The sequence below is a fragment of the Ruegeria sp. BC6 genome (genome assembly GCF_056539185.1).
The window spans coordinates 1062108-1509137 of record NZ_JBQFUM010000001.1 but is presented as its reverse complement, the minus strand read 5'-3'; the positions used below and the strand labels follow the sequence as shown (position 1 = coordinate 1509137).

At 61.6% G+C, this 447030-nt stretch carries 436 protein-coding genes, 6 tRNA genes and 2 riboswitches (1 of these 444 cut by a window edge); of the genes, 222 read left to right on the top strand and 220 right to left on the bottom strand.

The window, feature by feature from the left end:
- Positions 1-10: 10 nt before the first annotated feature.
- Positions 11-394 (bottom strand): DUF4345 domain-containing protein, encoded by a 384-nt coding sequence (locus ACR0MM_RS07475; protein WP_170419859.1) that lies wholly within the window; start codon positions 392-394, stop codon positions 11-13.
- Between the two features lie 248 nt (positions 395-642).
- The gene (locus ACR0MM_RS07470) at positions 643-1665 is read right to left on the bottom strand and encodes a helix-turn-helix domain-containing protein (protein ID WP_480695305.1); all 1023 of its coding nucleotides are present in this window, start codon (positions 1663-1665) and stop codon (positions 643-645) included.
- Between the two features lie 96 nt (positions 1666-1761).
- On the opposite strand from ACR0MM_RS07470, the gene ACR0MM_RS07465 reads away from it, so the two are divergent.
- Both ACR0MM_RS07465 and ACR0MM_RS07460 read left to right on the top strand, forming a co-directional pair.
- Positions 1762-3273, top strand: coding sequence for a DUF1214 domain-containing protein (locus tag ACR0MM_RS07465; protein WP_170456324.1), 1512 nt, complete (start codon positions 1762-1764; stop codon positions 3271-3273).
- 34 nt (positions 3274-3307) lie between these two features.
- Entirely contained in the window at positions 3308-4801 is a 1494-nt protein-coding gene (locus ACR0MM_RS07460; protein WP_170456322.1) for a DUF1254 domain-containing protein, read from the top strand.
- Positions 4802-5231: 430 nt separating this feature from the next.
- On the opposite strand, the gene ACR0MM_RS07455 is transcribed toward ACR0MM_RS07460, so the two are convergent.
- The 5 genes from ACR0MM_RS07455 to ACR0MM_RS07435 all read right to left on the bottom strand — a co-directional run bounded on the left by ACR0MM_RS07455 (position 5232) and on the right by ACR0MM_RS07435 (position 11015).
- Positions 5232-6464 (bottom strand): DUF3179 domain-containing (seleno)protein, encoded by a 1233-nt coding sequence (locus ACR0MM_RS07455; protein ID WP_480695303.1) that lies wholly within the window; start codon positions 6462-6464, stop codon positions 5232-5234.
- Positions 6465-6511: 47 nt separating this feature from the next.
- Positions 6512-8185 (bottom strand): sulfatase-like hydrolase/transferase, encoded by a 1674-nt coding sequence (locus tag ACR0MM_RS07450; protein WP_480695301.1) that lies wholly within the window; start codon positions 8183-8185, stop codon positions 6512-6514.
- 128 nt (positions 8186-8313) lie between these two features.
- Complete coding sequence (locus ACR0MM_RS07445; protein ID WP_480695299.1) at positions 8314-9294, bottom strand: CobW family GTP-binding protein; 981 nt, start codon at positions 9292-9294, stop codon at positions 8314-8316.
- A 4-nt stretch (positions 9295-9298) separates the two neighbouring features.
- Complete coding sequence (gene gntH, locus ACR0MM_RS07440; protein WP_217353599.1) at positions 9299-10771, bottom strand: guanitoxin biosynthesis MBL fold metallo-hydrolase GntH; 1473 nt, start codon at positions 10769-10771, stop codon at positions 9299-9301.
- 10 nt (positions 10772-10781) lie between these two features.
- Positions 10782-11015, bottom strand: a complete 234-nt coding sequence (locus tag ACR0MM_RS07435; RefSeq protein ID WP_480695297.1) for a hypothetical protein — start codon at positions 11013-11015, stop codon at positions 10782-10784.
- Between the two features lie 99 nt (positions 11016-11114).
- Between ACR0MM_RS07435 and ACR0MM_RS07430 the strand changes: the two genes are divergently transcribed.
- The 6 genes from ACR0MM_RS07430 to ACR0MM_RS07405 all read left to right on the top strand — a co-directional run bounded on the left by ACR0MM_RS07430 (position 11115) and on the right by ACR0MM_RS07405 (position 15571).
- Positions 11115-12449, top strand: a complete 1335-nt coding sequence (locus tag ACR0MM_RS07430) for a tetratricopeptide repeat protein (RefSeq protein ID WP_480695295.1) — start codon at positions 11115-11117, stop codon at positions 12447-12449.
- A gap of 291 nt (positions 12450-12740) precedes the next feature.
- Positions 12741-13190, top strand: coding sequence for a c-type cytochrome (locus tag ACR0MM_RS07425; protein ID WP_475144890.1), 450 nt, complete (start codon positions 12741-12743; stop codon positions 13188-13190).
- A 24-nt stretch (positions 13191-13214) separates the two neighbouring features.
- Positions 13215-13535, top strand: a complete 321-nt coding sequence (locus ACR0MM_RS07420; protein ID WP_480695293.1) for a hypothetical protein — start codon at positions 13215-13217, stop codon at positions 13533-13535.
- Between the two features lie 55 nt (positions 13536-13590).
- On the top strand, positions 13591-14163 hold the full coding sequence (locus tag ACR0MM_RS07415; protein WP_480695291.1) for a c-type cytochrome: 573 nt from the start codon (positions 13591-13593) through the stop codon (positions 14161-14163).
- 9 nt (positions 14164-14172) lie between these two features.
- Positions 14173-15072 (top strand): c-type cytochrome, encoded by a 900-nt coding sequence (locus tag ACR0MM_RS07410; RefSeq protein ID WP_480695289.1) that lies wholly within the window; start codon positions 14173-14175, stop codon positions 15070-15072.
- A 97-nt stretch (positions 15073-15169) separates the two neighbouring features.
- Positions 15170-15571: a c-type cytochrome gene (locus ACR0MM_RS07405; protein WP_480695354.1), complete on the top strand. Its 402-nt coding sequence runs from the start codon at positions 15170-15172 to the stop codon at positions 15569-15571.
- Between the two features lie 98 nt (positions 15572-15669).
- Here ACR0MM_RS07405 and ACR0MM_RS07400 read toward each other — a convergent pair whose 3' ends face one another.
- From ACR0MM_RS07400 to ACR0MM_RS07385, 4 genes are all read right to left on the bottom strand, one after another.
- Positions 15670-16449, bottom strand: a complete 780-nt coding sequence (locus ACR0MM_RS07400) for an IclR family transcriptional regulator (protein ID WP_480695287.1) — start codon at positions 16447-16449, stop codon at positions 15670-15672.
- An 11-nt stretch (positions 16450-16460) separates the two neighbouring features.
- A complete protein-coding gene (locus ACR0MM_RS07395) occupies positions 16461-17819 on the bottom strand; it encodes a TRAP transporter large permease (RefSeq protein WP_093962896.1) in 1359 nt (452 codons plus the stop codon).
- Positions 17819-18484, bottom strand: coding sequence for a TRAP transporter small permease (locus ACR0MM_RS07390; protein ID WP_093962895.1), 666 nt, complete (start codon positions 18482-18484; stop codon positions 17819-17821). The genes ACR0MM_RS07395 and ACR0MM_RS07390 overlap by 1 nt, the downstream gene beginning before the upstream one ends.
- Before the next feature lie 66 nt (positions 18485-18550).
- Positions 18551-19789, bottom strand: a complete 1239-nt coding sequence (locus tag ACR0MM_RS07385) for a TRAP transporter substrate-binding protein (protein ID WP_093962894.1) — start codon at positions 19787-19789, stop codon at positions 18551-18553.
- A gap of 108 nt (positions 19790-19897) precedes the next feature.
- Here ACR0MM_RS07385 and ACR0MM_RS07380 point away from each other — a divergent pair, with 108 nt between their 5' ends.
- Positions 19898-21493 (top strand): GMC family oxidoreductase, encoded by a 1596-nt coding sequence (locus tag ACR0MM_RS07380; RefSeq protein ID WP_480695285.1) that lies wholly within the window; start codon positions 19898-19900, stop codon positions 21491-21493.
- A gap of 44 nt (positions 21494-21537) precedes the next feature.
- Here the strand turns inward: ACR0MM_RS07380 and ACR0MM_RS07375 are convergent, their stop codons facing one another.
- Complete coding sequence (locus ACR0MM_RS07375; RefSeq protein WP_480695283.1) at positions 21538-22740, bottom strand: APC family permease; 1203 nt, start codon at positions 22738-22740, stop codon at positions 21538-21540.
- A 386-nt stretch (positions 22741-23126) separates the two neighbouring features.
- Between ACR0MM_RS07375 and ACR0MM_RS07370 the strand changes: the two genes are divergently transcribed.
- Together ACR0MM_RS07370 and ACR0MM_RS07365 are read left to right on the top strand one after the other, a co-directional pair.
- Entirely contained in the window at positions 23127-24515 is a 1389-nt protein-coding gene (locus ACR0MM_RS07370) for a bifunctional enoyl-CoA hydratase/phosphate acetyltransferase (RefSeq protein WP_480695281.1), read from the top strand.
- A complete protein-coding gene (locus ACR0MM_RS07365; RefSeq protein ID WP_170370957.1) occupies positions 24512-25759 on the top strand; it encodes an acetate/propionate family kinase in 1248 nt (415 codons plus the stop codon). Before ACR0MM_RS07370 ends, ACR0MM_RS07365 begins: the two co-directional genes overlap by 4 nt.
- Positions 25760-25981: 222 nt before the next feature.
- Here the strand turns inward: ACR0MM_RS07365 and gph are convergent, their stop codons facing one another.
- Entirely contained in the window at positions 25982-26656 is a 675-nt protein-coding gene (gph, locus tag ACR0MM_RS07360; RefSeq protein ID WP_170366743.1) for a phosphoglycolate phosphatase, read from the bottom strand.
- Positions 26657-26876: 220 nt separating this feature from the next.
- On the opposite strand from gph, the gene hemP reads away from it, so the two are divergent.
- Both hemP and ACR0MM_RS07350 read left to right on the top strand, forming a co-directional pair.
- A complete protein-coding gene (gene hemP, locus ACR0MM_RS07355) occupies positions 26877-27044 on the top strand; it encodes a hemin uptake protein HemP (protein ID WP_005978533.1) in 168 nt (55 codons plus the stop codon).
- The gene (locus ACR0MM_RS07350; RefSeq protein ID WP_480695279.1) at positions 27041-27517 is read left to right on the top strand and encodes a hypothetical protein; all 477 of its coding nucleotides are present in this window, start codon (positions 27041-27043) and stop codon (positions 27515-27517) included. Before hemP ends, ACR0MM_RS07350 begins: the two co-directional genes overlap by 4 nt.
- 43 nt (positions 27518-27560) lie before the next feature.
- On the opposite strand, the gene ACR0MM_RS07345 is transcribed toward ACR0MM_RS07350, so the two are convergent.
- The 6 genes from ACR0MM_RS07345 to ACR0MM_RS07320 all read right to left on the bottom strand — a co-directional run bounded on the left by ACR0MM_RS07345 (position 27561) and on the right by ACR0MM_RS07320 (position 35634).
- Positions 27561-30626 carry an aminotransferase class III-fold pyridoxal phosphate-dependent enzyme gene (locus ACR0MM_RS07345; protein WP_480695277.1) on the bottom strand — a complete coding sequence of 1022 codons (3066 nt, stop codon included), beginning with the start codon at positions 30624-30626 and terminating at the stop codon, positions 27561-27563.
- Between the two features lie 102 nt (positions 30627-30728).
- On the bottom strand, positions 30729-31601 hold the full coding sequence (locus ACR0MM_RS07340; RefSeq protein ID WP_480695275.1) for an NAD(P)-dependent oxidoreductase: 873 nt from the start codon (positions 31599-31601) through the stop codon (positions 30729-30731).
- Between the two features lie 133 nt (positions 31602-31734).
- Complete coding sequence (locus ACR0MM_RS07335) at positions 31735-32493, bottom strand: SDR family NAD(P)-dependent oxidoreductase (RefSeq protein ID WP_480695273.1); 759 nt, start codon at positions 32491-32493, stop codon at positions 31735-31737.
- Positions 32490-33422 (bottom strand): SDR family oxidoreductase, encoded by a 933-nt coding sequence (locus tag ACR0MM_RS07330; protein ID WP_480695271.1) that lies wholly within the window; start codon positions 33420-33422, stop codon positions 32490-32492. The genes ACR0MM_RS07335 and ACR0MM_RS07330 overlap by 4 nt, the downstream gene beginning before the upstream one ends.
- Positions 33419-34321, bottom strand: a complete 903-nt coding sequence (locus ACR0MM_RS07325) for a bile acid:sodium symporter family protein (protein WP_170337661.1) — start codon at positions 34319-34321, stop codon at positions 33419-33421. Before ACR0MM_RS07325 ends, ACR0MM_RS07330 begins: the two co-directional genes overlap by 4 nt.
- On the bottom strand, positions 34318-35634 hold the full coding sequence (locus tag ACR0MM_RS07320; RefSeq protein WP_480695269.1) for a flavin-containing monooxygenase: 1317 nt from the start codon (positions 35632-35634) through the stop codon (positions 34318-34320). The genes ACR0MM_RS07325 and ACR0MM_RS07320 overlap by 4 nt, the downstream gene beginning before the upstream one ends.
- Before the next feature lie 64 nt (positions 35635-35698).
- Between ACR0MM_RS07320 and ACR0MM_RS07315 the strand changes: the two genes are divergently transcribed.
- Positions 35699-36367 (top strand): TetR/AcrR family transcriptional regulator, encoded by a 669-nt coding sequence (locus ACR0MM_RS07315; RefSeq protein WP_480695267.1) that lies wholly within the window; start codon positions 35699-35701, stop codon positions 36365-36367.
- A gap of 68 nt (positions 36368-36435) precedes the next feature.
- Here the strand turns inward: ACR0MM_RS07315 and ACR0MM_RS07310 are convergent, their stop codons facing one another.
- From ACR0MM_RS07310 to ACR0MM_RS07300, 3 genes are read right to left on the bottom strand one after another with little or no spacing between them, the layout of a single operon-like run.
- On the bottom strand, positions 36436-36684 hold the full coding sequence (locus tag ACR0MM_RS07310) for a hypothetical protein (RefSeq protein ID WP_480695265.1): 249 nt from the start codon (positions 36682-36684) through the stop codon (positions 36436-36438).
- A 47-nt stretch (positions 36685-36731) separates the two neighbouring features.
- Positions 36732-37346 (bottom strand): pyridoxamine 5'-phosphate oxidase family protein, encoded by a 615-nt coding sequence (locus tag ACR0MM_RS07305; protein WP_480695263.1) that lies wholly within the window; start codon positions 37344-37346, stop codon positions 36732-36734.
- Positions 37347-37360: 14 nt separating this feature from the next.
- The gene (locus ACR0MM_RS07300; RefSeq protein ID WP_480695261.1) at positions 37361-37825 is read right to left on the bottom strand and encodes a nuclear transport factor 2 family protein; all 465 of its coding nucleotides are present in this window, start codon (positions 37823-37825) and stop codon (positions 37361-37363) included.
- 305 nt (positions 37826-38130) lie between these two features.
- On the opposite strand from ACR0MM_RS07300, the gene ACR0MM_RS07295 reads away from it, so the two are divergent.
- The 3 genes from ACR0MM_RS07295 (at position 38131) to ACR0MM_RS07285 (ending at position 40799) form a co-directional block, all read left to right on the top strand.
- Complete coding sequence (locus ACR0MM_RS07295; protein WP_480695259.1) at positions 38131-38694, top strand: TetR/AcrR family transcriptional regulator; 564 nt, start codon at positions 38131-38133, stop codon at positions 38692-38694.
- Between the two features lie 47 nt (positions 38695-38741).
- Positions 38742-39533, top strand: coding sequence for a TIGR03084 family metal-binding protein (locus tag ACR0MM_RS07290; RefSeq protein ID WP_480695257.1), 792 nt, complete (start codon positions 38742-38744; stop codon positions 39531-39533).
- Between the two features lie 108 nt (positions 39534-39641).
- Positions 39642-40799: an acyl-CoA dehydrogenase family protein gene (locus tag ACR0MM_RS07285; RefSeq protein WP_480695255.1), complete on the top strand. Its 1158-nt coding sequence runs from the start codon at positions 39642-39644 to the stop codon at positions 40797-40799.
- A 101-nt stretch (positions 40800-40900) separates the two neighbouring features.
- On the opposite strand, the gene ACR0MM_RS07280 is transcribed toward ACR0MM_RS07285, so the two are convergent.
- Positions 40901-41785, bottom strand: a complete 885-nt coding sequence (locus ACR0MM_RS07280) for a LysR substrate-binding domain-containing protein (RefSeq protein ID WP_480695253.1) — start codon at positions 41783-41785, stop codon at positions 40901-40903.
- A gap of 98 nt (positions 41786-41883) precedes the next feature.
- Here ACR0MM_RS07280 and ACR0MM_RS07275 point away from each other — a divergent pair, with 98 nt between their 5' ends.
- From ACR0MM_RS07275 to ACR0MM_RS07260, 4 genes are read left to right on the top strand one after another with little or no spacing between them, the layout of a single operon-like run.
- Entirely contained in the window at positions 41884-43050 is a 1167-nt protein-coding gene (locus tag ACR0MM_RS07275; RefSeq protein WP_480695251.1) for a pyridoxal phosphate-dependent aminotransferase, read from the top strand.
- Positions 43051-43068: 18 nt separating this feature from the next.
- Positions 43069-45258 carry a dehydrogenase E1 component subunit alpha/beta gene (locus ACR0MM_RS07270; RefSeq protein ID WP_480695249.1) on the top strand — a complete coding sequence of 730 codons (2190 nt, stop codon included), beginning with the start codon at positions 43069-43071 and terminating at the stop codon, positions 45256-45258.
- A complete protein-coding gene (locus tag ACR0MM_RS07265) occupies positions 45255-46289 on the top strand; it encodes an ACP S-malonyltransferase (protein ID WP_480695247.1) in 1035 nt (344 codons plus the stop codon). Before ACR0MM_RS07270 ends, ACR0MM_RS07265 begins: the two co-directional genes overlap by 4 nt.
- Before the next feature lie 42 nt (positions 46290-46331).
- A complete protein-coding gene (locus ACR0MM_RS07260) occupies positions 46332-47606 on the top strand; it encodes an NAD(P)/FAD-dependent oxidoreductase (protein WP_480695245.1) in 1275 nt (424 codons plus the stop codon).
- A 4-nt stretch (positions 47607-47610) separates the two neighbouring features.
- Here ACR0MM_RS07260 and ACR0MM_RS07255 read toward each other — a convergent pair whose 3' ends face one another.
- On the bottom strand, positions 47611-48315 hold the full coding sequence (locus ACR0MM_RS07255; protein WP_480695243.1) for an SDR family oxidoreductase: 705 nt from the start codon (positions 48313-48315) through the stop codon (positions 47611-47613).
- Between the two features lie 104 nt (positions 48316-48419).
- On the opposite strand from ACR0MM_RS07255, the gene ACR0MM_RS07250 reads away from it, so the two are divergent.
- On the top strand, positions 48420-49271 hold the full coding sequence (locus ACR0MM_RS07250; RefSeq protein WP_480695241.1) for a LysR substrate-binding domain-containing protein: 852 nt from the start codon (positions 48420-48422) through the stop codon (positions 49269-49271).
- On the opposite strand, the gene ACR0MM_RS07245 is transcribed toward ACR0MM_RS07250, so the two are convergent.
- Positions 49262-50164 carry a LysR family transcriptional regulator gene (locus ACR0MM_RS07245; protein WP_480695239.1) on the bottom strand — a complete coding sequence of 301 codons (903 nt, stop codon included), beginning with the start codon at positions 50162-50164 and terminating at the stop codon, positions 49262-49264. The genes ACR0MM_RS07250 and ACR0MM_RS07245 overlap by 10 nt on opposite strands.
- 75 nt (positions 50165-50239) lie before the next feature.
- Here ACR0MM_RS07245 and ACR0MM_RS07240 point away from each other — a divergent pair, with 75 nt between their 5' ends.
- From ACR0MM_RS07240 to ACR0MM_RS07220, 5 genes are all read left to right on the top strand, one after another.
- A complete protein-coding gene (locus ACR0MM_RS07240; protein ID WP_480695237.1) occupies positions 50240-53452 on the top strand; it encodes a reductive dehalogenase in 3213 nt (1070 codons plus the stop codon).
- A gap of 126 nt (positions 53453-53578) precedes the next feature.
- Positions 53579-54445: an FAD binding domain-containing protein gene (locus ACR0MM_RS07235; protein ID WP_480695235.1), complete on the top strand. Its 867-nt coding sequence runs from the start codon at positions 53579-53581 to the stop codon at positions 54443-54445.
- The gene (locus ACR0MM_RS07230; protein ID WP_260063471.1) at positions 54442-54921 is read left to right on the top strand and encodes a (2Fe-2S)-binding protein; all 480 of its coding nucleotides are present in this window, start codon (positions 54442-54444) and stop codon (positions 54919-54921) included. Before ACR0MM_RS07235 ends, ACR0MM_RS07230 begins: the two co-directional genes overlap by 4 nt.
- Positions 54921-57176 (top strand): xanthine dehydrogenase family protein molybdopterin-binding subunit, encoded by a 2256-nt coding sequence (locus ACR0MM_RS07225; RefSeq protein WP_170392346.1) that lies wholly within the window; start codon positions 54921-54923, stop codon positions 57174-57176. The genes ACR0MM_RS07230 and ACR0MM_RS07225 overlap by 1 nt, the downstream gene beginning before the upstream one ends.
- Entirely contained in the window at positions 57169-57414 is a 246-nt protein-coding gene (locus tag ACR0MM_RS07220; RefSeq protein WP_480695233.1) for a MoaD/ThiS family protein, read from the top strand. Before ACR0MM_RS07225 ends, ACR0MM_RS07220 begins: the two co-directional genes overlap by 8 nt.
- 275 nt (positions 57415-57689) lie before the next feature.
- On the opposite strand, the gene ACR0MM_RS07215 is transcribed toward ACR0MM_RS07220, so the two are convergent.
- Positions 57690-57764, bottom strand: a tRNA-Thr gene (locus tag ACR0MM_RS07215).
- An 83-nt stretch (positions 57765-57847) separates the two neighbouring features.
- On the opposite strand from ACR0MM_RS07215, the gene ACR0MM_RS07210 reads away from it, so the two are divergent.
- The 9 genes from ACR0MM_RS07210 (at position 57848) to ACR0MM_RS07170 (ending at position 63651) form a co-directional block, all read left to right on the top strand.
- Positions 57848-58003 (top strand): hypothetical protein, encoded by a 156-nt coding sequence (locus tag ACR0MM_RS07210; protein WP_170337448.1) that lies wholly within the window; start codon positions 57848-57850, stop codon positions 58001-58003.
- Between the two features lie 6 nt (positions 58004-58009).
- Positions 58010-59275: a UDP-N-acetylglucosamine 1-carboxyvinyltransferase gene (gene murA, locus ACR0MM_RS07205; protein WP_170370935.1), complete on the top strand. Its 1266-nt coding sequence runs from the start codon at positions 58010-58012 to the stop codon at positions 59273-59275.
- On the top strand, positions 59275-59751 hold the full coding sequence (locus ACR0MM_RS07200; RefSeq protein WP_170366716.1) for a DUF2948 family protein: 477 nt from the start codon (positions 59275-59277) through the stop codon (positions 59749-59751). The genes murA and ACR0MM_RS07200 overlap by 1 nt, the downstream gene beginning before the upstream one ends.
- 1 nt (position 59752) lies before the next feature.
- Positions 59753-60274, top strand: a complete 522-nt coding sequence (locus ACR0MM_RS07195) for a GNAT family N-acetyltransferase (RefSeq protein ID WP_170401537.1) — start codon at positions 59753-59755, stop codon at positions 60272-60274.
- A 58-nt stretch (positions 60275-60332) separates the two neighbouring features.
- Positions 60333-61634, top strand: coding sequence for a histidinol dehydrogenase (hisD, locus tag ACR0MM_RS07190; RefSeq protein WP_480695230.1), 1302 nt, complete (start codon positions 60333-60335; stop codon positions 61632-61634).
- 94 nt (positions 61635-61728) lie between these two features.
- Positions 61729-62208 carry a UPF0262 family protein gene (locus tag ACR0MM_RS07185; RefSeq protein ID WP_093962859.1) on the top strand — a complete coding sequence of 160 codons (480 nt, stop codon included), beginning with the start codon at positions 61729-61731 and terminating at the stop codon, positions 62206-62208.
- 3 nt (positions 62209-62211) lie between these two features.
- Entirely contained in the window at positions 62212-62670 is a 459-nt protein-coding gene (locus ACR0MM_RS07180) for an arsenate-mycothiol transferase ArsC (RefSeq protein ID WP_480695228.1), read from the top strand.
- A complete protein-coding gene (locus tag ACR0MM_RS07175; RefSeq protein ID WP_480695226.1) occupies positions 62667-63065 on the top strand; it encodes a ketosteroid isomerase-related protein in 399 nt (132 codons plus the stop codon). Before ACR0MM_RS07180 ends, ACR0MM_RS07175 begins: the two co-directional genes overlap by 4 nt.
- The gene (locus ACR0MM_RS07170) at positions 63058-63651 is read left to right on the top strand and encodes a GNAT family N-acetyltransferase (protein ID WP_480695224.1); all 594 of its coding nucleotides are present in this window, start codon (positions 63058-63060) and stop codon (positions 63649-63651) included. Before ACR0MM_RS07175 ends, ACR0MM_RS07170 begins: the two co-directional genes overlap by 8 nt.
- 55 nt (positions 63652-63706) lie before the next feature.
- Here the strand turns inward: ACR0MM_RS07170 and ACR0MM_RS07165 are convergent, their stop codons facing one another.
- On the bottom strand, positions 63707-64882 hold the full coding sequence (locus tag ACR0MM_RS07165) for a S41 family peptidase (RefSeq protein ID WP_480695222.1): 1176 nt from the start codon (positions 64880-64882) through the stop codon (positions 63707-63709).
- Positions 64883-65077: 195 nt separating this feature from the next.
- On the opposite strand from ACR0MM_RS07165, the gene ACR0MM_RS07160 reads away from it, so the two are divergent.
- The 9 genes from ACR0MM_RS07160 to ACR0MM_RS07120 all read left to right on the top strand — a co-directional run bounded on the left by ACR0MM_RS07160 (position 65078) and on the right by ACR0MM_RS07120 (position 71211).
- A complete protein-coding gene (locus ACR0MM_RS07160) occupies positions 65078-65953 on the top strand; it encodes a carbon-nitrogen hydrolase family protein (RefSeq protein ID WP_480695220.1) in 876 nt (291 codons plus the stop codon).
- An 87-nt stretch (positions 65954-66040) separates the two neighbouring features.
- On the top strand, positions 66041-66259 hold the full coding sequence (infA, locus tag ACR0MM_RS07155; RefSeq protein WP_005978431.1) for a translation initiation factor IF-1: 219 nt from the start codon (positions 66041-66043) through the stop codon (positions 66257-66259).
- A gap of 11 nt (positions 66260-66270) precedes the next feature.
- Positions 66271-66849 (top strand): Maf family protein, encoded by a 579-nt coding sequence (locus tag ACR0MM_RS07150; RefSeq protein WP_480695218.1) that lies wholly within the window; start codon positions 66271-66273, stop codon positions 66847-66849.
- Complete coding sequence (locus ACR0MM_RS07145; protein WP_480695216.1) at positions 66846-67868, top strand: ribonuclease E/G; 1023 nt, start codon at positions 66846-66848, stop codon at positions 67866-67868. Before ACR0MM_RS07150 ends, ACR0MM_RS07145 begins: the two co-directional genes overlap by 4 nt.
- Positions 67865-68047 (top strand): DNA gyrase inhibitor YacG, encoded by a 183-nt coding sequence (locus tag ACR0MM_RS07140; RefSeq protein WP_170337460.1) that lies wholly within the window; start codon positions 67865-67867, stop codon positions 68045-68047. Before ACR0MM_RS07145 ends, ACR0MM_RS07140 begins: the two co-directional genes overlap by 4 nt.
- A 79-nt stretch (positions 68048-68126) precedes the next feature.
- Positions 68127-68201 (top strand) — tRNA-Phe (locus tag ACR0MM_RS07135).
- A 91-nt stretch (positions 68202-68292) separates the two neighbouring features.
- Positions 68293-69534: a tyrosine-type recombinase/integrase gene (locus tag ACR0MM_RS07130; protein WP_480695214.1), complete on the top strand. Its 1242-nt coding sequence runs from the start codon at positions 68293-68295 to the stop codon at positions 69532-69534.
- A gap of 9 nt (positions 69535-69543) precedes the next feature.
- Positions 69544-70458 carry an HNH endonuclease gene (locus tag ACR0MM_RS07125; protein ID WP_480695212.1) on the top strand — a complete coding sequence of 305 codons (915 nt, stop codon included), beginning with the start codon at positions 69544-69546 and terminating at the stop codon, positions 70456-70458.
- Positions 70459-70677: 219 nt separating this feature from the next.
- Positions 70678-71211, top strand: coding sequence for a DUF6538 domain-containing protein (locus ACR0MM_RS07120; protein WP_480695210.1), 534 nt, complete (start codon positions 70678-70680; stop codon positions 71209-71211).
- Between the two features lie 207 nt (positions 71212-71418).
- Here ACR0MM_RS07120 and ACR0MM_RS07115 read toward each other — a convergent pair whose 3' ends face one another.
- On the bottom strand, positions 71419-73026 hold the full coding sequence (locus tag ACR0MM_RS07115) for an ORC-CDC6 family AAA ATPase (protein WP_480695208.1): 1608 nt from the start codon (positions 73024-73026) through the stop codon (positions 71419-71421).
- Positions 73023-73658 carry a hypothetical protein gene (locus tag ACR0MM_RS07110; RefSeq protein ID WP_480695206.1) on the bottom strand — a complete coding sequence of 212 codons (636 nt, stop codon included), beginning with the start codon at positions 73656-73658 and terminating at the stop codon, positions 73023-73025. The genes ACR0MM_RS07115 and ACR0MM_RS07110 overlap by 4 nt, the downstream gene beginning before the upstream one ends.
- Positions 73659-74325: 667 nt before the next feature.
- Here ACR0MM_RS07110 and ACR0MM_RS07105 point away from each other — a divergent pair.
- Positions 74326-75498: a tyrosine-type recombinase/integrase gene (locus ACR0MM_RS07105; protein ID WP_480695204.1), complete on the top strand. Its 1173-nt coding sequence runs from the start codon at positions 74326-74328 to the stop codon at positions 75496-75498.
- Between the two features lie 208 nt (positions 75499-75706).
- Here the strand turns inward: ACR0MM_RS07105 and ACR0MM_RS07100 are convergent.
- Positions 75707-75781: transfer RNA gene (locus tag ACR0MM_RS07100), tRNA-Gln, on the bottom strand.
- A 91-nt stretch (positions 75782-75872) separates the two neighbouring features.
- The gene (locus ACR0MM_RS07095) at positions 75873-76862 is read right to left on the bottom strand and encodes an NADPH:quinone reductase (RefSeq protein ID WP_480695202.1); all 990 of its coding nucleotides are present in this window, start codon (positions 76860-76862) and stop codon (positions 75873-75875) included.
- Between the two features lie 89 nt (positions 76863-76951).
- Between ACR0MM_RS07095 and ACR0MM_RS07090 the strand changes: the two genes are divergently transcribed.
- A complete protein-coding gene (locus ACR0MM_RS07090; protein ID WP_480695200.1) occupies positions 76952-77860 on the top strand; it encodes a haloalkane dehalogenase in 909 nt (302 codons plus the stop codon).
- A gap of 9 nt (positions 77861-77869) precedes the next feature.
- On the opposite strand, the gene ACR0MM_RS07085 is transcribed toward ACR0MM_RS07090, so the two are convergent.
- The gene (locus tag ACR0MM_RS07085) at positions 77870-78334 is read right to left on the bottom strand and encodes an SH3 domain-containing protein (protein WP_254438926.1); all 465 of its coding nucleotides are present in this window, start codon (positions 78332-78334) and stop codon (positions 77870-77872) included.
- A 191-nt stretch (positions 78335-78525) separates the two neighbouring features.
- On the opposite strand from ACR0MM_RS07085, the gene ACR0MM_RS07080 reads away from it, so the two are divergent.
- The 4 genes from ACR0MM_RS07080 to ACR0MM_RS07065 all read left to right on the top strand — a co-directional run bounded on the left by ACR0MM_RS07080 (position 78526) and on the right by ACR0MM_RS07065 (position 85615).
- Complete coding sequence (locus tag ACR0MM_RS07080) at positions 78526-79512, top strand: 2-hydroxyacid dehydrogenase (protein ID WP_170371979.1); 987 nt, start codon at positions 78526-78528, stop codon at positions 79510-79512.
- Positions 79513-79651: 139 nt separating this feature from the next.
- Positions 79652-81445: a gamma-glutamyltransferase gene (gene ggt / locus ACR0MM_RS07075; protein ID WP_480695198.1), complete on the top strand. Its 1794-nt coding sequence runs from the start codon at positions 79652-79654 to the stop codon at positions 81443-81445.
- Positions 81446-81533: 88 nt separating this feature from the next.
- Positions 81534-82931 carry an FAD-binding oxidoreductase gene (locus tag ACR0MM_RS07070; protein ID WP_480695196.1) on the top strand — a complete coding sequence of 466 codons (1398 nt, stop codon included), beginning with the start codon at positions 81534-81536 and terminating at the stop codon, positions 82929-82931.
- Between the two features lie 176 nt (positions 82932-83107).
- Complete coding sequence (locus ACR0MM_RS07065; RefSeq protein ID WP_480695194.1) at positions 83108-85615, top strand: GcvT family protein; 2508 nt, start codon at positions 83108-83110, stop codon at positions 85613-85615.
- A gap of 40 nt (positions 85616-85655) precedes the next feature.
- Here the strand turns inward: ACR0MM_RS07065 and ACR0MM_RS07060 are convergent, their stop codons facing one another.
- From ACR0MM_RS07060 to ACR0MM_RS07045, 4 genes are all read right to left on the bottom strand, one after another.
- Positions 85656-85991, bottom strand: a complete 336-nt coding sequence (locus ACR0MM_RS07060) for a carboxymuconolactone decarboxylase family protein (protein WP_170362836.1) — start codon at positions 85989-85991, stop codon at positions 85656-85658.
- Positions 85992-86060: 69 nt separating this feature from the next.
- Positions 86061-86714 (bottom strand): DUF938 domain-containing protein, encoded by a 654-nt coding sequence (locus ACR0MM_RS07055; RefSeq protein ID WP_170358090.1) that lies wholly within the window; start codon positions 86712-86714, stop codon positions 86061-86063.
- Positions 86714-87778: an NAD(P)/FAD-dependent oxidoreductase gene (locus ACR0MM_RS07050; RefSeq protein ID WP_480695191.1), complete on the bottom strand. Its 1065-nt coding sequence runs from the start codon at positions 87776-87778 to the stop codon at positions 86714-86716. The genes ACR0MM_RS07055 and ACR0MM_RS07050 overlap by 1 nt, the downstream gene beginning before the upstream one ends.
- On the bottom strand, positions 87775-88716 hold the full coding sequence (locus ACR0MM_RS07045) for an aldo/keto reductase (RefSeq protein WP_480695189.1): 942 nt from the start codon (positions 88714-88716) through the stop codon (positions 87775-87777). The genes ACR0MM_RS07050 and ACR0MM_RS07045 overlap by 4 nt, the downstream gene beginning before the upstream one ends.
- Before the next feature lie 126 nt (positions 88717-88842).
- On the opposite strand from ACR0MM_RS07045, the gene ACR0MM_RS07040 reads away from it, so the two are divergent.
- The 3 genes from ACR0MM_RS07040 to ACR0MM_RS07030 all read left to right on the top strand — a co-directional run bounded on the left by ACR0MM_RS07040 (position 88843) and on the right by ACR0MM_RS07030 (position 91171).
- The gene (locus ACR0MM_RS07040) at positions 88843-89244 is read left to right on the top strand and encodes a hypothetical protein (protein ID WP_437342551.1); all 402 of its coding nucleotides are present in this window, start codon (positions 88843-88845) and stop codon (positions 89242-89244) included.
- Positions 89245-89247: 3 nt separating this feature from the next.
- Positions 89248-90480, top strand: coding sequence for an HlyD family secretion protein (locus tag ACR0MM_RS07035; protein ID WP_170337786.1), 1233 nt, complete (start codon positions 89248-89250; stop codon positions 90478-90480).
- 70 nt (positions 90481-90550) lie between these two features.
- Positions 90551-91171, top strand: coding sequence for a CDP-alcohol phosphatidyltransferase family protein (locus tag ACR0MM_RS07030; protein WP_170370918.1), 621 nt, complete (start codon positions 90551-90553; stop codon positions 91169-91171).
- A gap of 53 nt (positions 91172-91224) precedes the next feature.
- On the opposite strand, the gene ACR0MM_RS07025 is transcribed toward ACR0MM_RS07030, so the two are convergent.
- The 7 genes from ACR0MM_RS07025 to xdhA form a co-directional block, all read right to left on the bottom strand.
- Positions 91225-92298 carry a BMP family ABC transporter substrate-binding protein gene (locus ACR0MM_RS07025; protein WP_480695186.1) on the bottom strand — a complete coding sequence of 358 codons (1074 nt, stop codon included), beginning with the start codon at positions 92296-92298 and terminating at the stop codon, positions 91225-91227.
- 32 nt (positions 92299-92330) lie between these two features.
- Positions 92331-93251, bottom strand: a complete 921-nt coding sequence (locus ACR0MM_RS07020; RefSeq protein WP_170337474.1) for an ABC transporter permease — start codon at positions 93249-93251, stop codon at positions 92331-92333.
- A gap of 2 nt (positions 93252-93253) precedes the next feature.
- Positions 93254-94336 (bottom strand): ABC transporter permease, encoded by a 1083-nt coding sequence (locus tag ACR0MM_RS07015; protein WP_480695184.1) that lies wholly within the window; start codon positions 94334-94336, stop codon positions 93254-93256.
- 62 nt (positions 94337-94398) lie between these two features.
- Positions 94399-95916, bottom strand: coding sequence for an ABC transporter ATP-binding protein (locus tag ACR0MM_RS07010; protein WP_170370916.1), 1518 nt, complete (start codon positions 95914-95916; stop codon positions 94399-94401).
- Entirely contained in the window at positions 95913-96848 is a 936-nt protein-coding gene (gene xdhC / locus ACR0MM_RS07005) for a xanthine dehydrogenase accessory protein XdhC (RefSeq protein ID WP_480695183.1), read from the bottom strand. The genes ACR0MM_RS07010 and xdhC overlap by 4 nt, the downstream gene beginning before the upstream one ends.
- A complete protein-coding gene (gene xdhB / locus ACR0MM_RS07000; RefSeq protein WP_480695181.1) occupies positions 96848-99250 on the bottom strand; it encodes a xanthine dehydrogenase molybdopterin binding subunit in 2403 nt (800 codons plus the stop codon). Before xdhB ends, xdhC begins: the two co-directional genes overlap by 1 nt.
- A complete protein-coding gene (xdhA, locus tag ACR0MM_RS06995) occupies positions 99247-100608 on the bottom strand; it encodes a xanthine dehydrogenase small subunit (RefSeq protein ID WP_480695179.1) in 1362 nt (453 codons plus the stop codon). The genes xdhB and xdhA overlap by 4 nt, the downstream gene beginning before the upstream one ends.
- Before the next feature lie 345 nt (positions 100609-100953).
- Here xdhA and dnaE point away from each other — a divergent pair, with 345 nt between their 5' ends.
- Positions 100954-104454, top strand: a complete 3501-nt coding sequence (gene dnaE / locus ACR0MM_RS06990) for a DNA polymerase III subunit alpha (protein ID WP_480695177.1) — start codon at positions 100954-100956, stop codon at positions 104452-104454.
- A gap of 20 nt (positions 104455-104474) precedes the next feature.
- On the opposite strand, the gene ACR0MM_RS06985 is transcribed toward dnaE, so the two are convergent.
- From ACR0MM_RS06985 to ACR0MM_RS06975, 3 genes are all read right to left on the bottom strand, one after another.
- The gene (locus ACR0MM_RS06985; RefSeq protein WP_480695175.1) at positions 104475-108566 is read right to left on the bottom strand and encodes a translocation/assembly module TamB domain-containing protein; all 4092 of its coding nucleotides are present in this window, start codon (positions 108564-108566) and stop codon (positions 104475-104477) included.
- Entirely contained in the window at positions 108563-110245 is a 1683-nt protein-coding gene (locus ACR0MM_RS06980; protein ID WP_254432910.1) for an autotransporter assembly complex protein TamA, read from the bottom strand. Before ACR0MM_RS06980 ends, ACR0MM_RS06985 begins: the two co-directional genes overlap by 4 nt.
- A gap of 276 nt (positions 110246-110521) precedes the next feature.
- Entirely contained in the window at positions 110522-111745 is a 1224-nt protein-coding gene (locus ACR0MM_RS06975; protein ID WP_480695173.1) for a urate hydroxylase PuuD, read from the bottom strand.
- Positions 111746-111840: 95 nt separating this feature from the next.
- Here ACR0MM_RS06975 and ACR0MM_RS06970 point away from each other — a divergent pair, with 95 nt between their 5' ends.
- Positions 111841-112755 carry a LysR family transcriptional regulator gene (locus tag ACR0MM_RS06970; protein WP_480695171.1) on the top strand — a complete coding sequence of 305 codons (915 nt, stop codon included), beginning with the start codon at positions 111841-111843 and terminating at the stop codon, positions 112753-112755.
- Between the two features lie 4 nt (positions 112756-112759).
- Here ACR0MM_RS06970 and uraH read toward each other — a convergent pair whose 3' ends face one another.
- Positions 112760-113116, bottom strand: a complete 357-nt coding sequence (gene uraH / locus ACR0MM_RS06965; RefSeq protein WP_480695169.1) for a hydroxyisourate hydrolase — start codon at positions 113114-113116, stop codon at positions 112760-112762.
- 202 nt (positions 113117-113318) lie between these two features.
- Between uraH and puuE the strand changes: the two genes are divergently transcribed.
- From puuE to ACR0MM_RS06950, 3 genes are all read left to right on the top strand, one after another.
- The gene (puuE, locus tag ACR0MM_RS06960) at positions 113319-114737 is read left to right on the top strand and encodes an allantoinase PuuE (protein WP_480695167.1); all 1419 of its coding nucleotides are present in this window, start codon (positions 113319-113321) and stop codon (positions 114735-114737) included.
- On the top strand, positions 114734-115222 hold the full coding sequence (locus ACR0MM_RS06955; RefSeq protein WP_170337816.1) for an ureidoglycolate lyase: 489 nt from the start codon (positions 114734-114736) through the stop codon (positions 115220-115222). Before puuE ends, ACR0MM_RS06955 begins: the two co-directional genes overlap by 4 nt.
- Before the next feature lie 66 nt (positions 115223-115288).
- On the top strand, positions 115289-116716 hold the full coding sequence (locus ACR0MM_RS06950) for a uracil-xanthine permease family protein (protein WP_480695165.1): 1428 nt from the start codon (positions 115289-115291) through the stop codon (positions 116714-116716).
- Positions 116717-116756: 40 nt separating this feature from the next.
- Here the strand turns inward: ACR0MM_RS06950 and ACR0MM_RS06945 are convergent, their stop codons facing one another.
- From ACR0MM_RS06945 to ACR0MM_RS06935, 3 genes are all read right to left on the bottom strand, one after another.
- Positions 116757-117746 carry a type I glyceraldehyde-3-phosphate dehydrogenase gene (locus ACR0MM_RS06945; RefSeq protein WP_170449202.1) on the bottom strand — a complete coding sequence of 330 codons (990 nt, stop codon included), beginning with the start codon at positions 117744-117746 and terminating at the stop codon, positions 116757-116759.
- Between the two features lie 54 nt (positions 117747-117800).
- Entirely contained in the window at positions 117801-118124 is a 324-nt protein-coding gene (locus ACR0MM_RS06940; protein ID WP_170337821.1) for a hypothetical protein, read from the bottom strand.
- Positions 118125-118235: 111 nt separating this feature from the next.
- The gene (locus ACR0MM_RS06935; protein ID WP_170371997.1) at positions 118236-119069 is read right to left on the bottom strand and encodes a bifunctional allantoicase/(S)-ureidoglycine aminohydrolase; all 834 of its coding nucleotides are present in this window, start codon (positions 119067-119069) and stop codon (positions 118236-118238) included.
- A gap of 177 nt (positions 119070-119246) precedes the next feature.
- Between ACR0MM_RS06935 and ACR0MM_RS06930 the strand changes: the two genes are divergently transcribed.
- Entirely contained in the window at positions 119247-119603 is a 357-nt protein-coding gene (locus ACR0MM_RS06930) for a hypothetical protein (RefSeq protein WP_170337492.1), read from the top strand.
- A 7-nt stretch (positions 119604-119610) separates the two neighbouring features.
- Here ACR0MM_RS06930 and ACR0MM_RS06925 read toward each other — a convergent pair whose 3' ends face one another.
- A complete protein-coding gene (locus ACR0MM_RS06925; RefSeq protein WP_480695163.1) occupies positions 119611-120546 on the bottom strand; it encodes a 2-hydroxyacid dehydrogenase in 936 nt (311 codons plus the stop codon).
- Between the two features lie 129 nt (positions 120547-120675).
- Between ACR0MM_RS06925 and ACR0MM_RS06920 the strand changes: the two genes are divergently transcribed.
- The 4 genes from ACR0MM_RS06920 (at position 120676) to ACR0MM_RS06905 (ending at position 124364) form a co-directional block, all read left to right on the top strand.
- Positions 120676-121911: an acyl-CoA dehydrogenase family protein gene (locus ACR0MM_RS06920; RefSeq protein WP_480695161.1), complete on the top strand. Its 1236-nt coding sequence runs from the start codon at positions 120676-120678 to the stop codon at positions 121909-121911.
- Position 121912: 1 nt separating this feature from the next.
- Entirely contained in the window at positions 121913-122728 is an 816-nt protein-coding gene (locus tag ACR0MM_RS06915; RefSeq protein ID WP_480695159.1) for a thioesterase family protein, read from the top strand.
- Positions 122729-122814: 86 nt separating this feature from the next.
- Positions 122815-123444, top strand: coding sequence for a DUF1007 family protein (locus ACR0MM_RS06910; RefSeq protein ID WP_480695157.1), 630 nt, complete (start codon positions 122815-122817; stop codon positions 123442-123444).
- Positions 123429-124364 carry a nickel/cobalt transporter gene (locus ACR0MM_RS06905; RefSeq protein ID WP_170446948.1) on the top strand — a complete coding sequence of 312 codons (936 nt, stop codon included), beginning with the start codon at positions 123429-123431 and terminating at the stop codon, positions 124362-124364. The genes ACR0MM_RS06910 and ACR0MM_RS06905 overlap by 16 nt, the downstream gene beginning before the upstream one ends.
- 2 nt (positions 124365-124366) lie before the next feature.
- Here the strand turns inward: ACR0MM_RS06905 and truA are convergent, their stop codons facing one another.
- Positions 124367-125134: a tRNA pseudouridine(38-40) synthase TruA gene (gene truA, locus ACR0MM_RS06900; protein ID WP_170358129.1), complete on the bottom strand. Its 768-nt coding sequence runs from the start codon at positions 125132-125134 to the stop codon at positions 124367-124369.
- A gap of 112 nt (positions 125135-125246) precedes the next feature.
- Between truA and ACR0MM_RS06895 the strand changes: the two genes are divergently transcribed.
- The 8 genes from ACR0MM_RS06895 (at position 125247) to ACR0MM_RS06860 (ending at position 135864) form a co-directional block, all read left to right on the top strand.
- Positions 125247-126659: a YcjX family GTP-binding protein gene (locus ACR0MM_RS06895; protein ID WP_480695352.1), complete on the top strand. Its 1413-nt coding sequence runs from the start codon at positions 125247-125249 to the stop codon at positions 126657-126659.
- Positions 126656-127099 (top strand): N-acetyltransferase family protein, encoded by a 444-nt coding sequence (locus ACR0MM_RS06890; protein WP_480695155.1) that lies wholly within the window; start codon positions 126656-126658, stop codon positions 127097-127099. Before ACR0MM_RS06895 ends, ACR0MM_RS06890 begins: the two co-directional genes overlap by 4 nt.
- Before the next feature lie 3 nt (positions 127100-127102).
- Complete coding sequence (locus ACR0MM_RS06885; protein WP_170435348.1) at positions 127103-128092, top strand: YcjF family protein; 990 nt, start codon at positions 127103-127105, stop codon at positions 128090-128092.
- Between the two features lie 60 nt (positions 128093-128152).
- A complete protein-coding gene (locus ACR0MM_RS06880; RefSeq protein ID WP_170366677.1) occupies positions 128153-128863 on the top strand; it encodes a VIT1/CCC1 transporter family protein in 711 nt (236 codons plus the stop codon).
- A 419-nt stretch (positions 128864-129282) separates the two neighbouring features.
- Complete coding sequence (locus ACR0MM_RS06875) at positions 129283-131697, top strand: DUF2339 domain-containing protein (RefSeq protein ID WP_480695153.1); 2415 nt, start codon at positions 129283-129285, stop codon at positions 131695-131697.
- A gap of 166 nt (positions 131698-131863) precedes the next feature.
- Positions 131864-134782: an isoleucine--tRNA ligase gene (gene ileS / locus ACR0MM_RS06870; RefSeq protein ID WP_480695151.1), complete on the top strand. Its 2919-nt coding sequence runs from the start codon at positions 131864-131866 to the stop codon at positions 134780-134782.
- A gap of 82 nt (positions 134783-134864) precedes the next feature.
- Entirely contained in the window at positions 134865-135320 is a 456-nt protein-coding gene (locus ACR0MM_RS06865) for a methylated-DNA--[protein]-cysteine S-methyltransferase (protein ID WP_480695149.1), read from the top strand.
- A 76-nt stretch (positions 135321-135396) separates the two neighbouring features.
- A complete protein-coding gene (locus ACR0MM_RS06860; protein WP_170337856.1) occupies positions 135397-135864 on the top strand; it encodes a hypothetical protein in 468 nt (155 codons plus the stop codon).
- 30 nt (positions 135865-135894) lie between these two features.
- Here ACR0MM_RS06860 and ACR0MM_RS06855 read toward each other — a convergent pair whose 3' ends face one another.
- The 4 genes from ACR0MM_RS06855 to fsa form a co-directional block, all read right to left on the bottom strand.
- Positions 135895-136590, bottom strand: a complete 696-nt coding sequence (locus tag ACR0MM_RS06855) for a CDP-alcohol phosphatidyltransferase family protein (RefSeq protein ID WP_093962794.1) — start codon at positions 136588-136590, stop codon at positions 135895-135897.
- Positions 136591-136682: 92 nt separating this feature from the next.
- Complete coding sequence (locus ACR0MM_RS06850; protein ID WP_480695147.1) at positions 136683-137603, bottom strand: tyrosine recombinase XerC; 921 nt, start codon at positions 137601-137603, stop codon at positions 136683-136685.
- Entirely contained in the window at positions 137600-138307 is a 708-nt protein-coding gene (locus ACR0MM_RS06845; RefSeq protein ID WP_170362898.1) for a DUF484 family protein, read from the bottom strand. Before ACR0MM_RS06845 ends, ACR0MM_RS06850 begins: the two co-directional genes overlap by 4 nt.
- 205 nt (positions 138308-138512) lie before the next feature.
- Positions 138513-139166 carry a fructose-6-phosphate aldolase gene (fsa, locus tag ACR0MM_RS06840; RefSeq protein ID WP_170337507.1) on the bottom strand — a complete coding sequence of 218 codons (654 nt, stop codon included), beginning with the start codon at positions 139164-139166 and terminating at the stop codon, positions 138513-138515.
- 91 nt (positions 139167-139257) lie between these two features.
- Here fsa and ACR0MM_RS06835 point away from each other — a divergent pair, with 91 nt between their 5' ends.
- The 4 genes from ACR0MM_RS06835 to ACR0MM_RS06820 all read left to right on the top strand — a co-directional run bounded on the left by ACR0MM_RS06835 (position 139258) and on the right by ACR0MM_RS06820 (position 144153).
- Positions 139258-141453 (top strand): primosomal protein N', encoded by a 2196-nt coding sequence (locus ACR0MM_RS06835; RefSeq protein ID WP_480695145.1) that lies wholly within the window; start codon positions 139258-139260, stop codon positions 141451-141453.
- 77 nt (positions 141454-141530) lie between these two features.
- The gene (locus ACR0MM_RS06830; RefSeq protein WP_170337866.1) at positions 141531-142763 is read left to right on the top strand and encodes an MFS transporter; all 1233 of its coding nucleotides are present in this window, start codon (positions 141531-141533) and stop codon (positions 142761-142763) included.
- Positions 142764-142831: 68 nt separating this feature from the next.
- The gene (locus tag ACR0MM_RS06825) at positions 142832-143710 is read left to right on the top strand and encodes a 50S ribosomal protein L11 methyltransferase (protein ID WP_480695143.1); all 879 of its coding nucleotides are present in this window, start codon (positions 142832-142834) and stop codon (positions 143708-143710) included.
- A 98-nt stretch (positions 143711-143808) separates the two neighbouring features.
- Entirely contained in the window at positions 143809-144153 is a 345-nt protein-coding gene (locus ACR0MM_RS06820; RefSeq protein WP_093962787.1) for a hypothetical protein, read from the top strand.
- A gap of 106 nt (positions 144154-144259) precedes the next feature.
- Here the strand turns inward: ACR0MM_RS06820 and ACR0MM_RS06815 are convergent, their stop codons facing one another.
- Positions 144260-144481 (bottom strand): DUF1127 domain-containing protein, encoded by a 222-nt coding sequence (locus ACR0MM_RS06815; RefSeq protein WP_093962786.1) that lies wholly within the window; start codon positions 144479-144481, stop codon positions 144260-144262.
- A gap of 333 nt (positions 144482-144814) precedes the next feature.
- Here ACR0MM_RS06815 and ruvC point away from each other — a divergent pair, with 333 nt between their 5' ends.
- Genes ruvC through ruvB form a run of 3 tightly spaced genes read left to right on the top strand, consistent with a single transcriptional unit; the run spans position 144815 to position 146998 of the window.
- Positions 144815-145312, top strand: coding sequence for a crossover junction endodeoxyribonuclease RuvC (gene ruvC / locus ACR0MM_RS06810; protein WP_149775764.1), 498 nt, complete (start codon positions 144815-144817; stop codon positions 145310-145312).
- Positions 145309-145974 carry a Holliday junction branch migration protein RuvA gene (gene ruvA / locus ACR0MM_RS06805; protein ID WP_170362906.1) on the top strand — a complete coding sequence of 222 codons (666 nt, stop codon included), beginning with the start codon at positions 145309-145311 and terminating at the stop codon, positions 145972-145974. The genes ruvC and ruvA overlap by 4 nt, the downstream gene beginning before the upstream one ends.
- Positions 145975-145978: 4 nt before the next feature.
- Positions 145979-146998: a Holliday junction branch migration DNA helicase RuvB gene (gene ruvB, locus ACR0MM_RS06800; protein ID WP_170337873.1), complete on the top strand. Its 1020-nt coding sequence runs from the start codon at positions 145979-145981 to the stop codon at positions 146996-146998.
- Between the two features lie 10 nt (positions 146999-147008).
- On the opposite strand, the gene ACR0MM_RS06795 is transcribed toward ruvB, so the two are convergent.
- Positions 147009-147743 (bottom strand): hypothetical protein, encoded by a 735-nt coding sequence (locus ACR0MM_RS06795; RefSeq protein WP_170362907.1) that lies wholly within the window; start codon positions 147741-147743, stop codon positions 147009-147011.
- 149 nt (positions 147744-147892) lie between these two features.
- Between ACR0MM_RS06795 and ACR0MM_RS06790 the strand changes: the two genes are divergently transcribed.
- From ACR0MM_RS06790 to ACR0MM_RS06720, 15 genes are all read left to right on the top strand, one after another.
- Positions 147893-148516 carry a hypothetical protein gene (locus ACR0MM_RS06790; RefSeq protein WP_170362909.1) on the top strand — a complete coding sequence of 208 codons (624 nt, stop codon included), beginning with the start codon at positions 147893-147895 and terminating at the stop codon, positions 148514-148516.
- The gene (gene ybgC, locus ACR0MM_RS06785; protein WP_093962779.1) at positions 148513-148896 is read left to right on the top strand and encodes a tol-pal system-associated acyl-CoA thioesterase; all 384 of its coding nucleotides are present in this window, start codon (positions 148513-148515) and stop codon (positions 148894-148896) included. The genes ACR0MM_RS06790 and ybgC overlap by 4 nt, the downstream gene beginning before the upstream one ends.
- A 108-nt stretch (positions 148897-149004) precedes the next feature.
- Complete coding sequence (tolQ, locus tag ACR0MM_RS06780) at positions 149005-149700, top strand: protein TolQ (RefSeq protein ID WP_170337879.1); 696 nt, start codon at positions 149005-149007, stop codon at positions 149698-149700.
- 1 nt (position 149701) lies between these two features.
- The gene (tolR, locus tag ACR0MM_RS06775; RefSeq protein ID WP_170362911.1) at positions 149702-150178 is read left to right on the top strand and encodes a protein TolR; all 477 of its coding nucleotides are present in this window, start codon (positions 149702-149704) and stop codon (positions 150176-150178) included.
- A gap of 9 nt (positions 150179-150187) precedes the next feature.
- Positions 150188-151279, top strand: a complete 1092-nt coding sequence (locus ACR0MM_RS06770; RefSeq protein WP_480695140.1) for an energy transducer TonB — start codon at positions 150188-150190, stop codon at positions 151277-151279.
- Positions 151276-152595: a Tol-Pal system beta propeller repeat protein TolB gene (gene tolB, locus ACR0MM_RS06765; protein WP_093962775.1), complete on the top strand. Its 1320-nt coding sequence runs from the start codon at positions 151276-151278 to the stop codon at positions 152593-152595. The genes ACR0MM_RS06770 and tolB overlap by 4 nt, the downstream gene beginning before the upstream one ends.
- Before the next feature lie 87 nt (positions 152596-152682).
- Positions 152683-153186 (top strand): peptidoglycan-associated lipoprotein Pal, encoded by a 504-nt coding sequence (gene pal / locus ACR0MM_RS06760; RefSeq protein WP_093962774.1) that lies wholly within the window; start codon positions 152683-152685, stop codon positions 153184-153186.
- A 4-nt stretch (positions 153187-153190) separates the two neighbouring features.
- Positions 153191-154021, top strand: coding sequence for a tol-pal system protein YbgF (gene ybgF, locus ACR0MM_RS06755; protein WP_170435321.1), 831 nt, complete (start codon positions 153191-153193; stop codon positions 154019-154021).
- Positions 154018-155271, top strand: a complete 1254-nt coding sequence (gene tilS / locus ACR0MM_RS06750) for a tRNA lysidine(34) synthetase TilS (RefSeq protein ID WP_480695138.1) — start codon at positions 154018-154020, stop codon at positions 155269-155271. The genes ybgF and tilS overlap by 4 nt, the downstream gene beginning before the upstream one ends.
- 76 nt (positions 155272-155347) lie before the next feature.
- Entirely contained in the window at positions 155348-157264 is a 1917-nt protein-coding gene (ftsH, locus tag ACR0MM_RS06745) for an ATP-dependent zinc metalloprotease FtsH (RefSeq protein WP_093962771.1), read from the top strand.
- Between the two features lie 107 nt (positions 157265-157371).
- Positions 157372-157968 carry an MOSC domain-containing protein gene (locus ACR0MM_RS06740; RefSeq protein WP_480695136.1) on the top strand — a complete coding sequence of 199 codons (597 nt, stop codon included), beginning with the start codon at positions 157372-157374 and terminating at the stop codon, positions 157966-157968.
- Between the two features lie 144 nt (positions 157969-158112).
- On the top strand, positions 158113-159789 hold the full coding sequence (locus tag ACR0MM_RS06735) for a formate--tetrahydrofolate ligase (RefSeq protein ID WP_170522671.1): 1677 nt from the start codon (positions 158113-158115) through the stop codon (positions 159787-159789).
- Between the two features lie 57 nt (positions 159790-159846).
- Positions 159847-160152 carry a chorismate mutase gene (locus tag ACR0MM_RS06730; RefSeq protein ID WP_170337522.1) on the top strand — a complete coding sequence of 102 codons (306 nt, stop codon included), beginning with the start codon at positions 159847-159849 and terminating at the stop codon, positions 160150-160152.
- A 53-nt stretch (positions 160153-160205) separates the two neighbouring features.
- Entirely contained in the window at positions 160206-161096 is an 891-nt protein-coding gene (folD, locus tag ACR0MM_RS06725; RefSeq protein ID WP_170522674.1) for a bifunctional methylenetetrahydrofolate dehydrogenase/methenyltetrahydrofolate cyclohydrolase FolD, read from the top strand.
- Positions 161097-161175: 79 nt separating this feature from the next.
- Positions 161176-162039, top strand: coding sequence for a LytTR family DNA-binding domain-containing protein (locus tag ACR0MM_RS06720; protein WP_480695134.1), 864 nt, complete (start codon positions 161176-161178; stop codon positions 162037-162039).
- Between the two features lie 12 nt (positions 162040-162051).
- Here the strand turns inward: ACR0MM_RS06720 and pdeM are convergent, their stop codons facing one another.
- The 15 genes from pdeM to ACR0MM_RS06645 all read right to left on the bottom strand — a co-directional run bounded on the left by pdeM (position 162052) and on the right by ACR0MM_RS06645 (position 177678).
- Positions 162052-162714 (bottom strand): ligase-associated DNA damage response endonuclease PdeM, encoded by a 663-nt coding sequence (pdeM, locus tag ACR0MM_RS06715; protein ID WP_170435313.1) that lies wholly within the window; start codon positions 162712-162714, stop codon positions 162052-162054.
- Positions 162715-162758: 44 nt separating this feature from the next.
- Positions 162759-165167: a ligase-associated DNA damage response DEXH box helicase gene (locus ACR0MM_RS06710; RefSeq protein WP_480695132.1), complete on the bottom strand. Its 2409-nt coding sequence runs from the start codon at positions 165165-165167 to the stop codon at positions 162759-162761.
- Positions 165168-165219: 52 nt separating this feature from the next.
- Positions 165220-166527, bottom strand: coding sequence for a P-loop NTPase family protein (locus tag ACR0MM_RS06705; protein ID WP_093962764.1), 1308 nt, complete (start codon positions 166525-166527; stop codon positions 165220-165222).
- Positions 166528-166644: 117 nt separating this feature from the next.
- Positions 166645-167190 carry a prepilin peptidase gene (locus ACR0MM_RS06700; protein ID WP_170337904.1) on the bottom strand — a complete coding sequence of 182 codons (546 nt, stop codon included), beginning with the start codon at positions 167188-167190 and terminating at the stop codon, positions 166645-166647.
- 3 nt (positions 167191-167193) lie between these two features.
- Positions 167194-168045, bottom strand: coding sequence for a tetratricopeptide repeat protein (locus ACR0MM_RS06695; protein ID WP_480695130.1), 852 nt, complete (start codon positions 168043-168045; stop codon positions 167194-167196).
- 29 nt (positions 168046-168074) lie between these two features.
- Complete coding sequence (locus tag ACR0MM_RS06690; protein ID WP_480695128.1) at positions 168075-168611, bottom strand: tetratricopeptide repeat protein; 537 nt, start codon at positions 168609-168611, stop codon at positions 168075-168077.
- 49 nt (positions 168612-168660) lie between these two features.
- Positions 168661-169644 (bottom strand): type II secretion system F family protein, encoded by a 984-nt coding sequence (locus ACR0MM_RS06685; protein ID WP_475144720.1) that lies wholly within the window; start codon positions 169642-169644, stop codon positions 168661-168663.
- 10 nt (positions 169645-169654) lie between these two features.
- Positions 169655-170623 (bottom strand): type II secretion system F family protein, encoded by a 969-nt coding sequence (locus ACR0MM_RS06680; protein ID WP_170337910.1) that lies wholly within the window; start codon positions 170621-170623, stop codon positions 169655-169657.
- 11 nt (positions 170624-170634) lie between these two features.
- Complete coding sequence (locus ACR0MM_RS06675; protein ID WP_480695126.1) at positions 170635-172086, bottom strand: TadA family conjugal transfer-associated ATPase; 1452 nt, start codon at positions 172084-172086, stop codon at positions 170635-170637.
- 27 nt (positions 172087-172113) lie between these two features.
- On the bottom strand, positions 172114-173349 hold the full coding sequence (locus tag ACR0MM_RS06670; protein WP_093962757.1) for a CpaE/TadZ family protein: 1236 nt from the start codon (positions 173347-173349) through the stop codon (positions 172114-172116).
- A gap of 197 nt (positions 173350-173546) precedes the next feature.
- A complete protein-coding gene (locus ACR0MM_RS06665; protein ID WP_093962756.1) occupies positions 173547-174176 on the bottom strand; it encodes an OmpA family protein in 630 nt (209 codons plus the stop codon).
- 16 nt (positions 174177-174192) lie between these two features.
- Positions 174193-175599 carry a type II and III secretion system protein family protein gene (locus ACR0MM_RS06660; protein ID WP_093963039.1) on the bottom strand — a complete coding sequence of 469 codons (1407 nt, stop codon included), beginning with the start codon at positions 175597-175599 and terminating at the stop codon, positions 174193-174195.
- Positions 175600-175795: 196 nt separating this feature from the next.
- Positions 175796-176677 carry a Flp pilus assembly protein CpaB gene (gene cpaB / locus ACR0MM_RS06655; protein WP_170337530.1) on the bottom strand — a complete coding sequence of 294 codons (882 nt, stop codon included), beginning with the start codon at positions 176675-176677 and terminating at the stop codon, positions 175796-175798.
- Between the two features lie 277 nt (positions 176678-176954).
- Positions 176955-177206, bottom strand: coding sequence for a hypothetical protein (locus ACR0MM_RS06650; RefSeq protein WP_170337531.1), 252 nt, complete (start codon positions 177204-177206; stop codon positions 176955-176957).
- A 244-nt stretch (positions 177207-177450) separates the two neighbouring features.
- Positions 177451-177678: a Flp family type IVb pilin gene (locus ACR0MM_RS06645; protein ID WP_093962753.1), complete on the bottom strand. Its 228-nt coding sequence runs from the start codon at positions 177676-177678 to the stop codon at positions 177451-177453.
- Positions 177679-178031: 353 nt separating this feature from the next.
- On the opposite strand from ACR0MM_RS06645, the gene ACR0MM_RS06640 reads away from it, so the two are divergent.
- Positions 178032-178898 (top strand): lytic transglycosylase domain-containing protein, encoded by an 867-nt coding sequence (locus tag ACR0MM_RS06640; RefSeq protein WP_480695350.1) that lies wholly within the window; start codon positions 178032-178034, stop codon positions 178896-178898.
- Between the two features lie 50 nt (positions 178899-178948).
- Here the strand turns inward: ACR0MM_RS06640 and ACR0MM_RS06635 are convergent, their stop codons facing one another.
- The 5 genes from ACR0MM_RS06635 to tldD form a co-directional block, all read right to left on the bottom strand.
- Positions 178949-179575, bottom strand: coding sequence for a CoA transferase subunit B (locus ACR0MM_RS06635; protein WP_170401756.1), 627 nt, complete (start codon positions 179573-179575; stop codon positions 178949-178951).
- Positions 179575-180279, bottom strand: a complete 705-nt coding sequence (locus ACR0MM_RS06630) for a CoA transferase subunit A (protein ID WP_480695124.1) — start codon at positions 180277-180279, stop codon at positions 179575-179577. Before ACR0MM_RS06630 ends, ACR0MM_RS06635 begins: the two co-directional genes overlap by 1 nt.
- 114 nt (positions 180280-180393) lie before the next feature.
- Positions 180394-183009, bottom strand: a complete 2616-nt coding sequence (gene topA / locus ACR0MM_RS06625) for a type I DNA topoisomerase (RefSeq protein WP_480695122.1) — start codon at positions 183007-183009, stop codon at positions 180394-180396.
- Between the two features lie 149 nt (positions 183010-183158).
- Positions 183159-184289, bottom strand: coding sequence for a DNA-processing protein DprA (gene dprA / locus ACR0MM_RS06620; RefSeq protein WP_170337534.1), 1131 nt, complete (start codon positions 184287-184289; stop codon positions 183159-183161).
- 227 nt (positions 184290-184516) lie between these two features.
- Positions 184517-185938: a metalloprotease TldD gene (tldD, locus tag ACR0MM_RS06615; protein WP_480695120.1), complete on the bottom strand. Its 1422-nt coding sequence runs from the start codon at positions 185936-185938 to the stop codon at positions 184517-184519.
- Positions 185939-186114: 176 nt separating this feature from the next.
- Here tldD and coxB point away from each other — a divergent pair, with 176 nt between their 5' ends.
- The 11 genes from coxB to ACR0MM_RS06560 all read left to right on the top strand — a co-directional run bounded on the left by coxB (position 186115) and on the right by ACR0MM_RS06560 (position 196083).
- Entirely contained in the window at positions 186115-187026 is a 912-nt protein-coding gene (gene coxB / locus ACR0MM_RS06610) for a cytochrome c oxidase subunit II (protein WP_170337536.1), read from the top strand.
- 82 nt (positions 187027-187108) lie between these two features.
- Positions 187109-188065: a heme o synthase gene (gene cyoE / locus ACR0MM_RS06605; RefSeq protein ID WP_480695118.1), complete on the top strand. Its 957-nt coding sequence runs from the start codon at positions 187109-187111 to the stop codon at positions 188063-188065.
- On the top strand, positions 188062-188223 hold the full coding sequence (locus ACR0MM_RS06600) for a hypothetical protein (RefSeq protein ID WP_170337538.1): 162 nt from the start codon (positions 188062-188064) through the stop codon (positions 188221-188223). The genes cyoE and ACR0MM_RS06600 overlap by 4 nt, the downstream gene beginning before the upstream one ends.
- On the top strand, positions 188223-188798 hold the full coding sequence (locus ACR0MM_RS06595; protein WP_480695116.1) for a cytochrome c oxidase assembly protein: 576 nt from the start codon (positions 188223-188225) through the stop codon (positions 188796-188798). Before ACR0MM_RS06600 ends, ACR0MM_RS06595 begins: the two co-directional genes overlap by 1 nt.
- A 22-nt stretch (positions 188799-188820) precedes the next feature.
- The gene (locus ACR0MM_RS06590) at positions 188821-189636 is read left to right on the top strand and encodes a cytochrome c oxidase subunit 3 (RefSeq protein ID WP_093962747.1); all 816 of its coding nucleotides are present in this window, start codon (positions 188821-188823) and stop codon (positions 189634-189636) included.
- Positions 189637-189809: 173 nt separating this feature from the next.
- Positions 189810-190487 carry an SURF1 family protein gene (locus ACR0MM_RS06585; protein ID WP_170592221.1) on the top strand — a complete coding sequence of 226 codons (678 nt, stop codon included), beginning with the start codon at positions 189810-189812 and terminating at the stop codon, positions 190485-190487.
- Complete coding sequence (gene thrC, locus ACR0MM_RS06580; protein ID WP_480695114.1) at positions 190484-191872, top strand: threonine synthase; 1389 nt, start codon at positions 190484-190486, stop codon at positions 191870-191872. Before ACR0MM_RS06585 ends, thrC begins: the two co-directional genes overlap by 4 nt.
- Complete coding sequence (locus tag ACR0MM_RS06575) at positions 191869-193131, top strand: M16 family metallopeptidase (protein WP_480695112.1); 1263 nt, start codon at positions 191869-191871, stop codon at positions 193129-193131. The genes thrC and ACR0MM_RS06575 overlap by 4 nt, the downstream gene beginning before the upstream one ends.
- Positions 193131-193715: a GNAT family N-acetyltransferase gene (locus tag ACR0MM_RS06570; RefSeq protein WP_093962743.1), complete on the top strand. Its 585-nt coding sequence runs from the start codon at positions 193131-193133 to the stop codon at positions 193713-193715. The genes ACR0MM_RS06575 and ACR0MM_RS06570 overlap by 1 nt, the downstream gene beginning before the upstream one ends.
- 92 nt (positions 193716-193807) lie before the next feature.
- The gene (locus ACR0MM_RS06565) at positions 193808-194626 is read left to right on the top strand and encodes an MBL fold metallo-hydrolase (RefSeq protein ID WP_480695110.1); all 819 of its coding nucleotides are present in this window, start codon (positions 193808-193810) and stop codon (positions 194624-194626) included.
- Positions 194627-194664: 38 nt separating this feature from the next.
- Positions 194665-196083, top strand: a complete 1419-nt coding sequence (locus ACR0MM_RS06560; protein WP_480695108.1) for an FAD-binding oxidoreductase — start codon at positions 194665-194667, stop codon at positions 196081-196083.
- A 38-nt stretch (positions 196084-196121) separates the two neighbouring features.
- Here ACR0MM_RS06560 and ACR0MM_RS06555 read toward each other — a convergent pair whose 3' ends face one another.
- Positions 196122-196604, bottom strand: coding sequence for a fasciclin domain-containing protein (locus tag ACR0MM_RS06555; protein ID WP_170337939.1), 483 nt, complete (start codon positions 196602-196604; stop codon positions 196122-196124).
- Positions 196605-196773: 169 nt separating this feature from the next.
- Positions 196774-197313 carry an adenine phosphoribosyltransferase gene (locus ACR0MM_RS06550; RefSeq protein WP_480695106.1) on the bottom strand — a complete coding sequence of 180 codons (540 nt, stop codon included), beginning with the start codon at positions 197311-197313 and terminating at the stop codon, positions 196774-196776.
- A gap of 209 nt (positions 197314-197522) precedes the next feature.
- Here ACR0MM_RS06550 and ACR0MM_RS06545 point away from each other — a divergent pair, with 209 nt between their 5' ends.
- Positions 197523-197696, top strand: a complete 174-nt coding sequence (locus tag ACR0MM_RS06545) for a hypothetical protein (protein WP_222457049.1) — start codon at positions 197523-197525, stop codon at positions 197694-197696.
- Positions 197697-197702: 6 nt separating this feature from the next.
- Here the strand turns inward: ACR0MM_RS06545 and ACR0MM_RS06540 are convergent, their stop codons facing one another.
- Positions 197703-198332, bottom strand: a complete 630-nt coding sequence (locus tag ACR0MM_RS06540; RefSeq protein WP_480695104.1) for a LysE family translocator — start codon at positions 198330-198332, stop codon at positions 197703-197705.
- 62 nt (positions 198333-198394) lie between these two features.
- Positions 198395-199267 carry an S-methyl-5'-thioadenosine phosphorylase gene (locus ACR0MM_RS06535; RefSeq protein ID WP_480695102.1) on the bottom strand — a complete coding sequence of 291 codons (873 nt, stop codon included), beginning with the start codon at positions 199265-199267 and terminating at the stop codon, positions 198395-198397.
- A 216-nt stretch (positions 199268-199483) separates the two neighbouring features.
- Between ACR0MM_RS06535 and ACR0MM_RS06530 the strand changes: the two genes are divergently transcribed.
- Positions 199484-201118: a SulP family inorganic anion transporter gene (locus ACR0MM_RS06530; RefSeq protein WP_480695100.1), complete on the top strand. Its 1635-nt coding sequence runs from the start codon at positions 199484-199486 to the stop codon at positions 201116-201118.
- Positions 201119-201254: 136 nt separating this feature from the next.
- On the opposite strand, the gene ACR0MM_RS06525 is transcribed toward ACR0MM_RS06530, so the two are convergent.
- Positions 201255-201860: a flavin reductase family protein gene (locus ACR0MM_RS06525; protein WP_480695098.1), complete on the bottom strand. Its 606-nt coding sequence runs from the start codon at positions 201858-201860 to the stop codon at positions 201255-201257.
- A 72-nt stretch (positions 201861-201932) separates the two neighbouring features.
- Here ACR0MM_RS06525 and ACR0MM_RS06520 point away from each other — a divergent pair, with 72 nt between their 5' ends.
- From ACR0MM_RS06520 to ACR0MM_RS06500, 5 genes are all read left to right on the top strand, one after another.
- Complete coding sequence (locus ACR0MM_RS06520; protein WP_480695096.1) at positions 201933-202427, top strand: GNAT family N-acetyltransferase; 495 nt, start codon at positions 201933-201935, stop codon at positions 202425-202427.
- Between the two features lie 54 nt (positions 202428-202481).
- A complete protein-coding gene (locus ACR0MM_RS06515) occupies positions 202482-203231 on the top strand; it encodes an EcsC family protein (RefSeq protein WP_170337952.1) in 750 nt (249 codons plus the stop codon).
- Positions 203232-203299: 68 nt separating this feature from the next.
- The gene (locus tag ACR0MM_RS06510; protein WP_480695094.1) at positions 203300-203809 is read left to right on the top strand and encodes an NUDIX hydrolase; all 510 of its coding nucleotides are present in this window, start codon (positions 203300-203302) and stop codon (positions 203807-203809) included.
- A gap of 72 nt (positions 203810-203881) precedes the next feature.
- Entirely contained in the window at positions 203882-204337 is a 456-nt protein-coding gene (locus ACR0MM_RS06505) for a DUF1178 family protein (RefSeq protein WP_480695092.1), read from the top strand.
- Positions 204338-204340: 3 nt separating this feature from the next.
- The gene (locus ACR0MM_RS06500; RefSeq protein WP_480695090.1) at positions 204341-204979 is read left to right on the top strand and encodes an SDR family oxidoreductase; all 639 of its coding nucleotides are present in this window, start codon (positions 204341-204343) and stop codon (positions 204977-204979) included.
- Here ACR0MM_RS06500 and ACR0MM_RS06495 read toward each other — a convergent pair.
- The gene (locus tag ACR0MM_RS06495; protein WP_170337553.1) at positions 204973-205329 is read right to left on the bottom strand and encodes a hypothetical protein; all 357 of its coding nucleotides are present in this window, start codon (positions 205327-205329) and stop codon (positions 204973-204975) included. The genes ACR0MM_RS06500 and ACR0MM_RS06495 overlap by 7 nt on opposite strands.
- Positions 205330-205495: 166 nt before the next feature.
- Here ACR0MM_RS06495 and ACR0MM_RS06490 point away from each other — a divergent pair, with 166 nt between their 5' ends.
- The 6 genes from ACR0MM_RS06490 to ACR0MM_RS06465 all read left to right on the top strand — a co-directional run bounded on the left by ACR0MM_RS06490 (position 205496) and on the right by ACR0MM_RS06465 (position 214306).
- A complete protein-coding gene (locus ACR0MM_RS06490) occupies positions 205496-206734 on the top strand; it encodes an aspartate kinase (protein WP_170372062.1) in 1239 nt (412 codons plus the stop codon).
- 46 nt (positions 206735-206780) lie between these two features.
- A complete protein-coding gene (ptsP, locus tag ACR0MM_RS06485) occupies positions 206781-209024 on the top strand; it encodes a phosphoenolpyruvate--protein phosphotransferase (RefSeq protein ID WP_093962727.1) in 2244 nt (747 codons plus the stop codon).
- Between the two features lie 146 nt (positions 209025-209170).
- Positions 209171-210616 (top strand): glucose-6-phosphate dehydrogenase, encoded by a 1446-nt coding sequence (gene zwf / locus ACR0MM_RS06480; RefSeq protein ID WP_480695088.1) that lies wholly within the window; start codon positions 209171-209173, stop codon positions 210614-210616.
- A 1-nt stretch (position 210617) separates the two neighbouring features.
- On the top strand, positions 210618-212423 hold the full coding sequence (edd, locus tag ACR0MM_RS06475) for a phosphogluconate dehydratase (protein ID WP_480695086.1): 1806 nt from the start codon (positions 210618-210620) through the stop codon (positions 212421-212423).
- A gap of 4 nt (positions 212424-212427) precedes the next feature.
- Positions 212428-213063 carry a bifunctional 4-hydroxy-2-oxoglutarate aldolase/2-dehydro-3-deoxy-phosphogluconate aldolase gene (eda, locus tag ACR0MM_RS06470; RefSeq protein WP_170390628.1) on the top strand — a complete coding sequence of 212 codons (636 nt, stop codon included), beginning with the start codon at positions 212428-212430 and terminating at the stop codon, positions 213061-213063.
- Between the two features lie 52 nt (positions 213064-213115).
- Complete coding sequence (locus tag ACR0MM_RS06465) at positions 213116-214306, top strand: pyridoxal-phosphate-dependent aminotransferase family protein (RefSeq protein WP_480695084.1); 1191 nt, start codon at positions 213116-213118, stop codon at positions 214304-214306.
- Here the strand turns inward: ACR0MM_RS06465 and ACR0MM_RS06460 are convergent.
- On the bottom strand, positions 214303-215412 hold the full coding sequence (locus ACR0MM_RS06460) for a pyridoxal phosphate-dependent aminotransferase (RefSeq protein WP_480695082.1): 1110 nt from the start codon (positions 215410-215412) through the stop codon (positions 214303-214305). The genes ACR0MM_RS06465 and ACR0MM_RS06460 overlap by 4 nt on opposite strands.
- A 144-nt stretch (positions 215413-215556) precedes the next feature.
- On the opposite strand from ACR0MM_RS06460, the gene ACR0MM_RS06455 reads away from it, so the two are divergent.
- On the top strand, positions 215557-216339 hold the full coding sequence (locus ACR0MM_RS06455; protein ID WP_480695080.1) for a crotonase/enoyl-CoA hydratase family protein: 783 nt from the start codon (positions 215557-215559) through the stop codon (positions 216337-216339).
- Between the two features lie 26 nt (positions 216340-216365).
- Here the strand turns inward: ACR0MM_RS06455 and ACR0MM_RS06450 are convergent, their stop codons facing one another.
- Together ACR0MM_RS06450 and ACR0MM_RS06445 are read right to left on the bottom strand one after the other, a co-directional pair.
- Positions 216366-217532: a benzoate/H(+) symporter BenE family transporter gene (locus ACR0MM_RS06450; protein ID WP_480695078.1), complete on the bottom strand. Its 1167-nt coding sequence runs from the start codon at positions 217530-217532 to the stop codon at positions 216366-216368.
- Between the two features lie 128 nt (positions 217533-217660).
- Entirely contained in the window at positions 217661-220822 is a 3162-nt protein-coding gene (locus ACR0MM_RS06445) for a valine--tRNA ligase (protein ID WP_480695076.1), read from the bottom strand.
- Positions 220823-220967: 145 nt separating this feature from the next.
- Between ACR0MM_RS06445 and ACR0MM_RS06440 the strand changes: the two genes are divergently transcribed.
- Both ACR0MM_RS06440 and ACR0MM_RS06435 read left to right on the top strand, forming a co-directional pair.
- Positions 220968-223259 carry a xanthine dehydrogenase family protein molybdopterin-binding subunit gene (locus tag ACR0MM_RS06440; protein ID WP_480695074.1) on the top strand — a complete coding sequence of 764 codons (2292 nt, stop codon included), beginning with the start codon at positions 220968-220970 and terminating at the stop codon, positions 223257-223259.
- Positions 223237-224316, top strand: coding sequence for a DUF2235 domain-containing protein (locus tag ACR0MM_RS06435; protein ID WP_480695072.1), 1080 nt, complete (start codon positions 223237-223239; stop codon positions 224314-224316). The genes ACR0MM_RS06440 and ACR0MM_RS06435 overlap by 23 nt, the downstream gene beginning before the upstream one ends.
- 3 nt (positions 224317-224319) lie before the next feature.
- Here ACR0MM_RS06435 and ACR0MM_RS06430 read toward each other — a convergent pair whose 3' ends face one another.
- Entirely contained in the window at positions 224320-224964 is a 645-nt protein-coding gene (locus ACR0MM_RS06430) for an NUDIX hydrolase (RefSeq protein WP_480695070.1), read from the bottom strand.
- Positions 224965-224969: 5 nt separating this feature from the next.
- Positions 224970-225548 carry a GcrA family cell cycle regulator gene (locus ACR0MM_RS06425; RefSeq protein ID WP_480695068.1) on the bottom strand — a complete coding sequence of 193 codons (579 nt, stop codon included), beginning with the start codon at positions 225546-225548 and terminating at the stop codon, positions 224970-224972.
- Positions 225549-225674: 126 nt separating this feature from the next.
- On the opposite strand from ACR0MM_RS06425, the gene ACR0MM_RS06420 reads away from it, so the two are divergent.
- Positions 225675-226478 carry an ABC transporter permease gene (locus ACR0MM_RS06420; RefSeq protein WP_170337564.1) on the top strand — a complete coding sequence of 268 codons (804 nt, stop codon included), beginning with the start codon at positions 225675-225677 and terminating at the stop codon, positions 226476-226478.
- On the opposite strand, the gene ACR0MM_RS06415 is transcribed toward ACR0MM_RS06420, so the two are convergent.
- Positions 226475-227710 (bottom strand): MFS transporter, encoded by a 1236-nt coding sequence (locus ACR0MM_RS06415; protein ID WP_480695066.1) that lies wholly within the window; start codon positions 227708-227710, stop codon positions 226475-226477. The two genes, ACR0MM_RS06420 and ACR0MM_RS06415, sit on opposite strands and share 4 nt — an antisense overlap.
- Positions 227711-227816: 106 nt before the next feature.
- Positions 227817-228701, bottom strand: a complete 885-nt coding sequence (locus ACR0MM_RS06410; protein ID WP_170370860.1) for a DMT family transporter — start codon at positions 228699-228701, stop codon at positions 227817-227819.
- A 306-nt stretch (positions 228702-229007) separates the two neighbouring features.
- On the opposite strand from ACR0MM_RS06410, the gene ACR0MM_RS06405 reads away from it, so the two are divergent.
- The 3 genes from ACR0MM_RS06405 (at position 229008) to ACR0MM_RS06395 (ending at position 231591) form a co-directional block, all read left to right on the top strand.
- Positions 229008-230195 (top strand): acetylornithine transaminase, encoded by a 1188-nt coding sequence (locus ACR0MM_RS06405; protein WP_480695063.1) that lies wholly within the window; start codon positions 229008-229010, stop codon positions 230193-230195.
- Positions 230196-230262: 67 nt separating this feature from the next.
- Positions 230263-231189 (top strand): ornithine carbamoyltransferase, encoded by a 927-nt coding sequence (argF, locus tag ACR0MM_RS06400; protein WP_170337993.1) that lies wholly within the window; start codon positions 230263-230265, stop codon positions 231187-231189.
- A 57-nt stretch (positions 231190-231246) separates the two neighbouring features.
- Entirely contained in the window at positions 231247-231591 is a 345-nt protein-coding gene (locus ACR0MM_RS06395; protein WP_170337995.1) for a 5-carboxymethyl-2-hydroxymuconate Delta-isomerase, read from the top strand.
- A 14-nt stretch (positions 231592-231605) separates the two neighbouring features.
- Here ACR0MM_RS06395 and ACR0MM_RS06390 read toward each other — a convergent pair whose 3' ends face one another.
- Both ACR0MM_RS06390 and ACR0MM_RS06385 read right to left on the bottom strand, forming a co-directional pair.
- A complete protein-coding gene (locus ACR0MM_RS06390) occupies positions 231606-232211 on the bottom strand; it encodes a ferric reductase-like transmembrane domain-containing protein (protein WP_170362983.1) in 606 nt (201 codons plus the stop codon).
- Between the two features lie 5 nt (positions 232212-232216).
- Positions 232217-232705, bottom strand: a complete 489-nt coding sequence (locus ACR0MM_RS06385) for a twin-arginine translocation pathway signal (RefSeq protein WP_480695061.1) — start codon at positions 232703-232705, stop codon at positions 232217-232219.
- Positions 232706-232910: 205 nt separating this feature from the next.
- Between ACR0MM_RS06385 and ACR0MM_RS06380 the strand changes: the two genes are divergently transcribed.
- The 3 genes from ACR0MM_RS06380 (at position 232911) to ACR0MM_RS06370 (ending at position 235892) form a co-directional block, all read left to right on the top strand.
- On the top strand, positions 232911-233753 hold the full coding sequence (locus ACR0MM_RS06380; RefSeq protein ID WP_480695059.1) for a phytanoyl-CoA dioxygenase family protein: 843 nt from the start codon (positions 232911-232913) through the stop codon (positions 233751-233753).
- A gap of 102 nt (positions 233754-233855) precedes the next feature.
- On the top strand, positions 233856-234818 hold the full coding sequence (locus ACR0MM_RS06375) for a pirin family protein (RefSeq protein ID WP_222457025.1): 963 nt from the start codon (positions 233856-233858) through the stop codon (positions 234816-234818).
- A 78-nt stretch (positions 234819-234896) separates the two neighbouring features.
- Positions 234897-235892, top strand: a complete 996-nt coding sequence (locus tag ACR0MM_RS06370) for a 2-dehydropantoate 2-reductase (RefSeq protein WP_480695057.1) — start codon at positions 234897-234899, stop codon at positions 235890-235892.
- Here ACR0MM_RS06370 and ACR0MM_RS06365 read toward each other — a convergent pair.
- Positions 235889-236344, bottom strand: a complete 456-nt coding sequence (locus ACR0MM_RS06365) for an NUDIX hydrolase (RefSeq protein WP_480695055.1) — start codon at positions 236342-236344, stop codon at positions 235889-235891. The genes ACR0MM_RS06370 and ACR0MM_RS06365 overlap by 4 nt on opposite strands.
- A 71-nt stretch (positions 236345-236415) precedes the next feature.
- Positions 236416-238866 (bottom strand): ATP-dependent helicase HrpB, encoded by a 2451-nt coding sequence (gene hrpB / locus ACR0MM_RS06360; RefSeq protein WP_480695053.1) that lies wholly within the window; start codon positions 238864-238866, stop codon positions 236416-236418.
- Between the two features lie 126 nt (positions 238867-238992).
- Here hrpB and meaB point away from each other — a divergent pair, with 126 nt between their 5' ends.
- The 3 genes from meaB to rpmB all read left to right on the top strand — a co-directional run bounded on the left by meaB (position 238993) and on the right by rpmB (position 241722).
- Entirely contained in the window at positions 238993-239970 is a 978-nt protein-coding gene (meaB, locus tag ACR0MM_RS06355) for a methylmalonyl Co-A mutase-associated GTPase MeaB (protein ID WP_170449253.1), read from the top strand.
- Positions 239971-240126: 156 nt separating this feature from the next.
- Positions 240127-241263 (top strand): Hint domain-containing protein, encoded by a 1137-nt coding sequence (locus ACR0MM_RS06350; RefSeq protein WP_480695051.1) that lies wholly within the window; start codon positions 240127-240129, stop codon positions 241261-241263.
- 171 nt (positions 241264-241434) lie between these two features.
- A complete protein-coding gene (rpmB, locus tag ACR0MM_RS06345) occupies positions 241435-241722 on the top strand; it encodes a 50S ribosomal protein L28 (protein WP_039532366.1) in 288 nt (95 codons plus the stop codon).
- A gap of 69 nt (positions 241723-241791) precedes the next feature.
- Here the strand turns inward: rpmB and ACR0MM_RS06340 are convergent, their stop codons facing one another.
- Positions 241792-242277 (bottom strand): GNAT family N-acetyltransferase, encoded by a 486-nt coding sequence (locus tag ACR0MM_RS06340; protein WP_170370851.1) that lies wholly within the window; start codon positions 242275-242277, stop codon positions 241792-241794.
- An 849-nt stretch (positions 242278-243126) separates the two neighbouring features.
- Between ACR0MM_RS06340 and ACR0MM_RS06335 the strand changes: the two genes are divergently transcribed.
- Positions 243127-243600: a copper chaperone PCu(A)C gene (locus ACR0MM_RS06335; RefSeq protein WP_170370850.1), complete on the top strand. Its 474-nt coding sequence runs from the start codon at positions 243127-243129 to the stop codon at positions 243598-243600.
- Positions 243601-243701: 101 nt separating this feature from the next.
- Here the strand turns inward: ACR0MM_RS06335 and ACR0MM_RS06330 are convergent, their stop codons facing one another.
- Positions 243702-244310: an HdeD family acid-resistance protein gene (locus ACR0MM_RS06330; RefSeq protein ID WP_170337580.1), complete on the bottom strand. Its 609-nt coding sequence runs from the start codon at positions 244308-244310 to the stop codon at positions 243702-243704.
- Positions 244311-244362: 52 nt separating this feature from the next.
- On the bottom strand, positions 244363-245058 hold the full coding sequence (locus tag ACR0MM_RS06325) for an NAD-dependent deacylase (RefSeq protein ID WP_480695048.1): 696 nt from the start codon (positions 245056-245058) through the stop codon (positions 244363-244365).
- A gap of 27 nt (positions 245059-245085) precedes the next feature.
- Between ACR0MM_RS06325 and ACR0MM_RS06320 the strand changes: the two genes are divergently transcribed.
- Positions 245086-245529 carry a low molecular weight protein-tyrosine-phosphatase gene (locus ACR0MM_RS06320; RefSeq protein WP_480695046.1) on the top strand — a complete coding sequence of 148 codons (444 nt, stop codon included), beginning with the start codon at positions 245086-245088 and terminating at the stop codon, positions 245527-245529.
- On the opposite strand, the gene ACR0MM_RS06315 is transcribed toward ACR0MM_RS06320, so the two are convergent.
- Both ACR0MM_RS06315 and ACR0MM_RS06310 read right to left on the bottom strand, forming a co-directional pair.
- Entirely contained in the window at positions 245526-246488 is a 963-nt protein-coding gene (locus ACR0MM_RS06315) for a LysR family transcriptional regulator (RefSeq protein WP_480695044.1), read from the bottom strand. The two genes, ACR0MM_RS06320 and ACR0MM_RS06315, sit on opposite strands and share 4 nt — an antisense overlap.
- Positions 246489-246555: 67 nt before the next feature.
- Positions 246556-246867 (bottom strand): hypothetical protein, encoded by a 312-nt coding sequence (locus ACR0MM_RS06310; RefSeq protein ID WP_170362998.1) that lies wholly within the window; start codon positions 246865-246867, stop codon positions 246556-246558.
- Between the two features lie 345 nt (positions 246868-247212).
- Here ACR0MM_RS06310 and lepA point away from each other — a divergent pair, with 345 nt between their 5' ends.
- On the top strand, positions 247213-249012 hold the full coding sequence (lepA, locus tag ACR0MM_RS06305) for a translation elongation factor 4 (protein WP_480695042.1): 1800 nt from the start codon (positions 247213-247215) through the stop codon (positions 249010-249012).
- Positions 249013-249114: 102 nt separating this feature from the next.
- Here the strand turns inward: lepA and ACR0MM_RS06300 are convergent, their stop codons facing one another.
- The gene (locus ACR0MM_RS06300) at positions 249115-250041 is read right to left on the bottom strand and encodes a hypothetical protein (RefSeq protein ID WP_480695040.1); all 927 of its coding nucleotides are present in this window, start codon (positions 250039-250041) and stop codon (positions 249115-249117) included.
- A 334-nt stretch (positions 250042-250375) separates the two neighbouring features.
- Between ACR0MM_RS06300 and ACR0MM_RS06295 the strand changes: the two genes are divergently transcribed.
- Both ACR0MM_RS06295 and ACR0MM_RS06290 read left to right on the top strand, forming a co-directional pair.
- Positions 250376-250690 carry a hypothetical protein gene (locus tag ACR0MM_RS06295; RefSeq protein ID WP_110644555.1) on the top strand — a complete coding sequence of 105 codons (315 nt, stop codon included), beginning with the start codon at positions 250376-250378 and terminating at the stop codon, positions 250688-250690.
- A gap of 123 nt (positions 250691-250813) precedes the next feature.
- Positions 250814-251266, top strand: a complete 453-nt coding sequence (locus tag ACR0MM_RS06290) for a hypothetical protein (protein ID WP_170358302.1) — start codon at positions 250814-250816, stop codon at positions 251264-251266.
- Positions 251267-252220: 954 nt separating this feature from the next.
- On the opposite strand, the gene ACR0MM_RS06285 is transcribed toward ACR0MM_RS06290, so the two are convergent.
- From ACR0MM_RS06285 to ACR0MM_RS06270, 4 genes are all read right to left on the bottom strand, one after another.
- Positions 252221-252358 (bottom strand): entericidin A/B family lipoprotein, encoded by a 138-nt coding sequence (locus tag ACR0MM_RS06285; protein ID WP_093962692.1) that lies wholly within the window; start codon positions 252356-252358, stop codon positions 252221-252223.
- A 73-nt stretch (positions 252359-252431) separates the two neighbouring features.
- The gene (locus tag ACR0MM_RS06280; protein ID WP_170366614.1) at positions 252432-253226 is read right to left on the bottom strand and encodes an iron chelate uptake ABC transporter family permease subunit; all 795 of its coding nucleotides are present in this window, start codon (positions 253224-253226) and stop codon (positions 252432-252434) included.
- Positions 253226-253969 carry an ATP-binding cassette domain-containing protein gene (locus ACR0MM_RS06275; RefSeq protein ID WP_170366613.1) on the bottom strand — a complete coding sequence of 248 codons (744 nt, stop codon included), beginning with the start codon at positions 253967-253969 and terminating at the stop codon, positions 253226-253228. The genes ACR0MM_RS06280 and ACR0MM_RS06275 overlap by 1 nt, the downstream gene beginning before the upstream one ends.
- Positions 253966-254445, bottom strand: a complete 480-nt coding sequence (locus ACR0MM_RS06270; protein WP_170337589.1) for a Fur family transcriptional regulator — start codon at positions 254443-254445, stop codon at positions 253966-253968. Before ACR0MM_RS06270 ends, ACR0MM_RS06275 begins: the two co-directional genes overlap by 4 nt.
- A gap of 91 nt (positions 254446-254536) precedes the next feature.
- Here ACR0MM_RS06270 and ACR0MM_RS06265 point away from each other — a divergent pair, with 91 nt between their 5' ends.
- The gene (locus tag ACR0MM_RS06265) at positions 254537-255598 is read left to right on the top strand and encodes a zinc ABC transporter substrate-binding protein (RefSeq protein WP_170366612.1); all 1062 of its coding nucleotides are present in this window, start codon (positions 254537-254539) and stop codon (positions 255596-255598) included.
- A 56-nt stretch (positions 255599-255654) separates the two neighbouring features.
- On the opposite strand, the gene ACR0MM_RS06260 is transcribed toward ACR0MM_RS06265, so the two are convergent.
- A complete protein-coding gene (locus tag ACR0MM_RS06260) occupies positions 255655-255990 on the bottom strand; it encodes an ArsR/SmtB family transcription factor (protein WP_093962687.1) in 336 nt (111 codons plus the stop codon).
- 353 nt (positions 255991-256343) lie between these two features.
- Between ACR0MM_RS06260 and ACR0MM_RS06255 the strand changes: the two genes are divergently transcribed.
- From ACR0MM_RS06255 to ACR0MM_RS06230, 6 genes are all read left to right on the top strand, one after another.
- Positions 256344-256976 carry an ATP-dependent Clp protease proteolytic subunit gene (locus ACR0MM_RS06255; RefSeq protein ID WP_093962686.1) on the top strand — a complete coding sequence of 211 codons (633 nt, stop codon included), beginning with the start codon at positions 256344-256346 and terminating at the stop codon, positions 256974-256976.
- Between the two features lie 136 nt (positions 256977-257112).
- Entirely contained in the window at positions 257113-258381 is a 1269-nt protein-coding gene (clpX, locus tag ACR0MM_RS06250; protein WP_170337591.1) for an ATP-dependent Clp protease ATP-binding subunit ClpX, read from the top strand.
- Between the two features lie 64 nt (positions 258382-258445).
- Positions 258446-258808, top strand: coding sequence for a RidA family protein (locus ACR0MM_RS06245; protein WP_170435205.1), 363 nt, complete (start codon positions 258446-258448; stop codon positions 258806-258808).
- Positions 258809-258887: 79 nt separating this feature from the next.
- The gene (locus ACR0MM_RS06240; protein WP_093962683.1) at positions 258888-259271 is read left to right on the top strand and encodes an NADH:ubiquinone oxidoreductase subunit NDUFA12; all 384 of its coding nucleotides are present in this window, start codon (positions 258888-258890) and stop codon (positions 259269-259271) included.
- A gap of 11 nt (positions 259272-259282) precedes the next feature.
- Positions 259283-259735 (top strand): outer membrane lipid asymmetry maintenance protein MlaD, encoded by a 453-nt coding sequence (gene mlaD / locus ACR0MM_RS06235; RefSeq protein WP_093962682.1) that lies wholly within the window; start codon positions 259283-259285, stop codon positions 259733-259735.
- Positions 259732-260091, top strand: coding sequence for a DUF2155 domain-containing protein (locus ACR0MM_RS06230; protein WP_170358308.1), 360 nt, complete (start codon positions 259732-259734; stop codon positions 260089-260091). The genes mlaD and ACR0MM_RS06230 overlap by 4 nt, the downstream gene beginning before the upstream one ends.
- Here the strand turns inward: ACR0MM_RS06230 and aat are convergent.
- From aat to ACR0MM_RS06210, 4 genes are all read right to left on the bottom strand, one after another.
- Positions 260055-260687, bottom strand: coding sequence for a leucyl/phenylalanyl-tRNA--protein transferase (gene aat, locus ACR0MM_RS06225; protein ID WP_480695038.1), 633 nt, complete (start codon positions 260685-260687; stop codon positions 260055-260057). The genes ACR0MM_RS06230 and aat overlap by 37 nt on opposite strands.
- Positions 260688-260742: 55 nt before the next feature.
- Positions 260743-262089 (bottom strand): acetyl-CoA carboxylase biotin carboxylase subunit, encoded by a 1347-nt coding sequence (accC, locus tag ACR0MM_RS06220; RefSeq protein ID WP_480695036.1) that lies wholly within the window; start codon positions 262087-262089, stop codon positions 260743-260745.
- A 9-nt stretch (positions 262090-262098) separates the two neighbouring features.
- On the bottom strand, positions 262099-262596 hold the full coding sequence (gene accB / locus ACR0MM_RS06215; protein ID WP_170337596.1) for an acetyl-CoA carboxylase biotin carboxyl carrier protein: 498 nt from the start codon (positions 262594-262596) through the stop codon (positions 262099-262101).
- 149 nt (positions 262597-262745) lie between these two features.
- The gene (locus ACR0MM_RS06210) at positions 262746-263282 is read right to left on the bottom strand and encodes a LuxR C-terminal-related transcriptional regulator (RefSeq protein WP_093962677.1); all 537 of its coding nucleotides are present in this window, start codon (positions 263280-263282) and stop codon (positions 262746-262748) included.
- Between the two features lie 220 nt (positions 263283-263502).
- Between ACR0MM_RS06210 and ACR0MM_RS06205 the strand changes: the two genes are divergently transcribed.
- The 5 genes from ACR0MM_RS06205 (at position 263503) to ACR0MM_RS06185 (ending at position 269415) form a co-directional block, all read left to right on the top strand.
- Positions 263503-264798: a helix-turn-helix domain-containing protein gene (locus ACR0MM_RS06205; RefSeq protein WP_480695034.1), complete on the top strand. Its 1296-nt coding sequence runs from the start codon at positions 263503-263505 to the stop codon at positions 264796-264798.
- 78 nt (positions 264799-264876) lie between these two features.
- Positions 264877-265257 (top strand): response regulator transcription factor, encoded by a 381-nt coding sequence (locus ACR0MM_RS06200; protein WP_093962675.1) that lies wholly within the window; start codon positions 264877-264879, stop codon positions 265255-265257.
- Entirely contained in the window at positions 265254-265574 is a 321-nt protein-coding gene (locus ACR0MM_RS06195; protein ID WP_480695032.1) for a hypothetical protein, read from the top strand. Before ACR0MM_RS06200 ends, ACR0MM_RS06195 begins: the two co-directional genes overlap by 4 nt.
- Positions 265562-268240 carry an ATP-binding protein gene (locus ACR0MM_RS06190; protein ID WP_480695030.1) on the top strand — a complete coding sequence of 893 codons (2679 nt, stop codon included), beginning with the start codon at positions 265562-265564 and terminating at the stop codon, positions 268238-268240. The genes ACR0MM_RS06195 and ACR0MM_RS06190 overlap by 13 nt, the downstream gene beginning before the upstream one ends.
- A 77-nt stretch (positions 268241-268317) precedes the next feature.
- The gene (locus ACR0MM_RS06185; protein WP_480695028.1) at positions 268318-269415 is read left to right on the top strand and encodes a FliM/FliN family flagellar motor C-terminal domain-containing protein; all 1098 of its coding nucleotides are present in this window, start codon (positions 268318-268320) and stop codon (positions 269413-269415) included.
- Between the two features lie 9 nt (positions 269416-269424).
- Here ACR0MM_RS06185 and ACR0MM_RS06180 read toward each other — a convergent pair whose 3' ends face one another.
- Entirely contained in the window at positions 269425-269856 is a 432-nt protein-coding gene (locus ACR0MM_RS06180) for a protein tyrosine phosphatase family protein (RefSeq protein WP_480695026.1), read from the bottom strand.
- 269 nt (positions 269857-270125) lie between these two features.
- Between ACR0MM_RS06180 and ACR0MM_RS06175 the strand changes: the two genes are divergently transcribed.
- A complete protein-coding gene (locus tag ACR0MM_RS06175) occupies positions 270126-270341 on the top strand; it encodes a hypothetical protein (protein ID WP_170337604.1) in 216 nt (71 codons plus the stop codon).
- A gap of 9 nt (positions 270342-270350) precedes the next feature.
- On the opposite strand, the gene ACR0MM_RS06170 is transcribed toward ACR0MM_RS06175, so the two are convergent.
- Entirely contained in the window at positions 270351-270569 is a 219-nt protein-coding gene (locus ACR0MM_RS06170; RefSeq protein ID WP_170339991.1) for a hypothetical protein, read from the bottom strand.
- Positions 270570-270734: 165 nt separating this feature from the next.
- Between ACR0MM_RS06170 and ACR0MM_RS06165 the strand changes: the two genes are divergently transcribed.
- Complete coding sequence (locus ACR0MM_RS06165) at positions 270735-271001, top strand: DUF2312 domain-containing protein (RefSeq protein ID WP_093962669.1); 267 nt, start codon at positions 270735-270737, stop codon at positions 270999-271001.
- A 24-nt stretch (positions 271002-271025) separates the two neighbouring features.
- On the opposite strand, the gene ACR0MM_RS06160 is transcribed toward ACR0MM_RS06165, so the two are convergent.
- Complete coding sequence (locus tag ACR0MM_RS06160) at positions 271026-271901, bottom strand: hypothetical protein (RefSeq protein WP_480695024.1); 876 nt, start codon at positions 271899-271901, stop codon at positions 271026-271028.
- Positions 271902-272335: 434 nt separating this feature from the next.
- Between ACR0MM_RS06160 and ACR0MM_RS06155 the strand changes: the two genes are divergently transcribed.
- Positions 272336-272411, top strand: a tRNA-Thr gene (locus tag ACR0MM_RS06155).
- Here ACR0MM_RS06155 and ACR0MM_RS06150 read toward each other — a convergent pair.
- Both ACR0MM_RS06150 and ACR0MM_RS06145 read right to left on the bottom strand, forming a co-directional pair.
- Positions 272374-273948: a recombinase family protein gene (locus tag ACR0MM_RS06150; protein ID WP_480695348.1), complete on the bottom strand. Its 1575-nt coding sequence runs from the start codon at positions 273946-273948 to the stop codon at positions 272374-272376. The genes ACR0MM_RS06155 and ACR0MM_RS06150 overlap by 38 nt on opposite strands.
- A 75-nt stretch (positions 273949-274023) precedes the next feature.
- On the bottom strand, positions 274024-274305 hold the full coding sequence (locus ACR0MM_RS06145; protein WP_480695022.1) for a hypothetical protein: 282 nt from the start codon (positions 274303-274305) through the stop codon (positions 274024-274026).
- 746 nt (positions 274306-275051) lie between these two features.
- Here ACR0MM_RS06145 and ACR0MM_RS06140 point away from each other — a divergent pair.
- From ACR0MM_RS06140 to ACR0MM_RS06125, 4 genes are all read left to right on the top strand, one after another.
- Positions 275052-275381 carry a helix-turn-helix domain-containing protein gene (locus tag ACR0MM_RS06140; RefSeq protein WP_480695020.1) on the top strand — a complete coding sequence of 110 codons (330 nt, stop codon included), beginning with the start codon at positions 275052-275054 and terminating at the stop codon, positions 275379-275381.
- 211 nt (positions 275382-275592) lie between these two features.
- Positions 275593-276420 (top strand): RNA-dependent RNA polymerase family protein, encoded by an 828-nt coding sequence (locus ACR0MM_RS06135; protein WP_480695018.1) that lies wholly within the window; start codon positions 275593-275595, stop codon positions 276418-276420.
- Between the two features lie 24 nt (positions 276421-276444).
- Positions 276445-277410 (top strand): hypothetical protein, encoded by a 966-nt coding sequence (locus ACR0MM_RS06130; protein WP_480695016.1) that lies wholly within the window; start codon positions 276445-276447, stop codon positions 277408-277410.
- Between the two features lie 903 nt (positions 277411-278313).
- Entirely contained in the window at positions 278314-279852 is a 1539-nt protein-coding gene (locus tag ACR0MM_RS06125; RefSeq protein ID WP_480695015.1) for a ShlB/FhaC/HecB family hemolysin secretion/activation protein, read from the top strand.
- Between the two features lie 1510 nt (positions 279853-281362).
- Here ACR0MM_RS06125 and ACR0MM_RS06120 read toward each other — a convergent pair.
- Both ACR0MM_RS06120 and ACR0MM_RS06115 read right to left on the bottom strand, forming a co-directional pair.
- Positions 281363-281824 (bottom strand): hypothetical protein, encoded by a 462-nt coding sequence (locus ACR0MM_RS06120; protein ID WP_480695014.1) that lies wholly within the window; start codon positions 281822-281824, stop codon positions 281363-281365.
- A gap of 263 nt (positions 281825-282087) precedes the next feature.
- Positions 282088-283275: a diaminopropionate ammonia-lyase gene (locus tag ACR0MM_RS06115; RefSeq protein WP_480695012.1), complete on the bottom strand. Its 1188-nt coding sequence runs from the start codon at positions 283273-283275 to the stop codon at positions 282088-282090.
- An 86-nt stretch (positions 283276-283361) separates the two neighbouring features.
- Here ACR0MM_RS06115 and ACR0MM_RS06110 point away from each other — a divergent pair, with 86 nt between their 5' ends.
- On the top strand, positions 283362-283856 hold the full coding sequence (locus ACR0MM_RS06110; protein WP_480695010.1) for an Lrp/AsnC family transcriptional regulator: 495 nt from the start codon (positions 283362-283364) through the stop codon (positions 283854-283856).
- A 7-nt stretch (positions 283857-283863) separates the two neighbouring features.
- Here ACR0MM_RS06110 and ACR0MM_RS06105 read toward each other — a convergent pair whose 3' ends face one another.
- The 4 genes from ACR0MM_RS06105 to ACR0MM_RS06090 form a co-directional block, all read right to left on the bottom strand.
- Positions 283864-284514 (bottom strand): tyrosine-type recombinase/integrase, encoded by a 651-nt coding sequence (locus ACR0MM_RS06105; protein ID WP_480695008.1) that lies wholly within the window; start codon positions 284512-284514, stop codon positions 283864-283866.
- Positions 284515-284618: 104 nt separating this feature from the next.
- Complete coding sequence (locus ACR0MM_RS06100; RefSeq protein WP_480695006.1) at positions 284619-284942, bottom strand: tyrosine-type recombinase/integrase; 324 nt, start codon at positions 284940-284942, stop codon at positions 284619-284621.
- 69 nt (positions 284943-285011) lie between these two features.
- A complete protein-coding gene (locus ACR0MM_RS06095; protein WP_480695346.1) occupies positions 285012-285455 on the bottom strand; it encodes a tyrosine-type recombinase/integrase in 444 nt (147 codons plus the stop codon).
- A 668-nt stretch (positions 285456-286123) separates the two neighbouring features.
- Positions 286124-286978 carry a LysR family transcriptional regulator gene (locus ACR0MM_RS06090; RefSeq protein WP_480695004.1) on the bottom strand — a complete coding sequence of 285 codons (855 nt, stop codon included), beginning with the start codon at positions 286976-286978 and terminating at the stop codon, positions 286124-286126.
- A gap of 151 nt (positions 286979-287129) precedes the next feature.
- Between ACR0MM_RS06090 and ACR0MM_RS06085 the strand changes: the two genes are divergently transcribed.
- Genes ACR0MM_RS06085 through ACR0MM_RS06065 form a run of 5 tightly spaced genes read left to right on the top strand, consistent with a single transcriptional unit; the run spans position 287130 to position 292851 of the window.
- Positions 287130-288542: an aldehyde dehydrogenase family protein gene (locus tag ACR0MM_RS06085; protein ID WP_174821279.1), complete on the top strand. Its 1413-nt coding sequence runs from the start codon at positions 287130-287132 to the stop codon at positions 288540-288542.
- On the top strand, positions 288542-289522 hold the full coding sequence (locus tag ACR0MM_RS06080; protein ID WP_480695002.1) for a membrane dipeptidase: 981 nt from the start codon (positions 288542-288544) through the stop codon (positions 289520-289522). The genes ACR0MM_RS06085 and ACR0MM_RS06080 overlap by 1 nt, the downstream gene beginning before the upstream one ends.
- 44 nt (positions 289523-289566) lie before the next feature.
- Entirely contained in the window at positions 289567-291204 is a 1638-nt protein-coding gene (locus ACR0MM_RS06075) for a hypothetical protein (protein WP_480695344.1), read from the top strand.
- Positions 291201-291830, top strand: a complete 630-nt coding sequence (locus tag ACR0MM_RS06070) for a DUF3726 domain-containing protein (protein WP_170370830.1) — start codon at positions 291201-291203, stop codon at positions 291828-291830. The genes ACR0MM_RS06075 and ACR0MM_RS06070 overlap by 4 nt, the downstream gene beginning before the upstream one ends.
- A gap of 10 nt (positions 291831-291840) precedes the next feature.
- Positions 291841-292851: an Ldh family oxidoreductase gene (locus ACR0MM_RS06065; protein WP_170522826.1), complete on the top strand. Its 1011-nt coding sequence runs from the start codon at positions 291841-291843 to the stop codon at positions 292849-292851.
- A gap of 52 nt (positions 292852-292903) precedes the next feature.
- On the opposite strand, the gene ACR0MM_RS06060 is transcribed toward ACR0MM_RS06065, so the two are convergent.
- From ACR0MM_RS06060 to ACR0MM_RS06025, 8 genes are all read right to left on the bottom strand, one after another.
- A complete protein-coding gene (locus tag ACR0MM_RS06060; RefSeq protein ID WP_170522829.1) occupies positions 292904-294124 on the bottom strand; it encodes an aminopeptidase P family protein in 1221 nt (406 codons plus the stop codon).
- Positions 294125-294287: 163 nt separating this feature from the next.
- On the bottom strand, positions 294288-295499 hold the full coding sequence (locus tag ACR0MM_RS06055) for an ABC transporter permease (RefSeq protein ID WP_170599260.1): 1212 nt from the start codon (positions 295497-295499) through the stop codon (positions 294288-294290).
- A gap of 5 nt (positions 295500-295504) precedes the next feature.
- Positions 295505-296779: an ABC transporter permease gene (locus ACR0MM_RS06050; RefSeq protein ID WP_480694999.1), complete on the bottom strand. Its 1275-nt coding sequence runs from the start codon at positions 296777-296779 to the stop codon at positions 295505-295507.
- Positions 296780-296852: 73 nt separating this feature from the next.
- Positions 296853-297944 (bottom strand): extracellular solute-binding protein, encoded by a 1092-nt coding sequence (locus ACR0MM_RS06045; RefSeq protein ID WP_170358339.1) that lies wholly within the window; start codon positions 297942-297944, stop codon positions 296853-296855.
- Positions 297945-298047: 103 nt separating this feature from the next.
- The gene (locus ACR0MM_RS06040; RefSeq protein ID WP_480694997.1) at positions 298048-299196 is read right to left on the bottom strand and encodes an ABC transporter ATP-binding protein; all 1149 of its coding nucleotides are present in this window, start codon (positions 299194-299196) and stop codon (positions 298048-298050) included.
- Between the two features lie 81 nt (positions 299197-299277).
- Positions 299278-299994 carry a maleate cis-trans isomerase family protein gene (locus tag ACR0MM_RS06035; protein ID WP_480694995.1) on the bottom strand — a complete coding sequence of 239 codons (717 nt, stop codon included), beginning with the start codon at positions 299992-299994 and terminating at the stop codon, positions 299278-299280.
- Entirely contained in the window at positions 299991-301136 is a 1146-nt protein-coding gene (locus ACR0MM_RS06030) for a M24 family metallopeptidase (protein WP_480694993.1), read from the bottom strand. The genes ACR0MM_RS06035 and ACR0MM_RS06030 overlap by 4 nt, the downstream gene beginning before the upstream one ends.
- A complete protein-coding gene (locus ACR0MM_RS06025; protein WP_480694991.1) occupies positions 301133-302176 on the bottom strand; it encodes a pyridoxal-phosphate dependent enzyme in 1044 nt (347 codons plus the stop codon). The genes ACR0MM_RS06030 and ACR0MM_RS06025 overlap by 4 nt, the downstream gene beginning before the upstream one ends.
- 237 nt (positions 302177-302413) lie before the next feature.
- Between ACR0MM_RS06025 and ACR0MM_RS06020 the strand changes: the two genes are divergently transcribed.
- Positions 302414-302499, top strand: a tRNA-Leu gene (locus ACR0MM_RS06020).
- A 32-nt stretch (positions 302500-302531) separates the two neighbouring features.
- Here the strand turns inward: ACR0MM_RS06020 and ACR0MM_RS06015 are convergent.
- Both ACR0MM_RS06015 and ACR0MM_RS06010 read right to left on the bottom strand, forming a co-directional pair.
- Positions 302532-303029: a hypothetical protein gene (locus tag ACR0MM_RS06015; protein WP_170370823.1), complete on the bottom strand. Its 498-nt coding sequence runs from the start codon at positions 303027-303029 to the stop codon at positions 302532-302534.
- On the bottom strand, positions 303022-303717 hold the full coding sequence (locus tag ACR0MM_RS06010) for a helix-turn-helix transcriptional regulator (protein ID WP_254433963.1): 696 nt from the start codon (positions 303715-303717) through the stop codon (positions 303022-303024). The genes ACR0MM_RS06015 and ACR0MM_RS06010 overlap by 8 nt, the downstream gene beginning before the upstream one ends.
- A gap of 660 nt (positions 303718-304377) precedes the next feature.
- Here ACR0MM_RS06010 and ACR0MM_RS06005 point away from each other — a divergent pair.
- The 6 genes from ACR0MM_RS06005 to ACR0MM_RS05980 all read left to right on the top strand — a co-directional run bounded on the left by ACR0MM_RS06005 (position 304378) and on the right by ACR0MM_RS05980 (position 313234).
- The gene (locus ACR0MM_RS06005; RefSeq protein ID WP_093963028.1) at positions 304378-306732 is read left to right on the top strand and encodes a hypothetical protein; all 2355 of its coding nucleotides are present in this window, start codon (positions 304378-304380) and stop codon (positions 306730-306732) included.
- A 133-nt stretch (positions 306733-306865) separates the two neighbouring features.
- Positions 306866-308821, top strand: a complete 1956-nt coding sequence (locus tag ACR0MM_RS06000) for a type I secretion protein (protein WP_480694989.1) — start codon at positions 306866-306868, stop codon at positions 308819-308821.
- Positions 308822-308857: 36 nt separating this feature from the next.
- Positions 308858-311149: a type I secretion system permease/ATPase gene (locus ACR0MM_RS05995; protein WP_480694987.1), complete on the top strand. Its 2292-nt coding sequence runs from the start codon at positions 308858-308860 to the stop codon at positions 311147-311149.
- A 12-nt stretch (positions 311150-311161) separates the two neighbouring features.
- Entirely contained in the window at positions 311162-312502 is a 1341-nt protein-coding gene (locus ACR0MM_RS05990) for an HlyD family type I secretion periplasmic adaptor subunit (protein ID WP_480433559.1), read from the top strand.
- Positions 312503-312576: 74 nt separating this feature from the next.
- Positions 312577-312969: a rhodanese-like domain-containing protein gene (locus ACR0MM_RS05985; protein WP_093962649.1), complete on the top strand. Its 393-nt coding sequence runs from the start codon at positions 312577-312579 to the stop codon at positions 312967-312969.
- 85 nt (positions 312970-313054) lie between these two features.
- Positions 313055-313234, top strand: coding sequence for a hypothetical protein (locus ACR0MM_RS05980; RefSeq protein WP_170338090.1), 180 nt, complete (start codon positions 313055-313057; stop codon positions 313232-313234).
- A gap of 5 nt (positions 313235-313239) precedes the next feature.
- Here ACR0MM_RS05980 and ACR0MM_RS05975 read toward each other — a convergent pair whose 3' ends face one another.
- Positions 313240-314043: an alpha/beta fold hydrolase gene (locus ACR0MM_RS05975; RefSeq protein WP_390895964.1), complete on the bottom strand. Its 804-nt coding sequence runs from the start codon at positions 314041-314043 to the stop codon at positions 313240-313242.
- A gap of 47 nt (positions 314044-314090) precedes the next feature.
- Between ACR0MM_RS05975 and ACR0MM_RS05970 the strand changes: the two genes are divergently transcribed.
- A complete protein-coding gene (locus ACR0MM_RS05970; RefSeq protein WP_170366576.1) occupies positions 314091-314465 on the top strand; it encodes a hypothetical protein in 375 nt (124 codons plus the stop codon).
- Between the two features lie 72 nt (positions 314466-314537).
- Here the strand turns inward: ACR0MM_RS05970 and glyA are convergent, their stop codons facing one another.
- Positions 314538-315833, bottom strand: coding sequence for a serine hydroxymethyltransferase (glyA, locus tag ACR0MM_RS05965; protein WP_170338092.1), 1296 nt, complete (start codon positions 315831-315833; stop codon positions 314538-314540).
- A 168-nt stretch (positions 315834-316001) separates the two neighbouring features.
- On the opposite strand from glyA, the gene ACR0MM_RS05960 reads away from it, so the two are divergent.
- Positions 316002-316763 carry an NAD kinase gene (locus ACR0MM_RS05960; protein ID WP_170337641.1) on the top strand — a complete coding sequence of 254 codons (762 nt, stop codon included), beginning with the start codon at positions 316002-316004 and terminating at the stop codon, positions 316761-316763.
- 263 nt (positions 316764-317026) lie between these two features.
- Here ACR0MM_RS05960 and ACR0MM_RS05955 read toward each other — a convergent pair whose 3' ends face one another.
- The 4 genes from ACR0MM_RS05955 to ACR0MM_RS05940 form a co-directional block, all read right to left on the bottom strand.
- On the bottom strand, positions 317027-318466 hold the full coding sequence (locus ACR0MM_RS05955; RefSeq protein WP_480694984.1) for an amidase family protein: 1440 nt from the start codon (positions 318464-318466) through the stop codon (positions 317027-317029).
- A 90-nt stretch (positions 318467-318556) separates the two neighbouring features.
- Positions 318557-320446, bottom strand: coding sequence for a propionate-CoA ligase PrpE (prpE, locus tag ACR0MM_RS05950; protein WP_480694982.1), 1890 nt, complete (start codon positions 320444-320446; stop codon positions 318557-318559).
- Positions 320447-320674: 228 nt separating this feature from the next.
- Positions 320675-321064, bottom strand: coding sequence for a GFA family protein (locus ACR0MM_RS05945; protein WP_480694980.1), 390 nt, complete (start codon positions 321062-321064; stop codon positions 320675-320677).
- A 46-nt stretch (positions 321065-321110) separates the two neighbouring features.
- On the bottom strand, positions 321111-323384 hold the full coding sequence (locus ACR0MM_RS05940; protein ID WP_480694978.1) for an NADP-dependent malic enzyme: 2274 nt from the start codon (positions 323382-323384) through the stop codon (positions 321111-321113).
- A 143-nt stretch (positions 323385-323527) separates the two neighbouring features.
- Here ACR0MM_RS05940 and ACR0MM_RS05935 point away from each other — a divergent pair, with 143 nt between their 5' ends.
- From ACR0MM_RS05935 to upp, 6 genes are all read left to right on the top strand, one after another.
- Complete coding sequence (locus ACR0MM_RS05935; RefSeq protein ID WP_480694976.1) at positions 323528-324613, top strand: cupin domain-containing protein; 1086 nt, start codon at positions 323528-323530, stop codon at positions 324611-324613.
- 106 nt (positions 324614-324719) lie between these two features.
- Positions 324720-325103, top strand: coding sequence for a cytidine deaminase (locus ACR0MM_RS05930; protein WP_170363036.1), 384 nt, complete (start codon positions 324720-324722; stop codon positions 325101-325103).
- Between the two features lie 11 nt (positions 325104-325114).
- Complete coding sequence (locus ACR0MM_RS05925) at positions 325115-326422, top strand: thymidine phosphorylase (protein ID WP_480694974.1); 1308 nt, start codon at positions 325115-325117, stop codon at positions 326420-326422.
- Positions 326419-327630, top strand: coding sequence for a phosphopentomutase (locus ACR0MM_RS05920; RefSeq protein ID WP_480694972.1), 1212 nt, complete (start codon positions 326419-326421; stop codon positions 327628-327630). Before ACR0MM_RS05925 ends, ACR0MM_RS05920 begins: the two co-directional genes overlap by 4 nt.
- Positions 327627-328613: an adenosine deaminase gene (locus ACR0MM_RS05915; protein WP_480694970.1), complete on the top strand. Its 987-nt coding sequence runs from the start codon at positions 327627-327629 to the stop codon at positions 328611-328613. The genes ACR0MM_RS05920 and ACR0MM_RS05915 overlap by 4 nt, the downstream gene beginning before the upstream one ends.
- Positions 328610-329242 carry a uracil phosphoribosyltransferase gene (gene upp / locus ACR0MM_RS05910; protein WP_170522883.1) on the top strand — a complete coding sequence of 211 codons (633 nt, stop codon included), beginning with the start codon at positions 328610-328612 and terminating at the stop codon, positions 329240-329242. Before ACR0MM_RS05915 ends, upp begins: the two co-directional genes overlap by 4 nt.
- A 6-nt stretch (positions 329243-329248) precedes the next feature.
- Here upp and ACR0MM_RS05905 read toward each other — a convergent pair whose 3' ends face one another.
- Positions 329249-330262, bottom strand: coding sequence for a hypothetical protein (locus ACR0MM_RS05905; protein ID WP_170338125.1), 1014 nt, complete (start codon positions 330260-330262; stop codon positions 329249-329251).
- 145 nt (positions 330263-330407) lie between these two features.
- On the opposite strand from ACR0MM_RS05905, the gene ACR0MM_RS05900 reads away from it, so the two are divergent.
- The 3 genes from ACR0MM_RS05900 (at position 330408) to ACR0MM_RS05890 (ending at position 332947) form a co-directional block, all read left to right on the top strand.
- The gene (locus tag ACR0MM_RS05900; protein ID WP_170338127.1) at positions 330408-331343 is read left to right on the top strand and encodes a DMT family transporter; all 936 of its coding nucleotides are present in this window, start codon (positions 330408-330410) and stop codon (positions 331341-331343) included.
- Positions 331340-331987 carry a sulfotransferase family 2 domain-containing protein gene (locus tag ACR0MM_RS05895; RefSeq protein ID WP_170366564.1) on the top strand — a complete coding sequence of 216 codons (648 nt, stop codon included), beginning with the start codon at positions 331340-331342 and terminating at the stop codon, positions 331985-331987. Before ACR0MM_RS05900 ends, ACR0MM_RS05895 begins: the two co-directional genes overlap by 4 nt.
- 186 nt (positions 331988-332173) lie before the next feature.
- Positions 332174-332947, top strand: coding sequence for a Hint domain-containing protein (locus tag ACR0MM_RS05890; RefSeq protein WP_367647948.1), 774 nt, complete (start codon positions 332174-332176; stop codon positions 332945-332947).
- Positions 332948-333002: 55 nt separating this feature from the next.
- Here ACR0MM_RS05890 and ACR0MM_RS05885 read toward each other — a convergent pair whose 3' ends face one another.
- From ACR0MM_RS05885 to ACR0MM_RS05855, 7 genes are all read right to left on the bottom strand, one after another.
- Complete coding sequence (locus ACR0MM_RS05885) at positions 333003-335204, bottom strand: 3-hydroxyacyl-CoA dehydrogenase NAD-binding domain-containing protein (RefSeq protein WP_480694968.1); 2202 nt, start codon at positions 335202-335204, stop codon at positions 333003-333005.
- A gap of 23 nt (positions 335205-335227) precedes the next feature.
- The gene (locus ACR0MM_RS05880) at positions 335228-336439 is read right to left on the bottom strand and encodes an acetyl-CoA C-acetyltransferase (protein ID WP_170337662.1); all 1212 of its coding nucleotides are present in this window, start codon (positions 336437-336439) and stop codon (positions 335228-335230) included.
- A gap of 10 nt (positions 336440-336449) precedes the next feature.
- Complete coding sequence (locus ACR0MM_RS05875) at positions 336450-337088, bottom strand: glutathione S-transferase family protein (protein ID WP_480694966.1); 639 nt, start codon at positions 337086-337088, stop codon at positions 336450-336452.
- A 129-nt stretch (positions 337089-337217) separates the two neighbouring features.
- Positions 337218-337430 carry a hypothetical protein gene (locus ACR0MM_RS05870; RefSeq protein ID WP_480694964.1) on the bottom strand — a complete coding sequence of 71 codons (213 nt, stop codon included), beginning with the start codon at positions 337428-337430 and terminating at the stop codon, positions 337218-337220.
- A gap of 56 nt (positions 337431-337486) precedes the next feature.
- Positions 337487-339268 carry an acyl-CoA dehydrogenase C-terminal domain-containing protein gene (locus ACR0MM_RS05865; RefSeq protein WP_480694962.1) on the bottom strand — a complete coding sequence of 594 codons (1782 nt, stop codon included), beginning with the start codon at positions 339266-339268 and terminating at the stop codon, positions 337487-337489.
- A gap of 46 nt (positions 339269-339314) precedes the next feature.
- On the bottom strand, positions 339315-339716 hold the full coding sequence (locus ACR0MM_RS05860; protein ID WP_170402010.1) for a MerR family transcriptional regulator: 402 nt from the start codon (positions 339714-339716) through the stop codon (positions 339315-339317).
- A gap of 283 nt (positions 339717-339999) precedes the next feature.
- Positions 340000-340368, bottom strand: a complete 369-nt coding sequence (locus ACR0MM_RS05855; protein WP_480694960.1) for a MerR family transcriptional regulator — start codon at positions 340366-340368, stop codon at positions 340000-340002.
- 113 nt (positions 340369-340481) lie between these two features.
- Between ACR0MM_RS05855 and ACR0MM_RS05850 the strand changes: the two genes are divergently transcribed.
- From ACR0MM_RS05850 to ACR0MM_RS05840, 3 genes are read left to right on the top strand one after another with little or no spacing between them, the layout of a single operon-like run.
- The gene (locus ACR0MM_RS05850) at positions 340482-340901 is read left to right on the top strand and encodes a PaaI family thioesterase (protein WP_170358398.1); all 420 of its coding nucleotides are present in this window, start codon (positions 340482-340484) and stop codon (positions 340899-340901) included.
- A 1-nt stretch (position 340902) separates the two neighbouring features.
- A complete protein-coding gene (locus tag ACR0MM_RS05845; protein WP_170337672.1) occupies positions 340903-341421 on the top strand; it encodes a PaaI family thioesterase in 519 nt (172 codons plus the stop codon).
- A gap of 5 nt (positions 341422-341426) precedes the next feature.
- Positions 341427-342743 carry an MATE family efflux transporter gene (locus tag ACR0MM_RS05840; protein WP_480694958.1) on the top strand — a complete coding sequence of 439 codons (1317 nt, stop codon included), beginning with the start codon at positions 341427-341429 and terminating at the stop codon, positions 342741-342743.
- On the opposite strand, the gene arsC is transcribed toward ACR0MM_RS05840, so the two are convergent.
- From arsC to ACR0MM_RS05820, 4 genes are read right to left on the bottom strand one after another with little or no spacing between them, the layout of a single operon-like run.
- Positions 342740-343081, bottom strand: a complete 342-nt coding sequence (gene arsC, locus ACR0MM_RS05835) for an arsenate reductase (glutaredoxin) (protein WP_480694956.1) — start codon at positions 343079-343081, stop codon at positions 342740-342742. The two genes, ACR0MM_RS05840 and arsC, sit on opposite strands and share 4 nt — an antisense overlap.
- Positions 343078-344136 carry a quinone-dependent dihydroorotate dehydrogenase gene (locus ACR0MM_RS05830; RefSeq protein WP_480694954.1) on the bottom strand — a complete coding sequence of 353 codons (1059 nt, stop codon included), beginning with the start codon at positions 344134-344136 and terminating at the stop codon, positions 343078-343080. The genes arsC and ACR0MM_RS05830 overlap by 4 nt, the downstream gene beginning before the upstream one ends.
- The gene (locus tag ACR0MM_RS05825; protein WP_170449336.1) at positions 344127-344564 is read right to left on the bottom strand and encodes a DUF1330 domain-containing protein; all 438 of its coding nucleotides are present in this window, start codon (positions 344562-344564) and stop codon (positions 344127-344129) included. Before ACR0MM_RS05825 ends, ACR0MM_RS05830 begins: the two co-directional genes overlap by 10 nt.
- Positions 344561-344899, bottom strand: a complete 339-nt coding sequence (locus tag ACR0MM_RS05820) for a DUF952 domain-containing protein (protein ID WP_480695342.1) — start codon at positions 344897-344899, stop codon at positions 344561-344563. Before ACR0MM_RS05820 ends, ACR0MM_RS05825 begins: the two co-directional genes overlap by 4 nt.
- Before the next feature lie 107 nt (positions 344900-345006).
- Here ACR0MM_RS05820 and ACR0MM_RS05815 point away from each other — a divergent pair, with 107 nt between their 5' ends.
- Entirely contained in the window at positions 345007-346584 is a 1578-nt protein-coding gene (locus ACR0MM_RS05815) for a bifunctional metallophosphatase/5'-nucleotidase (RefSeq protein WP_480694952.1), read from the top strand.
- Between the two features lie 63 nt (positions 346585-346647).
- On the opposite strand, the gene ACR0MM_RS05810 is transcribed toward ACR0MM_RS05815, so the two are convergent.
- Complete coding sequence (locus ACR0MM_RS05810; protein ID WP_480694950.1) at positions 346648-348300, bottom strand: tetratricopeptide repeat-containing sulfotransferase family protein; 1653 nt, start codon at positions 348298-348300, stop codon at positions 346648-346650.
- 55 nt (positions 348301-348355) lie between these two features.
- Here ACR0MM_RS05810 and ACR0MM_RS05805 point away from each other — a divergent pair, with 55 nt between their 5' ends.
- Together ACR0MM_RS05805 and mnmH are read left to right on the top strand one after the other, a co-directional pair.
- On the top strand, positions 348356-349024 hold the full coding sequence (locus ACR0MM_RS05805) for an SOS response-associated peptidase (protein WP_170417866.1): 669 nt from the start codon (positions 348356-348358) through the stop codon (positions 349022-349024).
- A 51-nt stretch (positions 349025-349075) separates the two neighbouring features.
- Positions 349076-350128 (top strand): tRNA 2-selenouridine(34) synthase MnmH, encoded by a 1053-nt coding sequence (mnmH, locus tag ACR0MM_RS05800; protein WP_480694948.1) that lies wholly within the window; start codon positions 349076-349078, stop codon positions 350126-350128.
- On the opposite strand, the gene selD is transcribed toward mnmH, so the two are convergent.
- From selD to ACR0MM_RS05765, 7 genes are read right to left on the bottom strand one after another with little or no spacing between them, the layout of a single operon-like run.
- Positions 350119-352278, bottom strand: coding sequence for a selenide, water dikinase SelD (selD, locus tag ACR0MM_RS05795; protein ID WP_480694946.1), 2160 nt, complete (start codon positions 352276-352278; stop codon positions 350119-350121). The two genes, mnmH and selD, sit on opposite strands and share 10 nt — an antisense overlap.
- A 4-nt stretch (positions 352279-352282) precedes the next feature.
- Positions 352283-352669 carry a Na+/H+ antiporter subunit G gene (locus tag ACR0MM_RS05790; RefSeq protein ID WP_093962618.1) on the bottom strand — a complete coding sequence of 129 codons (387 nt, stop codon included), beginning with the start codon at positions 352667-352669 and terminating at the stop codon, positions 352283-352285.
- Positions 352670-352676: 7 nt separating this feature from the next.
- The gene (locus ACR0MM_RS05785) at positions 352677-352946 is read right to left on the bottom strand and encodes a K+/H+ antiporter subunit F (protein ID WP_093962617.1); all 270 of its coding nucleotides are present in this window, start codon (positions 352944-352946) and stop codon (positions 352677-352679) included.
- On the bottom strand, positions 352943-353440 hold the full coding sequence (locus ACR0MM_RS05780; protein WP_093962616.1) for a Na+/H+ antiporter subunit E: 498 nt from the start codon (positions 353438-353440) through the stop codon (positions 352943-352945). Before ACR0MM_RS05780 ends, ACR0MM_RS05785 begins: the two co-directional genes overlap by 4 nt.
- Positions 353440-354996, bottom strand: coding sequence for a monovalent cation/H+ antiporter subunit D (locus tag ACR0MM_RS05775; protein WP_170402042.1), 1557 nt, complete (start codon positions 354994-354996; stop codon positions 353440-353442). Before ACR0MM_RS05775 ends, ACR0MM_RS05780 begins: the two co-directional genes overlap by 1 nt.
- Positions 354993-355352 carry a Na+/H+ antiporter subunit C gene (locus ACR0MM_RS05770; protein ID WP_170337694.1) on the bottom strand — a complete coding sequence of 120 codons (360 nt, stop codon included), beginning with the start codon at positions 355350-355352 and terminating at the stop codon, positions 354993-354995. Before ACR0MM_RS05770 ends, ACR0MM_RS05775 begins: the two co-directional genes overlap by 4 nt.
- A complete protein-coding gene (locus tag ACR0MM_RS05765) occupies positions 355352-358225 on the bottom strand; it encodes a monovalent cation/H+ antiporter subunit A (RefSeq protein ID WP_480694943.1) in 2874 nt (957 codons plus the stop codon). Before ACR0MM_RS05765 ends, ACR0MM_RS05770 begins: the two co-directional genes overlap by 1 nt.
- A gap of 222 nt (positions 358226-358447) precedes the next feature.
- Between ACR0MM_RS05765 and ACR0MM_RS05760 the strand changes: the two genes are divergently transcribed.
- Together ACR0MM_RS05760 and ACR0MM_RS05755 are read left to right on the top strand one after the other, a co-directional pair.
- Positions 358448-358918, top strand: a complete 471-nt coding sequence (locus ACR0MM_RS05760; protein WP_480694941.1) for a rhodanese-like domain-containing protein — start codon at positions 358448-358450, stop codon at positions 358916-358918.
- Positions 358918-359733, top strand: coding sequence for a CE1 family esterase (locus ACR0MM_RS05755; protein WP_480694939.1), 816 nt, complete (start codon positions 358918-358920; stop codon positions 359731-359733). The genes ACR0MM_RS05760 and ACR0MM_RS05755 overlap by 1 nt, the downstream gene beginning before the upstream one ends.
- Here the strand turns inward: ACR0MM_RS05755 and mdoH are convergent, their stop codons facing one another.
- From mdoH to ACR0MM_RS05720, 7 genes are all read right to left on the bottom strand, one after another.
- Positions 359734-361605 carry a glucans biosynthesis glucosyltransferase MdoH gene (mdoH, locus tag ACR0MM_RS05750; protein WP_480695340.1) on the bottom strand — a complete coding sequence of 624 codons (1872 nt, stop codon included), beginning with the start codon at positions 361603-361605 and terminating at the stop codon, positions 359734-359736.
- Positions 361602-363101, bottom strand: coding sequence for an OpgD/OpgG family glucan biosynthesis protein (locus ACR0MM_RS05745; protein ID WP_480694937.1), 1500 nt, complete (start codon positions 363099-363101; stop codon positions 361602-361604). Before ACR0MM_RS05745 ends, mdoH begins: the two co-directional genes overlap by 4 nt.
- Positions 363098-364315 carry an OpgC family protein gene (locus tag ACR0MM_RS05740; protein WP_480694935.1) on the bottom strand — a complete coding sequence of 406 codons (1218 nt, stop codon included), beginning with the start codon at positions 364313-364315 and terminating at the stop codon, positions 363098-363100. Before ACR0MM_RS05740 ends, ACR0MM_RS05745 begins: the two co-directional genes overlap by 4 nt.
- Before the next feature lie 29 nt (positions 364316-364344).
- Positions 364345-365715, bottom strand: a complete 1371-nt coding sequence (locus tag ACR0MM_RS05735) for a tetratricopeptide repeat protein (protein ID WP_480694933.1) — start codon at positions 365713-365715, stop codon at positions 364345-364347.
- A 180-nt stretch (positions 365716-365895) separates the two neighbouring features.
- Positions 365896-367080, bottom strand: coding sequence for a CaiB/BaiF CoA transferase family protein (locus ACR0MM_RS05730; RefSeq protein WP_480694931.1), 1185 nt, complete (start codon positions 367078-367080; stop codon positions 365896-365898).
- Positions 367067-368686 carry a thiamine pyrophosphate-binding protein gene (locus tag ACR0MM_RS05725; protein ID WP_480694929.1) on the bottom strand — a complete coding sequence of 540 codons (1620 nt, stop codon included), beginning with the start codon at positions 368684-368686 and terminating at the stop codon, positions 367067-367069. Before ACR0MM_RS05725 ends, ACR0MM_RS05730 begins: the two co-directional genes overlap by 14 nt.
- A 79-nt stretch (positions 368687-368765) precedes the next feature.
- Positions 368766-369227, bottom strand: coding sequence for a DUF302 domain-containing protein (locus ACR0MM_RS05720; RefSeq protein ID WP_480694927.1), 462 nt, complete (start codon positions 369225-369227; stop codon positions 368766-368768).
- 144 nt (positions 369228-369371) lie between these two features.
- Between ACR0MM_RS05720 and ACR0MM_RS05715 the strand changes: the two genes are divergently transcribed.
- Positions 369372-369716 carry a DUF1636 family protein gene (locus tag ACR0MM_RS05715; protein WP_480694925.1) on the top strand — a complete coding sequence of 115 codons (345 nt, stop codon included), beginning with the start codon at positions 369372-369374 and terminating at the stop codon, positions 369714-369716.
- Here the strand turns inward: ACR0MM_RS05715 and ACR0MM_RS05710 are convergent.
- The 9 genes from ACR0MM_RS05710 to cbiE form a co-directional block, all read right to left on the bottom strand.
- Positions 369704-370198 (bottom strand): hypothetical protein, encoded by a 495-nt coding sequence (locus tag ACR0MM_RS05710; protein ID WP_480694923.1) that lies wholly within the window; start codon positions 370196-370198, stop codon positions 369704-369706. The genes ACR0MM_RS05715 and ACR0MM_RS05710 overlap by 13 nt on opposite strands.
- Before the next feature lie 64 nt (positions 370199-370262).
- Entirely contained in the window at positions 370263-370961 is a 699-nt protein-coding gene (locus ACR0MM_RS05705) for a CbtA family protein (RefSeq protein WP_480694921.1), read from the bottom strand.
- Between the two features lie 4 nt (positions 370962-370965).
- Positions 370966-371136 carry a CbtB domain-containing protein gene (locus ACR0MM_RS05700; RefSeq protein ID WP_005981986.1) on the bottom strand — a complete coding sequence of 57 codons (171 nt, stop codon included), beginning with the start codon at positions 371134-371136 and terminating at the stop codon, positions 370966-370968.
- Positions 371137-371172: 36 nt separating this feature from the next.
- A riboswitch (cobalamin riboswitch) is annotated at positions 371173-371381 on the bottom strand.
- 43 nt (positions 371382-371424) lie between these two features.
- The gene (gene cobF, locus ACR0MM_RS05695) at positions 371425-372168 is read right to left on the bottom strand and encodes a precorrin-6A synthase (deacetylating) (protein ID WP_480694919.1); all 744 of its coding nucleotides are present in this window, start codon (positions 372166-372168) and stop codon (positions 371425-371427) included.
- Positions 372161-372889, bottom strand: coding sequence for a uroporphyrinogen-III C-methyltransferase (gene cobA / locus ACR0MM_RS05690; protein WP_480694917.1), 729 nt, complete (start codon positions 372887-372889; stop codon positions 372161-372163). The genes cobF and cobA overlap by 8 nt, the downstream gene beginning before the upstream one ends.
- Complete coding sequence (locus tag ACR0MM_RS05685; protein WP_480694915.1) at positions 372886-374202, bottom strand: cobyrinic acid a,c-diamide synthase CobB; 1317 nt, start codon at positions 374200-374202, stop codon at positions 372886-372888. The genes cobA and ACR0MM_RS05685 overlap by 4 nt, the downstream gene beginning before the upstream one ends.
- A complete protein-coding gene (cobM, locus tag ACR0MM_RS05680; protein ID WP_480694913.1) occupies positions 374195-374989 on the bottom strand; it encodes a precorrin-4 C(11)-methyltransferase in 795 nt (264 codons plus the stop codon). Before cobM ends, ACR0MM_RS05685 begins: the two co-directional genes overlap by 8 nt.
- The gene (locus ACR0MM_RS05675) at positions 374986-375354 is read right to left on the bottom strand and encodes a cobalamin biosynthesis protein (RefSeq protein WP_170593129.1); all 369 of its coding nucleotides are present in this window, start codon (positions 375352-375354) and stop codon (positions 374986-374988) included. Before ACR0MM_RS05675 ends, cobM begins: the two co-directional genes overlap by 4 nt.
- The gene (gene cbiE / locus ACR0MM_RS05670; protein ID WP_480694911.1) at positions 375351-376550 is read right to left on the bottom strand and encodes a precorrin-6y C5,15-methyltransferase (decarboxylating) subunit CbiE; all 1200 of its coding nucleotides are present in this window, start codon (positions 376548-376550) and stop codon (positions 375351-375353) included. The genes ACR0MM_RS05675 and cbiE overlap by 4 nt, the downstream gene beginning before the upstream one ends.
- On the opposite strand from cbiE, the gene ACR0MM_RS05665 reads away from it, so the two are divergent.
- A complete protein-coding gene (locus tag ACR0MM_RS05665) occupies positions 376549-377298 on the top strand; it encodes a cobalt-precorrin-6A reductase (RefSeq protein ID WP_480694909.1) in 750 nt (249 codons plus the stop codon). The genes cbiE and ACR0MM_RS05665 overlap by 2 nt on opposite strands.
- Here ACR0MM_RS05665 and cobJ read toward each other — a convergent pair.
- From cobJ to ACR0MM_RS05625, 8 genes are all read right to left on the bottom strand, one after another.
- A complete protein-coding gene (gene cobJ / locus ACR0MM_RS05660; protein WP_480694907.1) occupies positions 377271-378023 on the bottom strand; it encodes a precorrin-3B C(17)-methyltransferase in 753 nt (250 codons plus the stop codon). The two genes, ACR0MM_RS05665 and cobJ, sit on opposite strands and share 28 nt — an antisense overlap.
- Positions 378020-378748: a precorrin-2 C(20)-methyltransferase gene (locus ACR0MM_RS05655; RefSeq protein ID WP_480694905.1), complete on the bottom strand. Its 729-nt coding sequence runs from the start codon at positions 378746-378748 to the stop codon at positions 378020-378022. Before ACR0MM_RS05655 ends, cobJ begins: the two co-directional genes overlap by 4 nt.
- Complete coding sequence (locus tag ACR0MM_RS05650; RefSeq protein ID WP_480694903.1) at positions 378745-379374, bottom strand: precorrin-8X methylmutase; 630 nt, start codon at positions 379372-379374, stop codon at positions 378745-378747. Before ACR0MM_RS05650 ends, ACR0MM_RS05655 begins: the two co-directional genes overlap by 4 nt.
- A complete protein-coding gene (gene cobG / locus ACR0MM_RS05645; RefSeq protein WP_480694901.1) occupies positions 379374-380501 on the bottom strand; it encodes a precorrin-3B synthase in 1128 nt (375 codons plus the stop codon). Before cobG ends, ACR0MM_RS05650 begins: the two co-directional genes overlap by 1 nt.
- On the bottom strand, positions 380498-383791 hold the full coding sequence (gene cobN / locus ACR0MM_RS05640; RefSeq protein WP_480694899.1) for a cobaltochelatase subunit CobN: 3294 nt from the start codon (positions 383789-383791) through the stop codon (positions 380498-380500). The genes cobG and cobN overlap by 4 nt, the downstream gene beginning before the upstream one ends.
- Before the next feature lie 6 nt (positions 383792-383797).
- The gene (gene cobW / locus ACR0MM_RS05635) at positions 383798-384853 is read right to left on the bottom strand and encodes a cobalamin biosynthesis protein CobW (protein ID WP_480694897.1); all 1056 of its coding nucleotides are present in this window, start codon (positions 384851-384853) and stop codon (positions 383798-383800) included.
- A 2-nt stretch (positions 384854-384855) separates the two neighbouring features.
- A complete protein-coding gene (locus ACR0MM_RS05630; protein WP_170370777.1) occupies positions 384856-385239 on the bottom strand; it encodes a DUF1636 family protein in 384 nt (127 codons plus the stop codon).
- A gap of 82 nt (positions 385240-385321) precedes the next feature.
- Positions 385322-385526, bottom strand: a riboswitch (cobalamin riboswitch).
- A gap of 72 nt (positions 385527-385598) precedes the next feature.
- Positions 385599-386474, bottom strand: a complete 876-nt coding sequence (locus tag ACR0MM_RS05625; RefSeq protein WP_480694895.1) for a LysR family transcriptional regulator — start codon at positions 386472-386474, stop codon at positions 385599-385601.
- A 108-nt stretch (positions 386475-386582) separates the two neighbouring features.
- Between ACR0MM_RS05625 and ACR0MM_RS05620 the strand changes: the two genes are divergently transcribed.
- Positions 386583-387539, top strand: coding sequence for an NAD(P)-dependent oxidoreductase (locus ACR0MM_RS05620; RefSeq protein ID WP_480694893.1), 957 nt, complete (start codon positions 386583-386585; stop codon positions 387537-387539).
- A 219-nt stretch (positions 387540-387758) separates the two neighbouring features.
- Here the strand turns inward: ACR0MM_RS05620 and ACR0MM_RS05615 are convergent.
- Positions 387759-387832, bottom strand: a tRNA-Cys gene (locus ACR0MM_RS05615).
- A 227-nt stretch (positions 387833-388059) separates the two neighbouring features.
- Between ACR0MM_RS05615 and ACR0MM_RS05610 the strand changes: the two genes are divergently transcribed.
- From ACR0MM_RS05610 to ACR0MM_RS05600, 3 genes are all read left to right on the top strand, one after another.
- Positions 388060-388713 carry a protein-L-isoaspartate O-methyltransferase family protein gene (locus ACR0MM_RS05610; protein ID WP_480694891.1) on the top strand — a complete coding sequence of 218 codons (654 nt, stop codon included), beginning with the start codon at positions 388060-388062 and terminating at the stop codon, positions 388711-388713.
- A 95-nt stretch (positions 388714-388808) separates the two neighbouring features.
- Positions 388809-390227 carry a TolC family outer membrane protein gene (locus tag ACR0MM_RS05605; protein ID WP_170338225.1) on the top strand — a complete coding sequence of 473 codons (1419 nt, stop codon included), beginning with the start codon at positions 388809-388811 and terminating at the stop codon, positions 390225-390227.
- Positions 390228-390301: 74 nt separating this feature from the next.
- Positions 390302-391120 carry a hypothetical protein gene (locus ACR0MM_RS05600; RefSeq protein ID WP_480694889.1) on the top strand — a complete coding sequence of 273 codons (819 nt, stop codon included), beginning with the start codon at positions 390302-390304 and terminating at the stop codon, positions 391118-391120.
- Between the two features lie 3 nt (positions 391121-391123).
- Here ACR0MM_RS05600 and ACR0MM_RS05595 read toward each other — a convergent pair whose 3' ends face one another.
- Together ACR0MM_RS05595 and ACR0MM_RS05590 are read right to left on the bottom strand one after the other, a co-directional pair.
- Positions 391124-392581: a cobyric acid synthase gene (locus tag ACR0MM_RS05595; RefSeq protein WP_480694887.1), complete on the bottom strand. Its 1458-nt coding sequence runs from the start codon at positions 392579-392581 to the stop codon at positions 391124-391126.
- Positions 392582-392739: 158 nt separating this feature from the next.
- Entirely contained in the window at positions 392740-393060 is a 321-nt protein-coding gene (locus ACR0MM_RS05590; protein WP_093962585.1) for a DUF6280 family protein, read from the bottom strand.
- 219 nt (positions 393061-393279) lie between these two features.
- On the opposite strand from ACR0MM_RS05590, the gene efp reads away from it, so the two are divergent.
- Positions 393280-393843 carry an elongation factor P gene (efp, locus tag ACR0MM_RS05585; protein ID WP_093962584.1) on the top strand — a complete coding sequence of 188 codons (564 nt, stop codon included), beginning with the start codon at positions 393280-393282 and terminating at the stop codon, positions 393841-393843.
- A 40-nt stretch (positions 393844-393883) separates the two neighbouring features.
- On the opposite strand, the gene ACR0MM_RS05580 is transcribed toward efp, so the two are convergent.
- The gene (locus ACR0MM_RS05580) at positions 393884-394849 is read right to left on the bottom strand and encodes an ABC transporter transmembrane domain-containing protein (protein WP_480694885.1); all 966 of its coding nucleotides are present in this window, start codon (positions 394847-394849) and stop codon (positions 393884-393886) included.
- A gap of 106 nt (positions 394850-394955) precedes the next feature.
- A complete protein-coding gene (ygfZ, locus tag ACR0MM_RS05575; protein WP_480694883.1) occupies positions 394956-395693 on the bottom strand; it encodes a CAF17-like 4Fe-4S cluster assembly/insertion protein YgfZ in 738 nt (245 codons plus the stop codon).
- 72 nt (positions 395694-395765) lie between these two features.
- Between ygfZ and ACR0MM_RS05570 the strand changes: the two genes are divergently transcribed.
- Positions 395766-396365, top strand: coding sequence for a glycosyltransferase (locus ACR0MM_RS05570; RefSeq protein ID WP_480694881.1), 600 nt, complete (start codon positions 395766-395768; stop codon positions 396363-396365).
- Here ACR0MM_RS05570 and ACR0MM_RS05565 read toward each other — a convergent pair.
- Positions 396313-397182, bottom strand: coding sequence for a hypothetical protein (locus ACR0MM_RS05565; protein WP_480694879.1), 870 nt, complete (start codon positions 397180-397182; stop codon positions 396313-396315). The genes ACR0MM_RS05570 and ACR0MM_RS05565 overlap by 53 nt on opposite strands.
- A 106-nt stretch (positions 397183-397288) precedes the next feature.
- Here ACR0MM_RS05565 and ACR0MM_RS05560 point away from each other — a divergent pair, with 106 nt between their 5' ends.
- Positions 397289-398059, top strand: coding sequence for an alpha/beta hydrolase (locus tag ACR0MM_RS05560; RefSeq protein ID WP_480694877.1), 771 nt, complete (start codon positions 397289-397291; stop codon positions 398057-398059).
- Between the two features lie 14 nt (positions 398060-398073).
- On the opposite strand, the gene ACR0MM_RS05555 is transcribed toward ACR0MM_RS05560, so the two are convergent.
- From ACR0MM_RS05555 to parE, 3 genes are all read right to left on the bottom strand, one after another.
- The gene (locus ACR0MM_RS05555; protein WP_480694875.1) at positions 398074-398355 is read right to left on the bottom strand and encodes a DUF1496 domain-containing protein; all 282 of its coding nucleotides are present in this window, start codon (positions 398353-398355) and stop codon (positions 398074-398076) included.
- Between the two features lie 371 nt (positions 398356-398726).
- The gene (locus tag ACR0MM_RS05550; RefSeq protein WP_480694873.1) at positions 398727-399524 is read right to left on the bottom strand and encodes a hypothetical protein; all 798 of its coding nucleotides are present in this window, start codon (positions 399522-399524) and stop codon (positions 398727-398729) included.
- 39 nt (positions 399525-399563) lie between these two features.
- Positions 399564-401522 carry a DNA topoisomerase IV subunit B gene (gene parE / locus ACR0MM_RS05545; protein ID WP_480694871.1) on the bottom strand — a complete coding sequence of 653 codons (1959 nt, stop codon included), beginning with the start codon at positions 401520-401522 and terminating at the stop codon, positions 399564-399566.
- A 156-nt stretch (positions 401523-401678) separates the two neighbouring features.
- Here parE and ACR0MM_RS05540 point away from each other — a divergent pair, with 156 nt between their 5' ends.
- Entirely contained in the window at positions 401679-402287 is a 609-nt protein-coding gene (locus ACR0MM_RS05540; RefSeq protein ID WP_170358483.1) for a carboxymuconolactone decarboxylase family protein, read from the top strand.
- 45 nt (positions 402288-402332) lie between these two features.
- Here the strand turns inward: ACR0MM_RS05540 and ACR0MM_RS05535 are convergent, their stop codons facing one another.
- The gene (locus ACR0MM_RS05535; protein WP_170509166.1) at positions 402333-403211 is read right to left on the bottom strand and encodes an alpha/beta fold hydrolase; all 879 of its coding nucleotides are present in this window, start codon (positions 403209-403211) and stop codon (positions 402333-402335) included.
- A 182-nt stretch (positions 403212-403393) separates the two neighbouring features.
- Here ACR0MM_RS05535 and ppk2 point away from each other — a divergent pair, with 182 nt between their 5' ends.
- Positions 403394-404275 carry a polyphosphate kinase 2 gene (gene ppk2 / locus ACR0MM_RS05530; protein WP_254430284.1) on the top strand — a complete coding sequence of 294 codons (882 nt, stop codon included), beginning with the start codon at positions 403394-403396 and terminating at the stop codon, positions 404273-404275.
- A gap of 101 nt (positions 404276-404376) precedes the next feature.
- On the top strand, positions 404377-405729 hold the full coding sequence (locus ACR0MM_RS05525) for an MATE family efflux transporter (RefSeq protein ID WP_170370764.1): 1353 nt from the start codon (positions 404377-404379) through the stop codon (positions 405727-405729).
- 15 nt (positions 405730-405744) lie between these two features.
- Here ACR0MM_RS05525 and ACR0MM_RS05520 read toward each other — a convergent pair whose 3' ends face one another.
- Both ACR0MM_RS05520 and ACR0MM_RS05515 read right to left on the bottom strand, forming a co-directional pair.
- A complete protein-coding gene (locus tag ACR0MM_RS05520) occupies positions 405745-406146 on the bottom strand; it encodes a hypothetical protein (RefSeq protein ID WP_093962573.1) in 402 nt (133 codons plus the stop codon).
- Positions 406147-406160: 14 nt separating this feature from the next.
- Positions 406161-407363, bottom strand: a complete 1203-nt coding sequence (locus ACR0MM_RS05515; RefSeq protein WP_480694868.1) for a pyridoxal phosphate-dependent aminotransferase — start codon at positions 407361-407363, stop codon at positions 406161-406163.
- 92 nt (positions 407364-407455) lie between these two features.
- Here ACR0MM_RS05515 and ACR0MM_RS05510 point away from each other — a divergent pair, with 92 nt between their 5' ends.
- The 3 genes from ACR0MM_RS05510 (at position 407456) to ACR0MM_RS05500 (ending at position 408669) form a co-directional block, all read left to right on the top strand.
- Positions 407456-407848, top strand: a complete 393-nt coding sequence (locus ACR0MM_RS05510; protein ID WP_170363091.1) for a helix-turn-helix domain-containing protein — start codon at positions 407456-407458, stop codon at positions 407846-407848.
- A complete protein-coding gene (locus ACR0MM_RS05505; RefSeq protein WP_480694866.1) occupies positions 407845-408093 on the top strand; it encodes a succinate dehydrogenase assembly factor 2 in 249 nt (82 codons plus the stop codon). Before ACR0MM_RS05510 ends, ACR0MM_RS05505 begins: the two co-directional genes overlap by 4 nt.
- A gap of 78 nt (positions 408094-408171) precedes the next feature.
- Positions 408172-408669 (top strand): MarR family winged helix-turn-helix transcriptional regulator, encoded by a 498-nt coding sequence (locus ACR0MM_RS05500; protein ID WP_093962569.1) that lies wholly within the window; start codon positions 408172-408174, stop codon positions 408667-408669.
- Here ACR0MM_RS05500 and ACR0MM_RS05495 read toward each other — a convergent pair.
- Genes ACR0MM_RS05495 through ACR0MM_RS05485 form a run of 3 tightly spaced genes read right to left on the bottom strand, consistent with a single transcriptional unit; the run spans position 408663 to position 410517 of the window.
- Entirely contained in the window at positions 408663-409394 is a 732-nt protein-coding gene (locus ACR0MM_RS05495) for a DUF1194 domain-containing protein (RefSeq protein WP_480694864.1), read from the bottom strand. The genes ACR0MM_RS05500 and ACR0MM_RS05495 overlap by 7 nt on opposite strands.
- Positions 409391-410092, bottom strand: coding sequence for a DUF1194 domain-containing protein (locus ACR0MM_RS05490; protein WP_170538845.1), 702 nt, complete (start codon positions 410090-410092; stop codon positions 409391-409393). Before ACR0MM_RS05490 ends, ACR0MM_RS05495 begins: the two co-directional genes overlap by 4 nt.
- A complete protein-coding gene (locus tag ACR0MM_RS05485; protein ID WP_170337804.1) occupies positions 410089-410517 on the bottom strand; it encodes a VOC family protein in 429 nt (142 codons plus the stop codon). The genes ACR0MM_RS05490 and ACR0MM_RS05485 overlap by 4 nt, the downstream gene beginning before the upstream one ends.
- Positions 410518-410695: 178 nt before the next feature.
- Between ACR0MM_RS05485 and thyX the strand changes: the two genes are divergently transcribed.
- Positions 410696-411607: an FAD-dependent thymidylate synthase gene (thyX, locus tag ACR0MM_RS05480; protein WP_480694862.1), complete on the top strand. Its 912-nt coding sequence runs from the start codon at positions 410696-410698 to the stop codon at positions 411605-411607.
- Positions 411608-411665: 58 nt separating this feature from the next.
- Positions 411666-411959, top strand: a complete 294-nt coding sequence (locus tag ACR0MM_RS05475; RefSeq protein ID WP_170529059.1) for a hypothetical protein — start codon at positions 411666-411668, stop codon at positions 411957-411959.
- An 82-nt stretch (positions 411960-412041) separates the two neighbouring features.
- Here ACR0MM_RS05475 and ACR0MM_RS05470 read toward each other — a convergent pair whose 3' ends face one another.
- Entirely contained in the window at positions 412042-412248 is a 207-nt protein-coding gene (locus tag ACR0MM_RS05470; protein WP_008758035.1) for a cold-shock protein, read from the bottom strand.
- A 213-nt stretch (positions 412249-412461) separates the two neighbouring features.
- Here ACR0MM_RS05470 and ACR0MM_RS05465 point away from each other — a divergent pair, with 213 nt between their 5' ends.
- Together ACR0MM_RS05465 and ACR0MM_RS05460 are read left to right on the top strand one after the other, a co-directional pair.
- The gene (locus ACR0MM_RS05465; protein ID WP_170338265.1) at positions 412462-412779 is read left to right on the top strand and encodes an ArsC/Spx/MgsR family protein; all 318 of its coding nucleotides are present in this window, start codon (positions 412462-412464) and stop codon (positions 412777-412779) included.
- Between the two features lie 42 nt (positions 412780-412821).
- The gene (locus tag ACR0MM_RS05460) at positions 412822-413190 is read left to right on the top strand and encodes a hypothetical protein (RefSeq protein WP_480694860.1); all 369 of its coding nucleotides are present in this window, start codon (positions 412822-412824) and stop codon (positions 413188-413190) included.
- A 1-nt stretch (position 413191) separates the two neighbouring features.
- Here the strand turns inward: ACR0MM_RS05460 and ACR0MM_RS05455 are convergent, their stop codons facing one another.
- The 5 genes from ACR0MM_RS05455 to thrS form a co-directional block, all read right to left on the bottom strand.
- Complete coding sequence (locus ACR0MM_RS05455; protein ID WP_480694858.1) at positions 413192-413719, bottom strand: DoxX family protein; 528 nt, start codon at positions 413717-413719, stop codon at positions 413192-413194.
- A complete protein-coding gene (locus ACR0MM_RS05450) occupies positions 413716-414480 on the bottom strand; it encodes an HvfC/BufC family peptide modification chaperone (protein WP_480694856.1) in 765 nt (254 codons plus the stop codon). Before ACR0MM_RS05450 ends, ACR0MM_RS05455 begins: the two co-directional genes overlap by 4 nt.
- Positions 414477-415334: an MNIO family bufferin maturase gene (gene bufB / locus ACR0MM_RS05445; protein ID WP_480694854.1), complete on the bottom strand. Its 858-nt coding sequence runs from the start codon at positions 415332-415334 to the stop codon at positions 414477-414479. Before bufB ends, ACR0MM_RS05450 begins: the two co-directional genes overlap by 4 nt.
- 73 nt (positions 415335-415407) lie before the next feature.
- Positions 415408-415710, bottom strand: a complete 303-nt coding sequence (locus ACR0MM_RS05440; protein WP_005982123.1) for a BufA1 family periplasmic bufferin-type metallophore — start codon at positions 415708-415710, stop codon at positions 415408-415410.
- A gap of 222 nt (positions 415711-415932) precedes the next feature.
- Positions 415933-417891, bottom strand: a complete 1959-nt coding sequence (thrS, locus tag ACR0MM_RS05435; RefSeq protein WP_480694852.1) for a threonine--tRNA ligase — start codon at positions 417889-417891, stop codon at positions 415933-415935.
- A gap of 219 nt (positions 417892-418110) precedes the next feature.
- Here thrS and ACR0MM_RS05430 point away from each other — a divergent pair, with 219 nt between their 5' ends.
- The 5 genes from ACR0MM_RS05430 to ACR0MM_RS05410 all read left to right on the top strand — a co-directional run bounded on the left by ACR0MM_RS05430 (position 418111) and on the right by ACR0MM_RS05410 (position 421707).
- On the top strand, positions 418111-418860 hold the full coding sequence (locus ACR0MM_RS05430; protein WP_170446685.1) for an alpha/beta fold hydrolase: 750 nt from the start codon (positions 418111-418113) through the stop codon (positions 418858-418860).
- Complete coding sequence (locus ACR0MM_RS05425; protein ID WP_480694850.1) at positions 418860-419852, top strand: alpha/beta hydrolase; 993 nt, start codon at positions 418860-418862, stop codon at positions 419850-419852. The genes ACR0MM_RS05430 and ACR0MM_RS05425 overlap by 1 nt, the downstream gene beginning before the upstream one ends.
- Entirely contained in the window at positions 419852-420277 is a 426-nt protein-coding gene (locus ACR0MM_RS05420; protein WP_480695338.1) for a VOC family protein, read from the top strand. Before ACR0MM_RS05425 ends, ACR0MM_RS05420 begins: the two co-directional genes overlap by 1 nt.
- A gap of 20 nt (positions 420278-420297) precedes the next feature.
- Entirely contained in the window at positions 420298-420912 is a 615-nt protein-coding gene (locus ACR0MM_RS05415) for a hypothetical protein (protein ID WP_480695336.1), read from the top strand.
- An 84-nt stretch (positions 420913-420996) separates the two neighbouring features.
- On the top strand, positions 420997-421707 hold the full coding sequence (locus ACR0MM_RS05410; RefSeq protein WP_480694848.1) for an alpha/beta fold hydrolase: 711 nt from the start codon (positions 420997-420999) through the stop codon (positions 421705-421707).
- On the opposite strand, the gene ACR0MM_RS05405 is transcribed toward ACR0MM_RS05410, so the two are convergent.
- Both ACR0MM_RS05405 and phaZ read right to left on the bottom strand, forming a co-directional pair.
- Positions 421704-422288, bottom strand: coding sequence for a DUF6151 family protein (locus ACR0MM_RS05405; protein WP_480694846.1), 585 nt, complete (start codon positions 422286-422288; stop codon positions 421704-421706). The genes ACR0MM_RS05410 and ACR0MM_RS05405 overlap by 4 nt on opposite strands.
- Positions 422288-423559 (bottom strand): polyhydroxyalkanoate depolymerase, encoded by a 1272-nt coding sequence (gene phaZ, locus ACR0MM_RS05400; RefSeq protein WP_170337826.1) that lies wholly within the window; start codon positions 423557-423559, stop codon positions 422288-422290. Before phaZ ends, ACR0MM_RS05405 begins: the two co-directional genes overlap by 1 nt.
- Before the next feature lie 111 nt (positions 423560-423670).
- On the opposite strand from phaZ, the gene ACR0MM_RS05395 reads away from it, so the two are divergent.
- From ACR0MM_RS05395 to phaR, 3 genes are all read left to right on the top strand, one after another.
- Entirely contained in the window at positions 423671-425473 is a 1803-nt protein-coding gene (locus ACR0MM_RS05395) for a PHA/PHB synthase family protein (protein WP_480694844.1), read from the top strand.
- A gap of 129 nt (positions 425474-425602) precedes the next feature.
- Positions 425603-426049 carry a phasin, PhaP gene (locus ACR0MM_RS05390; RefSeq protein WP_480694842.1) on the top strand — a complete coding sequence of 149 codons (447 nt, stop codon included), beginning with the start codon at positions 425603-425605 and terminating at the stop codon, positions 426047-426049.
- A gap of 136 nt (positions 426050-426185) precedes the next feature.
- Complete coding sequence (phaR, locus tag ACR0MM_RS05385) at positions 426186-426740, top strand: polyhydroxyalkanoate synthesis repressor PhaR (RefSeq protein WP_480694840.1); 555 nt, start codon at positions 426186-426188, stop codon at positions 426738-426740.
- A gap of 48 nt (positions 426741-426788) precedes the next feature.
- Here the strand turns inward: phaR and ACR0MM_RS05380 are convergent, their stop codons facing one another.
- The 5 genes from ACR0MM_RS05380 to ACR0MM_RS05360 form a co-directional block, all read right to left on the bottom strand.
- Positions 426789-428003, bottom strand: a complete 1215-nt coding sequence (locus tag ACR0MM_RS05380; protein WP_480694838.1) for a DegT/DnrJ/EryC1/StrS family aminotransferase — start codon at positions 428001-428003, stop codon at positions 426789-426791.
- 111 nt (positions 428004-428114) lie between these two features.
- Positions 428115-429419, bottom strand: a complete 1305-nt coding sequence (locus ACR0MM_RS05375; protein WP_480694836.1) for an NAD(P)/FAD-dependent oxidoreductase — start codon at positions 429417-429419, stop codon at positions 428115-428117.
- Between the two features lie 12 nt (positions 429420-429431).
- Positions 429432-430790 carry a glutamine synthetase family protein gene (locus tag ACR0MM_RS05370; protein WP_480694834.1) on the bottom strand — a complete coding sequence of 453 codons (1359 nt, stop codon included), beginning with the start codon at positions 430788-430790 and terminating at the stop codon, positions 429432-429434.
- Positions 430790-431470, bottom strand: a complete 681-nt coding sequence (locus tag ACR0MM_RS05365; RefSeq protein ID WP_170370747.1) for a type 1 glutamine amidotransferase — start codon at positions 431468-431470, stop codon at positions 430790-430792. The genes ACR0MM_RS05370 and ACR0MM_RS05365 overlap by 1 nt, the downstream gene beginning before the upstream one ends.
- 58 nt (positions 431471-431528) lie before the next feature.
- Entirely contained in the window at positions 431529-432848 is a 1320-nt protein-coding gene (locus tag ACR0MM_RS05360; protein ID WP_170372208.1) for a glutamine synthetase family protein, read from the bottom strand.
- Positions 432849-433123: 275 nt separating this feature from the next.
- On the opposite strand from ACR0MM_RS05360, the gene ACR0MM_RS05355 reads away from it, so the two are divergent.
- The gene (locus tag ACR0MM_RS05355) at positions 433124-433411 is read left to right on the top strand and encodes a sll1863 family stress response protein (RefSeq protein WP_170372210.1); all 288 of its coding nucleotides are present in this window, start codon (positions 433124-433126) and stop codon (positions 433409-433411) included.
- A gap of 25 nt (positions 433412-433436) precedes the next feature.
- On the opposite strand, the gene ACR0MM_RS05350 is transcribed toward ACR0MM_RS05355, so the two are convergent.
- The 10 genes from ACR0MM_RS05350 to secG all read right to left on the bottom strand — a co-directional run bounded on the left by ACR0MM_RS05350 (position 433437) and on the right by secG (position 441134).
- Positions 433437-434243: an ABC transporter permease gene (locus tag ACR0MM_RS05350; RefSeq protein WP_170358529.1), complete on the bottom strand. Its 807-nt coding sequence runs from the start codon at positions 434241-434243 to the stop codon at positions 433437-433439.
- Complete coding sequence (locus ACR0MM_RS05345) at positions 434240-435127, bottom strand: ABC transporter permease (RefSeq protein ID WP_170338304.1); 888 nt, start codon at positions 435125-435127, stop codon at positions 434240-434242. Before ACR0MM_RS05345 ends, ACR0MM_RS05350 begins: the two co-directional genes overlap by 4 nt.
- A gap of 80 nt (positions 435128-435207) precedes the next feature.
- A complete protein-coding gene (locus ACR0MM_RS05340; protein WP_093962541.1) occupies positions 435208-435957 on the bottom strand; it encodes a transporter substrate-binding domain-containing protein in 750 nt (249 codons plus the stop codon).
- Positions 435958-435989: 32 nt separating this feature from the next.
- Entirely contained in the window at positions 435990-436766 is a 777-nt protein-coding gene (locus ACR0MM_RS05335) for an ABC transporter ATP-binding protein (protein WP_093962540.1), read from the bottom strand.
- A 128-nt stretch (positions 436767-436894) separates the two neighbouring features.
- Positions 436895-437638: a phosphate/phosphite/phosphonate ABC transporter substrate-binding protein gene (locus ACR0MM_RS05330; protein ID WP_480695334.1), complete on the bottom strand. Its 744-nt coding sequence runs from the start codon at positions 437636-437638 to the stop codon at positions 436895-436897.
- A gap of 5 nt (positions 437639-437643) precedes the next feature.
- Positions 437644-438081 carry a tellurite resistance TerB family protein gene (locus ACR0MM_RS05325; protein ID WP_093962539.1) on the bottom strand — a complete coding sequence of 146 codons (438 nt, stop codon included), beginning with the start codon at positions 438079-438081 and terminating at the stop codon, positions 437644-437646.
- 20 nt (positions 438082-438101) lie between these two features.
- Entirely contained in the window at positions 438102-438551 is a 450-nt protein-coding gene (locus ACR0MM_RS05320; protein ID WP_170340012.1) for a tellurite resistance TerB family protein, read from the bottom strand.
- Positions 438552-438590: 39 nt separating this feature from the next.
- A complete protein-coding gene (locus ACR0MM_RS05315; protein WP_170363112.1) occupies positions 438591-438884 on the bottom strand; it encodes a DUF1330 domain-containing protein in 294 nt (97 codons plus the stop codon).
- Between the two features lie 80 nt (positions 438885-438964).
- Entirely contained in the window at positions 438965-440608 is a 1644-nt protein-coding gene (locus ACR0MM_RS05310; RefSeq protein ID WP_093963011.1) for a CTP synthase, read from the bottom strand.
- 160 nt (positions 440609-440768) lie between these two features.
- Positions 440769-441134: a preprotein translocase subunit SecG gene (secG, locus tag ACR0MM_RS05305; protein ID WP_093962537.1), complete on the bottom strand. Its 366-nt coding sequence runs from the start codon at positions 441132-441134 to the stop codon at positions 440769-440771.
- A 150-nt stretch (positions 441135-441284) separates the two neighbouring features.
- Here secG and nthA point away from each other — a divergent pair, with 150 nt between their 5' ends.
- From nthA to ACR0MM_RS05275, 6 genes are all read left to right on the top strand, one after another.
- Entirely contained in the window at positions 441285-441899 is a 615-nt protein-coding gene (gene nthA / locus ACR0MM_RS05300) for a nitrile hydratase subunit alpha (protein WP_480694831.1), read from the top strand.
- The gene (gene nthB, locus ACR0MM_RS05295; RefSeq protein WP_480694829.1) at positions 441896-442573 is read left to right on the top strand and encodes a nitrile hydratase subunit beta; all 678 of its coding nucleotides are present in this window, start codon (positions 441896-441898) and stop codon (positions 442571-442573) included. Before nthA ends, nthB begins: the two co-directional genes overlap by 4 nt.
- Positions 442570-442896, top strand: coding sequence for a nitrile hydratase accessory protein (locus ACR0MM_RS05290; protein ID WP_093962535.1), 327 nt, complete (start codon positions 442570-442572; stop codon positions 442894-442896). The genes nthB and ACR0MM_RS05290 overlap by 4 nt, the downstream gene beginning before the upstream one ends.
- A 219-nt stretch (positions 442897-443115) precedes the next feature.
- Positions 443116-444411: an adenylosuccinate synthase gene (locus ACR0MM_RS05285; RefSeq protein ID WP_170337852.1), complete on the top strand. Its 1296-nt coding sequence runs from the start codon at positions 443116-443118 to the stop codon at positions 444409-444411.
- A complete protein-coding gene (locus ACR0MM_RS05280) occupies positions 444411-444653 on the top strand; it encodes a DUF2842 domain-containing protein (RefSeq protein WP_093962533.1) in 243 nt (80 codons plus the stop codon). Before ACR0MM_RS05285 ends, ACR0MM_RS05280 begins: the two co-directional genes overlap by 1 nt.
- A gap of 86 nt (positions 444654-444739) precedes the next feature.
- The gene (locus ACR0MM_RS05275) at positions 444740-445453 is read left to right on the top strand and encodes a porin family protein (protein WP_480694826.1); all 714 of its coding nucleotides are present in this window, start codon (positions 444740-444742) and stop codon (positions 445451-445453) included.
- Between the two features lie 69 nt (positions 445454-445522).
- On the opposite strand, the gene ACR0MM_RS05270 is transcribed toward ACR0MM_RS05275, so the two are convergent.
- Positions 445523-447030 carry the 3' portion of a hypothetical protein gene (locus ACR0MM_RS05270; protein WP_480694824.1) on the bottom strand. Its footprint extends 247 nt past the window's final position, so 1508 of the gene's 1755 nt are visible here — the last part of the coding sequence; its start codon lies off the right edge, out of view; the stop codon is at positions 445523-445525.

Below are 447030 nucleotides of genomic sequence, written 5' to 3'. Positions count from 1 at the left end.
CATAACAACCTCAAGTGATTTCATCATTTCTTCGCAACGAAACAAAGGCCAACACGCCGAATACCAATTCGGCCACAAGATAGAACAATAGAACGAACCCAGGCATACCATCCAATATGATGCTCAGCGCGCGCCCGGTGGCTAGGCCCACCATAAACAGAAAAAGCACCCACAGCGCGGGGCGCTGCAACTCCGGTTTTCCTGCTGCGATCAGCCAAAAAACGGCATTTGCCAGATAAAGCCCCATTATGGCTCGGAAAACATGCGCTTGGTTCGTTCCTTCCACTGGGAAGCCAAGCAAATATGTCACTGTGACAGACGGTACGAGACCGTAAGATAGTGCAATCGGCACGAGGCCAAGTGCTGCAAGGAGCAACAACAGACGATCACTCATAATGTTCAGCCTTTAATTCAAGTGAGTAACACATGGGTTCAAAAAACGCGCACTCGTCGCTGCTTCACTAGAGTTTGCTAGCAATTTCTTGGCTCTGAACGCAACGCTCCAAAGGCGCAATTCAATGCACAAAAGCATAAGTTATTAACTTCCGCATTGTCCGCATTGCGGTCGTTTGCTGCAACTTGCTTGAACGTCTATTTTGCGGACGAAACGGACATTGGAAGAATGCTCTCGCGACCCACAAGTTAACTATAGTCGGAGTTCATCTTGCGATAGTCAGAGGGCGTCAGTCCCGTCACCTTCCTAAATGCGCGGCTAAAGTTGTTTGCGGTTTCATATCCTAGCATGGAGGAGATACTGGAGACTGTCTCGCGCGTATCTGTGAGGAGTTCCTCGGCCCTTGCTACCCTGACATCGTTGACGATTTCGCGAAAACGGACCCCTTCGCTTGCTAACTTCCGTTGTAGTGTGCGAACGCCAAGATCGAGCGAACGCGCGGTGGCATCAATCGACATTTCCTCCCGATGGAGTTGTTGCCAAACCACCTCTTCGACTTGTCCTCGAAGTGTTTGGGGCGGGCCGCCCAATCGTTCGCGAGAAATATCTCCGACGGTTGTCGAGCCGCCGGTGAGTTTTTTGGGTGAGGCTTCGGCTCGCAAAGCCGATGCATCAAACTCAACTCCAAGCCGGGAGGCGTTCCAGACTACAGGACAAGCGTAGGTGTCTTCTGCCTCTACAAATCCAGGAACCTTCGGGAAGTCCAAGAGCACGGCCCATGGCTTCCAGTCGTTTCCTAAATACGCACGGAATATGCTCAGAAAAACCCCAACGGCCGAGAAACCGATGTCTGGATACGCGAAATGCGAGCGAAGCCCAAAACGATAACAGTAGCGCGCGCTTGTGCCCGAAGTTTCAAGCCACGCGCGATCCGTGGACGAATGAAATGGCATGACGGCAGAAGCTCGTATTAGCGCTGCCCCCAGCGTTGGAGCAGAAAGAACGTAACTCCCCCAGGCGCCGTAGTCCGCGACGGTGAGATACGGTGACCACAACAATCCGATGTTTTGTTGTCCCGTGGATCGTGCGGCTTCGTGCACAAAGGTCGCCAAGGCATGCTCCGAGATGTAACCGCCTCTTTCCTCAATGAAGTGAACAGGAAGATCGGCAGAGTCAAAAGCACGCAACAGGCGTCTTTCCCCAGCGGCCTCAAGCACAAACTGGGGCATCGCGCCCAAGGCCTTGGCCGAAATCATCGGTGGTAGGTTCAATCCGCCAACCCGCTTGTTTGCCCGCGTGTCGTGAAATGATACGCAACGGCTGGTCGGATGTGCAAGCTTTCCACAAACAGCAGGGAGCATTGCGCCATGAAGATACTTGGGCCATCACACAGCGGTTTGTCGACGCATCTTTTTGGCGTGGCGCTTTTTGTGGGTATTTCTTCCTCGCCAGTTCTTTCCCAGTCTTTCAACGACACGGGTGACATCCTTGCACGATCAGCCGAAGTCGAGGACATCGAGTACAAGATCATGGTGCAGCGCGCCACTCAGACTGCAATCTGGGGAATGCCCGCCGCTGGTATGATCGATTTTCTGAAGGGCATTCGCCGCGACCTCGGTGGCGACTACAACGACATCATTTATCTCAACAAGCCGTTCGACTCCAAACATGGGTTTCTTACGGCCAACGATGTTACGGCCTATGCTTGGGCTTCAATGACCTCGGAACCCGGTCCCCTTGTCATTGAAGTGCCTGCTGCCACCGACAAGGTGAACTACTTCGGTACAATCGTAAATGCTTGGGATGTTCCTATTGTGGACGTTGGTCCCGATGGTTTCGATGAAGGTGCCGGCGGCAAGTACCTCATGCTACCCCCAGGCTACGAAGGGGATATGTCCCTGGAGGAATTAACTGAGGCGGGATACCTTCCCTTTGAAACAGATACCTACGAATATGGGTTTTCGTTCCGGCCAAAACTGACGAATGGCGGAACGGACGCCGATGCGGCCGACTACGCTCAGACGATCAAAGTGTACTACCTGTCTGAGGCCGACAATCCGCCACCCAACAACTATCTCGAAGCGTCAGAAGTGCCGTACGACTCGCTTCCATACTACAACGAGACATTCTTTCAGGACTTGAACGATTACGTTCAAAACAACCCTGTCAGACCACAAGACAAGGTCATGATAAATTTCCTGAAGGATCTCGGGATCGAAAAGGGAAAACCTTTCGAGCCATCGGAAATTCAGATGCAAGCTATGAATGAGGGTTTGTTGTTGGCGTATGCCTCAATGCAGAACTACTTTGTAACGCCCGGCAAAGCCATGATCCCGCTCTGGGTCGACGATAGCGGCGAGATGAAGAGCCAGTGGCTGATATGGGACTTTGCCGAAGGTCAACCCGAGGCTGGTTTCCCATATGAGACTGAGACAGAGGTACTTGTGGATGCGCGTGCGGGCGGCAGCTACTTCTGGATCACGTACCTGCCGAAACAACTCGGTGGCGGTACCTTTTATTTGACGGGCCTTCGCGACAGCGACGGCGAAATGTATGACCACCATCAGACTTACAGACTGAACGTCCCAGCGGACACACCTGCCGAAGATTTCTGGTCAGTGATTGTTTATTCGATGGAGACCAAGAGCTTCATTCGGAACGTTGACCCAGTGGGCCTGTCCGAGCGCGACACAGACTCCATGCAAGCCAATGAAGACGGTTCCTACGACATCTTTTTTGGACCAGAGGCACCGGAAGGCATGGAAAGCAACTGGATACCAACCACGGAGCCGTACTTTCTTTTGTTCCGTCTATATGGGCCGCAAGATGGATGGTTGGAAAGTGGCTGGATGCTGGGCGATCTAGAAAAAGTAAACTGATCAAAATAAACAAAAATTCCCGTTGGAGCGAACAATGAAAACAAAGTCGTTAACCGTGCTAACCGCCCTGGTACTCGCATCGCAATCTCCAGCCCAAGAGTACAAGGCCGAAGTTCCGGATAGCATAGTCGTACCGGACCAGGTGGAGACACGATTTGGAACGTTGGAGTATTTTGACGGCTTGCCGACGCCGGATACCGCTAAGCTGTCGTATAACGCACTAAACTTCATGCGTGGCATGCAGGTATTCATGGATGGAATGCCTGCAGCTTCAACATATGCAATGTGTCACGGGCTCGAAGAGGGCGCTGGCGTTGATCCGATGAAGATCGGGATCTTTGAAGACCTGTATAACGCCCGTTCGCTTCTTCTCACGCCGAACACCACGACAATCTACATTCTCAACTGTACGGACCTCTCCGAAGGGCCAGTGGTTTACGACGTGCCGCCGGGCATGCTGGGGTTCGTGAACGATGCCTATATGCGTTATGTCACTGACATCGGGAACGCTGGGCCTGACGCTGGTGAGGGTGGGAAGTTCTTGATCGTTCCACCCGACTATGAAGGCGAGTTGCCGGACGACGGTTACTATATTGTGGAGCCGCAAAGCTATCGGAACTGGTTTCTGTTGCGTGCTTTTTATGGTGAAGACGGCGTTGGAGCCGCAGTGGATCGTGTGAAGGAAACTCTTCGTGTTTACCGGTGGGATGACCGCGATGCGCCGCCCGATCAGGAATTCGTGAACCTGACTGATCTTCAGTTCAACACGATCCACGCCAACGACTTTTCCTTCTTTGAAGAGATGAAGGCCGTTGTCGACAGCGAAGCGGAAGGAGCCCTTCCCGATGAGTTGATGGGAGCAATGTTCTCGCTGGGTATCCGGAAAGGTGAACCATTTGAACCCGATGACGAACTGAGGCTGCTGCTCACAGAGGCAGTCGCACTAGGCACGGCGGCGGCAAAGTCGTTGAACTTTGCTCCTCGTTCGCGTGCGCCATTCTATTATGACGAAGGGTATTGGAAGACAGCGTTCGTGGGTGGCAATCATGAGTTCCAGGCGGGGGACGTGAAAATCCTCGATGCGCGGACCCTGTTCCACTACTACGCGACTGGCATTACGCCTGCCATGGTTGCACAAAAGGTTGGTGTCGGGTCGCAATATGCGCTGGCAAACCGGGACAGTGACGGGAACTACTTCGACGGGAGCAAAACCTATTCCGTCACCATACCACCAAATCCGCCCGCGCAGGATTACTGGTCTTTCGTCGTCTACGACACCCAGACCCGTTCGCTGCTCGAAACTGATCAGAAACTCGCAGGGGTCGACAGCAACCAGCCGACATTGGAAGCGAATGAAGACGGAAGTTACACTGTCTGGTTCGCGCCTGAAGCGCCTGAAGGCAAAGAAGGCAACTGGATACAGACGATGCCGGGCAAATCGTGGTCGACCGTATTGCGTTTGTATGGCCCTCTCGAGCCTTGGTTTGAGGGATCGTGGCGACCGGGCGAGATCGAACTTATGAAGTGATAGACTGTCAATTTGGCGCCGCAACAGTTCGCTTTCGAGAAAGAGATGTCGTGCCATGTGAGTGCGCATCCCGAATAACGCGACAACAACATGGGGAGGGCGGCAACTACCTCGTAGTGCCGCCCTTCTGTTTGTCTGCTATGGGCTCAATGCGGTCATACAAGTGTTTTGATAGGAACGTCTGCTTTCAAAAGGATTACGCTTTAATCATGCATTTTAACTGCGTTCGACAACGGCGGTTGCGCTCTCCCGCAACCAAAACCACAAAATCAAAACAATCCACAAAATCCAAGCTGTGGGCCAAGGCTAGTCCTTTACCGATAGGGTATAGGGTAATGTCTTGGGACGCGAAGCAGATGCGCTTTGGGAGCGCTTCTCCGAAAGCGCTCCACTTTGGCGCCACACCTTCACGCCCGATGAGCCAATCCGCCTAACTCAACTTCGCGCTACCGCCGATGCGATTGACATCTGTGTTGGGAAAGAACTCTGCCCAGACGTGCCAGAACAAACCGGCACGCAAGGTTTCAACCCGCGTGAGTTGCCCCTGATCGCTATTTCCCCAAAAGTCACATCGCTTTACTGGTTTTCCGCTGTCGTTGTACCAGACCCCGAGGCTTTCGAAATGTGGGTCTATTTGGACCACAAGATCACGCCCACCGACTTGTGTGTTCACCAGCCAGTTCTGGTCAACCACGAAGTCGTCGGTCCAACAAACGGCATCCGACCCGATGGTCACGCCCCAAACAGGTGTCTTGTTGGGCAGGCGTGTGTCAGGCGCGCGCTCCATGTTGTCCATTACGGGGGCAGCTTCCTGATGCTGCCTAGAGATACCCCATCCGAAAACGATCTCCAGCACCATGTCCAGCAGTCTCAGGAACGGGTTGCTCGACGGCTTGTTCAGAAAGACCTCACCTTCCGGGTAGGCTTTCTTGAAGCCACGGAATGTCATGCGGAACGTTGGCCATGGCTTCATTTGAGCTTCTGGGCGCAATGGACAGGCGGGACCGTCCGATGCGGTGTCCCGATCCGCTTCTCGAAACCCGTAGATGTGTTGGATCGGTTCCCCGGTGTCGTTGTCCCGCAGGATCAGGTTGTTGCCATGTTGCGCTAGAACTTGAAGGTTCAGCCGCTTCCCTTCGATGGATGGCCTGTAACCCTGACCAAGATTGGCCATTGCACAATAGGTCATGACGATGTCTTCGCCCCCAAGCCCCTTGGCGTCGCCGGCCAGGTGGGGCCGCATGATCTGGGCGTCAGGATGTGCCCGGGCGTGATCGCCGTTTGTCATCACGATCACGGGCGCGGTCGGTCCGACGAACCGTTCCGCTTCGGCAATGCTGTAATACCGGGCTGTGTTGAGTTGGTTTCTCAACCCCAAATGGACCCACACATAGGGAAAGCCAAACAGAACCAATGCCAGAACCGCGCCCGCCCACCAGATCGCGCCGATGCCGGCACCGAACGCAAAGCGGGCTATGGTCGCAACCGCAAAAGCCGCAAGGCCAAGCCCGATCAACCGATATTCGTTGCGAATGAAGCGGATCATGTTTTCTCGCTTTACTTTCAACAACATCTGAGAGACGTCGCCGAGGTCGCGGAAATAGAGGAAGCCAATCCCGAGCGAGACAGCGAGTCCAATATAGAAGATCAGGTTGGCAAGCATGGAGGTGCCTCTTGAACGTGGCGGGCCGAGGTGAGGTCGGACTGCAGTTAGCGTTCGACCGCAGCTTGTTTGGTCAGAAAGGCTTCGACCGCGGCAACGGTTTCCGGGCGCAGGTTTTCGATGCCTTCATACGGCACGCCGCGCGCAGGTTCGGTATCAGGATACAGCTTCTTTCGGGCAAGATGCCGGCCCAGAATGCGCTGGAATTCCTGGCCGCCCCATGCGCCGACTTCGGTCGAAACCGGGTACTTTTCATGCGTATCCCGATAAATATCGAAGAAATTCGCCAGAATTGCACTTTCTCCGGCACCCGGAAGGTTCAGTTTCAACTGGTCCTTCACGATCGCCTTCGGGGACGCTACCGAATAGATGATCACGTGATCGCGGCGCGTTTTCGACTCATCACCGAACAGGATTGACGCGGATTGGTCCACCCCATCCACGAGCCTGTCCCGTGGGATGAACGCGTCGGCACCAGCGAGGCGGGAAAGGGTCGTATACAGATCCGACACATGGATGATGTTGTTCACGATCGAGTCCGCCTCGATCATTCCGGGCCAGCGGATGAAGGCATCCACACGTACGCCGCCTTCTGTCGTATCTCCCTTGCCGCCGCGGAAAATCATCGGCGTGAAACCTGACTGTGGGGAATATTTCGTGAAGTGTCCGTTGTCGCCCATCAGCACTACAATGGTGTTTTCGGCTACGCCAAGCGTCTCCATCTCGTCAAACAGCACGCCCAGATATTCGTCCAGCAGTTGCAACTTGTCGGCGTAAAGGCCGCCATTCACGCTTTCGGGGCCGTCGCGTCCTGCACGCGTGTTGTCCAGCGGGATCATCGGCCAGTACTGCAGAAAGAAGGGGGTGTCGCCGCCTGCCAGCCGCTGCAGTTCAGACAGCGCCTTGAGCTGGAACTGTTCGTTCATCTCATCGTATTTTTCTGCGTCCCACCGCTCGCCCGGCTGCATGCGGATTTCACGGATTGGACCGCCAGCCTCACCTTCGATGACGGTGGCCATGGCGGCAGGATCGGGGCGGAACCAATCGTCTACGATATAGTCCTCTTCGAAGTCCTGGATGCCGACCGAGACCTGCTCGCGGATGGCGTCATCGTTGAAGATCGTCAGCTGACCCTGTTGATGGATGGCATGCTGCGCATAGTCGAAACCCTGGTTCATCGCCCAGCTTTCCGCGATATCACCCATATGCCACTTGCCGACATGGCTGGTGGCATAGCCGGCCTCTTTCAGAACCTCTGCCAGCGTGACCTCATCTCCGGGAAGGCCAAAGCCGGCAATGTCGACCGTGGTGTCGCCCATGCCCATGCGCACCGGCAGGCGCCCGGTCATCTGGGCCACGCGCGTCGGCGTGCAGGAGGGCTCGGTATACATTCGAACCATGCGCATGGCTTCGTCCGAGAATGCATTGATGTTGGGGGTCTCAATTCCGCGTACCGCATTCAGTTCGGGAATGCCCATGTCGCCGAAACCCAGATCGTCGATCAGAATGGACACGATGTTGGGAGGGTTGCCAGCATTGCCTTCACGGAACTCTGCCAGCACCGCATCGACGGCAGCGTTGTCTTCAATCCACTGCTCGCCATTCTGGGCTTCCAGAATATAGTACTGTGCGTCATGGATGATCGGTGTGTCCTGCGCAAAAAGCGGGGAAGACAACAGGATCGAGATGGCCGGCGCCAAACAAAAAAGTCTTGTGAACATTAAGGGTTCCCCGCTGCAGGAAGGTTGCGATTGCGACAAGTCTAATTATTTCGGCCTCTAAATCAAATTCAGGGGCGGTGGCACGAGGGCCGGTCGCCCCGTTTGGGGGCAAACCATCGGCGTGTTCGCTAAGCTGTTTCGAACAGGGCGTCGGTGAGCACGTGTTCCGAAAGCGCCCCGGGCGCGCCGATTGCCACAAGCCGCGTCTCGGGCTTTCGGTCACCCCATGCGCCATCCCGTGAGATATCCATGCGCTTTCCGACGACCTGCACAAGAATGCGATGATCCGGGTCCTCCTCGCTGAAAACAAATCCTTTGAGGCGATAGACGTCGCCCGGTAGCTTTCGAATTGCGCCTCTCAGCGATGACAGGCTGATGGGTTGTTCAGCCTTCATCATCGTGGTTGAGAATCCGTCAGAATGATCAGCGTGTTGGCACCCGCAGTCGGGCCCATGCTCATGGTGCTGCGGCACTTCTGTCTCAAGCTGTTCGGCAGCAAACCGGCCGACCGACAGCAATATGTCCAGCGGGACATCCGCATTGACCGCTTCGACCAGGCGATACCTGCGGAAACGCGAGCCGAGCCAGTCGTGCACTTTCTGAACTGTTTCTGTGCTGACCAGGTCCACCTTGTTCAAGATGACCATGTCGGAAAACGCGATTTGCCTGAGTTTCAACTCCATCTGCTCTGGTGCGGCGAACAGCTGCTCGGCGTCGACAAGGCACATGAGGCTGTCGAGGCGGATCATGTCCCGGAACTTCTGGTCCGTGAACGTCATCGCGATCGAGGACGGGTCCGATACGCCACTGGCCTCGAGGACGATGTATTCCGGTTTCTCCGGTCGGGCGAGAACGGCCTCGACCGTTTCGATCAGGTCATCCCGGATCGAGCAGCACACACACCCATTCGCCAGGCTCATCACATCGTCTTCCAGGCCAACCACAAGATCAGCATCCACATTGATCGAGCCGAAATCGTTGACCAGAACCGCAACCCGCAGACCATGATTGCCGGTCAGGATGCGGTTCAGAAGGGTAGTTTTCCCCGCCCCGAGAAAGCCAGTCAGAATCGTGACCGGGATCGCCGCAGTCGAACCAAACTCGATCATACTGTCACTCCGTCTTCTTCTTGCGGTTTGGAATGACGTCGTCGGTCTTGATCACGAAGTCGCTGGGCCATTCGGGATTGGGGGCGCGGAACACGTCGGAGGGGTAGTATTCCTTGGGATCGATCTCCATGTCGCGGTACTTTTGGTCCTGCTGTTCGGCGCGCGATGACCGCGGGGCAGGTGGCTTGATTTCATCTGGCAAGGTGATCTTGCCTTCGGCTTCCATCTTGCCCAATTCACGGAACGGTGCGACCGAGCCTGACTTGCCGGGCAGTGTCGCCTTCCGATACCAGATCGCATCTTTTGTGACGTTGACCACGGCCACGTCCAGACCCCAGGCGAACAGCCCATCATAATGGGCCCGGATACCCGCCAGCATCTCGGCATCAATGTCCTCGTCCTGCGTGTAGTGGGTTACCATCGCAAGCCGAGGGCGTGCCTCAGCCATCATCTTGCCAACCGCATAATGCGAGGTGTGATGGGTATCGATCGTGTAGTTGAACAGCTCCTGCGGCAGGCCGTATTTGTAGGTCATCAACTGGCCGATATCCTGACCGGACATTTCAGTGACGAACACATCAACGCCTTTGCCGTATTCAAGGCTCAATTCATCCGGGCGGCCGTCCCCGGTCCAAACGAAGCTCAGGCCGTTCCAATCCAGGCGATACCCGACCGCGCCGTCCTTGGCATGGCTGCGTGGCCAGGAGCGAACGGTGACGCCGTCTTCGTCATAGACGATGCCGCCTTCCTGACGGAAATCGAACTCGTTGACCTCGATTTCATAGCCGTCTCCGATCGGGAATACGTCGAAGGCCTCCAAATGCCATTTCAGCATTTGCTTCATGCCGTCCACCATGCCCGCCGTTCCAAGCTCGGGTGTCCGGCCGGACGGGCCGTGGATCCGCAGCGGCGTGTAGCCACCCGACCAGGCTCTGAACGGGTAGATATAGGGGATGTCGGCGTAGTGATCGACATGCAGATGCGTGATGAAGATATCGTTGATCAATTGCGCAGGAACCTGCATCCCGATGATGTTGCGCACACAGCCCGACCCGAAATCGAAGAAGAACCGTTTTCCATTGCCCAGCTCGACCATCACACAGGTGCCTGCCTGATCCTCACGCGGAGGAAACGGCGTTGACCCGCAGAACGAGATGCGCATCTCGTCGGGCCCCAATTCCTCGGAAAGCGGGAAATAGTTTGCGTTCGACCCGGTCATGTACTTCGTCGGCCGGAAGTACTCGGGCAGAGTGATGCCGCCGGCCGGCCGGCCGCCATAGGGGTTCTTCAGGCTTTCACCCAGAGGGCCGTTCCCCTCATGCGCCTGCGCTGTGCCAGAGCCGTAGCTGACAGCCCCCGTTGCCACCGCACCTGCCGCCAGCCCCTGCATGACATGCCGGCGCGAAGGGTTTTCGATTTCATCCGCTGGCTGGTTTTGCTCGTTTACGTGATCGTTGCTTTGGTCTTTGTCGGTCATTGCGATACCCTCAGTCGGATGCGTTTCGAAGATTGCGCTTCGCCAGACGACGAAGCTCGTTCACAAGTTCAGATTTGATGTGGGCCCATTCCTCGCGCTCGGACGCGGTGATCGACGTATCCTTGAGCTTTGCGCAGACTTTGCCGAAGTCCTCGATGGCCTCGCTCAGAATCGCGTCCGGCTCGAACTGGCTGGAAAGCGCAGTCGAAAGCTCGGGTAGCTCGTCTTTGAGGTCGTCCGTCACTGGATAAAGCCCGATTCCCACTATCTATTCTCGCATCAAGATGCGTGCGGTTGACCGTGGCGGCCAAGTGAGTCACCGTGAGTTGGGGGTGAGTTTGCAGTGAACCAAGCCAATGATTTATCGATAGATCAAGATGTTGGGCTGCCATCACCTGACCTGGTTCGGCAGGCGCTGCGTGACATTGTTGCCAGCGCCGAGTTCCAAACGTCGCCCCGGCTTCAGCAGTTCCTCACCTATGTCGTCGAGGAAACCCTCGCCGGTCGCGGTTCCCAGATCCGCGGCAAGGCCATTGCAGTCGAAGTGTACGGTCGCAGCATTGATGGCAGCGGCGGTCGAAATCTGGTTCGGGTAGAGGCCAGGCGACTACGGCGTTTGCTGCGTGAGTTTTACGAAGACCATTGGGACGGTCAGGGCGTTCGGATCTTCGTCGATCCAGGCGGATACAAACCGCGGTTTTCACACCAAGCTTCCCTGGATGATCCCAAGTCGGACTTGGCAAGCCACGGCCCGTCCGGCGGACCCAGCCACCTGCGTGGACTTCTGTTGGTCGGGCTGTGCGTTGTGGCCATGATCGTCACACTGGGCATGTGGCTGAGACCCGGCAACGACGAGGCCGGGCAACCCTCCAACACCACCCGGCAGGCCGAACGGGCTGCGCTTGGTCAGCAATCGCTTGCCAGATTGCAGGCGGCCAACCTGGCGGATCAGGCGCGGGGGATGTTCTTTCCGGTCTTCGATGCCAAACGCCAGCAGATCGCCTTGGGAATGTTCCAGCACTCCACCGAGCTCGACCCGGCCTTGCCGGATGGCTATGCGGGCATGGCTCAGGTCTTGGCGACACTGGCTCTGCTGTCTCAAGACGAGGACACACGAGAGGATCTTTTGCGCCAAGCATCCCAGATGTCAGGGACGGCGCTTGAATTGTCGCCGTCGGGTGCATGGGCCAACGCCTCGAATGGCTGGCGATTGGCGGTGTCGGGCGATGCGGATGAGGCTTTGAAATACGCCCGGCTGTCTACTGAACTTGCGCCTGAAGATGGGCATGTTCTGGACCTTGTCGGGATTGCCGCCCTGATTGCGAACGAGCCCGAACTTGCGGCCGAGGTCAGCAATCCGTCGCGGGCCAGATCCGGATCCGGCCGATTTGGTGCGAGAAATATCTGGGGCGTATCGCAGCTTGTGCTCGGGAACTACGAAAACGTTGTCGATGCCTTTCAGGGTGCGCCTGCTGCAGGAGCGCCCGTAAGCGGGCCATCACTTTTGTTCCAGGCCGTCGCACATGATCAGCTGGGCAATTTTGACGAAGCAAAAAGGCTCGTTGACGAGTTGGATGCCACGTGGCCAGATTTTCCGTCCGAATTTCTGGTGCAAAGAATCTTTCCGGATGACGCCGACATACGGAAGAAGATACTCGAATCTCTGGCGAAGTACTGACAAGCCCGTCGCAGCCTGCGCCATTAATAAGTCTTCAGGTTCCAACTGAAGGCTTCGTGCGCGGCCCAGCTCGGCATTGACGTTTCGGTGCGGTGCTGCAGTCCTTCGTCGGCTTTGGGGGAAATCTGCGGCAAACTTCTCTTGACCTTCCAGCGCGGGAATGGGGCAGACAGTCCCCCCCGAAACTGTGCGCAGGGCGGCATAACCGGCAGGTCAAGCAGGTTTGATCAGTGTCAGACCGTTTTGGTGTCGCCCGCGCCAAGCCAAAAAACAACCGAGTGAAACGAGCCGATGAACAAACTGACGCTATTTGTAGGCGGCGTACTGATCGCAGGCGCTGCCGTGTTCGCCTACAACCTCAGCCAACAACCTGCAGGGCACTCGATGGAGGTGCCTGACACCTCGTCGCTGTCGCAGGGGGATCCGATCGCGCAAGTCAGCGTGCCGGCGACGTTCAGTGCGCCGGCCCAGATGGGCAAGGTTGCCTTTGACGTCAAATGCGCAGCCTGCCACGGGGCGAATGCCACGGGGCTGGAAGGCCTGGCGCCGCCCTTGGTGCATAAGATCTACGAGCCCAGCCACCACGGGGACGAGGCCTTTCAGCGAGCGGTTCAATATGGTGTTCAGGCCCACCACTGGCGCTTTGGCGACATGCCGCCGGTCGCTGGCTTGACCCGTGCTGACGTGCAGGGCATCGTTGCCTATGTCAGGGAACTGCAGCGCGAGAACGGGATAAACTGAACCTTGCACAGCTCGGCGGACAGGATGATCGGACGGTGGATTCTGGCCTTGGGCCTGGTCCTGGCCGGTTTTCTGGTGTTCTCGGAACCCGCCTTTGCGCATGGAGGCGATGGGGGCACACATGCAGTTGTCGAACTGGAAGCATCCGACCCCGACCATGTCGAACAGGGCCACCCGGGCCATTGCCACGGCGGGGCCTTCTGCAACGGCGTGGCCATGACCGTGGCCGCGCCCGTCGTTTCCGCGCTGGTCTCAAGGATCAGCCGCCGTGCCATCCCGTCGGGCCGGTGCCGGATGTTGCCGGTGGCCCTGTTCGACCCGCCTCCGCCGCGCGTCGTGTCCTGAGTCAGGAACGGCCCCTTTCGGGGGGCGAGTTGAAGCAGACATACAGGACAAGATGATGACCCTTTTCAAACTGACGACGGGCGCCGTGCTGGCGTCGATGATTGCCGTGACCGCCCTGGCGCATGGTGGCGCCACCGGGATCGTGAAGGAACGCATGGACGGCATGTCCGCCATGAAGGACGCCATGAAGACCCTGACGCCGATGATGCAGGGCAAGATACCCTATGACGCCGCCACCGTCCGGCGCGCAGCCGAGACCATCGGCCGCCATGCCGGCGACAGCATGACCCGGCTGTTCCCCGAAGGCAGCGACGGCATGCCCTCCGAGGCCAAACCCGCGATCTGGCAGGACTGGGACGCCTTCGCCGAACTGGCCGAGCAGCTGCAGACCTATGCCGAGGGGCTGGCCCTTGCGGCCGACAACGGGCTGATGATGGCCGGTGCCGGGCAAGGGTCCGGTATGATGGGCGGATCGGGCATGATGGGCGGCGCCTTGATGATGGGGGGCGGGGCCATGACGGGCGGAACCCCCGGGCGCGAGGAGCTGTCCGAGATGCCCGCCGATGGCGTGTTCATGATGCTGGGCCAGACCTGCTCGGCCTGTCACACGCGGTTCCGGTCGGAATAGGGTGCCACGATGAAACGCATCTATCGTCTGGGCCTTGCCTCTGCCGTACTGGCCGCGGCGGGCGTGGCCGCCGTGGTTGCGTGGCCGATCGGTCTGACGCCGCAACTGCCCGACCTGACGGGCGAGGTTGACCGCGGGGCCTACCTGGCGCGGGCGGGCGGCTGCATCGCCTGCCACACCAACTTCGCCGAGGGCGGCGCGCCCCTGGCCGGCGGCGTCAAGCTCGAGACGCCGTTTTGCACGCTGTATTCCCCGAACCTGACAACCGACCCGGACCACGGCATCGGAGGCTGGTTGATCGAGGAATTCGCCAAGGCCGTACGCCAAGGCGTGGCGCCGGACGGGCAGCCCTATTACCCGGCCTTCCCGTACCCGTTCTACGCCGATTTCACCGATCAGGACATCGCCGACCTGTGGGCGGCGTTCCAGACCGTGCCCCCGGTGGCCACGCCGTCCCGCGCGCAGGAGATGGCCTTTCCCTTCAACCAGCGCTGGGGGCTGAAACTGTGGCGCGCGGCCTACCTTGATCCTCCGCGCACCGATCCGGTTCCCGGCAAAGGTGATGTGTGGAACCGCGGCCGGCTGCTGGTCGAAGGCGCCACCCACTGCGCCGCCTGCCACACCGGGCGCAATCTGCTGGGCGCCCGCAAGTCAGATACCGAGTACTTCAAGGGCAGTAATGCCCTGCCGGGCGGCGAAAAGGCGCCGGCCATCGACTCTGAAACCCTGGAGAGGCGGGGCTGGACGGTCGACAGCCTGGCCTATGCCCTGCGCACAGGCATCATGCCCGACGGTGACGTATTCGGTGGCGCGATGGGCGAGGTCGTGACCTACGGCACCCGCTTCCTGACCGAAGAAGACCACCGCGCCATGGCCACCTATCTGCTCAATGACCATGACGGAGGGTGAAAAGGTGGAGTCGGAGCGCCAAGCGATCTCGCCAATGATGAAATGGGGTACACCGGTGGCCGTTGTGATCATCGGTGTAGCCAGCGTTCAATGGTGGATGTCGAAAGGCGTGCCTGACGGTGCATCCGCCGATCCGCTACGTGGGGCGGCGCTTTATGCCGAGAACTGTGCATCGTGTCACGGGGCCAAGCTGGAGGGTCAGCCCGATTGGCAAACGCCTGATGCGGACGGCGTCCTGCCAGCCCCGCCGCATGATCGAACCGGTCACACCTGGCATCATGGCGATGGCCTGTTGTTCGACTATACCAAGCTGGGCGGCGAGGAGATGCTAAAGCGAATGGGAGTCTCGGGGGTCAAAAGCGGAATGCCGGGATTTGCCGACAGCCTGACCGATCAGGATATCCGGGACATCCTCGCGTTCATCAAGAACAGCTGGCCCGAGCGTGAACGCGCGATTCAACGCCAACGCACAGAGGCGGAAGCCCGTGAAGGCAACTGATTTTTAGCCGGGGTTGGCGCGTCAATTCTGTGACTGCTCAAGTCGGTTGGGCGAGATCACTACTCGCCTCCGCACGGCTGGGCCCCGTACAGGCCATCCTACGAGGCAAGCAGGCCCGACAGCTTGAGTGCCCCGGACTGCAGCAGTGGCAGGAATTGCTTCAGGCTTGTCAGATCGTGCCGCTGTGTGGGGGCGTGCACAGACAGAGTGGCCGCAAGCCGGTCATTCTCGTCAAAGACCGGAACCGCGACGGCGGCCATGCCGGGCATGAACTCCTCGTCGTCGGTCGAGTAACCGTTCTGGGCGATTTTGGCGATCTCGGCACGCATGGCCTTGGGGTCGGTAATGGTTTTCTCGGTGTTCGCGGTCAGTCCGCGGGCCGAGAGAAACCCATCCAAGGTGTTCCGGCGCAGGGTCGACAGGTACATCTTTCCGCTGGCGGTGCAGTGGAACGGCACCTGTGTCCCGATCGGCAGCTGGATTCTCAGCGGCCATTTGGTCTCGACCCGGTCGAGATAGATCATCCCCTCGCGGTCGGGGATGGCAAGGTTGCAGGTCTCACCAATTTCGTCGGCCACTCCGCGCAGGATGGCCAGGCGGGCCGTGCGCAGATGTTCAGACGAAACAGTGTTCACGGACAACTGCCGCAACCGGGGGCCGGGCCCGTAGGACCGGCCGTCCAGATCACGTTGAAGGAACCCTTCGGCCTCGGCCGTCTGCAGCAGCCGGTGGACCGTCGGCTTTGCCAGACCCAACGCTTCGATCAGGTCTGCCGGTTTGACCGCGACCCCGCGCCGCGCGACCTCTTCCAAGATCAGCAACAGGCGCAGGTTCGTTGGAATCTGGGTGTCCTTGTCTTGTGTGTCCGTCGCGGTCATCCGGCTACAGTCTAGTTTTTCGGCAGCAGTATCAAGGCCAGATCAGGCACCAGTGACACCAGAATCCAGACCGAGAGCAACGCCACCAGATAAGGCACCGTATACCGCAGAAGCCGGAAATACGGCACGCCCGTAACTCCCGAGGCGACATACAGGTTCAGCCCGTATGGCGGTGTGATGAAGCCGATGGATGCTCCGACAAGGAAGATCACCGAGAAGTGGATCGGATCAATCCCGACCGAAGCTGCGATCGGTGCCAGAATCGGAGCCAGAATGATGGTCACCGGCAGGCTCTCCAGAACCATGCCCGAGAAAAACACGATCACCATCGAGGTGAACAGAACAGCATGGTAGCCCCCCATCGAGGTCACGAAATTGCCGATCGTTTCCTGGGCACCCAACAGGGAAAGGATCTGCTGCATTACCACCGAGATGGCAATCAGAGGCGCCAGGATCCCGGTGATCTGTGCCGAACGTATGACGATTGACGGGATCTCGGGGATCGTGAAACCCTCGACCACCAGCATTTCGGCAAAGCTCTTGTCCGTTGGGGAAACATCGTCGCGGGCGCCCATGATCCGGTTGATCGGATAACTCACCAGCCCGGCGATGACGCAGAAGCCAACGGTGACCCCGGCGGCCTCGGTCGGAGAGAACTTGCCGGTGTAGATGCCCCACAGCACAAGACCGATGGCAAAAAAGCCCAGCCATGCGCCGAAGGCGGTTTTCAGAACGCGGTTCAGCTGCAGCGGGATCAGGTGACCCCAGCCGTTCATGCGGCAGATGATCCAGCAGGCAAACTGCATCCCGATCACCATCAGCGCGCCGGGCAGGATGCCGGCAACGAACAGCTCGGAAATCGGCAGGTTCATCAGGAACCCATAGACGATGAAGATGATCGACGGCGGGATGATGATCCCGACCGTGCCGCCCGCTGCGGCCGTCGCCGCGCTGAAGCGTTCGTCATAGCCGCCTTTGACCATCTCGGGGTGCAGCATCGATCCGATCGTGGCTGTCGTGGCCGAGTTCGACCCCGAGATCGCCGCGAACAACCCGCAGGCCCCAAGCGAAGCCATCGCCAGACCGCCGCGTATCCATCCGAGACAGGCATAGGCGAAGTCGCTGAGCCTTCGGGCGATACCCGACTTGTTGATCAGGTCTCCGGTCAGGATGAACAGGGGCATGGCCAGCAGCGCGAAGCCCTTGTTGAACACGTTCAAAAGCTCGGCGCCCATGTTGTCGAGCGTCAGGCCCAGAACAAACGAGCAGCCGATCACCCAGTAACCGATGACCAGAAGGACCGGCACGCCCAACATGAACAGGAATGTCACGCCGAGCGAAATCAAAGTAACCCAAGTTCCGTCTGCCATCAGTCTGCCCCGATCACGGCCTGCTTGATCAGCGGCTCGCCTGTTTTGAAGTTGCGCAGATCGTCCGCAAGGTTCTGGAACACTCGGCCGACCATAAGAAAGAATGACAACGGTGCCGCCAGCAGGAACCACCACTGCATGACGTTGTCCGTGCCCAGAACGATCTGGAAGTTGGACGCTGACAAGGCCACCAGCCGCGACGTGGTCACGATGACGATGACCGCGAAGATGAACCACAGCACCGCGTCCAGGATCAGGCAGGCCAACTGCCCGCCGCGTGGCATCGCGGTCCGGAATTCGCTAAAGCTCAGATGCGTTCTGAGGCGCACGTTGTAGGAGGCCCCGAACCACGCCATCACCATGAACAGCAAGGGTGGAATCGTTGTGGACCAGGGTTCCTGGTCATTGAAGACGAACCTGTCGATCACGCCCCAGAAGATGATCAGCGCAATGGCGAGATAGGAATACACCATCACGGATCGTTCCAGATGGCGCTCGATGAAGGGAACCTTGCGATAGATCAGCATTACCAGAAGCCCGCCCAGCGCAGCAACGACGGCGCCGACAACCCACGCTGCGTCGGACTCCAACGCTGATTGAATTTCAAAGGAATCCTGGCTGAGAAAGGCGCTGAATATCGCGCCGATGTCTGCCCAAAATGACATGAACCCCGTCCTCCCAGTCGGTCTTCGGATGAACCGGCCCACGCGGGGCCGGTTCAAATCAGTTTATCAGGCTTGGCCCATCCACCAACGGCGCGGCTCGACATTTTCCGGCAGGGTGTCTGCCGGGATCTCGCGCGCGATGTCGTAGATCTCCTGATAGGTGTCGATGCCGCCGGCCCATTTGTTCAGACGCTCGCGCCATTCCGCCCAGGGTTCCGGGTTGAAGTTCGGGGCACACATTTCCTCGGCCAGCTTGATCTGGTCGTCCGGCAGGAAGGCCGCACGCACTCCGTTCTCGGCAAAGATCGTGTTGGGCAGCTGCGGATCCGAGAAGCCGACCGTGTTCAGCAGCGCGGCTTCGTTCGCACCCTGGATCAGCGCCTGCGTGAAATAGGACGATTCCATGACCGCATCCTGCAGCTCGCCGCCCAGGCTGTCGAAGACCTTGGCCGACATCGACGTGTGTTCGGTGCCGCAGAAGAACTTGAGGTTGACCGACTGGGAAACGACCGGCGCCATGTTCGCGTAGGCCACCGCCGATGCCCAGGTTTCGGCACCATCGATCAGACCGGTCTTCAGCGCATCCAGCGTTTCTTCCCAGGCCACCGGAACCGGGTTCAGGTTCAGCAGCTGCATCGCGATCCGACCCAGCTGAGTGCCGGTCACGCGGTTCTTGGTGCCAAACAGCTCTTCCAGTTTGGTGACGGTGGGCTTGTCCGCAAAGGTCGACCCCATCTGAAGCCCGCGCAATTCGCAGTGGGTGAACAGGAACTTCAACCCGTGGCGCTTCTCGAGCGGCTCGCGCAGGATGCGCTGGCTGGCGGGGCTGTAGAAGAAATGATACTGCGCCGCGCGGCTCGGGAACATGTAGGCATAGTCCAACACGTTCAGATAGGGTGCGCCACCGGCCGAGTTCTGGGTCGAAGCCGCGTAAATGTCCACGATGCCCTGCTGGGTTTTCTCGACACAGCTCAGCTGACCGCAGATCTGGTTGTCGCCGATGAACTCAATGCGAATCTCACCGTCCGTGCGCTCTTCGAGGTCGCGGGCGAACTCGATGGCGCCGGCCCGTTCGATGAGAAGGTTGCGCGTGTTGAAACCTGCCGCGCCGAATTTCAGCGTATGCTTGGGTTCTTTCGAGAATCGTTTTTCATACGTGGATTCAGCCGCCTGCGCGAGATTGGCAAGGCTCATGGCCCCACCGAAACCCCCTGCTGCCAGCAGAGTGGAGCTCATGCCATAGCGTCCGGCAACGCGGAAAAAGTCCCGCCGTGAAATGCCACTTAACTTTCGTCCGATCTCCATTGCTATCCTCCCGTTTCGCAATTATTGAGACGTTTTGTATCAAAAAATGCTAGCTTAATTCATGCATCTTGCATAGGATTTTTTTAGCAACTTCGGGAGGAGCCGATCATGGAAGTGGACTATGTGATTGTCGGTGCCGGTTCTGCGGGATGTGTCATCGCCAATCGGCTTAGTGCTGATCCCCAAGCCAAAGTTGCGTTGATCGAGGCGGGCGGACCAGACACCAACCCATGGATTCACATCCCGGTCGGGTACTTCAAGACCATGCACAACCCCTCGGTCGATTGGTGTTATCGCACCGAGCCTGACCCGGGCCTGAATGGGCGTTCCATTGATTGGCCGCGCGGAAAAGTATTGGGCGGGTCGTCCTCGTTGAACGGGCTTCTCTATGTTCGCGGGCAGAAGGAGGATTACGACCGCTGGCGCCAGATGGGAAACGTCGGTTGGGGCTGGGACGATGTTTTGCCCCTGTTCAAACGCAGCGAAGATCAAGAGCGTGGAGAGGATGAGTATCACGGCGTAGGTGGCCCGCTGTCCGTCTCCAATATGCGCATACAGCGCCCTATCTGCGATGCCTGGGTCGCCGCGGCGCAGGCCGCAGGCTACCCGTTCAATCCCGACTACAACGGTGCCAACCAGGAGGGCGTCGGGTATTTTCAGCTGACTACGCGCAACGGTCGTCGTTGCAGTGCGGCCGTCGCCTATCTCAAGCCCATCCGCAACCGGCAGAACCTGACGATCATCACGCGCGCGCTGGTGGCGCGGGTTGCCATGGACGGCAAGCGCGCAACAGGCGTCGTTTACCGCGATCGGTCGGGCGAAACCAAAACGCTGAAAGCCCGTCGCGAGGTCATCCTGTCCGGGGGGGCAATCAACTCTCCGCAGATCCTGATGCTGTCAGGCATTGGTGACCCCGATCATTTGAAGGCAAACGGAATCGAACCCGTTCACGCCTTGCCGAACGTCGGCAAGGGGCTGCAGGATCACCTGCAGGCGCGTCTGGTATTCAAGTGCAACGAGCCGACCCTGAACGATGAAGTGCGGAGCCTGTTCAACCAGGCCCGCATCGCGCTGAAATACGCGTTCTTCCGGGCCGGTCCCATGACCATGGCGGCCAGTCTGGCAACTGGTTTCATGAAGACCCGTCCCGATGTTCAAACCCCGGACATCCAATTTCACGTCCAGCCCTGGTCGGCGGACAGCCCTGGCGAAGGCGTGCACCCGTTTTCGGCCTTTACGATGTCGGTCTGCCAACTCAGGCCGGAAAGCCGTGGAGAGTTGCGGTTGGATGGACCGGACCCTGCCAGCTATGTCAAAATCATCCCGGATTATCTGTCGACAGAGACCGATTGCCGAACGATTGTCGCGGGCGTCAACATCGCTCGCAACATTGCGCGCCACAATCCGTTGGCCTCAAAGATCTCCGAGGAGTTCCGACCGACCGCGGATCTGTCCTGTGATGACTATGAGGGGACGTTGGACTGGGCGCGTTCGAATTCAGTGTCGATCTATCATCCGACCGGAACCTGCGCGATGGGTACGACCGACGCGGCCGTTGTCGGACCTGATTTGAAGGTAAAAGGGATCGAGGGGTTGCGCGTTGCAGATTGCTCGATCATGCCGGAAATCGTCAGCGGAAACACCAATGCGCCCGCCATCATGATCGGTGAGAAGGCCAGCGATCTGATCGCGGGACGCGGCTGACACAGAGTCTGTCGGCCAGTTATTGGCTGGGTAAGGTCAGAGCGTCATTCGACGGGCAATCCGAATACCGCGATTGCTGCGCCAAGAATGCAGAACAGTGCAAACACCAACGCGCGGAAGGGCAGGTTGTGCTGAGACGCCGACCGGGCCGCGATGCCGGCCTGCAGCGCGTAATAGGCTGCAAAGGCGCGCGACGCATAGCTGATGATTTCAAAGACATTCGATGTCCAGGTCAGTATCAACCCGACGCCGACCAGAACGGTATAGGCGGTCCGTTCAGAGACGCGCCCGCCTGAAATCTCGGACAGCAGTCCACCGGACCCGCTGGTATCCGCGACAGCGGCGCTGAACTGGGCCGACAGGGCCGCAATAACCAGAAGAACGGGCAGTATCGGGGCGACGACCTGCATCAGGTCAATGATCGCCGTTTCGTCCAGAACCAAGCCGCCCGGTTCGACCGAATAGGTCAACAGGCCGATATAGATCAGGTAAACCGCGCTTGCGATCAACTGGGCCCACCGCATGGAGCGAATGCGCGTTTCCGCATCATAGGCGTGGCCGAGGTAACGCGAGGTTTCAAATCCCTGCACTGTTACGATCAGGCCTGCCAACAACATGAACGCGTGCGAGCCGCGCTCGGCCGGCGGGTCAAAGACAAGCGCATCGTGGCTGTATTGCTCGGCGAAATACGTGGCAAGTCCGACAAGCAGCCCGGCGATGATTGCCAGTTTCAGGCCGACTGAAATCTGCTCCAACCGTTCCAGCGCGGAAAACCCCCGGGTGCAGCCAACGAAAAGGATCAGCACAAGCACGCCCGAGGTCACAAGGCGGGCATGAAACGCGTCATCCACCTGGGTCAAGCTCACGCCAAACGAGCCGAACAGGTTCAGGTAGTAGGCGACCGAAATGAAGTAGGCAAAAGACAGGCTTGCCGACGCGACCCTTTCGGCCCGCTCGATACCGGCACCCCGGTCGGATCTGTGCGCAATGTCGCGGATGTTGTATCGAATTGCGCTTCCAAACCCCCAGGCCGCGGCGCAGAGGCCCAGCATGGCAAGCGGCGCCAGATCGCCAAAACTGACGTCCAGGATTGGACCAAGAACAAGGAACCCGCTGCCGATGATCGACGCCAGCGGGGTGATCGAGGCTCTCCACATCCGGGAATTGGCGACACGTGGCCAAACCAGAATGGCCAAGACCACCACGACCGCGGCCAGGATCAACGTATTCTGCAACTCGGTCGTCAAGGGAACGGTTCGGCCTCGCTAGTGCTCGTCGGGACGCCGCTGGTGGGGGTTCAATCGCTGAGGGGCGATCATGGTATGTGTACCGGCATCCAAGGTCGCTCAGATTTACCAATCAGCGGTATCCCGTTCAACTCTGGCGCTTGGTTGTGCCGCGTTCCATCGCCTTTTCCCAAGCCAGATGGCGGGCGCGTCAAAAAAACCGGGTGGCTGTCAACGTCTTGTTGCATCGCTCGTGCAAGGTCTTCCGGCACGCAAATATGACGTGACGTGCCGGGGTATGAGTTGGACATTTCGCGTGTAATCCATCAGGTTCCGGGCAACACAGCTCCGGTCGCTCGGCCCTTGTATGGCCGCGTTCGGCGCGCAATATTCGCAGGTTGAACCAGATGCAGTATCACAACAAACCCTATGATCAGCTCAACATCGGGGACACGGCCGAACTGAAGCGTCTGTGCACCGAGGATGACTTTTATGCCTTCGCCGCGAATTCGGGCAATCACAACCCGCTGCACCTGGCCCATGAAGACGGGGACGGAGACGACCGGCCCGAAGCGGTAGCGCCATCGCTGTTCGTGGGCGCGCTGATTTCGGCAGTTCTGGGAAACATCCTTCCCGGGGCCGGGACGCTTTACAAATCGCAACAGTTCGACTTCGTGGGCCGTGCCATGGCCGGGGACGAGCTTTTGGCGCGTGTGGTCGTCACCGAAAAGCGTGCAAACCGCGAGGTGGTCCTGGATACCACCGTCACCCGATGCAGGGATTATGCGGTCATCGTCAGCGGCAAAGCCGTGGTAATAGCGCCGGACCGCGCCCTGTCGTTCCGCGAAATCGAGGTTCCCGGCCTGATCGTTCAGCGGCACCGTCACTTCGACGCGTTGCTGGAGAAATCCCGGCCGCTGGATCCCATCCCGACCGCCGTCGTCGCGCCGGAGGACCCGAACTCGCTGGGCGGCGCGATCCTGGCTGCGCGGGAAACGATCATTGAGCCGATACTTGTCGGTCGCCCGGACCTGATCGGGCAGGCGGCGCAGGAACTGGGCGAAAAGCTGGATGGTTTCGAGATTGTCGCCGCGGAAGAGCACAGCGAAGCCGCCCGCATCGCCGTCGACCTTGTGGTCGAAGGCCGGGCCGGGGCGCTGATGAAGGGGCATCTGCACACCGATGATCTGCTGAGGGCCGCATTGCGGAAGGATCAGGGATTGCGCGCGGGCCGGCGCTTTACCCATGTTTTCGTCATGGACGTGCCCGGGCAACCGCACCCGCTGCTGGTGACCGACGCCGCGATCAATATCGAGCCCGATCTGCAAACCAAGATCGACATTACCCAGAACGCGATTGATCTGGCGATCTCGATCGGGATGGAAACGCCCAAGGTCGGCGTTCTGTCGGCGGTCGAGACGGTGAACCCGGCCATTCGGTCCTCGATCGACGCGGCGTTGCTGTCCAAAATGGCTGAACGGGGCCAGATCATAGGAGGCTTGGTCGACGGTCCGCTGGCCATGGACAATGCGGTCAGCATGGCCGCAGCACGGATCAAGGGGATCGTCTCGCCAGTGGCCGGACAGGCCGACATACTTGTGGTTCCGAACCTGGATGCGGGCAACATGCTGGCCAAACAGCTGACATATATCGCCAACGCCGAAGCGGCAGGGGTGGTTCTGGGGGCGAAGGTGCCGATCATCCTGAACAGCCGCGCGGATGACGACAAGGCGCGTTTGGCATCCTGCGCCGTGGCTGCCCTGCACGCCGCCCGCATTGCCGGGGGGCGGTCATGAGCCATGTCATCACGCTGAACGCAGGCTCGTCGTCTCTGAAGTTCGGGCTGTTTTCGTTGCCATCCGATGACCCGGTTGCAATCTGCACCGGAATCGTGGATCGCATCGGTGCCGCTGGCGCGACCATCCGCGCCAAAACGTCGGATGGCCGCACGTTGGGCGGTGATGTCGCAGACGGGATTGCCGATCATCACGAGGCCCTGAACCATGTTCTGGACCTGATCGTCCAGCAATTTCCCGCGGCCAATATTGCAGCCGTCGGCCACCGCATCGTTCATGGTGGTCCTGACCACGATCAACCGATCTTGCTGACGCCGGAAAGCCTTGCAGCGCTTGACGAACTCTCGCCCTTCGCACCATTGCATCAACCTTATAACCTCAGCGGTGTTCGTGCCTCGGTCGAGCGGTTCCCCGATGCGGTGCAGGTTGCCTGTTTCGACACCGCCTTTCACCGCAGTCACCCCTGGGTCAACGATACGTTTGCCTTGCCGACCGAGTATTATGACAAGGGCGTTCGCCGCTATGGGTTTCACGGCCTCAGCTACGAATACATCTCGGGCCATCTGGCCAAAACCGCACCGCTGCTGCATGGCGGCCGGGTCATCGTGGCGCATCTGGGCAACGGCGCGTCGATGTGCGGTATGATCCACGGCCGCTCGGTCGGGTCCAGCATGGGGTTCTCGGCCATAGACGGTCTGCCCATGGGAACCCGATGCGGCCAGTTGGATCCCGGTGTCGTCCTCTACCTCATGGACCAGAAGGGCATGAGCGTGGATGAGATCACCGAACTTCTGTATCGCAAATCCGGTCTGCTGGGTCTGTCCGGTCTGTCCAGCGACATGCGCACGCTGGAAAAGTCTGACAGCGGCAGCGCGCGCCGGGCCATCAGCTATTTCAATTTTCGTGCGCGGCGTGAACTCGGTGCCCTTGCGGCTGTGCTGGGTGGGCTGGATGCGGTGGTGTTCACTGGTGGGATCGGCGAGAATTCTGCGCTGGTGCGCGAAAGGATTTGCGTCAACATGGGGTGGTTGGGGATTGAACTGGACCATGATGCCAATACGGACCACGCCCGGATCATCTCGACACCGCTGTCCCGGGTTCAGGTCATGGTAATCCCCACCAACGAGGAACTGGTGATCGCCCGTGCGGCTGCTCGCTTCGTCTATCCGCACATGTACGAGACGCTATTGGACAAAGCGAGCCCAGCAGCGCTACCACCGGCCGGTGGTTCGGGGCCTGAGTGATCAGACGCTAGACGTCAGCGAAGGGTCTTCGGCGAATTTTTCGCAAAAAATGTCTCTCTACGGGAAACCCCCAATTTCGGGCATAGGTGGGCTGGGCTATTGTCTGATTAACCAAGGTCAAACTTGGCCTACCACTTTCCCCGAAGAGGGGCTGGCTACCTACCCCCTCAGCCGGCCCCTCAAAAACCCCCAAAAAAGTTGAATCCCTTGACAGCCAAAGCCTTAGAGCCCGGTACCAGATAAGCCCGTGATGCGCATTGCCAGGTCAGGGAGGCGCGCAAAGTCGTCGAAGCTGGCCAAATGGGGAAGTTCCGAGACCGGCGACTTTCGATACCCTTCCGAATACAGAATAAATGGGACTTGGGCACGTTGGGCGGTTTCTGCGTCCACTTCGCTGTCGCCCACAAAGACCCGCGCGTCGTTTGTGCCCAGTGCCTCGAACGTGGCGGTCAGGTGGGCGGGGTCGGGTTTGCGGGATTTCACTGTATCTCCGCCGATCACCACGTCGAAGAACTGCGCCAGATCCAGAACCTCAAGGATATGCTGCGCGGGCGCTTCCGGTTTGTTGGTGCAGACCCCTAGCGCGATATTTGCAGCCCGCAGTCGTCGCAGAGCGTCTTTGACACCTGGATAAGGCCTGGTGATCGCACTTGATGCCTGGCTGTAATGGTTCAGCGTGACCTGTGTCAGTTCGGAATGGCGCTCAATGCTCAGTCCGCAGTGGAGGATCACGCGCTCAACCAGTTTTGGCAGACCATTGCCGACGAATCCCCGGATCGTTTCTTCGGGCAGGGGCGCATAGCCCTGATCGGCCAGCATCCGGTTCGCTGCTGCCGCAATGTCGGCCAGGCTGTCCACCAGCGTGCCATCCAGATCAAACACGATTGCCGCCGTCATCTCCGCTCCCGTCTCTAAGTGCCGAGACCCGGCCTAACGGGCCTGCCGCAAGGGCGCAATGGTTCGGTGTGCGAATAGCAGGAAACCGGCACTTGACATACCTTAGTATTTTTATCAGATTAAGCGCGAAGACACGCAGCCAACCCGGTTCCGGGCCAGCCAGATCCATGAAAGTTGAACGGAAAAGGCGCTTTGCCTGAACACAACCGGAGATGACCCGATGAACGCGCAGAACCCGAATCCGACCCAAGCCTATGCCGTTTCGATGCTGCCAGCCCACAAGGCCGAGGACCTGACGCAGGGCGGCAACCTGGCCCATATTGAGCTGGGCGACCAGCTGTATACCCTGCGCATCACCCGCGCGGGCAAATTGATCCTGACGAAATGAGCGGCGCATCGACCCGGGGCGGCGCCCCGGTCGGGCGGCTGGCCGATCTGACCCCGATCGAGGCCGGCGCCGTCATGTATCTGCGGATGTGGAGTGACGGTGCCGCCAGCCGTGCCGACGCGGCGCATGACTTCGACATCGCGCTGGGCGCCGATCATGGGCAACTGGCCATGCTGGCGCTGGATCGTCTGTGCAGCCTGTGTGCCCATCACGCCCGCCGCCCCCTGATCCGGCACGGGCTGGGCTGCGCCTGTCTGGGCGCGGACGAAAGCTGTTTCGCGCAGATGATCGCGGCGGCCTCGGAAGGAGCGCGCGAGGATGCGATGATGCTGGCCGCCTTGATCGTACGCCCCGATTTCGCGCCCGCACTGGCGTCACTGTCCGAAGAGTTCGGGCTGGCCCTGCGGCGCATGACCGCCGCCATCCCGCTGCCGACCACCGGCCATCAGACCCCCTCGGCCGTGCTGCACTGACAGCGCGGTTCAGTGCCCTGGCCGAATTCGGCCGGGGCGTATCTCAGCAGCAGCCGCACCCGTCATGGTGATGGCTGTGGTCGCAAACCGGGGCAGGGGCAAAGTCGCCCACCTCGGTCAACACTGACCGCAGCGCCCACAGAATCATGTCCACATCCTCGGCTTCGATGGTCAGAGGCGGGCGGATCTTCAGGATGTTGTCCCCCGGCCCCTCGCTGCCGATCAGGATGCGGTGGTCGCGCATCCGATTCTTGACGTATCTGCAGATCTCGGTGCCTTCCGAGCCGTCGGGGTTGATCAGTTCGACCCCCAGAAACAGCCCCATGCCCCGCACATCACCCACGCAGGCGAACTCGGCCTCGATCGCGCGCAGACCTTCCATCAGCCGTGCGCCCATCACGCGGGCATTGTCCTGCAGACCCTCGTCATCGACGATGTCCAGCACCTCTTTGCCGATCCGGCAGGACAGGGTCGATCCGCCGAAGGTCGAGAAGAACTCGATCCCGTTGTCGAAACTGTCGGCGATCTCGCGCGTGGTGACCAGCACGCCCAGGGGGTGGCCGTTGCCGATGGGTTTGCCCAAAACCACGATATCGGGCGACGCGCCCTGATGTTCGAAGCCGAAGTAGTACTCGCCCAACCGACCCAGGCCCGTCTGCACCTCGTCGGCGATGCAGACGCCGCCGGCGGCGCGGATCTTTTCGTAAACCGCTGGCAGATAGCCTTTGGGCGGGATGATCTGACCCCCGACTGAGGGGAAGGTCTCGGCGATGAAACCGGCCACCCCGTGCCCCCTGCGCTGCAAGGCGGCAATCGCGTCGTCGACCAGGTCGGCATATTTCTGCGCGCGGTCGGGGTCGTCACGTTTGAACCGGCCGCGATAATCGTCGGCCACCTCGACCAGTTCCACCCAATCGGCCTGGCCCACGCCGCCGGGCTTGTTGAATTTGTAGGCGGAAATGGCGACCGCCGCATTGGTGTTGCCATGATAGCCGTGATCGGGCGTCACCATGCCCTTGGCCCCGCTATGCGCCCGCGCCAGGCGCAGGGCCAGCTCGTTGGCCTCGGTGCCCGAGTTGACGAAGAAGCACACCTGCAGGTGATCGGGCATCTTCGACAGCAGCTTGTCGGCAAACTCTACCTGCGCCGGATGCAGATAGCGGGTGTTCGAATTCATCCGCTTCAACTGATCCGCCGCCACGGCCTGAATGCGCGGATGCGCGTGCCCCACATGCGGCACGTTGTTGTAGGCGTCCAGATAGGGTCGCCCCCATTCGTCAAACAGGTGGTGTTTCCAGCCGCGCACCAGCATCACCGGGTCGTCATAGGTCAGGCTCAGGTTGCCGCCGAAATGCGCCCGCCGTTTGTTCAGGATCTCGGCCTTGTCGGTCGGGCGATAGTAGACCTTCTCGTCGGGCAGGTTCAGCAGGGCCGCCGGGTTCGGGCAGACCGCATGCCACAGGTCCAGCTCGTCCGGGTCGGCGACGCCCGGCCAGTCGGCCTGCATGCCGGCCGTGGTCAGGGCCAGCTGGAAATGCACATGCGGCGCCCAGCCGCCGTTCTGGCCGGCATCGCCCAGCCGGGCAAAGGCCGCCCCCTGCGCCACCGGATCGCCCGGTTTCAGCCGGTCACAGACCTCGGGGTCCAGATGCCCGTACAGCGTATAGAACGCGTCACCCTCAGGGGTTTCGTGGTGCAGGATCACCACGCCGCCATAGTCCAGATGGTTCGCCCGGTTCTCGACCGCCTCGACCCGACCGCTCAGCGGCGCCAGCAAAGGCGTCCCCGCCGGCGCGAACACATCCACGGCCAGATGCACCGTGCGCCGGTCCGACGCCTTCCACGGGCCCTTGCGGAACGTCGGCTCGGCATAGATCAGGCGCGGTTCGTTGTAATAGCCCAGCCACAACCCGTCGCCGAATTCCGCGCCCACCCGCGCCGCCTCGTCCAGCGGCATGTGAAACGGGTTCTGCGGCCAGGTCGAGTTTTCGACCGACAGCGAACCCATCGGAACGTCCGACAGGTCCTGTCCCAACAACTGCGCAAACTGCCCGCGATGTTCTGACAGGTACGCGTGAATGCGCTCGGCCCCGTCGGTGACGGGCAGCCCGCAGACCGCCCGCAGCCGCGCCGACATCAGCTCGCCATTGACCGAACCATCCTCGAGAAAGCGCCAGGCCGGTGCCTGGCTGATCGTCACATACGGGTCGTCGGGGTTTTCGGCGGCCATCAGCGTGGAGTTGACGACCGACACGGCCAGCCGCATCCGCAGCAGAGGCCAGAGCAAATCCACTTCCTGCGGGCGCAGCCGGTTCGCGGCGTGATAGCCCCGTACCAGCGCGGCCAGCGCCCGCTCGGGGTGTGGGTGATCCAGCGCCACGTATGCCCCCGCAATCGCCAACTCGCACACCCGCGGCGCGGCGCACATGTCGCCCAGGTCGATCAGGCCCGAGACCTGCCGGCGCTCCGACAGCTCTCCTTCGACCAGGATGTTGTAGTCATTCACGTCATTGTGGATGGCCTGCCGGGGCAGCTCGGCCAGCATGTCCGCGACGGCATCGAACTGTGCACAAATCTCGCGCAGAAGGGCCGCGCGATCGGGGTCGGCAACCGCATCCAGTTTGTCAGCGATCCAGCCGGCCTGGGTCAGGTCCCATTTGAACTCCGGCCGCTCCAGGCCGGGATGCGAAAACCGCTCCAGAGCCCGATCTGTTGCCCCCAATACCCGGCCCAGTTTCAGGATCAGGTCCTCGGATTTCGGCGCGGCCTTGGCATAGCACCGGCCCGGCAGCCGCTCCAGCAGCCACGCCAGCCGAGGCCGTCCCGCGTCGTCGTCGATCTGCGGCAGCAAGCCACCGTCCAGCCCGGGGATCACCTTGGGAAACGGCAGCCCGGGGGCCTCGGTCGCGATATGCGCCAATGCCTTGATCTGCAGATCCACCAACTGCGGGTCACACCCGGCCCGCATGACCTTCAGAACGTAGTCCTGCCCATTGGTGGCCTGCACCAGGAAATTCAGGTCATACTCGCCATCCAACCGCGAGAGCCGGGCGTCCAGCCCCCAGACCCGCCGCAGCGCGGCCGCCCAAAACTCACTGACATCATTCATTCGAACTTCCGCCCCGTGCGCGCCGGGGCCCTCTTCATCTGGCTGAATATATCCTCGGGGGGAATCGCGCTGTGGCGCGATGGGGGGCAGACAGCCCCCACCTTACCCCATGGCCCGCAGGCGCTTGATCAACGACGAGGTGTCCCAGCGGCCGCCGCCCATCTTCTGCACATCCTTGTAGAACTGATCGACCAGCGCGGTCACCGGCAGCGATGCCCCGGTCTCGTCCGCCGTGTCCAGGCAGATGCCAAGGTCCTTGCGCATCCAGTCCACAGCAAAGCCGTGGTCGAAATGGTCGTCCAGCATGGTCTCGTACCGGTTCGACATCTGCCAGCTGCCGGCGGCCCCCTGGCTGATCACCTCGACCACCGCCCGCCCGTCCAGCCCGGCCTTCTCGGCGAAATGCAGCGCTTCGCTCAGGCCCTGAACCAGCCCGGCGATGGCGATCTGGTTGCACATCTTGGTCATCTGGCCCGCGCCGCTGTCTCCGATGCGGCGGCAGATCTTGGCATAGACCTGCATCACCGGCTCGGCCCGGTCATAGGCGGCCTGATCGCCGCCGCACATGATCGACAGAACCCCGTTCTCGGCCCCGGCCTGGCCGCCCGAGATCGGCGCATCGACAAAAGAGATCCCGCGCGCCTTGGCGGCCGCGTACAGTTCACGCGTGACCTTGGCCGAAACGGTGGTGTGGTCAACGAAAACCGCGCCTTCCGCCATGCCGCCGAACGCGCCGTCCTCGCCCGTGCAGACCATGCGCAGATCGTCGTCGTTGCCGACGCAGGCCATCACGAACTCCGCCCCCTCGGCGGCACCGCGCGGCGTGGTCGCCATCTGGCCACCATGCTGCGACACCCATTTCTCCGCCTTGGCCGCGGTGCGGTTGTAGACGGTCACCTCATGCCCGGCCGCCTGCAGATGCCCGGCCATCGGATAGCCCATGACGCCCAGGCCAAGGAATGCAACTTTCGCCATTTTCGAGGTCCTCCCTGTGACCGGTCCAGAGCAGAAAACGCCCACTGGCCGGAATGCTTGCCAGAGACAAAGCAAAGCCGCGCCCAAAGGGCAACCCCGCACCGGGAGACAGGCCGCAAATAATGGCCGCGCGTCACGCGCCGCTGATATTGCGCTCCATCAGGCGCTGGTACAGGCGTGGGGCCAGCCGGTTCAGCCACCACGCCAGTCGCGCCACCCGGCCCACCGGAATGACGGGCCGCCCGCGATCCATCCCTCGCAGGATCACGCGGGCGGCCGCCTCGGGGGTCATCTCGTCCATGCCGTCACTGGCCGATCCGGGGCGTGCGGTGCCATCGGGCTGCCGCTCGGCCCGGCCCGGGTTGGTCGCCACGAATGAGGGCGCCGCGATATGCACCCGCACGCCATGGGGCCGTTCTTCGGATCGCAGCGATTTGAAGAAACCTTCCAGCGCGTGTTTCGAGGCCGCATAAGCCGTCCGGTGATACAGCGGCGCAAACCCCGCCACCGACGAGATCGCCAGATGCGCCCCACGCGACTGGCGCAGCGCGGGCAGAAAGGCGCGGGCCATCGCGACGGCCGCGAAATAGTTGATCTCGAACACCTTGCGGTGGCTGGTGTCGTCGGACTGATCGAACCCGCAGATCTGGGTGATCCCGGCGTTGTAGATGACCAGATCGATGCTGCCGCAATGCGCAAGCGTATCGTTGACGGCGCGCGCCAGTTGATCCGGATCGGTCAGATCACAGGCAATCGCCATCTGCGTGGCGGTGTCCTGCACCCCGTCCACCTTCAGATCCAGCAGGACCACGCGCCATCCACGCTCTTGCAGCGCGGCCGAGAGCGCCTGACCCAGCCCGCCGGCCCCGCCCGAAATCACTGCGGTTTTCACAGACCCACACTCCTTTTCCAAAGGTCGAACACCTCGGCGCTGGTCTTCTGCGGGACATAGCCGAACACGGTCTTCAGCGCCGTATTGTCCAAAACCGGTCGGTATTGCAGGAACCGCACCTGTTCAGGCCCGTAGCGCGACAGGCGCAGAGGGCGGGCCACGGCAAGCGCCGCCTTGAGCGCCCGGGCCGGCAGGCGCAGGACGGGTTTGTCCAGCGCGCGGGCCAGATCGTCGACGCTCAGCGCGCCGTCCCCGGCGACGTTGTACACCCCGGGCGGTCCATCGGTGGCCGCGCGTTTCAGGATGCGGGCCAGATCGCGGGTCCAGATGAACACGAAGGGGCTGTCGCTGCCCGCCACCGCCAGCAGGCGGGGCTTGCGGAACAGGGCGGTGATCTGGTTGTCGGTGCCGTCGCCCAGCACCGTGCCCACCCGAAGCACCACCTGTTCCAGCTGCGGCGCGGCCGTTCGGGCCTCGGCCAGCAATTCCTCGACCTGCCGCTTGTGGTCGGAATAGGGAAACTCGGGGTTGCCGCGCACTGGATCGGTTTCGCGCAGCGGCACCGGGTTGTCCGCGTGATAGCCATAGGCCGCTCCCGACGAGGTGACGACCAGCCGCCGCACGCCATGGGCCAGCGCGGCATCGACCACCTTGCGCGTGCCGCCCACATCCACCGCGTGGGCCTCGGCCCGCGACATCCCCGGCGGCGGCGTGACGATCGAGGCCAGATGCACGATCACCTCGGGCTTCACCTTGGCGATCACCCGGGCGGGGTCGCCCGTGGTGACATCCATGCGCAGAAACGGAACCTCGTCCGGCAGCGTCGCGGGGCGGCGCAGGTCGGTGGCAAACACCTGATGGTCGCTCAGCTCGTCCAGCAGGGCGCGGCCCACCAGCCCTGCGGCGCCGGTGATCAGGATGCGGGTCATCGGGCGGCCTCGGTCCGGGCCATCAGCTGCGCCAGCGCCAGCCCCGAGATGGCATGCCAGATCCCCCAGAAGGCGGCCACCACGGCCATGCCGCCCAAGCCGTTGAAAAAGGCGAAGATCAGCACCAGTCCAAGGCCCGAATTCTGGATGCCGGTCTCGATGGTGATTGCGCGCCGGTCAAAGGGGGACAGCCGGGTCAGAGTGGCCACAACCCAACCGCCCCCCAGTGCCAGTGCGTTGTGAGCGATCACAAGCCCGGCGACCGCCCCGGCGTAGCCTAGGAAGAAACTCCAGTTGGCCGCCAGGGCGAGCACGATGAAAGCCACGAAAATGGCCATGGACAGGATCTGCAGCGGCCCGCGCAGCCGCGCCGTCAGGGCGGGGCGCTTCTGGTTCAGGGTCACCCCTAGAACCAGCGGCAGGATCAGCATCAGTCCGACGATGATGGCGATTTGCACCGGGTCGATCTGGGTCTGCTGCAGAATCGCGCGGGTCGGCGGGTACAGCCCGCCCCACAACGCGATGTTGAACGGGGTCATCACGATGGCCCCGATGGTGGCGAAGGCGGTCATCGACACCGACAGCGCCGCGTTTCCGCCCGCCCGATGGGTGATGAAATTCGAGATATTGCCCCCGGGACAGGCCGCCACCAGGATCAGCCCCAAGGCGATCGAGGGGCGCGGCTCGGTCAGCCAGACCAGCAGGAAGGTCAGCGCCGGCAGCACCAGGAATTGCGAGGCCAGTCCCACCACCACTGGCTTGGGCGCGCGCCGCAGCCGGTCGAAGTCGCGTGGTGACAGGTCGATGGCGATCGAGAACATCACGATCGCCAGGATCGCGTTCAGCAGGGTCAGCGAGCCGGGGCTGAAATTCAGCGTGATCTCGTCGATTCCGGTCATGCGCGGGCTTTCCGGAACCGCGCGATCCAGTCCGTCACCGCCTTGCGATAGGTCGCCTTGTCCACGTAATAGGCCATGCGGGGCAGGTTCAGGTACTGCATGCCTCCGGTGGCGCGCCGATAGTCTTTTTGTTTCTCCGCCTTCAGCGCCGCGGCCACGGGGCAGCCGGACTGAAGACCCTTGATATAGCGCGCCACCATTTCGGCCTGCTCGTGGCGTCCTTGCCAGCCCAGCCCGGTGGCCTCGATCATGCCCAGCACGAACAGGTCGTCGCGTTCGGGGTGCATGGCGTTCAGGTACAGATGCGGCGCATCGCCCTGCCAGTTCAGCAGGTTCGGGTCGATGAACGGGTAATGCAGCTTGTACCCGGTCGCGGCCAGGATCATGTCATAGGCGCTGGCGCTGCCGTCCTTGAATTGGACCGTGCGGCCCTCGATCCGGTCGATATCGGGGCGAATGCGCAGGTCGCCGTGGCCCGCGTGGTACAGGACCAGCGAATTCACCACCGGGTGGCTTTCGTACAGTTTGTAGTCGGGCTTGGGAAAGCCATATTTCTGGGGGTCGCCCACGAACCAGCGCAGGATCATCCCGTCGATCCGGCGCTTTAGCCACATGGGCAGGCGGATCATCCCGCCCAACGTGTCGGCGGGTTTGCCAAAGACGTATTTCGGCACGAAATAGTATCCCCGCCGCATCGACAGGTCGCACTGCGCGGCGTGATGGATGGCGTCCACCGCAATGTCACACCCGGAATTGCCCGCGCCCACCACCAGCACTCGCTTGCCGTCGAACTGGCTGGGATAGCGGTACTGCGAGGCGTGGATCAACTCGCCGTCGAACCGGCCGGGAAAATCGGGCATGTTGGGTTCGGATAGGGTGCCATTGGCGATCAGCACCCCGGCAAACTCGCCGCTATGCGTGCCCTGGTCGTCCCGCCAGGTCAGCCGCCAGCCATCGCCCGGTGCGCCCAGGGGCGATGCGTCGATCACTTCGGTGTTGAACCTGTAGTGATCGCGCAGTTCGAAATGATCGGCAAAAGCCCGGAAATAGTCGCGCATCTGCCGGTGCGACGGGTATTCGGCCACGTCGTCGCCCATCGGGAAATCGGCAAATTCGGTCATCGTCTTGGACGAGATCAGATGCGCGGATTCGTACATGGTCGACCGTGGCGCATCGACATCCCACAGCCCGCCCACATCGGAATGCAGCTCGAAACCCTGGAACGGGATGCCCTGTTCCTTCAGCACCTTGGCCGCCGCCAGCCCCATCGGACCTGCGCCGATCAAGGCATATGCCTTGCGTGCTTGTGTCATGAACCCTCCCCTGCTCGTGGCGATTAACTTGAACGATCGTCCAAAATAAGGCAAGATGAAAAACATGAGCGCGAAATACATTGAAAAACAAAGGCAAAGGGCGCCATCGGCCCGGTCGCTTGAAACCAAGGCGCGGATTCTGGACGCGGCCGAGGCGCTGTTCGCGGAACGGGGATTCGAGGGCGCCTCGATCCGCGACATCGCCACGCGCGCCGGGGTGCAGGTGGGTTTGGTCCACCACCATGGCGGCGGGAAGGAAGAGCTGTTCTTCCAGACCGTCGCGCGCCGCGCCGACGCGCTTGCCCGGATCAGGATGCAGGCGCTGGAGGATCGGCGCGCGCAGGGCCCGCTGACCCTGCGGGACATTCTGGACTGTTTCATCCGCCCCTATGTCAGCCTTGCCGAATCCGGCGGTCCGGGCTGGATGGCCTACGGGCGGCTGGTGGCGCATGTGTCGGTCGATCCGCGCTGGCGCCAAATCGCGGCCGAGTGTTTCGACCCTACCGCTCAGCTGTTCATCCGTGAAATCGCCGCACTGTATCCGCAGGCCGACCCGGCGCTGTTGGCTACGGGCCAGGTCTATTCGGTCTCGGCGATGCTGGCGCATCTCAACAGCGCCTGGCGGGTGCAGGCGCTGTCACAGGGGGGCGATCTGTCCGGGATCGACCAACTGGTCGAATTCTGCGCCGCGGGGATCGAGGCAATGGTGCACTCGGGCCGCGCGCGGCCCTGACCCGGCTCAGCCGATGGCGCGGGCGGGCCCCGAGACGCGCAGGGATTCAAAATCTCGGCCCTCAATTGTCAGTTTGTCGGCAGCTTGGGTGACGACTCGGGCTTTGTTTGCGCCTTGGATTTTGTGTAGGGGGTAAGTACGGGATAAGCGCTCTGCATCGCTTCGATGGCCTGCGCGCGGAACTGGGTCTGGAACGGGTCTGGCTCGTCGGCGCGCACGGCCTCGGGCGAGAGGTAGAAGCCGACGGTCACGACCGAGACGGCGAAGACCGATCCGGCGGTCAGGGTGGCAAGTGTGTTGGTAATCGCGCGTAGCATGGTATTGATACTCCTGTTGCTGACGGGTTCGGGGTCTTGGGGGTGGCTCAGGCTTTCCGGGCCAGGGCCTGCCGCAGTTGGTCGTTCTCGGCCTGCAACTGCGCCAACTGACGTCCCAGCTCGTTCAGATGCGGGCGCAGTTCGGCTTCGGTGAAGCGGGGGGTGATGTGGCGCGGGCAGTTCCAGTCCAGCGCCGCGACATGGATGATCGCCGCGCGTTCGGCCTCGGCCGCGTCGGGGATAATGTCGCGCGCGGCCTCGGCGCCTTCGCGAAAGTCCACGCGGCCCAGGATCTTGAGCCTGCGCTGGTTGGCATAGTCCATCAGTATCAGCGCGATCCGGTCATTGCCGTCCAGATTCCCGCGCGAGATATACTGCTTGTTGCCCGAGAAATCCGCATAGCCGATGGTCCGGTCGTCCAGCACCTTCAGAAACCCTGCAGGCCCGCCGCGATACTGGACATAGGGCCAGCCGGTCTCGGACACGGTGGATTGATAGAACCCGTCGCGCGCCTCGATGAAGGCTTGCTCGGCGGGGCCGATCAGGTGGCCCTGCTGCGGGCCGCCGTCGATGAACTTTGCATAGGATGCGGCGGACCCCATCCGTTTCTGGTGGGCGCGGACGGCGGGGGTGAAGGTCAGTTCGGAAAAGGCGCGGGGCATGCGGGTGCCTCCTTTCACAGGTTCAGGTCGGACAGGCCGGGATGGTCGGCGGGCCGGGGCCCCAGGGGCCAGTGAAACAGGCGCTGGGCGTCGGTGATCGGCAGATCGTTCAAGGACGTATGTCGCTGGGCCATCCGGCCATCGGCGGCGAACTCCCAGTTTTCGTTGCCGTAGGACCGGAACCACTGGCCGCTGTCGTCGTGCCATTCATAGGCATAGCGCACCGCGATGCGGTTCCCGTCACAGGCCCACAGCTCCTTGATCAGGCGATAGTCCAGTTCGGTGCGCCATTTGCGGGTCAGAAAGGCGTGGATCTCGGCGTGGCTGGTCAGGAACTCAGCCCGGTTCCGCCACTGGCTGTCCTCGGTATAGGCCGGGGTCACGATGTCGGGGTTGCGGCTGTTCCAGGCGTCTTCGGCCTTGCGGACCTTTTCGATGGCGGTCTGCGTCGTGAACGGGGGCAGAGGAGGGCGCTGCATGGTCAGAGACTTTCAGGCGAGGGTGGCGGCGAGAAGGGCCACGGTCAGAAGAAAGGGAACATAGCTTGCGGGAAATGGGCTGGCGCGGCGTCGCATCGGTCAAATCCTTTGGGTGTACAGATCGGTAAACTGTGCTGATAAGATGTACAGATCGGTTAACTTTTTCAATCCTTGAGCCGAAAAAAGTTTCATAATCAGCTTTTCTGGATGGAGAATATGATTAAAAAACAGCGCCTTCAGCGGTGTGAATTGCACCTGCGTGGCAAAGGCATTATGTACTGATCTGTACGCAAAGGAGCCGAATCATGCGTCCGAACAAACGGGACGAGCTGGTCCGTAAAGCACTGCAGGTGTTTTACCGCGACGGGTTTCACGCCACCGGAATGGACCGGCTGGTGGTCGAAACCGGCGTGTCCAAGACCTCGATGTACAAGCATTTCCGCACCAAGGAAGAGCTGATCCTGGCGGTACTGCGCCTGCGGGACGAGAATTTCCGCAACTGGTTCGTGCGCCGGATCGAGGAACTGGCCGACACCCCCGCCGATCAACTGCTGGCCGCGTTCGATGCGCTGGGCGAATGGTTCCGCGAGGATAACTTTCGCGGCTGCATGTTCATCAAGGCCGGTGCCGAGTACCAAGACCCCGACCACCCGATTCATGTGCAGGCGGGCGAGCACAAGCGCCTGCTGCTGGAGTATTTCACCGACCTGTGTCGCAAGGCCGGCGCGCAGGACCCGGACAAGCTGGCCTGCCAGCTGCTGCTGCTGAAAGAGGGTGCGATCGTCACCGCCGTGCTGCTCCGCAACGGCGATCCCGCGCGCGACGCCAAAGAGGCGGCTGCAGTCTTGCTGAAAAACGCGCTGGCTTGACCCATGAAAACCCGCTTTAGTTCCCGAAGCAGGTAAAAGGGGGGCGTATGCAGCAGGCCTCGGATTTTCTGGAAGAATGTCAGGTTCTTGATGACGCACTGACGGGGCTGGGTGCCGCGGACTGGCAGATCGTGACCCAGTTCAAAGACTGGACGATCGACGACGTGTTGGTGCACCTGCATTTCTGGAACCAGATGGCCGACCTGTCACAGCGCGACCCGAATGCGTTCGATGCAAGGGTGCAGCAGGTGATGCCGCGCATTCAGGCCGAGGGATTTCGCGCCACGGAAAACGCTGCAATCACTGAGCGTGGACATGATCTGCGCGCCGCATGGTCTGATCTATGCAGCCGAATGGGCCGCGACTGGTCGGGGCTGGACCCCAAGGCGCGGGTCAAATGGGTGGGGCCGGACATGTCGGTGCGGTCCTCGATGACCGCCCGGCAGATGGAGACCTGGGCGCATGGGCAGGAGGTATTCGACATTCTTGGCCTGACCCGGCCCGAGACCGCCCGCATCCGCAACATCGTCGTGCTGGGCGTGAACACCTTTGGCTGGACCTACACGGTGCATGGCCGCCCGGTTCCTCCGGTGACGCCCCATCTGCGCCTGATCGCGCCTTCCGGGGCGCTGTGGGAGTTCGGCGCGCCCGGCGCCGACCTGATCGAAGGGCCGGCCGTCGATTTTGCCCGCGTTGTGACACAGACCCGAAACGTGGCGGACACCGGCCTGTCGGTGCAGGGGCCGGTCGCGCAGGAATGGATGGCCATCGCTCAGTGTTTCGCCGGCGCCCCCGAAACGCCGCCGCCGCCCGGTGCCCGGCATTGCGTAGGGCATTGACGCCAAAGGACGTTGCGTAGCAGCGCAAACCGACGCGGCGTCACCCGGATTGGCGGAATCGGCGGCGAAAGCTACCCTTTCCGCCAACAGAATTCCGGAGAACCAATCATGTCGCTTTTTACCTCGACCGCTTCCTGGGTCACTGACGAACACCGCATGTTTGCCGAAATGGCCGGACGGTTCATGGATGATGAACTTGTGCTCAACATCGAAGCCTGGGCCGAGCAGGGCGTAGTCGATCGCGACTTCTGGCGGAAGGCCGGGGAAACCGGGCTGATGGCCGGGGCCATCCCCGAGGAATTCGGCGGCGTCGGCGGCGGCATGGGTTTTGATGCGGTCACGATCTATGAGCAGACCTCGCGCGGGGATGCGGGCTGGGGCTATGGCATCCAGTCGATCGTGATCCATTACATCACCGCCTATGGCAGCGAGGACCAAAAGAAGAAATGGCTGCCCAAGCTGGCCTCGGGCGAGATGGTCGGCGCGCTGGCGATGACCGAACCGGGCACAGGCTCGGACGTTCAGGCGATCCGCACCACCGCCGAGAAGGATGGCAATTCCTACCGGATGAACGGGTCCAAGATCTTCATCACCAATGGCCAGACCGCCGACCTGATCATCGTGGCCGCCAAGACCGACAAGTCGCTGGGTTCCAAGGGCGTGTCGCTGATCGCGGTCGAGACCGAAGGGGCCGAGGGCTTCCGCCGGGGCCGCAACCTCAAGAAGCTGGGCATGAAGGCCAATGACACGGCCGAGCTGTTCTTCGAGGACGTGAAGTTGCCGATGACCAACCTGCTGGGTTCCGAAGAAGGTCAGGGTTTCTATCAGCTGATGAAGCAACTGCCGTGGGAACGTCTGACCATCGGCATCATGGCGCTGGGCGCGATCGATTTCGCCATCTCCGAGACGGTCAAATACACCCAAGAGCGCAAGGCGTTCGGCCAGCGGGTGATGGACTTCCAGAACACTCGCTTCAAGCTGGCGGAATGTAAGACCAAGGCCGAGGTGCTGCGCAGCTTCGTCAATGACTGCATCGGCAAGCTGGAGGCCGGTCAGCTGGACGCAGCCACGGCCTCGATGGTGAAATACTGGGGCTCCGAGGTGCAGAACGAGATCATGCACGAATGCCTGCAGCTGTTCGGCGGCTATGGCTTCATGATGGAATACCCGATCGCGCGGCTTTACGCGGATGCGCGGGTGCAGATGATCTATGGTGGCACCAACGAGGTGATGAAGGAACTCATCGCCCGCTCGATCGACGTTTGACCGGGCGCTCCCGCCCGTCGTCAACGGCCCTTGCGGGCCGCCTCCTCCGGTTGGGCCCGGCCGCGCCCGAGCAATGCTCGGCCGCGGCGGAGGCGGATCGGCTAAGGCAGCTGCCCCTGCAGCCATGCGCGGAACGAGACAAGCGGGGCCGGCTCCGTGCGACTTTGCGGCCAGACAAGATAGTAGTCACCCAAGCTGACCGGCGGAGCTGCGCAGGCCGGAACCAACCGGCCGGCTTCCAGCTCGGCTGAAATCAGGTAGCTGGGCAGTAGTGCTACGCCCAGCCCATGGATCGTGGCCTGGATCATGGTCGAAAACTGGTCGAACAGCATGCCTCGGACGCCCTCGGCAGGGATGCCTTGCGCGGCGAACCAGCGTTCCCACGCATCGGGCCGGGTATCCAGATGCAGCAGTGGTGCGTCGGCCAGCCATTCAGCATTCGGGGCTTCGGCTGGCAGCAAGGCTGGCGCGCAGACCGGCAGAACTTCTTCGCGCATGATCGGCAGATAGTTCACCCCGGCCCAGTCGCGCTGGCCGAAGTGGATGGCCGCGTCGAAGTGCTCGGTGCCGAAGTCGAAAGGCTTGAGCCGTGTGCTGAGGTTCATCGTCACTTCGGGGTGGCGGCGGGCGAAATCCTGAAGCCGTGGCGCCAGCCAGTGCATACCGAAGGCGGGCAGGATCGACAGTTGCAAAGAACCGCCAGAGGGGTTGGCCTTCAGCTTCAGTGAGGCCTGCGCCAGTTGCTGCAGCGCTGTTCGGGCGGTTTCCACGTATTCCTTGCCTGCGGGTGTGAGTTGCAGGCGCATTTGGTCGCGCTGGATCAGCGCGACGCCCAGCTGTTCTTCGACGGCCTTCAACTGGCGACTGACCGCGCTTTGGGTCAGCGAGAGTTCATCGGCAGCTGCTGAAGCGCTGCCTAGGCGGTCGACGGCTTCTAGGGCCAACAGGGAAGAAATAGACGGCAGAAATCGACGCGGCGCCAGCATATGATCTTTCCTCATGGCTTGTGGAGGGAATATCACTGGTGGATCCTCCAATCCAATAGCAAAAAGGCGCAGCCGTAGAAAAGTGCAGCGGGGCGATTATGACCATTCAGAACAGTTTGAGCGGATTTCGGAGGGCGGGCCGTCTCGACGGGATCGAATTGTCCGAGATCGTCCAGATCTCGGAACGGGCCGCGCAGCTGCGGGCGCAGGGCGTGGACGTGATCGCGCTCAGCACCGGCGAGCCCGACTTTCCGACCCCGCCGCATGTGGTCGAGGCCGCGCACAAGGCGGCGCTGGACGGTCAGACCCGATATCCCGCCACAGCTGGAACCCCGGCCCTGCGTTCCGCCATCGCGGAACAGGCCGGGGTCGAGTCTGCGCAGGTCATCGTCTCGACCGGGGCTAAGCAGGTGCTGGCCGGCGCGTTCCTCGCGACGCTCGATCCGGGCGATGAGGTCATCACCACCGCGCCCTTCTGGACCAGCTATGCAGACATGGTGAAACTGGCGGGCGGCGTGCCGGTCGTGCTGGATTGTCCGCGCGAACAGGGCTTCAAGCTGACCCCAGAACAGCTGGAGAGGGCGATCACCCCGCGCACCCGCTGGCTGCTGTTGAACACACCGTCGAACCCGACCGGGGCGGTTTACTCTGAGGCCGAATTGCAGGCGCTGGGCGCGGTGCTGGAGCGGCACCCGCAGGTCTGGGTGATCTCGGACGAGATCTATCAGCACCTCGCCTATGTGCCCTTCACGCCCTTTACCCAGGCGGTTCCGGCGCTGGCAGACCGCACGCTGACGGTGAATGGCGTGTCCAAGGCCTATTCGATGACCGGCTGGCGCATCGGCTGGGGGATCGGCCCCGCTCCGCTGATCAAGGCGATGGCGGCGGTGCAGGGGCAGATCACCTCGGGCGCCTGTTCCATCGCGCAGGCGGCGGCGCTGGCCGCGCTGACCGGCCCGCAGGACCTGTTGGCCGAACGCCGCGCGGCGATGCGTGCGCGCCGCGATCTGGTCGTTGCAGGCCTGAACGCCGCCGGTTTGGACTGCCCGGTGCCCGACGGCGCCTTCTACGTCTTTCCGCAGACGCCCGCGGCGATGCCCTCGGACCCGGAATTCTGCCGACACCTTCTAGATCACGCGGGCGTCGCGGTGGTGCCGGGGCGGGCCTTCGGCATGCCGGGGCATTTTCGGCTTTCCTTTGCCTATGACACCGATAGCCTGACCCAAGGCCTGCGCCGGATAGCCGACGCAACCGCCAAACTCTGACCTGACCGGGGAACCCAGATGGATCGCGCCCAGATCGTTCACGAAAACTTCCTGACCCGTGTCGCCAATCGCGACCTGCCCGCCGGCGCGCCGCCGCGCCCGGGCCTGACTGCGCCCGAGGCGGTTTCGCTGTTCCGCTCTCAGGTCCTCAGCCGTGCGCTGGACCGCACCAGCCGGGCGATGCAGAAGGCGGGGCAGGGGTTCTACACCATCGGCTCGTCGGGGCACGAGGGCATGGCCGCAGTGGCCCATGCCCTGCGCCCGACCGACATCGCCTTTCTGCACTATCGCGACGCCGCGTTTCAGGTCGCCCGGGCCGAGCAGGTGCCCGGCCAGCAGATCGCCTGGGACATGCTGCTGAGCTTTGCCTGTTCCAAAGAGGACCCGACCTCGGGCGGGCGGCACAAGGTGCTGGGCTCCAAGGCTCTGATGATCCCGCCGCAGACCTCGACCATCGCCAGCCACCTGCCCAAGGCGGTGGGCGCGGCCTATAGCCTTGGCGCGGCGCGGCGGCACGACCCCGAACACCGGCAATTGCCCGAGGACGGCATCGCCATGTGTTCCTTTGGCGACGCCTCGGCCAACCACTCCACCGCGCAGGGGGCGATCAACACGGCGGGCTGGACCAGCGTGCAGTCAATCCCGCTGCCGCTGCTCTTTGTCTGCGAGGACAACGGTATCGGCATCTCGGTCAAGACGCCCAAGGGCTGGATTCAGGCCTCGATGGAGTACCGCCCGGGCATCAGGTATTTCCAGGCCAACGGGTTGGACATCTATGAGACCTTCGCGGTGGCGCAGCAGGCGGCCGAATACGTCCGCACCCGGCGCAAACCGGCCTTCCTGCACCTGAAAACCGTGCGCCTTTACGGCCACGCGGGGGCGGATGTGCCCACCACCTATCTCAGCCGCGCCGAGGTCGAGGCCGACGAGTCCAACGATCCGCTGCTGCATTCGGTGCGCCTGCTGGATCAGGCCGGGGCGCTGTCGCCCGATCAGGCGTCGAAGATCTATGAACAGACCTGCGCGCGCACCGATCGCATCGCGGCGCAGGCCGCCACGCGCCCGCATCTGTCCACCGCCGCCGAGGTCGCGGCCAGCCTGATCCCGCCCAAGCGCCCCTGCAAGCCCACTAACGGCCCCAGCGCCGAAGCCCGCGCCGCCACCTTCGGCAGCGACCTGCGCGCGATGGACGACCCGCAGCCGATGGCCCGCCTGATCAACTGGGCGCTGACCGACCTGATGCTGGAACATGGCGAGATCGTCTGCATGGGCGAGGATGTGGGCCGCAAGGGCGGCGTCTATGGCGTGACGCAGAAGCTGCAGCAACGCTTCGGCCCCGACCGGGTGATCGACACGCTGCTGGACGAACAGTCCATCCTCGGTCTCGCCATCGGCATGGCCCATAACGGCTTTGTCCCGATCCCCGAGATCCAGTTCCTCGCCTATCTGCACAATGCCGAGGACCAGATCCGGGGCGAGGCCGCCACGCTGCCCTTCTTCTCGAACGGGCAGTTCACCAACCCGATGGTCGTGCGGATCGCCGGGCTGGGATACCAGAAGGGCTTTGGCGGGCATTTCCACAACGACAACTCGCTGGCGGTGCTGCGTGACATTCCGGGCGTCATCATCGCCTGCCCCTCGACCGGGGCGGACGCGGCGCGGATGCTGTGCGAATGCGTGCGCCTTGCGCGCGAGGAGCAGCGCGTGGTGGTGTTCCTTGAACCCATCGCGCTCTACCCGATGCGCGACCTGCACGAAGGGCAAGACGGCGCGTGGATGACCCGCTATCCCGCCCCCGGCGAACGCATCGCTCTGGGCGAGGTGGGCGTGCATGGCGACGGCACCGATCTGGCCATCGTGACCTACGGCAACGGCCATTACCTGTCGAAACAGGCGCTGCCCGAACTGGCAGCGGCGGGCCTCAATACCCGCATCATCGACATGCGCTGGCTGGCACCGCTGCCGGAACAGGCGCTGCTGGAGGCCACCAAGGGCTGCAAGCACGTCCTGATCGTCGATGAATGCCGCCGCACCGGCAGCCAGTCCGAGGCTCTGATGACGCTCTTTGCAGAGCAGACCGACCTGCCCACCGCCCGCGTGGTGGCCGAGGATTGCTTCATCGCCACCGGCCCCGCCTATGCCGCGCCGCTGCCTTCGAAGGATGGCATCGTGGCCGCCGCCCTAACCCTGACCGGAGCCCAGAAATGACCCGTACCGCCGTCGTGATCTGCCCCGGCCGGGGCACCTACAACAAGCCCGAGCTGGGCTATCTGCACCGTCACCATTCGAACCGGATGGAGTTGTTCCGCGAATTCGACGCCATCCGCGCCGAAACGGGCCAAGAGGCGGTAACCGCACTGGACGGCGCGCCGCGATTCTCGGTCAGCAAGTATTCCCGCGGCGACGTGGCCTCGCCGCTGATCTACGCCACATCGCTGGCCGACGCGCAGGCGCTGGCCGAGGATATCGAGGTGGTGGCCGTCACCGGCAACTCGATGGGCTGGTATATCGCGCTGGCCGCCGCGGGGGCGCTGTCGCCCGAAAACGGGTTCCGGGTGGTCAACACCATGGGCACGCTGATGCAGACCCACCTGATCGGCGGGCAGCTGGTCTATCCCTTAACCGGCGACGACTGGCGCGACGACCCGGCCCGCAAGGCCGAGCTCTTGGCCGAGGTGGCGCGCATCGACGCCCTGCCCGAACATGACCTCGCCCTGTCAATCGACTTGGGCGGGATGCTGGTTCTGGCCGGCAACGAGGCCGGGCTCAAGGCCTTCGAGGCCGCCCAGCCCGTGGTGCAGGAGCGGTTCCCGATGCGGCTGGCCAACCACGCGGCCTTTCACACGGCCCTTCAGGCCCCCGTTTCGCAGGAGGGCCGCCGCCAATTGCCCGCCACGCTGTTCACCCAACCTGACCTGCCGATGATCGACGGGCGCGGCAAGATCTGGTGGCCCGGCGCCACCGACACGGGCGCGCTGTGGGATTACACGCTGGGCCATCAAGTGACCGAGCCCTACGACTTCACCCGCGCTGTGCTGACCGCCGCCCGCGAATTCGCGCCCGACCTGTTCATCGTCACCGGCCCGGGCGCCACGCTGGGTGGCGCGGTGGCGCAGTCGCTGGTGCTGGCCAATTGGCGCGGCATGTCCGACAAGGACAGTTTTCAGGCCCTGCAGGCACAGAACCCGTTCCTGATTGCGCTGGGGCGCGAGGATCAAAGACCCCTTGCCATCGGCTGAGCCCTCGGGAAATCTGCACGCGCATTCAAGGACATCCCGCCCATGACCACCGATCCGGAAATCAGCCTGTGGACCAAGACCAGCCGCGAGCGGGTGGATGCCCCGCCCCTGACTGGGTCCGCCACGGTGGACCTCGCCGTGATCGGCGGCGGCTACACGGGCTGTTCGGCGGCGCTGCATGCGGCGCAGGCGGGGGCGTCGATCTGCCTGCTCGAGGCGCTTGAGATCGGCCATGGCGGGTCGGGCCGCAATGTCGGGCTGGCCAATGCCGGGCTGTGGCTGCCCCCGGCCGAGATCCGCGCCCATCTGGGCCGCGAGGCGGGGGACCGGCTGATCGCCCTGCTGGCGCAGGCCCCGGCCGAGGTGTTCCGCCTAGTCCGAGACCACGCCATCGATTGCGAGCCGGTGCAGGCCGGAACCCTGCACCTGGCCCATTCGCCCAAGGGTCTGCGCGACCTGCAGACCCGCCACCAACAGCTGTCCGCCGACGGCGCTCCGGTCGAACTGCTGTCGGCGCAGGAAACCGCCCGCCGCACCGGCAGCGCGGCGTTTCACGGTGCCATTTTCGACCCGCGCGCCGGAACGATCCAGCCGCTGGCCTATGTGCAGGGCCTCGCCCGCGCAGCGCAGCAGGCCGGGGCGGCAATCCACGCCAACAGCCCGGTGCTGGCCCTGCGCCACGATGGTGATACTTGGCATCTGGACACTCCGCAGGGTTCGGTGCGGGCCAAGGCGCTGATCCAGGCCACCAACGCCTATCACGCGGGGCTGCCTGACACCCGTCAGGCCTATGTGCCGGTCTACTACTTCCAATACGCCACCGACCCGCTGCCCGAGGAGATCCGCGCCACTCTGCTGCCGGGGGGCGAGGGCTGCTGGGATACCGGACTGATCATGACCTCGTTCCGCATGGATCAAGCCGGGCGGCTGGTGATCGGGGCGATGGGCGATCTGGGCCATGCGGGCAGCTTTGCCCATCGCGGCTGGATCACGCGCAAACTGGCGCAGATCTTCCCCGCGCTGGCCGATCAACCGCTGATGGACGGCTGGCACGGGCGCATCGCCATGACCTCGGACCATATCCCGAAGCTGGTGCAGATCGGGCCGAACGCGCTGTCGGCGCATGGCTATTCCGGGCGCGGGATCGGGCCGGGCACGGTGTTCGGCCGCATGATGGCCGACAGCCTGTTGTCGGGCGACCCCGCCCGCCTGCCGCTGCCGCCCGAGCCTGCGCACAGCGAAAGCTGGACAGGCCTGCGCCGCGCCTTCTTTGAAACCGGCGCGGCGCTGACACATCTGGTCAAGGCAAGGGTCTGACCGATCAGACCGAGCGGGTGATCCCGCCATCTACCCGGATGTTCTGCCCGGTGATGTAACCGCCGCCCTCGGAGGCCAGCAGCGATATGACGGAGGCGATCTCGTCATAGCTGCGCCCGTAGCGGCCCATGGGGATCTTGGCCTTGAACTCCTCCTTTTCCGGCAGGCTGTCGATGAAGCCGGGCAGGACGTTGTTCATGCGGATATTCTCGGCGGCATACTTGTCGGCGAACAGCTTGGTGAACGCCGCGAGCCCCGCCCGGAACACGCCCGAGGTCGGAAAGACCGGGTCCGGCTCAAACGCCGCGAAGGTCGAGATGTTGATGATCGACCCGCCCCCCTGCGCCTGCATGATCGGCGTCACCAGCCGCGTGGGGCGCACGGCGTTCAGGAAATAGACATCCATCCCCTGATGCCAGTCCTCGTCGGTCAGTTCCAGCACCGGCGCGCGGGGCCCGTGCCCGGCCGAATTCACCAGCACGTCGATCCGCCCCCAGTGGGCCATCGCCGCATCGACCAGCCTCTGCAGGTCGTCGTTCGACTGGTTCGAGCCGGTCACGCCCATGCCGCCCAGCTCGGCCGCCAGCGCCTCGCCCTTGCCCGACGAGGACAGGACGCCCACCTTGAACCCGTCCGCCGCCAGCCGCCGCGCCGCATCCGCGCCCATACCGCTGCCGCCGGCGGTGATCAGAGCCACTTTTTCCGTCATCTTCGTTCTCCGTTTCCATCTGCCGCCAAGATGAAGCGTGGCCGGCCGTTTGACCAATCAGTTCTTCTGCCCTATGGCTGTAGAAAATCTATTGTGTGAGCGTCATGGCTGCACTTCCACCGCTGAACGCCCTTCGCGCCTTCGAGGCGTCGGCACGTCACCTGAACTTCAGGCTGGCGGCGCAGGAACTGGGTGTTACCCAAGGCGCGGTGGCACAGCAGGTCCGGGGCCTCGAGGCGCGGCTGGGCACCCCGTTGTTCGACCGCCTGCCGCGCGGCCTGCGCCTGACCGAGGCCGGACGGCGGTTCCACGCGCCCCTGCGCCGCGCTTTCCGTCTGATCGAAGAGGCGGTCGAAGACCTGTCCGGCCAGCGCCAGGTCACCCTGTCGGTCACGCCCAGCTTGGCCTCGAAATGGCTGGTGCCGCGGCTGGGCGATTTCACCGCGCGCCACCCGGATGTCTCGGTGCAGGTCGATGCGCGCGAGCGGCTGGCCGATTTCCAGACGGACGGGGTGGACATCGCGGTGCGGCAGGGCCGCGCGCCATTTGGCGACGGTCTGGTGGCCGAGCCGCTGTTCCCCACCGAATTCGTCGTCGTCGGCAGCCCTGACCTGGCCGCGCAGGTGACATCGGCGCAGGACCTGCTGGCGCATGTACTGCTCAGCGATTCTCATGGCCTGTGGCCCCTGTTTCTGGAACGCGCCGGCGTTCAGGGGCGCCCGAGGATGATGAATTTCAGCCAGACCAGCCTGGCCATCGACGCCGCCGTGGCCGGGCAGGGCTTTGCGCTGGCCAATGCGCCATTGGTCGCGGCCGAGCTGACGGCGGGGCGGTTGGTGCAGCCGCTGGCGCAGATGCTGCTGGACGATCTGGGGTTCCATATCGTCACCCCGCGCAAACCGCGGCAGCCGGATCTGGTGGTGCTGATGCGCGAGTGGCTGCGGGCTCAGTCCTGAAGCGTGGCGGCAATCGCCGCGATTTGGCCCCGCAGCCAGCGATGGGCGGGATCGTTCGCGAACCGCTGGTGCCAGACCATGTAGATCGAAACCGGCTGACACTTGAAGGGCAGGGGCGCACAGTCCAGCGCCGCCAACGGCCCTTGTATCATCAGCGCCGTGTCGGTCGAGATCAGGTCGCTGCCCTTCACGAAGGCCGGGATCGCGTTGAAATGCGGCAGGGTCACGGTGGGCGGGCGGATCTGGCTTTGATCCACGCCGCGCATCACCGCCCGCGCGTTGCGCCCGTCGGGAAACCGCACCTCGACATGGTCCGAGGCGCAATAGGCGGCCCAGTCGGCGGGCGGGTCGCGGCGTTCGGCGTCGTAGAACACCATCAGGGGGCTGCTCACCAGCAGCTTTTGAAAGATGTCGGGACCGTCCGGCGGCAGCGGGGTCAGCATCAGCTGGCACCGGTCGCTGCGCAGCAGTTCCGGGTCGGGCACGCCCGAGGGCATGAACCCCAGCCGCAGCCGCACCCCATCAGCCCGCGCCCTGCGCAGCAACTGCGGAAAGATCAGCTCGCGCGGCATGTCGTTGGTGGCGATCTGCACGGTGATCTCTTCGGACAGCGGGTCAAAGGGCCGCTCATCGGTCAGGGCGCGCATCCTGTCCAGCACCCCTTGCACCGGGTCTTTCAGCGCCAGCGCCCGCTCGGTCGCGCGCAGCCCCTGGCCCGACCGCACGAACAGCGGGTCGCCCAGCACCTGCCGCAGCTTGGCCAGCGTGTGGCTGATGGCCGATTGCGTGACACCCAGCCGATCGGCGGCCTTGGACACCGAGTTTTCCTCGAGAATCGTCAGGAAGATGCGCAGGACCTTGCCGTCCAGATCCGTAAAATCAATTTTCTTCATACCGTTTATGATCCGCCATGAATGGTGTTGCTGTTCATGCCGCGCTAGGGGAAGCTTGGCAACAGGAGGCACGCGATGGGGAACCGCTTTTTCTCGGACAAGAACCGACCCGTTCACATGGGGCCTTTTCCGCTGGAACGGCTGCGGCGACAGGATGCGCTGCCCGGTCTGTCGGCGCTGGCGCCCATGCCGGTGCTGAGTTTCGACCGCCCCGAGCAGCCCCACAGCATCGTCAACGCGATGGGCGAGTTTCAGGCGATGCTGGACACCATCCGCGATGGCTTCGTCAATCCGGCCCGGGCCGAGATGCCCCGCGATCCGGTCGAGCGCGCCAACCACTTGAAGGCCTTCGGCTATTTCAACGATGCCTCGATGATGGGCTGCGGGCCTCTGCCGCCGCAGGCGCTGCTGGACCAGCCCCGGCGCAACCCCGATATCGACCGGCTGGCCCATGCTTTGCAGACCCGGCAGACAAAGACCCTGGCCTCGGGGATCGACGTGATCATGGCCGACCTGCGCGACAGCGTCGCGGCCCGGCCGGGGCCGATCACCGCCCACCGCCATGCCATCGTGTTCCTGTACGAACATCACCGCGACCCCGATCCGGCCGAGCCCGGCGCCGAGTGGATCCTGGATGCGCAGGACCACCGCGCCTGTCTGCTGGCCACCGAAAACGCGGTGGTGATCGCCAACTACATCCGCCTTTTGGGGTATGACGCGCGGGCGCATTCGGTGATGTCCTCGGACGTGGACTTGCCGCGTCTTGCCGCCGCAGCCGGGTTGGTCTGGGCCGAGGATGGCACCGCCGTGGCTCCTTGGTTGGGGCGTCGGTTCGGCCTTGCCGCCGTGACCACCGAGATGGAAATCGCCCATGATCGCCCGCTGGCCCCGCGCGACCGGCAGCCGTGGTTCAGAACCCAAGGCCCCGCGTGGTGGCTGGGCGCGGGTTTTGCCAAAAGTGCGCTGAACCGCGACCCTTTCGCCCGCCGCCGCTATGCCGATGGCGCGCACCCGTTCGAGACGCTCAAACGCGTGGACAACCCGACCACCTATATCGACGAAGCGAACGTGGCCCGCGTGCCCAAACGCGCCGACATGTTCGCGCGGGCGCAGTTCGGTGACATGGGCAAACCACTGCAGGACGCGGCCAAGGGCGGGCACTACGTCCGCAAATCCGCGCCCAGCTTTGCGCAACGGCGCGCGCTGGGGGCCTTCGTCCTGCTGCAGGATGGCGACAGCGCCGAGGTCGCCAAACCCACCGATGCCGAGCGCAACGCGGCGAACATCAAGGCGGCCAGCTATTTCCTGGGCGTCGATGCCGTGGGCCTCAGCTGCTGCCCCGATTGGGCGTGGTATTCCCACGACGCCACCGGCGAGGAAATCGTGCCGCCCCACGGTCAGGCGATCAGCATGATCATCGACCAAGGTTATGAGACAATGGAAGGCGCATCCGGTGACGACTGGATCAGCGTCGCCCAGTCTATGCGCGCCTATCTGCGGTTCTCGCTGCTGGGCGGGGTGATCGCCCAGCAGATCCGCAATCTGGGCTACACGGCCAAGGCGCATACGGTGATGGATGGCGAGGTGCTGCAACCGCCGCTGTTGTTGCTGTCGGGGCTGGGTGAGGTCAGCCGCATCGGCGAGGTGATCCTGAACCCCTATCTGGGCCCGCGCCTGAAATCGGGCGTGGTGACCACCGACATGCCCATGACCCATGACAAGCCGATTGATTTCGGCCTGCAGCGGTTCTGCGAAAGCTGCAACAAATGTGCCCGCGAATGCCCCTCGGGTGCGATCACGGCCGGGCCCAAGCTGATGTTCAACGGTTACGAAATCTGGAAATCCGACAGCCAGAAATGCGCCACCTACCGGATCACCACGCCCGGCGGGGCGATGTGCGGGCGCTGCATGAAGACCTGCCCGTGGAACCTGGAAGGGCTGTTCGCCGAACGCCCCTTCCGCTGGGCCGCGATGAACATCCCCGCCACCGCACCCGCGCTGGCGAAACTGGACGATGCGCTGGGCAATGGCGGGCTGAACGACACCAAGAAATGGTGGTGGGATCTGGAGCTGCAGCCCGACGGCGCCTATCGGCCCACCGCGCACCCGCTGAACAGGCGCGATCTGCAAAAGGATCTTGACCTGAAATACGAGGATCAGACGCTGGCCGTCTATCCCGCCCCCATTGCGCCGCATCCCTGGCCCTATCCCTTTGCAATGGATCGCGAGGCCGGGATCGCCGCCTATCAGGCGATGGTCAGCGCCGAGGAATACAAGGCCCGTCTGGCCGCCGGAGACCTGTCGGCAGTTCATCGCTACACGATCTCCGGCGACGCCCCGGTCATGCGGGTCGAGGTGACCAAGGTCGAGAAGATGACGCCGGATGTCAGCAAATACGAATTCTCGGCCCCGAACGGTGCGCCCTTGCCGGATTGGACGGCCGGCGCGCATCTGGATGTGCTGGTGGCGCCGGAATTTCTGCGGCAATACTCGATGTCCGGAGACCCGGCCGACCGCATGACCTATCAGATCGGGGTCCTGCGCGAGGATCAGGGCCGCGGCGGATCGGCCCTGCTGCACCGGATCTTCACGCCGGGCCGCAAGGTGTTCGTGTCAAAGCCGATCAATCATTTCGAACTGGACGAGACCGCCACCCGCACTCTGCTGATGGGTGGCGGCATCGGCATCACCCCGATGATCGCCTACGCGCATCGCCTGCACGCGCTGGGGCGCGATTTCGATCTGCATTATTCCGTCCCCTCTCTGGAAAAGGCCGGGTATCTGGCCGATCTGGTCGCCGCGCCCTGGGCGGATCGCGTGCATCTGCATGTCTCGGACGAGGGCACCCGCGCCGACCTGGACACGATCCTGGAGGGCTATCGCGACGGCTGGCATGTCTATACTTGCGGCCCGGACCGCTACATGGAGGCGGTGATGCAGGCCGCCGAATGTCAGGGCTGGCCCGAGGAGGCCCGGCACCTGGAGTATTTCTCGGTGCCCGAGCAGCCCGATTATGAAAACCACCCGTTCACCCTGCGGCTGGCACGGTCAGGGCGTGACCTTGAGGTGCCCGTCGACAAAGACGCGGCGCAGGTGCTGAACGAGGCCGGCATCCATGTCGACGTGAAATGCGCCGACGGCATCTGCGGCGTCTGCAAATGCGGGCTGATTGCGGGCGAGGTCGAGCATCGCGATTTCGTCCTGTCGCGCAAACAGCGGGAATCGGCACTGATTCTGTGCCAGAGCCGCGCGGCCGAGCCGGGCGGGGTGGTCGAGATCGACCTCTGACCCCGGTCGGAAAGCGACATTTTCAGGCGAAAAAATAGGTCGCGCGGGCCATGGACGCCGCCGCGCGGCTGCTCTAACGTCGCCCCAAACCCAGTGAACCCTGACCAACAGGCGCGAGGTACAATCATGCAATATCACCGCCCCGCCAGCTTTGCCGAAGCTTCGGATCTGGCTGCCCATGCTACGGGCATCACGCGGTTTCTGGCCGGCGGCACCGACGTTCTGGTGCAACTGCGGTCCGAGATCGTGACCCCCGACACCCTGATCGACATCAAGGCCATCGACGGGGTGCGCGACATCACCCGCCACGCCGACGGCAGCTGGACGCTGGGCGTGGCCGTCACCGGCGCCGAGATGAGCGAACATCCCCAACTGGGCCGCGAGTGGCCCGGTGTGGTCGAGGCGATGGACCTGATCGGTTCGACCCAGGTTCAGGGCCGTGCCACGCTGACGGGCAACTTGTGCAACGGCTCGCCCGCAGCCGACTCGGTTCCGGCCATGGTGGCCGCAGGGGTTACGGCGACGGTGACCGGCCCCGCGGGCGATCGGGTCGTGGCGGTCGAGGACATCCCGACCGGCCCCGGCAAGACCTCGCTGGCGCAGGGCGAACTGATCTCGGCTCTGCACATCCCGGCGCGGGGCGCGAGTGGCGGCGACGCCTATCTGCGCTTCATTCCGCGCACCGAGATGGACATCGCCGTGGTCGGCGTGGGCGTGAACCTGCGCGTCGATGGTGACACGATCACCGAGGCCCGCGTTGCGCTGGGGGCCGTGGCGCCCACCGTCCTGCTGGTCGAAGACTGCGCAAAGGCCATCATCGGCACCACGCTGGACGAGGCCGCGCTGGCGGCGCTGGCCGCCGCCGCTTCGGCCGCCTGCAAACCCATCGACGACAAGCGCGGCACGATCGAATTTCGAACCGAAGTGGCCGGCGTTCTGGCGAAACGCGCCGCGAAAATCGCCTATGCCCGCGCCAAGGGAGAGACCGCATGACCAAGCATCACGTTACCACCACCGTCAACGGCGACACGGTCGAATACCTGTGCGACGCGCGTGAAACCCTGCTGGACTGTCTGCGCGACAAGCTGAACCTGACCGGCGCCAAGGAAGGCTGCGGCACCGGCGATTGCGGGGCCTGCTCGGTCACGCTGGACGGGCGGCTCGTCTGTTCCTGCCTGGTGCTGGGGGTCGAGGCCGAGGGCAAGCAGATCGAAACCATCGAAGGCATGGCCGAGGGCGAAACCCTGCACCCGCTGCAGCGCAAGTTCATCGACCATGCCGCGCTGCAATGCGGGGTCTGCACACCGGGCGTTCTGGTCGCCGCCAAGGCGCTGCTGGAAAGGAACCCCGACCCGACCGAGGAAGAGGCCCGCTATTGGCTGGCCGGCAACCTGTGCCGCTGCACGGGGTATGACAAGATCATCCGCGCCGTTCTGGACACGGCCGCCGAGCTGCGGGAGGCTTCGTAATGGCACTCGACGATCGCAAGTCGCATTTCACCTTCGTGGGCACCCGCCCGAACCGTCCCGACGGGCTGGACAAGGTCACCGGCCGCGCCCGGTTCGGGGCCGACGTGACCGCGCCGGGCATGCTGTTCGGCGCCATCCTGCGCTCGCCCCACGCCCATGCGCGGATCGTTCGGATAGACACCTCGAAGGCCGAAGCGCTCAAGGACGTGAAAGCCGTGGTCACCCGCGCCGATTTCGCCGATGTCCCGTTCAAGCCGGGTCTCGAGGGCGAGTTCTGGAACGTTCTGGAAAACGTCATGGCCGGGGAAAAGGCGCTCTATGACGGGCACGCGGTGGCGGCGGTTGCGGCCAGTTCGGCGCTGGCGGCGCGGGATGCGCTCAAGCTGATCGAGGTCGAATACGAGGTGCTGCCCCATGTCACCGACGTGGACAAGGCGATGGCGCCCGACGCGCCGGTGATCCGCGAGGGCGCGGCCGATTATTCGGTGCCCGAGGGGATGCACCCCAACGTCGTGCGCTATCACGAAAGCGGCCACGGCGATGTCGAGGCGGGCTTTGCCGAGGCTGATCTGGTGATCGAGGATCACTTCGTCACCGAGGCCACCCACCAAGGCTATATCGAACCGCACGCCTGCCTTGCCTCGCTGGGCGCTGACGGCAAGGGCGAGCTGTGGTGCTGCACCCAGGGCCACTGGATCGTACAAAAGACCTGCGCGGCGCTGCTGGGGATCGAAACCGCGCAGCTGCGCGTGACCGCATCGGAAATCGGCGGCGGGTTCGGCGGCAAGACCACCGTGTTCATCGAACCGGTGGCGCTGGCGCTGTCGCGCAAGGCCAACCGTCCGGTCAAGATCGTGATGTCCCGGTCCGAGGTTCTGCGGGCCACGGGGCCGACCGCCTCGGCCTCGATGGACGTCAAGATCGGAATGAAAAAAGACGGCACCATCACCGCCGCCCAGGGCGTGTTCCGCTTGCAAGGCGGTGCCTTTCCGGGTGCGCCGGGCGACATGACCGCGATGTGCGCCTTTGCCCCCTACAACCTGACCAACGTGCGGCAGGTGGGATATGACGTCATGTCCAACCGCCCGAAACAGGCCGCCTATCGCGCGCCGGGCGCGCCGATGGGGGCGTTTGCTGTGGAGTCGGTCATTGACGAGCTGTGCAAGAAACTGGGCCTCGACCCGGTCGATGTGCGCCTGAAGAACGCCGCGCGCGAGGGCACCAAGGCCAGCTATGGCCCCACCTATGACCGGATCGGCCTGGTCGAGACGCTCGAGGCCGCCAAGGCCCACCCGCATTATTCCGCGCCGCTGAAGCCGGGGCAGGGGCGGGGCATCGCCTGCGGGTTCTGGTTCAACCACGGGGGCGAGACGTCGGTGTCGCTGGCCCTGTCCGAGGACGGCTCGGCGCAGCTGATGGTCGGCACGCCCGATATCGGCGGCTCGCGCGCGTCGATGGCGCTGATGGCGGCCGAGGTGCTGGGCATCCCATACGAGAATATCCGCGTGACCATCGCCGACACCGCCACGCTGGGTTACAACGACGTTAGCCACGGCTCGCGCGTGACCTATGCCAGCGGTCTGGCCACGATCAAGGCGGCGCAGCACGCCGTCGAGAAACTGTGCGAACGCGCGGCGGCCAAATGGGGCATCCCCGTGGACGCGGTGAAATGGGAAAACGGCTGCGCGGTGCCATCCGGCCCCAACGCAGGCGATTTCGACCCGCTGCCGCTGGCCGAGATCACCGCCGACATGGGGCGTACCGGCGGCCCGATCTCGGGCCATTTCGAGGCGACCCCCGAAGGCGCAGGCGTGTCCTTCGGCACCCATATCGTCGATGCCGAGGTCGATTCCGAAACCGGCAAGACCTCGATCACCCGCTACACGGTCATTCAGGACGCGGGCAAGGCGATCCACCCCGCCTATGTCGAGGGCCAGTTCCAGGGCGGTGCGGCGCAGGGCATCGGCTGGGCGCTGAACGAGGAATACATCTATGGCGAGGATGGCCGGCTGCAGAATCCGGTATTCCTCGACTATCGCATTCCGGTGGCCAGCGACCTGCCGATGATCGACACGGTGATCGTCGAGGTGCCCAATCCCGGCCACCCGTTCGGCGTGCGCGGCGTGGGTGAAACCGGCATCGTGCCGCCATTGGCGGCCATCGCGAACGCGGTCTCGAACGCGGCGGGCGTGCGGATGCGACAACTGCCGATGTCGCCGCCGCGCATTCTGGCCGCGCTCAAGGGCAATGGTTGAGGTCCATCTCTGGTCCAGCCTCCGGTCGCTGACCGGGGGCCAGAAAGTGGTGCAGGTTCAGGCTGCGACAACCGGCGAGCTGCTGCGCGAACTGGTGCGCCTTCACCCGCAATTGCAAGCGCCGATCGACGCTGGCGTGTCCGTTGCCGTCAATGGCCGGATCATTGCAGCGGGTCTGTCCGAACCTATTCCCGAAGGTGCCGAAGTCTATCTGATGCAGCGACTGCGGGGCGGGTAACCCCGTGAAATCGGCGGGGGAGGACCGGAAGCCCCGGTCTTGAATTTGGCGCTTCGGCCTCACCCCTGGTCCTACCGAAGTACCCCCTCGTTAAAAAAACACCATCAAACGGATCGGCAGGATTGATCCGCTATGTATTGCAATATTGGCATTAGTATTGCGGGAAGGTGTCAGATGTGTGTGATTTCCGGCCAAGTCTGGTTGACGTTGGGGAAGCCGCGCCTGCAAAGATATCGAGGCATCGTGCAGCGGAATCAGGGCAAAAAACTGGAAGATGGTGCTGCTGGAGAGAATTGAACTCTCGACCTCTCCCTTACCAAGGGAGTGCTCTACCTCTGAGCTACAGCAGCGCTGTGGGCGGGTGATTAGACTCAAACGAAACGGGGCGCAAGGGTCTCTGGACGGTTTTTTTTGCCTCCTGTAGAGAAAGATCATGGCAGAGAAAAAATCACCCAAAAAACACGGACAATCCGGATCCGCGCGCGAAGATCGGCTCAAGGCTGCCCTCAAGGCAAACCTGGCGCGGCGCAAGGCGCAGGCCAAGGCGCGCAGCGCACAGGATGACCGGCCGGGACAACACAAGGACTAAGAGCAGATGGATTCGATTCTGGTAACGGGCAACGGGCCGCTTCACGGCCAAATTCCGATCGCGGGGGCCAAAAATGCCTGTCTGACGCTGATGCCGGCCACGTTGCTCAGCGAAGATCCGCTGACGCTGACCAACGCGCCGCGTCTGAGTGACATCAAGACCATGACCGCGCTGCTGCAGTCGCTGGGGGCCGAGGTGTCGGCCCTGCAGGACGGGCAGGTTCTGGCGATGTCCAGCCATGATCTGACCAGTCACACGGCCGATTACGAGATCGTGCGCAAAATGCGGGCCTCGAACCTTGTTCTGGGGCCGCTATTGGCGCGTTTCGGGCAGGCCGTGGTTTCGCTGCCGGGCGGCTGTGCCATCGGGGCGCGGCCGATGGACCTGCATGTCGAGGGGCTGGAAGCACTGGGTGCCGAAATCGAGTTGAAGGACGGCTACCTGCACGCCAAGGCGCCAGGTGGATTGAAGGGCGCGGTGCATGAAATGCGCTTTGCCTCAGTGGGTGCCACCGAGAACATCGTCATGGCCGCGACGCTGGCCAAGGGCACCACGGTTCTGAAAAACGCCGCACGCGAGCCCGAGATCGTGGATCTGGTTCAATGTCTGCGCAGCATGGGCGCGCAGATTGAGGGCGAGGGCACCTCGACCATCGAGATCCAGGGTGTCGACCGCCTGCACGGGGCAACGCACCAGGTGGTCACCGACCGGATCGAGCTGGGTACCTACATGCTGGCCCCCGCCATTTGCGGCGGTGAGGTCGAACTGCTGGGCGGCCGTCTGTCACTGGTCGAATCCTTCGTAGAGAAGCTGACGGCCGCAGGGGTGGACGTTGCCGAGACGAAACAGGGTTTGAAAGTCTCTCGCAAGAATGGCCGGGTGCGCGCCGTGGACGTGGTGACCGAGCCATTCCCTGGCTTTCCCACTGACTTGCAAGCGCAGATGATGGCGCTGATGTGCACGGCCGAGGGAACCTCGGTGTTGGAGGAGCGGATTTTCGAGAACCGCTTCATGCACGCCCCAGAACTGGTGCGCATGGGCGCGCAGATCGAGGTGCATGGCGGCACCGCGACGGTGACCGGGGTTGAGCGTCTTAAGGGTGCGCCAGTAATGGCCACCGATCTGCGGGCCTCGGTTTCGCTGATCCTGGCCGGATTGGCAGCCGAGGGCGAAACAACCGTCAGCCGGGTCTATCATCTGGACCGCGGATATGAGCATGTGGTCCGCAAGCTGGAAGGCGTGGGCGCGAAAATCGAACGGATCAAGGGCTGATGGCAGACGCAACATTCGAAGACGGGCGCGAGGCGCCGCTGAACCTTGGCGCATTGGATGCCGAGGACCTCAAGGTGATCGCAACGCTGACGCAGGACGCGGTTTTTCCGGTCAGCGAAATGACCTGGCAACCAGCCCGCCGTCGCTTTGCCTTGCTGCTCAACCGGTTCCGGTGGGAGGACAAGGAAGCAGCCGAGCGCCGTGGTCGGGAATTCGAGCGGGTGCAGTCGCTGCTGGTATTCGACTCGGTCCTGTCGGTGTCCAGCCAGGGGGTTGATCGATCCGACAAGGACCTGATCCTCTCGGTTCTTGATATCGAGTTCCACCCTTCGGAAGATGGCACAGGCGAGGTGCTGCTTGTGCTGGCCGGGGATGGCGCGATCCGTTTGACGGTGGAAGCGGTTGAGGCAACGCTCAAGGATGTGACGCGCCCCTATCGTGCGCCTTCGGGCAAGGCGCCTCGGCACCCGGACTGACATGCAGAACAAGCGTGGCATTTCGCAGGCGCTGTCTCCGGGGCAGGCCGGCGTGTCGCTGCGCCGGGCCACCGTGTTCGACGTGTTCGGGTTGAGTCAGGTTCTGGTACGCTCCGTCACCCGACTGTGTGAGGCCGACCACGGAAATCAACCAGACAAGATCGCGGCATGGACAGCCAACAAGGACCCGCAGTCCGTTCGCAACTGGATCATCTCCAGCACCCAGATCTGGCTGGCCGAGCGGAACGGAAATGTGGCCGCCGTCGGTGGGCTGCGCGCACCGGCCGAGATTTCGCTGCTTTATGTCGATCCGGGCCACGCAGGGCAGGGGGTCGGTGCCGCGTTGCTGTCCCGGCTCGAGGCCGAACTGGCCACATCAGGGGCCCCCGTGGCCCATTTGATGTCCACCCGGACCGCGTTGGGCTTCTATCGCCGGTATGGCTGGGTCGCTGCAGGGGAGCCCGCGGACTGGAACGGTATGCCCCAATTCCCCCTGCGCAAATCGCTGCACCCCCCGGGCTGAGGGTTGAGGCCCGCGCCGGCGGGCGATAAGACCCGTTCAAACGCCCCGGAGTACGCAAATGCCCGTTTTCCTCGACACGACATCCGCCGATTTCGAAACCGGTTTCCAAGCCCTTCTGTCCGCCAAACGCGAAGACAGCCCCGATGTCGACGCCGTCGTGGCGCAGATCATCGCCGACGTGCGGTCGCGCGGCGATGCTGCGGTGATCGAGTTGACGGCGAAATTCGACCGGTTGCAGCTGACGCCGGACACGCTGGCCTTCAGCGCCGCCGAGGTGACGCAGGCCATCGCGACCGTCAGCGACGATGACCGCGCGGCGCTGGAACTGGCCGCCGCGCGCATCCGCGCCTATCACGAGCGCCAGATGCCGCAGGATCAGGAATGGACCGACGAGTCGGGCGCCACGCTGGGCTGGCGCTGGTCGGCGGTGTCTGCCGCGGGGCTTTACGTGCCGGGCGGGCTGGCCTCTTACCCCTCGTCGGTGTTGATGAATGCCATTCCGGCCAAGGTGGCCGGGGTCGAGCGTCTGGCCATCGCGGTGCCCACGCCCGACGGACAGGTCAATCCGCTGGTCTTGCTGGCCGCGCGCCTGTCGGGCGTCGATGAAATCTACCGCATCGGTGGCGCGCAGGCGATTGCCGCACTGGCCTATGGCACGGAAACCATCGCGTCGGTGGACAAGATCACCGGGCCGGGCAACGCCTTTGTCGCGGCGGCCAAGCGGCGGGTGTTCGGCAAGGTCGGCATCGACATGATCGCGGGGCCCTCCGAAATTCTGGTGATCGCGGACAAGGACAACGACCCCGACTGGATCGCGCTGGACCTGCTCAGCCAGGCCGAGCATGACGAAAGCGCCCAATCGATCCTGATCACCAATGATGCTGGTTTCGGCCGCGCGGTGGCCGAGGCGGTGGAAAAACGGTTGGAGACGCTCGAAAGACGCGCGATCGCCGGGGCGAGCTGGCGCGACTATGGTGCGGTGATCACCGTGCGCGACTTTAACGAGGCCGCCGCGCTGTCGAACCGCATCGCTCCTGAACACCTGGAACTGTGCGTGGCCGATTCGGCGGCGCTGAGCCGCAAGACCATCCACGCCGGCGCCATTTTCCTGGGTCAGTACACGCCCGAGGCCATCGGCGACTATGTCGGCGGGCCGAACCACGTGCTGCCCACCGCACGCTCGGCCCGGTTTTCGTCGGGGCTCAGCGTGATGGATTTCCTCAAACGCACCACGCTCAGCCACATGACGCCCGAGGCCCTGCGCGCCATCGGCCCGGCGGCCGAGCAGCTGGCGCGGTCAGAAAGCCTGGAGGCGCACGGGCTATCGGTAGGTGTACGGCTCAAGCGGCTGAACGGTTGACGGCCATCTGACCTTGCGTCCGGCCCGTTTCCCGCGTTGTCCCGCGGGCAGAGGTGCGCTAGGTCTGGCCTGACCTGAACGGAAGTCGATGACCATGACCCGCATTTCACATATCGAACTGGACGATCGAAACCTGCCGCCGCCGACGCCCGAGATCGAGCAGGAGCGCAAGGTTGCGATCTATGACCTGCTCGAGGAAAACTCGTTTGCCCTGCCCAAACGTGACGACCGGCTGGTGCCCGACGGCCCCTATCACGTGCAACTGTCGATCCGCGACAAGCGGCTGGTGTTCGACGTCACCACCGAAGACAGCCAGAAAGCCGCCGAGTTCCATCTGTCACTGGGTCCGTTCCGGCAGGTGGTCAAGGACTACTTCCAGATCTGCGAAAGCTATTTCGATGCGGTCAAGACCCTGCCGCCCAGCCAGATCGAAACCATCGATATGGCCCGGCGCGGCATCCACAACGAAGGCAGCCGGGTTTTGCAAGAACGGCTCGAGGGCAAGGCCGAGATCGACACCGACACCGCCCGCCGCCTGTTCACGCTGATCTGCGTGCTTCATTTCGGAGGCTGACGGGTGAAGCCTCTGCCGCATTCGGTCCTGTTCTGCTGCGACCACAACGCGGTGCGCTCGCCCATGGCCGAAGGCATCATGAAGAAATTCTACGGCACGGGCACATATGTGCAGTCGGCCGGGGTACACAACGACCTGGAAATCGACGGGTTCAGCATTGCCGTCTGCCAGGAGATCGACGTGGAACTGTCACGCCACCGGTCGCGGTCATTCGACGAGATGCAGGAATGGGGGGATGACCTGGGATCATTCGACCTGATCGTGGCCCTGTCGCCTGCCAGCCAGCGCAAAGCGCTGGAGCTGACGCGGGTTTTTCACCTCGATGTCGATTATTGGCCAATAATGGACCCTACCGGACTGGGCGAGACGCGCGAAGAAAAGCTACACCACTACCGTCAGACCCGCGATCAGATCATCAAACACCTGAAGGATCGCTGGGGGGAACCTACGGATATCGCATGACCCAGACCGTCCAAGCCTATTTCGATGCCTTCAACGCCGGGGATGTGGCCGGCATGCTGGCCAGCCTGTCCGACGACGTGGCCCACCACGTGAACGAAGGCCAGATCCGCGTAGGCAAAGAGAAATTCGCCGAATTCTGCGCGCATATGAACCGCTGCTACCGCGAGACCCTGACCGACATGGTGATCTTCGAGGCCCAGGGCGGCACCCGCGCGGCCGCCGAATACATCGTCAACGGCACCTATCAGGAAACCGATGCCGGCCTGCCCGCGGCCTCGGGCCAGTCGTATCGCCTGCCCGCCGGGTCTTTCTTTGACCTCAAGGACGGCAAGATCACCCGCGTGACCACCTATTACAATCTGGCTGACTGGGTGAAACAGGTGTCGGGTGGCTGAGGTCACGCGGGTCCGCGCGCTGACGGGGCCGGCGCTCGAGGCAGCGCTGGACGACGTGGCGCGCCTGCGCATTTCGGTGTTCCGCGACTGGCCATATCTCTATGACGGCGATCTGGACTACGAGCGCAGATACCTGCAATCCTATCGCGACAGCGACCGGGCGATCGTCGTCGGCGCCTTTGACGGCGAAAGGCTTGTGGGGGGCGCGACCGGCGCGCCGCTGGCCGACCATGCCAAGGATTTCGCCGCCGCTTTCGACGGCACCGGGCTGGACCTTTCGCAGATCTTCTATTGCGCCGAATCCGTGCTGCTGCCCGCCTATCGGGGGCAGGGCGTCGGGCATGCGTTCTTTGATCTACGCGAAGGCCACGCGCGGGACTTGGGCTTTGCCAAATGCGCCTTCTGCGGCGTGCAGCGTCCGGGCGACCACCCGTTGCGGCCGGCCGACTATCGGCCGCTCGACCCGTTCTGGCGCGCGCGGGGCTATGCGCCCCTGCCCGGCGTGATCGCCCGGTTTTCGTGGAAGGACCTGGGCGAGGACGCGGAAACCCTCAAACCGTTGCAGTTCTGGATCAGGGATTTGTGAAGCCGCCGCAACGCGTTGTGTGTGCCCGCCGGCACGCGCGCCGACAGCCGTTCGTCTAGCCGCGAAAATCTTCGAGGATCCGTCGATAGAACGCTCCTCGTGCTCCAGCGCCCAATGCTCCTGCGACACATTCCCGATCGAGATTCAGTTCTCCCACGGGCACGATTTGCCGCGCGATTTCGGGCGGTGTCGTTTCGTCAGACGTCCCCGTCTTCCAATCGTGAAAGGCGGAGGAGTATCGAACGACCGCTCCGCTCGCTGGCAAGTCAAGCAAGCCACCTTCGGCAAAGAACTTCAGTCCGTCGCCCATTTTTTCCCCGATGAGTTTGAGCCGGCCACCCAATCGATGCTTGAGGATGGCGACAAACACGATCGCGGCGGAAAACGTGAATTTATCGACAAGTACGACGACCTGCTGACTTGCGCTTTGGGCGCGGGCGTCGATCAAAGGCATCGTCAGAAGAAAATCACCGCCGGTGTTTCCGCGAACGTCAATCAAAAGCGTTTTGTCAGAGCAAGCGCGCACACGATCCGCTGCCTCGGATATGGCTTTGCGCAGCGCATCTTTGCCCGGGTCAAAGAAACTCGGCAGTTGAATTGAAAGCCCAAGTGCCTGCCAATCCTCAATCTCCACAAAGCTCTCAGGTTCCCAAGCTGGATCGGCTTTGCCGTGCTCGTTTCTCGGGTAGAGCGTCGACGCAGGAACGGTGTTTCCATTTGCTACTTTCAGATTGGTTGTCTGCCCATTTTCGTCCTGCACATGATACTCGGTCATACCGTCGTTGGACGAATATCCCAGCCGTTCCAACGCGTGCGGCCAGGCCAGAATAATCGGACCGATGACCCGCTTCCTCTGGCGCGTTCCCGCCAAAAATTTGTCCGCCGCGGCCTCGATTTCGCCTACAGCTGTACCGTTGACTGCCAGCAGCTCGCCTTGTGGGGCGATCACCCCCGATGCCGACCCAAGGACTTGGACGGAACGCCCCAGGCTTACGAACCGCAGAGGCAACACCGAGATGGCATCATTCGGGATCAGCCTTGTGTGCCCGTTGCTGGGAAGTGCCAGAAGGCGCATCGCCGACAGCAGAAATGCCTCGACCGAGCCCTCAAGTGCGTATCGCCGACTGTCACTGACACAGCTGTCTATCGCCGCCTTTTCGATCCGCCGAAAGCTGGGGTCGTTTGGCAGGACAGTCTCCAGAATGAGCTCCAGGTCATCGATCAGCGACATGGGTCACAGTGCGCATGGACGATCGGCAATGTCCAGATCGGGTGCGGATCCGGCGCTCTCCCGGCCCGGACCCTTGCTTTGAAAGGCTAAGCATCGAACCAAAAGTTTCTGTTGCAGCGCTCAGCCCGATTGGCCTGTACACCGGGCAACAACGGCTATTTACTTCTTCGCAAGAACAGCATTGGAACGGGCATCATGAAAATCGCCACCGCCGCCTACAATCTCGACTGGCTCGACAGCTGGGCGCAGTACGAAGACAAGCTGGACGCTTGGGTTTCGCAGGCCGCAGGGCAGGGGGCTGAACTGCTGGTGTTTCCCGAGTACGGCGCGATGGAGCTTTCGACGCTGGCCGGGGCCGAGGTTGCGGAGGATCTCGAATGCTCGATCCAGGCGGTATCCGAGCGGATGGAAGATGTACAAATCCTGCATCGGCGCCTCTCGGCCGAATACAATGTGTACATTCTGAGTGCGTCCGCCCCGGTTCAGGCCGGCCCAGTTCGCCCGGTGAACCGCGCCGAATTCTACGCCCCCTCAGGCGCGCAGGATCATCAGGACAAGCAGATCATGACCCGGTTCGAGCGCGAAGACTGGGACATCGCGCCGGGCGGACCGTTGAAGATCTTCGAGACGGCGCTGGGCCGTATTGGCGTTCTGATCTGCTATGACAGCGAGTTTCCTCTGCTGGGCCGCGCCCTGTCAGAGGCCGACGTGATCCTTGTGCCGTCTTGTACCGAGGCCCTGTCGGGTTATTGGCGGGTCCGCATCGGCGCGATGGCTCGTGCGTTGGAGAATCAATGCGTTACGGTCATGGCGTCGCTGGTGGGCAACAACGACTGGTCTCAGTCCGTAGACACCAACACTGGGACCGGAGGCGTTTTCGGCCCGCCGGACAAGGGCTTTCCACAAACCGGCGTGTTGGCAGAAGGCGTGCTCAACCAGCCAGGCTGGACCTACGCAGACGTCGATCTGTCGGCGATCGCCGAGGTTCGAGCGGATGGCCATGTCCTGAACCGATCCCACTGGACCGAGCAGACGCCCCGAGTCGAATCGGTCACAATGTCGCGCCTTTAAGTGATTCCACCCTTGAAATAAGGCCGAAATAGGCTCATTTAAGCGCCACCTGCGGATTCTGCAGGGCAACGCAAAGATGGAGACAACATGGCCAAGGAAGATACGCTCGAATTTCCCGGTGTCGTGAAGGAACTCCTGCCTAATGCGACGTTTCGGGTCGAGCTGGAAAACGGCCATGAGATCATCGCACATACGGCAGGCAAGATGCGCAAAAACCGCATCCGTGTTCTGGCCGGCGACAAGGTTCAGGTCGAGATGACCCCCTATGATCTGACCAAGGGTCGGATCAACTACCGCTTCAAGTAACGCCTGCCGCAATGGCGTTCATTCTAGGATCGGGCAGCCCCAGACGGCTGGACCTGCTGGCTCAGCTTGGCGTGCAGCCCGACGCCATTTCGGCCCCCGACATCGACGAAGACCCCCAAATGGGCGAGCTTCCGCTGCCGTATTGCGCGCGCATTGCCCGTGAAAAGGTGCATGCCGTGACTGCGGCGCCCGATGATATCGTCCTGTGCGCCGACACGACGGTTGCGCTGGGTCGACGCATATTGGGCAAGCCCGAGGATGCGGGACAGGCAGCCGAATTTCTGCACGCCCTGTCGGGCCGTCGCCACCGTGTGATCACCTCTGTCGCGGTGCGTCGCTGCGATCGGGTGTTGCAGCGTGACGTCGTTAGCCAGGTCAAGGTCAAGCGTCTTTCGGACGTGGAAATCAACGCCTATCTCGCCACCGGCGATTGGCAGGGCAAAGCCGGTGCCTATGCCATCCAAGGGCCCGCGGGCGCCTTCATTCCGTGGATCTCGGGCTCGTTCACCGGTATCGTCGGGCTGCCTTTGTCCGAAACCGCAGGACTGTTGCAAGGCATCGGTTACCCCTTGTATCGCGAGGCACTATGAAAGGTCGAACGATCATTTTGGATCACATTCAAGGCCGCGAAGCCGCAGCCCTGATGGTGGATGGTAAACTGGATGATTTCCTGATCGCCGCCGATGCGCCTGCCCCTGGTACGATCTACCGTGCCCGGGCCGAGCGGGCGATCAAAGGGCAGGGCGGGATGTTCCTGACAACGCCGGATGGTCCGGCTTTCCTTCGGCAGGTCAAGGGACTGGCGCCGGGTGAGATGCTGTTGGTGCAGGTCACGGGCTATGCTGAACCGGGTAAGGCCCTGCCGGTGACGAACCGCATCCTGTTCAAAAGCCGCTATGCCATCGTCACGCCGGACGCGCCCGGGCTGAACATCTCCCGCTCGATCCGCGATGATGAGGAGCGCGACCGGCTGCTGGTGATCGCGCATGAGCAGATGGACGGCAGCCCCTTCGGTCTGATCCTGCGCTCCGGTTGCCAGGGCGCGGATGCCGATGAGATCGCCGAAGACATCGCCGCCATGCGAGCGCTGGCCGAGCAGGTCGTGAACGACACCGGAAACGCGCCGGAAACGCTGTCCGAGGGCGACGGACCGCATGTTCTCGCCTGGCGCGAATGGGTGGAGCCGGCCGAGGTTTCGACCCAGGCGGGCGGTTTCGCGGACCATGGCGTGCTCGAGGCGCTGGACGCCGCACGTGGCGCATCCCATCCTTTGGCGGGTGGGGCGCATATGTATGTCGAACTAACCCGGGCTTTGGTGGCCGTGGATGTGAACACCGGTTCGGATGGCTCGCTGGCTGCGGGGACAAAGGCCAATTTCGCCTGCGCCAAGGAACTGCCGCGCGCCCTGCGCGTGCGCGGGTTGGGCGGGCAGATCACGCTGGACCTTGCGCCAATGCCCAAAAAGGACCGGCGCGGGTTCGAATCCGCACTCCGCGCTGCCTTCAGGGCTGACAGCGAAGAAACGATCCTTGCCGGCTGGACGCCGCTGGGGCATTTCGAATTGCAGCGAAAACGCGGTCGTATTCCATTGTCGGAGGTCCTGAGATGAGCTGCCCGATCTGCGGAGAAGATACGGTCAAGCAGTTTCGTCCATTTTGCTCGAAACGCTGCGCCGACATCGATCTGGCCAAGTGGCTGAACGGCTCCTATGCGGTTCCCTCGCAGCGCGAGGATGACCTTGACGATGAGATTCAGGATGCCGTCGAAATCAAGGATCGCCCGCACTGAAAAAATCTGAAAAAGCCTCTGGACACCGCGTTTGGCAAGTCATAGAAGGCCTGCACCCAACGGCAAACGCCGTTCCCGTGCCCGGGTAGCTCAGGGGTAGAGCAGTGGATTGAAAATCCTCGTGTCGGTGGTTCGATTCCGCCCCCGGGCACCATTTAACCCTCTGAAAACAATGCAGACTCGGGGTGCCTTTTGGGGTATAATACGCCCCGTATACAAAACTTTTTCCAATTCGATTCACTATCATGCGTTTGACCGATGTAGCTATACGCAAGGCAAAGCCACGAGATAGACATTACAAGATGTTTGACTCGGGTGGTTTGTACTTGTTCATAAGCCCTTCTGGTTCACGGCTTTGGCGGATGAAGTACCGATATCACGGCAAAGAAAAACTGCTTTCATTTGGTCCATACCCACTAATTTCCCTGCGAGACGCCCGTGAAAAGCGAGATGGTGCGCGAAGATTGCTAGTCGATGACATCGATCCTTCGATAGCCCACAAAGAAAAACAGGCTCGGCAAAAAGCTGAAGCTGAAGCCAGGCTACCTTTTGGCCTAATTGCCCAAGAATACTACACAAAACTTGTTATGGAGGAGAAATCTCCCGCGACGCTCAAAAAGCTGCGCTGGTTGTTGGAAAAGATGAAGCCATCGTTGTACGACCGCCCAATCCGCGAAATTGATGCTCGGGAATTATGGAACTTTTTACGCAAATTCGAAGCAGAAGGGAAATTTGAGACCGCCCAGCGTTTGCGAGGCACAATTGGTTCGATAATGCGCTTCGGAGTAGCTACTGGTCGAACAAAAGAAGATCCCACAACTTTCTTAAAAGGTGCCCTAGTTCAACACAGAGCCAAACCTCACGCAGCGCTACTTGATTTTGATAGCGTAGGAAAATTGCTTTTGAGTGTAATGCGAACAGGTGGCCATCAATCAACCAGGCTCAACATTGTTTTGCTCGCGCATCTGGCATGTCGTCCTGGAGAACTACGTCAAGCAAAATGGTCAGAGTTTGATTTTGAAGAGAAGCATTGGAGAATCCCAGCGGAACGGTTAAAAATGAGGCGTCCTCATCGGTCTCCATTGTCTTCTGTAGTTGTAAGATATTTGTTTGAATTGAGAGAGATGACCGGTTACTCGGAGTTCTTGTTTCCATCAGTTAGAACGCCGAAAAAACCGATGTCAAACGGGACAATCAACGGGATGCTGCGAAGAGCGAACTGTAGTTTGGAACCGGTCACGGCCCATGGTTTCAGGTCTACATTCAGTACGTTAGCTAATGAAAGTAGCCTTTGGCATCCCGACGCTATTGATCGCGCGATAGCACACGTAGAAGAAAACAAGTCACGACGCGCGTATGTTCGTGGAGAACATTGGCTTGAGCGAGTCCGAATGTCAGAGTGGTATTCGGAACGTCTGGAACGCAGTATGGAGCGCGCAAGAAAAGCCCTGTCGCATAGACAGCCTCAAAAAAGAAAATTCAGGTGAAGTAAGTCCATGGAAGATGACCAGCTTAGAGCCGCCGCATTCCAACATGTTCGCAAGTTGAGTGAAGAAAATGGCACGATCAGTTCCGAGGATTTGCTAGCAGGTTTTTTCTGTGACGGTCAGCGTTATCCACTTACGAACCCGCAAAGAGGAATATTCAAGCCTAGGCAAATGTCTGGCTTGCTATCAATAAAGACCGTGTATCCACGGAAAGGCCGTAAGATTTGGTACGAAGACCAAAGGGAAGTACATCGACAAATATTTCAGGGAAATGAAGTAATTGATTACGCGTATATGGGGTCTGACCCAAACGCCGCAGACAACCGTCTACTTAAAGAAGCGATGCACTCAAGTCTTCCCGTCATCTACTTTTTAGGCGTCGCTCCTTCTTTGTATCAGATCGTTGCTCCAGTGTTCATTGAGGATTGCGATGATGTGGCGTTGAAAGCCCAGGTTTCAGTCGGTCAAACCCGCTCGGGTTTGGAGGCACCTCCGCGAGATCAACTAGAAAGACGATATGGGTTGAGACAGGTTAAGCAGCGGCTGCATCAGGCCCAGTTTCGCGAAGCCCTTTTAACCGCCTATGAAGGCAAATGCGCGCTATCCGGCCTTCCAGAACCCAGCCTGCTAGATGCATCTCACATTATCGTAGATGGCGATGAACAATATGGTCAGCCAATAATAAGCAACGGCTTATTGTTGTCGAAGCTGCATCACGCGGCTTTCGACTCAAACCTATTGGGCATTGATCCAGATTGTTTGGTGCACGTTTCGGAAAAACTTCTTGTTAAAAAAGACGGTCCAGTGCTTGAGGCGATGAAAGCCCTAAATGGTTCCAAACTGTTGCTTCCAAAGAGGCGCTCTGATGCGCCTGACCGTGATCGTCTTGCTCGTCGCTTTGAGGTATATTGTGAAGCTAACTAAGTTAATCAATTCGATTCACTTGAAAAGTAAAGCCTACGATTTCCAAGGAATCGAAACGCGGGGTATTTTCCGGGGTGCCGAAGTGAAGTCGAAGTGTATTTTAGACATTATAAAACAATGTCTTAAGTGGAAATTGCCGGTGCGCCCCCGGCACCATTCCCAACAGGTAGGCTACTGTTTCCCTTCAGCTTTAACTGGAGCTGGCCAAGGGCGAAGTACATGCTGGAGAACAAAACCGTCCCATTCTCATTTGTGAAAGCAGGGGTTTTCTACTTCACACGACGGGTCCCGAAAGACCACGATCACCACAATACTGCCGGAAAAATATCGTTCTGGCTAAGGACAAGATCAGCGGCGGTCATAAAGTCCCGAGCGCAAAGAGCTGCTCGGCAACTCGATGAACACTGGTACCGCCTACGCATCCAAAACGTGGACCTACCGGGCAAGCATCTCCTGAGGATGGGAACTGCCGCCGAGCTTGGGTCTTCGATGTCATGCACCGATCAAGCCAGCGCTGACGCTGTAAAGCTCTCAGAAGCCGTATCAGTCTATCTGCAATTTCAAAGATTGAGTGGCTGGGGTGGTAGGATTCGAACCTACGATACACGGTACCAAAATGTAAGTATACGTGACACAAGGAGAGATTCCCTTGCCTTTTTTAACTTTAAGTTCAGTATCTTACGACCCTTTAAACGCGACATGTGCGGATTTGCTAACATATGCGAGCTTTGTGAGCACTTTCTCTTTCCTTGAACATCAAGACGCATCAGAAAGCATCATCTACTGTGGTAATTTTCCACAGTAGAATCACTGCGAGCACCGTTTCTAGCGCACAGGTGCAGATGTACGTGAACTTATCCAGAAACGTGGTCGAAACATGGTCGCTCATGAAAGCGACTTAATGACCAACACTCGTCGTTCGCCGAGTGACGCATATCACCGGCAAACGACGAAAATTAGTTAGCCCGATAGGTACTCTAGGACTGATGCAATGGCGGCATTGCGCATACGCCGTGCCCTCACGTCACCAACATAGTAAGCTTCTTTTAATTTGGTTTCGGATGCCGCCAAAACGTCACCGACAGTTTTAAGGCCCAGTTCATCCAGTTTCGATCTCTGCCAATCGGTAACGTCCAGCACTGTGTTAGGCTTGGACAATTGGTCAGCTAAATCAAACCCTTCCTGAATCTTCGATAGGTCGACGTTTTGTTGGAGCAGTGGGGTAAATGCAGAGTGGTTTGCACCGTATTCGCTCATACGCTTGGGAGTGAGTGAACTGGCGATCTGGAACGAAGTTGTTGCGGGTGTCGGCTCAAGGGCGAACAAGCAACCTAAATTTACTATATATCTCTTGCCAACTTCGCTGCGGGTCGCACGAATGCCCCCCGAATGCTCCGTAAGTACACCGGTGTAACAAAGGATTCTAAAAGCTTCTTTGACTATCTCTGGTGCATCCCGATGAATCCAAATATATGAGGTCGAGTTTTTTTCTCTTTCAAGATACCCGTCGTTCTTGGTTTTAAGCTCCGGAAGAACGATGTCTTCAAGGAAATTGCGACCCCAGTCGATTACAGATTTATGACCAAGGTACTTTTCTGATAGGGCAGAGTGCTCAGCCCATATTCCACCACGGTAGAACTCGCGTACGACGGAGTTCACTTCGCTAGAAGACATCTTTGGAGCTGTAGCAACTGTCTTAAGTAACAGACGCGGATTTCCTGTAGCGGCATAAGCCAAAATCGCAAAATTCTGTCGGTTACGAGTGATACTCTTCAACAGGCCAGAGTCGGCTTGTTTTTCAACGATTTTTCGCATGCTTGCGACATACTCTTCTGACCCGATATCCCGATTAATGGAAACCATTGTGGCGTCATGTGTTGGTTGAAAAGTATCCCCGTAACTTGTCACTCCGGGATAAACGGCAGCATTGCATGTCACGCAGTGGCTGCGCAGATCACGAAAGAGAGTAAAGAATTGCCTTTGTTGAGTGGGCAGAAAAATGTGGGCAGCTTCGTCCATGAAGAGTGCGAACCTCTGGATGCCGAGCTCTTCCGACAAATCCTCCAAAGCTTCCTTAACGTCTTCAATGCCGGGTACTAAGCTGCTGTCAATTTTTTGGTTGGGGTTTTTCCAAGACTCTTCATAAGACTTAATTATTTTTTCCAAGCCATCGGTGTCGGAATGATCTGCGGGTAAACCAGCAAGTATGTTGGCGCTGGTGGGCACGGTACCAAGCAGGCCCATTTGTTTTACTTTGCGCAATACAGCTCTGCATACTCTTGCGAGCATCCAATGTCGGAATTGATCTGGATCACCAGTTCTCAAGAGTGAGCTACTAACGAACGTCACATAAACCGGCACCACTTTCGATGTTTTGAACTCGGTGGCCAGCTCTTGCTCGGCGACACGCATTAGGAAGGATTTTCCTACACCTCGGCTTCCAACTAGTATTGTTGGATTTCTACCCTTCAATTGGTCTATGGCCGAACGGTCTTCCTTCGTCTCGACAAAAAATTTGAGGATGTCGGTTGGCCCGATGTCTTCCGTTCTATAAAAAAATTCACTCATTGGCCTGAATCCTCAAAAATTGCTTGAATTGGGGCCAGGTCACCAAACCCGCCCAGCACCAAGTCTTCAAGCTCGTCTTTCACGTCTGTCGAAGCATCCCTTAAGTGTCGACATATGAAAGCGAATTTAACGACCAGTCTTGCAGTGTCAGCTCGGTCAGCCCAAGCTCCTAGCACATCCGGATTATATGAAATCTCGGTATCTATTCCTTCATAGGATTGTCTGTTCCCATGGACAAACTCCGAGCATTCTCTGTACAGGGTCGTTGCAAGGCTGCGGTATTGATCGCAGTGCTCTTTCATCTCTTCAAAGAAAGCCCCGACGAAGTGCTTGGAGAAGACTCCGTTCTGTTCGTCTATGATTGATCGCCAATTCGAGTCTTTTTGATCTTTGAGCCACAAGCGAATGTCGATCTCATGAGCTGAAAAAAGAATACAACATAGCGAAAGCTCGAAAAACAGCCTAAGGCTAATGTGTGCCTGACGATATTGAGCAAATGAAGCCGAATAAAGAGCATGTTGGTACTCAACTCGAGCCAGTTTGAACATGGTTGCTTCAGTTCTATCGGCTATTAAGCGCTCTAGCTGATCAATATCTGCCGCGTCGTTGTGTGCCGCCGTAAACTGAGCCATCTTATCGCCGTCGTTCTGTAGCTCCGCAAGAGCTGTCTGACTGCGTGATAGTAACTGTGAGTAGTGATCTACAACCATGCTGCAAGCCTAATAAATTCGATGTCAGTATATGCTCAGGACTTCTCGATATGAAATGCAGCCTCACCCATTTCAGCTAGAAATCTCTGAGTTTAGGACAACCTCGGGGCTTTGTTAGCAACATTTTTTTCACAATAAAAGCAACCAAATAGAGAATTCTGAAGGCATGTGTATGCGGGCACTGACATCGAGGGAGCGAAGGCGCTTGAGGAAACTTAAGCATTGCGACCTACAGTCGTTGATACAGTCGACATCTTGGATAAGTATTAAGCCTATCTGCAGGCTTGGCATCGCGCTAGACGAGTTTCGCGGCAGCGTAATTACGAGAATCATGCCTACCTAAATCTCAACATGGTTTTAGCTCTCGCTATCGACTGTGCCGCCGGAGTCTCCGGAAATGCAGATTTTCTTCTGCTTGAAGTTAACGATGGGCACAAAATGTCACTTTAGATTGCACGTGTGTGCAAGCCGTTACCCCTGATATCCTTTGTAAATTTTTTAAATATTACAGTGCTTTAAGGCAATTTTGAAGATATTAAAGCTCCTAATTTCTCCGCAATCTAGCCACGCACAAATGATGGAGGAAGAGATGGCAGCACTTTACAAGAGAAAACTTGAAGAAAGAACGGTCTACAGGGTTGTGGGGAAAAGCGTGTCGGGAAAAAGAAAGGAAAAAACATTCCGATCTCGAAGCGAAGCCAAAAAGTGTTTGGCATCACTAATCAGGGCTGAAGAACGTGGTGAAAACTGGGTCGACCAAAAAAGCTTCTTAGAGTTGGCTAACGAGTATATGCAAGCGTCTGCTGTTGGTCGCGACGGAAAGCGGCCATTGGAGATTTCTACTCTGCATGCCTACAAACATTATTTGGACGCCTTCATCCTTCCAATGATTGGCGACATTCCCATCGGAGATCTGAATCGAGACAAGCTAATAGAGTTGATAATTCTATTGAAAGGTAAGTGTAAGTCAGTCAAGACCGCCGAACACGCCTTAAACCTCGTAAAGGCAATTCTAAATTGGGGTGTCGATCGTGACCTGATCTCCAAGCATTGTGCTCGGAACCTAAGCGTGCAACCGAATACTAGGGGACCAAAGAAAACCCCGGGCACGTTTTCTGACGATGAAATGCGTCGGATATATGCTAGCCTTCGATGCCTGTGCACATATGGCAGTCAACGTGACATTGATAGGTGGCGAGCTTACGCGCCTTTGGTTCTGCTATTAGCCACGACAGGTGTTAGAATTTCAGAAGCGTTAGGTCTGCGTTGGGAAGATTTCTCAGAGGACTATTCGCACGTGTCAATTTCCCGGCGTGTCGACACTTTGAGGAGGGGGATGACGCAAGAAGACCGAGTCGGGGATTTGAAGACCACCAACTCCTACCGAAGACTGGCGATAGTACCTGAGTTGCGCGAGTTGCTGGTTTTCAAGTTAAGAACAAGTCAAAGTCCTTGGGTCTTCGCGTCGAAATCTGGATACCCGAAACACTACCATTCGGTCCGAAATCACTGCTGGGTACCGTTGCTTGAACATGCTGGCGTTGATCACAGGGGATTTCACTCCCTTCGACACTATGTTGCATCGTCGGTTATGTTGGAAGGGAAGTATCTAGAAGCCTTCAAGATGCTCGGACACCATACTGCGAGTTTTACGATGACCCAGTACGGTCATGTCATCGACGATGGCTCGGATCGCTTCAGCGAAATCTCTAACGACCTGCTTGATAAATTCAGAGAGCAACGTTCTGAGGCGGTCCTTTGATGATGGCTGCTGACTGTAAGAAGGATAGCGGAACCGTGGTCCGCTATCCGAGTCTGAAGGCCGAACAATCGCTCTACGAAGCGAATTTCTGTGATTTTGGCTTCTGTTGGAGAGGAATCTACCACAAAAAACGTGGCATTTTTTATATGGAGTCATACGGGTCGCTGGGACAAGATACGTCTAACAATCAGAAAATAATGAAGAAAATTGGCTGGGGTGGTAGGATTCGAACCTACGATACACGGTACCAAAAACCGCTGCCTTACCACTTGGCTACACCCCAACGGTGAGCGGCTATCTACGATTGTTGGTGACGGTGTTCAAGTGCTTTCCCGCAAAAAAACGAGACCCGTGAAAATTTTTTTGCGGGCAGTCTATTTGGTCTCCAACAGCACCGCCCCGGTTCGGTTTCCGGCCTCGACCGCGCGGTGTGCGGCGGCGCATTCTTCCATGGAATAGACCTTTTGGATCGGACAGTTCAGCGCGCCGTCGGCCAGCGCTTGGTGGAGGTTCGCGACCGCTTCGTTGCGCAGTTCGGCCGGCAGCAGGTACACCAGAACCATTTCCAACGTCACCGATTTGAACATGAGCGGATAAAACGGAAGCGTCGGCGTCATATTCCGGGCCGAGCCATACGCATTGATTCTGCCGCTTTCGGCGATGACTGCAACGTTGGTTTCGACGTTTTGGCCAAACTCCACATCGACGATGCGATCGACCGTAAGCCCTTGATTGGCGTCCAGGATCTGTGTGGGCAAATCGGGCGCCGTGTAATCCAGTACCGCATCGGCTCCGGCCTTTTTCACACGTTCAAAGTTACGTGGACCGGCTGTTGCCAGCACCTTTGCTCCGCCCCATTTGGCCAATTGGACGGCAAGGAATCCGACCGTCCCTGCACCGCCGTGAACCAGCAGGGTTTTACCCGACACCGGGCCTCCGGAAAACACGGTGTGGCTGGCGGTCAGGCCGGGAATGCCAAGAACGGCACCGGTTTGCAGCGCGACCGCGTCGGGCAGGTGAACCGCCTGTTCCGAGGGCAGGATGATTTGGGTTGCGGCCGTCCCGAACGCACGACCCCACTGGCCGTTCCAGATCCAGACCCTTTGACCCACCCGCGAGTCCGGAACCCCTGGCCCGACAGCCGAGATGACACCTGATCCGTCGCTGTGCGGGACGATTACCGGGAAAGGCGGCTTGGTGATCCCGGGCCGTGCCCCCGCACGTGCCTTCACGTCCGAAGGGTTCACTCCGGAATAAGCCAGCGCAACGGTCACTTCGCCCGGCCCTGGGGGTGTATCCGGCAGTTCTTGAATGGACAGAACATCGGCGGCGGGTCCAAATGTCTGGTAGGTGACGGCTTTCATGGCGGCTCCGGTTTGTCGCGTCGTGACGTTCACCCTATCGTCGCGGGCCAGGAATGCTAGCCTGTCAAAAAACCATGGGAGATCAGACGATGAAGGCGTTGCGCACACCGGACGAACGGTTCCAAAATCTGTCCGACTATGATTTCGCACCCAACTACCTTGAGGTGGATGATACTGAAGGCGGCGCGTTGCGGGTCCACTATCTGGACGAGGGGCCGCGCGCGGCAGCTCCAGTACTGATGATGCACGGCGAACCAAGTTGGTCTTATCTGTACCGTCATATGATCCCGTCAGTCGCCGCCGCAGGCGACCGGGTCATCGCTCCGGACCTTGTGGGTTTCGGCAGATCCGACAAACCCGTCGACCGCGACGACTATACCTATGCGCGGCATGTCTTCTGGATGGGTGAGGTCCTGCGTCAACTCGATCTGCGGGACATCACCCTGGTCTGTCAGGACTGGGGCGGATTGATCGGGTTGCGCCTGTGGGCCGAGATGCCGGACAGGTTCGTCCGGGTGGTTGTAGCCAACACGGCCTTGCCAACCGGGGACCAGCCCTTGGGCGAGGCGTTTGCCGCCTGGCGACAGTTCAGCCAGGAGGTGCCGGATTTCCGCGCCGGGCGCATCGTCTACGGCGGAACGGTTTCAAAGCTGACCGAGGCCGAGGTCGCCGCCTATGACGCGCCGTTCCCTGACAATCGTTACAAGGCCGGGGCGCGACAGTTTCCGATGCTTGTGCCTGACCGCCCCGACGACCCCGAGTCGGAACCGAACCGACAGGCTTGGAACGTTATCCGCGGTCTGCAAACCCCTGTCCTGACGGCTTTTGGCGCTGAGGACAGGATCATGGCCGGGGTGGACGGGGTTTTTCAGAAACTTTGCCCTGGTGCGGCGGGACAGAACCATGTTGTGCTGCCGAAAGCCGGTCACTTCCTTCAGGAGGACGTGCCCCAGGAACTTGCGGAAACGGTTCTGGCCTTCATCCGTGAGACGGCCTGAGCAGGGGTCTCATTCCCGGATTTCGTCGAGCTCCACACCCCAAAGATTGCTTTTGAGGGTCCAGCCGCGATAGCCACCGGCCGAAATGCGGCACCAATCCACCGTGCAGGTACCCAAGCGGGCCACGACGCCTGTTTCGAAATGAGCGTTGACCGGGGATTTGGGATCGGGGCTGGCATAGACCGGCAGCATGTCCGATTCAATCAGAACCGTGCGGACACCTGACAACAGAGCGTAGTGGACCCATCCGCCGGCCCCGTCGCGATCCTGAACCTTGCGCCAGTTGCCGTATTCGGCCGTCACCTGAAGTGGCATGCCGCGGCGCTTGAACACCCAATCGACGCGATGAGTCAGCGAAGGGCCGCGGCGTACGTTCGCCTCGGCCGCCTTCATCGACACGTAGCGCGGCAAAGGCAGGTTCGTCACCTGCCCGCGTTTTTCCTGCGCATGCGCGATTGCGCCTGTCAGGAACAGAACCGTGGTTAGAAATGCCAGAACTGGGCGTTTCGCCCTCAAGTAAGCACTCACTGCCTGCCCGCTGATTTGCCTGTCTGCCGTGTTTCAAAAAAGGTTGGGGCGATGCCCATGGGGTTCTTGTGCCCCGGCTGATCCTGCGCCACGATGCCATGACGCGCATCGGAATGCAAAGCGGTAGGAGGGCTGAAGTGCCAAGAGAACGTCTGAGTGTTGTTGTAACGCGACGGTTGCCCGAAGTGGTCGAGACACGTCTGAGCGAGTTGTTCGACGTCCGTTTGCGGGACACCGACACACCGATGACGCGCGACGAGTTGGTCGAGGCGGTCAAACAGGCCGATGTGCTGGTTCCAACGATCACGGACACGATCGACGCGGGTGTTTTGGGCCAGGCCGGAGAGCGCCTGAGGCTGATTGCGAATTATGGTGCCGGTGTCGACCATATCGATGTCGCGACGGCGCGTCAGCGCGGCATCCTGGTCTCGAACACGCCGGGTGTTCTGACCGACGATACCGCCGACATGACGATGGCGCTGATCCTTGCCGTAACCCGCCGGATTCCCGAGGGTTTGTCGGTTATGCAAAAGGGGGACTGGAGCGGCTGGGCGCCGACGGCATTCCTTGGCGGGCGGATAGGAGGCCGGCGTCTGGGCATTCTGGGTATGGGGCGGATCGGACAGGCCGTCGCGCGCCGCGCCCGTGCCTTCGGAATGCAGGTCCACTACCACAACCGTCGCCGGTTGCGTCCCGAAATAGAACAGGATCTTGAGGCGACCTATTGGGAAAGCCTCGATCAGATGGTGGCGCGTATGGACGTGATCTCGATCAACTGCCCATCAACGCCGTCGTCATTTCATCTGATGAACGCGCGGCGCCTGAAGCTGATGAAGCCGACGGCGGTCATCGTGAACACGTCGCGGGGCGAGGTGTTGGACGAAAACGCGTTGACGCGGATGATCCGGGCGGGCGAGATCGCCGGGGCCGGGCTGGACGTCTACGAGCACGGTACCGACGTGAACCCTCGACTTCGGCAGCTGCCGAATGTCGTGCTGCTGCCGCATATGGGGTCGGCGACGCTTGAGGGGCGCATCGAGATGGGCGAAAAGGTCATCATCAATATCAAGACGTTTGAAGACGGGCACCGGCCGCCTGATCAGGTCGTTCCCGCGATGCTGTAAGAAAACGCCAAGGCATACGGGCTCCTGTTGTTTGGAAGGCAGAGCTTTGCCGTCTTTGGCGGTCGTCCCCGCACATGGTTGCGGGGCAGCGCGGTGCCGTGCACTGTCAGATTCAGTATTTGGATAAGGAGGTTTTTTTATGTGCTCCAATTGGTTCCCTACTGTTGTGGCCTGCGCGCTGACCCTGGCGAGCCCAGTGTTTGCCCAGCAAACCGCCGATGAGGTCGCGCCCGAGGGTGCATCCGACGGCCAGGTTCAGGCCTTGACCGACGAGGTGATCGCCGCGCTGAAGGCCAAGGCCGACGGTGTGCCCGTCAAAGCTAAAACCTGGATGGTTGCGGCGGCCAACCCGCTTGCCGTCGAGGCGGGTGCCAAGATTCTGGCTGCCGGTGGAACGGCAGCGGATGCAATGGTCGCCGTTCAGGTTGTCTTGGGCCTGGTCGAACCGCAGTCCTCGGGTTTGGGCGGGGGTGCCTTTCTGGTCTGGTACGACGCGGCCAGCGGACGCCTGACCACCTTGGATGGGCGAGAAACCGCGCCGAGAGAGGCAAGCCCGACCCTGTTTCAAGACGAAAACGGCGAGCCGCTCAAATTCTTCGACGCGGTTGTTGGCGGGCTTTCGGTCGGGACACCCGGCACGCCTGCATTGTTGGAGGAAGCCCATCGGCGCTGGGGGCGTAGCCCCTGGCCCGGTCTGTTCGAGGATGGTATCCGATTGGCCGACGAGGGGTTTGTCGTTTCACCCCGGCTGGCGGGCTTGATTCAGGCCGACGCTGAACGTCTGGCACGCTTCCCGGACACGGCCAACTACTTCCTGCCGGGCGGCGAGCCGCTGGCCCAGGGTCAGCGCCTCACCAACCCAGACTATGCCGAAACCCTGCGCGTTCTGGCGTCCGAAGGGGCTGCGGGCTTTTATGGAGGAGAGATCGCGGCTGACATCGTGCGGACTGTCCGAAACGCTCCGGGTAACCCGGGGGTTCTGTCCGGAGTTGATCTGGCGTTGTATCAGGTGATTGAGCGCGAGCCGATCTGTGCCACCTATCGCAGCTATGAGGTCTGCGGGATGGGTCCGCCGTCCTCGGGCGCGCTGACGGTTGGGCAGATCCTTGGCATTCTCGACAATTACGATTTGGCGGGGATGGGTCCCGAAAGCGCCGAAGCGTGGCGGCTGATCGGCGATGCCTCGCGCCTGGCCTTCGCGGATCGCGGTCGCTACATGGCCGACAGTGATTTCATTCCGATGCCGGCACAGGGCCTGATCGATCCGGCCTATCTGGCCGAGCGTGCCGCGTTGCTGAATGACGCAGGGGCATTGACCGAGGTTGCGCCGGGAAATCCTGAGTTTGACCACGCGCTGAACTGGGCCGACGATGGGTCGATCGAGCTGCCGTCGACGTCCCATATTTCGATCGTCGACGCCTATGGAAACGTGCTTTCAATGACCACGACAATCGAGAACGGTTTTGGTTCGCGTCTGATGACCAACGGCTTTCTGCTGAACAACGAACTGACCGACTTTTCCTTCCGGACCCACCGGGACGGGGTTCCGATTGCCAACCGGATCGAACCGGGCAAACGCCCCCGTTCCTCGATGAGTCCGACGATTGTCATGCAGGACGGATCTCCGGTTCTGGCGATCGGGTCTCCGGGTGGCAGCCGGATCATCGGGTATGTCGCAAAATCCATCATTGCCTGGGCGGATTGGGGTATGGACGTCCAGCAGGCAGTCGCCCTTCCTCATCTGGTGAACCGTTTCGGGACCTATGATGTCGAGGTCGGCACAAGCGCCGAAGGCTTTGCGGATATGTTGGGTGAGCTGGGCTTTGAAGTGAACGCGCGGGATCTGACCTCGGGCCTTCATGCCATCGAAATCCGCGACGGTTTGCACGGCGGAGCCGATCCCCGTCGAGAAGGGATCGCACTGGGCGAGTGATCACGTCGCAGCGATGGGTATTGCCCCTATGGCGTGGGCCTTCTAGTCATTGTCTGGGCCTGCGCCACTGCGCCAAGGGAGGGTTGCCATGGTTGAAGCGACAGCATTGTTCCGCAATGCGGCGGGGATCGACACCGCCATCAGCATTTTGAAACAGCGGTTCGGGGACCGGTTGCAGACCGGCGCCTCGGTCCGCGAGCAGCACGGGCACACCACGACCTGGATCGAAAACCAAAGCCCGGATGCGGTGGTCTTCCCCACCTCGACCGAAGAGGTCTCGGACATCGTCAAGACCTGTGCGGCGCACAAGGTTCCCGTCATTCCTTTCGGCACCGGAACGTCGCTGGAAGGCCACGTGAACGCGCCGGCTGGTGGTGTTTGCATCGATCTTGGCCAGATGAACCGGGTCTTGGCCGTGAACGAAGGTGATCTGGATTGCGTCGTGCAGCCCGGGGTCACCCGCGAGGACTTGAACACCCATCTGCGCGACAAGGGCCTGTTCTTTCCGATTGATCCCGGTGCCAATGCCTCATTGGGCGGGATGGCGGCGACCCGAGCGTCGGGTACCAATGCGGTCCGCTATGGAACGATGAAGGACAATGTCCTGAGCCTGGAGGCGGTTATGCCCGATGGCAAAATTATCCGTACCGGTCACCGGGCCAAAAAATCTTCGGCCGGCTACGACCTCACCCGCTTGCTTGTCGGTGCCGAGGGCACGCTCGGCATCATTTCCGAACTGACTCTGAAACTTCACGGCATCCCCGAGGCGATTACCTCGGCCCGGTGTTCTTTCCCGACGGTGGATACGGCCTGTCAGGCCGTGATGACGACCATTCAATTCGGCGTTCCGGTTGCCCGGATCGAACTGCTGGACGCGATGTCGGTCAAGGCGGCCAACGCGTATTCCGGGCTGAAGCTGCCGGAAACGCCGTTGCTTCTTCTCGAGTTTCATGGCTCGGAGGCCGGCGCAGCGGAACAGGCCGAAACCTTTGGTGAAATCGCCGAGGATTTTGGCGGTACCGGCTTTGTCGCTACGGCCAGCACCGAAGAAAGGTCCAAGCTCTGGCAGGCGCGGCATGACATGTACTGGGCGTCCCTCCAGCTTCGGCCCGGAGCGCGCGGAATCTCGACGGATGTCTGCGTCCCGATCTCGCGCTTGGCCGAGTGCGTCACCATGGCTCAGGACAAGGCAGCCGAGTTGGACCTGCTGGCCCCGGTCGTCGGTCATGTCGGTGACGGAAACTTCCACACGCTGGTGCTGATCGACATGGACGATGCCGACGAAGTGGCGCGGGCCAGTCAGTTTGTCGGGTGGCTCAATGATCTGGCGATCTCGATGGACGGGACCTGCACGGGTGAGCATGGAATCGGGCAAGGCAAGAAACCGTATCTGGTACGGGAACTTGGGGATGCGACCCGGTACATGGCGGCGATCAAGGCCGCGCTGGATCCTGACAACATCATGAACCCCGGCAAGATCGTCTGACCAGGCCGGGAAGGCGCACGCAACCATCGGCTGTTGGTGCGTGCCTGTTCGCGGATTCGCGTCTCAACGTGTACGGCAGGTCGGTTTTGCACCGTTTTGCGTCGGATGGACTTGGCGCTGATTGGTCTCGTTCGGCATAAACCTTGCCAAACAGACTCAATCCGGAGAGCGGGCGTATGAAAACCCAAGTCAAAGCACTGGTCGTTGGCGGCGGCGCCGTTGGGACCTCGATAGCCTATCACCTGGCCAAGGCGGGCTGGGATGATGTCATGCTGATCGAGAGGGACGAGTTGACCTCCGGTTCGACCTGGCACGCTGCGGGTTTGCTTCCGCTGTTCAACATGTCCTATGCGACGACCCATATCCACAAATACTCGGTGGATTTCTACAAGACGCTGGAAGAGGAAACCGGCCTGAACGCGGGGTTCGCGGTGGTTGGAAACCTGCGCATGGCGCAGACGCAGGACCGCATGGATGAGTTCATGCTCTATGCCTCGACTGCCGAGACCTGCGACGTCAAATATGAATGGTTGACGCCCGAGCAGATCAAGGAGCGCTGGCCGCTGATCGAAACCTCGGATCTGAAGGGCGCGCTTTACCATACCGAGGACGGTTACATCAATCCGGCCGACGTGACCCAGGCGATGGCCAAGGGCGCCCGCCAGCGCGGTGTCGAGATCGTGCGCAAGATGCAGGCCGATGCCTTCCATTGGAACGGAACCCATTGGGAAGTCACCTGCACCAAGATGGTCGAAAAGGGTGGCAACCTTGTCCCCAGCGACGAGCAGGTAGTCATCACCGCCGAGCACGTGGTGACCGCTTCGGGAAACCATGCCCAGCGTACCGCCAAGCTGCTGGGCATCAAGATGCCCGCGATCCCGGTCGAGCATACCTTCATTGTCATGGACAAGGATCCGGAACTGGTGAAATGGCGTGAAGCCGGCAATCCGGAACACCCGGTCGTGCGCGACGCCGACAACGAATCCTACGCACGTGAGGAGCGCGGCGGCTGGATCCTCGGCATCTACGAGCACGGTGCCCCGGCACGCTTCGAATACGGTGTGCCCGACAGTTTTCGCGCTGACCTGTTCCCTCTGGATCTGGACCGGATCGCCGATCAGTACATGGCCATGGCCGAGCGTGTCCCGTCCTGTGCCGAGTCCGGCCTGAAGGACGATTTCAACGGTCCCATCTGCTATACGCCTGATGGCAACCCGCTGGTCGGCCCGGCGCCGGGCCTGCGAAATATGTGGCTGGCCGAAGGGTTCAGCTTTGGCATCACCGCCGCCGGCGGCACCGGCTATTATCTGGCGCAGATGATGGTCGATGGCGAAGCCGAGATCGACATGGCTTCGCTGGACCCCAAACGCTATTCGTCCAACTGGATGACCACCGAATTCGCCGCGCGCAAGAATGAAGAGTGCTACGAGCACGTCTACATTCTGCACCACCCGGACGAAGAGCGCGAGGCCTGCCGTCCGCTGCGCACCGTTCCGGCTTATGATCGTCAGAAAGCCCGTGGCGCGCAGTTTGGGTGGGTTAACGGTTGGGAACGCCCCAACTATTTTGGCCCGGTCGATGCCCCCGACAACTTCGACAAGGAAAGCCGCAGTTTCCGCCGTGGTGGATGGTGGCAGTATGCCGTCGAAGAAGCCAATGCGATCCGCAACGGTGTCGGCCTGATCGACGCGTCAGCCTTCACCAAGCATGTCGTCAAGGGCCCCGGCGCCACGCAGTTCCTCGACTGGTTCACCTGCAACAAGCTGCCCAAGGTCGGCCGCATCAACCTGACCTATGCGCTGACAGACCACGGCACCACCCGCACCGAATACACCATCGTGCGGCTGAAAGAGAACGAGTACTACCTCGTCTCGGCCGGTGCCTGGACCGAGTATGACGCCGACTTCCTGCGCAAGGCGGCCGAGGACAAGATGGACGAGTTCGGCTACATCGAGATCCAGGACGTGACCACCCAGTGGGGCGTCTTTGCCATCGCCGGACCGAAATCGCGCGATGTGCTGAAAGAGGTCATCAAGGACGCCGAGCCGGAAACCGCCCTGTCGAACAAGCGCTTCCCGTGGCTGTCGGCACGTCAGATCGAACTGGGCATGTGCCCGGTCAACGCGATCCGCGTGGCCTATACCGGCGAGCTGGGCTGGGAACTGCATCATCCGATTGAGATGCAGAACTACTTGTTCGACCTTCTGGAGACGGCCGGCGAGAAGCACGGCATGAAGCTGGTAGGTGCCCGCGCCCAGAACTGGCTGCGTCAGGAGAAATCCTATCGCGCCTTCGGCACCGAACTGGGTCGCGACGCCACCCCGCTCGAGGCCGACCTGCCGCGCTTTGTCGACCTGAACAAAGAGTTCCACGGCAAGGACAAGTTGATCGAGACAGGCGTGCGGGTGAAATGCTGTACCCTGCTGATCGACGGGCCCGAGGATGCCGACCCGTGGGGCCGCGAGGCGCTGTATACGCCCGAAGGTGAGCGCGTGGGGCGTCTGACCTCGGGCGGGTATTCGGTGGCTTTCGAGAAATCCATCGGCATGGGCTATGTCAAGCCCGATCTGGCCGTGGAAGGTACCAAACTGAAGGTCAAAATGCTGGACCAGCTGTGGGATGCGGTCGTGACGTGCGACAGCCCCTATGACCCCAAGAACGAGACCATCCGCAAGGACGGTTGATCGGACAGAGGCCCCGGACAACTCCGGGGCCTTTTTTTGGCTATGCGCTGAGTTCGTCGAAGCACTCCAGCGCCTTGGCTGCGTACATCATCGACGGACCGCCACCCATCTGGATCGCCATGGCCAGAACGTCCGAGAATTCCTCACGCGAAGCGCCGGCCTTGACCAGTGTTTCGGTGTGCAACGAAATGCAGGGTTCGCACCGTACTGCGATGGACATGCCCAAGGCGATGAACTCCTTGGTCTTGAAGTCCAGTGTTCCGCCTTCCTTGACCGATTTCCCGAGCGCGCCGAAAGCGCGGGCGGTATCTGGTATGGCTCCGTTCAGGTTGCGCAATCCGCTGCGCGTTTCAGCAAGCTTGTCTGACCAGGTCATGTCTTGTGCCTCTTTTACATATTACATCTTGCATATGTATCGGCGGCGTCGGAACGGCTTTGATCTTGATCAGATCGAGGGCTTTTCTGCGACAAAAGCCAGATTGTTCGCAGGCATTGGAACCACTCCGACAACTCGCAGCCCTGTGCTTTCCAGATAGTTGCTGATCTGGCTGTCGTCCTTGTAGCCTATCTCGGGGTCTCGCCGGGTCAGGTCGGCATGAAAGCGTCGGTCGCCGTCGCTGATCAGCTTGCCCTGGCGCATGAACGGTCCGTAGAGAACGAACCGCCCCCCGGGGCCAAGGGCCAATGCGGCCTCGGACAGAACATTCCGGGCTTCTTTCCAGCTGATCAGATGCAGGAGGTTGATCAGAATGATAAGGTTCTGGTTGCCAAAGTTGTGGTGCCACCCGGGCAGGGTTGCGTCCAGCTCGACGGCGGGAATGATGTTTGGCAGGTCCTCCCCATAGGCGTCGATGCTGGCCCGGCGGGCGGGATCGATCTCGCTCGGCTGCCAAGTGAGGTCGGGAAAGATACGGGCAAATGCGGCGACGTGTTGGCCCGTGCCGCTGGCCAGTTCCAATGCGTTTCCAGTTGCGATGGGCATCTCGGCCAGCAACGCGCACAGGGCGTCCGTATTTCGGCTGGCCGCAGGAGCGATCATCTTCGCGCCGTCACCCTGAGAGGCGACGCTTGCCGTCGGAGGCAGTTTCCGCCCGCCCATCAGCGTAACCGGGACACGGCCAGCGCGGAGACCATCGCAGCATCCAACTCGGGCGCGCGGCCAAGCGCAAGATCAGCAACCAATCGCGACGCGGCCGGGGCGGTTTGAAACCCGTACCCTCCCTGACCGGCAGACCAGACAAAACTTTCATCCGACGGGTCGGGACCCAGAACAAGCGTGCCATCCGGGGCAAAGCTGCGCAGCCCGGCCCAATTGGTCTCGACACGGGTGACCGGGCTGGTCACCATTTCTTCGTACCGGGCCAGGCCCTTGGCCAGCACCATATCGTCGGCATAGGCGTCATGCGGTTCGACCGGGTCGGCCTCGGACGGTGACACCAACAGCTTGCCGGCATCCGGTTTGGCGTACCAGGTCTCACCCGCGCCCAGCATCATCGGCCAATTTTTCACATCACGGCCCCCGGGTGCTGGCAGTCGGGCCATGGAACGGCGGCGCGGCGTGATCCGGATCGGTGCGATCCCGGCCATCGTTGCGACCTCGTCGGCCCAGGCACCAGCGGCATTGACGATGGTGCGCGCTTGAAAGACCTCGGCCGCTTCCACCAGCCAATTGCCGTCCTTGCGGATCCGCGTCACTTTTTGGCGGGTCAGTACCGATCCCGCATTGGCGCGAATGATGCGGGCAAAATCCTGCAGCACTCGGTCGGTGTCGATGTCATACGCGCCCCCACTCAGCGCCGCGTACGCGACGGTTTCCGGGTTCAGGACCGGAACACGCACCAACGCATCGGCGACCGAGATTTCGGCCATTCCCAGCTCGCTCAGGTCTTTGCGGAACCGGTCGGCCTGATCACTTTTGGCCACCAGCATCAGCCCGCGCGGGGTCAGATAGTCGTTCGTAAAAAAGAACTCGGCGCTGGCCTTGTTCAGAGCCACGACCGAAGGCGGGCCATAACCTTCTTCGAACAATGCCGCCGATCGCCCCGAGGCGTGATAGCCCAGCGCGTCCTCGGCCTCGAGTACGGTCACCGATCCATGCTCGGACAGACGCGCGCCGGTGCTGAGACCGGCAATACCGCCGCCGATAATAAGAAAATCAATCACTGGACCTCCTCCAGCCGGTCCGTCGCGGGTGGCGGCGTCTGGCTGAGCGCCGTGATGCGGGCATAGAGATTAGCCGGAAGGTCGAACGTCAGCGCAGCCAGCGACGGTGCCAGCTGTTCGGCAGATCTGGCCGATATGATCGGCGACGGGGCAAACGGGCTGGCGGCAACCCAAGCGACGGCAAGCGTCGCCGGATCCACGCCAGCCTGATGTCCCAAGCGGGCCAGCTCCGCAGCTGTTTCGGCCATCCACTCAGCTCCATAGCGGCTGGAATATCGGTCATCTTCGGACAGCCGGCCGGCTGCACTGCCATCGGTGTACTTTCCGGTCAGCAATCCGCCACCCAGCGGCGAGTAGGCAAAAACCGAGATGCCTTGATCCGCACACATTGGCAGGATCTCGACCTCGGCCTGTCGCTTGACCAAATTGTACATCGGTTGCAGCGCGTCGATGGTCAGGCCGAAATCCGCGGCGACGCGCACGGCTTTCATCACTTGCCAGGCGGCAAAGTTGGACAAGCCGACATAACGGATCTTGCCCGCGTCTTTGAGCTGGGCAAAGCACTCCATCGTTTCGGCAAGATCGGTGTCCGGATCGAACCGGTGCAGGTACAGCAGGTCGACCATGTCCTGACCCAGACGTTTGCGGGACAGGTCGAACTGCGCACGGATGTTGGCCGCGCCGGCGCCGCCTGTGTAGCCCGCTTTGGTGGCGATCGTCAGTTGCTGGCGCTGAGACGCGATCATCTGGCCCAGCAACGTTTCCGACGCACCGTCGGTATAGACATAAGCTGTATCGAAATGCGTGATGCCGGCCGCGCGACAGGCGTCGAACATGGCCCGGCTTTGTTCGGCATCGGCGCGGCCCCCGAACTGCATCGTGCCAAAAGTGAAACGGCCAATGTCAGTGCCGTCGGGATTGGAAAGCCTGAGTGTCATGAGAGTGCCTGAAATGAGCCCGGCGAACGGGGGTCTTTGATCAATTGTCGTCCCAAGTTTTAATCAGGGTTGAATTTGAGCATCAACCCTTCCAAACATTCACAACCAAAAACGCAGGAGGGCAGGGTGACCAGCGCAGACCTACACCCAATGGCCACAGGGCACATTCCGTCATATGTGACCCAGGCGGATGGCAGCGATTTTCTTTTCAATTTCATGGTGATCTTCACGGTTGGTCTGATCCTGCTGATCGGTGTCGCGTATTTTACGTTGCACTCGATCCCCGAGAAGATGGCCCATGAGAACAACCACCCGCAGTTTCAGTTGGTTGGTATCCTGGCGTTGTTGGCCCTGTTTACGCACAACGGATTGTTCTGGGTTGCCGCCATCCTGGTTGCAGGTTTTCAGTTTCCTGACTTTGCTGCGCCCCTGCGCGCGATTGCAGATGCAATTCGGTCGCTGGCACCCGGGGCGTCTCCTCCGCCCGCCGAGCCGGACCCTGAGCCAACCGCTCCGCAGGAGCACTGACGCATGATCGAAACATTTCTGTGCGCACTGGTCACCGTTCTGCCCGACTTTCTGTTCCGACGCTTCGTTCAGGGAAAACGGATAGGTCACGAAATTACGCTGTTCACCATGTGGTACGAACTTCGCTGGGGGCTGACCGCCTGCGCAATCCTTGCGCTGACGGTGATTACCACGCTGTTCTACTTCCATCCGGCAAGCAAAACGGCGGCGTCCTATTTCCGGACCGTGACGATTCTTCCGCAACTGGGTGGGCGGGTGTCCGAGGTCTATGTCACCAACAACCAGATGGTCACCGCGGGCCAGCCGATCTTCCGTATCGAGGATTTCACCCAGCGCGCGCAGGTCGAAGCCGCACATGCCCAGATCGCGCAGATACAGGCCTCGCTGAAGGTCGCGCAAACGGATCTGGCCGAGGCCGAAGCCGGCATTGCAGGCGCGCAGGCGGCGCTGGCGCAGGCGCTTGAGGATTTGGAGCGCAACACCACCCTGCGCGATCAGGGATCCAGCGCAGTCCGCCTGACCGAGATCGAGCGACTGGAAAACCTTGTCGCCGAGCGCGAGGCAAAGGTTCTGGCCGCGCAATCCCAAAAGGCGGCCGTTGTTCAGAAGATCGAAGAACTGATCCCTGCCCAGTTGGCCAGCGCCGAGGCGCAGCTGGATGCCGCTCTGGCCGAATTGGACAAGACGACAATCAGCGCCGGTGTGACGGGCCGTGTCGAACAGTTCGGGCTACGGGTCGGCGATTTTGTCAGCCCGCTGATGCGCCCGGCAGGAATTCTGGTTCCGACGGATTCCGGGCGCGACCGGTTTCAGGCGGCTTTCAACCAGATGTCTGCGCAGGTGATCAAACCGGGAATGATCGGAGAGCTGGGCTGTATGACACGGCCATTCACGGTGATTCCGGTCGTTGTGGTCCAGGTGCAGGATGTAATCCCTTCGGGGCAGATCCGCCCCACTGACGAATTGCGCGACGTTCAGCAGAACACAACCCCCGGATCAATCCTCGTGTACCTCGAGCCGCTTTATGAAGGGCTGGCCGACAAGGTGCCCCCAGGCAGCAACTGTCTTGCCAATGTCTACACCGACAATCACGACAGGCTTGAACACGAAGATCTGGGGTTCTGGGAAAGGGCATTCCTGCATGTCGTGGACACGATCGGTGTGGTTCATGCTGCAGGCTTGCGACTGCGTCTGATCCTGATGCCGGTGAACACGCTGGTTCTAAGCGGTCACTGATGGCGGGAACGTGAGTGTTCTCGCGCTATTGTGTCTGGAAATGGCGCCTGTCCCCGGTTAACTGCCGCACATGTTTGATGCGCAAATCCGCCCGATTATCGACCCGGCCCTGAACGCTCAGGGCCGTTTTCTCGCGCGGTTGGGCTTTACGGCAAACCAGGTGACGCTGATAGGGCTGGCTCTTGGTTTGGTCGCAGCGGGCCTGATCGTGGCCGGCGCGACGTACTGGGCGCTGGTGCCGTTACTGCTGTCGCGTCTCGCGGATGGCCTGGACGGTGCCGTTGCGCGTGCCCGGGGTGGCACCGATTTCGGTGGTTATCTGGATATCACCTGCGACTTTCTGTTCTACGGCGCCATCCCCTTCGCATTTATTCTGGCTGACCCGGCCTCCAATGGCGTGGCCGGTGCTTTCCTTTTGCTGTCCTTCTATTTCAACGGCACCAGTTTTCTGGGCTTTTCGCTGCTGGCCGACCGCCACGGTTTGAAGACCGACGCCAGAGGGCAGAAGGCCCTGTATTTTTCCGGTGGTTTGCTGGAGGGGGCCGAAACGATCGGTTTCCTTGTTCTTTTGTGTCTGGTGCCAGATGCGTTTGCCGCCTTGGCGTGGATATTCGGCAGCTTGTGTTTCCTGACCGCCATATCCCGGATCGTGTTGGCAGCACGCAGTTTCGGCAACCGTTCCGGGAACTGAAAAAGCCCGCCGTTTCCGGCGGGCTTTGGGTTTGTTGACAGTACAAGCCGTGCTTATTGCGGGATGTCGCCTTCCAGCCCTTCGACATAGAAGTTCATGCCGGCCAGAGTGCCGTCATCGGCCACTTCACCCTCGGCCAGCCAGGCGCTGCCGTCTTGCTTGTTCAGCGGCCCGGTGAACGGGTGATAGCTGCCGTCTGCAATCGCGGTTTTCAGGGCCAGCGCCTCTTCCTTGACGTCGGCCGGAACGGCGTCGGAAATCTCGCCGATTTCAACCATGCCTTCCTTGATGCCGTCCCAGGTGTTCACCGACTCCCAGGTGCCGTCCATCACGGCCTGGGTGCGCGCGATGTAGTAAGGCGCCCAGTTGTCGATGATCGAACTGACGCGCGGCATCGGAGCATATTCGCTCATGTCCGAGGCCTGGCCGAAAGTGATCACGTTGCCGGCTTCTTGTGCGGCCGCCTGCGGTGCGGTCGAGTCCGTGTGCTGCAGGATCACGTCTGCGCCCTGTTCAATCAGAACCTTCGCCGCGTCGGCCTCTTTCGCCGGATCGAACCAGGTGTAGGCCCAGACGATCTTGAACTCGACATCCGGGTTCACCTTCTTGGCGTGGATGAAGGCCGAGTTGATGCCGCGGATCACTTCGGGGATCGGGTACGAACCGATGTAACCGATGATGTTCGACTTGGTCATCTTGCCGGCGATATGACCTTGGACAGCGCGACCCTCATAGAAACGCGCCGAGTAGACCGACACGTTGTCGGCGGTCTTGTAGCCCGTGGCGTGTTCAAATTTCACGTCCGGGAATTTCTTGGCCACGTTGATGGTCGGGTCCATGTAGCCGAAAGAGGTGGTGAAGATCAGGTCGGCGCCTTCCAGCGCCATCTGAGTCATAACGCGCTCGGCATCCGGGCCTTCGGGCACCGATTCCACGTACACGGTTTCGACCTTGTCGCCAAAGTGCTTCTCGACGGCCTGACGGCCCTTGTCGTGTTCATAGGTCCAGCCGCCGTCGCCCACCGGGCCGACATAGACGAAACCGACCTTTGTCTTGTCCTCGGCCACGGCGCCCGTGGCAAGGCCAAGTGCCATGGCGGCGCTTGCCAGAAGTGAAGTGAATTTCATTTAGTTACTCCCCAAGTTGGTACAGTTGGCCCCTAGTGCGAGGCGTGGAAGGTCCGGCCCAGTGAGGCAGGTGCGCTGCTCTTGTCGGCCGAAAGGATCACAAGCACAAGGATCGTGATGATGTAGGGCGACATTGCCAGATACTCGACAGGTATGGCAACGCCCGCTGCCTGCAGATTAAGCTGCAAGACCGTGATTCCGCCAAACAAATAGGCACCCAGCAAGGCACGCCACGGTTTCCAGCTGGCAAACACCACCAGAGCCAGAGCAATCCAGCCGACTCCGGCGGTCATGCCTTCGGTCCACTGAGGGACCCGGATCAGGCTGATATATGCACCGCCAAGCCCCGCACAGGCCCCGCCGAACAGGATCGCCATAATGCGGATCTTGATGACCTTGTAGCCGAGGGCATGCGCTGCATCATGGTTCTCACCCACCGCACGCAGGATCAGCCCGACGCGGGTGTATTTCAGAGTGGCCCATACCGCTGCCGTCAACGCGATCCCGACATAGAGGATCGGATCATGTTGGAACAGGATCGGACCGATGACCGGAATATCGCTGAGCAGCGGGATATGGATGTCCCCCATGCTGGGCGGTTTGATGCCCACGTAGCTTTGGCCCAGAAGGGCACTGAAGCCCAAGCCAAACAGCGTCAGCGCAAGACCGCTGGCCACTTGGTTCGCCAGCGCGAACTGGGTCAGCAGAACGAACAGCAACGACAGCAGTGCACCGCCAACGGCCGCCGCGACGAAACCCAGCCATGGCGAGCCTGTCTCGACCGAGATCGCAAATCCGCTGATTGCGCCCACGATCATCATGCCTTCGACGCCGAGGTTCAGAACGCCGGCCTTTTCGACGACAAGCTCTCCGATCGCCGCAAGCAGAAGCGGTGTTGCGGCAACCATCAATGAGGCCAGCAAAAGAACAGGATTAATTTCTCCAAGGTCCATGGTCACGCCACCTCGCTACGGGCCGCACGGATGCGGTAGTTGGTCAAAAGATCGAAGGCCAGCAGGAAGAACAGAAGCATTCCCTGGAACACCTGGATGGCCGCAGCGGGCAGCCCCAGCTGCGATTGTGCGATTTCGCCACCGATATAGGTCAGCGCCATCAGGCCGCCGGCCAGCAGGATGCCCACCGGGTGCAGACGGCCCAGAAACGCCACGATGATCGCGGTAAAGCCGTAACCCACGTTGAAGTCGATGCTGACCACGCCGGACGGGCCCGAGACCTCGAACATACCGGCAAGACCGGCCAACGCGCCCGACAGCCCCAGGCAAAACAGTATCAGCCGCGGGGGATTCACGCCGGCAAATCGTGCCGCGCGCGGAGCTTCGCCTGTAAGGCGGATGTGAAACCCCAGCATGTGCCGGTTCAGCAGGACATAGGCAAAGATCACCGCGACAAAGGCCGCGACGACGCCCCAGTGCATGCCTGTTCCGGCAAACAGTTCGGCATTGTGGGCACTTTCATAGGACTGCAGGTTGCGCGAGCCGGGAAATCCGAATCCTTCGGGGTTTTTCAGCAGACCCAGCGACATCGAGGCCAGAAACTGCTCGGCCACGTAAACCAACATCAGGGAAACGAGAATCTCGTTGGTTCCAAACCGAACCTTGAGCAGGGCAGGGATCATCGCCCAGATCCAGCCGCCGAACGCGCCGGCGATCACCATGATTGGAAAGACGAACCACGCGTCCAGAGGGTAGAAGGCAAGGCCGGCCGCGGCGCCGAAGATAGCGCCCATGATGTACTGGCCCTCGGCACCGATATTCCAGATACCGGCGCGGAAGCCCAGCGACAGACCGATGGCGATCAGAACCAACGGTGCGCCCTTCACCAGCAGTTGCGGTCGGTAGTAGAATGAGAATTCTCCGAACAGGGGTTCCCAGAAGATGGTTCCGATCGCTTCCACCGGGTTCTTGCCCAGAATTGCAAACAGCAACCCGCCGAAAACCATGGTCGCCAGCACTGCGACCAGAGGGGTGGCATAAGACCACGCCTTGGACGGCTGTGGCCGTTTCTCCAACACTATCATTTGCTCATCCCCCCAAAGTTTTCGTCTTTTTTGGATTCTTGCGCCAGAGGCGGCACCGTAGGTTACACATGGGCCACCTCCATCCCATGCGCGCCGCCCATCATCAGACCGATCTCTTCGACGGTCAGGCCAGTTGTGGGTCGCGGAGCGCTGAGGCGCCCTTCGTTCAAGGCGGCGAAACTGTCGGATATCTCCATCAGTTCATCCAGATCCTGGCTGATGCAGACCACCGCCGTTCCCTTGGCCGCAAGGTCCAGAATGGCCTGACGGATCGCAGCGGCTGCGGCGGCGTCGACGCCCCAGGTCGGCTGGTTCACGACCAGCACTTCGGGGTTTTGCAGGACTTCCCGGCCGATGACGAATTTCTGCAGGTTGCCGCCCGACAGCGACCGCGCGGCGTTTTCCGGCCCCGGGGTCCGCACGTCGAATGCCTGAATGATCTTCTCCGCAAACACGCGGGTGTCGGCCCATTTCAAAAAACCGTTCTTCTCCAGAGACTCGCGCACCGAGCCGGTCAGCAGAGCGTTTTCCGTCAGGCTCATGTCCGGCGCCGCGGCATGTCCCAACCGCTCTTCTGGGGCCGTCAGCACACCCAGTCTGCGCCGGGCCGTCGGGCCCAGTTTGCCGATCGGCTGGCCGTTGAAGCGGATCGCATCCGCGTCCGTCAGGATTTCACCGGACAAAACGCCCAGCAGTTCGTCCTGACCGTTGCCCGCCACGCCGCCGATACCCAGAACCTCGCCCTTGCGGACGGTCAGGTGCACGTTCTTCAGTGCGGTCCCGAATTCGGAAGGGGACGGAACCGAAAGCCCGGAAACATCCAGCGCGACGGGTCCGAACTCGCGCCCGGACCGTTCAGGAGTCTGAAGGGCTGATCCCACCATCATTTCTGCCATGTCGCGGGCGGATGTTTCGCTGGGTGTGCATTCACCCACGTTTTTGCCCAGCCGCAGAATGGTGGCGTGGTCGCACAGCGTGCGGATTTCCTCCAGTTTGTGCGAGATGTACAGGATCGAAGTTCCTTCCGACCGCAGTTTTTTCAGTGTTTCGAACAGGATATCTACCTCCTGCGGGGTCAGGACCGAGGTCGGTTCGTCCATGATCAGCAGCTTTGGGTCCTGCAGCAGGCAGCGGATGATCTCAACTCGCTGGCGTTCACCGGCGGACAGGTCACCAACCCGACGATACGGATCCAGCGGCAGGCCATAGGTCTCCGAGACCTCGCGAATACGCGATGCCAGATCACCCATCGGCGGCGGGCTTTCCATGCCCAGGGCGATGTTTTCGGCCACGTTGAGCGCGTCGAACAGCGAAAAATGCTGGAACACCATGGCGATGCCGTCGGCACGGGCCGCACGCGGCTCGGCCGGCGCATAGGGTTGGCCGCGCAACAGCATCGTGCCGCTGTCCGGCTTGACCAGCCCGTAGATCATCTTCACCAGCGTGGATTTTCCCGCGCCGTTTTCGCCCAGGAGGGCGTGAACTTCGCCCTCACCGATGTCAAAGGACACGTGGTCGTTGGCCACGACGCCGGGATAGGCCTTGGTCAGCCCCTGCAAGCTCAGTAGTGGAGTGGTCACGCGCTCTGGTCCTTCTTCAAGTCGTTCTGTCGGGCGGGGCGCAGAATTTGCGCTGCCACACCAACTGCGATCATCTGCGGGTGCTTGCCCAACGATGGGTCACCGATCGGGCAGGTGATCCGGGCGATCTGAGCCGGCGAGTGACCCAGCGCAGCCAGGCGCGAGCGGAATCGCGCCCATTTCGTAGCCGAGCCGATCAGCCCGGCAAAGTGAAAACCGTGCTTCAATAGCCGGTTGCACAGTTCCAGATCCAGATTGTGTGAATAAGTCAGCACCAAGTGCTCGGCTTGAACCGGTGCGTGGTGCACGAGGTCGGCCGGGTTTGCTGCCGGAACCACGGTTACACCTGCTGGGATGTCAGCCGGAAACCGGTCGGCGGCGGTGTCCACCCAGGTGATGGCAAGATCGGGGAGAGGCGACAGCACATCCACAAGCGCCCGTCCGACATGACCGGCCCCCCAGATCCACAATTGGCGGGTCGGTGTGTGCACCGGCTCGATCATCCAGCCGTCAAGCAATTGGGGTTCAGGCGCAATACCCTGTGCGCGTGCGGTTGCCAGTAGCCGCTTGACCGACAATGGCATGTCACCACCGGCAGTCGGGCGTGCGATGACGGTATCGCCCAGGGCCTCGATGGATTTCAGGTCATAGACCTCGCTCAACAGCGTTACGGCGCCGCCGCAGCATTGCCCGAGGTCGGGACCCAGCGCATGGCGGGACAAGCAGGTTGGGCTTTGCTGGACCCGGGCGGCCTCAGTCGCCTGATACTCCAGCGTGCCGCCCCCGATCGTGCCGGATTGCCCGCCCTTCCAGACCAGCATCGCGGCGCCGACCTCGCGCGGGGACGAGCCTCGGATTGCGGCAATGACCACGCGGGTCACCTTGCCATGCGTCTTGACCGCCTCCCTCAAAGTCTCCCGGTCAAATCCCATCAGGTACCTCCACGCATGCGTTGAATGGCGGTCCAGACCTCTTCGGCGGTGGCTGGGGCATTGATTGCCGGATACCCGTCACCGCAGGCCGCAACCGCGTTCGACAGCGCCAGCCAGGCCGAGATGCCCAGCATGAAAGGCGGCTCGCCCACTGCTTTTGAGCGATAGATGGTGTCTTCGCGGTTCTGACCATCCCAAAGCGCAACGTTGAACACACCCGGTCGGTCCGAACAGGCGGGGATCTTGTAGGTCGATGGCGCATGGGTGCGCAGCCGGCCCTTGTCGTCCCAGACCAGTTCCTCGGTCGTCAGCCAGCCCGCACCTTGCACATAGCCGCCCTCGACCTGCCCGATATCCAGCGCAGGGTTCAGCGAAGCACCCGCATCATGCAGGATATCGGTCCGAAGGATGCGGTTCTCGCCGGTCAGAGTGTCCACGGCGACTTCGGTCACCGAAGCTCCATAGGCGAAGTAGAAGAACGGGCGCCCGCGTCCGGCGATCCGGTCCCATTCGATCTTGGGGGTCTTGTAGAACCCCGTCGCCGACAGGCTGACGCGCCCCTGATAGGCCAGCGCCGCCGCCTCGGCAAAACTGTAGCTTTCCTCGCCCACGCTGACCCGGCCATCGGCAAAGACGACCGCCGATGGATTGGTCTGATGCCGCTCGGCCAGATAGGCGGCCATCCGGTCGCGGATCGTGTCGCAGGCGGCCTTGACCGCCATCCCGTTCAGGTCGCTGCCCGACGAGGCCGCCGTGGCCGAGGTATTCGGCACTTTGGCGGTATCCGTCGCGGTGATCTTCACCATCTCCAGCGGAATGCCGAACCGCGCGGCCGCTACCTGCGCCACTTTCTGGAACAGGCCCTGGCCCATCTCGGTGCCGCCATGGTTCAGATGCACCGAGCCGTCCTGATAGACGTGCACCAGCGCCCCGGCCTGGTTCAGGTGGGTGAGCGTGAAGGAAATCCCGAACTTGACCGGCGAAAAGGCGATGCCCTTCTTGATCACGCGGTTTTCGGCATTCCACTTCTCGATCGCCGCCTTGCGGGCCGTGTAATCGCAGGAGTCCAGCAGGGCTTCGGTCATGGGATGCAGCTCGAAATCTGTGACTTCCATACCGTAGGGGGTGGTGTTCCCACCCGCGGGGACGGGGCGCACCACCGAGCGGCCGGTTTCGACCGCGCCGCGGCTGGTCAGATCCTCGTGCGGATCCGGGTGGCCCAGCGGCTTGTCCCGCACCGGTTCTTCAACGCCTGCGTGCGCCGGTTCATAGTAGTTCCGCTGCCGCAGCTCGACCGGGTCCAGCCCCAGCACATGCGCCGCGTGATCCATCACCCGCTCGATGCCAACCATGCCTTGCGGTCCGCCAAAGCCGCGATAGGCCGTGGCCGATTGCGTGTTAGTCTTCAGCCGATGGCTCTCGATCCGCGCGTTGGGCAGAAGGTAGGCGTTGTCGGAATGCAGCATCGCGCGGTCGGCGACCGGCAGCGACAGGTCCTGCGCCCAACCGCAGATGGCGTGGTGCAGGAAGGAAACACCCTGAATGTGGCCGTTTTCGTCAAAGCCGGCTTTGTAGCTGATGCGGAAGGCGTGGCGCTTGCCGGTGATGACCATGTCATCATCCCGGTCATAGCGCATCTTGCAGGCTCGACCGGTTGCCCGTGCCGCAACTGCGCAGGCCACGGCCAGCGCGTTGCCCTGGCTTTCCTTGCCACCGAACCCGCCACCCATCCGCCGGGTTTCGACCCGCACCGCGTGCATGGGAACGCCCAAAGCGTCGGCGACCTTGTGTTGAATCTCGGTCGGGTGCTGGGTCGAGGAATGCACCAGCATGTCGCTGCCTTCGTTCGGCACCGCCAGCGCGGCCTGACCTTCCAGGTAGAAATGCTCCTGCCCGCCGATCTCGAACGTGCCTTCGATCACATGCGACGCCAGCGCGATGGCGGCATCTGCATCACCCTTCGCATAGATGCGGGGGCCGTCCTCGAACCGGCTGTCTGCGGCCAGAGCCTCTTCGATCGTCAGGATCGGCGTTTCCTCGGCATAGTCGACCTTGCCCAACCGCGCGGCCTTGCGGGCGGCCAGATGGCTGGTGGCGACAACCAGAAACACGGGCTGGCCCACGTAGTGAACGGTGCCGTCGGACAGCAGCGGTTCGTCATGGATCGAGGGCGAGACGTCATTGGCAAAGGGCAGGTCCTCAGCGGTCACCACCATCACGACCCCCGGGGCCGCGCGGACGTCCGACAGGTCCATCGCCGTGATCCGGCCCTTGGCGATCGGGCTCAGGCCGAACGCCAGATGCAAAGTGCCCTTGGGCGTCGGAATGTCGTCAACATAGCGGGCGACGCCGGACACATGCAGGGGTGCGGCGTCATGGGGCAGCGGCTTGGTCACGCTCATGCCGACACCTCCAGCACATTGGTCAGCTCGCCCTGATCTTCCAGGAAATAGCGTTCGAGCATGGCCTTTGCGGTCTCCAGTCGGTAGGGGGCCGAGGCACGCATGTCGCTCATCGGGGAATAGTCCTCGGCAAAGGCCGGCAAAGCGCTTTGAACGGTTTCCGCCGTCCACGGGCGACCGGTCAGCGCGGCCTCAACCCGAGTCGCGCGTTTCGGCACGCCGGCCATTCCGCCAAAGGCGATCCGGGCTTGCGAGACGACGCCGTCCGAAACGATTATGTTGAAACAGCCGCATACGGCCGAGATATCCTGATCGAACCGTTTGCTCAGCTTGTAGCATTTCAGCCGGTCGGGTTGACGCAGAAAGCTGACCGCTTCCACGAACTCGCCGGGCGTGCGATCCTGCTTTCCATAGTCAATGAAGAAATTTTCGATAGGGATCGACCGGCGCTCGTCGCCCTTGCGCAGGTGCAGCGTGGCCCCCAGCGCGATCAGCGCGGGCGGGTTGTCCCCGATGGGCGAGCCGTTTGCGATATTGCCGCCCACCGTAGCCGCGTGGCGCACCTGCACGCTGGCATAGCGCCGGATCATCTCGGCATAGGACGGATGCAGATCGGCCATCGCCGCGCCCATGCGGTTCATGTCCACCATCGCGCCGATGTGCACCTCGTCTTCGGTGATCGAGATCTCCTTCAGATCGTCGCAGCCGCCCAGAAAAATCACGGGGTCCAGGTTCCGCAGCTGCTTGGTGACCCAAAGGCCGACATCGGTGGCACCCGCGATCAAAGTTGCGCCGGGATGGGCGGCAAAGACTTTGGCCAGTTCGTCGGAGGACTCTGGCAGAAGGGGCGAGGCCGGCTTGGCCGCGACCGGCTTGTCCTTGACCCAGACCGGCACCGGCTGGTCTTCGACGACCTTTGCCGCGCGGATGATCGGCGCATAGCCGGTGCAGCGGCACAGGTTGCCGGCCAGTTGCGTGTCATGATCTGTCGCGCCGTTGGCGTGGCTGGCCACCATCGACATCACGAAACCGGGCGTGCAGAATCCGCATTGCGAGCCATGAAGGTCCACCATCGCCTGCTGCACGGGATGGGGCTCGCCGTCGGGCCCGCTCGCCCCCTCGACCGTGCGCACGGCCTTGCCGTGCAGTTGAGGCAGAAAAAGAATGCAGGAATTCAGCGCCTTGGCGCCGGCCTCATCCGTCACCATGACGGTGCAGGCCCCGCAATCGCCCTCGTTGCAGCCTTCCTTCGTGCCGGTCAGACCGCGATCCTCGCGCAGCCAATCCAGCAATGTGGCCGTCGGATCGACATCCGCCAGCTCCACTGTCTCTCCGTTCAGAAGAAACGTGATATTCATTCTTGAAACCCGTCGCCTTACCCGGTTGCGCCCATGGGTGCTCCTGTCTCGATGCGACGTAGAGAAAGAAGCGGGCTTGTAGCTTGCCTGAAGATGTTAGAAACAGCCTGTGCGCGCTGGCAAGAAAAACTGCCTGCCGAATGTACCATTCCCGATCCCATGCCTTGATATGCACCACGTCATTATTATCTAGGCATCTGAATTGAAAGAGATTTTGGTGTAACCCAGGTGGCGTCGGCTGAAGCACCTTCTGGAATCTCCGAATAATGAGCGGCTATTTTTTCAGCAATCACCTCTAACTGTTCCGGCTTTTTCCCGGGTCGCGAGTGCGATAGCCTGCCTCGTATGAGCAGTACTCCTCGATTCATCCACCTCCGAGTTCACACCGAATACTCCCTTCTTGAGGGGGCGGTGCGCCTGAAGAAACTGCCAACGCTGTGCGAGCAGATGGACATGCCGGCCGTTGCGGTGACGGACACCAACAACATGTTCGCGGCGCTGGAATTCTCGGTCACCGCAAGCGGTGCGGGTGTGCAGCCGATCATGGGCTGCCAGGTTGATCTGGCGTATATTCAGGCGCAGCCGGGGGAAAAACCCAAGCCCCCCGCGCCGATTGTACTGCTGGCACAGTCTGAGACGGGGTACGAGAACCTCATGAAGCTCAGCTCGTGCCTCTACGTGGACAAGGGCGGGCAGCTGCCGCAGGTCACGCTTGAGGAGTTGGCTGCGTATTCCGATGGGCTGATCTGCTTGACCGGCGGACCGGACGGCCCCGTTGGCCGCCTGTTGCAGCAGGGCCAGCGTCCGGCAGCCGAGTTGTTGGTAGATCGGTTGGCCGCGATGTTCCCTTATCGGCTTTATGTCGAACTGCAACGTCATCCCGGCGAGGATGGCCAGCCCGAGGCCGAGCGCCTGACCGAGCGCGGCCATGTGGAAATGGCCTATGCCAAGAACCTGCCTCTGGTGGCCACGAATGACGTCTATTTCCCGACCTCGGATATGTACGAGGCGCATGATGCGCTGATCTGCATTGCCGAGGGTGCCTATGTCGATCAGCAGGAAGGTCGCCGCCGCCTGACCGCGCAGCATTACTTCAAATCGCCGCAGGAAATGGCCACGCTCTTTGCCGATCTGCCCGAAGCGATCGAAAACACGGTCGAGATTGCCAAACGTTGCGCCTTCATGGCCTACAAGCGGGATCCGATCCTGCCGAAATTCGCCGATGACGAGGTCGAGGAGCTGCGCCGCCAGGCCAACGAGGGTCTGCAGGCCCGACTGGCGGTGATCCCGCACGCTGTCCCACCCGAGGAATACCAGAAGCGTCTGGATTTCGAATTGGACATCATCGAGGGCATGGGGTTCCCCGGTTACTTCCTGATCGTTGCGGACTTCATCAAATGGGCCAAGGATCATGACATCCCCGTCGGTCCGGGCCGGGGCTCGGGCGCGGGCTCGCTGGTGGCCTATGCGCTGACCATCACCGACCTCGACCCGCTGCGCTACAGCCTGCTGTTCGAACGCTTCCTGAACCCCGAACGGGTGTCGATGCCCGACTTTGACATCGACTTCTGCATGGACCGCCGCGAAGAGGTGATCCGGTATGTTCAGCAGAAATACGGCCGCGACAAGGTTGGCCAGATCATCACCTTCGGCGCGCTCTTGTCCAAGGCCGCGGTGCGCGACATCGGGCGGGTGCTGCAGATGCCCTACGGCCAGGTGGATCGCCTGTCCAAGATGATCCCGGTCGAAGGCGTCAAGCCGGTGTCGATCGAGAAGGCCCTGAAAGACGAACCGCGCCTGCGCGAAGAAGCCCGCAACGAAGAGGTGGTCGATCGCCTTCTGACTTACGGCCAGCAGGTCGAGGGGCTGCTACGCAACGCTTCGACCCACGCCGCTGGCGTGGTGATCGGCGACCGGCCGCTGGACGAGCTGGTGCCGCTCTATCAGGACCCCCGCTCGGACATGCCTGCCACCCAGTTCAATATGAAGTGGGTCGAACAGGCCGGCCTGGTGAAATTCGACTTTCTGGGCCTCAAGACTCTGACGGTCATCCAGAACGCCATGGACCTGATCTTCAAGTCCGGACGGCCATTGCACGTGGCGGCCGACGGTCGGCAGCTGTACGAGTCGGCCGAGGGGGCCGAGAACCAGATCAACGCCATCCCGCTGGATGACCCGGCCACCTACAAGCTCTATTCCGCGGCCAAGACCGTGGCGGTGTTCCAGGTTGAAAGCTCGGGCATGATGGATGCGCTCAAGCGCATGAAACCCACCTGCATCGAGGACATCGTGGCGCTGGTCGCGCTCTACCGTCCCGGCCCGATGGAGAACATCCCGACCTATTGCGAGGTCAAGAATGGCCAGCGCAAGATCACCTCGGTCCACCCGCTGATCGACCACATTCTGGAAGAAACGCAAGGCATCATCGTCTACCAGGAGCAGGTGATGCAGATCGCGCAGGTCATGGCGGGCTACAGCCTCGGCGGCGCCGACCTGCTGCGCCGCGCGATGGGTAAAAAAATCAAAGAGGCGATGGACGCCGAGCGCCCGAAATTCGAGGCCGGGGCAGCCGCGAACGGGGTAGATGCCAAGAAGGCGTCCGAGGTGTTCGACCTGCTGGAGAAATTCGCCAACTACGGCTTCAACAAATCTCACGCGGCGGCCTACGCGGTGGTCAGCTATCAGACCGGCTGGCTGAAGGCGAACCACCCGGTCGAATTCATGGCCGGTGTCATGAACTGCGATATCCATCTGACCGACAAGCTGGCGATCTATTTCGAAGAGGTCCGCAAGGGTTTGGAACTGCCCTACGTGCCGCCTTGCATAAACCGGTCGCAGGCAACGTTTGATGTGGTGGATGGCAAGCTGGTCTATGCGCTGGGCGCGCTCAAGAACGTGGGCGTCGAGGCGATGAACCTCGTGGTGCAGGGCAGGGGCGACAAGCCGTTCGTCAACCTCTTTGACTTTGCCCGCCGGGTCGATCTGAAGAAGGTCGGAAAACGGCCGCTGGAGATGCTGGCGCGCGCGGGCGCCTTTGACGAGCTGGACAAGAACCGCCGCCGGGTGTTCGAAAGCCTCGAACAGCTGGTGCAGTATTCCGCCGCGATCCACGAACAGAAGAACTCGAACCAGGTCTCGCTGTTCGGCGAGGCGGGCGACGACCTGCCCGAACCGCGCCTGTCGAAATCGCCCGACTGGCTGCCCGCCGAACGGCTGAGCGAAGAATTCAAGGCGATCGGCTTCTACCTGTCCGGCCACCCGCTGGACGACTACATGCCGGCCCTGAAACGCAAGCAGGTGATGACACTCGACGAGGTCACCGAAAAGGCACGCTCGGGTCCGTTGATCGCCAAGATGGCCGGTGTGGTCGCCGGGCGACAGGAGCGGAAATCGGCCAAGGGCAACCGGTTCGCCTTTGCACAGCTGTCGGACCCGACGGGGGCGTACGAGGTGACGCTGTTCTCGGAAACCCTGGAGAAATCACGCGAATACCTGGAAACCGGCGCGCAGGTCGTGCTGACGGCCGAAGCCACGATGGAGGCTGACCAACTGAAGCTGCTGGCGCGCTCGGTCGGGCCGGCGGATTCAGTCGTGGCCGAGGCCGGCGCGACCGGGCTTCGTATCTTTCTGGACCAACCACAGGCGCTGTCGACGGTCGCCAGCGTTCTCGCGGATGCTGCAGGGGCGGCCAAAAACGCCTCGAAAGGGCCGATCCATTTGTGTCTGCTGGATCCGGGTTTGCCGGGCGAGGTCGAAATGGACCTGGGGCAGGAGTTCCCGATCAATCCCCAGATCAAGGGTGCCATCAAATCACTGGATGGGGTCTTGTCCGTCGAAGAGGTCTAGGGTGGCGGTCCCGCCCAACCCTAGTAGTCACGCTCGAAGAAAATCCCGATGCCGGTATCGCCGCGCCCATCTACGGTGCCGCGCACTGTCACGCTGTCGCTGACGTCCAGGTTCAGGTTCACCTCGGTGTCGCCTTCGGTGTTCACGGTGAAATCGGTGTACAGGTTGTCACTCAGATAAGCGCCGGCGCCCAGACGCCCGCCGCCGCCCTCGGTCGCGCCGACGTCGACGGTATCTACGCCCGTGGCGTCCCGAACGCCCTTGGTGGCATCGCCACCGGCACCGCTCAGCTGGGCCAGCGACGCGGCCATCTGGGCAATGACAAACGGGGACAGTTCGGAAAAGCGGTTGCCGAACAGCAGCATGGCCAGCGCCTCTTCGGCGGGGCGTTCGGGGTCCGAGAACACATCGACTGTCGGAGAATCCAGCGGGCCCGCGATTTCCAACGTCGCGGTTCCATCCGAAGTGCTGGCCGAAGATTCGAACTCGATATACGGCGTCAGGTCGCCCTGCAGGCTGACCACGCCCTTGGTCAGCGCCAGCCTCCGGCCAAGGATGTCCAGATTACCGCGGATCAGTTCGATCTGGCCCGATGGGATGACGGATTTGGTGGTGCCCTTGATGAAGATCGCACCGCCCAATTCAGCATTCACACCGCGGCCCCGCACGAAAACCGCCTTGGGGGCCAACAGGCTGATGTCGAGAGAGATGCGAGAGTCCGATTGCGACGTTTCCTCTTTTTCAACCAACTGCGCCCGTTCCCGAGTGACGTAGCTGGCATTGCTTTCGTTCACGTGTTCGATCTTCGGGATCGGCGCGGCCCCCACCGCGCCAGATGCCGCGGCCAGGTTGATGTTGGTCTCGCCAAACGTGATCTGCCCGACCAGCGAACTGTTCCCTGCCAAGGCGCCCGTCATTGCGATCTGGCCGTTCAACGTGGTCTCGTACAGAAGATTGTCCGTCAGGACGAGATTGTTGATTGCAGTTGTGATCTGCGCGTTGAACGGCGGTGTAAGGTCGACCGGGCCACTGACCGTGAATCCGCCTCCGGCGCGCATGCCGCCGCGCATCGAAATCGTTGCGCGGCTGTTGGCAAGGTCTACAGTTCCTCCGATATCGGTGATGGTCTGCCCAACGCTGGGGATCGCCATCGACGTCCCTGAGGTGGTGATCTGACCACTCAGTGACTCCAGCGCCGGCTTGCCCTTCAACGCCAGGTCGAACCGGGCCGATCCGTCGATCTTGTTGGGCGTGATGAAGATGTTTGCAATGCCCAAATTGACGCCGCCCTGTGCGGAGATGTCGGCATTGCCCGAGGCTTCGTCGTAGGTTCCTTTGACTGCACTGCTGATCTCGGCCGGTCCGGCGGCGTCGGCATCAATGGTCCACACGCCGTTCTGGCGCGTTGCATTGCCTTTCGCCGTCAAGCTGCCCGGAAACTCGGGCGCAAAACGTTCGACCCGATCGAACTTGGCGTCAAAGTCCAGGTCGGCCGAGCCATCCGTATTCACGCTGCCTACAAGATTGGCGTAGGACGTCTCCGGGCCGGTCACTCTGACCGTGCCCTCGACACCGCTGGATGTGGGGGCCACATTCCCATTCACCTTCAGCGGTCCAGTCAGGGTCTGTGAAACCCGGGCGAGGTCGTCCAACGCGGCGGAGAAGCTCAGCCCGCCGCTTTCGCGGCTCAAGATGCCGGATGCGTTGGCGGACAAGGCTGTCCCTGCAAGCCGGAAGTTGCGGATGTTCAACCCTTCCTCGCCGTTCGATGCGTCGACTGTCAGCGTCGTCTGTCCGGGGATCAGCGCATCCACCGCTTGGATTCCGGTCAGAATGTCCTTTGCGTTGGTTTTGCCCTGTACATCGAAGACTTTGCTGCCACGGGCCCCTCGACCGGTCACATCCGCCGTGACCGCGCCCGCCAACGTACGGCCTGCCAGTCCGGAAAAGACGGACAGGTCGGGGGCATCGACCTGCGCTTGACCGTCAAAGGCCAGGTTTCCGGTCGGATCGTCGATGGTTGCCGCGACTTGGGCATTCAGCGCGGCTGCGTCAACGGTCGCCTTGCGAATTTCGATCCGGTCACCCGTGCGCGCGCCGTCGAAGTTCAGGACGACGCGCCCGGTCACAAGCGGATCCACCTGATCCAGGCCGGTTTGTAGGTCAGTAGTAGTCACCTGCGCAGTGCCATCAAACTCAAGGGTCTGCACGGTGCCCTTGCCATCCACTTGGGCCTGAACGGCCCCCGCAAGGTCGCGCTTGGCGAGGCCGGAGAATACCGAAAGGTCAAAGGCATTGACGCGGGCCTGGCCGTCGATGGTCAGATTGCCGTTCGGAGTGGTGACCGCGCCATCCGCCTGTGCGTTCAGGGTTTCGCCGTCGATGGTGAAAGCGCGGATCAGGATGCCGGTTGCATCCCGCTTGGCGTCCAGCGTGATGTCCGTCTCGCCCGCGATGATGGGGTCGATATCGTCCCGACCAGTGGACAGGTTTTGTCCGGAAACGGCCAGCTTGCCGTCAAAACTGCCCTCCAACGGCGAGCCCGCCCCCTCGACCCGGACCGATGCCCGGCCGCCCAGATCTAATTTGGCGACCTCAGAGAAACGAGACAGATCGGACGCCGTTACCTTTGCCGATCCGTCAATCTTCAGACCGCTTTCAAGCCCGCTGACGACAGCATCGGCGGTCGCCGAATAGTCGGTTCCCCCAAGTTCGAGACCCGAGAGTCGGAGCGATTTGTCCCGTCCGTATTCGAACTGGCCATCCAGGGTAATGCGATCGCCCACCGCTGTGTTCAGAGCAGGGTCAGCCAAGTCCAAACCGTCCAGAGAGGCTTGAAGGTCTCCGGTCAGGTCCAGACCGCCGATCTGAGTCAGGGTGCCCTGTGCGGTCAACCGCGTGTGCGCAATCTGGACTTGGGGTGTGACAACATTCTCGGTCGTCAGGCTCAGGTCCCAATGATTGCCGTTTTCGTGGTCGAACAGGGCAGAGAGCTGTGCGGCTTTGACGGATGTGTCTCCTCCACCGAATGGCAGGACCACGTCGTCCCCAGCCGGTGGCGAGATCCGTGCCTGGACGGCTGCCAGTTGCAGCGCTCCGCCTGTTCCAAGGCTGAGCTGCGCTTCCAGTTTCAAAGCTTCGGACGTGATGTCCGCCTCGGTAATCTCCAGCGCACCTTCGGCTCCGGTACGGCCATCGACATACAGGCGTGTATCCGTACCGAAGAAGGTATCCATGTTGGCGGCCAGAAATGGGGTCAGGTCGCCGCCCAGGTCGGCGGTAAAGGCAATGCCTTCGTCTGCCGCCCCTTCGGTCTTCTCGATCCCGCGCAGACGCACCTGGCCCGAGACATGGTCGACATTGTCACTGCTCAGCCCGATATCCGCCGTGAAATCGGTGATCGGACCAGACCCTTTGGCCGTCAGGCCGATGGGTGGGCTGTCCGGAATATTCAATGCGGTCGAAATCAGCCCGCCTGACGCCTCGGAGACTGCCAGGTCCAGGTCGATTTGCCGGCTTTCGTTCTGGAAACCGGCCACAAGATTTATCTGATCGCCGGCCCGGTCCAACCGGTTGATGTCCAGCCTTGTGTCCAGCGCGCCATCGGCCAGATTCAGGTTTCCGTCCACTGAAAGGTCTGCTGCAACCCCGATCAGCGGTTCGCCCAGGGACAACTCGTCGACGCGCAGTTCACCGATCTCGATCGCCACGGGCAGTTCGGGCAGTTGAAAGGGTTCGGTCTCGGCGGTGGCGGCCGGTTCGTCCGTGGTGGTCTTGCCGGGTGCGCGTGCGATGTCGATTTCTTCGGCGGTCAGGGCGTTCACGGAAAACCGGCCGCGGATCAGGGCCAGCCGGTTCCAATCCAGCTCGGCGTTCTTGATGGTCAGCCAGACACCCTCGTCGTCGGCCACCGTGATCTCCTGGATGCGTGCGCGAGAGCTCAGCGCGCCCTCCAGCCCGATGACCCGGATATTGCGGTTGTCCCCGGATAACGTGTTCTGCAGGAAATCGGTCAGCAGACCGCCGCTCTCTTCTTCTTGCGCGGCCACGGGGCCCGAAAGGGCAAAGGCGGTTGCCCCGACTGCCAGAGGATATGAAAGGTAACGCCTCAAAATGCTTGCCCGATCCCGATATAGAACTGCAGCCCGTTGCCCGTGTCACCTTGCACAGGCACCGCCAGGTCCAACCTCAGCGGGCCGAAGCCGCCCAGATCGTACCGAACGCCAAGGCCCGCGCCCGCGTGGTACTCGGCGCCACTGCCGATGAACGAGGACGTGTCTACGATACCGTAGTCGTAAAACCCAACAAGAGACAGCTTTTCAGTGACCTTGCCGCGCACCTCGCCCGACAGGCCAAGAAAGGACTTACCGCCGGCAATGCCCGTGCCGACGGGGACACCAAGGCTTTCATAGGGCTGACCGCGAACGGTGCCCGCGCCGCCGGAGAAGAACAGGAAATCCGGTGTGACACCATCCGCCGGGGGGCCGAGAATCGATCCAAGTTGCACCCGACCGGCCAGCACGATCCGGCCGCCAGTGCCCAGGCTGGTATAGGCGCGACCGTCGAAAAACAGGCGCAGCCCGGTATCCGTGCCCGAGATGCCGACAAAGGGCATGAACTGGCTGTCCAGGTAATACCCGCGGGTGGCGCTGACCTTGCTGTCGCGTTTGTCCCACTCGGACCGGAACGGTATGATGAAATACCGGAACTTGCGGCCGTCACCATAGGCGTCGTCAGCGTTCGAGATAGAAAAGCCCACAGCTGCCTCGGCGTACAACTCGTCCGAGAACGTCCGCCGCGCACCATAGGTCAGCGAGGCAACCGACACGCTGTAATTGTCGGTATTTCGGCGCTCGAGCAGCGCGCTCCAGAAGGTGTTGTCGTCGGGGCCCAGTCGGTCGGGCTGATCCAGACGCAGACCCAACCGCCCGTCGATATCCTCAGACCCGCCGATGTTTCGGATGGCGGCCTCAAAGCGCAGCCGCTGGGCGCGCCGGAACACGTTGCGGTGGGTCCACGTCGCGGTCAGGTCCAAGCCATCGCGCGAGGCCAGTTCGACCCCGAACGTCAGGCGGCGTTTGGGCAAGTCCTCGAAGGTGGCGTCGAAATCCAGCGTGCCGTCCGGGTTCGGCGTGTCCCGTTCCTGGATCGAGACGGTGCTGAACGTACCAGTCCGCCGCAGCCGTGTGCCGACCTTTTGCAACTTTTCGGGCGAGTAGACCTCGCCCGACGGGAAACCGGCGATTTTCTCGATCGAACTGTGGCGGACATCGGTGCCGCCTTCGATATACATCTTGCCGAACTTCAGGCGCGGCCCCTGATCCAGGTCGATCCGGGCGTCCAGCTGGGCCTGTGCGTGCCGGGCGATGATCTGTTGATCGCGCAGTTTCGCTTTGGCGTGGCCCGCGTCCTTCCAGGCCTGAATCCCGGCCGAAGTCGCCTGTTGAATGGCGCCGGTCGTGGCCAGCTTGCCGGGGGCAAACTCTTCGGGCAATTCGGTATCGGGGGCCAAAGGCTGAACGACTGCGGTTCCGAAATTGTACGCTTTGCCGGGGCGAATGGTGATCGTTGCCCGATTGATCTGCGCAGGAACGCTCAGCGAGCTGAGATCTGCCGCTTCTTTCCCGTCCAGCTTGATGCTGACCGACGGGCCGAAATATCCGGCATCATAGAGGATTTGTACGATCGTTCGGTAATCCGACAACGCGGCTGACAGAACTTCAAGCGGCGTGTCCAGCCCCCGGTTGTCGGCAGTCATGACCGAGGACGTTTCCTCAATCTGCTTTTTCAAGTCGTCCGACAATCCTGGCGCTGCAAGCGATGTTTCCAGTGCCATCGCACAGGTCGGGGCGAGGGCAAAAAACACACCCGCACACCAGTTCTTCAGACTGCCCCTACGTCTGCTCGCCTGCATCAAATGGCTCCACCTGTCCCGGGCCGCATTGATTTGCGCTGCTTGTCGCGGCGCCGCGATCCCTTGGAAACAGTTAGACCATCTCAAACCGCTCAGGCAAAGAAATAAACGCGGATTTCCCAGTTCCCATGCGAAGTTGTGGAAAAGCTGCCGCTACAGGCCCGCGTTTCGGAACCAACGGATAATGGCCTCGCGGTCTTCGGGTTCCATATAGGTGATGTTGGCCGGCGGCATCGCGTGGCTGACACCAGCCTGCAGATAGATTTGCTCGGCGTTGCGCGCGATGTCACCTTCGGTCTCCAGAAGAACACCCTTGGGGGCCCAGAGGATTCCGTGCCAGACGGGCTCGCGCGCGTGGCACATCGAACAGCGTCCCAAGACTACGTCATGGGCTTCTTCAAAGCCGCTGGCCCGCACAAAGCGCTCCTCGAACTGGGTCAGGGGCTGCGCCTCGGCCTCTTCTAGCGGTTTGTACATCGGCGCAGTGGACAGCCACATGATGGCGATGAACAGCAGGGCCGTCACAAGCCAGGTCCAGGTCGGGTTGCCGGCCCGGGCGTGGCGGGTATTGAAGTAGTGCCGGATAGTGACACCCATCAGGAAGACCAGCGCCGCGATGATCCAGTTGTATTCGGTCGCAAAAGCCAAGGGATAGTGGTTCGACAGCATCAGGAAGACCACCGGCAAAGTCAGATAGTTGTTGTGGGTCGAGCGCAGCTTGGCGATCTTGCCGTATTTCGGGTCCGGGGTGCGGCCGTTTTTCAGGTCGTCCACAACGATCCGTTGGTTGGGCATGATGATGAAAAACACATTGGCCGTCATGATCGTGGCGGTGAACGCGCCCAGATGCAGCATCATCGCGCGGCCGGTGAAGATCTGGTTGTATCCCCAGCCCATCGCCACCAGCAGAACGAACAGCAGCAGCATCAGCAGGGTCGGGCGCTCGCCCAGACCCGATTTGCACAGGAAATCATAGATCAGCCAGCCCACGGTCAGCGACGCCGCCGAGATCAGGATGCCCTGCCACAGCGCCAGATCGGCCTTCTGTGCGTCGATCAGATACAGCTCGCCGCCCACCCAGTAAACGATCATCAGCAGGGCCGCGCCGCTGAGCCAGGTTGCATAGCTTTCCCATTTGAACCAGGTCAGGTGGTCCGGCATCCGCTCGGGTGCCACAAGGTATTTCTGGATGTGATAGAAGCCGCCGCCATGCACCTGCCATTCCTCGCCATCCGCAGGGCCGGGGATGTCGCGGTTCAGGCCGAGGTCCAGCGCGATGAAATAGAATGACGATCCGATCCAGGCGATTGCCGTGATGACATGCAGCCACCGCACCGCAAATGCCATCCAGTCCCAGAACACGGCGAATTCATACATGCAAAGCTCTCCGATTGCTTGCCGACACACTAGGCAAACGGGATTTTCTTCGGTATTCCCGTATATTGTCAAACTGTATCAAAAAAAACGAAAAGATGTCCTATCTCGACAATATCCGTACCTTTGTCCGGGTCTATGATCTTGGCAGCATGTCCGCGGCCGGACGCGATCTGCGAATCTCGCCAGCGGTGACTTCGGCGCGGATTTCCCAGCTCGAAGATCATTTGGGTGTGCGATTGTTCCAGCGTACGACCCGAAACCTCAGCCCGACCGAGCAGGGCCGGGCGTTCTACCCCGGTGCGGTTGCGGTTCTGGATGCCGTGAACGAGGCCGAGGCGCAGGTCGTGCACCTGACCGAAGCGCCCCGGGGATCGCTTTTCGTAGCAGCTCCACTGGGGGTCGGGCGACGCCTGTTGGCGCCCCAAGTGCCTGAATTTCTTTCCGACTACCCCGAGATTGACGTGCGGCTGCGTCTGACGGACAGGTCTGTTGACCTCACGACCGAAGGGCTGGATCTGGCGTTCTTCATCGGTCAACCCGAAGACAGCACATTGCGTATCCGCAAAATCGCGGATTGCCAGCGCGTTTTGTGTGCTGCGCCAGACTATGTCGCGCGCCGAGGCATGCCCCGGACCGGGGCGGAGCTGATCTCGGACCGGCACGAATGCCTGAACCTGCGATTCCCTGGGGCGACCGAGTTCCAATGGCTGCTGCAGACAGCCGAAGGACCCAAACGGTTTGCGGTGTCCGGACGGTTCGAGTGCGACGATGGCGATGTTCTGACTGATTGGGCGCTGGCTGGGCAGGGGATCGCTATGAAACCCGTTTTTGAAGTGGCCGAGCATCTCAAGGCCGGACGATTGGTGCCCGTTGCCGTCGACACGCCACCGGTTTCGGTGCAGATGGCGTGTCTCTACACGCATCGGCGACATCAGGACCCCAAGGCGCGCCTGTTCATGGATTTCATGATCTCGCGGATCGGCGACGTGGTGCGGATGTCGCAGGTCTGAGGGGTCAGCTGCCCCGGTAGGTCGAATACCCGAATGGCGACAGCAATAGTGGCACATGGTAATGCGCCTCGGGGTCGGACATGCCGAACCGGATCGGTATTTGATCAAGGAAAAGAGGGTCTTCATCGGCTTGCCCGGAGGCCCGCAGGTAGTCCCCCGCAAAGAAGATCAATTCGTAGATACCGGTCTTGAAAGTCTTTTCCGGCAGGATGGGACTGTCGGTGCGCCCGTCCGCATTGGTTTCCATCTCAACCAATTTCCGGTGCGAATTGCCGGACACCCGGTACAACGCGATTTTCAGCCCCTCGGCCGGACATCCCCGCGCCGTGTCCAGAACATGGGTCGTCAGATAGCCTGCCACGAGTTGCTCCTGCTGTTGTCTGCACGTTTCGTCTTCGGATGCCATTTTAAGCAATCCGGTTTGCATTGCCCACCTTGCGGCAAAGGCCATGGCGCAGGGAACGCCGAAACAACCGGAAACAGCGTTCGGATTGATTTGATAATCCATCACGGTTTTATGGGATAAACCAAATGGAAGCTTGAAATTGAAGACGGAAAGCAGAATGCAGCCCCCCCGATACCCCCGCGACATGATTGGATACGGAGCCAACCCGCCAGATGCCCAGTGGCCGGGCGGGGCCAAGCTGGCAGTGCAGATCGTGCTGAACTATGAAGAGGGCGGCGAAAACTGCGTTTTGCATGGCGACGCCGCGTCCGAGGCGTTTCTGTCCGAAATCGTCGGTGCCGCACCCTGGCCGGGCCAGCGTCATTCGAACATGGAATCCATATATGAATACGGCGCTCGCGCCGGCTTCTGGCGGCTGCATCGCCTGATGGCCGACCTGCCGGTGACCGTCTATGGCGTGGCCACCGCGCTGGCGCGCTCGCCCGATCAGGTGGCGGCAATGAAAGCCGCCGAGTGGGAAATCGCCAGCCACGGGCTGAAATGGGTCGAACACAAGGACATGCCCGAAGACGAGGAGCGCGCCCAGATCGCCGAGGCGATCCGCCTGCATACCGAGGTGGTCGGAGACCGTCCGCGCGGCTGGTACACGGGGCGTTGTTCGGACAACACCGTGCGGCTGGTGGCCGAGGAAGGCGGGTTTGCCTATGTGGCCGACACCTACGCCGACGATCTGCCCTATTGGATGCACACCGGCGGGCGCGACCAGCTGATCGTGCCCTATACGCTGGACTGCAATGACATGCGCTTTGCCACGCCGCAGGGGTTCAACTCGGGCGATCAGTTCTTTGCGTATCTGCGTGACAGTTTCGATGCGCTCTATGCCGAAGGGCAGGCGGGCGCGCCCAAGATGCTGTCGATCGGTCTGCATTGCCGCCTGATCGGCCGGCCGGGCCGGGTGATGGCGCTGAAGCGGTTCCTGGACTATGCGCGCGGCTTCTCTGATGTGTGGTTCGCGACCCGGTTGCAGATTGCCGAACACTGGGCCGCGCATCATCCGCCGCAGGATCGCCCACGCCCCTCGCAGATGGACCGTGACGCCTTCGTGGCGGCCTATGGCGGCATCTTCGAACATTCACCCTGGATCGCCGAGCGCGCCTGGGCGCTGGAACTGGGCCCCGCTCATGATACGGCGGGCGGGCTACACAACGCGCTGGCACGGGTGTTCCGTTCGGCCTCGCCCGAGGAACGCCTGGGCGTTCTGACCGCGCATCCGGATCTGGCGGGCAAGCTGGCGCAGGCCAAACGCCTGACGGCCGAAAGCACCTCGGAACAGGCCTCGGCCGGGTTGGACGCCCTGACCGACGCCGAGCGCGACGCCTTTACCGATCTGAACACGCGTTACACCGAGAAATTTGGCTTCCCCTTCATCATCGCCGTGCGCGACCACGACAAGGCCTCGATCCTGCAGGCGTTCCAGCGACGCATCGAGAATGACCGCGAGACCGAACTCGCCGAGGCTTGCCGTCAGGTCGAGCGCATCGCCGAGTTCCGGCTGCGCGACGTGCTGCCCTCATGACGCGGATCATTCCTATCGCGCCGCTGACGGCCCAAGCCTTTGCACCGTTCGGCGATGTGCTTGAGGTTTCGGGCACGCCGGACAAGATCATCAACCAGGGTCAGTGCGGGCGATACCATGACCGGGCGGTTCTGGATTTCGCGGATGGGCGCGCGGGGATCAGCCTGTTCGATGCCAATCCGCGGGCATTGCCCTATCAACTGGACATGGTCGAACGTCACCCCCAAGGCAGCCAGGCTTTCGTTCCCATGACCAACCAGCCGTTCCTGGTGATCGTCGCGCCGGATGAGGATGGCGTTCCCGGCCGGCCGCTGGCCTTCGTGACGCAGCCGGGGCAGGCTGTGAACTACCATAGGGGCACGTGGCACGGTGTGCTGACGCCACTGCACGCGCCAGGCCTTTTCGCGGTAGTCGACCGTATCGGTTCAGGCGCAAACCTCGAGGAGCACTGGTTCGATACCCCTTACGAGGTGGTTGAACGCTAAGCCAATTTTGAAGCCGCCGGAGAAGCGGCAAGACCCCCATGAGAAAACAGGGAGACAGTTGAGATCATGGCCGAAACTTCGATAGGAACACCCGATCAGCTTCGGGATCCGAATTACACGCCTGCGCTGCACAAGGCGATACCACTTGGGATTCAGCACGTTCTGGCAATGTTTGTGTCAAACGTGACCCCCGCCATCATCGTGGCCGGTGCGGCCGGGTTTGGCTTCGGGTCGAACTCGCCCGATTTTCCCGAGCTGCTGTATCTGATCCAGATGTCGATGCTGTTTGCAGGGCTGGCGACCTTGTTGCAGACCATCACACTGGGCCCGGTTGGTGCGGCGTTGCCCATCGTTCAGGGAACAAGCTTTGCGTTCCTGCCCATCATGATCCCATTGGTGGCTGGCAAGGGCGTTGAGGCCCTTGCCGCGCTGTTCGGAGGCGTTCTGATCGGCGGCATCTTTCACGCCTGCCTTGGGATGTTCATTGGCAAGATCCGCTTCGCTCTGCCGCCATTGGTCACGGGCCTTGTTGTGACGATGATCGGATTGGCACTTGTCAAGGTCGGCATCCAATATGCGGCGGGTGGTGTCCCTGCGATCGGTATGCCGGAATACGGATCGCTGCTCAACTGGTCTGCGGCACTGGTCGTCGTGATCGTCACGCTGGGCCTCAAGTTCTTTGCCCGCGGAATGCTGTCGGTGTCTGCGGTTCTGGTCGGATTGGCTGTCGGCTATGTCTACGCCCTGATGGTCGGAATGGTGACGTTTGAAGCCATTGGAACAAGCTGGTCGCGGGCCGCTGGTTTCGCGCTGCCGGTGCCCTTCAAATATGGGTTCGAATTCTCGCTGGCGGCGGTGATCGGGTTCTGCCTCATGGCTTTCGTGTCAGCGGTCGAAACCGTCGGTGACGTTTCGGGCATTACCAAAGGTGGCGCGGGTCGCGAGGCCACGGACAAAGAGATCGCGGGAGCGACCTACGCAGATGGTGTTGGCACGGCTGTCGCCGGTATCTTTGGCGGTTTGCCGAATACCTCGTTCAGTCAGAATGTCGGCCTGATCGCGATGACCGGAGTTATGAGCCGCCATGTCGTCACGATTGGTGCCCTCTTCCTGATCCTGTGCGGACTTGTTCCCAAGGTCGGCGCCATCATACGCACTGTTCCGATCGAAGTTCTGGGGGGCGGTGTGATCGTCATGTTCGGCATGGTGGTGGCTGCCGGCATTTCGATGTTGTCCGACGTGGACTGGAACCGCCGCAACATGGTGATCTTCGCCATCTCGCTGTCGATCGGGCTCGGCTTGCAGCTGGAGCCCGGCGCGGTTCAGCACTTGCCGGACACAATCCGCATCCTGATGACAAGCGGACTGCTGCCCGCAGCGCTGATCGCCATCGTGCTGAACCTCATTCTGCCGCATGAACTGGCCGAGGAATCGACCGAAGAGGTCTCGGGCGGAATGGCCGGTCACGGCGCTGGCAGTTTGCCGCACGACTGAAACCTGTAACTCAGCCCTGCAGCGCCAAGCGCGCTGCGGGCTATTCCGTCTGAGCCATCATACCGGCGACATCGAGCATACGGGCCGAAAAACCCCACTCATTGTCATACCATCCGAAAACCCGGACCTGATTTTGCCCGACGACTCGTGTTTCCGGTCCGGCAATCACCAGCGATTCCGGTCGCGTACGCAGATCGGACGAGACCAGCGGCAAGTCGATCCAGCCGAGCACCTTTGATGCCTCGACGGCGCGGCGCAATTCGGCAGAGAACAGCTCCTGATCCATTCCATTTTGCAGGGTCACGACCAGATCGATGGCCGAGACGCTGGCCGTGGGCACCCGTACCGCCGCGCCCGAGATGCGGCCTGCAAGATGCGGCAGAACCACGTCGATCAGATGGGTCGCGCTTGACGTAGTGGGTACCATCGACAAGGCCCCGGCCCGCGACCGCGCCAGGTCGCCGCGCGGGGCGTCCACCATCGGCTGGCTGTTGGTGTAACAGTGAATCGTGGTCATGTGCGCTGAGGCGATGCCCCCGATCTCGTCGATCACCTTGGCCAGCGGTGCCAGCGCGTTGGTGGTGCAGGACGCGTTCGATACAATCCGGGCATTGCCCAGCATGTCTTCGTTGGCACCCAGAACGATCGTTGTTTCGGCGGCCGGGGACGGGCCGGAAATCAGCACCTTGCCAGCCCCTGCCTGCAGGCCCCGGATTGCGACATCCGAACTGCGCGCGATACCCGTGCAATCCAGCATCACGTCCACGCCGGACAGATCGACATCGGCAAGGTCGTCGCTGTGGCTCAGTGGAATCGAATGCCCATCCACTTGCAAGGACCCGGCGCTGGTTTCGACCGAACCGGCATAGGGGCCGAACGTGCTGTCGTACTTGAACAGATAGGCACAGGTCTCCAGCGGTGCGATGTCGTTGATCAGCACCACTTGAACGTCCGAACCTGCTGGCAGGGCCATGACCTGCCGCAGGATCGTGCGGCCGATGCGGCCGAATCCGTTGATTGCGAGTTTCATGCGCAAGCTATGGCAGGCCGCTTGACCGACCTCAATGCCCGTATGGCGTCGCCGCTATCCGCAGCTGACCTGCGAGAAGAACTGGCCCGAAATATTCTGGTACATGCTTGACCGGATCACCTTGCACCCGGTTGCCTGCTGGATGGCCGCAATGGCCTGAACCGTGCGCAGGCGCGGCGGCGGGCCGAACGGGTTGAGGTTGTTGTTGTCGCGGGTCGCACGATACACGACAGGGGCATCTGCAACCTGCGTCACAGCCCATGTGCGGCTCATGACGGATACGGTTTTGGTCGCTTCCTTTGCCACGACCGGGGCGGTGTCGACGGCGACCATGAGGCCGATCATGGCCAGTGCCGTCAGAGGGGCGCGCAGTTTCATCGACCAATCTCCACGAATGAACAAAACGAAATCACCTCTGATTTCAGCAAATTCCGCCGTCCCTGTGAACCCCTGCCGACGCAAAAGCCCGTTTTCAGGACCTTTTGCAGGTCATCGTGTGGACAGTTTCAACGGCATGTGCCGATTGACGTCCTTGTATAGCAGATACCGGAATCGCCCCGGCCCGCCCGCGTAGCAGGCTTGAGGACAGAACGCGCGCAACCACATGTAGTCACCGGCCTCGACCTCGACCCAATCCTGGTTCAGTCGATAGACGGCCTTTCCCTCAAGCACATAAAGCCCGTGTTCCATGACATGCGTTTCGGCAAAGGGGATGACCCCACCTGGTTCAAACGTGACAATGTTCACATGCATGTCATGGCGCAGATCACTTGGATCCGCGAAGCGCGTGGTGGCCCACCGACCTTCGGTGCCGGGCATTGGGGTTGGGGCGACGTCGCGTTCGTTGGTGATGATCGGATCGGGGGCCGGCAATCCGGGTACGGCCTCATAGGCCTTGCGTACCCAATGGAACCGGGCCACGGCGTCAGAGCGGTTGTGCAGGGTCCAATCGGACCCGGGCGGAATGTAGGCATAGCCCCCTGTGTCCAGCACGTGGACCTGCCCCGCAAGGGTCAGGGTAACCGACCCTTCGACGACGAAGACCACGCCTTGAGCCTCCGGGTCCGTCTCGGGCCTGTCGCTGCCGCCGCCCGGCTGGACCTCCATGATGTATTGCGAAAACGTCTCGGCAAACCCGCTGAGGGGGCGCGAAAGGACCCACAGTCGGGTTTGTTCCCAAAACGGCAGAAAGCTGGTCACGATGTCGCGCATCGTGCCTTTCGGGATGACGGCATAGGCGTCAGTGAACATGGCGCGGTCGGTCAGCAGCTGAGTCTGGTCCGGAAGCCCGCCGGTGGGCGCGTAGTAGTTTTGATCAGCCATTCCTGTGCCTCAAGCTTGGTTTCCGATTACTATGATCGCATCAGCGGCGGGCCGATAGCGCCGGCAGTCCGATAGGTTTGTTCGGCATTATTTGAAGGTCCGGCCGCGGGGGCTTGGCCATGATTGCTCGGATGTATATCCTTGGTGCAGATCAATTTTCACGAAAGCGAGTTTCGCATGACTGTCCGGTTGCCTGCTGCCCTGTTTGCGCTGTTTTTGTCGGGTGTCGTGGGGGCGGTCGATGCCAAGCCTCTGTCCCGGATCATCGCCGAAATGGGGCTGAGCCCGGACGACTATCAGGTTCTGGACGCGACGACGTCTTCGATGCTGGCAGGCGGGACCCCAAGCGTCGGGCAGGAGCGGAACTGGGTCAACGAGAAAACGGGCACCAAAGGCACGGTCAGGATACGGGACGTGAAGGACAACTGCGTTCACTTCCAGCACTTTGTGCAGCCGTCCGGGGCGGCGCCCAACCCGGAAATCCGCACCCGTCAGTGCAAGGATGCCAGCGGCAACTGGATTCTGACGCCGTAATCGCGGATCAGTAACCGCGGCTGCGATCAACCTCGTGCAGCGGGGGCTGACCTGCGCTCAGCCGCAGAAAGTTCTGGGCAACATCCGCCAACGCATCACCCAGATGCCATCCCGACACATGCGGTGTGATCGTGACCGCCGGGTGCCGCCATAAGGGGCTGTCTTTGGGCAACGGCTCTTGTGCGGTCACATCGAGAACCGCGTGCCCAGGACGACCCCGGTCAAGTGCCTCGATCAAGGCTTCCTCGTCGATCAGGTCGCCACGTCCCGCATTCAACAACTGGCTGCCGTCCTTCATCGCGCCGAGCATTTCTGCGTCAAACAAGCCGATGGTTTCGGGGGTTGAGGGCAGGATCGCGCAGACATGGTCGCAACCGCGCAGCATTCCCGGCAAAGCATCCTGCCCGTGCAGACAGGTCACATCTTCGATTTGCTTGGGCGACCGGCTCCAGCCTATGACCTGAAACCCGACATCGCGCAGCATGCGGGCGGTACGGCTGCCGATATGGCCCAGCCCCAGAACTCCGACTACGGTGTCAGATGTCAGCACCGGCGCTTTCGGCCGCCACTCGGCCCGCCGCTGAGCGTCCGCGTGAAAGCCCATGTTCCGGTGAGCGTACAGGATATAGGCCAGAAACCACTCTGCGATGCCTTGCGCCGGGGCGTCCGGTTTCAGGCGGGCCACGCGGACATGCGCGGGCAGGGCGGGGTTCGACACGATTGTCTCGACCCCGGCGCCCAACTTTTGCACCAGCTGCAGATTGGGTAGGCGGGTCGCGTGATCGTCCCGCAAGCCGACAACCGCCACCATGGTGACCTCGGCGGGGTCACCAATGGTGCTTGGCGTGCGAACATCGGCTGTTGGTGCATGTCGCCGTACGTCTTCGGCAATCTCGGCATCGCTCATCCAGTCGGACAGCCCGGTATCGATCAACAACGCCATCTGCGCCCCTCTTCCGTTTCAAATTGATTGCAAGTGACGTGCCGTCACGCGGCTGGACACAGTTGCCGCAGCTAAGCCATCCTCGGCGCAAAGGTAAAGCCCGGTTCCGGGATCTACGGAGGATTCTTCATGAACATGTCATTCGTCTTGCGCGAGGAGAACCGGACGCTGCTGGAGCGCGTCCGCGACATGATCCGCAACGAGATCATGCCCCTGGAAGACGAATACCAGGCCGAGATCAACAAAGGTGACCGCTGGCAGTATACCGAACGCCAGGCCGAGATCCTGGAAGGGTTGAAGGCCAAGGCCAAGGCGGCCGGTCTGTGGAATTTCTGGCTGACCGACAGCGACAAGGGGTTTGGTCTGACCACGGTCGAATACGCCTATTTCGCCGAAGAGATGGGCAAGACCCCGTTGGGCGCCGAGGTGTTCAACTGTTCCGCCCCCGACACCGGCAACATGGAGGTGTTCGAGCGCTACGGTACCGATAAGATGAAAGAACAATGGCTCAAGCCGCTGCTCGAGGGCGAGATCCGCTCGGCCTATCTGATGACCGAGCCGGATGTGGCCTCGTCGGATGCCACGAATATCTCGATGTCCTGCGTGCGGGACGGGGATGACTATGTTCTGAATGGCGAGAAATGGTGGTCGTCCGGCGCGGGCGATCCGCGCTGCAAGGTCTACATCGTGATGGTCAAGACCGGCGGCGACGACCTGCCCAAGCACAAGCGCCAGTCGATGATCGTAGTGCCCGCCGACACGCCGGGGATCGAGATCCTGCGCCCGATGGAAGTCTACGGCCATGACGACGCACCGCACGGGCACATGCATATCCGGTTCACCGATGTCCGGGTACCGGCCGAGAACATCCTGCTGGGCGAGGGCCGCGGGTTCGAAATCGCACAGGGGCGCCTCGGGCCCGGTCGCATCCATCACTGTATGCGCGCGATCGGCCAGGCCGAGATGGCGCTGGAGCAGATGTGCAAACGCGCCCTGCAACGCGAGGCCTTCGGCAAGAAGCTGGCTCAGCTGGGTGCCAATTTCGACATCATCGCCGAATGCCGGATGGAGATCGAGATGGCCCGCCTGCTGTGTCTGAAGGCCGCGTGGTACATGGATCAGGGCGATGCGCGCGCGGCGGCTCCGTGGATCAGCCAGATCAAGGTGGTCGCGCCGCGCGTTGCGCTGAAGGTGATCGACGAGGCAGTGCAGATGTTCGGCGGGCAGGGCGTCAGCCAGGATACGCCGCTGGCCACCGCCTGGACGCATGTGCGCACGCTGCGGCTGGCCGATGGCCCGGATGCGGTGCATCGCCGTCAGGTGGCGCGGGCCGAACTGAAAAAGCATACCCAGGAAAAGATCTGACATGCAGGACGCGGCTATGCAGCCAGTGGTGGGTGAGACCGCCTATTTCCGGGTCGCGCCCGATGGGGCCTTTGTCGGCAATGACCCGGCGCGCGGGCCGTGGTCGGCTGACCACTGTCATGCCGGCCCGGTTGCGGGCCTGATCGTGCGCGCGGCCGAGATCGAGGTCGGCCCCGACAAGATGCTGACCCGCCTGACCGTCGATCTGCTGCGCCCGCTGCCGCTGTCCGGCCTGCGCGTGGCCGCCGAGACCGTGCGCCACACCAAGACGCTGGCCACCACGCGCGTCACGGTGCATGACTTGGACGACACGCTGTGCGCCACCGCCACCACGATGCATCTGGCGCGCCGGGATCTGGGGCCGGTGCCGAATGTGGCGATCCAAGGCCCCGACCTGTCGCAGATCGAAGACGGCCCGTTTCCCATCGGTGAAATGCGGCATGACCTGCCCGGCTTTGCCCATCATTCCGAAGTGGCGTATCCCAAAGGCGGCAACCAAGGGGCGGGGCCGAAAACCATCTGGATGCGAACCCCGCCTCTGCTCGAGGGTGAAACCCCCTCGCCGATCCAGTCGCTGTGCCCGCTGGCCGATTGCGGCAACGGAATTTCGTGGAATGCGCCGACCTCGGAAATGGGGTTCATGAACACCGACCTGACGGTGCAGATCCACCGCGAGCCGACCTCCGACTGGCTCGCCTCGGACTCCGTGTCGCACTGGCAGCCCAGCGGCATCGGGATGTCGCAGTCGGTTCTGTACGATACTCAAGGCCCGATCGGCACGGCGCTGCAGACGCTGGTCCTGTTTCCGCCGAAATGAGCGGCAAAATCCGTGCTTACCGCCGAACCGCGTTGCCAGCGCCGGTCGGGCACCCTATCTTCGCGTTCATGCGCTGGATACCCACCTTGTTCGCCTGTTGCCTGCCGTTTACCGCGGTGGCGCACCCGCATGTCTTCATCGACACCGGGCTGGAATTCATCGTGGACGAGTCGGGCAACCTGACCCATGTCCGCGTCACCTGGGCCTATGACGAGTTCTACTCGCTGCTGGTGCTCGAAGACATGAGGTTGGATCAGGACGGCGACGGCGTGCTGTCCGAGGCGGAAGAACAGCGCCTCGCCGGTTTCGACGCGCAGTGGGTCGAAGGATACAATGGCGATCTGGTCATCCTGGCCGCCGATCAACCGGTTGCCTTGTCCGGTCCGCTGGAACCGCGCGCCACGACCGAGGATGGTCGTATCGTGACAACCCATCTGCGCAAGGTCGAGGGCGACCCTTTGCCCGCCCAAAGCCTGTCTGCCAAACCCTATGACGAGACATTCTATACCGCCTACGAGGTGACGCGCCCGGTCACCGTTTCCGGGCCTGAAACCTGCCGGATCGACAGGTTCGAGCCGGATATCGACGGCGAACTGGCCCAGATGCAGGCCTTTCTGCAGACACTGGACGCCGACTATGACCTCGAGGAGAACGACATCCCTCTGGTCGGTGAACGCTTTGCCACCGAGATCCGCGTTTCATGTCCCGCTACCTGATCCTGCCGGTCGGTCTGGCGATTGCGCTGCTGCTGTGGTTCTGGGGCAGCGGTGGTTTTGACAGCCTAGCGTCCTGGGCCGCGGGCGAGCAGCGGGAATTTCAGAACCAGATCGCCCGAGCCCTTCGGGCCGCGCGGGCCGAACAGCCCGAGGCCGTGGCCACGCTGCTGGCCGTCTGTTTTGCCTATGGGTTCTTCCATGCGGTGGGGCCGGGCCATGGCAAGGTGCTGATCGGAGGGTATGGGCTGGGCCGCAATGTCGCCTTTCTGCGCCTGTCGGCGATCAGCGTACTGTCCTCGCTGGGGCAGGCCGTGACGGCGATCGTTCTGGTGTATGCAGGCGTTCTGGTGTTCCAGATGTCGCGGGAAAGCTTGGTCGGCACCACCGAGCAGATCATGGCCCCGGTCAGCTATGGTGCGATCGCGGCCATCGGGCTGTGGCTGGTTCTGCGATCGCTGCGCAGTTTCGCCCGGCGCGGTCGTTCGGACAGTGCCCCGCATGACCATCACCATCATCATGATCACGGGCATCATCACCATCACGACAGTGAGGCTTGTTCCGATTGCGGGCATCGTCATGGCCCCACCGCCGAAGAGGTGGCCCAGGTCGGCAGCCTGCGCGAGGCGCTGATCCTGATCGCCGGCATCGCCGCGCGACCGTGTACCGGAGCTTTGTTCGTGCTGATCCTGACCTGGCAGATGGGCATCGCGATGGTCGGTATCGCCGGGGCCTTTGCCATGGCGCTGGGCACCGCGACCGTCACCACCCTGGTTGGCTGGACGTCGTTCGGGTTGCGGGGAGGGCTCTTGGCCTCGGCCTCGGCTACGCGGTTCGCGGCCGTGCTGGCGCCCACGATCGAACTGGTGGCCGGGCTGCTGATCGCGGTGATCGCCGGTGGATTGCTGCTGCGCGCGCTCTGACGTCAGTCGAAAACAGGATCGGGGTAGCCCACCCGGGCCAGGTACAAACCTTGCGGAGGGCAGACCGGCCCGCAGGCCGCGCGGTCGGCAGCCTCGAGCGCATCGCGCACGTCCTGCGGTGTCCAGGCGCCCGCGCCGACCCGTTCGAGCGTGCCGACGAAACTGCGCACCTGGTTGTGCAGGAAGGACCGGGCGCGGACGTGGAAATGCACCTCGGGGCCGGAAAAGCCCGGAACCTGTTCGACGCGCAGCTCGTCCAGCGTCTTGACCGGGCTGGCCGCCTGGCAGATCGAGGACCGGAAGGTGGTGAAATCGTGCCGCCCGATCAACATGTCGGCCCCAGCCTGCATCGCGGCGACATCCAGCGGATGCCCGATCTGCCAGACCTGGCCCTTGTCATGGGTCGCGGGCGCACGGCGGATCAGTATGCGGAACAGGTACTGCCGCTCGATGGCCGAGAACCGCGCATGCCAGTCATCCGCCACCCGCGCGGCCTTGAGAATCGCCACCGGCAACGGCTTGAGGTGATAGTTCAGCGCCTCGGACAGGCGGAACGGGTCCCAATCTTTTTCCAGGTCGCAATGGGCCACTTGCCCCAGCGCGTGAACGCCCGCATCCGTGCGCCCGGCGGCCGCGATCGTGTGTGACCCGGGCTGTAGTTTCGACAACGCCGCTTCGATGGCGCCCTGGACCGAGGGCAGATCCTTCTGCCGCTGCCATCCGGCAAACGGCTCACCTTGGTATTCGACTTTCAACGCGTATCTGGGCATGGGCTGCTGGTACCCTGCCGGAGGCGCCCGGGCAAGGGCAGGCGGCAAAAGCGCTGGCAACCGGGGCAGCGGCTACCTATCTTGGGACAAACAAGAAATGCGGGGCGGCGGTTTGGTCATCTCATCACTGGCAGACAGTCTTGTGCGCGGCGTCGAATCCGTCGGCGACCGCGTGTCCGAGACGTTTTTCGAACCGGTCGTGCGGCTGGGCGTCACCGGTCTTGCGCGGTCGGGCAAGACGGTGTTCATCACGTCGCTGGTGGCCAACCTGCTGGACCGGGGGAGGATGCCCGGCCTGGTCGCCCAACAGGAGGGGCGCATCAACGCCGCCTACCTGCAGCCGCAGCCCGACGACACAGTGCCCCGGTTCGATTATGAATCGCACCTGTCGGCACTGACCGGGCCTCAGCCCCATTGGCCCGACAGCACCCGCGCCGTGTCCGAGCTGCGCCTGTCGTTCAAGGTCCGCCCTGCCGGGCTGCTGGCTGGCCTGCAGGGGCCACGCACCGTGCATCTGGACATCGTCGACTATCCCGGCGAATGGCTGCTGGATCTGGCACTGCTCGAAAAAACCTATGACGACTGGTCGCGCGAAACGTTGGAGCGGATCGCGCAGCGTCCGGCCGCGGCCGATTTCCTGGCCCAGATCAAATCCGTTGATCCGGCCGACCCCCATGATGAACCCACCGCGCAGGCCCTGGCGCGGGGCTTTGCCGACTATCTGACTGCCGCGCGGGATGCGGGGTTTTATGACTGCACGCCGGGCCGGTTCCTGCTGCCGGGCGATCTGGCCGGGTCGCCGGTGCTGACCTTTGCGCCGTTGCCGGTCGAGAGCGCCGCGCGCCGCCGCAGCCTGCACCGCGAGATGGAGCGCCGGTTCGAGGCCTACAAATCGCAGGTGGTGAAGCCCTTTTTCCGGGATCATTTCGCGCGGATCGACCGGCAGGTGGTGCTGGTGGACGCGTTGGGCGCGATCCACAAGGGTCCGCAGGCGGTCGAGGACATGCGCCGCGCCATGGGCGACATCCTGTCGGCCTTCCGGCCCGGCCGCAATGCGTGGCTCAGCCAGATGTTGCTGGGCAAGCGGGTCGAACGCATCCTGTTCGCGGCCACCAAGGCCGATCACCTGCACCACCTGCAGCACCCGCGCCTGACCGCGATCATGGAGGCCCTGACCCGCGAGGCGCGCGACCGCGCCAGGTTCGCCGGGGCCGAAACCGCCGCCATGTCCATCGCCGCGCTGCGCGTGACGACCGAAGAGATCCGCAATCACAACGGCGTCGAACTGCCCTGCGTGCGCGGTACTTTGGAGAATGGAAAACAGGCGGCCTTCTACCCCGGAGAGCTGCCCGAAGATCCCGCCCATCTGCTGGGCCCTGCGCGCAAAGGGGCCGACACCTGGTTGGGCGAGGAGTACGGGTTCATGACCTTTGCCCCGGCGCATCTGTCGCTGCGCCCCGGTGACGGCCCGCCGCATATCCGGCTGGACCGCGCCGCGCAGTTCCTGATCGGAGACCGGCTGTGACTGTCACCCTAAGGCCCGCGCGCAGCCTCGACGCCGGGGCGGTCGGAGAGATCCTGCACGGCTTTGCACGCGAAAACGACTGGATGCCCGAGCTGCATTCCGGGGCTGAAGCCATCGCTTTTTGTGGGCAGATGATCGACAAAGGATGGGTCACGGTTGCCGAACAGGGCGGCAAGCTCGCAGGCTTTTTGGCCGTGGACGGAACCGAGGTTCATTGCCTGTACCTGAGTCCCCCTGCGCGGAATCAGGGGATCGGCACACAACTGCTGGACAGCGCCAAGGCAGGTCGCCGAGAACTGGCGCTGTATGCGTTTCAGGCCAACACGGGCGCGTGCCGGTTCTACGAACGGCACGGCTTTGTCGAAGTGGCCCGCAGCGACGGGGCCGACAATGATGAACAACTGCCGGACATTCGGTTCGTATGGCGGAAAAAGGAGTGACGCATGGCCAAGGGTCCGGTTCTGATCGAGCTTGACGAGGATGCCCCGGCCGCCGACGTGTCGAAGGCCGCGCCGGTACCGGATATCGCGCCGCCCCAGGGGCAGGCGATGCAGGCCGCGGCCCGCCTGGCCGCGCGCAAGCCGTCGGTTCTTGGGCGGTGGTTTTGGGGGCTGGCGGTTGCGGTCGTGGGGGCGGCGGTCTCTGTCGTCGCATGGAATTTCGCCACCTCGTTGATCGCCAGCGTGCCGGTGCTGGGCTGGATCGTGACCGGCCTGATCTGCGCGCTGGTGCTGGTGGCCCTGCTGATCGCGCTGCGCGAACTGGCCGCGCTGGGCCGGCTGTCGCGGGTGGACGGGATGCGCCGCGCCGCCGATGCCGCGCTGGCCGATGCCGATCTGGCGCAGGCCCGGGCCGTGACGCAGCGCCTGATCGCGTTCTATCGCGGGCGCGAGGATACGCGCTGGGGCCGCGACCGTCTGGTCGAACGGATCGAGGACCAGTTCGACGCTTCGGGCCTGCTGGGACTGGTCGAGGATGAATTGCTGGCCCCGCTCGACGCCGCCGCCAGCCGCGAGGTCGAGGCCGCCGCGCGCCAGGTCGCGACGGTGACGGCGCTGGTGCCGCTGGCGCTGGCCGATGTGGCGACGGCGCTGCTGGCCTCGTTGCGGATGATCCGCCGGATTGCCGAAATCTATGGCGGGCGGGCCGGGTTTCTGGGGGGCTGGCGGTTGACCCGCGCGGTGTTCGTTCACCTGGTGGCCACGGGCGCGGTGGCCGTGGGTGACGACCTGCTCGAACCGGTTCTGGGCGGGTCGGTCCTCAGCAAGCTGTCGCGCCGCTTTGGCGAGGGGCTGGTCAACGGCGCCCTCAGCGCCCGCGTCGGCGTGGCCGCGATGGAGGTCTGCCGACCGCTGCCCTTCTCGGACCGCCACAGGCCGTCGACCCGCGGCATGATCTCGCGCGCGCTGAGCGGGCTGTTTTCCAAGGGTTGATCTGCCGCAAAGCCAACGGGCCGCTGCGCAGGGCACAATCTCCCGGAAGGGAGACCAGCCATGGCGGATCACGGCCACAGCCAACAGGAAATCGCAGACCGGATCGACGCCCCGCCCGGGCGCGGGTTTCTGCGTGACGTGGTCTATGGCGGGATCGACGGTTCGGTGACCACGCTGGCCATCGTGGCGGGCGTGGCCGGGGCCGGGCTGTCGCCCTTCGTCATCGTGGCCTTGGGCTTGGCCAACGTTCTGGCCGACGGGTTCTCGATGGCGGCGGGCAACTACTCGGGGACCAAGGCCGAGCTGGACAATATCCGACGGATCCGCGCCATCGAAGAGCGCCACATCCGCCTCTACCCCGACGGCGAGCGCGGCGAGGTGCTGGAGATCCTGTCCCGCAAGGGCTTGTCGGGCCGGGTGTTGGAACAGGCAACCGATGCGATCACCGCCGATCAGGATACCTGGATCAACCTGATGATCGAGGGAGAATACGGGCTGGGCAGCGTCGATCCGCATCCGCTCAAGGCCGCCGCGGCCACCTTCGCGGCCTTTGTCGTGGCCGGCATGGTTCCGCTCGTGCCGTTCCTGTTGGGTGTCGAGGGCGCGTTTCCAGCCTCGGTCCTGATGACACTGGGCGTGTTCTTTGCCATCGGCGCGATGAAAAGCCGGTGGTCGCTGGCGCCCTGGTGGCGCTCGGGGCTTGAGACGCTGGCGATCGGTGGTGCGGCGGCCGCAATTGCCTATCTCGTCGGGTCCATGTTCCATCCCTAGATCACTGGCGTCAGATCGCAACAGGCTGAAACCATTCGGGATTTCCCGACTGTCTTACCGCGCCTGCACAGGATAGCCTGTAATGCAGAGTTGCCCGGAGGTGCGGTTTGGAATCTCTGCTTGTTCTTGTTGGCTTGGTCGTTTTGGCGATGCCGGTATCTATTGTCGTCTTGCTGGTCGGCCATGCCCGTCTGCGGCGGCGGGTCGAGCAGTTGGAGAGTCGGTTGGGTGCCGGGCCGCAACCGGACGCGGAGCGGCCACCACAGACGCAGTCCGCGCCAATCGAAGCACCGACGCCTGAACCGCGACCGGCCCCTTGGGGCCCGCCGAAACAGGAAAGCCCACCGACGCCGGACCAACGGCCTGACGCTGAAGAATCGGCAACTGTTACTGAGAGTGCATCGCCTCCGGCCGCGGTTGTGTTCCGCGCCGAACGGTTCGACGATCTGGGCGCGTGGCTGCGCGAGAACTGGTTCTATGCCGTTTCCGCCCTGTCGCTGGCGCTGGCGGGGATTTTTCTGGTGCAATACGGGGTCGAAAACGGGTTGCTGCCGCCCACCGCGCGCGTGTTGGCGGCCTTGGGTTTCGGCGCGCTGCTGATCGTGGCCGGAGAGGTCGTCCGGCGCCGATACGGCGATGACGAGTCCTCGGCGACTGCCTATCTGCCTTCGGTGTTTTCCGGCGCGGGGCTGGTCACGCTGTTTGGCGGCGTTCTGGCGGCGCGCCAGCTCTATGACCTGATCGGCCCCGAGGCGGCCTTGGCGGGCATGATCGCCATCGCTCTTGTCGGGCTGGTTCTGGGCTGGTTCCACGGCCCGCTGCTGGCGGCGATCGGGTTGATCGGAGCCTTTGCTGCACCTTTCGTCGTGGGTGGCGATTCGGCTGACCCGTCTTGGCTGTACGGATATTTCTTCGTGATCACCGGGCTGGGGCTTGGGATCGACACGGTGCGGCGCTGGGCCTGGGTGTCGGTGCTGTCGCTGGTGGGCGCCTATTTAGCGGGCCTTTTGCTGGTGACGGGTTCGCCGATCACGGAACCGGCTTTCCTCGTCTACGTGGCCGCCGTTGCCGTGATCGCCATTGCCATTCCCGTGCGCCGGATCTGGCCCGATCACGACGGCGCGATGTTCAGCGAACTCCTAGTCAGAAAAACCAGTGGTCCGTGGCCCGAATTTCCGACGCGCCTGGCCTTTGTGGCGGTGCTGGCAAGCTCGGCCATTCTGGCGCTGCAATGGGCGGATACGAGCGGTGAGTTCTGGCTGGGTGTGATCCTGCTGGCGGGGCTGACGCTCGCCCTGCTGATCTGGGCCAAGGACGCGCCGGCCCTGCAGGACATGACCGCGCTGCCTGCCCTTGGGCTGGGTGGTTTCGTGTTCACGCACGGGTTTGATGGCGGCGCGGTGGCGCGTGGGTTCTGGCAGACCTATTCCGAAACGCCCGAGGCCGCTTTTCCGTTGGCCGTGACCTGGCTGGTTGCGTTGGGCGCGGTGATCTCACTTCTGGCGGCATGGCGGTCGTTCCGGGGTGGGCGGTACCCGCTGGTCTGGGCCGGTGCCGCCGCGCTGTACGCCCCGGCGCTGGCCATCGCGCTTGAGCTTGGCTGGCGCCCGGCCAGCGTGATCGGAGCCTACCCCTGGGCCCTGCATGCGGTCGCGCTTGCGGCGCTGATGGTGGTACTGGCCGAGCGCTTTGCGCGCGTGGATAGCGAGGCCCGGATGCGTCCGGCTTTGGCCACGCTGTCGGCCTTGTCCTGCCTGACCTTCGGCTGCGTGATCGTGCTCAGCTCGGCGGCGCTGACCATCGCTTTCGTGGTCACGATCATCGCGGCGGCGGCGCTGGACCGGCGGTTCAACCTGCCACCGATGAGCTGGTTCATCTGGGCCGGAGTCGTCACCGTCACGTTCCGGCTGATCCTGAACCCGGGTCTGGACTGGGCGCTGCACGCGCCGGTTCCGGAAATGGCGCTGGTCTATGGGGCTGCGGTTGCAGGCTATCTTGCCGCATGGTGGATGCTGCGCCCCCTGGACCGCCCGGTCGCCAATGTCATGTTGGACAGCGCGGCTTGGGCGACGGGCGGCGTTCTTTTGTCTCTGCTGCTGCTGCGCTGGTTGGAAGGGCTCGGCGAGGGCGGTGCCGACGACAGCCATTGGGGGCTGGGCCTGCTGTCGGCCATTTGGCTGCTGCTGGCCTTTGCGCAGGTGCAGCGGTTTGCGCTGGGCGGGCGGCTGAACTGGGTTCGGGTCGCACTGGGCGTGTTCTTTGCCGCGCATGGCCTGTTGTGGCTGGCGCTGGCTGCGACAGTGGCCAACCCTGTTTTGCGTTTTGGGGCAGATCCTGTTCTGGGGCCTCCGATCGTGAACACGCTGGCCATTGCCTATCTGCTGCCGGCCCTCGTCATCGGCCTGTCCGCGTGGCGGATCCCCACGATGCCGGCGCAGTTGCGGCTGGCCTGTCAGGGGGTGACCATTGCGCTGGGCGCCTTGTGGCTGGGCCTGACCATCCGGCATTTCTGGCAGGGCGCGGCAGGGATGTATGAAGGCAACGGCGTATCCCAGCCTGAGCTCTATACTTACACGCTCGCCCTGCTGGTGATCGGCGCGGCGCTGTTCTATCAGTCGCTGGCGCGTCGGTCGGACCTGATGCGCAAGGCCGGGCTGGCGGTGATCGGGCTGGCGGTGGCCAAGGTGTTCCTGATCGACATCTCGGGGCTGGGCGGTCTGATCCGGGTGTTTTCGCTGCTGGCGCTGGGGCTGGCGCTGGCGGGTCTGGCATGGCTGAACCGCTGGGCCAAGCTGCGCCATTCGCCGCAGGGGCCGGAAGCTCTGGACCAATAGGCGCAACCGGCCTATAAGCCCGGCCATGCAAGACGTTCTGGCCATTATCATTCGAATTATTTCCCCGGCGCTCTGAGTTTCCGAGACGCCGGGCAAAGGTGCTTGAGTTCATCGCACCGACCGCTTCGATCCAAACACGCCAAGATCATCCAAGGGACGCCTCTCCATGTGCGCCGACACGACCCAGACACCCGACTACAAAGACACGCTGAACCTGCCCCGAACCGAATTCCCCATGCGCGCCGGCCTGCCCAAGCGCGAGCCCGCATGGCTGGACCGCTGGGAGAAGATCGGCGTCTATGACCGCCTGCGGGACAAACAGGGGCGCAAGCCCTTCACGCTGCATGACGGCCCGCCCTATGCCAACGGGCACCTGCATATCGGCCACGCGCTGAACAAGACGATCAAGGACATGATCGTGCGGTCGCATCAGATGATGGGCTTTGACGCGCGCTATGTGCCCGGCTGGGACTGTCACGGCCTGCCGATCGAATGGAAGATCGAGGAACAGTACCGCAAGAAGGGCAAGAACAAGGACGAAGTTCCGGTCATCGACTTCCGCCAGGAATGCCGCAAGTTCGCCGACGGCTGGATCGACATCCAGCGCGAGGAGTTCAAGCGCCTGGGTATCACTGGCAACTGGGCCGATCCCTACGTCACCATGGACTATCACGCCGAGGCGGTGATCGCGGACGAGTTCATGAAGTTCCTGATGAACGGCACGCTGTATCAGGGCTCGAAACCGGTGATGTGGTCGCCGATCGAAAAGACCGCCCTGGCCGAGGCCGAGGTCGAGTATCACGACAAGGAAAGCTTCACCATCTGGGTGAAGTTCAAGGTGGTGAACACCGGCGACACCACGCTGGACAACGCCTATGTGGTGATCTGGACCACGACGCCCTGGACCATGCCGTCGAACAAGGCCGTGGTCTATGGCAAGGACATCTCGTACGGGCTGTACGAAGTGACCGGCCGCCCCGAGGAATGCTGGGCCCGGATCGGTGACCGGTACCTGCTGGCCGACAACTTGGCCGCCGACGTGTTCGCGCGGGCGCGACTGGACGACACCATGTACCGCCGCCTGTGTGACGTCACCCAGGACGATCTGGCCAAGATCCAGCTGCAGCACCCGCTGGCAGGGGCCGAAGGGTCCAACGGCGAATGGGATGACATCCGCGATTTCCGCGCGGCCGATTTCGTGACCGATACCGAAGGCACCGGTTTCGTCCATTGCGCGCCCTCGCACGGGATGGAGGAGTTCGAGCTGTACCGCGATCTGGGCATGCTCGAGCAGGTCATCACTTACAACGTGATGGACGACGGCAGCTTCCGCGCTGACATGCCGTTCTTCGGCGGCAAGTACATCCTGTCGCGCAAGGGCGGCGAGGGCGACGCGAACAAGGCCGTGATCGACAAGCTGGCCGAGGTCGGCGGGTTGCTGGCGCGTGGCAAGATCAAACACAGCTATCCGCATTCGTGGCGGTCCAAGGCGCCGATCATCTATCGCAACACGCCGCAATGGTTCGTGTCCGTCGACCGCAAGCTGGACGACGGCATGGACGAAATGGGCGGCACTATCCGCGAACGCGCCCTGCGCTCGATCGACGAGCTGGTGAAATGGACGCCGCCGTCAGGCCGCAACCGCCTGTATTCGATGATCGAGGCACGCCCCGACTGGGTTCTGTCGCGCCAGCGTGCTTGGGGTGTGCCACTCACGTGCTTCACCAAGAAGGGCGCTCTGCCCACCGACCCTGACTATCTGCTGCGCAACGCGGAAGTGAACACCCGCATCAAGGCCGCGTTCGAAGAACACGGTGCCGACGTCTGGTACACTGACGGGTTCAAACAGCAGGTGCTGGATGGCATCGTGAACCCCGACGACTATGACCAGGTCTTCGACGTACTGGATGTGTGGTTCGACTCGGGCTCGACCCATGCGTTCGTTCTGCGCGACCGTGAGGATGGCACTGACGACGGCATTGCCGATGTCTACATGGAGGGCACCGACCAGCACCGCGGATGGTTCCATTCCTCGATGCTGCAAGCCTGCGGCACGATCGGCCGTGCGCCGTATCGCAACGTGGTCACGCACGGGTTCACGCTGGACGAGAAGGGCAACAAGATGTCCAAATCGCTCGGCAATACCATCGTGCCGGAAGAGGTCGTCAAGCAATACGGTGCCGACATCCTGCGCCTGTGGGTGGCCCAGACCGACTATACCGCCGACCAGCGGATCGGGCCGGAAATTCTGAAAGGGGTCGCCGACAGCTATCGCCGGCTGCGCAACACGATGCGCTTCATGCTGGGCTCGCTGGCCGATTTCACCGAGGCCGACCGGATCGACCCGGCAGAGATGCCGCGTCTGGAACGCTGGGTGCTCAGCCGCCTGGCCGAGTTGGACGAGCAGGTCCGCAAGGGCTATGCTGCGTTCGACTTCCAGGGCGTGTTCAGCGCGGTGTTCAACTTTGCCACCGTTGACCTGTCGGCCTTCTATTTCGACGTGCGCAAGGATGCGCTGTATTGCGACGGGGACACCCCGCGCCGCCGGGCCGCGCGCACGGTGCTGGACATCCTGTTCCACCGTCTGACTACCTGGCTGGCGCCGATTCTGGTCTTCACGATGGAAGAGGTCTGGCTCGAGCGGTTCCCGGGCGAGGACGGCTCGGTGCATCTGGTCGACTTCCCCGACACGCCTGCCGATTGGCGCGACACCGGGCTCGAGGCGAACATGGCCAAGATCCGCCGTGTACGCCGTGCGGTGACCGCCGCGCTGGAAGTGCAGCGCCGCGACAAGGTCATCGGCTCCAGCCTCGAAGCCGCGCCGATCGTGCATGTCGAGGATGCGGAAACCCGCGACCTGCTGGCGACCTTCGACGTAGATGACCTGTGCATCACCTCGGGCCTGACCGTCACCGCCGACCCCGCCCCGGCCGAGGCGTTCCGCCTGCCCGAGATCGAGGGCGTCGGTGTCGTGTTCGAAAAGGCCGAAGGGGCCAAGTGCCAGCGCTGCTGGAAGATCCTGCCGGATGTGGGACGCCACGCCCACCCCGGCGTCTGTGGCCGATGCGATACGGCGCTGAGCTGAAAATGATCCCTGAAACCCCCGCCATCGCGCGGGGGTTTTCTTGCGGCTTGCGACGCAGCCGCCGATCTGAAACTCTGCGCCCATGCCGATGATTGCAGTGGAAACCCAGTTCGGATGCCTCGGGGTCGAAGAAGAGGACGGTGCCATTACCAGTCTGGTGTGGGACGGTCACACAACGGGTGAGACGACCCCGCTGCTGATCGAAGCGGCATCACAGATCAGGGCCTATGCCGAGGGCCGGTTGCAAAAGTTCGACTTGCCACTGCGTGTCGTTGGGCCCGAATTCCAGAAACAGGTCTGCGACTTGATGTCCGCGATTCCTTTCGGTTACACGCGGACTTACGGTGATATCGCGCAGGATCTTGGGTGTCCGGCGCAAGCTGTCGGGCAGGCCTGTGGTGCCAACCCGATTCCGGTGATCATTCCCTGTCACCGCGTTCTGGCGGCAAGCGGCCTTGGCGGGTTCTCGGGGCAGGGCGGGGTTGAGGGCAAGGTTGCCCTGTTGCGTCACGAGGGGGCTGCCAGTCTGCTGATCTGACCGCCGGAATCCGGTTGCAATCTTTCGCAAAGCGTCCCAACCTGAGACAGTTTTCGAACCCGAAGGACTGCAATTCATGACTGCGAAAATTGACCCCGCCGCCCGGAAGAAGGCCATCATTGACCAATTGATGGCGTTGGAGGCACAGGAGTTGGCGACGGCGCAGGCGCACCACGATGCCTTTCAGAAAGAGTCCCAATTGGATGACCGGGAAGGCCACGACAAGGATGATATCGCGGCATCGCGCGAAAGCGCAGATCTGGCCGCCGCGTTTGACGGGCCGGTGCATGCGCATCATGCCAAGATTGACGTGATCGAAAACACCGATTTCAGCCTGACGGATACAGTGCAGCCGGGCGCCGTAGTCTGGCTGGGCGATCGGCATTTCGTCGTCTGCGTGTCGACCACCAAGTTCGACGTGGATGGTGAAACATATATGGGGATTTCAACCCAAAGCCCGATCTATCTGGCCATGGCCGGAATGCGCAAGGGCGACGTCTTCACCCATAATGGCACCGAGTTCGAGATCCGGGAAATTCTCTGATCTGTGATTTTCGCCCGTTCGGGCCGCGTCTCAATCGCGGCTCGGCGGCATGATTTGCTGGGCGATCCCCGCCGAGACCAGATACAGGCTGGTCACCACCAGACCCCAATGCGCCCAGCTTTGCGGGTGAAAATCCACCCAAGCGGCCCATCCGGCAAAAAAAGTCCAGGCGAAGGCCATGGGCAGGGACAGGTTGCGCCAGCGTTCGGTGCGCACGGGGTGAATGAATTTCAGGGGCAGAAACATTGCAACGGCCAGCAACGCCACAAGGACGAGGCTGAACCAGAAGTCGGGCTTCAGCGCAAAGATCACCACCACGACCATGTTCCAGCAGCCCGGAAAACCGGAAAAGGAATTGTCCTTGGTCTTCATCCGCGTGTCAGCGAAATACATCGCGCTGGCGAATGTGATGACGATGATCGCGAACCAGCCGGTCCAGCCGTCCATCAGACCGGATTTGAACAACGCATAGGCCGGAATGAAGACGTAGGTCAGATAGTCGATGATCAGATCCAGCAGAACACCGTCGAACTCGGGGGCGTTCTTTTTGACGTGATAGTGCCGGGCCAAGGGGCCGTCGATTCCGTCGACGATGAACGAAACGACCAGCCACAGAAACATCAGGCTCCACTTTTCCTCGACCGCGGCCAGCATGGCCAGCATCGCAAATACGGCTCCGGTCGCGGTGAACAGGTGAACGGCTAAGGCTTTGAATCTGAGTGTCATGACCCGTGTCATGTACGATGCGCGCCCGAGATGCAAAGCAAAAAGCCCCCGGTATCGGCGCCGAAATGCGGTTGCTGCAATTCCGCCGCGTCTCAGGCTTTGGGGTGCGCGCGGTTGTACACCTCCATGAGGCGCGCGGAGTCGACGGCGGTATAGGCCTGTGTGGTCGAAAGGGACGCGTGACCCAGCAGTTCCTGAATGGCCCGGAGGTCTCCGCCGGCCGACAGAAGATGGGTGGCAAAGCTGTGCCGCATCGCGTGTGGAGTGGCCGTTGCCGGAAGACCCAGTTGCATACGCGCTTTGGCCATGACGCCCTGAATTGCCCTCGGACTCAGGGCTTTGCCGCGTACGCCGCGGAACAATGGGGCTGTTGGGCTTTGGGGATGTGGGCACAACTCAAGGTATCGGTCGACCGCCTGGCGCGCGGCGGGGATGACCGGAACGATCCTTTCCTTGTCACCCTTGCCGACAATTCTCAGCGTGTTGGGCAGCGGGGCATCCGCGCCGGTCAGAGACAGGGCTTCGGATATGCGAAGGCCGCAGCCATACAGCAGGGTCACGACTGCAACGTCGCGGGCGGCAACCCAATCTGATCCGGATTGCAGCTCGACCGTCTCGATCATGGCGCGGGCGGCGTCTTCGGCCAGCGGGCGCGGCAGTTTCTTGGTGTATTTCGGGGCGCGGGTGGACAGGACGGCGGTGGGCTCGAACCCCTCGCGTTCGGCCAGCCAGCGATAGAAGCTTTTGACGGCGGACAGTTTTCGCGCCAGCGACCGCGCCCCGACGCCGGATTCGCGTTGCTGTGCCATCCAGGCCCGCATGTCCGAAATGGTGATGCGTTCGAGCGCCGCCAGCCCCTGCCGTTCGCTGTGATGCAAAGTCATGAAAGACAGGAAATCCGCGACATCCCCGCGATAGGCATTGATGGTGTTTTCCGAACGGCCCGCCAAAGCTGTCAACCCCTCCAGCCACAACTGCAACGCATCGCGGCAGGCTGGAGAGATCAGGCTCACGACAGCCAGTGGCGCATCGACCGTTCGAATACGCCTGCAAAAAAGGCCAGCAGATCAGTGCCCAATTGAGGCGAGAAGTGCCTTGGGTCGCGCGCCCCCATGACAATCATGCCCGGCAGACGCCCTTTGCCGAGATCCAGCTGCATACATGCCTCAGATTGCAGCTGGTCCAGCTGATCCCCGTGCACTCTGCGGTTGGGCTGGCGAATTTCGCGCAGGACAACCTCACGCGCGGGGTGGTTCGGTGCGTTGTCCATGTAGGAATGCACGAAACCCGGTTCCGCCACGGCCAGAACACCGTCCAGCCGGTCGATGCTTGGGTCCTGCTGGACCATCGTTGTTTCCAGGACCAGTGTGATGCGGTCGACGCGGAGGATTTCGGCAACTTCCGTACCCAGCACGCGCAGGAAGTCCTCGAATTCCGTCGGCTCAAGAAGGCGCAGGATGGCGCGGTGAACTTGGTTGGTTCCGGCGAGGTTCTCGTAGGCGGCTGCGATGACCGAGCGATGTGTGTCCTCCAGCCGGTCCAGCCGTGCCTCAAGCCGTTGCATGGCGATTCCGCGCAGGTCGATGATGTTGTCTCCGCGGGCGCGTTCGTTCGCGGCGACCAGCGCCTGCATCAGATCCTTGTCGTCCAGCACGGCGTCCGGCTCGGCCAGAATCGCGGCGCGGAGGTTGTCCTCGAGTTTGGGATTGCTGCTCATATCCTGTCCGGTCTTTTTTTGTTGGGGGCGTTATAGCACGGGTGCCCGGAAATGCCTTGGGAAAAATGCACGCTTAGGTGGATTAGGCCCCGTGTGTGGGGGCGTGGCTCCCGCCTGCAGGCATTTGATCAAAGATCAAGCCCCCTGCAGTTGGGCCAGGCGCGGCCCCGGACGGGGCCGCGCGGTTGTACTTGGGATCAATGGATCACAGAATCTTCTGACCGGTCTTGGCCCAATCCGACAGGAAGGCCTCGAGCCCCTTGTCGGTCAGCGGGTGATCAGCCAGCTTCTTGATCACGGCAGGCGGCGCGGTGATCACGTCGGCGCCGATGCGGGCGCTGTCGGCCACATGGTTCACGCTGCGGATCGAGGCGGCGAGGATTTCGGTTTCGAACCCGTAGTTGTCATAGACCTGACGGATGTCGGCGATCAGGTCCATACCGTCGAGGTTGATGTCGTCCAGCCGTCCGATGAAGGGCGAAATGAAGGTCGCGCCGGCCTTGGCTGCCAGAAGTGCCTGATTGACCGAGAAGCACAGGGTGACGTTGACCATCTGGCCTTCGTCGCTGAGCGTCTTGCAGGTTTTCAGACCGGCCCAGGTCAGCGGCACCTTGACGGCGATGTTCGGTGCGATCTGCGCCAGCTTGCGGCCTTCGGCGATCATGTCCTCGGCTTCGGTGGCGACGACTTCGGCGGAAACCGGGCCATCGACCAGGTCGCAGATTTCCTTGGTCACTTCCAGAATGTCGCGACCCGATTTCAGGATCAGCGAGGGGTTGGTGGTGACACCGTCCACCATGCCCAGATCGTTCAATTCGGCGATGGCGTCGATTTCGGCTGTGTCTACGAAGAATTTCATCGGGGCAGTCCTTTGATGGGTTGGCCTTGCTCGCGGATGCCTTTACCTCAAAGAGACCCGTGCTGAAACCCCTGCTGAAGAAAGGCGCGCATTGAGCGACCCGGTGCATTTCGACCAAGGTGAGCTGGTGGCGGTTCTGACGACCCAGCCACTGGACCGGACGTTGGATTACAAGGCGCCCGAGGGGGGGTGTTTCCTGGGGGCCTTCGTCGAGGTGCCGCTGGGCCCGCGCAAGGTTCTGGGCGTGGTTTGGGGTGCGGGGCGCGGTGATTTCGACCGCAGCAAGATCCGCTCGGTCATCCGGGTACTGGACGTGGCGCCCATGCGCGAAGAGATGCGCCTGTTCCTGCAGCGCGCGGCCGACTACACGCTGACGCCGATGCCGGCGATGCTGCGGCTGGCCACCCGCGCGCCCGGGCTGGGCGACCCGCTGTCGATGCGCAAGATCTATCGGCTGGGCAGCGGCACGCCCGACCGCATGACCGATGCCCGGGCCCGGGTGCTGGAGGTGCTGCGTGACTATGGCGGGCTGGCCTTCACCCTGAAGGAACTGGCCGAGATGGCTGGGGTCACCTCATCGGTCGTCAAAGGGTTGGTCAAGCAGGGCGCCGTGCGCGAGGAAGACAGCCCGCGCGACCTACCTTATCCGACGCTGGATCCGGACCGGCCGGGCAAGGCGCTGACCCCAGACCAGACCGCTGCCGCAGACACGTTGCGGGCCGCACTGCGCAGCGGAACCTACGGCACCACGCTGCTGAAGGGCGTGACCGGGTCGGGCAAGACCGAGGTTTACCTTGAAGCGGTGGCCGAAGCACTGCGGATGGGCCGGCAGGCGCTGGTGCTGCTGCCCGAGATTGCCCTGACCGCCGAGTTTCTGACGCGGGTCGAGGAGCGGTTCGGCGCGCGCCCGGCCGAATGGCATTCCGGTGCCACGATGACTGAACGCCGGCGGGTCTGGCGCATGGTCGGGCAGGGCGATGCGCAGATGGTGGTGGGCGCGCGGTCGGCGCTGTTTCTGCCGTTCCGCGATCTGGGCCTGATCGTGGTGGATGAGGAACACGACACCTCGTACAAGCAGGAAGACGGCGTGCATTACAATGCGCGCGACATGGCGGTGCTGCGGGCGGCGATCTGCGGGTCGCGGGTGATCTTGGCCAGTGCCACGCCGTCGCTGGAAAGCTGGACCAATGCCGAAGCCGGCAAGTACGACCGGCTGGACCTGACCTCGCGCTTTGGGGCGGCGGTGCTGCCGGACATGAAGACCATCGACATGCGCGCCGAGGAGATGCAGCCGGGCACCTGGATTTCCCCCAGCCTGCGCCAGGCGGTGCAGGCGCGCATCGAAAAGGGCGAACAGTCGCTGCTGTTCATCAACCGCCGCGGATATGCGCCGGTGACGCTGTGCCGGGCCTGCGGCGAACAGATCGCCTGCGACCACTGCGATGCGCGCATGGTCGAGCACCGGTTCCTTAAGCGCCTGATGTGCCACCAATGCGGCGAGACCAAGCCAATGCCCGAGGCCTGCCCCGCCTGCGGGGTCGAGGGCAAGCTGGCCCCGGTCGGCCCCGGCATCGAACGTCTGGCCGAAGAGGCCGAGGCGACCTTTCCAGACGCCCGCATCGCCATGCTCAGTTCCGACCTGTTCGGCTCGGCCCGGGCGCTGAAGGCCAAGATCGAAGAGATCGCTGAGGGCGACGCAGATATCGTCATCGGTACGCAGCTGGTGGCCAAGGGGCATAATTTCCCGAACCTTACGCTGGTCGGGGTGATCGACTCGGATCTGGGCCTGCACGGGTCCGATCTGCGCGCGGCCGAGCGGACCTTTCAGCTGATGCGGCAGGTGGCGGGCCGGGCCGGGCGGGCCGACAAGCCGGGGACGGCGCTGCTGCAGACCTTTCAGCCCGAACACCCGGTGATCCGCGCGACCCTGTCTGGGGACGAGGAAGGGTTCTGGCGTGCCGAGGCCGCCGGGCGTCAGGCGGCCGGGGTGCCGCCTTATGGCCGGATGGCGGGGATCGTGCTGTCCGGCCCCGAGGTCGGGCCCGTCTTTGACATCGGCAACGTATTGGCGCGCAATGACGCGCCGCTGCGGCAGATCGGGGCACAGGTCTTTGGGCCTGCCCCGGCACCGATTGCCCGTATCCGCGGGCGGCACCGGGTAAGGCTGCTGGTCAAGGCGCCCAAGGGGGCACCGATCCAGGACGCCATCGCCCGCTGGATCGCACCTCTGCGCCTGAAGGGAGACATCCGCCTGACCGTCGATATCGACCCGCAGAGCTTCTACTGACTCTGCATCAGCGCAGACCCCATGTGCACGGGGGATTTCCTCTCGCCAGCCGGGCGGATTGGGCGTAGAGAACTCTCATGCTGAAACCGATGCCCCTGTCCCAGGCCCAGAGCCTGCCGTTCTGGCGCCGCCCCGTCACGTTGCTGTTCGTGATGGCGCTGACCATGCCGATCGCCTTCAACGCATGGAGCGCACTGCTGAACAACTTCGTGATCGAAGTCGCGGATTTCGACGGGGCAGACATCGGCCTGCTACACACGGTGCGAGAAATCCCGGGCTTTCTGGCCGTGGGCGTGATCGCGGTGATAATTTTCGTGCGCGAGCAGGTGCTGGCCATGATTTCGCTGATGCTGCTGGGCGTGGCAACGGCAGTGACGGCCTGGTTTCCCAGCCTCGGCGGGCTGCTGTTCGTGACCCTGTTCAGCTCGATCGGGTTTCACTACTACGAAACGGTGAACCAGTCGCTTCAGCTGCAATGGCTGCCCAAGGACCGCGCCCCGCAGGTGCTGGGCTGGCTGGTGGCGATGGGGTCGGCCTCGACGCTGGTGGTCTACGGCCTGATCGTGCTGACGTGGGATCGGTTCGATCTGTCCTACAACACGGTCTTCATGGCGGCTGGTGGGCTGACCGCGGTGCTGGCGCTGTTCTGTCTGATCGCCTATCCGCAATTCGATGCGCCGACACCGCAGACCAAGAAAATCGTGCTGCGCCGCCGCTACTGGCTGTATTATGCGCTGCAGTTCATGGCTGGCGCGCGGCGGCAGATCTTCGTCGTGTTCGCGGGCTTCATGATGGTCGAACGCTTTGGCTTCGAAGTGCATCACTTGACCAGCCTGTACCTCATCAACCTGATCATCAACATGGCCGCCGCCCCTTTGCTGGGCAAGGCCGTCGCGGTGTTTGGCGAGCGGCGCACGCTGATCTTCGAATATCTGGGCCTTGCCATCGTGTTCGCGGCCTATGGCGGCATCTACTGGTTCGGCTGGGGCGTGCTGCTGGCGGCCATTCTCTACGTGATCGACCACGTGCTGTTCGCGCTGGCTCTGGCGCTCAAGACCTATTTCCAGAAAATCGCCGATCCGGCGGATATTGCCCCGACCGCGGCGGTGGCCTTTACCATCAACCACATCGCGGCGGTGTTCCTGCCGGCGCTTCTGGGGCTGCTGTGGGTCGTGTCGCCCGGGGCGGTGTTCGGCCTGGCGGCGGGCATGGCGCTGATCTCTCTGGCGCTGTCGCTGCTGATCCCGCGTCACCCCGAGCCGGGGAACGAGACCATCTTTTCGAAATACGCCCCCGCGCCGGCCGAATGACACCCGGGACGCTTGACCTCGGCGGCTGACGGCCCTAGGCGCAAAGGCGGTTTCTGCAGGAGGTTCCCATGCCCACATTCACCGCCCTGACCACCCTGAAAGGCAAAGCCGCGGCCGAAAGCCTGGGCGAAGCGATGGAGCGTCTGGATCCCGAACCCACCGGCGTGGGCGTCTTCGAGGTCGAGGACGGCTCGGGCCTGTGGGAGGTCGGCGGCTATTTCACCGAAAGCCCCGACGAGGCCGCCCTGGCCCTGCTGGCGGCGGCCTTCGAAGCCAAGCCCTTCGTGGTGTCGGAACTGCCGGAAACCGACTGGGTCGCCCATGTCCGGCGCGAGCTGGCCCCGGTCGAGGCCGGGCGGTTTTTCGTCTATGGCAGCCACGATGCCGACAAGCTGCCCGAGGGGCGCATTCCGCTGCTGATCGAAGCGGCGATGGCCTTTGGTACTGGGCACCACGGAACGACGCTGGGATGTCTGAAGGCGCTGGACAAGCTGATTGAGACTGGGTTCGAGGCCAGCAAGGTCGCCGATATCGGCTGCGGTACGGCGGTGCTGGCGATGGCGGCGGCGCGGGTCTGGGAAGGTGACATCCTGGCCAGCGACATTGATCAGGTCGCCGTCGACGTAGCCGAGGCCAACCTGAAGGCCAACGGCATGGCCGGGGCCGTCCTTTGTGTCGAGGCTGCCGGATTTGACCATCCTGACCTCCAGGCGGCGGCGCCTTACGATCTGATTTTTGCCAACATTCTGAAGGGCCCGCTGGTGGCCCTTGCGCCGGAGATCGCGCAGAATCTGCGCGGAGGCGGACATGCGATCCTGTCGGGAATCCTCAACGAGCAGGCCGACGAAGTGGAATCGGTTTATGCACAAAACGGGTTCAATACGATGGATCGGTCAATGATTGGTGAATGGACGACGCTAGTCTTAACCAAACAGGGCGCAAATTAGACCATTTGCAGGAGTTTTGTGGATTTTTGCCACGGTTTTGACGCATTCTCTTTCTATCGTCATCCAATGAATTTGGGGGGCGGTTTTTGGAGGCTGCCATGACAGGAAAACAACTTGAATTCGATCAGCGCGTTCATCGGCTGACAAAGAAACACAACAAGATGAGCCGTGGCTATCGCGCGACTATGCGCAAAGATGGTCTGGTCGTCATGAAACCCCAGCGGGTACGCTCGGCGGTTCCGGCCAAGGTTCTGTTGCTGTGCCTGTGCGGATTTTTTGCTTTCAAAGCGTTCCTGCTATCCAATCTCGGCCCGACCGGATACCAGTATCGGGTGGATGCCCTGAACGAAGGGACATCGGTTGAACAGGCGGGCGCATGGATCATGCAGATCGATCCATTGTCGCAGGCCCTGTCGACACAGCTGAACAAGATTCTCTACTGAACTCTCTCTCCTAAAGAGCCTTCAAAAGACAAAAACACCGCGTACCTTTCGGTCCGCGGTGTTTCTGTGCTGCCCCGAGGGAGGATAGGGGCGAGAGCGGGTGGTTTCAGTACAGACGGCGGCGGCCAGCAGCGACTTCGTCGATGTCACCGCGGCACAGGCCGATATCTTCCAGTTCACGGTTGCTCAGACCGTTCAATGCATTGCGCGTCACGCGTGCGTCGTTCCAGGCGACAACGGCGTTCACGACGGATGCCAGAAAGGCGCCGATACGGCCGACAAGGCCAAACGAGCCAATCGAGGCGCGGGTTGTGTCAATTGCAGCCATATCCTGCTTCCTTCTGTTCAGTGTTGACGTTTGAATGTCGAATTCCCGGGCCAGTTAGTGATGTCGGATTGACCTTGCAAGTGCTGAAACTGCATGTGTCCTATGCAGTTTTTGCAATGCTTCGAAAATGATGAAAGTCCCTTAAATTATTGGTGAAAACTGCTTTGGGAATGTGTCGGTTTCAGACTTTCTAGGGTCGCAATGCGTCCGAGTTGTCGCGGACGGAACAGGCGTGTCGCATTTGGGTGCCGGATCAATTTTCTTGGAAAATGTTCACGCTTCGTGCTAATCGAGAGAAAAGACAATGAAAACCCGAGCAGGCCGAGGCACAACATGCGAATTCTGGGCATTGATCCGGGGCTGCGAACCCTGGGGTGGGGCGTCATCGAATCACATGGCAGCCGACTGAGCCATGTTGCCAACGGCCTGTGCAAATCCGACGGGGATGATCTGGGCGAGCGGCTTTTGTCGCTGCACAACCAGATCGTCGAAGTGATCGCCGAACATCAGCCCGACCAGGCAGCCATCGAACAGACCTTCGTCAACAAGGACGGCGCCGGGACGCTGAAGCTGGGTCAGGCGCGCGGAGTGGCGTTGCTGACCTTGGCGCAGGCTGGGTTGCCGGTGGGCGAATACGCGCCCAACCGGGTCAAGAAAACCGTGGTGGGCGTGGGGCACGCCGAGAAGGAACAGATTCTGCACATGGTCAAACTTCAACTGCCGGGATGCCAGCCCAAGGGGGCCGACGCCGCGGATGCGCTGGCGATCGCGATCTGTCATGCGTTCTACGGTGCGACACCGCAGGCGCGCATCAAGCAGGTGGCCACATGATCGGCAAGCTGACCGGACGCATCGACTATCGCGCGGCGGATCATCTTCTGATCGACGTGCGCGGGGTCGGCTACATCGTCTATTGCTCGGACCGGACCATGGCGGCCCTGCCTGGGGTGGGCGAGGCGGTCTCGCTGTACACCGATCTGGTGGTGCGCGAGGACCTGATGCAGCTTTATGGCTTTCTGTCTTTGGTCGAGAAAGAGTGGCATCGGCTGCTCTGCTCGGTTCAAGGGGTGGGGGCCAAGGTGTCTCTGGCCATTCTGGGCGCGCTGGGGCCGGACGGGGTCAGCCGGGCCATCGCGCTGGGCGATTGGGGCGCGGTAAAGGCGGCCAAGGGCGTCGGGCCCAAGACCGCGCAGCGCATCGTGCTGGACCTGAAAGACAAGGCGCCCGGCGTCATGGCGATGGGCGGCACGGTGACCGAGGCGATGGACGGCCCCGTGGCCGAGGTGGTTGAACCCGCAGCGCCGGTCCGGGTGCGGGCCTCGAAACCCGGTGCGGGTGCGGCGTCGGCGGGTGCTTTGTCGGCGCTGTCGAACTTGGGCTATGGCCCGTCCGAGGCCGCATCGGCCGTGGCCGAGGCCGCCGCCAACCTGCCCGATGCCGGCGAGGCCGAATTGATCCGCGCGGCGTTGAAACTGCTGGCTCCGAAAGGCTGAATGAATGGTTGATGCCGACCCGACCCTGCGCCCGCAGCCTCTGCCCGAGGACAACGATCGCGCCTTGCGCCCGCAGGGGCTGGACGAATTCATCGGCCAGGCCGAGGCACGGGCCAATCTGCGCATCTTCATCCAGTCGGCCCGCCAGCGGAACGAGGCGATGGACCACACGCTGTTCCACGGCCCTCCGGGCTTGGGCAAGACGACGCTGGCGCAGATCATGGCGCGCGAGCTGGGGGTGAACTTCCGCATGACCTCGGGGCCGGTTCTGGCCAAGGCCGGGGATCTTGCGGCGATCCTGACCAACCTCGAAGAGCGCGACGTGCTGTTCATCGACGAGATTCACCGCCTGAATCCGGCGGTGGAAGAGGTGCTGTACCCGGCGATGGAGGATTTCGAGCTGGATCTGGTGATCGGCGAGGGCCCCGCGGCCCGTACCGTGCGGATCGAACTGCAGCCCTTTACCCTGGTCGGGGCGACCACGCGGATGGGCCTGCTGACCACCCCGCTGCGCGACCGGTTCGGCATTCCGACCCGGCTGCAATTCTACACCGTGGAAGAATTGCACGAGATCGTCACCCGCAACGCCCGCAAGCTGGGCGCGCCGGCCGATGACGACGGTGCGCGCGAGATCGCGCGCCGGTCGCGGGGCACTCCCCGTATCGCCGGGCGGCTGCTGCGGCGGGTCGTGGATTTCGCCATCGTCGAGGGCGACGGCCGCATCACGCGCGAATTGGCCGATGGCGCGCTGACGCGGTTGGGCGTCGATAATCTGGGCTTGGACGGCGCCGACCGCCGCTATTTGAAACTGATCGCCGAAAATTATGGCGGTGGCCCGGTGGGGATCGAGACCTTGTCGGCCGCCTTGTCCGAGAGCCGCGACTCGCTGGAGGAAGTGATCGAGCCCTATCTGCTGCAACAGGGCCTGATCCAACGCACGCCGCGCGGCCGGATGCTGGCGCAGAAGGCCTGGACGCATTTGGGCATGGCCGCGCCCAAGGGACAGAGCGACCTGTTTGGCTGACGACTGTAGATCAGCCTTTACGCTCGCGGATTTTCACCAGCATCTCGTACTCGGGTTCGAAATGAGGACGGAATGCGGCCAATTCTTCCGCAGACAGCTTTTTGCGTGACAACGACCTGTTTTCGTGGCGCATAGGCAAGTCCACCGAGAACAACGCCTGGGCGCTTTCAAGCAAATTGCCGAGTTCGTGAAAGAAACCGACTTGATCTAGAGAGGACACAGCCTCGACAGCCTCGTCCACGTCGAAGTTTTCGCTGAACATATAAAGCTGACGCAGCAGGTGATCGCGGTCAGCGGATGCGATGAAATCGGCAAAGTCGCCCTTCGCCCAATCGCCTTCGGATGCCAGGCAGGGGTGATCGACGCCGTATTCAATATACCCTTTCAGCATCAAAAAGTGGCTGTAGGCCCGCTCGACCGGATCGCGGAACACAGTAAATGTGTAGGTCTTGGCGGGCACCTTCAGTGAATGGAACGGCGAATGTGAAAACGCGTAGGCAAAGCTGCCCGCCTTGATCAGCCGCTCGTTCCAGCCGACCGCAGGTCCGATCTCGCCGGCAATTCGGTGTTTGGGGGCGCCCGCAAGAGCTTTCACTGTCACACGCTTGCCGGCGAACGCCGACAGGAACGCCGCATTCAACGAAGAGCCGGCTGTTTTTCTGATGTGATAATGGTAGACGCGGTCAAATTCAGGAGTTAGCCGTCCTTTGTGCTGTGGCGGATTTCTTCTGATCCAGGAAAGCATTGGGTCGATGTTTCGTCCTTGTCAGAGATGGCCGAGACCGTCTGTTCTGGTAGTGTCGGTAACGCCTGGCAACATGGCGTTTGTCGTGGGTGTATCTTTGTTTGCGACAGTAATCAACAGCCCCGAGACTAAAAAAGAGGGAATTGCCAATGACGCCTGAGGGTGTTGCCGAGTTGTTTTGCCGCGCGGACGGGAACTATCTTTTCGCACGTTGGGGACGGCCCATCGTGCCGATCGTATTTGGTGTGGAAGACAAGACGCTAGCAACGGTCAAAGGCGCGTTCGAGGCGGTCGTGGCACTGGCCGGCCATAAGATGGCCGAGACCGACCCCGAGTTGGGCGCCAACTGCATGGTGTTCTTTTTTCGCGATTGGGCCGAGCTGCTTGAAGTGCCTGACCTTGACCGGCTGATCCCGGACCTCGCGCCACTGGTCGAGCGGCTCGATGCTGGCGGAGCCAACCAGTATCGAGCCTTCAGGTTCGATCCGGACGGCGCGATCCGTGCTGCGTTTGTCTTTGTGAGGATGGACAGTGAGCTGTCGAAAGTTTCGGCCGAAACGCTGGCGTTGTCGCAGGTCGTTCAGACCATTCTTTTGTGGTCGGATACAGCCTTCCGAGAGCGCTCGCCCCTGGCCGTGGCGGGAGACACCACGATCCTGCGGCCCGACATTGCCGCGCTGATCCGTGCAGCCTATGATCCGGTTTTGCCGGCGGTGGCGCGGGACCCGTCCCATGCGCTGCGGCTGTTCGCACGCATGGAGCCGACGCAATGAAGCATGTCTTTCCCGTCCGCGTCTACTACGAGGACACCGACATGGGGGGCGTGGTCTATCACGCCAACTATCTGCGCTATATCGAGCGCGCCCGGTCGGATTGGGTGCGCAACCTGGGCAATGACCAGAACGCAATGCGCGAGGCTGGTATCATCTGGGTCGTGCGGAGGGTCGAGGCCGACTATCTGGCGTCTGCGCGGTTCGACGACGAGTTGCTGGTCGAAACCGAGGTCGTCGCGATCTCCGGCGTGCGACTGACCATGGCTCAACTCATCCGGCGCGGCGAGACCGAAGTCTTCCGCGCGACCGTGACGGCCGTTTGCGTCAATCAGGATGGCCGGCCGATCCGGCTCCCGGCAGAGATTCGCGCATTGCTGTAACAATTTGCTCAGCCCCTGTGGTTCTGTTGGCAATTTGCCACTAACTACGCTAGCGTTTGGCAAAACAAGGCCAATCAACGGCTGTCAGGCAAAACAAAGAGCAGGTTCATGGAAGCTGAAACGCTGGCGCTGGCGCAGGAGATCGATTTCTCCATGTGGGGGCTGTTCGCCCGTGCGACATTCATCGTGAAAGTGGTGATGCTGATCCTTGTGGTCGCATCCTTCTGGTCATGGTCGATCATCATTCAAAAGCTCATCACCTATCGCAGCGCGCGACGCGAAGCGCAGGTGTTCGACGAGGCGTTCTGGTCGGGCAACCCGCTGGACGAGCTGTTTGAGCAGATCGGAACGCAGCCGGATGGCAGTTCCGAAAAGATCTTCGCAGCCGGCATGATCGAGTGGCGCCGCTCGCACCGCGCCGACGGTGGACTCATAGCCGGCGCACAGGCCCGGATCGATCGTTCGATGGATGTGGCCATCGCAAAAGAGGCCGAAGGCTTGCAAAAGGGGCTTTCGATCCTTGCGACCGTGGGTTCGACCGCGCCGTTCATCGGCCTGTTCGGTACGGTTTGGGGCATCATGAACGCCTTCATCGAAATCGCCGAACAGCAGAACACAAACCTGGCCGTCGTGGCGCCGGGCATCGCCGAAGCTTTGCTGGCGACCGGTCTTGGCCTGCTGGCAGCAATTCCGGCCGTAATCTTCTACAACAAACTTAGCGCGGACAGCGACCATATCGTCGGCGGGTACGAGGCTTTTGCCGACGAATTCGCAACCATTCTGTCCCGCCAGTTGGACAGCTGACATGGGTGCGGCGATCCAGCAATCGTCTGGCGGCAACGGACGACGCCGAGGACGGCGGCGCGGGCGTGCGCAGCCGATGGGTGAAATCAACGTCACACCCTTTGTCGACGTGATGCTGGTGCTGCTGATCATCTTCATGGTCGCGGCTCCGCTGATGACCGTGGGGGTCGAGGTTGATCTACCCAAAACCGCCGCCAGCGCTCTGCCCGGCGACAACGAGGAACCGTTGACCGTCACGCTGACAGCCGACGGGCGGGTTCAGATACAGACCACCGAGGTGTCCCGCGACGAGTTGATCGGCAAGCTGCGCGCCATTGCTGCCGAGCGCAGCAGCGACCGCGTCTACCTGCGGGCCGATGGCGCCATTCCTTATGCGCAGGTCATGCAGGTCATGGGTGCGTTGAATGCCGGCGGGTTTTCGAATGTGGGCCTTGTCACCGATACTGGCGGGCCGGCGCTGGACGCGGGCGGAGAGTGAGGCTGCGCGGTGGATACCGGCACCAAGATTTCGGCGATTGCCCATGTGACATTGATCGGATGGGCCCTGTTCGGCGGCACGTTCCGATCCGAGCCGCTGCCTTTTGCAGTGCAGGAGGTGTCGGTGGTTTCGGCTGAGCAATTCGCTGCCCTGACGGCGCAAAGCGATGCGCCCGAAGTTCCGACGCCCCCCAACGCATTGGAAGATCCGATCGTGCAACCCCCGGCACCCGAAGTGCCGGAGCCGTCGGTCGAAGAACAGCCGCGCCCCGAGCCGGTCACGCCACCTGAACCGGAGCCCGAGCCGCAACCCGAGGCAGTTGAGACTCCACCCGAACCTGAAGTGATCGAGCAGCCTCCGGTACTGGATGAACCGGAACCCGAGGTTGCGGTTTTGCCGGCGCTGCCCGAATCCCAGCCACGCCCGGCGGACAAGGTGGCCCCCGAACCCATTGCTCCTCCGCCACTGGACGCAAAGCCGGACGATATCGAAACACCGGCGGTTTCGCTGGATGAAGGTGCTGAGATCCAGCAGGAGCAGCAAGACCAGACCGCGCCTGAGGAAGCCACCGACCAGATCGTGACCGAGGCGGAAGAGGCCAAGGACATGTCGCCACAAAGCTCGCCGCGTCCCCGGGGCCGGCCCAATCGGCCCAAGCCTACGGAAACTGAACAGACCGCGACCGCCGAGCCTGTCGAACAGGCTGCGGAACCCGACGAGGCCGCGATCAATGACGCGCTGGCCGAGGCTTTGGGCGGTGCGTCCGAGCCGTCCGGTCCGCCTCTGACCGGCGGCGAAAAGGATGCGATGCGTCTGGCTGTTTCGCGGTGCTGGAACGTGGGCTCGTTGTCGACCGATGCGCTCAAGACCGTTGTGGTGGTCGGTTTCTCGCTTAACCGCGACGGCTCGATCGTTCCCGGCAGCCTGCAGCTGCTGGACAGCTCCGGTGGCTCGGACGGGGCCGCAAAACAGGCATACGAGGCCGCCCGGCGTGCGATTTTGCGCTGTGGAGCAAAAGGATATGACCTTCCTGCTGACAAATACGAGCATTGGAAGGATATTGAGATCACCTTCAATCCCGAGAGGATGCGGATCAAATGATGAAACTTCTGACCAGCCTCTTCGTTGGCCTGACCCTTCTGTCGGCCCCCGTGTCTGCGCAAACCGGCCCACTTCGGCTGGAATTGGATGAAGGCATCATCGAACCTTTGCCGTTTGCGGTGCCCAGCTTTGTACCGGACAGTCCGGCGGCCAGCCAGTTTGCGGCTGACATCAGCCGCGTCATCGCCGAGGACCTGACCGGAACCGGCCTGTTCCGTGAGATTTCGCCGGATGCATTCATCAGCCGTGTCAGCAGTTTCGAAGCGCCGGTCCAATTTGCGGATTGGAAGGCGATCAATGCCGATGCGCTGGTCACCGGCGCGGTGAATGTCTCGGGCAACACCCTGTCCGTCCGGTTCCGGGTCTGGGATGTATTCTCGGGTCAGGAATTGGGCAACGGCCTGCAATTTGCCGGTACAACCGAGGGCTGGCGCCGAATGGCGCACAAGGTGGCCGATCAGGTCTACAGCCGCATCACCGGTGAAGGAGGCTATTTCGACAGCCGTGTGGCCTTTGTCTCGGAAACCGGCCCAAAGGATCAGCGCCGCAAGCGGCTGGCCATCATGGACTATGACGGGGCGAATGTTCAGTACCTGACCGACAGTGCCGCGATCGTTCTGGCCCCGCGCTTTTCGCCAACGGGCGACCGGCTGCTCTACACCAGCTACGAAAGCGGCCGGCCGCGGATCTACGTTCTGGATGTTGGCCGGGTCAAGCGGCAGGAATTGCAGACTCAGGAAGGTACGATGAGTTTCTCGCCGCGCTTTTCGCCTGATGGCCGCTCGATCGTCTACTCGCTGACGCAGGGCGGCAATACGGATCTGTGGAAAATGGATCTGGCATCCGGGCAAAGCGTGCGCCTGACCAACACGCCCGCAATTGAAACCGCGCCCAGCTATTCGCCCGACGGATCGCGGATCGTCTTCGAGAGCGACCGGTCCGGCAGCCCTCAGCTGTACATCATGCCGGCAAATGGCGGTGAGGCGACCCGCATCAGCTTTGGCCAGGGGCGCTATGGGACGCCGGTCTGGTCACCACGCGGAGATCTGGTGGCCTTTACCAAGCAGAACAAGGGCCGGTTCCATATCGGCGTGATGCGACTGGACGGTAGCGAGGAGCGGCTGTTGACCGCCTCGTTCCTGGACGAGGGGCCCACATGGTCGCCCAATGGCCGGGTCATCATGTTTGCGCGGGAAACCCAGGGCGCCAGCGGGCGTTCGACCCTGTACTCGGTCGACATTTCGGGCCGAAACCTGCGCCCCGTACGCACCCCGGACGGTGGCAGTGACCCGTCCTGGGGGCCACTGTTGAATTAAGAGACCGCCGGTCGCGCCGAAGTTCACAAGGCAGGCTGGCTGTGATAGACAGACGTCAATAAACAAACGGGACAAGAGGCAACAGAAATGAACGTATTGAGCAAGTTTGCGGCTCTGGGCGCGCTGGCGCTGGTGGCCGCATGTACCAACAACGATCCCTCGGCTTTGGGCGGTGGTGCCGGCGGCAACGGCGCAATCGTCCCGGGTTCTCCCAGCGACCCACGTTCGCCCGCCTATTTCCAGCAGGCGATCGGTGACCGGGTCCTGTTTGCCGTGGACCAGTCCACGCTCTCGCCCGAGGCGCAGACGATCCTTCAGGGGCAGGCCCAGTGGCTGTTGGCCAATACGGACTACGTCGCAACGATCGAAGGTCACGCGGATGAACAGGGCACGCGGGAATACAACCTTGCGCTGGGCGCCCGTCGGGCAAATGCGGCGCGTGAATACCTGATTTCTCGCGGAGTGGCCGGAAACCGTCTGCAGACGATCAGCTATGGCAAGGAGCGCCCGATCGAAATCTGCAGCACCGAGGAATGCTATTCCAAGAACCGCCGCGCGGTCACCGTGCTGACCGGTTCCACAACGGGGTAACAGGATGAGAATTGCGGGATTGGTTCTGGCGGCGGCTTTGACCCTTGCCAGCGGCGCGCAAGCGCAGGATCAGCAGACTCTGGCCGATATTCGCCAGGAGCTGACGGTGCTGCATGTCGAGATCCAACGGCTCAAGCGCGAGTTTTCCACGACAGGCTCGCCCGCGCCGAACCTGTCCGGCAGTTCGATTCTGGAACGCGTTGACGCCATCGAGGCCGAGTTGCAGAGGCTGACCCGGCAGACCGAGCAGCTGAATCAGCGTGTTCAGAATGTCGTGACGGACGGAACCAACCGGATCGGAGATCTGGAGTTCCGTCTCTGCGAACTGGAACCCGGTTGCGAGTTCACGGGCGAAGACACACCGACATTGGGTGGAGATAGCGACACAGCGGCCATCACAGCTCCGGTGACGACGCCCGGCGAGGCCGCCGGCGGCGACCAGGTCGAACTGGCCGTAGGTGAACAAGCCGATTTTGATGCCGCGTCGCAAGCCCTTGCGGACGGCGATTTCCAGACGGCGGCCGATCTTTTTGCGCAATTTGACAGCGCGTATCCCGGCAGCCCGCTGGCCCCCGAAGCCAATCTGAGGCGAGGGCAGGCCCTGGAAGGGCTGGGTGATACCCGCGAAGCGGCCCGGGCTTTCCTTGCCAGCTTTACTGGCGATTCCGAAGGGCCGGTGGCCCCCGAGGCGTTGTACGAACTTGGGGCAGCATTGGGCCGGTTGGGCCAGGTTGACCAGGCTTGTATCACGCTTGGAGAAGTCGGCGTCCGGTTCCCGTCGTCGGCCTTTGTGGCCACGGCAACCGAGGAAATGGCGTCGCTGAGCTGTTCTTGAGCTCACCAGCCGACACCCTTCCGAAGCGCGTCAGGGCACTGTTGCCCGAAACGCTTCCGTCGCGACTGGGCGTGGCCGTGTCCGGTGGAAGCGACTCGCTTGCATTGCTGCATCTTTTGGTCCGGATCGCCCGGGATGAAGATGTTCGGCTGTTTGCGGCCACTGTCGATCACGGCCTGAGGCCGGATGCGGCCGCCGAGGCCGCCAGTGTTTCCGAGACATGCGCACATTTGGGCGTGTCCCATGTCACTCTGAAATGGACGGGATGGGACCGGTCTGGAAACCTGCAGGATCAGGCGCGGCAGGCGCGCTACGGCCTGCTGCGGGACTGGGCGGTGTCGCAGGACATTCCCGCGGTCGCTCTGGGCCATACCGCAGATGATCAGGCGGAAACCGTGTTGATGCGTCTCGGGCGCGCCGCTGGCGTGCGCGGATTGTCGGCCATGTCTATTGCGCGCGATCTGGACGGGGTCACGCTTTGGCGACCGGTGCTGGGTGAAACGCGCACCGCTTTGCGGAACTACTTGCGGGCTGAGGGGGTGCGATGGATCGAAGACCCTTCGAATCAGGACCTGCGCTTTGACCGGATCAAGGCCCGCGAGGCGTTGGGCCATCTGTCCGGCTTGGGGATTACGGCTGAAACTTTGTCCCGCGTTGCCGCGAACCTCGGGCGTGCGAACCGGGCGCTTGAGCATTTTGCGCAGGAATCCGCCCGCCGTGTTGCAAAAGAGAAAGCCTGTGCGGTGCGTGTGGATCGCGCCGGTTTTGGCGCGCTGCCTGAGGAAATACAGCGCCGGCTTGTTGTCGGGATCCTCCAGCGGATCACGGGTCCGGGGTACCCGCCGCGGCAAAGCAAAGTCGAGCAGGTCGTACAGGCCGTTATTGCGGGACGTTCGTCGACGCTGAGCGGTTGTCAAATCCTGACGGACGGGAATAGTTCGTGGTTTTGCAGAGAGCTGACCGCCGTTTCGGCATGCGTGGCCCGACCGGCCGAACTCTGGGACGGGCGTTGGATCGCGACAGGGCCGGACACGCCCGGAGCACAGATCCGTGCGCTTGGCGAGACCGGGTTGCCACAAGTACCCGACTGGCGTGCGACAGGGGTGCCGCGCATGGTGCTGATGGTCACGCCCGCCGTTTGGCTGGGCGACCAAATCGTGTCCGCGCCATTTGCCGGTTTTTTGAACGGATGGGCGTTTGAAATGGACCCGAAATTCCCCGAGTTTTCGGCTTCTTTTTTATCGCATTGAACCTGCTTCAATCATCTCTATTTTAAGAGGCAACCCGGCAGCGCCTCATCTGCCGATGTCTTTTGGGAGAATTTTCTTGGGCAACGCTCGCAATATAGCCTTCTGGGTCGTTCTCTTCCTGTTGATCCTTGCACTGTTCAATCTGTTCAGCGGACCGGGAGGAACCCTCCAGAGCAATGAAAAAACCTATTCGGATTTCGTAAGCGCCGTCGAAGCAGGCGACGTAAAAGGCGTGACGCTGGATGGTGAGCAGATCCGTTACACAACCAGTTCCGGCGGGAATTTCGTCACGATCAAGCCCGGTGATGCCGAAGTCACCAAGCTGCTGATCGAGAAAGACATCCCCGTGCGGGCGGAAAAGCAACAGCAATCGGGTTTCCAGTCTTTCCTGATCACGCTGCTGCCGTTCCTGCTGCTGATCGGTGTCTGGGTCTATTTCATGAACCGGATGCAGGGCGGTGGCAAAGGCGGTGCCATGGGCTTTGGCAAGTCCAAGGCCAAGATGCTGACCGAAAAGCACGGCCGCGTGACCTTTGACGACGTGGCGGGCATCGACGAGGCCAAGGAAGAGTTGGAAGAGATCGTCGAATTCCTGCGCAACCCGCAGAAATTCTCGCGCCTTGGCGGCAAGATCCCGAAAGGTGCGCTGCTGGTTGGCCCTCCGGGCACCGGCAAGACGCTGCTGGCCCGTGCGATTGCAGGCGAGGCCGGCGTTCCGTTCTTCACCATTTCCGGTTCGGACTTCGTGGAAATGTTCGTGGGTGTGGGCGCGTCCCGCGTGCGCGACATGTTCGAACAGGCCAAGAAGAACGCGCCCTGCATCGTGTTCATCGACGAGATCGACGCCGTTGGCCGCCATCGTGGTGCCGGATATGGCGGGGGCAACGACGAGCGCGAACAGACCCTGAACCAGCTGCTGGTCGAGATGGACGGGTTCGAGGCCAACGAGGGCGTCATCATCCTGGCTGCAACCAACCGCAAGGACGTGCTGGACCCGGCGCTTCTGCGCCCTGGCCGCTTTGACCGTCAGGTGACCGTCGGCAACCCGGACATCAAAGGTCGCGAGAAGATTTTGGGTGTTCACGCCCGCAAGACGCCTTTGGGTCCGGATGTGGATCTGCGCATCATCGCGCGCGGCACACCCGGCTTCTCGGGGGCTGACCTTGCCAACCTTGTTAACGAAGCCGCGCTGATGGCCGCACGTGTCGGTCGGCGCTTTGTCACCATGGAAGACTTCGAGAACGCCAAGGACAAGGTGATGATGGGGGCCGAGCGCCGCTCGATGGTGCTGACCCAGGACCAGAAGGAAAAGACCGCCTATCACGAGGCCGGCCATGCCGTGGTCGGCATGACCCTGCCGTTGTGCGATCCGGTCTACAAGGCCACGATCATCCCGCGCGGCGGCGCGCTGGGCATGGTGGTAAGCCTGCCTGAAATGGACCAGCTGAACTATCACAGGGACGAATGTGAGCAGAAGCTGGCCATGACCATGGCGGGCAAGGCGGCCGAGGTCATCAAATACGGTGAAGACCACGTCTCGAACGGCCCGGCCGGCGACATCATGCAGGCCAGCCAATTGGCGCGGGCCATGGTGATGCGTTGGGGCATGTCCGACAAGGTCGGCAACATCGACTATGCCGAGGCGCATGAAGGCTATCAGGGCAACACGGCCGGGTTCTCGGTTTCGGCCCATACCAAGGAACTGATCGAGGAAGAGGTCAAACGGCTGATCCAGCAGGGATATGACCGCGCCCATCAGATCCTGACCGAACACAAGGAAGAATGGGAGCGTCTGGCTCAGGGTCTGCTTGAATACGAAACTCTGACGGGTGACGAAATCAAGCGCGTCATGAATGGCGAACCGCCGAATGAGAGTGACGACGAAAGCGACAAGTCCGATCACGGCAATGCCGCGAGCGTGACGGCGATTCCCAAGACCAAGGTCAAGAAGACCCCGCCCGAGGGCGGGATGGAGCCTGAACCTTCGGCATGACGCAAGAGACCCGGCCCCAGAGCCGGGTCTTTTCTTTTCGGCCTTTTCATCAGGGCAGCGAGCGTTAGGCTGCAGCGAACTTTGATCCGCTGTCGAAAGGAAATGGCATGCCTGTCCTGCGTGAAACCGAATTCAAGGCCCGGGTCGTCTGGTTGGGCCACGTTCCCGCCGGGCAATCCCTGCGGGCTCAGCCAGTGCCGCAGCTTGACCTTGGGTTCTCGGGCGACAAGGGCGCGCGTCATGAAGGGCTCAATCGACCATCCTGCGTGCGGGTCAAGAACCTGTACCCGGAAGGCACCGAAATCCGCAACGTGCGACAGTTGACGATCCTGGCTGCCGAGGAAATGGCGGCCATTGCTTCTGACATGGGCGTGGACCGGCTGGATCCGGCCCTTTTGGGTGCAAGTATCGTTGTCGAGGGCATTCCGGATTTCACGCATGTTCCGCCCTCGTCTCGGCTGCAGGCGGATACGGGATTGACCCTGACCGTCGATATGGAGAACCGCCCTTGTGTCCTGCCCGGACGTGAAATCGAAGCAGAGTCACCGGGGCACGGCGCCCGCTTCAAACCGGCCGCACAGGGCCGGCGCGGGGTGACTGCTTGGATCGAACGACCGGGGCTTCTGAGGCTCGGAGACAGTCTGACCCTTTACGTCCCCGATCAGCGCGCATGGAACCCAAAACAGACGGCGGTTTCCGATTAGATACGTCCGAACAAGTCCTACGCCGTTTCGCGGCCTGAAAATGTCGGAATCCACATCCATTCAAACCGTACACAACGGTATGGATTTGACAGCACCGACGCGCGGCGTCGGTTTTGCACGGAATTCAATCAGGGATCTTGCCCAATGAGCTACAAATCCGACATTGAGATCGCGCGCGAGGCGAACAAGAAGCCAATCCAGGAGATTGGTGCAAAAATCGGCATCTCGAGCGACGACCTGCTGCCATACGGCCATGACAAGGCCAAGGTAAGCCAGAATTTCATCAACTCGGTCCAGGACCGCGAAGATGGCAAGCTGATCCTTGTGACTGCAATCAACCCGACGCCTGCGGGCGAGGGCAAGACCACCACAACCGTCGGTTTGGGTGATGGCCTGAACCGGATCGGCAAGAATGCGATGATCTGTATCCGCGAGGCCTCGCTTGGTCCGAACTTCGGCATGAAGGGGGGGGCCGCGGGCGGTGGCTATGCGCAGGTCGTTCCGATGGAAGAGATGAACCTGCACTTCACCGGTGACTTCCACGCCATCACCTCGGCCCACTCGCTGCTGTCGGCGATGATCGACAACCACATCTATTGGGGCAACGAGCTGGAAATCGATACCCGCCGCGTCGTTTGGCGCCGGGTCGTCGACATGAACGACCGCGCCCTGCGCCAGATCACGGCCTCTTTGGGGGGCGTGTCGAACGGTTTCCCGCGTGAAGCAGGTTTCGACATCACCGTTGCGTCCGAGGTCATGGCGATCCTGTGCCTGGCCAACGACCTGAAGGATCTTGAAAAGCGCCTGGGCGACATCATCGTGGCCTACCGCCGTGACAAGACCCCGGTTTATTGCCGCGACATCAAGGCCGAAGGCGCGATGACCGTTCTTCTGAAAGACGCGATGCAGCCCAACCTGGTGCAGACGCTGGAAAACAACCCGGCCTTCGTGCATGGCGGCCCGTTTGCCAACATCGCGCATGGCTGCAACTCGGTCATCGCGACCAAGACCGCGCTGAAGGTAGCCGACTATGTCGTGACCGAGGCCGGTTTCGGGGCCGATCTGGGCGCGGAGAAGTTCATGAACATCAAGTGCCGCAAGGCAGGCATTGCGCCGTCGGCCGTGGTGCTGGTTGCAACGGTTCGCGCGATGAAGATGAATGGCGGCGTGGCCAAGGCCGATCTGGGCGCGGAAAACGTCGACGCGGTAAAGTCGGGCTGTGCCAACCTGGGCCGCCATATCGAGAACGTGAAATCCTTCGGCGTGCCGGTCGTCGTGGCGATCAACCACTTTGTCACCGATACCGATGCCGAGGTTCAGGCGGTCAAGGACTACTGCGCCGAACATGGGGTTGAGGCGGTTCTGTCGCGGCATTGGGAACTGGGCTCGGAAGGATCTTCAGATCTGGCAAAAAAAGTCGTTGAACTGGCAGATGCCGGTACCGCGAATTTTGCGCCGATCTACCCTGACGAAATGTCCCTGTTCGAGAAGATCGAGACCATCGCCAAGCGCATCTACCGCGCCGACGAGGTTCTGGCCGATGCCAAGATCCGCAACCAGCTGAAGGAATGGGAAGCTGCCGGATACGGCAACCTGCCGGTCTGCATGGCCAAGACACAGTATTCCTTCTCGACCGATCCGTCGCTGCGCGGCGCGCCTACCGGCCATTCGGTTCCGGTGCGCGAGGTGCGCCTGTCGGCGGGTGCCGGCTTTATCGTGGTGGTCTGCGGTGAGATCATGACCATGCCCGGTCTGCCCCGCAAACCGGCGGCTGAGACAATCCGCCTCAACGACGAAGGGCAGATCGAGGGCTTGTTCTAAGCCGCTGAATAAGACATCTCGTGGTCCGGGGAATCCCCGGGCCATGAGGAGATTGCGATGCCCACTCTGACACTGCCGCAGGACTGTCATTCCATGCAGGAATTGCGGGTTCAGATCGACAAGCTGGACCGCCAACTGATCGAACTGTTGGCGACGCGCGCAACCTACATCGATCGCGCGTCCGAATTGAAACCGGGCGAGGGCCTGCCGGCCCGTATACCCGAGCGTGTCGAGGATGTGGTGCAAAAGGTGCGTTCGAACTCGGTTGAGGTGGGCATGGACCCCGATCTGACCGAAAGGCTTTGGCGCATCTTGATTGATTGGTCGATTGCGCGCGAGGAGAACGTGCTCGGCCCCGACTGAATGACCGGGCGCCCTTCGCGCCCGATCCGCTTTTTGAAAGAAGGGATCAAAGGATGGTAGCTCAAGTCATCGACGGCAAGGCCTTTGCGGCCAAGGTCCGCGCGCAAGTCGCCGACCAGGTTGCAAAACTCAAGGAAGAAAACGGCATCACCCCCGGTCTGGCAGTGGTCCTGGTCGGCGAAGATCCGGCCAGCCAGGTCTATGTCCGCTCCAAGGGCAAGATGACTGTCGAAGTGGGCATGAACTCATACGAGCACAGGCTGGATGCCGACACGTCCGAGGCAGATCTGCTGGCCTTGATCGAGAAGCTGAACAACGATCCCGCGGTGCATGGCATTCTGGTCCAGCTTCCGCTGCCCAAACATCTGAATGAGGACCTCGTGATCAACTCGATCGACCCGGCCAAGGATGTCGACGGGTTCCACATTTCGAACGTTGGTCTGTTGGGCACCGGTCAGAAGTCTATGGTTCCCTGCACGCCGTTGGGCTGCCTGATGATGCTGCGCGATCATCATGGCTCGTTGTCCGGCATGGATGCGGTGGTGATCGGCCGGTCGAACATCGTGGGCAAGCCGATGGCCCAATTGCTGCTGGGCGACAGCTGCACCGTGACCATCGCGCACAGCCGTACCAAAGACTTGCCCGATGTCGTGCGTCGCGCCGATATCGTCGTGGCCGCGGTGGGCCGCACCGAGATGGTACCTGGCGACTGGATCAAGGAGGGTGCCACCGTCATCGACGTTGGCATCAACCGGATCGAGCGTGATGGAAAAACCAAGCTGGTCGGCGACGTGGACTATGCAAGCGCGGCCGAGCGCGCAGGCGCTATTACACCGGTTCCCGGTGGTGTTGGCCCGATGACCATCGCCTGCCTGTTGGCCAACACTCTGACGGCCTGTTGCCGGTCGAACGGCCTGCCCGAGCCCGAAGGCCTGACGGCCTGACCACTGGCGGCCCTGGGGCGGAGCGTCCGCCCCGGGGCCAACGTGGGGATGAAACGACCCCCACTAGCACGCCGCAAACGTGTTTGATTGTCTGACATTTCGTGATAAGCTTGAGTTTCCAGCCGGTTACGAAGTGAATAAGTGGGCGTCTGAGGGACAAGGGCTGGGTCCCGAAAGGCTGCTCATTGATTTTGATATGTTGTCAAAACTGAGCCCATTCATTGCAGAATGCACGCCTCAGAGGGTGGTCGCCGGTATTCTGTTCGTCCCGTTGCTCGCCTATACTTTTCCACCGTTCCGAGAAATGGATCTACCCTTCTCCGTACGTCTGGCGTTCTGGGCAGGAGTGATGATTCTGGCGGTTGTGGCAACGTGGGGGTCTCGGCAGTTGGTGAAGGATCGTCTGGACCATGTCGGACTGACGGTCCGGGACGTGGCGTTTGCCTTGGTGATCCTTGTATTGTTCACGCCTGCGTTGTGGATCCTGACGTGGATCCTGTGCGCTGCCAGCGGCCACGATGCCCCCGGTTTGCTGGCGGTTGGCACCTACGGTGCGCTGTTTAGCACAGGTCTGGTTCTGGTCAGCAAAGGCGAAGCCCCGCCTGAAAATGACGAAGTCATCGAAGCACCCCAACCCCGTTTGGTGAGCCGCCTGCCGGACGGGTTTCGTGGTGATATCCTGCGGCTTGCGGTCCGGGATCACTACGTTGATGTGGTGACCACCAGCGGAACCTTTACGATCCGGTCGCGCTTTACTGACGCGATTGCTGAGATGGAGCCGATTTCGGGCCATTGTACCCACAGATCCCATTGGGTTACGGACGCGGCCATTCTGGAAATTCAGAAAAACAACGGCAAAACCTACCTGCGCCTTCGGAACGATGATCTGGTTCCCGTCAGCCGCAAATACAAACCCAAACTGGAAGAAGACGGTGTGATCTGAACCAGCTGTCGGCTAACGCGGCATCACCGTCAGCTGTGGCTGCGGGCCCGTCAGAATGGCACGGGCGTCCGGCTGCATCAACTGAGACAACGCGGTATCCGAGCTGCGCAGCCCGCCGGTATATGTCCCATAAGCCGGCATGATCACCCGACACCGGTCAAACAAAAATGCCGGGCGCGAGATCATGCGGCCCGGCGCATTGAGCCGGACCTTGGGGTGAAAATGCCCTGAAACTTCGCCTTGCGCGTCGGGTTCCGCAATATGGCGGAAGACCAGCACGTCTTGGCTCCACTCGGCCAGATGGGTGCCGCTCAGCGCGACGGGACCCGGATCATGGTTGCCCTCTATCCAGATCCACAGCCGCCCGGCCTGCAGCGCAGAAATCTCGAGCCGATCTGCATCGCTCAGCGTTTCCGAGGCTTCGAGATCATCGAAACTGTCCCCCAAGCATACCACCGTCTTGGCGCCGGTCGTGTCCAGATCGGCGGCCAGCCGGGACAGTGTCTCTCGGTTGTCATAAGGGGGAAGGGCCGGTCCGCCCCGCCGAACGATCCGAGATGACTTGCCCAAGTGCAGGTCCGAAACACAAAGAAGATCGTGCGCCGGCCACCAAAGCGCGCCCGATCCCATGGCGTGCAGCCGGGCACCCGCAAACGAAAATTCAAGGCTGTTCATGGTCCGTTCTTTGCCTGTCGGGCCGTGATTTGCAAGTCGTTTCTTCAGGCGGGTTCCAGGCCAGCGTCGCGCAACAGACGGGCGCTTTCTTCCGCCAGCAGCCGCTCTTCGGCCGCGCCCTTGACCGGAACCTTTCCCACCTCGAGCAGCAAGGGCGCCGCCAGTGGTGACACCCGGTCCAGCCGGATCAGGTCGATCCGGTCGCCGATGCGCGCGATCATGGCCTCGATCCGTCCGAAATCGACCAGCCCGCGCATGGCTTCTTCGCGGGTGATCTGCATCAGCAGGTGGTCAGGGTCGTATTTCTGCAGCGTGTCGTACAGGATGTCCGACGAAAAGGTCGCCTGCCGCCCGCTTTTGCGTTGGCCACCTGTGTTGCGCTCGATCAGCCCGGCGATGGTGGCCGAAGCGCGGAAGGTCCGTTTCATCACCGCGTTGCCCGCCAGCCAGTTGTCCAACCCGTCGCGCAAGGCCTCGATCTGGAACAGGGGGCTGGGATCGGTGACCGCGTCCAGTCCCCAGATCAGCGTGGCATAGTCGGTCGCGACAAAGCCCAGCGGGGCCAGCCCGGTTTCCTCCATCCGTTTGGTCAGCAGCAGACCCAGCGTCTGTTGTGCGTTGCGTCCGGCAAAGCCGTAGACGCACAGGTTTTCGCGGCCGTCATTGGGAAAGCTCTCGATCAACAGCCGGTCACGCCCGGGCAGCCGCGACATCCGGCGCTGCAGTTCCAGCCATTCACCCGTATGTTCGGGCAGTTGCGGCCAGTCGGGCTGTGCGAACATCCTCAGGATGCGGTCGCTCAGCTGGGTCGAGGTGGCGAATTTGGTGCCCGAGAAGGTGGCGACCTTGGGCTTTTTGTCCGCACGGCGCGTGACCTCGACAACCGTTTCGCGCAACCCTTCATAGCGAACGATCTGACCGCCGATCAGGAAGGTGTCGCCGGGGGTCAGCGATGCGGCAAAGGCCTCCTCGACCTCGCCCAAGGGTTTGCCGCCCCGGTTGCGTTTCAGCCGGACCTTCAGGGTATCGCTGTCCTGGATCGTGCCCAGGTTCATGCGGATGCGTTGCGCCGCGCGCGGGTCACGCAGTTGCCACAGCCCGTCGGGGCGCTGTTGCAGGCGCTGCCAGCGGTCATAGGCCTGCAGCGCATAGCCACCAGTTGCGCAGAACTCCAGACAGGCATCGAAGGCTGCGCGAGACAGATCGGCATAAGGACCGGCCGAGGTGACCTCGGCATAAAGGGTATCGGCATCGAACGGCCCGGCGCAGGCCGCGATCAGGATGTGTTGGCACAAGACGTCACGCGGGCCGGGGCCGCGCGGCTCGCCGTCCAGATCGTGCGCGCGTGCAGCCTCCAGCGCGGCAACGCATTCAACCACCTCGAACCGGTTGGCAGGCAGCAGCAGAGCCTTGGACGGCGCGTTGTAGCGGTGGTTGGCCCGCCCGATCCGCTGGACCAGGCGCTTGACGTTCTTGGGGGCGCCGATCTGGATCACAAGATCCACGTCGCCCCAATCGATCCCCAGATCTAGGCTGCCGGTGCAGACGATGGCGCGCAGGTCTCCACGAACCATCGCCGCCTCGACCCGTTCGCGCTGCTGTCGGTCGAGGCTGCCGTGGTGGATGCCGATGGGCAGGCCTTCGTCATTGGCCAGCCAAAGGTTGTGAAAGAAGATCTCGGCCTGGGCGCGGGTGTTGTGGAAGATCAGCGTCGTCTTGTGCTGCCGGACCTGCTCCAGCACCGCCGGGATGGCATAGGCCGCGCCGCCCCCGGCCCAGGGCGGCATTTCGGCCGTTTGCAACATGGCGATATCGGGATCGGGGCCGGGGTCGGCCAGAACAATGTCGCAAGGGTCGGGGTGGCGGGTCAGAAAGCGCGCGATGGCGTCCGGGTCCTCGACTGTGGCCGACAGGCCCACGCGCCGCAGATCGGGGCACAGGGTCTGAAGGCGGGCTAGCGCCAGCATCAACTGGTCGCCTCGCTTGCTGTCGGCCAACGCGTGTATCTCGTCCACGATCACGCGCTGGACGCCCTGAAACATGCGCGGCGCATCCTCGTAGGACGTCAGCAGCGCCAGGCTTTCCGGGGTCGTCAGCAGGATATGCGGCGGGTCTACGCGCTGGCGCTTTTTCTGGGTGGGTGTGGTGTCGCCGGTGCGATCTTCGATCCGGATCGGCAAGCCCATCTCGTCGGCCGGGCCGCGCAGGTTGCGCTTGATGTCGACGGCCAGCGCCTTGAGCGGAGAGACATAGATCGTGTGCAGCCCCTCATGCCCATCGGCCAGTTCGATCAGCGAGGGCAGGAACCCGGCCATCGTCTTGCCGCCGCCCGTGGGTGCGATCAACAGCGTCGCCGGGGCTTGCGCCCGGTCGATCATGGCCTGTTGATGCGGGTGGATGGACCAACCCCTGGCGGTAAACCAGGTGTCAATCCGGGCGGGAATCTGCGTCATATGCGCAGACTAGCTCGCCCGGTGACAAAGCGGAATGCGGTTTGAGCCCGTCTTACTTAACGATTTCCTCGTCCTTGACGAACATGTTCGCCCAGGCGCGGTCGATCAATTCCGGGCTCATTTGATAGGGGATGCCCTCGAATTCGCAGATCGAGATCATCTGATCGATCAGGAAGATCGGCTGATAGTTCGCATAGACATTGTTGATGGTCGGGTATTTGACCTTCAGCAGATGTACCAGCGCGGCCTCGTCCAACGGAATGCCGCGCTTGCGGGCCACCATGGCGAAGATCTTCAGGAAGTTTTCCTGGTTCGGGCCGTCGATCTTGATCTTGAAGAAGATCCGGCGAAGCGCGGCCTGGTCGAAGATCTCGTTCGGGTGGAAGTTGGTCGAGAAGATGACCAGTGTGTCGAAGGGAACTTCGAACTTTTCACCCGACTGAAGACCCAGAATGTCCTTGCCCTCTTCCAGCGGAACAATCCACCGGTTGATCAGGGCCTGCGGCGGCTCGGCCTGGCGGCCAAGGTCGTCCACGATGAAGATGCCGCCGGTCGATTTCAGCTGAAGCGGCGCCTGATAAGTGCGCGCCGTGGGGTTGTAGACAAGGTCCAGCATGCTCAGCGACAGTTCACCACCCGTGACCACAGTGGGGCGTTCACACTGCACGTACCGCGTGTCGAACCGCTTGCGGCGGCGCAGGCTGTTCGGGTCGTCAGCCTCTTGCTCGATCGCTGTGTGCACGATCGGGTCGTACACGGTGATCACCTGACCGGCATATTCGATGGCATACGGAACAAAGACGTTGTCACCCAACGCATCCCGAATTCCGTTTGAAATCGAAGACTTACCGTTGCCCGGCGGGCCGTACATCAGGATCGAGCGACCGGCGCTGACCGCAGGACCCAGGTGGTCAAGCAGGCTGTCCGGCAGGACAAGATGCCCCATGGCGCCGGTCAGCTGATCGCGTGTGACTTGGATGTTCCGGATCGACTGTCGTTTGACCTGCTCGCGGTAGACTTCCAGCGGAACGGGCATGGCGCCGAAGTATTCGGACTGGCTCAGCGCGTCCAACGCCCGTGCCTTGCCGGCGTCGGTCAGCTGATAGCCCATTTCGTTGCCGCTGTTGGCGTTCAATGTCCCAGTCGCCTCAAGCAGCTTCTGTTCGCGGGCGATGTCGACCAATTCCTGCGTCACCGAACTCGGCAGGCAGATCGAGGCGGCGATCTCGCTCACCGTGTCCACATTCTTGCGGAAAACGGTCTTCAGAAGGATGTCCCGCATCATAACCAGCGGAAGCTGCATTTCCCCCAGACCCTTCGGGGCAGGAGGAGCCATAACGGATGAGGTCTGCATGTTCATGAGCGCGGCTCGTCTATCCAGTTGTCAATCCTTGTGTCCCGAAAGGGACCACTTGCGGAAAATCTGGCGCAGCTTTGTGGCAGGACCAAGGCGCGGGCAAGGCGCAGACATGATGGTTTACGAGCCGTTAATTGCGCCCAAAATCAAATAGATGCCAAGACTCGCACCCAAGGCCAGCCCCATGGGGAATTTCTTGCCCTGATCCCAGCTTTCCCAGTTCGGAGCGATCTGGCGCAGGCGGGAGTATTTGGCCAGCCGATGGGTGGCAAACGCGGCCAGCGTCGTGACCATCAGAATCACCATCACCAGCAAGAAATCACCAACCCACACGAACGGAGCCGCAGCTGCGCAGAACTTGGCGTCGCCCGCACCCATGGCGCCTGCGGCATTGAGAAGAATGCCAAAAAACAGCACGACCACCAGATGGAACAGTTGCCAGGCATAGACCGGCAGAGAAAACTGCAAAGGCCCGATGCTGGCCCCAACCCATTCGCCCGACCAAGGTGGCAGCACAATCAGCCCGACCACCACAAAAACCAGCGCCAGAGCTGTGACCGCATGGTTCTTGATCTTCATTTCCCGCATGTCGGTGAACGCGACATAGAAACAGATGGGCAGCACAAATGGTAGAAACCACTGGGCTGCCACTGCAGGAATTTCCATGCCTTATGCTTCCTCGAGCGCGCGGAGCGACCGAACCGCTTCGTCGAAATGCTGCGGATGGGTGGCGATGGCTTCCCGGAACAGGTTCTTGGCAGTGTTGATGTCACCGCGCTTCACGGCCGAGATGCCCATCGTGTTCAAGAGTTCCGCGCGTTCGGTCTGGGACATCGGGATCACCGGCATGGAATAATTACCCTGCGCCGAGCGGGCAAGAACCAGGTTGTTCTTCGCCGTGAACAATGAACTGTCCTGTCGGATGGCTTCGGTGAACAGGCGCTCGGCCTCGGAATATTGGCCGCGGGTCAACTTGGAATACCCCCAGTTGTTCATCACGCCAGCCGGCCGTGTGGTCAGCCCGATCGCGGTTTCATAGAACTGGTCCGCACGCTTCCAATCCTTGCTGGCGTCTGCCACCAAGGCTTCAAGCCGATAGCGTTTGAACGTCTCGTAGGTCGGGGGAATCTTGTCCAACGCTGCCTTTGCCGCCTTCCAATCACCACTGCGGACCAACGAGTCCGCATAATCGACGCGATCCGCGTTCGTTGCACCGGACATCGCGGTCACGCGCTTCCAGGCGGCCGATGCTTCGGTGCTGCGCTTGGCGCGGGTCAGCGAAATGGCAAGGCCGCGCTGCAAATCGATCCGATCTGGATTCTTGCCGGCTGCTCCACGGAAATAGGTCACTGCCTCGTTCGGGTCAGCCGCATTGAGCATCACGTCGTTGAGGTTCGTCTCGTCGATGACGTTCACTTCCTGGAACGTGCGTTCGACCTTTTCCTCTTCGGTTTCTTTTGCGCATGCAGACAGGATCAGCCCGCACACGACGACTGTCGGAATCAGGAATTGTTGGCGCATTTTTGCGTCCCTTACTGCTCTTGCCTCTGTTACTGGGTCTTCCGCAGCAGGAAAGCTCCGTTCCCTTGCTGCTCCAGCGTATATTCTTGTTCTTGTGGTGTATTATTAACAGGATTTTCCATTTTTGCGAGCGCTAAGCGAAGATTGTCACGGATTGCGTCACTTTCGCCATTGTCCAGTGCATAGGCCCTTTGGAAGACCTGCGCGGCCTCGGCATACTCACCTTTTTCCATCAGCAGAACGCCGAGATTGTTCCACGCAACCGACCAATCCGGGTCTTCTTCGACTGCTTGTCGCAAGAGGGGTTCGGCTTGTCCCAGCCGCCTGAGGCCGAGATTGGCGGTTCCGATCGAGGTCAGGATTTCCGGGGTCATCCCCTCTGTCAGGGCCGCGCGGGTGAACGATTCCATGGCCAGTTCGTATTCTCCGGCGGCCATCAAACGATTACCGACAGCAATTTCGTCAATCGGCCCACCTTTGGGGTCGACGCCGGGGGCAAAAGGCCCGTTCGAAAGACTTGGGTCCGTACACGAAGCCACCACGGCAAGAACCGCGGTGGCTATCATCAGGCGGTGGAGCCCGAAGCGGGCGCACCGGTTGCGTGAGGGCATGGGCTTATTGGCCTCTGTTACCGAACTCCATGATGCCTTTTGCCGAGGGACCGACCAGAATGATCAGCAGCGGCGGCACCGTCAGCATCATTGTGGCAAGGGTCATTTTCGTTGGCAACTTGTTCGCGGCTTCTTCGGCGCGCATGACGCGTTTGTCGCGCATCTCGCCGGCATAAACCCGCAGGGCGTCGGCAATCGACGTACCGAATGTGGCAGATTGGATCATCACCGTCACGAAAGAGCTCACATCCTGGACGCCACACCGCGTCCCGAAATCGCGCAGAACTTGATCCTTCTCTTTGCCGGCCTTCATCTCATAGGCGACGATCTCGAATTCCTGGGCAATATCGGGGTAGGAGGCCTTCATCTCGCCGGCCACACGCACGATCGCCTGGTCCAGAGACTGACCGGCTTCCACGCAGACCAGCATCAGGTCAAGCGTGTCGGGAAAGCCCGCGGTAATGTTCTCCTTGCGCTCTTCGATCCGGCGCGTGATCCAGTATTTGGGGATGTAGTATCCAATGGCACCCGGCACCAGAACGCGGATCATCATTTGCTGACCGGTGAATTCCTGTCCGTTTGAAAACACCGTCACCAGGAGAACACCCAAAACGATCCCGGTGATCCCCAACGCAAATTGAGCAAAGTGGAAGAACCGAACGGAGTCTTTCGAGCGGTAACCGGCCTGGCGCAGCTTGAGCTCCATGGCCGAGTATTCTTCTTCATCTTTCGGCTCGAGGAAGGTCGCGAACTTTTCAAGCTGTTCGTTCCGGCCCGAGTTGCGCAACTGATCCTTCTTGCCGCGCTTTTCCTTTTTGGGTGCAGCATTTGCACGCTGCAGCTTTTTCAAGGGATCTTCCGGCTGGTTCAAAAGGATCGGAACGGTCACCAGAACCATGAACAATCCCAGCACGCCGACGACGATCAGCGGGCCGAACTCGCCCAATTGATCCGTCAGCATGTCGTTGATTTGGGTCAGAAATTCCATGGTCGTGCCCTCAGACCTTGATGTTGGTGAGAATGCGCATGACGATCAGGTTCAGCGTCAGCATGATCCCCACGACAAAACAGGCGGGAATGAACCATTTGTGGTCCAGAACCGAGTCATAATACCCGGGGTCCTTGACCAGAATGAAAACCAGACAAAACAGCGGGAACCCCGACAGGAACTTGCCCGACCACTGCGCCTCAGCCGTGATCGCCTTGACCCTGCGGAACAGTCGGAACCGTGCGCGGATCACCTTGGCAAGCCCGTCAAGGATCTCAGCCAGGTTGCCGCCCGACTGCTGCTGGATGCCAACGGCGACCGCGAGAAAGCGCAAATCCTGCATGTCCAAGCGTTCGGCCATGTCTTTCAACGCCTCGCCCACGTCACGGCCATAAGCGCATTCGTCGGCAATCACGCCGAATTCGGTCGCAAGCGGATCCTGCACCTCGTTCGCGACGATCTGGATCGTCGAAACGAAAGGGTTGCCGACCCGAAGTGAGCGCACCATCAGTTCCACGGCATCGGGCAACTGCTCTTCAAGCATGCCCATCCGCTTCTTGGCCTTGTGATTGACCCAGGCATAGACAGCGCCGACACCGATTGCGATCGACAGAGCTGCCCGCAGGATGGTGTCGGTTCTGGTGCCGATGCTCAGGCCCATGAACGCGACCACGGACACCAGCGCCATGATCATGACCAGCTGCCGCGGACTGAAGGCAATCGCCGCCTTCTGGGCCTTGTCGGCCAACAGCGAGTAGAGCGGAATGCTCTGCGACTTCATGTGCTGCTGCATTTCCTTGCGCAGCTGCTCCAGAACCTGTTCGCGTCCGACGCCTTTGTCGATCATGTCCAGACGACGATTGACGCGGCTGTTCAGGCTGATGGATTTGCCGAAAGCCACCAGATAGATACCTTCGACCAGCGCCAGAACCCCGACGAAGATCGCGACATAGATGAGCGCCTCGGTTGGCAGTTGCATGCCCTGATCTCCTACATTGCCGTCGGTTCGTAGATCGATGCGGGCAGGTCATACCCCCACAGACGGAACCGTTCGGAATAGTGGCTGCGAACGCCGGTGGCCGTGAAATGACCAATGATCTTGTTGTCGGGCGTCAGGCCAACTCGTTGGAATTTAAAGATTTCCTGCATCGAGATTACGTCACCTTCCATCCCGGTGATCTCGGTGATCGAGGTCATGCGGCGCGAACCATCCTGCAGACGGCTGGCCTGGACGATCAGGTTCACAGCGCTTGCGATCTGGCTGCGTACGGCCTTGATCGGCATTTCGATCCCGGCCATCGCGATCATGTTTTCAAGTCGCGAGATACCGTCGCGGGCCGAGTTGGCGTGGATCGTGGTCATCGAGCCGTCGTGGCCAGTGTTCATGGCCTGCAGCATGTCGATCACCTCGGCGCCGCGCGTTTCGCCCACGATGATGCGGTCAGGGCGCATCCGCAGGGCGTTCTTCAGACAGTCGCGCGGGCTGACTTCGCCTTTGCCTTCCACGTTGGGCGGGCGGCTTTCCATCCGGCCCACATGGGTCTGCTGCAGCTGCAGTTCCGCCGTATCCTCGATGGTCAGAATGCGTTCTGCGTCATCGATGAAGCTGGACAGCGCGTTGAGCGTGGTCGTCTTACCGGAACCCGTACCACCAGACACGATGATGTTCAGACGAGTGGAGACGGCGGCCTGAAGATACGCGGCCATTTCTTCGGTAAACGCGCCGAAATTGACCAGATCGTCGATGCCAAGCTTGTCTTTCTTGAATTTCCGGATGGAAACCAGGGACCCGTCCACCGCGATCGGTGGAACCATAGCGTTGAAACGAGACCCGTCGCGCAGACGGGCGTCAACATAGGGGTTGGATTCATCGACCCGGCGACCAACGGCAGACACGATCTTGTCGATGATCCGCATCAGGTGCTTTTCGTCTTTGAACGATACGTCGCTCAGTTCGAGCTTGCCGAAGCGTTCAACAAAGATCTGATGCGGGCCGTTGACCAGAATATCGCTGACCGAGTCGTCTTGAAGCAGTGTTTCAAGCGGACCCAGACCGGTGACTTCGTCGTACAATTCCTTGTTCAACTGGGTCCGGTCTTCGCGATTGAGAACGATGTTCTTGGCTTCCAGAACCTCGCTCGCGATCGCGCTGATTTCGGTGCGCAATTCGGCTTCGGCTGCATTTTCCAGTGCAGCCAGGTTCAGGTTTTCCAGAAGCTCCCGATGCAGCTCGATCTTGATTTCGCTCAGCCGTTCCTTGCGCTTGCGTTCGCGGTCGTTGCCCTTGGCCTCCGCCGCGGTTTTGGCCACCGGTTTGCGGGCAATCGCGGTGGACGGCGACGGTGCCGCTGCCGGAGCAGCTGGGGCTTCGGCGGCCTTGGGGGCTTGTGAAGGGGTCGCAACCGGCTGCGCACCTGATGGTTTCTTGTAACGTGAGAACACGGCGGTTTCTCCCCCTGATAGCCTTTGTTATGCCGCTTCGGCGCTGTTGCTGCCGAGGCTGTGCAAGGATTGAGCAAGCTTTGCGATTTCGCGGCGAAGAGGGTTCTTGCCGGCCGAGCTGGCCAAAGGCAGACCATGGTCGCCGCTTTGCATGACCGGCTTGCCGCCATCCGGCAGCTGCAGGTCGATCGAGATTCCCAGGCTTTCACCCATGCGCTTGACGCGGCTTTTTCCGCTCAGGTCCGTGAACTTGGGTGCGCGGTTCAACGCAAAGCGAAGCTTGTTGAACGGCAATTCCTCGGCCTGAAGGGCGCGTTTCAGACGCAACGCGTTCTGAGCGGACCGCATATCCAGTTCGATCAGAGCAAAATAGACATGTGCGGCCTGCAAAACGGTCTCGGACCAGTGCACCAGTGTTTTCGGCATGTCGACCACGACATAGTCGTAGTGCTTGCGGGCCATGTCGATCACCCGCTGGATGTCTTCGTGCGTGAGAATATCCAGAGGCACCATGTCGGTCGGGGCCGTCAGAACATCCAGCTTTTCGTCGAATGTCTGCAGAGCCTGCCCAAACACTTCGTCATCCATGGCCACGGTGTCCGACAGCATTTCGAACACGGTTTCACGGCGGGGCAGGTCCAGGTAGGTCGAGATGGTTCCGTATTGCAGATCCAGATCGATCAGGCAGACCTTGGGTGCATCCTTTTGCGATACGGTTGCCAATTCCCAAGCCAGATTCACGGCCAGAGTCGTTGCTCCGACGCCGCCGGCCAAGCCCTGAACAACAAACAAAGCGCCTTCTTTCGAAGCTCCTGAGGCCAGCGGGACGGAAACCTGTTGCGGAGTCACGACAGGTTCGGGCGCATTCATGCGGTCGATCGCTTCCTGCAGTTCGTTCTCAGGAAGAGGGTAGGGGACGAATTCATCGGCACCCTTGCGCAGCAACTGATGAAGAGCGGCGGGGGTCACGTCCTCGGCAATCAGGACAACTTTGATCTTCTTTTCCTTGGCCTGGGTGATGATCTCACCCATCAAGGTCAGATTGTCCTCGTCCTCACCGTCGATCGCCAGGGCCACGAATTGAAGAGACTCGGCTTCGGGCTGGCTGAAAAAGGCAAGGGCCTCGGCAAAGCCAAGGTCACCCCAGCGCTCGCCCAAAGCGGCTTCCATGTCCTCGATCAACAGGTCGAAGTTCTGGACATCTCGGCTGATGGTACAGGCCAGAATGCCGGTGTCGTCGTTTTGCGGCGTTGCGCTCGTCATTAACACAATCCTCGTCGTGAGAGCGCAGCAAACGTCGATACAATACCAGTCCGTGTTTCAGCTTGCTGTCGCCCTAAGCGGTCAATTCTGGCCGCAGGTCACCCAATTGTTCACAATGTTGCGTGGAAGTGGGGCAAGAATTGGGCGCAAAAAAACCAATTGTAGGGAATTGGGCGACGATGCCGCCCAATTTCTGATTATTGTTCGCTGGTGTCGCCGATGGCCGTTTCGCGGCGCAGCTGGCTCTTGAATGTCGCGCTTTCGATGTACTCGCGATAAACGAAGTCAGCATACTTGCCGTCCAGGATGTTGGGATGGCGATCGACCAGACCCGACACCTCGGTAACGGTGCGGCGGTTGCGGCGATCCCGATTGGGCGTGGCCACCAGTGGCTGCGTTTTGCCATACGAAACAACGGCTTCCAGACGCGAGCGGGAAATACCCTGTTGCGCGAAGAAGTTGACGACCGCTTGCGCGCGGCGCAGACCCAGACTGTTGTTGTAGGACTGGGATCCGACGGCGTCGGTGTGGCCGTACACGCGGAAACGCGCTTCGGGGAACTGTTTGATCCAGTTCGCCTGATACAGCAGAATCTGGCGTGCTGCCGAGTCCAGCTGCGCGCTGTCGAACGCAAAGTTGATCTGGGTTGGAACCTCGGCAGCGAATCGCTGCGCCAGGATCTGGCCATAGGTCAACTCGCCGTTCATGACCTGGATATTGTTCAGCGTTGCGTTGCCGAATGCGCCCTGGTCCACTTCATAGCCGGCCTCACGGGTACAGCTGGCGACAGCGACTGTAAGACCCAGTGTGATGATCCACTTCTGCATTGGTCTGTCCTCCCTATCAATCCAGGACGTAGCCGTAGGAATTGCCAAAGTCCTGCTTGGCGACTTCCGATGCGGCTCCATTACCAACCCGTTCCGTCCGGGCAGTTCTGCCGTTCATGAACAGGTCGAATTCGCTGGGCGGCTTCACGCGGTCGGTCGGCAGCGCCAGGGCTTCGCCCCGGGTCGGGGAAACCAGATGCGCGGTGATGATGATCACCAGTTCGCTCTGCTCGCGCTGGTACTCCGCGCTGCGGAACAATGCACCCAGAACAGGTACGTCACCCAACCACGGGATTTGGTTGCTCAGGTCGGTAAAGTCGTCCTGAATCAGGCCGGCGATCGCAAAGCTCTCACCATCTCGCAGTTCGACCGTTGTGCTGGTCTGGCGCGTGATGAAGCTGGGGACCGTGTCACCGTTGATGGTGAAGTTCGAGCTGGTGTCGATGCTGGACACCGCTGCCGCCATCTCAAGGTTGATCAGGTCACCGTCGACGACGCGCGGAACGAAGTCGATTTCGACACCGAAAGCCTTGTATTCAATGGCAACCACACCGTCATCCTGAGGAACCGGAATCGGCACTTCACCACCGGCGAGGAAGGTTGCCTCCTGCCCGGACAGTGCCGACAAGTTGGGCTCGGCCAAGCTACGGGCCAGGCCCTTGGCTTCCAGCGCTTCCAGCAGCAGCCGGACCTGGGTAGAGCCTGCGCCAAAGCCGAACAGAATCGCGCCAGTATTCGACTGAACCGCCGGGATGTTGTTGGCCAACGCGTTGCTCAGGGACAACTGGTTGTTCAGCGTGTTGATACCACCGGTCGCGTCACCGCCGGAAAAACCAAGCGAGGCGGACAGGTTCTTGGCGACCGACCGGTTCATCTCGGCAAAGCGGACTTTCAGCATGACCTGCTGTACGCCGCCGACATTCATAAGGTTCGACACACGCTCGGGCGCATAGCGCTCGGCCAGTTCCAGAGCACGTGCCAGTTTGGCTGCGCTGGAAACCGTGCCCGAGAGAACGATGCCGTCATTGGCGGTACGCACTTCGATTCGCTCATTTGGCAGAATCTGGCGCAGGCGCTCTTTGAATTCGGTCACATCGGGCGCAACGCGAACGCGGACGTTCGTGATCAGGTTTCCGGCGCCGTCAAACAATGTCAGCGTCGTCATGCCTGGTGCCTTGCCCAAGACGTAGATTGTGCGGTCCGAAAGCGATGAGATGTCCGCAATGCCTGCATTCGCGATGCTGAGCTCTGCAAACGGCTGTTCGCTTTCAACCACGATGGCGCGGTTCATGGGCACATCCAGCGTTTCCGCCGTGCCTTTTTTGACCACGCGAAGATTTTGGGCCCAGGCGGAATCGCCGACCGGGCTCAGAACTAGGGCCAACCCCAAAAGGGTCGAACCAATCAAGGAACGTATTGTCATGTGACCTGCCTCTCCGATCACCACTCTATTTTTTTGGGTCTTATGCCCTATGGTGACGAACTCTGCGCGAATTCCGGATTTATTGCAATAATCAAGGGTTTCTGGAATTTTCCTTATGTGGACAATGCGCAACAACCCAAACGAAACGAGCCGCGCATTATGCGCGGCTCGGGCATGGTAACGCTCTGAATGGGCGTCAGTTTGTGCAGGGGATCGGGGTCTCGACGATCTGGTCGCCGCGGCGAGTCCGGATGGTGCAGACCTTCTCTGCCTCTTTCTTCGGTGCGGGGGCTGCTTCTTCGATTCCCAACAGTTTGCGTTGGTCAACTTCGATCGCACTTGCGATGGTTTCATCCTGAACCCCGACCAAGGCCAGAGACAGGCGTCCGGTGTTTTGCGCCTGCGCCAGGGCCGCGATCTGTTCCGGCGTGGCGGCAACGGTGACGGTCCGGGCAATGGTCGTGCCGGTCACATCCGATCCTGCCGTCTGATCGACGGCGATCAACTCGATATTGGTCTGGATCAAGCGGGTGATTTCGCCGTTTGCCCCCTCGACCGCGCTGCGCAGCGATCCGGTCCAGTACACATCAACAACGTCGCCGGGGCGAAGAAAGCCCGAAACGCCCGAGGCAACATCAACACTGATGGCGAACGCGCGCATACCTTTTTCAAGACGCGAGGTCAGGCCGGCCAGCTCACCCGGCCGGGTGATCTTGACCTCCATGATGGCCTCGTCCTTTTCCATGGTGCGCAGAACAAAGCGTTCATTGTTGCCGGTTTCCGGGAACAGAGCCGTCATATCGGTGAACGACCCTTCCGGAACCGCATTCTCAGGCCATTCCACGACGCGCACATCTTCCTGGGTCAGGCGCTCGCCGTATTTCAGCGGACGTTCAGATACGATCACGCCGACGGTCGGAACGACGTCGACCTTGGCGTTGGCAAGGGCCTCTTCGGCCATCTGCCGTTCACGCGCCAGGGCGTTCTGATACTCGGCAATATAGTTGCGGGCCATATAGACCGCACCGCCAGCCAGGGCGACCCCGACGATCAGGACAAGACCAAATACAGCTCGCATGCGTATACCTCTTTATTGCTCTGGCCGGACCTGTATCGGTCCGGGCAGGACATTGAAACAGCATATTTCGTAAATCGGAATTGTGTCGAAATGTGGGACAAATGGATATTTTTCGTTGTTTTATTGGCACAGAGCGTTGCGAACGAGCATCTCGTGACGTGGCGTCTGCTGTATCCCAGCATGGGTTGCGCGGTGCGGAGAAGGCAGGGGGCAAACGTGAACAACCGCGCCCGGCTGGCGCGGTTGTCATGTGGCCGGTCGGCCAAGTTCCCGAAAATCAGTTGCCGCCGGATCCGTTCGATCCACCGGTGATGATCCCACCAACGGCCGTGTTGCTGTCGCCGGTGCTGATGCTGATTGCCGAGTCGGATAGGGCCGCCTCAACATCGTCGGCCAAGCCCTCGGTCCCGCCTTGGATCAAAGCGTAGGCAATCGCTGCCAGGCCGGTGACGGCTGCGGTCAGTACCACCCAGTCGACGGTGATCGCACCGCTATCATCTTTTTTGAAGTTCCTGATGAACTTGATCATTTCGCGTCCCTCCTGACAGAGTGATTCCGCCCAGTTCCGGTTTCTGATGGCGACCAGAATTCTCGCGGGCACCTAAATACTAGTTATCAAAGACTTAAACGCGGTCTCCGTGGCGGAAATTGGGCCAAACGTGGGCCATGCTTGGCCCGGCGCCCGAAATCCGATGCGCAGCGTCTGTCTTGCTTAAAAGGAAAAGGCCGCGCCCTCAGGCGCGGCCTTGTATCCCGATTGGGATGAAGTCAGCTTAGTTGCTGCCAGCGGTGGTGATACCACCAGCTGCCGAGTTCGAACCGGTGCTGATCGTTGCGCTGGTCAGGGCGCTGGAAACGTCGGTTGCCAGGCCGGTCGCGCCGCCTTCGATCTGCTGGTAAGCAACGGCTGCCAGGCCAACAACGGCTGCGGTCAGAACGACCCAGTCAACAGTTACGGCGCCGTCTTCGTCTTTGCGGAAGTTCTTGATGAACTTGATCATGTTACGTCCCTCCTAAAGGATCAAAAAGTCAATAAAACCTCGGGGTCTTTCAGAGCTTCATCTCTCAGTCGGCTCATGACCGTCTCGGTATGGCACTATGTTTGCCCCTCGTGCGTGGCAGGAATTGGGCCAAACAACGAATTTTTTGCCTCAGGCTTAACTTTTTGGTCACTAATCTGGTAACTTATTGAAATAGATAATAAAAAATTTTCCACACCAACCCGCTGCGCTGTTTCGGCGGTGCAAAATTGCGCCAAATGAGGCAAAACCGCCCCAATTCGCTTTGTTTTTCTGGCCTTGCGGGAAGATTCGCGTATCAAATCAACTCAAAAGAACAGATGAGGCAGGCAGAAATGATTTTCCGGGACGCACTGACATGCGCCGGCGTTTTGGCGTTGCTGGTTGCCGTGGCGGCTCCGGCACTTGCTGCGGATATCGAGCCACGCGGCGTTTATAAACGGATTAAGGCTCCCAAAGCGGGGGAACGCCCGCGAGTGACGGTACAGATCAGTCCGCAAGAACACGCATCAGCACCTTCAGCGCCCAGTACGGGCCCCGATTTGGTCGTGCCCGATATCATAGCCCGGACCAAAGTCCCTCCGGCGGCCTTTCCGGACATAATGAAGAAAAAGACCCCCGAGGGCGCGTACAAGGCGTTCTGGGACAAGGTATCGCCCGATATGACCCGAGCCGGCCCAGGCCGCCTTGACGAAGCCCTGCAGGCTTTGGCGGCCACCCAGATTTCATCTCCGCGGCTGCAGAACCTTCAGAAGATCGTCGAGCAGCGCGGGGTCGATATTCTCCGTACGACTGTAGGAACAAAAGTGTCGCCGGCGCTGGTCCTTGCGGTCATGTCCGTTGAATCAGGCGGTCGCCCCACTGCCGTCAGCTCGGCCGGAGCACAGGGTTTGATGCAACTGATGCCTGCCACGGCCAAGCGGTTCGGCGTGACCGACAGCATGTTGCCGGAACAGAATATCGCCGGCGGCGTGAAATACCTGGATTGGCTGATGGGTGAATTCAACGACGATCCGATTCTCGTCCTGGCGGGATACAACGCCGGTGAAGGCGCGGTGCGAAAGCACAATGGCGTTCCGCCTTATGCTGAAACGCGCGACTATGTCCCCAAGGTTCTTGCCGCCTTCAAGGTGGCGCGAGCGTTGTGTGCCACTCCGCCGATGCTGATTTCCGACGGGTGCGTCTTTCAGTCCATGAACTGAAAAAGGCCCGCCGATTGGCGGGCCTTTCGGTTTCTCTGTTTGCTCAGAAGTCAGCCGACGATGGTCGCCTCGGTCGCCGCGCGCATCTCTTCTTCGCTGACGCCATCTGCCAGTTCGACGATCTTCAACCCGCCTTCGACCACGTCCAGCACGCCCAGGTTGGTGATGATGCGGTCAACCACGCCCTTGCCGGTCAGCGGCAGGGTGCATTCCTTCAGCACCTTGCTGTCGCCGTGCTTGTTGGTGTGGTCCATCACCACGATGACCCGTCCGACCCCGGCCACCAGGTCCATCGCGCCGCCCATTCCCTTGACCAGCTTGCCCGGAATCATCCAGTTGGCCAGATCGCCTTTCTCGTCGACCTCCATCGCGCCAAGGATCGCCGCCGCGATTTTGCCGCCGCGGATCATGGCAAAGGACGTGGCGCTGTCGAAATAGGCGGTGCGGGGCAGTTCGGTGATTGTCTGCTTGCCGGCGTTGATCAGGTCGGGGTCCTCTTCGCCCTCATAGGGGAACGGGCCCATGCCCAGCATGCCGTTTTCCGACTGCAGGGTGATGTCCTTGTCGCCCACATAGTTCGCCACCAGCGTCGGAATCCCGATGCCGAGGTTCACATACATGCCGTCTTCCAGTTCCTCGGCCGCACGCGCGGCCATCTGATTGCGGTCCCAGGGCATTACGCTTCCTCCTTCTTGCGGGTGGTGCGCTGTTCGATGCGCTTCTCGTGCTGACCTTGAATGACCCGGTGCACATAGATGCCGGGCAGGTGGATGCAGTCGGGGTCCAACGAACCGCGCGGCACGATCTCTTCCACCTCGGCCACGCAGATCTTGCCGCAGGTCGCCGCCGGCACGTTGAAGTTGCGGGCTGTCTTGCGGAACACCAGGTTGCCGGTGTCGTCGGCCTTCCATGCCTTGACGATGGCCAGATCCGCAAAGATCCCTTCCTCGAGGATATAGGTCTCGCCGTTGAAATCCTTGTGCTCCTTGCCCTCGGCGATGACTGTGCCGACGCCGGTCTTGGTGTAGAAGCCCGGGATGCCCGCGCCACCGGCGCGCATGCGCTCGGCCAGGGTGCCTTGCGGGGTGAATTCCAGCTCAAGCTCGCCCGACAGGTACTGGCGCATGAACTCGGCGTTCTCGCCGACATACGAGCTGATCATCTTCTTGACCTGCCGCGTCTGCAGCAGGATGCCGATGCCGAAATCGTCGACGCCTGCGTTGTTCGAGGCAAAGGTCAGATCCTTCACGCCCGACTCCTTGATCGCCTGTAGCAGCAATTCGGGAATGCCGCACAGGCCGAACCCGCCGGCCGCGATCAGCATGCCATCCCGAAGTATCCCATCGAGGGCCTCGGTGGCATTGGCATAGACTTTCTTCATGGAAAACTCCCCCAATGACATGGTGATGGGCAGGTTGTGCCGCCACGTCATTGGGAAGTCAATGAAACCTGCGGGCGGGTGGTATTTCTACCTAACCGCCCGCGGGGGCCGGGATCAGCCGGCTTTCTTCTTGGTGGCTTTCTTCTTGGGCGCGGCCTTTTTGCGGGTGCCCTTCTTGGCCGCCTTCTCGTTGACAAGTTCCACCGCCATTTCGGGCGTCACGTCCTCGGGCTTGATGTCCTTGGGCAGGGTCGCGTTGATCTTTTCCCACTTCACATAAGGCCCATAGCGCCCGTCCAGAACCTGGATCGCGCCGCCATCGGGATGCTCGCCCAGTTCCTTCAGCGGTTTGGCCGCAGCCCGTCCACGCCGCCCGGGATTGGCGCGCTTTTCCGCCAACAGTTCGACGGCGCGGTTCATGCCGATTTCGAACACGTCGTTGGGATCCTTGAGGTTGGCATAGACCGGCTTCGCCTCATCCGGCAGCTGATGCACTATATAGGGACCGAAGCGCCCGAAATTGGCGCTGATCATACTGCCCTCGGGGTGTTCGCCAATCTCGCGCGGCAGGCTCAGAAGGGTCAGCGCCTTCTCAAGGTCCATGTCATCCTTGCTCCAACCCTTGGGCAAAGAGGCGCGCGGCGGTTTCTTGTTCTCGGGCGTGGCTTCGCCGCGCTGGACATAGGGGCCGAAGCGTCCGGATTTCAGCCAGATCTCGTCCTCGCCATCCATGCCCAGCAGACGTTCGTCGCCCTCGGCGCCTTCACCGGCGATGGGGCGGGTATAGGTGCATTCGGGATAATTCCCGCAGCCCACGAATCCGCCGGTCCGCGAGGTTTTCAGGTGCAGCCGTCCGACCCCGCATTTGGGGCAGATGCGCGGATCCGAGCCGTCCTCGCGCGGGGGGTACAGCTGCGGGGCCAGCGCCTCGTCCAGCTTGTCGAGCACTTCCGAAATCCGCAGCTCGGACGTCTCGGCGATCGCGGCCGAGAAATCGCGCCAGAATTTGGACAGCAGGTCCTTGTAGTCGCGGGCTCCGGCGCTCACCTCGTCCAGCTGCTCTTCGAGGTTGGCGGTGAATTCATACCCCACATACTGACGGAAGAAATTCAGCAGGAAGATCGTGACGATCCGGCCCTTTTCCTCGGGGATCAGGCGGTTCTTGTCCTTGCGGACGTAACCGCGGTCCTGAATCGTGGTGACGATCGAGGCATAGGTCGAGGGTCGCCCGATGCCCAGCTCCTCCATCCGTTTGACCAGGGTCGCCTCGGTATAGCGCGGCGGCGGCTGGGTGTGGTGTTGCAGCGCCAGAACCGCTTGGTTGTCCGACAGGATGGCCTTCTTGTCCGCGCCGTCGGCGGTGGCCTTGTCAAACTGATCCTTCAGCGTGGTCTTGGCAAAGCGCGCCGGATCACCCTGCATGATCTGGGGCAGACGCTTGTCATCCTCGTCCTCGACATCGTCGCGGCCTTCCTCGTAGACGCGCATGAATCCGTCGAACAGCACGACCTGACCGGTGGCGCGCAGCCCCACCTGACCGTCATCGCTGCCGATTTCGACGGTGGTGCGTTCCAGCCGCGCGGCAGCCATCTGACAGGCGATCGTGCGTTTCCAGATCAGATCGTACAGCTTGCGCTGATCGTCATCCGACAGTTTCAGGGCGGCCGCATCTTTGGTCATGTCCGTGGGTCGGATGCATTCGTGCGCTTCCTGCGCGTTCTTGGCCTTGTTCTTGTACATGCGCGGGCTGTCCGGCACGTATTCGGCACCGAACCGGTCCTTGATCGCGTCCCGCGTGGCGGCAACGGCCTCGGGTGCCATGTCGATGCCGTCAGTTCGCATATATGTAATGTGCCCGGCCTCGTACAAACGCTGCGCCACCTGCATCGCGTGGCGGGCGCCCATGCCGAATTTGCGGCTGGCTTCCTGCTGCAGGGTCGAGGTCATGAACGGCGCGCTGGGATTGCGCGCGGCCGGCTTGGCCTCGACCGAGGTCACGCTCAGCGCGCGGCTGGTGATCGCCTGCACCGCCAGTTCGGCCTGGGTGGCGTTGGCGATGTCATGCTTGTCCAGCTTCTTGCCGGCCAGCGTCACCAGCCGCGCCTCATAGGTCTGGCCGCGCGGCGTTTCGAACAGCGCCTTGACCGACCAGTATTCCACGGGCTTGAAGGCCTCGATCTCCATCTCGCGCTCGACGATCAGGCGCAGGCAGACCGATTGCACGCGTCCGGCCGATTTCGCGCCGGGCAGCTTGCGCCACAGAACCGGCGACAGGTTGAAGCCGACCAGATAGTCCAGCGCGCGCCGGGCCAGATACGCCTCGACCAGAGGCATGTCCACCTCGCGCGGGTTCTGCATCGCCTTGGTCACCGCATCCTTGGTGATGGCGTTGAACGTCACACGGCTGACGGCCGTATCCTTCTTGATCGAGCGGCGTTTGGTCAGCGCCTCCTGCAGGTGCCAACTGATCGCCTCGCCCTCGCGGTCGGGGTCGGTTGCCAGGATCAGCGCGTTGTCATCCTTGAGCGCGTCGGCGATGGCCTTGACGTGTTTGCGGCTGTCGGCACCGACCTCCCAAGTCATCGAAAACTCGTGGTCGGGATCCACCGATCCATCCTTCGGAGGCAGGTCGCGAACATGTCCGTAAGAGGCCAGGACCGTGTAGTCGGGGCCAAGGTATTTATTGATTGTTTTTGCTTTGGCCGGGGATTCTACAACAACTACAGGCATTTAGTTAAAAACCTCGCTCGACGGATTGGGCGCCTTCTATGGCCGTGCAAAATGTGTAGGGCAAGATGGATTTGTCAATGCACAGTCTGAAAGGCCCGAAATCCGGCCAAATTGAGACGGTCTGCCCGGGTTGGAACCACCTCGGCAGATCACACGGCGAGGCTCAGCAACCCGCCCGGCTGGCGACGGATCAATCCGTCCAGCTCCAGATCGATCAAAGCGGGGCCGATCACGCTGGCGGGCGCATCAACATCCCGGATCAACTGGTCCTCGGCCAAAGGCGAAGGCCCCAACCGTTCCAGGATTCGGGCGTGGAGCGCCTCGGGAGGAGTGATTGTCTGCGCGACGGGCGCCGTGTCGGGGGCAGGTTCGGACGCTCTGCGCGGCTGCGGGGGCAGGGCGTCGATTACATCCTGCACGCAGCGCACCAGTGTGGCGCCTTCACGGATCAGAAGATTGCATCCGGCGGCGCGGGCGTCGAACGGATGGCCGGGCACGGCAAGAACCTCGCGTCCCTGATCCAGTGCGTCGCGCGCCGTGATGAGGCTGCCGGACTTGGCGGCAGCCTCGACGACGACGACGGCCTGAGACAGACCCGATATGATCCGGTTGCGGCGAGGAAAGTGGCGGGCCTGCGGGGTCACGCCCATTGGTTGTTCGGAGATGCGCAGCCCTTTGGTCGCGATGTTGCAGGCCAGTTCCTTGTTTTCCGCCGGATAGATGATGTCGACGCCACCTGCCATGACTGCAACGGTTCCCGTTTGCAGCGTGGCCAGATGCGCGGCGGTGTCAACACCGCGGGCCAATCCGGAGACGACTACGTAACCACTCTCACCCAGGCCACCTGCCAGAGCCCGCGCCATCCTGGTTCCCAAGGACGAACAGTTGCGGGCGCCGACAAGCGAGATCATCGGGCGCTGAAGCACCGACACGTCGCCTACTGCCCAAAGCATAGGAGGGGCATCGTTCAGATCGGTCAGCGCGGTTGGATAGTCGGCGGCCCCAAGGCACAAAAGCCGCGCTTTTGCGGCTTTTGCGGCCTTGAGTTCCGCCTCGATGACGCCGGGCGGGCATATTTCATACCCTGCAATTCCGGCAGCGCGTGCCAATTCCGGCAACGCGGCCAGCGCATTCTGCGCCGAGCCATGTTCGTGCATCAGGCGCCGGAATGTTGCCGGGCCAACCTTGCGCGAGCGCAACAGGCGAAGCCAGGAAAACCGGTCCTCTTCCGTGGTGGGTGGGAGTGGGGGGTGATTGGAAGAAAGCTGCTCTTCGGTCATCCGTCGCTCCGCCTGATTGCAGAACTGGTTTACGGCGTGACGGGTTAACAGCTTGTGAATCGCAGAAAATTTTAGCGTGTTCCAGCGTGGGTTTCGCGAAATAGGCGCGCAAACCTTTGAAGGTAATAGCTTTTCTCAGACGGTCATTTTTGATGCGCTACGGTTCATTCCCGCCGGGCCGGCAGCACGGATTAACCATGGTGCCGGCCGCAAGCACACGATTCGTATCAAGCGGCGGATCCTCCGACCGTCAGCCCCTCCATCAGCACCGTAGGCTGCCCCACACCCACAGGCACCCACTGACCGTCCTTGCCGCAGGTTCCCATGCCGGGATCCAGAGCCATGTCGTTGCCCAGGCCCCGGATACGTTTCAGCGCTGAAGGACCGTCGCCGATCAGCGTTGCGCCCTTGACCGGCGCGCCGATCTTGCCGTTCACGACCCGATAGGCCTCGGTGCAGCTGAACACGAATTTGCCGTTGGTGATGTCGACCTGGCCGCCGCCGAAACCTACGGCCCAGATGCCATCCTTGATTTCGGCAACAAGGTCCGCCGGGTTAGCATCGCCGCCCAGCATGATCGTGTTGGTCATGCGCGGCATAGGTTTGTGCGCATAGCTTTGCCGCCGCCCGTTACCGGTGGGGGATACCCCCATCAGGCGTGCATTCTGGCGGTCCTGCATGTAGCCGGTCAGGATGCCGTCTTCGATCAGCACGGTGCGCGAGCTGGGCGTTCCCTCGTCATCCACGGTGATCGATCCGCGACGATCCGGGATCGTTCCGTCATCCACCACGGTCACGCCCTTGGAGGCGATCCGCTGCCCCATCAGCCCGGCAAAGGCCGAACTGCCCTTGCGGTTAAAGTCTCCTTCCAAGCCATGCCCGATGGCCTCGTGCAGCAAAATGCCGGGCCAGCCGGGGCCCAGTGCAACTTCCATCACGCCGGCCGGAGCGGGAACGGCATCAAGGTTGACCAAAGCAATGCGCAGCGCCTCTCGGACCTTGTCCTGCCAATCGGACGGGTCAATCAGGCCGTCCAGACCAACGCGGCCGCCACCGCCGGCCGATCCGCTTTCGCGTCGGCCGTTGTGTTCGACGATGACCGACACGTTCAGGCGGGTCATCGGACGAACGTCGCGTACCATGGTGCCATCGGGGCGGAGGATCTCGACCTCTTGCACGGACGCGGCGATCACGGCGCTGACCTGGACCACCCTGGGGTCCAGATCGCGCGCAAATCCGTCGATTTCGCGCAGAGTCTCGACCTTGACCGGGAAGCTGGCGGATTCGATCGGGTCTGCATCCGTATAAAGCTGCTTGTTTGTGCGCCTTGGCGCGTCGGCCAAAGTGCCGCCGCCGTCACCAACCGCCAGCCGGGCGGTTTCCGCAGCACGTTTCAGCGAGGGCATTGATACATCGGTCGAGTGGGCATAACCGGCCACATCACCCTGCACGGCACGCAGCCCGAATCCCTCGGAGGCATCGTAGGATGCGGTGCGCAGGCGCCCATCGTCAAAGGCAAGTGTTTCGGATTTCCGACGCTCTACAAACAGCTCGCCGTCTTCGGCCCCGGCGGTGGCCGAGCGCAGTACGGCCAGTGCCTCGTCATGCGGCAATGCGGTCTCGAACGGGCGAAACGGGGCTTGAGTCATGGGTTGCGGCCTTTCGCGTTTGATCCAGATCAAAAATAGCGTCTGTTTGACGCAAGCATTTTGCTTTATCTACCTCCCGGAATATGGTTTTTAACGCGGCCAAAGACAACGGGAGAGGTGTGACCGATTCACACCTGTTCGCCAGAGACGCAAAGATCAAACGATCAGGACAGAAAATGAAGAATGCTTTGATGCTTTCGGGGGTGTTCGCAGCCCTCTCCAGCCTTCCCGCCATGGCTCAGGATCTTGAGATCATCGGCAAGCCGGTCGACGGCGGCATGGGCTTCCAGCCGGCGGCCACCAGCTTGGCCGAAGGGATCCACCGCCTTGACGGTATGATTCTGGTTATCATCACCGCGATCTGTCTGCTGGTCGCAGGCCTGCTGGTATACTGCATCGTGCGCTACAACCAGCGTGTAAACCCGACCCCGGCGCGGTTCTCGCACTACACCCCGGTCGAGATCGCCTGGACCATCGGCCCGATCCTGATCCTGGTCTTCATCGGTGCGTTCTCGCTGCCGGTGCTGTTCAAGCAGCAGGAAATCCCCGAGGGTGATGTCGTCATCAAGGTGACCGGCAACCAGTGGTATTGGACCTATGAATACGTCGATCACGACTTTGCGTTCGACAGCTATCTGCTGGGTCACCCTGCCACCCTGGATGAAGGTGCACGCCCCGCCGATGCGGATGTGACGCCGTTCGTTCTGGACGATGCGATGCGCGCAAAGCTGGCCGATGCCGGCTACAGCGAAGATGAGTGGCTGCTGGCCACCGACACAGCTGTCGTGGTTCCCGTCAACAAAGTGGTTGTGATGCAGGTCACCGCGGCCGACGTGATCCACTCATGGACGATCCCGGCGTTTGGCGTCAAACAGGACGGCGTTCCCGGCCGACTGGCCGAGCTGTGGTTCCAGGCCGACAAGGAAGGCATCTACTTCGGCCAGTGCTCCGAGCTGTGCGGCAAGGACCACGCCTACATGCCAATCACCGTCAAAGTCGTCAGCGAAGAAGCCTATCAGGAATGGCTGCAGGGCGCGTTGGACGAATATGCCGGCCAGCCGGCGTCGTTCCAGATCGCCTCGAACTGACGAACCCGGGGCCTGAGGCCCGTTCGAAACCAAGGACAGGCTGCGCGTGTTTCGCGCAGCTTTCGCACCACAAGGACCTGACATGACCGACGCGAGCATCAATGCCAGCACACTTGCCGCACAATCCCGTGCGGACGAGGCCGGCTTTGGCGACTATTTCGCCCTGCTCAAGCCGCGGGTGATGTCGCTTGTCGTGTTCACCGCGTTGGTAGGTCTGCTGGCCGCACCTGTGCCGGTACATCCGTTCGTCGGCTTCTGCGCCATCCTGTTCATCGCCATCGGCGGCGGCGCCTCGGGCGCGCTCAACATGTGGTGGGATGCGGATATCGACAAGGTGATGAAGCGCACCAAGGGCCGTCCGATCCCGTCGGGCAAGGTCGAGCCCGGCGAGGCGATGGCACTGGGCCTGGCTCTGTCGGGTCTGTCGGTGATCATGCTGGGTTTGGCGACCAACTGGTTCGCGGGCGCGTTTCTGGCCTTTACCATCTTTTTCTATGTCGTGATCTACACGATGTGGCTCAAGCGCCTGACGCCGCAGAACATCGTGATAGGTGGCGCCGCGGGCGCCTTCCCGCCGGTAATCGGCTGGGTTGCCGCCACGGGTTCGATGACGCTCGAGCCGTGGCTGATGTTTGCCCTGACCTTCATGTGGACACCGCCGCATTTCTGGGCGCTGGCGCTGTTCATGCGCTCGGATTATGACGACGCCGGCGTGCCGATGCTGACAGTGACGCACGGACGCCGCGCCACGCGGACCCATATTCTGGTCTATACCGCATTGCTGGCTCTGCTGGCCGTGGGCACGGCGTTCTCGGGTATCGGTGGGCCAATTTACCTGGCTGTGGCCGTAGTGTTGAACGCTCTGTTCCTGCGGGGGGCATGGGCCATCTCGCGCCGCACCGAAGACGATGCCGAGGCGGACAATTTCAAGGTCGAGCGCAGCTTTTTCAAGCTGTCACTGCTGTACCTGTTCCTGCATTTCGGCGCGATTCTCGTCGAAGCGCTGCTGAAACCCTACGGGTTGGGAGGCTGGTCATGAGCCTGCGCAAAAGCCATGAGCTGCACCAGCGTCGTTTCGGCCGCAACCTGGGTGTTGGGCTGACGTTGGCGGCGTTCATCGTGATCATTTTCGGCCTGACCATAGTAAAGGTCTCGGGCAGCGATTTCGGCGTGCCCAGCGAGGAGGTTCAGAACTGATGGCTTTGAGCGGACCGCAGAAGACCGTTGCACAAACCGTTGGGCTGGTTGTTCTGATGGGCAGCCTGGCCTGGGCGGCCGTGCCGTTCTACGACTGGTTCTGCCGGGTCACCGGGTTCGGGGGCACCACGGGCGTTGCCGAGGCCACGCCCGACGATGTCCTCGACCGGGTGGTGACCGTTCGCTTCGACGCGTCCAAGGCCAAAGACATGTCGTGGGAGTTCAAACCCGTCGAGCGCGAGATGAAGGTGCGCATCGGTGAGACCGGTCTGGCCTTCTACGAAGCATACAACCCGACGGACAAGCCGGTTGCGGGACAGGCATCGTACAACGTGACGCCCTATTCCGCCGGTGGATACTTCCAGAAGATCGCCTGTTTCTGCTTTGAAGAGCAGGTTCTGGAGCCCGGTGAACGCGTCGAGATGCCGGTAACTTTCTTCGTCGACCCCGAAATGGTGGAAGACCCCGAAGCACAGTATGTTCATACGATCACGCTGTCGTATACATTCTATGAAATAGACCTGCCCGAGGGCTACGCCGCCCTGGATGCGCAGGCAGAAACAAACACGAACTAACGCCTGTAGGTGAGGGACGCTGATGGCACACGCAAAAAACCACGATTACCACATTCTGGCACCTTCGATCTGGCCGCTGATCGGCGCGATCGGTGGCTTCGTCATGCTGTTCGGAGCCGTCTTGTGGATGCACGGCATGACCTCCTTCGTGTTCTGGGGTGGTCTTGTGGCGGTTCTCTACACGATGTTTGCCTGGTGGTCCGAGGTCGTGGCCGAAAGCCGCGCGGGTGATCACACTCCGGTCGTCCGGATCGGGCTGCGCTACGGGTTCATCCTGTTCGTCATGTCCGAGGTGATGTTCTTCTTCGCCTGGTTCTGGTCGTTCTTCAAACATCGCATGTATCCGATGTACGACTATGCCGGCACCGAATACATCCAGCCTGACATTCACGCGGTGGACCCGTTCCACCTGCCGCTGATCAACACACTGGTTCTGCTGCTGTCGGGCTGTGCGATCACTTGGGCGCACCACGCGCTGGTTCACGACAACGACCGCAAGGCGCTGATTCAGGGTCTCGCGATCGGTATCGTCCTGGGTATCGCCTTCACCTTCCTGCAGGCCTTCGAATACTATGAACTGCTGGCCCACGAAGGCTGGGAGTTCGGCGGTGATCAGTTCTACTCGAACTTCTTCATGGCAACCGGTTTCCACGGCGCACATGTGATCATCGGCACCATCTTCCTGACAGTCTGTCTGATCCGCGCGCTGCGGGGCGACTTTACCCCGGAGAAACACGTCGGGTTCGAGGCGGCCGCATGGTACTGGCACTTTGTTGACGTCGTCTGGCTGTTCCTGTTCTTCGCAGTCTACATCTGGGGTCAGGCACCGCTGATGTAACGCCCCGCGAGGCTGTCGAATTGCAAAAGCCGCCCCTCGGGGCGGCTTTTTCTCGATCAGGGGCGCAAGGGATTGCGCCCCGTACAATTGCAAGGTTGCATTTCCTTGCACACAGACCGTAACAAGACGCCGGCTTGACCCCGAGCCGCTATGACACGCAACAAGGGCCAGACATGCGCCGCATCCTGTTTCTGCTGATTTTCGGACTCGCCGGGCTGGCGGTTCTTGTGTCTCTGGGCACTTGGCAGGTTCAGCGTCTGGCCTGGAAAGAGGGCATTCTGGCCGACATCGAAGCCCGGATCGCCGCCGATCCGGTGCCGCTGCCCGAGGCTGTCGACCCCGAAGCTGACCGTTATCTGCCCGTCGAAGTATCGGGCGAGATGCTGCCCGGCGAAATCCATGTACTGGTTTCGGTCAAACAGGTCGGGCCGGGCTATCGGATCATCGCGCCATTCCGCACAGATGATCGCACGATCCTAGTGGACCGGGGCTTTGTGCCCACGACGGCCAAGCAGGCCGAACGCCAGATCGGCCCCATGCAGGTTGTCGGAAATCTGCATTGGCCGGATGAGATCGACAGCTATACCCCCGATCCGGACCCGGCGGGCAACATCTGGTTTGCCCGCGACGTGCCCGCGCTGGCCGATGCACTTGGGGCCGAACCGATCCTACTGGTTGCCCGCAGCCAGACCGATCCCGCCATCACGCCGCTGCCGGTGGATACGGCGGGTATTCCCAACGACCATCTGCAATACGCGGTGACATGGTTCGGCCTGGCGCTGGTCTGGGCCGCAATGACCGGATATTTCCTGTGGCGCGGCCGCGCCCCATCAGAAAGTGACGCGCAATGAAATATATCTCGACCCGCGGGCAGGCGCCCGAACTGAGCTTTGAAGAGGCGATGCTGACCGGTCTGGCCCGCGACGGCGGCCTGTACCTGCCTGCCGAGATCCCAGTTCTGAGCCAGGACGAGATCGCCGCGCTGGCCGGGCTGCCCTATGAGGAAATCGCATTCCGCGTCATGTGGCCCTATGTCAGTGGCTCGTTCGCCGGGGATGAGTTCAAAGAGATCATCGCCCGCGCCTATGCCGGGTTCGGCCATGATGCCCGCGCGCCGGTGAAGCAGCTGAACGAGAACCATTTTTTGCTGGAGCTGTTCCACGGGCCTACGCTGGCCTTCAAGGATTTCGCCATGCAGCTGATCGGCCAGCTGTTCCAGGTGGCGCTGAAGCGGCGGGGCGAACGTGTAACCATCGTGGGCGCCACCAGCGGCGACACCGGATCGGCCGCGATCGAGGCGTTCCGGGGGCTGGATGCGGTCGATGTGTTCATCCTGTTCCCGCATGGACGCGTGTCCGAGGTACAGCGCCGCCAGATGACCACCCCCGCCGACAGCAACGTGCACGCGCTGGCCGTCGATGGCGATTTCGACGACTGTCAGGCCGCCGTGAAGGACATGTTCAACGATTTCGACTTCCGCGACGGGGTCAAGCTGGCGGGGGTGAACTCGATCAACTTTGCCCGGGTGCTGGCGCAGGTGGTCTATTATTTCTCGGCCGCGACCAGCCTGGGCGCGCCGCATCGCAAGGTCAGCTTCACGGTGCCCACCGGCAATTTCGGCGACATCTTCGCCGGCTACATCGCCAAGCGGATGGGTCTGCCCATCGACCGTCTGGTGGTGGCGACCAACCAGAACGACATCCTGCATCGCTGCCTGTCGGGGCAGGGCTATTTCAAGGGCGACACCATCCCCTCGATCAGCCCGTCGATGGATATTCAGGTCAGCTCGAACTTCGAGCGCGCGCTGTACTATGCCTATGGCGAGGACGGGCGGGCCGTGGCGCAGTTGATGGACGAGCTGAAACAGGGCGGCTTCCACGTCAGCCAGGGCGCGATGGAGGCCCTGCGCGAAAGCTTCGACTCGGGTCGTGTGTCCGAAGAGGAAACGCTCGCCACGATCAAATCCACGCTGGAACACAGCGCCGAGCTGGTCTGCCCGCACACTGCCGTGGGCATCAAGGTGGCCGAAGACACCCGCGCCGCCGATGTGCCGATGGTCACGCTGGCCACCGCGCACCCTGCGAAATTCCCCGCCGCGGTCGAGCAGGCCAGCGGTGTGCATCCGCCTCTTCCCTCGCGCATGTCCGATCTGTATGAACGTCCGGAACGGGTGACCCGCATCGCCAACGATCTGGGCGCCATCGAGGATCATATCAAAAGGCATATTGCTGAGTGACTGTCAAACTGGACCAACTAACAAACGGCTTTCGGATCGTCAGCGAACAGATGCCGGGGCTGCAATCGGCCGCCATCGGCATCTGGGTGACCGCCGGCGGGCGGCACGAGCGGATCGAACAGAACGGCATCGCGCATTTCCTCGAGCATATGGCCTTCAAGGGCACCGAGCGGCGCTCTGCTTTGCAGATCGCCGAGGCGATCGAGGATGTGGGCGGCTATATCAACGCCTATACCTCGCGCGAGGTGACGGCCTATTACGCCCGGGTGCTGAAGGATGACGTGGCGCTGGCGATGGACGTGATCGGCGACATCGTCCTGAACCCCGTCTTCGACCCGCGCGAGATCGAGGTTGAGCGCGGTGTGATCCTGCAGGAAATCGGCCAGGCGCATGACACGCCCGACGACGTGATCTTTGACTGGCTGCAGGAACAGAGCTATCGCGATCAGCCGCTGGGCCGCACCATTCTGGGACCCACCGAAAGGGTCAGCGCCTTTTCGCGCGACGACCTGTCGGCCTTCGTGGCCGAGCACTATGCGCCCGACCAGATGATCCTGTCGGCGGCGGGCGCGGTCGATCATGACCAGCTGATGAAACTGGCCGAAGAGATGTTCGGCCATCTGCAACCCCGCAAGGGGTTACCGGCGGAAGCCGCGCGGTTCACCGGTGGCGAGGCGCGGCGGGACAAGGCGCTGGAGCAGGCGCATTTCGCGCTGGCGCTGGAAAGCCCGGGCTATCGCGATGACGAGATCTATACCGCGCAGATCTACTCGACCGCGCTGGGCGGCGGCATGTCCTCGCGCCTGTTCCAGGAAGTGCGTGAGACCCGCGGGCTGTGCTATACAATCTTTGCCCAGACCGGCGCCTATGCCGATACGGGAACGACCACGATCTATGCCGGCACTTCGGCCAATCAGGTGGGCGAGCTGGCCACCATCACCATCGACGAGATGAAGCGCGCGGCCGAGGACATGAGCCCCGAGGAGGTTGCCCGCGCCCGCGCGCAGATGAAGGCCGGGATGCTGATGGGGCTGGAAAGCCCCTCGAACCGGGCAGAGCGTCTGGCCCGGCTGGTGCAGATCTGGGGCCGTGTTCCGCCGCTCGAGGAAACCGTGGCCAAAATCGACGCGGTCAGCACCGCCGACGTCCGCGCCTTCGCCGAAAAGATGGCGGTTCAGGCCCCGGCAGCACTGGCGCTTTATGGGCCTGTGGGTGGTGCGCCGACACTGGAGAGGCTGCAGGAGAGGCGCGCGGCGTGATGCTGTTGGGCAGACGCAGGCTGAAACTCGAGACCGAGCGGTTGAGCTTGCGCCCGCCCGTGCATTCCGACTTCAACGACTGGGCCGCGCTGCGGCTGGCCTCGCGCGAGTATCTGACCCCGTGGGAGCCGATCTGGGCCAAGGATCATCTGACCCGCAAATCATTCACCAACCGTGTCTACTGGGCGCAACGCTCGGTGGCCAACGGCACGGCGGTTCCGCTGTTCCTCTTCCGCAGAACGGATGACATGCTGGTGGGCGCCATCACGCTGGACAACATCCGCCGGGGGCCGGCGCAGGCCGGAACGCTGGGCTATTGGACCGGGCAGGCCTTTGCCCGGCAGGGTTACATGCGCGAGGCCATCGGCGCCGTGGTGCATTACGCCTTTACCCGACTGGACCTTAGCCGGATCGAGGCCGCCTGTCTGCCGGAAAACGCCGCCTCTCGCGGGCTATTGGAAAGTTCGGGGTTCAAATACGAGGGCGTGGCGCAATCCTATCTGCAGATCAACGGGCGTTGGCGGACCCATGTGCTCTATGCATCTCTGCGCTCGGACCGGCGCGGGCGGACGGACGCGGGCTAGGCGGCCCGTTCGGACCTGATGTGGGCGGGACTGTTTCCGAAATCTGGGGCCCGCCACGTGACTCGAGGCGCGGATGCGCTAGACTTCCGACCATGCGGAGTATTTTAGCGGGTCTGATCTTGCTGGCAGGGACGGCGGCGGCGCAGGAGCGTCGGCCGAGCCATTGCATCGCCATCGCCCAGAACACCCCCGGCATACAGTATCTGCACCAGGCGGCATGGCAGGATCCGGTGCCCGAATTCTCGGTTCGGATCAGCTATGTCGCGCATGCGTCCTTTCTGATCCAAACACCCGGCGGGCTGAATGCCGTGACCGATTTCACCGGCTTCATCGGCGGCGCGGATCTGATCCCCGACATCGTGACGATGAACCACGCCCATGACACGCATTGGACCGCCTATCCCGATCCGGCCATCCCGCATGTGCTGCAGGGGTGGGGCGAGTTCGGGCAGGGCATCGAACATTACCTCGATCTGGGCGAGTTGCTGGTGCGCAACGTATCGACCGATATCCGATCAGCATACGGCGGAGTGGAAGAGCGCGGAAACTCGATCTTCGTGTTCGAGGTCGAAGGCCTGTGCATCGGCCATCTGGGACATCTGCACCATGTGCCGTCCGATGCGCAATTCGCCGCCCTTGGGCGGCTGGACGTGGTCATGGCGGCGGTAGACGGGGGCACGACCATGCCCTTGCCCGAGATGATCTCGGTCCTGCAGCGGCTGAAAAGCTCGGTCATCATTCCGATGCACTGGTTCTCGGGCTATTCGCTGGACCGGTTCCTGGCCGATATCCGATCCGATTTCCCGGTGCGCCGGGACGGGGTTTCGGAAATTGAAGTATCGCTGCGGACCCTGCCGGACCGCCCGACGGTGGTGGTGCTCGAGCCGCGATACCTGATGGAATTGGAATAAGCCTTGCCGTGCGCCTCGGGCTTGGGCATGCAGAGGGCATGCATTTGAACCCTGCCGACGAAACCTTTGCCGAAACCATCCGCGCCCGCCTGGGTGACGATATTCTGCGCCCGGTCGAGCCGCGCTATCTGGAAGAGCCGCGCCGCCGCTTCGCCGGGCAGGCGGGTCTGCTGACCTTGCCCCGCACGGTTGAGCAGGTCGCAGCCTTGGTGCGTTTGGCGTCCGAGGCCCGCGTCCCGGTGGTGCCATACGGCGGCGGCACCGGTCTTGTGGGCGGGCAGGTCATGGCGGATGGCCCCGCGCCCCTGATCCTGTCGCTCGAGCGGATGCGCGCGATCCGAGCCGTCTATCCGACCGAAAACATCCTGATCGCCGAGGCCGGTGCGGTGCTGGCCGACGTCCAAGCCGCGGCCGAGGCGGCCAACCGGCTGTTTCCGCTGTCGCTGGCGGCGCAGGGGTCCTGCCGGATCGGGGGGAACCTCGCCACCAATGCCGGGGGCGTCAACGTCCTGCGCTATGGCAATGCCCGGGATCTGTGCCTGGGGCTTGAGGCGGTTCTGCCCAACGGCGACATCTGGCACGGGCTGGGGCGGCTGCGCAAGGACAACACCGGCTATGATCTGCGCAACCTGCTGGTCGGGTCCGAGGGCACGCTGGGGGTCATCACCGCCGCCTCGCTCAAGCTTTTCCCGCGCCCTGCCGGGCTGGGCACGGCGATCTTTCAGGTGGCCAGCCCCGAAGCGGCGATCGACCTGTTGGCCCTGGCCCGCGATCATCTGGGCGAAAACGTCAGCGCGTTCGAATTGATCCACAGACAGGGGCTGGATTTTCTGGCCGAGGTCTTGCCGGACGTGCGGCAACCCTTTGACACACAGCCGGAATGGTCGGTCCTGATCGAACTGGGATTGCCAGCCGGGCACGAGCCCGAGGCGGCGCTGGAGTCCTTGTTCGCCGCTGCCGAGGCCCGTGGTCTGGTGTCGGACGGCGTCATCGCCCAGAGCGCCGCGCAGCGCGACGCGCTGTGGTCGGTGCGCGAACGCATCCCCGAGGCGAACCGGCTGATTGGTTCGGTGTCCAGCCACGATATCTCGGTTCCGATTTCGCGGATCCCTGACTTCATTCGCCAAGGCGGCGAGGCGATTGCGGCCCTCGGACCGTTTCGGGTGAACTGCTTTGGTCATCTGGGGGACGGAAACCTGCACTACAACGTCTTCCCGCCCAAAGGCCACAACCGGGGTGAGTTCGATGATCGGCGCGCCGCGATCAAGCGCGCAGTTCATGACCTGGTACATGAATTTGAAGGATCGGTCAGTGCCGAGCATGGGGTGGGCCGTCTGAAGACCGGTGATCTGGAACGTTATGGTGATCCGGCCAAACTGTCGGCCATGCGCGCCATCAAGTCTGCCTTGGACCCGCTCGGGATCATGAACCCCGGCGCCGTCCTGTCAGGTGAGTGAGTGCGGCCCGGACGCTCCGGGCCGCAGCTACGCGTCGTTTACGACGCCGGCAGGATAACCTTGTCGATGACGTGGATCACGCCATTGCTGGTTTCGATATCTGCCTGAACGACATTTGCGTCATTGACCATGACACCGTTGTCGAGGTCGATCGTGATCTCTCCACCCTGGACGGTGGCGGCGGTCATGTCGTCGGACAGATCACCCGACATCACCTTGCCCGGAACCACGTGATAGGTGAGGATTGCCACAAGCTGATCCTTGTTCTCGGGCTTCAGCAGCGTTTCCACGGTGCCTTCGGGCAGCGCGGCAAAGGCTTCATCCGTGGGCGCGAACACGGTGAATGGGCCTTCGCCCTTCAGCGTGTCAACCAACTCGGCGGCCTGCACGGCTGCGACCAGAGTGTTGAAGCTGCCGGCTCCGACAGCGGTGTCCACAATGTCCTTGCCGTGGCCGTCGGCCATGGCAGCGGTCGAAAACAGGATACTGGCGACACCGGCAACAGCGAATTTGCGAAACATGATCTACTTCCCTTGTTGAGGATGTCATCGGCGACATCACTGGCTATACGGCGACATGCCGAAAGGAGATCAGGCGTCAGGTGCAAAAAACCGACTGGAAAACGAACGACGCCGCGCTAAGCGCGCGGCGTTTTCAGCGGCAAGTCACGAAATCGTGACCGATGTTTGTTCACAGCCCTTCGAATTCGCACAAGACATGGACGTCCATGCCCATCTCCTCCAGCACCTTGCGGCCACCCAGCTCGGGCAGGTCGATGATGAAGGCGCAGCTGACGATCTCGCCGCCCAGACGTTCGATCAGCCTGATACCTGCCGCGGCAGTGCCGCCGGTGGCCAGCAGGTCATCGACGACCAGAACCTTTTCACCGGGCTGGATCGCGTCATCGTGGATCTCGACGATGGCCTCGCCGTATTCCAGCTTGTATTCCTCGCTGATCGTGGTGCCCGGCAGCTTGCCCTTCTTGCGGATCGGAACGAAGCCCACGCTCAGCTGGTGAGCGATCGCGCCGCCCAGGATGAACCCGCGCGCCTCGAGCCCAACGACCTTGTCGATGCGCTCGCCGGCATAGGGGTGCAGCATCTGGTCGATGGCCATGCGAAACCCGCGGGGATCCGCAAACAGGGTCGTCACGTCGCGGAACATGATCCCTTCGTGGGGAAAATCGACGATGGTCCGAATGTAGTCCTTGACCGTATTGTTTCTGGACATAGGGCAACCCTTCTTGCGTCAAAACACGGCGGTGTTTGGCGTATCACGGCCAGTCATGCAAGCCACGGCTGCCTTCCTGCGCGTATTTGCTGCGGAACAGATGCGCCCGGACCACCTGCCCTTGGGGGGCTGCGGGTATCGACAAGCGATGCGCTTTGTCTATACAAGGTGCCACGCGCTGATGCAGGCCCAGAACAAGGATGACAGCCGTGGCCAAGGCCGACCTCAAGGGATCCACCAAAAAGAACAGCCAGCTGGTTCTGCGCCTGGACAAGGACGAACGCGACGCATTTGTTGCGCTGTGCCGCGATCTCGACACCTCGGCTGCGCGCGAGATCCGCAAGTTCATTCGCGCATTCATGGCCGAGAACGCCGGGACCTGACTGCTTTCAGGCCGGGCGACGCAGTACCGCCGTGGCCACGCCCATACCGATCAGGGTCAACCCTCCGAAACGGGTCATGCCGGTGATGATGCCGGGGCGGCCGATTACGCGGCGCAGCCGATCGGCCAGCAGCGCATAGGCCAGCGCGTTCAGCCCGGCCAACCCAACGAAAGTGGCGATCAATATGGCGAACTGCGGGCCCAACGGCTCGGCCGGGCGCAGGAATTGCGGCACGAAGGCGATGAAGAAGGCGATGGACTTCGGGTTCAACGCAGTGACGGCGGCCGCATGACCGAACACGCCGCGGGCGGTAACGTCGCGCCCGGTGGCCACCGCCTGCATCGCGCCGGACGGCGCACTGCGCAGCAGCTTGATGCCCAGCCAGACCAGATAGGCGGCGCCCACCCACTTCAGCACCGAAAACAGCGTGGCCGACGCCAGCACCAGCGCCCCAAGCCCCAGCAACGAGGCGGTCATGGCGATCAGGTCCCCCAGCGCAACCCCCGTGGCCGAGGCCACGGCCACGCTGCGCCCTTTGGACAGCGCATAGCTGAGCACCAGCAGAACCGTCGGGCCCGGGATCAGCAGAAGGGCGGTCGAGGCGGCGACAAAGGCCAGCCAAAGTTCAAAATCCATTACACACCTCCGTCAGATCCGCCGCAGCAAGCCTCAAAAAAACACGTGGCCGTCAAGGCCGCCTACAATACCCGGCCCGCCACCGCATCAAGCTTGGCCAGCACTTGCGGGTCGCGCTTTTCCGGGGCCGTCAAAATCGCGTGGTCCAATGCCCGGTCGCAGCCATGCGGGCAGGGCGCGCGGTCCGCTCCCAGCATGGCGGGCAGGCCTTTGACCAAGGCGCGCGCCTTCTCGGCGTTGCCGGTCAGCGTCGCGATGATCGCGGTCACGTCCACTTCGCCGTGATCGGGGTGCCAGCTGTCATAGTCGGTGACCATCGCCACCGAGGCATAGCAAAGCTCGGCCTCGCGGGCCAGTTTGGCCTCGGGCATGTTGGTCATGCCGATCACGTCGCAGCCCCACTGCTCGCGGTACATCTTCGATTCCGCCAGCGTCGAGAATTGCGGCCCTTCCATCGCCAGATAGGTGCCGCCACGGTGCACGGTGATGCCGGCCGCCCGGGCGGCGGATTCACAGGCATCGCCCACGCGCGGGCAGGTCGGATGGGCCACGCTGACATGGGCGACGCAGCCGGTGCCGAAAAAGCTTTTCTCGCGGGCGAAGGTGCGGTCGATGAACTGATCGACGACCACGAAATCGCCCGGCGCCATGTGTTCGCGAAAGGAGCCGCAGGCCGAAACCGAGATCACATCGGTCACCCCCAGCCGTTTCAGCGCGTCGATATTGGCACGATAGGGCACCTCGGTCGGCGAATGCACATGCCCGCGCCCGTGGCGGGGCAGAAAGGCCATCTCGATGCCGTCCAGTGTCCCGGTCAGGATCTGGTCGGACGGCGCGCCCCAAGGCGTTTCCACGGTAACCCATTGCGGCGTTTCCAGCCCGTCGATGTCATAAATTCCCGATCCGCCGATGACGGCAATTTTTGTCTGGGCCACGTTCGTTCTCCGCTGCGATACCTGCCTGAGGGAATATCTGCGGGCTTGTCGGGCATTTGGCAAGGCTTGCCGGTGTTATTGCGCCGCACAGGCGCCACAAGGGGCGTCGCCTTGCAGTTTTTGCATGACAGCCTGCCATCGATGGGCTAGCAGACAGCGCCGAAGGCGGGTATACGACCGCCTTCGCGCGAACATTCTGACCCACAGGACCAATTCATGCCCCGAGCCTTGCTGGCAAGCTTTGCCAATCGCCTCGCCATTCCCGATCTGAGCTGGATGCCGGACGAAAAGCTGACCCCCGCCCGCCTGCGGATCGAGCTTTTGTCGGGCCTGACCGTCGCCCTGGCCCTGGTGCCCGAAGCGGTGGCCTTTGCTTTCGTCGCCGGGGTTCACCCGCTGGTAGGCCTGTATGCGGCGTTCCTCGTGGGGCTGATCACCGCGCTGATCGGGGGTCGTCCGGGTATGATCTCGGGCGCAACCGGTGCGCTGGCGGTCGTCATGGTGGCGCTGGTGGCGCAGCACGGGGTCGAATACCTGTTCGCCACAGTGGTTTTGATGGGCATCCTGCAGATTATCGCGGGGGCCATGCATTGGGGCCGGTTCATCCGCCTGGTGCCGCATCCGGTGATGCTGGGCTTTGTCAACGGCCTGGCGATCGTGATCTTTCTGGCGCAACTGGGCCAGTTCAAGGTGCCGGGCACCATGGAAAACACCGGCCACGGCATGAGCGGTGGTGAATGGCTGTCCGGGATGCAACTCTATACGATGCTGGGGCTGGTCGCGCTGACCATGGCGGTGATCTGGGTGATGCCGCGCATCACGCGCATTGTGCCAGCGCCGCTGGCGGGCATCGTCGTGGTGGCTGCGCTGGTGATCGGCATGGGGCTGGATGTCCCGCGCGTCGGAGACCTGGCCTCGATCGAGGGCGGCCTGCCGAAATTCCACATCCCCATGGTTCCGCTGACCTGGGAGACGTTTGAGATCATTCTGCCCTACGCCGTCATCCTGGCCGCCATCGGCCTGATCGAATCTCTGCTTACGCTGAACCTGGTGGGCGAGATCACCGGCAAGCGCGGTGGTGCGTCGCAGGAATGCATCGCGCAGGGCACCGCCAACGTCGTGACCGGGTTCTTTGGCGGCATGGGCGGCTGTGCGATGATCGGGCAGTCGATGATCAACGTGAAATCCGGCGGCCGTACGCGCATCGCGGGGATCGCTGCCGCGCTGTTCCTGCTGGTGTTCATCCTTGTCGGCTCACCCCTGATCGAACAAATCCCGCTGGCCGCGCTGGTTGGCGTGATGTTCATGGTGGTGATCGGCACGTTCGCTTGGAACTCGTTCAACATCCTGCGCAAGGTGCCGCTGACGGATGCCTTCGTCATCGTTCTGGTCACCGTCGTCACCGTGATGGAAGACCTCGCCGTGGCCGTCGTGGTCGGCGTGATCGTTTCGGCGCTGGCCTATGCCTGGAACAACGCCAAGCGCATCCACGCGGTCACCCGCGACTCGGAAACCGAGAAAGGCGCCAAGGTCTACGAGATCAAGGGGCCGCTGTTTTTCGGCTCGTCCGAGGGATTTGTCGAACTATTCGATGTCCAAAACGACCCGGAAACGGTGATCGTGGACTTCGCCGACAGCCGTGTGGTCGACCAATCGGCCCTGCAGGCGATCGAGAACGTCGCCGCGAAATACGAGGCGGCAGGCAAGCGCGTCATGCTGCGCCATCTCAGCCGGGACTGCCACAAGCTGCTCAAGAAAGCAGGTCACCTGATGGTCGACAGCGACGATGACCCTGATTACGGCCTTGCGGTCGACTATTCTGTTCGAACCGGCATTCTGGGCGGCCACTGAGGCAATGCGAGGCTCTGCCTCGCGCTCCGGGAAATTTACAGCCAGATGAAGACCGCGCGAGCCCCTTCATCTGGCCGAAAAATATCCCTGGGGAGTCGCGCATAGCGCGGCGGGGGCAGAGCCCCCCAAAACCAGCTCAATCGTCTGGACGATTGAGGGAAAACAACTCCGTCACGACCGAGTAGTCGCGATACCCAAGCCGCGACAAAGGTTGAAAGGTGGTGACGTCGAACTTGCCGTCCTTCAGGCAGTCATCGCGCAGGTGCACGCCGACGACCTCTCCGAACACCACCCGGTTGGCTTCGCCGGGCAGCGTGACGATCTGGGTCAGTTTGCATTCCAGCGCGGCAGGGGCGCCCTCGATGCGGGCGCATGGGATGGTTTCGCATTCCACAGGTGTTAGGCCGGCGTGGGCGAACTCGTCCACCTCTTTCGGAAGGCTGGCCGAGCTTGCGTTCATCGCGTCCTGATGGGCGTGGGCCACCACGTTGACGCAAAAGACGCCGGTCGCCTCGATATTGGCGATGCTGTCCTTTCCACGGTCCTGGTCGTGTTTCGTGCCGGTGGAGGCAAACATCACCTGCGGCGGCGTATAGGCGACCCCGTTGAAGAAAGAGTAGGGCGCCAGATTGTTGATTCCGTCCGCGCCGCGGGTCGAGATCCATCCGATCGGGCGCGGCGTGATGATGGCGTTGAACGGGTTGTGCGGCAAACGGTGACCGTCTTCGGGGCGATAGAACATCTGATCTCCAAGCGTTTGCTCAAGGCCTAGCGAAGTGCTAGGGCGATTGCCAGAGTCGAAAAGAGGGCCGCGGTGCAGCAGTTCGGGATCAGGCCGGAAGAGCCGGAGGATTGGTGGGAAGTCGAAGCCCTCTACGACCTGTGTTTTGCACCGGGGCGCGAGGCGCTGTCGTCCTACCGCTTGCGCAACGATGTTCCGCCCGTGTCAGGGCTGTCGATGGTGGTCCGCGACGGGCAGGGCATTTTGGCTGGGGCCATCCGATTCTGGCCAGTTCATGTTGGCGCACACGACGCGCTTTTGCTGGGGCCCGTTGCCGTCCACCCGACCCACCAGGGCGAAGGGTTGGGTGGTTTTCTGATCCACGAAGGTATCGAAGCCGGGCGGGCCAAAGGGTGGGACCGGGTCATGCTGGTCGGTGACGCGCCCTATTATTCACGCTTTGGATTTGCCCGGCTCGAGGGTGTTGAGATGCCCCCGCCAACCAACCCGGATCGGGTTCTCGGGCTGGATTTGACCACCGGCGCATGGCACGGAGTGAGTGGTTCGGTGACCCGCTGGACGCGCTGATCTATTGAAACGGCGTTGTGAAATGCCAATGTTTCAGGGTCAGGAGGACACCGAATGAATGACGTCGTTCTCGTCGGAGAAATCGACCCCGACGCTGAGTTGGACCGGTTGGCAAGCCACTACCGCAGCGCGGGCGGCAGCGGTATCCGGTTGCTCAATCGTCTGGGTGGATCGGCCGAGTCGCTGCTGGAACAGCTGCCCGGTTCGGTGCGCGATGGGCTTACCGGTGCAACCGAGCAGGCCTTGTGGCTTGCAGTTCGTGCCGCTGACGGATCGCGCCGCGCAGTTCCCGACCAGAAGCCGTGGGTCAACACCGCCATATCGACCACGATGGGCGCCGCGGGTGGGGCTGGCGGCCTGACGACGGCGTTGATCGAGCTTCCGGCGACCACGGCCATGTTGTTGCGCTCAATACAGGGTGCCGCATCGCGTGAAGGTTTTGACCCCTCGGCAAGGAACGTGCAGTTCGATTGCATCCGTGTTTTGTCGGCGGCAGGTCCCTTGGCGCATGATGACGGCGCAGACATGGGGTTCTTTTCGGTCCGACTGACCGTGACGGGCCCCGCTCTGCAAAAGATCATTGCTGCCGTCGCTCCGAGGTTGTCGGTCGTTTTGGGGCAGAAACTGGCGGCACAGACCGTTCCGGTATTGGGGGCCTTGGCCGGAGGCGGCGCGAACTACCTCTACGCTCGGTACTATCAGCAGATTGCCCGTGTGCATTTCGGCCTGCGGCGTCTGGCGATCGATGCCGATATTCCGCATGACGAGCTTGTGCAGCGTCTGCAACGTCGCATGTTGGCCTGACACACAGTTTCAAAATTGGACAGAACCGCAGGATGTGGTATCCTGCAACTAATCGGCCCGCAAGATAAGTGGCCGAAAACAGGCAAGAAGAACAAAACAAGAGGCGGGGCAGCGTGAAAAGCGCAGGGCTGTCACCAGACATTCTGTCCGAAACCGGGACATTTCCGGTTCTGCCGCAGTCTGCGGCTCTATGCTACCGGCTTCGGCGCGGGGTGCCTGAGATATTGTTGATCACGACCCGGGGGTCGGGACGGTGGATCATCCCAAAAGGCCGCATGATCGACGGCCTTAGCGGGTCTGAGACCGCAGCGCAGGAAGCCTGGGAAGAAGCCGGTGTGACAGGCCGCTGTGAGACGCGCAGTATCGGGCAGTTCTCATTCGACAAACACCACCGGGATCTGGGGCGGGTGACATGCGTCGTTGATGTCTACCCGTTGCTTGTTGCCAAGACGGCGGATCGGTTCCCCGAAGTTGCCGAGCGGCGGCGTAGATGGATGCTGCCGGAAAAAGCAGCACAAGCGGTTTCGATCGGCGGGCTTTCCGGGCTGTTGCGGTCAAATGCACTCAATCCTCATTGAACCGCCTCTGTAAAGACTTGATATTGCCATGTCTGTCAGTATCTATTGGCCCACCGACATTTTGGGCGACAGATGATTCAATATTCACTGAAATGCTGCAATGGTCACGCGTTTGACAGTTGGTTCCAGTCTGCGGACGCTTACGACAAGCTGTCCAAGGCTGGAATGGTCTCTTGCGCGACTTGCGGCAGCACCCAGGTCGAAAAGGCGATCATGACGCCGCGGGTCCAGTCTGCGCGCTCGTCTGCTGCAATGCCGCGCGCGGAGAACAGTGATCGACCCGAAGCCCAGCGCCAACCGACCAAGGCCGAGATAGAGCGTGTTCTGAACGCCCTGCGCGCCAAGGTCGAGGCGAATTCCGATTATGTCGGCCGCGAATTTGCGCGGGAGGCCCGCAAGATACATCTGGGCGAGGCCCCGGAGCGTGCAATCTATGGCGAGGCCAAGCCGGAAGAGGCCAAGGCCCTGATCGAAGATGGGGTTCCGGTGGCCCCTCTGCCGTTCATTCCAAGCCGAAAGACGAACTGAACCGTGCATCTTGTTATCACCGGCGCCAATCGCGGCATTGGGCGTGCTCTTGCTGAACGCTATCGTGGCCGAGGCGATACTGTCACCGGCACCGCGCGGGACGATTCCGCCGATATTCGTCTGGACGTTACCGACCCGGCGCAACAGGCGCAGATGGCGCGCAAGTTGGATGGCCAGCCCGTAGATCTGTTGATCTGCAACGCTGGTGTCTACTTGGACAAAGGCCAGACAATCGACGGCTACCCGGCCGAGATGTGGGACCAGACCTTTGCGGCCAACGTCACCGGGGTGTTTCTGACCATTCAGGCCCTGCTGCCCAATCTGCGTGCGGCGCGCGGCAAGATCGCGATCATCTCGTCGCAGATGGCCTCGCACACGCGGGCGCCCGGGGGCAGCTATGTCTATCGGGCCTCCAAGGCGGCTGTGCTGAACCTTGGGCGCAACCTGGCGGTGGATCTCAAGGACGATGGCATCGCCGTCGGCATCTATCACCCCGGATGGGTGCAGACGGACATGGGCGGCCAGGCCGCCGACATCACCGTGTCACAGGCCGTTGCCGGGTTGACCGAGCGTTTCGATGCGCTGAGTTTGGATTCCACCGGTTGCTTTGAAACCTGGGACGGAGAGGCGCATCCTTACTGAGCGGCCAGCGCTGCCTTGGGGATCTCGTAGACTTCACCGGGATCGATGAAGATCACCAGAATTTCGCCCCGCGTTTCCGAAGTGATCTTCGACGTCGAACTGCTGGAATCCGGCTTTCCATCGGTGAAATAGATGCGGCGTACTTCCCCAGTATCCAACTGAACCGCCAGGGTTGCAGTGCCATCATCCTTGCGCCGCAACTCGGCAGGGCAATTTTTCAATGGCTGACCCGCCAACGCGGCGCAGGGGACCGTTCCCAACGCGTTCTGGCCGTCCGTTCCGGACAGTGAAGCCACCTGGGCCAGAGCCGGGCCGGACATCAGTGCACAGGCGAAAACAAAACGCAGCATGGTATTCCTCATGGTTTAAATCCTTGACGATACGCTGACATTGCTGCCGGTCCTTGTAAAGCGTTGCGCTGCAGCGTCCTGCCGTTCTATGTGCCCTTGCTCTTGCGTGTTGCCTCGCATAAGACGCTCGGGACCGGAAATCCAAGGCGCGGAGACATTTGCCCCCATGCCCGTACTCGTGATGAAATTCGGCGGCACATCCGTCGCCAACCTGGACCGCATCCGTCGCGCGGCCAAGCGCATCGGCGTCGAAGTGGCCAAGGGCTATGACGTCATCGTCATCGTGTCGGCCATGTCGGGCAAGACCAACGAGCTGGTGGGCTGGGTCGACGAGATCTCGCCGCTGTATGACGCGCGCGAATATGATGCCGTGGTATCCTCGGGCGAGAATGTCACCGCCGGCCTGATGGCGCTGACGCTGCAGGAAATGGACATCCCCGCCCGCAGTTGGCAGGGCTGGCAGGTGCCGCTGCTGACCGACGGCGCCCATTCGGCGGCGCGGATCCTGGATATTCCGACCGACAACATCAACCAGAAGTTCGGCGAAGGCATGAAGGTCGCCGTGGTGGCGGGCTTTCAGGGTATCAGCCCCGAAGGACGGATCACCACGTTGGGCCGGGGCGGTTCGGACACCACCGCCGTTGCCTTCGCCGCCGCCTTCGGCGCCGAGCGCTGCGACATCTACACCGATGTGGACGGCGTCTATACCACCGATCCGCGCATCTGCGAGAAGGCGCGCAAACTGGACAAGATCTCGTTCGAGGAAATGCTCGAACTGGCCTCGTTGGGGGCCAAGGTGCTGCAGACCCGCTCGGTCGAGCTGGCGATGCGGTACAAGGTGAAACTGCGTGTTCTCTCAAGCTTTGAGGAACAGTCCGACGAGGCCGGAACCCTGGTCGTCGACGAGGAGGAAATCATGGAATCCAATGTAGTCTCGGGTGTGGCCTATTCGCGGGACGAGGCCAAGATGACCGTCGTGTCGGTCGCCGACCGCCCCGGCATCGCCGCGATCATCTTCAACGCGCTCAGCGATGAGGGGATCAACGTCGACATGATCGTGCAGAACATCTCGGACGAGGGGCGCACGGACATGACCTTTTCCTGCCCCACCAACCAGGTGGCGCGCGCCGAAAAGGCGCTGTTGGCAGTTAAAGAGCGTGGCGAGTTGAACTATGCCGAGCTGGTCGCCGACACCGATGTGGCCAAGGTTTCGGTGGTGGGCATCGGCATGCGCTCGCAGTCGGGCGTGGCGGCCAAGATGTTCAAGGTACTCTCGGATGAGGGGATCAACATCAAGGTCATTACAACCTCCGAGATCAAAATTTCCGTCCTCGTCGACCGGAAATACATGGAACTTGCCGTTCAGGCGCTGCATGATGCCTTTGAACTGGAAAAGGCGGCCTGAGCATCTCGGCCAAGGTCCCGCCTGACACCGCAGAGTAGATCGGGCGATGGCAGACGGAATGGAAACAGAATCCCGCAAGCTGCTGGGGCGGCTGCGCGAGGAGATGGCAAGCGAGGCTGCCGGTCAGGAGCGTCTTGACCGGATCACTCACCTGATCGCCGACAGCATGCGGTGCGAGGTGTGCTCGATCTATCTGTTCCGCGACGACGAAACCCTGGAGCTGTGTGCCACCGAAGGTCTTGCCCCCGAGGCCGTACACCAGACCCGCATGCGTCTGGGGGAAGGTCTCGTTGGCCGGGTGGCCAAGTTCGGCAAGGTCGTCAACGCCGCCGATGCGCCCTCCGAGAAAGGTTTCCGGTACATGCCGGAAACAGGCGAGGAGCGTTTTTCGTCGTTCCTGGGCGTGCCCATTCAGCGGCTGGGGCAGAAGCTTGGGGTTCTTGTGGTCCAGTCCCGCGCTCAACGCGAGTTTTCCGCGGATGAGGTCTATGCGCTTGAAGTCGTGGCAATGGTCCTTGCGGAAATGGCCGAATTGGGTGCGTTTGTGGGCGAAGGTGCCGCCCTTTCACCACTGCATCAGCAATCCATTTTGCTGCGCGGTGGCCCGGCACAAGAGGGCTCGGCCGAGGGGCATGTCTGGCTGCACGAGCCGCGTGTCGTCGTCACCAACCCGATCGCTGACGATCCACATCGCGAGCTGGAGCGACTGAACGAAGCAGTCGAAGAGCTGCGCGTGGGTGTCGACAAGATGCTTGAAATCTCGCGGGGCGGTGACACCGAACAGCTGCAGGTTCTCGAGGCCTATCGGATGTTCGCCAATTCCAAGGGCTGGATGCGGCGGATGGAGGAGGATATCGCCCGCGGTCTCAGCGCCGAGGCGGCGGTTGAAAAAGAACAGTCGCAGGCCCGCGCCCGGATGAGCCAGGTCACCGACCCTTATCTGCGCGAGCGTCTGGCGGATCTGGACGATTTGTCCAACCGTCTGCTGCGCATCCTGACCGGGCAGGGCGGGTCGAACGGTAAAGAGCTGCCGCCCGATCCGATCCTGGTGGCGCGCAATATCGGACCGGGCGATCTGTTGGAATACGGCCGTTCGCTGAAAGGTGTCGTGCTCGAGGAGGGCTCGGTCGGCAGTCATGCCACCATCGTCGCCCGCGCTCTGGCCATCCCGCTGGTGGTGCATGTCGGACGGATTACGACCGAGGCGCTGAACGGCGACCATATTCTGGTCGACGGGGATGAGGGCGTCGTGCATCTGCGCCCCGAGGATACCGTCGTCAGCGCCTTCCGCGACAAGATGGCCATGCAGGCCGAGGCGCAGAAACGCTATGCCTCGATCCGCGAAACCCCGACCGTGACAAAGGATGGCGAGCGGATCAATCTGGTGATGAATGCCGGCCTGATGGCCGACCTGCCGTCCCTCAAGACATCCGGGGCCGAGGGCGTGGGCCTGTTCCGCACCGAATTGCAGTTCCTGATCCGCAACCAGATGCCTAAACGGTCTGAACTGGTGGCGCAGTACAAACGCGTTCTGGATTCGGCCGATGGCAAGCGCGTGGTTTTCCGTACGCTGGATATCGGGTCGGACAAGGTGCTGCCCTACATGAAGCATGTCGCCGAGCCCAACCCGGCGCTGGGTTGGCGTGCCATTCGTGTGGGTCTGGACAAGCGCGGCGTGATGCGGATGCAGCTGCAGGCCCTGTTGCGCGCGGCGGATGGCCGTCCTCTGACGGTTATGTTCCCGTTTGTCGCCCAGGCCGACGAATACCGTGAGGCCCGTTGGGAAGTGAACAAGACGCTGGAGCGCGAAAAGCGCCTGGGTCATGTCCTGCCGGAAACGCTGGAAGTTGGGGCGATGCTGGAAACACCGTCATTGGCCTTCGCCCCCCAGAAGTTCTTTGACGAGGTCGATTTCATCTCGATAGGCGGCAACGACCTGAAACAGTTCTTCTTCGCCGCCGACCGTGAAAACGAGCTGGTGCGTCGCCGCTATGACACCTTGAATGTCAGCTTCCTCAGCCTGATCGAGCGCATCGTCGAACGGTGCGGAATTTCCGACACGCCGCTGAGTTTCTGCGGCGAGGATGCCGGCCGCCCGATCGAGGCGCTGTGCCTGGCGGCGATGGGCATCCGCACCCTGTCGATGCGCCCGGCCTCGATCGGCCCGGTCAAAAGCCTGCTGCTGCGGTCAAACCTGCAGGATGTCCGCAAGATCATCGCCGACGCCCGCCATCGGGGCGAACAATCGGTGCGTCCGGCGATCATGGAGTATCTGCGCGACAACGGCTGAGGCCATGATGACCGCGAAAAAAGGCCCGATTCCGAAATCCGGGCTTGCTTTTTGGGCTTGGTCTTTCTATCCAAGCTACGAATGTTAGCGGTAACAGGGTGTCTGGCTGCAGACCGCGCCGGATTGTCCGAAGAAGGGAGCCAGCCATGGTTTCACGCGTAATCCCGGTAGATCCGTTCGACCTGGTCCTGTTCGGCGCGACCGGAGATCTGGCCCAGCGCAAGATCCTGCCGGGCCTCTGCCATCGCTTCGAAGTGGGGCAGATGCCCGAAGATGCGCGCATCATCGGGACCGCGCGATCGGATATGGACGATGACGGGTTCCGCGCGCAGGTGCGCAAGTCGATGAAGGAATTCGCTCCGTCCTTCAAAAAGGACGTGCTGGACCGGTTTCTGGCCCGGGTCGAATACGTGCCCGTGGATGCGCTGGGTGAAAACGGGTGGGACAAGCTGGCCAAATCGCTGCGCCCCGACGTGGTGCGCGCCTTTTATCTGTCGGTCGGTCCGAAACTGTTTCCCGGCATCGCAGAGCGCCTGCATGATCACGGGCTTGCCACGCCCGACAGCCGCATCGTGGTCGAGAAACCCTTTGGCCATGATCTGGCCTCGGCCAAGGCGCTGAACGAAGGTCTGCGCGCCTGTTTCGAAGAACATCAGATCTATCGGATCGACCATTACCTGGGCAAGGAAACGGTGCAGAACCTGATGGCGCTGCGCTTTGCCAACTCGCTGTTCGAACCGCTGTGGAACGCGACCCATGTGGATCATGTCCAGATCACCGTTGCCGAAACCGTCGGGGTCGAAGGGCGTGGTGCCTATTACGACCAGTCCGGCGCGATGCGGGACATGGTGCAGAACCACCTGGTGCAACTTTTGTGCCTGACTGCGATGGAGCCGCCCTCGACCTTCTCGCCCAACGCGGTGCGCAGTGAAAAGGTCAAGGTGATCGAGGCACTGGAACCTGTCGCCCCGACCGACATCGCCCGCGGCCAGTACCGGGCGGATAAGGGCGGCGACGGCTATGTCGATCATGTGGGCAACCCCGACAGCCTGACCGAAAGCTACATCGCGCTGAAGGTGCGCGTGGGCAACTGGCGTTGGTCGGGGGTTCCGTTCTATCTGCGCACGGGCAAGCGTCTGCGCGCGCGGGAATCCGAAATCGCGGTGTTTTTCCGCGACCCGCCGCACACGATCTTTCCCAATGTCGGCCCGCTGCACGGCAACGTTCTGGTGATCCGCCTGCAGCCTGACGAGGGCATCACCCTGCGCACCACGATCAAGGATCCCGGTCCGGGCGGCTTCCGCCTGACGGACGTGGCGCTGGACATGAGCTTTGCCGAGGCGCTGGGTGCCGATGTGCGCGCGCAGGACGCTTATGAACGGCTGGTGATGGACGTGATCCGCGGCGACCAGACCCTGTTCATGCGCGGCGACGAGGTCGAGGCCGCGTGGGCCTGGGTCGATCCCATTATCAAGGGCTGGGAAGAGCGCGGCGACCGCCCCTCGCGCTATGATCAGGGCAGTTCCGGCCCGGAAGACGCATTGATGCTGATGCATCGCGACGGGCGCCGCTGGCGCCAGATCGGAGGTTGAGATGGTTCACAACGTCATCACCGATGTCACCCAAAGGATAATCGAGCGCAGCGCCGATCCCCGCCGCACCTATCTGCAGCGGATGGAGCAGGCCCGGTCCGAAGGGCCGGCGCGCGCGCATCTGTCGTGCAGCGGACAGGCCCATGCCTATGCCGGGGCAGGGGCCGATCAGCAGACGATGGCCACGACCAGCGTGGGCAATCTGGGCATCGTCACCGCCTATAACGACATGCTGTCGGCGCACCAGCCGTTCGAGCGCTATCCCGAACTGATCCGTCGCGCGGCCCGTGCCGCAGGCGGCACCGCGCAGGTCGCGGGTGGGGTTCCGGCCATGTGCGACGGGGTCACGCAAGGCGAGGCCGGGATGGAGCTGTCGCTGTTCTCGCGCGACGTGATCGCGCTGGCGGCGGCGGTGGCGCTCAGCCACAATACCTTTGACGCGGCAGTGTTCCTGGGGGTCTGTGACAAGATCGTGCCGGGGCTGGTGATCGCAGCGCAGAGCTTTGGCCACCTGCCGGCGGTGTTTCTGCCCGCCGGCCCGATGACCAGCGGCCTGCCCAACGACGAAAAGGCCAAGGTGCGCCAGAAATTCGCCGCCGGCGAAGCCACGCGCGAAGAGCTGATGGCCGCCGAGATGGCCGCCTATCATGGGCCGGGCACCTGCACATTCTACGGCACCGCCAACACCAACCAGATGTTGATGGAGTTCATGGGCCTGCACCTGCCGGGCTCCAGCTTCGTCAACCCCAACACGCCGCTGCGCGATGCGTTGACCGAGGAAGGCGCCCGCCGCGCCCTGTCGCTCAGTGCGCTGGGCAACAATTACACGCCGGTGTGCCAGATCCTCGACGAACGGGCTTTCGTGAACGGTATCGTGGGGCTGATGGCCACGGGCGGGTCGACCAACCTGCTGATCCACCTGATCGCCATGGCCCGTGCCGGGGGCATCGTGCTGGACTGGCAGGATTTCTCGGACATCTCGGGCGTCGTGCCCCTGGTCGCGCGGGTCTATCCCAACGGTCTGGCCGACGTGAACCATTTCCATGCGGCGGGAGGACTGGGCTACACCATCGGCACGCTGCTGGACGAAGGCCTGCTGCATCCCGACACGCTGACCGTGGCGGGACAGGGGCTGCATCATTACACCCAGGAACCCAAGCTGATCGATGGCGCGCTGGTCTGGGAGGACGGCGCAGGCCACAGCCTGAACGAAAAGATCCTGCGCCCGGCCAATGACCCGTTCCAGCCCACCGGCGGCCTGTCGCGCCTGAGCGGAAATCTGGGCACCGGCGTGATGAAGGTCTCGGCCGTGGCCCCCGAACACCAGGTGGTCGAGGCCCCGGTGCGCGTCTTCCATGACCAAGACGAGGTCAAGGCCGCGTTCAAGGCGGGCGAGTTCACCGACGATGTCATCGTCGTGGTCCGTTTTCAGGGCCCCAAGGCCAATGGCATGCCCGAACTGCACTCGCTGACCCCGATCCTGTCGATCCTGCAGGGGCGCGGCCAAAAGGTGGCGCTGGTGACCGATGGCCGCATGTCGGGGGCCTCGGGCAAGGTTCCCGCGGCGATCCATGTCTGCCCCGAGGCGCTGGATGGTGGCCCGATCGCCAAGCTGCGCGATGGCGACCTGCTGCGCGTCGATGCGGTTCAGGGCCAGCTTGAAATCCTGACCCCCGGCGTGCTGGACCGCCCCGTCGCTACCGCCGATCTTTCGGCGCATCAATACGGGGTCGGCCGCGACCTGTTCACCACGTTCCGCAACGCCGTCGGCTCGGCCGATGCCGGTGCCAGCATTTTCGGAGCCTGAACCTATGTCTGCAAAAACCCAACGCACCCGCGAGATCTGCGCATTGGCGCCCATCGTCCCGGTTCTGGTCGTCGATGACGCCGCCCATGCCCGCCCGCTGGCCGAGGCACTGGTGGCCGGTGGCCTGCCCGCGCTCGAAGTGACCTTGCGCACGCCGGCGGCGCTGGACGCGATCCGCGCCATGGCGCAGGTGCCCGGCGGGGTCGTGGGGGCCGGCACGCTGGTCACGCCCGACGATGTCCGCGCCGCAAAAGAGGCGGGCGCGCAGTTCGGCGTGTCGCCCGGGGCCACCGATGCCCTGATCGCCGCCTGCGAGGCCGAGGGCCTGCCGCTGCTGCCCGGCGCGGCCACCGCGACCGAGGCGATGCGCCTGCTCGAGCAGGGCTATGACATGCTGAAATTCTTCCCGGCCGAAGCCTCGGGCGGGGCGCCAGCGCTCAAGGCGATCGGCGCGCCGCTGCCGCAGATCACCTTCTGCCCGACGGGCGGCGTGTCGCCCTCCAACGCGCGCGACTACCTGTCCCTGCCCAACGTGATCTGCGCGGGAGGCAGCTGGGTCGCGCCGAAACAGATGGTGGCGCAGGGCGACTGGGCGGGGATCGAAGCCCTTGCGCGGGAGGCGGCCGCCCTGATGGATTGACCTTGCCGGGCCGGGCGCTAGGGTGGGCGCCATTACAGGCAGGTTGATCCACATGACAGACAAAGTTTCCTTCGCCCAAGGGCGAAATTATCTGGCCATTCCGGGCCCTTCCGTGATTCCGGACGCGGTGCTGCAGGCGATGCACCGCCCGTCGCCCAATATCTATGCCGGTGAACTGGTCGAGATGATGCCCGACCTGACGGCCGACCTGCGCCGCGTGGCTCGTACCCGGCACGAGGTGGCGATCTACATCGCCAACGGCCACGGCGCGTGGGAGGCGGCGCTGTCCAACGTTCTGGCGCCGGGGGAAACCGTGCTGGCTCCGGCTTCGGGGCGGTTCACCCATGGCTGGGCGGAAATGGCCGAGCGTCTGGGCGTCAAGGTCGAGTTGATCGATTTCGGCCCCTCCGACCCGTGGGATATGGACCGGATCGCGCAGGCCCTGCGGGCTGATGCCGACCACCGGATCAAGGCGGTTCTTGCGGTGCACGTGGACACGTCCAGCTCGATCCGCAACGACATTCCGGCGCTGCGGGCGTTGCTGGACGATCTGAACCACCCGGCATTGCTGATGGCGGATTGCATCGCCTCGCTGGGCTGCGATCGGTTCGAGATGGATGACTGGGGCGTCGATGTCATGGTCACCGCCTGCCAAAAGGGGCTGATGACCCCGGCGGGCATGTCCTTCGTGTTCTTCAACGACCGGGCCAAGGCCAAACGGGCCGCGATGCCGCGCGTTTCGGGCTATTGGGACTGGCAGCCGCGATCAGAGCCCGACTGGTTCTATCAATATTTCGGCGGCACCGCGCCGACGCACCACCTGTACGGCCTGCGCGCCGCCCTTGATCTGATCCATGCCGAGAGGATTGAGCAGGTCTGGGCCCGCCATGCGCAGCTGGCACAGGCCGTCTGGGCCGCCTGCGAGGTCTGGGCCGAGGGAGGGGCGCTGCACCTGAACGTCGGCGATCGCGCGCATCGCAGCCATGCCGTCACCGCCCTGCGCCTGACCGAGGGTCGCGGCACGCCCCTGCGCAGCTATACCGAGCGGCACCTGGGCTTGACCCTTGGCATCGGGCTGGGCATGGCGGACGAGGAGTCATGTTTCCGGGTGGGCCACATGGGCCATCTGAACGGGCACATGGTCATGGGTCTGCTGGGCGGCATCGAAACCGCCATGGCCGCGTTGGAGATCCCACGCGGGTCCGGCGCGCTCGAGGCAGCGGCGGGGGTTCTGGCGGGCTAGGCGGTGCGCGCGGCCGCCAGCGCCTGCGGCAGGGCGGCGGCAAAGGCGTTCAGGTCGGCTTCGGTGCCGCAACTGACGCGGATGCAGCGGTTCTGCGGGGCTGCAAATGGCATCCGCACGAAGATCCCCTGCGCCACCAGCGCATCCAGCACCGCCTTGGCAAATGCTCCGTCGCGCCCGCAGTCGATCGCCACGAAATTGGTGGCCGAGGGCAGCGGGGCCAACCCGTTGTCACGCGCAATCGCGACGATCCGGTCGCGGGCCGAGGCGATCTGTGTCTGAACCTGCGTCAGCCAGTCCTGATCGTGCAGGGCGGCCAGCGCCCCGGCCTGCGCCATGCGGTTCATGCCGAAATGGTTGCGCACCTTGTTGAAGGCCGAGATCAACCCGGGCGCTCCGATCGCATAGCCGACCCGCGCGCCGGCCATGCCGTAGACCTTGGAAAAGGTGCGCATCCGGATTACGCGTGGATCATCCGCCGCGACCGGCGCGGCAGTGCCTTCAGGCGCGCATTCCACGTAAGCCTCGTCCAGGACCAGCAGACAGCCGTCCGGCAGGGCGTCCAGCGCCGCGACGATGTCGGCGCCGCGATGCCAGCTGCCCATCGGGTTGTCCGGGTTGGCCAGATAGACCAGCTTGGCCCCGACCTCGGCCGCCTTGGCGAACAGGGCGGCCGGGTCCTCGTGATCGTTGGCATAAGGCACCTTGTGGATCGCCCCGCCATAGCCCGTGACGTGGTAGTTGAAGGTGGGATAGGCCCCGTCCGAGGTCACGACCGCATCGCCCGGACCGACCATCAGGCGCACCAGATAGCCCAGCAGCCCGTCGATGCCTTCGCCGACCACGATGTTGTCGGGGCCGATCCCGTGATGATCGGCCAGTGCATGGCGCAGATCGTGGTTCTCGGGGTCGCCATACATCCAGATGCCGTCAGCGGCCTGCCGCATCGCCTCGATCGCGCGGGGCGAGGGGCCGAACACGCTCTCGTTCGCGCCCAGCCGGGCCACGAAGGGCGCACCGCGTTGGCGCTCCTGCGTCTCGGGGCCGACAAAGGGCACGGTTGCAGGCAGGGATTGGGCAAGCGGGGTGTATCTGGGTCCGGTCATGGGCGCAGATAATCCCAAGGGCATGGCCGGGGCAAGCCTTGCATGGGGCCGGGGCGTCCGCACTGATCTGCCCTCACGTCGGGCTGGCGTCGGCTGCGGGTTTCGGGGCATTGTTTGCCCGGAACATCAAACCCGGAGGCCCAGATGGCGCGCGTATCAGTCGAATACAGGAACCACATCGCCCATGTCACCCTGACCCGCGGCGACAAGATGAACGCGCTGGACGATGCGATGGTCAAGGCGATCCTGGCGGCGGGGCAAGAGGTCGCCGCCTCGGACGCCCGGGCCGTGGTCCTGTCGGGCGAGGGCAAAAGCTTCTGCGCGGGGCTCGACATGGCCAGTTTTGCGACCATGGCGCACAAGGACCCGACCGAGTGGTTGATGACCCGCAGCCATGACGACGCGAATGAGATGCAGGAACTGGCGCTGATCTGGCGCCGCGTGCCGGTGCCGGTGATCTGCGCCATTCAGGGCGTGGCTTATGGCGGTGGTCTGCAGATCGCGCTCGGGGCCGATATCCGGATCGCCCATCCCGATGCCAAGCTGGCCGTGATGGAGATGAAATGGGGCATCATCCCCGACATGGGCGGCATGGTCCTGTTGCCGAAACTGGTACGGTCTGACGTGCTGCGCATGCTGACCTATACCGCGCGGCCCATCGGTGCCGCCCAGGCCGCCGATTGGGGGTTGGTCACCAGCCTGTCGGATGATCCGCTGACCGAAGCCATCGCGCTGGCCGAGGATATTGCGGGCAAGAGCCCCTCGGCCATCCGCGCCGCGAAACGCCTGATCGAGGTGGCCGAAACCAAGTCGCGCGCCGAAGTTCTGCTGGCCGAATCCGCCGAACAGGTCGAGCTGATCGGCAAACCCGACCAGATGGAAGTGGTGATGGCCCAGATGCAGGGCCGCAAGCCCGAGTTCAAGTAAACTCGCGGGCCGCAGCCAGATCGGATTCAACCCCGCAGGCGCGTCGTCACCCCATAGGCGATGCCGCCTGCCAGCAGACCCCAGACCGCCGCGCCCAGGCCGAACACGGTGATGCCCGAGGCGGTGATGGCAAAGGTCAGGATCGCGGCTTCACGCTCAGCCGGAACCTCGAGCGCGGCGAAGGTGGCATTGGCCATGACCCCGATCAGTGCGACGCCGGTCAACGTGCCCATCAGCATCGGATCGGCATGGGCGGCAAACCCGGTGATGGCCACGGCGAATACCCCGAACAGGCAATAGAACACCCCGGCCATGACCGCCGACCAATAGCGCTGATCCCGGTTGGGGTGGCTGTCCTCGTTCGCGCACATGGCGGCGGTGATGGCCGCGAGGCAGGTCGCCGGCGCGCCGAAGGGGGCCGACAGGATGCTGGCCCCGCCCACGGCCGAGAATAGCCGCCCTGCGACCGGGGCATAGCCAAAGCTGCGCATGACCGCGATGCCCGGGATGTTCTGCGTGGCCATCGTGACCACGAACAGCGGCACCCCGATGCCGATCATCGACGCCACCGAGAATGTTGGCGTGGTCCAGACCGGCGCGGCCAGCAGGTGGTCGGGGCGGACCGACGGGCCGCCAGAGAACAGAATGACGACCAGCGCGGCGGCCAGCACGGCGGCGGGAACGGCCAGCAGTCTGCGCACACGTCCGGCGATGAACCAGGTCAGGATCACCGGCAGGGCCTGCCAGGGGATCTCGACCGCAGCCTGAAACGGGACGATGCACAGCGGCAGCAGCACTCCGCCCAGCATCGCCTGCGCCAGCGTGGTGGGAATCGCCGCCGCCAACCGTCCCAGCGGGCGCCACATTCCGGCCAGCACGGTCAGCGCACCCGCAAACAGGAACGCGCCGATGGCATCTGAGAAACCCGCGGCCGGCGCGGCCGAAACCGCCAGCAGCGCCGCACCGGGCGTGGACCAGGCCACGCTGATCGGTTGGCGGTACCACAGGCTGAGCACGATCGCAGCCAGCCCCATGGCAAGGGCGGCCATCATCAGCCCCGATGCCGCCTGCGGCCCCGAAGCGCCCATGGCGTCCAGCCCCTGCAGGACAATCGGAAAGGAACTGAAAAAGCCGACTACGGCCACGACCAGCCCGGTTGAAACGGTCTGCATCGGCGGAAAGGGTCTGGACATGGGGGCCTCGGTGGATTGGTCCCGAGATTGCTAGCAACCGTTTGGCCCGGTGAACAGGGCCGGGTGCAAAAAACCCCGCCGGGCGTGCGCGGCGGGGTTTCGTCAAGCGTGTGCGAGGGGCTGACGGATCAGGCGATCTCGGCCAGTCGGGCCAGCGCCTCGTTGATGCGGGCCTCTTCCTCTTCGCGGGCGGCCAGGTTGGCCTTGGCCTCTTCCACCACCTCTTCCGGGGCCGAGGCCACGAATTTGGGGTTGTTGAGACGCCCGCGCAGACCGCCCAGTTCCTTGGCCAGTTTGCCCTTGGCTTTTTCCAGCCGTTCCTTCTCGGCGCCGATGTCTATGATGTCGGCCAGCGGCAGGCCAAAAGACGCGCCTGGGGCCGCGATCGAGATCGTGCCCTTGGGCAGCGTCTCGGCTTTGGTCAGGCTGTCGATCCGGGCCAGCCGCTTGATCAGCGCCTCGTTCCGGTCCCAGGCGGCTTGGCCGTGGGCGTCGATCTCGGTCACCAGCATTGGCACGTACAGGCCCGCCGGAACGCGCATCTGGGCGCGGGCGGAGCGGGTGTTCTCGATCACCGAGATCACCCAGTTCATCTCGCGATCCGCGTCGGCATCGACCAGATCGGCAGCGGCATAGGTCGGCCAGTCGGCATGCACCAGCATCTTGGCACGGGTGCCGGTCAGGCCCCACAGCTCTTCGGTGATGAAGGGCATGATCGGGTGTAGCAGGATCAGGCACTGATCCAGAACCCAGCGCATGGTGGCGCGGGTCTCGGCCTGGGCCTCGGCATCGTCGCCCTGCAGCAGCGGTTTGGACAATTCCACGTACCAGTCACAGACCTTGCCCCAGACGAAGGCATAAAGCCCATTGGCCGCGTCATTGAAGCGGTAGCTCTCCAGCGCGGCGTCGACCTCTTCCCGCACGCGGGCGGTTTCGCCGATGATCCAGCGGTTTACGGCGGCCTTGGGCTGCAACTCGGCCACGTCCAGTTGCGGGACGGCGTCGGTAAAGACCTCGTTCATCTCGGCAAAGCGGACGGCGTTCCACAGCTTGGTGCCAAAGTTGCGATAGCCGGTGATGCGCTCGCGCGACAGTTTCAGCACGCCGCCGATGGCCGCCATCGACGCGTTGGTAAAGCGCAGCGCGTCGGCGCCGAACTCGTCCACGATTTCCAGCGGGTCGATGACGTTGCCGGTGGTCTTGGACATCTTCTTGCCCTTCTCGTCGCGGACGAGCTGGTGCAGGTAAACGGTGTGGAATGGGATCTGATCGACCACGGCCAGCTGCATCATCATCATCCGGGCGACCCAGAAGAACAGGATGTCGAAACCGGTGATCAGAACGTCCGTGGGGAAGTAGCGCTGCAACTCCTCGGTCTGTTCGGGCCAGCCCAGCGTGCCGATGGGCCAGAGGCCGGAGGAGAACCAGGTATCCAGCACATCCGGGTCGCGCCAGACCGGGTAAACCAGCTTGGTCGGATCCTGTTCAACGGCGTACTGCGCCAGGCTTTCGGCGAACCGGTGGATCGCCTCGTGCTTGTCGGCCACCTCGATCACCGTGGCGTGGCTGAGCGGGCTGGGAATGTCGGCATTGTCATCCAGGAATTTTCCGGTGACGTCCTCGAAGCTGGCGGCGCATTCCATGACCGCGCCCCGGTGCAGCATACCGCCTTGGTTCAGCAGCCGACCCAGTTCGACCAGGTCCAACTCGCCGTCGTTTTCGTCATCCTTGAAATCCTCGGCCGACAGGTCCAGCCCGTACCAGACCGGAATCTGATGCCCCCACCACAGCTGGCGGCTGATGCACCATGGTTCGATGTTCTCGAGCCAGTGGTAATAGGTCTTTTCGCCCGATTCCGGGATGATCTTGACCCGGCCATCGCGCACCGCGTCCAGCGCGGGGCCCACGATCTTTGACGTCTCGACGAACCACTGGTCGGTCAGCATCGGCTCGATCACCACCTTCGAGCGGTCGCCGAAGGGCTGCATGATCGGTTTGCTCTCGACCAGCGGGACCAGCGCGTCGGCGCCTTCGGTATCGGGTTTCAGCGCGGTCGATCCCAGGCGCGGATCGTCCGCACGGGTCATCACGCCCAGACCTTCGGCGGTGATTTCTTCGACCACCCTGGCGCGCGCCTCGAACCGGTCCAGGCCGCGCAGATGGTCGGGCACCAGGTTGATCGCGTCGATTTCGTTCTCGGTGAATTCGCGGCCGCGGGCATATTCCTGCGCCTTGGCGGCTTCGTCCGCATAGGGCGCGCCGTCGGCCCGCATGTGGCCGCGCGTATCCATCAGGCGGTACATCGGGATCTTGCCGCGCTTGGCCACCTGATAGTCGTTGAAATCATGCGCGCCGGTGATCTTCACCGCGCCCGAGCCGAAATTCGGGTCAGGGTATTCGTCTGTGATGATCGGGATCTGGCGGCGATGCTCTTTAGGGCCCACCGGGATTTCGCAAAGCTTGCCGACGATCGGCGCATAGCGTTCGTCCGACGGGTGCACCGCAACCGCGCCGTCGCCCAGCATGGTCTCGGGGCGGGTCGTGGCGATCGAGATGTAGTCGCGCTCTTCCTCGAGCACGATGTTCCCGTCCTCGTCCTTTTCGACGTAGGTATAGGTCTCGCCCCCGGCCAGCGGGTACTTGAAGTGCCACATGTGGCCGGCGACCTCGATATTCTCGACCTCGAGGTCCGAGATCGCGGTCTCGAAATGCGGGTCCCAGTTGACCAGCCGCTTGCCGCGGTAGATCAGGCCCTTGTCGTACATGTCGACAAAGACCTTGATGACCGCGTCATGGAAATTGGGGCTGTTTTCGTGGCCCGTGCGCGGGTCGCCGGCCGCGCCGGCCATGGTGAAGGCGTTGCGCGACCAGTCGCACGAAGAGCCGAGGCGTTTCAGCTGCTCGATGATGGTGCCGCCGTATTCGCCCTTCCACTCCCAGACTTTCTCAAGGAACTTCTCACGGCCCAGTTCGTTCCGGCTGGGTTGTTGCGTGGCGGCGAGCATCTTCTCGACCTGCATCTGCGTGGCGATGCCGGCATGGTCCTGCCCGGGCTGCCACAACGTGTCGAACCCGCGCATCCGGTGCCAGCGGGTCAGAATGTCCTGCAGGGTGTTGTTGAACGCATGGCCCACATGCAGCGCGCCGGTCACGTTCGGCGGCGGGATCATGATGCAAAAGCTTTCGTCGCGCGACTTGTTCGCGCCTGCCTTGAAGGCTCCGGCCTCTTCCCAGGCCTTGTAGATCCGGGCCTCGGCCTCGGCCGCGTTGAATGTCTTGTCCATCGCCATCGGGTGCGTCCTGCGTCATCGATCTTGGGTCAGCGCCTGCAATAGCGAATGGCGGCGGGAAGGGAAAGGGCCAAGCACCTCGCGCACTGGACATCCGCCGCATCAAGGCTAGGGTCGCGGTCTGAGGCAGCGAAAGGGGCGCGTCATGGAAAAGTTCGGCAAGAGCCAACCGGTCACCCGGACCGAGGATCAGCGGTTCCTGACCGGTCAGGGGCGCTACATGGACGATACGGTGCCGCCCGGTGCGCTGTACGCGGTGTTCTTTCGCAGCCCGGTGGCGCATGGCGACATCACCGCGCTGGACCTCGACGCCGCCCGCGCCGCGCCCGGTGTGCGGCTGGTGCTGACCATCGATGACCTGATCGCCGCCGGAATCGACCCGGTGCTGAGCGCCACGATCCTTGTCAACCGCGACGGCAGCCGCGCCGCCAGTCCCCCGCGCCACATGCTGGCCCGCGACCGGGTGCGCTTTGTCGGCGAGCCGGTGGCGATGGTCGTGGCCGAAACGCTGGCGCAGGCCCGCGACGCCGCCGAGCTGATCTGGATGGACACAGCCGACCGCCCCGCCAAGCTGGACCTTGCGCCGGGCGGTGAGCCGCTGCACCCCGAGGCCCCCGACAACCGCGCCTTTGACTGGGCCGTGGGCGACGAGGCCGCGACCCAGGCCGCCTTTAACGCTGCCGCTCATGTCGTGTCGCTGCAGGTGGCCGACAACCGGGTGATCGTGAACTCAATCGAGCCGCGCGGCTGCAACGCGGTCTGGTCCGACGGGCGGCTGCACTTTAGCTATGGCGGGCAGGGCGTCTGGGGGATGAAGGCGCAGCTGGCCGACAAGCTGCGGCTGGACCCGCAGGCGGTCCATGTCACCACGCCCGATGTGGGCGGCGGGTTCGGCATGAAGGCGATGCCGTACCCCGAGTATTTCTCGGTCGCAGTAGCGGCGATGCAACTGGGCCAGCCCGTGCACTGGATGTCGGACCGGACCGAGGCGATGCTGTCCGACCACCACGGGCGCGACCTGACCTCGCTGGCCGAACTGGCCTTTGACGAGCATCTTCGCATCACCGCCTACCGGGTCCACAGCCGCTGCAACCTGGGCGCGTACAACAGCCATTTCGGCCAGGCGATCCAGACCAACCTGTTCAAATGCGTGCTGCCCGGCGTCTATGACGTGCAGAAAACCTATCTGCGGGTCGAGGGGTTTTATTCCAACACCACCCAGGTCGATGCCTATCGCGGTGCCGGCCGCCCCGAGGCGATCTATGTGCTGGAACGCGCGATGGACCGCGCCGCGCGGGAACTGGGCGTCGACCCGTGGGAACTGCGCCGCCGCAACTTCATCCGGCCCGAGGCTTTTCCCTATGTCTCGGCCACCGGTGAAACCTATGACGCGGGCGATTTCGGAATGGTTCTGTCCCGCGCCGCCGAACAGACCGCCGGTTTCGCCGCGCGCAAGGCCGCCGACGCCGAACGCGGCCTGATCCGGGGGCAGGGGCTTTGTTACTATATCGAAAGCATTCTGGGCGACCCTTCCGAAGGCGCTAAAATCGAATTCTGTCAGGATGGCACCGTGAACCTTTATGTCGGGACGCAATCGAACGGGCAGGGGCATGAGACGGTCTATGCCCAGTTCCTGTCGGACCAGACGGGAATTCCGGCCGACCGGATCCGGGTCGTGCAGGGTGACAGCGACCGCATGGCGCAGGGCGGCGGCACCGGCGGGTCGCGCTCGGTTACGGTGCAAAGCGCGGCGACGCTGGTCACGATTGACCAGATGATTGCCGCATTCACGCCCTATCTGGCGGATAAAATGGGGGTCGAGGAAAGTGATGTGACCTTCGACCATGAAACCTTCCGCGCGCCGGGGTCGAACCTGACGCCCACGCTGATCGAAGCGGCCGAGATGGCCCGCGCGGATGGCCGCACCGACCTGCTGCAGCACGAGGCCCGCACGCGGCTCGAGGCGCGCAGCTATCCCAACGGCGCCCATGTTGCCGAGATCGTGATCGACCCGGAAACCGGCACGACGACGGTCGACCGCTATACGGTCGTCGATGATTTCGGCAATCTCATCAACCCCATGCTGGCCGAAGGGCAGGTGCATGGCGGGGTGGCCCAGGGCATCGGCCAGGCGCTGTGCGAGCACGTGGTGCATGATGGTGAGGGGCAGTTGCTCACGGCAACGTTCATGGATTACGCCTTGCCGCGCGCCGCTGACATACCCATGATTAGGTTTACCTCGGCGCCGGTTCCGTCAACGGCCAACCCCATGGGAATGAAAGGTTGCGGCGAGGCAGGCACCGTTGGCGCATTGGCCGCGGTTGCAAATGCGGTGCAGGATGCGCTCTGGGATCATGGAGTGCGGCAGGCGGACATGCCGTTCACTCCGGTCAAGGTTTGGGAATTGTTGTCGAATGGTACTGTCGCGGTTCGGTAAGAAGATACTTGGATGGCTCGGCCGCCCCCTGCGGTCCGAGCATTCTGCCGAAACGCGCCACCGCGAACCCATCAGTCATGTCATCATCCTGGACGGAACGATGTCGACCCTGGAGCCCGGGTTCGAGACCCATGCCGGTCAGACCTTTCGGTTGTGCTGCGAAATGGGCAATCAGGTCTCGGTCTTCTATGAAGCGGGCGTGCAATGGGAGAGCTGGAAATCCACGCTGGACGTGATGATGGGGCGGGGGATCAATCGCCAGATCCGCAGAGCCTACGGCTATCTTGCCTCGCGGTACAAGCCCGGCGATCGGATCTACTTCATCGGCTATTCCCGCGGCGCCTATGGTGTGCGCAGCCTTGCCGGCGTCATCGATATGATCGGGCTGCTGCAGGCCGAGCATGCGACCGAGCGCAACATCAAGCAGGCCTACCGGCATTATGAGTGCAACCCGGGCGGGCAGGCCGCACAGGACTTTCGCCGGAACTTCTGCCACGGCGGCGTCGAAATTGAGATGGTCGGTGTCTGGGACACGGTCAAGGCATTGGGACTGCGCCTGCCGTTGCTGTGGCGCATGGCCGAAGAGCGGCATTCATTTCACAACCACAACCTCGGGCCGTCCACCCGGCACGGGTATCATGCGCTGGCGCTGGATGAAACGCGAGAGGTCTTCACGCCGGTCCTTTGGTCGACCGCACCGGATTTCCGCGGCCATTGCGAACAGGTCTGGTTCCGCGGCACGCATGGTGACGTCGGGGGGCAACTCAGCGGGTTCGAGCCCGCGCGACCGCTGGCCAACATTTCGCTGGTGTGGATGCTCGACAAGGCTGAGTTGCACGGTCTGCCTCTGCCTGAAGATTGGCGCACCCGCTTTCCCACCGATCCGCATGCACCGTCGGTCGGGACGTGGCGGGGGTGGGGCAAGATCTTCCTGCTGCGCAAGCATCGCACCGTAGGTCAGGACCCGTCCGAACGCCTGCATGTCTCGGTTTCGCCCGACGAACTGCCCAAATGGGTGCACCTGCCGGCAGGGCCGCATTCACATCCGGCGCAGTAACGGTCAGTCAAACATCGCCGGGCTGGGTGACTTGCCGTTCGCTTGAAACGCATCGTGGATGTCTTTTTCCAGATTGCGTGTCAGGGACAGGTCCGGCAACGCATCCGGGGCGAAGAACGCCGCTTCGCTGGTTTCGGGGCCCGGGGTCGGGGCGGCGACATCCAAAGGGCTACACAGGAAGAACAGTTTGTAGAAGTCCCGTGGATCTGCCGGGTAGGGATGCCGTGCCTTGTGGCGTACGGAATAGAGTGTCTGCGCCGTGACACGCAGACCGGCTTCCTCCAAGACTTCGCGTTCGATGTTCTCCGACGGAGAGCTGCCGATATCGGCAAAACCGCCAGGCATCGCCCACAACCCGTCGCTGCGTTCCCGTACCAGCAGGATACCGCCGTTGCGAATTACGGCGGCGCGGATGTCGATGCTGGGTGTTGCGTATCCGCCCGCGTGGGCAGGCATCGCCATTTCGATCTTTGGCAAAGGCACCCGACCCAGGTCGGCCAGCATCGCGCGGGCCATTCCGGCGATCTCGTCATAACGTTCGCGGTCGAACGGATCGGTGGTGAAATGCTGGCCGGTTTCGGCCAGCGCCAAAAGCCGTTTGGCCCGGGCCAGCCAGGTATCCTCCATCGCTGTCGGATCCTGGCGCATGGGCCTCAGCGCCGCCGGTCGCGGCGCGAGCTCATGGGTTGGAAGGCGACGCCCACATGCGCCTCGCAATAGGGTTTGCCCGGCTCGGCCGGCAGACCGCAGAACCAGAAATCATCCGTGGCCGGATCGCCCACGGGCCATTTGCAGGTCTTCTCGGTCAGTTCCATCAGGGTCAGCTTCTTGGCCTTCTTCTCGACCTCGTTGACCTTGGCCAGTGCCTCGGGGCTGATCTCATTGGCCGAGGGCTGCGGCGGCAGCGGCTGGCCGGCCGGAATGATCTGGCGGCGCGGCGGCGTGGCCGGCTTTGCCTCGGCGGCCGGCGCGGCTGCTGCGGGGCGGGCCGGTTCGGTCTTGGGGGCGGGTTTGGGCTTGGCCTCGGCCTTGGGCGCGGGGGCCGGCTTTTCCCTGGGCTCGGCCTTGGCCGGTGCGGCGCCGGTGGTACGGTTCGACAGGCCCAGGCGATGGACCTTGCCGATCACCGCATTGCGGGTGACCCCGCCCAGTTCCTTGGCGATCTGGCTGGCCGACTGGCCTTCGCCCCACATTTTCTTGAGCAGTTCAACGCGCTCGTCTGTCCAGGACATGGGTAGCCTTTCAAAAGCGGGAAAGCGGCCTCGGTCACGGGCCGCCTTCGGAATTCGTCTCAGCGCCCTATTCTAATCACTGCGGGCCGAGTTACAAGCGGTCATCGAATCAGATTGGGGGCAGGAATGCAGAATCTCGCGGATCAGGACATGCGCCGTTTCGGAGCGGTCAACTGGATGGGGTTGTGGACATTGGCCCAGCGCGAAACCCTGCGCTTCCTGGCGGTCTGGACGCAGACCCTGCTGGCGCCTCTGGTCACAGCGGGCCTGTTCCTGCTGATCTTCAACATCGCCGTCGGCCCAGGGCGACCGGATGTGATGGGCGTGCCGTTCCTGACATTCCTGGCGCCCGGGATCATGATGATGACGGTGATTCAGAACGCCTTTGCCAACACTTCGTCCTCGATGGTGATCTCGAAAGTGCAGGGCAACATCGTGGACACGCTGATGCCGCCGTTGTCCCCACTCGAGATCTTGCTGGGCTATCTGGCGGGCGGCATCGCACGGGGTGTGCTGATCGCGTTGATGCTGGCCGCTGCGCTGGCGCTTGGCTTGGGGCTGATGCCGCAGCATCCCGTGCTGGCCTTGGTTTTTGTCATTCTTGGGGGTGCGTTCATGGGCGCGCTGGGCCTGCTGGCAGGGGTTTTTGCCAACAAGTTCGATCAGATGGCCGCAATCACCAACTTCATCGTTACCCCGCTGGCGTTTCTGTCCGGCACCTTCTACTCGGTCGACGCGTTGCCGCCGTTGCTGAACAGGATCAGTCACGTGAACCCCGTTTTCTACCTGATCGACGGATTGCGATACGGCATGATCGGAGTGTCGGACAGCAACCCTATGTTGGGGATGGCCGTCTGTTTGCTGTCGACCCTGCTGATCTGCGCCGTCATATGGCAAATGCTGCGGACCGGTTACCGTTTGAAGGCCTAGGCAGCTTCGGACAACGAACCGGGCTGCAGCGGCACGCGAGGGCGTCCCAGCCGCGGGTGCAGTCGTGCGGCCACGGACCAGGCTCCCAGCATTGCAAGCCCACCTGCCGCAAAAACACCAGCCACCGGTGTCGCCAGCAACACCAAGGCGGCAACGCCCGGTGTCAGAATTCCCGAAACATCGCGATAGCTGGAATAGATTGCAGACATCTCTGTCCGCTCGGACGGCTTCACCGCCATCAGGAATGGCAGACCGGCACATATGTCCAGCACGATCAACCAGATTGACCCCATGACCAGTGCGACGACCGATGCCACCGGCCAGCCCGAGAGAAATGCAGCCAACAGAAAACATGTGGCGCAGGCGGCAAAGCCTGTTCGCACGGCGCTGCGCAGTGACCGGTTCTGGACCCAGCGCAGAATCAGGGGGGCAGCAAACAGCATGGCGTTCGTGGCGGACAAAAGCGTGCCGCCCAATTGCTCACCCAACCCGTTTTCGATGGCGAAAATCGGAAGGTAGACCACATAGATCCACCAGCCACAGGACCGGATCATGGCAAACAGATACCCGGCCACCAGCCGCGGTTGGGCAAAGAACCGTCGCAGAAATGACAGCGGATTCTTCGTCGCACCTCTGGCCTTGGTAATCAGTTTGCCGTTGCCCAGACGCATGGCCCAGAACATGATCAGCATCCCAGTGGCGGCGGCCGCGCTGATGACGAAAGGGGCAGGGGCCCATAATTCCATCAGCATCACGCCTGCCATCGGCCCCGCTGTCCAACCCAGCGCGCTGTAGAACATCCGGCTTGTTTCGCAGCGGCCGAGCTCGATCTTGCTGATGTAGTCCAAAACGTAGGCGTTGAAGCAGATGAAAGTAACCACCGCGGCCACGGTGTTCAGCGCAAGTGCCCCGATCACGGCCTCGGGGCTGCCGTCGATGGCCAGCAGAGCGCCGGTGATGAACATAACGCAGCCGGCTGTATAGGCCCATCGTCGCGGGACATAACGGATCAGGAACGGCACCATCAGTCCGGCCAATAACGAAACGAGGCCTACCAGAAAGTAAACGAGCGAGACGGACCCGGCGTCGCCCATGGCCCGGTACATCACCAAGGGGAATACGGAAATCAGGATGCCGCGAACCACGGCCTCGAACCCGGCAAGTATGCCGAACTTGCGAACGGAGGGCGCGGGCGCATGACGGACCCATTCCGGGATTCGGCGTTCGTGCATCGGGCAATCTCTCTAACCAACCGCATTCAGGGTGCGTCATGCGGTGTCGGTTTCATGAGAGTTTGCGACATCGGGGTCGCCTGCGGACAAGGCCGTAGAAAAAATTCTAGCGGCGTCTGGCTCGGGCCTCGCGCCAGACAAGGATCAGCGCTCCGGTCAAAATGACCCCTGAGCCCAGCAAACTGACCCAATCCGGAACGACCCGGAACACCGCAAAGTCATAAAGCGCGGCGAATATCAGCGTTGCATAGCTGATTGGCGCTACGAACGAGGCATCTGCCCGGGCCATTCCATTGACGAAGCAGGCCTGCGCGCAAGCCATCAGAAAACCAATGCCGGCCAAAGCCGCCCACTGAGCGGGCGATGGTGGCTGCCAGACGGTTGCGACCGCGATGCTGGCAATCGTCAAGCCCATGGCATTGTTGATGAGCAGGATCTGGATTGGGCTCTCGCGGCCAGACAGCTTTTTGATGAAGATCAATTCCATCCCGATCACTGCCGCCGCCGCCAAGGCAAGCAGAGCCGCGGGTTGAAAGCTGTCGGGGGTCGGGCGCAGCAGGATGATCGCCCCCGTCAAAGCCACCGCGGCCGCCAGCCAGCGCCAAGGCCCAACGGTCTCTTTCAGCAGAGGAATGGCCAGAACCATCGCGAAAACAGGGTTCAGAAACGATATCGCCGTGGCATCGGCTATGGGGATATAGGCGACCGACGCGAACATCAGAGTAATGCCAGTCCACCCGAAACTGGTGCGTCCGATATGCAGACCCCAATGCGGACGCCGTAGTTGGGGACGCAGGACGCCAACCGCGGCCACGATGACCACAAATGCGAACAGGAACCGGCCATGGCTGATTTGCATCGGGTGCAGGGGCGGGCCCAGTGTCTCGGTGCCCAGAGCTTTGGCCAGCAATGTCGTGCCCGCGATGAAAGCGCTGGCGCAGAAGATAAGTACGGCTGCCAGGGCAGGGTTGTGGGCTTGTGGTGAGAACATGGGCCATCGGTGCGCCAGCGTAAAAGAAATGACAAGCCCGAATTGCAAGGCGCCCGACCCGCGCCAGCAAAAAATCCATGTGCGGATACATTTTGCCTTTCCACACTGGGCTGGCCCCGCTATACGGGCGCCCATGATCAAACTCGCGCATATACTGCCGCTCCGACGCCGACGCATCACCGCGTAACCGGCCCGTTTGATCCTGCGCGCGCGACCCAAATCCGCGCATCTCTCACCAAATCTGTTGACGAACCCGGTCTCAGTGTTTCAGTCACTGGGTTCAAGTTTTCCAAAAAGGATGATCCGATGATCCCGTCCGTTCTGCCGACCTACAATCGTGCTCCGCTGACCTTCGTTAAGGGCGAAGGCGCCTGGCTGACCGAGGCGGACGGCCGACGTTTCCTTGATCTAGGCGCGGGGATTGCGGTGAATGCGCTGGGCCATGCCCACCCGGCACTGGTCGGGGCCTTGACTGAACAGGCGCACGCGCTGTGGCACGTGTCGAACCTGTACCAGATCCCGCAGCAGCAGGCGCTGGCCGACAAGCTGGTGGATCTGACCTTTGCCGACACGGTGTTCTTCACCAATTCGGGCACCGAGTCCTGCGAACTGGCGGTCAAGATGGCCCGCAAATACTTCTACGATCAGGGGCAACCCGAGCGGGTGGAGATCATCACGTTTGATGGGTCTTTCCATGGGCGTTCTTCAGCGGGCATCGCCGCTGCCGGGTCCGAGAAGATGATCAAGGGGTTCGGCCCGCTGCTGCCCGGGTTCGTGCATGTCGCCTTCGGCGATCTTGACGGTGTGACCAACGCGATCAGCGACAAGACCGCCGCGATCATGATCGAGCCGATCCAGGGCGAAGGCGGCATCCGCCCCGTCCCCGATGTCGAGCTCAAGGCCCTGCGCCAGATCTGCGACGACAACGGGCTGCTGCTGATCCTTGACGAGGTGCAATGCGGCGTCGGCCGGACCGGGAAACTCTTTGCCCATGAATGGGCGGGCATCACGCCCGACATCATGATGGTGGCCAAGGGTATCGGTGGCGGCTTTCCGCTGGGCGCGGTGCTGGCCACCGAAGCGGCCGCCAGCGGCATGACCGCAGGCACCCATGGGTCGACCTATGGTGGCAACCCGCTGGGCTGCGCGGTGGGCTGCGCGGTTCTGGACCATGTGGCGACCCCGGCCTTCCTGGACGGTGTCAACCGCAAGGCAGGGCTGCTGCGCCAAAAGCTCGAGGGCCTTGTCGCCGATCACCCCGACGTGTTCGAAGAGGTCCGCGGATCCGGCCTGATGCTGGGCCTGAAATGCAAGGCGTCCAACGCCGATGTTGTCGCGGCCGGTTATGAAAACGAAGTCATCACCGTGCCCGCAGCCGACAACGTGATCCGCCTGCTGCCGCCGCTGACCCTGACCGAGGATGACATTGCCCAGGCCCAGATCCGCCTCGAGAAAACCGCCCGGCAGGTCCAGGGCCAACTCGCCTCGGCCTGACGCCCCCTATTCCCGAATGCGCCGGGGGCGGTGCCCCCGGCAACCGACAGTAAAAAAGCGAACCGACATGAACCATTTCCTTGATATCCACAAAACCGACGCCGCCGCGCTGCGGTCGATGATCGATCAGGCCGGCGCGATGAAGCAGGCCCGGTTGGGCCGCCCTAAGGCCGCACCCGACGATGAACAGCCGCTGGCCGGCCGCATGGTCGCGCTGATCTTCGAAAAACCATCAACCCGGACCCGCGTTTCGTTCGATGTAGGCGTGCGCCAGATGGGCGGTCAGACCATGGTGCTGTCGGGCAAGGACATGCAGCTGGGCCATGGCGAGACCATCGCCGACACCGCCCGCGTGCTGTCGCGCTATGTCGACATGATCATGATCCGCACCTTTGACGAAACCATCCTGACCGAGATGGCCGAATACTCGGACGTGCCGGTGATCAACGGCCTGACCGACCGCACCCATCCCTGCCAGATCATGGCCGACGTGCTGACCTATGAAGAACACCGCGGCCCCATCGACGGGAAAAAGGTGGTCTGGACGGGTGACGGCAACAATGTCTGCGCCTCGTTCCTGCACGCGGCGGGCCAGTTCGGCTTTGACCTGACCTTCACCGGCCCCGCCCAGTTCGATCCCGAGGAAGAGTTCATGGGTTTCGCCCGCCAGAAGGGCTCGAAGATCGTGGTCGAACGCGACCCGTACAAGGCCGTCGATGGCGCTGATCTGGTTGTGGCCGACACCTGGGTTTCGATGCACGATTCCCAATCCGCGAAGGAACGCCGGCACAACCTGCTGCGGCCCTATCAGGTCAACGCGGAGCTCATGTCCCATGCCAAACCCGACGCCCTGTTCATGCACTGCCTGCCCGCCCACCGCGAGGAGGAAGCGACCTCCGAGGTGATGGATGGGCCGAACTCGGTGATCTTTGACGAGGCCGAAAACCGCCTGCATGCGCAGAAGGCGGTAATGCGCTGGTGTTTGGGGGTCTGAAGCCCCCTCAGACATTCAATGGGAGCCACTGGTTCTCTTTCGTTCTTGGAGGCTCCCATGCCGCACGTCGTCTTGGAATTTTCAGCCGGACTTGAGCAATCGCATGATTTTCAAGCCATATGCGAAGAACTCTATAGGGTCCTCGCCGCGCATGAGGAGTTTGACGCACCAACGCTCAAAATCCGCGCGATGCCGATCCCATATTCCTTCATCGGGACCGAGCCGCAGACCTTCATCCATGCCTCTCTGTTGCTGATGCAGGGACGGGATGAACGGACGCGAGCCGAGCTGAACGCGATCATTCTGGATGTTCTGGCCGCCGCGGCGCCGAAGGTCGGCAACATTACCGTACGGGATGTAGAGATGAACCGCGCCACCTATGCCAAGCGCCTGGCGACCTGACGTGCGCCCGTCGCTTAACCCCGCGGTTTCACGACCCAGACCTGCAATCTGATCAACGCCCCGACGCAGGCGAATAATACAAGCCCGCACAATGTGGCCTTGGTGACGGTTTCCATTGCGCCCTCGATCAGCAGGGCATGAACGACCGTGCCCAGGATGGTCACCAGCGCAAGACTGGCATGGGCCAACCGCCAGGGGCGGAACCGCCATCCCAGCCGGCTGCGCAGCGCGGCCAGCGCCGCGGCGGCGAACGCTGCCCACATGGCCGCCACGCCCCAGGCCGAGAACGAGGTAGGCGACCGGAACAGCATGGCATCCACCACGTCCGGGGGGCTGGTGATCCACAACCCGCCCACATGCAGGGCAATCATGGCGATCAGGGCGATGCCGACCCAGCGGTGCACCATTCGGCTGTTCATCGCGGTCAGCCCCGGCAACATGCGCGCAGCCAGCAGCGGCTGTACCAGCAGCAATCCCAACCCGATGACTCCGGCAAAGCCCGCAGCGATGTAGATTGGGCTGCGCCAGGCCAGATACGGGCTGAACCCCGCCACCACCACGGGCACCGCAACGGCCGCGATCAACGCCAGCCAGACCGCAAGGACGCCCGGGTGCGGCACGTGGTTCAGACCGGTTGCAGAACGAAATGCGCGGCGAGGGTCTTGTCGCGCGCACTGGACATGATCGGGCGCAGGAAGACGGTCTCGAATTCGCCGCTGTCATAGGCCAGATGTCCATGCGGCTGACCAAAGGCCGGCACGATCTGCGGCATCTCCAGCCGGAATTCTCCGTTCGCATCGGTCAGGGTGGCACCGTGGCTTTGCGGGTCGCGCTCGTGGCCTTCTGTGGTATGCGCCCAGATCTGGATGCGCTGACCTGGCAGGGGTGCGCCGTCGCTGGCCTGCCGAACGGTGCCGGTCATCCAGAAGCCGCCGCCGCCGATCCGGTCGACGATCGGCGCGCCCGGGCGGTAGTTGTTCGATCCGCCTCGCATCGACGGGGTCGGCGCCAACCCACTGGCCCGCGCAGGCAGAATCAGCCCGCTGCCGGCCGTGGCAACCAACGCCGTGCCGGCCACCAACATGGTTCTTCGGTTCAGTGAATCTCCGGGCATCGAAACCTCTCCTGTGCTGACCCGGCAGCTGTTCCAACCGCCACAGTGGAAGCATAGCACGATCACGGCTCATTCCGAGCGTTCCGGGCAAAATCCGGCCAACCAGCGAACGAAAGCGCGTGGAATGGACCGAGGCGGCAAAAGTCTTTGACGCCTGCGCCTTTCAGGTGCGATCCTTCTGGTTGCGTCACCAAGGGGGAAGCCGATGACAGATGCGAGCCTGCTGACCAAGGATGAAATCACCGCCTTCCGCCGCGACGGCGCGGTGGTGTTGCGCCAGAAATTCAGCGCGGACTGGCTGGAGTTGCTGCGCGCGGGCATCGACGCCGATCTGCAAACCCCGACCGAGAACTTCACCCGCCACACCAAGGACCCGGACGCGCCCGCCTATCTCGAGGATTACTGGGCGTGGAGCAAGATCCCACAGTTCGAGGAATTCGTCCGCAACTCGCCCTGTGCGCCAATCGCTTCCGAATTGCTGGGCGCCGCGCCGATCAATCTGGTGATGGACAACTGGTTCCTGCGCGAGGCCGGATCGACCTCTCGCCCGCCATTCCATCAGGACCTGTCCTATTTCGATTTCGAAGGCTCGATGTGCGTGCTGTGGCTGCCGCTTGAACCGGTCAGCAAGGACAACGGGATCGCCTTCGTGCGCGGCTCGCACCTGTGGGACAAGCTGTTCATGCGGGTGCGGTTCGCCGACGGGCACCCCAGCTATGAACCCACGCAGGTTGCAGGCCGCACCTATCACCCGCCACCGGACGTGAATACCGATCCCGGCGCCTATGACCTGCTGCAATGGGACATGGATCTGGGCGATTGCGTCTATTTCGACATGCGCACGCTGCACGGGGGGCTGTCCTCGGTCACGCCCACGGAAACCGTGCGCCGCTTCACCCTGCGCATGACCGGGCCGGACGGGGTGATCCGGTATCGCGGCGATTGGGCCAAGGAGGAGCGGGCGCAATTTGAGGCCGCCGGCTATGCCGAGGGCGACCGGATCTCCGGCCCGTTTTTCCCGCAACTCTGGCCCCGCGCTCAGGGCTGATCCGGGGCGCAGCCTGTCTGTGCGCTGATGCACTTTGTCCGCTGGTATTTTGCGCTAGATTGGCAAGAGTGAACATCCCGCCGCACCGGATTGGAGGCCGACATGAGCTGGAACCCCACCCACAGCCCCGAATGCGTCAGCGAAGGTTCGGCGCTGGAAACCCTGATCATCCCGCGCGCCCGCGATCTGGGCGGGTTCGAGGTGCGCCGCGCGCTGCCCTCGGTCAAGCGACAGTTGGTCGGGCCCTTCATCTTCTTCGATCAGATGGGTCCGGCCGAGTTCATCACAGATGGCGGCATCGACGTTCGCCCGCATCCGCATATCGGGCTGGGCACGGTCACCTACCTGTACCAGGGCGAATTTGAACATCGCGACAGCCTCGGCACACATCAGATGATCTATCCCGGCGAGGTCAACTGGATGGTCGCGGGCCGCGGCGTCACCCATTCCGAACGCACCAGCGCCGAAACCCGCGCCAAGCGGCACAGCCTGTTCGGCATCCAGACCTGGATCGCGCTGCCCGAAGCGCACGAAGACATGGCCCCCGATTTCGAACATCACAAGCAGGGCGCGTTGCCGCATATCCAGGATGCCGGTGTCAGCGCCCGGCTGATCCTCGGCTCGGCCTATGGGGAAACCAGCCCGGTCACGATGCTGTCTGAAATCTTCTATCTGGACGTGCAACTGGATCCCGGCGCCGCGTTTCCGCTGCCCGACGATCATGAGGATCGGGGCGTCTACGTCACCCAGGGCTCGGTCGAGATCGCGGGTGACCGGTTCGAGGAAGGCCGCATGATGGTCTTCCGCCCGGGTGACCGCCTGTCGGTGACTGCCGGGCCGGCGGGGGCGCGGCTGATGCTGCTGGGCGGGGCCACGATGAATGAGGATCGGTATATCTGGTGGAACTTCGTCTCGTCTTCGAAGGACAAGATCGAAACGGCGATCCGCGAATGGAAATCCGCCGATTGGGCCAACGGTGCCTTCCACCTGCCGCCGGGGGACGAGGACGAGTTCATACCAATCACCCCGGAGCTGGAACGCACCAAACCCCGGCGCGCGCGCTGAACGCGACGTCAGCGCCCGCCCGGCTTGCCCGCCCGCGCGATCCCGGCGATCCTTGACGGCAAACGGGAAGGGGACGGCATGAAACTGGTGATCGCGGGCGCGGGCAGCATCGGATGCTATTGCGGGGGGCTGCTGGCCTATGCCGGCCACCACGTCACGCTGCTGGGCCGGGCGCGGGTGCTGGACCCGATCCGGCAGAACGGGCTGACCGCGACCGACTATTCGGGCCTGCGCAAAACGATCCCCGCCGACCGTCTGACCCTGTCCGATGACCCTGCCTGCCTGTCCGACGCCGATCTGGTTCTGGTCACGGTGAAAACCGGCGCCACCGCCGAGATGGCCCGCCTGATCGCCGCGCACGCCCCGGCCGCGGCCCCGGTCATTTCGTGGCAGAACGGTATGGAAAACGCGCGCACCCTGCGCACCGCGCTGCCTGGGCGGGACGTACGCGCCGGGATGGTGCCGTTCAACGTGGTGCCTGCCGGTCCGGCCACCTGGCATCGCGCGACATCCGGCGACATCGTGATCCAGTCCGGCCCCGGCGCGCTGGCCCGCCGCTTGTCCTCGCCCGATCTGCCCGTCACCGAAACCGACGGGATCGAGGCGGTGCAATGGGGCAAGCTGGTCATCAACCTCAACAATGCTCTGAACGCGCTGTCGGGCCTGACCCTGCGCGAACAGCTATTGAACCGCGACTGGCGCCGCCTGATGGCCGATCAGATGGCCGAGGCGCTGGCGGTTCTGGCCGCCTCCGGGCATCCCGTGGCCTCGACCACGCCGCTGCCGGCCTGGATGACGCCGCATATCCTGCGCCTGCCCACGCCGCTGTTTTCGCGCATCGCGGCGCGGATGCTGACGATCGACCCCGCCGCGCGCACCTCGATGGCCTATGATCTGGATGCCGGTCGTCCGACCGAAATCGACAGCCTGCAGGGCGAGATCATCCGGCTGGGCCGCGAAACCGGCACACCGACCCCGATCTGTGACCGGGTGGCCAGGCTGATCACACGGGGCGAGACCGGTCCGCTGACCCCGGATCAGATCCGGGCAGGGCGGAGCAGTGCCGGCGGTTAGATCCGCAACAGCAGCTTTTTCAGCTCTGGTTCATGCACGCGTTCGGACGCCTCTTGCGGCGAGACCCACTCGCGGGTGCGTTCGTGCATTTCGGGAAACTCATCGGCGAGGTCGGTGACTCGCAGCCGATAGACCGTGGTGCAGACCGGATCGATCGCGCCGCTTTTGCGGACCTTGCCGTAGCAGTAGCTGCCGACCGGCTCTGGATCGATCTCGGCGTTGCGCACGCCGGCCTCTTCCCAGGCCTCCTGCTCTGCCGCCTCGGCCCCGATCAGCCCGTCAATCGGCCAGCCCTTGGGGATGATCCACCGCCCGGTGTCGCGGCTGGTAACCAGCAGCACCTGCGTATCTGAGCCATCGCCACGGGTACACAGCGCCGCGAACTGCACGAGGCGCGGACGCTGAAACAGGGGTTTCAAGACCCCCTCCCAGAATTTGTGCAGCCATGTCATTGCGGGTGCCTGCCGTTTTTTTGTTGTTCTGCCTTCCAGACGGCGAGAGATATCAATCTGACAGACGGTATTCAAGCACCCCTGCGTTTGGCCCGCAGGGTCGGGTCGGCCTGGGTCGGGTCCTCGGGCCAGGGGTGCTTGGGGTATTGCGCGCGCATGTCCTTGCGCACATCGGCATAGGACCCGGCCCAGAACCCCGGCAAGTCGCGGGTGATCTGGATCGGGCGTTGCGCAGGGGACAGCAGGGTGATCTTCAGCGGCTCGCCGCCCACAATAGGGTGCTGGGTGACCCCGAACATCTCCTGCAGGCGAACCGCGATCTCGGGCACCGCCTTGCCATAGTCGATCGGAACCTTGCGCCCCAGCGGCGTGACGAAGGCCGGGGGCGCGCGGCGGTCCAGTTCCTGCATCTGGTCCCAACTCAGCCGCGCCTGAAGGGCGGGCAGCAGGTCGAACCGCTTCCAATCCTCAGCGGTGCGAACGCCGGTCAGCATCGGCAGCAGCCAGTCCTCAAGCGTGTCCATCAGCCCGTTTTCCGAAAAGTCCGGCAGGTCGACGCCCGCCGCCCGCACCAGCTCAACCCGCGCGGCCAGTCGCGCGGCCTTGCCCTCCAGCCGCAGGCCCAGATCGCGCACGCCGTCCAGCATCGCGCGGGCCACGGACTCGTCGGGCACGTCCTTCCAGATGCGGTCATCCAGCACCAGTGCGCCGAACCGTTCTTGCCGCCGGGCCACCACCCGACGGTCCCGTTTTGACCAAGCGCAGGTCTCGACCCATTCGATCTGGTCGGCGAACAACGTGCGTATCTCGGCCTCTGAGATCTGCGCGGCCATGCGCAGACGGGCCTCGCGCGGGTTGCCGTCCGTGTCGATGGCCACCAGATACGGGGCCGCGGCCAGCGGGTCGCCGGGGTCCATCACCACACCCTTGCCGCCCGACAGCACATAGCGCGGCGCGTCGCCCTTTCGCCGCTGTCCGACCCGGTCGGGATAGGCCAACGCGGCCATCGCCGCCGGGCTCAGCGGGTCGCCATCGGTCTTGATCTGGCCGCGTAGCCGTTTCGCCTCGGACCGGATCCGGTCCAGAACGCCGGGATTGGCGGGCCAAACCCGGTTGCGCTGATAGGCGCGCGGATCGCGCAGCGCCTCGAGCCGCAGCGACAGGTCCACCGGTGCGCCCTTCAACGGGTCGCGCTCTGCCATCAGGGCGGCAAGCGGGGCGGCCTGCGCGCCGGCCGTGACCAGCATGTGCCCCAGCCGCGGATGCAGCGGCAGGCCAGCCAATGCGCGGCCATGTTCGGTGATCCGGCCCTTGCCGTCCAGAGCGCCCAGCATCCGCAGCAGCGCGCGCGCCTCGGCCAGCGCCCCCTCGGGCGGGGGTGTCAGAAAGGCCAGATCCTGCGGCTCGGCCCCCCACAGGGCCAGTTCCAGCGCAAGGCCGGTCAGGTCGGCGGCTTCGATTTCGGCGGGCGGAAAGGCGGGCAGGGCGCCTTCCTCACCCTTCGACCATAGGCGATAGCACAGCCCTTCGGCCACACGGCCCGCGCGGCCCGCGCGCTGGGTCGCCTCGGCGCGGGTGACGCGCTCGGTCACCAGCCGCGACATGCCCGAGCCCGGATCGAACCGCGCGCGGCGGGCCTGGCCCATGTCCACCACCACCTGGATGTCCGGAATGGTCAGCGAGGTCTCGGCGATCGAGGTGGCCAACACCACCTTGCGCCCGGTCTCGGCCGGCGCAAGGGCGGCGCGCTGGGCGGCAAAGGGCATGGCGCCGAACAACAGCCGGATCGCGCAATCGCCGGGCAGCCGCCCGGCCAGCGCGGCCTCGGCCCGGCGGATCTCGCCCTCGCCGGGCAGGAACACCAGAATACCGCCGCCGGTGGCGCGGGTCTCGCGCTCGGCCTGAACCACCAGATCGACCAACGCGTCCAGCCGCCGCGCCTGCGGGCCCAGCGGGCGGTCCAGCCAGCGGGTCTCAACCGGGAAACTGCGCCCTTCGGATGTCACCAGCGGCGCGTCCATCAACCGCGCCACCGGATCGGCATCCAGCGTGGCCGACATCGCCAGCAGGATCAGGTCGTCGCGCAGCGCACCGGCGACCTCGAGGCACAGGGCCAGCCCCAGATCGGCGTTCAAAGAGCGTTCGTGGAATTCGTCGAAGATCACCGCCCCGACGCCGGGCAGGTCGGGTTCGGATTGCAGCATCCGGGTCAGGATGCCTTCGGTCACCACCTCGATCCGGGTGGCTTTCGACACTTTCGCCTCGCCCCGCACGCGATAGCCGACGGTCTGGCCCGCGCGTTCGCCCAGTGTCTCGGCCATGCGTTCGGCGGCGGCGCGGGCGGCCAGCCGCCGCGGCTCCAGCATCACGATGCGTCCGTCGCACAAGCCGGCGTCGCGCATCGCGAGCGGCACGCGCGTGGTCTTGCCGGCGCCGGGCGGAGCCTGCAGCACGGCACGGCCACGCGTGCGCAGCGCTGCGATCAGGTCGGGCAGGGCATCGTCGATCGGTAGGCGGGTCATGCCGCCTTATCGCCAAAGCCTCGGCCAAGGTCCAGAACGCCTGCGTCAAATCCCGCGACCGGCGGTACTGGACAAACCCGGCCCATCCCCGTCATCTAGGGCAGATTTCGACGAAGGACCCCACCCATGACCACAGCCGAGCTTGCTGACAGGATCCTCAAGGGCGACCGCCGGGCGCTGGCCCGCGCGATCACCCTTGTCGAAAGCACCCGCGCCGATCACCGCGCCCAGACGGCGCAACTGCTGGAGGCGCTGTCCGGCGCCGGGCGGCAGGCGCTACGCATCGGCCTGTCGGGAACGCCGGGGGTGGGCAAATCCACCTTCATCGAAAGTTTCGGCATGATGCTGATCGGGCAGGGGTTGCGGGTGGCGGTTCTGGCGGTCGATCCCAGCTCGGCCCGGTCGGGCGGTTCGATCCTGGGCGACAAGACCCGGATGGAACGTCTCAGCCGCGAGCCGAACGCCTTCATCCGACCCTCACCCAGCCAGAGCCATCTGGGCGGTGTCGCCCGCCGCACGCGCGAGGCCATCGCCCTGTGCGAGGCGGCCGGGTTCGACGTGGTGCTGATCGAAACGGTGGGTGTGGGCCAGTCGGAAACCGTGGTGTCGGAAATGTCCGACCTGTTCCTGCTGCTGCTGGCCCCTGCCGGCGGGGATGAATTGCAGGGCGTCAAGCGCGGCATCATGGAGATGGCCGACATGATCCTTGTGAACAAGGCCGACGGCGACCTGAAAGCCACCGCCACCCGAACCTGCGCCGACTATGCCGGGGCGCTGCGCCTGCTGCGCAAACGTCCGCAGGACCCCGAGGGCTTTCCAAAGGCGATGACCGTTTCAGCGGTCGAGGAGCACGGCCTGGACCAGGCCTGGGCCGAGATGCAGGCCCTGGCCGACTGGCGCAAACAGAACGGTCATTGGGACGCCAACCGCGCCGAACAGGCCCGCTACTGGTTCGACCAGGAAGTGCGTCATGCGCTGCTCGCCAAGCTGGAGACCCCGCTGGCCCGGTCCGAGATGGACCGGCTGGGCGCCGAGGTCGGGTCGGGGCGGCTCAGCCCCTCGGTGGCGGCTGAGCGGATGCTGAGGACTCTTGCATCCGGGTAACACCGTTGCCCGCGCGGACAGGAAAACTTGGCGCAACGCCGAGGAGTTCTGTAGCCTGAGTGCAGGTGAAATCCTTGGTTGTGGCGCCCAGCACATAGAAAAACCGGAGCGCAGCTGACTTGCCGTGACCAAGCGGAGAGACAGGACCCGCCTCTTATGCCCGATATCTTTGGGACAAACGGCGACGACGATATCGATGTCACCAATGACAACGGTACGCTGAATGGCACCCCTCAGGGTACGCCGATTGATGATATCCGCGCGCGCGGAGGCAACGACATCATCACTGTCACCAACAGTACCATCTCTGGCAGTGTCCGTGGAAATGCCGGGATCGATACGATCACGGTGATCGGCAGCACGATCGGCGGTCAGGTAAGAGCCGGATCAGACGACGACACGGTCACGCTGCAAGGCTCGGTCATTGGTAATATCCGTCTGGGCGGCGGAAATGATGTTCTGAACTTCCGCAGCACCAGCGTGTCCGGCGACGTGCGCGGTGGCAGTGGTACCGACACGCTGAACCTGCCCGCAGGAACCGTGGTCAACGACAGCTCATTCGGGACATTTACCGTGTCTGCCGGCACCAGCTATTCGTTGACCAGCGGCAGTTTCACCCTGCCGTCGGGTATTACAGTCACCTATTCCGCATTTGAAAACGGATCCGGTGTTCCCTGCTTTACCGCTGGCACGAGCATTCTGACTGACCGCGGCCCGGTACAGGTGCAAGACCTGCGCACCGGTGACCTGATCTGTACGGCCGAGAGCGGCAACCAATCCATCCGCTGGATCGGTCGGCGCAGGTTTGATGCGATTGATCTGAGGGCCAATCCGAAACTGCGCCCCGTTCGTATTTGCGCCGGGGCTTTGGGAGCGGGGCTGCCCACGCGGGACCTGTTGGTTTCCCGCCAGCACCGCATGATGGTCGGTTCTCGCATCGCGCAACGCATGTTCGGCCAGTATCAAGTTCTGATTCCCGCGATCAAGCTGACGGCGCTGCCGGGGATATTCGTAGATTGCACGGTCGACAGCATTGAGTATTTCCATCTGCTGTTCGACCGGCACGAGATCCTGTTTGCCGAATCCGCGCCGACCGAAAGCCTGTATACCGGCCCAGAGGCGCTGAAATCTCTGGGACCCGCGGCAAGGACTGAAATCCTTGCGATTTTTCCGGAACTGGCTGATGAGAACCACGAATCCGAACCCGCTAGGTTGATCCCGATAAGCCAACAACAGGCCCGTCTGATTGCTCGTCACCTCAAAAATCACAGGCCTTTGCTTGTTGATGTCTGAGCCGTTTCAGGACCATTTATTGGCAAGGAAAGATTTCGCAGCTGCTGTCTTGACCCTTCCGGCGATTCCCACTAAACGCATCCAACCAGTTTTCGGGCGCGACTTCGGGTTGTGCCCCTTGTGATTTGGCTGCGGATTAATGCCCGGCCTCCAGAAACAAAGGAAGAAACCATGTCGCGCCGTTGCGAACTGACCGGAAAAGGCCCGATGACTGGCAACAATGTCAGCCACGCCAAAAACAGAACTCGTCGTCGTTTTCTGCCCAACCTTAACGACGTGACCCTGCAGTCGGAAACCTTGGGTCGTGGCGTCAAGCTGCGCATCTCGGCCGCCGCGCTGCGCTCGGTCGATCACCGTGGTGGTCTGGACGCGTTCCTGGCAAAAGCCAAGGACGAAGAGCTGTCCGCCAACGCGCTGAAAGTGAAAAAGGAAATCGCCAAGGCGCAAGCCTCGGCCTGATTTTCCCAAAGACTGTTTCGTGGCCCCTGTACCCGTTGGTGCAGGGGCTTTTCGTTTGTCTGTGGGTCCTCAACCTGTCTCAAGCCTGTATTTCAGGAACTGCGCGCCGGAATGAGTCACCGGACCGACGTAACGCGCGCCGATGCGCCGTAGCGCAGAGAGATTGCGGCGGGACGGTAGAAGCAGAAAAGTGACATAGGGAATACGTTCATCGGCTCGGGCGAATGCGATGGCCTTGCGGGTGATGCGCGTGCCCAGACCGAAGGCATCCGCCGTCAGGACCAGGCCGAAATCCCATTCACTGCCTTCACGCTGGAAGCCGCCCCAGCCGACATAGCAACCGCCGGACGTGATCGCCCAGTGCCCAAGCCCGTCGCGTTGCCAACAGGCCTCTTTTGCGTCTATGAAAGCCCGCGCCATCGCGATGTCCCAGGGCCCCGTCAGCAAAGGCAGATGCCGAGCGACGCGGGGATCAGACATGTGCCGTGCGATTTCAGCCGGCTCAATCTGCGGCAGCCTGAGGAACTGAATTTCTGTGTGCGCTTTGAGTGGCATGACCACGATCTACGCCTGAATTTCCGCCCAAACCAGACCGTCCCGATCACTTTGCCGTTGGACTGGTGTCGCACGCGGTGTCGGTGCGGAACGCAGAAGGACGCGACTGCGTGACTTTGTTCACATACAGGGTTTTGAATCTGTTTTATGTATGCGGTTATTCTACGGCGGAGTGTGGTAATGTCTGCGAATACTTCAATTATTATTTCCTTCCTTTCGACTCTTCTGGTCGGGTCATTTTCCAGCTGTGCGCGGATGCAGCGGCGGGTGAACCGGCTGCATACCGGTCTCAACACCGGTCCGGATGATCGCGGAATTCTTTGAAAGTCACGATCAAAGCAAATTCAGGGGTCGGCCGGTCAGGCCGGCCCTTTTCCTTGGTTCGCGCCAAACTGTCTCAGCGTTCACGAAGGCACTTGAAGTCCGTTTCCGATCGGGCCTAAACCTCTGCCAAGATGACCCGATCCTATCGCCTCGTGTTGCCGTTGCTACTGTCGCTGATGCTGGTTCTGACAGGCCAGGGTTTTGCGGCGTCACGGGGATTGAATGCGGCGGTCGGTCAAATGGTGCTTTGCACCGGGAACGGTCCTGTGGTTGTCTATATGGACGAGCACGGCCAGCCCACCAAACCACCTCATTTCTGTCCCGACTATGCGCTCAACTTGCTGGGTGCGGTTCTGGATACCCCTTTGCCGGCACCGAAAGGGCCCGAGCGGGCAAAGTCTGACATACCGTTGCGTTCCGACAGCCTTGTTGCGGCTCCGATCCCGCAGCGACCGGCGCGCGCGCCGCCGGCCCCTGTCTGAGACCCTTCGCAATACAATCAGACAGTCAAAAAGGAGAGGCGAGATGCCCTTCAAATCAATCCTGCCCGCTATTTTCGTCGCTGCAATCATGTCCACCGCCGCCCATGCGGAAAGTGTGATCTCGGTTGAGGATGCCTACGCCCGATCCTCGGGGGCCAATGCCAAGGCTGGTGCGGCCTTCATGATGATCCGCAATTCAGGCGACACCGATGATCAACTCGTCGCTGTCAAATCCGATATCGCTGCACGAGTCGAGCTGCATACGCACAAGATCGACGACAACGGCGTGGCCAAGATGATGGAAGTCGAGGAAGGTTTTTCGATCGCCGCTGGCGAGGCGCATATGCTGCAGCGGGGCGGGGACCATGTGATGTTCATGGGGCTCAAGCAGCCGTTTGAGCAGGGCGCAACCATACCCGTCACTTTGGTTTTTGAGCAGGCCGGTGAGGTCGTTGTCGAGATTCCCGTGGACCTGGAACGGAAAGACGGCCACGGGCAAATGAAGCACTCGAACTAACAGAACGCCTGTCTTCGGGCCGCGATGCGGCCGTCATCCATGCGTCAGGCCGGGTCAAGCCCCGGCCTGTTCGCGTTTCAACTGCCGATCAGCGTTGTTCTTCACTTGTTGACCACGCGCATCGAAACCCGTTCTCCGGCCCGTTTGAAACGTGCGGCCATGAACAGCATGACGCCGGCAAAGGCCAAGGCGGAGAATGCGATTGCCCAGCCCAGTGCGACAACGCCGCTTCCGGGCCAGAAGATCAGCACCAGCCCGATGATAAGAGCCACGATGCCCGAGTTCCGGACGGTCGCACGTTCTGGGTCCAGCTGATGCATCTGGCCCAGCGAAATCAGCGAGCCGATCCCGATGATCAGTGCCCAGGCGCCCAGCAGGAAGAACGTCAGACGTGCTGTGCCTTCTGGCCAGATCAAAAGGACCAGCCCAATCAAGACCGCCCCGATACCCGCGCCTCCGATCAGTCCCCGCCGCCCGAAGCCAAGCAGGGTCAGGCCGCCATCGAGGATCAGCAGCACCCCTACCAGCCGCAGCAGCAGTGCGATGCTGCCGGTTGGCCAGAACAGCGCGGCGATGCCAACGGCCCCCGCAAGCAATCCGCGCAGCAGGAACGTCCACCACAGATCCGCAAGGGTGTCGCCCAGCGCTTCGCGGCTGTCGATGCCTTCGTCGTCAACGATTTCGCCACGGGGGGCTTCAGGCTCGGTCATCTGTTTCTCCTGGTTCAGGTTCCTTTAGCTTAGACCAGCGGGATGACCCGAGTCACCTGCGGCCCAGCAAGTCATCGACCCAGCGTGGCACGATCTGGGTGGCGGGGCCAAGCAGCGTCTGATCGAAGCTGGATGCACCAACCGAAGGCTCGAGGTTCAATTCGACCGTCCGTGCGCCCGCAGCTATGGCTTCGTGCACGAAGGCCGCAGCCGGGTAGACTTGGCCAGAGGTTCCGATGGCGGCGAATATCCCGGCCTGTGCCAGATGGTCGTAAATCTGATCCATGTGGTAAGGCATTTCGCCGAACCACACGATGTCGGGTCGGGCGGTTGCCGCGCGGCAGGCGGGGCACGGTTCGCCCACGGACATTTCCGCTGGCGCAGTCCAGCGATGCCCGCAAGAGGCGCACAGCGCGCCGGACAGGATGCCGTGCATGTGGATAACCCCGGTCGCACCTCCGGCTTCGTGCAGGCTGTCCACGTTCTGCGTTACGATCACCACTTCTCCCGGCCAGTCGCGCTGAAGCCGAGCCAGTGCTGTGTGGGCTGCATTTGGGTCGGCGCCACCCGCCTGCGCCCGGCGCGCGTTGTAGAAGCCATGAACAAGGGCAGGGTTTCGGGCAAAACCTTCGGGTGTCGCCACGTCCTCGATCCGGTGCTGGGCCCACAATCCGCCTTCATCGCGAAAGGTGCCCAATCCGCTTTCCGCCGAAATCCCGGCTCCGGTCAAAATCACGATCTTTTCCATTCGCCCTCCACACGCTAAACCCGAGCCATGTCACAGCGTATCCTGTTTGTCTGCCTCGGCAACATCTGCCGTTCCCCTGCTGCCGAAGGTGTTTTTCGTGTCAGGGCGCCTCATCATGTCTGCGACAGTGCCGGAACGTCCGACTGGCATGTCGGGGATCCACCCTATGCGCCGATGCAACACGCGGCTCGCATCCGAGGTCTGGAGCTGAGCGATCTGCGCGCGCGCCAGTTTGCGGTGTCTGATTTCGACAGGTTTGACCTGATCATCGGTATGGACAGCGAAAACCTCTCCAAGATCGAGGCTTTGCGCCCGGCCGACAATCCTACACCCGTACGCTTGTTGACCGAATTTGCGCCCCAAATCGGCGCCGATCATGTGCCCGACCCCTACTATACCCGCGATTTCGACGGGGCGCTGGACCTCATCGAAGCCGCCGTGGATGGGTTGGTGGCATATATGGACGGCTAGCCGCCGATCACCTTCAACTGACCGGACAACCAGGGCAGGCGGGAAAGGGCTGGTTCGATCATCTGACTTTGCATCAAACGGCGCGTCATTCCGGCGACTTCGCGCGGAACCTGATCTGACCAGTCAGACCGCGTGAAGAGGGAAATAGTGCGTGAGAACTCTCCGAATGGAGCCGGGTAGACATCCATGCCTTCGTGGAAGCGGGCTGCCCGCATGTATCCCAACGGCGTGGTGATCGCCCAGCCAAGGCCGCGCGCCACCATCGCCATCAGTGCCAAGTGCGACCCGATCTCGAACCGCTCTTCGAACTGCAGCTGTTGCCGCGCCAGGTGGCTTTCGATTTGCCGGCTTATCAACTGTTCCCGCGCATAGCGCAGAAAGGGCAGGGTCTGCAAAGCAGCCTCTACGCCCCCATTGGGCACACCGCCCTTCGGCGCGACCAGAATGAAAGGATCCTGTACCAAAGGGTACTCCACCACGCCTTCCAGCACCTCGCCGCTGTGGGCCGAGACCGCCAGATGCAGGCGTTGCGAAGCCAGCGCCTCAAAGATTTCGAGGCTGGGGAGGGTTATGAGTTTGAACTTGGAACGGGTCAGGCTGTCGGCCAGCAATGTGGCAAGACGCGGGGTCAGGTCATTGTCGAAATCGTCGATCAGGCCGATCGAAAGCGTGCTCAGATGACCCAGGCCCATGACAGACAGCTCGCTTTGGGCCATCTGCAACTCGGCCAGAACGGACTCGGCCCGTGCCAGAAAGCTGCGCCCGGCTTGGGTCAGGCGCATGGGTCTGCGCCCGTGATCCACCAGGTCCGTGCCCAGAGCATTCTCGAGATTGCGCAACTGCTGGCTGACCGATGGCTGGCTGAGTCCGGTAATCTCGGCAGCCTGTGCCACCGAACCGGTCCGCGCCAAGGCCTCGAACACTTCGAGACCGCGCAGGGTCAACCCTTTCGTCACCATATGATTTCCCTTTCACTGCGCCATTACTGAGGCGCAGGGCGGGTCAGGTCAAGGATCGCGGTCAGCGTCAGCTGCAGATCGCCTGTGCCATGCGGCCAAAGTTCTGATACCGCTCCCACAGCGCGTCATCGCGGGCGGATTTCGACATCTTCAGCTCTTGGGCCTGATGCGGGTCCGTGAACCATTTGGCCACGGTTTTCTGGTCTTTGTTGGTCAAAGCCTGATCGGCCACCCGCTGGATGCACTTGCATCTATCGCGTGTCGCAGCCGAACGGTCGGACGCCAAACATGCACGTTTGATCTGCGCCGCTTCGGTCGTGGCCGGGGCCAAAGTGGTCAGCGACGTGGCGCATAGCGCGATAATGAGGAACTGTTTCATGCTCATGCCTCGTTTTGCCTGCCCGGAGGAGTCTTGTGTCCCTCTCGGCTTGCGGCGCAGTATCGTCCAAGTTTTCCTGCCGTTCAACAATTTGCTTTCAGAAACTCCGTACCTGAGTCGAAAGTGCCGCGGTTGGCACTATGGTCGGCCGTGGCATGCCCTTCGAACCCCGTTTTGGACGGTGCAACACGGCCGAGTTCTGTCTACGTACGGTCGCCTGAATGCAGCTGAGGGCTTGGAACGAAGCCAACCGCAGCGTCGTGGCCTCATAGCGCTGAAATATGGGGCGTCCGACGTGCTGTCTCACCTTGACCAGCGCCCGATTTCGAACCATATCCCGACGCTATGACAGACCTCGCTCATATCCGCAATTTCTCCATCGTCGCGCATATCGACCATGGCAAATCCACCCTTGCCGACCGGCTCATCCAAGAGACCGGAACGGTGCAGGATCGCGACATGAAGGAACAGCTGCTCGACAGCATGGATATCGAGCGTGAGCGCGGCATCACCATCAAGGCCAACACGGTCCGCATCGACTATACCGCCGACAATGGCGAACAGTACGTGCTGAACCTGATCGACACTCCAGGCCACGTGGACTTTGCCTATGAAGTCTCGCGGTCCATGCGCGCGGTCGAAGGCTCGCTGCTGGTGGTCGACTCGACGCAAGGGGTCGAGGCGCAGACGCTTGCCAACGTCTATCAGGCCATCGACGCCGACCACGAGATCGTGCCGGTGCTGAACAAGATCGACCTGCCGGCCTCCGACTGCGACCGCGTGGCCGAACAGATCGAGGACGTGATCGGCATCGACGCCACCGACGCCATCCGCGTCTCGGCCAAGACGGGCGAGGGGATCCATGAGACGCTCGAGGCGATCGTGCACCATCTGCCCGCGCCCAAGGGCAACCTGGACGCGCCGCTCAAGGCGATGCTGGTGGATTCATGGTACGACGCCTATCTGGGCGTGATCGTCCTGGTCCGCATCATGGACGGCGTTCTGAAAAAGGGGATGCGGGTCAAGTTCATGTCGAACGGCACCCTGCACCATGTCGACCGCGTCGGCGTGTTCCGCCCCGAGATGCAGATGGTCGACCAACTCGGCCCGGGTGAGATCGGCTTCCTCACCGCCTCGATCAAGCAGGTCCGCGACACCCGTGTGGGCGACACCATCACCAATGACCGCAACGGTGCCGAAACCGCTCTGCCGGGCTTCAAACCCGCGCAGCCGGTGGTTTTCTGCGGCCTGTTCCCCGTGGACAGCGCCGAATTCGAAGACCTGCGCGACGCGATCGAGAAACTGGCCCTGAACGACGCCAGCTTCTCCTACGAGATGGAAACCTCGGCCGCGCTGGGCTTTGGCTTCCGCTGCGGCTTCCTGGGCCTGCTGCACCTTGAGGTCATCCGCGACCGCATCGAACGCGAATACGATATCGAGCTCATCACCACCGCGCCCTCGGTGATCTATCACGTCTACATGAAAGACGGCGAAATGATCGAGCTTCACAACCCCGCCGACATGCCCGACATGTCCAAGGTCGACCACCTGGAAGAACCGCGCATCAAGGCCACCATCCTTGTGCCCGACGAATACCTGGGCGACGTGCTGAAACTTTGCCAGGACCGCCGCGGCATCCAGCTGGACCTGACCTATGCGGGCAGCCGCGCGATGGTCGTCTATGACCTGCCGCTGAACGAGGTCGTCTTCGACTTCTACGACCGCCTGAAATCGGTGACCAAGGGCTATGCCAGCTTCGACTACCAGATGACCGGCTACCGCGAGGACAGTCTGGTCAAGATGTCGATCCTTGTGAATGACGAGCCAGTGGACGCGCTGTCGGTCATGGTCCACCGCGACCGCGCCGAGACCCGCGGCCGCGCCATGTGCGAAAAGCTGAAAGAGCTGATCCCGCGCCACATGTTCAAGATTCCGATCCAGGCGGCCATCGGCGGCAAGGTCATCGCCCGCGAGACCCTCTCGGCCCTGCGCAAGGACGTGACCGCGAAATGCTATGGCGGGGATGCCACGCGGAAACGGAAACTGCTGGAAAAGCAGAAGGCCGGCAAGAAAAAGATGCGCCAGTTCGGCAAGGTAGACATCCCGCAGGAGGCGTTTATTTCGGCGTTGAAAATGGACAGCTGAGGCTGTTCATGAGGAATTGGCGCGACAATAGTAGGCGAGGCCAAATTAGTGGCGATTCAATTGGAGAACTGTATCGATTGAACGCCCGCTTCTAATACCTAACTAACAGTCTCGCCGACATTCCCTTTGATCCCAAATAGGCTTTGTTGAACAACATTCGAGTGTGGAAATTAACGGAGGCACGACAGGATCAGTTGATTGCAAGTATTCTGGAGCGTTGAAGACTTCTAAGCCTCCCATCGCCAGAACAATATCGTGGGTTTGGGAGGGGCAAAACTGACCTAATTTTGTTTCTTGTTTGAATTTGTAACCTATGCTGTTTTTTTTCGTATTCACTTGATCGTCGGTCACCAACACTTTGTCGCTCTGGCACAAATAGAGATGATTTTTTCTGACACATACTTCGACCTTAATAAGTTTACTTGTTCCCTGAATTTCTGTTGGTGCGATCCACGATACCGAACGTTCGTCGTCGTCAAGTAGAGTGCCTTCTTCTACCGCCCACAGGAAACCTTCTCCCTCAACTCCGGCAACCTCAAACTGTACGATTTCGCCCGGAGAAACTCTGTATTTACTGGCTGAAATATCGACGATGATGCGGTCATTTCGCAGGGCCTCGGCAAGGTTTGCGGCGACAAATACTGCAAGGGAAACGAATGCAAACGAAAATAGAGTTAATGACCAAAAGTCATTCCTGTTTACTGCAGTGCGATCTTGCTTTTTTCCAGATAGATCAACTGAATTCAGCATCCTATCAGATAGATGAATTGTAAAAGCGCAAAAAATGGAAGAAGTCACGCATAGGCCGAGAGCCGTCCAAAGGAAGAAACGCCAGAAGTAAGGCGGTTCGACAAATCCATATACAACAGTCAAGGATGCAAGTAGTGCAATATTCGCTAGGAGTAGGTTTCGGGCGTTTTGGTCTACTCTGCCAAGCGAAGTTCGCTCGATCTTAGCTTGGGCTTCCGAAAGAGGGGTTTCTTTTTCTACAGGAAGCGTTTTTGCATCAATATCCTCGGGAGAACACATCTCAAATACTCCAAAAATGAATTCTGATATAGTAGCAAAATTCTCCGGTAAATGCTACGAGGCGCTGAGTTTCAGTAGCCATCTTGTTTCTTTCAGCTATCCAATTGGCGGGCTTGAAACACCGCCGGGCCGCGCTGAGCCGCCCACGTCAAACCGAAGATTTGCCTCCACTGAACTGGCTGCGCTTTTGCGCCCCGGGGCTCCGCCCTTTCGGCCCTGAATCGCTCCACCGGACCGTTTCTAGACGGGCCTTCCCGCAATGTGAGCCAGTTCACAGCCCCGCCGACCCGCACCTGCTAAGGTTGACCCGACGGAAACCAATGGCGGAGGCCCCATGTCCATGATCCCCATCATCGCGCTTGGATCGGCGGGTCTCTATTCCGTGGCCATGATCTCGATGAAGTTCTGGTGGAAACTCCCCGGCCTCGGGCTGGGGCTGCTGATCGTCGCCACTTTGCTGGCCGCCGCCACGCTGGAACTCGCCGCGCTGCGCGACGAACGGCTGGGCATCATCTATACCGGCATTCTGGGGGCCGAGGTGGTGCTGATCGCCATCGCCTCGTTCTTCCTGTTCGGCGAGTCCTTTTCCTACCGCGAGGGGCTGGGCATCGCCCTTGTCATCGCGGGCACTGCGCTGGCTTGGGCCTAAGCTCGCCGGTGAGCGCCGCATGAATCCTTGATGAAGTTTCCCTTAGGTAAGTTGTAACGGCCGCGCGCCCTCCCAATCTGTTCAGCAGGCCAGCAAGGCCCGCCGATCACAGGGAGAGAGCCCATGACCAGATACATGACCGCCAGCGCCGCCGCCGTCGCCGCGACATTGACCATGGGCTCTGCCGCCCTCGCCGATGCGATGCCCGACCTGCGCGGCACGTGGACGGCCAGCCAGACAACGGTGTCGCCCTCGAACGCCAACACCGCCACCGCGCCGCGGTTCAACACCTCGGAATGGGTGCTCGAGATCCAGGCGCAGCACGAAAACGTGTTCTGGGGGCCCAGCATGTGGCGGCGCAATGCCATGGATGACTGGACGATGTACGAGGCCACCGGCTCGATCAGCCAGGATGGTTCGGGCAAGATCGGCATTGTCGAAACCGCTGCTGATCCGACCTCGGGCGTCAACGCGCTGATCGATGCGCGGTACGAGGACGGCAAGATCTATGCGGATTTCCGTAGCCTGCGGACTGGAACCACCTACAGCACGGTTCTGGAACGACAGGTGAACTGAAGCGTTTCCGGCCCAGGCGGTTGTAGGGGGTAGTTGCCGTTGCCCGATTTTGCGGGAGACGGAGAGTAGTAGGTTGCCTCGTCCGGGTCGGAACGCTTCTCAATTTGTGGGCTGCACGTTCGTTCACCGTTGCGTGTGGCAATTCATCGACGTCGATTCGAGCGATATGCCCGTATCTGTCACGTCAGGTCCGCGATGAGGGCCGGGATTTTCTCTTCGCACCCGCAGAAATCGCCTATTTGAGCGGAGAGAAATCCGCCTTCGGCTTTTCCCAGTGCAACCCAGCCCGATTTCATCATTTCCCGACTTATCCACATCGTCTTCCAGCCGGATATCAACATTTTATCCCCGGCTATTTTTCATGCTGCAGTGCTATTTTCTTGCCGGAAGTGAGGGTGAGTGCCAAGGTTCAGACATCGCCAAGGTTCATCACGATCCAAGGCGGGACGCAAAGGTCAGGGGGTCCTGGCACCGCAGGCAGATCTTAGGATTTTCGTCGGGTTGCAAGGGCTTACCGGTAGGTGACCAGTCAGGAGGGGCGCAAGCCCGGCTTGAGCGGTCAGCTTCTCAGAAGGCCAGAGCGGGCGGCAGAGCGCCATCAGGTGCTTTGCGGCAGCGAGGTCCCCTCGGGGGCTGAAGCAACTGGATCGGGACGTCCCTCGGGCGTGTCGACCCGGCAAGGCGTCAGGGGTGTCCGCAAGGGCACATGCAAAGACCGCGTCTGCGCACCTGGCGCCTTTTCCTTTTGCCGATTTCGGTTTCGTACAGGCTTCCACTCACCGCCCGTCAGAACGGGAACGGGGTTCTTGCGCAATTGCACAAGAACCCCGCAGTCGTGTCAGTAATGCATTACCGCGTCTATGCACCTGTGGCAGCGACAATAGTCCGGTCGCCCGGAACTTTCAACCATATGTTGGTAGTGCTGCGCCGCTGTCCGCTAGATGCTGACGGGTGTCAGAGGCTTTCCTGAACGTCCGTCGCCGCGCCCTGGATGGCGTCGCCGGCTTTTTCGATGTCTTTGCCCGCGCCTTTCGCGGTTTCACAGGCCGTCAGGGCCAAAAGGCTCAGCCCGATCAGAATAGTGCGGATCATCGATATCTCCTTGGTTGGTCGACTACCAATCGGTAGCACCATTCAGGCAACGCAGACAAACCTTTTTGGGTGATCAGCCTTTGCGGAAGATGGGACCAAGGATGGCCGTCGCGACAAAGATCAACGCGGCCGCGCAAACGATGCTTGGTCCGGCGGGTGTATCCGCCCAATATGCACCGCCCAGCCCGCCCAACGCCGCCGTCGAGCCTATAATCGCAGCGGTGAAAGCCATGCTTTCTGGGGTGCGGGCCAAAGGGCGGGCTCCGGCCGCTGGAATGACCAGCAGGGCTGCGATCAGAAGAATGCCGACAACTTTGATGGCGACCGCAACGGCCAGTGCCATCGCCAGAGTCAGCCATAGTTCTTCTCGTTTCGGATCGATCCCGGATGCCTGAGCCAGGTCCGGGTTGAGCGTCGAAACCAGAAGGGCTGACCAGCGCCAGACCATCAAAGCCAGAATCGTGGCGCCACCGATCCAGATCGTGGCCAGATCGGACTTTGTGACGGCAAGGATATCGCCGAACAAAAAAGCATTCAGGTCGAGTCGGACATCGGACAGCAACGCCACGGTTACCAAGCCGGCGGCCAGTGCGGTGTGTGCAATCACACCCAGAAGCGTGTCCATGGCGTAACCGCGACCGCGCAGCAGGCTGACCGACAAGCCCATGGCAAGTGCAGCGGAAATGATTGCGGGTAGCAGCGGCAGAGAAAAGCTGAGCGCCAGCGCCACACCCAATACGGCGGCATGTGCGGTGGCCTCTCCGAGATAGGCCATGCGCCGCCAGACGACAAAGCACCCCAGCGGTGCCGCGGCGATCGAAACACCGAGCCCTGCCAGGGCGGCGCGAACCATGAAATCGTCCAGCATCAGTGTGACGTATCCTGCGCGTGATTGTGATCGTGGGTATGACTGTGCTTGTGTTGGTACAAGGCCATCGTGCCCCGCGTTCCGCTGCCGAACAACGCCCGATATTCCGGCGCGTCCGCGACCATCTGGGGTGCCCCTTCACAGCAGACATGCCCGTTCAGGCACAGAACCCGGTCGGACGCGGCCATGACGACGTGCAAGTCATGGCTGACCATGACTATGGCGCAGCCGAGGTCCGTGCGAACCTGTTCAATGCGTTCATAGAAGGCAGCTGCGCCGGGCTGATCAAGCCCCTGGGTTGCTTCGTCCAGCAGCAGCACCTGAGGCTCTTCCAGCAATGCGCGGGCCAGAAGGACCCGTTGAAACTGACCGCCGGATAGTCGGGTCATCTGTCTGTCACGCAAGTCCGGCACGCCGGCCAGTTCAAGCGCGGTTTTGGCCTTGCTGGCCGAAACCCGTTTCGGCAGCCCAAGGAATCGTTGCACGGTCATCGGCAGGGCGGCGTCCAGCGCGAGTTTCTGGGGGACGTAGCCGATCCGCAAACCCGGAGCGCGCCGAACAGTGCCCTGAGCCGCGGGAACAGCTCCGATCATGGCGCGCAGCAGCGTCGATTTTCCCGAACCGTTCGGGCCGACAATGGTGACGATTTCACCAGCGGCGATCTGGGCGGATACGTTGTCCAGAATGAGCCTTCCATCCAAGCGAACGGATAGGTTGTTTAGGGAAATGAGAGGGGTTGTCATGGCTGCGTTCCAATGCAGTCCGGGCAAAGACCTTCGGCCTCGACCACGATCCTTTCAATGGTGAAACCTGATGTGTCGGCGGCAGCACCAAGCCGGCCCTGGGTCAGCTCGGTTTCGGTTTCGGCCACGGCCTTGCACGCCCGGCAAATCAGAAACGCAGGCACGTGGTCGTGCGTGGGGTGGGCGCAGGCCGCATAGGCGTTCATCTGCTCGATACGGTGCACGAACCCATGCTGCACCAGAAAGTCCAGCGCACGATAAGCCACCGGGGGCTGCGACCCCATGCCTTCGGCGGATAGAACAGCCAGAATGTCATAAGCTCCCATTGCCTTGTGCTGCTCCAACAAGATCTCCAACACGCGGCGGCGCACCGGCGTGAACTGAAGCTTCTGGTTGGCGCATTTTTCCTCGGCCTTGCTCAGCGCGGTTTTCATGCAGTGGTTATGATTGTGGTGCCTGAAGCCTACTGTGCTCATGTGCGCTCCGAAATTTTTGGCTTGATATGTTATAACGTGGGCAATATCAAGCCGACCAGCAATGTAATAACATATCATTCGAGGAGGTGACATGTCCCGAAAATTCTTGTTGCTGGCCGGCGTCGTGCTGGCCGGAAAGGCGGCGGCCGATGCGCCCAATGTTGCCGTCGATATCGCACCGGTTCACGCGTTGGTTGCCCAAGTCATGGACGGTGTTGCCGAGCCTTCCCTGATCATCCCGCCCGGAGCCTCACCTCATGACCACGCCATGCGCCCGTCCGAGGCGCGCGCGTTGCAATCTGCGGACGTGGTTTTTTGGGTAGGCCCGGAACTGACCCCGTGGATGACGGGACCACTCGGCGCCCTTTCCGAGGGAGCGACGCAGGTTGAGTTGCTGGAGGTAGCGGGGACCGTGCGGCACGACTTCCGCGACTTGGCCAATCATCATGAGGGCGAAGAGGAGCATGCAGACCACGACGATCACGATGATCATTCGGACCATGATGACCATGCGGACCACGATGACCACGAGGATCATGCAGGTCACGACGACCATGCGGATCACGATGAACATGAGAAACATGAAGAGCACGCCGATCACGATGCACATGACCATGACCACGGGCATGACCACGACGGTGTAGACCCGCATGCCTGGCTGGACCCGGAAAACGCGCGCGTCTGGGTGCAGGCAATTGCCGAAACTCTGTCAGAGAAGGACCCGGATAACGCTGCGCGGTACCAAGCCAATGCGGACAAGGCAGTTGAAGGCCTGAGTGCTTTGGAGGCCGAGATCCGGGCGGATCTGGCGCAGTCAGAACCGCGGTTTGTCACCTTTCACGACGCCTACCAGTATTTCGAACACCGGTTCGATCTGGCATCGTCGGGCACCGTGAGCCTGGGCGACGCGGCCGCACCCGGACCGGCTCGTCTGGCCGAGCTCAAGGCCCGGATTGAAGAAGAGGGCATTGATTGCGCTTTTTCCGAGCCGCAATTTGACACTCGCCTGATCTCTGCCGCGACCGAGGGGGTGGATGCACAAATCATCGTGCTTGACCCGATCGGGGTTGCGCTCGAGCCGGGTCCGACCCTGTATCCGGACCTGTTGCGCGCAATGGCCGCAAGTTTCCAGGCCTGCAGCGGCAATTCGTGAACAAAGAAGGGCGCAACGATCTGTTGCGCCCTTCGCCATTCAATGGGTGTTCTGACTTATTCCTCGTCGCAGAACAACTCGTACACCGTTTCCAGCATTTTGCGAGGTCGGTCGTCTGCAAGGCGATAGTAGATCGCCTTGCCTTCGCGCCGGGGCGTGACCAGCCCCTCAAGGCGCAGCCGCGACAGTTGCTGTGAAACGGCGGCCTGTCGGGCGGACAGCAGTGACTCGAGTTCGGTCACCGATTTTTCGCCGGATACCAAATGACAGAGGATCATCAACCGGCCCTCGTGGCTGATCGCTTTCAGAAAATTCGAAGCGCGGGTTGCGTTAGCGGCCATCCGGTCCATGTCGTCGCGCGAGATGTCTTCGGAAAGTTGGGGAAGTGCCATCTTCTTGTCCTTGTTGGCCCCTTGGTGAGTGTGGGGCAGGTGTTCCCTTTGTTAGTTTCGCCTGAGCGAATTGGGTCTCTATATAGAATGATCAGATATTTCCATATGCATGGATCAAAATGGCGTGATGAAAGCGCTGTGAATGGCGGCGAGGCCAAAAAACAGCCGGGTATTTGCGTTCTGCGCGGTCGTTCGCTCTGTTTTGCGGGATCCCGACGATGCGGACTGATCCGTATTTCTCAATCGGCGTCGCGTGTCCGCTGCCCCTTGCAGGCCCCCGAAGGCAACACTAAGACTCATGTAACTTCTCATCGGGTATGGTCCCGGTTCACACCAAAGCAGGCAGGTTCCGAATGTTCGATCCAGTTGACACCTACATGAATACGCTCGTCCCGATGGTCGTTGAGCAGACCAGCCGCGGCGAAAGGGCCTATGACATCTTCTCTCGCCTGCTGAAGGAGCGGATCATCTTCATCAATGGCCCGATCCATGACGGGATGAGCCACCTGATCGTAGCGCAGCTTCTGCATCTGGAAGCCGAGAATCCCAACAAGGAAATCTCGATCTACATCAACTCGCCCGGCGGTGTCGTGACCAGCGGTCTGTCGATCTACGACACAATGCAGTACATCAAGCCAAAATGTTCGACATTGGTGATCGGCCAGGCGGCCTCGATGGGGTCGGTCCTGCTGGCGGGTGGAGAGAAGGGGATGCGCTTCTCGCTGCCGAACAGCCGCATCATGGTGCACCAGCCCAGCGGCGGTTACCAGGGTCAAGCCAGCGACATCATGATTCACGCGGCCGAAACGCAGAAGCTGAAGGATCGTTTGTACGATATCTATGCCAAGCATACCGGACAGTCGAAAAAGGCCATTGAAAAGGCTTTGGACCGTGACAATTTCATGAGCCCGGAAGAAGCAAAAGAGTGGGGCCATATCGACGAGATTGTCGAAAGCCGCTCCAAATCCGAACCGACCGAAGCGTGATGCGGAAACCCCGCACCCACGGGTGCGGGGTGCGATTTTGACATTGTAGCTGCCCCGGTGCTGGCCTAAGCTGCACGGACAGGCGGCAAGCGCGGTCCGGATCCGGGCCGCAGGGATGGAGCCCGAAAGGTAGAACATGGCGACGAATTCAGGCGGCGACAGCAAGAACACGCTCTACTGCAGCTTCTGTGGAAAAAGCCAGCATGAGGTGCGTAAGCTTATTGCTGGACCGACCGTGTTCATCTGTGATGAATGCGTCGAACTGTGCATGGACATCATCCGCGAGGAAACCAAAGCCAGCGGACTGAAATCCTCGGACGGTGTGCCCACCCCCAAAGATATCTGCGAGGTGCTGGACGACTATGTCATCGGCCAGGCTCGGGCCAAGCGTGTCCTGTCGGTTGCCGTGCACAACCACTACAAACGTCTGAACCACGCGCAGAAGGCCGGTGGTGACATAGAGTTGGCCAAGTCGAACATTCTGCTGATTGGTCCGACCGGGTGCGGCAAGACTCTGCTGGCGCAGACGCTGGCGCGGATTCTGGACGTGCCGTTCACGATGGCTGACGCGACCACGCTGACCGAAGCCGGTTACGTGGGCGAGGATGTCGAGAACATCATCCTCAAGCTGTTGCAGGCCAGCGAATACAATGTCGAGCGCGCCCAGCGCGGCATCGTCTATATCGACGAGGTCGACAAGATCACTCGTAAATCCGAAAACCCCTCGATCACCCGCGACGTGTCGGGCGAGGGTGTGCAGCAGGCCCTGCTGAAGCTGATGGAAGGAACCGTAGCCAGCGTTCCGCCGCAGGGCGGGCGCAAGCACCCGCAGCAGGAATTCCTGCAGGTGGACACCACCAACATCCTGTTCATCTGCGGCGGCGCTTTTGCAGGTCTGGACAAGATCATCGCGCAGCGCGGCAAAGGCTCGGCCATGGGTTTTGGCGCCGATGTGCGTGACAATGACGAACGCGGCGTGGGCGAGATCTTTCAGGATCTCGAGCCCGAGGATCTGCTGAAATTCGGGTTGATCCCGGAATTCGTTGGACGTCTGCCGGTGCTGGCAACGCTTGAGGACCTGGATGAGGACGCGCTTGTCACCATCCTGACCAAGCCCAAGAACGCGCTGGTCAAGCAATACCAGCGTTTGTTCGAGTTGGAGAACGTCGAACTGGACTTTACCGACGACGCGCTTGCGGCGATTGCCAAAAAGGCGATCGAACGCAAGACCGGTGCCCGTGGCCTGCGTTCCATCCTTGAAGACATTCTATTGGACACGATGTTCGAGCTGCCGGGCATGAAGAACGTGACCAAAGTGGTCGTGAACGAAGAGGCCGTAACGTCGGACGCGCAGCCGCTGATCATCTATGCGGATGCCGCGCCGGAATCGGCATCTGCCGGCTGAACTGTTTGAAATTTAATGCAGATACGGCGCGGCAAAGTCCGCGCCATTTTCATGTGAGGGTGTCATGACGATCCAGCGTATTTCCTCGGGGGGTGAGTTCGAAGCCAGGGTCGGCTACTGCCGGGCAGTTGTCGCGGGTGGGTGGGTCCATGTTGCCGGAACGGTCGGGCAGGGCGAAGGCGTCGTCGACCAATGCCGCTCGGCGCTGACGATCATAGGCAACGCCTTGGCAGAGGCGGGCGCCTCTTTTGCCGACGTGGTGCGCGTGACTTATATGCTGCCCGATCGCCGCGAATTTGAAGCGTGCTGGCCGGTCCTGGCCGAGACGTTCGGTGCCAACCCGCCTGTTGCGACGATGATCGAATGCGGCTTGATTGATCCAAAATACCGAATCGAAATCGAGGTCACCGCATTCTTGCCCAAGTAATGGGTGCGCTCTTTGTGGCTCTGGACCTCTGCTCGGCTTTGGTCCATATCTGCATGGACAGAAATGCCGGAGGCAGCCGATGGGAATCCTGAACACTCTTTTGCGGGCCGTGACCTGGTGGAACGGGGCCACTCTGAACACGCAGATCTACACTGCGCGCAAAGGTATCAAGGTGGGTGAGGACGATCAGGGCAACGTGTTTTATCGCAACGCCGATGACAGCAAACGGTGGGTAATTTTCAATGGAGAGGCCGAGGCCAGCCGGATCGACCCGGAATGGCACGGCTGGTTGCACCGCACCTGGGATGAACCGCCGACCGACAAGCCACTGCCACACAAGGCGTGGGAAAAGCCGCATCAGGAAAATCTGACGGGCACCGCGATGGCCTATGTGCCGGCGGGGTCCCTGCGCCGTCCCGACCCGATCGAGCGCAAGGACTACGAAGCCTGGAGCCCGGAATAAGCGAGATCCACATGTCGACCCACAACATGACCGAAGTTCTTGTCGGCGGTGTCGTGCTGGCCAGTGCATTGGCGTTTGGCGTGTATGCCAGCCAGTCCACGGGCTGGTCGCGCGAAAACGGGGGCTATCATCTTGAGGCGTCCTTTCGGTCGCTTGAGGGTGTGGCGGTGGGCACGGATGTGCGCCTCGCGGGTGTAAAGATCGGCACCGTGACCGATGTCGAGTTGAACCCTGAAACCTACCGTGCCGATACGACGATTTCGGTTGCCGAGAACATCCAGATCCCGGATGACAGCGCGATCGTGATCTCGTCCGAAGGCCTTCTGGGGGGCAACTTCGTCGAGGTCATGCCCGGCGGCTCTCCGTTCTATTTTGAGCCGGGCGATCAGATTGAAGACACGCAAGGAGCCGTCAGCCTGATCTCGTTGCTGGTCAAGTTTGTGGCCGGGGATGGCAGCGAATGATGCGTGCCGCCCTGATGGCGCTGCTGTTGGCCGCGACGACGGCCGGCGCGCAGCAGAAGGTTTCCTCGGGACCGGGGGCCATGCTGCGCGGGCTGGACAAGGTCAGCGGTCAGACGGTGGACGTGCAGGTGCCGACCGGTGATACGGTCGAAGTTTTCGGCTTGGATGTCGCCTTGGGTGATTGCCGGTATCCGTCTGAAAACCCGACGGGTGACGCGTTTGCCTATCTTACGATCTGGGAAAAGGGAAAGGCCGACCAGCTGTTCGACGGCTGGATGATCGCCACGTCCCCGGCGCTCAACGCCTTGGATCACTCGCGCTACGATGTCTGGGTAATCCGTTGTATCACCCCCTGAGGGGTCTGGCACAACTCGGCGGTGAAATCTGCGCTGGCAGCAGTGGCCTGATCCAGAAATTGGCGGTATTGTTGTCTGGGGATTTCGATCGCCCCCAGCGAAGCCAAATGTGCCGTCAGAAATTGTGTGTCGAACAGTTGAAAGCCTGTCTGGCGCAAGCGGTCGACCAGATAGGCGAGCGCAATTTTTGACGCATCGGTACGGCGCGAGAACATGCTTTCCCCGAAAAATGCCGCACCCAGCGCAACGCCATAGACGCCCCCGACAAGCTCCTCGCCCTCCCAAACCTCAAGTGAATGGGCGCGGCCCGAGCGGTGCAGTTGCGCATAGAGCCTGCGCAGTTCGTCATTGATCCAGGTGTCCGTCCGGTCCGCGCATCCGTCTACCACGGCTGCAAAATCCCGGTTTATGGTCACGGAGAACCCGTAGTTCCGGATGCGTCGCGCAAGGCTGCGAGAGATGTGAAACCCGTCCAACGGGAATACACCCCGCAGCTTTGGATCGACCCAGAAAAGATCCGGGTCGTTCCTGTGTTCGGCCATCGGGAAGATTCCGATGGAATAGCCGTGCAACAGCAGATCAGGCGTCAGGCCCATGGCTCACACCGCGGCGACAAGCCCGAGAGCGCGTGCTCTCGCGGCTTGGTCGATACTAGGCCATGTTCTCCGCAAGCCAGTGCTCCAGCCAGTGGATGTTGTAATCGCCGCTGTGGATGTCGGGTTCCTGCAGAAGTGCATGAAACAGGGGAACCGTCGTGTCTACACCGTCCACGATCAACTCACCCAAGGCCCGGTTCAACCGTGCCAGCGCTTCCGGGCGGTCGCGCCCGTGCACGATCAGCTTGCCGATCAACGAATCGTAGTAGGGCGGGATCGAATACCCGTTGTACAGCGCCGAATCCATCCGGACACCCAGGCCGCCCGGCGCGTGATACGCCGTGATCTTGCCCGGACAGGGCGCGAAGTTCGGCAGCTTTTCGGCGTTGATACGCACTTCGATCGCGTGGCCGTTGATCTCCAGATCATCTTGGCCGAACGACATCGGTTCTCCGGCCGCAACAAGGATCTGCTCGCGAACAAGGTCGACGCCGAAAATGCCTTCGGTCACAGGGTGTTCGACCTGCAGGCGGGTGTTCATCTCAATGAAATAGAATTCGCCATTTTCATACAGGAACTCGATCGTACCCGCGCCGATATAGTTGATCTTGGCGACCGCATCCGCGCAGACCTTGCCGATTTGGGCGCGCTCCTCAGGCGTAATGCAGGGGCCCGGGGCCTCTTCGAACACTTTCTGGTGACGGCGCTGCAGCGAACAGTCGCGCTCGCCCAGATGGACCGCATTGCCCTTGCCGTCGCCGAAGACCTGAATCTCGATGTGGCGGGGCGTGGTCAGGTATTTCTCGATATAGACTTCGTCATTGCCGAACGCGGCTTTGCCCTCGGCCCGCGCGGTCATGAAGGCGCTTTCCATTTCGGCGGCGGTCTGCGCGACTTTCATGCCGCGTCCACCGCCACCGGCGGTGGCCTTGATGATAACCGGGTAGCCGATCTCTTCACCGATGCGCTTGGCCGACTGAAGATCCGGAACGCCGCCGTCCGAGCCTGGTACGCAGGGAACGCCCAGCTCTTTCATGGTGTCTTTGGCGGTGATCTTGTCGCCCATGATGCGGATGTGTTCGGCGGTGGGGCCGATGAACGTGATGCCGTGGTCTTCGACGATCTGAACGAACTCGGCATTTTCGGACAGAAAGCCATAGCCAGGGTGGATCGCCTGGGCGCCGGTGATTTCACAGGCCGAGATGATCGCGGGCATCGAGAGATAGCTCTGGGGGCCGGGTGCCGGTCCGATACACACGGACTCGTCAGCCATGCGCACGTGCATGGCGTCACTGTCAGCGGTCGAGTGCACGGCAACCGTCGCAATCCCCATCTCGCGCGCGGCGCGGATCACACGCAGGGCGATCTCGCCTCGGTTGGCAATCAGGATCTTGTCGAACATGGGCCCGCCTTACTCGATGATGACCAGAGGAGTGCCGAATTCGACAGCGTCGCCATCCCCGACCAGGATCCGCTTGACGGTCCCGGATTTGGGGGCGTGAATGTGGTTCATGGTCTTCATCGCTTCGACGATCAGCAGCGTATCGCCTTCGGAAACAGATGCGCCGACGGCAATGAACGGGGACGCGCCGGGTTCTGGCTGCATATAGACGGTACCAACCATGGGCGAGGTCACCGCGCCAGGGTGGCTCGCCGGGTCCTCGACGGCGGCGGGTGCTTCGGCGGGGGCAGCAGCGGGGGCTGCGACAGGTGCCGGCGCGGCAGCGGGTGCCGGGACGGCAACTTGCACAGGCGCGGCGGTCGGGCTTACTCGGCTGACCCGGACGTTCAGGCTGTCTTCTTCGCCATATTCCCGTTTCACCTGCAACTCAGTCAGGTCGTTTTCGCGCAAGAGTTCGGCCAGTGCCTTGATGAACGTCACATCCGCTTCGTGTCTGTTGTCTGTCATGAGTGTCCTCGAAGGTTCCCCTTTGGCCCGTCTGTCTGCGCGGGCTCTGGTCAATTACGCTGCGTTATAAGGCAACCGCGCGGCCATGAAAAGCGCCGACTGGGGCCGTCCTGCCCCGGTTTCTGCGTTATCGGCAGGGTCTACGACGGTCAGAGCGGCGTGCCGGACAGTTTGGCGACCAGTTCCGGCAGCTTGCGCGCGCCGAATTTCTCGAGCAGCCGGGCGCGGTAGGCTTCGATGGTCCGGTAGCTGAGCCCCAGTTCGACGCCTATTTCCTTGGCCGACAGGCCGCGACAGGACAAGATCGCGACTTCACGTTCGCGTTTGGTCAATTCGACCAGTGGGCGCTCCTCGGAAATGTCCGAAAAGCTCCATATTCCATGGCGGAATGGGTCATCGGGTGTGAGCGACCGGCCGCGGGCGCGACACCAGAACAAGTCGCCGTTGCGGCGGCGCATGACCCGCTCGTCCGTGTAGTAGCCGGTGTCCCGCATGACCTGAAGACTTCGTGCGCCAATTCTCTCCCAATCGGCAACGGATGGGTACAGGTGCAGCAAAGGCAGGTTGCGGTAGTCGGATTCGTTGCCTCCGAATGTCCGGGCAAACTGCAAATTGCACCGCCGGATGATGCGGTTTTCAAGCTCGACAAGCCCGATAGGTGCGTATTCGAAGGCCGGATCACTCATTTGCCTATCGTGCCGCCAATTCGGCCGGAATTGAAGAGGGCATTGCGGCGCAGGATTGCTTTGGCGTCCGAAAGCGATCAGCGCCCGGTGAAAGCTATGACATTGTCAATGTTGTAAAACTGCTTTGAAAAGGGCGGCGTAAATCATATAAATACATGAAGTATTCAGAAAATACGTGGTTGTTTCGAGGGCAACTCGAACACGTTTCGGCGGGGGCATCATGCGTGAGTCATTGACGGGCAGCCGTATCCGCGAAAGGCGGCAAATCTCGGGCTTGCGTCAGGCCCAGCTGGCGCGTCAGGTCGGCATTTCAGCGTCATATCTGAACTTGATCGAGCACAATCGGCGGCGCATCGGGGGCAAACTGCTGGTCGATATCGCTTCGGCTTTGTCCGTTGAGCCTTCGGTTTTGACACAGGGGGTCGAGGCGACGCTGATCGCGGCTCTTCGTGAGGCGGCGGCGGATGCGGTCGGCCAAAAGGCCGAAGTTGAGGCGCTGGATGAATTCGCCGGCCGGTTTCCCGGCTGGGCCGCTGTGCTGGCACAGATGCATCGTCGGGTGGTTTCGCTGGAACGTACCGTGGAAACCCTGTCAGACCGGCTGACCCATGACCCGCACCTTGCGGCATCCATGCACGAAGTCCTGTCCGCCGCAGCAGCGATTCGGTCGACAGCCGCCATCCTGGCCGAACCGGGCGAGATCGAGGCCGAGTGGCGCGACAGATTCCACCGAAACTTGCACCAGGATGCCGAACGTCTGGCTGAAAGCTCAAAAGCTCTGGTCGCCTTTTTGGACGAAAGCGAGGACACCGGCGAACGGCGCGGGTTGCCGATGGAGGAGGTCGAGGCATTTCTGGAGAAGCGCGGGTTTCATTTGCCGGAACTTGAGACAGGACAGGACCCGGTAGCCCTCGCGCAGGCCGAGATGGCCTCTTCCGCCTCAAGATCTGTCGCGCGTCAGGTGCTAGACGCCTATGCGGCGGATGCCCGGGCCATGCCGCTGGAAGCGGTTTCGGAGGCACTGGAGGTCGAAGGTGTTGATCCTCTGCGTCTTGCCGCGCGGTTTTCGGTTGACCTGCCGACAGTCCTGCGACGGCTTGCGTTTCTGCCCGAGGATGTCATGCCGCGTCCGGCAGGGTTGGTCATATGCGATTCATCAGGAAGCATTTTGCTGTTCAAGCCGGTCCCCGGTTTCGCAATGCCGCGCCACGGCGAAGCCTGTCCTTTGTGGCCGGTCTTCAGCGCACTGAACCGGCCCCTTGTGCCGATCCGAAAACGCGTGACCCTGTTGGGCCGGACGCCGGCGGATTTCGACTGCTTTGCAATCGCCTGGCCTCAGCCCGTCAGCGCCTTCGGTCAGGAACCTGTATACAGATCGGCGATGCTGGTGCTGCCGGTAGAAGAGCCCGGCGTGGCCACCGACTTGCCGGTACAGGTCGGCACAAGCTGCAGGATCTGCCCCCGAAAGCCGTGCGACTCGCGGCGGGAGCCGTCGATTTTGAGTGAAGGTTTTTGACAGTTTCCTGACACAGCGATTAATCTGCCCTTGGCAGGTGGCTGGAGGTGCGACCGGTCTTGGGGAGGAAGTGAACATATGAGCCGCAAGGTTCTGTTGATCGAGGATGAACCGAACATCACGGAGGCAATCAGGTTTCTGCTGACCCGCGAAGGGTGGCAGGTTGAAACCCATGCCGAAGGTGAAAACGCGGTTCAAACGATACTGTCTGCGCAGCCTGATCTGGTCATACTGGATGTGATGCTGCCCGGCAAAAGCGGTATGGATGTTCTGCGCGAATTGCGCGAACACGAGGAGATGCGCGCCTTGCCTGTTCTGATGCTGACCGCTCGGGGTCAGTCGCGGGACCGCGAGATGGCTGAAAAGGCAGGCGTCAGCCGGTTCATGACGAAGCCGTTCTCGAATACCGAAGTGCTGACGGCTGTGCGTGATTTGCACGCGCAGGCGTCACAGTCATGACCACACCGGAAAACGAGCCAGCCCGCACGACAGGCCCGCGTCCGTCGGTGTTTTTGGAACGGCAGAGTTACCGCCGCCGAAGGCTGGCCGATGCGGCCCGAATGCTGCCCTTTGTCGGCGCGGGTCTGATCTGCATCCCGCTGCTATGGCCGGATCCGGGGCCGGAAAACTCTGGCATCCCATTGTCGTCGGCCATTCTTTATATCTTTTCATGCTGGGCCGCCCTGATCGTGGTCAGCCTTCTGTTCGGCTTTGCCGCCCGGCGGATGTCGTCCTCGGAAGGGTCCGCGGCAGAGAGTGAGCAATGGCCACGCTGAATGTCCTGATCCTTGTTTGCCTGGGCTACGTCGTGCTTTTGTTCGGCGTTGCGTTTGCAGCCGATCGCATGGCCGCCGCGGGGCGAGGCAAATGGCTGCGGTCACCGTTGATCTACACACTGTCTCTGTCGATCTACTGCACGGCCTGGACCTTCTATGGCGCGGTCGGCAATGCGGCCAGGTCCGGTCTGGAATTCGTGACGATCTACCTCGGGCCGACCTTGGTGATGATCAGCTGGTGGTGGGGGCTGCGCAAGCTGGTGCGTGTGGGCCGTAGCCAGAGGGTGACTTCGGTCGCCGACTTGATCTCATCGCGCTATGGCAAGTCGAACACCTTGGCCATTTGTGTGACGATCCTCGCGGTTCTGGGGGGCACACCCTATATCGCGCTGCAACTCCAGTCGATAACGCTGTCTTTCTCGATTTTCGCCGAAGCCGACCCTTCGGGCCTTTACCGCGAGGGCGCCAGCGTATTCTGGGTGGCCGCGGGTCTGGCCGTGTTCGCCATTCTGTTCGGCACCCGGAACCTGGATGCCAATGAACGGCACCATGGCGTGGTGACCGCCATCGCGTTGGAATCCGTCGTCAAACTGTTCGCTCTGTTGGCGGTAGGCATCTTTGTCGTCTGGGGGGTAGCCGGAGGCGTCACGCCAATGATGGAGCGGATCGACGCGTCGGAAATCGGGCGTTGGAACGTCGATACCGGACGATGGATGGCCATTACCTTCCTGTCGGCGGCGGCTTTTGTCTGCTTGCCGCGGATGTTTCAGGTCATGGTCGTCGAGAACGACGACGAAAGTCACCTGAGAACGGCGGCCTGGGCGTTCCCGCTCTATCTTCTTTTGATGAGCCTTTTCGTGGTTCCCATTGCGGTCGTCGGGCTGGATCTGCTGCCGGCCGGGTCAAATCCGGACCTATTTGTGCTGACGGTTCCTCTGTCACAGGGAAACGACTGGCTGGCGATGCTGTCCTTCATCGGCGGTTTTTCGTCGGCCACGTCGATGGTCATCGTGACGGCGATGGCCCTGTCGACCATGGTCTCGAACCACGTCGTGATGCCGATCTGGCTGAATACACGCGAGAACGCAAGTTCCATGTCAGGAGATGTGCGAAACGTGGTGCTGATGGCGCGCCGGGTTTCGATTGCCGCCATCATGGCCTTGGGGTTCTTCTACTATCGTATGTCCGGTGGCGGCGCCGCGCTGGCCTCAATCGGCCTGGTGGCATTTGCAGGTGTGTCGCAGATCCTGCCGGCTCTGGTTGGCGGCCTGTTCTGGCGCGGGGCCACACGGACAGGTGCCCTTGTCGGGCTGAGCGTAGGGTTCTTCCTTTGGATCTACACGCTGTTGCTGCCGGGAATGGGCGGTAATGTCATGTCCGCCTCGGTCATCGAAAACGGTCCTTTCGGTCTTGGATGGCTGCGTCCGCAGGCGTTGTTCGGCCTTGATGGTTTGGACCCGATGACCCACACGGTGCTGTGGTCGCTCTCACTGAATACGTTGGCCTTTTGCCTCGCGTCACTTCTTAGCTTTCCCAGCCCGCTTGAACGGTTGCAGGGGGCGCAGTTCGTCAACGTCTTTGATCATTCTGTCGCGCCCGGGGGGTGGACGGGATCCGTTGCCCAGAGTGAAGACCTGATGATCATGACCCAACGGATCCTCGGGGCCGGTCCCGCTCAGGATTTCTTTCAGGCCGAGGCGGAAAAGCAGGGCGTGCGTGGGCGCTGGCCCGAGCCTACGCCGGGTTTTCTGGAGCGGCTGGAGCGCGAATTGAGCGGCTCGGTCGGTGCGGCCACGGCTCATGCCATGATCGGGCAGATCGTCGGAGGTTCGTCCGTTTCGGTCGAGGACCTGTTGGCGGTGGCCGACGAATCCGCGCAGTTGCTGGAATACTCCAGCCAGCTTGAGGCGAAGTCGGCCGAACTGAGCCGTACGGCCCGCAAGCTGCGCGAGGCCAACGAAAAACTGACCCAGATCTCGCGTCAAAAAGATGCCTTTCTGGGGCAGGTCAGCCACGAGTTGCGCACTCCGATGACGTCCATTCGTGCCTTTTCGGAGATCATGCGGGACACTGACGGGCTGAGCGCTGAGGATTCCCGGCGTTATGCGACGATCATCCATGACGAAGCGCTGCGCCTGACGCGGCTGTTGGATGACCTGTTGGACCTGAGCGTTCTGGAAAACGGTCAGGTCAGCTTGAATATGGGTGATGCCAGCTTGCGGACGGTTCTGGATCGGGCCGTTTCAACGACTATGGCCGGGGCAGACAGCCCTTTGACCATTCGCCGCAATCTGTCTGCCGAGCGCATCGCGTTGCATTCCGATCTGGATCGCCTGGGGCAGGTCTTCATCAATCTGATTTCGAACGCACAGAAATACTGTGACGCGCCCGAGCCGGTCCTGACGATTTCAGCCCATGATGTCGGTGGCCAGGCGGTGATCGACTTTGTCGACAATGGCAGCGGCATCCCGCCGGACGCCCAGTCGATGATCTTTGAGAAATTCGCGCGGGTCGGATTCGACAAGGCGGGCGGTGCAGGCCTTGGACTGGCTATTTGCCGTGAGATCATGCACCGGCTTGGGGGAGAAATCACCTATCTGCCCGGGCAGGGCGGCGCAGCGTTCCGCGTGAGCCTGCCATTGCCTCACCGGCAGGCCGCTCAGTAGCGGGCAAGTAAAGGTATTCGTAACGAACAATGGGCTAGACCAGTAACAAGCAGAATCGAAACTGGCGGACCGTTGCGATGTCAAAGACTGTCAGCGCGGCCTTGGCGCGCAAATTGTCGGCAGGACAAGAGGGGACGGGCAGCAAATCCCGGGCGCTGCTGCGGGCATTGCGCCTTGCGATTGCCCGCGCCGCGGTCGAACGGTTCAAGCTATCAGCATCCGTCATCGGCGCGAAACAGGCCAGAAGATGCCAGGAAGTCGTCACGAGCGGGCTGGAAGACGGTCAGATGTTTCTACTGTTCGCGACCAAAGAGGGCAGGGTGGCCAGTGTTGTCGTGGACGTCGGTTTGGTCTCGGCAGTCATCCAGAAGCAGACGATGGGCGAAGTATTCCCGGACCCGCCCCATCCTCGCGCCCTCACTGACACCGATGCGGCAATGGTGGTCCCGTTGGTCGAGAACATGCTGGAACGGGCCCGGAAACTGGTCGATGATCAAAGCGATGCAGCTCGCCTGAACGGATATGAGTTCGCCTCACGGGCGGTCGATCGACGCACGCTGTCTTTGGCACTGGTCGAGGACGGGTATGATGCGTTCGAGTTCAAGGTTGAAGTCGAGGGCGGTGTACGGCAGGGAACGGTTCTCATTCTGTTGCCGGAAATTTCGGTGGCCGAGGGGCGGGACGGGCATGCAGATTTGGAACCGCTCAAGACACTGTCGCAAGCCGCCGGCGTCGTTCGGGCCGAACTCAACGCGGTGATTTGTCGGATGCATCTTCCGCTGACAACGCTGTCGGAGCTGGGCATCGGGGATCTGCTGCCACTTGCAGGAGCGCGACTTGATCGGATCGACATTGCCGCGATTGATCGGACCCAGGCCACTACGGGACGTCTGGGCCAATGTGGTGGTCAACGGGCCGTGCGGATCAACGAGTTACTGCAGCCACCCGCCCCAACACGACCCGAAGCGCAGAGCTTTGTCGAGCACAAGCGAAGGGACGCGCCGGTTGAAATAGCAGATGTTGATTTGTCGCGTCAGGACGCCGTAGCCCAAGACCGGTCGCATGCGCAATCCGCAGTAGATGAAGACTTCGCGCAAGCAAGCACAGACCGCCTCGCCTCCGAAATATCCGAGCTGGCGGGTCTTCCTGCTCCTGCGGAACGACCCAACGACTGACGTATGAAATCAGGTGTTCGCAGCCCGCATCTGCACCAATGCCGGCCGTAAACCGTCCAGCGCGTAGCCCGCCTTTGCCGTGGCTTCGAGTATTTCATCGGGGCTCATCTTGTCGCACTGCCCAAGGGCCCAAACGACAGAACAGCGGGTGCCCGAGGCACAGTAGGCAAGAACCGGGCCTTCGCAGGACTCGGCAAGGTCGCGCTGCCGTGCCACGTTCTCGGGCGTCATGGTTTGGTGCGTCAGTTCAAGCACCTCAAACTCGAGACCCGCATCCCGCACGGCCTGGCCGATTACCTCGGATTGCATGGCGGCAGGCACTTCGACATTCGGCCGGTTGCAGATGACCTTGACGAAGCCGGCGGCAACGATGGCGGGCACATCCTCGACCGTGATCTGCGGCGAGACGAAATAGCGGGGCGTGATCTGTCGAATCTCCATGCCGATTTCTTAGGTCGCGGAGTCAGCCCTGTCCAGTTCCACGGCGTGGCCGTACTTGCGCAATGCGGTTTCTTCCGCTGCGGCTTTTGCGGATTGATGTCTGTCAAGGCAGTTTGGTCGAAATCAGGTTAATATTCGATCGACTCGCGGCCCAGCGCCGGCTGCCGGATAGCGCGCGGGCGATTTTTTGCTGGGTTTGGGCGGGTCCTGTGTTGGTCTCAATCCTGTTACCTATATCAGGCAGGATGGCAGCATTTGGGAGGATGGCCATGACCACGAACGAGCTTTATTTCGAAGCCGAGCGGTTGGAGCGGAAACTGCACGGGGCAAATCTCGAGACCCGGCTGGCACTGCAGCCCAGCGTCACGAAGGTAATTGAACGCATGCGCGCTCAAGGCATGAGCGTACCATCGCGCTTCCGACGGCTGGACGCTGCGTTGATCGAAGATGCGGTTGAAGCCCAGTTCGACAATATGCCGATCTGACACCGGCGGTCAGCCGAACGATATGCCAAGGATAACCAGCATCAGTCCTATGACGGACAGAAACAGCGCGCCCATGTTCCAAGGTAGCACCCGCTGAACGGCAGCCCGCAATTCGTCGTCAGTCAAGCCTGACCGACGAGCCTTCATCACGCGCAGAATGCACCAGACCAATCCTGCCAGCCCGGCCAGTGACAGGCTGGCGCCTCCCCAGATGAACACGTCGAACATTGCGCCCCGCATCGTTCTGTTTCGCTGCCGATGCGCTTAGCGGATCGTTGCCGGCGGCACAAGGCAAGCAGCCCCATTGTTCGCTTGCGGCTGACCCGCCGGCACGGTATCCGACATGTTGCCCGTGACCCCGGCTAAAGAGATTTCCACTTGGGAGAGACGCATATGGAAGACATGACCGAAGACCAGGCCGCTGCGAACTACCGCGTGACAGCAGGCGAGCTGCGCCAGTTCATCGAACGGTTCGAACGTCTGGAGGCCGAAAAGAAAGACATCGCTGACCAGCAGAAAGAAGTGATGGCTGAGGCCAAGGCACGTGGCTACGACACCAAGGTGATGCGCAAGGTTATCGCGCTGCGCAAGCGTGACAAAGACGATATCGCCGAAGAAGAAGCGGTGTTGGAAATGTACAAGGAAGCCCTGGGCATGTAAGCCTCGGGCCTTCGGAGGCTTCGGTCAGCGACCCAGAAACCGCACGCCCGGCATTTTCTTGAGCCGTTCCAGATCCTGTGTGTAAAGCTCGGAAAACGCCGCGTGGATTTCGGCGCTCCACCCGGGGAAGTCCAGTTCCTCCTCGATTCTGTCCGGCAAGGCGTGCTGCGAAAAAACGGCAGCGAGGCGGTCTTGCAGGAGGGCCGGGTCCGTGTGCCCGACTTGCTGTTGGATCGCTTCAATCTCCCGCTTGCCGTCTGCGTCAACCAGCGAGGATAGCAGCGAGAACTCCTCGGTCAGCGGTATGTCGGCGCTCAGACCGCACAGGCTGCGGATAATGTCCCCCCAGATCAGCGGGCACTCCTCATTGGCCCAGACCGTAATGGAAACGGCGGGGGCAAGATCGTGAATATCCTCGATAAGGGTCAGCCAACTCAGGCAGCTCAGGTCCGTTGACGCCAGAATGCTCTCGCGGGTTTCGTCCGGCAATGCCATCAATACCTTGGGTATGAAGCTGCCCGGATTTTGCAGCCCGATAAACAATTCGACCTCGTGTCCTTCGAAAGCCTGATCCAGCAAGGCCAGCCGACGACCTGCATGGGGATAGAATTGGCCGTCCTTAATGGCGCTGTTCAGTTCGCCGATGAAGTCCACAGTGCTCATGACCACTCGGCCGGTTTCCGGATCATCAGGAATTTGGGCTCTCAAACGCTCGAAGGCATCTGGGGTCAGCTTGCCTTCGTCCAGCGCATTCAGCGGCGTCTTGAATGCCTTCCGGAACCGACGCGGACCAAACAGCACAATGCCGTTTTCTTGCAATACACTGGCATTCGCCTGAAGCGATTTGAGCAGGAGCCCCCCGTCTGAAAAAACCACACCGGAGTGAATGGCCACATGCATGCCGACCGCTGTCCTTGCTCTTCGATTGAATACGTTTCGGGGTTACAGGTTGAACGATAGACAGTCAAACCTGCCATTCTTTCGCCATGATAAAGATTGCCTGAGAACGTCGAAACTTGATTGTGGTCAACAGGACGGCGCCAGAAACGACTGGGTCGAATTGCTTCGCAACCGTCTTTGCCGCGTAACCATCTGTGGCGTCTGTGTTGCAGATAATCGAGGCGATTTTATGTGGCGCCGATTTTCCGCATGTTGTTGCACAATTCCGTCGCAAACCCGCTTGCCTTTATTGAGGCTTTCACCTAATCACAGCGCCATCGGCTCAATGGGATTACATGTGTTTCGATAGGCATGTAATCACAGTGGGTTGAAAAGGTAGGAGTGGTTGCCCGTTCTTGCCTTTGCCTGCAAAGGTATCTGAAAGCGTAATGCTTGCCCCTATAGCTCAGCTGGTAGAGCAACTGATTTGTAATCAGTAGGTCCGCGGTTCGAGTCCGTGTGGGGGCACCACTTTCATATCACTACTCTCTATGAAGCCTAACGCCTTGAAAGGTAAGGTAGTATTTGGAGTTCGAACACCATCAGTTCTGTCAAACTCTATTGGGCCGGAAAATACGAGCCTAAGGACTACTCGTTTCAACGTACAGCTAGCTTTCTCCCATATTTTAAAGGGGTTTGAGAGAAATTGCATGGCGAGTTCGAACATTTCATCAAATGAACGCTCTGGAAATGTAATTCTGTCGATTTCTGCTTCGATTTTGGCCTTTTCAGTTCGCAATCCCATAACTTTGGATTCATACGCCGCAGCAAATTCGTCACTTTGAGTTCGAGCGGCACGACTGAGATAGTTCGAACACTCTTTTTCAATTTGGGTGATGCGTTGCTTTAGCCGTCCGGCTTCTGTCTTTGCCCATGTTCCTCGCCGCTCCCAAGCATCACGAAATACTCTCTCAGCGACTTCAAATGTAGCGGGCGATGGCTCTACAGACTGCAGAAGCGTTTCAAAGTAGCCTTCAAGTCGGTCGCGAGGAACTGACTTTCCCCTCTCTGAGCAGGAACGATATTGGCAAAGGTAATACGGATATCGGACCCCGGTTCCGCTTCTGGACCAACAGGACGTGAGTTTTCGACCGCACTTTGCGCATTTGATGAATCCACGCAATGGGAAGTCCAAGTCGATGTCTTTTCTTGCTGGCGCGACCGCAGAAGATTTGAGGCGGTCTTGGATGATCAGGTAAGTATCGTAGGAGATGAGCGGCTCATGCACAGCTTTGGTCAATGGAATGTTTCTCTCCGGCCGTTCCAGATAACCGGCATACAGCAAGTTCGTAAGAAACTGTTTTACTCTGTCATATTTGACTTCAGTACCCCTGTAGTCCTTCGGAAATTCGCTTTTGGAGTCCAGAAATCGCTTAACTTCGGCTTGGGATTGAAAGCGACCGCTTGCATAGCCCTCAAGCGCCTCGGCAAGAATTGATGCCGTTGGCTCAACACGAACAAGAACTTTGCCTTCAGGACCACGTCTTTTGTATTCGTAGCCAACTGGGGCTGAAAATGTCCAATACCCTGTTTGGGAACGCGCTATGACCCTGTCTCGTGAACGTTCTTTATTCTTTCCGACTTCCAATTCTCCCAACAGAACGCGAAGCTTCAGTTCGAATATCGAATGTGCTTCCTCAGACATTTTGAACTTTGGGCTTTCAAGGCGCGCACCTGCGGCAACAATTTGCTTGTGCAAATCACTATAGACGGACACGTCGCGCGCAAAGCGATCAATATCGTCCGCCACCACAACTAGCTTTTCGGATCGATGCATTCTGAGGTACCGAACCAACGCTTTCGTACCGGTACGTTCCCCTGCCGTACCCGAGACTATGTCACTGAAGACTTCTACGACCTCATAGCCGTTCTCTTTCGCGTACGAGCGGCAGCTTTGCTCCTGACTAGATAGACCGGACCCTTCGTTAACTTGTTTCGCAGAGGATACGCGTACGTAGATTGCGCATTTCTGTTTTGTTGGTTCAACATCATTTTGTCCATAACTCATTCACCCTTTATTGCTTGGAGACGAACAGCAGATTGCGCCCGCTGCTCGTAGGCCTTCGAAACCGGTCGTCCGACTCTAAGCCGCATCTTTGAAATGCTGTTCAATTGAACCGACTGTTGTTGCATCAAGGTCATTAGGTATGTCGGGGAACTGGGTCGGGTGCAGTCCGTAGCCCAAGTCGATGAATCCCGAGAGCAGAATCCAAAGGGCATCAAGAAACCCTTTTCGTTGCTTAGACGTCAGGTCGAAATTGCGAAGACGGTCTTCGTAGTGGCTCAATTCAGGCCGGGCGCAGGGATTAACGCCCTTTGCTGTAGGGAATGGGATAACGTTTGAGCCATTGGCGATGTTTGACATGTTCGAACTCTCCTTATTTGCTGACTTCAGTACTCTCTCGGCTGACATCCGAGAGATACGATCAGAATAGTTCGAAGATTAAGCTACTGAAAAGGTTAGAATAAATGACACGAATTTTGGAAAACAGCACATCGGGGAATCTGGAAAAACGCACATTTTGAGCGTTCGAACTCAACGTTTCTTGAGGCACTCAAGTTGCGAACTGGAAAAACGCACATTTGGAAATTCGGAAAAACTCACATGTCACTTTCCGTGACACTCCTGTTGCAGCGAATCGCCTCATTTTTTGGCTCTAAATTTAATTATCGCTAAGAGCAATAATTGACTTGAAGTCGACCTCGCCACCGCCTACGTTGAAGGCGTGATGAAACTTGCATGTGCAGAACCCGACAAAGGCTGGGGCCAGAGGCCCTGTGAAGGCTTAGTGCCTTCGTCTAGTTCCTGTGTCTCTGGATGGACCGTGGCAGCGCGCCGCGCCCGCCCGGGACCGGGCGCGGCATGGAAGGGGTCAAACGTCGCTGATCGCATTCCTCGTTCCCACGGGGGCCAACGCTTGTGTTGGCCGGAACAGAGGAGCAGTAAGCATGCGAGAAAAGAAAGTTCATCGCCAGCGGCGGCATCGCAAAAAACCATCTTGGCGGCGATACATTTGGATCGCTGTCGTCAACATCCTTCGGGTCCTGGACCTGTTGATGTCATGGTGGGAGTAAGTGATGACCCCTTTATAGCCCTTACTGGAAACTCAAATGGCTGATCCTCACAAACAGATGATCAACGAAGCACTTGCGCTTGCTCGTATGTATTGGGGCTATTCCCAGCAAGAGATGGCAGACGCCTTGGGTATGTCGCAAGCCATGGTTTCAGAGATAGAGCGTGGAACGAAGTCTGTTACGCTCGAAACACTTGATCGGTATGCCGTAGCCCTCGGAGTCAAGAAATCTCAATTGATGTTCTTCGCAGAGGAGATCGAAGGGCAAGGGCCTGTTCGCAAAGGGCGATTGATAGTCGCTGATGCAGCGTTGCGCGTTCTTCGAAAGCTCAAGCCTGTGGAGCCAGTTGATGCGGAATCGGTATAGGCTCAAGTCCGGAGAGTAATATCCTCTTGAACGATCCCCATTTGCTCAAAAACCCTCGCAACGAGACATTGCTGAGCTGGTTCGGGAAAGCAAGGACGATTTAAATAGATTGGCGACACCGCGGTATAAGGAGCAATTTCTAGTCCGGCGAACTATCGAGACGAATGGAAAAACGCGTGATTTGGTCTATCCGGATGGAAGGCTACGTTCCGTGCACGAACGATTAAAGTACCATCTGTCCAAGATTGCCCAACCTAGTTACCTCATGAGTCCACGTAAGGGACGTGCTCAGCGAGACAATGCAGTTGCACATCTGGAAGCGGCGCAGTTTCTCACACTCGATCTGAAACAGTTTTACCCCTCGACTACACGGCAGATGATCCGAAACTCGCTAATGGAACAGTTTAAGATGGAGGCGGATGTGGCGGGGCTTATCGCACACGTTGCGACAGCAGACGACCGCGCCTGTTTCGGCTCACCTTTAACGCCCGTGCTTGCTTCGCTGGTACACCGCCCGATGTTCGACAGAATTGCGGATCGTTGCGTTGAAGATGACCTAAGCTACACAGTTTGGGTTGATGATTTGACCATTTCTGGTTTGAGGATCACGGGAAACTTTCGTGCCGACGTGAGGAAACTCGTGGCGCAGAGCGGTCTCAAATCTCACAAACTCAGAACCCAGACCGGCAATCGGCCAGTCTTTGTTACCGGAATTGGGATTGTTGGTGCGAATCTGATTGTACCGAAGAGGCTTGAGTTGCGTTCAAAGGAACTTTGGACCGAACTAAAAGCCGCGCAGACACAAGAAGAAATGGAAGCTTGCTCGGTCCGACTTCTTTCGCACTTAGGCGGTATCCGAGCGGTTGTGGGGGGCTCCAGTCGTCGCGGTCAAAAACTTGCCAGCGAAATGAACTCCATTCGTCAAAAGCTTTCAAAGGCACGGCGTGAAAACAAAGCAAGACTAGCAGAAGAGAAAGCTGCGGCTCAGGAGATTAGTAGGGTTGATCCCGGTAACGAAAAGGAGAATATCCCCTTCTAGTCAAATACCTTACCGGAGACTCAAGTGTCTGCTTTGTTTGAGAATGCCGTTACTTCAATTCGTTTAGGGATAGAGGATTTTGAAACTGGTGAAGACGACCGAATGATTTCGGCGGCTCGCAACTACTACGCCGGTGTTCTTTTGCTTGCTAAAGAGTGTTTGGTGCGTGCTGCCCCAGTTGCGGACCCACTGCACGTGATCGGCGCCAAGGTAAAGCCAGTGTCGGACGGCGCTGGCGGTGTGAACATCGCCGTAGTCGGATGGAAGACCATCGATTTTCAGGAAATGAAAGGCCGCTTCAAGGATTTTGGTCTCAAATGGCCAGAGGGCGACTTCGATAAGCTTAGAAAGCTCCGAAACGAAGCAGAGCACCACCACCTCACCCAACCCGTTGAGTCTTTGGCTGAAGCAATTGCTTCCTCGTTCCCGATGGTAGTCGATTTCTTCGATATTCTCGAGGAGGATCCGAAAGAAGAGCTTCGTGATGCATGGGACGTTATACTTGAAAAGCGCACTGCATATGAGAAGGTCAAGAAGCGTTGCCTGAGTGAGCTAGCGTCTATCAATTGGCCTGAGCAAGTTTCTGGCATCGATAGAATGATTTGCGACAACTGCGGATCATCTCTAGTCGGCCAAGAAGACCCCACCAATAAAAACCCAGAAAACTTCAACGCCAAGTGCGCTCAATGCGGGGAAGTGCATAGCTCGCAGGCTTCTATTGCCATGGCTGTCGTCGCCTCTTTCGGGGCGGATGACTATATCGCCGCGAAAGAAGGCCTAGAACCTGTAATCCACGATTGCCCATACTGTGACTCCAGCAACACCTTCGTGCAGAACAGTGAGGTCAACATGTGTTTCGATTGCGGTTTCGTTCTGGATGAATCCTGTTCGATTTGCGGGACGAGTCTCACGCTGGAAGAGTATACTATGCTCGACAACGGATACTGTGGTTCCTGTTCTTATGGGATGGCAAGGGCTATGCGAGACTAGCCTGCTTGCAAGCCTCGCCTATACACTTTGCAGGCGACAGAAACCTGTCACCAGAACGGACGCCTATCTGGAATTCATAACTAGCGAAAGCGACGCCTCACATCGCGCCAATTCTATGAATAGCGAGTTCGATGTTTCTCCCTTTAGGTGCACCATCTTTTCAAAGGCTTACGAGGCTATCTCATGCCTGACAGTCGCTTCGGGTAAGCGTAGTTGCCGATTTTTCCCTTTACATTCGCCCGAGGGTTGCATGGCTCTGCAGACAAGGGAGGAACTGATAGGACACATCAGGCTTGGCACTTTGCCTCGGTCCAGGAAGTGGCGCGAGGTCGTTGATCTGATCGCAACTGATGCGTCGGTAGAAGAGATCGCCGAGGCGGCGGTTGATGCATCCGACAAAGAACTCTCGCACGCGAGCCGTGACCCCAGGTTTCAGTTTGTAAGCTAATTGCTGGTAAGGATGCCTTTGCTTGCGAGGGCTCCTGGCTTCGAAGACGCTCTGGCTGATCTTGGTGCCTAAGGATCGGAGCTTGCCTCTGTGACAGGGCTGCTCGCGGAGTTGGATCGTGCCGTTGATCGCAACAGATTCGATCTCCGAAGTTCCTCAGATGCGGGAGAATTGGCGAAGGTCGCGCTCCTGGAAAGCTTTTCCGTTCAGCGAGGCTGGAACACAAGTCAACGTTGGGGTTGGAGAGGATCGGGCACCATGGAATTGTATTGCCTATAGTGATGGCGCGACAGCTGGTATCGAGTTCCTGGGCGACGAAGGCGCGTTGTGACCTTTCAGGTGTGTATCTTGAAAGCACCAACCATTATCAATTTTGAATAGCGTCAAGTTCACACATACGCACGTCGTAATAAGATTGGGTTTAAACATGCCCGATTTCCGTAAGGTTATGAAAAATGCGCGTATTCAGCTCGGTTGTTTTTTCGATCATTTGCACTGTTATGGCAGTCGTATCAGTTCCAAAATACGGCATTGCCCAAACTTGGGACATCGCAACCCAGCACTCCGTCACCGGCGTAACGGTATATGATGCGGATGAGCTGCTAACTTATGCCGGCCAATTGGCCTTCAATCGGTCAGGTCGCATCACGGCGGACGGGGTCGCTTCAACGATAACTCAAATCTACCGAGAAGACGGTTATTTCTTGGCTGAGGCCTGGCCTGGACCCGATGGGCAGAGCATAGTTGTGGATGAAGGACGCATTCAAACCATCGAAATTGAAGGTGTAGATACGCGCAGGTTCCAAACCTTGGAAAAGATCTTTCGCCCACTCACCACCGCATACCCGATAACTCTCAAACAATTTGAGCGGGCAGTTATGCTCGCCGAGGACATACCCGACTTGGACGTGTCGACCGAACTTGATTACCCGGATCAGGCTGGCGCTCGGTTGAGGGTACTGGGAGAACCTCTGCGCAAACAAGCCGGCAGTGCGACACTCGACAACCCTCCGCGTGAGCTGGGAGAAGCGCTCAGCTTCTATGTCGTACAAGAGTTTTATTCGACGCTGACCGTCGGGGATTTGCTGCGATTTGAGGGGTCTGGCAACTACAATTGGGACAAAGACGACGAACACTCTTTGTGGGGCGCTGTTACCTATCGCACGCCGCTGAACAGCGATGGTCTGTACGGTGAGGTTTTCTACGGAAACATAAATGCAAAACGTGACCTCTCGGGGGAGTTTGCAAGAACAGATGTTGATGGCGAGAACTTCACCGTCGCGTTGGGCTACCCCGTGATCCGCGATGTGGCCCGTTATGGATATCTTCTGCTGGATTATCGCCTTTCCGAGGCGGACTCAGTCAGTGGCGGCGTGCCATTATCCAGTGACGCAGGTGTCGTCGGCCTAACGTATCTCTATGGGCAAAACTATCCAAAAGGGCAAACTCTGGAGGCTGGGTTAACTTTATCGTTTGGCAACAATAATACGACGGACGCGAATTTTGACGACGGCGACTCCTCGTTCTGGCATCTACGGGGCGGCATTGGATACGAAAGCCCGCTAACGAGCTTGTCGCCCAACACAGCTTGGCGCACTGAGATCTGGGGCCAGTTCACAACCGACCGGCTGCCCTCGGTAGAGGAGTACTTCCTTGGTGATCGTTATGCTTTGCGCGGATATCGTTTTGACGAGGTAGATGGTGATTCCGGGATCTCCGCGATTTTCGAAGTGTCTCATTCCTACTTCCCTAGGTCCCAGAGCATACATCGCTTAACACCCTTTGCTTTTTTCGACGTGGGGTACATCTCGAACAATGACCCTGCGAGTTTTGAAGTTGAAAGTGCTACACTGGCATCGACAGGTCTGGGTTTGGACATTGAGTTTAAGCAAAACCTATTCTTGTCCGGATATGTCGGTGTTCCTTTGAGGGACGGTCCTTTGACCGACTCTGGCGATCCTGGCGCGTATCTTGCTCTGACAACAAGTTGGTGAGGATGTTATGAAACGGAACCGCATTGCTTTACTTTCCGCAGCTTGTTTGATTGCTGGACTGGCCGCTACGCAGGTCTTTGCCCGCGGAAATCACTACGGGTGGTGTCGAGGTGTAGGGAACCCACACCAGTCCGGCCAAGGATGCGGGCAGACCGGTGGGCAAGGGCCAGGCAATCAAATTACCGGCCCAACGCAGCCGGTGGCAAATCAGTTGCCACCTCGAGGAACGCCGCAAACGCCCACGTCCGTTACTGTTCCAGTCCTTGCGCCGGGCGCGGTCCCGAACGCAATTCCCGGTCGGGTTCCTATCGCAACTCCGATAGCTGTGCCCGGTCAAGTTCCAACACCCGTCGTAGCGCCGACCCTAGCTCCTCCATTGGTGCCAAACCCGACGCCAAACCGGGTTCCGACAGCCGTTCCCAATCAGGTTCCGCCGTTAGCTACCGGACCGACTGCCGTGCCGCCGCAAGTTCCGACTGCGACTCCCAATCAAGTTCCGATAGCTGTCCCAGGCCAGGTTCCGCCTCAACCCAATGTGCCGCCCCTGGTGCCAACAGCAACACCCAACCAAATACCAGTCGCTGTTCCTGGCCAGGTTCCGCCTCAACCTAACGGTCAAACTGCTGTGCCACCGCTCGTCCCAACCGCGACTCCCAATCAGGTTCCCACAGCAGTTCCTGGTCAAGTTCCACAGTTGACACCAAAACCTACGGCAACTCATGTGGCCGTCCCAGGACATCCGAAACCACAAGGCGTCGTGACAGTTATGCGCCCAAAGCCAAGGCCGACAACCGGTACTGTCCAGCCAACTGGCACAACACAAGTGACCCACCATTTGACCCACCAAAGCAATTCAAAGAAACACGATCATGTCGCAGCAACACCTGGACGGCATGACCCGCACGACTTACCCAGGTTCCGCAACGCAGCGACCAAGGAAAACTGGGAATGCGTTGCCAGCGGATTTGGACAGCGCCGTTACGATGCAGGGCGCGGTGTGTTGCTGAACAACGGAGCGTTGCGGCACCTCGGAAACGTGGACGCTATGGCACGAGATGTCCCTGCACGGCATCCAAAACACTCTGGATGCATTATTTCGGTTAAACGAAAGCAGCGCTGAAGCTCACTTGGTGGGTTTTGCTCGGACAATGAGATTAATCGACCAATTGTTCGTCCAATATTGTCTGATTTGTTGGAGTTTGTATTGCTCTTATTCCCCTAGCACTAGCGTTGGCTGACGTAGTGCAACACTGCTCAGTACATAAGTTTTTTCAAATAGGCCAACAATCTATCGTGCCGCACTTCCAAGAGGGGTCTCCGGCTATCTGGGCCGGTCCGGTTAGGCGAGCAAAAGCATGAACGGCATCTTTGCAAAGTCAGATTTCTGCGCAATGCCGTAATTGGGGAGCCACGCCGCATCAATCAATTCGGGCTCAGATCCTCTGTTTGCTGCGTCTTCACTGAGTGACCACTTTGCGGACGAAGTAGCTAACCTCTGACAGCTTCTGAATTAGCCCGCAACATCCATCGAGTAGAAATAGGTCGCACAAATAGTCTGGTCATCAACGCTTGTAGGCGCCGCCGCACCCGTAAACATCGCGATGCCGAGATAGTCGAACCCAGAACTTTTTTCGCTCCAGGCCGCAATAAATGTGATTGGCTGGTCTCTACAAAGCGTGTTTCCCTGACGCAACGGTCCGACGTCACCTGATACCCGGAATACCTGAGCAATAGGCACGTCACCAGACGCGCCCCAAGTGCCTGAACTCGTGGCGTCATAAACTTCGAGATCAAGAGACGCGCCGGTCTCGAAGACTATCCACTTGGTAGACATGATTACTGGCCCGGTAATCGCCATTGCCGTTTCGCTGGAAGGATTGAAGGCTTTGGAACCCTCAAAGAGCGGTTGGGAAGATGCAGGACCCCCCAATATCCCCATAATCATTAGCAGCTTCAGGTTCGATCGACGCATTTGATTCTCCATTGTGCGAAGCGGGCTGACAACCTTAATCATGCTTTTGCTTTGTCGTCGAATGCAGCCGAGAGTCCAAGCCAATCGTTGTTAATGCTGAGCACGCGATCAAGGTCTGAGGAAGGCTCGAAGCAAACGTTTGGCGGAATTCAATCAATGTCTGCTACGCGGACAAAGCGGCCATTGCGTCCTGAGAACCCAATGACCGCTGTCTACAGGATCGACAGTTCGCAGACTTGTGTCGCGCTCACCAAGTCAAGCGATCAATCTTGATCCGCCATAATAGCTTGGAACAAGCTTGGGTCAGTTACACCTTCGGAGCCAATAATCATCACGCGACTCTCGCAGTCCAGTTTCATCTTATCTCGTAAAGAGGGATTTGTTGCGCCACAGATCAAACCAATCAAGCCCGCCACAGCACTCTCGCCGACTTCAATTCGGCAGTCCCCACTTTGCCCATTTGCGAGCATTCGTACAGCCGGTGCGACCAGAGTTTCGGGTATTGTTATGAAGCCATAAACGGAATTTTCCAGAATTTTCCAGGCGATCTGAGAAGGTTCACCGCATGACAGCCCTGCCATCAGTGTCTCTTCTTCGATTCTTACAGATGTCGGCGCCCCTGCCTTGGCACTTGCAAACAGGCATGGTGCCAGCTCGGGCTCAACGACGATGCTGCGTGGCGCAGCATTGCCCCATTCTTGATGAAAGGTTGCAATCACGGCCGCTGCAAGACCGCCTACGCCCCCTTGAAGGAACAAATGCGTCGGTGGTTCCGATAGCTTTCGCACAATCTCTCGTGCCATCACTCCATATCCTGCCATAACGTCTAGGGGCGCCAGACAATACCCTGGCCATGACGTATCGGACACAATTGTCCAGCCGAACTCCTCTGCATCAATACGAGTTTGCGCGACCGTCGCGTCATAGTCCCCGTTGATCCGAATGACTTTCGCCCCCAATTTTTGCATCGCATCAGAACGAAATGGACTTACTTCTGCATGGATGTAGATTCGACATTTCGCCCCAAACCTTTGTGCACCCCAGGCGACAGATCGCCCGTGATTGCCATCGGTCGCAGATATGATGGTCATTTCAGATATCTGAGACGCAAAGTGTCCATTCCGGATCTCTTCGACAGCGATCTTGCGCCCTTCAGCATCCGACAATTCGCGCTGAATGCTGCGCAGCACTGCATAGGCTCCGCCCAAGGCCTTGAAGCTACCAAGTCCGAAACGTGGGCCTTCATGTTTGTAACAGACAGCCTTGAGGCCCAAAATGCCAGCAAGTCCGGTAAGGTCAAAAATAGGTGTAGGTTTGTATCCCTCCCAGGCCGTGATTTCGTCCTCGGCCTCGTCAAAGCTGGTTCGAGAAAGAATTTCAATGACTTCAGACCCAAACCTTGGCTGAGCGGTTACGAAGTCGGTTTTTGCGGTTTCATATTGCTTGAGCATCGGAAGTCCTTTCTGTGCTTGACCGCAAAAATACTTCACAATTTTCGGGAAAAAGGCTCTATTGACTAGCCACTGGCGATAAAAATTTGCATATTCAAGCTATGGCACGAGAGTATTCATCATCAGGACTAGACGCCTTTGATCTGGCGATACTCAAACTTTTGCAGCAAGATTGCACGCAGCCACAGCGCCAGATCGGCGAGGCTGTAAATCTTTCGACCGCTTCTGTGCAACGGCGGATCAAACGGATGGAGAGCAAAGGTATCATCTCTGCTCAAGTCGCCCAGATCGACCCAAAGGCCGTCGGACTGCCACTAACCATAGTCGTGGAGGTTGAATTACAGGCAGAAACTGCAGGCCGAATTGATGAAGTAAAGCGTAGCTTCCAAGAAGCGCCCGAAATCCAACAGTGTTACTATGTCACAGGAGAAGTGGATTTCATTTTGATCGTGATAGTTGGAGACATGTCTGAGTATGAAGACCTGACTCAGCGTCTTTTCTTTCCGAATGAAAACATCCGGAAGTTTCAAACTTTTGTTGCTATGGATCGCACCAAATCTGGCATGCGCGTAAATATTTGAATTCGCTCTACCGAAACATCAGATGCGGACATTTGTGTAATCTGCAGCATATGTTGCATTGGGCTCGAAGCGGGCTTTCATAGCAAGTCACACTATGACCGCTCCGTAGACCGAGCAGAAGTTGAACGGCACGTAGGTTTCCGGTCTTTTTGTATTTCAAAGCCGCTTTGGTGGGCCTAAGCGAATGCGCGCCGTAGCTGGGCGGATCGAGACCAATCGCTGACACCCATTCCCGGACAAGCCTAGCGTATTGCCGGGTCGAAAGATGCGGCAAAGCATGCATACGACTTGGAAATAGATACAGTTGTCCGTGCATGTATTGAGAAGAGACCCATTGCGACACGACTTCACGTGTATTCTCCGTCGCTTCAAATTGGACTGGCTTCGCAGTTTTATGTTGAACAACGGATACCCGATCGCGAACAGAATTTCCGACAGCGAGATCGTTAACCCTCAGTCGGACGAGATCGCACCCGCGCAACTTGCTATCGATGGCAAGATTGAACAATGCTAGGTCTCTCAGCTTGTTTGCAAGTTCGAGACGAGCGCGAATGGCCCAGACTTGCTTTGACTGCAATGGCCGCTTCTGTCCGACTAGTCTTCCTTTGTTCCAGGCCTGACGACGTGTTGTGACGACGGGAAGTAGAGATTTGGACATCTTATTTCTCCGTCCATTCCCTTCCGTCCCAAACATCGACACTGTGCCGACAGCTGCAGTCTAATTGCCGCTCGGGTGTCTTCAGCACAGGAAATTCTCAGGTTTCAGGAACTGCCACCGCTGATCTTCTTACCCATCACATCCGCTGCCTGCCGCAACGGGTCATCTGCGAGGTGCGCGTAGCGTTGCGAGGTAGACGGGTTTGTGTGTCCAAGCAATCGGCCGACTATAGGCAGGCTCAGACCGCTGGAAACGAGATGCGACGCATGCGTATGCCGATTGTCGTGGATACGGTAGTCTTGAAGGCCTGCTGATGTGGTGACCGAGCTCCAAAATTTCTTCAGATCTTTATACGGTTGGCCCGGAGAGCGTCCCGGAAACAACCAACGACTTTCGGGTAATGCCGCTGCTTTCATTACCGCAAACAAATCACAGGTTGCTGACGAAATCGGCAGGTGCTCTCGTCGCTTTTGCTTTGTGTGGTGCGACGGCTTTGTCTAGACCGCGCGGTCCAACTCGAAGTCTTCCCATTTTGCCTTCAGCACCTCGCCGATCCGTGCGCCTGTCAGGAGCTGCAGGCGAATAGCGTTCGCTGCAACCTGATTTGGATGCTCTGACAAAGCCACCAAAAGTCTTTGCAGCTCCACGTCTGATAACCAGCGGTCCCGCTTTTCCTCGGGGAACTTTTCTATGCCGCGCGCCGGATTGTCAGTACGCTGACCCCAGCGCACAGACAGTTCAAACATTTTCGACATGAGCGCCAGAGTGCGATTGGCTTGATAGGGCGTATCACGCATTTGATTGTGAAGCTTCTGAACGTGCTGATGCGTCACTTCAATGACGTTAAGATTCCCAAGCTTGGGGAGAATGTATCTGTCCAGCATTGACCGATCATTCCGAACGCTACCGGGACGTTTCTTCGGTTCCGCATGTTCGGTCATGTATTGCGTGGCAAGTGAGTTCACCTTTGGTGAATGCCTTAGGCTTTGAGCATCGGCGACAGGATCTGCGCCACGTACCACGTCAGCGAGAAGCGCGCGTGCTATTTCGCGGGCGGCTCCCAAAGACAAGGTCGGCCCATATCGCCCAAGTGTCTTGCGTTTCGACCGTCTTGGCTTGTTTGTTGCGATATTAAACTACGAAGCTTTTTACACCGGTTGTTTTCATGCGGCGTCCAAAACCCGGCGGACCGTCGTCCCAATAGATCGTGTCCCGGTTTGTTGCTGAAAGGCGATCGACACTTGATTTTGTTTATCTGACGTTGGGCCTATTGGTCTCGGACGGATTGGGTAAGCGAAAGGCTTGCAAAGTTCGGAGAGATGGGAGGGGTCTCATAGAAACTTCGACACGCAAAAACTACTTCTATTTTAAGGAATATAATGCCCAATCGAATTGTTTAAAATGCTATCGAAAATAGAGTGATAAGATTTGTAATTAGCAGGTCCGAGGTTCGAACCCGTGTGGGGTACCATCTTCTCCGAAAACGCCAAAAAGATTGTCCTTGTCTGAACGGCTTTCCGCCGGTGCGGTACGTTGTTTTCTATCCATCGTATTTTCGAAACGCATCCCGCCCGCTTGGGTGCGCTTGGCAGGGTTGTTCTCTGAGGTCTCAATCGCGAGGCCAATTCAGGATATGGCTGCGACATTCTTCTGCCACTTCTGGGAACTGTGTTCGCTCGCGGGTGTACAGATAGACATCACGAACGTCCGACAAATCCTCAATCGGACGGAAGGCAGTGTTTTCCGGCAGAAACCGTGCGACCGTTTCGGGCAGTACGGTCACCCACCGCCCGGTTGCGACCATGGCGATCAACGAGTGAGTGTTGTGCACCGTGATCGCAGACCCTGTGATTACGTCTTCGAAACCCGCATTTTCAATGAGTTGGCACAGCGAGTTGTGCACAAATCCCTTGGCCGCAACCTGGTTCAGCGTTGGTGGCTCGTGCGCGGTGATCAGGGTGTGATCGGCGGCGGCCACAAGCCCGAACCTGTCCTTAAACAGCGGCTCGGCCCGTATTCCGTTCAAGGGGTGATGGCCCGAGGCAATTCCCACATCCGCCCGCCCCTCGGCGAGGCTGTCCAAAACCTGCCGGGTGTCGGTGTCCCTCAGCTCGATCTTCAGGCCGGGAAAGGTGCTGGAGAGGTGGTCAAGCAGCGATGGAAACAGCAGTGCTGCCAGCGAAGGGACGGAAACGATCCGGATCAGCCCTTGGGACGCTTTGGCCAGGGCTTCAATGCTTTGGACCGTGTCGTCAAATTGGCGCACCTGATTTTGGGCGAGGGCAAAGACTTCCGCCCCCAGAGGCGACAGCTGGTTCTTTCGCTCACCCAGAAACAAGCGTTTGCCGAGATGTTCTTCAAACTGTTTCAGGGTCATCGAGACCGCAGACTGAGTGCGACCCAGACGGCTTGCGGCTTCGGCAAGATTTCCGGACTGTGCGACTGTGCAAAAGCAGCGGAGCATTTCCAGTTTCAAAGACAAATTTCAGATTTCCTGAAGTTCATTAAATTCGTTTGAGTTTGCCTGATGTCTGTGCAGAGGTCTATTCTGTTCGTGAAACGTACCGGACCCGAGGCCCCCTGTGACAAAATTGAACCTGATTGCCGGCGAGTGGATGGCCGGCGACACCGCGATCGAGAACCGCAACCCCTCTGATCTGACGGATGTGATTGGCCTGTTCGCCCAGGCAAGCGCCGATCAGCTGTCCGCGACCCTCGACCGGGCACGTATCGCGCAGCTGGAATGGGCGGCCTATGGGTTGGAACGCAAGCAGGCGGTTCTGATGAGTATCGGGACCGAGTTGATGTCCCGCGCCGAAGAGTTGGGGCGGTTGTTGTCGCGAGAAGAGGGGAAGCCGTTTGCCGAGGGCAAGGGCGAAGTTTACCGCGCGGGGCAGTTCTTTACGTATTACGCGGCGGAATGCCTGCGCCAGATTGGTGAAAACGCGGACAGCGTACGTGAAGGCGTCGAAATCGACGTGCGCCGCGAACCGGTCGGGGTTGTCGCGGTAATCTCTCCTTGGAATTTCCCGACAGCTACGGCCGCGTGGAAGATTGCACCGGCCTTGTGTTATGGAAACGCCGTGGTGTGGAAGCCAGCCAACCTGACCCCCGCCTCAGCCGTGGCGTTGACCGAGATCATCGCGCGTCAGGACATTCCCAAGGGTCTTTTCAGTTTGGTCATGGGGTCAGGCGGCGCAATCGGACAAAGGCTGGTTGAGAGCCCTCAGGTAGATGCGATCTCGTTCACCGGGTCGGTGCCTGTCGGCAAGGGCATTGCCGCAGCAGCCATCCAGAACCTGACCAAGGTGCAGATGGAGATGGGTTCCAAGAACGCGTTGGCCGTGATGGACGACGCGGATCTGGATCTGGCGGTGTCACTTGCGCTGGGCGGCGCTTTTGGCGGCACCGGGCAGAAATGCACCGCCTCTTCGCGGTTGGTGGTCCATGCCGCGATCCACGACGCCTTTGTCGAGAAGCTTGTCGCCGGCGCCAAGGCACTGAAGGTCGGGCATGCCCTGGAGGAAGGCACGCAGATGGGACCCGTCGTCAGCGAGCAGCAACTGCAAGAGAACCTGGCCTATGTCGAACTTGGCCAATCCGAAGGCGCCGAGCTGGCGTGCGGCGGGCAACGGCTGGAGCTGCAGCATGACGGGTATTACATGTCGCCCGGCGTGTTCGTGAACACTAACAACACCATGCGGATCAACCGGGAAGAGATGTTTGCCCCGCTGACCAGTGTGATCAAGGTCAACAGCTATGATGAGGCTTTGGCGATTGTGAATGACACGAATTTCGGCCTGACATCGGGCATCGTGACCCAGAATCTTGCGCGCGCGACGCATTTCCGGCGTCATGCAAGAACCGGTGTCGTGACCGTCAATTTGCCCACGGCAGGCACTGATTATCACGTTCCTTTCGGTGGCCGGGGCGAGAGCTCGTATGGACCGCGCGAACAGGGCAAAGCGGCCGCCGAGTTCTACACCACTGTCAAAACCGCCTATATCAGCGCCGGGACCCCGATCTGATGCGGATTGACGGCCTGCAATACGCCAATTGGTCGGAAAAGATCTTCCGGCAATTGCGGGAAGGGGGCGTGGATGCCATCCACGTCACCGTCGCCTACCACGAGAATTTTCGTGAAACGGTTCAGAACCTCGAGAAATGGAACCGATGGTTCGAGTTGTTCCCGGACCTGATCATGAAGGGACGATCGGCCAGCGACATCGACACCGCGCGTGACACCAGGCGTACGGCCGTTTTCTTTGGTTTCCAGAACCCATCACCCATGGAAGACGACATTGGGCTGATTGAAATTCTGTACGATCTCGGTGCCCGGTTCATGCAGTTGACCTACAACAACCAATCCCTGCTAGCGACCGGCTGCTACGAGGCTGAAGACACCGGTATCACCCGGATGGGGCGGCAGGTGATCAAGGAGATGAACCGCGTGGGATTGGTCATCGACATGAGCCATTCGGCCGACCGCTCGACGATCGAGGCAGCCGACCTTTCCGCGCGTCCGATCGCCATCACCCACGCCAATCCGCATGACTGGGCGCCCGCCCTGCGCAACAAGCGTGACCCCGTCATCCGCGCCGTGACGGAAAGAGGTGGGATGCTCGGGTTTTCGGTCTACCCTCATCACCTAAAGGACAAGTCCGACTGTACGCTGGAAAGCTTTTGCACCATGATTGCCCGAACGGCCGAAAAATACGGAACACAACATCTCGGGATCGGAACCGACCTGTGCCAGGACCAACCCGACAGCGTTGTCGAGTGGATGCGTGTGGGTCGCTGGACCAAGGAAATCGATTACGGCGAAGGATCGTCTGCGAACCCGGGTTTTCCGCCGATGCCAAAAAAATGGTTCCGGGACAATCGTGACTTTGACAAGATCGAGGCCGGCCTTCTCGCGGTTGGGATGACCTCGACCGAAGTCGCCGGGATCATGGGGCAGAACTGGTACCGCTTCTTTGCGGATAACTTCGGACCGGTCCAGAATTGACCGGACCGGGGCCGCATATCGCGCGCCGGGATCCGGCAACCGTTATGCGGCTCAGCAGGCTCGGGTCTTTGCACCAGTGCAGGCTCAGCTTCATGCGCGTTCTGACCCGCCGCCTGGCACGCGACAACTGGCGGTTTTCCACGCCGGTGTTCGAGATTGACGAGGCAGGTGTCGGACGGGCCGTCTATGTCGCACAGGGACCCGAACGCGCGTATTCTCTGGTGGCCTTCGCCCATGATCTTCCACCAGAAAAACGGTCGGACCGGGTGATCGCGGATGCTTGGGACGCGACCTTCACCCTATTTGACGGAATCCCTTCCGAAGCCGACCTTGACCGGCTTTCCTGCAATGTTCCGCTGCAGGAGGCCGGCCGGATCAGCGAAACCGAACTGTCGCTATCCCGGGCCAATCGTTCGGTCCGATTGTGGACGCATGTAGTCGAAGCCCTGGCCGATGGTCGACAGCCGGATCTGGAGCAGATCCAAAAGGTTGGCTACCTGATGCGAACCACGGCCGTGTACGGATCGGGAAAATTCGGGGCCGCGGACCGGGAAAACATTGCAAACCGTCCGGAAACCGAGGGGCCGTTTCAGGCCGAGATGCTGTCGGTATTCCTTACCCGCGCCTTCGTGCGGGACCTGGTCGAACACATGGCGCGTGCCAAAGGGGGAAGCAAGGCCGTCAAGATGGCCCCTGATATCGCGCGCCGCCTTGGCATCGGGAATTCCACTGGACTGGGCATGGCGCCCTTCCTGATCAATCATCCGGTCCTGCTGAACAACTGGATCATGGCGCGCGAGGAGGCAATCGCCCGGGTTCGATCCGTGCAAACCGCGACCCAAGAAGAAATCAGTGAATTCCGGTCGGTGTTTGATCGCTGCCTGGTTTCGATTGGCCAATGGCATTCGGAACATACGATACAAGATCGGAAACTGTCTGCTCTGAAATCAGACCTCGGGGTGATCGCGGACTTTCTCCGCCACTACGATCTTACGGGCCGAAGACCGTGGAACCGTTTGGTGGAGTGGTCGGAAACTGTGCTGAGCGAGGAGGGGCAGGAGTTGCTTCTTTCCCTGATCCTCGAACCCTATTCAGACTTGGTGGACGGTTTGTCAGGATGCATGGCGGATTCAAGCCCGCATATGTACGAGATTGACGGCGCCATGCCGCTGGCCGATGTGCGGCAAGCGATCCGCGACGGTTTCGGTTGGGCGCTGGACCTGGACTGGGGCGCCCGCGAAGCCTGCGCAAGGGTCTGGTATGTATCGGAAGAAAAGCTGGAACCCAGACTGGGTGAGCGCTTTGATGAGCCGGTAGCCGAGTACGAACAACCGCTTGCCCCGGCGCGGGATGCGGCAGCGGCATATTCGGCAATGGCCGATTGGGACACAGCCGCGACCACCGCGGAATTTCTTCTGCGCCATCCCGAACATCGCCACACGATCCGCCGGGCGCAGATCAGCCGCAAGGCCCCCTACAGCGAGATCCGAGACAACACGATAGGTGCATCAGTTCTGCCGATCGACATGCTCCGCGCCAAACTGTCCTTTTTCGGCGCGACGCATTTCGATCCCCGCTCGGACCGTTGGGTCCGTATCTGCATGTATTCAGGCGCGCCGTACCCCGAGGATCTTTCGCCCGAAAATGCCGATTTCTGGGTTTATCCGGAGGTGCCGGAATGAACCTGTCGCTGAACGAGGTCGAAGGACTGGCAAAACGCGCGGCACGTGGGGCGGGTCATCACTGGGGGCCGGCCGAGGACGCCGCCAAGGCGACCCGCTGGCTGTGTCTGCAAGGTTTTGACGGTGCAGCCGCCTTGTCAGCGGTCCTGCGTCAGGACTTTGCGCTTCGGTTTGATGCGCACACGCCGCGGGACCTCGGGGCGCCTTGGCGGGCGCATGGGCAGATGTGCCCGTTGGGGGCGGGGATGCTGCTGTCAGATTGTTCGGAACATCTGGGCCGCGGGCCGATCGTTCTGCATGACGTGGCGGTTCCACTGTTGCTCTTGCCGTTCGCGGGCAACGCTGCACGCCGATTGCAGACCAATGTGACCGTCGTCTGTGATGAACTCAGCGCCACGACGGATGGGGAGGTCGTGGACGCTCCGGATCTTTGGCCGGAAAGCGCCACAAAGGTCATCGTAAGGATCGGCGGTACACCTGAAAAACTGCGCGCCACGCAGACGCGCGCCCTGCCGGCGCCTGCGGCTCTGGCTTTTTTGAACACTCTGGCTCAACGCACCTATGCCCCCGCAACCGAGGAGTCTCGCCGTTTGGGTGCCGGTGCTGGTTTGTCCGATAATGACTGAGGAGGCCGAGATGCCAGAAACCCGAACGTTGTCCCTTGCCGAAATCGAGGATCTGTCGCTGCGCGCTCTGATGGCGGCCGGCACGTCCGAGGACAATGCCCGGCCATTGGCGGTGGCGACCGCCGCGACCGAGGCGGATGGGGTGGCCAGTCACGGGCTGGCCTACATCCCGATCTATTGCGAGCATGTACAATGCGGCAAGGTGGGCGGGCGAGCACAGCCGGTGATGTCCGCCCCAAAACCGGGCGTGGTGGTGGTTGATGCGGCCACCGGTTTCGCTCACCCGGCGATCGACTTGGGGTTCGATGCGTTGATCCCGGCCGCACGCGAGCAGGGAATAGCTGCGCTGGCCATCCGCAACAGTTACAATTGTGGTGTGCTGGGGTATCACACCTATCGCTTGGCTCAGGCGGGCCTTGTTGGTCTGGGGTTCACCAATGCACCTGCATCCATTGCGCCGTCGGGTGGTTCACGGCCCGTCGTGGGCACAAACCCGTTTTCGCTGGCCGTTCCGGGTGCTGATGGGCACCCTGCCGTCTTGATCGACCAAAGCGCCAGCACGATCGCAAAAAGCGAGGTCATGAAGCACGCCCGCGAGGGAAAGCCGATTCCGGTCGGTTGGGCGCTGGACCCTGATGGCAACCCGACAACTGACCCCGCCGCGGGCCTCAAGGGCTCGATGGCGCCTTCGGGCGGCTACAAGGGCGTGGGCGTCGCACTTCTGACAGAAGTAATGGCCGCCGCATTGACCGGGGCCACCTTGGGTATCCATGCTTCACCCTTTTCCGGAACTGTGGGCGGCCCGCCGAAAACCGGTCAGTTCTTCATTGCCATCGACCCCGGCGCTACGGCCGGGTCGGAGTTTACTGCCAGTATCGCGGAACTTGTCGAGGCGATCCGGTATCAGGAAGGAGCGCGTCTGCCCGGCGATGGTCGGCGCGCCAAGCGCCTGCAGGCCAACCAAGACGGGGTTGGTGTCAGCGTCGCGACGCTGGACAAAATCCACGCCATCCTGGCCTGACACCCGTTTCAGGCGGAAACAGGGGCAAGGCCGATGCCTCGCCCCCTCTGCATCACGCATTGATGATGTTGTGTTCCGGTCCGTACGGAAAGCCGGTGATATTTTCGGCCCCATCCTCGCCTACGACCAAAATGTCGTGCTCGCGATAGCCGCCCGCGCCGGGTTGACCTTCGGGAATCCACAGCATCGGCTCGATGGACACGACCATGCCCGGCTCGAGCACCGTGTCGATGTCTTCGCGCAGTTCCAGGCCCGCTTCACGACCGTAGTAGTGGCTGAGGATGCCGAAGGAGTGCCCATATCCGAACGAGCGGTATTGCAGCAGGCCCTGATCGGCGAAGAACCGGTTGATCTCGGCTGTGATGCCGGAACAGGTCGCGCCGGGTTTGATCAGGCTCAACCCCAGCTCGTGCGCGGCTACATTGGCCTGCCACAGGCGCAGGCTGTCGGCGTCGGGCTCGCCCAGGAACAGGGTGCGTTCCAGCGCGGTGTAATAGCCCGAGATCATCGGGAATGTGTTGAGCGACAGGATATCGCCTTTCTGCAAGGCCCGTTTGGTGACCGGGTTGTGTGCGCCGTCGGTGTTCAGGCCCGACTGGAACCAGACCCAGGTGTCGCGGTATTCGGCGTCGGGATAGGCGCGGGCGATCTCGATCTCCATCGCATCGCGACCGGCCATGGCGATCTCGATCTCTGTGGCACCTTCACGGATGGCGGCATGGATGGCCGCGCCGCCCACATCCGCCGTGCGTGCGCCGCCCTTGATCAACTCGATCTCTTCGGCCGATTTGACCATCCGCGCGGCCATCGTGTCGGGGGCGATGTCCACAAGCTCGGGCTGGTTCAGCATGGACAGGGCCGTGTCGCGCGCAGCCAGCGTCATGTGGTCGCTTTCGATGCCGATCCGGCGGGCATTCCCGATCAGGCTGGCTACGGCGCGCCAGTAGTTGTCGCGCTTCCAGTCGGTGTAGATCACGTTGTCCTCGACCGACCGGCGCCAGGGCTGGCCCGCGTCGATATTGGCCGACACGGTGGTGCAATTGTCCTGAGTCACCACGCAGCCATAGGGCCGTCCGAAGGCGCAGTACAGAAAGCCCGAGTAGTAGGCGATGTTCTGCATTGAGGTCAGCAGAACGACGGGTATGTCCCGTTGCGCCATGATGGCGCGCAGTTTGGCCAGCCGCCGGTCGTACTCGGCCCGGCTGAAGGGCAGGGGCGCCTTGTCACCGTTGTGGCAGGTGAAGAATTCGGGGCGATTTGAAAGGTCTGTCATGTGCTCTCTCGTTTCTTTGCCGGACGTGCAAAGCCCGGCCACATGTCCCGGCGTACAGGACAGGCGGTCTCGGGGTCCGAGAGCCGATCACCTCCTTGGGTGCTGCGACGCCATCGCAGCAGGGGGCGAACAAGGAAATCGTTAGATCAGGCCACGCCGCCGGTCAAGCCGGTGTCAGCCCGCGCAGACGTTCCGACCGCCGCCGCAGCAGCTCGACCGTGGTCAGCAGGGCGATCGAGATGACGACGAGGATCGTGGCCACGGCCAGGATGGTCGGGCTGATCTGCTCGCGCAGGCCGGTGAACATCTGCCACGGCAGCGTCTTTTGGCTGGCCGATCCGACGAAAAGCACCACGACCACCTCATCGAACGAGGTGATGAAGGCGAACAGCCCGCCCGAGATCACGCCGGGCAGGATCAGGGGCATCTGGATCTTGAAGAAGGTCCGAACCGGACCAGCGCCCATATTCGCAGCGGCCCGCGTCAGCGAGCGGTCAAAGCCGACCAGCGTGGCGGTCACGGTGATGATGACGAAGGGAATGCCCAGAACGGCGTGGGCCAGGATTACCTTGAGGTAGCCCACAAAGGTCTTGTTCATGCCCAAAGTGCCTTCAAGGAAGCGCCCGATGTCGCTGTAGAAGAAGAACATGCCCGTCGCCGAGATGATCAGCGGCACGATCATCGGAGAAATCAGGATCCCCATGATGGCGCGCCGCCCCGGCACATGCGATTGGCTGAGACCGATGGCCGCCAGCGTTCCCAGCGTTACCGATATGATCGTGGCGATGGGCGCAATGATCAGCGAGTTCTTGAAGCTGCGCTGCCATTCGTTGTTGGTGAAGAAATCCTGGTAATGCTTCAGCGAATACCCTTCGGGGTCCAGCCGCAGCATCTCGGGTGTAAAGGTAAAGAAGTCCTGCGCGTTGAAAGACAGCGGAAGAACCACCAGAATTGGCGTGATCAGGAAAACGAAGATCGCGCCGCAGATCACCCGGAACAGGTAGTGATAGAACACCTGCTGCGCCGTCAGATAAGGCAGCAGTTTGCGGCGGTATCGGCCCTCGTACAGCCAGAATGTGAACCATGCGAAAAACCAGCCGCCCAAGAAGCCGAGCACACCGCCCATCGGCCCGGAAACCGCGAAGCCGACGGCCGCGAAGCCGATGATGTTGATCCAGTAGGCAAGTCTCTCGTTCTTGAGGAACGAGATGTAGATCCAGGCCAAAAGGGCCGTCAGCGCCGCGCCGCCGATCATTCCTAGGGGGACCGAGCCGTTTCCTGCGCCGACAAACATGCCGGCAAACGCGCCGGCCAGTGCGACGCTGGGCAGGACCATGGATAGGGGCTTGCGCGAAATTGGTGTCAGTGCGGCCATGTCGGTTACCCCAGCTTCACGTTATCGATGCCCACGATCTTGTCGTAGACCCAGTAGAGGATCAGAACCACCGCCAGCAGGATCGTCCCCAATGCTGCAGCCAGGCCCCAGTTCAACGACGACGATATGTGATAGGCAATCCGGTTCGAGATGAAGACACCCTTGGTGCCGCCCACGATTTCGGGCGTGATATAGTAACCGATGGCCAGAATGAACACGAGGATCGATCCCGCTCCGATGCCCGGGATGGATTGCGGGAAGTAGATCCGCCAGAACGTGGTCCAGTTCGTGGCGCCCATGGATTTGGCCGCGCGGGTGTAGGATGGCGGAATCGTCTGCATCACCGAATACATCGGCAGGATCATGAACGGCAGCAGGATATGCGTCATGGCAATGATCGTGCCGATCTGGTTGTTGATGATGATCAGCCGGGCGTCATCTGCGACCAGCCCGAGCCAGACGAGGGTATCGTTTATGACGCCCTGCTGCTGCAGCATGACCTTCCACGCGGATGTGCGCACCAGAAGCGATGTCCAGAAGGGCAGCAGAACCAGAATCATCAGCAGGTTCGACACGCGCATTGGCAGGGTCGCCAGCAGGTAGCTGACCGGATAGGCCAGCAGGATGCAGGCCCCGGTGATTACCAGCGACATGAACAACGTGCGCCCGAACAGTTTGATGAGAATCTGTTTGTCTTCCGGCTGTGCCTGGGCACCTTCCGGGGTGCGCCGCATGTCGATTGCGTTCAGGAAGTAACCGTTGGTGATCGGAACCGCATGGGTCTTGATCACGCGCCACGTCTGCGGATCCCCCCAGCCGTCATGGATCCCGATCAGCTTTTCCTTGAACGGACCGTCGGTTTCAGGATCCAACCGTTTGATCTTGCGGCCAGACTGGCGGAACAGCGAAGACATGCCGGTTTCTTCGTAGTTCAGACGCGTGCCAAGCCGGGTGTGTTCCTTGTTTTCGATCGCGACCACCATGTCACGAACGAAGGCATCATAGACGTCCTCGCCCGGCAATTCGCCGCTGGTTTCATCCCAGTTGTCCAGCGCTTCGACCGTCAGGGGCAGGGTTTCCGAGACAATTCCGTTTTCGACTGACCGAAACAGCATCGATGCAATCGGTACGAGGAAGGAAAACAGCACGAACAGAAGCAAAGGCGCGATCAGCATAAGCGCGCGCAGTTTCTGACGTCGCAATGAACGCGCCAGCGATTGCTTGAGCGGCGTTCCGTCCGCTGCCAGCATGGGTCCTGCGGTTTGGCTTGCGTCAGTCATCAGTGCCTCTTGGTTGTGCCCGGGTCAGATGGCGGCGCACCGCCACCTGACGTTTCTTCAGAGATTCAAGCGCTTATTGCGCCAACCACGCCTGGAATTTGGCGTCGATGTCATCGCGGTAGTCAGCCCAGAACTCGTAGTTGTAGAGGAACGTGTTCTTGGCGTTTTCCGGATCGGTCGGCATGTGCGGAGCCATGTCGATTCCCAGTTCGGCATGCTTACCGACCAGCGGAGCCGACGAGGCGCGAGCCGGGCCGTACGAGATGTATTTGGCCTGATCCGCCAGCCGCTGGGTGTCGGTCGCGAACATGATGTAGTCCAGCGCGCGCTGCTTGCGCTCTTCGCTCAGACCGGCGGGAATGATCCAGCCGTCCAGATCGAAGACCTGCGCGTCCCACAGCATGGCGACGGGCTGCTTCTGCTCTTCGATGACGCTGAACAAGCGGCCATTGTAGGTCGAGCCCATGACGACTTCGCCGTCAGCCAGCAGCTGAGGCGTATCGGCACCGGCGGACCACCAGACGACGCTGTCCTTGATGGTGTCCAGCTTCTTCAGAGCACGGTCCTGGCCTTCGTCGGTTGCCAGAACGTCATACACTTCGTCCTTCGAGACGCCGTCGCACAGCAGGGCCCATTCCATGTTGTTGATCGGGCGCTTTTCCAGCGACCGCTTGCCGGGATAGGTCTCCAGGTCGAAGACCGCGCAGATGTCGGTCGGCGGGTTGTCCCCGACCATGTCGGTCCGATACCCAAAGGTGGTCGAATACACGATCTGAGGGATGAAGCATTCGCTGACCAGCAGATCGCCGAAGTCTTCCGAAGCCGGGGTGCCGTCCGGCGCAGGCGCCAGCTGGGTGTCCGGGTCGATTTCCATTGCCAGACCTTCGTCACACAGACGGATCGCGTCCGCGGCAACCACGTCGACCACATCCCATGTGATGTTGCCCGCCTCGTTCATGGCGCGCAATTTGGCCACGGCCTCGGCCGAGCTGTCATCGTTCAGGATGGTGACGCCGGTCTTTTCCGAATAGGGCTCGTGATAGGCCTTGAGCTGCGACTTGGAATAGGCGCCGCCCCAGGACACGATCGTCATTTCTTCGGCGGAAACTCCGCCTGCTGCAGTTGCCAGAGCAACAGCTGTCAGCATTGTGGTGGTACGTTTCATATGTAGCTCCCAGTTTTTCCCGTTTTATGATTTGTCGACCAACGCACGGGTTTTCGTCGGTCGGTTCTTTCGGCTTGGGGGCGGATTGCGAAGCCGGGCGCGCCTAGGCGTCCAGAGCGCGGCAATCCTGCGCCAGCCATCCGATCTCGATTTCCTGACCCGGTGTCAGCCTGACGGCGTCAGGGGCATTCCGGGTCTTGACGATGAATTCATCATTGCCGGCCACCGACATGCGGAACCTGAATACATCGCCCATGTAGATGAATTCCTTGACCACAGCCTTGAGCGTATGCGCTTCGGGGCTGAGGCGATCCTTGTTGAATTCCACGCGCTCGGGCCGGATCGAGACCTTGGTCCGTTCCCCCGGTTGGCTCACGTTGATCGGAATCGCGTCGATCTCGGACCCATCGTCCAGCGTTACGACGCATTTCCCGCCATCGACGGATTTCAGAACGCCTTCCAGCGTGTTGTTCTCACCGATGAACTGCGCAACGAAACTGTTCTCCGGTTCTTCATAAAGCTGGTCCGGCGGTGCAAGCTGCTGGATCCGCCCATCGTCAAAGACCGCTACGCGATCCGACATGGTCAGCGCTTCGGTCTGGTCGTGGGTCACATAGACGGTCGTGATCCCCAATTCATGGGCCAGACGCGTGATTTCAAACTGCATGTGCTCGCGCAGCTGTTTGTCCAATGCGCCCAACGGTTCGTCCATCAGAACCAATTCGGGTTCGAAGACCAGCGCGCGGGCCAAGGCGATACGCTGTTGTTGTCCGCCTGACAGCTGCGCGGGTCGGCGGCTGCCGAAGGCACCCATCTGCACCATGTCGAGGGCGCGCTGGACCTTTTCTTCGCGCTCGGATTTGCCGATTTTTCGGACTTCCAGCGGAAAGGCGAGGTTCTCGGCCACAGTCATGTGCGGGAACAGGGCATAGTTCTGAAACACCATCCCGATGCCACGCTTGTGCGGCGGAATGTTGTTGATCGGTCGCCCATCCAACAGAATTTCGCCATGCGTCGCAGTTTCGAACCCGGCCAACATCATCAGGCAAGTGGTCTTGCCAGATCCCGATGGGCCCAACATTGTCAGAAACTCGCCCTTTGGCATCGCGAGGTTAAGGTCTTTGACGACAAGATTTTCGCCGTCATACGATTTTTGAACGCGTTGAAATTCGACAAACGCGGCGTCGCTAGAAGTGCCGGTCACAAGACCCCCTGTTGCGTCAATTCTTGATCCGGTTGGTCCGGATTTCATTGATCCCTGAGCACATTAAAGACGCAGCAATGTCCGGCTGGCAAGACTCAATGACAAAAACCAATCCCCATTGGGTGGGATTCAGGGATTTTGCGCAGTGTTGAGGCGCCGCATGTGCCACGCAAGGGTCTGATTGCTGGACAAGACCGGTTTGCCGATCTGTTCACGGATCTGCGGGATGGCATCCAGCGTGCGAAGGTTGGTGCAGCTGAGAAAAACAGCTTCGACCGCACTGTCCGAACCCAGCCGCACCGCGGCGTCAACGATGGATTGCGTTGATATCCGGACGACCTTTGCTTCTTCGGAAATCCCAAAGGTGCCGAACACATCCATGAGGATCCCTTGATCGGCGAAGGCAGCGCGAAGTGCCGTGTTGACCTGCTCCACATAAGGGGACAGCAGTGCAAAGCGTGACACACCCATTTCGCGCGCCTGCGCAACCGCGGCGCGCAGCGGGTTGGTGACCGATTGCACGTCACAAGTCTGCTTTACCAGTTCTTCGACCTTTTCCGATCCGATGACCGAGCTTGCCGAGGTGCAGGCGTAACCCACAGCCCGGAAGGGGCGCGCCTTGGGCAGTAAATCTGCCGCCGCTGGAAGCGCATGCTTCATGCGGGTCAACGTCTTGGTCGTGACCTGCGGGTCGCTGGTTATGCGCGAGACATAAATGGGTGAAGGGTCGCCGGCAAAAAGCCTGCGGAAATCGCCTTCGATCGTCTCGTCTGTCTGCAGAACGATCAGGCCAAGCGGAGATATGTCCGGGTCATCCGTGTCCAGAGAAAATGGCAGTGTTGTCATAGCTCGGGAATCTCCCGTCGTGCCTTGGGGCTCAGGAACCGCGGGGCGCCTTCGGTGACCAGCACATTTTCCTCGTGGACAAGTATTTTGCCACCGACCTCAATACCTGGCTCCAGCGTCAACACCATTCCGGGTTTCAGAACCGTGTGATCCGTTGGGATGAGCGAAGGCCACTCGGTCAATGACATGCCCAATCCGTGGCCCAGGCGCCCGGCTTCGGTCCCGCCGCCGCCACGGGACAGGACCGAGCTCATCGTGTGATACAGGTCCGAGGCCGTCGCGCCCGGTCTGGCCTGCTCGAACGCCGCCTCGGTCGCATCGATCAGCGCGTAGTGCGCCGCGCGCACGGCGGGACTGGCCGGGCCGACGGACCAGTTGCGGTCGAAATCGCAAAAATACCCATCCCAGACCAGCCCGGTATCCAACATAAGCACGTCGCCCGGCTTCAACGGTCGTTGGGTTGCCGGTGAGATTACGTCGCCATATCCGCCCTGGTCGGCCGCGCCGGCAAGATAAGGCACCCAATCGGCGCCTGCGTTGAGACACAACATCTGGAACCGTCGAAAGACCTGATCCAGAGGAACACCGGCCGATGCAATCTCAGGAACCCGCTCAAAAGCCTGTCCCGCGATCAGGCAGGCGGTTTCGATCTTTTTGATTTCGGCTTGAGATTTGACCATGCGCAGGTCGCGCAGAATGCCAAGGTCGCCGGTGATCCTGCGGCGGTCGATTTCGGATTTCAGACGCCCGAAATCTGCAAGCGGCATCCGCAAGCGCGTTTCATGCCCATCGGGACATCCGATCAAGCCGCCGTCCGGAACAAGTTCGCGCAGGGTTTCGGCCAGCAACGATACTCCGTCGTCTGCCAGATCCGGGGCGGACCAGGTGCGGATGTCTTCGATCCAGGTCTGCGCCATCAAGGCCGCGCCAATCGACGGGATCACCGCGACAGGTTTGCCGGTCGCAGGAACGACAAGGAACCAGGGGCGCGTCGGGCTTTCCCAGAACCGGGTCAGAAAGCCGCTGAAATACCGGACGTCGGGCTCGGTCGTCAGCAGCAGGGCGTCCAGGCCATGCTCTTGCATGAGATCCTGTGCACGCGCAGTTCTGTCCGCGAACTCGGCTTGTTCGAACCCTCTCACGAGGCTTGCTCGGTCACGATGCACAAAACGCGGTCCTGTGGTCCGATATTGAGCAAGTTGCGGCTATCGGTATCCAGAACGGCAGCCAGTCCGGCCCCGCCTGACGCAGTCGTTTCGAACCCGGCCTCTGCCATGACCGGAAGCTGAGCGGCCACGGTGTCATCCTCCAGCGTCAGAAACTGATCGGCATCCCGCGCCAGTGCATTCAGTGCAATCAGCGATGGCTCCTTGCAATCCAGCCGTCCCATGATGCTGTCCGGACCGTCTGCAAAAACCGGCGCGCCGGCTTGGATGCTGGCCATCAGCGCCGGGGCTGCGGCCGGTTCGACCACGATGATCTTGGGGTCGTCTCCCCAAGCCTTTCGGAAACATGCGGCAACGGCGCCCGCCATGCCTCCTACTCCGGCCTGCAGCAGGATCAATGTCGGAGGTTCGGGACACTGATCAACCGCCTCGACAGCCATTTGAACGTACCCCTCCATCAAGAGATGGGGCAGGTCATAATACCCTTCCCAAGAGCTGTCTGACAGAAGCGTCCAGTCGTTGTCGTTCGCCGCGCGGCTTGCGGCGCTCATGCTTGCGGCGTAATCGACGCCTTCGCGCACCACTCGCGCACCTTGCGCCGAAAGGCGCTGAGCAAAGCTCTCGGGCACGGTTTCAGAAATGAACACTACGGCATTCGCACCAAAAACGCGCGCACCCGCAGCCATGCTTAGGCCGTGGTTCCCGGCGCTGGCCGTTACATAAGTACGGCCAGCAAGGGATGTGTTGTCGGGTGTCTCGGTGGCTTCGCTCGCTTGGTAGGCGATGACATAGGCCGCGCCCAATGCCTTGAACGACCCGAGATTCATCCGCGTCCGTTCATCTTTGATCCAAAGGCGGGAAACGGGCGCCAAACCCTGCGCTTCGGCCAGTGGTGTCACGCCGGAGGCAGGGCACAGCGACAAAAGCTGCGCCAACCGGCTGGAATTGGTTGAAGGGAAGGGGGCCTGTGAAAACAGTTTGCCTTCGCCTCGATACGGGTTGGTGACGGACTTCATCGCGGCCTCCCTCAACGATCCGGCAGACGTCATAGAAATGCAGTCAGTCTGTCAAGACAAAGGGGCGGAATGCGAGAAATGCACACTTCCTGTTCCCTGGGAAAAGTGGCTACCTGCCCTGAACCAAACGGCGTTGATCTGGCTGGCGAATTGACCGCTTGCGGTCTTTGCAATCGGTATGGGTGCGTGTAAGTGTTCGGCACGTGATCCGGTGCCGGTGCACCAGACCGGTCGGATGCGGGCGTGATGGAATGGTAGACATATCGGACTTAAAATCCGAAGGCCCTAGCGCCGTGTGGGTTCGAGTCCCACCGCCCGCACCAAACACAATGGTCGACTTGGCCGAAGACGAACGTCAGACCGGATAACCCAGCTTGGAGATAAGCCGCCAGATTTCTTGGTTCGCCGCCGACAGCTGCGCTACGACATCCTCGATTTCCTGCATCGCCTGTTCGTCGACCGTATCTTCGCGTCCCAGCTTGATGTCGGTTTTTCGATCGGCAATGCGCATCAGGATCGTTTTGGGGTTCCCGGTTTCCTGGTCGAAAGAATAGATGCAGTGGTTGAACTTGTTGCGGATGCCCGAAAGACGGCTGAGCCGCTGCGTGTGCTCAAGGATCGGATCACGAACCGAGGCCGGCCTTCCGTCCATCTTTGCCAGACGCTCGACCAGATCAATACGGGCGCGGGTCGTGTTCAGGGTCAGGAAGATGATGACGGCTACGTCTTTGCTGGTCCCCGAGAGGCCGGCGATCAGATGAATCAGCAGGCTTTCGGTGTTCGTCCAGACATAGTTCAGGCGGCCGACCAAAAGGATCAACCGATCGAACCTGGCTTCGAAGTCGTCAGTCAACCGAAGTTCGGTGCGCGTCCTGCGCCGCCGCCTCAAAGAAGAAATGCGCCGCTGCCGTTCTGTTGCTGACACCGATCTTGCCCGACACGTTGTGCATGTGCAGCTTGACCGTGTGTTCGGTGATACCCAACTGGGCAGCGATCGCCTTATTGCTTTTGCCTTCGGAGACAAGTTGCAGAACCTGCTTCTCGCGCCGGGTCAGTTTTGACAACAGAGGGCCAGCCGCAGGGGATTTCGGAGTTTCCCGGGCTGTCGTCGCGCTTGTCGCGCACGGCTTCGATGCAACGCAATTGGCCACAAATCCCGGTAGGTACAACTCTTCATGCATCAGCAGCCGCAGGATCGCGCGCCATGCGTCCGGGGCGACGTTCATCGGAAGAAACCCGATTGGTCCAAACCGGGATCGGTCCCATCGCTCGAAAACGAACCGGGCTGCGTCCTCCTTCCGGTATGCGAAGGCAAGGCATCCCGGCATGGACGATCGGACATAATCGGAGGGGCGGGCCAGCAGGTCCTCCATCATGATCTGATCCACGACAACAATCTTGCCGGAACCCTCGGCATTGCTTGCCTCGGACAAGAATGCCGCGAGGGATTCAAACCTGTGGGCTGCAACGCCGAATTCGTGCTGCACGCTTCGCAGGGTTTGGTTGGAGTAGAAGAGCTCTTTCCCAATAAAAACAATCATGAAATCTTCGTTTTCGTCGATCGTGCACGAACTGTTACTTAATTCGGAAATGCTCATTCTTGTGCCCCCCTAAATACCCCGGATTACGTCCTGAATTGGCCGTTATTGGCCGAGGTGAAACTGAATAAAAACAATCTAAAATCTGTGTTGAGCATACCAGAAAGTTCAGTTTTTTACAACTGCACGGCTTTGGGAATCGCCTGGTTTTAGAACTTTCGATTAAGGTCGTTTGACGGTCGGACCGCTTAAATATCGAGATTCAAATAACTAAGTTTTGCCGGCTTTTGTCGCAGGCCAATTTGGCTTCGAACACGACCCTGAAACGCGTGTTCAAGTAATACATTAAGCAAATCAGCGTTTTAGTGATGTTAATACTTTCTGCCAGCTAGGCAGACGGAACTGCATCTGTACCCTGTGTCGTGCTTCAATTTGCGAAGTGTACTTGTACCTGGCGTGTCTGCGGCCCGCGTATTTTCGCGTGATTTTGAGCAGTCACGGAATCGGCTTGGCCGAGAAAGGGGGGTGACAACACATCATTCGAAAGACAAGGCCGCAGACATGCGCAGTTTCGCGAATGGATGCTCAATAATTTTTTCAACCGCGCCGAATATCGCTTTGTAGATGAATGGCGGTCTGGCGCTTCAAAAATGGAAGATTGTTATGCGACGCAATGTGAACAATACCAATGTCACGACCGTTGACGAAGTTAATGTTGAAAATCTCGAAGCTCCGATCTCGGTGGAAATTCCCGTCGAAGAAGCAAATATCGAGGCCGAACTGACCGCGCAGCAACAGCAGCAGGGTCAGGAAGTTCAAAACGCTGCAAATAACGAAGACGAACAGAACCAGGCTCAGGCTCAGGCGACCGAGGTCGCAAACGAACAGGCCCAGGGTCAGGATCAGGGCCAGGCACAGCAGCAGGGCCAACAGCAAGGTCAGCAGCAATCGAACGTGAATGGCGGCGATGACAGCAACAGTATCGCAAACTCGATCAACATCGATTTCGGTGAAGGTGAGTGGATCCCGCGCGACGATGACCAGGTCGATCTGGATATCGGCGACTCGGCATCTATCGGTGATGTCATCACGGCTGGAAACGACGTGAATTATGATCCCGGCGATGATCTGAACCTGACCATCTCGATGGGCGGCGACGGCAACGACATGTCGTCGATCAACAACCAGTTGGCCAACCTGAGTGACGATGACACGCTGGATTCGCCCAGCCTGTCGAATGACGGATCGTTCTATCAGAACGGAAGCGCGACGGGCGGTTCGGCCTATGCCGAAGAAGGTATCGGTTCATCCTCCGGCGGCGGTAACTCGGGTTCCGGCGGAACCAGCTACGGCGGTGCAGCAAGCGGCGAGACCAATGGCAGCCACGCATTCGCGTTGGGCGGCCACACCGGCAATGCCGGCGCGGCTTCGCAAGGCGGTAACGGTGCGGCCTCGGGCGGTGCCAACAACACGAGCCTGGGTCTTGGTCTGTCGGGCGCCGAAGCCAGTGGCGAAAGCACGGCTGGCAATGGCGGCAACGCCAACAGCACCTCCAGCGCCAACAACACCGGCAGTTCGAATGCCAACGGCCAGGGAACTGGCGGTGAAGGCGGTAATGCCGGCTCGATCGGTCTCGGCCTTGGTCTGGGACTGTCCGGCGCCAACTCGGAAGGCAATGCCAACGGTGGTGAAAACGCGACCGGATCGATCGGCGCGGGCCTTGGCCTGGCCGGAAACGAGTCGGGTGCGAACGGCGCCAATGGCGGCAACGGCGAGTCATCGAACTCGGGTTCTGCATCGAACAACAGCACCGGTACGACCGAAGCGAATGAAGCGACGGCCGGAAGCAACACAGGTGCAGGCATGGCCGGCAGCGGCGCGCAAAGTGGCGCGAATGGCACCGGTGGGCCTGGTTCCGGTGGCACGGGTTCCGGCGGCTCGGGCTCGGGTGGTGAAGGTGCTGGTGGCGAAGGCTCTGGTGGCGAGGGATCCGGCGGATTCTCGGCCATGGTCGAAGCAGCCATCGCGGCGCTGAACCAGGAAATCGCGGATGGTGGTCCGGCCTTGAATGCGGCTGATACCGACGCTGCGACCGGCGGCGGCGGAACCACGGGCAACAACCCGGGTACCGGCGGAGCGGGCACCGGTGGTGCCGGAACCGGCGGAGCAGGAACTGGCGGTGCCGGAACCGGTGGCGCAGGGTCCGGTGGAGCCGGCACGGGCGGCAGCTCCGCAGCCAACTCTGGCGCACAGGGCGTCGGCGATCTGGCCGCAAGCGGTCCGAATATCAGCCAGTCGCCCGGTGACGTGAACGGTGCGGCCAGCAACCCGCAGACGTCGACCGGAACCGGCGGAGCCGGCGGTTCGAACGCGGCCAATGGCGCGGCGAATGGAACCGGTTCGGGTTCGTCCAGTGCAGAAGGCGCTGGCGGAGCCGGTGGGACCACGACGCCAACGTCCACCTCGTCCGGTAACGGTGCGGGTTCTGCGGATGCGGTCAACACGGCCGGTACCGGTGGTGCGGCAGAAGTCTTTGCTGACGCTGACACAAACGGTTCCGCCGACAGTCTGGCCGAAGCCATCGCGGGATACGGCGGCGCGTCGTACACCGACAACGATGCAACCTCGACCGGATCCGGCAGTGCGACTGGCGCGGCCAGCTCGGGAGCCGGTGGTGCAGGCGGTGCGTCTGCGGCCAATGGTGGTACCAGCGGCTACGCCATGGGTAGCGCCATGTCGGGCGATACCACGGGTGGCGCAGTCACCGGTGGCAGCGCGGCCGGCGCCTATTCGGGTGATGGCGGAGCCGGCGGCAATGGCGGCACCTGGGGTTCCAACAATGGTGGCGACGGTATCGTCACCGGTGAATCCTACGCGTCGGCAGCAGCAGTGGTCGATACCTCGGCCTTCAACCAGACAATCGTCATGGGCGCCAACGTGCTTGGCAACTCGGTCGATACCACGATGGTTGGCGGTTCGATGAGCTCGACCTACGCGAGCGACGACACCGAGGCATAATGCCTGACCCCGGAGGCCGCGATTTCGGCCTCCGGTCTTTGATGAAAACACCGGGGCCGTGTTTCATGGCCTCGGTCCAACTTAACCCAGACCCGGAAATTTTCTGCCGGAAAGGGTGACAGGGATAGTCCAGATGTCACTTGACAGCATTACGGAAACGATCGCGCATTTTATCGGTACTTTTCAGCTCACGATGGAACAGGCCATCCTGCGGCAGCAATACGAGGAGTTTACGGCGCTCCGACGGCTGGCCGAAGTTGAAGGTCTGGAGGATCCGATCAGGATTGTCGTCAAGGCCGATCTGGATTTGAAGCCCAAGGACTACGACCCGCTTCCCTACCGTTTCCCCGAACCGCCCGCGGACCCGCAGTTGCCGCTGCCACCAGCCGGCCCGATGCTCGAGTCGAGCATCCAGATCGGTGACCCGTTGGCGCCGGGCGGATTTGTCCCGCAGTCCGAATTGCCTATCTCGGTCGGGCCGCAATTCTTGATGTTGCAGCCGCAGGTCGTCAGCGACCTGATAGGGTCTGCCGTCACTTACACATTCCAGACATTGGTCCTGCGCGACAATGATACCGTCGGCGCGGGCGACTTCCGCGATGCGGCGACGCTGACAGCGCAGGCCGAGGCCGTGTTGGACGTGGCGCAGTCGCTTCATGCGATGGCGGTGCCTTCACTGGCGATACCGGACTACATGACGCCAGAATACTTGGATACGCTGGTCGAACAGATAACGACACCAATGAATGGATCGGTCCAAGGTGTCACGGTTCACCAATTCCACGGTGAAGACGCGGAAGGCATCATCGTAAACGGTCAACACGTGTCGGAGGCTCCGGTCTGGAGCGATCTTCTGCCCGCCTACCACCAGCCCGAGGAGGCTGAGGAAAACCTGGTGTCACAGTCCTATCCGGCCGAGTGGAACCAGTCCGAAGGGCCGGAGCCGCACGAGGGTCATACCGTTGTCGCCGGCGGCAATCTTGCGATCAACGAAGTCGCGCTGAACGTCGGTTGGGTGGATGCCCCCTTCATCGCCGTGGGTGGACAAGCGATCAGCCTGACGATGATCAGCCAGGTCGCGCTGGTATCAGATGTTGATGTCGGAAACACCGGCAGCGGCGCGGGCACCAACGTCGTCCAATCCGCCCAGATTGAAACCGAGGCGAATCCTGCGCCGTGGCTTGCCGGAACCTCGGCCGTCGCTGGTGGGGCCGGGCAGCCGTCCTTTTTGACCGTCGATTGGATCCATGGCGATCTGGTGGTTGCCAACTTCCTCAAGCAGGTCATCAACGCCACCGATATCGACCATATCCAGACCGAGATTTCCGCGTCTTCGACCATGTATGCGATGGGTGGCAACCAGATGGTCAACGTGGCCGATATTGTTCAACTCGGCAACTATTATGACCTGATCATGATCGGCGGCGACATGATCTCGGTCGACATGTTGTTCCAGACGCTTGTCCTGATGGATGACGACCTGGTGTCAGGCGGCCTAGCCGGACCTGCCGGAGGTGCGAACGAAAACCTGCTGATGAACCAGGCCTCGGTGATGACCAACGGCCTGGACCTGCAGGAGGCGCTTGAGGAGAACATGGCCGAGGCCATGACTCTGAATGAAATGAACATGGCGGCGCTCGAGGACGCATTGCTGAACGATCCGATGTTCGCGGGTATGGAGCAGATGCGCGTTCTGAAGATCGACGGAAACCTGCTGCAGGTAAATATTCTTGAGCAGGTCACCATGCTTGCCGATCAGGATGACATTTTCCTGTCCGGTCCGCATGGGGCCAGTACCGAAGTCGTGGCCGGCAGCAACGCGATGCTGAATGCGGCCAACATCAACAAGCTGGGCGTGGACTCCGTTGTCATGGCCGGGCAGGGCGCATATTCCGAGCTTTTGCTGCACCAGGCCAGTCTCATCGACTTGCCCGAGAATGAGATCGGCCCGGAATTTGCCAATGAAGCCATCGCAATCCTGATGGAGGAGGCAATGACCGCCGGGCAAGCAGTGAGCGGCCCGACCTCTCCTGCACTAACCCCCGAAGACTTGGACGCCAATGTAGGAATGCAATCCATCCTGACCTGATTTTCCTTTTTTTACGAGTGACCGGAAGGTTTGTTTATGTCGATCGTTTTTTCGTCGCGCCGCACCCGATATGCCAGCCCGCTGGACCGGTCGGGAAGCGGACAGCCTCTGACTTTGCGACCCAGCGACATGGTGTCTGGCTCGTCATTTGCAACGGAACGGCTGACCGCACGGCTAAGGCTGACCAAGGAGATGCGCGTGCCCGTGACCGAGCAGAGCCAGAACAAGGCAGCGCAGGAGGGCCCGGCCACGGCGCAGAAGGAGCAAGAGGTTGCTCGCAATGCAGCGGCTCCGGCACCGGAAGCCCGGGACGAAACCGATCAGAAAATAACAGACGACAACACACTAGAAACAACATTCAGCGCCGCTTCTCCCCGACGGCGCGAAACGCCGGAGACCGTCGCCGTGGAAGGGCGTGCGGGTGACGGCGAAGGGGTGGCCAATGCCAAGGACTCGGAACCGCAAACCGTCGAAAGCCCGACCGCGCGCATGACCCCCTCGTCCCGGTCGGGTGGGACGGATCGCATGGGCACCACTATCGAGGCCGAAGCGAACAAGCCGCTGCTGCGCACTGGTTCAGGCGATGGCGGCGGCAAAGGGCCACCCCAAACTTTTCACAAGCGCACGCCGCCCGAAGACTTTCAACGCACCCTTCGGACCTCGATGCGAGCGATATGGCGGAACCTTGCCTTTGTTCTGGTTCTGACTTGCGCGACCAATCTGCTGATCCTGGCGATCCCGATCTATCTGTTCCAGATCAGTGACCGGGTGCTGACCAGCCGCTCGCTGGACACGCTGATCATGCTGACGGCGATCGTGGCCGGGGCAATCATCTTTCAATCGGCTTTCGATGCGGTGCGGCGCTTCATGTTGATGCGCACCGGAGTCGAAGTGGCGGCGCGACTGGGCGCTCCGACCCTCAGTGCCGCGGCGCATGCCTCGTTGCACGGGACGGGACGCGAGTATCAGACGCTGGGTGATCTGCAGCAGATCCGCGGCTTTCTCGTTTCAAGCACCCTTCTGTCCTTTTTGGATGTTCCGTTTGCGCCGTTGTTCATCCTTATGATTTTCCTGGTCCACCCCGAGTTGGGCATGATCGTGGTGGTGACGGCCGTGATCCTGATGGTTATCGCGCTGATCAACCAGCGGATGACGGCCAAACCGTTTGCCGAGGCCAACATGGCCCAGTCTCTGGCCAACCAGCATCTGGATTCGATGTCGCGGAACAGCCAGATCATCAACGCACTTGCAATGATCCCCGAGGCGGTTCGGATCTGGGGACGCGACACCGCCAACTCCCTGACCTGGCAGGTCCGGGCGCAGGACAGAAACGTGGTGTTCGCGGCGATCTCGCGCACCGTGCGCCTGCTGACGCAGGTCGGCATTCTGGGATGGGGGGCCTATCTGGCCCTGCAAGGCGAAATCACGGGCGGTATGGTGATCGCGGCCTCGATCATCGCCGGGCGGGCTTTTGCGCCAATCGAAGGGTCAATCGAGGGCTGGAATACGTTCCTGCTGACCCGCGGTGCCTACAGCCGCATCAAGGCATTGCTGTCCAACTCGGCGCTTCAGTATGAGAAGCTGCGCTTGCCCCGCCCCGAGGGACGAGTGGATGTTGAGCGCCTTTTGTTTGTACCCGGGGGTACCAAACGCGTGGTTCTCAACGGCATCAGTTTTTCGCTCAACCCGGGCGAGACGCTGGCGATCATCGGAAACTCGGGCGCGGGCAAGACCACGCTGGGCAAAACGCTTGTAGGATCGATTCTGCCGACCTCGGGCAGCGTGCGGCTCGACCTGATGGATATCCGAAACTGGGATCCGCGCCAGTTCGGCGAAAGCATCGGGTACCTGCCGCAGGACGTTCAGCTGTTTCCGGGCACGATCAAGGACAATATCGGCCGAATGCGCGCCGATGCCACCGATGAGCAAATTCATGATGCTGCAGTTCTGGCCGACGTGCACAACATGATCGCCACCTTGCCACAGGGGTATGAGACCGTGGTCGCTGCCGATGGCTCGCCCCTGTCTGGCGGTCAGAAACAGCGGATCGCGCTGGCGCGCGCCTTCTTTGGCAATCCGCGGATGGTGGTTCTGGACGAGCCGAACTCGAACCTGGATGTCGCGGGCGACAAGGCGCTGGCGCGGGCAATCGAGCAGGCGAGGGAAAACAAGATTACCGTGGTCGTGATCACCCAAAAACCGACGCTCTTGAACGTGGTGGACAAGATCATGCTGCTGACGGACGGGCGGGTCGCCCTGTTCGGTCAGCGTGAGCAGGTGCTGCAGCAACTGAACGGGCCGCGTCAGCAGCCCGAGTTGAAAGGGTAGACGGGGGTAAAGATGAACGAATTGGTCCAAGTAGACGATCCCGCCCTTTGGTACGCCGAGGTTCCGAGATCGATAACCAAGTTCATAGTCGTGGGCACCGTGCTGCTGGTCGCCTGTTTCGGCGGGTTCGGCCTGTGGTCGTTTCAGGCGCCGCTCGCGGCCGCAGTGATTGCGCAAGGCAGCTTTGTAGCCACTGGGCGCAACAAGATCGTCCAGCATCTTGAAGGAGGGATCATCGAACAGATTCTGGTCACCGAAGGTCAGACCGTGCAGGAGGGGCAGGTCTTGATGACACTCGACCGGACCTCGGCCGAGGCAAATGAGCGTGAATTGTTCATCCGCAAGATCCGCCTTCAGGCGATGGTCGAGCGCTTGCTGGCCGAATACGCCGAAAAGGACACTTTGGAGTTTTCACCCGCCCTGATCGAGGCATCCGACGACGTTGAAGTGATGACCATTCTCGACAACCAGCGGCTCAGTTTCGAAGTCTCGCGCAAGACGTTACTGAATGACATTGCCCTTCTCGAACGCAATATCGAAGCGCTGAAGATCAGGGCCAGCGGCTTCGAGGCGCAATTGGAAAGCATGGAGCGCCGCAAGGCGATCCTTCAGGAAGAATACGAAACCAAGAACGCGTTGTTCGAAAAAGGGCTTGTTCGAAAGGGTGAGTTGAACACCATCCGGCGGGTCCAGGCCGAAGCCGACGGGCAATTGGCCCGACTGGCGGCCGAGGCCTCGGAAACCAGCCAGATGCTGCTGAAATACGAAGAGCAGATCACCCGGACCCGGTCGGCCTATCGCGAAGCGGCGCTGGACGAACTGGGTGTAATCGAGGCGGATCTGGAAAGCGTGCGGGAAAAATCGCGCCAGGCCAGCAGTGTTCTTGCCCGCGCGGTAGTCCGTGCCCCGGTTGATGGCACGGTTGTGCGATTGCACTATTACACGCCGGGCGGCGTCATCGAGACCGGCAAGCCGATTGCCGAAATCCTGCCAGCTGATGCCCCGCTGATCATCGAGGCCCAGATCCCGCGCACCGATATCGACAGCGTTGTGACCGGCCAGACCGCGACCGTTCGGTTGGTGGCTTTGAATCAGCGCACGACACCGGTTCTGACGGGCGAAGTCTTTTACGTCTCGGCGGACGCGGTTCTGGAAGAAGCCAGCGGAATACCTCAAGAGGTCTATCTGGCCCGGGTGTCGTTGGAGCCTGACGAGATGGACCGGGTACGGGGCTTCATTCCGACCCCCGGCATGCCGGCCGAGATCATGATCCAGACCGAGGAACGCACCTTTGCCGCCTATATCGCCAAGCCGATCGTCGACAGCATGTCTCGGGCCTTTCGCGAGCAATAGGCGACCACCATAGCGCTTACAAATACAAAAGGCCCCGTGCTAGCATTCGTGAAAATCCGGGAGGGACCGCACGAATGCCATTGACCGTTCAAGAGATGCTTGAGGCCGCGAATTCCGTTGTTCAACGTATCAGCGCCGCGCAAGCCAGGGAGCTATTGCAGCAGGGTGCGCTGCTGCTGGACATTCGCGATGCGCCTGAACTGGAAAAGACCGGTCGCGCCGTCGGATCTCACCATATCTCACGCGGTATGCTCGAGTTTCGTGCCGATCCTGCGCTGCAGTCGCATGACCCCGAGCTGCGGAAGGATCGCCCGATCATTCTGCATTGCGCATCGGGCGGACGGGCGGCTCTTGCGGGCAAGTTGCTCAAGGACATGGGGTATCAGCATGTCTACAACCTGGGTGGGTTCTCGGACTGGGTAAACGGCGGGGGCGACTATGTCGGCCCGGTTGATTCCGGGATGTAGGGACCCAGCCTGATCTGCATCAAAGCCGATTGTATTCCGCTTCGGCAATCTGCGCGTCAGACGCCATCAACAAGGACGACTGGCAATGATGAGACTTGCAGCGCTACTGTATTCCCTGATCGCGACCGCCCTCGCGGGGTCGGCCGTTATCGCCGTGCTGACCGCCGGGATGGTTTCGACCCTGGCCATCGTGGGTGCCGCAGCCGCCGGAGCGGTCACGGCTTTGCCCGCATCCTGGCTGGTCGCCAAGCGCCTGTACCAATAGAGAGCTTAGGCGGCGTTCAGAAATATCCGGACAGCAGCTTCGAACTCACGCGGTTTTTCGGCGTGCAGCCAATGGCCTGCGCCCGGAATCTTGGCGAAACGGGCGTTCGGGAACAAAGATTTGATGACTTCGCGGTGACTTGCCTGAACATAGTCCGACTCCGCACCGGCGAGAAACAGCGCCGGGCCGTCCCAATGCGAGGTAAAGTCCGGAAAACCCATGATATTCGGCATCTCTTTGGCCAATACGTCCAGGTTCAGCCGCCAGCGTTTGCCGGAAACGTCCAGCGACTGAGTGAAGAAGCTCTGCAACGCCTTCTCGACTCCGAGATCGGCCAGTTGCTGTTCCACATCCGAGCGGCGCGCGACTTGTGTCATGTCCACGGCGCGCATGGCCTCGATATATTGCATTTGCGTGTGGCTGTACCGAACCGGAGCAATGTCCGCCACGACCAGCCTGTTGACCATTTCGCCATGCTCGAGCGCCAATGTCATTGCCGACTTGCCGCCCATCGAATGCCCGATCACGTCTGCCACGCCGCCCATGGTTTCGATGACCTCAGCCAAATCATCCGCCAACGCCGGATAATCGTGCCTGTCGTCCCAGAAGCTGTGGGCGTGGTTGCGCATGTCGACCGCCACCACCTGTCGTTCATCTGACAGCCTCCGCGCAATCACCCCCCAGTTTCGGGCCGATCCGTATAGCCCATGGGCAATCAACAGCGGTGTGCGGGACGTCGGTTCGCCATGTTTGATCGTGTTCAGCATGTCTTTCTGATAGCCTCCGGCGCCCCGGACAACCAGCCCCATTGTGACCGCCTGCGCAGACCGTTAGATTGCCCCGTCAGGAGGGGCGCATGGCTCAGGAAACAGAAATTCAGACCCAGATCGCGCAGACGATAATCCTGTTGCGCAAAAAACTGGGCGCAAAGGGCAAGACCCTGGCCGAGTCGGTGCGCCGTGCCAAGCGCCGCTTGCCGCGCAAGGTCTACAAACAGGCAATGGAACTGGCCCGTGCCGAGCCGTTGGTCGAGCATCCCAAGCTCCGGCTGACCCTGGACTCGCCGACCCTGGAAAAGGCGGCGAAGGATGTTCAGTCGCATTTGCGCGCCATCAATCTGGCGGATCGCCGCTGGGGTTGGTTTCTGGGCATGCTTGGGGGGCTTGCCTTCAACATTCTGGCCTTGGCCGCGCTGTTTCTGGTCGTGCTTTGGTGGCGCGATCTGATCTGATCAGGGCATCTGGCAGCAAAGAAAAATGGCGCCCGCTAAAGGCGCCATCTTGTTGTTTCTGACCTTGTGTCGTCAGAGGTTCGGGTAGATCGGGAACTTGGCGCACAGATCCGCGACCTGCGCTTTGACCCGCGCCTCGACCTCACCGTTGTTGTCTTCACCATTGGCGGCCAGTCCATCGACCACCTCGATGATCCAATCCGCAATCTGGCGGAACTCGGGCTCTCCAAAGCCTCGGGTCGTGCCGGCGGGCGAACCCAGACGGATGCCGCTGGTCACGGTCGGCTTTTCTGGATCGAACGGCACGCCGTTCTTGTTGCAGGTGATGTGCGCACGGCCCAGCGCCTTTTCGGTCGCGTTGCCCATGACGCCTTTTGGGCGCAGGTCGACCAGAACAACATGGGTGTCGGTGCCGTGGGTTACGGTGTCCAGGCCGCCCTTGATCAGCTGATCCGACAACGCCTGAGCGTTGACGACGACCTGTTTGATGTAATCTTTGAACGAAGGCTGCAGCGCCTCGCCAAATGCCACGGCCTTTGCCGCGATCACATGCATCAGTGGGCCGCCCTGGATGCCCGGGAAGATGGCCGAATTCACTTTCTTGGCGATCGTCTCGTCATTGGTCAGGATCATGCCGCCACGCGGGCCGCGCAGGGTTTTGTGCGTGGTGGTCGTGGCCACATGCGCGTGCGGGAAGGGGCTGGGATGCTCGCCCGCGGCGACAAGACCGGCGAAATGCGCCATGTCCACGTGCAGATAGGCGCCTACCATGTCGGCGATCTCGCGCATGCGAGCAAAGTCGATCTGGCGCGGAATGGCTGAGCCGCCGGCGATGATCAGCTTGGGCTGGTGTTCTTTGGCCAGCGCCTCGACCTGATCGTAGTCCAGCATATTGTCCTGCTTGCGCACGCCGTACTGAACCGCATTGAACCACTTGCCCGACTGGTTGGGCTTGGCGCCATGGGTCAGGTGCCCGCCAGCATCCAGGCTCATGCCCAGAATGGTGTCGCCCGGCTGGATCAGCGCCTGGAACACGCCCTGGTTGGCTTGTGATCCTGAATTCGGCTGCACGTTGGCGAATTCGCAACCGAACAGTTGCTTGGCGCGGTCGATGGCCAGGTTCTCGGCGATGTCGACGAACTGGCAGCCGCCATAGTAACGCCGCCCGGGATAACCTTCGGCGTATTTGTTGGTCATGACCGAGCCCTGCGCCTCCATGACGGCTGCGCTGACGATGTTTTCCGAGGCGATCAGTTCGATCTCGTCGCGCTGACGTCCCAGTTCGGACGTGATTGCCCCAAAAAGTTCAGGGTCGCGATCCGCGAGGGACTGGGTGAAGAAACCGGTATCACGAAGGTTGGCGTTCATGGGCGCTCCGCATGGCTGAGGTTGGTTTGGCGGATTTCCTATAGGAAACTGTGCGGATGAAAAAGACTTTAAAGCGACGAAATGGCCAGCTGCGGCGTCACGTCTGGCCTAATGGGGAAAGGTATGTTTGTTTCGGAACCAAATGCGCAGCACCGGAAACCGGAAAACATGACAAAGAGAATCGCTTTTCTCGCCAGCGACGTGGATGTCGCGCAGTCGGCCCGCAACAAACTGGTTGCACGCTATGGCAATGCGGCCCCCCGAGATGCGGATGTCATCGTGGCGCTGGGCGGCGACGGGTTCATGTTGCGGACGCTGCACAACACGCAGCATCTGGATGTGCCGGTCTATGGTATGAACCGCGGGACCATCGGGTTTCTGATGAACGAGTTCCACGAAGCCGATCTGATGGAGCGTCTGAGAGCCGCCGAAGAAGAAGTCATCAACCCCTTGACAATGAAGGCCATGGACCAATCAGGACAGGTGCACGAAGCCCTTGCGATTAACGAGGTTTCGTTGCTGCGCGCCGGTCCGCAAGCCGCGCGCCTGAAGATCAGCGTGAACGGCCGGGTGCGGTTGGCCGAACTGGTCTGTGACGGGGCGCTGTTGTCCACGCCCGCCGGGTCGACCGCCTACAACTATTCGGCACATGGTCCGATTCTGCCCATTGGGTCGGATGTTCTGGCGCTGACGGCCATTGCGGCCTTTCGTCCTCGGCGGTGGCGCGGTGCGTTGCTGCCCAGCACGGCGCATGTGCGCTTTGACGTGCTTGAGGCCGACAAGCGCCCGGTGATGGCGGACGCTGATTCCATATCCTTTCCGGATATCGATTGGGTCGAGATTCGGTCGGAACCAAAGATCCGTCACAGGATTCTGTTTGACCCCGGGCATGGCCTGGAAGAGCGTCTAACGATTGAACAATTTACATAAAATCCCGAGATTCTCGGACTTATGTGAAGCAGTTCACAGGAAGCTGACTGCCTCTCAGCTATGCTGATCTTGCCCGGAGAACACGCCGCGGTGGGAGTGAGTGGCCACCAAATGGTGTTTTCGGATGATTGCGCAGTTTTCGCGCTGGCGAGGGTGGGTGGTGCTACGCTCGTCATCACAATCTGGGCATATTTTAGCACGTGGACCCCGGGCTCTCAGTCCCGGGGTCAATTATTTTGGGGCAGTTGGAGGCGGTTGGTGTTTCAGCCCGTGCTTTCCAGATCGGCCCACAGGTGTTCAGCCATACGACCAACCCGGGCTTCAATCGCGATGGCTGCGTCCACCGCCAGGTCCTCGCGCCAGCGCTGCGCCGCGACCTGAACGTTGATTGGCTGGCGCCCGTTCGGCAATTCGGCCAAACGCGCCGGAACGCAGGCGGCTGGCAGGCCCAGAAAGTTCATGGCATAGGAATAGACTGCACAGCCCAGCACTTCGTGTACGCCTTCCGAGCCTTCTGTATCACGGTCGGGTCTGAAAAAGGGCTGCGGCAGGAAAGGCGACAGCACCAGCGGGTAGTCCTCCAAGAACAGGGACCATTCCCGCGCATAGTGGCTGCGCTGCGCCAGTGCCCGGATCAGGTCCGGGCCTGTGATCGGTGGGAATTCCTGGAAGTAGGTGGCAAAGACGCGCTGGATGGTCTCGGACCCGGCCGCCTCGACATCGGCTTTCATCAGGGTCAGCACTTCGCCCATCAAGGCGCGATAACCCAGCCGTCCACATTCGAAAACGTTCGGAGGGTCGATCTCGTCAACGGCATAACCCGCATCAACCAGTGCATCACGGGCCGTGTCCAGCGCCTTGTCGACCTCGGGGTGGAGATCGTAACCGAAAGTGTTCCTGGTGAAAGCCACCCGCGGCTGCTGGTCGGGCTCGGCCACGCGCCAGGGCAGCGGAACGTGAAACGGATCGCGCGGATCTGGCGCGATCAGGCTTGGCATGGCCAGGTGCAGGTCAGCCGCGCTGCGGGTGATCAGGCCTTGCACCGACATGGATTGCGCAAGCAGTCCACGTTCGGCGGTTTGGCTGGGGTTCCATGCGGGAACGCGCCCCAAGCCCGGCTTCACGGTGACCGCACCGTTCGCGGCCGCCGGAAACCGCAGGCTGCCGCCAATATCGTTGCCATGCGCCAGCGCCCCCATGCCGGTCATCACCGCCACGCCAGCCCCGCCCGAGGAGCCGCCGGGCGAAATATGCTGTCCCCACGGGTTGTGCGTGCGCCCATAAAGCGGGTTGTCGGTGTCGGCGCGGAACGAGAACTCGGGCGTGTTGGTCCGGCCGATCACCACCGCACCGGCCTTCAGCAGGTTCGACACGACGGGCGCATCGTCGGGGGCAATTACGTCTTTCAGAGCAGCCACGCCATTGGTCGTGGCATGGCCCTTCTGGTCGACATTGACTTTGATCGTGACCGGAACGCCGTGCAGGGGGCCGGTCGGTTCGCCGCGCGCCTGCGCGGCGTCCAGCGCCCAGGCACGCTCCTGCGCCTCGGTGCTGAGGTCTTCGACGACGGCATTCAGCGCAGGGTTCAGCGCGTGCATCCGGTCGATCGCGCTTTGGACGGCTTCGGTCGCGCTAAGGTCCCCGGAACGGGTCAGTTTTGCGAGTTCTGCGGCGCTCAGGCGCCAGATGTCGTCATTTGCCATGTGCCCTCCGTCAAGGGCACAGTAGGCGGTCTGCCAATGGTTGCAACCCCGCAGAGCAGGGCGGGCGGCCCAGGGCCGCCCGATGCCCGGTTACTGGGCGTAACCGATTGATTTCAGGGCTTCGGTGATTTCGTCCAGAATGGCCGGATCGTCGATCGTGGCAGGCATTTTGTAGTCTTTGCCATCGGCGATCGACACCATCGTTCCACGCAGGATCTTGCCAGACCGTGTCTTTGGCAGACGATCCACTACGACGGCCAGTTTGAATGCCGCAACGGGCCCGATTTTGTCGCGCACCATCTGCACAACCTCTTTCGCGATCTCGGCATGGTCACGATTGCAGCCTGCGTTCAGGCACAGGAAGCCAACCGGGGCCTGACCCTTCAACTGGTCAGATACACCGATGACTGCGCATTCGGCCACATCGGGATGGGCTGCCAGAACCTCCTCCATCGCGCCGGTGGACAGGCGGTGGCCGGCCACGTTGATCACGTCATCGGTGCGGGCCATGATGTAGAGGTACCCGTCCTCGTCGATCATCCCGGCATCGCCGGTTTCATAATAGCCGGGGAAATGCTCGAGATAGGATTTCTTGAACCGCTCCTCGGCATTCCACAGGGTCGGCAGCGTGCCCGGAGGCAGGGGCAGCTTGACCGCGATCGCGCCCAACTCGCCCGGTTTCATCGGGTGGCCGCCTTCGTCCAGGATCTGCACGTCATAGCCGGGCATCGGCTTGGCGGGCGAGCCCAGCTTGATCGGCAGTTCCTCGATCCCCAGCGGGTTGCCGGCGATGGTCCAGCCGGTTTCGGTCTGCCACCAGTGGTCGACGACCGGAACCTTCAGCGCGTCCTGTGCCCAGGTGATCGTGTCCGGGTCGGCGCGTTCACCGGCTAGGAACAGGGCCTTGAGGCAGGACAGGTCGTATTTCGCCAGCATTTCGCCCTTGGGGTCCTCGCGCTTGACCGCGCGGATCGCCGTTGGGGCGGTGAAAAAGCTTTTGACCTTGTGCTCGGATATCACCCGCCAGAAGGTGCCCGCGTCGGGGGTGCCGACGGGTTTGCCCTCGAACACGATGGTGGTGTTGCCCTGGATCAGCGGACCATAGCAGATGTAGGAATGCCCCACGACCCAGCCCACATCCGAGGCCGCCCAGAACACGTCGCCGGGATCGACGTTGTAGATGTTCTTCATCGTCCAGTTCAGAGCTACAAGGTGCCCCGCCGTGGGCCGTACGACGCCCTTGGGCGCGCCCGTGGTGCCCGAGGTGTAGAGGATATAGGCCGGATCGTTGCCTTCGACCGGGACACATTCGGCCGGCTCAACGCCGTACTGGAAGCCGTGCCAGTTGTAGTCACGCCCCTCGACCAGCTTGGCCACTTCCTGTTCGCGCTGGAAGATCACGCAGAACTCGGGCTTGTGTTCGGCCATGTCGATGGCACCGTCGAGCAGCGGCTTGTAATGCACCACGCGACCGGGTTCTAGCCCGCAGGACGCCGCGATGATCGCCTTGGGTTTGGCGTCGTCGATCCGCACCGCCAGTTCGTTGCTGGCAAACCCGCCAAAGACCACCGAATGCACCGCGCCCAGCCGCGCGCAGGCCAGCATCGCCTCGAGCGCCTCGGGGATCATCGGCATGTAGATGATGACGCGGTCGCCCTTTTCGATCCCCTTGGCGCGCAGCGCGCCGGCCAGGGTCGCCACGCGATTGCGTAGCTCCATGTAGGAGATTTCGCGCTTGGTGTGGGTGATCGGGCTGTCATAGATGATGGCGGTTTGCTCGCCCCGGCCGTTTTCCACATGGCGGTCCACGGCGTTCCAGCAGGTGTTCACCTTGGCATCGCAGAACCATTCATAGAGAGGGGCGTTGTCGTCAAACAGGGCCTTGCTTGGCGGTTGGAACCAGTCGATCCCCTTGGCCGCGTCCATCCAGAAAGCCTCTGGATCTTTTTGCCAGCTCTCGTAAACGTCCTGGTATGCCATGGGTCCTCCTCCCAAAAATTTCTCGCATTGTGTTAGGCGCGGACGGCTGACCGGGCAAGCGGTGCGCGTGACGGCGCGTCAGTTTATCGCGAAATATTTGCAGAACTGCCCCATTTGTCTTGCAAAGTTTTGCAAATGATCCTTGTTTTCGCGCCTGAATGGGAAATTTTGGCAGAACTTGCAAATTCGCAAAGCGTCCGGTGCAAAAGTGGCTTTGTCAGATTCGGATCAGGTCGCTGTTCCCGCATATCGGGGCAGACTGTCTTGGATGTTCAGCCAATGCAGATGCTCGGCGTGAAAAACGTGAAACCGGGGCGCGGCATCCTCGGGGTTGTCCAACGTGGCGGTGTAGAGGTGAATATTCACCCGGTCGCGGGCATTGCGGTATGCCATCGGCGTGCCGCAGGTCCCGCAGAACAGGCGTTCGACATCCTTAGACGAGTTATACACGCGCGGCGCATCCCCCGACCACGTTACCGAGCCGTGGGGCAGCCCGATGAACGCAGTGACCGGGGCGGCGCAGTTGCGACGGCAATCCGCGCAATGACAGTAGCAGCTCCAGGCGATCTCGGCATCGCTGGCCCATCGCACGGCGCCGCAGTGGCAGTGACCTTTCATGATGACCTCCCTCGGCAGGGCGGCCAGACCGGTCAGGCCGCCGTGTTCAACCGTAATGCGCGACGGGCGTTCCGGCAATTGCCGCCATGTTCAGCAGCCCGCGCGCGGTGATCGAGGGTGTCACGATATGTGCCTTGTTGCCCATGCCCATCAGGATGGGGCCGACCTCGATGCCGTCGGCCTTCATCTTCAGAATGTTGCGCACGCCGCTGGCCGCGTCCGCATGGGCAAAGATCAGAACGTTGGCGGCCCCCTCGAGGCGTGAATTGGGGAAAATCCGCTCGCGCAGTTCGGGGTCCAGGGCCACGTCCAGGTTCATTTCGCCTTCATAGATGAAGTCGCGGGGCTTGCTGTCCAGAATCGCAATCGCTTCGCGAAGGCGTTTGCCGGACCCCTCGGCCTGATTGCCGAACTGCGATTGCGAGCAGAACGCGATCTTTGGCGCCAGACCGAAACGCCGGACATGGCGCGCGGCACCGACGGTGATCTCAGCCAGTTCTTCCGGGCTGGGCAATTGCCGGACATGAGTGTCGGCGATGAACAGCGGGCCGTCTTCAAGGATCATGAGGGACAATGCGCCATGCGGGCGCAGGTCGCCGTCATTCAGCACCTGCTCAACATAGTTCAGGTGCCACCGATACTCGCCAAAGGTGCCGCAGATCATGCTGTCGGCTTCACCCCTGTGCACCATGATTGCGCCGATCGCGGTGGAATTGGTCCGCATGATCGCCTTGGCCAGATCAGGCGTTACCCCCCGACGCTGCATGATTTGGTGGTACGAGTTCCAATAGTCATAATAACGAGGGTCGTTTTCCGGGTTCACGATCTGGAAGTCCTGCCCGGGGCGGACCGACAGGCCCAGACGTTCGCAGCGCGCCTCGATCACCTCGGGACGGCCAATCAGGATCGGGGTTTCGGTGGTTTCCTCAAGAATCGCCTGAGCGGCGCGCAGCACGCGTTCGTCTTCGCCTTCGGCAAAGACGATGCGGCGCGAGGCAGCGGCGGCGGCCTCGAAGACGGGGCGCATCAGTAGGGCGGACTTGAAGACTGTCTGGTTCAGCTTTTCCTTGTAAGCTTCGATGTCCTCGATCGGGCGTCTGGCCACGCCGCTTTCCATCGCGGCCCGGGCCACGGCCGAGGATACCACACCCACCAGCCGCGGATCGAACGGCTTGGGGATCAGGTAGTCTGGGCCGAAGGTCAGCTGTTCGCCCTTGTAGGCGGCCGCGGCCTCGGCGCTGGTGGTGGCGCGGGCCATTTCGGCGATGCCTTCAACGCAGGCGATCTGCATGGCATCGTTGATCTCGGTCGCACCCACGTCCAGCGCACCGCGGAAGATGAACGGGAAACACAGGACGTTGTTCACCTGGTTCGGAAAGTCGCTGCGCCCGGTGGCGATGATCGCGTCGGGGGCCACTTCACGCGCGGCGTCGGGCAGGATCTCCGGGGTCGGGTTCGCAAGGGCAAAGATGATCGGCTGTTTGGCCATGCGCGCGACCATCTCGGGCTTGAGCACGTTCGGCCCGCTGAGGCCCAGAAACAGGTCGGCCCCGTCGATCACCTGATCCAGCGTGCGCAGGTCGGTTTTCTGGGCGAATTGGTCCTTGTGCGGGTTCATGTCTTCGACGCGACCCTCATAGACCAGCCCGTGAATGTCGCAAAGCCAGATGTTCTCGCGCTTGACGCCCAGCTTGACCAGCATGTTCAGGCAGGCGATCCCAGCCGCACCGCCGCCGGTGGACACGACCTTGATGTCCTCGAACCGCTTGCCGGCCACGTGCAGCGCGTTGCGCGCAGCGGCCCCCACCACGATGGCGGTGCCGTGTTGGTCATCGTGGAAGACCGGAATGTTCATCCGCTCGCGGCACAGTTTCTCGACGACAAAGCAGTCGGGCGCCTTGATGTCCTCGAGGTTGATCGCGCCGAAGGTCGGCTCCAGCGCGCAAACGATATCGGCCAGCTTCTCGGGATCGGGTTCGTTCACCTCGATGTCGAAACAGTCGATGCCCGCGAATTTCTTGAACAGGACGGCCTTGCCCTCCATCACCGGCTTGGAGGCCATTGCGCCGATATTGCCCAGCCCCAGCACCGCGGTGCCATTCGAAACCACCGCCACCAGATTGCCGCGCGCGGTATACATCTCGGCGGTCGCCGGGTCATTTTTGATTTCCAGACTGGCCTCGGCCACGCCGGGCGAATAGGCGCGCGCAAGGTCGCGCCCGTTGGCCATGGGTTTGGTCGCCTTGATCTCCAGTTTCCCAGGCTTTGGATGCGCGTGGTAATCAAGTGCGGCCTGGCGCAGGCTGGGTGTGTCGGACATGTCAAAACTTCCCGTTTGGAATTTAGTTTAGTGCTAAACTATTTCTTACGCGGGGGAAACCTCGAAATCGCGTGACGGCGGATCCGACCCCGACTTGCAAATCCCCCAACGGCCCCTCACAGTCCCGCGCAGAGGAGACCAGCATGACCGACACCATAGCCGAATTCCGCATTCCGACCCAAGAGTTGCGAGACGACATTCCGTTCTACACCAAGGTTCTGGGCATGCGGATGGACATGATCTATCCGGCGGATGACCCTCGGGTCGCGGTGTTTTCGGGGCATGGCTTGCGCCTGCGGGTGGAAAAGGACGCGCCCGAGGCGCCGGGCACCTTGCGCATCCTCACCGATGACCCGGACGGGTTTGCCGGCGGTCAGCGCAGCCTGGTCGCCCCCAACGGCACCCGCATCGAGATCGAAGAGCGCAACCCGCCCCTGGTGATGCCCGAGACGGTTCATTCCTTCGTCGTCCGCAGGCTCAAGGATCAGGCGCCCTGGATCATCGGGCGCGCGGGCATGCACTACCGCGATCTGGTGCCCGACCGGCTGGGCGGGTCGATCATCGCCAGCCACATCCGCATTCCCGACGGCGGCCCGGTCCCGGACATGGTGCATTTCCACAAGGTCGGGTTCCAGCTGATCTTCTGCATCCATGGCTGGGTGGATGTGGTCTATGAGGATCAGGGGGACAAGATGCGCCTGACGGCTGGCGACTGTTTCATTCAGCCACCCGAAATCCGGCACCGCGTGCTCGAGGCGTCGGACAACGTGCAGGTGATCGAAATCGGCGTTCCGGCCGAACATGTCACCGAGATCGACCACGAAATGCAGCTGCCCACGCCGCATTACCGCCCCGAGCGGGAATGGCAGGGCCAGCGGTTCGTCTACAACCGGGCCGAAGGGGCAGCGTGGCAGCCGTTCCGCCTGCCGGGCTATCAATACCGCGACACGACGATTGCCAAAAACACCAAGGGCGTGGCGGGCGTTCAGGTGGTGCGCCGGGGGCAGGGCGACCCGGTCTGGGCCAGCCATGATGCCGATATCCACTTTACCTTCGTGATGAACGGGACCGTCACCCTGGAAGGTGAAGGCCGTGATCCGTTTCGCCTGGAGCAGGGCGATGCCTTTGTCATCCCGCCCGGAATGCGCACGCGGCTGGCCGACCCCAGCGACGATGTCGAACTGCTCGAGGTCACGCTGCCGGGGTATTTCAAGACCGATCTGGGCTGACGCGCGGGCGCGCCGAGATTCCCGTGCAGAGGGGGCTTCAATTCCCCCGCGGATTTCCAGTAGGGTATGGCATTCTGACCAGATGATCAAAAATCGGGGAATCGCCATGTCGTTGAAAGAAGCAGCCCTCAAGGTGCGTGAAAACGCGTATGCGCCCTATTCGAATTTCAAGGTAGGCGCCGCGCTCCGCACACCGTCGGGCGAAGTGTTCGCGGGCTGCAACGTGGAAAACGTGGCCTATCCCGAAGGAACCTGCGCCGAGGCCGGTGCGATCGCCGCGATGGTCGCCGCCGGAGAAAACAAGCTGGCCGAGGTCTATGTGGTGGCCTCCAGCCCGCAACCGGTGCCGCCCTGCGGCGGGTGCCGGCAGAAACTGGCCGAGTTCGGAGACAAGGACGTGGTGGTCACCATGGCGACGGTGGACGGGATTGAGACCCGCACGACCATCGGCGAGCTGCTGCCCGGCGCCTTCGACGCCTCGTTCATGTAAGGGCCGCGCCCATGGACGCCCGTTCGATTATCGCGAAACTGCGCCGCCGCGAGGTGCCGGATTCCGGCGAACTGGCGTGGTTCGCCCAGGGTCTGGCCGATGGCAGCGTCAGCGACGCCCAGGCCGGAGCCTTTGCCATGGCCGTCTGCATGGGCGGGCTGGGTCCCGAAGGCCGCGCCGCGCTGACGCTGGCCATGCGCGACAGCGGTGAGGTTTTGACCTGGGATCTGGACGGTCCGGTGATCGACAAGCATTCGACCGGCGGGGTGGGGGATTGCGTCAGCCTCGTGCTGGCCCCGGCGCTGGCGGAATGCGGGGCCTATGTGCCGATGATCTCGGGCCGCGGTCTGGGCCATACCGGCGGGACGCTCGACAAGCTCGAGGCGATCCCCGGCGTGTCGACCCAGATCAGCCAGGACCGTTTGGCCCAGATCCTGGCCGAGACCGGCGCTGCCATCGTTGGCGCGACGGCACAGATCGCTCCGGCGGACAAACGGCTCTATGCGATCCGCGACGTGACCGCCACGGTCGAAAGCCTCGATCTGATCACCGCCTCGATCCTGTCCAAGAAACTGGCGGCCAGCCCGGATGCGCTGGTGCTGGACGTCAAGGTCGGCAGCGGGGCTTTCATGAAAACGCTGGGCGAGGCGCGCAAACTGGCGCAGGCCCTGACGGAAACGGCCAATACGGCCGGCTGCCGGACCTCGGCCCTGATCACCGACATGAATCAGCCGCTGGCGCCCGCCTTGGGCAACGCCCTGGAAATCGCCGAGGTGATGAAAGTGCTGACCGGTGGGCAACCCTCGCCCCTGGCCGAGATTTCGGCCGAGCTCGGCGGCGTTCTGCTTTCTGACGCAGGTATGGTCGGCGACGCGCGGGCCGGGCGGGACATGATCGCCGAGGTGATCCGCGATGGCCGTGCGGCCGAACGGTTCGGACGGATGATGGCCGCGGTGGGCGGGCCGCTGGGGCTGGTCGATGATTGGGCGCGCTACTTGCCCGAGGCCAGCGTGATTCTTGAGGTCGCGGCGCAGGACGAAGGCTATGTCACCGCGATGGATGGCGAGGCTCTGGGCCTTGCCGTCGTGGCGCTGGGCGGTGGCCGGCAGGTGGAAAGCGATGTGATCGACCCGGCAGTGGGCCTGTCGGGGCTGGTTCGGCTAGGCGACAAGGTCTCGGCCGGGACGCCGCTGGCCGTCGTCCATGCCGCGCGCGAGGACGCCGCGCAGCGGGCCGCGCAAGCCGTGCGTGCCGCGATCACCATCGGCCCGGCGCCCGTTCCGGTGCCGGAGCTGGTACACGAAAGGATCCTCGCATGAGCCGCGCGTTTCTTGTGGTGATGGATTCGGTGGGTATCGGTGGCGCGCCGGATGCCGACCGGTTCTTCAACGGCGACGTGCCGGACACGGGCGCCAACACGGTGGCCCATATCGCGCAGGCCTGCGCTGAAGGGCGGGCCGAGGATGGCCGGTCCGGGCCGTTGCGCCTGCCCAACCTCGATGCGCTGGGGCTTGGCGCGGCGGTACGACTAGCTTCGGGCGCGGATGCGCCGGGGTTGGGGGCCGACCCGGCCGGACTGTGGGGTTGCGCGCGCGAGCATTCGCCGGGCAAGGACACGCCTTCGGGTCATTGGGAATTGGCCGGGCTGCCGGTGCCGTGGGACTGGCACTATTTCCCCGACACGGTCCCCGCGTTCCCTGATGATTTGACCCGCGCCGCCGCGCAGGCCGCAGGTACCGAGGGCATTTTGGGCAATTGCCACGCCTCGGGTACCACGATCATTGCCGAACTGGGTGCTGAACACATGCGCACGGGTTGGCCGATCTGCTATACCTCGGCTGACAGCGTGTTCCAGATTGCCGCACACGAGGAGACGTTCGGGCTGGAGCGCCTGTACCAGATGTGCCGGAGCCTGGCCCCCATGCTGCACGAGATGAAGGTGGGCCGGGTGATCGCGCGCCCCTTCGTGGGATCGCCCGAACAGGGGTTTGTCCGCACCACCAACCGCAAGGATTTCGCCATCACGCCGCCCGCGCCGGTGCTGACCAACTGGGCGCAGGATGCCGGACGCAAGGTGCATGGCGTGGGCAAGATCGGCGACATCTTCTCGATGCAGGGGATCGACACGCTGGAAAAGGGCTCGGACGCCGATCTGATGGGTCACCTCTCGCGCCTTGTCGACAGCGCCGAGGACGGCAGCCTGACATTCGCAAATTTCGTCGAGTTTGACAGCCAGTACGGCCACCGGCGCGACATCTCTGGCTATGCCCGCGCACTGGAATGGTTCGACGCCGAGATCGGGCGTATCCTGCCCCGGCTGCGCCCGGGCGACCTGTTTCTTCTGACTGCCGATCACGGCAACGACCCAAGCTGGATCGGCACCGACCACACCCGCGAGCAGGTGCCGGTGCTGATCGCCGGTCTGGGGGCCGGGCAGATCGGGCAGGTCAATTTCGCCGACGTGGCCGCCAGCATCGCCCATCACTTGAATATTCCGGCGCAAGGGCCGGGAAGGACCTTTCTATGACCCTCGCAGACCTGCCCAAGATCGAACTGCACCTGCATCACGAAGGCGCGGCCCCGCCCGCCTTCATCCGCCAGCTGGCGCATGAAAAGAAGGTTGACCTGAGCGGCATCTTCAAGCCCGACGGCAGCTATGACTTCCGCGATTTCGCGCATTTCCTCAGCGTCTACGAAGCCGCCTGCGAGGTGTTAAAAAACCCCGAGGATTTCCGCCGCCTGACGCTGGCGATCCTGGAAGAAAGTGCTGCGAACGGGGTGGTCTATTCCGAAACCTTCCTCAGCCCCGATTTCTGCGGCGGGGGTGATCTGCACGCGTGGCGCGAATATCTGGCCGCCATTCAGGACGCCGCCGACGAGGCCGAGCGCAGGTTCGACATCACCCTGCGCGGTGTGGTGACCTGCGTGCGCCATTTCGGGCCCGACAAGGCCAAGCGCAGCGCGCTGTGCGCCGCCGAAACCGCCAGTGACTGGATCACCGGGTTCGGTATGGGCGGGAACGAGGCCATGGGCCAGCAGGCCGATTTCAAATGGGCTTTCGACTGCGCGCGCGAGGCCGGATTGCGGCTGACCACCCATGCCGGCGAATTCGGCGGCCCCGAAAGCGTGCGCGATGCGGTGCGCGCGCTGGGGGTCGAACGTGTGGGCCATGGGGTTAGGGCCATCGAAGACCCCGATCTGGTACATGAACTGGCCGACCGGGGCGTCACGCTCGAGGTCTGCCCGGGCTCGAACGTGGTGCTGGGACTGTACCCCGATTTTGCGGCCCACCCGATTGCGCGGCTGCGCGAGGCAGGTGTGAAGGTCACGGTATCCACCGATGACCCGCCGTTTTTTCATACCACCATGCGCCGCGAATATGACATGCTGGCCCAGGCCTTCGGCTGGGACGCCAAGGATTTCGCCGCGCTGAACGACACCGCCCTGAACGCCGCATTCTGCGATGAAGAGACCCGCGCAAGGGTCAGAAAAAGACTGGAGAACACATGAGCGAACATCTGACCGTCGTCGACCACCCGCTGGTTCAGCACAAACTGACGCTCATGAGGGACAAGGGCACCTCGACCGCCTCGTTCCGGCAATTGCTGCGCGAGATCACGCTGCTGCTGGCCTATGAAGTCACGCGCGAGATGCCCCTGACCACGCGCCATATCGAGACTCCGATGGAGGAGATGGACGCGCCGATCCTGGCGGGCAAGAAACTGGCGCTGGTGTCGATCCTGCGTGCGGGCAACGGGATGCTGGACGGCGTTCTGGAACTGGTGCCCTCCGCCCGGGTCGGATTCGTGGGCCTGTATCGCGATGAAGAAACGCTGCAGCCGGTGCAGTACTACTACAAGGCCCCCGAAGGCCTTAAAGATCGGCTGGTGATTGCGGTTGACCCGATGCTGGCCACCGGCAACAGCTCGGCCGCTGCGATCGACCTTCTGAAACAGGCCGGTGCCACCGACATCCGGTTCCTGTGCCTGCTGGCCGCCCCCGAAGGCGTGGCCCGCATGAAAGAGGCGCATCCCGACGTCAAGATTGTGACTGCCGCACTGGACCGCGAGCTGAATTCCAAAGGCTACATCATGCCCGGTCTGGGCGATGCTGGAGACCGGATGTTCGGCACCAAATAGGCGCGCCTAGTCGCTGCAGATGTTCTGCAGCCGCACCCAGTCGCGGTCGGGCATAACCTGATCCAAAGGCTGACCCGCCATCGGGTCGGCCTCGATCAGACCCAGAACCGTTTCGCCCGTGATATCAACCGCATAGGCATATGGGGTTGAGGGCAAATTGGCGGACGCAAACGCCGCCAGCAGGTCGTCTTCCGGAACTGCGGGGCGGGGTTCGGCCAGAACCTGTTCGGTATAGGTGTCCACGATCTGGGGTGTCAGTTCGCCCGTCGTCAGCAGACGAAACGCTGCAGTGGGCCCAGTTTTGTCCAGGAGATCATCCAACGGATCATGCTGCCGGGCCCGCGTGCGTTCAGCTATCACGTAACCGGCGGCCACCGCTGGATCTTCACTGTCTTCAACCAGCGCTCGGTTCAGCAGCACGATCCCGCCGGGAAGTGACAGACTTTCCTGCACCCCGGCCGGCAACACAACGATCCGTCGCACACCTGTTCTCTGGGCCAGCTTCTGCAGCGCCGGCTGCGCGTCCGCCGAGGCGCAGGCCCGGCCCGAGACCCGTTCAATCCGTTGCAGAATCGTGTTCCCGATGTCCTGCCGTTTGATCTCGGGCACGACCTTTTCGACATGGCTTTGCAGGGCGCCGGGCAGCCAGAACAGCAAGATCGCCGCGACAGCCGCAACCACGCCGCCGACACTGGCCCACCGCAACCGCCCGGGATGCGGGCGCGCCCGTTCGATGGCGCGTTGCAAGCGGTCGATTGCCTCGATCATGGTGGATTCGGACTGCTCCAGCTCCAGTGTCTCGTCCGGATCGCCGTCGGGGTTGAATATCGCGGGGAACTTGCCCGGGTTCTGCCTTTCAAGTGCGGCAAGCGACCAGTGCGTCAGCGCGCGATCGTTGAAATCGGTGATGGTCAACGTCGCTTCGCCGATCGAAACAACCACTTCGCGCCGCTGCTCGTCGGGCGACGGGCGCCACAGACCGGTAGCCTCGATCCGCTGGTATTGTTTCAGTGCCGTCATTTCGATGAGGTCTGCTCGTTTTTTCTTTTGTCGATTTCTAACACGGAGAGATTAATCCGCGCAAACCTGTTGCGTGGTGATTTGGAAATGTGCTCGATAACTGGGACGCGCAGTTTCGGCCAAAGGGCCCGGAGGCCAAGGCCACATGCAGACAGCACATCCTTCTTCACCGGTTCTTGCATCGGTTCTGATGGTCTCGGCCATGGCAATCATCGGCGTCGTGGACAATTTCGTCATTCGGCTGGCCGAAACGATCGGTCTGTGGCAATTCCACCTTAGCCGGGCCGTGATGATGCTGCCTCTTATCGTGGGACTGTCGTTTCTGGGGTTTGGAGGGCTGCGACCTCAGAGGTTTTGGGCGGTCCTGCTGCGCAGTGTCCTGATCACCCTGGCGATGCTGTTCTATTTCAGCTCACTGGCTTTGATGCCAATTGCTCAGGCCCTTGCGGGGCTGTTCACATCACCGATCTTCGTTCTGTTGATTTCCGCGCTGTTGCTGGACCAGAAGATCGGCCCCTGGCGGGTCCTGGCTGTGCTTATCGGGTTTGTCGGAATCCTCTGTGTATTGCAGCCTGACCCCAATGCCTTTGATGCGACCAGCCTATTGCCGGTGGCTGGCGGCTTTTTCTATGCGCTCAGTGCGATTCTGACCCGAACGCATTGTGCAAACGAAAGCACCGTCGCCTTGCTGGCCGCGATGATTGTCACGCTTGGGCTGGCCGGCGCTCTTGGCCTCGCCGTGTTTTCGGTTTTGCCGGTGGTCGGGTCTGACGGCCCGGCTGGTTTTGTGACCCGGGGCTGGGTCTGGCCGATGGAGGCCGCTCTGCCTTGGGTCGCATTGCAGGCGGTTGGGTCCACGGCTGCGGTATTCATGCTGATCAAGGCCTACCAACTGGGCGAGCCGTCATATGTCGCGGTGTTCGAGTATTCGGTCATGATCTTCGGGCCGCTTTTTGCCTGGGTGGTGATGGGGCAGGGGATCGGACCGCTTCAGATTGCGGGCATCGCCCTGATCGCCGCGGCCGGTGCAGTTCTGGCGTGGCGGGCGAGCGTGGTTCCCCAACGGGAACCGGCGCAATGATTCTATCAACAGGGCGGTCCTACATCTTCATACATATTCCCAAGACCGGGGGAACATCGCTGGCGCTGGCGCTCGAGCAGCGGGCCATGAAGGACGATATCCTGGTGGGCGACACCCCCAAGGCGCAGCGCAGAAACAAACGCAACAGGTCACTGAAGACGGCGGGAAGGCTGTGGAAACACTCCCGGCTGACCGATTTGCGGGGGCTTTTGCCCGCCCAGCAGATGAAAGAGATGTTCGTGTTCACGCTGATCCGGAACCCGTGGGACCGGATGGTCAGCTATTACCACTGGCTGAGGGATCAGTCCTTTGATCACCCAGCAGTCCATCTGGCCGGGCGGCTGGATTTTGAGGCCTTTGTTCTGCACCCTAAAATCCAGCAGTCCTTTCGGGAAAACCCGTTCCCATCCTATGTCAGAGACGCCACCGGAACCGATCTTTGTCGCGCATACATTCGGATCGAAAGCTTTCAGCGGGATGCGGCCCCACTGTTCGATCATCTGGGGTTTCGTCTGGACCTTCCGCATGAAAACCGGTCAGCCCGGGGGGCGGAATACGCCAACTACTACTCGGTCCAGGCAAAAAAGGCTGTGTTTGACGCCTGTCGCGAAGACATAGAGAGATTCGAATATCGGTTCGAATAAGGCTGGTCGATTATTTCCCGAATTGCGCGAAACGCTGACAAATACAGGCTTTTGTTTATAAAAAAACGCGACTAATGGGGCGAAAAAGGCCCAAATTGGCCCTAAATATGGCAAAACTAAGTCACTCCCGAAAACTTCGTGCTAGCCCAATGGGATAGTTTGAAAGTGCCAAAAGGGGGTAGGCACGTGTTGGAAGTAGTGAGTGTTTCGGGGTTTTCCGAAAATAATATCCAGACCGTACCGGGTGACGCCGTTTCGGTCAGGCGCGGCGGATTGCTGCATGGGACGAAGGTTGCCACCACCAATGGCTGGAAACTGGCCGAGGCATTGGTCGCCGGGGATCTGGTCAGAACCATGGACAACGGGTTTCAGGAAGTGAAACGCGTGTCCCACGACAGAATAGCCGTACCAGCTGGCGAGATCCGACCAGATTTTCTGCCCGTGCGCGTGCCGTCCCGCGCGGCATATAACGGTCGTGCGGTCTGGCTGATGCCCGAGCAGGGAATGGCCGTAGCCTTGTCTTCTGATGTCAACATAGACGAGGGGCTGGCGATCATTCCGGCGCGTCTGCTGAGCGGGCACTTCAGCTTTTCCTCTCAGACACCGGCAGAGGAATTCCTGGTCATATCGCTGTTTTTCGAGCAGGACGAAGTGGTCTTCATCGAGGGTGGCTTTCAAGCCTTCTGTTCCTCGTGCCGCATCCGTTCGCTGTCTGGTCCGTCCCGACGGGCCTACGCGGTGCTGGAGGAATCCGAGGCGCAGAGCCTCGTCACATCTATCGCAGAGGCGGGCGAACTGTCGGCCCTTGCAAACCCGTTGGGTGCACTGCCTGCACCCATCCCGCAGGAACCGATCTTTCCGATCCGTCCCCCATCGGGGGTGCGGCGTCCGGGACGTCCGGGACGTCCGGGGCGGCCCAACGTGCCGGCTTTGTTTCTGCGGCCTGAATGGCAGACCTGACCAAACACTCTAAGAAAGATGCTGGCGCATGGGATCATGCGCCAGCATCACTTGTTCAGGCAGCTTTTGCTTCGGGGTCAAAGCGGCCGTAGAAGGTCTGACCTTTTTCGGCCATCTCGCGCAGCAGCGGCGGGCAGGCGAAGCGGTCACCGTACTTCTCCGACAGCTGGTCACAACGCTCGGCCGCGTAAGGCGCACCGATGATATCAAGCCAGCTGAACGGACCGCCCGACCAGGGCGCAAAGCCCCAGGCCAGGATGGCGCCGACATCGCCTTCGCGGATGTCTTCCAGAACACCTTCTTCAAGCGCGCGCACGGCTTCAAGAACCTGTGCGAACATCAGGCGTTCCTGTACCTCGATCAGGTCGGGCTGCTGCTCGGCCAGCGGATACTTGTCCTGCAGACCTTTCCAGTAGCCGATGCGCTTACCGTTTTCGTCGTAATCGAAGAACCCGGCCTTGGACTTGCGGCCCAGGCGACCCTGTTCTTCCATCCAGAAGATCAGATCGTCCGCCGGGCTTTCCGGGTAGGCGTCGCCCATTGCCGCCTTGGTCGCGCGTGCGATCTTGGCACCCAGGTCGATCGAAGTTTCGTCGGTCAGCTGAACCGGACCCACGGGGAAGCCCAGTTGACGGGCGGCATTGTCGACCAGAACCGGGCTGACGCCTTCGGTGATCATCCGCGCCCCTTCGTTGATGTAGGGGATGATGCAGCGGTTGCAGTAGAAGAACCGTGCGTCATTGACCACGATCGGCGTCTTGCGGATCTGGCGGACATAGTCCAGCGCCTTGGCTACGGCCCGGTCACCGGTTTCCTTGCCCTTGATGATCTCGACCAGGAACATCTTCTCGACCGGCGAGAAGAAGTGGATGCCGATGAACTGATCGGGCCGCTTGCTGGCCTTGGCCAGTTCGGTGATCGGCAGGGTCGAGGTGTTCGAGGCAAAGATGCAGTCCTCGGGGATGATCGCCTCGACCTTCTGGGTCATCTCGGCCTTGACCTTGGGATCTTCGAAAACTGCTTCGATGATCAGATCGCAGCCTGCCAGTTTCTCAAGATCCGGCGTGGCGGTGATGCGGGCCAGCATAGCCTCTTTCTTCTCGGCCGTGACCTTGCCACGTTTCATGCCCTTGTCCAGATAGGCTTCGGTATAGGCCTTGCCTTTGTCGGCAGCGGCCTGATCGCGGTCGATCAGCACGACCTCCATACCGGCCTGCGCCGAGACCAGCGCGATGCCCGCGCCCATCATGCCGGCACCCAGAACGCCGATTTTCTTGACCGACTGATCCGGGATGCCCTTGGGACGAACGGCGCCTTTTTCCAGCGCTTCCTTGTTCAGGAACAGCGACCGGATCATCGCGCCCGAGGACGGGTTCATCAGCACCGAGGTGAACCAGCGCGCCTCGATCTTCAGCGCGGTGTCGAAATCGACCAGTGCGCCTTCATAGACCGCGCTCAGCAGGGCTTTGGCCGCCGGGAAGGCGCCCTGGGTCTTGCCGTTTACCATGGCCGAGGCACCCACGAAGTTCATGAAGCCCGCAGGGTGATAGGGCGCACCGCCGGGCATCTTGTAGCCCTTCGCGTCCCACGGCTTGACCAGATCGGCCTCCTTGGCGTTCAGCACCCATTCCTTGGCCGCGGCCAGCGGATCGGCTGCGATCTCGTCGATGTAGCCTGCGCCCTTGGCCTTTTTAACGTCCAGCATCTTGCCTTCCAGCAGCAGCGGAGCCGCCGCGATGGCGCCCACCTTGCGGACCATACGCGTGGTGCCGCCCGCGCCGGGGAAGATGCCGACCATGATTTCCGGCAGGCCGTATTTGGCCTTGGGGTTCTCGGCGGCAAAGATGCGATGGGTCGCCAGCGGCAGCTCCATGCCGATGCCGGCGGCGGTGCCGGGCAGGGCGGCCGCGATCGGTTTGCCACCTTTCTTGGTCTTGGGGTCCATGCCGGCCAGCTCGATCTTGCGAAGCAGAGCGTGCATTTTCATCGTGCCTTCGAAAAGGCCCTTGGCCGGGTCGTCACCCGCCTGTTCCTTCATCACCGCCAGCAGATTCAGGTCCATGCCGCCGGCAAAGGATCCTTCCTTGCCGCTGGTGATTACGATGCCTTTGATCTCGTCATCGGCCAGGGCCTGATCGATGCAGTCGTTCAGTTCGGACAGGCCGTCGAACGACATCACGTTCATGGTCTTGCCAGGGACGTCCCAGGTGATGATGCCAACGCCGTCGGCGTCTTTGGTCAGTGTAAAATCAGCCATTTTTCTTCTCCTGATCCCCGCCGTTACACACGTTCGATGATGGTTGCCGCGCCCATGCCGGATGCGATGCACAAGGTGGCCAGACCGGTTTCCTTGTCCTGGCGCTCCAGCTCGTCCAGCAGGGTGCCGATGATGATCGCGCCGGTGGCGCCCAGCGGGTGGCCCATGGCGATCGAGCCGCCATTGACGTTGACCAGCGCCGGATCGACGTCAAACGCCTGCTGGAACCGCAGCACGACCGAGGCGAAGGCCTCGTTGACCTCGAACAGGTCCAGATCGCTGATCTTCATGCCGGTTTCGGCCAGGATCTTTTCGGTCACCGGAACCGGGCCGGTCAGCATGATGGTCGGGTCGGTGCCGATCTTGGCGGTGGCCTTGATGCGGGCGCGCGGCTTCAGACCGTATTTCTCGCCGAATTCCTTGTTGCCGATCAGAACGGCCGCCGCGCCATCCACGATGCCCGAGCTGTTGCCAGCGTGGTGGATGTGGTTGATCTTTTCCAGATGCGGGTATTTCAGCATCGCTACCTTGTCAAAACCGGGCATCTGCTCGCCCATCATCTGGAACGAGGGGTTCAGCGCGCCGAGGCTCTGCATGTCGGTGCCGGGGCGCATGTATTCGTCGCGGTCCAGAATAGTCAGGCCGTTGCGGTCCTTCACCGAGATCACCGACTTGGCAAAGCGGTTCTCTTCCCACGCCTTGGCCGCGCGCTTCTGAGACTCGACGGCCAGCGCGTCGGCATCGTCACGGCTGAAACCGTATTCGGTGGCGATGATGTCGGCCGAGATGCCCTGCGGGACGAAATAGGTCTCCATCGCCAGCGACGGGTCGACCGCGATGGCGGCGCCGTCGCTGCCCATGGGCACGCGGCCCATCATCTCGACGCCACCGGCGATATAGGCCTCGCCCGCGCCGCCTTTGACCTGGTTGGCGGCCAGGTTCACGGCCTCCATCCCGGAGGCGCAGAACCGGTTGATGGCCAGGCCGGGGATCGATTCATCCAGGTCCGAGGCCAGAACCGCGGATCGCGCCAGGCAGCCGCCCTGTTCCATTACCTGGGTGACGTTGCCCCAGATCACGTCCTCGACGGCGTGGCCTTCCAGGTTGTTGCGTTCCTTGATGGCGTTCAGGGCCACCGCCGACAGGCGCACCGAGGTCACCTCGTGCAGGCTGCCGTCCTTGCGGCCCTTGCCGCGCGGGGTGCGCAGGGCATCATAAATGTAAGCTTCGGTCATACTTCTCTCCTCAAGCTCGATCCGACGGATTGCCGGGCATCAGGTCATAGGGGTGTTTCCATCCGGGCTGCTCGGACAGGCGGGTCAGCCAGGCGTCGATATGGGGCCATTCGGCTCGGTCAAAGCCGAAGGGTTCGGGGTAATAGAGGTAGCCGCAGCAGCTGAGATCGGCGTTGGTCACGCTGTCGCCGACGATCCAGTCGCGGCCCTCAAGATGCGCGTTCAGCACCTGATAGGCGGCCTTCAGGCGGCCCTGGTTGAAGGCGATCACATCCGGGTTGCGGTGCTCTTCGGGCAGAAAGTTGATCAGGAACCGGGTCATGCCAGCCATCGAGCTGAACTTGTGGTTGTCCCACAGCACCCAGCGCAGGATGTCATAGGTCTCTTCCCGAGTATTTCCGCCGAATTTACCTGACTTTTCGGTGACATAGGCCTGAATCGCGCCCGACTGGCTGGTCCGGAAATCCCCGTCGATCAACACCGGCGCTTCGCCCATTTCGTTGACTTCGGCGCGGTATTCGGGGGTTCGGGTCTGGCCGTTGAAGAAATCGACAAAGACCGGCTCCCATTTCAGCCCCGACATCTCGAGCGCAAGGGCGGCCTTGTACGAGTTTCCGCTTTCTCCGAAGCAATGCAGTTTTATCGTCATGCACTCACCCCTCCCAAGGCGGTTTGTACGGTTTCGTCACGCACGTGTTTCGAGAAAGACCTGACCGCGGGCCGCAGCCGCGTTTGGACTTGTCTTGCTGAAAACACGCCGGCCGGGCGCCGGGGCCATTTAGCGTTTGCGCGCCTCAAGCTCGGAATTGAAGATGCGCAGCCGGTGGGTCAGGTTCTCCTCGTCGATCACGCTGTTGAAATTCTCGAACAGGAATGACAGCGCCTCTCCATCGTCCAGCCCGGCCTCGCGGGCAAACCCCTTGAGTTTTCGATACCCGTCCTCGGTCATGGCGACGGGAAAGCGGCGGGTCAGGCGAAAGCGTTTGGGCATGTCATCTCCTCCATGAGCGCTGGTTCCGGGCGGGGTCGCCCGGAACCAGACTGGGATCAGAAGTTCGCCGCGTCCAGTGCCATCACCGTGTCGGCGCCGGTCTGGATCCGAGCCAGGTGCATGCCCGTGGCCGGCAGACGGCGCGCCATGTAGTAGCGGCCGGTGGCGATCTTGGTCTCGTAGAAGTCCTTGTCGGACGCGCCGGCATCCAGCGCTTCCTGTGCAGCTTTGGCCATCTGCGCCCACATCAGGCCCAGGCAGACATGACCGAACATGTGCATGAAGTCATACGAACCCGACAGAGCGTTGTTCGGGTTGGTCATGCCGTTCTGCATGAAATACATGCCGGCGGCCTGCAGGTCTTTCGAGGCGGCCTTCAGCGGTTCGATGAACTCCTTGTCATAGGCTTCGTCCTTGCCGCTGTTTTCCTTGCAGAAGGTTTTGACCATGTCGAAGAAGGCCATGACATGCTTGCCGCCGTCCTGCGCCAGCTTGCGGCCGACCAGGTCCAGCGCCTGAACGCCGTTGGCTCCTTCGTAGATCATGGCGATGCGGGCGTCGCGGGTGTATTGCGACATGCCCCATTCCTCGATGTAGCCATGGCCGCCATAGACCTGCTGGGCCTGAACGGTCATGTCATAGCCCTCGTCGGTCAGGAAACCCTTGATGACCGGGGTCATCAGCGAGATCAGCCCGTCGGCGTCCTTGTCGCCTGCGCGGTGCGCCTTGTCGATCAGGGTCGCGCCCCACAGGATGAAGGCCCGCGCGCCTTCCACAAAGCTTTTCTGGTCCATCAGGCTGCGGCGGATGTCGGGATGTACGATCAGCGGATCGGCCGGGCCGTCGGGATTCTTGACGCCGGTCACGTCGCGGCCTTGCAGACGGTCCTTGGCGTATTCCAGCGCGTTCTGATAGGCGGCCTCGGCTTGAGACAGACCTTGCATGCCGACACCCAGACGCGCTTCGTTCATCATGGTGAACATGGCGCGCATGCCCTTGTGTTCCTGACCCAGCAGGTAACCGGTTGCGCCGTCATAGTTCATCACGCAGGTCGAGTTGCCGTGGATGCCCATCTTTTCTTCGATCTTGCCGACCGAAACACCATTGCGCTCGCCCAGGCTGCCGTCTTCGTTCACCAGGAACTTGGGGACGATGAACAACGACACGCCCTTGATGCCCTCGGGGCCGCCGGGGATCTTGGCCAGCACCAGGTGGATGATGTTGTCGGCCATGTCGTGATCGCCGGACGAGATAAAGATCTTCTGGCCGGTGATCTTGTAGCTGCCATCACCCTGCGGCTCGGCCTTGGTGCGCATCAGGCCCAGATCGGTGCCGCAATGCGGCTCGGTCAGGTTCATGGTGCCGGTCCATTCACAGCTGACCATCTTGGGCAGATATGTGTCTTTCTGCGCATCGGTACCATGCGCCAGGATGGCTGAGGCCGCGCCGTGGGTCAGGCCCTGATACATCGTGAAGGCCTGGTTCGCGGCCGAGAACATCTCGCCCACGGCCGTGCCAAGAACATAAGGCATGTTCTGGCCGCCATATTCCTCGGGCATATCCAGACCGGTCCAGCCGCCTTCCTTGACCTGCTCGAACGCGTCCTTGAACCCGGTTGGGGTGTAGACGACGCCGTTTTCCAGCCGGCAGCCTTCGGTGTCGCCGACCACGTTCAGCGGGTGCAGCAGGTTGACGGCGACCTTGCCGGCCTCTTCCAGAACGGCGCCCGTGAACTCGGGCTCCAGCTCATCGTAGCCCGGTATATCAGAGGTCGAGATTTTCAGAACGTCATGCAGAACGAATTGCGTGTCTTTGGTAGGCGCGTTGTAAACGGGCATTTGAAGCTCCCTTAATTCAGATGTCCGGGTGGCAGGCGGCGCGGAGTTACTCCGCCGCCTTCTTTTCCTGTTTCATCGAGGCGATGACCTTCTCGCCCCAGCGCAACTGCTCCTTCAGATCGTCAATGGCCTGAGTCAGTTCCTCGCGGCGGGATTCCATGTCCGCCAGACGCTCGCACGCGATTTCATAGGTGCGGGTCATCTGGGTCAGTTGCTGGTCGCCGACATGGTACAGATCCAGAAGCTGTCGAATCTCTTCCAGGCTGAAACCAAAGCGTTTGCCGCGCAGGATCAGCTTGAGCCGCGCCCTGTCACGTTTGGTGAACAGCCGTTTCTGGCCCTCACGGATCGGAAACAGAAGCTCTTTGGCTTCGTAGAACCGCAAGGTCCGCGGCGTGACGTCATAGGTCTCGCACATCTCGCGGATGGTCATAAGATCTTCGGTCATTGGTCACCCTCTCGTCGCTGGCGTCATGAGAAAGTTGCGCAGTCGATGGCCGCTTTACAACATGAGATTGACGTTTACGTAATCCAGACGCTGCGTCACAAAGAAATTGACGTAACTTCCGGTCGCGTAAAGCGACGGGTTGGCAATTTTCTTTCCGTTGGGTCAGCCAAATCCACTGTACCCGCGCGGTTCCAATCCGACGGGCAGGCGGCAGGGCGCCAGCCGAAAAATGCAGATTTCCGGTGTAATGAAGGATGGGTTTGGGGGGCTCGAACCAGCCGATTTAGGTCAGCGAGTTGGCCGTTTGATCGCGAAGGCGCTGCAACTCGTCCATGGCTTCGTCCAGTTGCTGACGCTGCAGACGCAGCTCTTCCATCTGGCGGTCGGCCATTTCGACAAAGGTGGCCATCTGGGCCTTGTTGCCTTGATCTTCGTAGATCAACAACCACTGCCGAATTTCCTCAAGTGGAAACCCGAACTTACGGCCACGCATGATCAGCTTCATCCGCGCACGCTCGCGCGGACCGTAAAACCGGGACCGTCCTTCCCGGTCTGGCTGCAGCAGCTCGATATACTCGTAGTAGCGCAGGGTGCGCGGAGTCACGTCGAACTCGGCGCACATCTCTTTGAATGACAAACGCTTGTCGGACATTCCTGTTCTCCTCGGTTGCAACCTAGGGCGTTGTGCGGACAAGCGCAACAGGCGGGCTTGCCCTTTGCGCGCAGAGCAGATCATAAAGGGGCAGGACAACAGGACTGAACCTCATGGTCGACAAGACAGTACTCGCCCGCCAGTTCATCGAGGCGATCCCCCATGCGCGGGCCCTGGGCCTGACGCTGACCCATATCGGCGAGGGTGAGGCCGAGATCACCATGCCTTACAACGAGGATCTGATCGGCGATCCCCGCACTGGCGTGATTCACGGCGGGGCTGTGTCGGCCAGCCTGGATACTTGCTGCGGGGCTGCGGTCATGAGCCATCCGGCGGCGCCGGGCGGCACAGCAACCATCGATCTGCGCATCGACTACATGCGCGCCGCAACGCCCGGCCAGACGATCACCACCCGCGCGACCTGCTATCACATCACGCGCAACGTAGCCTTCGTGCGCGCAACTGCCATGGACGACGATCAGGATCGCCCGGTGGCCACCGCCTCGGGCGCCTTCACAGTCGAGGGGAAGTGAGATGGCAAGACCCCGTCCCGAACCGATGCAGGTGGTGAAACAGCGCCGCGACGCGGCCCTCAAGGCGCTGGTCGAGGGGGTTCCGTATATCCGGTTCCTCAATATCAGCTTCGACCGGCGCGGAGACGAACTGACCGGAGTTCTGAATTTCGACGAAAAGCTGATCGGCAACCCGTTCCTGCCGGCGATTCATGGGGGCGTCACGGCGGCCTTTCTCGAGGTGACGGCGGTGATCACGCTCAGCTGGGAGCACCTGTTCCCGCGCATCGAAAGCGGTGAGATCGATGCCGAGGACATCATCTCCGATCACAGTATCCGCTTTCCCAAGACCATCGATTTCACGGTGGATTACCTGCGCTCGGGCCTGCCGCGCGATGCCTATGCACGCGCCTTCATCAGCCGGGCAGGGCGGCGGTATGCCTCGGTGCGCGTCGAGGCTTGGCAGGACAACCACGCCAAGCTGTTCGCACAGGCCACAGGGCATTTCCTGATGCCGCAAGAGCCTTCGGCCAAGGGCTGAGCAAAATGCGGGACGCCTCGGCACCCATCACGCACAGACGGGTGCTGAAGATCGCGGTGCCGATCGTGCTGTCCAACGCGACGGTGCCGATTCTGGGCGCGGTAGATACCGGCGTGGTCGGCCAGATGGGGCAGGCCGCCCCGATCGGCGCGGTTGGCATTGGCGCGGTCATTCTGGCCACGATCTACTGGGTGTTCGGCTTTCTGCGCATGGGCACGACCGGATTGGCGGCGCAGGCCCGAGGCGCGGGAGACACGGCCGAAACCGGTGCGCTGCTCATGCGCGGCCTGCTCTTGGGCGGCACGGCGGGGCTGTTCTTTATCGTGGCGCAGGCGGCGGTGTTCGCAGGGGCCTTCGCGCTGTCGCCCGCCAGCCCCGAGGTCGAGGCGTTGACGCGCAAATACCTCGAGATTCGCATCTGGGGCGCGCCCGCGACCATTGCGCTTTATGCCGTGACCGGCTGGCTGATCGCGGTCGAGCGCACGCGCGGCGTGTTCGTCCTGCAGGTTTGGATGAACGGGCTGAACATCCTGCTGGATCTGTGGTTCGTGCTGGGGCTGGGCTGGGGCGTCGAAGGGGTGGCGGTGGCCACGCTGATTGCCGAATGGACGGGTCTGGCGCTGGGTCTGTGGCTGTGCCGCGATGCGTTCGGGGGTAATCAATGGCGCGATTGGGCGCGGATCTTCGACCCCGCCCGCCTGCGCCGGATGATGCAGGTCAATGGCGACATCATGATCCGGTCGGTCCTGCTGACCGGGTCCTTCACCACCTTTCTGTTCGTGGGCGCCGATCTGGGCGACGTGACGCTGGCCGCCAACCAGGTGCTGCTGCAGTTCCTGGAAATCACCGCCTTTGCACTGGACGGGTTCGCCTTTTCTGCCGAGGCATTGGTAGGCAGCGCCGTCGGAGCCAAGGACCGATACCAGGTCCGGCGCGCCTCGGTCATGGCGTCGCAATGGGGCGTCGGTGGGGCTTTGGTGCTGGGGGCCACGTTTTTTGTGGCAGGGCCCGCATTGATCGACCTGATGGCCACCGCGCCTGAGGTGCGGATCACGGCGCGCGAATACCTGATCTGGGCGGCGCTGGCCCCGGTGGTCGGCGTTGCCAGCTGGATGTTCGACGGCATCTACATCGGCGCCACCTGGACCCGCGCCATGCGCATCGCCATGATCCAGTCGGTGGCGATCTATGTGGTGGCGCTGTTCCTGCTGGTGCCGACCATGGGCAATCACGGGCTGTGGGCCGCGCTGATGGTGCTGAACACCGCTCGCGCAGTGACGCTGGGCCTGCGCTACCCCCGGCTCGAGGCGCAGGTGGCCTAGAGCAGGGTCAGCAGGTTCTCGGGCGGGCGACCGATGGCGGCCTTGTCGGCGGTGATCCCGACGGGGCGTTCGATGAGGATCGGGTTCTCGGCCATGGCCTGAACCAAGGCCTCTTCGGGTGTTTCCCTGCTCAGCCCCAGTTCCTTGAACCGCGCCTCGCCTCGGCGCATCATCTCGATCGCCGGGATGCTCAGCCGGGACAGCACCGCGCGCAGCTCATCCGCGCTGGGCGCGTCCTTGAGATATTTGCGAACGGTAACCTCGGCGCCGCGGTCCTGCAGCAGGGCCAGCCCGGCGCGCGATTTTGAACAGCGTGGGTTGTGCCAGTATTCGATCACAGCCAATCCTCTCGTTTGCTGCCGACGGCGTCGGCCACCGATTTGAACCCGTCCCGCGCCAGCAGGGCGTCCAGCCCCCACGTGATCTCGGCCGCCAGCGACAGGCCGCCATAGACCATCGCGGTATAGAACTGCACGGCCGAGGCCCCGGCGCAGATCTTGGCATAGGCCTGTTCGGCGGTGCTGATGCCGCCCACGCCGATCAACGGAATCTGCCCGTCGGTCAACTGGCTCAACCGGGCCAGAACACGGGTCGATTTTTCGAACAGGGGCGCGCCTGACAATCCGCCGGCCTGATCCTTGTGCGGGCTGCGCAGCCCTTCGCGCGACAAGGTCGTGTTGGTGGCGATCACACCGTCGATGCCCATTTCGCGGGCGACATCGGCGATGTCCCGCAGTTCGTCATCCGCAAGGTCGGGGGCGATCTTCAGAAACACCGGGACCCGCCGCGCCAAGGCATCGCGGGTGTCCAGCACACCTGCCAGCAAAGCGCTCAGCGCCTCTTTCCCCTGCAGGTCGCGCAGCTTTTTGGTGTTGGGCGACGAGACATTCACCGTGGCGAAATCCAGCCATTGCCCGCAATGGGCCAGCACCTGCGCAAAATCCCGCGCCCGGTCGCTGCTGTCCTTGTTGGCGCCCAGGTTCAGGCCGATCACCGCGTCCTTGGGGCGGTGCGCCAGACGCCGGGCCATCGCCTCCATTCCTTCGTTGTTGAAGCCGAACCGGTTGATGGCGGCGCGGTCCTCGGTCAGTCGGAACAGGCGCGGCTTGGGGTTGCCCGGCTGCGGGCGCGGTGTGACGGCACCCACCTCGACAAACCCAAAGCCCCCGCGTGACAGCGGGCCTAGAACCTCGCCATTTTTGTCGAACCCGGCGGCCAGCCCCACCGGGTTGGGCAGGTCGAGCCCGGCCAACTGCGTGCGAAGGCGCATCGAGGTGACGGGGCCGGGCGCCGGGGTCAGACCCGTTTTCAGTGCCTTGATCGACAGGCCGTGCGCGGTTTCAGGGTCCAGGCGATGCAGCGCGGCCAGGGCGAGTTTCTCGGTCAGGTACATCCGAAGGACGCTCCGGTTGGGGAAGGGGCGGTGCGGATCAGGCGCGAGTCGGCCACAGCCGCCTGCCGGTGAATGACCGCCGCGCGATAGACCGGGTCGGTCACCATCTCCAGAAACGCATGGGCCGAGGGGTAACGGGCGATGAACATCTCGTCCCATACCTCGTCCTGCGGGCCGATCAGCGTTGTCTGGAATGTGCCGCGCCAGATGATCGCGACCTCCAGCCGCGCGATGATCGGCGCGGTTTCGGCCCCGTACCGGCGATAGGCTTCGGCGCCGCTCAGCCCCGCGCCGGCCAGGTCGTGGCCTGCGGGATAGTCAGCCTTGGCGCGGAACCGCACAAGGTTCAGCATCTCGATCGGGTGATCGCGGTCCAGCGCTTTGAACGCCTCGAACTGGGCGCGGTCGGGGTCGATATGGCCGGTCATTGCATCTCCTCGGGGAAGCGGTGTGCGCCGTTTACCAGCGGCAGCGGTTTGGCCCAGACCACATCCGCCATGCGCATGCTGCGATAGAGATGCGGGAACAAGGCCCCGCCGCGCGAGACCTCCCATTTCAGATCATCGCCCATTTTCTGGGCATCGCAGGCCACGAGGGTCAGGTTTTCGACCCCGGCAAAGTGTTTGGCCGCGGTCTCCGCCGCCTGTTCTGCGGTGGAGAAATGCACAAACCCATCGGCCACATCGATGGGCGCGCCCCGGGTTTCGCCCTGTGTCTGCAGGGCCGCCCATTCCTCGGCCCGGAATATCTTGTAGATCAGCATGGCGCCGTGATGCCCCGCGCGCTGGGTAGAATCAAGCCGCATTTCCCCCTTTGACTCTTTGCCGCCCTCGGCGCACGATCCTGACAATCAATAACAGGGAGTTTCAAATGATTACCCGTTTCCTGACATCCGTGGCGGCCCTTGGCCTGACTGCAGGCATGGCGGCGGCCGACTACAAGCTGACCATTCTGCACACCAACGACTTCCATTCCCGGTTCGAGCCGATCAACAAGTATGACAGCGGCTGTGGCGCCGAGGACAATGCCGAGGGCAAATGCTTTGGCGGTTCGGCGCGTCTGGTGACCGCGGTCAACGACGCCCGCGCGCGGGCCGAAAACTCGATCCTCGTGGACGGCGGTGACCAGTTTCAGGGGTCGTTGTTCTATACCTATTATAAGGGCAAGGTCGCGGCCGAGTTCATGAACAAGCTGGGCTATGATGCGATGACCGTGGGCAACCACGAATTCGATGATGGCCCCGAGGTTCTGGCCGGTTTCGTCGATGCGGTCGAATTTCCGATTCTGATGTCGAATGCGAACATCGAGAACGAGGAGCTTCTGACCGACCGGATCAAGAAATCGACCGTGATCGAAGTGGGTGGAGAGAAGATTGGCCTGATCGGCCTGACCCCCGAAGACACCGACGAGTTGGCTTCACCCGGGCCGAATGTCGTGTTCTCTGATCCTGTTCCGGCGGTTCAGGCCGAGGTGGACAAGCTGACGGCGGAAGGGATCAACAAGATCATCGTGCTCAGCCACTCGGGCTATGGCGTCGACCAAAGGGTCGCACAGGAAACCACCGGCGTTGACGTGATCGTGGGCGGACATTCGAACACCTACCTTTCGAACACTTCGGATAAGGCAGTCGGGCCGTACCCCACCGTGGTGAACGGGGTGCAGATCGTTCAGGCCTATGCCTACGGCAAATTCCTGGGCGAGCTAAACGTGACCTTTGATGACGACGGCAACGTGGTCGAGGCGGTGGGTGAACCGCTGATCATGGACAACACCGTGACCGAGGATCAGGCTGCCCTTGATCGCATCGCTGAACTGGCCAAGCCGCTGGACGAGATCCGCAACAAGGTCGTGGCCAATGCCGCGGCTCCGATCGAAGGGGACCGGTCGATCTGCCGCGTGCAGGAATGCGAGATGGGCAACCTAGTGGCCGATGCCATGCTGGCGCGGGTCGCCGATCAGGGCGTTCAGATCGCCATCGCCAACTCGGGTGGTCTGCGCGCCTCGATCGACGCGGGTGACGTGACCATGGGCGAGGTGCTGACCGTTCTGCCCTTCCAGAACACACTCTCGACCTTCGAGATCAGCGGTCAGGGCATCATCGATGCGCTGGAAAACGGCGTCAGCCAGGTGGAAGAGGTCAAGGGTCGCTTCCCGCAGGTGGCCGGGCTGAAGTTCACCTGGGATCCGTCGGTTGCCCCCAACGAAGGCCGCGTGACCGAGGTCATGGTGGCCGAGGGTGATGGCTATGTGCCGATCGATCCGGCCAAGACCTATCTGGTGGTGACCAACAACTATGTCCGCAACGGTGGCGACGGGTACAAGATGTTCTCTGGCGAGGACAAGAATGCCTACGACTTCGGTCCCGATCTTGCGGATGTGACTGCGGAATACCTTGCGGCCAATGCGCCATACACGCCCTATCTGGATGGACGTATCCAGCAGAAGTGATTGCTGACACAAAGAAAGAAAAGGCCGCATCCAGGGATGCGGCCTTTTTTGTTGGGTTTCGGCTTAATCGAATTCGTATTCGGGCCACAACTCGGGGTCTAAACCGTCCAACATGGGCCGGATATAATCCGCAACCTGACGCCAGCCGCCAACCGATTTGGTCGAGATTTTGTTGCGCACCTGGTCGATACTGGCCGTACGCACCTGTTTCTTGTTTTCTTCCGGGTGCATCATGCTTTCACGCCATTCGATCCCGCAGAATTCTGCAACCTGCTTGCTGTAGGTCTCAGGGTCGGCCACCAGCTTTTCGTAGGGTACCGTCAGGATGCGATCCCCGAAGATGGCATCCCAATGCTGCATGTAGCGGCGATACATGTTGGCCGAGTGCGCGATCGAGTTCAGGTTCGATGCGTATCGCATTCCGCCCGCTGGAAAACGCCGGATCCATTTTGACAGGCCGACGTCCCGAGGGTCGCGCAGCATGTTGATGATCTTGGCGTTGGGGAAGGCTGTCAAAAGAAAACCAACCCGCTGGTAGTTGTGCGGCATCTTGTCGACGAAAGCGATCGAGCCCTCGGGGATCGGAGGCATCAACTCACGGAAATGCTTGGCGAACTCCGCAGCTTCTGCGTCCGAGAATGCCTTATTTTCGTTCGAGTATGGCGCCGAAAGGTCGGACCCGAGGGTCAGTTCTCCACATCCCGCGATATCGGGGGCGGAACTCAGCATCATTTCCATCAAGGTGGTGCCCGACCGAGGCTGTCCGATCACGAAAATCGGCAGGGGCATCTCCTCGATCCCGGAACTTGGAACCGACGTGCTGTCGGGAAACAGGCCGCAGATGCGGCGTAGTTTGCGCTCTTCTTCTTCGAAATCGTATGGGTTTTCGTCGTGTTGCACCCTGTTTGCGACTGCAAACTGCGCAAGGGCCGCCTCCAGCCCACCGATCTTTGATTGAAGCTGTGCCAGCGTGAATTCCAGAGTCGAATTGGGGTGTTTCCGCTTTGCGATCGCAGCCTCGACCCGGGGGAACAGTGCTTCGGCCTGTTCGGCGTCTACCATCGACGACAATTGGAACAACGCCGATGCGTGATACGGATCCTTGTCCAAAACACGCCACAAAATGTCAGTACAGCCCTTCTTGTCGCCAGCCTGGTGCAGGTCCACCGCTCGGCGGAAGGCGATTTCGATGCTGTCGGGATCCAGCTCGTATGCACGCGCAATATCGGCCGAGGCCGCATCCACGAAGCCGACGCGCCCATAGGCCCTGCTGCGGGTGGACAGCAGCTTGGGGTTGTCTGGATCTGTCATCAGGCGCTTGGTGGCGTTCTCGATGATGCTACGCCAGTTCTTGCCCTTGAGCGTGATTTCATCGATCACCCGGACGATCTCGCGGTTGCCGGGCATCTTTTCGGCCATCTTTTCGGCATAGGCCAACGCCCGCGCGATCTGGCCGGTTTGCATAAGAGCATTCGCGATGTTTTCGACGAATTGCGGGTCGTCCGGTTTCAGGCGGGCGGCTTCCTGGAAATGCGGCAGCGATTTCTTGTACTGCTTCATCTCGGTCAGAACGAACCCGGCAATCGCGTGGTAGTCCGCGTCTTTTGGGAATTTCTTGATGCCGAGGGTAGCTTTCTTCAGAGCCTGAGGAAGCTTGCCGGAGTCCAGATCCGCCACCGCCTTGGCCTTGAGGGAATTTGGTGCTTGATTTGTCATCTGACTGCGCGAGACCCTGTGCCTGATTGAAACTTTTGTTGTTGGTTCATTACCCATGTGCGGACGGTTTGCAATAACTCTTCCCAACGATGCCATGGCGCAGCTGTTTGCTGCGCGGCCTTCAAACGCGTTACCGGCGGTGCCCAACTACAACATCTGCCCGACAAATCAGGTGCATGTCGTGCGCGCCAGAGAGGGAGGGCGGCAGTTGGACCCGCTGCGGTGGGGTTTCTTGCCACATTGGTACAAAACCCAAAACGACGGTCCGCTGCTGATCAACGCCCGCGCCGAAACCCTGGCCCAGAAACCGGCCTTTCGCGCAGCTTGCCGCGATCGGCGCTGTCTGATCGTGGCCACGGGTTTCTACGAATGGACCAAGACCCAAGACGGTGCGCGGCTGCCTTGGTACTTCCACCGCAGCGATGGTGCGCCCATCGCCTTTGCCGGCATCTGGCAGAACTGGGGCGAGGGTGAGGCGCGGCAGGCGACCTGCGCGATCGTCACGACCGCAGCCAACGACAATGTGCGTGCGGTTCATCACCGGATGCCGTTGATCATTGAACCGGCGGATTGGGCCTTGTGGCTGGGTGAGGTCGGCAAGGGGGCAGCCCGCCTGATGAAACCCGGCGCCGAGGATGTGTTGCAGTTTCACAGGGTCGGCACGGCCGTAAACTCCAACCGGGCCAGTGGGCCGGACCTGATCGCGCCCGAAGCCGATGAATGACAGCGGCCGGGCCTTCTTTTCTTTTGCCATCCTGCGCGCTAAACCCCTGTCATGGCCCTGAAATTCTCAAACCTGCCGCAGCTGTACGCGCATCCGTTCGATACGATCATCGATGTGCGCAGCCCGGCCGAATTTGCCGAGGACCATCTGCCCGGCGCCATCAACCTCCCGGTTCTGGACAATGAGGAGCGCGCAGGTGTCGGCACGATCTACGTTCAGCAGAGCCCGTTTCTGGCGCGCAAGCTGGGGGCCGCGTTGGTGTTTCGCAACGCCGCCACCCACATCGAGACGCAACTCAGCCACCACGAGGGCGGTTGGCGCCCTTTGGTCTATTGCTGGCGTGGCGGTCAGCGGTCAGGATCCTTCACCTGGATGCTGCAGCAGATCGGCTGGCGAGCCGAGGTGATCGAGGGCGGATACCGCAGCTATCGGCGTCTGGTGAAGCAGTACCTCTACGATGATCCGCTGCCGTTCAAGCTGGTGGCGTTGGATGGCTACACCGGCACTGCAAAAACGGAACTTCTGGCCCAGTTGCAAACGCGCGGGGTGCAGGTTCTGGATCTCGAAGCGTTGGCCAATCACCGCGGTTCGCTGCTGGGCGAACAACCCGGCGGACAACCCAGCCAGAAAGCGTTCGAATCTGCCTTGGCCTCGGCCATGTGTGCGCTTGATCCGGCACGGCCCGTGTTGGTCGAGGCCGAGTCGTCAAAAATCGGTTCGTTGATTTTGCCCCCAGCGGTCTGGCAGAGCCTTGGCCAAGCGCCGCGAATACTTGTCACGGCAGATATCGAGGCGCGAACGGACTATCTGGTCGCTGCCTATGACGACATCCTGTCTGATGCCGAGCGTTTGCAGGACCGCCTGTCGCCGCTGCGGTTTCACCGGGGGCATGATGTCGTGGATGCGTGGATGGCTCAGATTGCCGAGGGCAACAAGAAAGCTCTGACGCGTGCCTTGATGGAGCAGCACTATGACCCGGCTTACGAAAAGTCGCGGAAAAACCACCAGTTTGATGTGATTGCGCGCGTGCATGCCGTGTCCTTGACCACGGACGGGCTGGATCAGGTCGCGTCGGAAATCGAAGGGATTGTAGCTCAGCTCTGAAGGCGCAGGCCGGGTGTGTCGCTCAATACCCCGATGACTGCAGCCGGGTAACCAGCGGCACGCAAATGGTCGCAGATATTTCGTGCGTCGTCGGCCGAAACGGCAGCCAGCAACCCACCCGCGGTCTGAGGATCGAACAGCAGATCGGCTTTGCCGCCGATTGGAACTTCGGGCGCGATGGAACGATTGTCGTTGAACAAGCTGGACCGGACACCTTGCTGGCTAAGCTCGAGCGCACCCGCCATAATTGGTCCTGCGTCGAGGTTCAGGACTGCGCCACAGTTGGATTCCTCGCACAGTCCAACGAGATGCCCGGCCAGTCCGAATCCGGTGACGTCGGTCATGGCATGGGCCTGGGTCAGAATGCGTGCGGCGTCACCCTGCGGCCGCGTCATGTGGTCATAGGCGGCCACTACCCACTCGCCGTTGGCTTGCCCTGCCATTTCCGCGGCCATCAGGACGCCGCTGCCAATCGGTTTGGTCAGGATCAACACATCACCGGGCCGCCCACCCGACAGGGTGATCGGATCAGACTGGCACAAACCCGTGATGGTGAAGCCGATGGTAAGCTCATCGCCCATCGAGCTATGGCCGCCGACGATCTCAGCCCCGGCGCCGCGCATGACTTCGGTCGCGGTTTGCATTATTTCAGCCATGGTGCGGTGTTGCAGCTGGGAGGACATGCGCGGCAGGATCAGAGTGGCCGTCGCGGCCTGTGGGGTCGCACCCATCGCCCAGATGTCCCCCAGTGCGTGAATGGCCGCGATGCGGGTCATCAGAACAGGGTCCGGAACGAAGCTGCGCAAATGATCTGACGTCAGCACCTGCCGGACACCTCCAAACGTCAGCATTGCGGCATCATCCCCGGGCAGGGGCGCGATATCCGGACGGTCGGATCGCGGTACTGCGGACAGCGCGCCCTGCAAGGCGCCGCGACCCACCTTGGCGCCGCAACCGCCGCACATGGGCTTGTCGCCCAGAGCGTCGCGCAGTCCATCCGCATGGCGACGGGGAAGCGCGGGGGCTGGCATCTGGGGAAGCTCACGAAAGCGAAGCATGAACTTCTGGTCGATATGGTCTTTCCACCGCCACATCACAGGTCCGCTGAATGACGTCCCAAAGCGCTCGGCCAGTGCCGAGCGTTCCCCCAGCGAGATCAGCTTCAGGTAATCCTTCTGCGGCTTGTACCGGCGCATGGTTCCAGCGCCGAGAGCTGCGCGCAGGTTGTTGAAGAGAACAGGAGCCTCTCGCACGGCAAAGACACCGGCCTTGGGGCGCGGCGTGTCATCCAGATGAGCGCAGTCTCCGACTGCGAAGACCGATGGATCGCTGGACTGCAAATACCCGTTCACTCGGATAAAGCCGTCGTGCAGGTCCAGCCCGGTCTGGCCGATCCAGTCATAGGGACGGGCGCCCGCCGCGCCGGTTGTGAAATCAGCCGTGATGTGCCGCCCATCGGTCAGTTGCACGCCTTTTGGTGTGATCTGCGCAATTTCGGCCTGTTCGATGCAGTCGATGCCAAGTTGTTCCATCGCCCGCCGAATGGTCTGGGCGGCTTTGGGGTTTATCGCGGTCAGGATTTGCGCCTTGTCTATCAGAGTGACCGTTGCTTGCCGACCCTTGGCGCGCAGAGCATGGGCCATGGCCATCGCCAGTTCGACGCCCGCGACGCCGCCGCCAATGACCGCCACCGAAGCAGGGTCGGTTGTCTCCAGGTACTGGGCCCATTTTGCGGAAAAGGGACCAAGAGGTTTTGCCGGGATGGCATGTTCCGTGAACCCGGGCAAAGACGGCATGTCCGATGTTATTCCGACATTGATCGAGGCAACATCGAAAGCGACATCAGGATGATCTGCCACATTCACCAGCCGCCGGTTCAGGTCCAGGCTGATCGCGGCACCCAGAATGATCCGGGCCCCCGCAAACCGTGCCAGCCGGATCAGATCGATGTCCAGGTCGCGGCGCGCGTAGTGCCCCGCGACAAATCCGGGCAACATCCCGGAATAGGGTGCGGTCGGGCCAGGATTGATCACGGTCAACCGCGCGCCGGGTAGGGGGTTCATCCCCCATTTCCGAAGGAAAAGCGCATGCGTATGGCCTCCGCCCACCAGAACCAGATCGCGGGTAAGTGGCAACGAAGGTGTTTTCATGAAGTCAGTTCGCGCTGTGATCCGGGACGTCTTCGACCTGCTCGACCGCGTGGGTGGCCCAGAGCTTGTCTTCGCCCGCGTCCGGCAGATCCTCGGGCGCTTCATGGCGGTGAATGTGCCACTTGGCAATGAACAGAGCCGTGATCGGAGCCGTCAGAAACAGGAACAGCGTGATCAGCAGTTCATGCATGGAAAGGCGCTGTTCGATCAGGATCGAATGAAAGATCGAGGCCAGCAACACACCGCCCACGCCCAGCGTGGTGGCTTTGGTCGGGGCGTGCAGCCGCGACATCGGATCCTTCAGCTTGATCATGCCAAAAGACCCGACAAAGCCGAAAATCCCTGAAACGATCAGGAAAAATGCAATCAGAAGTTCGAAGATGAATTCCATGGCGGCCTCACTCGATGATGTTGCCGCGCAGCATAAAGCGCGCATAGGCCACGGTCGAAACAAAGCCCAGCATGGCAATGATCATAGCGGCTTCGAAAAAGATCTCGGTGCCCAGATGCAGGCCGTACAGGATCATCAGGGCGATGGTGTTGATCACCATCGTATCAAGGGCGAGCACTCGCGTTCCCACACCGTCGGCGGTGATGATCCGCCACAGGCACATCATGATCGCGGCCCCAAAGCAGGCAAAGGCAAAATAGATTGCATATTCGATCATTCGAAAATCTCCTTCAGGCGGCGCTCGTAACGCTGCTTGATCTGGTCTCGTACCGCGCCCGGATCCGGAGCGTCCAGGCAATGGACCAGCAGACAATGCCCTTGGGCCGAGAGGTCGCAACTGACGGTGCCCGGAGTCATGGTGATGGTTCCAGCCAGTACCGTGATCGCTTCGGGTGTGCGCAGTTCCAGCGGGATCGAGATCCAGTTCGGTTGTCTGTCCGCGTCGCGTTTGAACAGGATGATGCGGGCCACGGTCACGTTGGCCACCACGATGTCCCACAGAACCACGATCATGTACTCAACGACCATGGGCCAGTTCCGCAGGACGGGCCGGTCGGGCCAGTAGGGTTGTGTGATGAAGGGAATGATGATCCCCAGAAGCAACCCAAACACCAACGAGTTCAGCGAGGGCGCGTTGGCCAACAACACCCAGACCAGAGTCAGCAGGAAGCTCAGATGAGGGTGGGGAAATATCCGGCGCAGCAGTTTCATCAGTCTTCCCTTCCCAATACGGCCGAGATGTACTGTTCCGGCGCGAACAGTTGCGCGGCGGTCTTGCGAGTGTAGTCCAGCGAGGGTCCGGCGAACAGGGTCAGCAGGACGAGGCCCAGAACCACTCCGAACACCGAGGTGAACGCCAGCCCCGGCTGCGGTTCAGGCGCGGGCCGGTGCGGGGGTTCATCATCGTTGGTGGCCTCGGTTTCGGGTTCCGGTTCGATCTGGGTGCTGGCGTCATAGCTTTTCCAGAAGATCAGGGACCCGGCGCGAGCCAGTCCCACGATGGTGACGAAGGACCCGATCAGAACGACCGCCCAGACTGCGGTGGCATCCGGCGCATACCAAGACGCATCCAGCACCAGAAGCTTGCCGATGAACCCCGACAACGGCGGCATGCCCGCCATCGCTATGGCTCCTACGAAGAACAGCGCCGAGATCAGCCCGCTTTGCGGCATCGGCGGGCGGGGCGCAATGGCCCCTCCTCGACGTTCCATCACCAGATCGGCCACCAGGAACAGCAGTGCGGTCGCAAGGGTTGAATGGTAGACGTAGTACAGAGCGGCGGCTGTGGCCGTCTCGGTGAACAAGGAAATAGCCACCAGCAGCGTTCCCATCGAGGCGATGGCGCAAAACGCAACCATGCGCGCGATGTGCCGCGTGCCCAGAATACCGATCGAGCCGATGGCAAGGGTCACCAGCGCGGCAGGTTGTAGCCAGTCACCAACCAGTCCTTCGGTGACGGCAACATCCGGGCCGAATGCCAAAGTATAGACCCGCAGGATCGAATAGGCCCCCACCTTGGTCATGATCGCAAACAGCGCGGCAACTGGCAGCGGCGCGTTGGCATAGCTGGCCGGCAGCCAGAAATGCAGCGGCAGGACAGCGGCCTTGATGCAGAAGACCAGCAGCAGAAGAACCGCACCCACGCGCAACAGGGCGGTGTCTTCGACCGGAATTTCCGCGACGCGCACGGCCAGGTCGGCCATGTTCAGGGTACCGGTAACCGAATAGATCGTGCCCAATGCAAACAGGAACAGAGTTGACCCCAAGAGGTTGTAGGTGACGTATTGCACCCCGGCCTTCAGGCGTACCGCGCCGCCGCCATGGGTCATCAGGCCGTAGGAGGCGATCAGCAATACCTCAAAAAACACGAACAGGTTGAAAGCGTCGCCGGTCAGGAAGGCGCCGCAGACACCCATCAGCTGGAATTGGAACAGCGGATGAAAGTGGTTGCCGCGTTCGTCCCATCCGGACGCGATGGCGTACAGCACGACAGGCAAGGCCAGCAACGCCGTCAGCAACACCATCATCGCGGACAACCGGTCAAGGACCAGAACAATGCCAAACGGGGCCGGCCAATCACCCAGCTCGTAGACATGAATCTCGCCGCCCGCTGCCTGCGCAGTGATGGTCAGTGCGATGCCGAGCAGACCCACCACACCGGCGACTGAAAAGATACGCTGCAGGTCCAGATGGTACCGCAGAACCATGATGATGAAGGGGGCCAGGATCGCGGGCAGGACGATCGGCGCAACGATCCAGTGGTTCATGCGTCTTCTCCTGCGTCATCCACGCTGTCCTGCGCGGCCATGTCTATATGGTCATCCTTCGAAGACAGGTAGGCGCCCAGAGCGATCATCACGATCACAGCTGTCATCCCGAACGAGATCACAATCGCCGTCAGAACAAGGGCCTGCGGCAATGGATCGGTATAGGGAACCTCTTCGTATTTGTTCAGAACTGCAGGCGCGTTCACGGCCAGCCGTCCCGTGGCGAACAGGAACACGTTGACCGCATAGGTCAGCAGAGACAGGCCCAGGATGACCGGAAAGGTCCGACGGCGCAGGATCAGAAAGATCCCTGCGGCGGTCAGAACGCCAACGGCCGATGCGACGAGTGCTTCCATCAGCCCTGCTCCTTCGCTTTTTCTTGTTCTTCGGCCAGATCATCCCGCAACGGGTTGATGTCCATCGGGAATTCCTGCGCCATGCCCGGCCGCCACGCGAACCGCGACAGGCTGTCAAGAGCCAGCATTACGGCGCCCAGAACGGCCAGGAACACGCCTGTGTCGAACAGCATGGCCGTGGCCCATTCGAACTCTTCCAGCGGTGGCCAATGCAGATAGCCGAAATCGCTGGTCAGGAAGGGCCGCTCGTTGAACCAGGCGCCCAAACCCGTGGCTGCAGCGATCAAAACGCCCCAGCCGATTGTGCCATGGTAGTAGAACCGCTGCCGCTCGATCGCCCAGGTATAGCCACTGGCCATGTACTGCATCAGGAAGGCGATCGCGACCACCAGACCGGCGATGAACCCGCCTCCGGGCTGGTTGTGCCCCCGGAAGAAGATGTAGGCGCCCACCATAAGGGCGATCGGCATCATCACACGTGTGGCAACAACCATCATCAGCGGGTGTGAGTCACCTGACTGGGGCCAGTGCGGTTTGCGGTTCAGCAGGTAGGCTCGGACGCTTGTGCCCAGCACGGCCTCGGTCAGGGCAAAGATGATCAGGGCCGCGATCCCCAGCACGATGATCTCGCCGAAAGTATCAAACCCCCGGAAATCCACCAGGATCACGTTGACCACGTTAGTGCCGCCGCCACCCTTGTAGGAATTGGCCAGGTGGAATTCCGAAATCGTCGGGAAGGCGAAATCGCGCAGCATGAGCGCATAGATCAAGCCCCCGGCGCCGATACCGGCCACCACCGAAATGGCAGCATCACGCCAGCGCCGGGCCGCGCTGCTGTCCCATGGGGTCTCGGTCGGCAGGAAGTTCAGCGACAGCAGCAGCAGGATCATCGTGACGACTTCGACCGAGATCTGCGTCAGCGCCAGATCAGGCGCGGACAGATAGTTGAAGGCCATCGACACGATCAGGCCGACGACACCGATCAAAACAAGCGACAGCAACCGGTTGCGGTGGAACCACATGATGCCCATCGTCGCCACGATCAGGCACAGCCAGCCGATGATCGGAATGATCGGGGCCGGCAGCGGAACCCGCGTTTCAACGCCAATCGTGCCGGTCGAATAGGCATAGTATCCAAGGCCGACCGTAAAGGCGATCAGGATGATCGCATAGCGGCTGATGACACCGTTGTGCAGCTCGTCCGTGATCCACCGGCTGGCGGCGGTCAATCCGCCGATCACGGCGTCGAAGATGGTCTTGGCCTCGGGGCGGGGCAGGATATTCCAGACCTGCTCGCCGCGGCGGTGCAAAGCCAACAGGAAGAGGCCGCCAAAAGTTGCGACGATCGACATGTACAAGGCGGGCGTGAACCCGTGCCACAGCTTCAGTGAGTAATAGGGCAGCTTCTCGCCGCCGATCACTGCGGAAGACACAACCGCAACCAAGGGGCCGACGATGGCGGCCGAGTTCAGGCCGATCAGCACGACCAGCACGACCAGGAATGCCGGAGCCAGCCACAGCCCCACCGGCGGGTCATGCGGGTGCGCAGGGTAATCCTCGCGTTCAGGGCCCAGGAAGACGTGGGACACGAACCGGAAGGAATATGCAGCAGAGAAGATCGCGGCTACCAGGGCCAGGGCTGGCACCAGATAGTGCGAGTTTCGCCAGACCGTGTGCACGGTTTCTTCCAGCATCATTTCCTTCGACAGGAATCCGTTCAAAGGTGGAATCCCTGCCATGGACAATGCGGCGATTGTTCCAATCGAAAAGGTGATCGGCATCAAATGGCGCAGGCCGCCCAGGCGCTTGATGTCCCGGGTGCCGGTTTCGTGGTCCACGATCCCGGCGGTCATGAACAGGGCGGCCTTGAAGGTGGCGTGGTTGATGATGTGAAAGATGGCGGCCACGACCGCGATCTTGGTGCCAAAGCCCAGCAGCATCGTGACCAGCCCCAGATGCGACACCGTCGAAAAGGCCAGCAACGCCTTGAGGTCATCCTTGAACAGCGCGATCACCGCGCCGATCAGCATGGTTATCAGGCCGGTGGTGGCGACGATGTAGAACCACGCCTCGGTCCCGGCCAGAACCGGCCACATGCGCGCCATCAGGAACAGACCAGCCTTCACCATTGTCGCCGAGTGCAGGTACGCCGAAACCGGCGTTGGCGCGGCCATGGCATGAGGCAGCCAGAAATGGAACGGGAACTGGGCCGACTTGGTGAAACACCCCAGCAGGATCAGTACCAACGCCGGCAGGTAGTAGGGCGAAGACTGGATCAGCTCCCGGTTCTGGAGGATCACGCTCAGGTCAAAGGACCCCACGATATTGCCCAGGATCAGCATCCCCGCGATCATAGCCAGCCCGCCGGACCCGGTGACCGCCAGCGCCATCCGCGCGCCCTGGCGACCTTCGGGCAGGTGCTTCCAATAGCCGATGAGCAAAAACGAACTGAGCGAGGTCAGTTCCCAGAAAACCAGCAAAAGCAGTATGTTGTCGGACAGAACGATACCGACCATCGCGCCCTGGAACAGCAGGAGATAGGTATAGAATTGACCCATTGGGTCTTCACGCGACAGGTAAAACCGCGCGTACAGGATGATCAGCAGACCAATGCCAAGGATCAGCAGCGCGAACAGAAATCCCAGCCCGTCCAGCATGAAATTGGCGTTCAACCCCAGCCCCGGAATCCAGTCGAACCGCGCGGTGACCACCGTGCCGTTCATGACGTCCGGGATATGAATCAGCAGCCCCATCAAGGCCAGAAACGTGGTCAATCCCGCCGCCGATGCGGCTGCGTTGCGCCCGGCGCGGATTAGCAGGGCGGGAAAGACAGCTCCGAGGAAGGGAAGGGCCGCGATAAGGAATAGGGACAAGTGCGATACTCCGGGCTGAGCGGTCAGGGTGCTGTTGATTTTGTAAGGATAATTTATTGACTGTCCAGCTATTGCAAGTTTTTCACCTTGCACTACTCCCCGCGATTTTTCAGCCAAAGCCTGCGCGAAAATGACGCGAACTTGATCTGCGCCCGGCTTTTCGGCGCAGCGCCGGAGGCGGACCCGTGATAAAACCGGCGTAGAAAAACCGGAGGGTGCACATTGGCGATCAAAACCATGCTCAGCCGCAGAGGCGTGTTCCTTGGGGGCGCAGCCGCTGTTCTCGCGGGTTTTGCGTTCCGTGAATACCGTCTGATCCCCGAAGACTTTTCTGGCGGTAAGTTGACCGTCGCTCAGGCGCATGAAAAGGCTGTTGCAGGGGAAATCCTGTTGCTCGACATTCGGACCCCGCGCGAATGGCGGGCCTCAGGCATCGGGCAGGGCGCCCAACCGCTGGACATGCGCCGTGAAGGCTTTCTGGATGTGTTGGATCGCCTGTCTGGCGGTGACAAGGGGCGGCCGATTGCCTTGATCTGCGCCCGTGGTGTGCGGTCAGCGCGGCTGGGCAACAGGTTGACCGAGGCGGGCTACGGCAACATTCTTGACGTGCCCGAAGGGATGCTGGGGTCAGCCGCAGGTCCGGGCTGGGTGCGGGCCGGGCTGCCGGTGCAGGCGTATTCGGAGGGGGCGTGATGAGGCTCAGGGATCTGTTGGCTGTGTTGATCGCAACCGCCGCAACTCCGGCATTGGCCGCGTGTGGGCAGGATCTGGGTGTTTGCGAGACTAAAACCGGAAGCTATCGCATCGAGCTGCCGGAAGACTCCAACCCGCCGTTGGTCGTGTTCCTGCACGGGTATGGCGGTAGCGCGCAGGGAACCATGAAAAACCGCGGCATGGTCGAACCCTTGCTGGCACGGGGATATGCGGTCATGGCACCCGAGGGGGCCGAGCGCAACGGGCGAAAAAGCTGGAACTTCTATCCGGGTTGGGACGGGCGTGACGAAGCCGCGTTCCTGAAGGAGGTTGTTGCGGATGCGGTCCAACAGTTCGGGATCGATGACCATCGCGTGGTGCTGGGAGGATTCTCGGCCGGCGGCTTCATGGTGAACTATCTGGCCTGCGCCGATCCCGAGGCATTCTCGGCCTATGTGCCGGTCTCAGGCGGATTCTGGCGCCCGCATCCCGAAAGTTGTGCGGGGCCCGCGCGCCTGTTCCACACACATGGCTGGACCGACAACGTGGTGCCGCTGGAGGGGCGCGCACTGGGCGGCGGTCGGTTCCTTCAGGGCGACATCTTCGCCGGGCTTGAAATCTGGCGGCAGGCCAACGAATGCGCCGACAACCGTCCGGACGGGTATTCAACGACAGGCCAATTCATGCGCCGCAAGTGGACCGCCTGTGCTGACGGCAGCGCATTGGAGTTCGCTCTGTTTCCCGGCGGTCATACAGTTCCGCGGGGCTGGGCCGACATGATGCTGGATTGGTACGAAGGGTTGCCCGGCGGGTGATCATTCCGCCGGGGTCATGGTTCCTTTGCCCTCGATCAGGCGTTTCAACTCGTTGCGATGCGAACGTGCCGCCCGCGTGATGGCGGGCTCGTGGAAATCCTCGGGCATGCCGACCATGCGACGCGCTGCTGCCGCAGATACGCCGCTGAGTGCGGAGAGCGGTACCGCAAAGGTCAGGCTGATGGCGATCGGAGCCAACCAGACCGAGACCAACCCGGCCAGGATACCCGCGCTCAGCGCGAAGCCGCTGATGGTTTCGAGCGCGTGACACACGATCAGCGTCCGCAGCCCATAAGTGCCGCCATCCCGTGCCTGCGGGGTCCAGCCTTTTTGTACACCGAGAACAGTGCGGAACACGGCGATCATCTGCTGCACCATCAGGATCGGTGCGTACAGGATCGACAGCACGACCTCGAACAGGAATGACGCAAGAAACCGGGTCCGGCCGCCGAAATCTTCATAGCGAACACCGCTGAGGGGCAATGCCAGTGCACCCAGAATCTTGGGGGCCAGCAGCATCGCGTACATGACAAGGATGATCAGAACATGCCGCGTTTCGGTCATTTCCGGCCACTGGGGGAACATCGGATTGTCGGGGCTGAAATAGTGCAGCACCGAAGCATCCTTGCCCTGACCGATCAACGCCCACATGACCAGCAGTGCGAACCACAAGGGTGACATCAGGTATCCGACGGCGCCGTGGAACAGATGAAACCGCGACACGGCCCGAAACCCGGTTGACCCCAGCAGACGCAGATGCTGCAGGTTGCCCTGGCACCAGCGGCGGTCGCGTAGGGCGTGGTCGATCAGTGTCGGCGGTGTTTCCTCGTACGAGCCTCGGATGCGCGGCAGAAAGCGAACGCCCCAACCGGCGCGGCGCAGCAACCCGGCCTCGACGAAGTCGTGGCTCATGATCAGTTGTTCCTGGCCCGAGAGCGAGCGCAGCTTGGGCAGACCCGCACAGGTCGCAAATGCCTTGGTGCGGATGATGGCGTTGTGGCCCCAATAGTTGCCTTCCTGGCCACACCAACGGGACAGGCCCTCTGCAAATGCGATGCCGTATACACCATTGGCGAACTGCTGCATCCGTGCAAAGACGGACTGGGCACCGATCAGTTGCGGATAGCTTTGGATCAGGCCGGCGCCGGGATCGCGGGCCAGCGCGTCGGTCAGCCGCGCGATCGCGCGCCCGGTCATCAGACTGTCGGCGTCCAGAACCAGCATTGCATCCCAAGCGCCACCCCAGCGGCTGACCCAGTCAGCGATATTGCCAACCTTGCGGTCCGTATTCTGTTCCCTGCGTCGGTAATACAGCTCAAGCCCTGGGGCGAGCGTGGTACGCAGCGCCTCGATGCTGGCCTGTTCCTGGGCCGCGATTTCCGGATCGCGGGTGTCGGACAGGATGAACATCGCATAGTGATGCTTGCCCCTTCGGGCGCGCAGTTCTTCCAGCATCGTGCGGGCATTGCCCAACACGTTCCACGGCACTTCGTTGTAGACGGGCATTAGCAAAGCAACCCGCAGTGGCTGCGCGCGACCCTGCCGTACTGGACGCTCTTGCCGGGCCAGAGAGACCATGCCCAGAAGGACGGTGCAGACCGTGAAGGAAATCCAGAAGAAATTGAACGAAATCAATGCCAAAAGGATGGCTTCGACCACGTTAATCCCTTCGGCGTCGAACCAGTCTGCCATGACCCACAGCAAAGCAACCGAGGCGGCCATGGCCGGGGAAAACGCCAATGCGCGCCAAAGGCCCGCCGACGACCGGCGGGCATCCGCAGGTGCTTGGGCGTCCCGAAACCCGGCGGCAAAGTCCTGCTCCGGCATTGCCAGCGGTGCCTCGGGCGGCATGATTTTCAGGTCCGGGTTCATGCTGTCCATCTGTACATCCAGACTTCCGAGGCGGGCTCGTCACCCAGCCTCAGTTGCGCGCGCAATTCGACGTGGTCGCGGTCGCCGGGTTGAAACGAAAAGGCCAGACGCAAACCGCCCGTATCCGGGTTGCGTTGCAGAACCCCGTCCGAAGTTTCCGCGTGAGGCGACTGAACGAACACGCTGAGGGCGTCCGGATCGTCGAACAACTCGCTGGCTTCGAAGTCGATCACCGCAAGCCGTCCTTCCCCGAAAGTGTTCTCGCCCATGGCGGTGTTGATCACCCGCGGCATGGCGGTCCGCTGAGGTTCCTCGCCCCAGATCAGGCGGTACGACAAGTCGAGCTGAGCACCGGCAGCGACCGGTTCAGCGGGACGCCAATAGGCGACAATGTTGTCGTAGATCTCCTGATCGGCCGGAATTTCGACCAGAGTGACCGTACCTTTACCCCAATCGCCCATCGGCTCGACCCAAAGGCCGGGGCGCTTGTGGTATTGCGCTTCGAGGTCGGCATAGTCGGAAAACGCGCGTTTGCGCTGCATCAGTCCGAACCCGCGCGGATTCATGTCCACGAATGAGGACACCTGCAATCGCTTGGGATTGGCGAGCGGGCGCCAAATCACTTCTCCGGCCCCGTTTCGGATCATCAGCCCGTCGCTGTCATGCACGGCCGGACGGAAATCGTCGAACCGGTTGTGATTGGTCTGATCGAACAGGAACATCGACGTCCCCGGAGCGATCCCGACATGGGGAAGTTCTTCCCGAGCAAACAAGGTCGCCTGCACCTCCATGATGCAGTCGGCGCCGGCCGTGATGTCGAACCGGTAGGCGCCGGTCACACTGGGGCTGTCCATCAGGGCGTGAACGATCATGTTGCGCTGGCCGGGCTTTGGGCGCTCCAGCCAAAATCGGATGAAATCCGGAAATTCTTCGCCCTCGGGATCCCCGGTTTTCAGTGCAAGACCTCGGGCTGACAGACCATAAACCTCGTGAAGGCCGATGGCACGGAAATAGCTGGCTCCCTGAAAGACGCAGAACTCGTCCGTCTTGCCAGGGCGATGCATCTCGGTGCGCAGCCGGAAACCTGAAAAACCCAGCGTTTCGTCTACTGGCAGATCGGGGACGTCCTCGGCCCGGTCGAACATCTCGAGGTCGAAGGCAACCGGCGCGGTCATCCCGTTCTCAACTGCCGAGACCTGAACGGTTCGCGGGAAGTAAAGGCCGGGGGTGAAGAAATCGACGTTGAACGGCGTATCGGTCCCGTACCAGAGCGCACGGTCCAGCCGGAAACGGATGGAGCGGTACTGTTCGTAGGTGAGGTCCTGCCACGCCTGCGGAACGGTTTCCCGCGCCTCGTAGGGGCGGCTGGCCAGACCGCGGGCAAGGGCGATGATATCGGCCCGGTCGAACGGCACTTCGCCACCGGTGGCAAAGGTGGCCGGGGCGAAGGCCAGCGCCGTAGTCGACGCAAGGAATGCACGACGCGTGAACTTCATGACTTCGATTTCCATGGGTGTGATTTGAACCAAGCGGCCAGATAAGCCACGCCGATGATCAACGCAAATCCAATTAGGTTGGCGGCCAGAACGGTGGCGAAATCCCGCCCAAATTCGTCGAGGAAAACGCCGATAAGTCGTGCCGCTGCCATGGAAAATACAAAAACCGCCAAGGACTGCTGGCCCACTTTGGTGATCTGCTTCAGGATCCATCGCCACAGCTGCGCGCCGATCGTGTTGCCGGTGGCGATCAGGCGATGCCCATGTTGCCCAGCAGCCACCCATCCCAGGTAGGCCAGCGACAGGAAGTGCATGTACCGGAACAGGCCGAAATCGGTTTTTTCGCGCAGTTCGCTTGTCAGGGGCCAGACCCTTCGGATGTTCTCGGCAAGATCCGGGGCGGCCGCTTGGACCCACAAGAACACTTTCCACGATCCAAACGGGGCTGATAGGACAAGGAACAATCCCGCGGCCCAGATCAGCGTCTTGGAAACCGGCGGCGCAGGAATCCAGCCCCGCATGAATGCAAAGCCCGTGAAAAACAGCAACTGCCATCCAAACGGGTTGAAGAACCACTGGCGGTCCGACCACGGTTCGGCCGGAAGCGCCAACATACCGGTCTGCGCCACCAGCCAGATCGCGACCGAGACCAACCCGACCGCCCAGAGGCTGAGGCGCGACAGGCCCATGAACATCGGCATCATTGCCAGAACGACCAGGTACATCGGCAGGATGTCGAAATAGTTCGGCACATAGGTCAGGGTGAACAGCCCCACCATCTGTGGCATCGGGTCGTTGAAGAAATGCTGCAGGTTCAATCCCGAGACATAGCTTTTGTCGAAGGCTCCGGACAAATCCAGCGCCGCCATGGACATGGCGACAAAGAAAAACAGGCAGATATGGGCCCAGTAGACCTGCCAGATGCGGAAGCTGACCCGGGCGGTCCCCATCCACCAGCCCCTGCGCTCAAACGCGCCGCCAAAGGCGATCGCCGAAGCCATGCCCGAGCAGAAAACAAAGATTTCAGTCGCGTCCGAGAATCCGAACCGGGCCGGGATCCATCTGGCCCAGGGGTCGTTCGGGATGTGTGCGATCAGGATGATGAACATCGCAATACCGCGATAGAAATCCAGCCGCGGGTCGCGGGTTGTGGCAGCAGGGGCGGAGGATGCCGCCACCGGTGCAAAATCAGAAGCGGGCGATGCGGTCGCCATTCGTTTCTCTGTCCTTTGTGGTCGTCTTGTTATTCAGCCGGTACGCTTTGCACACCGGATTGGTCGCGGGCCGAACTGATCAGAGCGCGGCGCGCGAGGGCGTAATTGTCTTCGGTGCCGGACCGTTTGGCCTTGCGGTTGTCCAAAATGCGCTCGACATCGTCGAGGCGTCCGGCACGCAGGCCGGAATCGATTGTAATGCGTTCAAAAACATCCCTCTGGGCGTGACTGCCGCCGGCCAATTGCATCGAATTTCGCGCATTTGCAAGATGCTCGAAGGCTTGGAGATAATCGCCTTTTCCAAATGCCTCGAGGCCAATGGCGGCGGCCAAGCCCGGGTCGGCCATGCGACGTGCCGTGTCGGTTGCGGGCTGTTGCGAGTCCTTGTGAATGCGGGCCAGCAACTTGGCGGTCGAGTCGGGCCTGTTGTCACCAGTCAGTGCCAGAAGGTAATGCAGATCGGCGAAGATCAGACAGCCGTCTTCGGTGCGGGTGGCGCTCAGGTCGGCCAGTTCTTCCCATCGGTTGCCAATGTCCACGCCTTCAAGCTCGAGCCTCGACAACAGCGAGGTCGCATTCGAAATATCGCGATAGTCATCTGTCTTGTCCTGGCGAATCTCGTGGTCGTACAGATCAAGCACCTGGTCGATCTGACCCAGATCCAGATGCATCAACGCTTTGTGCCAACACACGTGATACCGGAAGTTGTTGCAGTGGGACCAGGCAGCCTCGCGCCCGGCCAGCCAGTCCAGACCGGATTGCGCATTGCCCGTCATTTCGTGCACGTGGGCGACTGCGTGTAGGCCCCACGCATCGTCCGAGACCATCCACAGAGCCTGCCGCCCTGCGATCTCGGCCTTTTCATAGGCACCGGTTTCTTCCAACGCAAAGGAATGGCACCCAAGCAGGTATCCACGACCGGGGTGATCAGGCGCATAGGCTGGCAGAACCCGTTCGATCGAGCGTCGCATCCCTGCGGAATCACCCAACACGAAACGGGTCGCGTGGCTGAGCTTCATGGCCAGCGTGTCATCGGGGTGGCTGCGCAGAATTGCCTCGAAGGTTTGCACGGCGCGGGTGGGCTGGCCAGCCAGCCAGTGATCCAAGGCCTCAAGGTAAAGTTTCTCGCGGGCCGAAATCGGCTGCTCAGCGGCCGCACTCTTTGCCGTGGCGGCGGCCTGATGGGCGACCTCCATCATTTCCTTGCGCCCCAACAGAACCATGAACAGCCCCTTGATGGCATGTCCAAGCGCAAAGCCCGGTTCAAGCTCAAGCACATTGCCCAGATGCTGAGGTGTGACGGCTGCGTGCGCCATGAAACCAAGCAGAACACCATTCCACGCTTCGGCGCTGTCCGGGTGGGTCAGGGTGTTCATCTGTCCGAAAACATCTTGCTGCATGCTTGGGTCCAATCTGGTTGCAAAAACTCACACTCTTGGACTTAGCAGAGTGTGCAGACGGGACGTAACAGTATCGGGCCTGCTCTCGAATTGGTGAAAGCTTGTGTTCGCAAAAAGCGAAAAAAATCGCCGATTCAATGACATGTTTCAGCGACTTGCCGCCGAAAAAGGCAGAGTGTTTCAATCCTCGAAGGGGTTTTCCGCGTTCAGAACCGCTTGCGTGTCAGCGCCGAACTCGGGCGGAGCCGAGCGGTAGGTCACCGGGCTGCGGGACAACTTCAATGGATTCCCGATCAGACGCACCGGGCCGGGCCGGGCAGGCATATCCACTTGCATCCCCCGCGCTGCCACCTGGTCCGAGGCAAAGACCTGATCCAGCGTCTGAACCGGGCCGACCGGCACTTTCAATGCCTCGAGGCCTTCGATGACGGCCTTGGTCTCCAGCCGCAGCAGCGCGGGCCGCAGAACGGCGTTCAATGCATTGCGGTGTTCCAGCCGGTCCGGGTTGGTGGCGAACCGCGCGTCGTCGGGCAGGTGGCTCAACTCCAGAAAACCGCAGAAGCGTCGGAACTGGCTGTCATTTCCCACGGCCAGAATGACGTGGCCATCAGCCGTTTCATAAACATCGTAGGGCACGATGTTGGGGTGCCCATTCCCGCGCCGCTGTGGAACCTGGCCCGAGGTCAGATAGTTCACGCCCTCGTTGATCAGCCATGCGATCTGGCTGTCGACCAGTGCGATGTCGATTTGCTGGCCTTCGCCGGTCTGATCCCGGTGGCGCAGCGCCGCCAGAATGCCGACGGTCGCGTACATGCCGCACATCACGTCGGCGATGCCCACGCCCACTTTCATAGGGGCTCCGTCCGGTTCGCCCGTCAGCGACATGATCCCGCCATAGCCCTGCGCCATCAGGTCATAGCCCGGCTTGGCAGCGTTCGGCCTGGTCTGGCCGTAGCCCGAGATCGAACAGTAGATAAGCCCCGGAAAGTCCCGCGAGAGGGTTTCATGGTCCAGCTCGTATTTGGCCAGCCCGCCGGGTTTGAAATTCTCGATGAGGATGTCAGCATGAGAGGCCAGCCGCCGGATCTGTGCCTGCCCCTCTGGCGTGGCGATATCGATGGCGACGGATTTCTTGTTGCGGTTCGCGGCCATGAAATAGGCGCTCAGGTCGGTCAGGTTGCCATCCGCATCGGAGACATAGGGCGGTCCCCATTGGCGGGTGTCATCGCCCCCGGTGGCCGGGTTTTCCACCTTGATCACGCTGGCTCCAAGATCGCCCAGCAGCTGCGTGCAGGTCGGCCCGGCCAGAATGCGTGACAGATCCAGAACCTTGACGCCCTTCAGCGGCCCTTCAGATGCGGCCATCATAGCCTCCGCGGTCGATCTCGGCGGCGATCATCGTGAACGTGTCGGCGGCCATCGCGGCCTTCAGCGCCGCGCGCAGCTCGGCGCGGTTGCGCACGTTGTGGCCATTGCCGCCGAACGCCCGGCCCATCGCGGCATAGTCATGCCGGTCGAAATCGACGCCCCGGTTGCCCATCTGGCGCTGGCGCTGTTTCAGCTCGATCAGTGCCAGGCTGGCATCGACAAAGACCAGAAAGATCGGGTTCCCGCCCATTTCTGCGGCGGTCGACAACTCACCGGCCACCATCAGGAACCCGGCATCGCCGGAAAAGCTGATGACCGGGCGGTCAGGTTCGGCCAGTTTCAGGCCGATCGCCATCGGAACGGCACACCCCATCGTGCACAGCGCCGAAGACTGGATCAGGCCGCGCGCCTCGGAGCATTGCCACATCTGGCTGAGAAGGATGCGGTGCGCGCCGCTGTCTGCGGTGGCCAGTGTTTCGGGGGGCAGGGTATCGCGGGCCTCGGCGATCACGGCGGCGGGTCCCCAGTCGTCATCGGTGGGAAAGGCCGCCGCCAGCGCCGCCTTGACCTGCGCCGGCTGGCCTTGGGGCCAGGTCGGTCGGGCGGGGTTGCCCTTGGCGATCGCCTCGAGCGTGGCGCCGGTATCGGCGACCAGGTTCAGCCCCGCCTGGTGCATGTAGTGGTCATTCACCACGGCCGAAATGTCGATCACGCGTTTCTCGTACGGGTCCCAAATCTCGCGCCAGCCGGGGCGCATTTCGATCGGGTCGTAGCCCAGGCACAGGATCAGGTCGGCCTGTTCGACCAACGGCACAAGGTGCGTGTCGGCCAGGGGTGACAGGCCCGCGCCACCAAGGCACAGCGGGTGATCCTCGGGCACCACGCCCTTGGCCTTGTAGGTCGTGACGAACGGGATGCCGAAATGTTCCAGAAACGCCCGCACAACGCTGCGCGAGTCGTCATACAGCACGTCCAGCCCGATGATCGCCAGCGGACGCTCGGCCTCGGCGACCCATCGGCGGGCCTTCTCCAGGCATGTGCCCTCGGGCGCGACGCGGGCGGCCCGGGTCAGCCGTCGGCGCTTGGCGACCGACACCCGTGTATCGGCGACCGAGATCGGCACGTCGATATGCACCGGCCCCGGTCGCGGCTGCGTGGCCAGCGACACGGCCTTGTCGGCGATGATGTCGGCGCCCTTGGCCGTCAGTGTGAACGTGCCCTTGGTGATCGAGCGATAGACCTGCGCGTGATCCATGACCTGGTGGGTGTAGGTCAGCGCCTCGTCGGCATCGACGCAGCCGGTCAGCACGATCATCGGCACCCGGTCCTGCAGCGCATTGGCCACGACATTGATGCCGTTCATGGCCCCAGGACCCAGAGTCGCCACCAGAATCGCCGGCGCGCCATCGCGGTGGTGCACCGCCTCGGCCATGAAACCGGCCGAGTTTTCGTGCTTGGTCAGGTGAAAGGTGATCCCGGCCTGTTCCAGCGCATCGACCAGTGTCAACACCTCGCCTCCGGGCATGCCGAAGGCGTGGCGACACCCGGCCTCGTACAGCCGTTGCGCCAGAAGGTCCGCAGCGCGGGGGGACAGGTCCTGCATCGAACAAGCTCCGTAAGTTCCGTTGCGCAGCAGATTGCGGAGGTTCCGGGCCGGCGCAAGCCGCATCACGTCAGTGTGACTATTTGACAGCCATTTCGGCGATGGCGGCGAATTTGGCGTCCAACTCTGCGGCAATCGCGGGCAAGGCGTCGGAGCCGCCGGTGTAGGGGGCAAAGACCAAAGTGGGCGTTTTGTAGGACAGCGTCGCGGTCCCGTTCTCGTTTTCCGTGACGTACAGGCGGATCGGCGCCTCGATCATCGCGGGCACCGATTGTTCCAGAACCCGCACCGCATAGTCGTTGTTGAAGACCCCGATCACCCGATTGCCCGGAATGGTGATGCTGCGCGCGGCGGCGGCCTTGGTCGGCCCGGCCTGCGTGACCACGATCAGACCGTTTGCCTTGACCGCCGCGATCGTGTCGGCCACCAGCGCGTCATATGTCTTGGTCGTCGGGTGGACGGCCCAACCCGGCCGCGGTTCGATATCGGCAGCAAGCGCGGGCAGCGCCAGCAGGCCGAGGAAAAACACAAGATGTTTCATCACGGGCTCTCCAGGTCGTGGTTGGCCCAAGTCTTCCCGAATTCCTGGGTGCGTACAGTCACAATATCGTGGGTGGCGGGCTTGCGCCGGGGGTGCGAAACCCGCACAAGCGACAGTGTGAAACGGAAAAGGCAGGCGAGGGGCATGCGTGTTTTTATCTGCAGCAGCTGCGCGGGCGAGCGCGACTTGCCGGCCGAGCGTCAGGCCGTATCGGACGCCCTGCGCGCTGCGGGACTGGACGGGCAGATCGAGGTCGCCGACCACGCCTGTTTCAGCGGCTGCGACGAGCCGACCGTGGTGGCGATGCAGGGGGTAAGCCTAGCGTCCTACGTGTTTTCGGGGATCGATCCGGTTGCCGATGCCGATGACATTGCGGCGACCTGTCGGACCATTCTGAACAGCCCGAACGGCTGGATCGAAGACGCCCGTCCGTGCGGGCGGCTTCGCTTGTGTCTGCGGGCGCGGATCCCCGCGCTTCAGTCCACCTGAACCGTGACGGCCGCGCTGACCGGCACCCCATCCACGGCCAGCGGGCTGTGGCTGTTGGCGTTCAGCGAGACCTCGATGGTCGTTTCGCCTTTGGGCAGGTCCTGGATGTGCATCCAGTTGCCATAAAGCCGGGCCAGCTTGACGCCGTTCACATAGACATGCGCATGGCCTTCGCCAGGCTTGTCGTTCAGCGAGGCATGCTCGGGCGCGAACGTGAAGTTCCGCGGCACCACACGCAGGTTCCAACCCGCCATCGGGTCGGGGGAGACGGCGATCTCCAGCCCCGGCGCGTCCGGTCCGGCGGGCAGGTTGATGGCGGTGCTGTGGTCATGGGCCATGGCCTCGGCGTGGTGGCCGCCATGTTGGGCAGGGTCGGAATGGTCGTGGCCGTCGAAGGTGACGCCGTTGGCCGCGGCCAGCACGAACCCGGCGCCCCCGCCAAAGACCAGACCGATCGCGAAAAGAGCAAGCGAGCGTGTCATCTTGTTTCCTTGAAAAGCAAATGACCCGCCGGTTGGGCGCCGGCGGGTCGTGGGATTTCGGAGATCAGGCCGCGGCTTCGACGCGCTTGCCCTCACTCTGCCAGAAATACCCGGCAAACGAACCCAGCAGCACCCAGGCCACAAGGCCGACGCCAAAGGCGCGTGCGGCGAACAAGGCCCCGATCTCGGTCGGAACCGGCCCGGTGAACACGTCGGGTTCCGGCGCGCCGATCAGGTGCGGGGCCATCAACAGCACGGCCGCAACCAGATAGCTGACGATGTTGCCACCGAAAGCGATCAGCCACATGGCCACACCAGCAGCCGCGACGGTTGCCCACCACCAGATCTGCCGCGCAAACACATCCGCTGCGGCAACACCCGGAACCTCGGGGGCCAGGGTGAAGCCCGGCGCCAGGTGGAAGGCGATGAAACCGGCCAGGCCCCACAGCACGCCCGTGCGCCCGTCAGCCGTGTGGCCTTGCGCTTCGGCCAGCGACATCAGGGCGACCAGAACGAGCGCATAGCCGGTATAGGTCAGCATGGTGAACACCACGCTCAACCCGTCGCGGGTCAGGTCCGAGAACATGCCCGGCAGCTCGGGATGGGCCGAGACGGCCTCGGCTCCGAAATGCACCAGCTCTCCGGATTCATACAGTTCAGCATGCAGCAACACGGGCTGCACGAATACCAACTGCAGCAGGGCGACGATCAACCCGGCTGCAGCACCAGCGAACAACGCGCTGGTCAGAATGCGACTGAACATTGGTTTAGTGGCAGGGGAAGCCGGTTGCGTGGCGCACGTCATGGGCGGCGTCATGCAGCGCCGATGCCTGAACGTGACCGGCCAGGGTGATGATCCCCAGGCCCAGAGCTGCCGCGAACACTGCCGAAAGAATGCCAGCGCGTGCCGTTGATGCGGTTTGCGTTTGTGTCGTCATTTTCTGTCCTCCTGTGCCGCCGCACCCGACGGCCGGTGTTTCATTGTTCGCCTGGCAGGTCTCCTGGCTTGCGGGTCAGCGCCTCTGTTCGCCTTCCCCCCGAACGGATCGGGAGTGGCTGGTTGAACAGGGCTCACCGCTTACAGTCGCGGGGGCGGCTTTGGATTTGACCTGCGCGCAGGCCGCACCAAATTCCCTCTTAGCATCCGGATGTCTCCGGCAGGACCAGACCCGTCCATTTAGACGTGAATGCCGCTGTGGCGCAATCGCCATTTGCGACCTTTCGCGTCAATTCCCGCGCTTTTTCAGAACATAGATATCCATGATCCAGCCGTGCCGGGCGCGAGCCTCGGTGCGGTTGCGCAGGATCTCATCGGCCACATCGGCCAGCGGACCTTTGATCAGGATCTGCTCGGGCATGCCCACGTAAGCCCCCCACCAGATGTCAAAATCGGCCATGTCCAGCGTCTGGAACGAACATTCGCCATCCAGCATCACCGCAACCGTATCGGCGTCGCTGGGCCAGCCCTCGTCGCGGATACGCCGGCCGGTGGTGACCAGATAGGGCGCGCCGATCTCGTTGATTGGCATGGCATGGGCCGCCGTCAGCGCCTGCAGCGCCGTGATGCCGGGGATCACCGTGGTGTTCGGCTGCGGGTCCAGCCGCGCGGCGATTCGCAGCGAGCTGTCATAGAGCGACGGGTCGCCCCAGATCAGCAGGGCGACGGTGCGCGCCTCAGGGTGCCGGGCCATCGCCTCCTGCCAGCGTAGGGCGATTGCGTCGTGCCATTCATCCACGCCGCGCAGGTAGCCATCCTGCGAACGGCGCTCGGGGATGTCGAAATAGGCGATTTGGGGCGGTGTGTCGGTGGCCTTGCGGATGATTTCTTCGCGCACACCGGCCAGATCGGCCTTGTTGGCGCCCTTTCGGGGGATCAGGATCAGATCGGCCGCGCGGATCGCCTGCGCGCCCTGAAAGGTCACGTGGTCCGGGTTGCCGGTGCCGATCCCGATCAAGACCAGATCAATCATCGTCGAACTCCGCCAGCGGGCCATAAAGGATCAGCGCAGGTGCAGTACCGATCTCGGAGCCCAGACGCTCGGCCAGTGCGCCGACGGTGGACCGGTGCATCGATTGCTCAGGCGTCGAGACCGATTCGGCCATCAGCGCAGGGGTGTCCAGCGGCAGCCCATGCGCGTGCAGCGCGTCCGCAAGCAGGGGAAAGGTGCGCTTGCCCATGAACACCACGGTCGTCGCACCCGGGTCGGCCAGCGCGGGCAGGTTCAGGTCCTCGGGCAGCTTGCCGCTGACATCGTGGCCGGTGACGAATTGCACCCGCCGCGCGGTCAGGCGCCGGGTCAGCGGGATCCCCGCCGCCGCAGCAGCCGCAATGGCCGAGGGGATGCCCGGAATGATCTCGTACGCGATCCCGGCAGCGCGCAGGGCCGCCAATTCCTCCTCGAGCCGTCCGAACAGGCCGCCATCGCCCGACTTCAGCCGCACGATCCGTTGGCCGGTCTGGGCGTACTCGACCAGCAGGCGGCTGACATGGTACTGCTTGGGCGAGGGCCGCCCGGCGCGCTTGCCCACGCCCACAAGGTCGGCGTCCTTGCGCGCATGGCTCAGGATCGGCCCGCTGCTGAGGTCGTCGAACAGAACCGCGTCGGCCTTTTGCAGCCGGTCCACGGCCTTGAGGGTCAACAATTCCGGGTCGCCGGGGCCGGACCCGATGAAGGAAACGAAACCGCTCATGCGCTGGCCTCTGCGATCAGATGGAAGAACGTACCGGTGACATGTCCGCGGCGCGATCCGGTCTGCGGACCTTCGGCGCCTTCGGCGTCAAAAACCCGCGCCAGAGGCGCGTCGGGCTGCTCGACGATTGAGGAATAGTGGAACTCGTGCCCCCGCAGCGCGGTCCCGGCCGAGAACCCGGGCATGTCGGCCAGCAACTCGGCCCGGCGATAGCCCAGGTTGAATTTGCGCTTCTCGTACGAAGTGACTAGGCCCAGCAGCCCGGCCATCCGGTGACGGGTGCCGTCCTTGTCGATCAGCCCTTCGCCCAGGGCCATGTAACCGCCGCATTCACCATGCACGGGCCGTGTTTCGGCATGTCTGCGCAATCCAGTCAGGAACCGCTCTGCCGCAGCCAGGGTTCCGGCGTGCAGTTCGGGGTACCCGCCGGGCAACCAGACCAGATCGGCATCCGGGGCCGGCGCCTCGTCCGCCAGCGGAGAAAACGGCAGGATCTCGGCCCCGGCCGCTCGCCAGCCTTCCAGAAGATGCGGATAGGTAAAGGAAAACGCCGCGTCCCGGGCCAGTGCGATCCGTTGCGCCGGAGGGCGCGGCAGCGCGGTCGACGACGGCCCCATCGGGCCCGAGGAGGCCGCCCGCTTGATCGCTTCCAAATCCACATGCTCGCGCAGAAAGGCCGCGTAGCCGGCAATTGCGCTTTCGAGATCTGGGTGCTCGACCGCCTGGATCAGGCCCAGATGCCGCTCGGGCAGGGTCAGGTCGCCGCGCCGGGGCAGGACGCCCAGAACCGGCAGGCCCGCGCGCTCCATCCCCAGACGGGTCAGGCGTTCGTGGCGCGGGCTGGCGCAGCGGTTCAGAATCACGCCGGCAAAGGGCAGGTCGGGGTTGTACGTCCGGAACCCCAGCGCCGTGGCCGCAGCCGATTGCGCCTGACCGCCCACATCCAGCACCAGAACCACCGGCCAACCCATGCGCAGCGCGGTCTCGGCGCTGGACCCGTGGCCCAGTTCTCCCGGCTTGGCGACCCCGTCGAACAGGCCCATCGACCCTTCGGCCACCACGATGTCGGCGCCTTGGGCCTGCGCCGCAATCGCGCCCAGCAATGGCGCGCCCATCGCCCAGCTGTCGAGGTTGAACGAGGCCCGACCTGCCGCCGCCCGGTGAAAGGCCGGGTCGATGTAGTCGGGACCGCTCTTGAAGGGTTGCACGGTCAGCCCGTCCTCGGCCAGCGCGCGCAGCAGGCCCAGCATCACGGTCGTCTTGCCCGTCCCCGAGGATGGGGCCGAGATCAGCACTCCGGGCGGGTTAGTCATCGCCGTGACTCCAGCTTGACCACGGGCTGTCGGCGCTTTGCGGGCGATAGCGACGGTCATAGGTCTTTGAATACAAGCAGCTTTCGTCGAAGCCTTCACCGGCCAGCGCCGGCCCGACCAAGATCAGCGCGGTGCGCGAGATGCTCTCGTCCAGCAAGTCCTTCAACGTGCCCAGCGTAGCGCGGATGATCCGCTCATCCGGCCAGCTTGCGCGGTACACCACGGCCACGGGGCAGTCGGCGCCATAGGCGGGGGTCAGGTCGGCCACCACCTTGTCCAGATTGCCGATCGACAGGTGAATGGCCAGCGTCGCGCCGGTGCGGGCGAAGTTTTCCAGCGTCTCGCCCTCGGGCATGGACGAGGCGCGCCCCGGGGTCCGCGTCAGCACCACCGATTGCGCCAGCCCGGGCAGGGTCAGTTCGGTGCCCAAAGCGGCTGCGGCGGCGGCGAAGGACGGAACGCCGGGCGTCACGCTGACGGGAATGCCCATCTGTTTCAGGCGACGGATCTGTTCGCCCATCGCCGACCAGACCGACAGGTCGCCCGAATGTAGGCGGGCCACGTCCTGACCGGCGTCATGGGCGGTTTTGATTTCAGCCATGATCTGATCCAGATCCATCGGCGCGGTGTTCACGATGCGCGCGCCTTCGGGGCAGTGGGCCAGGATTTCCTCGGGCACAAGCGACCCGGCATACAGGCACACCGGGCAAGCGGCGATGATGTCGCGTCCGCGCAGGGTCAGAAGGTCGGCGGCGCCCGGTCCGGCGCCGATGAAATGAACGGTCATGTCTGTCCTCCGATGGCGACCGCGCAGGTGGCAAGCCGGTCGTCCGAGATCTGTCGGGGTGAAAGCAGCCGCGCGCCCGGTCCGGCGGCGGCGAGGGCGGAAGCTTCGGCCACGCTGCCGGTGCCATGACTGGCGCGGCTGCGGGGCGAGCAGGTGAGGGTGCGTTGCCCGGCCAGATCGGCCGGGTCCGCGAAATGCAGGGGCAGGGCGTAGGCGGCGGCAAATTCGGCCAGCGCCGGGTGGCCGGCCTTGTCGGCGGCGGTGGCCAGCGCGTCCACCGCCTGTCCGGCGGTGGCGCGGTCGAACGCGGCCCGCAGGCTGGCGCAGGTAGCGGTGGACGAAAATCCAAGCCCGGCCACGATCATAGGGTCACGCTCCACTGCACGACCGGATAGGCCGATTTCCAACCGCGCCGGGAACCGAGTTCGCTGGCCTGCGCCAGCTCGATCCGCAGCAGGTCGCCGCCCAGCTTGGCGTGCCATTGGCTCAGCACCGCTTCGCTTTCCAGCGTCACGGCGTTGGCAACCAGACGGATGCCCGAGGGGAGGTTGGTCACGAGCCAATCCAGCAGCGCGTCGCTCAGCCCACCGCCGATGAACACCACGTCAGGCAAGGGCAGGCCGTCCAGCGCGTCGGGGGCCCGGCCATGGATGACCTGCAACCGATCCTGTCCCAGCGCGTCGGCATTGGCGCGGATGCGCGCGGCGCGGTCGGCGCGCGGCTCGATCGCGGTGGCAGTCAGGGTCGGGTCGCACATCAGCCACTCGATGCCGATCGAGCCGCTGCCGCCGCCGATGTCCCACAGATGCTGACCCCGCGCAGGCGCCAGCGCCGACAGGGTCAGCGCGCGCACCGGCCGTTTGGTGATCTGCCCATCGGTTTCGAAAATCTCGTCGGGTTTGCCCGAGGCCAACGGCAGCGCAGGCCCGTCGCCCGCAACCTCGAGTGCCACGCAGACCGGATGCTCGAAGGCGCCTAGCAGGGCTTCGGTCAGGGACATGCTGCGCGCGCGTTCCCGAGGGCCGCCGAGGGCCTCCATCACGTGCAGGGTCGTTTCGCCGAACCCGGTCTCGGTCAGATAGCGGGCCAACTCGGCCACCGCGGCCCCGTCGCGCAGCAGGACGATGGCGCGCAGGCCGCGCGACAGATGCGGACGCAGGCGGGTCAGGGGGGCGGCGTGCAGGCCGAAGGTGGCAACGTTTTCCAACGGCCAGCCCAATCGTGCGGCCGCCAGAGAGAAGGTCGACTGCCCCGGCCGTGCCACCCAGTCTTCTGGGGCGAAATTGCGCGCGATCACCGACCCGGCGCCAAACCAGAACGGATCACCCGAGGCCAGAACTACCGTGCGCCGGCCCTTCAACCCCTGCAGAATGGGCAGCCCATCGGCGAACGGCACCGGCCATTCGATGCGTTCGGCTCCGGTTTCGGGAACCAGCGACAGGTGCCGCGGCGGGCCCATAATGGCCTTGGCGCGCTCCAGCTCTTGACGGCTTGCGGGCGACAGGCCATCCAGTCCATCCTCGCCCAGGCCCAGAATGGTCAGCCACGGAGTTTCAGACATGCCCAACCTCCTGATCCTTGGCGGCACGACCGAGGCCAACGCATTGGCCCGCGCCGTGGCGGATTTGGGTGTGGCGGCAACCTATTCCTATGCGGGCCGGGTCGACAACCCGCGGCCGCAACCGCTGCCCACGCGCGTGGGTGGCTTTGGCGGGGCCGAGGGGCTGGCGCGTCACATCCGCGACACCGGCGTGACCCATGTGATCGACGCCACCCATCCCTTTGCCGCGCAGATGAGCCGCAATGCCATCGCCGCCTGCCAGCAGACGCAGACGCCGCTGGCCGCGTTGACTCGTGCGGAATGGACGGCCGTGCCCGGCGACCGGTGGCAACGCGTGCCCGACATCGCCGGCGCCGTTGCCGCGCTGGCCGGGCCGCCGCGTCGGGTGTTCCTTGCGGTGGGGCGCATGCATCTCGAGGATTTCGCGGAACAGCCCCAGCATCACTATCTTCTGCGGCTGGTCGACGAACCCGGCTCGCTGCCCTTCGCCGATTGCGACGTGGTCGTTTCGCGCGGGCCTTTTACGGTTGAAGACGACACGGCGCTGATGCGCCGGCACCGAACTGAACTGGTGGTGTCCAAGAACGCCGGCGGCACCGGCGCGCGCGCCAAGCTGGACGCCGCGCGAGCGTTGGGTATCCCGGTGCTGATGATCGATCGGCCCAGGCTGCCCCGCCGGGTCGAACTGACAAGCGTGCCGCAGGTTCTGGACTGGTTGGCTCATTCCGGCGTGGACCTTGGCGTATAGACGATGGGGCCGATGGGCCGCTCGAGGGCGCGGGTCAGCGACGAGCCGACGATCACCACCGTCTGCATGTCGGCCATTTCGGGCGTTGCCTCGACCAGGGTCGCGATGCGGATCGCCTCGTCTGGGCGCGATACGGCGCGGGCGAATAGGATCAGACGCTCGGGCTCGCATTCCTGCCGCAGGATTTCCAGCGTCTTTACAAAGCCTTCGGGCCGCGACTTCGAGCGTGGATTGTAAAAGGCCATCGCGAAATCGGCCTGCGCGGCCAGCCGCAGGCGTTTCTCAATCACCGCCCAGGGCTTGAGGTTGTCGCTGAGGTTGATGGCGCAGAAATCATGGCCCAGCGGCGCGCCCGCCCGGGCGGCGGCGGCCAGCATGGCGGTGATGCCGGGCAGAACCTCGACAGGGATCTCGCGCCACGCGTCGGGGCCGTTTTCCAGCGCCTCGAACACGGCGGCAGCCATGGCAAACACGCCCGGGTCGCCTGACGAGACCACGACCACCCGTTTGCCCTCGACCGCCATGCGCAGCGCGTGCTGCGAGCGGTCGATCTCGACCCGGTTGTCGCTGGCGTGCAGGGTCAGGCCCGGCCGTTCGGCCACCCGCGCAACGTAGGGAACATAGCCCACCACATCGGTCGCCTCGGTCAAGGCGGCGGTCACCTCGGGGGTCACCAGCGCCTCGTTTCCGGGGCCAAGCCCGGCGATCTTGACCCAGCCGCTCATGGCCGCCGCCCCCGTCCATGCACGATGATGATCGAGAAATAGGGCGTGACCTCGGTGCAGGCGTCGCTCAGTTTGCGAACGGTCTGGTTGGGCATCTGCGCGTATTCCACGATCCAGGCCCGGTCAAACAGACCCGCCGTTTTCAGCGCACGCTTTACCTTGTCGATGTTGCGGCCGATCTTCATCACTACCAGCGCGTCGGTGCGCTCCATGCGGTCTGCCAGAACCTCTTCGGGAAGGGTTCCCATCAGCACCGTGAGGATGTCGTCGCCCCAAGTGATCGGATCACCCGAGGCCGTCCAAGCGCCTGACATGCCGGTGATCGCCGGCACGACCTCCACGGGCACTACGTCGCGCAGGCGGCTGTAGAGATGCATGAACGAGCCGTAGAAGAACGGGTCTCCCTCGCACAGCACCACCACGTCCTCGCCCTGATCGGCCAGTTCTTTCAGGCGCGCGGTGCAGCGTTCGTAGAACTCGGCCAGCAGTGCGTTGTAGCGCGGATCGGTGACCGGGATCTCGGTCGTGACCGGGTATTCCATGGGAAACTCGACCGCATCGTCGCGGATCATCCCGTTCACGATCTTGCGCGCCTGCCCGGTTCGGCCGGGCTTGCGGAAATAGGCCACGTGTTTCGCGCCGCGCAACAGGCGGTCGGCCCGGACGCTCATCAAATCGGGATCGCCGGGGCCGAGGCCCACGCCATAGATCGTGCCCATGGTCATTCCGCCCGGCTTGCGATGGCGTTGATCGCCGCAACGGTGATGGCGCTGCCGCCCAGGCGGCCCTTGACGATGCAGCAGGGCACGGGCTGGGCCTCCCACAGGGCGTCCTTGGATTCGACCGCGCCGACAAAGCCCACCGGGCAGCCGATGATCGCGGCGGGGCGGGGGCAGTCGGGGTCCTCGAGCATGTTCAACAGGTGAAACAGCGCCGTGGGCGCATTGCCGATGGCCACCAGCGCACCCTCCAGATGCGGGCGCCACAGTTCCAGCGCGGCGGCGGATCGGGTGTTGCCCATCTTCTCGGCCAGCGGGCGCACGCGCTCGTCCTGCAGGGTGCAGATGACCTGGTTGTCAGCCGGCAGGCGAAAGCGGGTGACGCCTTCGGACACCATCCGCGCGTCGCACAGGATCGGTGCGCCGTTTTCCAGCGCGGCGCGGGCGGTGCGCACGAATCCGTCCGAGAAATGGATGAATTCTTCCAGCCCGACCATCCCGGCGGCATGGATCATGCGGACGGCGACCTGCTCTTCATCCGGATCAAAGCGGGCCAGATCGGCCTCGGACCGGATCGTGGCGAAGGATTGCTTGTAGATCGCCGCGCCGTCGGTTTCGTATTCATAGGGCATCAGGTCAGGTCCATGGTCTTCAGTGTTTCGGGGTCCAGCCCGCGCTGGAGGGGCTCATCCCCCGTGCGGCCGTGTTTTACAAGATCAAATCGCCCGTCGCGGCCCACCAGCGTTAGATCGGCCGCGCCCATGCGTGCGCAGCCCTTGGCGCAGCCCGAGACATGCAGGCTGCCGGACACGCGCGGGGCCAGTGCGCGGGCGATGGCCCGGGTTTCGGCCTGCGCCTGCGGACAGAATGGCGCGCCGGGGCAGGCGTCGGTGGTCAACAGAGGGTCGGCGCCGTCCGTCACGAAGGCCGGGGCGGGGATCGCCGCCCCGCCTTCCAACAGGAACAGCCGCCAGGGCGTGACGCGCAGGGCGGCGGCGCCCGAGGCCTCGACCAATGAGCGCAACTCGGCGGCGGGTAGTTGCCCGAAGGCCGCGCCGTAGATCGGGCCGATTGCGCTGTTGCCGGGGTGCAGCGCCGGTGCCGTGGGGCCGGGGGCGTGGCCCTGCCATTCCTCGGGCAGAGCCTGCACCGCGATCAGACGGGCCATGCGGCGGGTGTCGGAATTGAAGCGTTCTGCAAACCACCCGGCCAGTTCGATCGCGTGGTCGATCGCCTCATCTTCGCTCACCAAACGGCCGGTCTTGGCCCCGTCGGCCCGTAGGATCAGACCCGAAGCTCCCCGCTCCAGCCGGATATCGGCCGAGTCCCCGGCCAGCAGCCGTGCCTCGCCGGTATCCACCGCAAAGCCGAACTTGGCGGGCAGGGCGGGCAGATCGCCCAGCCGGTCGGTCAATGCCTGCGTCAGGCGCGCGGTCAGGTCGCCGGGTCGGTACAGCGGTGACACAAGAATGTTGCGCCGGGTTTCGATGCCCGGTTCGGCATCCAGCAGGCTCAGCGCCGACAACTCGGCCAGCAGTGGCTGTTGATCGTCTTCGGCCACGCCGCGCAATTGCAGGTTGGCGCGGTTGGTCAGGTCGATGGTGCCGTTGCCGAAGCGCAGGGCCAGATCGCACAGCCCCAGCGTCTGCGCGGCGCTCAGCCGCGCCAGACGCGGGCGCACCCGCACCACCAATCCGTCGCCGGACATCATCGGGCGATGCGCGCCGGGGCACCAGCCCTGAACGACCGGGGCGCTCATTCCAACCCCTCCAGATCGGCGCGGATTGAGTTGCGGCGGGTGTTCCACAGCCCGGCCTCGAACAGCGCGCGGAACCGATCCTGCATGGCTTTGTGGGCCTGCGGATTGGCCTGCTGCAAAAAGGCGTCCACCTCGGGGTTGCCGAGGGTGGCATCGTGATAGAGGTCGAACAAATGCGGGGCGACGCTGCCCGACAGATGTCCGAAAGACGCCATGTGATCCAACGTCGCGGCGATCTCGGCCGCGCCGCGGAAGCCGTGGCGCTGCATACCGGCGATCCAGTCGGGGTTGGCGGCGCGCGCATGGACCACGCGGCTGATTTCCTCGGGCAGTGTGCGAGCGCGGGGTGTTTCTGGGCGGGTATTGTCCAGGTGGTACAGCTGCGCCTGCCCGCCGGTCAGCTTTTTGGCGGCGGCAAATCCGGCCTCGTGCGTGGCATAGTCATTGGCCAGCAGCAGGTCGGTCTCGGTCAGGTCCTGCAGGTGCACGAAACTGTCGGCCTGCGCCACGCGCTGGGTGATCCCGTCGGGGTCGTGGGCAATGTGCTCGCCCTCGAAGGCGAAGGCGCTGGCGTCCAGCCAGGCCTGACCGGCCTGCGCGCGTGCATCGTCGGTATAGGTTTCCGACAGGTGGGTCATGTTCAGCCCATAGCTGCCCGGCGCCGGGCCATAGACCCGCGCGGCGGGCGGCTGGCCCGCATAGGGGTTCCAGTCGGGCGCCTCGTCGCGTTCTGACAGCGCGCGGACCGCCTGACCAAACAGCGCCGACAGGGTCGGAAACACGTCGCGGAACAGGCCCGAGACGCGCAGGGTCACGTCCAGCCGGGGGCGCTCCAGGTCGGTGATCGGCAGAACCTCGATGCCCGATACGCGCTCCGACCCCGGGTCCCAGATCGGTTTGACGCCCAGCAGGTGCAGCGCCATGGCGAATTCCTCGCCCGCCGTGCGCATCGTGGCCGAGCCCCACAGATCGACGATCAGGCCCTTGGGGTAATCGCCTTCCTCCTGCAGGTGGCGGCGCACCAGTTCCTCGGCCAGTTTCACCCCCTGCGCATAGGCCGCGCGGGTGGGGACTGATCGCGGATCGGTGGTGAACAGGTTGCGCCCCGTGGGCAGCACGTCGGTACGCCCGCGATAGGGCGAGCCGGACGGCCCGGCCTCGATCCGCTTGCCCGCCAGCGCATCCAGCAGGGCCTGCCGTTCGGCCCGGGCCGAGGGCCCAGCGTCGAAATTGCCCGCACCCTGCGGCGCGCGGCCAAAGACATGCAGCCCGTCGCCGAACTGGCTTTCCTTGATGTCACAGACGAAACGGTCGATGCGGGTGATCGCCTCGGCGGTGCTGGTGGCCTGATCCAGCCCAAGATCGGCCTCGAGCCCGATGGCGCGGGCCTCGTCACGGATATCGGCCTGCAGCCGGTCGCGCCGCTTGGGGTCCAGCCCGTCGGCGTTCGAGAACTCGTCCAGCAGCGATTCCAGTCGCACCATGCGGTCGGGCGTGCTGCTCTGTTTCATCGGTGGCGGGATGTGGCCCAGCGTAACGGCCCCGATCCGGCGCTTGGCCTGCGCGGCCTCGCCCGGGTCGTTCACGATGAACGGATAGATCACCGGCAGGTCGCCGATCAGCGCCTCGGGCCAGCACTCGGCCGACAGAGCCACGGATTTGCCCGGCAGCCATTCCAGCGTGCCGTGGGCGCCAATATGGATCAGCGCATCGGCGCCCAACCCGTGCCGCAGCCACAGGTAGAAGGCTACGTAGCCGTGCCGGGGCGTGCGCGACAGGTCGTGGTATTCGTCGTCGCGCAGTTCCGGAGTGCCGCGTTCGGGCTGTAACGCCACCAGCGCCTTGCCGCGCCGAAGCGCGGTGAAGTGGAAGGCCCCATCGGCGCAGGCCGGGTCGTCCTCGGGTGCGCCCCAGACGGTTTCCAGATCGGCGCGCAACGCCTCGGGCAGTTGCGCAAGCGCCGCGCGGTAGGCCGAGACCGGCCAGGAAATCCGGGCGTCCAGCAGGGTATCGGCAATCGGTTCGGCGGGGGCGGTGTCATAGCCGGCGCCCTGCAGGTCGGACAGGATCGCCTCGGCCGAGGCCAGCGCGTCCAGCCCCACCGCATGGGCCATCTGCCAGTCTTTGCCCGGATAGGTGGACAAGACCAGCGCGGGGACCTGTTGCGCCTTTGGCTTCTCGGCCAGGTCCACCCAGGCCATCGCCCGGTCGACGATGGCGGTGATCCGGTCGGGCTCGGGCCGGTGGGCGAAACGGGAATATTCCAGATGCGGGTCGCGCTTGCCCGGCTCCTTGAACGAGGCGACACCGGCTGTGATACGCCCGTCCACCTCGGGCAGGACCACATGCATAGCCAGATCGGCGGGCGACAGGCCGCGTTCGGCCTCGGCCCAGACCTTGCGGCGCGAGGTCGCCAGAGCGACCTGAAACACCGGCACGCCCGCCACGTCCAGGGGCGACGTGCCCGACGCGCCCTTGCCCGAAAACGAGGTGGCATTGATGATCGCCGACGGTGCCATCGCTGGGATATTCTCGGCTAGCCATTCAGCCGCCGCAGGCGCTTTGAGCGAGGGCGCAAACAGGCCGACAGCCTGATGGCCTCGTGCGCGGATTTCCCGGATCAGGGCCGCGACTGGCGCGGTATCGGCCGAAGTAAGATAGGCGCGGTAGAAGGTCACGATGATGCGCCGGCCTTCGCCCGCGAAGGCGTCCTCGGGCGCGATCACGCCGCGATCCGGGCACCACGCGCCGCAGTCGGGCAGGGTCTTGGCCCCCATCACCGGCCCGGCATACAGCCCCGCCGCCAACGCCATCTGCGCCAGCGCCGCCTGCGCCGCGACCTCGCCGCCGGTGTCGCACAGATGAGCCAGCCGCCGCAGGGTCGAGACCGGCAGGGTGGAATAGTCGTCCAGCCGCGTATCCTCGCGCCCGTCGGCGGGCAGCACGGCCAGCGCGATGCCCTTGGCCTGCGCCAGCGCCAGCACCTGCTGCAACCCGTAGGACCAGTAGGGCACCCCGCCGATCAGCCGGATCAGGATGCCCTTGGCGCCTTCGAGCGTCTGTTCGACATAGGTATCGACCGACAGCGGATGTTTCAGCGCCGTCAGGTTGGCCAGCCGCAACAAGGGCATCCGCCCCTCCGGCCCGCCACCGCGATGCCAGCCGGCCGCGAAAGCACCCAGGTCGCTGTCCGAAAAGGACAGCACCACCAGATCCGCCGGGCTCTGGCCCAGATCGGTCGGGGTCTCGGTTTCCTCGAGCCCGTGGCTTTCGCGGAAGACGACGTGCATCGGTGCTTACTCGGCGGCCTCGGTAACGCCCGTCAGGATGCCGCGGATCGCGGCCTCGTCGATGTCGTCATGCTCGGCGATGACCACCAGGCGCGAGCGGCGCTCTTCCTCCGATTTCCACGGGCGGTCATACTGATGCCGGACCCGCGCGCCGACTGCCTGGACCAGCAGGCGCATCGGCTTGCCGTCAACGGCGGCATAGCCCTTGACCCGCAGGATGTTCAGCTCGTTCGCCAGACGTTCGATATTGGCGACCAGCTGCGCCGGGTCGGTCTGTTCGGGCAGTTCGACCACGATGCTTTCGAAATCGTCATGTTCGTGGTCGTCATGGCCGTCATGGTGCGAGGGGCGGGCGTCCATGTCGTCTTCGGCTGCGGCCTCCAGCCCCAGCACCACGCGCACATCCACCGCGCCCTCGGCCACTTCCACCACGGGCAGGGGGCGCGGCGCCTCGGCGGCGATGATCTCACGCGCCTTGGCCACACCTTCGGGGCCGGCCAGGTCGGGCTTGGTCAGCAGGATGATGTCGGCGCACGAGATCTGATCCTCGAACACCTCGGACAGGGGCGTTTCGTGGTCGATCGAGTCATCGGCCATGCGCTGGGCGTCCACTGCCTCGACATTCGGGGCGAAGCGGCCTGCGGCCACGGCCTCGGCATCGGCCAGGGCGATCACGCCGTCCACGGTGATCTTGGAACGGATATCGGGCCAGTCGAACGCCTTGAGCAGCGGTTTCGGCAGGGCCAGACCGCTGGTTTCGATCAGGATGTGATCGGGGCGCGGGTCGAGCGCCATCAGCGCTTCGATCGTGGGGATGAAGTCATCGGCCACGGTGCAGCAGATGCAGCCATTGGCCAGTTCCATGATGTTTTCCGCCGGGCAGTCGGGGATGGCGCAGCTTTTCAGGATCTCGCCATCGACGCCCACATCGCCGAATTCGTTGACCACCACGGCCAGCCGCTTGCCCTGCGGGTTCTGCATCAGGTGGCGGATCAGCGTGGTCTTGCCCGAGCCGAGAAAGCCGGTGATGACGGTGACGGGAAGTTTTTCGAGGGTGCTCATGCTCAGGCTCCAATCGGGGGAATGCGGGCGGCGCAGTTCTTGCGGAAATGTTCGGGGCGGTCGCGCCATTTCACAAGGCCATCATCGGCGGCCAGATATTTGGTGGCGCCTTCGACGATGATCTCGACATGGTCGGATTCGTTCAGGTTCTCATAGACGAAGGTCCAGCGCGACGGCCCGCCGCGCAGAACGATCGAGCAGCCCTGATCGCAGTTCGACAGGCATTCGACCGGCTTCAGGGTGATGCCTTCGGGCAGGTCGGCAGCGGCCAGCGCCTTGTGCAGCAGCGTGCCGGGGCGCTGGGCGTCATCCTCGATGGGCAGCCCGCGTCGGCAGGTGGTGCAAACCAGCAGCTCGACTGGTGTGGTCTCGGTCACGTATCTCATCCCCCCTCACTCGGTTGTCGGGGGACGGGGTATGCGCGGGCCACGTTGCGGACATGGGCCCGACACCGGAACACCCCGTCCGGTTTGTCTTCGGGCGTTGGCAGGTCTCCCGGCTTGCGGATGTCAGAGCGGCGCTCTGTCGGATGTCCCGCCTTCCCGGCCAGCAGCCAGTGGCATTTGGGCACCCTCTCCGGTCACGGTCGCGGGGGCGGCTGCGTTTGACGGAAAACCGCTGACGCATTCCCTTTTCATCTGCTTGCACAGACACCAACGCAAGCGACATGCGGCACGGGCAGGGGGGTTGTCAAGCGCGCGGGGCCAAGTGCCCTGCGTCGGATCGAAAAAGCGACTTGCCGGGATCAATCCGCGGCATCGCCGGCCAGCCGGTCGCGCAGCCAGGCCAGGAACAACTGGGCAGGGATGGACGGAGGCGCCGCGCTGACGCTGCGGATCAGATAATGCGACTGGGCAAAGGGAATCGCCGGCCCCGCAACCCGGATCGGCGCGCCCTGGGCGATGGCGTTGCGCGCGAACCGCTCCAGAACGGTGGCATAGCCAGCGCCGGCCATCACCAGTTGCAGCGCCGTGACGGTCGTATCCGCCGAATTAAGCGCGGGGCGGTCGGGCAGGTCGGTGCCCGTGGCCTCGAAGTACCGCGCCCAGTTGTCCTCATACCCCAGAATGTGAATCAACGGGCCGTTTTGCAGGTCTGGCGCCGGGTCCTGCGCCCGGCAGACGGGCACCAGCCGTTCCGAGCACAGCTGTTCGGCCGCAACTCCGGGCCAGTCGCCATAGCCCAGCCGGATTTCCACGTCCACATCCGCAGGCGCGGCCGAGTCGTTCCAGATATGTGACACCAGCCGCACCGGGATCTCGGGGTGCTGGGCGCTGAACGCGGGCAACTCGGCCGCGATCCAGTAGGTCATCGTCGATATCGCCGCCCGGATGGTCAGCGCCTGCCGCGAGGCGGGGCCGAACAGGCTGTTGGTGGACAGCGCGATATCCGACAGCGCCCGGCGCACGGTCAGCGCATAGGACTGGCCCAGCTCGGTCAGCGACAGGTGTCGTGCGTTGCGGGCAAAAAGCGGCTGCCCAAGGTCCGCCTCGAGCGAGCGGATATGCAGCGACACCGCCGTCTGGGTCAGGCCCAGCTCCTGCGCGGCGGTTGTGAAATTCAGATGGCGGGCGGCAGCCTCGAAGCTGCGCAGCCAAGCCGGATTGGGCAGGCGGTCCATTCAGCACCAAAATATTTTGCATCTAGATCGACTTTTTATTCGTTTCTTTTGTTGCAGGGCAACGGAAATACTCAGGCCAACGAAAACGCGCCTGCAGGAGGGCAGAACATGAAGGTCGGGTTCATCGGTTTGGGCAATGTGGGGGGCAAGCTGTCGGGGTCGCTGCTGCGCAACGGTATCGACCTGACGGTGTACGACCTGAACCCCGATCTTGTCGCGGAGTTCGCCGCCAAGGGGGCAAAAGCCGGCGAAAGCCCTGCTCAGATGATGCGCGATTGCGATGCGGTCATCACCTGCCTGCCGTCGCCCGCTGCCTCGGAAGCGGTGATGCAGCAGATGCTGCCCGAGGTGACCCACGGTAAGATCTGGATGGAGATGTCCACCACCGACGAGGCCGAGGTCAAACGCCTGGGGGCCATGGTAATCGAGCGCGGCGGGGCGGCGGTGGACTGCCCGGTTTCGGGCGGGTGCCACCGGGCGGCCACGGGCAATATCTCGATCTTCGCGGGCTGCGACCGGGCCACGTTTGAGCGTATCCTGCCGTTCCTTACGACCATGGGGCGGCGCATTCTGCATACCGGCGATCTGGGCACGGCCTCGGTTCTGAAGGTGTTGACCAACTATCTGGCCACTGCCAACCTGATCACCTGCGCAGAGGCGTTGGTGACCGCCAAGGCCGCCGGGATGGACCTGAACACCACCTACGAGGCGATCAAGATTTCGTCCGGCACGTCCTTCGTGCATGAGACCGAAAGCCAGGTGATCCTGAACGGCTCGCGCGATATTTCCTTCACCATGGACCTGGTAAAAAAGGATATCGGCCTGTTCCAGGAGGTCGCCGACCGCGCCGGCGTGCCGTTGGAGATGAACCCGTTGATGATCAAGATCTTCGACGACGCCATCGCCCGCTATGGCGCGCGCGAGCTGTCGCCCAACGTCATTCGACGGCTCGAGGATGCAACCGGGTTGAGCATTACCGCGCCCGGTTTTCCGGCCGAGATGCAGGACGATGAACCGGAAGAGCCGGGGTATGAGGTGATTCCTCAAGGCCGAAGCACGGTTTGAGCCGACGGTCAGCGCAAGGCACGCCCTTTCCGGGGGGGCTCGCATGTACCGACCGCGTCGCTGGTGACCCAGCGCGGACTAAATCCTTGCCCGGAAATTACTGGTTAGCTCGGCTGCGCTAACCATCTCCGCGCGTATTTTGGCGTTTCGTATCAACAAACTGGTCCAGGCGACTATCACAGGACCAGAGAACAGCGATGCAATGCGAGGCTGGAAAGTTGGAGGCGAGTACCGGAATCGAACCGGTGTACACGGATTTGCAATCCGCTGCGTCACCACTCCGCCAACTCGCCTTTTCAAGCAATTTCAATTACTTGACGTGGTGCAGACGCGGTTCTAGCAGCTTTCCCGAACAACGTCCAGAGGGTTGCTGAAAATTCCGCCGACCACGGCGTTGGATGGTCGGTCAGCGCAGTGGCAAATTTTGTCGCGGCCTGCAATTTTTGCCGGGCTGGCCGTTGCCGGGCGGGATCGGATGTGGCAAAAGCCGAGCAACCATGGGAAATATACGAGCGGTCACATGACGGATTTCGCAGCCCGACGCCACACGATGGTAGACACTCAGATCAGGCCCTCTGATGTCACCAAATTCCCGATCATCGATTCAATGCTGAAGGTCCAGCGTGAGAACTTCGTGCCGGATGCCAGTCGCGAAGTGGCCTATGCTGGCGACCTGATCGACCTGGGAAACGGGCGCTGCCTGCTGGAGCCGAGGACTCTGGCGAAGATGCTGGATGCATTGAATATTTCGAATGACGAGGTGGCTCTGGATCTCGCCCCAGCGTTCGGATACTCGACCGCCGTGGCCGCGAACATGGCGCAGCTTGTGGTGGGCGTCGAGGATGACGAGGCCAACGCAGCCGACGCGCAGTCCCGCCTGATGGAGGCGGATATCGACAACGCGATCATTCATGTCGGACCTTTGGAGCAGGGGGCGGCCGAGCATGGCCCCTATGATGTCATTATCATCCAAGGCGGTGTGGAACGTCTGCCCGATGCCCTGCTCGATCAACTGAAAGATCATGGCCGCATCGCCTGCCTGTTCGTCGAAGGCAATCTGGGCACCGTTCGCATTGGTCGAAAGTCCGATGGGCGGGTGACATGGCGTCATGGCTTCAACGCAATTGCTCCGGTACTGCCAGCGTTTTCGGCCGAGTGTGCATTTTCGCTATAGTCGATCAGCGGTTTTCCGCGGTCCCTTGATTAGTTGAAAACAAAGGCGCAAACTGCCTGCGGGCTTGCGTTATTTTGATTTGAGAGGATTTGGGTATGCTTGGAACGGCTGGAGGGAAGCTGGTCAAGGCAGTCGCTCTGACGGCGGGAATCGCGCTGAGCGTGATGCCGGGGCGCTCGGTTTTGGCGGACAATCTGACCGACGCGTTCATCGGTGCATACAACACAAGCGGGCTGTTGGAACAGAACCGCGCCTTGCTGCGCGCAGCCGACGAAGACGTTGCAATCGCGTTGTCGGCCCTGCGCCCGATCATCAACTGGACCGTCCGTGTCAGCCAGGATTACGCCAAGACCCGCGCCGGAACTGTGGTGTCGACGGTCGAACCATCGCGCTTCTTCTCGGGGTTAACGCTGAGCCAGCTGGTCTATGACGGCGGTGCATCGATTCTCGGGAAACAGTCGGCTCAGGAAACAGTTCTGGCAACCCGCCAGGCATTGATCGACATTGAGCAACAGGTTCTGTTCCGCGCAACGACGGCTTATCTGAGTGTTCTGCTGCAGGAAGAAACGGTTCAAATTCGCCAGAACAACGTCAATCTCTCGGGCGAGGAACTGCGGGCCACGCAGGACCGTTTTGAAGTCGGTGAGGTCACCCGGACCGACGTCGCGCTGTCCGAAGCGCAGTTGGCAAGCTCGCAGGCTGATCTGGCCGATGCGCGAGGCGACCTGAGCACCGCCCAAGCGGAATACGTGAACGCCGTCGGCAAACAGCCTGGTCGTACTGCGGGCCAGCCGCGTCTGCCGAAGCTGCCCGGTTCATTGGCCGAGGCCATCAGCCTGGCACAAAGAAACCACCCGGCAATCCTGTCGGCGCAGCATCAGGTGCGTGCCTTGGATCTGACAGTGCAGCAGCAGCGCGCGGGTCTCGGTCCGAATGTCAGCTTGAACGCGGACGCGGGGATCACCGAAAGCTATGACAACGACGACTATACCAACGATGCGTCCATCTCGTTGAATTTCAATCAGCCCATCTATGCCGGTGGTCGATTGGCGGCCAACGTGCGCCGCGCGATGGCTCAGCGGGATGCATCGCGCGCCAACCTTCTGAATGTGCAGAAAGACATCACTCAGGGTGTGACCGACGCCTATGTGCGCTTTGAAACGGCCACTGCCAGCCTGCGGGCATCCGTCGAACGGGTAAGGGCATCGCAGGTCGCCTTTGACGGGATTCGCGAAGAGGCCACGCTGGGGGCTCGGACCACACTGGACGTTCTGACCGCTCAGCAGGATTTGCTGGACGCACAATTGGCCGAAGTTGCCTCGCGGACGGAACGGTCTCTGGCGGCCTATCAGTTGTTGCAGGCACAAGGTCTGTTGACCGCCGAGCGTCTTGGATTGGCGGTACAGATTTACGACCCGACGCTCTACTACAACCTGGTCAAAAAAGCGCCAGCACAGATCAGCAAGCAAAGCCGCGACCTGGATCGAGTTCTCAAAGCTTTGCGGCGCGAGTGATCAGCCACACTATCTGTTGTTAGGTTCGACCGGATTGGATACACTGGTCCAAAAGGTCAGAGCGGTAGAGAACAATGACGGATAGCAGTGTCAAAACAGGTGTCGAAGACGTATTGTCGTCGATCAAGCGTTTGGTCAGCGAAGAAGGGCGCAAGGTCCCGAACCTGATCAAAGCGACTGCGGCCCGCAAGCCGGGACGCCTGGTTTTGACGGATGCCCTGCGGGTTGGCACATCGGCCGAGGATCCAAAAGCACCTTTGAAACTGGCCCAAAAGATCTCGGCTGAGGCGGCCTCGCAGCATGCTGCGAATGTCGAGGCGGTGCGCCCGGCCAACGACCTGTCACAACCTATGCGGTTGCGGTCTTGCGATATCGTTCGTCCCGGAACCCCGGCAATCAACGACATTGGCGGCGAGTCTTCGGATGATCGCGAAGGCCGCAGGGATCTGGCCGGCAGCCTGAGCGCCAAGATCGCAGCTCTTGAGGCTGCGATTGCGCGGACCGAAGATCAGTGGGAGCCTGACGGTGAAAGCGACGACGCTTATTCCGGCACGCGCACCGACACGGTCAGTTGGGCCTCGGACACCGGGTTTTCGACGTCGAAGGATGCGGCTGCGTCCGAAGCTGAGATGGACGCTGACAGCGACGAGGAAACAACGCCTGCCACGTTTATCCGCGACAACCGGGATGCCTCAGAGGCCGAAGTAAAGCTGGATCAGGAAACGCCGGCGATGGCGACCGGCACGATGGATGAAGACGAATTGCGCGAGTTGATCGCAGACATCGTCCGTCAGGAACTGCAGGGCGCGCTGGGTGAACGTATCACCCGCAACATTCGCAAGCTGGTGCGGCGCGAGATCAACCGCGCTTTGGCCGCTCAGACTTTGGATTGACGCTCAGCCGAACCGAGGCTCGGCTGTCAGTGACAGCAGGGCATCAAGGTCCATATGCTGTTCAAGGTGATCGGCCAAAGACTCCAACGTTTGCTCAACACTGACTTCGTATGCCAGTTCCGACCTGGCTCCAAACCGCTGTAGAAACGACGCGCGGAAGGCGTCTGACGCGAAAATGCCGTGCAAATAGCTTCCCAGAACGCGCCCGTCTCTCGATGCGGCGCCTTCCGGGCGCCCTTCCACCTGCAACCACGCGCGGGCAGTATCCGGACCTTGGGTGCGCCCCATGTGGATTTCGTAGCCGGTGACAGGCTCGCCGCCGGGCAAGGCCTGCGCTGATCGCAGTTCGACCCGTTTTTCCCCGGACATAACCGTTTCCACGTCCAGCAAACCCAGCCCATCGACGCTGCCGGGTCTGCCGTCCACGCCATCAGGGTCGGTGATCACCCGGCCCAGCATCTGATACCCGCCGCAGAGGCCAAGAACATGGCCGCCCCGCCGTACATGGGCATACAGGTCGATGTCCCAACCTTGTTTGCGGAAAAAGGCCAAATCTCCGATCGTGGATTTGCTGCCCGGCAGAATCACCAGATCCGCGTCACCGGGAAGGGGGCGGCCAGCCGGAATGATCTCGACCGAAACCCCCGGCTCGGCAGACAGCGGGTCCAAATCATCGAAATTCGCCATGCGCTCCAACTGCGGCACTGCAACCTTGCAGGTGCCGCCTGCGTGCGAGCGGATATCCATCATGTCTTCGGCCGGCAGTTTCCAGGCGTCCTCAAACCAGGGAACGACGCCCAGGCAAGGCCATCCGGTGCGTGCCGCAATGTCGCCGCGCCCGTCATCAAACAGGCTGACGTCTCCCTTGAAGCGATTGACCGCAAAGCCGCGGATCATTGCAAGGTCAGCGTTCTCCAGCACTGCATGGGTGCCGACGATCTGCGCTATGACGCCGCCCCGGTGAATGTCTCCCACCAGTATCACGGGCACATTCGCGGCGCAGGCAAAGCCCATGTTGGCGATGTCGCCTGCCCGCAGGTTAGTCTCGGCCGGACTGCCGGCGCCCTCGACCAGCACAAGGTCGGCATCTTGGCAAAGCCTGGCAAAGCTCTCGAGCGCAGCGTTCAGAAGCTTGGATTTGTCCTCGCGATAGTCCTTGGCCCGCATCGTTCCCGCCCGCTTGCCCTGAACGATCACCTGCGCACCGGTATCGGTTTCCGGCTTCAGAAGGATTGGATTCATGTCCGTATGCGGCGGGCGCCCCGCCGCCCGGGCCTGCAGCGCCTGGGCGCGGCCAATCTCGCCTCCATTTGCGGCTACTGCGGCGTTGTTGGACATGTTCTGCGGTTTGAAGGGGGCAACCTTCAACCCTCGCCGCGCAAAGGCCCGGGCCAGCCCGGCCACAAGCATCGACTTGCCGACATTGCTGCCGGTCCCCTGAATCATGATCGCGCGAACCATCTGAGCCTCCTGCGGATGTTGGCAGATGACCGCATTTATTCAGCCGACGAAAGTGCGGATCGGTCCATTTGCACGACGAATGCGACCATTCCGCTGCGTACAGGGCAAAAAAAAGCGCGCCGAAAGTACCGGCGCGCGTTTTTGGGTCGGGCAAAGCCTTAGGCGGCTTCGGCCTGCTGTGCAGCGTTGCGGCGTTCGCTTTCTTCGCGCGACAGGGCGACGGACGTACGTACGCCACGGCCAACGAACTCCATCAGTCCGTGGACAACCCGTTCGTTCGGGTCGATGCCAGCGCAGGACAGCACTTCGCGACCATCGCGCGAGCGTGCCCAGCGGGCGATTTGTTCCGGGCCATTGCCGTATTTCTTGTCATCGGCGATAGCATCATCGAGTGCAGCCAGCACAACGGCCGCGAAAAGTTTGCGGGCACGGTTGCCTTGCTCATTGTTAAAGGCGGTGCCGTCAACGAAATCTCTCATCTCGTTTTCCTTGTTGTTCTTGCTCTTGTAATTTTCGGCGTGGCGGTCCTTATGACCTATTTAGTGCGATTCGGATACACCTAATTTGCATAGTTGCGTTGCGTCATTTGCATGGCTCTCTGCAGGTGCAGCACTAGGTTTCGTTGTATTGCATGGATCGGTCCCGCCAGATATAGGGACGACAACTGACGCATCAACCATGTGTGAAGGAAATATGTCATGCCCAAGATCAATGGGAACGAAATTCGCCCGGGCAATGTGCTTGAGCATAACGGCGGTCTGTGGGCGGCGGTCAAGGTCGATCACGTCAAACCGGGCAAAGGCGGTGCCTTTGCACAGGTAGAATTGCGGAACCTGCGCAACGGCTCGAAACTGAACGAGCGGTTCCGTTCCGCGGACAAGGTCGAGCGTGTTCGGTTGGAGCAGAAAGACCAGCAGTTCCTGTATGAAAGCGACGGGATGCTGGTATTCATGGATGCCGAGACCTATGAACAGATTGAATTGCCTGCAGATTTGCTGGGTGACCGTCGTCCGTTCCTTCAGGACGGGATGACCATCGTGGTCGAATTCTATGAAAGCGAGGCGCTGAACGCGACGCTGCCTCAGAAAGTCGTCTGCAAGGTCGTCGAGACTGAACCGGTCGTCAAAGGTCAGACTGCGGCGAACTCGTTCAAGCCGGCGGTTCTGGACAACGGGGTCAAAGTCATGGTGCCGCCGTTCATCGCGCAGGACGAGATGATCGTCGTGAACACCGAGACCATGGAATATTCCGAGCGCGCGTAACGTCGCGTCATACTCGGAGAAAGACCAAGAAACCGCGCCGCTATTCGGCGCGGTTTTTTTCTGGCGAGGCGGCCCCGCCGCGGCGGTAGCGGGCGCGGTCCGGGCCGAACAGTTCCAGCAACAGCTCGAACTTGATACGATTGGCGCTGACCTGCCGGTAAAAAGCGATGAGAAATCCGGTCGGCCCCTGGATCCGGGCCAGACCGCTGGTCGCGGCGACCACGGTTCCGACGTCGGTTTCTCCTTGCAGAACCAGCCATCCGCCCAGCATCAGAACACCGACGGTGCCTGCACCGTTGATCACGCTCAGCAGAAACTTGGCCGACAATTTCCACAGGAACATCCGCCGCCGGGTGTCGTAGATCGCGTCGAACTGGTCGTGCACCTCTTGAGTCACGGCCTCGATGTTTTCGATCGTCAGATGGTCGGTCGCGCTACGCAATATGCGGACGCGGTCCGCCACGAACACGTTCACCTTTCTCTGCGAGACGAGAACGATAAGGATCTGCGGTGCGATCATCGAAAGGGCAATCAGTCCCAGCCAGGGTTGCGTCGACGAGATGTAGCCAATCACGCTGACCAAGGTTCCGATTTGTACGACCGGGTCCGAGAACGCGCCGCCTGCGAATTTGCCCAGTTCTTCGGCTTCGGCAGAAATGGCCGTCGTCATGGTTCCCTTGCGGACATTCTCGCCCGACTCGTCCACGTCCACGGTGCGGGCCAGCAAAAGCTGACGGATCCGACGGATCATGTCTTCGCCCAACGTCCCCGCGCGATATCCCAGCACCCACTTCAGGGCGAGGCTCAGCAGGATCACCCCCATCATGCCGGCACCCAGCAGCAGGAGATGGGGCGCCTCGATATTGTCCGAGGTCAGATGGTTGATGATGTCCCGTTGAAACTCCAACGGGGCCGCGGCAAGAGCCGCGACCGACAAGGACAACAGGATCAGTATGACTTGCCGTCCGGCGCTGGCGCGCCAGATGGCTGAATACAGTTGGAGCATGCAGGCACCCGATCAGCCAAGTGCCTCAAGTCTTACCGTGTGGCCGGGCCGGATAAAACGTTTGCGGAGCAGCCCGGTCGGTGGTCGTGCCGGTTGGGCAACAGGCTCAATCCAGCAGACGCAGGCGGGCGTCTCCGGCCAGCATGTCGTCGCCCGCCCGATCAAGGCGCAGATAGGCGATGGCCTGTCCGTTCGATTGAGTGAACAGCGTACCAGCTGGCTTTCCAGCCGAGAGGATTTCGGAGCTGACCGGAGCCGCACCGTCGATGGCGACAACCCGCAGCCCCTTGCGCAACTGGGTCTTGTGCTTCATGCGGGCGGTTACCTCTTGCCCGACATAGCAACCCTTTTTGAAATCGACGCCGTTGAGCGGCTCGAATCCGGCCTCGAGGATATACGTGTCCGGCGTCAGCTCGATCCCGGTTTCCGGGATGCAATGACGCACCCGAATTGCGTCCCAATCCGTTCCATCATCGGCTTCGGGAGCGTCAGAATATGCGCGCCAGCCCATATCGGGGTGACGAGGATCGGGCAGGGCGCCCTCGGGTGCGGGCCCGGTTCCGCGTTGCAGGTGCAGGTTGGTTTCCTCGATACGCACGTCCGCCCGCAGCTTGTACATGTTCAGTCGCTTGATCAGTGCATCCGCCATCCCCTCAGCCACGTCCAGCAGCACCGAGTCGCCATCGCGTTTCAGAAAGAAATCGGCCAGGTACTTTCCCTGCGGGGTCAGGATGGCCGCGTAGACAAGACCATCGTCCAGCTTGCGGGTGTCATTGGTGACCAGACCTTGCAAGAAGCTGTCGGTATCCGTGCCGGTCAGGCGCAAAATGCGGCGGGTGCTCATCTTTGGGTCCTCGTCATTGCCCTGAGAGCGGTGATATAAGCGAACCCGTTGCCAAGACCAGAGGTTTCGAATGTGTCCGCCCCGATCAGTATCGTGATTCCGACATTCGATTCCCAAACCGAACTCGCGCGCTCGCTGATGACCCTGATGGAAGGTCTGCACGCCGGTCTGATCCGCGAACTTGTCATCGCCGATGGAGGGTCGACCGATCATACGTTGCGTATTGCCGATGAAGCAGGTGCCCGGATCGTTGCCGGGGCCGGGTCCCGTACTGCGCAGCTGCGCGTGGGATGCGACGCCACGGTGGGCGACTGGTTGCTGATCATCCTACCGGGGACCGAGCTTGAGCCCGGATGGACCGATGCGGTGGCCGAACACCTTGTAACGCGGCGTCCGGGTGTTTTTCGCCTTGGGTTTCGGTCCTCAGGCCTGATGCCGAGTTTGATGGCAGGTTGGGCCAATCTGCGCAGCCGGGTCTTTGGACTGGCGTCTGGTGATCAGGGTCTGCTGCTGCCGGCGCAATTGTACAAGGCCGCCGGCGGATATCCGGATCAACCGGGGAAGGAGGGGGCGCTCATGCGCTCTCTGCCGCGCGCGACACTTTTGCGGGCGCGTGCCATTACAGGCGCCGGGCGACGTGGTCGGACGCGTCCTGAGGCGCCACCTCAGTAACCCCGGTTGCACGTGCTTCGGGGGGTGGCTGCCGCGCCGGCGGCTCGGTGATGAGGTTGGACCGCAACTCGACAACAGATTTGCCCAACCTGAATGGTGCCGCAAAGCTGACCAGACACAGCGCGATGATCTGTAGCACGAGAATGTGGGCGTTTTCCTGAAGATACTCCCACTCTCCCTTCAGTTTGGCGACCTGAGCGATCAGGTCATCATAGCTTTGCGCAAGGATCATATAGTCTCCGGCGATTGCCGGCACTTTCCGCCGCATGTTGTCGATCGCGGTCTGCGTTTCTTCGTCCAGCGTGGTGAAAACCAGGAATTGCTCGATGTCGAAGGCATCGGCTTTGGCAGCCATGTCCTGAATGTCATCCATCTGGTCTCGTGACCGTGCGCCGAAGATGAAGTTCAGGCCCTGCAGCGGCGCAACTTCGTTGGTGACGGCGATGAACAGCGGCAGGTCGGCGTTGCTGGCGGTCGAGGCCGACAGGAACTCGACCTTGTCGCACAAGACCGCCGTGTCCGGGTCGTAGGCCGGATCGCAGAACCGCAGCCGGAACCGCGCGGCGTCGCGATCGAAGGCCAGTGTCGCCGCATAGGCAACGTCGATCTGCCTGTCCAACCTTGAGCTGTCGGATTTGTAGAGCCCCGCCATGACCGCCACCAGCGCGCCCAGCCCACCCAACACGACCCACACGAGGTCGGCCAGCTTCCATGCCCGGTGACCCGCTGGTTTGCGAAACAGGAACGCGGTGCCAATCGATCCGGCCAGAAAGAACAGCAACAGCAGGGGCAGCTGGTAGTCGGTGATGAAGCTCATGCACCCGAGTTTAAGTGGTCAGTCTTCCCACGCAACAGCGATCACGTGCAGTTGTAACGCGTGTCAGGATGCCCATACTCGGGTCAGGAGCCGGAGGGAGAACGTGATGACCAAAGAGATTGTGCTGATCCACGGGGCGTTTGCCGGGCCGTGGTGCATGGCGGACTATGCGGAGTTCTTCCGCGCCCGTGGCTGGACGGTGCACACCCCGGCGCTGAGGTTCCATGGCGGCGATCCTGCAGCCGAGCCCGATGCGGGCCTGACCGACACCAGCGTGCTGGATTATGCCAACGACATTGCCGAATTCGTCCAGGGGTTGGACAGCAAACCCGTGATCCTCGGTCATGCCATTGCGGGCGTCGTTGCCCAGCAGGTTGCGTCTCGCGGACTGGCCAGCGCCATCGTGTTGATCAACCCGAACGCGGCCTGGGGCACCCTGCCGCAAACCGATGACGAACGCGCCGTACCGCGCGCCTTGATGGAGGGCGGGGCGTTCTGGAAGCAGCCCATGCGCGTCGATTTCGACCTGATGGCCCCCTTCGCGCTGAACAAAATGCCTGAGGCCCAGCAACATGCCGTGTTCGATCGACTTGGCCCGGAAAGCGGGCGGGTGATGTTCGAGATGTTTTTCTGGATGTTCGACGATCACCACGCGATGAAGGTTGATATCGACAAGGTCGACTGCCCGGTTTTGATCGTTTCAGGCTCGGAGGACAGGGCGGTGAACCCCAACACCTGCCGTGCCTTGGCGAAACTCTATGGCGACCGCGCGACCTTTCTGGCCGCAGAAGGTCACGCGCATTTTCTGTTCATGGAGCCCGGTTGGGAAAAGCCAGCCGCACAGATCGCGGACTGGCTGGACCAGAAGCTGGGCTAGGGGCCGTTCAGGCGCTATTTGCTGACCTGAAACGTGCTCTGCGGCCGCCACCGCAGCACGCCGTCGCTTTCGCGGTAACAACGCAACAGGCGTTCCTGCACCGTGCTTACCGTGCTGGTAACGGTGTTGTCACCGACCATCAGCACAAAGGCGTCCTCGGAATAGGCCATGCCGTCGTAATAGCAGAACCGGGTCTCGGCGCCGTCGGGGATGGGGGATGCGGTGCTGAGCATCTGCTGCGCGGGGGCTGCCGAGGCGATCAGGGTCAGGGCCAGCCCGAGGGTCAAAGTTTTCATGTCGTCCTCCCGTTCGGATATCCGTTTTTCAAATTGGGTCTTGGGCGCTCGGAACCTCAAATGTCGTTCTTGAATGACGGGTTGAGGCTAAGTGTGAACGGGATCAACGGGTTCGGCAAGGGGACGAGGATGCAAGGTGTGTGACTTTGGGCGGTCCGTTCACTGCCGTAAACGATACAAAGTAACAGAGATGCGGTAGGGCCACCCCTTGGGCGGCGCGGAGTTTGTGGCTGGGAGTAGGGGGGGGGTACCCCACCGTTGCGATGGGTTTTGTCGGAGGGCAGGTGGGTTGGAAAACCACCCTGCGGCTTGCCTAGAGATTACGATCGTAGAAAGTCGACTTTCCAAGATGCTTTAAAGGTTCCATTGCGTCAGTCAGGCTGCCCTGCAGTTTTGTCTTTCACGATGAACGCCCAATTACTCAGGTTGCAATAACCAAAGAGAAAACACATCAGTCCTTTTGGTGGATTCGAGTTGAAGGTAAACAGCAAGCTGTAACCGTCGTTGTCGAAAAACACCAACTCCTTGTTACCTCTATTTAATGCTAGAAGGCCGCCCGATAAATTCGAAACCAACTCTAAATTTTGGTTTTTTATTGGTTGCGTAAACAACTCGACAGAAGCAAGAGTTTTGCCTCCAGATCGGACATCGAATGCTTTGCTTGTTGCACTCGCGACAAATAGCGTTGCTGTCAATGAGTAGAACGCGAACGCGACCAACACGACCCGATGCAGGAGGTGCAAATATGGCGCGAAGATGCGCAATAGCACGCGCCAAACAACCAGGGAAAGAGAGAATGCACCCAACTCCGGTGCAGCCCCAAAAACGACGAAAATAAACGCCGAAAAATAGATCAATCCAAAAAAAACTAGATCCAACAGTAGGCGAAGTAGGGGAGTCTCTTGGCGTGAAGACTTGTCTTCGTGTGGCTTGGCGCTGAAAAATAGATCGCCTCCGCCTTGGACAATAAGAATGACAACGAAACCGACCGTAGTTGGAAGCACAAGAACTGCACTCGACAGGAGCAGGTCGCCAATTTGCAGAACGTCCAATGGCTTAACGCCCAAGACCACCAGAAAAGTATATTGGTAGCAAAGTGCTAGCACAAATCCCGCTGCTGGAATTAGTGTAAGTACTCCAACAAGCTTTTCAATCGAGAAAAATTTCATGGTACAGAATAAATTCTAGTTGCCTATTTCCTAATCGCTTCAAACATCCAACTCCTCCACGAACCGCGCGTTCTCTTGGATATACTGGAACCTCAGTTCGGGTTTCTTGCCCATCAGGCGCTCGACCAGGTCGCCGGTCTCGCCGGGTTCGTCCTCGTCGATGGTGACACGGATCAATTTCCGCGATTTGGGGTCCATCGTGGTTTCTTTCAGGTCCTTGGCGTCCATTTCACCCAGACCCTTGAAGCGTGAGACGTCGATCTTGCCTTTGCCGCCCAGACCTTTCTCCAGCCATTCGTCGCGTTCGGCCTCATCCAGGCAATAGACGCGCTTGGCGCCTTGGGTCAGGCGGTAGAGCGGTGGGCAGGCCAGGTACAGGTGGCCCGCGTCGATCATCGGCCGCATCTGGGTGAAGAAGAAGGTCATCAACAGCGAGGCGATATGCGCGCCGTCCACGTCGGCGTCGGTCATGATGATGACCTTGTCATAGCGCAGGTCGTCGATGTTGAACTTGGTGCCCAGCCCGACGCCAAGGGCCTGCGTCAGGTCATTGATCTCGGCGTTGGTGCCCAGTTTCGAGCTGGCCGCGCCCAGTACGTTCAGGATCTTGCCGCGCAGGGGCAGCAGGGCCTGTGTCTTGCGGTCGCGGGCCATCTTGGCCGAGCCGCCAGCCGAGTCGCCCTCGACGATGAATAATTCGGTGCCGTCACGTGTTGAACTACTACAGTCCACCAACTTGCCGGGAAGACGGAGTTTCTTAGTGGCGGACTTGCGTTGTGTTTCCTTCTCGGCCCGTCGGCGCAGGCGTTCCTCGGCCCGCAGGATGAGGAAATCGAGGATCGCGCCGGCGGATTTGGTGTCGGCGGCCAGCCAGTTGTCGAAATGGTCGCGGACCGAATTTTCGACCAGCCGCTGCGCCTCGACCGTGGCAAGACGGTCTTTGGTCTGGCCGACGAATTCGGGTTCACGGATGAAGCACGAAACCAGCGCGCAGCCGCCGGTGATCAGGTCATCGCGGGTGATCTGGGCGGCCTTCTTGTTGTTGATCAGTTCACCGTAGGCCTTGATGCCCTTGAGGATCGCGGCCCAGAAGCCCGCAACATGAGTACCGCCTTCGGGCGTGGGAACGGTGTTGCAGTAGGACTGGATGAAGCCATCGCGCGACGGTGTCCAGTTGATCGCCCATTCCACTTTGCCGGGGGTGCCGAATTTCTCGTTGAAATCGACGGTTCCGGCGAAGGGCTGCTCGGAATAGGTCGAGGAGCCGTTCATCGTCTCCTTGAGGTAGTCCGACAGGCCGCCGGGGAAGTGGAAGGTGGCCTCGGTGGGCGTCTCGCCGTCGTCGATGGCGGTTTTCCAGCGGATTTCAACGCCCGAGAACAGGTAGGCCTTGGAGCGGATCGATTTGAACAGGCGGGCGGGTTTGAACCGGTGGTGGCCGAAGATCTCGGGGTCGGCGTGGAAGGTGACGGTGGTGCCGCGCCGGTTGGGAGCCGAGCCCACCTTTTCGACCGGACCCAGCGGGATGCCGCGCGAAAAGCGCTGTTCGTACAGCTCCTTGTTGCGGGCCACCTGTACGACCATCGAATCCGACAGCGCGTTGACCACCGAGGCGCCCACGCCGTGCAGACCGCCCGAGGTCTGGTAGGCCTTGCCCGAGAACTTGCCGCCCGCATGCAGGGTGCACAGGATCACCTCGAGCGCGGATTTGTCGGGGAACTTCGGGTGCGGGTCGATCGGAATTCCGCGGCCGTTGTCGCGCACGGTCAGAGAATAATCTTCGTGCAGTTCTACCTCGATACGATTGGCGTGGCCTGCAACGGCCTCGTCCATCGAGTTGTCGAGGATCTCGGCGACCATGTGGTGCAGTGCCCGTTCGTCGGTGCCGCCGATATACATGCCGGGGCGTTTGCGCACGGGCTCCAGACCTTCGAGGACCTCGATCGAGGAGGCGTCGTAGGTGGTGGTGGATTCGGGCGTCAACAGGTCGTCGGGCATGGGTGCTGCTCTTGTTTTTGGGTTGGGCCCATTATGGCAGGTGATGTGGGTCGGGGGAAGAGGGACGCGAGGTGTTGTATCAAACTTGCGGGCGGCGGCGGGTTGCAAAACGGGTGGTTTTCCCGCTGAGATGCGGAAATCTTGGAGGAGCAGGTGATGAGCTGGATCAAGACGATACCATTCGACGAGGCACGCGGTCGGTTGAAGACGCTGTATGACCGGGTCACGGGGCCTGGGAACAATGTGGACAACATCATGATGGTGCATTCCCTGCGTCCACATTCGATGGAAGGTCACATGGCGCTCTACAAGAATGTGCTGCACCATTCGGGAAACTCGGTTCCCAAGTGGTTTCTGGAAGTGCTCGGGGTCTGGGTCAGCTCGTTGAATCGCTGCGGCTATTGTGTCGAGCATCATTTCAGCGGGTTGCAGCGACTCTTGGGCGACGAGCAGCGCGGTTTGGCCATCCGCGCTGCGGTCGAGGCGGAAACACCCGAGACGGCGCCGTTGGACCCCGCACAGATGGCGGCGATGGAATATGCCCGAAAACTGACCGAGAACCCGGCTGGCCTGGCGGCGGCGGATATCGACGCGTTGCGATCTGTTGGCTGGGATGATGGTGAGATCCTGGAGATCAATCAGGTTTGCGCCTATTTCTCCTACGCCAACCGCACCGTTCTGGGGCTTGGCTGTTCGACCAAGGGCGACATTCTGGGGTTGTCTCCGAACAATTCGGACAATCCGGATGACTGGGGCCATCGGTGAAGGGCGCTGCCTCTTGCGTCCTTCGGCGTCGGGCGAAGAGTTGGTTCAGTTGTCCTGAACCCAATCGAGAATAGCGTCGGCCACCGCCTGAGGTTTCTGGTGATGCAGCCAATGGTCTGTACCGTCGATCTGCTTGCGGGTCAGGTTGGGTGCGAACTCCTCCAGCCCATCGGTGCATTCGGGAAGCAAGGCTTTGTCCCGCGGCCCCCACAGAAGCAAATGCGGGCAGAAGACTGTCAATCTGTCAACGGGCAGTTCCGGCAGGTCCGTGCAGGGCGCGCCCGGCTCAGCCACCACGAGGGGTGAGGCCCGGTACCAGTTCAGCATGGCGTCGAGCCGTTCCGGGCGGGCCCATTCGGTGCGATAGTCGCCCATGCGCGCGTCGCTCATCCAGTCCAACCCCATGCCATGCCGAAAGAATTGTTCGAGCTTGGCGAAGTTGTCGGCCGAAAGAAATTCTGCTGCATCGGGCGCGCGCAGGCGGTTGATGTATTGAGAGGCCTCGGATTGTTTGCCTCCTGCCGCAAGTTCGCGCTGGAACGGGACAGGGTGAACACCGTTGGCGATGATCAGGCGGCTGACCAACTTGGGGTGGAACATGGCAATTCCGTAAGCCACCGAGGCGCCCCAATCATGTCCCAGCACAGTGACGGGGTCGCCAACCTGCTCGATCAGCACGGCCATGTCCGACACCAGCTTTGACAGCGCATAGTTCGAAATACCCTCGGGGGCCCAGCTTTGACCATAGCCACGCTGGTCCGGCGCGATGCAGTGAAAGCGGTCCGACAGGTGCGGGGCCAGGTCGGACCACGCGCCGCCATACTCCGGGAAACCGTGCAACATCAAAAGCGTAGGCAGGTTGGGATCGCCCCAGCGGCGGACGAAGAACGGGTGGCCGTTGAGGTCGAAGAATTCGCTGTCCATGCGGGATGCCCCTGACTGAGTTCACACCTGCAGAGTTTTCGGAGCCGTCGCCGAAGTCAACTTGATACGGATCAACGCGGAAAAGATGCAGATCTGCTAGGCGTTTCGGCGGACAGTGACACAGGAGAGAGCATATGGACGCAGTGATCCGAAAAAAGACGACCGCAGCCCCCGTGGCCGTCATGGCCAAACCGAACGCGGACACCGAAGCGCCCACCCGCGAAAAGATTCGGCAGGCCTTTGAAAGCGGGGAGTATCCGTATCGCTCGAAATTGTCCCGGGCGGCTTATGAAAAGCAGAAGGCCCAGTTGCAGGCCGAATTGTTGAAGGTGCAGTTGTGGGCGCAGGAGACCGGGCAGAAGTTCGTGCTGTTGTTCGAGGGTCGCGACGCCGCCGGCAAGGGCGGCACCATCAAGCGGTTCATGGAGCATCTGAACCCGCGTCAGGCCCGGGTGGTGGCGCTGAACAAGCCGACCTGGGAGGAGAAGGGCCAGTGGTATTACCAGCGCTATATCCAGGAATTGCCCACCGTCGGCGAAATGGTCTTTTATGACCGGTCCTGGTACAACCGGGCCGGGGTCGAGCGGGTGATGGGGTTCTGCACCCCGAACGAATACCTCGAGTTCATGCGCCAGACGCCCGAGTTGGAGCGCATGATGGTTCGGTCGGGAATCCAGCTTTATAAATACTGGTTCTCGGTGACGCGGGATGAGCAGCTGCGCCGCTTCAAGAGCCGCGAGACCGACCCGCTGAAGCAGTGGAAACTGTCGCCCATCGACAAAGCCAGTCTGGACAAATGGGATGACTATACCGAGGCGAAAGAGGCGATGTTCTTCTATACCGACACCGCCGACGCGCCCTGGACCATCGTCAAGTCGAACGACAAGAAGCGCGCCCGGCTGAACTGCATGCGGCATTTCCTGTCGACGCTGGATTATCCGGACAAGGATCATGACATCGTGGGCCAGCCCGATCCTCTGATCGTGGGGCAGGCACATCATGTGGTTCATCGGTCGGATCATATTCTTGGTACGGCGATCCATCCCGAGGCGCGCGTCACCTGATTGGCCCGACGGGCGTCACCAAGGTCTCGAAGTGAAATTTCAGAGATCTCCCCTTGCCCCGGCTCGGGGCCGCGCATATGGCTGGCGGGATGAGAAAGGTCATGACATATCCCGCCCATTTCCGGGCCATTGCTGTGCTGGGGCTGCCGTTGATCGGTGGCCATCTGGCGCAATTCGCCATTGGCCTGACGGATACGATCATGCTGGGCTGGTATGGCGTCGAGGCACTGGCTGCGGTGACGCTGGCCAGCAGCTTTTACTTTGTTCTGTTTCTTTTCGGAGGCGGATTTGGCCTAGCCGTCATGCCGATGGTCGCGACCGCGGCCGCCGAGGAGGATGAAACCAGCATTCGGCGCAGCACCCGAATGGGTCTTTGGCTGTCGCTGCTGTATGGCATGCTGGTCATGCCGCTGCTGTGGTGGTCCTACCCGATTCTGATCGCCACGGATCAGGATCCGCAAGTGGCGCAAACCGCGTCCGAGTATCTGCGGGTTGCGGGCTGGGGTCTGTTCCCGGCGCTGGTGGTCATGGTTCTAAAATCCTATCTGGCCGCGCTGGAGCGCACCCAGATCGTGCTGTGGATCACCGTCGCGGCGGCAGTGGTCAACGGACTTACGAACTATGCACTGATCTTCGGCAACTGGGGCGCGCCGGAACTGGGCGTGATGGGGGCCGCGATTGCGTCGGTGGTCACGCAGACCGTGTCGCTGGTGGCGGTGATCATTTACGCGGTGAAAGTCCTGCCGGAGCATAACCTGTTCCAGCGGTTCTGGCGCCCGGATTGGGAGATGTTGCTGAGCGTCCTGAAGCTGGGTGTGCCCATCGGTCTGACCTTGTTGGCCGAAGTGTCTCTGTTCGCCATGTCCGCCTTCATGATGGGTTGGATCGGGCAGGTGCCGCTGGCGGCGCACGGGATTGCGCTGAACCTGGCGTCGGCGACGTTCATGGTGCATCTGGGCCTGTCGAATGCAGCAACGATCCGGGCCGGCAACGCGCTGGGGCGCAAGGATCGACCGCATCTCGAGAAAGGCGCAATCGCGGTTACGGGCATGTCCCTTGTGGTGTCCGTGCTGACAATCATCCTGTTCCTGACCTGCGCCGAGCCGCTCATCTCGGTATTTGTCGAACCGGACGACCCGCAGCGTCCCCAGATTCTGGCCATCGGGACCGGCCTGCTGGCCATGGCGGCCCTGTTCCAGCTGGTGGACGGCGCGCAGGTAATCGCTCTGGGCCTTCTGCGCGGGTTGCAAGACGCCAAGGTGCCCATGGTTATGGCAGGCCTCAGCTATTGGGTCGTGGGGATCCCCGCATCCTACTACTTTGGTTTCGTGCAAGGCATGGCCGGGATCGGAGTCTGGCTTGGCCTTGTTCTGGGCCTTGCCTGCGCGGCGGTCATGCTGATGGGACGGTTCTGGCTGCGATCCGTCCGCGTGGTAGGTGCGCCCGCCGCGTAGCGACAACCGCCAGGCTCAACCCTTCTCCAGCCGGTCGGCCTTCTTGCGCACCAGTACCGTGCGCAAGTCGTGCATCGCCAGCAGCAACCGGTCCGTGATGTCTTCCAATTGGGTATCGGTCGCCTTGGACTGGGCCCATTGCGTGGTCAGGTTCAGGTGATCGATCGTGCGGTGGATGTCGTCGACGTCGCGCCGCGCAAGCAGGGCTTTGCGTTCGTCCATCCAACGGGCGATTTCGGTTTTGTCCGCTTCGGTCAGGGTACCCTGACCATGCGGCTTGACCTCGCCGTTGCGGATGTTGATCACCGCGATCTGGTCCATTTCGATCCGGCGCTGCCGGTTCTCCGTGTCGATCTTGAACACGACCGCGCCGTTCTCGCGGACGCGAAAGTAATATTCGGGCAGTGCTGCGGACATGTTGAACCTCGGTCTTAGCTCAGGGACGCGCAGAACCGCTGGATGCGGGTGCAGGCCTCGGTCAAGGCTTCGTCTGAAGTCGCGTAGCTGACGCGGAAATTGGGGCTGAGGCCGAACGCCGCTCCAAACACTACGGCTACGTCGGCTTCCTCCAATAGGGCAGTCGCGAAGGCCTCGTCGGTGTCGATGACCGTGCCGGCCGGCGTGGTCTTGCCGATCAACCCGGCGATGGACGGATAGACGTAGAATGCGCCCTCGGGAGTGGGGCAGGTGATGCCGTCAATCTGGTTCAGCATCCCAACCACAAGATCGCGCCGGCGTTTGAAGGTTTCATTGTTCGGGGCAAGGAAGACTTGGGTGCCGTTCAGGGCCTCGACCGCGGCCCACTGGCTGATCGAGCACGGGTTCGACGTGGATTGCGACTGGATCTTGCGCATGGCCGCGATCAGCTCGACAGGGCCTGCGGTATAGCCGATACGCCAGCCGGTCATGGCATAGGCCTTGGAGACACCGTTGCACGTGAGCGTGCGATCATACAGCCCGGGTTCGACTTCGGCTGGCGTGCAGAACTCAAACCCGTCATAGGCGAGGTGTTCATACATGTCGTCCGACATGATCCAGACATGAGGATGCCGCATCAGAACATCGGTCAGAGCCTTGAGTTCGGCGCGGCTGTACCCTGCGCCGGTCGGGTTCGACGGCGAGTTGAAGATGAACCATTTGGTGTTTGGCGTGATTGCGGCTTCCAACTGGTCTGGGGTCAGCTTAAAGCTGTTTTCCAGTGTGGTCTCAACCACGACAGGCGAACCGCCCGCAAGCAGCACCATGTCCGGATAGCTGACCCAGTAGGGGGCGGGAATGATAACTTCGTCGCCCGGATTCATCGTCGCCATCAGCGCATTGTAAAGCGTCTGCTTGCCACCTGTTCCGACCGAGATCTGTGCGGGCGTGTAGTCCAGCCCGTGGTCACGTTTCATCTTGGCGCAAGCGGCCTGTTTCAGCTCGGGAATGCCGTCAGGCGCGGTGTATTTCGTTTTACCGGCGGCGATTGCGGCAACGGCTGCGTCCTTGATGTTCTGCGGCGTGTCGAAATCGGGCTCACCTGCGCTGAGGCCGATGACGTCCCGTCCGGCGGCCTTCAACTCGGCGGCTTTGGCCGTCATGGCAATGGTCGGCGAAGGTTTGACGCGCGACAGTGTCGCAGACAGAAAGCTCATGGCGGGCCCCGGTTTGTATGTTGCTCAGGACTGTCATAGGGTGCCGCCGAAACACGATCAAGCGATATGCTTTTGAAGAACTGGAGAGTTTGATGAGCGACGAAACCGACTGGTTCGGACCCGAGGCCGCGACATTCGGAGACCGGGTTGCAGGCGCACGCGAAGCCGCCGGCATGACCCAGACCCAACTGGCCCGTCGGCTGGGTGTCAAGAAGTCCACTGTGGTGGCCTGGGAGAATGACCTGTCCGAACCGCGCGCCAACAAGCTGTCGATGATGGCAGGTATGTTGAACGTGTCGATCATGTGGCTGCTGACCGGTGAAGGCGAGGGCATGGATGCTCCGGATATCGCGGAAGCCGCGGATATGGAGCTGGCACCGCTGGTCGCGGAGTTGCGCGCCATCCGAGGCGAGATGCGTGCCAGTTCCGAGCGCCTTGCGCGGGTCGAGAAAACGCTGCGGCTGAAGCTGGAGAAAGGCGAATGAACGACATCCGGATCAAGCGGCTGAAGATGCGGTCGATGCGGCGTGGCATCAAGGAAATGGACATCATTCTGTCTGCCTATGCCGACCAGCGGCTTGAGCGGATGTCTGCGGCCGAATTGGACCTGTACGAAGCTTTGTTGCACGAAAACGATCAGGACCTCTACCAATGGGTGACCGGGCAGGTCGCCGCCCCTGAACACTACACGAGCATGATCTTCGATATCTCGCAAGTATTTCAAAAGTAATGGGAAAACAGACTTAACCGATTCTTCGGAATTTTGCGTCAGAGTTTCCTGAGCGGCGCGATTGAATCGGAGGATCGGATGAGTTTGGAATTGCAGGTCTCCGCACCCGGAACCAAGGGGTTCATGTCCAGCTATCTCGAGGCGCTGGCATTGGTTGAACGTCTACATCGGTTGCTTCTGGACGTCATCAAGGACGAGTTCGAGCGGGTCGGCGTACTGGAAATCAACGCGGTGCAGGCGCTGCTGCTGTTCAACATCGGTGACCACGAGGTGACTGCCGGTGAACTCAAAAGCCGCGGCTATTATCAAGGCAGCAATGTCAGTTACAACCTCAAGAAACTGGTCGAGATGGGGTTCATGCATCACCAGAGATGCGAGATTGACCGACGTTCGGTGCGGGTGCGTCTGACACCTCGGGGGCGGGAAATCCGTGACATCGTGGCCGATCTCTTCTCGCGGCACGCCGAAGGGCTACAGGCCAAAGGTGTCCTTGGCACCGAAGGGATCGAAGAGATTACCAGCGCTTTGCGCCGGGTTGAACGGTATTGGACGGATCAGATCCGGTACATCTACTGACTACCGCCGTTCAATGGCAAAACTTGGGACAGGGTCAGCGAATCCAGCTCTCTAATCAGCTTGCGCGTCATCGCGTCTTCGTAGGCTTCAAATCCCAAAGCGGTTTCGACGAAGGCTCCGGGCCCCAGAATGACCCAAGCGTTGTAATAGGCCGACAACTCTCCGATTTGCACATACCGCTTGTCCCCGGTGCTGGGATCATCGGCTCCGATCACAAGCCCATTGATCGTGATGCCGGTTGCCTGCAGTTGGGCTTTGGCTTCTCGGGGATGGAGGCCGACATTGTGCTTGCCATCTCCTGAGAGGTCCAGCGTCCGCTTCCAGCAGGCGGCTTGGGCGTCCAACAAATCAGCCCCGTACTGCATGGCAGACCCCACCGCTGTGCCCTGAGGTGCCGATGACCGACGAGTGGATTGCAGGCGTTGCGCAATCCCGGACAAATCGGTCGGGGACCGAATATCGGTCCAGCCGACCAACAGCCGCTGGAAACCTGCCTCGCTCCATTCGAAAACAGAGATGCGAACGGGGGCTTCCGGATTTGACAGGATCAACCGCTCCACCTCCGGCCGTTGCAAGGCAGCGGCCAAGCCGTCCAATTGAAGCCGGTATTCGTTGCTGTCGACTGAGCCTGAAACATCCAAACCAAGCGCCAGGGCTTGCCGGCATTGAGCAGCGGCCGGGCTACCCAAGGCCAAACAACAAAGAGCCAGGGTACGAGTGATCATTCTGCCTTGCGCCCCAACGCGCCAACCTGAAGGCTGGTCAATTCCCGTTCCAACTTGCGTCGCATGGCGCGTTCAAAATCTTCGAACCCTTGAGCGATTTCCAAAAAGGCGTTTGGCCCATGCAAGACGTTGTTCTCAAAAAACGGGATGAGGAACAGCTCCCCTTCGAAATCCGCCGCATTTATGACCAACCCATTCACGGTTATGCGGTCGAAGGGAAAGTGGCGATAGGCGATCTGCGGACCGTATCCGTCGTTGTTCGAGCCGTCACCGGACAGGTCAATCGTTTGAAACAGGCATTGCGGAGCCTGCTCCATCAGCGAGGCCCCGAAAGCCAGGGCATATCCCATGGCGGTGGCCGAGCCGCTGTCAGATCTTTGGGACTCGCTCACCTGTGTTGCTGCAACAAGCAGATCAGCCTCGGTCTCGATCAGGCGCCAGGGAAGGACGATGTACTGGGCGTCGCGACCGCTCCACTCATAAACCGTCAGGGCTACGGGCAGCGGCGAGGAAAAGAACGCTTTCCGGACTTCCGGAGCGATCAAGGCTGAAGCCAGGCCCTGCCGCTGCAGGGCGTCTTCTTTGGCGTCGACCGAAACGGAGATGTCCAAGGCAAGCGCCAAGGCCAGCCGGCAGTTTTGGGCCTCAGCAGAGCTGGCCAGAACGGCCAGCCCCAATCCTGTCAGCCAGCGGATCACCAGTGGCCGGTGCTTTCCATGCTGGCCCAAGGTTCGGCCGGGGGCAGGGCATCGCCATTCTGCAGCAGTTCAACCGAAATGTTGTCAGGCGAGCGCACGAACGCCATGCGCCCATCGCGAGGAGGGCGGTTGATGACGACACCATTGTCGGCAAGGTGCTGACAGGTCTCGTAAATGTTGTCGACCCCATAGGCTAGGTGGCCGAAATGGCGGCTGTCGCTTGGCAAACCCTCATCGCCATCCCAGTTCCATGTCAGCTCGATCGGCCTGTCCTCCTGACCCGGAGGAGCCATGAAGATCAGCGAAAACCGCCCTTCCTCGCTGTCGTAACGGCGGGTTTCCTGGAGACCCAGCAGCTTGTAGAAGGCCATGGATTTTTCCAAATCCTTCACGCGCACCATGGTGTGGAGGTATCTAAGCCCCATCTCGGCGATCCTTTCGGTGTTGATGATTGTGTGCAGCTTAGCGCGCTGCAGGGGCGTGTCGAGGGGGCGGTCGCAGAGAAACCGAAAAATGCGCGACGCAGCACACATATGGCGGTTTCAGTGCTGATGTTGCCGATATATAGTGGTCGGCGACTCATTTCAAAAACGAGGTATGTCCATGCCGCTGTCCGCCGAACAACTGGCCGAGATCGAAGAGCAACGCGCACAAACGCAGTCGACCCGCCGTGTTGTGGCTCCGGGTATGGAACGGCACCTCTACACTGCGCATCCTGTTCTGGACCACGGATTCGTGCGGGTCATCGACTATATGGGCGATGATGCTGCGATCTGCCAGGCGGCCCGCGTGTCCTATGGCAAAGGTACGAAGTCCGTACAGAATGACGAGGGGTTGATCCGCTATCTGATGCGCCACTGGCATTCGACCCCGTTCGAGATGTGCGAAGTGAAACTGCACGTGAAACTGCCAGTCTTCGTGGCCCGCCAGTGGATCCGCCACCGGACGGCCAACGTCAACGAATACTCTGCTCGCTATTCGATCCTTGATCGGGAATTCTACATTCCCGCGCCGGATCAATTGGCTGCGCAATCAGCGATCAACAATCAGGGGCGGGGCGAGGCGCTGCAGGGCGAAGAGGCTGCGCGCGTGCTGGACATTCTCAAGGCCGACAGCGCCCGCTGCTACGACAATTACGAAGCGATGATCGGCCAGGATGGCCAGCAGGGTCTGGCGCGTGAACTGGCGCGGATGAACCTGCCGGCAAACATCTACACGCAGTGGTATTGGAAGGTGGACCTGCACAATCTGTTCCACTTCCTGCGCCTGCGGGCAGATCCGCATGCGCAATACGAGATCCGCGTCTATGCCGAAACCATGTGCAAGATCGTGGCCGACTGGGTACCGTTCGCGTACAAGGCGTTCGAAGACTATCGCCTGGGTGCGGTCAACCTGTCGGCACAGATGGTCGAAGCGCTGCGTCGGATGCTGAAGGGCGAGCAGGTGACGCAGGAAAACTCGGGCATGACCGCGCGCGAATGGCGCGAGTTCGAAGCGGTGATCCGCGAAGGCTGATCGCCACCTGTTCGGATTGTCATGATCCTGTTACACTTTGGGCATGACGTTCAGCTTGATGTTTAGAACTGCGGCGATCGCTTTGTTGCTGGGCCAGCCGGCCTACGCAAAGTCGCCAATCGCTGAGGTGATCTGTGAGCCCACGGCGCGGATGCATGACAAACTGCGCCACCAATTCGGGGCGCAGCAGACCGCCTCTGGTGTTCGGGGACCCGAGCAGATCATGGAGGTGTGGACCAGCCGTCGCGGTGACTGGACCCTTGTCGTAACCTATGCGACCGGGACGTCCTGCATTGTGGCCATGGGCGACAACTGGACAAACCGCATCGAGGCCGACCCGACGCGAGGTTAGACTATCCGGGAAGAGGGTGGACAACGGCCTGTCAATTGGCCGTTGACCTTGTTTCGTCGCACCCGCCAGTTGGCGGGCCCTTTTACAATGGCTTCAAATCAGCCGCCATTTGGCGGCCGTCACGTCCGTCCTGCAACTCGTACGAGACTTTCTGATTGTCGGCGAGTCCGGTCAGGCCGGATCGTTCTACGGCCGAGATATGCACAAACACATCCTTACCCCCTTCATCGGGGGCAATAAAACCATAGCCTTTGGTCGTATTGAACCACTTCACGGTGCCGGTTGGCATTTCCCGTGTCTCCTTCTCCTTGCGCGTCACCCAGCAAATCGGCAGGGCATAGTCAAAGCGACCACAAACCCACGCAGTTCCGAACGAACGAGACGGCGTAAATTGTGTGTTTCGCCTTTTTCAACATTGCACGGTGAAGTAAAAAATCAAGGAATACTGGGTTAACCTATTCGTTTTGCCCGAAATTGCTGCAACGACCGGAGTGGATACATCATGCGCCTTTTTGGCCTGAAGACCTGCGATACCTGCCGTAAGGCACTGAAATCACTGCCTGATGCCGAATTCATTGATGTCCGAGGTGCGGGTGTTCCTTCGGAGGTGTTGGCCAAAGCGTTTGACCAGTTCGGCGAAGCCTTGCTCAACACCCGCTCGACAACTTGGCGTGGATTGGACGACGATCAACGCTCGCGACCACCGCTGGAACTGCTGGCGGATCATCCTGCCCTGATGAAGCGTCCGCTGATCGAACGTGACGGGCACTTGTTCCTGGGCTGGACCCCGCAAACCCGCACAGCCCTTGGCATTGCTTAAACGGGTGACTATCTGAACCGGCGCAACAATCAGGAATACTTCATGCGAAACGCAGCCATGATATTGGGTGTCATTGCCGGTCTGGTCGGAATGATCGTCGGTTTTTTTGGGTACGGGTTTGTCGAGCTTGTGGATCGTTACGGCGAGATCGAGGGGCTGGCAGAGCAGGTGGAAAACCCTCAGCTTATCAAGACAGCATCGCTTCTGGCGCCGTTGCTGGCGATTGCCGGGGGGGGCATGGCGCATGCGCGTGCTCTGTTGGCCGGTGTGTTGTTGCTGATTTCCGCGGCGGGGATGTACTATGCCTTTGGCTTCGGCGTGTTCACCATGTTCCCGATTGCCTTCGCCGGCGTTGCGGGGCTGCTTGGGATCGCCGCGGGCAAGCCGGACGAACCCAAAGCGCATTTCTAGATCATTTCAGGCGTAGAACCCGGTCGAGCGAGAGCGGGCCCGCGCCGTTGATCACAATCACCACGAACAGGAAGGTCCACATAACCCGTTGATCCATCAGGGTGATGGTGTTGTCGAACAGACCGCCCAGCTTGACCCCGTGCCCGGTGACATCGGTGAAGGTCTGGACCCAGATGAACCCGATCATGCCGAGGGCGGCAAGGCGGGTGAACAGCCCCACCAGCAGCAACGCAGGCAGGATGAATTCGGCCCAGGTTCCGGCGACGGCAACGGGCCAGGTAAAGAACCCAAGCTGCGAGCTGTCATAGCCGACGGCCTCCATCGCCTTGGGAAAGATCTGCACATAGGCCCCATCTGAGGGGAACAGGAATCCGAAAAACCCGCTGCCCAGCTTGGTCATGGCCGAGTTCCAGTAATAGACCAGAAGAACCGCTATGAAAGTCAGCCGCGCCACGGTCGGCGTCAGCCAGTTCGAGGCGTGGTCCAGCTTTCCGAGAACGGAATTGTGCATAGAGATCAGGGCAGTCATGTTTCCGGCCTTTCGATAGTCACTGAAGTAATCGCACTGCCCTGCAGCAGCAGTGCCAGGGTGGCGCCCAGGTCGAACGCGGGCGTCCGGGTGGTGGTTGCCTCGAAGGCCTGACCAATGGTCTGGCCGGCCTGCATGGCGGTGATCCAGTCGAACCCGGCGGGTGGCAGCAGGTGGGGCGACGGGTCAAATTCGGGGCGCGTGATCAGCACGTCCTCGGCGCTGGGTTGGGGCTTTGGCGCGCCGTCTTCGGTGTTGTACCGCCAGATGGCGTGGATGGGCCAGTCAGACCGGATCAGGTGCTTGGCCGGGGCAAAGCCTAGCCGGGCCTGCATCAGGTCTTCGGGCGGCAGGGCAGCCAGCGCGTCGGGCGCGATCGGTTGGCTGTCGGCGGCGTGGTAGGACCGGCGCAAGGCCAGTTCCAGCCGTGCCACGTCGGGCAGATAGCCAAGATGCGCCAGCTGTTCGGTGCCGGCTAGGAACTCGGGGAAGTTCTCGCCATAGAACATCATCAGCGGAGAGCTAGGCGGGTGCTGACGCAGATAGATTCCGGCCAGACCGTCCATGTTCTGCGGACCCAGCAGCTTGGTGATGACCGGAAATGCCTGGTGCATGGCTTCGGTCAGCGACACGGCCACGTTGTTGCGGTAGACGCTGAAACGGCGTCCGGCGGGACGGGCCTGGTCGTCCTGCAGCCCCTCGGGCACGGGGGCCGCCGGGTCCAGCAGGGCGGCCCGGAATTCTGATTGCGAAACGCTCATGCTGGGATCCGGTCCAGCGCGGATTGCGCGCGTTCGGCCTCGGAGCGCAAGGTGGGCCAGTCGGGCACGTCATTGTCCCATTCGATCAGCACGGGTTTGGGGCCTGACCGGTCGAGCACATAATCCAGCAACGCCCAGACCGGATCGACGACGGCGCGGCCGTGGCTGTCGATCAGCAGGGGTTGGCCGTGATCGTCCTGATCCTCGTCATGGCCGCCAAGGTGGATCTCGCCAACCTTGTCCAGAGGGTAGGCGTCGATATAGGCCTGCGGACTGTAATTCAGATTGGTGGCCGAGACGAACACGTTGTTGACGTCCAGCAGCAGGCCACATCCGGTCCGGTGCGCGACCTCGCGCAAGAAGTCGGGTTCTGACCACGTGCTTTCGGCAAAAGCGAGATAGCTGGAAGGGTTCTCCAGCAGCATCTGCCGGCCCACGGTCTCTTGCACCTGATCGATATGATCGCAGATGCGGGCCAGTGTGGCGTCGGTATAGGGCAGGGGCAGCAGATCGTTCAGGAACTGGCTGCCATGGGTAGACCATGCCAGATGCTCCGAAAAGCTGGCCGGGTTCAGCCAGCCGACAAGATTCTTCAGGCGAGCCAGGTGCTCGGCGTCCAGCGGGCCTTCGCCGCCGATGGACAGGCCCACTCCGTGCACCGAGATGGGAAACCGTTCGGACAGGTGGCGCAGCTGCGCCAGCGGTCGGCCGCCGTCGCCCATGTAGTTTTCGGCATGGATTTCCAGCCAACCGACGGGGTCGGGCTGGTCAAGGATCTCGGCATAGTGCTGCGGCTTGTAGCCGACCCCGGGCGCGGCCGGCAGCCGTTGCGTTCTGCGGGCGTGATCCAACATCGCGTGATCCTTCTCAGCAAGAAACAGGGCGGGCTGTTTGGTTTAGCCCGCCCCTGACATTCCTTCCCGTGCCTTATGCCGGCAGATCGCGTTCCAGCGGCTCGAGCGAGCCTTTGCGGGGCGTTCCATCCGCAGATTTGGGCAGCTCGATGTCGGCGCAGGTGCCCGCATCGACCAACGTCCAGGCGTTGCCTTGGTAGTCCACGGTCGAGGTGCCGGCACACGTGGTGCCCGGTCCGGCGGCGCAGTCGTTCTGGCCTGCCAGCGATACGCCATAGCATTTTTCTTTGGCCTGAGCGGCGGCGGTGGTTGCAGAGCCCGCAACGGCTGCGGCAACGGCGCTTGCGATTACGAGGGTTTTGGCGGTGTTCGACATCTCAGGTAATCCTTTTCGTGATTGCGTATGTCTGCTTGTGACAGTGACAAAGGTAACGGCTGACACTGCTCTGTTGAATTCACGAGCCCGTGTCTCACGGCCGTGTCAGGGAGCGTTAATGCCCCTTGCAAGTTAACACACTGTAATAAATTAGGAAATCCAGAAATGTTTCAATCCGGCCCCGTGCTGGGGGCCGGATTGGCGGCAAGACTGTGCCGAATGTTACAGAAGATCAGGGGGCGTTGCCGCGTGCGCCAGTTCTTTTGTTACAGCGTCAAGCGGCTGGACCTGGGTCTGCTTCTCGCCCAGGCGGCGGACGCTGACGGTGCGCTCTTCGACCTCGCGGTGGCCGACGGCCAGGATCACCGGCACCTTGCCGACCGAATGCTCGCGGACCTTGTAGTTGATCTTCTCGTTGCGGATGTCGGCCTCGGCCCGGACACCGGCGGCCTTGAGTGTATCGACCACTTCCAGAACATATTCATCGGCCTCGGAGGTGATCGAGGCCACGACGACCTGGCGCGGCGCCAGCCAAAACGGCAGTTTGCCGGCGTGTTCTTCGATCAGGATGCCGATGAACCGTTCGAACGACCCCAGGCAGGCGCGGTGCAGCATCACCGGACGGTGTTTGGCCCCATCGGCGCCGACATAGGTAGCATCCAGCCGTTCGGGCAGGACGAAATCCACCTGGAATGTGCCGCATTGCCAGTCACGCCCGATTGCGTCGGTCAGGACGAATTCCAGCTTCGGCCCATAGAAGGCGCCCTCGCCGGGGTTCAGTTCCGGCTCGACCCCCGCAGCGCGGGTGGCGGTCAGCAGGGCTTCTTCGGCCTTGTCCCAGACCTCGTCCGAGCCGGCGCGCTGTTCGGGGCGATCCGAGAATTTGACCTTGAAACTGTCAAAGCCCAGATCTTTGTAGACATCGGTCAGAAACCCGATGAAGCGGGCACATTCGTCGCCGATCTGGTCCTCGGTCGAGAATATATGCGCGTCGTCCTGGGCAAAGCCCCGGACCCGCATGATGCCATGCAGCGCGCCCGAGGGTTCGTAGCGCGCGCAGGATCCGAATTCGGCCATACGCAGCGGCAGGTCGCGATAGGATTTCAGGCCCTGTTTGAAGATTTCCACGTGGCACGGACAGTTCATCGGTTTGAGCGCGTTTACGGCCTTTTCGCGGGCGTGTTCCTCGTCAACTTCGACGATGAACATGTTCTCCTGATACTTGTCCCAGTGGCCCGAGCGTTCCCACAGCTTGCGATCGACCACCTGCGGGGTGTTGACCTCGACATAGCCGCCGCGGTGCTGGGCACGCCGCATATAGTCCTGAAGCTGGGTGTAGATGGTCCAGCCGTTGGGGTGCCAGAAGATCTGGCCCGGGGCCTCTTCCTGCATGTGGAACAGGTCCATCTCGCGGCCCAGCTTGCGGTGGTCGCGCTTGGCGGCCTCTTCCAGCATGTGCAGGTGCGCCTTGAGCTTTTCCTTGCCGGTAAAGGCAACGCCATAGATACGCTGCAGCATCGGGCGGTTGCTGTCGCCACGCCAGTAGGCGCCGGCGATGGACATCAGCTTGAAGGCGTCGCCGGGCAGCTGGCCGGTATGCTGCAGGTGCGGGCCGCGGCACAGGTCCTGCCAATGGCCGTGCCAATACATGCGTACCGGTTCGTCACCCGGAATCGCCTCGATCAGTTCGACCTTGTAGGGCTCGTTGTTGGCCTTGTAGAACGCGATGGCACGCTCGCGGTCCCAGATCTCGGTGGTGACGGGATCGCGCTTGTTGATGATCTCTTTCATCTTTTTCTCGATGAGGCCGAGATCTTCGGGCGTGAAGGGTTCTGCGCGGTCGAAGTCGTAATACCAGCCGTTTTCGATGACCGGGCCGATGGTGACCTTGGTGTCGGGCCAGATTTCCTGCACCGCGCGGGCCATCACGTGCGCGAAGTCGTGGCGGATCAGCTCGTTGGCCTGGGCCTCGTCCTTCATCGTATGGAGAGCGATTTCGGCATCCTGTTCGATGGGCCACTGCAGGTCCCAATGCTGGCCGTTGACGGCGGCCGAGATGGCCTTTTTCGCCAGCGAGGTGGAGATGTCGGCAGCGACCTCGGCCGGCGTGACGCCTGCCGCGTAGGATCGGGAATTGCCATCGGGGAAGGTAAGAGAGACGGATTTTGAATCCAGGGCCATGGTCTGGCTCTCCTCGTCGGTTTGGCGCCCACTGAACGCCCGGTTGCGGGTTATGCTGTCGGGTCCGTTTGGCAGGTGGTGGTGGCTGTGTCAAGCGTTGGCGGGCAGAGGGCTCTGCTCCAAGCGTGCCGCGGGATATCTGCCGCCAGATGACGGAGGGGCGGGAATTGCACTTGGGCGCGGCGCGTGCATGATGCTGGAAAAGCATGTGAGGGTTTCATGGCAGCGACGACATTTCTAGACACGCCGCAGGGGCGGCGGCTGGCCTATCACAAGAGCGAAGGGGCAGGGCCTACGGTCGTTTTTCTGGGTGGTCTCAAGTCGGACATGGAGGGCACCAAGGCGGTGCATCTTGAGGACTGGACGCGGGCGCGTGGGCAGGCTTATCTGCGGTTCGACTATTCCGGGCATGGGGAAAGTTCCGGCCGGTTCGAGGAGGGCTGCATCGGGGATTGGCACGAGGATACGGTTGCGGCGGTTTCCGCGCTGACCGAGGGGCCGCTGATCGTGGTGGGTTCGTCTATGGGCGGCTGGCAGGCATTGCTGCTTGCGCGGGCCATGCCCGAGCGGATCGCGGGGATGGTCACCATCGCTGCGGCGCCGGATTTCACCGAGGACGGCTATTGGTCCTCGTTCAGCGACGAACAGAAACAGGCGCTGGAGACGGTCGGGCATGTTGAACTGCCCTCGGACTACATGGAGCCCTACATCATCACCAAGCGGATGATCGAGGATGGGCGGACGCGGCTGGTGTTGCGGTCGCCCTTGAACCTGCCGTTTCCGGTGCGGTTCCTGCAAGGCACGGCGGATACGGCGGTTTCCACCGAGACGGCGGTACGGCTGCTCGACCATGCCAGCGGTCCGGACATGCGGCTGTTGTTGGTCAAGGATGCCGACCACCGGTTCTCGGACGGGCCGTGTCTGGGGCTGATCGAAGATGCGGTTCGCGACGTGATGGGGGGCAACTGATGCGGCGGCTGGGGCGGTTTCTCGGGCGGGCCTTGCTGGCGTTGGTGGTGGTCGGCGGGCTGATCTACTGGTTCGGCCCGCGCGAAGAGGTGGATCTGCACCCGCGGTTCGATCCGCGCAAGTTCGGCGAGGGGGTTCAGGTCTATTTCGAAAGCATCGAGTCCGCCTATGATGATATCGTGCCGGGTGTCGAAAAGCGGGTGATCTGGCAGGACGGATTCAAGGAACGGCGCACGCCTTATTCGGTACTTTATGTGCACGGGTTCTCGGCCTCGTCCGAGGAAATCCGCCCGGTGCCCGACAGGATCGCCGACGCGCTGGGGGCCAATCTGGTCTATACGCGCCTGCAGGGGCACGGGCGCGACGGGCTGGCAATGGCCGAAGGGACGGCCTCGGGCTGGATGCGGGACATGGCCGAAGGCCTGGCCGCCGCCCGCGCCGTGGGCGACAAGGTTATCGTGATCTCGACCTCGACCGGGGGAACCCTGGCGGCAGCCGCGGCGCTGGATCCTGAACTGAGCAAGGATGTGGTCGGGATGGTGTTCATCTCGCCCAATTTCGGGGTGCAGGCGGCCGGATCCTGGATCCCGTCGCTGCCTTGGGCGCGCAGCTGGCTGCCGTTGCTGATGGGGGAAACCCGCGACGTGTCGGGCCCTGATCCGGAAAAGAACCTGTACTGGTCGTCCTCTTATCCGTGGGAGGCGGTGGTTCCGATGTCAGTGCTGGTCGATACCGTCTACGCACTGGATTCTTCGGGCGCACTGGTGCCGGCTCTGTTCTGGTTCTCGGATGACGATCAGGTGGTTCGGCCCGACCTGACGCACAAAGTTGCAGAAGACTGGGGGGCACCTGCGACCGTTCAGACCGTAACCATGGGGCCGGGTGACGACCCGCAATCGCACGTCATTGCCGGACGGCTGATGTCGCCGGGGCAGACCGATGCGACGGTGGCAGGTATTCTGCAATGGCTGAACGGTTTGGGGGCAGAGTGATGGAGCAACGCGTCAGCTTGATCACGATCGGGGCCGAAGATCCCGAAGCCGCAGCCCGCTTTTACGAGGCGCTGGGCTGGCGTCGCACCGACAGCCCGGACGGGGTGATCGTTTTTGACCTGATCGGCCAGACGCTGGGTCTGTATTCATTGACCGCGCTGGTCGAAGAAATCGGGGTTGGCGTTGAAACCCTGGGTCGCGGCGCGATGACGCTCGGCCACAATTGCCGGTCCAAGGAGGGTGTCGCCGAACTGTTGCAAGCTGCCGAGGCAGCGGGGGCCGAAATCCTGAAACCAGCCTCGGACGTGTTCTGGGGCGGGCACCATGGGTACTTTCGGGCACCGGATGGCACGATCTGGGAAGTTGCTTTCAACCCGTACTCGGCCCTCGCGTCGGATGGGGCCTTTCGCTGGAACGGGTATTGAATATGCGCAGACCGGGCAGCATGTGGAGCCTCGAGACCCTGGGCCGCGTGCGCCTGTCGCGCCATTTCTTCATGCGCGATTTCCTGTATTCCGAGATCGGGAACTTTCACGAAAAACAGAACCTGCCGGACAACCCGGATCTGGCCATCGAAACCGGCCGTGCATTCTGCGAAACCCTTCTGGATCCGTTGGAGGAAACATTCGGGCGTGTTGCCGTCCGGTCTGGATACCGGTCACCCTCGCTGAACCGGTTTGGAAACGAGAACAAGTTGAACTGCGCCCGCAACGATCATCCACTTGAATGCCACATCTGGGACCGCGGCACAGGCGAGGCGCGAATTGCCGGAGCCTCGATCGTTATCCCATGGTTTGCCGACCGTTACGCACAAGGCAGGGACTGGCGCGATCTGGCCTGGTGGATGCACGATCATCTGGATTATTCCGAGATCTGGTTCTTTCCCAAACTCTGCGCCTTCAACCTGGTGTGGCGGCCCACCCCGCTGCGCCGGATCGACAGCTACATTGCGCCGCGTGGCAGTCTGCTCAGGGCCGGTGCCGATCCGGATGAGACTCTGAACGAACGCCGTCGGCGCTATGCGGACTTTCCTGAATTTCGCGCAATCCGCTATCCCTAAAGTTTTTCTTGCCCGTCTGCGTCGAAACTCTCATCCTGATCAACAAAACGGCCGAGCCGATCGGCCAGTACAAGGAGGGCCTGCGTGATCGAGCCGCTGGTCTTGTTGCCAGGATTGATGTGCGATGCACGGCTGTTTCAGCCGCAGACAACCCGGCTGTCTCAGACCCGGCCGGTGATGGTCGCGCCGATCGGAGGCGGTGATCGGATCGAAGAGATTGCCTCGGCGCTTTTGGACCAGTTGCCGCGCCGCTTTGCGTTGGCTGGTCTGAGCATGGGGGGCATTGTTGCGTTGGAACTGGTGCGCCGGGCCCCGGAACGCGTGACCCGCCTTTGCCTCATGGCGACGGATGCGCAGGCCGATACCCCCCAGATCGCCGCTGACCGCGAAGAGTTGATCGTTGCGGCGCAGGCTGGCCGTCTTGAGGATGTCATGCGCAAGGTTCTGGGCTCGGACACGCTGGCCCCCGGGCCGCAGCGGATCCCGATATTGAACGACATGCTGGAAATGGCGCTGGAGCTAGGGCCGGAACTGTTCGTGCGCCAAATGCGCGCTCTGCAGCGCCGTCCGGATCAGCAGGGCACCTTGCGGCGAATAAAGATGCCGACCTTGGTTCTGTGCGGGGCACACGACACTTTAACGCCGGTCAGAAAACACAGTTTCATGGCCGAGTTGATCCCCGGTGCAGCCTTGCATGTGGTGGATATGGCGGGGCATCTACCAACGCTTGAAGCGCCGAGTGAAACCACCGACGCGCTGTCCGACTGGTTGAACATACCCGTGCGGGCTTTCTAGTCGTACAGCGCCTTGCGTTCTTCAAGGCTGATGACATGCGGAGCCACAAACGGATTGCCGGTTGCGACGTCGAAGAACGGAGTCTGCTTCCAACGACCGGAAAGGCGCGCCGAAATGACTCTGCGGATCATGCCGAGAACAGCAGGAGCCACATTCTCGTGCTTCCATTTGCCATTCGCCTGCGGGACATGGGCGCGGGTCTTCACAGGCCCCAGAGGGGATGGATCGGAAAACCTGGCGACATCAAATCCGGCAAAGGGGAACTTCATGCTGCTGGTGGTGGTCGCCACAGGCGCGTTGCAGCATTTGGCGTACCATCGAAACAGACCTTTGGGTCCCAGCCGCATTACGGCCAGGTTCTCGGCGCCTTTGGTGATGCGGATATATTCGGGCGACATCTGAAAAATGTCTACCGACCCCGGTGCGGGGTCAGGTTGACCAAAATACAGCTGTCCGGCGCGGCAATCTGGGCAGAAACAGACAACATGGGTGCCGCTGGACACCCCCTTGGCCGTGATCTCGCCGCCAAGCTGGCCGCAGTTGCAGGCGAACGGAAGGGCAGGCGCCGGGTCTGCGGACATCAAGCAACCTTGTTGCTGTTGGCCGCGCGGCGGCGCGGTTTGCGGCTGTTTTCGTTCATGAAATCTATGACCAGCGGGCGGATATTGTCACGCCAACTGCGTCCGGCGAAGATACCGTAGTGGCCCGCGCCGGGTTCGACATGGCTGGCCTTCTTGCTGTCGGGCAGGCCGGTGCACAAGTCCAGCGCTGCGATACACTGGCCGGGGGCCGAGATGTCGTCATTGGCGCCTTCGACCGTCTTGACCGCCACATCCGTGATTTTGCCAATGTCGACTTTGTGGCCAGCCACGATGAACTCATTCCGGGCGATCTCACGGTTCTTGAACACCCGCTCGACCGTCGAGAGGTAGAACTCTGCCGTCATGTCCATCACGGCCAGATATTCATCGTAGAAACGGTTGTGGGCGTCATGATCCGACGCCTCACCCCGCATGACGCGCTGGATCTGGTCGGAGAACGCCTTGCCATGGCGCTCGGCATTCATCGACATGAAGGATGCCAATTGAAGAAGCCCGGGATAAACCATGCGTCCCACGCCCTTGTATTTGAAGCCCACCCGCTGGATCATCGTTTCCTCAAGCTGGCCCATGGTCACCCGGCGGCCGAAATCGGTGACTTCGGTCGGGGTTGCGTCAGGGTCAACCGGGCCACCGATCAGCGTCAGCGTGCTGGGCTGCGCCTTGGGGTCGGTTTCGGCAAGGTACGCCGTCGCCGCAAGGGTCAGGGGCGCGGGCTGGCAGACAGCGACGACATGCGTGTCCGGCCCCAGCTCCTTCATGAAATCGACAAGGTACAGGGTGTAGTCCTCGACATCGAACTTGCCTTCGGACACGGGGATGTCGCGCGCGTTATGCCAATCGGTCACATAGACTTCGCAATTGACCAGCAGGCTCTTGACGGTCGAGCGCAGCAGGGTGGCGTAGTGTCCGGACATCGGCGCAACCAACAGCACCTTGCGCGGTTGCTCTTTGCGGCCATTCACGCGAAAGTGGACCAGATCGCCAAACGGGCGTTCAAGCACGGAGGTGACATCCACCAGATGATCTTTGCCGTCTTCGCAGGTAAACGTTCGGATACCCCAATCGGGTTTCACGACCATGCGTTGAAACGTGCGTTCGGTTACTTCGCCCCACGCGGCCATCCAGTTGAATGCCGGATTGGGGATCATGGAAAACTGGGGGTAGGACGCCATCGCGCTTGCGGTTGCACCAAGCCATTGGTTGGTGTTGCGCATGGTTTCCATCAGGTCGTAGGTCATCATGTAACGCACGGGAATGGCCTCCTAAATGTCAGCCTGAGAGTTCGGACCATTCGTCGCTTTGCCCCCCGGTGCCCACGACGATATTCTGCACAGCAGCGAGGTTAGGGGGGATTTGTTAAAATGACAACAAGTGAAGGCCACATGCCCGACTTAAGCGACGAACACGTTGAACGCCTTAAGGAAAACATGTTGAAAGTCGAAGATCTGTCCAAGCGGCTGATCGAGGTGATGGCGTCGAAAAAAGCTCATACTCCCGCGCTGGACGGCCCGAATCAGGAACTTTTTGCAAGAGCAGCAACTGCTTATTGGGCCGAGGCCCTGCAGAACCCGGCCAAGTTGTTGGAACAACAGCTGGAATACTGGGGCAAGTCCGTCCTGAATTTTGCTGCGGCGCAGCAGGCCCTGCTGGCGGGTGAAGGCGAAGCGGACGAGGCTCCGAGCAAGGATAAACGCTTCTCGAACCCGCTGTGGGATACGAACCCCTATTTCCGTCTTGTCCGACAGCAATACCTGACCAATGCCGAAGCCATCGCGAACGCGGTGGAGTCGGTCGAGGACTTGGACGCCAAGGACAAGCGGCGGCTGAAATACTTCTCGCAGCAGATTGTCGACATGATGTCGCCGACGAATTTCCTGCCGACCAACCCCGACGCTCTGCAGAAGGCGATAGAAACCGATGGCCAGTCGCTGATCCAGGGGCTGGAGAATCTTGTTGCCGATCTCGAAGCCAATGATGGCGAGCTGATCGTCAAGCTGGCGGATGAAAACGCGTTCAAGGTGGGCGGCAACCTGGCCACAACACCCGGAGAAGTCGTCTATCGAAATCGGATGATGGAACTGATCCAGTACAGTCCGGCGACTGAGACGGTTTATGAAACCCCCGTCGTTCTGTTCCCGCCCTGGATCAACAAGTTCTACATCCTGGATCTGAAGGCACAGAACAGCCTGATCAAGTGGATCACCGATCAGGGCTATACCTTGTTCGTCGTCAGCTGGGTCAATCCGGATGCCAGCTATGCCGAAACGGGAATGGAAGACTACGTTCAGGACGGATTCCTGACGGCGGTAGAAGAGGCCAAGAAGATCTGCAAGGTCAAACAAGTCAATGCGGTCGGGTACTGCATTGCCGGAACGACCTTAAGCCTCACTCTGTCGCTTTTGAAACAGCGCGGTGACAAGTCGATTAAATCCGCCACGTTCTTCACGGCGCTGACCGATTTTTCGGATCAGGGCGAGTTTACCCCCTTCCTGCAGAATGATTTCATCGACGGGATCGAGGAAGAGGTGAACAAGGAAGGTGTGCTGCGGTCATGGATCATGGCGCGCACGATGTCGTTCCTTCGGTCTCGCGACCTGGTCTATGGACCGGCGATCCGCAGCTACATGCTGGGCGAGACGCCACCCGCCTTTGATCTGTTGTACTGGAACGGGGACGGCGCGAACCTGCCCGCGAAAATGGCTGTGCAGTATTTACGTGGCTTGTGTCAGCGCAACGAGTTCGCCTCGGACGGGTTCGAATTGATGGGCCACAAGGTGCATGTTCGCGACGTGGATGTGCCGTTGATGGCGATCACTTGCGAGACGGACCATATCGCCGCTTGGAAAGACTGCTATCGCGGCGTGCAGAAAATGGGAGCGCACAGCAAAACCTTCATCGTTTCGGAATCGGGACATATTGCAGGCATCGTCAATCCGCCCAGCAAAAAGAAATACGGTCACTATACCAACCCCGATCTCAAGGCGGATGCCGATACCTGGATGAAAGAGGCAAGCTTCCACGAAGGCTCGTGGTGGCCCCGCTGGGAGGCTTGGTTGAAGAAGCGGTCTGGTAAGCAGGTTCCGGCACGCGAACCGGGTGATTCGAGCCACCCACCGTTGGCTCCGGCGCCAGGAACCTATGTAGTCGCCAAACCAAAGTCTTGATTTCACATTGAAACTAAAAAATTCTGCGGCGCAGCAAAAAAAACTTGAAATGCTGCGCCGCAGCAATCATATTGTCCTCAAGCTGATGAAACCCGGGGTGGGCCCGGACCGGCTGAAAGGATTAGGACAATGGCAAAGACCCAAGACTTTACCGCGATCATGAAAGACATGATGGGCGCGTTCCCGGTGGACACCTCCGCCGTTGAAAATGCATTCAAATCGACCGCTTCGCTGAACGAAAAGCTGTCGGGCGTTGCTCTGGAAGCTGCCGAGAAATCGGCTGAAATCTCGAACAAGTGGACCAAGGAAACTCTGGCCAAGCTGAGCGAGATGTCGAAAGCCAAAGCAGAGCCGGCCGACTACGCCAAAGCAGCAACCGATTTCGCCAGCGCTTCGGCTGAAGTTGCTGCCGAGAACCTGGCTGCTTTCGCTGAAATCGCCAAGAAAGTTCAGTCGGAAACCGTCGAGCTGCTGATGGCTGCTGGCAAAGAAGCTGCGGAAGAAACCACCGCGGCCGTCAAGAAAGCCACCACCGAAGTGACCGCTGCTGCCAAGAAAGCAACGGCTGCCAAGTAAGCAAGATCCGCGAAACGCACCCATCCCTCCCAAATTGGTGCAATCGCTAAGGGCAGGTCCATTGACCTGCCCTTTCTTTTTGTTCTGCAGTCGCATAACCTCTGCTGCAACGCATCATCCTTGGGGAGGGTAAACGGTGTCGGACAAAGATAAACCTCTGCTGATCAAGCGGTATGCCAGCCGTCGGCTGTATAACACCGAGACCAGCGACTACGTCACGCTCGAGGACATCGCTGGGTTCATCCGCGACGGGCGCGAGGTTCAGATTATCGACCTGAAAACCGGCGACGACCTGACACGACAGTATCTGCTTCAAATCATTGCCGAACATGAAAGCCGGGGTGAAAACGTTCTGCCTGTGAACGTTCTGAATGACCTTGTGCGCAGCTACATGGTGCCGGGCGGGGGCATGATGCCGCAATTCCTGCAATCCAGCTTTGAGATGCTGCGCGAAAGCCAGGCCAAGATGATGGAAAACATGAGTGCGATGAACCCCATGAGCAGCATGCCCGGGTTCGAAGCAATGCAGGCGCAGCAGCAGGCGTTCCTGAAGGCCATGACTGGCGGGCTGTCGGGTAATTGGTCCGGGCCGGACAAGGACGAAGAAGGCAAGTCCGAGTCGAATGAAGACTTGGACGACATCAAGAAACAACTGGCTGAATTGCAGCAGAAGCTTTCCAAGCTCAGCTGATATCATACAGGCCCGGACAACCCGGGCCTTTTCTTTCTTACGCTGGGGTCAGGTGCCGAAGGCCACTTCGGGCGCGGTAACCTCGCCGACCGAAGCCAGGATGATGTCGGCGATTACATCCAGTTCCGCGCGGGTCAGGCGCACCGGCAGGCGCACGTCGCAGGCTTTCATCAGCATTTCGCGCGTTCGAGGCAGATCGACCTGCTCTGGCAGAAACTGCCAGTTCCAGAAGGCGCGTGCGTTGTCCTCGCTCAGACCAAACACCTGCACCTTGACGCCACGGCCCTCGGCGGCAGCGGCAAATGCCTTGATCTGGTCTTGGTCCAGATCGACCAGGTTGAACTGGATCGAATCCGGCGCGCGTCGCTCTGGTGTCAACGGGTTGGGTACGTGGATATGCGGTGAACTGTTCAGGCGCTGCGCGACATAGTCGTGGTTGGCCAGCCCGTCCCGCACCCGCCGCGCCAATTCGGGCAGTTGGGGGCGGATCACCGCGGCACTGAGGTTGCTCATGCGCAGATTGTAGAGCGGCAGCTTGTTCTGCCATCGGGCAAAGGCCTGCTCCAGATCGGGCGTATTCTGGCCGTGCGGTCCTTTGTGCTTCTTCCAATTGTGCTCATAAGCGCCCGACATGATCACGGCGCGGGCGACCAGGTCGGCGTCGTCGGTGACAAGGATGCCTCCTTCGCCCGCGTTGATCATCTTGTAGGACTGGAACGAGAAACAGCCCACCTTGCCGATGGTGCCGATGTTGCGGCCATGCCAAGTGGTGCCCAGCGAATGAGCCGCGTCCTCGATCACCGGGATGTCGCGCGCGTCGCACAGCGCCATGATCGCGTCCATGTCCGAGGTATGGCCGCGCATGTGGCTGATGATCACCGCTTGAGCGTCGTCGAGCTTGTCCGCGAAATCGTCGATGTCGATGCGGTAATTGTCGCCCACCTCGCACAGGACCGGAACGCAGTCGGCATGAACCACCGACGAGGGCACCGCCGCAAAGGTAAAGCCCGGGATCAGCACCCGCGCGTCCCGCGGCAGCCCCAGCGCCTTGAGCGACAAGAACAACGCCGCCGAACAGGACGACACCGCCAGCGCGTATTTGCTGCCCAGCAACTCGGCGAATTCGGCCTCAAGCAAAGCAACCGGCGCGTCCTGCGGCGCGGTATAGCGGAACAGGTCCCCGGATTGCATCAGGGCTTCGATCGCGTCTCTGGCAGCGGCGGGGATGGGTTCGGCGTCGTGGACGTTGGGTGGCAGCGTCATATTTGATAATCCCAAATTCTATGTTTGGAAAAGATAAAATGAAAGCCCGCGTAAACCAAGCCTTCATTCGCCTGCTGGGCGAAATTTCACCGAACCGTCACAAGTGGTGGGTCAAAGGCCCAGCCGATCACGCAGGGCATACCAAGTCATCGCCAGCACCAGCAGAGGGCTGCGCAGGGCCGAGCCCCCGGGAAAAGGCAGAGCGGGCACGCGGGCCATCGTGTCGAACCCTTCGGACTGGCCCTGGATGGCCAGCGCCATCAACTGACCGGCATGGGTTGCGGTGCCGACCCCATGACCGGAATAGCCCGAGGCCGACAGGATGTTGGGCGCCAGACGCGTCAGGTAGGGCATCCGCCGCATGGTTATGGCCAGCGTGCCGCCCCAGGCATAGTCGATCCGAACGTCGCGCAGATGCGGAAATATCTCGGTCATCGGTTTGCGGACCTTGGCGGCGATGTCGGATGGAAAGCGATAGCCATAGCTCTCGCCACCGCCGAACAGCAGTCGCCCATCGGCGCTGAGGCGGAAATAGTTCACCACGAATTTCGTGTCGGCAACGGCCACGTCCTGCGTCAGAACCTTTGCGGCCTCGGCGCCCAGCGGCTCGGTCGCGGCGATGAAATTGTTGATCGGCATGACCCGCGCCGCGACCTTGCGGTTCAGGTTGCCCAGATAGCCATTGCCGGCCAGAACCAGATGGTCGGCCGTGACCGAACCCTGCTCGGTGCGAACGGTGACGCGCGGGCCTTCCTCGATGCCCAGAACCTCGGTGTTTTCGTGCAGCGTCAGGCCGGCGGCCAAGGCGGCCTCGGCCAGGCCAAGCGCATAGTTCAACGGGTGCAGATGGGCCGCGCCCATGTCCAGATATCCGCCTGCATAGGCCGGCGAGGGGCAAAGCGCGCGTCCGGCTTCGGCATCCAACAGCTCGAGCTGGTCATAGCCGTAGGCGGTTTTCAGGTGCTTGGCGTGGTCGTGCAATTCGCCCCGTTCGCCGTCGCTTACGCCCAGCGTGGCGATGCCCGGTTTCAGGTCGCAATCGATGCCGTGGCGTCCGATCAGGGATTTGGTCAGCGTCTTTGCGTCTTCGGCCAGATCCCACAGCTTGGCCGCGTCTTCGCGTCCGACCAGCTTTTCCAGGTCTTCCTGATCCATGCGCTGGGCGCTGCCCAATTGCCCGCCATTGCGCCCCGAGGCACCGAACCCCACGCGGTGCGCCTCAAGCAGGACCACGCTGAACCCGGCCTTGGCCAGATGCAGCGCGGTCGAAAGACCCGTATACCCTCCACCCACGACGCACACGTCGGCGGTGACATCGCCGCGCAAAGGCTCGGTCGGGGTTCGCGGGTGCGCGGTGGCGGCATACCAGCTGGGCGGGTAGGTGCCGCGTTTGTCATTGCTGTACAGCAGGTTCATGGCGCACATGGCTCAGACGTTCAGCAGCAGGTGTTCACGCTCCCACGGCGAAATCACCTGTAGGAATTCCTCGTATTCGGCGCGTTTCACGATGCTGTAGACGCGGGCGAACTCGGGGCCCAGAACCTGATGCAAGGCTTCGGCCTGGTCGAACAGATCCAGCGCGTTGCCCATGACCTGCGGGATGTCGCCGTCACCTTCGTAAGCGTCGCCATAGAACTGACGGCGCGGCCGGTCCTGATTGACCAGGCCAAGATAGCCGCAGGCCAGCGACACGGCGATGCCCAGATAAGGGTTGCAATCCATCCCTGCGATGCGGTTTTCCACCCGGCGGCTGTCGGGACCCGACAGCGGCACACGTATCCCCGTGGTACGGTTGTCGCGCGCCCATTCCAGGTTGATCGGGGCGGCATGGTCCTTGACGTAGCGCCGGTACGAGTTGACGTAGGGCGCCATCACCGCCAGCCCGGCGGGCAGGTGCAGCTGCAGACCGGCGATGAAGTTGTAGAACGCATCGGTCTCGCCGCCCTGAGGCCCCGAGAACAGGTTCTTGCCCGTCTCCATGTCGATGATCGAGTGATGGATGTGCATGGCCGATCCCGGCTCATCCTCGATCGGTTTGGCCATGAAGGTGGCAAAACAGTTATGGCGCAGCGCAGCCTCGCGGATCAGGCGTTTGAAATAGAACACCTCGTCGGCCAGCTTGACCGGATCGCCATGGCGCAGGTTGATCTCAAGCTGACCGGCGCCGCCCTCCTGGGTGATGCCGTCGATCTCGAACCCTTGCGCCTCGGCGAAATCATAGATGTCGTCGATCACGGGGCCGAATTCATCCACGGCGGTCATGGAATAGGCCTGCCGCGCGGCAGCCGGACGGCCCGAGCGGCCCATCATCGGCTCGATCCCCTTGGCCGGGTCCACGTTGCGGGCGACCAGAAAGAACTCCATCTCGGGCGCGACAACCGGTTTCCACCCTTTGTCCTTGTACAGCTGGACCACGCGTTTGAGCACGTTGCGCGGGCTGAACGGAATCGGATCGCCGTCCCTGTCGTAGGCGTCATGGATCACCTGAAGGGTCCAGTCACCGGTCCACGGTGCCGCCGAGGCCGTGCTGAAATCGGGCTTGAGGATCATGTCGCGTTCGATGAACCCATCCTCACCCGCGGCCTCACCCCAGTCACCAGTGATGGTTTGGTAGAAAATGCTGTCGGGTAGATGGAAATAGGCCTGCTTGGCGAATTTCGATGCCGGAACCGCCTTGCCGCGGGCAATCCCCGGCAGGTCCGAGATGATGCACTCGACCTCGTCCAGTCGGTGCCCTTCGATGTAATCCCGTGCTGCTTGTGGAAGTTGGTCTGTCCAGTCGGCCATCAGGCCCTCTCTTTCTTCAGGAACTCTGCCATGAAACGCCCGATATTGGCGTTGTCATCCGGAGCGTTCCATCGGGTTTTTGCGTCGTCCATCAGGGCGTCGGGCACCACGCCTTTACCACGTGTCTCCATGAGGCCCTGAATGAAATCGTTGGAGTATTCGGGGTGTGCCTGCACCGTCCAGATCGTGTCCCCGTAGGCAACCATCGCGTTCTTGCAGAACGCGTTGCTACCCAATAGCTGGGCGCCGTCGGGCAGGGCCGTCACCTGATCCTGGTGCCACGCGTTCAACGAAACCTTGCGCCCGTCATAGTCATACTCCGTGCGTCCGATCGCCCAACCCTTGCCGAACTTTTCAACCTTGCCGCCCAACGCCTGAGCGATGATCTGATGGCCGAAACAGACCCCGATCAACGGTTTCCGTGCCGCTTGGATCTCGCGGATCAATTGCTCGAGCTTGGGGATCCACGGATGATCTTCGTAGGCGCCATGACGCGAGCCGGTGATCACCCATCCATCGCAGTCGCTTGCGCTGTCGGGGAACACATCATCCACCACCGCATAAGTCACGAACTCGAAATCGTTGCCGTCCAGAAGCTGTTGAAACATCAGGTCGTAGTCGCCGAACGATCGTTCCAGCGGTTCGGGCGCGTGGCCGGTCTGCAGTATGCCGATTTTCATGAGTCACCAAATTTGATCAAATTCAATCTACCCGAGTCTCGATCCACGGGCAAGAGGATCATACGGACTCCAGGTAGCTCAACCAGTGACTGTCGGGGTCCATGTCGGCAAAGCGTGCGGATTCCTGCCTTTTCGTCATCACCATGTTGCGGATCAGATCCCCGGAGAAGATGCGCGCGATGATCGGGTCCGTCTCGAATGCCGAAATGGCCGAATCCCAGTCCCCTGCCAATTGCGGAAGCCCTTCGATCTCGTAGGCATTTCCCGTGATCGGGGGCGGGGGTTGAAGGCCGTCCTCGATGCCGATCAGAGCCGCGCCCAGAACCGCGGCCAGCATCAGATAGGGGTTGATGTCGCCGCCGGCCACGCGGTGCTCGATCCGGCGGGCGGCGGGCGCACCGCCCGGAATGCGGATCGCGGCGGTCCGGTTCTCATAGGCCCAAGCCGCGCCTGTGGGGGCATGGGCTCCGGGCACGAGCCGCGTGTACGAATTGCCATGCGGAGCAAAGATCAGCGTGCTGCCTGGCATGGCGGCCAGACAGCCGGCGACGGCAGAGCGCAGGATTTCGGTCCCTTCACGCCCGCCATTGTCAAAGACGTTGCGACCCTGGTCATCCAGCACCGAGAAGTGAACATGCATTCCGTTCCCCGCATCATCGGCATAGGGTTTGGCCATGAAGGTCGCGGTAAAACCGTGCTTGCGGGCCAGCCCACGGGTCAATGCCTTGAAAAGCCACGTATCATCGGCGCAGCGCATGGCGTCCTGATGGTTCAGATTGATCTCGAACTGGCCGATGCCGCTTTCGGAAATCGCCGTCTGAGCCGGAATCCCCATTTCGGCGCACCCGTCATAGAGCTCGGTGAAGAAGGCGTCGAAGGCGTCCATTTCGGCCATCGACAACACCGCCTCGCCGCGCAGCCGACGACCGGTAACCGGGTTATGCGGGGGTTTTGGTTGCGCGTCCGAAGAGTCAAGCAGGGTGAATTCTAGTTCGGTCGCGGCAACAACCTTCCATCCGCGCTGGGCATAGCGCGACAGGACCGCGGCCAGCGCATGGCGGGGATCGCCGGCAAAGGGTGTGCCGTGATCGTCGTACAGGCACATGGGCACCAGCGCCGTGGGTGTGGTCAGCCAGGGCATCGGCACGGGGCCGCGCTCGGTCGGGCGCAGCACGCCATCGGCGTCGCCGGTTTCGAACACCAGCGGGCTGCCCTCGATATCGGCGCCCCACAGATCGACGTTCAGCGCCGAAAACGGCATGCGCACCGCGCCGCTGTCCAGCTTGTCGGCGTAAGACGGGGGCACGCGTTTGCCGCGCATCTGGCCGTTCAGGTCACAGGCGGCGACGCGAAATGTATGCAGGGCGGCAAGGTCCATCTGGGGCTCCGTAGCTGTGCTGCGGCAAACCTAGTCGAGCTTTCTGCCCTTGTCACGATTTTTGATCAAATTATTCGGGTGACAATCTCGGGCGCGGCAGGAATAAACGAAACATCAGGATATGTACCCATTCCAGCACATGCATTGCACGGTTTTTTGCAACTTCAATCGGCCGGCTCGGATCAACACTCGGTTGCGTATTTGTGGGAATCGCGAGGGCTGGGTTACGCTTTGATCCGCAGTAAGGAAAGTTTTCACAAGAAAGGAATGTTCGGATGTCGGAAAGAGATGTTTACGTCGAAAAAGCCAAGGCCATGCTGGACCAGTGGAACGCCGAAATCGACAAGACCAAGGCCAAAATCGACGAAGCCGCGGCGGACAGTAAAACCCAGTACCAAAAGCAGTTGGAAGAGATGCGGGCGCAGCGGGACAAGGCCGAAGCCGAATTGAAGGAAATGCGCAAGGCCAGTGACGCGGCCTGGGCCGATATGAAAGCCGGATTCGACAAGGCATGGGACAACATGTCCGAGGCTTTTGACTCCGCGATGGCGCGCTTTAAGTGAAACGACAGTTGAAGGGCTTGGCGCCTTAGCGCGCCAAGTTCAGGCGGAACCGCATCTTGGCCTTGCGCGCCACCGGCAGATGCCGGTTCAGCCGCTTGTTGATCAGGCCGAACACGCCCACGATCACCAGTGTCAGCAGGATGAAATAGAACGCCAGGATCGGGTAGGGGACGAATGGGTTGAACGTCTTGTCGGCGAAATAGCTGGCATAGTACAGCGCGTCCCCGCGTTGCTGCCAGGCCGGAAAGGCCGAGAAGAAGACCAGCGTGGTGGCATGGAACAGGAAAATTGCCTCGTTCGTGTAGGCGGGCCAGGCCAGCCGCAGCATGGTGGGCCACACGATCCGGCGGAAGCGCGACCAGCCGGACATGCCATAGGCATCGGCGGCCTCGATATCTCCCTTGGGGATCGACCGCAGCGCGCCATAGAAGATCTCGCCCGAATAGGCGGCGGTGTTCAGGAACAACACGATCAGCGCCCCCAGCCAAGCCGAGGTGAAGGCGTCGAACATCGGGTAGGTCTTCTTGAGCGACAGGAACAGGAAGTAGGCAAAGAAGAACTGGATGAACAGTGGTGAGCCGCGGAAGATGAAGATGAACCACTCGGACGGTTTGCGCAGCCACTTGCGGCTGGACGCCTTGCCCAGGGCCACGGCCGTGGCCAGGAAGAACCCGGTGGCCAGCGCCATCACGCCGAAATAGATGTTCCATATCATCCCCGAGCCGATCAGGGTGAACTGTTCGCACAGAGTGAAATCGCTGCGCGGCAGCAGGCGCTCGCCAAACCCGATCGAACGCAGGCCGTAATCCTGGATGGTCTGCAGGCAGCTCATGCGGTGGTCTCCTTGCGCAGCAGCTCTCCGCCAGATGTGGCCTGGCCATGCGACAGGCGGCGCATCAGCCGTTCGAGGCCGATCTCGGAAACGCGGGTCATGCCAAGGTAGAAAACCAGCAGGAACAGGAAGTACCACATGCGCCAGTCGCCATGCGGATAGGCGGTGAATTTCGAGGTCTTGGTGCCGCCCAGCTCGCGCGCCCAATAGACGATGTCTTCGACCCCCAGCAGGAACAGCAGGGGCGTGGCCTTGATCAGCACCATCCACAGGTTCGACAGGCCGGGCAGGGCATAGACCCACATCTGCGGCACGAGAATGCGCCAGAAGGTCTGGCGGCGCGTCATTCCATAGGCCTCGGCGGTTTCAAGTTGCGCCAGCGGCACGGCGCGCATACCGCCGAACAGCACGTTGGCGGCGAAGGCACCAAACACGATCGAGAAGGTGATGACGGCCAGGAAAAAGCCGTAGGTTTCGTGCACCCATTCCGGTGCGGTGCCCAGCGGCAGCTTGGCCTGGGGGCAGACGAGGAAATCGTTGCCCTGGCGGATCGGATCGGTCCAGTCGGGACACAGCACCTGATGTCGCATCCACTCAAACCCCTGGTCCAGGGCGATCACGAAGAACAGGAAAAACGCAATGTCGGGTACACCGCGCACGATGGCGATATAGCCTTTGCCCAGCCAGCCCAGCGGCGGGAAATGCGACCGCGCCGCCATTGCCCCCGCAAAGCCGAAAGCCAACGCCACCGGGGCCGTCACCGCCAGCAAGGCCAGAACCTTGATGAACGACAGGTAGAACGACCAGTGCACGCCGTTGGTCAGATAGCATGAAAACCAGCGGAACGTGCCGAGCGTGTCAGGATCAGCGCAGTAGGAAAACATGGGGCGTCTTTCGAACGTCGGGTCCGGCGCGGGCCGGGGTGGGTTCGGCGCGTGTGGCGCCGAACCGCAGGACCGGATGCTTAGTTGGTGACGACCGAGCCGTCAGGTGCGTAGGTGGCGGTGTCTTCACCAAACCACTTTTTCAGCATCTCGTTCAGGGTGCCGTCCTCTTTCATCGAGGTGATGGCGGCATCGAACTTGCCGCGCAGTTCGGCATCGCTTTCGCGCAGGCCCATGCCAACGCCACCGCCCAGCGGAACCGGATCGCCTACAAAGACCAGTTCGCCATTCGATTCCTCGACCAGCGGCACCAGGTAGTCGCGGTCGGCCAGAACGGCATCAGCCTCACCGTTGCGCACGGCGGCGATGGTTTCTTCGGGCGTTGCGAATTCAACCAGAGTTGCGCCCGACTCGGCCACGTGGCCGGCTTGGATGGTGGCGGTCTGTGCGGCGACCACGCCGCCGGTCACGTCAGCATCCGCCGAGGTTGCGACATAGGCCGACGCGGTAGGCGGATAGTAGTCCTGGGTGAAGTCGATGACCTCATCACGCTCGGCCGTGATCGACATGCCCGCGATGATGGTGTCGTAGTTGCCCGAGACCAGGTTCGGAATGATCGAATCCCAGTCGTTCTTGACCCATTCGCATTCCAGCTGGGCGCGTTTGCACAACTCGTCGCCGACCTCACGCTCGAAGCCGTCGATCTCGCCGGCGTCGTTGATGAAGTTGTACGGAGGATAGGCGCCCTCGGTGCCCATGCGGACCGTGTCGGCCATGGCCATACCAGCGCCAAGCGCCAGCGCTGCAGTGGTCAGAATCAGGTTTTTCATTGGTAACTCCCCTGTTTGGTTCTGTCCTGATTTTACGCCGCCTTTGTGGCGGAGAGAAAGCCCCGAAGCCTTTCGGATTCGGCAGCAGTGAAAATATCTTCGGGCGAGCCTTCTTCTTCAATCAGGCCCTGGTGCAGAAACACCACGTGGCTTGAGATGTCGGCGGCCATCTGCATGTCGTGCGTGACGATGATCATGGTGCGGCCTTCGGCGGCCAGATCCTTGATCACCTTGATCACTTCCTGTTCCAGCTCGGGATCCAGCGCCGAGGTCGGCTCGTCGAACAGCAGCGCCTCGGGCTCCATGCACAGGCCTCGCGCGATCGCGGCGCGCTGTTGCTGGCCGCCCGACAGTTGCGCGGGATAGGCGTCGCATTTGTCGCCGATGCCAACTTTGTCCAGGTATTTGCGGGCGCTGTCCTCGACCTCGTGCCGGTCACGGCCCAACACGGTGATCGGGGCTTCCATCACGTTCTGCAGGATGGTCATGTGAGCCCAAAGGTTGAACTGCTGGAACACCATCGACAGGTTGGTACGGATGCGCAGCACCTGCTTGGGATCGGCGGGCCGGCGGTGATCGCGGGTTCCCGTCCAGCGCACCGGCTCACCTTTGAACAGGATCTCGCCCTCCTGGCTGTCTTCCAGCAGGTTGCAACAGCGCAGGAGGGTGGATTTGCCCGACCCGGATGATCCGATCAGCGACACCACGTCGCCGCGATGGGCGGTGATGTCCACTCCTTTGAGGACTTCGAGATTGCCAAAGCTTTTGTGCAGGTTCTTGATCTCGATGACGGGAGTGCTGTCTGTCACGGGTCGTCCTGGTGTTGTTGATTGCGTTGGTGCGGTACTAGGGCCGAAAAACAAGAGCAATGCAATGCGCAAATGACAAGTTCAAGTCCCGAAACCTCCGATTCGGCCACGGTCAGTGGTCAAATTGGTCAGCTTTCAGGCAGCAACGCCGCAGGCGATGGCGGGTTGGGAACGGCAAGGTAGAGATCGGCTGCAATGTCGATCAACCCGCGGATGTGTAGCGCTGTGCGATCTGCCGGGGAAAGGTCTGAGATCGCGGCGCGAACCGCGGTGGCGACCGGAGCCGGATCGCGCGTGATCGCGGTGATGTAGGGCAACGCCGGGGTGGGGCGTGTGCTTTCCACCGGGCGCAAACGCTTGCCCAGATCGGTATGCTCTTGCAGCAGCACCCATGTAAGTGCGTCCAGCGATGCGAAATCGGCATGTCCATCGGCCACGGCCTGCGCTGACAGGGCGTGTCCACCGGTTTCCAGCAGGCGCGCCGGAGCAAGGCCCAGTTCGGACAGATGCGTGACCGGCGCGGCCCAACCCGATTGGGACAGCGCCTCGTTATAGGCAAAAATGCCCGCCGCCAGTTCAGGCAGATCGCGCGCGTCATCGGCGCGGGCTACTAAAACCGAGCAGTAGTGTCCCGGCGGACACCCCGGCAGGTCATAATCTGGAGTGCCGACCAGATGCACCTTGCCGTGCAGGCGCGTGCGATAGGGCATACCGCAGGTCTGGGCAAAGGTCAGGTTCGGATCCTGCCAGATGTCCCAGAAATCACCATCGCGGGTCAGATGGTTCGGACCTTCGCCCAAATGTGCGCGAATCAAGCTCCAAAAGCGATCGTTGGCCGGTTGCAAAGCGGGCATGTCGTACATGCCCAGCATCGCCGTCACGATTTGGCGGCCTTCTGCCGGGCTAGGGCTGAATCCACGTCGCTGACGCCCAGAAGGCTGACGACCAGCCGCAGCAGCGAGTCCTCGTCCTGCGAGCGCTGACCGTCGGCCAGCGCCACCGACCACAGCGCCTGAACAACGCCGAGGCGATGGTCGTACGGCACCGCATCCTTGATCGCACGGGTAAAGCGGACGGTATCAGGAGCCTCGGCCTCGAGATCTTCGGCCTGGGCGCGCAGCCCTGCGGCCTCGAACGGGGACAGGCCGTAGCGCTCGGCCAGAACCTTGTCGATGCGCGACATCTCGGTATCGGCATAGTCATCATCGGACCGGGCAAGGCGAACCAGCAGGGCGGCCAAGGCCAGCCGGGCGTCATCATCGGTCAGTGGGTCGGGCTGCGGCTGGGTCAGCCGGGACAGGAAGGCGTTGAACATGGCCTAGATATAGCGGCCACTCAGCCCGCGTCCAAGCGGCTTTGCACCCGTTCGCGCGCGGCTTGGCTGTCATTGTAGCTGAGGCCCATGGCGATGCGCGCTTCTTCGACGATCTTGATCTCGCCCTCGTCCGAATTGCCGTCGGCCAGCACAACCTCCCAAAGGGCCTCCATCGCGGCCAGACGTTCATGCAAATCCGTCGTTTCGCGGATCAGTTTGCCGAAGGTATCCGTGTCGGGGGCTGCGGCGTGCAACTTCTCGCAGGTGGCGCGGACCTTGGCGGCTTCGATCGCGTTGTGCTGGTACAGCCGTGCCAGGATGCGGTCTATCAGGCTGATTTCCTCGATCTTGTAGTCGCGGTCGGCCTGCGCAACACGCACCAGCAAAGCGCCAAGCGCCAGTTCCGCATCAGGGTCCGGCAGCGTGGTCTGCTGAGGAGGGCGCAAAGCCTGCAGGAAGTTCTTTAGCAGTGGCATTGGGGAATCCGTATTTCTGTCACCGTGTCCGTGCTAGGCGTCATACCCTTCGATGATCACCAGATCACCGGATGAAACTGGATCGCGCAAGGCTTTTGCCTTTTGGTACAGGTCGCTTTCATAGCAGGCCAGGGCGGCCTCGTAGCTGGGAAATTCGATAACGACGGTTCGCGCCCGCGCTGCGCCTTCCCGCACCTGCCGATCTCCACCGCGTACCAGAAAACGGGCACCGTATTCGGCAAACGCCTCGCCATTGGCAGCGATGTAGGTCTTGTAGGTCTCCATGTCGTCTACATCGACATGAGCCACCCAGTATCCTTTGCTCACGCGGTCTGCTCCTTTTGTCCGTTCCGGCTCAAACTGAACCGGAACGCTTTGCAAAGCAAGACCAAGCCGTACAGTCCGCCTCAGACCAGACGTGACGTGTCCTTGGCCGCGCGAACGAAGTCGCGGAATAGGGGGTGCGGATCGAAAGGTTTGGATTTCAGTTCCGGGTGGTACTGCACGCCGATGAACCACGGGTGATCCGACCATTCGACGATCTCGGGCAGGCGTCCATCGGGTGACATCCCCGAGAAGTTCAGGCCTGCTTTCTCAAGCTGTTCGCGATACTTGGTGTCCACCTCATAGCGGTGGCGGTGCCGTTCTTCGATCTGGGTGCTGCCGTAGACCTCGGCCACTTTCGAGCCTTCGGTCAGAACCGCGTTGTAGGCACCCAGACGCATGGTGCCGCCCTTGTCGTCACCAACCTTGCGTTCGATCTTGGCGTTGCCCTGAACCCATTCCTTGAGGTGATAGACCACCGGTTCAAAGCGTTTCTTACCGGCCTCGTGGTCGAATTCCTCTGATCCCGCTCCGGAAATGCCGGCCACGTTGCGCGCGGCTTCGATCACTGCCATCTGCATGCCCAGACAGATGCCTAGATACGGCACCTTGTGTTCGCGGGCATATTGCGCAGCCTTGATCTTGCCTTCGGTGCCGCGCTCGCCAAAACCGCCCGGAACCAGAATGGCGTGGAACCCTTCCAGATGCGGGCCGGGGTCTTCGGTATCGAAGATCTCGGCATCGACCCACTCAACCTTGACCCGGACGCGATTGGCCATGCCGCCATGGGTCAGCGCCTCGGCGATGGACTTATAGGCGTCTTCCAGCTGGGTGTACTTTCCGACGATCGCGACCTTCACTTCGCCCTCGGCGTTGTGGATGCGGTCGCTGACGTCTTCCCACTTCGACAGGTCTGGCTTGGGCGCCGGGCTGATCTGGAATGCGTCAAGCACGGCCTGATCGAGACCTTCGCGGTGATAGGCCAGCGGCGCGTCGTAAATGGTCGAGAGATCCTGCGCGGCGATTACCGCGTCGGGGCGCACGTTGCAGAACAGGGCCAGCTTTTCGCGCTCTTTCTGCGGGATCGGTCCTTCGGAACGGCAGACCAGAATGTCGGGCGCCAGGCCGATTGAGCGCAGTTCCTTGACCGAGTGCTGGGTGGGCTTGGTCTTCAGCTCGCCAGAGGCCTTGATGTAAGGCAACAGGGTCAGGTGCATGAAAATGCACTGTCCGCGCGGCTTGTCCTGGCTGAACTGGCGAATGGCTTCAAAGAAGGGCAGGCCTTCGATGTCGCCCACGGTGCCGCCGATCTCGCACAGCATGAAATCGACCTCATCCTCGCCGATGGCGATGAAGTCCTTAATCTCGTTGGTTACGTGCGGGATCACCTGAATGGTCTTGCCCAGATAGTCGCCGCGGCGTTCCTTTTCCAAAACGTTCGAATAGATCCGCCCCGAACTGACCGAGTCGGTCTTTCGTGCGGCAACACCCGTGAAGCGTTCGTAGTGTCCCAAGTCCAGGTCGGTCTCGGCCCCGTCGTCGGTGACGAAGACTTCACCGTGTTCGAACGGCGACATCGTGCCAGGATCGACATTCAGGTAGGGATCCAGCTTGCGCAGCCGAACCGAGTATCCCCGAGCCTGCAGAAGCGAACCCAGAGCAGCGGACGCCAGCCCTTTGCCCAAGGATGAAACAACACCACCAGTGATGAAAATAAATCGCGCCATGTTTCTTCGGCTGCCCCCGTGAGACGTCAACATCAACTGCCCGGCGGTTCGAAAAAACCGCAGCATCACGGGACTTCACGTATAAAGGATTCGCGCAAAAAGCGCAAGAGAACCGCAAGATGCTGTTGTGGTTCTCTTTCAGATTTCTAGGTTTTGTGGATCAGTCGGCCTGTGGGATCAGTGGCGCGTTGTCGCCCTGCGCCGGCGGCAGCAGGTCCTCGGCCGAGGGAACAGCAGGTGTGCTCTCTTCGGTCGCGTCCTGAGCCGGAACGCCAAGCCGGTCGATGACCGAGCTTCCAGCCGATTTTTCTGCGGCAAGAATCGTCAGCGTGATCGAGGTAACGATGAAGCAGGCAGCAAGGATCCAGGTCACCTTCGCCAGTGCCGTCGTTGCAGAACGTCCTGCAATGGCGCCACCGCCGCCGCCACCCATGCCCAGGCCACCGCCTTCGGACCGCTGCAGCAGAACAACGGCGATCAGGCCCAAAGCCAAAAGAAGGTGGATGATGAGAACGACGTTTTCCATGGTGTTCCTGTGCGGCGTGGCGTATATCGCCGGGTACTTAAGCAAGTTTGAGGCCGGGGGCAAGCCACGAGTTGCCATCACCGCCGGGGATTGTGCCGAACAGGCCAAATGGGGCTGGACACACGGCGGTGCCTGGCTCAGGCTGCGGCCATGCCACATGACGATCACGACCACCCGCACGCGTTGCTGCCCCCGGACCCCGCTTTGCGCGTCAAAGCGCTTGAGACGATCCTGACCCGCAAGGGATTGATCGACCCGGCCGCTCTGGACGAGATCATCGACACCTATCAGAACCGGATCGGTCCGCAGAACGGTGCGAAGGTTGTCGCCAAAGCCTGGTCTGACCCGGAGTTCAATCGCGCCCTGCTGGACGATGCCACGCCTGTGCTCTCTGAGATGGGGTTTTATGGCCGGCAGGGCGAACATATGGTCGTGGTCGAGAATACTCCCCAGACGCACAACATGGTCGTTTGCACCTTGTGCAGCTGTTACCCATGGCCGCTGTTGGGCATCCCCCCGGGCTGGTACAAATCTGACGCTTACCGCGCACGTGCCGTGCGCGAGCCGCGCCGCGTCCTGGCTGAGTTCGGAGTTGAACTGCCCAAAGGTACCGCAGTTCGTGTCTGGGATTCGACCGCCGAAATACGGTATCTGGTTTTGCCCATGCGCCCGGAAGGCACTGACGATCTGAGCGAAGAGGACCTCGCCGCGCTGGTCACGCGCGACAGCATGATCGGTACGGGTTTGCCGGAGGTGCCAGCATGACCCGTGTCCACGATATGGGCGGGCGCTTCGGCGACGGGCCGGTGCGTCCCGAGCCTGAAGACGCGCCGGTTTTTGCCGAAGACTGGAACGCGCGGGCCCTTGCCGTGACACTGGCTGCCGGCGCGTTGGGCCAATGGAACATCGACACGTCGCGCCATGCGCGGGAAAGGCTGTCCCCCAAGGACTATGCCCGGTTCAGCTATTACGAGAAATGGATTTCGGCCCTGGCCGACCTTTTGGTCGAGACCGGAGTTCTGCGGATCGAGGATCTGCGCGGGCAGGGCGTTGACGAGCCACATCCGCTTGCTCCGCGAAAACTGCCGGCAGATGCGGTGGCCAGAGTTCTTGCCAAAGGTGGACCGGCCGATCGCCCGTCGAATACCCCTGTCGCTTTTGAGGTCGGCCAGACCGTTCGCACGCTGCGCCCTTCTGCCAATCGTCTTGTTGAAGGGGGACACACGCGGCTGCCCGCTTACGGAGCGGGCGCGACCGGACGAATTTTGCGGTTTCACGGCACACATGTCTTTCCGGACTCCAGCGCGCATGGCCTGGGTGAAGCGCCCGAGCCGCTTTATGCCGTTGCTTTTCCCGCGTCGGAACTGTGGGCCGATCCCGAACACCCGGATGACGAGGTGATTCTGGATCTCTGGCAAAGCTATCTGGAACCCGCATGAGCATCTGTCTCGATCACAATGCCCCAAGTCCGGTTTTTGAGAACCCCTGGCACGCTCAGGTGTTTGCGGTGACGGTGGCGTTGAACGAGGCCGGCCGGATTTCCTGGACCGATTGGGCCGCCCGGTTCTCCGAGACTTTGCGGCGCCACGGGCTGAACCGCGAGCTGGACGGGGGCGATGACTATTTCCTGGCCTGGCTCGAAACGCTCGAGTCGGTTTTGGCAGAGCAGGAAACGGCATTGCCCGAAGAAGTCCACGAAATGCGCGCAGCTTGGGAGGAGGCGTATCTAAAGACGCCTCACGGAATGCCGGTACGCCTTTAACCCCGGGTGACTTTGCAGTTGCTGCCCGTTCCGGGGGGTTATCCCGGTATCTTCTGGGTCAGATGAACAACGGCGCGGACTCCGTCCGGTGGCCATGATCCCCGACAACAGCATTGCGCGTCGGCGCGATTGGTGGCTGCGGCGAATTACCGGTTTCCCTGTTGCCTGCGCCCCGCTATATGAGCCGGGTTTGGTAATTCAGCGCAAAAAGGACCGGATATGGCCAATGTGGTTGTTGTCGGCGCCCAATGGGGTGACGAAGGAAAAGGCAAGATCGTCGACTGGCTCAGCGAGCGGGCAGACGTGATCGCGCGTTTTCAGGGCGGGCACAACGCCGGGCATACGCTGGTCATCGATGGCGAGGTCTACAAGCTGCATGCACTGCCGTCTGGTGTGGTGCGTGGTGGCAAGCTGAGCGTGATCGGCAACGGCGTTGTCCTGGATCCCTGGCATCTGCTGAAAGAGATCGAAACGATCCGTGCGCAAGGCGTCGAGATTACGCCTGAAACGCTGATGATCGCCGAAAACACACCCTTGATCCTGCCGATCCACGGCGAGTTGGACCGCGCGCGCGAGGAAGCAGCGAGCAAGGGCACCAAGATTGGCACGACCGGACGCGGGATCGGCCCGGCCTATGAGGACAAGGTTGGTCGCCGCTCGGTTCGTGTGGCCGATCTTGCGGATGAGGCGACTCTCGAAGCTCGGGTCGATAGGGCATTGCAACACCACGACCCGCTGCGCAAGGGTTTGGGTATCGACGCCGTGGATCGTGACGCACTGATCGCCCAATTGAAGGAAATCGCGCCGCAGATCCTGCCTTTTGCAGCTCCCGTCTGGAAAGTGCTGAATGAAAAGCGCAAAGCTGGCAAGCGCATCCTGTTCGAAGGCGCTCAGGGTGCATTGCTGGATATCGATTTTGGCACGTATCCGTTTGTGACCTCGTCGAACGTGATTGCAGGGCAGGCGGCGACGGGCGTGGGGATCGGTCCGGGGTCGATCGACTTCGTTCTGGGTATCGTGAAGGCCTACACCACCCGTGTCGGCGAAGGCCCGTTCCCGACCGAACTGCACGACGCCGACGGGCAGCGACTGGGAGAGCGCGGACATGAATTCGGCACCACGACAGGCCGCAAGCGGCGCTGCGGCTGGTTTGACGCCTGCCTCGTGCGACAAACCTGCGCCACAAGTGGCGTCAACGGAATCTCTCTGACCAAGCTCGATGTTCTGGACGGGTTCGAGACACTGAAAATCTGTGTCGCTTACGAACTGGACGGCAAGCGTTTGGACTATTTGCCCACGGCTGCGGATCAGCAGGCGCGGTGCACACCGATCTATGAAGAAATGCCGGGCTGGAGCGAGTCCACCGAGGGCGCGCGCAGCTGGGCAGACTTGCCGGCAAACGCCATCAAATATGTCCGCCGGGTGGAAGAACTGATCGAATGCCCGGTGGCGCTGCTGTCTACCAGCCCGGAGCGGGACGACACCATCCTTGTGACCGACCCGTTTGCCGACTGATGGCAGGCGCGGACAAACCCGGCCTCAGCTACAAGGCCCGCAGACGGTGGTCACTGGTTCTGTTGCTGGTGGGGCTGCCGCTTTACATTGTGGCGGTGGTCACCATCGTGAACTGGCTGGACCGACCATCAATCCTGGTCGAACTGCTGGTCTATGTGGTTTTGGGTGTTCTGTGGGCGCTGCCATTCAAATTTGTGTTTCGTGGCGTTGGCAAAGAAGACCCGGATCAAGATCAGCAGTAGACCAGACCGTTGTAAGAAACCTGCCGACGTGACAGGCTTGTCCGAAAAACAGTTTCGGTAAGCACAAGTCGGCAGGTGGATCCTTGATGAAAAATGCTGTTTTGGTCACATTGACCAGCCTCTCAACCCTGAGTTCGGGTGCCGTCTGGGCTGATGATTGGGAATTCGTCATTGCCCCTTACCTCTGGGGGCCGGATTTCAGAACCTCGCTGGATATTGGGCCGAACCCTCCGGTTGATGGCAGCAAATCCATCTTCGACATTCTAAACAGTGCTTTCCTGATCGCGGGCGAGGCCCGGAAAGGGCGTTGGACGATCGGAGGTGAGTTCAACTATCTGAATCTGGGCGACACCGTTTCCATCGGACCATTCAGCAACGCCGCGAGCTGGGAGCTGGACGGGATCATGACCTCGCTCGCGGGCAGCTACGCGGTGGCAGAGGACAGCCAGTCCCGAATTGAGGTGCTGGGCGGGCTGCGCCATTGGGATCTTGATCTGTCGACAACCGTGGCCGGTTTCACGGCAAGCACTGACCAAAGCTGGACAGATCCAATCATTGGGGCACGATACTCTCGCGCGCTGAATGAGCGGTGGAAACTTGCGGCCATGGGAAACATCGGTGGTTTTGGCTATGGGTCGAAATTCCAGTGGGAAGCCCTCGTTCAAGCCAATTGGAGCTGGACCGAGACCGTCGATGTTGCAGCCGGCTACCGTCATCTGAGCGTTGATTTTGAGGACGGCCGCAACGTTATCGATCTCATACTGACCGGCCCGTACGTCGCGTTGGCGTTCAAGTTCTGAGCTTTTTCGTAAAATGCAAAAAAGGCCGGAGAGGATCTCCGGCCTGTCTTGGGCAGTTGGGGGGTCTTGTCAGCCCGCGGCGCGCTTGTCGTCGGGGCGGAAGCCGATCTGGTTCGAGGCGGCAAAGCGCCCTCCGCCGGCTTTTTCGATCTTTCCATCGCGCAGAAGCTGGCCGAACGAACGCAAGCTTTCTTCGCGGTTGAATTCATCCTGCTTGAGTGACCGCACCTTGTTCATCAGCTGCGGACGCGAGAACTGCTCCTGACCTTCGATGAAAGACAGGTAGGCCGCCGCCGCCTCCAGCAGGTCGGGCAGGGATTGTGCGCCCTGCTCCTGAGCGAAATGGGCAAAGCCGCCTTCTTCGGATGCGTCGTCGTCTTGTGCTGCGGTCACGCGGCGCGGGGTGACCGGACCGGCGTCCGCGTCCTGCGTATCGATGCGCTGCTCGGCCACCAGCTTGAGCGGCGCGGCCGTATCCGACTCGGGGCGCATGCTGGTGACATGGATTTCCGGACGACGGGGGCTGACGACCGAGGCCAGGTCTCCACGATATTTCTGGTTTTCGTCCTCATCCGCATCGCGGGCCTTGCCACCTTCAGCTTCGGTCGCTGCCACAGCTGTGCGCAGGTGGGAATAAGTTTCCCGCTTGTCCGAAGTGGCCGGGTCATCCATTTGGGCGTCGGCCTTCTCCATCAGGCGCAACACGTCCGAGTCCACGTCCTGAGGCTTGTTTGCGTCGCGCTTCGAGCGCGCATCCATTTCCGCCTCGATTTCGGAGATCTCACCCAGGATGCTCTCTTCGTCTTCGGCGGTCAGGACGCCGTCTTCCGCGAGTTCAGAGACTTCCTCATCGGCATCTTCGGGCTGGTCACCCAAAATGTTGAGGATGTCGTCAGCCTCGGGCTCCGAGTCGGTGTCCTCTTCAAGATCCGCGAAGAGAATCTCGGACGAGGCTTCTTCATCACTGGCGGCCTGGTCGTGTTCGGACGTTTCTTCCGCTGCGGCTTCCTCAGCCTCTTCCAGATCAGCTTCAACTTCCTGAGCATCCTCGGCAGCTTCATCAGCCTCCGCTTCAACTTCAGCCTCCGCTTCGACTTCCAGTGCTGCCTGGAATTCTTCTCCCGCTTCGAATTCGACCGCGGCCTGAGGTTCTTCCTCGGCCAGGTCGACAAACGGGTCCGTGGGCTGTTGCGTAGCTTCTACCGGAGCATCTTCCTGCGCCACCTCTTCGGTTGCATCCAGATCGTCGGGGCTGAGCGCTCCGGCTTCGAATGCGGCCGAGATGGCGTCAATCTGGGGCTCGGGCGAGGCCAGAAAGCCGCTGTCTTCGTCTTCGCTGTAGGCGGGGGGCGTCTGGTCATTATGCGAGACGACCGCGCGGATGCGCTGCAGCTTGGCGGCGATGCTGTCGGCGCCTTGGGGGGCTGCGGATTCGACTGGCTCGGCATCGGCAAAGAATGCGGCAGCACCAGCCGCCGGTGCCGTGTCGACCACGCTCAGGTCAGGGCTGGCGGGCGCCGGTGTTCTGGCTGCGGGTGCGGGTTGTTGCGGGGCCGCATCATGGGCTTCGTCCGTGG

Bases quoted from the DNA above. Each gene is read 5' to 3' on its own strand.
- ACR0MM_RS05745 (WP_480694937.1), bottom strand. From the start codon at position 363,101: ATGAAGTTCACGCGTCGTGCATTCCTTGCGTCGACTACGGCGCTGGCC.
- ACR0MM_RS06465 (WP_480695084.1), top strand. From the start codon at position 213,116: ATGACAGACAAAGTTTCCTTCGCCCAAGGGCGAAATTATCTGGCCATT.
- ACR0MM_RS05665 (WP_480694909.1), top strand. From the start codon at position 376,549: ATGCCCAACCTCCTGATCCTTGGCGGCACGACCGAGGCCAACGCATTG.
- ACR0MM_RS06865 (WP_480695149.1), top strand. From the start codon at position 134,865: ATGCCGATGATTGCAGTGGAAACCCAGTTCGGATGCCTCGGGGTCGAA.
- cobM (WP_480694913.1), bottom strand. From the start codon at position 374,989: ATGACCGTTCATTTCATCGGCGCCGGACCGGGCGCCGCCGACCTTCTG.
- ACR0MM_RS05610 (WP_480694891.1), top strand. From the start codon at position 388,060: ATGACGGATTTCGCAGCCCGACGCCACACGATGGTAGACACTCAGATC.
- ACR0MM_RS07420 (WP_480695293.1), top strand. From the start codon at position 13,215: ATGATCGGACGGTGGATTCTGGCCTTGGGCCTGGTCCTGGCCGGTTTT.
- ACR0MM_RS05920 (WP_480694972.1), top strand. From the start codon at position 326,419: ATGAGCCGCGCGTTTCTTGTGGTGATGGATTCGGTGGGTATCGGTGGC.
- ACR0MM_RS05885 (WP_480694968.1), bottom strand. From the start codon at position 335,204: ATGGCTGATTTTACACTGACCAAAGACGCCGACGGCGTTGGCATCATC.
- ACR0MM_RS06385 (WP_480695061.1), bottom strand. From the start codon at position 232,705: ATGCCCGGAGATTCACTGAACCGAAGAACCATGTTGGTGGCCGGCACG.
- ACR0MM_RS05620 (WP_480694893.1), top strand. From the start codon at position 386,583: ATGAAGGTCGGGTTCATCGGTTTGGGCAATGTGGGGGGCAAGCTGTCG.
- ACR0MM_RS06680 (WP_170337910.1), bottom strand. From the start codon at position 170,623: ATGCAACTGCCAACCGAGGCGCTCATCTATGTCGCGATCTTCGTCGGG.
- ACR0MM_RS06145 (WP_480695022.1), bottom strand. From the start codon at position 274,305: ATGTCAAACATCGCCAATGGCTCAAACGTTATCCCATTCCCTACAGCA.
- ACR0MM_RS06430 (WP_480695070.1), bottom strand. From the start codon at position 224,964: ATGCGCCAGGATCCGACAGCGATGGAGGATACCTGGCTGGCCCGGGCC.
- ACR0MM_RS05685 (WP_480694915.1), bottom strand. From the start codon at position 374,202: ATGACTAACCCGCCCGGAGTGCTGATCTCGGCCCCATCCTCGGGGACG.
- ACR0MM_RS06205 (WP_480695034.1), top strand. From the start codon at position 263,503: ATGCGTGAGTCATTGACGGGCAGCCGTATCCGCGAAAGGCGGCAAATC.
- ACR0MM_RS06090 (WP_480695004.1), bottom strand. From the start codon at position 286,978: ATGCTCCGCTGCTTTTGCACAGTCGCACAGTCCGGAAATCTTGCCGAA.
- ACR0MM_RS06060 (WP_170522829.1), bottom strand. From the start codon at position 294,124: ATGACAGACCTTTCAAATCGCCCCGAATTCTTCACCTGCCACAACGGT.
- ACR0MM_RS07035 (WP_170337786.1), top strand. From the start codon at position 89,248: ATGATCGAAACATTTCTGTGCGCACTGGTCACCGTTCTGCCCGACTTT.
- thrS (WP_480694852.1), bottom strand. From the start codon at position 417,891: ATGGCCCTGGATTCAAAATCCGTCTCTCTTACCTTCCCCGATGGCAAT.
- ACR0MM_RS06530 (WP_480695100.1), top strand. From the start codon at position 199,484: ATGCCCCGAGCCTTGCTGGCAAGCTTTGCCAATCGCCTCGCCATTCCC.
- ACR0MM_RS07240 (WP_480695237.1), top strand. From the start codon at position 50,240: ATGGGGAACCGCTTTTTCTCGGACAAGAACCGACCCGTTCACATGGGG.
- ACR0MM_RS05785 (WP_093962617.1), bottom strand. From the start codon at position 352,946: ATGATCGAATATGCAATCTATTTTGCCTTTGCCTGCTTTGGGGCCGCG.
- hemP (WP_005978533.1), top strand. From the start codon at position 26,877: ATGAACGCGCAGAACCCGAATCCGACCCAAGCCTATGCCGTTTCGATG.
- ACR0MM_RS06565 (WP_480695110.1), top strand. From the start codon at position 193,808: ATGCGGAGTATTTTAGCGGGTCTGATCTTGCTGGCAGGGACGGCGGCG.
- ACR0MM_RS06855 (WP_093962794.1), bottom strand. From the start codon at position 136,590: ATGACACTCAGATTCAAAGCCTTAGCCGTTCACCTGTTCACCGCGACC.
- ACR0MM_RS06265 (WP_170366612.1), top strand. From the start codon at position 254,537: ATGTCCCGAAAATTCTTGTTGCTGGCCGGCGTCGTGCTGGCCGGAAAG.
- ACR0MM_RS07365 (WP_170370957.1), top strand. From the start codon at position 24,512: ATGAGCCATGTCATCACGCTGAACGCAGGCTCGTCGTCTCTGAAGTTC.
- ACR0MM_RS06630 (WP_480695124.1), bottom strand. From the start codon at position 180,279: ATGAAGAAAGTCTATGCCAATGCCACCGAGGCCCTCGATGGGATACTT.
- ACR0MM_RS06195 (WP_480695032.1), top strand. From the start codon at position 265,254: ATGACCACACCGGAAAACGAGCCAGCCCGCACGACAGGCCCGCGTCCG.
- ACR0MM_RS06320 (WP_480695046.1), top strand. From the start codon at position 245,086: ATGTCACAGCGTATCCTGTTTGTCTGCCTCGGCAACATCTGCCGTTCC.
- ACR0MM_RS05290 (WP_093962535.1), top strand. From the start codon at position 442,570: ATGAGCATCTGTCTCGATCACAATGCCCCAAGTCCGGTTTTTGAGAAC.
- ACR0MM_RS06285 (WP_093962692.1), bottom strand. From the start codon at position 252,358: ATGATCCGCACTATTCTGATCGGGCTGAGCCTTTTGGCCCTGACGGCC.
- ACR0MM_RS06490 (WP_170372062.1), top strand. From the start codon at position 205,496: ATGCCCGTACTCGTGATGAAATTCGGCGGCACATCCGTCGCCAACCTG.
- ACR0MM_RS06945 (WP_170449202.1), bottom strand. From the start codon at position 117,746: ATGAAACTCGCAATCAACGGATTCGGCCGCATCGGCCGCACGATCCTG.
- ACR0MM_RS06660 (WP_093963039.1), bottom strand. From the start codon at position 175,599: ATGACAATACGTTCCTTGATTGGTTCGACCCTTTTGGGGTTGGCCCTA.
- ACR0MM_RS05930 (WP_170363036.1), top strand. From the start codon at position 324,720: ATGTCGTTGAAAGAAGCAGCCCTCAAGGTGCGTGAAAACGCGTATGCG.
- ACR0MM_RS05345 (WP_170338304.1), bottom strand. From the start codon at position 435,127: ATGTTTTCCTACTGCGCTGATCCTGACACGCTCGGCACGTTCCGCTGG.
- ACR0MM_RS06210 (WP_093962677.1), bottom strand. From the start codon at position 263,282: ATGAGTGATCCGGCCTTCGAATACGCACCTATCGGGCTTGTCGAGCTT.
- ACR0MM_RS05285 (WP_170337852.1), top strand. From the start codon at position 443,116: ATGGCCAATGTGGTTGTTGTCGGCGCCCAATGGGGTGACGAAGGAAAA.
- ACR0MM_RS07310 (WP_480695265.1), bottom strand. From the start codon at position 36,684: ATGCTACGCGCGATTACCAACACACTTGCCACCCTGACCGCCGGATCG.
- ACR0MM_RS05725 (WP_480694929.1), bottom strand. From the start codon at position 368,686: ATGCAGGACCTGTCCCCCCGCGCTGCGGACCTTCTGGCGCAACGGCTG.
- ruvC (WP_149775764.1), top strand. From the start codon at position 144,815: ATGCGAATTCTGGGCATTGATCCGGGGCTGCGAACCCTGGGGTGGGGC.
- ACR0MM_RS06455 (WP_480695080.1), top strand. From the start codon at position 215,557: ATGGCGCGCGTATCAGTCGAATACAGGAACCACATCGCCCATGTCACC.
- ACR0MM_RS06050 (WP_480694999.1), bottom strand. From the start codon at position 296,779: ATGACTGACGCAAGCCAAACCGCAGGACCCATGCTGGCAGCGGACGGA.
- ACR0MM_RS07175 (WP_480695226.1), top strand. From the start codon at position 62,667: ATGACCCAGACCGTCCAAGCCTATTTCGATGCCTTCAACGCCGGGGAT.
- ACR0MM_RS05475 (WP_170529059.1), top strand. From the start codon at position 411,666: ATGTTTAGAACTGCGGCGATCGCTTTGTTGCTGGGCCAGCCGGCCTAC.
- ACR0MM_RS06415 (WP_480695066.1), bottom strand. From the start codon at position 227,710: ATGCACGAACGCCGAATCCCGGAATGGGTCCGTCATGCGCCCGCGCCC.
- ACR0MM_RS07060 (WP_170362836.1), bottom strand. From the start codon at position 85,991: ATGACCTGGTCAGACAAGCTTGCTGAAACGCGCAGCGGATTGCGCAAC.
- ybgF (WP_170435321.1), top strand. From the start codon at position 153,191: ATGAGAATTGCGGGATTGGTTCTGGCGGCGGCTTTGACCCTTGCCAGC.
- ACR0MM_RS06570 (WP_093962743.1), top strand. From the start codon at position 193,131: ATGCTGTTGGGCAGACGCAGGCTGAAACTCGAGACCGAGCGGTTGAGC.
- ACR0MM_RS07300 (WP_480695261.1), bottom strand. From the start codon at position 37,825: ATGCAGCGCCCTCCTCTGCCCCCGTTCACGACGCAGACCGCCATCGAA.
- ACR0MM_RS05485 (WP_170337804.1), bottom strand. From the start codon at position 410,517: ATGGGGCTTAGATACCTCCACACCATGGTGCGCGTGAAGGATTTGGAA.
- ACR0MM_RS05370 (WP_480694834.1), bottom strand. From the start codon at position 430,790: ATGGCCGACTGGACAGACCAACTTCCACAAGCAGCACGGGATTACATC.
- ACR0MM_RS05425 (WP_480694850.1), top strand. From the start codon at position 418,860: ATGCGGCGGCTGGGGCGGTTTCTCGGGCGGGCCTTGCTGGCGTTGGTG.
- ACR0MM_RS06115 (WP_480695012.1), bottom strand. From the start codon at position 283,275: ATGCTCAAGCAATATGAAACCGCAAAAACCGACTTCGTAACCGCTCAG.
- ACR0MM_RS06340 (WP_170370851.1), bottom strand. From the start codon at position 242,277: ATGCCACTCAAAGCGCACACAGAAATTCAGTTCCTCAGGCTGCCGCAG.
- ACR0MM_RS06690 (WP_480695128.1), bottom strand. From the start codon at position 168,611: ATGATAGCCACCGCGGTTCTTGCCGTGGTGGCTTCGTGTACGGACCCA.
- ACR0MM_RS06460 (WP_480695082.1), bottom strand. From the start codon at position 215,412: ATGACCGGACCCAGATACACCCCGCTTGCCCAATCCCTGCCTGCAACC.
- ACR0MM_RS05415 (WP_480695336.1), top strand. From the start codon at position 420,298: ATGTGGAGCCTCGAGACCCTGGGCCGCGTGCGCCTGTCGCGCCATTTC.
- ACR0MM_RS07140 (WP_170337460.1), top strand. From the start codon at position 67,865: ATGAGCTGCCCGATCTGCGGAGAAGATACGGTCAAGCAGTTTCGTCCA.
- ACR0MM_RS06740 (WP_480695136.1), top strand. From the start codon at position 157,372: ATGCCTGTCCTGCGTGAAACCGAATTCAAGGCCCGGGTCGTCTGGTTG.
- ACR0MM_RS05325 (WP_093962539.1), bottom strand. From the start codon at position 438,081: ATGTTCAACGCCTTCCTGTCCCGGCTGACCCAGCCGCAGCCCGACCCA.
- argF (WP_170337993.1), top strand. From the start codon at position 230,263: ATGAACCATTTCCTTGATATCCACAAAACCGACGCCGCCGCGCTGCGG.
- ACR0MM_RS05365 (WP_170370747.1), bottom strand. From the start codon at position 431,470: ATGAAAATCGGCATACTGCAGACCGGCCACGCGCCCGAACCGCTGGAA.
- upp (WP_170522883.1), top strand. From the start codon at position 328,610: ATGAGCGAACATCTGACCGTCGTCGACCACCCGCTGGTTCAGCACAAA.
- tolB (WP_093962775.1), top strand. From the start codon at position 151,276: ATGATGAAACTTCTGACCAGCCTCTTCGTTGGCCTGACCCTTCTGTCG.
- dprA (WP_170337534.1), bottom strand. From the start codon at position 184,289: ATGACCGAAGAGCAGCTTTCTTCCAATCACCCCCCACTCCCACCCACC.
- ACR0MM_RS07475 (WP_170419859.1), bottom strand. From the start codon at position 394: ATGAGTGATCGTCTGTTGTTGCTCCTTGCAGCACTTGGCCTCGTGCCG.
- ACR0MM_RS06300 (WP_480695040.1), bottom strand. From the start codon at position 250,041: ATGTGTTCTCCCGAGGATATTGATGCAAAAACGCTTCCTGTAGAAAAA.
- topA (WP_480695122.1), bottom strand. From the start codon at position 183,009: ATGCCTGTAGTTGTTGTAGAATCCCCGGCCAAAGCAAAAACAATCAAT.
- ACR0MM_RS05805 (WP_170417866.1), top strand. From the start codon at position 348,356: ATGTGCGGACGGTTTGCAATAACTCTTCCCAACGATGCCATGGCGCAG.
- ACR0MM_RS06555 (WP_170337939.1), bottom strand. From the start codon at position 196,604: ATGTTTCGCAAATTCGCTGTTGCCGGTGTCGCCAGTATCCTGTTTTCG.
- ACR0MM_RS06795 (WP_170362907.1), bottom strand. From the start codon at position 147,743: ATGCTTTCCTGGATCAGAAGAAATCCGCCACAGCACAAAGGACGGCTA.
- ACR0MM_RS06645 (WP_093962753.1), bottom strand. From the start codon at position 177,678: ATGATCAAGTTCATCAAGAACTTCCGCAAAGACGAAGACGGCGCCGTA.
- ACR0MM_RS07185 (WP_093962859.1), top strand. From the start codon at position 61,729: ATGACCCGCATTTCACATATCGAACTGGACGATCGAAACCTGCCGCCG.
- ACR0MM_RS07325 (WP_170337661.1), bottom strand. From the start codon at position 34,321: ATGACCGGAATCGACGAGATCACGCTGAATTTCAGCCCCGGCTCGCTG.
- ACR0MM_RS05915 (WP_480694970.1), top strand. From the start codon at position 327,627: ATGACCCTCGCAGACCTGCCCAAGATCGAACTGCACCTGCATCACGAA.
- ACR0MM_RS07210 (WP_170337448.1), top strand. From the start codon at position 57,848: ATGGCAGAGAAAAAATCACCCAAAAAACACGGACAATCCGGATCCGCG.
- ACR0MM_RS07045 (WP_480695189.1), bottom strand. From the start codon at position 88,716: ATGACACTCAGGCTTTCCAATCCCGACGGCACTGACATTGGCCGTTTC.
- ACR0MM_RS05935 (WP_480694976.1), top strand. From the start codon at position 323,528: ATGACCGACACCATAGCCGAATTCCGCATTCCGACCCAAGAGTTGCGA.
- cyoE (WP_480695118.1), top strand. From the start codon at position 187,109: ATGACCGACGCGAGCATCAATGCCAGCACACTTGCCGCACAATCCCGT.
- ACR0MM_RS06065 (WP_170522826.1), top strand. From the start codon at position 291,841: ATGCCAGAAACCCGAACGTTGTCCCTTGCCGAAATCGAGGATCTGTCG.
- ACR0MM_RS07350 (WP_480695279.1), top strand. From the start codon at position 27,041: ATGAGCGGCGCATCGACCCGGGGCGGCGCCCCGGTCGGGCGGCTGGCC.
- puuE (WP_480695167.1), top strand. From the start codon at position 113,319: ATGCAGCCCCCCCGATACCCCCGCGACATGATTGGATACGGAGCCAAC.
- ACR0MM_RS06075 (WP_480695344.1), top strand. From the start codon at position 289,567: ATGCGGCTCAGCAGGCTCGGGTCTTTGCACCAGTGCAGGCTCAGCTTC.
- ACR0MM_RS06375 (WP_222457025.1), top strand. From the start codon at position 233,856: ATGAGCTGGAACCCCACCCACAGCCCCGAATGCGTCAGCGAAGGTTCG.
- ACR0MM_RS05650 (WP_480694903.1), bottom strand. From the start codon at position 379,374: ATGCCCTATGAATACGAAACCGACGGCGCGGCGATCTACAAGCAATCC.
- ACR0MM_RS05520 (WP_093962573.1), bottom strand. From the start codon at position 406,146: ATGTCCGCAGCACTGCCCGAATATTACTTTCGCGTCCGCGAGAACGGC.
- ACR0MM_RS07160 (WP_480695220.1), top strand. From the start codon at position 65,078: ATGAAAATCGCCACCGCCGCCTACAATCTCGACTGGCTCGACAGCTGG.
- ACR0MM_RS06245 (WP_170435205.1), top strand. From the start codon at position 258,446: ATGACGATCCAGCGTATTTCCTCGGGGGGTGAGTTCGAAGCCAGGGTC.
- ACR0MM_RS07415 (WP_480695291.1), top strand. From the start codon at position 13,591: ATGACCCTTTTCAAACTGACGACGGGCGCCGTGCTGGCGTCGATGATT.
- coxB (WP_170337536.1), top strand. From the start codon at position 186,115: ATGAAGAATGCTTTGATGCTTTCGGGGGTGTTCGCAGCCCTCTCCAGC.
- ACR0MM_RS07305 (WP_480695263.1), bottom strand. From the start codon at position 37,346: ATGCCCCGCGCCTTTTCCGAACTGACCTTCACCCCCGCCGTCCGCGCC.
- ACR0MM_RS07460 (WP_170456322.1), top strand. From the start codon at position 3,308: ATGAAAACAAAGTCGTTAACCGTGCTAACCGCCCTGGTACTCGCATCG.
- ACR0MM_RS07090 (WP_480695200.1), top strand. From the start codon at position 76,952: ATGAAGGCGTTGCGCACACCGGACGAACGGTTCCAAAATCTGTCCGAC.
- secG (WP_093962537.1), bottom strand. From the start codon at position 441,134: ATGGAAAACGTCGTTCTCATCATCCACCTTCTTTTGGCTTTGGGCCTG.
- ACR0MM_RS06920 (WP_480695161.1), top strand. From the start codon at position 120,676: ATGAACATGTCATTCGTCTTGCGCGAGGAGAACCGGACGCTGCTGGAG.
- ileS (WP_480695151.1), top strand. From the start codon at position 131,864: ATGTGCGCCGACACGACCCAGACACCCGACTACAAAGACACGCTGAAC.
- ACR0MM_RS06120 (WP_480695014.1), bottom strand. From the start codon at position 281,824: ATGCGTCGATCGAACCTGAAGCTGCTAATGATTATGGGGATATTGGGG.
- ACR0MM_RS06915 (WP_480695159.1), top strand. From the start codon at position 121,913: ATGCAGGACGCGGCTATGCAGCCAGTGGTGGGTGAGACCGCCTATTTC.
- accC (WP_480695036.1), bottom strand. From the start codon at position 262,089: ATGTTCGACAAGATCCTGATTGCCAACCGAGGCGAGATCGCCCTGCGT.
- ACR0MM_RS06180 (WP_480695026.1), bottom strand. From the start codon at position 269,856: ATGGAGATTCGACAGATCACGCCCCGCTATTTCGTCTCGCCGCAGATC.
- ACR0MM_RS07285 (WP_480695255.1), top strand. From the start codon at position 39,642: ATGTCGCTTTTTACCTCGACCGCTTCCTGGGTCACTGACGAACACCGC.
- infA (WP_005978431.1), top strand. From the start codon at position 66,041: ATGGCCAAGGAAGATACGCTCGAATTTCCCGGTGTCGTGAAGGAACTC.
- ACR0MM_RS05375 (WP_480694836.1), bottom strand. From the start codon at position 429,419: ATGAACCTGCTGTACAGCAATGACAAACGCGGCACCTACCCGCCCAGC.
- ACR0MM_RS05825 (WP_170449336.1), bottom strand. From the start codon at position 344,564: ATGACCGGCCATATCGACCCCGACCGCGCCCAGTTCGAGGCGTTCAAA.
- ACR0MM_RS05865 (WP_480694962.1), bottom strand. From the start codon at position 339,268: ATGCCCGTTTACAACGCGCCTACCAAAGACACGCAATTCGTTCTGCAT.
- cobG (WP_480694901.1), bottom strand. From the start codon at position 380,501: ATGAGCGCCCCGGTCGTTCAGGGCTGGTGCCCCGGCGCGCATCGCCCG.
- ACR0MM_RS06240 (WP_093962683.1), top strand. From the start codon at position 258,888: ATGGGAATCCTGAACACTCTTTTGCGGGCCGTGACCTGGTGGAACGGG.
- ACR0MM_RS07455 (WP_480695303.1), bottom strand. From the start codon at position 6,464: ATGCTTGCCAACCTGATCTTCTATATTGGACTCGCTGTCTCGCTCGGG.
- ACR0MM_RS05975 (WP_390895964.1), bottom strand. From the start codon at position 314,043: ATGGGGCTGGTTGTCCGGGGCGCCGGAGGCTATCAGAAAGACATGCTG.
- ACR0MM_RS05840 (WP_480694958.1), top strand. From the start codon at position 341,427: ATGCGGGACGCCTCGGCACCCATCACGCACAGACGGGTGCTGAAGATC.
- ACR0MM_RS05880 (WP_170337662.1), bottom strand. From the start codon at position 336,439: ATGACCGAAGCTTACATTTATGATGCCCTGCGCACCCCGCGCGGCAAG.
- ACR0MM_RS05580 (WP_480694885.1), bottom strand. From the start codon at position 394,849: ATGCTCCAACTGTATTCAGCCATCTGGCGCGCCAGCGCCGGACGGCAA.
- ACR0MM_RS05440 (WP_005982123.1), bottom strand. From the start codon at position 415,710: ATGTCGAACACCGCCAAAACCCTCGTAATCGCAAGCGCCGTTGCCGCA.
- ACR0MM_RS07245 (WP_480695239.1), bottom strand. From the start codon at position 50,164: ATGAAGAAAATTGATTTTACGGATCTGGACGGCAAGGTCCTGCGCATC.
- ACR0MM_RS06700 (WP_170337904.1), bottom strand. From the start codon at position 167,190: ATGGAAATTCCTGCAGTGGCAGCCCAGTGGTTTCTACCATTTGTGCTG.
- mlaD (WP_093962682.1), top strand. From the start codon at position 259,283: ATGTCGACCCACAACATGACCGAAGTTCTTGTCGGCGGTGTCGTGCTG.
- ACR0MM_RS05700 (WP_005981986.1), bottom strand. From the start codon at position 371,136: ATGACGACACAAACGCAAACCGCATCAACGGCACGCGCTGGCATTCTT.
- aat (WP_480695038.1), bottom strand. From the start codon at position 260,687: ATGGGCCTGACGCCTGATCTGCTGTTGCACGGCTATTCCATCGGAATC.
- ACR0MM_RS05985 (WP_093962649.1), top strand. From the start codon at position 312,577: ATGCCATTGACCGTTCAAGAGATGCTTGAGGCCGCGAATTCCGTTGTT.
- ACR0MM_RS06935 (WP_170371997.1), bottom strand. From the start codon at position 119,069: ATGGCTGATCAAAACTACTACGCGCCCACCGGCGGGCTTCCGGACCAG.
- ACR0MM_RS05390 (WP_480694842.1), top strand. From the start codon at position 425,603: ATGGCAAAGACCCAAGACTTTACCGCGATCATGAAAGACATGATGGGC.
- ACR0MM_RS05940 (WP_480694978.1), bottom strand. From the start codon at position 323,384: ATGTCCGACACACCCAGCCTGCGCCAGGCCGCACTTGATTACCACGCG.
- ACR0MM_RS06685 (WP_475144720.1), bottom strand. From the start codon at position 169,644: ATGGAATTTCTGACCCAAATCAACGACATGCTGACGGATCAATTGGGC.
- ACR0MM_RS06045 (WP_170358339.1), bottom strand. From the start codon at position 297,944: ATGAAACGTACCACCACAATGCTGACAGCTGTTGCTCTGGCAACTGCA.
- ACR0MM_RS07315 (WP_480695267.1), top strand. From the start codon at position 35,699: ATGAGCGCGAAATACATTGAAAAACAAAGGCAAAGGGCGCCATCGGCC.
- ACR0MM_RS06095 (WP_480695346.1), bottom strand. From the start codon at position 285,455: ATGACCGAACATGCGGAACCGAAGAAACGTCCCGGTAGCGTTCGGAAT.
- ACR0MM_RS05450 (WP_480694856.1), bottom strand. From the start codon at position 414,480: ATGAGCGTTTCGCAATCAGAATTCCGGGCCGCCCTGCTGGACCCGGCG.
- ACR0MM_RS06230 (WP_170358308.1), top strand. From the start codon at position 259,732: ATGATGCGTGCCGCCCTGATGGCGCTGCTGTTGGCCGCGACGACGGCC.
- ACR0MM_RS07025 (WP_480695186.1), bottom strand. From the start codon at position 92,298: ATGAAATTCACTTCACTTCTGGCAAGCGCCGCCATGGCACTTGGCCTT.
- ygfZ (WP_480694883.1), bottom strand. From the start codon at position 395,693: ATGAGCACCCGCCGCATTTTGCGCCTGACCGGCACGGATACCGACAGC.
- ACR0MM_RS05775 (WP_170402042.1), bottom strand. From the start codon at position 354,996: ATGAACCACTGGATCGTTGCGCCGATCGTCCTGCCCGCGATCCTGGCC.
- fsa (WP_170337507.1), bottom strand. From the start codon at position 139,166: ATGAAATTCTTCGTAGACACAGCCGAAATCGACGCCATCGCCGAATTG.
- ACR0MM_RS06160 (WP_480695024.1), bottom strand. From the start codon at position 271,901: ATGCATGTGGCCATTCACTCCGGTGTGGTTTTTTCAGACGGGGGGCTC.
- ACR0MM_RS06200 (WP_093962675.1), top strand. From the start codon at position 264,877: ATGAGCCGCAAGGTTCTGTTGATCGAGGATGAACCGAACATCACGGAG.
- ACR0MM_RS07095 (WP_480695202.1), bottom strand. From the start codon at position 76,862: ATGAAAGCCGTCACCTACCAGACATTTGGACCCGCCGCCGATGTTCTG.
- ACR0MM_RS06035 (WP_480694995.1), bottom strand. From the start codon at position 299,994: ATGACAACACTGCCATTTTCTCTGGACACGGATGACCCGGACATATCT.
- ACR0MM_RS06495 (WP_170337553.1), bottom strand. From the start codon at position 205,329: ATGCTGCGTTTTGTTTTCGCCTGTGCACTGATGTCCGGCCCGGCTCTG.
- murA (WP_170370935.1), top strand. From the start codon at position 58,010: ATGGATTCGATTCTGGTAACGGGCAACGGGCCGCTTCACGGCCAAATT.
- ACR0MM_RS06275 (WP_170366613.1), bottom strand. From the start codon at position 253,969: ATGACAACCCCTCTCATTTCCCTAAACAACCTATCCGTTCGCTTGGAT.
- ACR0MM_RS05630 (WP_170370777.1), bottom strand. From the start codon at position 385,239: ATGAGATACGTGACCGAGACCACACCAGTCGAGCTGCTGGTTTGCACC.
- ACR0MM_RS06295 (WP_110644555.1), top strand. From the start codon at position 250,376: ATGTCCATGATCCCCATCATCGCGCTTGGATCGGCGGGTCTCTATTCC.
- ACR0MM_RS07015 (WP_480695184.1), bottom strand. From the start codon at position 94,336: ATGATAGTGTTGGAGAAACGGCCACAGCCGTCCAAGGCGTGGTCTTAT.
- ACR0MM_RS06905 (WP_170446948.1), top strand. From the start codon at position 123,429: ATGTCCCGCTACCTGATCCTGCCGGTCGGTCTGGCGATTGCGCTGCTG.
- accB (WP_170337596.1), bottom strand. From the start codon at position 262,596: ATGACAGACAACAGACACGAAGCGGATGTGACGTTCATCAAGGCACTG.
- ACR0MM_RS07150 (WP_480695218.1), top strand. From the start codon at position 66,271: ATGGCGTTCATTCTAGGATCGGGCAGCCCCAGACGGCTGGACCTGCTG.
- meaB (WP_170449253.1), top strand. From the start codon at position 238,993: ATGACCACAGCCGAGCTTGCTGACAGGATCCTCAAGGGCGACCGCCGG.
- ACR0MM_RS07220 (WP_480695233.1), top strand. From the start codon at position 57,169: ATGGTTGAGGTCCATCTCTGGTCCAGCCTCCGGTCGCTGACCGGGGGC.
- lepA (WP_480695042.1), top strand. From the start codon at position 247,213: ATGACAGACCTCGCTCATATCCGCAATTTCTCCATCGTCGCGCATATC.
- ACR0MM_RS05310 (WP_093963011.1), bottom strand. From the start codon at position 440,608: ATGGCGCGATTTATTTTCATCACTGGTGGTGTTGTTTCATCCTTGGGC.
- cbiE (WP_480694911.1), bottom strand. From the start codon at position 376,550: ATGTCTGAAACTCCGTGGCTGACCATTCTGGGCCTGGGCGAGGATGGA.
- ACR0MM_RS07295 (WP_480695259.1), top strand. From the start codon at position 38,131: ATGCGTCCGAACAAACGGGACGAGCTGGTCCGTAAAGCACTGCAGGTG.
- ACR0MM_RS07450 (WP_480695301.1), bottom strand. From the start codon at position 8,185: ATGTTCACAAGACTTTTTTGTTTGGCGCCGGCCATCTCGATCCTGTTG.
- pdeM (WP_170435313.1), bottom strand. From the start codon at position 162,714: ATGAACAGCCTTGAATTTTCGTTTGCGGGTGCCCGGCTGCACGCCATG.
- efp (WP_093962584.1), top strand. From the start codon at position 393,280: ATGCCCAAGATCAATGGGAACGAAATTCGCCCGGGCAATGTGCTTGAG.
- ACR0MM_RS06525 (WP_480695098.1), bottom strand. From the start codon at position 201,860: ATGTTCTATCGCCCCGAAGACGGTCACCGTTTGCCGCACAACCCGTTC.
- xdhC (WP_480695183.1), bottom strand. From the start codon at position 96,848: ATGGGATTTGACCGGGAGACTTTGAGGGAGGCGGTCAAGACGCATGGC.
- ACR0MM_RS06445 (WP_480695076.1), bottom strand. From the start codon at position 220,822: ATGGCGATGGACAAGACATTCAACGCGGCCGAGGCCGAGGCCCGGATC.
- ACR0MM_RS07290 (WP_480695257.1), top strand. From the start codon at position 38,742: ATGCAGCAGGCCTCGGATTTTCTGGAAGAATGTCAGGTTCTTGATGAC.
- ACR0MM_RS06710 (WP_480695132.1), bottom strand. From the start codon at position 165,167: ATGACGCAGATTCCCGCCCGGATTGACACCTGGTTTACCGCCAGGGGT.
- ACR0MM_RS06440 (WP_480695074.1), top strand. From the start codon at position 220,968: ATGGAAAAGTTCGGCAAGAGCCAACCGGTCACCCGGACCGAGGATCAG.
- ACR0MM_RS05735 (WP_480694933.1), bottom strand. From the start codon at position 365,715: ATGCAGCAAGATGTTTTCGGACAGATGAACACCCTGACCCACCCGGAC.
- ACR0MM_RS06815 (WP_093962786.1), bottom strand. From the start codon at position 144,481: ATGGCTGCAATTGACACAACCCGCGCCTCGATTGGCTCGTTTGGCCTT.
- prpE (WP_480694982.1), bottom strand. From the start codon at position 320,446: ATGGCATACCAGGACGTTTACGAGAGCTGGCAAAAAGATCCAGAGGCT.
- ACR0MM_RS06705 (WP_093962764.1), bottom strand. From the start codon at position 166,527: ATGAACATGCAGACCTCATCCGTTATGGCTCCTCCTGCCCCGAAGGGT.
- ACR0MM_RS05505 (WP_480694866.1), top strand. From the start codon at position 407,845: ATGAACGACATCCGGATCAAGCGGCTGAAGATGCGGTCGATGCGGCGT.
- edd (WP_480695086.1), top strand. From the start codon at position 210,618: ATGGTTCACAACGTCATCACCGATGTCACCCAAAGGATAATCGAGCGC.
- ACR0MM_RS05430 (WP_170446685.1), top strand. From the start codon at position 418,111: ATGGCAGCGACGACATTTCTAGACACGCCGCAGGGGCGGCGGCTGGCC.
- cobN (WP_480694899.1), bottom strand. From the start codon at position 383,791: ATGCACGTCGTCTTCCGCGAAAGCCACGGGCTCGAGGAAACCGAGACC.
- ACR0MM_RS05535 (WP_170509166.1), bottom strand. From the start codon at position 403,211: ATGGACAGCGAATTCTTCGACCTCAACGGCCACCCGTTCTTCGTCCGC.
- ACR0MM_RS05455 (WP_480694858.1), bottom strand. From the start codon at position 413,719: ATGACTGCCCTGATCTCTATGCACAATTCCGTTCTCGGAAAGCTGGAC.
- ACR0MM_RS07345 (WP_480695277.1), bottom strand. From the start codon at position 30,626: ATGAATGATGTCAGTGAGTTTTGGGCGGCCGCGCTGCGGCGGGTCTGG.
- ACR0MM_RS06940 (WP_170337821.1), bottom strand. From the start codon at position 118,124: ATGAAACTGCGCGCCCCTCTGACGGCACTGGCCATGATCGGCCTCATG.
- ACR0MM_RS06505 (WP_480695092.1), top strand. From the start codon at position 203,882: ATGATTCAATATTCACTGAAATGCTGCAATGGTCACGCGTTTGACAGT.
- ggt (WP_480695198.1), top strand. From the start codon at position 79,652: ATGTGCTCCAATTGGTTCCCTACTGTTGTGGCCTGCGCGCTGACCCTG.
- ACR0MM_RS06635 (WP_170401756.1), bottom strand. From the start codon at position 179,575: ATGCCCTGGGACCGCAATCAGATGGCCGCGCGTGCGGCCGAGGAACTG.
- ACR0MM_RS07320 (WP_480695269.1), bottom strand. From the start codon at position 35,634: ATGACACAAGCACGCAAGGCATATGCCTTGATCGGCGCAGGTCCGATG.
- ACR0MM_RS07465 (WP_170456324.1), top strand. From the start codon at position 1,762: ATGAAGATACTTGGGCCATCACACAGCGGTTTGTCGACGCATCTTTTT.
- ACR0MM_RS06515 (WP_170337952.1), top strand. From the start codon at position 202,482: ATGAATGACGTCGTTCTCGTCGGAGAAATCGACCCCGACGCTGAGTTG.
- ACR0MM_RS05625 (WP_480694895.1), bottom strand. From the start codon at position 386,474: ATGGACCGCCTGCCCAATCCGGCTTGGCTGCGCAGCTTCGAGGCTGCC.
- ACR0MM_RS07330 (WP_480695271.1), bottom strand. From the start codon at position 33,422: ATGACCCGCATCCTGATCACCGGCGCCGCAGGGCTGGTGGGCCGCGCC.
- ACR0MM_RS05860 (WP_170402010.1), bottom strand. From the start codon at position 339,716: ATGACCGAAGATCTTATGACCATCCGCGAGATGTGCGAGACCTATGAC.
- ACR0MM_RS06820 (WP_093962787.1), top strand. From the start codon at position 143,809: ATGACAGGAAAACAACTTGAATTCGATCAGCGCGTTCATCGGCTGACA.
- ACR0MM_RS07265 (WP_480695247.1), top strand. From the start codon at position 45,255: ATGACCCGTACCGCCGTCGTGATCTGCCCCGGCCGGGGCACCTACAAC.
- parE (WP_480694871.1), bottom strand. From the start codon at position 401,522: ATGCCCGACGACCTGTTGACGCCCGAATCCACCACCACCTACGACGCC.
- ACR0MM_RS06845 (WP_170362898.1), bottom strand. From the start codon at position 138,307: ATGAGCAGCAATCCCAAACTCGAGGACAACCTCCGCGCCGCGATTCTG.
- ACR0MM_RS06585 (WP_170592221.1), top strand. From the start codon at position 189,810: ATGCGCCGCATCCTGTTTCTGCTGATTTTCGGACTCGCCGGGCTGGCG.
- ACR0MM_RS06000 (WP_480694989.1), top strand. From the start codon at position 306,866: ATGTCACTTGACAGCATTACGGAAACGATCGCGCATTTTATCGGTACT.
- ACR0MM_RS06290 (WP_170358302.1), top strand. From the start codon at position 250,814: ATGACCAGATACATGACCGCCAGCGCCGCCGCCGTCGCCGCGACATTG.
- ACR0MM_RS06730 (WP_170337522.1), top strand. From the start codon at position 159,847: ATGCCCACTCTGACACTGCCGCAGGACTGTCATTCCATGCAGGAATTG.
- ACR0MM_RS05730 (WP_480694931.1), bottom strand. From the start codon at position 367,080: ATGGCCGCATCTGAAGGGCCGCTGAAGGGCGTCAAGGTTCTGGATCTG.
- ACR0MM_RS05850 (WP_170358398.1), top strand. From the start codon at position 340,482: ATGGTCGACAAGACAGTACTCGCCCGCCAGTTCATCGAGGCGATCCCC.
- ACR0MM_RS06175 (WP_170337604.1), top strand. From the start codon at position 270,126: ATGACCACGAACGAGCTTTATTTCGAAGCCGAGCGGTTGGAGCGGAAA.
- nthB (WP_480694829.1), top strand. From the start codon at position 441,896: ATGACCCGTGTCCACGATATGGGCGGGCGCTTCGGCGACGGGCCGGTG.
- ACR0MM_RS07250 (WP_480695241.1), top strand. From the start codon at position 48,420: ATGGCTGCACTTCCACCGCTGAACGCCCTTCGCGCCTTCGAGGCGTCG.
- ACR0MM_RS05845 (WP_170337672.1), top strand. From the start codon at position 340,903: ATGGCAAGACCCCGTCCCGAACCGATGCAGGTGGTGAAACAGCGCCGC.
- ACR0MM_RS05875 (WP_480694966.1), bottom strand. From the start codon at position 337,088: ATGACGATAAAACTGCATTGCTTCGGAGAAAGCGGAAACTCGTACAAG.
- ACR0MM_RS07115 (WP_480695208.1), bottom strand. From the start codon at position 73,026: ATGAGTGAATTTTTTTATAGAACGGAAGACATCGGGCCAACCGACATC.
- ACR0MM_RS06425 (WP_480695068.1), bottom strand. From the start codon at position 225,548: ATGTCCTGGACAGACGAGCGCGTTGAACTGCTCAAGAAAATGTGGGGC.
- ACR0MM_RS05925 (WP_480694974.1), top strand. From the start codon at position 325,115: ATGGACGCCCGTTCGATTATCGCGAAACTGCGCCGCCGCGAGGTGCCG.
- ACR0MM_RS07070 (WP_480695196.1), top strand. From the start codon at position 81,534: ATGGTTGAAGCGACAGCATTGTTCCGCAATGCGGCGGGGATCGACACC.
- ACR0MM_RS07445 (WP_480695299.1), bottom strand. From the start codon at position 9,294: ATGATCGAGTTTGGTTCGACTGCGGCGATCCCGGTCACGATTCTGACT.
- gntH (WP_217353599.1), bottom strand. From the start codon at position 10,771: ATGACCGACAAAGACCAAAGCAACGATCACGTAAACGAGCAAAACCAG.
- ACR0MM_RS05705 (WP_480694921.1), bottom strand. From the start codon at position 370,961: ATGTTCAGTCGCATTCTGACCAGCGCGTTGTTCGCTGGTGCTGCAGCC.
- ACR0MM_RS06825 (WP_480695143.1), top strand. From the start codon at position 142,832: ATGCCCACATTCACCGCCCTGACCACCCTGAAAGGCAAAGCCGCGGCC.
- mdoH (WP_480695340.1), bottom strand. From the start codon at position 361,605: ATGAACCCGGACCTGAAAATCATGCCGCCCGAGGCACCGCTGGCAATG.
- ACR0MM_RS06590 (WP_093962747.1), top strand. From the start codon at position 188,821: ATGGCACACGCAAAAAACCACGATTACCACATTCTGGCACCTTCGATC.
- ACR0MM_RS05405 (WP_480694846.1), bottom strand. From the start codon at position 422,288: ATGTCCGCAGACCCGGCGCCTGCCCTTCCGTTCGCCTGCAACTGCGGC.
- ACR0MM_RS06420 (WP_170337564.1), top strand. From the start codon at position 225,675: ATGCAGAATCTCGCGGATCAGGACATGCGCCGTTTCGGAGCGGTCAAC.
- xdhB (WP_480695181.1), bottom strand. From the start codon at position 99,250: ATGAGCGTGACCAAGCCGCTGCCCCATGACGCCGCACCCCTGCATGTG.
- ACR0MM_RS05465 (WP_170338265.1), top strand. From the start codon at position 412,462: ATGCGCCTTTTTGGCCTGAAGACCTGCGATACCTGCCGTAAGGCACTG.
- selD (WP_480694946.1), bottom strand. From the start codon at position 352,278: ATGAAAACACCTTCGTTGCCACTTACCCGCGATCTGGTTCTGGTGGGC.
- ACR0MM_RS06370 (WP_480695057.1), top strand. From the start codon at position 234,897: ATGAAACTGGTGATCGCGGGCGCGGGCAGCATCGGATGCTATTGCGGG.
- ACR0MM_RS06830 (WP_170337866.1), top strand. From the start codon at position 141,531: ATGCTGAAACCGATGCCCCTGTCCCAGGCCCAGAGCCTGCCGTTCTGG.
- ACR0MM_RS06170 (WP_170339991.1), bottom strand. From the start codon at position 270,569: ATGTTCGACGTGTTCATCTGGGGAGGCGCCAGCCTGTCACTGGCCGGG.
- ACR0MM_RS06105 (WP_480695008.1), bottom strand. From the start codon at position 284,514: ATGTCCAAATCTCTACTTCCCGTCGTCACAACACGTCGTCAGGCCTGG.
- ACR0MM_RS06315 (WP_480695044.1), bottom strand. From the start codon at position 246,488: ATGGTGACGAAAGGGTTGACCCTGCGCGGTCTCGAAGTGTTCGAGGCC.
- ACR0MM_RS05555 (WP_480694875.1), bottom strand. From the start codon at position 398,355: ATGAAAACTTTGACCCTCGGGCTGGCCCTGACCCTGATCGCCTCGGCA.
- ACR0MM_RS06080 (WP_480695002.1), top strand. From the start codon at position 288,542: ATGCGGATTGACGGCCTGCAATACGCCAATTGGTCGGAAAAGATCTTC.
- ACR0MM_RS06190 (WP_480695030.1), top strand. From the start codon at position 265,562: ATGGCCACGCTGAATGTCCTGATCCTTGTTTGCCTGGGCTACGTCGTG.
- ACR0MM_RS05715 (WP_480694925.1), top strand. From the start codon at position 369,372: ATGCGTGTTTTTATCTGCAGCAGCTGCGCGGGCGAGCGCGACTTGCCG.
- ACR0MM_RS06125 (WP_480695015.1), top strand. From the start codon at position 278,314: ATGCGCGTATTCAGCTCGGTTGTTTTTTCGATCATTTGCACTGTTATG.
- tolR (WP_170362911.1), top strand. From the start codon at position 149,702: ATGGGTGCGGCGATCCAGCAATCGTCTGGCGGCAACGGACGACGCCGA.
- ACR0MM_RS05380 (WP_480694838.1), bottom strand. From the start codon at position 428,003: ATGACGCTGCCACCCAACGTCCACGACGCCGAACCCATCCCCGCCGCT.
- ACR0MM_RS06670 (WP_093962757.1), bottom strand. From the start codon at position 173,349: ATGACGAGCGCAACGCCGCAAAACGACGACACCGGCATTCTGGCCTGT.
- ACR0MM_RS05990 (WP_480433559.1), top strand. From the start codon at position 311,162: ATGAACGAATTGGTCCAAGTAGACGATCCCGCCCTTTGGTACGCCGAG.
- ACR0MM_RS06880 (WP_170366677.1), top strand. From the start codon at position 128,153: ATGGCGGATCACGGCCACAGCCAACAGGAAATCGCAGACCGGATCGAC.
- mnmH (WP_480694948.1), top strand. From the start codon at position 349,076: ATGGCCCTGAAATTCTCAAACCTGCCGCAGCTGTACGCGCATCCGTTC.
- ACR0MM_RS05540 (WP_170358483.1), top strand. From the start codon at position 401,679: ATGAGCTGGATCAAGACGATACCATTCGACGAGGCACGCGGTCGGTTG.
- ACR0MM_RS07225 (WP_170392346.1), top strand. From the start codon at position 54,921: ATGGCACTCGACGATCGCAAGTCGCATTTCACCTTCGTGGGCACCCGC.
- gph (WP_170366743.1), bottom strand. From the start codon at position 26,656: ATGACGGCGGCAATCGTGTTTGATCTGGATGGCACGCTGGTGGACAGC.
- ACR0MM_RS06790 (WP_170362909.1), top strand. From the start codon at position 147,893: ATGACGCCTGAGGGTGTTGCCGAGTTGTTTTGCCGCGCGGACGGGAAC.
- ACR0MM_RS06930 (WP_170337492.1), top strand. From the start codon at position 119,247: ATGACTGTCCGGTTGCCTGCTGCCCTGTTTGCGCTGTTTTTGTCGGGT.
- ACR0MM_RS07280 (WP_480695253.1), bottom strand. From the start codon at position 41,785: ATGCTGGCGCCGCGTCGATTTCTGCCGTCTATTTCTTCCCTGTTGGCC.
- ybgC (WP_093962779.1), top strand. From the start codon at position 148,513: ATGAAGCATGTCTTTCCCGTCCGCGTCTACTACGAGGACACCGACATG.
- ACR0MM_RS05565 (WP_480694879.1), bottom strand. From the start codon at position 397,182: ATGAGCTTCATCACCGACTACCAGCTGCCCCTGCTGTTGCTGTTCTTT.
- ACR0MM_RS06310 (WP_170362998.1), bottom strand. From the start codon at position 246,867: ATGAAACAGTTCCTCATTATCGCGCTATGCGCCACGTCGCTGACCACT.
- ACR0MM_RS07410 (WP_480695289.1), top strand. From the start codon at position 14,173: ATGAAACGCATCTATCGTCTGGGCCTTGCCTCTGCCGTACTGGCCGCG.
- ACR0MM_RS05895 (WP_170366564.1), top strand. From the start codon at position 331,340: ATGATTCTATCAACAGGGCGGTCCTACATCTTCATACATATTCCCAAG.
- ACR0MM_RS07340 (WP_480695275.1), bottom strand. From the start codon at position 31,601: ATGGCGAAAGTTGCATTCCTTGGCCTGGGCGTCATGGGCTATCCGATG.
- ACR0MM_RS05595 (WP_480694887.1), bottom strand. From the start codon at position 392,581: ATGGTTCGCGCGATCATGATTCAGGGGACCGGCAGCAATGTCGGCAAG.
- rpmB (WP_039532366.1), top strand. From the start codon at position 241,435: ATGTCGCGCCGTTGCGAACTGACCGGAAAAGGCCCGATGACTGGCAAC.
- ACR0MM_RS06410 (WP_170370860.1), bottom strand. From the start codon at position 228,701: ATGTTCTCACCACAAGCCCACAACCCTGCCCTGGCAGCCGTACTTATC.
- cpaB (WP_170337530.1), bottom strand. From the start codon at position 176,677: ATGCGAGCTGTATTTGGTCTTGTCCTGATCGTCGGGGTCGCCCTGGCT.
- ACR0MM_RS07125 (WP_480695212.1), top strand. From the start codon at position 69,544: ATGGAAGATGACCAGCTTAGAGCCGCCGCATTCCAACATGTTCGCAAG.
- ACR0MM_RS06330 (WP_170337580.1), bottom strand. From the start codon at position 244,310: ATGACCGAGCCTGAAGCCCCCCGTGGCGAAATCGTTGACGACGAAGGC.
- ACR0MM_RS06040 (WP_480694997.1), bottom strand. From the start codon at position 299,196: ATGAAATCCGGACCAACCGGATCAAGAATTGACGCAACAGGGGGTCTT.
- ACR0MM_RS06405 (WP_480695063.1), top strand. From the start codon at position 229,008: ATGATCCCGTCCGTTCTGCCGACCTACAATCGTGCTCCGCTGACCTTC.
- ACR0MM_RS07425 (WP_475144890.1), top strand. From the start codon at position 12,741: ATGAACAAACTGACGCTATTTGTAGGCGGCGTACTGATCGCAGGCGCT.
- ptsP (WP_093962727.1), top strand. From the start codon at position 206,781: ATGGCAGACGGAATGGAAACAGAATCCCGCAAGCTGCTGGGGCGGCTG.
- ACR0MM_RS06560 (WP_480695108.1), top strand. From the start codon at position 194,665: ATGCATTTGAACCCTGCCGACGAAACCTTTGCCGAAACCATCCGCGCC.
- folD (WP_170522674.1), top strand. From the start codon at position 160,206: ATGGTAGCTCAAGTCATCGACGGCAAGGCCTTTGCGGCCAAGGTCCGC.
- ACR0MM_RS06925 (WP_480695163.1), bottom strand. From the start codon at position 120,546: ATGGCGTTGTTGATCGATACCGGGCTGTCCGACTGGATGAGCGATGCC.
- nthA (WP_480694831.1), top strand. From the start codon at position 441,285: ATGCCACATGACGATCACGACCACCCGCACGCGTTGCTGCCCCCGGAC.
- ACR0MM_RS07200 (WP_170366716.1), top strand. From the start codon at position 59,275: ATGGCAGACGCAACATTCGAAGACGGGCGCGAGGCGCCGCTGAACCTT.
- cobJ (WP_480694907.1), bottom strand. From the start codon at position 378,023: ATGAGCGGCTGGGTCAAGATCGCCGGGCTTGGCCCCGGAAACGAGGCG.
- ACR0MM_RS07110 (WP_480695206.1), bottom strand. From the start codon at position 73,658: ATGGCTCAGTTTACGGCGGCACACAACGACGCGGCAGATATTGATCAG.
- ACR0MM_RS07165 (WP_480695222.1), bottom strand. From the start codon at position 64,882: ATGTCGCTGATCGATGACCTGGAGCTCATTCTGGAGACTGTCCTGCCA.
- ruvB (WP_170337873.1), top strand. From the start codon at position 145,979: ATGGTTGATGCCGACCCGACCCTGCGCCCGCAGCCTCTGCCCGAGGAC.
- ACR0MM_RS07400 (WP_480695287.1), bottom strand. From the start codon at position 16,449: ATGACCGCGACGGACACACAAGACAAGGACACCCAGATTCCAACGAAC.
- ACR0MM_RS07120 (WP_480695210.1), top strand. From the start codon at position 70,678: ATGCTGGAGAACAAAACCGTCCCATTCTCATTTGTGAAAGCAGGGGTT.
- ACR0MM_RS05350 (WP_170358529.1), bottom strand. From the start codon at position 434,243: ATGAGCTGCCTGCAGACCATCCAGGATTACGGCCTGCGTTCGATCGGG.
- ACR0MM_RS05340 (WP_093962541.1), bottom strand. From the start codon at position 435,957: ATGAAAAACCTGATTCTGACCACTGCAGCGCTGGCGCTTGGCGCTGGT.
- ACR0MM_RS06650 (WP_170337531.1), bottom strand. From the start codon at position 177,206: ATGATCAAGTTCATCAGGAACTTCAAAAAAGATGATAGCGGTGCGATC.
- ACR0MM_RS06665 (WP_093962756.1), bottom strand. From the start codon at position 174,176: ATGCAGAAGTGGATCATCACACTGGGTCTTACAGTCGCTGTCGCCAGC.
- ACR0MM_RS05855 (WP_480694960.1), bottom strand. From the start codon at position 340,368: ATGTCCGACAAGCGTTTGTCATTCAAAGAGATGTGCGCCGAGTTCGAC.
- ACR0MM_RS07130 (WP_480695214.1), top strand. From the start codon at position 68,293: ATGCGTTTGACCGATGTAGCTATACGCAAGGCAAAGCCACGAGATAGA.
- ACR0MM_RS06025 (WP_480694991.1), bottom strand. From the start codon at position 302,176: ATGAAGTCCGTCACCAACCCGTATCGAGGCGAAGGCAAACTGTTTTCA.
- ACR0MM_RS05810 (WP_480694950.1), bottom strand. From the start codon at position 348,300: ATGACAAATCAAGCACCAAATTCCCTCAAGGCCAAGGCGGTGGCGGAT.
- ACR0MM_RS06150 (WP_480695348.1), bottom strand. From the start codon at position 273,948: ATGAGTTATGGACAAAATGATGTTGAACCAACAAAACAGAAATGCGCA.
- ACR0MM_RS07255 (WP_480695243.1), bottom strand. From the start codon at position 48,315: ATGACGGAAAAAGTGGCTCTGATCACCGCCGGCGGCAGCGGTATGGGC.
- eda (WP_170390628.1), top strand. From the start codon at position 212,428: ATGTCTGCAAAAACCCAACGCACCCGCGAGATCTGCGCATTGGCGCCC.
- ACR0MM_RS05905 (WP_170338125.1), bottom strand. From the start codon at position 330,262: ATGACGGCACTGAAACAATACCAGCGGATCGAGGCTACCGGTCTGTGG.
- ACR0MM_RS05495 (WP_480694864.1), bottom strand. From the start codon at position 409,394: ATGATCACTCGTACCCTGGCTCTTTGTTGTTTGGCCTTGGGTAGCCCG.
- ACR0MM_RS07020 (WP_170337474.1), bottom strand. From the start codon at position 93,251: ATGGACCTTGGAGAAATTAATCCTGTTCTTTTGCTGGCCTCATTGATG.
- ACR0MM_RS05360 (WP_170372208.1), bottom strand. From the start codon at position 432,848: ATGGACCTTGCCGCCCTGCATACATTTCGCGTCGCCGCCTGTGACCTG.
- cobF (WP_480694919.1), bottom strand. From the start codon at position 372,168: ATGATTGATCTGGTCTTGATCGGGATCGGCACCGGCAACCCGGACCAC.
- ACR0MM_RS05605 (WP_170338225.1), top strand. From the start codon at position 388,809: ATGCTTGGAACGGCTGGAGGGAAGCTGGTCAAGGCAGTCGCTCTGACG.
- ACR0MM_RS05500 (WP_093962569.1), top strand. From the start codon at position 408,172: ATGAGTTTGGAATTGCAGGTCTCCGCACCCGGAACCAAGGGGTTCATG.
- ACR0MM_RS07065 (WP_480695194.1), top strand. From the start codon at position 83,108: ATGAAAACCCAAGTCAAAGCACTGGTCGTTGGCGGCGGCGCCGTTGGG.
- hrpB (WP_480695053.1), bottom strand. From the start codon at position 238,866: ATGACCCGCCTACCGATCGACGATGCCCTGCCCGACCTGATCGCAGCG.
- dnaE (WP_480695177.1), top strand. From the start codon at position 100,954: ATGAGCAGTACTCCTCGATTCATCCACCTCCGAGTTCACACCGAATAC.
- glyA (WP_170338092.1), bottom strand. From the start codon at position 315,833: ATGAACGCCAACCTTCGTGATACCGGTTTCTTCACCCAGTCCCTCGCG.
- ACR0MM_RS05955 (WP_480694984.1), bottom strand. From the start codon at position 318,466: ATGGCAAATGACGACATCTGGCGCCTGAGCGCCGCAGAACTCGCAAAA.
- ACR0MM_RS06335 (WP_170370850.1), top strand. From the start codon at position 243,127: ATGCCCTTCAAATCAATCCTGCCCGCTATTTTCGTCGCTGCAATCATG.
- ACR0MM_RS05675 (WP_170593129.1), bottom strand. From the start codon at position 375,354: ATGATCGTGGCCGGGCTTGGATTTTCGTCCACCGCTACCTGCGCCAGC.
- ACR0MM_RS06260 (WP_093962687.1), bottom strand. From the start codon at position 255,990: ATGGCACTTCCCCAACTTTCCGAAGACATCTCGCGCGACGACATGGAC.
- ACR0MM_RS05900 (WP_170338127.1), top strand. From the start codon at position 330,408: ATGCAGACAGCACATCCTTCTTCACCGGTTCTTGCATCGGTTCTGATG.
- ACR0MM_RS07195 (WP_170401537.1), top strand. From the start codon at position 59,753: ATGCAGAACAAGCGTGGCATTTCGCAGGCGCTGTCTCCGGGGCAGGCC.
- thrC (WP_480695114.1), top strand. From the start codon at position 190,484: ATGAAATATATCTCGACCCGCGGGCAGGCGCCCGAACTGAGCTTTGAA.
- ACR0MM_RS06350 (WP_480695051.1), top strand. From the start codon at position 240,127: ATGCCCGATATCTTTGGGACAAACGGCGACGACGATATCGATGTCACC.
- ACR0MM_RS05945 (WP_480694980.1), bottom strand. From the start codon at position 321,064: ATGAAAGGTCACTGCCACTGCGGCGCCGTGCGATGGGCCAGCGATGCC.
- ACR0MM_RS05330 (WP_480695334.1), bottom strand. From the start codon at position 437,638: ATGCTGGGCATGTACGACATGCCCGCTTTGCAACCGGCCAACGATCGC.
- ACR0MM_RS06380 (WP_480695059.1), top strand. From the start codon at position 232,911: ATGACAGATGCGAGCCTGCTGACCAAGGATGAAATCACCGCCTTCCGC.
- ruvA (WP_170362906.1), top strand. From the start codon at position 145,309: ATGATCGGCAAGCTGACCGGACGCATCGACTATCGCGCGGCGGATCAT.
- ACR0MM_RS06140 (WP_480695020.1), top strand. From the start codon at position 275,052: ATGGCTGATCCTCACAAACAGATGATCAACGAAGCACTTGCGCTTGCT.
- ACR0MM_RS07260 (WP_480695245.1), top strand. From the start codon at position 46,332: ATGACCACCGATCCGGAAATCAGCCTGTGGACCAAGACCAGCCGCGAG.
- ACR0MM_RS06540 (WP_480695104.1), bottom strand. From the start codon at position 198,332: ATGGATTTTGAACTTTGGCTGGCCTTTGTCGCCGCCTCGACCGCCCTT.
- ACR0MM_RS05515 (WP_480694868.1), bottom strand. From the start codon at position 407,363: ATGAGCTTTCTGTCTGCGACACTGTCGCGCGTCAAACCTTCGCCGACC.
- xdhA (WP_480695179.1), bottom strand. From the start codon at position 100,608: ATGAATATCACGTTTCTTCTGAACGGAGAGACAGTGGAGCTGGCGGAT.
- hisD (WP_480695230.1), top strand. From the start codon at position 60,333: ATGCCCGTTTTCCTCGACACGACATCCGCCGATTTCGAAACCGGTTTC.
- ACR0MM_RS06955 (WP_170337816.1), top strand. From the start codon at position 114,734: ATGACGCGGATCATTCCTATCGCGCCGCTGACGGCCCAAGCCTTTGCA.
- ACR0MM_RS06365 (WP_480695055.1), bottom strand. From the start codon at position 236,344: ATGACATGGCTGCACAAATTCTGGGAGGGGGTCTTGAAACCCCTGTTT.
- ACR0MM_RS07380 (WP_480695285.1), top strand. From the start codon at position 19,898: ATGGAAGTGGACTATGTGATTGTCGGTGCCGGTTCTGCGGGATGTGTC.
- ACR0MM_RS07275 (WP_480695251.1), top strand. From the start codon at position 41,884: ATGACCATTCAGAACAGTTTGAGCGGATTTCGGAGGGCGGGCCGTCTC.
- ACR0MM_RS06550 (WP_480695106.1), bottom strand. From the start codon at position 197,313: ATGTCCAGAAACAATACGGTCAAGGACTACATTCGGACCATCGTCGAT.
- ACR0MM_RS05960 (WP_170337641.1), top strand. From the start codon at position 316,002: ATGACAAAGAGAATCGCTTTTCTCGCCAGCGACGTGGATGTCGCGCAG.
- ACR0MM_RS05870 (WP_480694964.1), bottom strand. From the start codon at position 337,430: ATGCCCAAACGCTTTCGCCTGACCCGCCGCTTTCCCGTCGCCATGACC.
- ACR0MM_RS05970 (WP_170366576.1), top strand. From the start codon at position 314,091: ATGGCTCAGGAAACAGAAATTCAGACCCAGATCGCGCAGACGATAATC.
- ACR0MM_RS05590 (WP_093962585.1), bottom strand. From the start codon at position 393,060: ATGAGAGATTTCGTTGACGGCACCGCCTTTAACAATGAGCAAGGCAAC.
- ACR0MM_RS06640 (WP_480695350.1), top strand. From the start codon at position 178,032: ATGATTTTCCGGGACGCACTGACATGCGCCGGCGTTTTGGCGTTGCTG.
- ACR0MM_RS06085 (WP_174821279.1), top strand. From the start codon at position 287,130: ATGGCCGGCGACACCGCGATCGAGAACCGCAACCCCTCTGATCTGACG.
- ACR0MM_RS05280 (WP_093962533.1), top strand. From the start codon at position 444,411: ATGGCAGGCGCGGACAAACCCGGCCTCAGCTACAAGGCCCGCAGACGG.
- clpX (WP_170337591.1), top strand. From the start codon at position 257,113: ATGGCGACGAATTCAGGCGGCGACAGCAAGAACACGCTCTACTGCAGC.
- cobW (WP_480694897.1), bottom strand. From the start codon at position 384,853: ATGAGCACCCTCGAAAAACTTCCCGTCACCGTCATCACCGGCTTTCTC.
- ACR0MM_RS06055 (WP_170599260.1), bottom strand. From the start codon at position 295,499: ATGGCCGCACTGACACCAATTTCGCGCAAGCCCCTATCCATGGTCCTG.
- ACR0MM_RS05510 (WP_170363091.1), top strand. From the start codon at position 407,456: ATGAGCGACGAAACCGACTGGTTCGGACCCGAGGCCGCGACATTCGGA.
- ACR0MM_RS05275 (WP_480694826.1), top strand. From the start codon at position 444,740: ATGAAAAATGCTGTTTTGGTCACATTGACCAGCCTCTCAACCCTGAGT.
- ACR0MM_RS05560 (WP_480694877.1), top strand. From the start codon at position 397,289: ATGACCAAAGAGATTGTGCTGATCCACGGGGCGTTTGCCGGGCCGTGG.
- ACR0MM_RS07145 (WP_480695216.1), top strand. From the start codon at position 66,846: ATGAAAGGTCGAACGATCATTTTGGATCACATTCAAGGCCGCGAAGCC.
- ACR0MM_RS06165 (WP_093962669.1), top strand. From the start codon at position 270,735: ATGGAAGACATGACCGAAGACCAGGCCGCTGCGAACTACCGCGTGACA.
- ACR0MM_RS07230 (WP_260063471.1), top strand. From the start codon at position 54,442: ATGACCAAGCATCACGTTACCACCACCGTCAACGGCGACACGGTCGAA.
- ACR0MM_RS05830 (WP_480694954.1), bottom strand. From the start codon at position 344,136: ATGTACCTGACCGAGAAACTCGCCCTGGCCGCGCTGCATCGCCTGGAC.
- ACR0MM_RS07055 (WP_170358090.1), bottom strand. From the start codon at position 86,714: ATGGGCGGGCGGAAACTGCCTCCGACGGCAAGCGTCGCCTCTCAGGGT.
- ACR0MM_RS05710 (WP_480694923.1), bottom strand. From the start codon at position 370,198: ATGACACGCTCGCTTGCTCTTTTCGCGATCGGTCTGGTCTTTGGCGGG.
- ACR0MM_RS07370 (WP_480695281.1), top strand. From the start codon at position 23,127: ATGCAGTATCACAACAAACCCTATGATCAGCTCAACATCGGGGACACG.
- ACR0MM_RS05355 (WP_170372210.1), top strand. From the start codon at position 433,124: ATGTCGGAAAGAGATGTTTACGTCGAAAAAGCCAAGGCCATGCTGGAC.
- ACR0MM_RS07385 (WP_093962894.1), bottom strand. From the start codon at position 19,789: ATGGAGATCGGACGAAAGTTAAGTGGCATTTCACGGCGGGACTTTTTC.
- ACR0MM_RS05770 (WP_170337694.1), bottom strand. From the start codon at position 355,352: ATGGAAGCACTCGTCGCATCGGCCGTTGGCGTTCTGACCGCCGCAGGG.
- ACR0MM_RS05720 (WP_480694927.1), bottom strand. From the start codon at position 369,227: ATGAAACATCTTGTGTTTTTCCTCGGCCTGCTGGCGCTGCCCGCGCTT.
- ACR0MM_RS05755 (WP_480694939.1), top strand. From the start codon at position 358,918: ATGAGGCTCAGGGATCTGTTGGCTGTGTTGATCGCAACCGCCGCAACT.
- ACR0MM_RS07235 (WP_480695235.1), top strand. From the start codon at position 53,579: ATGCAATATCACCGCCCCGCCAGCTTTGCCGAAGCTTCGGATCTGGCT.
- zwf (WP_480695088.1), top strand. From the start codon at position 209,171: ATGGTTTCACGCGTAATCCCGGTAGATCCGTTCGACCTGGTCCTGTTC.
- ACR0MM_RS06885 (WP_170435348.1), top strand. From the start codon at position 127,103: ATGGCCAAGGGTCCGGTTCTGATCGAGCTTGACGAGGATGCCCCGGCC.
- pal (WP_093962774.1), top strand. From the start codon at position 152,683: ATGAACGTATTGAGCAAGTTTGCGGCTCTGGGCGCGCTGGCGCTGGTG.
- bufB (WP_480694854.1), bottom strand. From the start codon at position 415,334: ATGTTGGATCACGCCCGCAGAACGCAACGGCTGCCGGCCGCGCCCGGG.
- ACR0MM_RS07030 (WP_170370918.1), top strand. From the start codon at position 90,551: ATGTTTGATGCGCAAATCCGCCCGATTATCGACCCGGCCCTGAACGCT.
- ACR0MM_RS05780 (WP_093962616.1), bottom strand. From the start codon at position 353,440: ATGAAACTGCTGCGCCGGATATTTCCCCACCCTCATCTGAGCTTCCTG.
- ACR0MM_RS07105 (WP_480695204.1), top strand. From the start codon at position 74,326: ATGGCAGCACTTTACAAGAGAAAACTTGAAGAAAGAACGGTCTACAGG.
- tldD (WP_480695120.1), bottom strand. From the start codon at position 185,938: ATGACTCAAGCCCCGTTTCGCCCGTTCGAGACCGCATTGCCGCATGAC.
- ACR0MM_RS06270 (WP_170337589.1), bottom strand. From the start codon at position 254,445: ATGAGCACAGTAGGCTTCAGGCACCACAATCATAACCACTGCATGAAA.
- ACR0MM_RS06185 (WP_480695028.1), top strand. From the start codon at position 268,318: ATGTCAAAGACTGTCAGCGCGGCCTTGGCGCGCAAATTGTCGGCAGGA.
- ACR0MM_RS05470 (WP_008758035.1), bottom strand. From the start codon at position 412,248: ATGCCAACCGGCACCGTGAAGTGGTTCAATACGACCAAAGGCTATGGT.
- ACR0MM_RS05740 (WP_480694935.1), bottom strand. From the start codon at position 364,315: ATGGCGACCGCATCGCCCGCTTCTGATTTTGCACCGGTGGCGGCATCC.
- ACR0MM_RS06070 (WP_170370830.1), top strand. From the start codon at position 291,201: ATGAACCTGTCGCTGAACGAGGTCGAAGGACTGGCAAAACGCGCGGCA.
- ACR0MM_RS06735 (WP_170522671.1), top strand. From the start codon at position 158,113: ATGAGCTACAAATCCGACATTGAGATCGCGCGCGAGGCGAACAAGAAG.
- ACR0MM_RS05460 (WP_480694860.1), top strand. From the start codon at position 412,822: ATGCGAAACGCAGCCATGATATTGGGTGTCATTGCCGGTCTGGTCGGA.
- ACR0MM_RS06600 (WP_170337538.1), top strand. From the start codon at position 188,062: ATGAGCCTGCGCAAAAGCCATGAGCTGCACCAGCGTCGTTTCGGCCGC.
- ACR0MM_RS06950 (WP_480695165.1), top strand. From the start codon at position 115,289: ATGGCCGAAACTTCGATAGGAACACCCGATCAGCTTCGGGATCCGAAT.
- ACR0MM_RS06450 (WP_480695078.1), bottom strand. From the start codon at position 217,532: ATGTCCAGACCCTTTCCGCCGATGCAGACCGTTTCAACCGGGCTGGTC.
- ACR0MM_RS07405 (WP_480695354.1), top strand. From the start codon at position 15,170: ATGTCGAAAGGCGTGCCTGACGGTGCATCCGCCGATCCGCTACGTGGG.
- ACR0MM_RS07395 (WP_093962896.1), bottom strand. From the start codon at position 17,819: ATGGCAGACGGAACTTGGGTTACTTTGATTTCGCTCGGCGTGACATTC.
- ACR0MM_RS06255 (WP_093962686.1), top strand. From the start codon at position 256,344: ATGTTCGATCCAGTTGACACCTACATGAATACGCTCGTCCCGATGGTC.
- ACR0MM_RS05820 (WP_480695342.1), bottom strand. From the start codon at position 344,899: ATGCTGATCTACAAGATATTCCGGGCCGAGGAATGGGCGGCCCTGCAG.
- ACR0MM_RS05995 (WP_480694987.1), top strand. From the start codon at position 308,858: ATGTCGATCGTTTTTTCGTCGCGCCGCACCCGATATGCCAGCCCGCTG.
- tolQ (WP_170337879.1), top strand. From the start codon at position 149,005: ATGGAAGCTGAAACGCTGGCGCTGGCGCAGGAGATCGATTTCTCCATG.
- ACR0MM_RS07390 (WP_093962895.1), bottom strand. From the start codon at position 18,484: ATGTCATTTTGGGCAGACATCGGCGCGATATTCAGCGCCTTTCTCAGC.
- ACR0MM_RS05980 (WP_170338090.1), top strand. From the start codon at position 313,055: ATGATGAGACTTGCAGCGCTACTGTATTCCCTGATCGCGACCGCCCTC.
- ACR0MM_RS06595 (WP_480695116.1), top strand. From the start codon at position 188,223: ATGGCTTTGAGCGGACCGCAGAAGACCGTTGCACAAACCGTTGGGCTG.
- ACR0MM_RS05420 (WP_480695338.1), top strand. From the start codon at position 419,852: ATGGAGCAACGCGTCAGCTTGATCACGATCGGGGCCGAAGATCCCGAA.
- cobA (WP_480694917.1), bottom strand. From the start codon at position 372,889: ATGAGCGGTTTCGTTTCCTTCATCGGGTCCGGCCCCGGCGACCCGGAA.
- ACR0MM_RS06395 (WP_170337995.1), top strand. From the start codon at position 231,247: ATGCCGCACGTCGTCTTGGAATTTTCAGCCGGACTTGAGCAATCGCAT.
- ACR0MM_RS06005 (WP_093963028.1), top strand. From the start codon at position 304,378: ATGCGACGCAATGTGAACAATACCAATGTCACGACCGTTGACGAAGTT.
- ACR0MM_RS06280 (WP_170366614.1), bottom strand. From the start codon at position 253,226: ATGCTGGACGATTTCATGGTTCGCGCCGCCCTGGCAGGGCTCGGTGTT.
- ACR0MM_RS05550 (WP_480694873.1), bottom strand. From the start codon at position 399,524: ATGAAATTTTTCTCGATTGAAAAGCTTGTTGGAGTACTTACACTAATT.
- ACR0MM_RS06695 (WP_480695130.1), bottom strand. From the start codon at position 168,045: ATGCGCCAACAATTCCTGATTCCGACAGTCGTCGTGTGCGGGCTGATC.
- ACR0MM_RS05655 (WP_480694905.1), bottom strand. From the start codon at position 378,748: ATGACCATGGGCACGATCTATGGCGTGGGCCTCGGCCCCGGCGATCCC.
- truA (WP_170358129.1), bottom strand. From the start codon at position 125,134: ATGCCCAGATACGCGTTGAAAGTCGAATACCAAGGTGAGCCGTTTGCC.
- ACR0MM_RS07270 (WP_480695249.1), top strand. From the start codon at position 43,069: ATGGATCGCGCCCAGATCGTTCACGAAAACTTCCTGACCCGTGTCGCC.
- ACR0MM_RS05600 (WP_480694889.1), top strand. From the start codon at position 390,302: ATGACGGATAGCAGTGTCAAAACAGGTGTCGAAGACGTATTGTCGTCG.
- ACR0MM_RS06325 (WP_480695048.1), bottom strand. From the start codon at position 245,058: ATGGAAAAGATCGTGATTTTGACCGGAGCCGGGATTTCGGCGGAAAGC.
- ACR0MM_RS06435 (WP_480695072.1), top strand. From the start codon at position 223,237: ATGGTACTGTCGCGGTTCGGTAAGAAGATACTTGGATGGCTCGGCCGC.
- ACR0MM_RS06975 (WP_480695173.1), bottom strand. From the start codon at position 111,745: ATGTATGAATTCGCCGTGTTCTGGGACTGGATGGCATTTGCGGTGCGG.
- ACR0MM_RS05395 (WP_480694844.1), top strand. From the start codon at position 423,671: ATGACAACAAGTGAAGGCCACATGCCCGACTTAAGCGACGAACACGTT.
- thyX (WP_480694862.1), top strand. From the start codon at position 410,696: ATGCCGCTGTCCGCCGAACAACTGGCCGAGATCGAAGAGCAACGCGCA.
- ACR0MM_RS06860 (WP_170337856.1), top strand. From the start codon at position 135,397: ATGACTGCGAAAATTGACCCCGCCGCCCGGAAGAAGGCCATCATTGAC.
- ACR0MM_RS05525 (WP_170370764.1), top strand. From the start codon at position 404,377: ATGACATATCCCGCCCATTTCCGGGCCATTGCTGTGCTGGGGCTGCCG.
- ACR0MM_RS05815 (WP_480694952.1), top strand. From the start codon at position 345,007: ATGATTACCCGTTTCCTGACATCCGTGGCGGCCCTTGGCCTGACTGCA.
- ACR0MM_RS06010 (WP_254433963.1), bottom strand. From the start codon at position 303,717: ATGATTGTTTTTATTGGGAAAGAGCTCTTCTACTCCAACCAAACCCTG.
- ppk2 (WP_254430284.1), top strand. From the start codon at position 403,394: ATGGCCAAACCGAACGCGGACACCGAAGCGCCCACCCGCGAAAAGATT.
- ACR0MM_RS06970 (WP_480695171.1), top strand. From the start codon at position 111,841: ATGTCCTATCTCGACAATATCCGTACCTTTGTCCGGGTCTATGATCTT.
- ACR0MM_RS05790 (WP_093962618.1), bottom strand. From the start codon at position 352,669: ATGGAATTCATCTTCGAACTTCTGATTGCATTTTTCCTGATCGTTTCA.